438 protein-coding genes, 4 tRNA genes, 2 rRNA genes, 2 pseudogenes and 3 riboswitches (1 of these 449 cut by a window edge) are annotated in these 454,157 nt (G+C 63.8%); of the genes and pseudogenes, 191 read left to right on the top strand and 255 right to left on the bottom strand.

From position 1 onward, the window contains the following. The 3 genes in view from K6301_RS04205 to K6301_RS04195 are tightly spaced (at most 18 nt apart) and all read left to right on the top strand, a layout consistent with a single transcriptional unit that may run on beyond the window. Window positions 1-7, top strand: partial view of a glycosyltransferase family 2 protein gene (locus K6301_RS04205; protein ID WP_247219511.1) — the end only. The gene continues 1,004 nt to the left of window position 1, outside the view; the window shows 7 of its 1,011 coding nt (coding positions 1,005-1,011); the start codon falls outside the window, past its left edge; the stop codon is at window positions 5-7. After that, window positions 8-1,510 carry a glycosyltransferase family 39 protein gene (locus K6301_RS04200; RefSeq protein WP_247219510.1) on the top strand — a complete coding sequence of 501 codons (1,503 nt, stop codon included), beginning with the start codon at window positions 8-10 and terminating at the stop codon, window positions 1,508-1,510. 18 nt (window positions 1,511-1,528) lie between these two features. Next, window positions 1,529-2,272, top strand: a complete 744-nt coding sequence (locus K6301_RS04195) for a ChbG/HpnK family deacetylase (RefSeq protein WP_247219509.1) — start codon at window positions 1,529-1,531, stop codon at window positions 2,270-2,272. Window positions 2,273-2,275: 3 nt separating this feature from the next. Here the strand turns inward: K6301_RS04195 and K6301_RS04190 are convergent, their stop codons facing one another. Next, window positions 2,276-3,649, bottom strand: coding sequence for an aspartate aminotransferase family protein (locus tag K6301_RS04190; RefSeq protein ID WP_160870921.1), 1,374 nt, complete (start codon window positions 3,647-3,649; stop codon window positions 2,276-2,278). 149 nt (window positions 3,650-3,798) lie between these two features. On the opposite strand from K6301_RS04190, the gene K6301_RS04185 reads away from it, so the two are divergent. After that, window positions 3,799-5,169: a glutamine synthetase family protein gene (locus tag K6301_RS04185; RefSeq protein ID WP_134647496.1), complete on the top strand. Its 1,371-nt coding sequence runs from the start codon at window positions 3,799-3,801 to the stop codon at window positions 5,167-5,169. 64 nt (window positions 5,170-5,233) lie between these two features. On the opposite strand, the gene K6301_RS04180 is transcribed toward K6301_RS04185, so the two are convergent. Then, window positions 5,234-6,172: a diacylglycerol/lipid kinase family protein gene (locus K6301_RS04180; RefSeq protein ID WP_247219508.1), complete on the bottom strand. Its 939-nt coding sequence runs from the start codon at window positions 6,170-6,172 to the stop codon at window positions 5,234-5,236. Between the two features lie 320 nt (window positions 6,173-6,492). On the opposite strand from K6301_RS04180, the gene K6301_RS04175 reads away from it, so the two are divergent. Then, window positions 6,493-7,755, top strand: a complete 1,263-nt coding sequence (locus tag K6301_RS04175; protein WP_134647500.1) for an MFS transporter — start codon at window positions 6,493-6,495, stop codon at window positions 7,753-7,755. A gap of 23 nt (window positions 7,756-7,778) precedes the next feature. Here K6301_RS04175 and K6301_RS04170 read toward each other — a convergent pair whose 3' ends face one another. Beyond that, entirely contained in the window at window positions 7,779-8,183 is a 405-nt protein-coding gene (locus K6301_RS04170) for a winged helix-turn-helix transcriptional regulator (protein WP_247219507.1), read from the bottom strand. Between the two features lie 101 nt (window positions 8,184-8,284). On the opposite strand from K6301_RS04170, the gene K6301_RS04165 reads away from it, so the two are divergent. Continuing rightward, the gene (locus tag K6301_RS04165; protein WP_247219506.1) at window positions 8,285-9,298 is read left to right on the top strand and encodes a zinc-binding alcohol dehydrogenase family protein; all 1,014 of its coding nucleotides are present in this window, start codon (window positions 8,285-8,287) and stop codon (window positions 9,296-9,298) included. 147 nt (window positions 9,299-9,445) lie between these two features. Beyond that, a complete protein-coding gene (locus tag K6301_RS04160) occupies window positions 9,446-9,841 on the top strand; it encodes a DoxX family protein (protein ID WP_247219505.1) in 396 nt (131 codons plus the stop codon). A gap of 60 nt (window positions 9,842-9,901) precedes the next feature. On the opposite strand, the gene K6301_RS04155 is transcribed toward K6301_RS04160, so the two are convergent. The 4 genes from K6301_RS04155 to K6301_RS04140 form a co-directional block, all read right to left on the bottom strand. Then, on the bottom strand, window positions 9,902-10,789 hold the full coding sequence (locus K6301_RS04155; RefSeq protein WP_134647508.1) for an ABC transporter permease: 888 nt from the start codon (window positions 10,787-10,789) through the stop codon (window positions 9,902-9,904). 158 nt (window positions 10,790-10,947) lie between these two features. Then, entirely contained in the window at window positions 10,948-11,946 is a 999-nt protein-coding gene (locus tag K6301_RS04150) for an ABC transporter substrate-binding protein (RefSeq protein ID WP_247219504.1), read from the bottom strand. 356 nt (window positions 11,947-12,302) lie between these two features. After that, window positions 12,303-12,932 carry a L,D-transpeptidase gene (locus K6301_RS04145; RefSeq protein WP_160870916.1) on the bottom strand — a complete coding sequence of 210 codons (630 nt, stop codon included), beginning with the start codon at window positions 12,930-12,932 and terminating at the stop codon, window positions 12,303-12,305. 181 nt (window positions 12,933-13,113) lie between these two features. Beyond that, a complete protein-coding gene (locus K6301_RS04140; protein ID WP_247219503.1) occupies window positions 13,114-14,778 on the bottom strand; it encodes an electron transfer flavoprotein-ubiquinone oxidoreductase in 1,665 nt (554 codons plus the stop codon). 271 nt (window positions 14,779-15,049) lie between these two features. Here K6301_RS04140 and K6301_RS04135 point away from each other — a divergent pair, with 271 nt between their 5' ends. From K6301_RS04135 to K6301_RS04105, 7 genes are all read left to right on the top strand, one after another. Next, complete coding sequence (locus K6301_RS04135; RefSeq protein WP_247219502.1) at window positions 15,050-15,217, top strand: hypothetical protein; 168 nt, start codon at window positions 15,050-15,052, stop codon at window positions 15,215-15,217. 4 nt (window positions 15,218-15,221) lie between these two features. Beyond that, the gene (locus tag K6301_RS04130; protein ID WP_247219501.1) at window positions 15,222-16,010 is read left to right on the top strand and encodes an SDR family oxidoreductase; all 789 of its coding nucleotides are present in this window, start codon (window positions 15,222-15,224) and stop codon (window positions 16,008-16,010) included. A gap of 140 nt (window positions 16,011-16,150) precedes the next feature. Beyond that, window positions 16,151-17,443 carry an Hsp70 family protein gene (locus K6301_RS04125; RefSeq protein ID WP_247219500.1) on the top strand — a complete coding sequence of 431 codons (1,293 nt, stop codon included), beginning with the start codon at window positions 16,151-16,153 and terminating at the stop codon, window positions 17,441-17,443. Window positions 17,444-17,487: 44 nt separating this feature from the next. Beyond that, a complete protein-coding gene (locus K6301_RS04120) occupies window positions 17,488-18,348 on the top strand; it encodes a uracil-DNA glycosylase (protein ID WP_247219499.1) in 861 nt (286 codons plus the stop codon). 213 nt (window positions 18,349-18,561) lie between these two features. Then, window positions 18,562-18,738 (top strand): hypothetical protein, encoded by a 177-nt coding sequence (locus K6301_RS04115; protein ID WP_241597143.1) that lies wholly within the window; start codon window positions 18,562-18,564, stop codon window positions 18,736-18,738. A 52-nt stretch (window positions 18,739-18,790) separates the two neighbouring features. Continuing rightward, complete coding sequence (locus K6301_RS04110) at window positions 18,791-18,934, top strand: hypothetical protein (RefSeq protein ID WP_160870912.1); 144 nt, start codon at window positions 18,791-18,793, stop codon at window positions 18,932-18,934. A 357-nt stretch (window positions 18,935-19,291) separates the two neighbouring features. After that, window positions 19,292-20,578: an MFS transporter gene (locus tag K6301_RS04105; protein ID WP_247219498.1), complete on the top strand. Its 1,287-nt coding sequence runs from the start codon at window positions 19,292-19,294 to the stop codon at window positions 20,576-20,578. Here K6301_RS04105 and K6301_RS04100 read toward each other — a convergent pair. Beyond that, a complete protein-coding gene (locus K6301_RS04100) occupies window positions 20,569-21,507 on the bottom strand; it encodes a DMT family transporter (protein WP_247219497.1) in 939 nt (312 codons plus the stop codon). The two genes, K6301_RS04105 and K6301_RS04100, sit on opposite strands and share 10 nt — an antisense overlap. Before the next feature lie 344 nt (window positions 21,508-21,851). Between K6301_RS04100 and pepN the strand changes: the two genes are divergently transcribed. Continuing rightward, on the top strand, window positions 21,852-24,500 hold the full coding sequence (pepN, locus tag K6301_RS04095) for an aminopeptidase N (RefSeq protein ID WP_247219496.1): 2,649 nt from the start codon (window positions 21,852-21,854) through the stop codon (window positions 24,498-24,500). A gap of 10 nt (window positions 24,501-24,510) precedes the next feature. Here pepN and K6301_RS04090 read toward each other — a convergent pair whose 3' ends face one another. Then, window positions 24,511-24,879, bottom strand: coding sequence for a VOC family protein (locus K6301_RS04090; RefSeq protein WP_247219495.1), 369 nt, complete (start codon window positions 24,877-24,879; stop codon window positions 24,511-24,513). A gap of 74 nt (window positions 24,880-24,953) precedes the next feature. Here K6301_RS04090 and K6301_RS04085 point away from each other — a divergent pair, with 74 nt between their 5' ends. Together K6301_RS04085 and K6301_RS04080 are read left to right on the top strand one after the other, a co-directional pair. Beyond that, complete coding sequence (locus K6301_RS04085) at window positions 24,954-25,667, top strand: helix-turn-helix transcriptional regulator (RefSeq protein WP_247219494.1); 714 nt, start codon at window positions 24,954-24,956, stop codon at window positions 25,665-25,667. Between the two features lie 144 nt (window positions 25,668-25,811). Continuing rightward, window positions 25,812-28,169 (top strand): PAS domain-containing sensor histidine kinase, encoded by a 2,358-nt coding sequence (locus K6301_RS04080; RefSeq protein WP_247219493.1) that lies wholly within the window; start codon window positions 25,812-25,814, stop codon window positions 28,167-28,169. Window positions 28,170-28,181: 12 nt separating this feature from the next. Here K6301_RS04080 and K6301_RS04075 read toward each other — a convergent pair whose 3' ends face one another. The 24 genes from K6301_RS04075 to K6301_RS03960 form a co-directional block, all read right to left on the bottom strand. Further along, the gene (locus K6301_RS04075) at window positions 28,182-31,133 is read right to left on the bottom strand and encodes a bifunctional [glutamine synthetase] adenylyltransferase/[glutamine synthetase]-adenylyl-L-tyrosine phosphorylase (protein WP_247219492.1); all 2,952 of its coding nucleotides are present in this window, start codon (window positions 31,131-31,133) and stop codon (window positions 28,182-28,184) included. 32 nt (window positions 31,134-31,165) lie between these two features. After that, window positions 31,166-32,590, bottom strand: coding sequence for an ATP-binding protein (locus K6301_RS04070; RefSeq protein WP_247219491.1), 1,425 nt, complete (start codon window positions 32,588-32,590; stop codon window positions 31,166-31,168). Between the two features lie 4 nt (window positions 32,591-32,594). After that, complete coding sequence (locus K6301_RS04065; protein WP_134647530.1) at window positions 32,595-33,278, bottom strand: response regulator transcription factor; 684 nt, start codon at window positions 33,276-33,278, stop codon at window positions 32,595-32,597. A gap of 115 nt (window positions 33,279-33,393) precedes the next feature. Continuing rightward, on the bottom strand, window positions 33,394-34,959 hold the full coding sequence (locus K6301_RS04060) for a Do family serine endopeptidase (RefSeq protein WP_247219490.1): 1,566 nt from the start codon (window positions 34,957-34,959) through the stop codon (window positions 33,394-33,396). A gap of 122 nt (window positions 34,960-35,081) precedes the next feature. Next, window positions 35,082-35,540 (bottom strand): cytochrome c-type biogenesis protein, encoded by a 459-nt coding sequence (locus K6301_RS04055; RefSeq protein ID WP_247219489.1) that lies wholly within the window; start codon window positions 35,538-35,540, stop codon window positions 35,082-35,084. Continuing rightward, on the bottom strand, window positions 35,537-37,522 hold the full coding sequence (locus tag K6301_RS04050) for a heme lyase CcmF/NrfE family subunit (RefSeq protein ID WP_247219488.1): 1,986 nt from the start codon (window positions 37,520-37,522) through the stop codon (window positions 35,537-35,539). The genes K6301_RS04055 and K6301_RS04050 overlap by 4 nt, the downstream gene beginning before the upstream one ends. Next, on the bottom strand, window positions 37,519-37,968 hold the full coding sequence (ccmE, locus tag K6301_RS04045; protein ID WP_247219487.1) for a cytochrome c maturation protein CcmE: 450 nt from the start codon (window positions 37,966-37,968) through the stop codon (window positions 37,519-37,521). The genes K6301_RS04050 and ccmE overlap by 4 nt, the downstream gene beginning before the upstream one ends. Further along, window positions 37,965-39,104 carry a c-type cytochrome biogenesis protein CcmI gene (gene ccmI, locus K6301_RS04040; protein WP_247219486.1) on the bottom strand — a complete coding sequence of 380 codons (1,140 nt, stop codon included), beginning with the start codon at window positions 39,102-39,104 and terminating at the stop codon, window positions 37,965-37,967. The genes ccmE and ccmI overlap by 4 nt, the downstream gene beginning before the upstream one ends. Before the next feature lie 93 nt (window positions 39,105-39,197). After that, window positions 39,198-39,632: a hypothetical protein gene (locus K6301_RS04035; RefSeq protein WP_247220490.1), complete on the bottom strand. Its 435-nt coding sequence runs from the start codon at window positions 39,630-39,632 to the stop codon at window positions 39,198-39,200. 101 nt (window positions 39,633-39,733) lie between these two features. Further along, complete coding sequence (locus tag K6301_RS04030; protein ID WP_247219485.1) at window positions 39,734-41,152, bottom strand: ATP-binding protein; 1,419 nt, start codon at window positions 41,150-41,152, stop codon at window positions 39,734-39,736. Next, window positions 41,142-41,813: a response regulator transcription factor gene (locus tag K6301_RS04025; protein WP_134647547.1), complete on the bottom strand. Its 672-nt coding sequence runs from the start codon at window positions 41,811-41,813 to the stop codon at window positions 41,142-41,144. Before K6301_RS04025 ends, K6301_RS04030 begins: the two co-directional genes overlap by 11 nt. A 52-nt stretch (window positions 41,814-41,865) precedes the next feature. Continuing rightward, window positions 41,866-42,117: a hypothetical protein gene (locus tag K6301_RS04020; RefSeq protein WP_134647549.1), complete on the bottom strand. Its 252-nt coding sequence runs from the start codon at window positions 42,115-42,117 to the stop codon at window positions 41,866-41,868. A 93-nt stretch (window positions 42,118-42,210) separates the two neighbouring features. Further along, window positions 42,211-42,417, bottom strand: coding sequence for a hypothetical protein (locus K6301_RS04015; protein WP_247219484.1), 207 nt, complete (start codon window positions 42,415-42,417; stop codon window positions 42,211-42,213). Between the two features lie 9 nt (window positions 42,418-42,426). Continuing rightward, window positions 42,427-46,266: a baseplate multidomain protein megatron gene (locus tag K6301_RS04010; protein WP_247219483.1), complete on the bottom strand. Its 3,840-nt coding sequence runs from the start codon at window positions 46,264-46,266 to the stop codon at window positions 42,427-42,429. A gap of 3 nt (window positions 46,267-46,269) precedes the next feature. After that, the gene (locus K6301_RS04005) at window positions 46,270-46,710 is read right to left on the bottom strand and encodes an NlpC/P60 family protein (protein ID WP_247219482.1); all 441 of its coding nucleotides are present in this window, start codon (window positions 46,708-46,710) and stop codon (window positions 46,270-46,272) included. After that, window positions 46,703-47,587: a DUF2163 domain-containing protein gene (locus K6301_RS04000; protein ID WP_247219481.1), complete on the bottom strand. Its 885-nt coding sequence runs from the start codon at window positions 47,585-47,587 to the stop codon at window positions 46,703-46,705. Before K6301_RS04000 ends, K6301_RS04005 begins: the two co-directional genes overlap by 8 nt. Further along, window positions 47,584-48,219: a DUF2460 domain-containing protein gene (locus K6301_RS03995; protein WP_247219480.1), complete on the bottom strand. Its 636-nt coding sequence runs from the start codon at window positions 48,217-48,219 to the stop codon at window positions 47,584-47,586. Before K6301_RS03995 ends, K6301_RS04000 begins: the two co-directional genes overlap by 4 nt. A gap of 190 nt (window positions 48,220-48,409) precedes the next feature. Continuing rightward, window positions 48,410-48,958, bottom strand: coding sequence for a phage tail tape measure protein (locus tag K6301_RS03990; protein WP_247219479.1), 549 nt, complete (start codon window positions 48,956-48,958; stop codon window positions 48,410-48,412). Between the two features lie 3 nt (window positions 48,959-48,961). Further along, window positions 48,962-49,183: a rcc01693 family protein gene (locus K6301_RS03985; RefSeq protein WP_134647563.1), complete on the bottom strand. Its 222-nt coding sequence runs from the start codon at window positions 49,181-49,183 to the stop codon at window positions 48,962-48,964. After that, complete coding sequence (locus K6301_RS03980; protein ID WP_247219478.1) at window positions 49,180-49,518, bottom strand: gene transfer agent family protein; 339 nt, start codon at window positions 49,516-49,518, stop codon at window positions 49,180-49,182. Before K6301_RS03980 ends, K6301_RS03985 begins: the two co-directional genes overlap by 4 nt. After that, the gene (locus K6301_RS03975) at window positions 49,518-49,925 is read right to left on the bottom strand and encodes a phage major tail protein, TP901-1 family (RefSeq protein ID WP_247219477.1); all 408 of its coding nucleotides are present in this window, start codon (window positions 49,923-49,925) and stop codon (window positions 49,518-49,520) included. Before K6301_RS03975 ends, K6301_RS03980 begins: the two co-directional genes overlap by 1 nt. Before the next feature lie 26 nt (window positions 49,926-49,951). Then, window positions 49,952-50,359, bottom strand: coding sequence for a DUF3168 domain-containing protein (locus K6301_RS03970; RefSeq protein ID WP_247219476.1), 408 nt, complete (start codon window positions 50,357-50,359; stop codon window positions 49,952-49,954). Continuing rightward, window positions 50,356-50,688: a phage head closure protein gene (locus tag K6301_RS03965; protein ID WP_247220488.1), complete on the bottom strand. Its 333-nt coding sequence runs from the start codon at window positions 50,686-50,688 to the stop codon at window positions 50,356-50,358. Before K6301_RS03965 ends, K6301_RS03970 begins: the two co-directional genes overlap by 4 nt. Then, window positions 50,688-51,257: a head-tail connector protein gene (locus tag K6301_RS03960; protein ID WP_247219475.1), complete on the bottom strand. Its 570-nt coding sequence runs from the start codon at window positions 51,255-51,257 to the stop codon at window positions 50,688-50,690. Before K6301_RS03960 ends, K6301_RS03965 begins: the two co-directional genes overlap by 1 nt. 386 nt (window positions 51,258-51,643) lie before the next feature. Here K6301_RS03960 and K6301_RS03955 point away from each other — a divergent pair, with 386 nt between their 5' ends. After that, entirely contained in the window at window positions 51,644-53,344 is a 1,701-nt protein-coding gene (locus K6301_RS03955) for a recombinase family protein (protein ID WP_247219474.1), read from the top strand. Window positions 53,345-53,933: 589 nt separating this feature from the next. Here K6301_RS03955 and K6301_RS03950 read toward each other — a convergent pair. After that, a complete protein-coding gene (locus tag K6301_RS03950) occupies window positions 53,934-54,869 on the bottom strand; it encodes a hypothetical protein (RefSeq protein ID WP_247219473.1) in 936 nt (311 codons plus the stop codon). A 243-nt stretch (window positions 54,870-55,112) separates the two neighbouring features. On the opposite strand from K6301_RS03950, the gene istA reads away from it, so the two are divergent. Continuing rightward, on the top strand, window positions 55,113-56,639 hold the full coding sequence (gene istA, locus K6301_RS03945; RefSeq protein WP_220360292.1) for an IS21 family transposase: 1,527 nt from the start codon (window positions 55,113-55,115) through the stop codon (window positions 56,637-56,639). After that, on the top strand, window positions 56,629-57,441 hold the full coding sequence (gene istB, locus K6301_RS03940) for an IS21-like element helper ATPase IstB (protein ID WP_220360291.1): 813 nt from the start codon (window positions 56,629-56,631) through the stop codon (window positions 57,439-57,441). Before istA ends, istB begins: the two co-directional genes overlap by 11 nt. Window positions 57,442-58,094: 653 nt before the next feature. Here the strand turns inward: istB and K6301_RS03935 are convergent. Together K6301_RS03935 and K6301_RS03930 are read right to left on the bottom strand one after the other, a co-directional pair. Next, window positions 58,095-58,487 (bottom strand): hypothetical protein, encoded by a 393-nt coding sequence (locus K6301_RS03935; protein WP_247219472.1) that lies wholly within the window; start codon window positions 58,485-58,487, stop codon window positions 58,095-58,097. A gap of 86 nt (window positions 58,488-58,573) precedes the next feature. Continuing rightward, window positions 58,574-59,296: a hypothetical protein gene (locus K6301_RS03930; protein ID WP_247219471.1), complete on the bottom strand. Its 723-nt coding sequence runs from the start codon at window positions 59,294-59,296 to the stop codon at window positions 58,574-58,576. Window positions 59,297-59,590: 294 nt separating this feature from the next. On the opposite strand from K6301_RS03930, the gene K6301_RS03925 reads away from it, so the two are divergent. Then, complete coding sequence (locus tag K6301_RS03925) at window positions 59,591-60,472, top strand: hypothetical protein (RefSeq protein ID WP_247219470.1); 882 nt, start codon at window positions 59,591-59,593, stop codon at window positions 60,470-60,472. A gap of 95 nt (window positions 60,473-60,567) precedes the next feature. On the opposite strand, the gene K6301_RS03920 is transcribed toward K6301_RS03925, so the two are convergent. The 3 genes from K6301_RS03920 to K6301_RS03910 all read right to left on the bottom strand — a co-directional run bounded on the left by K6301_RS03920 (window position 60,568) and on the right by K6301_RS03910 (window position 63,257). Further along, window positions 60,568-61,200, bottom strand: a complete 633-nt coding sequence (locus K6301_RS03920) for a recombinase family protein (protein WP_247219469.1) — start codon at window positions 61,198-61,200, stop codon at window positions 60,568-60,570. 284 nt (window positions 61,201-61,484) lie between these two features. Continuing rightward, entirely contained in the window at window positions 61,485-62,150 is a 666-nt protein-coding gene (locus K6301_RS03915) for a hypothetical protein (RefSeq protein ID WP_247219468.1), read from the bottom strand. Between the two features lie 69 nt (window positions 62,151-62,219). Then, the gene (locus K6301_RS03910) at window positions 62,220-63,257 is read right to left on the bottom strand and encodes an SIR2 family protein (protein WP_247219467.1); all 1,038 of its coding nucleotides are present in this window, start codon (window positions 63,255-63,257) and stop codon (window positions 62,220-62,222) included. A 176-nt stretch (window positions 63,258-63,433) separates the two neighbouring features. Here K6301_RS03910 and K6301_RS03905 point away from each other — a divergent pair, with 176 nt between their 5' ends. Further along, window positions 63,434-64,288 (top strand): DUF2971 domain-containing protein, encoded by an 855-nt coding sequence (locus tag K6301_RS03905; RefSeq protein WP_247219466.1) that lies wholly within the window; start codon window positions 63,434-63,436, stop codon window positions 64,286-64,288. A 47-nt stretch (window positions 64,289-64,335) separates the two neighbouring features. Here K6301_RS03905 and K6301_RS25085 read toward each other — a convergent pair. The 3 genes and pseudogenes from K6301_RS25085 to K6301_RS03895 all read right to left on the bottom strand — a co-directional run. After that, a pseudogene (locus tag K6301_RS25085) lies at window positions 64,336-64,482 on the bottom strand (PDDEXK family nuclease); the annotation flags it as partial. Between the two features lie 160 nt (window positions 64,483-64,642). Continuing rightward, window positions 64,643-65,062: a hypothetical protein gene (locus K6301_RS03900; protein WP_247219465.1), complete on the bottom strand. Its 420-nt coding sequence runs from the start codon at window positions 65,060-65,062 to the stop codon at window positions 64,643-64,645. Between the two features lie 254 nt (window positions 65,063-65,316). Next, window positions 65,317-65,733: a hypothetical protein gene (locus tag K6301_RS03895; RefSeq protein WP_247219464.1), complete on the bottom strand. Its 417-nt coding sequence runs from the start codon at window positions 65,731-65,733 to the stop codon at window positions 65,317-65,319. 360 nt (window positions 65,734-66,093) lie between these two features. Here K6301_RS03895 and K6301_RS03890 point away from each other — a divergent pair, with 360 nt between their 5' ends. Next, entirely contained in the window at window positions 66,094-66,390 is a 297-nt protein-coding gene (locus tag K6301_RS03890; protein WP_247219463.1) for a hypothetical protein, read from the top strand. A 656-nt stretch (window positions 66,391-67,046) separates the two neighbouring features. On the opposite strand, the gene K6301_RS03885 is transcribed toward K6301_RS03890, so the two are convergent. The 3 genes from K6301_RS03885 to K6301_RS03875 all read right to left on the bottom strand — a co-directional run bounded on the left by K6301_RS03885 (window position 67,047) and on the right by K6301_RS03875 (window position 68,806). Next, window positions 67,047-67,526, bottom strand: coding sequence for a flavin-containing monooxygenase (locus K6301_RS03885; protein WP_247219462.1), 480 nt, complete (start codon window positions 67,524-67,526; stop codon window positions 67,047-67,049). Window positions 67,527-67,800: 274 nt separating this feature from the next. After that, a complete protein-coding gene (locus tag K6301_RS03880) occupies window positions 67,801-68,199 on the bottom strand; it encodes a hypothetical protein (protein WP_247219461.1) in 399 nt (132 codons plus the stop codon). Beyond that, entirely contained in the window at window positions 68,180-68,806 is a 627-nt protein-coding gene (locus tag K6301_RS03875) for an NUMOD3 domain-containing DNA-binding protein (RefSeq protein WP_247219460.1), read from the bottom strand. The genes K6301_RS03880 and K6301_RS03875 overlap by 20 nt, the downstream gene beginning before the upstream one ends. 696 nt (window positions 68,807-69,502) lie before the next feature. On the opposite strand from K6301_RS03875, the gene K6301_RS03870 reads away from it, so the two are divergent. Then, on the top strand, window positions 69,503-69,892 hold the full coding sequence (locus K6301_RS03870) for a hypothetical protein (protein ID WP_247219459.1): 390 nt from the start codon (window positions 69,503-69,505) through the stop codon (window positions 69,890-69,892). A gap of 74 nt (window positions 69,893-69,966) precedes the next feature. Here K6301_RS03870 and K6301_RS03865 read toward each other — a convergent pair whose 3' ends face one another. The 9 genes from K6301_RS03865 to K6301_RS03825 all read right to left on the bottom strand — a co-directional run bounded on the left by K6301_RS03865 (window position 69,967) and on the right by K6301_RS03825 (window position 77,618). Then, window positions 69,967-70,800: a hypothetical protein gene (locus tag K6301_RS03865; protein WP_247219458.1), complete on the bottom strand. Its 834-nt coding sequence runs from the start codon at window positions 70,798-70,800 to the stop codon at window positions 69,967-69,969. 26 nt (window positions 70,801-70,826) lie between these two features. Beyond that, the gene (locus tag K6301_RS03860) at window positions 70,827-71,078 is read right to left on the bottom strand and encodes a hypothetical protein (protein WP_247219457.1); all 252 of its coding nucleotides are present in this window, start codon (window positions 71,076-71,078) and stop codon (window positions 70,827-70,829) included. Between the two features lie 75 nt (window positions 71,079-71,153). Continuing rightward, window positions 71,154-72,359, bottom strand: a complete 1,206-nt coding sequence (locus tag K6301_RS03855; protein ID WP_247219456.1) for a phage major capsid protein — start codon at window positions 72,357-72,359, stop codon at window positions 71,154-71,156. A 17-nt stretch (window positions 72,360-72,376) separates the two neighbouring features. Continuing rightward, window positions 72,377-72,934 carry an HK97 family phage prohead protease gene (locus K6301_RS03850; RefSeq protein ID WP_134647578.1) on the bottom strand — a complete coding sequence of 186 codons (558 nt, stop codon included), beginning with the start codon at window positions 72,932-72,934 and terminating at the stop codon, window positions 72,377-72,379. 116 nt (window positions 72,935-73,050) lie between these two features. Continuing rightward, on the bottom strand, window positions 73,051-73,359 hold the full coding sequence (locus K6301_RS03845; RefSeq protein ID WP_247219455.1) for a DUF6107 family protein: 309 nt from the start codon (window positions 73,357-73,359) through the stop codon (window positions 73,051-73,053). Window positions 73,360-73,589: 230 nt separating this feature from the next. After that, a complete protein-coding gene (locus K6301_RS03840; protein WP_247219454.1) occupies window positions 73,590-74,744 on the bottom strand; it encodes a phage portal protein in 1,155 nt (384 codons plus the stop codon). 210 nt (window positions 74,745-74,954) lie between these two features. Beyond that, the gene (locus K6301_RS03835; RefSeq protein WP_425475367.1) at window positions 74,955-75,566 is read right to left on the bottom strand and encodes a glycoside hydrolase family 19 protein; all 612 of its coding nucleotides are present in this window, start codon (window positions 75,564-75,566) and stop codon (window positions 74,955-74,957) included. 2 nt (window positions 75,567-75,568) lie between these two features. Further along, window positions 75,569-77,143 carry a DNA-packaging protein gene (locus tag K6301_RS03830; protein WP_247219452.1) on the bottom strand — a complete coding sequence of 525 codons (1,575 nt, stop codon included), beginning with the start codon at window positions 77,141-77,143 and terminating at the stop codon, window positions 75,569-75,571. Continuing rightward, entirely contained in the window at window positions 77,067-77,618 is a 552-nt protein-coding gene (locus tag K6301_RS03825; RefSeq protein WP_247219451.1) for a hypothetical protein, read from the bottom strand. Before K6301_RS03825 ends, K6301_RS03830 begins: the two co-directional genes overlap by 77 nt. 250 nt (window positions 77,619-77,868) lie before the next feature. Between K6301_RS03825 and K6301_RS03820 the strand changes: the two genes are divergently transcribed. Both K6301_RS03820 and K6301_RS03815 read left to right on the top strand, forming a co-directional pair. Continuing rightward, window positions 77,869-78,852, top strand: coding sequence for an IS1595 family transposase (locus tag K6301_RS03820; RefSeq protein ID WP_247219450.1), 984 nt, complete (start codon window positions 77,869-77,871; stop codon window positions 78,850-78,852). A 250-nt stretch (window positions 78,853-79,102) separates the two neighbouring features. Further along, the gene (locus tag K6301_RS03815; protein ID WP_247219449.1) at window positions 79,103-79,414 is read left to right on the top strand and encodes a hypothetical protein; all 312 of its coding nucleotides are present in this window, start codon (window positions 79,103-79,105) and stop codon (window positions 79,412-79,414) included. 48 nt (window positions 79,415-79,462) lie between these two features. Here K6301_RS03815 and K6301_RS03810 read toward each other — a convergent pair whose 3' ends face one another. Continuing rightward, window positions 79,463-79,606, bottom strand: a complete 144-nt coding sequence (locus K6301_RS03810; RefSeq protein WP_247219447.1) for a hypothetical protein — start codon at window positions 79,604-79,606, stop codon at window positions 79,463-79,465. Here K6301_RS03810 and K6301_RS03805 point away from each other — a divergent pair. After that, on the top strand, window positions 79,605-80,204 hold the full coding sequence (locus K6301_RS03805) for a hypothetical protein (RefSeq protein ID WP_247219445.1): 600 nt from the start codon (window positions 79,605-79,607) through the stop codon (window positions 80,202-80,204). The two genes, K6301_RS03810 and K6301_RS03805, sit on opposite strands and share 2 nt — an antisense overlap. A 130-nt stretch (window positions 80,205-80,334) precedes the next feature. Here the strand turns inward: K6301_RS03805 and K6301_RS03800 are convergent, their stop codons facing one another. Further along, window positions 80,335-80,820, bottom strand: a complete 486-nt coding sequence (locus K6301_RS03800; RefSeq protein ID WP_230640035.1) for a YcgN family cysteine cluster protein — start codon at window positions 80,818-80,820, stop codon at window positions 80,335-80,337. Between the two features lie 175 nt (window positions 80,821-80,995). On the opposite strand from K6301_RS03800, the gene K6301_RS03795 reads away from it, so the two are divergent. Genes K6301_RS03795 through K6301_RS03785 form a run of 3 tightly spaced genes read left to right on the top strand, consistent with a single transcriptional unit; the run spans window position 80,996 to window position 84,346 of the window. After that, a complete protein-coding gene (locus tag K6301_RS03795) occupies window positions 80,996-83,179 on the top strand; it encodes a transglycosylase domain-containing protein (protein ID WP_247219443.1) in 2,184 nt (727 codons plus the stop codon). A 29-nt stretch (window positions 83,180-83,208) separates the two neighbouring features. Then, the gene (locus K6301_RS03790) at window positions 83,209-83,802 is read left to right on the top strand and encodes a DUF1214 domain-containing protein (RefSeq protein WP_247219441.1); all 594 of its coding nucleotides are present in this window, start codon (window positions 83,209-83,211) and stop codon (window positions 83,800-83,802) included. Then, complete coding sequence (locus K6301_RS03785) at window positions 83,795-84,346, top strand: DUF1254 domain-containing protein (protein ID WP_247219439.1); 552 nt, start codon at window positions 83,795-83,797, stop codon at window positions 84,344-84,346. The genes K6301_RS03790 and K6301_RS03785 overlap by 8 nt, the downstream gene beginning before the upstream one ends. Before the next feature lie 47 nt (window positions 84,347-84,393). On the opposite strand, the gene K6301_RS03780 is transcribed toward K6301_RS03785, so the two are convergent. Then, complete coding sequence (locus K6301_RS03780; protein WP_134647594.1) at window positions 84,394-84,582, bottom strand: hypothetical protein; 189 nt, start codon at window positions 84,580-84,582, stop codon at window positions 84,394-84,396. A 386-nt stretch (window positions 84,583-84,968) separates the two neighbouring features. After that, window positions 84,969-85,343: a DUF4260 domain-containing protein gene (locus K6301_RS03775; protein WP_247219437.1), complete on the bottom strand. Its 375-nt coding sequence runs from the start codon at window positions 85,341-85,343 to the stop codon at window positions 84,969-84,971. A gap of 470 nt (window positions 85,344-85,813) precedes the next feature. Between K6301_RS03775 and K6301_RS03770 the strand changes: the two genes are divergently transcribed. Continuing rightward, window positions 85,814-86,815 carry a hypothetical protein gene (locus K6301_RS03770; RefSeq protein WP_247219435.1) on the top strand — a complete coding sequence of 334 codons (1,002 nt, stop codon included), beginning with the start codon at window positions 85,814-85,816 and terminating at the stop codon, window positions 86,813-86,815. Window positions 86,816-86,822: 7 nt separating this feature from the next. On the opposite strand, the gene K6301_RS25005 is transcribed toward K6301_RS03770, so the two are convergent. The 5 genes from K6301_RS25005 to K6301_RS03750 form a co-directional block, all read right to left on the bottom strand. Further along, window positions 86,823-86,954: a hypothetical protein gene (locus tag K6301_RS25005; protein WP_281505878.1), complete on the bottom strand. Its 132-nt coding sequence runs from the start codon at window positions 86,952-86,954 to the stop codon at window positions 86,823-86,825. A gap of 95 nt (window positions 86,955-87,049) precedes the next feature. After that, on the bottom strand, window positions 87,050-87,421 hold the full coding sequence (locus tag K6301_RS03765; RefSeq protein ID WP_247219433.1) for a DUF1491 family protein: 372 nt from the start codon (window positions 87,419-87,421) through the stop codon (window positions 87,050-87,052). A 68-nt stretch (window positions 87,422-87,489) separates the two neighbouring features. Further along, window positions 87,490-88,932, bottom strand: a complete 1,443-nt coding sequence (locus K6301_RS03760) for a methyl-accepting chemotaxis protein (RefSeq protein WP_247219431.1) — start codon at window positions 88,930-88,932, stop codon at window positions 87,490-87,492. Between the two features lie 116 nt (window positions 88,933-89,048). Next, the gene (locus K6301_RS03755; protein WP_247219429.1) at window positions 89,049-89,768 is read right to left on the bottom strand and encodes a peptidoglycan-binding domain-containing protein; all 720 of its coding nucleotides are present in this window, start codon (window positions 89,766-89,768) and stop codon (window positions 89,049-89,051) included. Continuing rightward, window positions 89,740-91,278, bottom strand: coding sequence for a sensor histidine kinase (locus tag K6301_RS03750; protein ID WP_247219427.1), 1,539 nt, complete (start codon window positions 91,276-91,278; stop codon window positions 89,740-89,742). The genes K6301_RS03755 and K6301_RS03750 overlap by 29 nt, the downstream gene beginning before the upstream one ends. A 483-nt stretch (window positions 91,279-91,761) precedes the next feature. On the opposite strand from K6301_RS03750, the gene K6301_RS03745 reads away from it, so the two are divergent. Then, entirely contained in the window at window positions 91,762-92,181 is a 420-nt protein-coding gene (locus tag K6301_RS03745; protein WP_160870883.1) for a DUF5330 domain-containing protein, read from the top strand. 163 nt (window positions 92,182-92,344) lie between these two features. After that, window positions 92,345-92,764 (top strand): SufE family protein, encoded by a 420-nt coding sequence (locus tag K6301_RS03740; protein ID WP_134647610.1) that lies wholly within the window; start codon window positions 92,345-92,347, stop codon window positions 92,762-92,764. 32 nt (window positions 92,765-92,796) lie between these two features. On the opposite strand, the gene K6301_RS03735 is transcribed toward K6301_RS03740, so the two are convergent. The 10 genes from K6301_RS03735 to K6301_RS03690 form a co-directional block, all read right to left on the bottom strand. Then, complete coding sequence (locus K6301_RS03735) at window positions 92,797-93,600, bottom strand: DUF6456 domain-containing protein (protein WP_247219425.1); 804 nt, start codon at window positions 93,598-93,600, stop codon at window positions 92,797-92,799. Then, window positions 93,593-94,057, bottom strand: a complete 465-nt coding sequence (locus K6301_RS03730; RefSeq protein ID WP_247219423.1) for a helix-turn-helix domain-containing protein — start codon at window positions 94,055-94,057, stop codon at window positions 93,593-93,595. The genes K6301_RS03735 and K6301_RS03730 overlap by 8 nt, the downstream gene beginning before the upstream one ends. Before the next feature lie 225 nt (window positions 94,058-94,282). Then, window positions 94,283-94,717: a Ros/MucR family transcriptional regulator gene (locus tag K6301_RS03725; protein WP_134647614.1), complete on the bottom strand. Its 435-nt coding sequence runs from the start codon at window positions 94,715-94,717 to the stop codon at window positions 94,283-94,285. Window positions 94,718-95,140: 423 nt separating this feature from the next. After that, window positions 95,141-95,497, bottom strand: coding sequence for a monovalent cation/H(+) antiporter subunit G (mnhG, locus tag K6301_RS03720; protein WP_247219421.1), 357 nt, complete (start codon window positions 95,495-95,497; stop codon window positions 95,141-95,143). After that, window positions 95,497-95,853: a cation:proton antiporter gene (locus tag K6301_RS03715; protein WP_247219419.1), complete on the bottom strand. Its 357-nt coding sequence runs from the start codon at window positions 95,851-95,853 to the stop codon at window positions 95,497-95,499. Before K6301_RS03715 ends, mnhG begins: the two co-directional genes overlap by 1 nt. Further along, on the bottom strand, window positions 95,853-96,326 hold the full coding sequence (locus tag K6301_RS03710; RefSeq protein ID WP_247219417.1) for a Na+/H+ antiporter subunit E: 474 nt from the start codon (window positions 96,324-96,326) through the stop codon (window positions 95,853-95,855). The genes K6301_RS03715 and K6301_RS03710 overlap by 1 nt, the downstream gene beginning before the upstream one ends. A 1-nt stretch (window position 96,327) precedes the next feature. Then, window positions 96,328-97,869 (bottom strand): Na+/H+ antiporter subunit D, encoded by a 1,542-nt coding sequence (locus K6301_RS03705; RefSeq protein WP_247219415.1) that lies wholly within the window; start codon window positions 97,867-97,869, stop codon window positions 96,328-96,330. A 17-nt stretch (window positions 97,870-97,886) separates the two neighbouring features. Next, window positions 97,887-98,267, bottom strand: a complete 381-nt coding sequence (locus tag K6301_RS03700) for a Na+/H+ antiporter subunit C (protein ID WP_247219413.1) — start codon at window positions 98,265-98,267, stop codon at window positions 97,887-97,889. Continuing rightward, window positions 98,264-98,683, bottom strand: coding sequence for a Na(+)/H(+) antiporter subunit B (locus K6301_RS03695; protein WP_247219411.1), 420 nt, complete (start codon window positions 98,681-98,683; stop codon window positions 98,264-98,266). The genes K6301_RS03700 and K6301_RS03695 overlap by 4 nt, the downstream gene beginning before the upstream one ends. Next, a complete protein-coding gene (locus K6301_RS03690) occupies window positions 98,680-101,004 on the bottom strand; it encodes a putative monovalent cation/H+ antiporter subunit A (RefSeq protein ID WP_247219409.1) in 2,325 nt (774 codons plus the stop codon). Before K6301_RS03690 ends, K6301_RS03695 begins: the two co-directional genes overlap by 4 nt. Before the next feature lie 223 nt (window positions 101,005-101,227). Here K6301_RS03690 and msrB point away from each other — a divergent pair, with 223 nt between their 5' ends. Further along, the gene (gene msrB, locus K6301_RS03685; protein WP_247219407.1) at window positions 101,228-101,635 is read left to right on the top strand and encodes a peptide-methionine (R)-S-oxide reductase MsrB; all 408 of its coding nucleotides are present in this window, start codon (window positions 101,228-101,230) and stop codon (window positions 101,633-101,635) included. 4 nt (window positions 101,636-101,639) lie between these two features. On the opposite strand, the gene K6301_RS03680 is transcribed toward msrB, so the two are convergent. Beyond that, a complete protein-coding gene (locus K6301_RS03680) occupies window positions 101,640-102,143 on the bottom strand; it encodes a GNAT family N-acetyltransferase (RefSeq protein WP_247219405.1) in 504 nt (167 codons plus the stop codon). A 113-nt stretch (window positions 102,144-102,256) separates the two neighbouring features. Here K6301_RS03680 and K6301_RS03675 point away from each other — a divergent pair, with 113 nt between their 5' ends. After that, the gene (locus tag K6301_RS03675; protein ID WP_247219403.1) at window positions 102,257-102,760 is read left to right on the top strand and encodes a hypothetical protein; all 504 of its coding nucleotides are present in this window, start codon (window positions 102,257-102,259) and stop codon (window positions 102,758-102,760) included. 9 nt (window positions 102,761-102,769) lie between these two features. Here the strand turns inward: K6301_RS03675 and trhA are convergent, their stop codons facing one another. Beyond that, a complete protein-coding gene (gene trhA, locus K6301_RS03670; protein WP_247220486.1) occupies window positions 102,770-103,429 on the bottom strand; it encodes a PAQR family membrane homeostasis protein TrhA in 660 nt (219 codons plus the stop codon). 344 nt (window positions 103,430-103,773) lie between these two features. Here trhA and K6301_RS03665 point away from each other — a divergent pair, with 344 nt between their 5' ends. Then, complete coding sequence (locus K6301_RS03665; protein WP_247219401.1) at window positions 103,774-104,634, top strand: VOC family protein; 861 nt, start codon at window positions 103,774-103,776, stop codon at window positions 104,632-104,634. A 73-nt stretch (window positions 104,635-104,707) separates the two neighbouring features. Here the strand turns inward: K6301_RS03665 and K6301_RS03660 are convergent, their stop codons facing one another. After that, a complete protein-coding gene (locus K6301_RS03660; protein WP_425475366.1) occupies window positions 104,708-105,121 on the bottom strand; it encodes a DUF930 domain-containing protein in 414 nt (137 codons plus the stop codon). A gap of 163 nt (window positions 105,122-105,284) precedes the next feature. Here K6301_RS03660 and K6301_RS03655 point away from each other — a divergent pair, with 163 nt between their 5' ends. Continuing rightward, window positions 105,285-106,415 (top strand): AI-2E family transporter, encoded by a 1,131-nt coding sequence (locus K6301_RS03655; protein WP_247219399.1) that lies wholly within the window; start codon window positions 105,285-105,287, stop codon window positions 106,413-106,415. Window positions 106,416-106,509: 94 nt separating this feature from the next. After that, on the top strand, window positions 106,510-108,603 hold the full coding sequence (locus tag K6301_RS03650) for a S9 family peptidase (protein ID WP_247219398.1): 2,094 nt from the start codon (window positions 106,510-106,512) through the stop codon (window positions 108,601-108,603). Between the two features lie 3 nt (window positions 108,604-108,606). On the opposite strand, the gene K6301_RS03645 is transcribed toward K6301_RS03650, so the two are convergent. Next, entirely contained in the window at window positions 108,607-109,416 is an 810-nt protein-coding gene (locus K6301_RS03645) for an alpha/beta fold hydrolase (RefSeq protein ID WP_247219397.1), read from the bottom strand. 5 nt (window positions 109,417-109,421) lie between these two features. Then, complete coding sequence (gene choX / locus K6301_RS03640) at window positions 109,422-110,351, bottom strand: choline ABC transporter substrate-binding protein (RefSeq protein ID WP_247219396.1); 930 nt, start codon at window positions 110,349-110,351, stop codon at window positions 109,422-109,424. Between the two features lie 112 nt (window positions 110,352-110,463). Here choX and betI (K6301_RS03635) point away from each other — a divergent pair, with 112 nt between their 5' ends. After that, window positions 110,464-111,078, top strand: a complete 615-nt coding sequence (betI, locus tag K6301_RS03635; protein WP_247219394.1) for a choline-binding transcriptional repressor BetI — start codon at window positions 110,464-110,466, stop codon at window positions 111,076-111,078. On the opposite strand, the gene K6301_RS03630 is transcribed toward betI (K6301_RS03635), so the two are convergent. After that, window positions 111,060-111,329, bottom strand: a complete 270-nt coding sequence (locus K6301_RS03630) for a hypothetical protein (protein WP_247219393.1) — start codon at window positions 111,327-111,329, stop codon at window positions 111,060-111,062. The genes betI (K6301_RS03635) and K6301_RS03630 overlap by 19 nt on opposite strands. A 159-nt stretch (window positions 111,330-111,488) precedes the next feature. On the opposite strand from K6301_RS03630, the gene K6301_RS03625 reads away from it, so the two are divergent. From K6301_RS03625 to K6301_RS03595, 7 genes are all read left to right on the top strand, one after another. After that, window positions 111,489-112,997 (top strand): protein adenylyltransferase SelO, encoded by a 1,509-nt coding sequence (locus K6301_RS03625; RefSeq protein WP_247219392.1) that lies wholly within the window; start codon window positions 111,489-111,491, stop codon window positions 112,995-112,997. A 171-nt stretch (window positions 112,998-113,168) separates the two neighbouring features. After that, on the top strand, window positions 113,169-115,502 hold the full coding sequence (locus K6301_RS03620) for a glucose/quinate/shikimate family membrane-bound PQQ-dependent dehydrogenase (protein ID WP_247219390.1): 2,334 nt from the start codon (window positions 113,169-113,171) through the stop codon (window positions 115,500-115,502). 117 nt (window positions 115,503-115,619) lie between these two features. After that, window positions 115,620-117,296, top strand: coding sequence for an ABC transporter ATP-binding protein (locus K6301_RS03615; RefSeq protein WP_247219389.1), 1,677 nt, complete (start codon window positions 115,620-115,622; stop codon window positions 117,294-117,296). A gap of 67 nt (window positions 117,297-117,363) precedes the next feature. Then, on the top strand, window positions 117,364-117,828 hold the full coding sequence (locus K6301_RS03610; RefSeq protein WP_247219387.1) for a hypothetical protein: 465 nt from the start codon (window positions 117,364-117,366) through the stop codon (window positions 117,826-117,828). A gap of 217 nt (window positions 117,829-118,045) precedes the next feature. Beyond that, complete coding sequence (locus tag K6301_RS03605; RefSeq protein WP_247219385.1) at window positions 118,046-118,546, top strand: GNAT family N-acetyltransferase; 501 nt, start codon at window positions 118,046-118,048, stop codon at window positions 118,544-118,546. Between the two features lie 19 nt (window positions 118,547-118,565). Next, window positions 118,566-118,751, top strand: coding sequence for a hypothetical protein (locus K6301_RS03600; RefSeq protein WP_247219383.1), 186 nt, complete (start codon window positions 118,566-118,568; stop codon window positions 118,749-118,751). A gap of 249 nt (window positions 118,752-119,000) precedes the next feature. Further along, on the top strand, window positions 119,001-119,651 hold the full coding sequence (locus tag K6301_RS03595; protein WP_247219381.1) for a pyridoxamine 5'-phosphate oxidase family protein: 651 nt from the start codon (window positions 119,001-119,003) through the stop codon (window positions 119,649-119,651). Between the two features lie 45 nt (window positions 119,652-119,696). On the opposite strand, the gene K6301_RS03590 is transcribed toward K6301_RS03595, so the two are convergent. The 5 genes from K6301_RS03590 to K6301_RS03570 form a co-directional block, all read right to left on the bottom strand. Then, window positions 119,697-120,605: a cytochrome c gene (locus K6301_RS03590; RefSeq protein ID WP_247219380.1), complete on the bottom strand. Its 909-nt coding sequence runs from the start codon at window positions 120,603-120,605 to the stop codon at window positions 119,697-119,699. Window positions 120,606-120,726: 121 nt separating this feature from the next. Continuing rightward, on the bottom strand, window positions 120,727-121,170 hold the full coding sequence (locus K6301_RS03585) for a c-type cytochrome (protein WP_134647660.1): 444 nt from the start codon (window positions 121,168-121,170) through the stop codon (window positions 120,727-120,729). Window positions 121,171-121,414: 244 nt separating this feature from the next. Further along, the gene (locus tag K6301_RS03580) at window positions 121,415-121,783 is read right to left on the bottom strand and encodes an HVO_A0114 family putative DNA-binding protein (RefSeq protein WP_247219378.1); all 369 of its coding nucleotides are present in this window, start codon (window positions 121,781-121,783) and stop codon (window positions 121,415-121,417) included. Next, window positions 121,784-122,065: a toxin-antitoxin system TumE family protein gene (locus K6301_RS03575; RefSeq protein ID WP_247219376.1), complete on the bottom strand. Its 282-nt coding sequence runs from the start codon at window positions 122,063-122,065 to the stop codon at window positions 121,784-121,786. 94 nt (window positions 122,066-122,159) lie between these two features. After that, window positions 122,160-122,762: a superoxide dismutase gene (locus K6301_RS03570; protein WP_247219375.1), complete on the bottom strand. Its 603-nt coding sequence runs from the start codon at window positions 122,760-122,762 to the stop codon at window positions 122,160-122,162. Window positions 122,763-122,969: 207 nt separating this feature from the next. On the opposite strand from K6301_RS03570, the gene K6301_RS03565 reads away from it, so the two are divergent. Then, window positions 122,970-123,362, top strand: coding sequence for a hypothetical protein (locus tag K6301_RS03565; RefSeq protein WP_202402215.1), 393 nt, complete (start codon window positions 122,970-122,972; stop codon window positions 123,360-123,362). Window positions 123,363-123,417: 55 nt separating this feature from the next. Here the strand turns inward: K6301_RS03565 and K6301_RS03560 are convergent, their stop codons facing one another. After that, the gene (locus K6301_RS03560) at window positions 123,418-124,299 is read right to left on the bottom strand and encodes a branched-chain amino acid aminotransferase (protein ID WP_247219373.1); all 882 of its coding nucleotides are present in this window, start codon (window positions 124,297-124,299) and stop codon (window positions 123,418-123,420) included. Between the two features lie 181 nt (window positions 124,300-124,480). Between K6301_RS03560 and K6301_RS03555 the strand changes: the two genes are divergently transcribed. The 5 genes from K6301_RS03555 (at window position 124,481) to tam (ending at window position 128,948) form a co-directional block, all read left to right on the top strand. After that, the gene (locus K6301_RS03555; protein WP_247219372.1) at window positions 124,481-125,521 is read left to right on the top strand and encodes a zinc-dependent alcohol dehydrogenase family protein; all 1,041 of its coding nucleotides are present in this window, start codon (window positions 124,481-124,483) and stop codon (window positions 125,519-125,521) included. A gap of 165 nt (window positions 125,522-125,686) precedes the next feature. Beyond that, entirely contained in the window at window positions 125,687-126,319 is a 633-nt protein-coding gene (locus K6301_RS03550) for a CatB-related O-acetyltransferase (RefSeq protein ID WP_247219370.1), read from the top strand. Window positions 126,320-126,422: 103 nt separating this feature from the next. Continuing rightward, a complete protein-coding gene (locus tag K6301_RS03545) occupies window positions 126,423-127,430 on the top strand; it encodes a serine hydrolase domain-containing protein (RefSeq protein ID WP_247219369.1) in 1,008 nt (335 codons plus the stop codon). 92 nt (window positions 127,431-127,522) lie between these two features. Beyond that, a complete protein-coding gene (locus K6301_RS03540) occupies window positions 127,523-128,173 on the top strand; it encodes a haloacid dehalogenase type II (protein ID WP_247219367.1) in 651 nt (216 codons plus the stop codon). Window position 128,174: 1 nt separating this feature from the next. Then, a complete protein-coding gene (gene tam / locus K6301_RS03535) occupies window positions 128,175-128,948 on the top strand; it encodes a trans-aconitate 2-methyltransferase (protein WP_247219366.1) in 774 nt (257 codons plus the stop codon). Between the two features lie 5 nt (window positions 128,949-128,953). Here the strand turns inward: tam and K6301_RS03530 are convergent, their stop codons facing one another. Then, window positions 128,954-129,847, bottom strand: a complete 894-nt coding sequence (locus K6301_RS03530) for a LysR family transcriptional regulator (protein WP_247219365.1) — start codon at window positions 129,845-129,847, stop codon at window positions 128,954-128,956. 149 nt (window positions 129,848-129,996) lie between these two features. Here K6301_RS03530 and K6301_RS03525 point away from each other — a divergent pair, with 149 nt between their 5' ends. The 3 genes from K6301_RS03525 to K6301_RS03515 all read left to right on the top strand — a co-directional run bounded on the left by K6301_RS03525 (window position 129,997) and on the right by K6301_RS03515 (window position 133,350). Further along, window positions 129,997-131,190, top strand: a complete 1,194-nt coding sequence (locus K6301_RS03525; RefSeq protein ID WP_247219364.1) for an MFS transporter — start codon at window positions 129,997-129,999, stop codon at window positions 131,188-131,190. A gap of 65 nt (window positions 131,191-131,255) precedes the next feature. Beyond that, entirely contained in the window at window positions 131,256-132,089 is an 834-nt protein-coding gene (locus K6301_RS03520) for an aldo/keto reductase (RefSeq protein ID WP_247219362.1), read from the top strand. Between the two features lie 106 nt (window positions 132,090-132,195). Next, window positions 132,196-133,350, top strand: a complete 1,155-nt coding sequence (locus tag K6301_RS03515; protein WP_247219360.1) for an MFS transporter — start codon at window positions 132,196-132,198, stop codon at window positions 133,348-133,350. Between the two features lie 77 nt (window positions 133,351-133,427). On the opposite strand, the gene K6301_RS03510 is transcribed toward K6301_RS03515, so the two are convergent. Next, window positions 133,428-133,817 (bottom strand): hypothetical protein, encoded by a 390-nt coding sequence (locus K6301_RS03510; protein ID WP_134647690.1) that lies wholly within the window; start codon window positions 133,815-133,817, stop codon window positions 133,428-133,430. Between the two features lie 243 nt (window positions 133,818-134,060). On the opposite strand from K6301_RS03510, the gene K6301_RS03505 reads away from it, so the two are divergent. Beyond that, window positions 134,061-135,626, top strand: a complete 1,566-nt coding sequence (locus tag K6301_RS03505) for a helicase HerA-like C-terminal domain-containing protein (RefSeq protein WP_247220481.1) — start codon at window positions 134,061-134,063, stop codon at window positions 135,624-135,626. 482 nt (window positions 135,627-136,108) lie between these two features. Further along, complete coding sequence (locus K6301_RS03500; RefSeq protein WP_247219358.1) at window positions 136,109-137,629, top strand: ABC-F family ATP-binding cassette domain-containing protein; 1,521 nt, start codon at window positions 136,109-136,111, stop codon at window positions 137,627-137,629. Here K6301_RS03500 and K6301_RS03495 read toward each other — a convergent pair. From K6301_RS03495 to K6301_RS03480, 4 genes are all read right to left on the bottom strand, one after another. Then, window positions 137,618-138,376: an RES family NAD+ phosphorylase gene (locus tag K6301_RS03495; protein WP_247219356.1), complete on the bottom strand. Its 759-nt coding sequence runs from the start codon at window positions 138,374-138,376 to the stop codon at window positions 137,618-137,620. The genes K6301_RS03500 and K6301_RS03495 overlap by 12 nt on opposite strands. Continuing rightward, a complete protein-coding gene (locus K6301_RS03490) occupies window positions 138,336-138,713 on the bottom strand; it encodes an MbcA/ParS/Xre antitoxin family protein (protein WP_247219354.1) in 378 nt (125 codons plus the stop codon). The genes K6301_RS03495 and K6301_RS03490 overlap by 41 nt, the downstream gene beginning before the upstream one ends. Window positions 138,714-138,870: 157 nt before the next feature. Next, complete coding sequence (locus tag K6301_RS03485) at window positions 138,871-139,047, bottom strand: hypothetical protein (protein WP_247219351.1); 177 nt, start codon at window positions 139,045-139,047, stop codon at window positions 138,871-138,873. A 144-nt stretch (window positions 139,048-139,191) separates the two neighbouring features. Then, window positions 139,192-139,614: an organic hydroperoxide resistance protein gene (locus K6301_RS03480; protein ID WP_247219349.1), complete on the bottom strand. Its 423-nt coding sequence runs from the start codon at window positions 139,612-139,614 to the stop codon at window positions 139,192-139,194. A gap of 108 nt (window positions 139,615-139,722) precedes the next feature. On the opposite strand from K6301_RS03480, the gene K6301_RS03475 reads away from it, so the two are divergent. The 6 genes from K6301_RS03475 to rnd all read left to right on the top strand — a co-directional run bounded on the left by K6301_RS03475 (window position 139,723) and on the right by rnd (window position 146,669). After that, window positions 139,723-140,214 carry a MarR family winged helix-turn-helix transcriptional regulator gene (locus tag K6301_RS03475; RefSeq protein WP_247219348.1) on the top strand — a complete coding sequence of 164 codons (492 nt, stop codon included), beginning with the start codon at window positions 139,723-139,725 and terminating at the stop codon, window positions 140,212-140,214. A 103-nt stretch (window positions 140,215-140,317) separates the two neighbouring features. After that, entirely contained in the window at window positions 140,318-142,270 is a 1,953-nt protein-coding gene (locus K6301_RS03470; RefSeq protein ID WP_247219346.1) for a sensor histidine kinase, read from the top strand. Further along, complete coding sequence (locus K6301_RS03465; RefSeq protein WP_247219344.1) at window positions 142,239-142,613, top strand: response regulator; 375 nt, start codon at window positions 142,239-142,241, stop codon at window positions 142,611-142,613. Before K6301_RS03470 ends, K6301_RS03465 begins: the two co-directional genes overlap by 32 nt. A 90-nt stretch (window positions 142,614-142,703) precedes the next feature. Next, the gene (locus K6301_RS03460; RefSeq protein WP_247219342.1) at window positions 142,704-143,945 is read left to right on the top strand and encodes an MFS transporter; all 1,242 of its coding nucleotides are present in this window, start codon (window positions 142,704-142,706) and stop codon (window positions 143,943-143,945) included. A 78-nt stretch (window positions 143,946-144,023) separates the two neighbouring features. Then, window positions 144,024-145,415 (top strand): multicopper oxidase family protein, encoded by a 1,392-nt coding sequence (locus K6301_RS03455; protein ID WP_247220478.1) that lies wholly within the window; start codon window positions 144,024-144,026, stop codon window positions 145,413-145,415. Between the two features lie 108 nt (window positions 145,416-145,523). Beyond that, on the top strand, window positions 145,524-146,669 hold the full coding sequence (gene rnd, locus K6301_RS03450) for a ribonuclease D (protein WP_247220476.1): 1,146 nt from the start codon (window positions 145,524-145,526) through the stop codon (window positions 146,667-146,669). A gap of 3 nt (window positions 146,670-146,672) precedes the next feature. Here the strand turns inward: rnd and K6301_RS03445 are convergent, their stop codons facing one another. Then, a complete protein-coding gene (locus K6301_RS03445) occupies window positions 146,673-147,080 on the bottom strand; it encodes a DUF2000 family protein (RefSeq protein ID WP_247219340.1) in 408 nt (135 codons plus the stop codon). On the opposite strand from K6301_RS03445, the gene K6301_RS03440 reads away from it, so the two are divergent. Further along, entirely contained in the window at window positions 147,067-147,984 is a 918-nt protein-coding gene (locus tag K6301_RS03440) for an AraC family transcriptional regulator (RefSeq protein ID WP_247219338.1), read from the top strand. The two genes, K6301_RS03445 and K6301_RS03440, sit on opposite strands and share 14 nt — an antisense overlap. A gap of 97 nt (window positions 147,985-148,081) precedes the next feature. After that, window positions 148,082-149,440 (top strand): esterase-like activity of phytase family protein, encoded by a 1,359-nt coding sequence (locus K6301_RS03435; RefSeq protein WP_247219336.1) that lies wholly within the window; start codon window positions 148,082-148,084, stop codon window positions 149,438-149,440. Between the two features lie 83 nt (window positions 149,441-149,523). On the opposite strand, the gene K6301_RS03430 is transcribed toward K6301_RS03435, so the two are convergent. The 5 genes from K6301_RS03430 to K6301_RS03410 all read right to left on the bottom strand — a co-directional run bounded on the left by K6301_RS03430 (window position 149,524) and on the right by K6301_RS03410 (window position 155,830). After that, window positions 149,524-150,108, bottom strand: coding sequence for a DUF922 domain-containing Zn-dependent protease (locus K6301_RS03430; RefSeq protein WP_247219334.1), 585 nt, complete (start codon window positions 150,106-150,108; stop codon window positions 149,524-149,526). Between the two features lie 8 nt (window positions 150,109-150,116). Beyond that, window positions 150,117-151,637, bottom strand: coding sequence for an exopolyphosphatase (ppx, locus tag K6301_RS03425; RefSeq protein WP_247219333.1), 1,521 nt, complete (start codon window positions 151,635-151,637; stop codon window positions 150,117-150,119). A gap of 12 nt (window positions 151,638-151,649) precedes the next feature. Continuing rightward, window positions 151,650-153,815 (bottom strand): RNA degradosome polyphosphate kinase, encoded by a 2,166-nt coding sequence (locus K6301_RS03420; RefSeq protein ID WP_425475384.1) that lies wholly within the window; start codon window positions 153,813-153,815, stop codon window positions 151,650-151,652. A 142-nt stretch (window positions 153,816-153,957) separates the two neighbouring features. After that, window positions 153,958-154,671, bottom strand: coding sequence for a DnaA regulatory inactivator HdaA (hdaA, locus tag K6301_RS03415; RefSeq protein ID WP_247219329.1), 714 nt, complete (start codon window positions 154,669-154,671; stop codon window positions 153,958-153,960). A gap of 22 nt (window positions 154,672-154,693) precedes the next feature. Then, window positions 154,694-155,830 (bottom strand): AI-2E family transporter, encoded by a 1,137-nt coding sequence (locus K6301_RS03410; protein WP_247219327.1) that lies wholly within the window; start codon window positions 155,828-155,830, stop codon window positions 154,694-154,696. Window positions 155,831-156,078: 248 nt separating this feature from the next. Between K6301_RS03410 and purM the strand changes: the two genes are divergently transcribed. Next, on the top strand, window positions 156,079-157,152 hold the full coding sequence (gene purM / locus K6301_RS03405) for a phosphoribosylformylglycinamidine cyclo-ligase (RefSeq protein ID WP_247219325.1): 1,074 nt from the start codon (window positions 156,079-156,081) through the stop codon (window positions 157,150-157,152). Then, on the top strand, window positions 157,149-157,814 hold the full coding sequence (gene purN / locus K6301_RS03400) for a phosphoribosylglycinamide formyltransferase (protein ID WP_247219323.1): 666 nt from the start codon (window positions 157,149-157,151) through the stop codon (window positions 157,812-157,814). Before purM ends, purN begins: the two co-directional genes overlap by 4 nt. A gap of 178 nt (window positions 157,815-157,992) precedes the next feature. Here purN and K6301_RS03395 read toward each other — a convergent pair whose 3' ends face one another. Next, window positions 157,993-158,769, bottom strand: coding sequence for a L,D-transpeptidase (locus tag K6301_RS03395; protein WP_247219321.1), 777 nt, complete (start codon window positions 158,767-158,769; stop codon window positions 157,993-157,995). A 231-nt stretch (window positions 158,770-159,000) separates the two neighbouring features. Between K6301_RS03395 and K6301_RS03390 the strand changes: the two genes are divergently transcribed. The 3 genes from K6301_RS03390 (at window position 159,001) to K6301_RS03380 (ending at window position 164,047) form a co-directional block, all read left to right on the top strand. Then, a complete protein-coding gene (locus tag K6301_RS03390) occupies window positions 159,001-160,395 on the top strand; it encodes a methylmalonyl-CoA mutase family protein (RefSeq protein ID WP_247219318.1) in 1,395 nt (464 codons plus the stop codon). Window positions 160,396-160,684: 289 nt separating this feature from the next. Further along, window positions 160,685-162,823: a methylmalonyl-CoA mutase gene (scpA, locus tag K6301_RS03385; protein WP_247219316.1), complete on the top strand. Its 2,139-nt coding sequence runs from the start codon at window positions 160,685-160,687 to the stop codon at window positions 162,821-162,823. A gap of 264 nt (window positions 162,824-163,087) precedes the next feature. Continuing rightward, on the top strand, window positions 163,088-164,047 hold the full coding sequence (locus K6301_RS03380; protein WP_247219314.1) for a glutathione S-transferase family protein: 960 nt from the start codon (window positions 163,088-163,090) through the stop codon (window positions 164,045-164,047). Window positions 164,048-164,051: 4 nt separating this feature from the next. On the opposite strand, the gene K6301_RS03375 is transcribed toward K6301_RS03380, so the two are convergent. The 4 genes from K6301_RS03375 to K6301_RS03360 form a co-directional block, all read right to left on the bottom strand. Further along, window positions 164,052-164,474 (bottom strand): GNAT family N-acetyltransferase, encoded by a 423-nt coding sequence (locus K6301_RS03375; RefSeq protein ID WP_247219312.1) that lies wholly within the window; start codon window positions 164,472-164,474, stop codon window positions 164,052-164,054. Between the two features lie 3 nt (window positions 164,475-164,477). Further along, the gene (locus K6301_RS03370) at window positions 164,478-166,118 is read right to left on the bottom strand and encodes a cisplatin damage response ATP-dependent DNA ligase (protein WP_247219310.1); all 1,641 of its coding nucleotides are present in this window, start codon (window positions 166,116-166,118) and stop codon (window positions 164,478-164,480) included. Between the two features lie 241 nt (window positions 166,119-166,359). Continuing rightward, entirely contained in the window at window positions 166,360-167,370 is a 1,011-nt protein-coding gene (locus K6301_RS03365; RefSeq protein ID WP_247219308.1) for a ligase-associated DNA damage response exonuclease, read from the bottom strand. Between the two features lie 63 nt (window positions 167,371-167,433). Next, window positions 167,434-169,725 (bottom strand): putative bifunctional diguanylate cyclase/phosphodiesterase, encoded by a 2,292-nt coding sequence (locus tag K6301_RS03360; RefSeq protein WP_247219306.1) that lies wholly within the window; start codon window positions 169,723-169,725, stop codon window positions 167,434-167,436. Between the two features lie 233 nt (window positions 169,726-169,958). Between K6301_RS03360 and K6301_RS03355 the strand changes: the two genes are divergently transcribed. After that, entirely contained in the window at window positions 169,959-171,329 is a 1,371-nt protein-coding gene (locus K6301_RS03355; RefSeq protein ID WP_247219304.1) for a TIGR03808 family TAT-translocated repetitive protein, read from the top strand. Window positions 171,330-171,429: 100 nt separating this feature from the next. Here K6301_RS03355 and K6301_RS03350 read toward each other — a convergent pair whose 3' ends face one another. Together K6301_RS03350 and K6301_RS03345 are read right to left on the bottom strand one after the other, a co-directional pair. Next, on the bottom strand, window positions 171,430-171,915 hold the full coding sequence (locus K6301_RS03350) for a copper chaperone PCu(A)C (protein ID WP_247219302.1): 486 nt from the start codon (window positions 171,913-171,915) through the stop codon (window positions 171,430-171,432). A 141-nt stretch (window positions 171,916-172,056) separates the two neighbouring features. Next, window positions 172,057-172,440, bottom strand: a complete 384-nt coding sequence (locus tag K6301_RS03345; protein WP_247219301.1) for a hypothetical protein — start codon at window positions 172,438-172,440, stop codon at window positions 172,057-172,059. Between the two features lie 237 nt (window positions 172,441-172,677). Between K6301_RS03345 and K6301_RS03340 the strand changes: the two genes are divergently transcribed. After that, entirely contained in the window at window positions 172,678-173,337 is a 660-nt protein-coding gene (locus tag K6301_RS03340; RefSeq protein WP_247219299.1) for a glutathione S-transferase family protein, read from the top strand. On the opposite strand, the gene K6301_RS03335 is transcribed toward K6301_RS03340, so the two are convergent. Next, the gene (locus tag K6301_RS03335; protein ID WP_134651722.1) at window positions 173,297-174,238 is read right to left on the bottom strand and encodes a LysR substrate-binding domain-containing protein; all 942 of its coding nucleotides are present in this window, start codon (window positions 174,236-174,238) and stop codon (window positions 173,297-173,299) included. The genes K6301_RS03340 and K6301_RS03335 overlap by 41 nt on opposite strands. 103 nt (window positions 174,239-174,341) lie before the next feature. On the opposite strand from K6301_RS03335, the gene K6301_RS03330 reads away from it, so the two are divergent. Continuing rightward, window positions 174,342-174,536, top strand: coding sequence for a hypothetical protein (locus K6301_RS03330; protein ID WP_247219297.1), 195 nt, complete (start codon window positions 174,342-174,344; stop codon window positions 174,534-174,536). A 65-nt stretch (window positions 174,537-174,601) separates the two neighbouring features. Here the strand turns inward: K6301_RS03330 and K6301_RS03325 are convergent, their stop codons facing one another. Both K6301_RS03325 and K6301_RS03320 read right to left on the bottom strand, forming a co-directional pair. Continuing rightward, window positions 174,602-174,997 carry a VOC family protein gene (locus tag K6301_RS03325; RefSeq protein WP_247219295.1) on the bottom strand — a complete coding sequence of 132 codons (396 nt, stop codon included), beginning with the start codon at window positions 174,995-174,997 and terminating at the stop codon, window positions 174,602-174,604. Window positions 174,998-175,095: 98 nt separating this feature from the next. After that, complete coding sequence (locus K6301_RS03320) at window positions 175,096-175,458, bottom strand: DUF4406 domain-containing protein (protein ID WP_247219293.1); 363 nt, start codon at window positions 175,456-175,458, stop codon at window positions 175,096-175,098. Window positions 175,459-175,556: 98 nt separating this feature from the next. Between K6301_RS03320 and K6301_RS03315 the strand changes: the two genes are divergently transcribed. Next, window positions 175,557-176,312 carry a DeoR/GlpR family DNA-binding transcription regulator gene (locus tag K6301_RS03315; protein ID WP_247219290.1) on the top strand — a complete coding sequence of 252 codons (756 nt, stop codon included), beginning with the start codon at window positions 175,557-175,559 and terminating at the stop codon, window positions 176,310-176,312. Here the strand turns inward: K6301_RS03315 and K6301_RS03310 are convergent, their stop codons facing one another. Continuing rightward, window positions 176,313-177,320 (bottom strand): asparaginase, encoded by a 1,008-nt coding sequence (locus tag K6301_RS03310; RefSeq protein WP_247219288.1) that lies wholly within the window; start codon window positions 177,318-177,320, stop codon window positions 176,313-176,315. A gap of 84 nt (window positions 177,321-177,404) precedes the next feature. Between K6301_RS03310 and K6301_RS03305 the strand changes: the two genes are divergently transcribed. Continuing rightward, entirely contained in the window at window positions 177,405-178,142 is a 738-nt protein-coding gene (locus K6301_RS03305; protein ID WP_247219286.1) for a DUF3750 domain-containing protein, read from the top strand. 149 nt (window positions 178,143-178,291) lie between these two features. Then, complete coding sequence (locus tag K6301_RS03300) at window positions 178,292-179,266, top strand: sensor domain-containing diguanylate cyclase (protein ID WP_247219285.1); 975 nt, start codon at window positions 178,292-178,294, stop codon at window positions 179,264-179,266. A gap of 3 nt (window positions 179,267-179,269) precedes the next feature. Here K6301_RS03300 and K6301_RS03295 read toward each other — a convergent pair whose 3' ends face one another. The 5 genes from K6301_RS03295 to K6301_RS03275 form a co-directional block, all read right to left on the bottom strand. Continuing rightward, window positions 179,270-180,268, bottom strand: a complete 999-nt coding sequence (locus K6301_RS03295) for an NAD(P)H-quinone oxidoreductase (protein WP_247219283.1) — start codon at window positions 180,266-180,268, stop codon at window positions 179,270-179,272. A gap of 124 nt (window positions 180,269-180,392) precedes the next feature. Beyond that, window positions 180,393-182,207: a bifunctional diguanylate cyclase/phosphodiesterase gene (locus K6301_RS03290; RefSeq protein WP_247219281.1), complete on the bottom strand. Its 1,815-nt coding sequence runs from the start codon at window positions 182,205-182,207 to the stop codon at window positions 180,393-180,395. A 122-nt stretch (window positions 182,208-182,329) separates the two neighbouring features. Beyond that, entirely contained in the window at window positions 182,330-182,767 is a 438-nt protein-coding gene (locus tag K6301_RS03285) for an EamA family transporter (RefSeq protein WP_247219279.1), read from the bottom strand. Beyond that, a complete protein-coding gene (gene crcB, locus K6301_RS03280; RefSeq protein ID WP_247219277.1) occupies window positions 182,764-183,153 on the bottom strand; it encodes a fluoride efflux transporter CrcB in 390 nt (129 codons plus the stop codon). Before crcB ends, K6301_RS03285 begins: the two co-directional genes overlap by 4 nt. A 101-nt stretch (window positions 183,154-183,254) precedes the next feature. Further along, window positions 183,255-183,318: riboswitch (Fluoride riboswitch) on the bottom strand. A gap of 80 nt (window positions 183,319-183,398) precedes the next feature. Next, window positions 183,399-183,947 carry an HdeD family acid-resistance protein gene (locus K6301_RS03275; RefSeq protein ID WP_134651746.1) on the bottom strand — a complete coding sequence of 183 codons (549 nt, stop codon included), beginning with the start codon at window positions 183,945-183,947 and terminating at the stop codon, window positions 183,399-183,401. 149 nt (window positions 183,948-184,096) lie between these two features. Here K6301_RS03275 and betI (K6301_RS03270) point away from each other — a divergent pair, with 149 nt between their 5' ends. The 12 genes from betI (K6301_RS03270) (at window position 184,097) to K6301_RS03215 (ending at window position 196,800) form a co-directional block, all read left to right on the top strand. Beyond that, entirely contained in the window at window positions 184,097-184,690 is a 594-nt protein-coding gene (betI, locus tag K6301_RS03270; RefSeq protein ID WP_247219275.1) for a transcriptional regulator BetI, read from the top strand. Window positions 184,691-184,742: 52 nt separating this feature from the next. Continuing rightward, window positions 184,743-186,269: a choline-sulfatase gene (betC, locus tag K6301_RS03265; RefSeq protein ID WP_281505877.1), complete on the top strand. Its 1,527-nt coding sequence runs from the start codon at window positions 184,743-184,745 to the stop codon at window positions 186,267-186,269. 1 nt (window position 186,270) lies between these two features. Then, window positions 186,271-187,734, top strand: coding sequence for a betaine-aldehyde dehydrogenase (betB, locus tag K6301_RS03260; RefSeq protein WP_247219272.1), 1,464 nt, complete (start codon window positions 186,271-186,273; stop codon window positions 187,732-187,734). Between the two features lie 153 nt (window positions 187,735-187,887). Next, entirely contained in the window at window positions 187,888-189,540 is a 1,653-nt protein-coding gene (gene betA, locus K6301_RS03255; RefSeq protein ID WP_247219270.1) for a choline dehydrogenase, read from the top strand. Window positions 189,541-189,624: 84 nt separating this feature from the next. After that, window positions 189,625-190,986: a chloride channel protein gene (locus K6301_RS03250; RefSeq protein ID WP_247219268.1), complete on the top strand. Its 1,362-nt coding sequence runs from the start codon at window positions 189,625-189,627 to the stop codon at window positions 190,984-190,986. 233 nt (window positions 190,987-191,219) lie between these two features. Further along, window positions 191,220-191,972: a phosphoadenylyl-sulfate reductase gene (locus K6301_RS03245; protein ID WP_247219266.1), complete on the top strand. Its 753-nt coding sequence runs from the start codon at window positions 191,220-191,222 to the stop codon at window positions 191,970-191,972. 47 nt (window positions 191,973-192,019) lie between these two features. Next, the gene (gene cysD, locus K6301_RS03240; RefSeq protein WP_247219264.1) at window positions 192,020-192,973 is read left to right on the top strand and encodes a sulfate adenylyltransferase subunit CysD; all 954 of its coding nucleotides are present in this window, start codon (window positions 192,020-192,022) and stop codon (window positions 192,971-192,973) included. Window position 192,974: 1 nt separating this feature from the next. Further along, window positions 192,975-194,462 (top strand): sulfate adenylyltransferase subunit CysN, encoded by a 1,488-nt coding sequence (gene cysN, locus K6301_RS03235; RefSeq protein ID WP_247219263.1) that lies wholly within the window; start codon window positions 192,975-192,977, stop codon window positions 194,460-194,462. Between the two features lie 523 nt (window positions 194,463-194,985). Next, a tRNA-Pro gene (locus tag K6301_RS03230) sits at window positions 194,986-195,062 on the top strand. Window positions 195,063-195,193: 131 nt separating this feature from the next. Next, window positions 195,194-195,352, top strand: a complete 159-nt coding sequence (locus K6301_RS03225; protein WP_247219261.1) for a hypothetical protein — start codon at window positions 195,194-195,196, stop codon at window positions 195,350-195,352. A gap of 298 nt (window positions 195,353-195,650) precedes the next feature. After that, window positions 195,651-195,986, top strand: a complete 336-nt coding sequence (locus tag K6301_RS03220) for a hypothetical protein (protein WP_247219258.1) — start codon at window positions 195,651-195,653, stop codon at window positions 195,984-195,986. 70 nt (window positions 195,987-196,056) lie between these two features. Further along, window positions 196,057-196,800 carry a class I SAM-dependent methyltransferase gene (locus K6301_RS03215; protein WP_247219256.1) on the top strand — a complete coding sequence of 248 codons (744 nt, stop codon included), beginning with the start codon at window positions 196,057-196,059 and terminating at the stop codon, window positions 196,798-196,800. 18 nt (window positions 196,801-196,818) lie between these two features. Here the strand turns inward: K6301_RS03215 and K6301_RS03210 are convergent, their stop codons facing one another. Next, window positions 196,819-197,523, bottom strand: coding sequence for an SDR family oxidoreductase (locus tag K6301_RS03210; protein ID WP_247219254.1), 705 nt, complete (start codon window positions 197,521-197,523; stop codon window positions 196,819-196,821). 138 nt (window positions 197,524-197,661) lie between these two features. Here K6301_RS03210 and K6301_RS03205 point away from each other — a divergent pair, with 138 nt between their 5' ends. Then, window positions 197,662-198,288 carry a histidine phosphatase family protein gene (locus K6301_RS03205; RefSeq protein WP_247220472.1) on the top strand — a complete coding sequence of 209 codons (627 nt, stop codon included), beginning with the start codon at window positions 197,662-197,664 and terminating at the stop codon, window positions 198,286-198,288. A 4-nt stretch (window positions 198,289-198,292) separates the two neighbouring features. On the opposite strand, the pseudogene K6301_RS03200 reads toward K6301_RS03205, so the two are convergent. The 9 genes and pseudogenes from K6301_RS03200 to K6301_RS03155 form a co-directional block, all read right to left on the bottom strand. Then, window positions 198,293-199,314 (bottom strand): annotated as a pseudogene (locus K6301_RS03200) (DUF6925 family protein). Between the two features lie 145 nt (window positions 199,315-199,459). Beyond that, complete coding sequence (gene fdhA, locus K6301_RS03190; protein ID WP_134651664.1) at window positions 199,460-200,650, bottom strand: formaldehyde dehydrogenase, glutathione-independent; 1,191 nt, start codon at window positions 200,648-200,650, stop codon at window positions 199,460-199,462. A gap of 180 nt (window positions 200,651-200,830) precedes the next feature. Next, window positions 200,831-201,031, bottom strand: a riboswitch (cobalamin riboswitch). A gap of 82 nt (window positions 201,032-201,113) precedes the next feature. Further along, window positions 201,114-202,103, bottom strand: a complete 990-nt coding sequence (gene nrdF / locus K6301_RS03185; protein ID WP_247219248.1) for a class 1b ribonucleoside-diphosphate reductase subunit beta — start codon at window positions 202,101-202,103, stop codon at window positions 201,114-201,116. Window positions 202,104-202,117: 14 nt separating this feature from the next. Further along, window positions 202,118-204,265, bottom strand: coding sequence for a class 1b ribonucleoside-diphosphate reductase subunit alpha (gene nrdE, locus K6301_RS03180; RefSeq protein WP_247219246.1), 2,148 nt, complete (start codon window positions 204,263-204,265; stop codon window positions 202,118-202,120). Next, window positions 204,262-204,660, bottom strand: coding sequence for a class Ib ribonucleoside-diphosphate reductase assembly flavoprotein NrdI (gene nrdI / locus K6301_RS03175; RefSeq protein ID WP_247219244.1), 399 nt, complete (start codon window positions 204,658-204,660; stop codon window positions 204,262-204,264). Before nrdI ends, nrdE begins: the two co-directional genes overlap by 4 nt. Window positions 204,661-204,668: 8 nt before the next feature. Continuing rightward, window positions 204,669-204,890, bottom strand: a complete 222-nt coding sequence (gene nrdH, locus K6301_RS03170; protein ID WP_203319665.1) for a glutaredoxin-like protein NrdH — start codon at window positions 204,888-204,890, stop codon at window positions 204,669-204,671. Between the two features lie 250 nt (window positions 204,891-205,140). Continuing rightward, window positions 205,141-205,357, bottom strand: a riboswitch (cobalamin riboswitch). A gap of 209 nt (window positions 205,358-205,566) precedes the next feature. Further along, entirely contained in the window at window positions 205,567-206,793 is a 1,227-nt protein-coding gene (locus K6301_RS03165; RefSeq protein ID WP_247219242.1) for an aromatic ring-hydroxylating oxygenase subunit alpha, read from the bottom strand. Window positions 206,794-206,957: 164 nt separating this feature from the next. Further along, window positions 206,958-208,298, bottom strand: coding sequence for an O-antigen ligase family protein (locus tag K6301_RS03160; RefSeq protein ID WP_247219240.1), 1,341 nt, complete (start codon window positions 208,296-208,298; stop codon window positions 206,958-206,960). Further along, window positions 208,282-209,016, bottom strand: coding sequence for a glycosyltransferase family 25 protein (locus K6301_RS03155; protein WP_247219238.1), 735 nt, complete (start codon window positions 209,014-209,016; stop codon window positions 208,282-208,284). The genes K6301_RS03160 and K6301_RS03155 overlap by 17 nt, the downstream gene beginning before the upstream one ends. A gap of 399 nt (window positions 209,017-209,415) precedes the next feature. Between K6301_RS03155 and K6301_RS03150 the strand changes: the two genes are divergently transcribed. The 3 genes from K6301_RS03150 to K6301_RS03140 all read left to right on the top strand — a co-directional run bounded on the left by K6301_RS03150 (window position 209,416) and on the right by K6301_RS03140 (window position 212,893). Next, the gene (locus tag K6301_RS03150; RefSeq protein WP_247219236.1) at window positions 209,416-209,982 is read left to right on the top strand and encodes a sugar transferase; all 567 of its coding nucleotides are present in this window, start codon (window positions 209,416-209,418) and stop codon (window positions 209,980-209,982) included. A gap of 109 nt (window positions 209,983-210,091) precedes the next feature. Beyond that, complete coding sequence (locus K6301_RS03145) at window positions 210,092-211,933, top strand: polysaccharide biosynthesis protein (RefSeq protein WP_247219235.1); 1,842 nt, start codon at window positions 210,092-210,094, stop codon at window positions 211,931-211,933. Window positions 211,934-211,957: 24 nt separating this feature from the next. Beyond that, window positions 211,958-212,893 (top strand): NAD-dependent epimerase/dehydratase family protein, encoded by a 936-nt coding sequence (locus K6301_RS03140; protein WP_247219234.1) that lies wholly within the window; start codon window positions 211,958-211,960, stop codon window positions 212,891-212,893. 149 nt (window positions 212,894-213,042) lie between these two features. Here K6301_RS03140 and K6301_RS03135 read toward each other — a convergent pair whose 3' ends face one another. Continuing rightward, window positions 213,043-214,215: a nucleotide sugar dehydrogenase gene (locus K6301_RS03135; protein WP_343298939.1), complete on the bottom strand. Its 1,173-nt coding sequence runs from the start codon at window positions 214,213-214,215 to the stop codon at window positions 213,043-213,045. 399 nt (window positions 214,216-214,614) lie between these two features. Between K6301_RS03135 and K6301_RS03130 the strand changes: the two genes are divergently transcribed. From K6301_RS03130 to K6301_RS03110, 5 genes are all read left to right on the top strand, one after another. Next, complete coding sequence (locus K6301_RS03130) at window positions 214,615-216,570, top strand: acyltransferase family protein (RefSeq protein ID WP_247220468.1); 1,956 nt, start codon at window positions 214,615-214,617, stop codon at window positions 216,568-216,570. 340 nt (window positions 216,571-216,910) lie between these two features. Further along, window positions 216,911-217,819 carry a glycosyltransferase family 2 protein gene (locus tag K6301_RS03125; RefSeq protein WP_247219233.1) on the top strand — a complete coding sequence of 303 codons (909 nt, stop codon included), beginning with the start codon at window positions 216,911-216,913 and terminating at the stop codon, window positions 217,817-217,819. A 3-nt stretch (window positions 217,820-217,822) separates the two neighbouring features. Next, the gene (locus K6301_RS03120) at window positions 217,823-218,512 is read left to right on the top strand and encodes a class I SAM-dependent methyltransferase (RefSeq protein WP_247219232.1); all 690 of its coding nucleotides are present in this window, start codon (window positions 217,823-217,825) and stop codon (window positions 218,510-218,512) included. A gap of 4 nt (window positions 218,513-218,516) precedes the next feature. Then, the gene (gene asnB / locus K6301_RS03115; protein ID WP_281505882.1) at window positions 218,517-220,421 is read left to right on the top strand and encodes an asparagine synthase (glutamine-hydrolyzing); all 1,905 of its coding nucleotides are present in this window, start codon (window positions 218,517-218,519) and stop codon (window positions 220,419-220,421) included. 3 nt (window positions 220,422-220,424) lie between these two features. Beyond that, window positions 220,425-221,231 (top strand): class I SAM-dependent methyltransferase, encoded by an 807-nt coding sequence (locus tag K6301_RS03110; protein ID WP_247219230.1) that lies wholly within the window; start codon window positions 220,425-220,427, stop codon window positions 221,229-221,231. A gap of 3 nt (window positions 221,232-221,234) precedes the next feature. On the opposite strand, the gene K6301_RS03105 is transcribed toward K6301_RS03110, so the two are convergent. From K6301_RS03105 to K6301_RS03095, 3 genes are read right to left on the bottom strand one after another with little or no spacing between them, the layout of a single operon-like run. After that, entirely contained in the window at window positions 221,235-221,684 is a 450-nt protein-coding gene (locus K6301_RS03105) for a thiol-disulfide oxidoreductase DCC family protein (protein WP_247219229.1), read from the bottom strand. Next, a complete protein-coding gene (locus K6301_RS03100; protein ID WP_247219227.1) occupies window positions 221,668-223,230 on the bottom strand; it encodes a hypothetical protein in 1,563 nt (520 codons plus the stop codon). Before K6301_RS03100 ends, K6301_RS03105 begins: the two co-directional genes overlap by 17 nt. A gap of 28 nt (window positions 223,231-223,258) precedes the next feature. Then, complete coding sequence (locus tag K6301_RS03095) at window positions 223,259-223,609, bottom strand: DMT family transporter (protein ID WP_247219225.1); 351 nt, start codon at window positions 223,607-223,609, stop codon at window positions 223,259-223,261. A gap of 210 nt (window positions 223,610-223,819) precedes the next feature. Between K6301_RS03095 and K6301_RS03090 the strand changes: the two genes are divergently transcribed. Further along, a complete protein-coding gene (locus K6301_RS03090; protein WP_247219224.1) occupies window positions 223,820-225,760 on the top strand; it encodes an acyltransferase family protein in 1,941 nt (646 codons plus the stop codon). A 14-nt stretch (window positions 225,761-225,774) separates the two neighbouring features. Here K6301_RS03090 and K6301_RS03085 read toward each other — a convergent pair whose 3' ends face one another. The 8 genes from K6301_RS03085 to K6301_RS03050 all read right to left on the bottom strand — a co-directional run bounded on the left by K6301_RS03085 (window position 225,775) and on the right by K6301_RS03050 (window position 234,883). After that, on the bottom strand, window positions 225,775-227,430 hold the full coding sequence (locus tag K6301_RS03085) for a hypothetical protein (protein WP_247219223.1): 1,656 nt from the start codon (window positions 227,428-227,430) through the stop codon (window positions 225,775-225,777). Window position 227,431: 1 nt separating this feature from the next. Beyond that, window positions 227,432-228,244, bottom strand: a complete 813-nt coding sequence (locus K6301_RS03080) for a glycosyltransferase (RefSeq protein ID WP_247219222.1) — start codon at window positions 228,242-228,244, stop codon at window positions 227,432-227,434. Beyond that, window positions 228,241-229,389, bottom strand: coding sequence for a glycosyltransferase (locus K6301_RS03075; protein ID WP_247219221.1), 1,149 nt, complete (start codon window positions 229,387-229,389; stop codon window positions 228,241-228,243). Before K6301_RS03075 ends, K6301_RS03080 begins: the two co-directional genes overlap by 4 nt. After that, window positions 229,386-230,480, bottom strand: a complete 1,095-nt coding sequence (locus tag K6301_RS03070; RefSeq protein ID WP_247219220.1) for a glycosyltransferase family 4 protein — start codon at window positions 230,478-230,480, stop codon at window positions 229,386-229,388. The genes K6301_RS03075 and K6301_RS03070 overlap by 4 nt, the downstream gene beginning before the upstream one ends. A 98-nt stretch (window positions 230,481-230,578) precedes the next feature. Further along, complete coding sequence (locus K6301_RS03065; protein ID WP_247219206.1) at window positions 230,579-232,306, bottom strand: ABC transporter ATP-binding protein; 1,728 nt, start codon at window positions 232,304-232,306, stop codon at window positions 230,579-230,581. 19 nt (window positions 232,307-232,325) lie between these two features. Beyond that, a complete protein-coding gene (locus K6301_RS03060; RefSeq protein WP_247219205.1) occupies window positions 232,326-233,312 on the bottom strand; it encodes an NAD-dependent epimerase/dehydratase family protein in 987 nt (328 codons plus the stop codon). After that, window positions 233,312-234,595: a nucleotide sugar dehydrogenase gene (locus tag K6301_RS03055; RefSeq protein WP_247219204.1), complete on the bottom strand. Its 1,284-nt coding sequence runs from the start codon at window positions 234,593-234,595 to the stop codon at window positions 233,312-233,314. Before K6301_RS03055 ends, K6301_RS03060 begins: the two co-directional genes overlap by 1 nt. Window positions 234,596-234,808: 213 nt before the next feature. Continuing rightward, window positions 234,809-234,883 (bottom strand) — tRNA-Gln (locus K6301_RS03050). A gap of 217 nt (window positions 234,884-235,100) precedes the next feature. Here K6301_RS03050 and K6301_RS03045 point away from each other — a divergent pair. Next, the gene (locus K6301_RS03045; protein ID WP_247219203.1) at window positions 235,101-235,397 is read left to right on the top strand and encodes a cupin domain-containing protein; all 297 of its coding nucleotides are present in this window, start codon (window positions 235,101-235,103) and stop codon (window positions 235,395-235,397) included. Then, complete coding sequence (locus tag K6301_RS03040; RefSeq protein WP_247219202.1) at window positions 235,394-236,338, top strand: MBL fold metallo-hydrolase; 945 nt, start codon at window positions 235,394-235,396, stop codon at window positions 236,336-236,338. Before K6301_RS03045 ends, K6301_RS03040 begins: the two co-directional genes overlap by 4 nt. A 13-nt stretch (window positions 236,339-236,351) precedes the next feature. Here the strand turns inward: K6301_RS03040 and K6301_RS03035 are convergent, their stop codons facing one another. Next, window positions 236,352-237,257 carry a DUF1499 domain-containing protein gene (locus K6301_RS03035; protein WP_343298942.1) on the bottom strand — a complete coding sequence of 302 codons (906 nt, stop codon included), beginning with the start codon at window positions 237,255-237,257 and terminating at the stop codon, window positions 236,352-236,354. 346 nt (window positions 237,258-237,603) lie between these two features. Between K6301_RS03035 and K6301_RS03030 the strand changes: the two genes are divergently transcribed. Continuing rightward, a complete protein-coding gene (locus K6301_RS03030; protein ID WP_247219200.1) occupies window positions 237,604-237,984 on the top strand; it encodes a hypothetical protein in 381 nt (126 codons plus the stop codon). Window positions 237,985-238,095: 111 nt separating this feature from the next. Beyond that, window positions 238,096-238,350 carry a hypothetical protein gene (locus tag K6301_RS03025; RefSeq protein WP_247219199.1) on the top strand — a complete coding sequence of 85 codons (255 nt, stop codon included), beginning with the start codon at window positions 238,096-238,098 and terminating at the stop codon, window positions 238,348-238,350. Window positions 238,351-238,368: 18 nt separating this feature from the next. Here K6301_RS03025 and ppdK read toward each other — a convergent pair whose 3' ends face one another. The 5 genes from ppdK to K6301_RS03000 form a co-directional block, all read right to left on the bottom strand. Then, a complete protein-coding gene (gene ppdK, locus K6301_RS03020) occupies window positions 238,369-241,038 on the bottom strand; it encodes a pyruvate, phosphate dikinase (protein ID WP_247219198.1) in 2,670 nt (889 codons plus the stop codon). 179 nt (window positions 241,039-241,217) lie between these two features. Beyond that, window positions 241,218-241,364, bottom strand: coding sequence for a hypothetical protein (locus K6301_RS03015; RefSeq protein WP_247219197.1), 147 nt, complete (start codon window positions 241,362-241,364; stop codon window positions 241,218-241,220). A 77-nt stretch (window positions 241,365-241,441) separates the two neighbouring features. Further along, window positions 241,442-244,906, bottom strand: coding sequence for a chromosome segregation protein SMC (smc, locus tag K6301_RS03010; protein WP_247219196.1), 3,465 nt, complete (start codon window positions 244,904-244,906; stop codon window positions 241,442-241,444). Window positions 244,907-245,140: 234 nt separating this feature from the next. Then, window positions 245,141-245,959 (bottom strand): DsbA family protein, encoded by an 819-nt coding sequence (locus tag K6301_RS03005; RefSeq protein WP_134648853.1) that lies wholly within the window; start codon window positions 245,957-245,959, stop codon window positions 245,141-245,143. 169 nt (window positions 245,960-246,128) lie between these two features. After that, window positions 246,129-246,635 carry a DUF721 domain-containing protein gene (locus tag K6301_RS03000; RefSeq protein ID WP_247219195.1) on the bottom strand — a complete coding sequence of 169 codons (507 nt, stop codon included), beginning with the start codon at window positions 246,633-246,635 and terminating at the stop codon, window positions 246,129-246,131. 161 nt (window positions 246,636-246,796) lie between these two features. On the opposite strand from K6301_RS03000, the gene mutY reads away from it, so the two are divergent. Continuing rightward, on the top strand, window positions 246,797-247,891 hold the full coding sequence (mutY, locus tag K6301_RS02995) for an A/G-specific adenine glycosylase (protein ID WP_247219194.1): 1,095 nt from the start codon (window positions 246,797-246,799) through the stop codon (window positions 247,889-247,891). Continuing rightward, on the top strand, window positions 247,888-248,505 hold the full coding sequence (locus K6301_RS02990; RefSeq protein WP_167719001.1) for an HAD family hydrolase: 618 nt from the start codon (window positions 247,888-247,890) through the stop codon (window positions 248,503-248,505). Before mutY ends, K6301_RS02990 begins: the two co-directional genes overlap by 4 nt. A gap of 317 nt (window positions 248,506-248,822) precedes the next feature. Here K6301_RS02990 and K6301_RS02985 read toward each other — a convergent pair whose 3' ends face one another. Next, window positions 248,823-249,953 carry a site-specific DNA-methyltransferase gene (locus K6301_RS02985; RefSeq protein WP_247219193.1) on the bottom strand — a complete coding sequence of 377 codons (1,131 nt, stop codon included), beginning with the start codon at window positions 249,951-249,953 and terminating at the stop codon, window positions 248,823-248,825. 223 nt (window positions 249,954-250,176) lie between these two features. Between K6301_RS02985 and K6301_RS02980 the strand changes: the two genes are divergently transcribed. Beyond that, window positions 250,177-251,835: a vWA domain-containing protein gene (locus K6301_RS02980; protein ID WP_247219192.1), complete on the top strand. Its 1,659-nt coding sequence runs from the start codon at window positions 250,177-250,179 to the stop codon at window positions 251,833-251,835. Window positions 251,836-251,846: 11 nt separating this feature from the next. Here K6301_RS02980 and K6301_RS02975 read toward each other — a convergent pair whose 3' ends face one another. After that, window positions 251,847-252,194, bottom strand: a complete 348-nt coding sequence (locus K6301_RS02975) for an antibiotic biosynthesis monooxygenase family protein (protein WP_247219191.1) — start codon at window positions 252,192-252,194, stop codon at window positions 251,847-251,849. Further along, entirely contained in the window at window positions 252,191-252,520 is a 330-nt protein-coding gene (locus K6301_RS02970; RefSeq protein ID WP_247219190.1) for an NIPSNAP family protein, read from the bottom strand. The genes K6301_RS02975 and K6301_RS02970 overlap by 4 nt, the downstream gene beginning before the upstream one ends. Before the next feature lie 72 nt (window positions 252,521-252,592). Between K6301_RS02970 and K6301_RS02965 the strand changes: the two genes are divergently transcribed. Together K6301_RS02965 and K6301_RS02960 are read left to right on the top strand one after the other, a co-directional pair. Further along, entirely contained in the window at window positions 252,593-253,270 is a 678-nt protein-coding gene (locus tag K6301_RS02965; RefSeq protein ID WP_247219189.1) for an ArsR/SmtB family transcription factor, read from the top strand. A 203-nt stretch (window positions 253,271-253,473) separates the two neighbouring features. After that, window positions 253,474-254,163, top strand: coding sequence for an HAD family hydrolase (locus K6301_RS02960; RefSeq protein ID WP_134648857.1), 690 nt, complete (start codon window positions 253,474-253,476; stop codon window positions 254,161-254,163). 69 nt (window positions 254,164-254,232) lie between these two features. Here K6301_RS02960 and K6301_RS02955 read toward each other — a convergent pair whose 3' ends face one another. Further along, entirely contained in the window at window positions 254,233-254,796 is a 564-nt protein-coding gene (locus tag K6301_RS02955) for a hypothetical protein (RefSeq protein WP_134649029.1), read from the bottom strand. Window positions 254,797-255,048: 252 nt separating this feature from the next. On the opposite strand from K6301_RS02955, the gene thrC reads away from it, so the two are divergent. From thrC to K6301_RS02940, 3 genes are all read left to right on the top strand, one after another. Beyond that, a complete protein-coding gene (thrC, locus tag K6301_RS02950; RefSeq protein ID WP_247219188.1) occupies window positions 255,049-256,446 on the top strand; it encodes a threonine synthase in 1,398 nt (465 codons plus the stop codon). A gap of 18 nt (window positions 256,447-256,464) precedes the next feature. Beyond that, window positions 256,465-257,760 (top strand): M16 family metallopeptidase, encoded by a 1,296-nt coding sequence (locus K6301_RS02945; RefSeq protein ID WP_247220466.1) that lies wholly within the window; start codon window positions 256,465-256,467, stop codon window positions 257,758-257,760. Between the two features lie 128 nt (window positions 257,761-257,888). Further along, the gene (locus K6301_RS02940) at window positions 257,889-258,683 is read left to right on the top strand and encodes a class I SAM-dependent methyltransferase (RefSeq protein WP_247219187.1); all 795 of its coding nucleotides are present in this window, start codon (window positions 257,889-257,891) and stop codon (window positions 258,681-258,683) included. 156 nt (window positions 258,684-258,839) lie between these two features. Here K6301_RS02940 and K6301_RS02935 read toward each other — a convergent pair whose 3' ends face one another. Beyond that, the gene (locus K6301_RS02935) at window positions 258,840-258,989 is read right to left on the bottom strand and encodes a DUF1127 domain-containing protein (protein ID WP_134648862.1); all 150 of its coding nucleotides are present in this window, start codon (window positions 258,987-258,989) and stop codon (window positions 258,840-258,842) included. Window positions 258,990-259,201: 212 nt separating this feature from the next. Here K6301_RS02935 and K6301_RS02930 point away from each other — a divergent pair, with 212 nt between their 5' ends. Next, complete coding sequence (locus K6301_RS02930; protein ID WP_247219186.1) at window positions 259,202-259,795, top strand: GNAT family N-acetyltransferase; 594 nt, start codon at window positions 259,202-259,204, stop codon at window positions 259,793-259,795. A gap of 53 nt (window positions 259,796-259,848) precedes the next feature. Next, a complete protein-coding gene (locus K6301_RS02925; protein WP_247219185.1) occupies window positions 259,849-262,761 on the top strand; it encodes a sensor domain-containing phosphodiesterase in 2,913 nt (970 codons plus the stop codon). Between the two features lie 45 nt (window positions 262,762-262,806). Here K6301_RS02925 and K6301_RS02920 read toward each other — a convergent pair whose 3' ends face one another. The 3 genes from K6301_RS02920 to K6301_RS02910 form a co-directional block, all read right to left on the bottom strand. Then, window positions 262,807-263,868: a zinc-binding metallopeptidase family protein gene (locus K6301_RS02920; RefSeq protein WP_247219184.1), complete on the bottom strand. Its 1,062-nt coding sequence runs from the start codon at window positions 263,866-263,868 to the stop codon at window positions 262,807-262,809. Window positions 263,869-263,967: 99 nt separating this feature from the next. After that, a complete protein-coding gene (locus tag K6301_RS02915; RefSeq protein ID WP_160870771.1) occupies window positions 263,968-264,159 on the bottom strand; it encodes a CsbD family protein in 192 nt (63 codons plus the stop codon). Window positions 264,160-264,257: 98 nt separating this feature from the next. Beyond that, window positions 264,258-264,863, bottom strand: a complete 606-nt coding sequence (locus tag K6301_RS02910; RefSeq protein WP_247219183.1) for a YqgE/AlgH family protein — start codon at window positions 264,861-264,863, stop codon at window positions 264,258-264,260. A gap of 148 nt (window positions 264,864-265,011) precedes the next feature. Between K6301_RS02910 and K6301_RS02905 the strand changes: the two genes are divergently transcribed. Both K6301_RS02905 and K6301_RS02900 read left to right on the top strand, forming a co-directional pair. Continuing rightward, a complete protein-coding gene (locus K6301_RS02905; RefSeq protein ID WP_247219182.1) occupies window positions 265,012-265,806 on the top strand; it encodes a protein-disulfide reductase DsbD domain-containing protein in 795 nt (264 codons plus the stop codon). A gap of 66 nt (window positions 265,807-265,872) precedes the next feature. Further along, on the top strand, window positions 265,873-266,358 hold the full coding sequence (locus K6301_RS02900; RefSeq protein ID WP_247219181.1) for a peroxiredoxin: 486 nt from the start codon (window positions 265,873-265,875) through the stop codon (window positions 266,356-266,358). 38 nt (window positions 266,359-266,396) lie between these two features. Here K6301_RS02900 and K6301_RS02895 read toward each other — a convergent pair whose 3' ends face one another. Next, a complete protein-coding gene (locus K6301_RS02895; RefSeq protein WP_247219180.1) occupies window positions 266,397-267,278 on the bottom strand; it encodes a LysR substrate-binding domain-containing protein in 882 nt (293 codons plus the stop codon). Between the two features lie 212 nt (window positions 267,279-267,490). On the opposite strand from K6301_RS02895, the gene K6301_RS02890 reads away from it, so the two are divergent. Then, window positions 267,491-268,822, top strand: a complete 1,332-nt coding sequence (locus K6301_RS02890; protein WP_247219179.1) for an MFS transporter — start codon at window positions 267,491-267,493, stop codon at window positions 268,820-268,822. Between the two features lie 89 nt (window positions 268,823-268,911). Here the strand turns inward: K6301_RS02890 and rnhA are convergent, their stop codons facing one another. The 12 genes from rnhA to coxB form a co-directional block, all read right to left on the bottom strand. After that, window positions 268,912-269,352 carry a ribonuclease HI gene (gene rnhA, locus K6301_RS02885; RefSeq protein WP_160870767.1) on the bottom strand — a complete coding sequence of 147 codons (441 nt, stop codon included), beginning with the start codon at window positions 269,350-269,352 and terminating at the stop codon, window positions 268,912-268,914. Continuing rightward, window positions 269,349-270,314 (bottom strand): homoserine kinase, encoded by a 966-nt coding sequence (locus K6301_RS02880; protein WP_247219178.1) that lies wholly within the window; start codon window positions 270,312-270,314, stop codon window positions 269,349-269,351. Before K6301_RS02880 ends, rnhA begins: the two co-directional genes overlap by 4 nt. A gap of 60 nt (window positions 270,315-270,374) precedes the next feature. Beyond that, a complete protein-coding gene (gene ispH, locus K6301_RS02875; protein WP_134648873.1) occupies window positions 270,375-271,376 on the bottom strand; it encodes a 4-hydroxy-3-methylbut-2-enyl diphosphate reductase in 1,002 nt (333 codons plus the stop codon). A 9-nt stretch (window positions 271,377-271,385) separates the two neighbouring features. Beyond that, window positions 271,386-271,751, bottom strand: a complete 366-nt coding sequence (locus tag K6301_RS02870; RefSeq protein ID WP_247219177.1) for a DUF1304 domain-containing protein — start codon at window positions 271,749-271,751, stop codon at window positions 271,386-271,388. A gap of 34 nt (window positions 271,752-271,785) precedes the next feature. Next, on the bottom strand, window positions 271,786-272,478 hold the full coding sequence (locus K6301_RS02865) for an SURF1 family protein (RefSeq protein WP_247220464.1): 693 nt from the start codon (window positions 272,476-272,478) through the stop codon (window positions 271,786-271,788). A gap of 64 nt (window positions 272,479-272,542) precedes the next feature. After that, a complete protein-coding gene (locus tag K6301_RS02860; RefSeq protein WP_247219176.1) occupies window positions 272,543-272,926 on the bottom strand; it encodes a DUF983 domain-containing protein in 384 nt (127 codons plus the stop codon). A 161-nt stretch (window positions 272,927-273,087) separates the two neighbouring features. Next, window positions 273,088-273,966 (bottom strand): cytochrome c oxidase subunit 3, encoded by an 879-nt coding sequence (locus K6301_RS02855; protein ID WP_134648877.1) that lies wholly within the window; start codon window positions 273,964-273,966, stop codon window positions 273,088-273,090. A gap of 59 nt (window positions 273,967-274,025) precedes the next feature. Further along, window positions 274,026-274,631: a cytochrome c oxidase assembly protein gene (locus K6301_RS02850; protein WP_247219175.1), complete on the bottom strand. Its 606-nt coding sequence runs from the start codon at window positions 274,629-274,631 to the stop codon at window positions 274,026-274,028. Between the two features lie 2 nt (window positions 274,632-274,633). After that, window positions 274,634-274,774: a hypothetical protein gene (locus K6301_RS02845; protein ID WP_247219174.1), complete on the bottom strand. Its 141-nt coding sequence runs from the start codon at window positions 274,772-274,774 to the stop codon at window positions 274,634-274,636. After that, window positions 274,774-275,718 carry a heme o synthase gene (locus K6301_RS02840; protein WP_247219173.1) on the bottom strand — a complete coding sequence of 315 codons (945 nt, stop codon included), beginning with the start codon at window positions 275,716-275,718 and terminating at the stop codon, window positions 274,774-274,776. The genes K6301_RS02845 and K6301_RS02840 overlap by 1 nt, the downstream gene beginning before the upstream one ends. Window positions 275,719-275,801: 83 nt before the next feature. Continuing rightward, complete coding sequence (gene ctaD, locus K6301_RS02835; protein ID WP_134648880.1) at window positions 275,802-277,469, bottom strand: cytochrome c oxidase subunit I; 1,668 nt, start codon at window positions 277,467-277,469, stop codon at window positions 275,802-275,804. A 19-nt stretch (window positions 277,470-277,488) separates the two neighbouring features. Then, window positions 277,489-278,373 carry a cytochrome c oxidase subunit II gene (gene coxB, locus K6301_RS02830; RefSeq protein WP_247219172.1) on the bottom strand — a complete coding sequence of 295 codons (885 nt, stop codon included), beginning with the start codon at window positions 278,371-278,373 and terminating at the stop codon, window positions 277,489-277,491. Window positions 278,374-278,779: 406 nt separating this feature from the next. On the opposite strand from coxB, the gene K6301_RS02825 reads away from it, so the two are divergent. Together K6301_RS02825 and tldD are read left to right on the top strand one after the other, a co-directional pair. Next, window positions 278,780-279,310 carry an invasion associated locus B family protein gene (locus K6301_RS02825; RefSeq protein WP_134648882.1) on the top strand — a complete coding sequence of 177 codons (531 nt, stop codon included), beginning with the start codon at window positions 278,780-278,782 and terminating at the stop codon, window positions 279,308-279,310. A gap of 77 nt (window positions 279,311-279,387) precedes the next feature. Next, window positions 279,388-280,803 (top strand): metalloprotease TldD, encoded by a 1,416-nt coding sequence (tldD, locus tag K6301_RS02820; RefSeq protein ID WP_247219170.1) that lies wholly within the window; start codon window positions 279,388-279,390, stop codon window positions 280,801-280,803. Between the two features lie 27 nt (window positions 280,804-280,830). Here the strand turns inward: tldD and K6301_RS02815 are convergent, their stop codons facing one another. Then, entirely contained in the window at window positions 280,831-281,730 is a 900-nt protein-coding gene (locus tag K6301_RS02815; protein WP_247219168.1) for a LysR substrate-binding domain-containing protein, read from the bottom strand. A gap of 102 nt (window positions 281,731-281,832) precedes the next feature. On the opposite strand from K6301_RS02815, the gene K6301_RS25000 reads away from it, so the two are divergent. Together K6301_RS25000 and K6301_RS02810 are read left to right on the top strand one after the other, a co-directional pair. Next, complete coding sequence (locus K6301_RS25000; RefSeq protein ID WP_281505876.1) at window positions 281,833-281,961, top strand: hypothetical protein; 129 nt, start codon at window positions 281,833-281,835, stop codon at window positions 281,959-281,961. A 54-nt stretch (window positions 281,962-282,015) separates the two neighbouring features. Beyond that, a complete protein-coding gene (locus K6301_RS02810; RefSeq protein ID WP_247219166.1) occupies window positions 282,016-283,053 on the top strand; it encodes a polysaccharide deacetylase family protein in 1,038 nt (345 codons plus the stop codon). A gap of 4 nt (window positions 283,054-283,057) precedes the next feature. Here K6301_RS02810 and pdxH read toward each other — a convergent pair whose 3' ends face one another. Beyond that, window positions 283,058-283,678, bottom strand: coding sequence for a pyridoxamine 5'-phosphate oxidase (gene pdxH / locus K6301_RS02805; protein ID WP_247219165.1), 621 nt, complete (start codon window positions 283,676-283,678; stop codon window positions 283,058-283,060). A 90-nt stretch (window positions 283,679-283,768) separates the two neighbouring features. Between pdxH and K6301_RS02800 the strand changes: the two genes are divergently transcribed. From K6301_RS02800 to K6301_RS02785, 4 genes are all read left to right on the top strand, one after another. Further along, entirely contained in the window at window positions 283,769-284,176 is a 408-nt protein-coding gene (locus K6301_RS02800) for an RT0821/Lpp0805 family surface protein (protein WP_230640128.1), read from the top strand. Window positions 284,177-284,257: 81 nt separating this feature from the next. Then, window positions 284,258-285,313 (top strand): DnaJ C-terminal domain-containing protein, encoded by a 1,056-nt coding sequence (locus K6301_RS02795; protein WP_247219164.1) that lies wholly within the window; start codon window positions 284,258-284,260, stop codon window positions 285,311-285,313. A 133-nt stretch (window positions 285,314-285,446) separates the two neighbouring features. After that, complete coding sequence (gene fabI / locus K6301_RS02790; protein ID WP_247219163.1) at window positions 285,447-286,265, top strand: enoyl-ACP reductase FabI; 819 nt, start codon at window positions 285,447-285,449, stop codon at window positions 286,263-286,265. A gap of 15 nt (window positions 286,266-286,280) precedes the next feature. Next, a complete protein-coding gene (locus tag K6301_RS02785; protein WP_247219162.1) occupies window positions 286,281-286,862 on the top strand; it encodes a histidine phosphatase family protein in 582 nt (193 codons plus the stop codon). Window positions 286,863-286,871: 9 nt separating this feature from the next. Here the strand turns inward: K6301_RS02785 and K6301_RS02780 are convergent, their stop codons facing one another. Further along, window positions 286,872-287,132 (bottom strand): DUF1344 domain-containing protein, encoded by a 261-nt coding sequence (locus K6301_RS02780; protein ID WP_134648890.1) that lies wholly within the window; start codon window positions 287,130-287,132, stop codon window positions 286,872-286,874. 287 nt (window positions 287,133-287,419) lie between these two features. Here K6301_RS02780 and K6301_RS02775 point away from each other — a divergent pair, with 287 nt between their 5' ends. Next, the gene (locus K6301_RS02775) at window positions 287,420-290,971 is read left to right on the top strand and encodes a bifunctional diguanylate cyclase/phosphodiesterase (protein WP_247219161.1); all 3,552 of its coding nucleotides are present in this window, start codon (window positions 287,420-287,422) and stop codon (window positions 290,969-290,971) included. Window positions 290,972-291,048: 77 nt separating this feature from the next. Then, entirely contained in the window at window positions 291,049-292,146 is a 1,098-nt protein-coding gene (gene aroC / locus K6301_RS02770; protein ID WP_247219160.1) for a chorismate synthase, read from the top strand. A 34-nt stretch (window positions 292,147-292,180) separates the two neighbouring features. Here the strand turns inward: aroC and K6301_RS02765 are convergent, their stop codons facing one another. Then, a complete protein-coding gene (locus tag K6301_RS02765) occupies window positions 292,181-293,380 on the bottom strand; it encodes a winged helix-turn-helix domain-containing protein (RefSeq protein WP_247219158.1) in 1,200 nt (399 codons plus the stop codon). A gap of 102 nt (window positions 293,381-293,482) precedes the next feature. Here K6301_RS02765 and K6301_RS02760 point away from each other — a divergent pair, with 102 nt between their 5' ends. Genes K6301_RS02760 through K6301_RS02735 form a run of 6 tightly spaced genes read left to right on the top strand, consistent with a single transcriptional unit; the run spans window position 293,483 to window position 298,413 of the window. Continuing rightward, window positions 293,483-294,163: an energy-coupling factor ABC transporter ATP-binding protein gene (locus tag K6301_RS02760; RefSeq protein ID WP_247219156.1), complete on the top strand. Its 681-nt coding sequence runs from the start codon at window positions 293,483-293,485 to the stop codon at window positions 294,161-294,163. After that, window positions 294,157-294,762, top strand: coding sequence for an energy-coupling factor transporter transmembrane component T family protein (locus K6301_RS02755; protein WP_247219154.1), 606 nt, complete (start codon window positions 294,157-294,159; stop codon window positions 294,760-294,762). The genes K6301_RS02760 and K6301_RS02755 overlap by 7 nt, the downstream gene beginning before the upstream one ends. Window positions 294,763-294,794: 32 nt before the next feature. Beyond that, entirely contained in the window at window positions 294,795-295,358 is a 564-nt protein-coding gene (locus tag K6301_RS02750; RefSeq protein ID WP_247219152.1) for a biotin transporter BioY, read from the top strand. A gap of 4 nt (window positions 295,359-295,362) precedes the next feature. Next, window positions 295,363-296,850, top strand: coding sequence for a class I adenylate-forming enzyme family protein (locus tag K6301_RS02745; protein ID WP_247220462.1), 1,488 nt, complete (start codon window positions 295,363-295,365; stop codon window positions 296,848-296,850). Further along, window positions 296,834-298,009, top strand: a complete 1,176-nt coding sequence (locus K6301_RS02740; RefSeq protein ID WP_247220461.1) for a thiolase family protein — start codon at window positions 296,834-296,836, stop codon at window positions 298,007-298,009. Before K6301_RS02745 ends, K6301_RS02740 begins: the two co-directional genes overlap by 17 nt. Before the next feature lie 8 nt (window positions 298,010-298,017). After that, entirely contained in the window at window positions 298,018-298,413 is a 396-nt protein-coding gene (locus K6301_RS02735) for a GFA family protein (protein ID WP_247219150.1), read from the top strand. Here the strand turns inward: K6301_RS02735 and K6301_RS02730 are convergent. After that, complete coding sequence (locus K6301_RS02730) at window positions 298,399-298,800, bottom strand: acyl-CoA thioesterase (protein ID WP_247219149.1); 402 nt, start codon at window positions 298,798-298,800, stop codon at window positions 298,399-298,401. The genes K6301_RS02735 and K6301_RS02730 overlap by 15 nt on opposite strands. A 21-nt stretch (window positions 298,801-298,821) precedes the next feature. Between K6301_RS02730 and K6301_RS02725 the strand changes: the two genes are divergently transcribed. The 11 genes from K6301_RS02725 (at window position 298,822) to K6301_RS02675 (ending at window position 307,836) form a co-directional block, all read left to right on the top strand. Further along, window positions 298,822-299,772 (top strand): zinc-dependent alcohol dehydrogenase family protein, encoded by a 951-nt coding sequence (locus tag K6301_RS02725; protein ID WP_343298938.1) that lies wholly within the window; start codon window positions 298,822-298,824, stop codon window positions 299,770-299,772. A gap of 70 nt (window positions 299,773-299,842) precedes the next feature. Then, window positions 299,843-300,769, top strand: a complete 927-nt coding sequence (locus tag K6301_RS02720) for a histone deacetylase family protein (RefSeq protein WP_247219144.1) — start codon at window positions 299,843-299,845, stop codon at window positions 300,767-300,769. Between the two features lie 2 nt (window positions 300,770-300,771). Then, window positions 300,772-301,026, top strand: coding sequence for an exodeoxyribonuclease VII small subunit (locus K6301_RS02715; RefSeq protein WP_134648902.1), 255 nt, complete (start codon window positions 300,772-300,774; stop codon window positions 301,024-301,026). A gap of 44 nt (window positions 301,027-301,070) precedes the next feature. Continuing rightward, window positions 301,071-301,382: a nucleotidyltransferase family protein gene (locus K6301_RS02710; RefSeq protein ID WP_247219142.1), complete on the top strand. Its 312-nt coding sequence runs from the start codon at window positions 301,071-301,073 to the stop codon at window positions 301,380-301,382. Next, on the top strand, window positions 301,372-301,734 hold the full coding sequence (locus K6301_RS02705; protein ID WP_247219140.1) for a HepT-like ribonuclease domain-containing protein: 363 nt from the start codon (window positions 301,372-301,374) through the stop codon (window positions 301,732-301,734). Before K6301_RS02710 ends, K6301_RS02705 begins: the two co-directional genes overlap by 11 nt. 97 nt (window positions 301,735-301,831) lie before the next feature. After that, entirely contained in the window at window positions 301,832-302,755 is a 924-nt protein-coding gene (locus K6301_RS02700) for a pirin family protein (protein WP_247219138.1), read from the top strand. Between the two features lie 43 nt (window positions 302,756-302,798). Then, window positions 302,799-303,203, top strand: coding sequence for a DUF1801 domain-containing protein (locus K6301_RS02695; protein WP_247219137.1), 405 nt, complete (start codon window positions 302,799-302,801; stop codon window positions 303,201-303,203). A 228-nt stretch (window positions 303,204-303,431) separates the two neighbouring features. Beyond that, complete coding sequence (gene dxs, locus K6301_RS02690; protein WP_247219136.1) at window positions 303,432-305,351, top strand: 1-deoxy-D-xylulose-5-phosphate synthase; 1,920 nt, start codon at window positions 303,432-303,434, stop codon at window positions 305,349-305,351. A 169-nt stretch (window positions 305,352-305,520) separates the two neighbouring features. After that, window positions 305,521-305,793 (top strand): hypothetical protein, encoded by a 273-nt coding sequence (locus tag K6301_RS02685; protein WP_247219135.1) that lies wholly within the window; start codon window positions 305,521-305,523, stop codon window positions 305,791-305,793. A gap of 43 nt (window positions 305,794-305,836) precedes the next feature. Continuing rightward, window positions 305,837-306,589, top strand: coding sequence for a TlyA family RNA methyltransferase (locus K6301_RS02680; protein ID WP_247219134.1), 753 nt, complete (start codon window positions 305,837-305,839; stop codon window positions 306,587-306,589). Next, entirely contained in the window at window positions 306,586-307,836 is a 1,251-nt protein-coding gene (locus K6301_RS02675; RefSeq protein WP_247219133.1) for a class I SAM-dependent RNA methyltransferase, read from the top strand. Before K6301_RS02680 ends, K6301_RS02675 begins: the two co-directional genes overlap by 4 nt. Before the next feature lie 7 nt (window positions 307,837-307,843). On the opposite strand, the gene K6301_RS02670 is transcribed toward K6301_RS02675, so the two are convergent. The 3 genes from K6301_RS02670 to K6301_RS02660 form a co-directional block, all read right to left on the bottom strand. Continuing rightward, window positions 307,844-308,599 carry a crotonase/enoyl-CoA hydratase family protein gene (locus tag K6301_RS02670; protein WP_247219132.1) on the bottom strand — a complete coding sequence of 252 codons (756 nt, stop codon included), beginning with the start codon at window positions 308,597-308,599 and terminating at the stop codon, window positions 307,844-307,846. A 13-nt stretch (window positions 308,600-308,612) separates the two neighbouring features. After that, complete coding sequence (locus tag K6301_RS02665; protein ID WP_247219131.1) at window positions 308,613-310,385, bottom strand: acyl-CoA dehydrogenase family protein; 1,773 nt, start codon at window positions 310,383-310,385, stop codon at window positions 308,613-308,615. Between the two features lie 171 nt (window positions 310,386-310,556). Beyond that, window positions 310,557-311,042 carry a BA14K family protein gene (locus K6301_RS02660; protein WP_247219129.1) on the bottom strand — a complete coding sequence of 162 codons (486 nt, stop codon included), beginning with the start codon at window positions 311,040-311,042 and terminating at the stop codon, window positions 310,557-310,559. A gap of 161 nt (window positions 311,043-311,203) precedes the next feature. Between K6301_RS02660 and K6301_RS02655 the strand changes: the two genes are divergently transcribed. Beyond that, complete coding sequence (locus K6301_RS02655; protein WP_247219127.1) at window positions 311,204-312,298, top strand: glycoside hydrolase family 25 protein; 1,095 nt, start codon at window positions 311,204-311,206, stop codon at window positions 312,296-312,298. A gap of 1 nt (window position 312,299) precedes the next feature. Here K6301_RS02655 and K6301_RS02650 read toward each other — a convergent pair whose 3' ends face one another. Continuing rightward, window positions 312,300-314,237, bottom strand: a complete 1,938-nt coding sequence (locus K6301_RS02650; RefSeq protein ID WP_247219125.1) for a DUF2207 domain-containing protein — start codon at window positions 314,235-314,237, stop codon at window positions 312,300-312,302. A gap of 14 nt (window positions 314,238-314,251) precedes the next feature. Beyond that, entirely contained in the window at window positions 314,252-314,800 is a 549-nt protein-coding gene (locus tag K6301_RS02645) for a LemA family protein (RefSeq protein WP_247219123.1), read from the bottom strand. A gap of 166 nt (window positions 314,801-314,966) precedes the next feature. On the opposite strand from K6301_RS02645, the gene K6301_RS02640 reads away from it, so the two are divergent. Next, entirely contained in the window at window positions 314,967-315,164 is a 198-nt protein-coding gene (locus tag K6301_RS02640; RefSeq protein ID WP_247219121.1) for a hypothetical protein, read from the top strand. 213 nt (window positions 315,165-315,377) lie between these two features. Here the strand turns inward: K6301_RS02640 and K6301_RS02635 are convergent, their stop codons facing one another. The 6 genes from K6301_RS02635 to K6301_RS02610 form a co-directional block, all read right to left on the bottom strand. Then, window positions 315,378-316,334, bottom strand: coding sequence for a glycine--tRNA ligase subunit alpha (locus tag K6301_RS02635; protein WP_247219119.1), 957 nt, complete (start codon window positions 316,332-316,334; stop codon window positions 315,378-315,380). 186 nt (window positions 316,335-316,520) lie between these two features. Next, window positions 316,521-317,591: a dTDP-glucose 4,6-dehydratase gene (locus K6301_RS02630; RefSeq protein WP_247219117.1), complete on the bottom strand. Its 1,071-nt coding sequence runs from the start codon at window positions 317,589-317,591 to the stop codon at window positions 316,521-316,523. Window positions 317,592-317,801: 210 nt separating this feature from the next. Then, a complete protein-coding gene (locus K6301_RS02625) occupies window positions 317,802-317,993 on the bottom strand; it encodes a hypothetical protein (protein ID WP_160870729.1) in 192 nt (63 codons plus the stop codon). Window positions 317,994-318,018: 25 nt separating this feature from the next. Next, on the bottom strand, window positions 318,019-318,894 hold the full coding sequence (locus K6301_RS02620; RefSeq protein ID WP_247219115.1) for a S49 family peptidase: 876 nt from the start codon (window positions 318,892-318,894) through the stop codon (window positions 318,019-318,021). A gap of 76 nt (window positions 318,895-318,970) precedes the next feature. Further along, window positions 318,971-319,750 (bottom strand): tRNA1(Val) (adenine(37)-N6)-methyltransferase, encoded by a 780-nt coding sequence (locus tag K6301_RS02615; protein ID WP_247219113.1) that lies wholly within the window; start codon window positions 319,748-319,750, stop codon window positions 318,971-318,973. Window positions 319,751-319,943: 193 nt separating this feature from the next. After that, window positions 319,944-320,165 carry a putative signal transducing protein gene (locus K6301_RS02610; RefSeq protein WP_160870728.1) on the bottom strand — a complete coding sequence of 74 codons (222 nt, stop codon included), beginning with the start codon at window positions 320,163-320,165 and terminating at the stop codon, window positions 319,944-319,946. A gap of 107 nt (window positions 320,166-320,272) precedes the next feature. On the opposite strand from K6301_RS02610, the gene K6301_RS02605 reads away from it, so the two are divergent. The 4 genes from K6301_RS02605 to moaB all read left to right on the top strand — a co-directional run bounded on the left by K6301_RS02605 (window position 320,273) and on the right by moaB (window position 324,744). After that, window positions 320,273-321,289, top strand: a complete 1,017-nt coding sequence (locus K6301_RS02605; protein WP_247219111.1) for a polyprenyl synthetase family protein — start codon at window positions 320,273-320,275, stop codon at window positions 321,287-321,289. A 165-nt stretch (window positions 321,290-321,454) separates the two neighbouring features. Next, window positions 321,455-323,308 carry a tetratricopeptide repeat protein gene (locus K6301_RS02600; protein ID WP_247219109.1) on the top strand — a complete coding sequence of 618 codons (1,854 nt, stop codon included), beginning with the start codon at window positions 321,455-321,457 and terminating at the stop codon, window positions 323,306-323,308. 4 nt (window positions 323,309-323,312) lie between these two features. After that, window positions 323,313-324,209, top strand: coding sequence for a 4-(cytidine 5'-diphospho)-2-C-methyl-D-erythritol kinase (locus K6301_RS02595; protein ID WP_247219106.1), 897 nt, complete (start codon window positions 323,313-323,315; stop codon window positions 324,207-324,209). Next, a complete protein-coding gene (moaB, locus tag K6301_RS02590) occupies window positions 324,196-324,744 on the top strand; it encodes a molybdenum cofactor biosynthesis protein B (RefSeq protein WP_247219105.1) in 549 nt (182 codons plus the stop codon). Before K6301_RS02595 ends, moaB begins: the two co-directional genes overlap by 14 nt. Before the next feature lie 6 nt (window positions 324,745-324,750). Here the strand turns inward: moaB and K6301_RS02585 are convergent, their stop codons facing one another. Continuing rightward, a complete protein-coding gene (locus K6301_RS02585) occupies window positions 324,751-325,287 on the bottom strand; it encodes a glycosyltransferase family protein (RefSeq protein ID WP_247219103.1) in 537 nt (178 codons plus the stop codon). Window positions 325,288-325,457: 170 nt separating this feature from the next. On the opposite strand from K6301_RS02585, the gene K6301_RS02580 reads away from it, so the two are divergent. Next, complete coding sequence (locus tag K6301_RS02580; protein ID WP_247219101.1) at window positions 325,458-326,615, top strand: PA0069 family radical SAM protein; 1,158 nt, start codon at window positions 325,458-325,460, stop codon at window positions 326,613-326,615. 209 nt (window positions 326,616-326,824) lie between these two features. Beyond that, complete coding sequence (locus tag K6301_RS02575; RefSeq protein WP_247219099.1) at window positions 326,825-327,475, top strand: ribonuclease HII; 651 nt, start codon at window positions 326,825-326,827, stop codon at window positions 327,473-327,475. A 207-nt stretch (window positions 327,476-327,682) separates the two neighbouring features. On the opposite strand, the gene K6301_RS02570 is transcribed toward K6301_RS02575, so the two are convergent. The 12 genes from K6301_RS02570 to K6301_RS02515 form a co-directional block, all read right to left on the bottom strand. Continuing rightward, on the bottom strand, window positions 327,683-328,168 hold the full coding sequence (locus K6301_RS02570) for a F0F1 ATP synthase subunit B (protein WP_247219097.1): 486 nt from the start codon (window positions 328,166-328,168) through the stop codon (window positions 327,683-327,685). A gap of 10 nt (window positions 328,169-328,178) precedes the next feature. Continuing rightward, entirely contained in the window at window positions 328,179-328,832 is a 654-nt protein-coding gene (locus tag K6301_RS02565; protein ID WP_247219095.1) for a F0F1 ATP synthase subunit B, read from the bottom strand. An 89-nt stretch (window positions 328,833-328,921) separates the two neighbouring features. Continuing rightward, a complete protein-coding gene (locus K6301_RS02560; protein ID WP_117368645.1) occupies window positions 328,922-329,149 on the bottom strand; it encodes a F0F1 ATP synthase subunit C in 228 nt (75 codons plus the stop codon). Between the two features lie 67 nt (window positions 329,150-329,216). Further along, window positions 329,217-329,969, bottom strand: coding sequence for a F0F1 ATP synthase subunit A (locus tag K6301_RS02555; protein WP_247219093.1), 753 nt, complete (start codon window positions 329,967-329,969; stop codon window positions 329,217-329,219). Between the two features lie 61 nt (window positions 329,970-330,030). After that, on the bottom strand, window positions 330,031-330,426 hold the full coding sequence (locus K6301_RS02550; protein WP_247219091.1) for an AtpZ/AtpI family protein: 396 nt from the start codon (window positions 330,424-330,426) through the stop codon (window positions 330,031-330,033). 265 nt (window positions 330,427-330,691) lie between these two features. Beyond that, entirely contained in the window at window positions 330,692-331,813 is a 1,122-nt protein-coding gene (locus K6301_RS02545) for a cell wall hydrolase (RefSeq protein WP_247219089.1), read from the bottom strand. Window positions 331,814-332,125: 312 nt separating this feature from the next. Then, window positions 332,126-334,027 (bottom strand): potassium transporter Kup, encoded by a 1,902-nt coding sequence (locus K6301_RS02540; protein ID WP_247219087.1) that lies wholly within the window; start codon window positions 334,025-334,027, stop codon window positions 332,126-332,128. Between the two features lie 14 nt (window positions 334,028-334,041). Beyond that, window positions 334,042-335,025 carry a magnesium transporter CorA family protein gene (locus K6301_RS02535; RefSeq protein ID WP_425475365.1) on the bottom strand — a complete coding sequence of 328 codons (984 nt, stop codon included), beginning with the start codon at window positions 335,023-335,025 and terminating at the stop codon, window positions 334,042-334,044. Window positions 335,026-335,206: 181 nt separating this feature from the next. After that, entirely contained in the window at window positions 335,207-336,388 is a 1,182-nt protein-coding gene (gene apbC, locus K6301_RS02530) for an iron-sulfur cluster carrier protein ApbC (protein ID WP_247219085.1), read from the bottom strand. Window positions 336,389-336,511: 123 nt separating this feature from the next. Then, the gene (locus K6301_RS02525; RefSeq protein ID WP_247219082.1) at window positions 336,512-337,255 is read right to left on the bottom strand and encodes a LuxR family transcriptional regulator; all 744 of its coding nucleotides are present in this window, start codon (window positions 337,253-337,255) and stop codon (window positions 336,512-336,514) included. Between the two features lie 84 nt (window positions 337,256-337,339). Continuing rightward, a complete protein-coding gene (locus K6301_RS02520; RefSeq protein ID WP_247219080.1) occupies window positions 337,340-338,011 on the bottom strand; it encodes a helix-turn-helix transcriptional regulator in 672 nt (223 codons plus the stop codon). Window positions 338,012-338,335: 324 nt separating this feature from the next. Next, window positions 338,336-339,127, bottom strand: a complete 792-nt coding sequence (locus K6301_RS02515; protein ID WP_247219078.1) for an IclR family transcriptional regulator — start codon at window positions 339,125-339,127, stop codon at window positions 338,336-338,338. A 101-nt stretch (window positions 339,128-339,228) separates the two neighbouring features. Here K6301_RS02515 and K6301_RS02510 point away from each other — a divergent pair, with 101 nt between their 5' ends. The 5 genes from K6301_RS02510 to K6301_RS02490 all read left to right on the top strand — a co-directional run bounded on the left by K6301_RS02510 (window position 339,229) and on the right by K6301_RS02490 (window position 343,375). Next, window positions 339,229-339,990 carry an SDR family NAD(P)-dependent oxidoreductase gene (locus K6301_RS02510; protein WP_247219076.1) on the top strand — a complete coding sequence of 254 codons (762 nt, stop codon included), beginning with the start codon at window positions 339,229-339,231 and terminating at the stop codon, window positions 339,988-339,990. Continuing rightward, window positions 339,990-340,925, top strand: a complete 936-nt coding sequence (locus K6301_RS02505) for a 2-dehydro-3-deoxygalactonokinase (protein WP_247219074.1) — start codon at window positions 339,990-339,992, stop codon at window positions 340,923-340,925. Before K6301_RS02510 ends, K6301_RS02505 begins: the two co-directional genes overlap by 1 nt. Before the next feature lie 51 nt (window positions 340,926-340,976). After that, the gene (locus tag K6301_RS02500) at window positions 340,977-341,615 is read left to right on the top strand and encodes a 2-dehydro-3-deoxy-6-phosphogalactonate aldolase (RefSeq protein ID WP_247219071.1); all 639 of its coding nucleotides are present in this window, start codon (window positions 340,977-340,979) and stop codon (window positions 341,613-341,615) included. Beyond that, window positions 341,612-342,496, top strand: a complete 885-nt coding sequence (locus K6301_RS02495; protein ID WP_247219069.1) for an SMP-30/gluconolactonase/LRE family protein — start codon at window positions 341,612-341,614, stop codon at window positions 342,494-342,496. The genes K6301_RS02500 and K6301_RS02495 overlap by 4 nt, the downstream gene beginning before the upstream one ends. A gap of 207 nt (window positions 342,497-342,703) precedes the next feature. Continuing rightward, entirely contained in the window at window positions 342,704-343,375 is a 672-nt protein-coding gene (locus tag K6301_RS02490; RefSeq protein WP_134648940.1) for a PRC-barrel domain-containing protein, read from the top strand. Between the two features lie 71 nt (window positions 343,376-343,446). Here the strand turns inward: K6301_RS02490 and K6301_RS02485 are convergent, their stop codons facing one another. The 3 genes from K6301_RS02485 to K6301_RS02475 all read right to left on the bottom strand — a co-directional run bounded on the left by K6301_RS02485 (window position 343,447) and on the right by K6301_RS02475 (window position 347,118). Continuing rightward, window positions 343,447-343,782 carry a PilZ domain-containing protein gene (locus K6301_RS02485; RefSeq protein ID WP_134648941.1) on the bottom strand — a complete coding sequence of 112 codons (336 nt, stop codon included), beginning with the start codon at window positions 343,780-343,782 and terminating at the stop codon, window positions 343,447-343,449. Window positions 343,783-343,878: 96 nt separating this feature from the next. Then, window positions 343,879-345,234, bottom strand: a complete 1,356-nt coding sequence (locus K6301_RS02480; protein ID WP_247219067.1) for a putative bifunctional diguanylate cyclase/phosphodiesterase — start codon at window positions 345,232-345,234, stop codon at window positions 343,879-343,881. Between the two features lie 141 nt (window positions 345,235-345,375). Beyond that, complete coding sequence (locus K6301_RS02475; RefSeq protein WP_247219065.1) at window positions 345,376-347,118, bottom strand: response regulator; 1,743 nt, start codon at window positions 347,116-347,118, stop codon at window positions 345,376-345,378. A gap of 265 nt (window positions 347,119-347,383) precedes the next feature. Here K6301_RS02475 and mutL point away from each other — a divergent pair, with 265 nt between their 5' ends. Further along, complete coding sequence (gene mutL / locus K6301_RS02470) at window positions 347,384-349,183, top strand: DNA mismatch repair endonuclease MutL (protein WP_247219062.1); 1,800 nt, start codon at window positions 347,384-347,386, stop codon at window positions 349,181-349,183. 125 nt (window positions 349,184-349,308) lie between these two features. Next, window positions 349,309-349,545, top strand: a complete 237-nt coding sequence (locus K6301_RS02465) for a DUF2093 domain-containing protein (protein ID WP_134648945.1) — start codon at window positions 349,309-349,311, stop codon at window positions 349,543-349,545. Window positions 349,546-349,630: 85 nt separating this feature from the next. Here K6301_RS02465 and lpxK read toward each other — a convergent pair whose 3' ends face one another. From lpxK to K6301_RS02435, 6 genes are all read right to left on the bottom strand, one after another. Continuing rightward, window positions 349,631-350,668, bottom strand: coding sequence for a tetraacyldisaccharide 4'-kinase (gene lpxK, locus K6301_RS02460; protein ID WP_247219060.1), 1,038 nt, complete (start codon window positions 350,666-350,668; stop codon window positions 349,631-349,633). A gap of 106 nt (window positions 350,669-350,774) precedes the next feature. Continuing rightward, window positions 350,775-351,509 carry an HAD family hydrolase gene (locus tag K6301_RS02455; protein ID WP_247219058.1) on the bottom strand — a complete coding sequence of 245 codons (735 nt, stop codon included), beginning with the start codon at window positions 351,507-351,509 and terminating at the stop codon, window positions 350,775-350,777. 11 nt (window positions 351,510-351,520) lie between these two features. Further along, a complete protein-coding gene (gene waaA, locus K6301_RS02450) occupies window positions 351,521-352,837 on the bottom strand; it encodes a lipid IV(A) 3-deoxy-D-manno-octulosonic acid transferase (RefSeq protein WP_247219056.1) in 1,317 nt (438 codons plus the stop codon). A gap of 107 nt (window positions 352,838-352,944) precedes the next feature. After that, on the bottom strand, window positions 352,945-353,181 hold the full coding sequence (locus K6301_RS02445; protein ID WP_247219054.1) for a DUF4170 domain-containing protein: 237 nt from the start codon (window positions 353,179-353,181) through the stop codon (window positions 352,945-352,947). A 59-nt stretch (window positions 353,182-353,240) separates the two neighbouring features. Next, window positions 353,241-354,044 carry a 3'(2'),5'-bisphosphate nucleotidase CysQ gene (locus K6301_RS02440; protein ID WP_247219053.1) on the bottom strand — a complete coding sequence of 268 codons (804 nt, stop codon included), beginning with the start codon at window positions 354,042-354,044 and terminating at the stop codon, window positions 353,241-353,243. Between the two features lie 4 nt (window positions 354,045-354,048). Continuing rightward, window positions 354,049-355,395: a TldD/PmbA family protein gene (locus tag K6301_RS02435; RefSeq protein WP_247219051.1), complete on the bottom strand. Its 1,347-nt coding sequence runs from the start codon at window positions 355,393-355,395 to the stop codon at window positions 354,049-354,051. A gap of 108 nt (window positions 355,396-355,503) precedes the next feature. Here K6301_RS02435 and K6301_RS02430 point away from each other — a divergent pair, with 108 nt between their 5' ends. Then, window positions 355,504-357,288: a monovalent cation:proton antiporter-2 (CPA2) family protein gene (locus K6301_RS02430; protein WP_247219049.1), complete on the top strand. Its 1,785-nt coding sequence runs from the start codon at window positions 355,504-355,506 to the stop codon at window positions 357,286-357,288. 20 nt (window positions 357,289-357,308) lie between these two features. Here K6301_RS02430 and K6301_RS02425 read toward each other — a convergent pair whose 3' ends face one another. Genes K6301_RS02425 through K6301_RS02415 form a run of 3 tightly spaced genes read right to left on the bottom strand, consistent with a single transcriptional unit; the run spans window position 357,309 to window position 360,632 of the window. Further along, window positions 357,309-358,178 (bottom strand): patatin-like phospholipase family protein, encoded by an 870-nt coding sequence (locus K6301_RS02425; RefSeq protein ID WP_247219047.1) that lies wholly within the window; start codon window positions 358,176-358,178, stop codon window positions 357,309-357,311. 27 nt (window positions 358,179-358,205) lie between these two features. Further along, the gene (rsmD, locus tag K6301_RS02420) at window positions 358,206-358,766 is read right to left on the bottom strand and encodes a 16S rRNA (guanine(966)-N(2))-methyltransferase RsmD (protein ID WP_247219045.1); all 561 of its coding nucleotides are present in this window, start codon (window positions 358,764-358,766) and stop codon (window positions 358,206-358,208) included. Between the two features lie 6 nt (window positions 358,767-358,772). Continuing rightward, window positions 358,773-360,632 carry a pseudouridine synthase gene (locus tag K6301_RS02415; RefSeq protein ID WP_247219043.1) on the bottom strand — a complete coding sequence of 620 codons (1,860 nt, stop codon included), beginning with the start codon at window positions 360,630-360,632 and terminating at the stop codon, window positions 358,773-358,775. Between the two features lie 69 nt (window positions 360,633-360,701). Between K6301_RS02415 and K6301_RS02410 the strand changes: the two genes are divergently transcribed. Next, a complete protein-coding gene (locus K6301_RS02410) occupies window positions 360,702-361,145 on the top strand; it encodes a nucleoside deaminase (protein WP_247219041.1) in 444 nt (147 codons plus the stop codon). Between the two features lie 6 nt (window positions 361,146-361,151). On the opposite strand, the gene K6301_RS02405 is transcribed toward K6301_RS02410, so the two are convergent. The 6 genes from K6301_RS02405 to K6301_RS02380 all read right to left on the bottom strand — a co-directional run bounded on the left by K6301_RS02405 (window position 361,152) and on the right by K6301_RS02380 (window position 367,820). Further along, on the bottom strand, window positions 361,152-361,637 hold the full coding sequence (locus tag K6301_RS02405) for a GNAT family N-acetyltransferase (protein ID WP_247219039.1): 486 nt from the start codon (window positions 361,635-361,637) through the stop codon (window positions 361,152-361,154). A gap of 4 nt (window positions 361,638-361,641) precedes the next feature. Continuing rightward, on the bottom strand, window positions 361,642-362,256 hold the full coding sequence (locus tag K6301_RS02400; protein WP_247219037.1) for a hypothetical protein: 615 nt from the start codon (window positions 362,254-362,256) through the stop codon (window positions 361,642-361,644). A gap of 176 nt (window positions 362,257-362,432) precedes the next feature. Next, window positions 362,433-365,321, bottom strand: coding sequence for an isoleucine--tRNA ligase (gene ileS, locus K6301_RS02395; protein ID WP_247219035.1), 2,889 nt, complete (start codon window positions 365,319-365,321; stop codon window positions 362,433-362,435). Between the two features lie 288 nt (window positions 365,322-365,609). Beyond that, window positions 365,610-365,963, bottom strand: coding sequence for a hypothetical protein (locus K6301_RS02390; protein WP_247219033.1), 354 nt, complete (start codon window positions 365,961-365,963; stop codon window positions 365,610-365,612). An 8-nt stretch (window positions 365,964-365,971) separates the two neighbouring features. Continuing rightward, the gene (locus K6301_RS02385) at window positions 365,972-366,952 is read right to left on the bottom strand and encodes a bifunctional riboflavin kinase/FAD synthetase (protein ID WP_247219031.1); all 981 of its coding nucleotides are present in this window, start codon (window positions 366,950-366,952) and stop codon (window positions 365,972-365,974) included. A gap of 19 nt (window positions 366,953-366,971) precedes the next feature. Next, the gene (locus tag K6301_RS02380) at window positions 366,972-367,820 is read right to left on the bottom strand and encodes a TIGR01459 family HAD-type hydrolase (RefSeq protein WP_247219029.1); all 849 of its coding nucleotides are present in this window, start codon (window positions 367,818-367,820) and stop codon (window positions 366,972-366,974) included. A gap of 318 nt (window positions 367,821-368,138) precedes the next feature. Between K6301_RS02380 and groES the strand changes: the two genes are divergently transcribed. The 3 genes from groES (at window position 368,139) to K6301_RS02365 (ending at window position 371,164) form a co-directional block, all read left to right on the top strand. Continuing rightward, the gene (gene groES / locus K6301_RS02375) at window positions 368,139-368,435 is read left to right on the top strand and encodes a co-chaperone GroES (RefSeq protein ID WP_134648963.1); all 297 of its coding nucleotides are present in this window, start codon (window positions 368,139-368,141) and stop codon (window positions 368,433-368,435) included. A gap of 53 nt (window positions 368,436-368,488) precedes the next feature. After that, window positions 368,489-370,129 carry a chaperonin GroEL gene (groL, locus tag K6301_RS02370; RefSeq protein WP_247219027.1) on the top strand — a complete coding sequence of 547 codons (1,641 nt, stop codon included), beginning with the start codon at window positions 368,489-368,491 and terminating at the stop codon, window positions 370,127-370,129. A gap of 588 nt (window positions 370,130-370,717) precedes the next feature. Then, complete coding sequence (locus K6301_RS02365) at window positions 370,718-371,164, top strand: hypothetical protein (RefSeq protein WP_134648965.1); 447 nt, start codon at window positions 370,718-370,720, stop codon at window positions 371,162-371,164. A gap of 9 nt (window positions 371,165-371,173) precedes the next feature. Here the strand turns inward: K6301_RS02365 and K6301_RS02360 are convergent, their stop codons facing one another. From K6301_RS02360 to hisS, 6 genes are all read right to left on the bottom strand, one after another. Then, window positions 371,174-373,972, bottom strand: coding sequence for a bifunctional diguanylate cyclase/phosphodiesterase (locus tag K6301_RS02360; protein WP_247219025.1), 2,799 nt, complete (start codon window positions 373,970-373,972; stop codon window positions 371,174-371,176). Window positions 373,973-374,158: 186 nt separating this feature from the next. Further along, window positions 374,159-375,376, bottom strand: coding sequence for an NAD(P)/FAD-dependent oxidoreductase (locus K6301_RS02355; protein ID WP_247219023.1), 1,218 nt, complete (start codon window positions 375,374-375,376; stop codon window positions 374,159-374,161). Between the two features lie 91 nt (window positions 375,377-375,467). Further along, window positions 375,468-376,175, bottom strand: coding sequence for a glutathione binding-like protein (locus tag K6301_RS02350; RefSeq protein WP_247219021.1), 708 nt, complete (start codon window positions 376,173-376,175; stop codon window positions 375,468-375,470). A 102-nt stretch (window positions 376,176-376,277) separates the two neighbouring features. Next, the gene (gene hisG, locus K6301_RS02345) at window positions 376,278-376,973 is read right to left on the bottom strand and encodes an ATP phosphoribosyltransferase (RefSeq protein ID WP_134648969.1); all 696 of its coding nucleotides are present in this window, start codon (window positions 376,971-376,973) and stop codon (window positions 376,278-376,280) included. Next, entirely contained in the window at window positions 376,970-378,103 is a 1,134-nt protein-coding gene (locus K6301_RS02340; protein WP_247219019.1) for an ATP phosphoribosyltransferase regulatory subunit, read from the bottom strand. The genes hisG and K6301_RS02340 overlap by 4 nt, the downstream gene beginning before the upstream one ends. 1 nt (window position 378,104) lies before the next feature. Beyond that, window positions 378,105-379,700, bottom strand: coding sequence for a histidine--tRNA ligase (gene hisS, locus K6301_RS02335; RefSeq protein WP_247219017.1), 1,596 nt, complete (start codon window positions 379,698-379,700; stop codon window positions 378,105-378,107). Window positions 379,701-379,987: 287 nt separating this feature from the next. Between hisS and K6301_RS02330 the strand changes: the two genes are divergently transcribed. From K6301_RS02330 to copM, 3 genes are all read left to right on the top strand, one after another. Further along, the gene (locus K6301_RS02330) at window positions 379,988-380,425 is read left to right on the top strand and encodes a hypothetical protein (RefSeq protein ID WP_247219015.1); all 438 of its coding nucleotides are present in this window, start codon (window positions 379,988-379,990) and stop codon (window positions 380,423-380,425) included. Window positions 380,426-380,464: 39 nt separating this feature from the next. Further along, window positions 380,465-380,779, top strand: a complete 315-nt coding sequence (locus tag K6301_RS02325) for a hypothetical protein (RefSeq protein WP_247219013.1) — start codon at window positions 380,465-380,467, stop codon at window positions 380,777-380,779. Window positions 380,780-380,848: 69 nt separating this feature from the next. Next, a complete protein-coding gene (copM, locus tag K6301_RS02320) occupies window positions 380,849-381,217 on the top strand; it encodes a CopM family metallochaperone (RefSeq protein WP_247219011.1) in 369 nt (122 codons plus the stop codon). Between the two features lie 118 nt (window positions 381,218-381,335). Here the strand turns inward: copM and K6301_RS02315 are convergent, their stop codons facing one another. Further along, the gene (locus K6301_RS02315) at window positions 381,336-381,554 is read right to left on the bottom strand and encodes a hypothetical protein (RefSeq protein ID WP_134648975.1); all 219 of its coding nucleotides are present in this window, start codon (window positions 381,552-381,554) and stop codon (window positions 381,336-381,338) included. A 157-nt stretch (window positions 381,555-381,711) separates the two neighbouring features. Next, entirely contained in the window at window positions 381,712-382,341 is a 630-nt protein-coding gene (locus tag K6301_RS02310) for a DNA-3-methyladenine glycosylase I (RefSeq protein ID WP_247219009.1), read from the bottom strand. Window positions 382,342-382,552: 211 nt separating this feature from the next. On the opposite strand from K6301_RS02310, the gene K6301_RS02305 reads away from it, so the two are divergent. Next, entirely contained in the window at window positions 382,553-383,293 is a 741-nt protein-coding gene (locus tag K6301_RS02305) for a L,D-transpeptidase (RefSeq protein ID WP_247219007.1), read from the top strand. A gap of 192 nt (window positions 383,294-383,485) precedes the next feature. Beyond that, window positions 383,486-384,190: a L,D-transpeptidase gene (locus K6301_RS02300; protein WP_247219005.1), complete on the top strand. Its 705-nt coding sequence runs from the start codon at window positions 383,486-383,488 to the stop codon at window positions 384,188-384,190. Between the two features lie 36 nt (window positions 384,191-384,226). Here the strand turns inward: K6301_RS02300 and glcF are convergent, their stop codons facing one another. From glcF to K6301_RS02285, 3 genes are read right to left on the bottom strand one after another with little or no spacing between them, the layout of a single operon-like run. Continuing rightward, window positions 384,227-385,549: a glycolate oxidase subunit GlcF gene (glcF, locus tag K6301_RS02295; protein WP_247219003.1), complete on the bottom strand. Its 1,323-nt coding sequence runs from the start codon at window positions 385,547-385,549 to the stop codon at window positions 384,227-384,229. A gap of 14 nt (window positions 385,550-385,563) precedes the next feature. After that, complete coding sequence (locus K6301_RS02290; RefSeq protein ID WP_281505875.1) at window positions 385,564-386,763, bottom strand: FAD-binding protein; 1,200 nt, start codon at window positions 386,761-386,763, stop codon at window positions 385,564-385,566. Next, window positions 386,760-388,196 carry an FAD-linked oxidase C-terminal domain-containing protein gene (locus K6301_RS02285; RefSeq protein ID WP_247219001.1) on the bottom strand — a complete coding sequence of 479 codons (1,437 nt, stop codon included), beginning with the start codon at window positions 388,194-388,196 and terminating at the stop codon, window positions 386,760-386,762. Before K6301_RS02285 ends, K6301_RS02290 begins: the two co-directional genes overlap by 4 nt. Window positions 388,197-388,302: 106 nt before the next feature. Between K6301_RS02285 and K6301_RS02280 the strand changes: the two genes are divergently transcribed. Further along, the gene (locus tag K6301_RS02280; protein ID WP_134648981.1) at window positions 388,303-389,199 is read left to right on the top strand and encodes a LysR family transcriptional regulator; all 897 of its coding nucleotides are present in this window, start codon (window positions 388,303-388,305) and stop codon (window positions 389,197-389,199) included. A gap of 15 nt (window positions 389,200-389,214) precedes the next feature. Then, window positions 389,215-389,724: a hypothetical protein gene (locus K6301_RS02275; protein ID WP_247219000.1), complete on the top strand. Its 510-nt coding sequence runs from the start codon at window positions 389,215-389,217 to the stop codon at window positions 389,722-389,724. Between the two features lie 15 nt (window positions 389,725-389,739). Here K6301_RS02275 and K6301_RS02270 read toward each other — a convergent pair whose 3' ends face one another. Further along, window positions 389,740-391,017 carry a DUF3422 family protein gene (locus K6301_RS02270; RefSeq protein WP_247218998.1) on the bottom strand — a complete coding sequence of 426 codons (1,278 nt, stop codon included), beginning with the start codon at window positions 391,015-391,017 and terminating at the stop codon, window positions 389,740-389,742. Between the two features lie 141 nt (window positions 391,018-391,158). On the opposite strand from K6301_RS02270, the gene K6301_RS02265 reads away from it, so the two are divergent. From K6301_RS02265 to K6301_RS02240, 6 genes are all read left to right on the top strand, one after another. After that, window positions 391,159-391,953, top strand: a complete 795-nt coding sequence (locus tag K6301_RS02265) for a FadR/GntR family transcriptional regulator (protein ID WP_247220457.1) — start codon at window positions 391,159-391,161, stop codon at window positions 391,951-391,953. An 83-nt stretch (window positions 391,954-392,036) separates the two neighbouring features. Then, the gene (locus K6301_RS02260) at window positions 392,037-392,549 is read left to right on the top strand and encodes an NUDIX hydrolase (protein ID WP_247220455.1); all 513 of its coding nucleotides are present in this window, start codon (window positions 392,037-392,039) and stop codon (window positions 392,547-392,549) included. A gap of 71 nt (window positions 392,550-392,620) precedes the next feature. Then, the gene (locus K6301_RS02255; protein ID WP_247218996.1) at window positions 392,621-394,126 is read left to right on the top strand and encodes an inorganic phosphate transporter; all 1,506 of its coding nucleotides are present in this window, start codon (window positions 392,621-392,623) and stop codon (window positions 394,124-394,126) included. Between the two features lie 10 nt (window positions 394,127-394,136). Next, on the top strand, window positions 394,137-394,874 hold the full coding sequence (locus tag K6301_RS02250; protein ID WP_247218994.1) for a 16S rRNA (uracil(1498)-N(3))-methyltransferase: 738 nt from the start codon (window positions 394,137-394,139) through the stop codon (window positions 394,872-394,874). A gap of 136 nt (window positions 394,875-395,010) precedes the next feature. After that, window positions 395,011-396,384 (top strand): glutamate--cysteine ligase, encoded by a 1,374-nt coding sequence (locus tag K6301_RS02245; RefSeq protein ID WP_247218992.1) that lies wholly within the window; start codon window positions 395,011-395,013, stop codon window positions 396,382-396,384. A gap of 85 nt (window positions 396,385-396,469) precedes the next feature. Continuing rightward, complete coding sequence (locus K6301_RS02240) at window positions 396,470-397,300, top strand: DUF937 domain-containing protein (RefSeq protein WP_247218991.1); 831 nt, start codon at window positions 396,470-396,472, stop codon at window positions 397,298-397,300. A 54-nt stretch (window positions 397,301-397,354) separates the two neighbouring features. Here K6301_RS02240 and K6301_RS02235 read toward each other — a convergent pair whose 3' ends face one another. Continuing rightward, window positions 397,355-399,604 (bottom strand): methyl-accepting chemotaxis protein, encoded by a 2,250-nt coding sequence (locus K6301_RS02235; RefSeq protein ID WP_247218988.1) that lies wholly within the window; start codon window positions 399,602-399,604, stop codon window positions 397,355-397,357. Between the two features lie 266 nt (window positions 399,605-399,870). Beyond that, on the bottom strand, window positions 399,871-400,167 hold the full coding sequence (locus tag K6301_RS02230) for a DUF1127 domain-containing protein (RefSeq protein WP_247218986.1): 297 nt from the start codon (window positions 400,165-400,167) through the stop codon (window positions 399,871-399,873). Between the two features lie 274 nt (window positions 400,168-400,441). Here K6301_RS02230 and K6301_RS02225 point away from each other — a divergent pair, with 274 nt between their 5' ends. Both K6301_RS02225 and K6301_RS02220 read left to right on the top strand, forming a co-directional pair. Next, the gene (locus K6301_RS02225; protein ID WP_247218984.1) at window positions 400,442-401,395 is read left to right on the top strand and encodes a LysR substrate-binding domain-containing protein; all 954 of its coding nucleotides are present in this window, start codon (window positions 400,442-400,444) and stop codon (window positions 401,393-401,395) included. Beyond that, window positions 401,389-401,961: a GNAT family N-acetyltransferase gene (locus K6301_RS02220; RefSeq protein WP_247218982.1), complete on the top strand. Its 573-nt coding sequence runs from the start codon at window positions 401,389-401,391 to the stop codon at window positions 401,959-401,961. Before K6301_RS02225 ends, K6301_RS02220 begins: the two co-directional genes overlap by 7 nt. A 19-nt stretch (window positions 401,962-401,980) precedes the next feature. Here the strand turns inward: K6301_RS02220 and K6301_RS02215 are convergent, their stop codons facing one another. The 4 genes from K6301_RS02215 to K6301_RS02200 form a co-directional block, all read right to left on the bottom strand. Continuing rightward, a complete protein-coding gene (locus K6301_RS02215) occupies window positions 401,981-402,400 on the bottom strand; it encodes an MAPEG family protein (protein ID WP_247218980.1) in 420 nt (139 codons plus the stop codon). A 98-nt stretch (window positions 402,401-402,498) separates the two neighbouring features. Continuing rightward, window positions 402,499-402,858, bottom strand: a complete 360-nt coding sequence (locus tag K6301_RS02210; protein ID WP_370340582.1) for a hypothetical protein — start codon at window positions 402,856-402,858, stop codon at window positions 402,499-402,501. Window positions 402,859-402,995: 137 nt separating this feature from the next. Further along, on the bottom strand, window positions 402,996-404,492 hold the full coding sequence (gene guaB / locus K6301_RS02205; RefSeq protein ID WP_134648994.1) for an IMP dehydrogenase: 1,497 nt from the start codon (window positions 404,490-404,492) through the stop codon (window positions 402,996-402,998). A gap of 181 nt (window positions 404,493-404,673) precedes the next feature. Beyond that, window positions 404,674-405,675, bottom strand: a complete 1,002-nt coding sequence (locus tag K6301_RS02200) for an MBL fold metallo-hydrolase (RefSeq protein WP_247218979.1) — start codon at window positions 405,673-405,675, stop codon at window positions 404,674-404,676. Window positions 405,676-405,914: 239 nt separating this feature from the next. Between K6301_RS02200 and K6301_RS02195 the strand changes: the two genes are divergently transcribed. After that, window positions 405,915-407,324, top strand: a complete 1,410-nt coding sequence (locus K6301_RS02195; protein ID WP_247218978.1) for a DHA2 family efflux MFS transporter permease subunit — start codon at window positions 405,915-405,917, stop codon at window positions 407,322-407,324. A gap of 5 nt (window positions 407,325-407,329) precedes the next feature. Here the strand turns inward: K6301_RS02195 and K6301_RS02190 are convergent, their stop codons facing one another. From K6301_RS02190 to K6301_RS02180, 3 genes are read right to left on the bottom strand one after another with little or no spacing between them, the layout of a single operon-like run. Further along, the gene (locus K6301_RS02190) at window positions 407,330-407,713 is read right to left on the bottom strand and encodes a VOC family protein (protein ID WP_247218977.1); all 384 of its coding nucleotides are present in this window, start codon (window positions 407,711-407,713) and stop codon (window positions 407,330-407,332) included. Beyond that, window positions 407,713-408,429 carry an RlmE family RNA methyltransferase gene (locus K6301_RS02185; protein ID WP_247218976.1) on the bottom strand — a complete coding sequence of 239 codons (717 nt, stop codon included), beginning with the start codon at window positions 408,427-408,429 and terminating at the stop codon, window positions 407,713-407,715. The genes K6301_RS02190 and K6301_RS02185 overlap by 1 nt, the downstream gene beginning before the upstream one ends. Continuing rightward, on the bottom strand, window positions 408,426-409,973 hold the full coding sequence (locus K6301_RS02180; protein WP_247218975.1) for a Ppx/GppA phosphatase family protein: 1,548 nt from the start codon (window positions 409,971-409,973) through the stop codon (window positions 408,426-408,428). The genes K6301_RS02185 and K6301_RS02180 overlap by 4 nt, the downstream gene beginning before the upstream one ends. Before the next feature lie 272 nt (window positions 409,974-410,245). Between K6301_RS02180 and K6301_RS02175 the strand changes: the two genes are divergently transcribed. From K6301_RS02175 to K6301_RS02160, 4 genes are all read left to right on the top strand, one after another. Continuing rightward, window positions 410,246-410,319, top strand: a tRNA-Gln gene (locus K6301_RS02175). A 180-nt stretch (window positions 410,320-410,499) separates the two neighbouring features. After that, complete coding sequence (locus K6301_RS02170; RefSeq protein ID WP_247218974.1) at window positions 410,500-410,787, top strand: hypothetical protein; 288 nt, start codon at window positions 410,500-410,502, stop codon at window positions 410,785-410,787. Continuing rightward, entirely contained in the window at window positions 410,787-411,272 is a 486-nt protein-coding gene (locus K6301_RS02165) for a hypothetical protein (protein WP_247218972.1), read from the top strand. Before K6301_RS02170 ends, K6301_RS02165 begins: the two co-directional genes overlap by 1 nt. Before the next feature lie 134 nt (window positions 411,273-411,406). Continuing rightward, the gene (locus K6301_RS02160; protein ID WP_134649001.1) at window positions 411,407-411,595 is read left to right on the top strand and encodes a YegP family protein; all 189 of its coding nucleotides are present in this window, start codon (window positions 411,407-411,409) and stop codon (window positions 411,593-411,595) included. Between the two features lie 45 nt (window positions 411,596-411,640). Here K6301_RS02160 and K6301_RS02155 read toward each other — a convergent pair whose 3' ends face one another. Next, window positions 411,641-412,189 carry a cupin domain-containing protein gene (locus K6301_RS02155; RefSeq protein WP_247218970.1) on the bottom strand — a complete coding sequence of 183 codons (549 nt, stop codon included), beginning with the start codon at window positions 412,187-412,189 and terminating at the stop codon, window positions 411,641-411,643. Between the two features lie 225 nt (window positions 412,190-412,414). Here K6301_RS02155 and aptA point away from each other — a divergent pair, with 225 nt between their 5' ends. Together aptA and K6301_RS02145 are read left to right on the top strand one after the other, a co-directional pair. Continuing rightward, the gene (aptA, locus tag K6301_RS02150) at window positions 412,415-413,752 is read left to right on the top strand and encodes an omega-aminotransferase AptA (protein ID WP_247218968.1); all 1,338 of its coding nucleotides are present in this window, start codon (window positions 412,415-412,417) and stop codon (window positions 413,750-413,752) included. Window positions 413,753-413,812: 60 nt separating this feature from the next. Further along, window positions 413,813-414,172 (top strand): winged helix-turn-helix domain-containing protein, encoded by a 360-nt coding sequence (locus K6301_RS02145; protein ID WP_247218966.1) that lies wholly within the window; start codon window positions 413,813-413,815, stop codon window positions 414,170-414,172. Between the two features lie 3 nt (window positions 414,173-414,175). Here K6301_RS02145 and modC read toward each other — a convergent pair whose 3' ends face one another. From modC to chrA, 5 genes are all read right to left on the bottom strand, one after another. Beyond that, entirely contained in the window at window positions 414,176-415,249 is a 1,074-nt protein-coding gene (gene modC / locus K6301_RS02140) for a molybdenum ABC transporter ATP-binding protein (RefSeq protein ID WP_247218964.1), read from the bottom strand. Further along, window positions 415,246-415,947 carry a molybdate ABC transporter permease subunit gene (modB, locus tag K6301_RS02135; RefSeq protein WP_247218962.1) on the bottom strand — a complete coding sequence of 234 codons (702 nt, stop codon included), beginning with the start codon at window positions 415,945-415,947 and terminating at the stop codon, window positions 415,246-415,248. The genes modC and modB overlap by 4 nt, the downstream gene beginning before the upstream one ends. Window positions 415,948-416,079: 132 nt before the next feature. After that, window positions 416,080-416,853, bottom strand: a complete 774-nt coding sequence (gene modA, locus K6301_RS02130) for a molybdate ABC transporter substrate-binding protein (RefSeq protein WP_247218960.1) — start codon at window positions 416,851-416,853, stop codon at window positions 416,080-416,082. A 539-nt stretch (window positions 416,854-417,392) separates the two neighbouring features. Further along, complete coding sequence (locus tag K6301_RS02125) at window positions 417,393-417,539, bottom strand: DUF1127 domain-containing protein (RefSeq protein ID WP_134649008.1); 147 nt, start codon at window positions 417,537-417,539, stop codon at window positions 417,393-417,395. Window positions 417,540-417,685: 146 nt separating this feature from the next. Continuing rightward, window positions 417,686-419,095 carry a chromate efflux transporter gene (gene chrA / locus K6301_RS02120; protein ID WP_247218958.1) on the bottom strand — a complete coding sequence of 470 codons (1,410 nt, stop codon included), beginning with the start codon at window positions 419,093-419,095 and terminating at the stop codon, window positions 417,686-417,688. A gap of 287 nt (window positions 419,096-419,382) precedes the next feature. Here chrA and K6301_RS02115 point away from each other — a divergent pair, with 287 nt between their 5' ends. Next, the gene (locus tag K6301_RS02115) at window positions 419,383-421,944 is read left to right on the top strand and encodes a GcvT family protein (protein WP_247218956.1); all 2,562 of its coding nucleotides are present in this window, start codon (window positions 419,383-419,385) and stop codon (window positions 421,942-421,944) included. An 80-nt stretch (window positions 421,945-422,024) separates the two neighbouring features. Here K6301_RS02115 and K6301_RS02110 read toward each other — a convergent pair whose 3' ends face one another. Further along, entirely contained in the window at window positions 422,025-422,774 is a 750-nt protein-coding gene (locus tag K6301_RS02110; RefSeq protein WP_247218954.1) for a L,D-transpeptidase, read from the bottom strand. Between the two features lie 16 nt (window positions 422,775-422,790). Beyond that, window positions 422,791-423,834 (bottom strand): L,D-transpeptidase family protein, encoded by a 1,044-nt coding sequence (locus tag K6301_RS02105; protein ID WP_425475364.1) that lies wholly within the window; start codon window positions 423,832-423,834, stop codon window positions 422,791-422,793. A 344-nt stretch (window positions 423,835-424,178) separates the two neighbouring features. Here K6301_RS02105 and K6301_RS02100 point away from each other — a divergent pair, with 344 nt between their 5' ends. Beyond that, window positions 424,179-424,595 (top strand): MerR family transcriptional regulator, encoded by a 417-nt coding sequence (locus K6301_RS02100; RefSeq protein ID WP_247218952.1) that lies wholly within the window; start codon window positions 424,179-424,181, stop codon window positions 424,593-424,595. Here K6301_RS02100 and K6301_RS02095 read toward each other — a convergent pair. Continuing rightward, on the bottom strand, window positions 424,592-425,158 hold the full coding sequence (locus K6301_RS02095; protein ID WP_247218950.1) for an SCO family protein: 567 nt from the start codon (window positions 425,156-425,158) through the stop codon (window positions 424,592-424,594). The two genes, K6301_RS02100 and K6301_RS02095, sit on opposite strands and share 4 nt — an antisense overlap. After that, window positions 425,158-427,392, bottom strand: a complete 2,235-nt coding sequence (locus K6301_RS02090; protein ID WP_247218948.1) for a heavy metal translocating P-type ATPase — start codon at window positions 427,390-427,392, stop codon at window positions 425,158-425,160. The genes K6301_RS02095 and K6301_RS02090 overlap by 1 nt, the downstream gene beginning before the upstream one ends. Before the next feature lie 521 nt (window positions 427,393-427,913). Between K6301_RS02090 and K6301_RS02085 the strand changes: the two genes are divergently transcribed. Both K6301_RS02085 and K6301_RS02080 read left to right on the top strand, forming a co-directional pair. Next, a complete protein-coding gene (locus K6301_RS02085) occupies window positions 427,914-429,014 on the top strand; it encodes a carboxynorspermidine decarboxylase (RefSeq protein ID WP_247218947.1) in 1,101 nt (366 codons plus the stop codon). Between the two features lie 38 nt (window positions 429,015-429,052). After that, window positions 429,053-430,291 carry a saccharopine dehydrogenase family protein gene (locus K6301_RS02080; RefSeq protein WP_247218945.1) on the top strand — a complete coding sequence of 413 codons (1,239 nt, stop codon included), beginning with the start codon at window positions 429,053-429,055 and terminating at the stop codon, window positions 430,289-430,291. Window positions 430,292-430,328: 37 nt separating this feature from the next. Here the strand turns inward: K6301_RS02080 and greA are convergent, their stop codons facing one another. The 6 genes from greA to cyoA all read right to left on the bottom strand — a co-directional run bounded on the left by greA (window position 430,329) and on the right by cyoA (window position 435,907). After that, complete coding sequence (greA, locus tag K6301_RS02075) at window positions 430,329-430,811, bottom strand: transcription elongation factor GreA (protein WP_247218942.1); 483 nt, start codon at window positions 430,809-430,811, stop codon at window positions 430,329-430,331. A gap of 89 nt (window positions 430,812-430,900) precedes the next feature. After that, window positions 430,901-431,638: an SURF1 family protein gene (locus tag K6301_RS02070; protein ID WP_247218940.1), complete on the bottom strand. Its 738-nt coding sequence runs from the start codon at window positions 431,636-431,638 to the stop codon at window positions 430,901-430,903. Window positions 431,639-431,652: 14 nt separating this feature from the next. Further along, window positions 431,653-432,045 carry a cytochrome o ubiquinol oxidase subunit IV gene (gene cyoD / locus K6301_RS02065; RefSeq protein ID WP_247218938.1) on the bottom strand — a complete coding sequence of 131 codons (393 nt, stop codon included), beginning with the start codon at window positions 432,043-432,045 and terminating at the stop codon, window positions 431,653-431,655. Next, the gene (gene cyoC / locus K6301_RS02060) at window positions 432,042-432,662 is read right to left on the bottom strand and encodes a cytochrome o ubiquinol oxidase subunit III (RefSeq protein ID WP_247218936.1); all 621 of its coding nucleotides are present in this window, start codon (window positions 432,660-432,662) and stop codon (window positions 432,042-432,044) included. The genes cyoD and cyoC overlap by 4 nt, the downstream gene beginning before the upstream one ends. A gap of 3 nt (window positions 432,663-432,665) precedes the next feature. Then, on the bottom strand, window positions 432,666-434,669 hold the full coding sequence (gene cyoB, locus K6301_RS02055; protein WP_247218934.1) for a cytochrome o ubiquinol oxidase subunit I: 2,004 nt from the start codon (window positions 434,667-434,669) through the stop codon (window positions 432,666-432,668). Window positions 434,670-434,770: 101 nt separating this feature from the next. Beyond that, a complete protein-coding gene (cyoA, locus tag K6301_RS02050; protein WP_425475363.1) occupies window positions 434,771-435,907 on the bottom strand; it encodes a ubiquinol oxidase subunit II in 1,137 nt (378 codons plus the stop codon). 265 nt (window positions 435,908-436,172) lie between these two features. Between cyoA and K6301_RS02045 the strand changes: the two genes are divergently transcribed. Further along, complete coding sequence (locus K6301_RS02045) at window positions 436,173-437,498, top strand: MFS transporter (RefSeq protein WP_247218930.1); 1,326 nt, start codon at window positions 436,173-436,175, stop codon at window positions 437,496-437,498. Window positions 437,499-437,511: 13 nt separating this feature from the next. Here the strand turns inward: K6301_RS02045 and K6301_RS02040 are convergent, their stop codons facing one another. The 6 genes from K6301_RS02040 to bcsN all read right to left on the bottom strand — a co-directional run bounded on the left by K6301_RS02040 (window position 437,512) and on the right by bcsN (window position 448,805). Further along, a complete protein-coding gene (locus K6301_RS02040; protein ID WP_247218928.1) occupies window positions 437,512-439,452 on the bottom strand; it encodes a MacB family efflux pump subunit in 1,941 nt (646 codons plus the stop codon). A gap of 9 nt (window positions 439,453-439,461) precedes the next feature. After that, complete coding sequence (locus K6301_RS02035) at window positions 439,462-440,742, bottom strand: efflux RND transporter periplasmic adaptor subunit (protein WP_247218926.1); 1,281 nt, start codon at window positions 440,740-440,742, stop codon at window positions 439,462-439,464. A 143-nt stretch (window positions 440,743-440,885) separates the two neighbouring features. Further along, the gene (locus K6301_RS02030) at window positions 440,886-443,087 is read right to left on the bottom strand and encodes a cellulose synthase (protein ID WP_247218924.1); all 2,202 of its coding nucleotides are present in this window, start codon (window positions 443,085-443,087) and stop codon (window positions 440,886-440,888) included. 156 nt (window positions 443,088-443,243) lie between these two features. Beyond that, the gene (locus K6301_RS02025) at window positions 443,244-445,598 is read right to left on the bottom strand and encodes a cellulose biosynthesis cyclic di-GMP-binding regulatory protein BcsB (protein WP_247218923.1); all 2,355 of its coding nucleotides are present in this window, start codon (window positions 445,596-445,598) and stop codon (window positions 443,244-443,246) included. Further along, window positions 445,595-447,763, bottom strand: coding sequence for a UDP-forming cellulose synthase catalytic subunit (gene bcsA / locus K6301_RS02020; RefSeq protein ID WP_247218921.1), 2,169 nt, complete (start codon window positions 447,761-447,763; stop codon window positions 445,595-445,597). Before bcsA ends, K6301_RS02025 begins: the two co-directional genes overlap by 4 nt. A gap of 82 nt (window positions 447,764-447,845) precedes the next feature. Next, window positions 447,846-448,805, bottom strand: coding sequence for a cellulose biosynthesis protein BcsN (bcsN, locus tag K6301_RS02015; RefSeq protein WP_247218920.1), 960 nt, complete (start codon window positions 448,803-448,805; stop codon window positions 447,846-447,848). 520 nt (window positions 448,806-449,325) lie between these two features. Between bcsN and K6301_RS02010 the strand changes: the two genes are divergently transcribed. Then, on the top strand, window positions 449,326-449,643 hold the full coding sequence (locus tag K6301_RS02010; RefSeq protein WP_247218919.1) for a PepSY domain-containing protein: 318 nt from the start codon (window positions 449,326-449,328) through the stop codon (window positions 449,641-449,643). A gap of 21 nt (window positions 449,644-449,664) precedes the next feature. Then, on the top strand, window positions 449,665-450,258 hold the full coding sequence (locus tag K6301_RS02005; protein ID WP_247218918.1) for a hypothetical protein: 594 nt from the start codon (window positions 449,665-449,667) through the stop codon (window positions 450,256-450,258). Between the two features lie 94 nt (window positions 450,259-450,352). On the opposite strand, the gene K6301_RS02000 is transcribed toward K6301_RS02005, so the two are convergent. The 3 genes from K6301_RS02000 to K6301_RS01990 form a co-directional block, all read right to left on the bottom strand. Continuing rightward, window positions 450,353-450,429: transfer RNA gene (locus K6301_RS02000), tRNA-Met, on the bottom strand. Window positions 450,430-450,681: 252 nt separating this feature from the next. Further along, window positions 450,682-450,796 (bottom strand): 5S ribosomal RNA (gene rrf, locus K6301_RS01995). 279 nt (window positions 450,797-451,075) lie between these two features. Continuing rightward, a 23S ribosomal RNA gene (locus K6301_RS01990) occupies window positions 451,076-453,980 on the bottom strand. Window positions 453,981-454,157: the final 177 nt, after the last annotated feature.

Here is a 454,157-nt window from a genome sequence, read left to right as displayed (position 1 = left end):
CTCCTGAATGTTCAAGACCTTCTCCTCCAGGCCGGCCCTCTTCGTCGTGATTCACTGCTTCGTCTGGTGGATCATGATCCTCATCGCCAAGCCCAATCTCGATCGCTATGGCGACATGGCCGAAGTCTATGCCTGGTCGCAGCACTGGCTGGCGGGATCGAGCAAGCATCCGCAATTCCTGCCGTGGATGGCCAAGATCTGGTTTCTGGTCGCGCCCAAGACCGTGGCCTCGATCTATCTGCTGTCGGCCGTCAATCTCGCCGTGGCCATGCTGGGTATCCTCGCGCTCGGCCGCGCGCTGCGCTTGGGAGACCTTCAAGTGCTTGTCGCGCTGGCTCTCGGAGCGCTGGCCTTCCCGTACCTGACGCTTGCCGACAAGCTCAACATGAACGCGATATGCCTTTCGATCTGGCCCTGGACGGCCTGGGCGTTCGTGAAGGCGACATCGGAGCGGAGCGAAAGGCGCATGCTTCATGCGGCGCTGTTTGGCCTGCTGGCCGGGCTTTCCATGCTCAGCAAGTACTATTCCATCGTTCTCATCCTGCCGCTCTTTGCCTTCACGTTCCTGTCGAACCAGCGCTGGATCTGGCGCACGGCGACCCCGTGGGTGGCTATCGCCGTCTATCTTGCCGTGACCACGCCGCACATTCTCTGGCTGATGGCCCATCAGGATGCCATCGCCTATGCCCGCGAACAGGCGGGAGACGACCCGACCGGCAAGCGTCTCTACTACATCGCAAAATTCATCGCGGCCCCGCTCTTCTACTGGCCTATTCCGTTCATTCTGGCCGGGCTTTTTCTCGTCAAGGGCTCGTTCCTCAGCCGTTGCGCACAGCTGGCGCGGTTGCCGCGGGATAATGCCCTTCTCGGTGTGCTGGCGCTGGGGCCGTGGCTGCTGACGCTTTTCTTCGCGGTCGTCGGCCTTGTCGAACTGTCGACGCCCTGGGCGATCCCGATCGGTCTCGCCTTCATGCTCTATGGCATCGCCAATGCCGACCCGCAGCTTCTGCAGAAAAACGGACCGAAGATCATCGCGGCCTTTCGCTTCATCTGGCCGATCATGCTCATTGGCAGCGTCATCGCGGCAACGATGGACGCCTACAGCGACAACGTGAATTACTACCGGCCGGAACAGGAGCAGGCGGTGGCGGCCGTCGACCATTGGAACACGCGCCACGACATGCCGCTTTCCTGGGTCTCAAGCGGCAATCTCGCTGCCATGATCGCATTCTTCTCGCCGACGCCGATAGAAGCACTGCCGACGCCGCCCGATGCGCTGCCGTCCTACTATCCGGAGCGCGCGAACTGGAAGAACGAGGCCGGTATCATCGCCTGCCCCGTCGAGGTGGAGGGCTCCGACGCGTCGGACTGCATACGGGAAGCCAAGGCCTGGGCGTCGCTTCACGGACTGCAATCGGAAGAGGTCACGTTCACGATCGCACGCTCGGGCATTCGCTTTCCCCGCACGCTGCCATTTCAGATGCCGGTGGTGTATGTCTGGCCGAGATGACGGCCAGGGCAGGTGCGCATGCTGATTGCAGACGACTTCGGCCTCGGCCGGGAGCATGACAAAGTGATCCTCGATCTCCTCGAAGGAGGGAAGATCGACGGCACCTCCGTCATGGTCGACGGCGATATCGATCCGCGGGATATCGAGCGGCTGCGCCAGCTGCGGGAGCGCGGCGCGGCCATCGGGCTGCATCTCAACCTCACGCACGACTTTTCAGGCCGTCATTTTCACCGGCCAGTCGGCGATCTGCTGCGGCTCTGCCTCACCGACCGGTTGCCGCAACAGGCGCAAGGCGCCTTTCGCAGACAGGCCGAAACGTTCCACGCCACCTTCGGCTTTCTGCCGGACTATTATGACGGTCACCAGCACTGCCATTGTTTTCCCGGTCTTGACCGGATTGCGGCAACGCTGCCCCGGGAAAATCGCGTCTGGATGCGTGTGCCGCTGCCCCGGACATGGGCCGGCCGCATGCTCAACATGCGCGCAGGCGGGCCAAAGACCGTCCTGGTCATGATCCTCGCGCATTGCGCGGCAAGGACGTTCCGCAGGGCGGGCTGGGAGACGAACAGCGATTTTTCCGGCTTCTTGCCGCTCGACAGGCCGGACGCCGTCGCGCGATGGCTACCCACGCTCCTGAGCGCGCGCGCCGCCGACACATTGATGATGGTCCATCCGGGAAGCGCCGATGACCGGAGCCAATGCCCCGGCCATGCGTCGCAAAGCCGTGTCGTGGAAGCGGAAATCCTTTCGCTTCAGGCCTGAACCTCAGCCCTTCATCACCGTCCAAGCGTGCTCCAGGCCCTTGCGGGTGATGTCGATCATCTGGTCGACTTCGGCGTGGGTGATGACGAGCGGCGGGGAGAAGAGCATGCGGTCGCCGGTGGCGCGCAGCACCAGGCCGTTTTCCAGGCAATGGTTGCGCACGGTGACACCGGCCTTTTCCTTGTCTTCGAAGCGCTTGCGCGTCGTCTTGTCCTCGGCGAGCTGGACGGCGGCCATGAGGCCGACCTGCTGGACTTCGCCGACGATCGGCAGGTCCTCCAATGACTTCAGGCCGGCGGCGAGGTAAGGGCCGATATCGTCGTGCACGCGCTCGACCAGCTTCTCATCCTCGATGATGCGCAGGTTTTCCAGTGCCGCGGCGGCGCAGACCGGGTGGCCGGAATAGGTGAAGCCGTGGTTGAAGTCGCCGACTTCCTCGACCAGCACATTGCCGACGCGGTCGGACACCATGACGCCGCCGATCGGCAGGTAGCCGGAGGACAGGCCTTTGGCGATGGGCGCCAGATCCGGCTCGACGCCAAAATGCTGGTGGCCGAACCAGTGGCCGGTGCGGCCGAAACCGCAGATGACTTCATCCGTGACGAGCAGGATGTTGCGCGCCTTGCAGATGCGGGCGATTTCCGGCCAGTAGGTGGCCGGCGGCACGATGACGCCGCCCGCGCCCTGGATCGGTTCGGCGACGAAGGCGGCAACGTTGTCTTCGCCCAGTTCGTCGATCTTCTCTTCCAGCTGGCGGGCCATCTTCAGGCCGAATTCATCCGAAGTGAGATCGCCGCCCTCGCCGTACCAGAACGGCTGGTCGATATGGTGCACGCCGGCGATCGGCAGGTCGCCCTGCTCGTGCATCCACTTCATGCCGCCGAGCGAGGCACCGGCGACGGTGGAGCCGTGATAGCCGTTCTTGCGGGCGATGATGGCCTTCTTGGTCGGCTTGCCCATCGCGCCCCAATAGACGCGGGCCATGCGGAACCAGGTGTCGTTGGCCTCCGAACCCGAGCCGGTGAAGAAGACGCGGTTGATGTTGGGGCCGGCATGCGAGGCGATCTTCTGCGCAAGCAGAACGGCCGGCGGCGTCGTGGTGCCGAAGAAGGTGTTGTAGTAGGGTAGCTCGTTCATCTGCCGCACGACGGCATCGGCGATTTCCTTGCGGCCGTAACCGATATTCACGCACCACAGGCCGGCGAAGCCGTCGAGATAGCGTTTGCCGTGGTTGTCGAAGATGTAGCAGCCCTCGCCGCGTTCGATGATGCGGGTGCCGGCCGCGTTCAGTTTCTTCATGTCCGAGAACGGATGAAGATGGTGGGCGGCATCGAGGGCACCGAGGTTCGAAACGGCTGCTGCACTGGTCTGCGACATTTGAATACATCCTTGCAGGTGGAACCCGCCTTATTGAACGACGGGACAGAATGGGTTACGAAAATGCCCATGTAACAGGCATTTGGCAAGAGATGCTGCGCGAGCAAAATTTCCGGCCGGTGCTTCCCGCCAAACCAAAAGCAGGCACCATGACAAACGACAAGAAGGCTGCCGGTTCGCCGCCGGCCAACGCGCCCACCAATTCCCAGGCCCGTATCGAAATCCTTCTCGTCGGCATGAACGGCGACCTGCGCGGCAAGCAGATTCCGCCCGAAGCCGAGAAGAAGATCTGGGACGGTTCGGTTCGCCTGCCCTCCTCCACCCAATCGCTCGACATCTGGGGCGACGACAATGACGACATCACCGGCCTGTCGCTGTCCGTCGGCGACCCCGACGGCGTGTGCATTCCCGATCGTCGCTCGCTGACGGCAATGCCCTGGGCGCCCGAGGGCTCGCGCCAGGTGCTGGCCACCATGCACGAATTCGACGGCACGGCCTCCTTCATGGACCCGCGCGCCATTCTTGCCCGCATGGTGAAGCGCTTCGAGGACCGCGGCCTCACACCGGTCGTGGCGACCGAGCTCGAATTCTACGTGGTCGAGGACGACTGGCGCGAGACCGGCAAGCCGCGCCCGCCGGCCGCCCTGATGTATCGCGACGAGCCGAACGGCTTCCAGCTCTACGACATGCGCGCCACCGATGCGCTGGACGGCTATATCCAGACGGTGCGCGCCTGGGCGAAGGAGATGGACCTGCCGGCGGATGCGACCACGGCGGAGTTCGGCCCCGGCCAGTTCGAGATCAACCTGCTGCACCGGCCGGACGCGCTTGCCGCCGCCGACGACTGCATCTACCTCAAGCGCATCGCCGAACAGGCCGCACGCCGGTTCGGGCTGAAATCCACCTGCATGGCAAAGCCCTATGCCGAGCATGCGGGCTCCGGACTGCATGTACATTGCAGCGTCATCGACAAGGACGGCAAGAACATTCTCGACGCCAAGGGCGGCGATCCGGCGAAGCTCAAGTCGATCTGCGCGGGCATGCTGCAGACGATGCGCGACGCGCAGCTCGTCTTCGCACCGTTCGCAAACTCCTATCGCCGGTTCCAGCCGGGCTCGTTCGCGCCTGTCGACCTGACCTGGGGCTTCGGCCACCGCGGCACCGCGATCCGCATTCCCGACAAGGACGGCCCGGCGGCACGTGTCGAACACCGCGTGGCGGGCGCCGACGTGAACCCCTACCTGCTGCTGACGGCGATCCTGGGCGGCATCCTGCTCGGGCTCGACAACGAACTCGATCCGGGGCCGGTGACGGAGCCCGGCAAGGATGCGCCGCCGGCCACGCGCCTGACGCACGATTTCCTGACCGCGGTGGAAGAATTCTCGGCCTCGCCCTTCATCAAGGACGCGTTCGGCGAAGCCTACCAGAAGCTCTACGGCGACACGAAGCGCAAGGAGGCCATCACCTATCTGCGCACGGTCTCGGATTTCGACTACCAGACCTATCTGCCGCGAATCTGAACGGCTCGGCTCCGCCTGCCGACCATCTTCGCCCCGCATGCGGGGCGAAGGGACGAGCCTGTTTTCAGGCTGCCGCCGTCGCTGTCGTGGGCATGTTGCCCGCCTGCACCTTCGGCACGATGACCTTGAGTTCGCCGGGATGGAGGCGGATCGAAACGTCGCGGTCCATCGGCAGCAGCTCACCGTCGATGACGCAGTTGATCGACCGATCGACCCGCGGGAAGTGCAACTCGACTTCGCGGCCGGTCATCTCGCGCACATCGGCGTTTTCGCGCAGCTTGCCGCGCAGGATATCGAAGGCAAGCCGCGCCACGCCGGCGGGCTTCAACGGGCTGGTGGTGTAGAAACCGAGATGCCCGCCGGACAGGTCATCCGCATACAGCAGGCCGTTGTCGCCGAACCTGTTGTTGGAGACGTTGATGGCCGAGACCTTGCGGCTTTCCGCAACGCCATCGACCTCGAATTCCACCTCGAATTCCGGCGGATCGAGGATCACGCCCAGCGCCGCGCGCGTATTGGCGATGATCTTTCCCATGCGCGACCGGTAGGTCATGGCATTGCGCAGGCGCACCATGCGGGCGTGGAGGCCTGCGGAAAACTGATGCACGAACGGCCGGTCGTCCGCCGTGCCGATGTCGGCGGCGGAGATATCGCCGTCCGCCAGCGCATCGATCGCCTGCCAGATATCGAGCGGAATCTTCAGCGAGCGGGCAAAGAGGTTCATGGTGCCGGCGGGGATGATGCCGAGCGGCATGCCGCTCTGCCAGGCAAGCCCGGCCGCCGCCGAAATGGTGCCGTCGCCGCCACCGGCCAGCATCGCGTCCAGATCGGTGCGCTCCGCACAGCGGCGCAGCACCATCTCGATATCGGAGCTTTCCACGATGTCACAGTCGAGATGGTGCCCCGCCGCGGCGAAAACTTCTTCCGCATGGCGGGCATAGGCCTCCATGTCGGTGGTCCGAAACGTTCCGCCATCCCGGTTGAAAATCGCCTGAACTCTCATTCGTCTACTCCGCATCCTGGCCGAGAACGCCTGAAGGCCCTCTTTGGCTGCATTAGATAGGAGAGAAAGCGGCGATTCACAGGCGGGCGGACACGGGAATGCAATAAATCGTGAAGTCGTCGCGCGCCGCTTGACCGGCGCGGGCCAAAAATCACAGTAGGCATCCACGCCCGTTTTGCTATATCTCAAGCAGCCGCCTGCGTCGTGAAGACGCTGCCGGCCGATATCTATTCCGATTGCGGCCAGTCCGGCCGAACCGCACCGCAAAGCAGCCAGGAGGAGTGGCCGCCCGTGTGAGGGTTCATGGCCGGATGTGCCGCATGGCCACATCCTGCGGAGCCACCGTGTCCGAACATAAACTGCCCAATGCCGCCCTCTCCTCCGGGCAGCCGCCGCTTCCGGCCTTGACCGTCACCCTCATCATCCTGGCGCTGGCCGTCGGCAGCTTCGGCATCGGCACGGGCGAGTTCGCCATCATGGGGCTCCTGCCCGATGTCGCGGGCACGTTCGGCGTCAGCAACGCGACGGCGGGTCATGTCATCAGCGCCTATGCCTTCGGCGTCGTGGTCGGCGCGCCCGTCATCGCCGTCATCGGCGCGCGCTTTCGCCGCCGCGACCTGCTGCTGGTGCTGATGGGCGTCTTCGCCGCCGGCAATCTCGCAAGCGCGGCCGCCCCGAGCTTTCACAGCTTCATGCTGTTCCGGTTTCTCTCCGGCCTGCCGCACGGCGCCTATTTCGGCGTGGCCGCGCTGGTTGCGGCCTCCATGGTGCCGGTCAACAAGCGCACGCAGGCTGTCGGCAAGGTCATGCTGGGCCTGACCGTTTCCACCCTGATCGGCACGCCGCTTGCCGCCTTCTTTGGGCAGATCCTCAACTGGCAGTTCATGTTCGTGGCCGTCGGCGTGACCGGGCTTCTGACGGTGGGCCTGATCGCCGCCTTCCTGCCGCGCGACAAGGCTCCGAAAGGCGTCAATGCGCTGACGGAACTCGGCGCGCTCCAGCGCAAGCAGGTCTGGCTGACGCTCGGTATCGCGGCGACCGGCTTCTGCGGCATGTTCGCGGTCTTCACCTACATCTCGCCGATCGTGACGGACGTGGCCCGGCTCAATGTCGGCATGGTGCCGGTCTATATGGCGATCTTCGGCGCGGGCATGATTGTCGGCAACCTCTTCGGCGCCAAGCTTGCCGATCTCTCGCTGATGCGCACGATCGGCTGGTCGCTGGTCCTGTATTTCGGCGTTCTCGTCGCCCTGTCGCTGACGGCGCACAATCCCGTGCTGCTCGGGCTGTGCTGCTTCCTCATCGGGTGCAGCTTCGTGGTCGGCCCCGCCTTGCAGACGCGCCTGATGGACGTGGCCGGCGACGCGCAGACGCTGGCCGCCGCCCTCAATCACTCCGCCTTCAACATCGCCAATGCGCTCGGCGCCCTGTTCGGCGGCATGGCGATCAATGCCGGCTACGGCTACGAATCGATGGGTTTCGTAGGCGCCGCGACGGCGGTGGTCGGCTTCGGCGTCTTCCTCGTCTCGCTTGCGCTTGAAAAAGCGGAGCGGACCGCATCCCCGGCCTACCCGGCGGAGTAAAAACCCCGGTCAATCGCCAACCTTCAGGCGGCGTCCCTTCCGGGGGACGCTGTTTCCGTTTCATCGGCAAGGCGGATGACGTTGTGACCGTTATCGCAGACGACATTGCGCGCGCCCCATGCCGCAAGCGCCATGACGACCGGCTTGAGACTGCAGCCGACGGCCGTCAGCGCGTAATCGACACGCGGCGGCACGACGGGGAAAACGGTTCGCGACACGATGCCCGCCTCTTCCAGCTCGCGCAGCTGCTTGGTCAGCATGCGCTGCGTAACGCTCGGAAGCTTCCGGCGCAGTTCGTTGAAGCGCAGCTTGCCGTCCATCAGGTGAAAAAGGATCACGCCTTTCCATTTTCCATCCAGGAAGGACAGGGTCGATTCCACCGGGCAACCGGGGAAACTGCTGGTAAGCTTGGCGCGGGGACGCGACATCGACGGTATCCTTTTCGATACTATGGACACTATTTGTGCATTCTTGCGTGAAGCGACGTTACCTTTCATCTAGGTTCCATTCAACGCGAAAGGAACCCAAGATGCGCGCGATCGCCTACCAGACCCCACAGCCCATCACCGCCGAAACCGCTCTTGTCGATATCGAACTGCCGACGCCCGCGCCGCTGGGCCGCGACCTGCTGGTCGAGATCAAGGCCGTTTCGGTGAACCCGGTGGATACGAAGGTTCGCAGCAAGGCAGCGCCGCCGGAGGGCGAATGGCGCGTGCTGGGCTTCGACGCCGCCGGCATCGTCAAGGCCGTCGGGCCTGACGTGACGCTGTTCAAGCCCGGCGACGCCGTCTTCTATGCAGGCTCCATCGACCGGCCCGGCACGAATGCCGAATTCCACCTCGTCGACGAGCGCATCGTCGGCCGAAAGCCGGCCTCGCTCGACTTCGCCGCCGCCGCCGCATTGCCGCTCACCGCCATCACGGCCTGGGAAATGCTGTTCGACCGGCTGAAGGTGCGCGACGGCGTGCCGGGTGCCGCGAATGCCATCCTCATCATCGGCGGGGCCGGCGGCGTCGGTTCCATTGCCGTACAGCTCGCCCGCAGCCTCACGGATCTCACTGTCATCGCCACGGCATCGCGGCCCGAGACGGCGGCGTGGGTGAAGGACCTCGGCGCCCACCACGTCGTCGACCACAGCAAGCCGCTGGAGGCGGAAGTGGCCGCACTCGGCATCGGCGCCCCGGCCTTTGTGTTCTCCACCACCAATACCGCGCAGCACCTTCCCGCCATCGTCGAAACCATCGCGCCGCAAGGCCGCTTCGGCCTGATCGACGACCCGGCCACGCTCGATGTCATGCCCTTCAAGCGCAAGGCGGTGTCGACCCACTGGGAGCTGATGTTCACCCGTCCGCTTTTCCAGACGCCCGACATGATCGAGCAGCACAATCTGCTGAACGCGGTGTCGCAGTTGGTCGATGAGGGCGCGATCCGCACGACGCTCGCCGAGACGCTCGGCACGATCAACGCGGAGAACCTGCGCAAAGCGCATACCCTGATCGAGAGCGGCCGGACCCGCGGCAAGCTGGTGCTGGAGGGTTTCTGACCGCCCTCTGAAATTTATGAGGGTTGTTCTGCCGGCAGCACAACCAACGCCGAATCTCTGCTAGACAGGATCGTGCCGCTCCGCTTGCCAAAAGGCGCCGGAGCGGGCGAACCGGCCCGTCGTGGCCATGTCATGGGAGAGACATGAATGACTGCCCTCGTCGAAAGCATTACCGGCAGCCGGGCCTTCGGCTTGCTTGCCCGCCTCGTCCTCACATCCATGTTCTGGTTGTCCGGCATCGCCAAGCTGGCCGACTTCAATGGCGGCGTGGCGGAAATGGCGCATTTCGGTCTCGAGCCGCCCGCCCTCTTCAACATCGCCACCGCCGTGGTGCAGCTCGTCGGTTCGGCGCTGATCATCGCCAACCGCTGGACCTGGCTGGGGGCCGGCATGCTCGCCGTCTTCACCGCGCTGACCATTCCGATCGCCCACAACTTCTGGACCATGGAAGAGCCGATGCGCACCGTCGAGTTCTATGTCGTGATGGAACACATCACCGTCATCGGCGCCTTGATGGTCGTGGCCTGGAAGACGGCCCGCTGAACGAAAAAGGGCGCCCGCGGCCTTCGCCGGGGCGCCCTCGTCTTGCGAACCGATCGCCGATCAGCCGTGCACGATCTCGCGATGCTTCTGCAAGCGCTTGCCGAAGGCCTGGCTGACGCGGTCGAAGATGATCGCGATGCCGACGATGGCGAGTCCGTTGAAGATGCCGAGCGTGAAGTACTGGTTGGAAATCGCCTTCAGAACCGGCTGGCCGAGGCCCTGCACGCCGATCATCGAGGCGATGACCACCATGGCGAGCGCCATCATGATCGTCTGGTTGATGCCGGCCATGATGGTGGGCAGCGCCAGCGGCATCTGCACGTTCTTCAGCTTCTGCCAGCCCGACGACCCGAACGCATCGGCGGCTTCCAGCACATCCTTGTCCACCAGGCGGATGCCGAGATTGGTGAGGCGGATCATCGGCGGGATGGCGTAGATCACCACGGCAATCAGGCCGGGCACCTTGCCGATGCCGAGCAGCATGACGACGGGAATGAGGTAGACGAAACTCGGCATCGTCTGCATGACGTCGAGGATCGGGTTGATGACGTTCTGCACCCGGTCCGAGCGCGACATCAGAATGCCGATCGGAATGCCGATGACGATGGAGAGCACCGTACAGACGAAGATCATCGAGACCGTCTTCATCGTGTCGTCCCACATGTCGAGATAACCGATCACGAGAAGCGTGGCGACGGCGCCGACGACGATCTTCCAGTTGCGGCTGGCGAACCATGCGATGAGAGCGATGAGAATGAGGATGATCGGCCAGGGCGTGCGCGTCATGAAGCGCTCGGACCAGATCAGAAAATGCTGCAACGGCTCGAAAAGGGATTCGATGCTGTCACCATAGGCGCGCGTAAAACCGCGGAAGCCTTCGTCGATGGCCTTTTTCAGGTCCCGGAGCGATCCCGCGTCCATCGTCGGAAATTTTGTCAACCATTCCATGTCAGTCCCCTTCCGCTCTACCGGTCTTGCGCCGGTTTGCGAGCCCAACCCTGATGCATGCCGAAGGAAAGTGCGCATCGATTTGCGCCATGGGCATGCATCGAAACGAAACGTGGAGCGGCGGCACGCACTGCGCGCCGCCGCATCCTGTCAGGCGATCAGAGCGCTGCCTTGATCTTCTCGGCGGCTTCCGGCGAGACCCATTCCTTCCACATCGCCTCGTTTTCCTCGAGGAAATGCTTGGCGCCGTCGTCGCCGCTCGCCTGGTTATCGGTCATCCAGGCCATCAGCTTGTTGACCGTGTCGTTGGTCCAGGCACGCTTGTTGAGGTAGCCCATGACGTCCTCGCCGGCGCGTTCGGAAAACGCCTTGGTGACGAGCGTCTGGACCTTGTCCTTCGGCCAGTCGTTCTTCTTCGGATCCGGGCAATCGGCAACCGTGTTGCAACGCTTCCACTCGGCTTCGTCATAGGGAACGCCGTGCTCGAGCTTCACCATGTCGTACTTGCCGAGCAGCGCAGTGGGCGCCCAGTAGTAACCGACCCAGCCTTCCTTGCGCTCGTAGGCCTTGGCGATGGAGCCATCCAGGCCGGCTGCCGAGCCCGTGTCGACCAGCGTGAAGTTCGCCGCCTCACCGCCGTAAGCCTTGTAGAGCTGGCTGGTCACGACCGTGCCGCCCCAGCCCTGCGGGCCGTTGTGCACGGCGCCCTTGCTCTTGTCTTCCGGATCCGGGAACAGTTCCGGGTGCTTGAACACGTCGTCGATGGTCTTGATGTCAGGATGCGCGTCGGCGATGTATTTCGGGATCCACCAGCCCTGAACGGCACCGTCGGAGAGCGCAACGGCCGCACCAACGAGCTTGCCTTCCTCGATGCCGCGGTTGACGACGTCGGGCAGCAGGTCGACCCAGCCTTCCGGCGCGAGATCGGGATCGCCCTTCTCGGTCATCGAGGTGATGGTCGGAACCGTGTCGCCGACGATGACCTCGGCATTGCAGCCATAGCCTTCGCTCAGGATGAATTTGTCGAGTGCGGCGAGAACCTCGGCGCTCTGCCAGTTCATGCTGGCAATGGTCACGTTGCCGCATTCGGCGCGCGCCGCACCCGTCATGGCCATGAGACCGACGACGAGGCAGGTGGAAGCGAGAAGATGTTTCATGATGGTTCCCTTTTTATGGCGGTGTCGTTGTGCCCCATCGGACCCGCTGCACCGCCGCCGAGTCCGTTATCCTCCGCGGATCGTGTCCGGACAGGCCGTCGATGCAGGGCCAAATCCGCGATTACCGCATTCTCGACTTTTGCAGCTACTGCGTCGAATGCCGGTATGAATGCGTCTGCCACTAAACCCGATGCGTCATGTGGTATTAATTTCTTAATACCACCGAGAACGCGTCGGGCCCCGCAGGGACGCCCGCAATCCTATGATAAAGAACAGCTTTTTCAACCTTAAAAAGGAAAAGGTCGGCTTTCGCCGGCCTTATGCCCCTTTGCGACGGTGCTGTGTGCGCCGGAAAATCAGGCCTCGCGGCGACCCTGGATAACGTGCACGCGGCCACCGGTCTTCACGCGCTCGTAGAGGTCGATCACATCGTGGTTGAGCATGCGCACGCAACCGCTCGACATCGCCTGGCCGATCGACCACGGCTGGTTTGTGCCGTGGATCCGGAACATCGTGTCGTTGCCGTTCTGGTAGAGGTAGATGGCGCGGGCACCGAGCGGATTGTTCAGGCCGCCGGGAACGCCGCCGGCATATTTCAGGTTCTTCTGGGGATCGCGGCGGATCATATTCGGCGTCGGCGTCCAGCTCGGCCATTCCGCCTTGCGGCCGATATAGGCGCTGCCGGCCAGCGAATAGCCCTGGCGGCCGACGCCGATGCCGTAGCGTATCGCCCTGCCGTCGCCGAGCACGTAGTAGAGCCGGCGCGCCGGCGTATCCACCACGACGGTGCCGGGAGCGTGCGTCGTGGCATAGGCGACTTCCTGGCGCCGCAGCTCCGGCTTGATCTTGTCGAGCGGCATCGCCTTCAGCGGATGACGCTCATCCAGACGGTCGCCGTAATTGGCGCGGTCGCTGGTGCCGTTGGTGGCGCAGCCTGCGAGCAGCGCGGATGCACCGAGCAGGAATCCGCGGCGGGAAATCGACATGGTTAAAGCCCCCTGAATATACGATCCGTCGGGGCGAAAACTATGCAGTTATGGTTAATCGAGGGTTAATCGGCGCGCTGCGGTTGCAGGACGGATTAACCAGCGTGTCCAGAAAAAGACGCGATCGAACGAAAAAGGCCGCCTGGAGGGCGGCCCTTCGATCTCGGCAATCGCTGCGGGATCACATGTTCGGATAGACCGGCCCCTCGCCCCCTTGGGGCGGCACCCAGTTGATGTTCTGGTTGGGATCCTTGATGTCGCAGGTCTTGCAGTGCACGCAGTTCTGCGCGTTGATGACGTAGACGTCCTGGCCGTCCTTCTCGACCCATTCGTAGACGCCGGCCGGACAGTAGCGCGTCGAGGGACCGGCATAGACGTCGAGTTCGGATGTCTTCTGCAATTCCAGGTTCTTCACCTGCAGATGAACCGGCTGGTCTTCCTCGTGGTTGGTGTTCGACAGGAACACCGAGGAGAGGCGGTCGAAGGTCAGCACGCCATCCGGCTTCGGATAATCGATCCGTTGGTGCTTGGCCGCAGGTTCGAGCGAGGCCGCATCGGTCTTGCCATGCTTGAGCGTGCCGAAGAAGGAGAAGCCGAAAAGCGTGTTCGTCCACATGTCGAGGCCGCCCAGCGCCACGCCGACCGCCGTGCCGAACTTCGACCACAGCGGCTTGACGTTGCGCACCTTCTTCAGGTCCGAGCCGATGGCGCTGTCGCGCCAGCCCTGCTCGATCTCGATCGGCTCGTCATTGGCGCGGCCGGCGGCAATGGCATCGGCCAGCTTTTCGGCGGCCAGCATGCCCGAGAGCACCGCATTGTGGCTGCCCTTGATGCGGGGAACGTTGACGAAGCCGGCCGAGCAGCCGATCAGCGCTCCACCCGGGAAGGACAGTTTCGGCACGGACTGGTAGCCGCCCTCGGTGATGGCGCGCGCGCCGTAGGACAGCCGCTTGCCGCCCTCGAAGGTGCCGCGGATCGCCGGATGCGTCTTGAAGCGCTGGAATTCCTCGAACGGATAGAGATAGGGGTTCTTGTAGTTGAGGTGCACCACGAAGCCGACGGCGACCATGTTGTCATCGAGGTGGTAGAGGAACGAACCGCCGCCGGTCTTCATGCCGAGCGGCCAGCCGAAGGAGTGCTGCACGAGGCCGGGCCTGTGGTTCTCCGGCTTGACCTGCCAGAGCTCCTTGAGGCCGATGCCGAACTTCTGGGGCTCACGATCCTTCTGGAGGTCGAACTTCGCGATCAGCTGCTTGGCGAGCGACCCGCGCACGCCCTCGGAGATCAGCGTATACTTGCCGAGCAGCGCCATGCCGCGGGTATAGTTCGGGCCGGGCTCGCCGTTGCGCTCGATGCCCATATCGCCAGTGGCCACACCGATGACCGCACCCTCGTCGTTGTAGAGCACTTCGGTGGCGGCAAAGCCCGGATAGATCTCGACGCCAAGCTCTTCCGCCTTCGTCGCCAGCCAGCGACAGACATTGCCGAGCGAGACGATGTAGTTGCCGTGGTTGTTCATCAAGGGCGGCATGAAGGCGTTCGGCAGGCGCACGGAGCCGGCTGGGCCGAGGAACAGGAAATGGTCGTCCTTGACCTCGGTCTTGAAGGGGTGGTCGGCATCCTCGCGCCAATCCGGCAGCAGGCGGTCAATGCCGATGGGATCGACAACGGCGCCCGACAGAATATGCGCACCGACCTCCGAGCCCTTTTCGAGCACGACGACGGTGAGATCAGGATTGACCTGCTTCAACCGGATCGCCGCCGAAAGGCCGGCAGGCCCCGCTCCGACGATCACGACATCGAATTCCATGCTTTCGCGTTCGGGGAGTTCCATTTCTTCGCTCAATTTTCTCTCCTCGCCGCAACCCTTGAAAGCCGCGGAAATACCCTCTGGTTAACCCTCTCATGACAAATACCAGAATTCTTGTCGAGCCGTTCTGCGACAGAGCGTCCGCGCATTTGCGCATGAGATGATGACACTGGACGAATTTTTATTGACTTTAACGTAAACGTCAACTGCTCTGCGCCGCCCTGTACTTGATTCCGCTCCTTGGCAGGGCTAGGCATGCGCAGCCAAGCCGTCCGCCCAACACCGTGCCATCTGCGAGACTACCTGAATGCCCGGACTGGACTTCAACGATTTCGGCGGCACGATCCACCATATCGGAGGCGATGGCCCGGCTGCGGACCTGTCGTGCATCGGCACCGTCGAAGCCTGCCTCTCGCTCAAAATGCATCGCGGCACAACGCCATCGCGCCGACGGCGCGCCCAACGCAAGGACTGACATCATGGATCTCGGCATCGCCGGCAAACGCGCCCTCGTTCTCGCCTCGTCCCGCGGCCTCGGCAAGGGCATCGCCGTCGCGCTCGCCCGCGAGGGCGCGCATGTTCTGCTCTGCGGCCGCAGCGCGGAAACCTTGAAGGCGAACTGCGAGGCCATCAACGCCGAGGGGCCGGGCCGCGCGGACTGGGTGCAGGCCGATCTTTCGGACGACGGCTTCGTCGATACGGTGGCGAACGCCGTTGCCGAAAAGCTCGGCGGGGTCGATATCCTCGTCAACAATTCGGGTGGCCCGACGCCGGGTTCGACGGAAGACATGAGCGTCGAAAAGCTCACGACCTATTTCCAGTCCATGGTCCTGGGCATCATCACGCTGACGAACCGGCTCCTGCCCGGCATGAAGGCGCAGCGCTGGGGCCGCATCCTGACCGTCGCCTCCTCCGGCGTGATCGAGCCGATCCCGGGGCTTGCGCTCTCCAACACGCTGCGGGCGGCGCTGGCCGGCTGGTCGAAGACGCTTTCGGGCGAGGTCGCGCAATACGGCATCACCAGCAACCTGCTGCTGCCCGGCTCCATCATGACCGACCGCCTGACGAGCCTCGATGCCGCCGCCGCCGAGCGCAGCGGCAAGAGCGTGGAAGAGGTGCGCGCCGCCTCTGAAGCGGCGATCCCGGCCCGGCGCTACGGCACCGTGGCGGAATTCGCCGCCACGGCCGCCTTCCTGTGCAGCGCGCCGGCGAGTTATGTCACCGGCAGCCTCGTTCGCTGCGACGGCGGGGCGGCAAGCTCGCTCTGAGCCGACGCCCTCCCCTTGCCATCGCGCGCCGGCTGTGCCATCTGGCGCGCTCTCCAAAATCAGGGCGCGCCCGACGCGCCTCCTCGCGCGGGGCCAGCGGCCCCGGTTCAATCCATTTCGGCAATGACAGGGGCACGGCAATGGCAAGGGCACTCGGCCTCGATTTCGGCACGACCAACACCGTCATGGCGCTGGCCACCGGCGGCAGCGACACGCAATCCATGCGCTTCGAAAGCAGCGCCGGCGTTACCGACACGATGCGCACGGCGCTGTCCTTCATGAAGGATCCGGTCTTTGGCGCGCAGGCATTGAAGGTCGAGGCCGGCCAGGCGGCGATCCGCCAGTTCATCGACAATCCCGGCGACTGTCGTTTCCTCCAGTCGATCAAGACCTTTGCGGCAAGCGCGCTCTTCCAGGGCACGCTGGTCCATGCGCGCCGCCACAGCTTCGACGACCTGATGGAAATCTTCCTGCGCCGCCTGAAAACCTATGCCGGCGACGGATGGCCGGCGGATGTATCGCGCGTGATCGCCGGCCGGCCGGTGCAGTTCGCCGGCGCGAGCCCCAATCCGGATCTCGCGATCGAGCGCTACAATGCCGCGCTGACGAGGCTTGGCTTTCCGGAAATCCACTATGTCTACGAGCCGGTCGCGGCCGCCTATTACTTCGCGCAGACGCTGAAAAGCGACGCCACCGTGCTCGTCGCGGATTTCGGCGGCGGCACCACGGACTATTCGCTCATCCGCTTCGAGCGGCATGCGGGGCGGCTGACGGCAACGCCGATCGGCCATTCCGGCGTCGGTATCGCGGGCGACCATTTCGATTCCCGCATGATCGAGCATCTCGTGGCGCCGGAAATCGGCAAGGGTTCGCACTTCAAGAGCTTCGACAAGGTGCTGGAAGTCCCCTCCGGCTACTATGCCAACTTCTCGCGCTGGAACCAGCTGTCGATCTTCAAGACGACGCGCGAATTCGCGGACCTGAAGTCGCTGGTGCGCTCCGCGCTGGAGCCGGAAAAGCTGGAACTCTTCATCGACCTCGTGGACCACGACGAGGGCTACCCGCTCTATCAGGCCATCTCGGCCACCAAGATGGCGCTGTCGGTGGAAGAGGAAGCGGCCTTCCACTTCCCGCCGCTCGGGGCCGCCGGCCGCAAAACGGTGAAGCGTTCCGATTTCGAACAATGGATCGCACCCGACCTCGCCCGCATCGAGGGCGCGCTCGACGAGGTGCTGGAGAAGACCGGAACGCCGGCTTCGGCTGTCGACAAGGTGTTTCTCACCGGCGGCACATCGTTCGTGCCCGCGGTGCGGGGGATCTTCACGCGTCGATTCGATGGCGGCAAGATCGAAAGCGGCGGCGAGCTTCTGTCGATCGCCCACGGTCTCGCGCTGATCGGCGAAAGCGACGACATCGCGACGTGGGTTGCATGAGGGCGGCGCTTTCCTCCGCGCCGTCGCTTCGCTAAGGTGCGGCCATGACCACCGCCAGCGACCTCCATCCCGAGCAGCTTCGCGCGCTTCTGCATTTCTATGCGGATGCCGGCGTCGACTGGCTGCTGGAGGAGGAGGCTGTCGATCGCATCGCCGAATTCGAGGCGATGCGCGCGGCGCGCGGCATGCCGGCCCGGCAAGAGGCCGCACCGGAACCGCAGCGCCCCGCCCGCCAGGCACCGCAACGACAGGAACAGCCCCGCGCCGCCGCCCCTGCCCCCCTGCCGAACGTCGCCATCCCGGACAGCCAGGCGGTCGCCGAAGCGGAGTTTGCCGCCAGCAGCGCCCGTTCGCTGGAGGAACTGCGCACGGCGATGGAAGCCTTCAACGGCTGCAACCTGAAGACCAGCGCGCGCTGCCTCGTCTTTGCCGAGGGCAACGCCAAACCCGCCGTCATGGTGATCGGCGCGATGCCGAATGCCGAAGACGACCGCGACGGCCAGCCCTTTTCCGGCCGGCAAGGCGCGATGCTGGACCGGATGCTCGCCGGCATCGGGCTGGCGCGTGCCGACATCCTGCTGACCAATGTCGTGCCGTGGCGGCCGCCGGGCAACCGCCCACCCTCGCAGCGCGAGGCCGATATCTGCCGGCCCTTCATCGAGCGGCAGATTGCGCTTGCCGAGCCGAATCATCTGCTCGTTCTCGGCAATTTCGCCGCCCGTTTCCTGTTCCGGTCGAACGATACGATCCATCAGCTGCGCGGCGAATGGCGCGAAATCGATGTTTCCGGCCGCACAATTCCGGCTTTTGCGACATTGCATCCACAGGATCTGGTCACGGCACCGATCAGCAAACGGCTCGCCTGGCAGGATTTGCTCGCTTTTCGTGCAGGGCTGAAAGCCTAGGCATTTCACCCGGTCTCTTTATTTTCAATAACTTGGCGAACGTCACTAGACTGTGGTCAATCGCGTCGCCGCGATTCTGCCTCAAGCATGAACAGAATGTTTCATCAGCCATGCGAATTACACATATCTGCCGGGCGGAATGTCGCATTGCAAAATTCATGTTGCGGCGCAATATGTCGACATGGGAGGGACAGGATTTAAGGAACTGAACCCATGACCGCCCGCTTTCGGCCCATCCATTCGAGCTTTGAGACGCTCCGCCATTCCGGTCTTCGCACCGGCCGTGGTTTCGGCGGCATCTGCGCGCCGGCCAACGAGCAGCTTACGGCCATCGGCTTTTCCCGCATCAACCGTCCTGCCCAGCTCTTCGCCGAGTTCGTCACGCGCTGATGCGGACCGGGTGCGCAAGCGCGCGCCCGGCAGATGCACACAGGAGCAAGCCATGCTGAAATTCCGCCGACTGGTTTCCGACATTGCCGATATCCGCGCGGCCGTGAATGCCGCGCGCGAATATTCCGTCCTGGCATCGCTGCCGCGCGACGCCGCCCAGCGGCATGATCCGCTGAAGGCCTTCCTGCCGAACTGACCGGCTTTGTCCATGGCCAAAGCCGTGGTATGATCTGCGCCGTGAGGAGGTGAGACGCCTTTCCTCCGGTGGAGACCGGGCCGAAGCCCGATCTCCGTTCTGTTATCGGCTTACTGTCAGAGTCAGGCGCCAACCGAACAGTCTGACAATAACCGAAACCCGGATTTTCAAACGTCTCACCTCCTTTCGGTATGCCGGGCATTGCACCCAGCATCTTCTTCATAACACAACTCCTCCGCGAAATTTCCACGCTTCGGAAAATCTTCCTGGTTACGCCAACGATTGTCGCCATGGACAGAGCATGGCCGGCGCAATAGAGCGACATTCTGAAACCGGATGCCCTTCTGCGGAGCCCCCATGCTGGCAAGCCTTGTCTCCATCCTGAGCCTGATGCTGTCCACCCTCCTGATGATGGTGGCCTTCGGCCTGCAAAGCTATGTCGTGCCGGTGCGCGCGGTCGCGGAGGGATGGTCGACCCAGACCATCGCGATGATCGCCACGGGTTACACGGTCGGCTTCACGCTTTCCTGCATCGTCACGCCGAAATTCGTGCTGCTGGTCGGCCATGTCCGCGTGTTCGTGGCGCTCATCACGCTTCTCGCCATCGGCATCCTGCTCTGCGCGCTGGTGGTGGACTGGCGGGCGTGGATGATGTTTCGCGCCGTATCGGGCTTTGCCATCGCGGGCAGCTATCTCATCATCGAAAGCTGGCTCAACGAGCGCGTGACGAACGATAACCGCGGCTCGATCTTCTCCGTCTATCTCATCACCACGATGGTCGGCACGATCGGCGGGCAATATCTCGTGCCGCTCGGCGATCCCACCAACACTTCGCTGTTCATTCTCTGCGGCATCATCTTCTCCGTCGCCTTGCTGCCGACGGCGCTGACCTCCTCCCCGCTGCCGGCCCCGCCGACGCAGGCGCGCTTCAACGTGCCGACGCTCTATCGGCGCTCGCCCGTCGCCGTCATCGGCGCCTTCCTCGCCGGCGCGCTGTCCGGGGCATGGCTCAATCTCGGCGGCGTGTTCACCCAGCGCACCGGACTAACGACGGCCGAGGGCGCGACATTGCTCGCCTCCGTGCTGATCGGCAGCGCCCTGTCGCAGATCCCCATCGGGCGTGCGTCCGACCGCATGGACCGCCGGCGCGTCATGGTCGCCTGCGGGGCGTTCGGCGCGCTTTCCTGCCTCGTCATGGCCGCGGTTTCCGGCGGGCCGACGGTCGTGCTCTATCTGGTTGCGGCCTGCGTGGGTGCGGTCATCTTCCCGATCTATGCGCTGAACGTCGCGCATGCCAACGACCTCGCCCAGCCGGACGAATATGTCGAGGTCTCCTCCGGCATGATGATCGTCTACGGTTTCGGAACGATTTCCGGTCCTCTGATGGTGGGGCCGATCATGGACCGTTTCGGCCCCGGCTCGCTCTTTATCGTACTGGCCTTCTATTTCACCCTTTACGGGGCCTACGCCGCCTGGCGCATCAGCCGCCGCGAGGAAAACGACGGCCTCGTCGCCAAGACGGATTTCCAGGCGATGGCGGTGCAGCCGCTCGGCGCCGATGCAGCCGCTGCCGCCTTGCAGCCCGACGCGCCGACGGAGGAGCCGATGGAAGACACAACGACGCCGGAGTGGCGTCAGCCCTGAGGGGTGACGTGCTTGCGCGCCGCGCGGCGCTGCAGACCGAGCCGGTGTTCGCGCAGGATGATGAAGATGCCGGCGCTGACCACGATGGCCGTGCCGATCAGCATCGCCGATGTCGGGATATCGCCGAACAGGAAGTAGCCGACCGCCAGCCCGAGAACGATCGACGTGTATTCGAAGGGCGCGATGGTGGAGACGTCGGCATAGCGGTAGCTTGCCGTCAGCAGGAGCTGTGCGACCCCACCGCAGAAGCCGGCCATTGCCAGAAGGCCGAGCGCCTCCCAGCCGAGCGCATTCCAGCCGAAGGGAAGCGTGGCGAGCGAAAAGACGGAGGCGGAGAGCGAGAAATAGAGCACGATCGTATGCGTGCGCTCCGTCTTCACGAGCTTGCGGACCAGCACCATCGCAACAGCGCCGAGTGTCGCGGACAGCAGCACCGCGAGCGCGCCCATCGCCTCCGCCGAGCCGACGCCACCCTCGCGGAACAGGGTGAGCCGCGGCCAGGTGATGATGAAGACGCCCGTCAGCCCGACGAGCACCGCCGACCAGCGATAGATGCCGACCTTTTCCTTGAGGAAGACCGCTGCGATGACGACGGCGATGAGCGGCATGGCATAGCCGATGGCGATGGCCTCCGGCAGTGGCAGGTGCACGAGGCCGTAGAAGCCGAAGCCCATGGCAAGGATGCCGATGAAACCGCGCTTCAGGTGCCCCATGACATCGCGGGTGCGAAAGGCATCGACGAGTTGTCTCTTGAACGCCAGGAAGACGATGATCGGCACCATGGCGAAGGCCGAGCGCAGGAAGGTGATCTGCCCCGCCGCCATATCCTTGCCCGCCGCCTTGATCAGCGTGGACATGCACAGGAAGATCACCACCGAGGCGATCTTGAGGAAAATACCCCGCATGGGGTCGTGGTGCGGCATATCCATGAAAAGCTCTGCGCGACCGGCAGGTCGCGGCGTCAGACGGTTGGCGCATCGGGAATCGATCCGGACGCGACCACTCTAGCCGGACACGCCGGCCCATGGCATCAAATCTCATGATATGTCGCGGAAAAATGCTCAAGGCTTGCGCGCGGCCACGGGCCTTCCCATCCGCCGGACGCCTGAAACGTGTCTCACGTTAGCACAAAGTTGTGAACGGCGGTTCCGTGGAAATGAGATGTTAAGCGAATAAGCATATCAATCGGAGGAATTTGGGGGCAATGCGCCCGGCGGGGTGTCGCGTCATGCACGAGCGGGACAGGCCGGAGCGATAGGAACAGGACATATCCATGCGGACTGAGAACGGCCAGATCATCCATCTGGCGGATTATCGCCAGACTGACTTCGTTCTCGAGCGCGTCGACCTGACTTTCGAACTGGACCCCACGGAAACCAAGGTCGAGGCGCGCCTGATTTTCCACCGCCGTGAGGGCGCCGATGTGGCCGCCCCGTTGGTTCTCGACGGCGACGAGCTCGTCATGACCGGCCTGCTCTTCGACCAGATGGAGGTGGACGCGGCACGCTATGACGCCACGCCGGACAGCCTGACCATCCGCGACCTGCCGGCAAGCGAGCCCTTCGAAATCACCATCACCACGATGATCAACCCAGAGGCCAACACCCAGCTTATGGGCCTCTATCGCTCGAACGGCGTCTATTGCACGCAGTGCGAGGCCGAGGGTTTTCGCCGTATCACCTATTTCCCGGACCGGCCGGATGTCCTGGCCGTCTATACGGTCAACATCATCGCCGACAAGGCAAGCTGCCCGCTGCTGCTTTCCAACGGCAATTTCCTCGGCGGCGCCGGTTATGGCGAAGGCAAGCACTTCGCGGCCTGGTTCGATCCGCACCCCAAGCCGTCCTATCTCTTCGCGCTCGTCGCCGGTGACCTCGGCGTCGTGGAGGACGCGTTCACGACGATGTCCGGCCGCGAGGTGACGCTGAAGATCTATGTCGAGCACGGCAAGGAAGCGCGTGCGGCCTATGCGATGGACGCGCTGAAACGCTCCATGAAGTGGGACGAAGAGGTGTTCGGCCGCGAATACGACCTCGACATCTTCATGATCGTCGCCGTCTCCGACTTCAACATGGGCGCCATGGAGAACAAGGGGCTCAACGTCTTCAACGACAAATACGTGCTGGCCGATCCGGAAACGGCGACGGACCAGGACTATGCGAATATCGAGGCGATCATCGCCCACGAATATTTCCACAACTGGACCGGTAACCGCGTCACCTGCCGCGACTGGTTCCAGCTGTGCCTGAAGGAAGGCCTGACGGTCTACCGCGACCACGAATTCTCCGCCGACCAGCGTTCGCGCCCGGTCAAGCGCATCGCGGAAGTACGCCACCTGAAATCGGAGCAGTTCCCGGAGGATGCCGGCCCCCTCGCCCATCCGGTACGGCCGACGAAGTATCGCGAAATCAACAACTTCTACACGACGACCGTCTATGAGAAGGGCTCCGAGGTGACGCGCATGATCGCGACCATCGTCGGCAAGGACGGCTTCAAGAAGGGCATGGACCTGTACTTCGAGCGCCACGACGGCGATGCCGCGACGATCGAGGACTTCGTGAAGTGCTTCGAGGACGCCAACGGCGTGGACCTCGCGCAGTTCTCACTCTGGTATCATCAGGCCGGTACGCCGCTCATCAGCGTTTCCTGCGCCTACGACCAGGCGAAGGGCGAATTCACGCTGTCGCTGGAGCAGATGATCCCGCCGACGCCCGGCCAGAGCGTCAAGGAACCGATGCATATCCCGCTGCGCTTCGGCCTGCTGCTGGAGGACGGTTCGGAGGCGAAGGCCGCTGCCGTCAGCGGGGCCGATATCACCGGCGATGTGCTGCACCTGAAGGAGCGTCGCCAGACGGTGACCTTCTCCGGCATTCCGTCGCGTCCGGTCCTGGTGCTGAACCGCAGCTTCTCCGCGCCCGTCAACATGCATTTCGAGCAGGCGCAGGCCGATCTCGCCCATATCGCGCGCCATGACAGCGATCTCTTCTCGCGCTGGCAGGCGCTGAACGACCTCGCGCTTCCGAGCCTCGTCGAGGCGGCCAGCAAGGCGCGCGCCGGCGAGACGGTCGAGACGAGCGCAATGCTTGCCGATACGCTGATCGCCATAGCCGGCGATGAAAGCCTGGAGCCCGCCTTCCGTGCGCAGGCGCTGGCGCTGGCGTCGGAATCCGATATCGCCCGGGAACTGGGCAGCAACAACGATCCAGATGCCATCCGCGCCGGGCGCGAGGCCGTGCTGGCCTTCATCGCCAACCACGGCGCCGAGGTCTTCGCGACGTTGTTCGAACGTCACCGCACGCAAGGTGCCTTCACGCCGGATGCCGCAAATGCGGGCCAGCGCGCGCTGCGCAATGCCGCCCTCTCCTATCTCGCCGTCAGCGACGGCACGCCGGCGCGCGCGGCCGAGGCCTTCGCGAGCGCCGACAACATGACGGACCTCAGCGCTGCGCTGACGGTGCTGGCGCATCGCTTCCCGGCCGCGACGGAAACCGCGGAGGCGCTTGAAACCTTCCGCGCCCGTTTTGCGGACAATGCGCTCGTCATCGACAAATGGTTCGCCATCCAGTCGACCATTCCGGGCGACGGGGCGCTTGCCCGCGTCCAGGCGCTGATGACGAGCCCGCATTTCACCAAGTCGAACCCGAACCGCGTTCGTGCGCTCGTCGGCACCTTCGCCTTCTCCAACCCGACCGGCTTCAACCGGGCGGATGGCGCGGGCTACCGTTTCCTGGCCGAGCAGATCCTGGAGATCGACCCGAAGAACCCGCAGCTCGCCGCCCGCATCCTCACCTCCATGCGCTCCTGGCGCGCGCTGGAGGCGGTCCGGTCCGATCACGCCCGCAACGCGTTGCGCACCATCGCTGCGGGCGAGAAGCTCTCCTCCGACGTCTCCGACATCGTGGAGCGCATGCTGAAGGGCTGAGCCTCTTCGCTTACTTGTCCGGCGGGCAGACGCGGATGCGGTGGCCATCGGGATCGAGCGCGACGAAGGTGCGGCCGAAGGCGGCCGTGAACGGCGGCTGCTCGATGGCAACGCCCGCGGCGCTCCATTCCTGATGCAGCCTGTCGATCTGAGCATCCTCATCGACGACGATGGCGATCTCGCCGCGGTGACCCGTGCCGCCCGAGACGAATTCGGGCGAGCTGGTCGCCCACAGCCCGAGGCCGAGACCGTTATCGAACCGGAAGGATACGAAGCCCGGCGATTGAATGAGCGGCGCCGCGCCGAAGATCATCTTGTAGAACCGGGCGCTTTCAAGGGCATTCTCGACATAGAGGATCAGGAGGTTGGGAGAGGTCATGGAACGCGTCCTTTCGCTGTGTTGACGAAAGGATACTAGGCGACACCACTGCCAGAAAATGGCAGTATCGTGCCGTGGCCCGTTCCGAAAGACTGCTTGCCCTTCTCCAGCTTCTCAGGCGCCACCGGCATCCGGTGAGCGGCGCAACGCTCGCGGACGAGCTTGGCGTCAGCATTCGCACGCTCTATCGCGACATCGCCACACTTCAGGCCCAAGGCGCCGACATCGAGGGCGAGCCGGGCGTCGGCTATGTGCTGCGCCCAGGGTTCATGCTGCCGCCGCTGATGTTCTCGCAAAGCGAGCTGGAAGCGCTGATGCTCGGCTTCCGCTGGGTGCAGAAGTTCGCGGACATGCCGATGACCAAGGCGGCATCGGACGCGCTTGCCAAGATCTCCGCCGTGCTGCCGGCGGACCTGCGCGACGAGCTGGAAAACACGGCGCTGCTGGTGGGGCCGCGCCGGGTGGTGGATGCCGAAGTGGTCGATCTCGTGCTGCTGCGCAGCGCCATCCGCCGTGAACGCAAGCTGCGGCTCGCCTATGCGGACGTCGCCGGCACCTTCACGGACAGGATCGTCTGGCCGGTCGCGCTCGGCTATTTCGAGGAGACGCGCATGCTCGTCGCCTGGTGCGAGGCGCGCAACGACTTCCGGCATTTCCGCACCGACCGCATGCGCGAAATCACGCTTCTGGAGAGCCGTTATCCCCGCCGGCGCGCCCAGCTCTTGAAGGAATGGCGCACGCAGGACAGCATGCGATGGCGGCCCGAGGGCGGCCAAAGCGGCACTTAAGTGCCGGACCGGACTGCGAAATCGCACCCGTCAAAAATGGTTAAAAAAGTTTTACCTTTTTCTATGGACAAGCCGAATCACAATTGATTCATTAGGGCAGATTCGGGCGAGCGGCGCGCCGAATCACGAGAGGGTTACAAAGGTTTGAAGACTATGGCGGACGCGCAACGAGGACGCGCAGCCGGCGGGTGGACTCGTCTCAAATTTCCGGGAATGGCGGCCTGGAAATGCGAGGCGACGGGGCCAGCGAAGATTTTCGCGGGGCCAACCGCACGGCGTCTGTCACGGGCGGAGCCCGTGCTGAAGCGGTCGATACCGATCCTGATCATTGCATTCCTGCTTGTCGTGGCGATATCGCGGGTCGTCGGCATTCTGGTCGAACATGACCGGATGGAAACGAGCGTGCGCGACACGACCTCGCTGACGGCGCTGGCCGTCGGCGCCGCCTTCTCCGGCAAGATGGCGCAAAGCCTTGCCGAGGCCGACCGCATGGCGGTGGAGGCGACGCTGTCCGTCAACCTGCCGCAGGATCGCATGCAGCCGGGCGGCATCGTGCTGTTCGTTGCGGAAAACGGCCGCGTCTTCGGCAGCTCGCTGGCGGCGTCGCGCTATGTCGGCCAGTCGCTCGCGCGCTTCTCGCCAGAGCTTGCCGCCATCCAGTATTTCGGCGATCCCGCCACCGTCTTCCGCACGCGCATCGCCGGCGACGACTATTACGCCTCGCTCGTGGAAATGCCGCGCAAGGGCGGCTTCATCGTGGTGGCCAATCCGCTTGGCCAGACCGCGCTCTTCTGGCGCGACGAGATCGCCCTGAACGTGACGCTCTTCACCGGGATCTCCGCGATCCTGCTCGTCATTCTCTATGCCTATTACATCCAGGCGAAGCGCGCGCGCGACGCCGATGCCATCTTTGCGGAATCCAACCTGCGGGTGGAAACGGCGCTGGCACGCGGCCGCTGCGGCCTGTGGGACTTCGACCTGGAGAACCGCCGGCTGTTCTGGTCGAGCTCGATGTACGAGATGCTCGGCATGCCGGCCCGCGACAGCGTATTGTCCTTCGGGGATGCCGCGCGGCTGATGCATCCCGACGACGACGGCATCTACCAGGTGGCGCGCGCGGTTGCCCGCGGCGAGGCCAAGCAGGTGGACCAGGTCTTCCGCATGCGCCATGCCGACGGACACTATGTCTGGATGCGCGCGCGCGCGCAGCTCATCCGCATGTCCTCCGGCCGCATGCACATGATCGGCATCGCCATGGACGTTACGGAACAGCACCGCCTCGCCCAGCGCTACCAGGAAGCCGACGAGCGGCTTGCCGACGCCATCGAATGCACCTCGGAAGCCTTCGTGCTGTGGGACAAGAACGACCGGCTCGTCATGTGCAATGCGCATTACCAGCAGGCCTATGGCCTGCCGGACGAGGTGCTGGTGCCCGGCACGGAGCGCGCCGTGGTGAATGCCGCGGCTGCCCGCCCCGTCATCGAGCGGCGTATCGCCGATTCCGACGGCGCCGGCGTGTCGCAGACCACCGAAGTGCAGCTCGCGGACGAACGCTGGCTGCAGATCAACGAGCGCCGCACGCGCGACGGCGGACGCGTTTCCGTCGGCACCGACATCACCATGATGAAGCGCCACCAGGTGCGTCTGCGCGAATCCGAGCGCCGCCTGATGGCGACCATCGGCGACCTTTCGGCCTCGCGCGCCAAGCTGGAGCGGCAGAAGGCCGAGCTTTCGCTGGCCAACGCCAACTACCAGGCCGAAAAGGAACGCGCCGAGGCGGCGAACCGCGCCAAATCGGAATTCCTTGCCAACATGTCGCATGAGCTGCGCACGCCGCTCAACGCCATCCTCGGCTTCTCGGAAATCCTGCAAAACCAGATGTTCGGCCCGATCGGCTCGGACAAGTACCGCGAATATTCCCGCGATATCCACGAAAGCGGCAAGCACCTGCTCAACGTCATCAGCGACATTCTCGACATGTCGAAGATCGAGGCCGGGCACATGCGCATCAGCTGCGAGGCGGTCGACCTCGCGCCGCTGATCGAGGAGACGCTGCGTCTCACCATGCTGCAAGCCGAAAAGAAGAACATCACGGTCGAGCAGGCCTGCCCGGGCAACCTCGTCACGGTGGCCGACCGCCGCGCGATGAAGCAGATCCTGCTGAACCTCTTGTCAAACGCCATGAAGTTCACCAACGAGGGCGGCAAGGTGGAAGTGCGGGCGCGGCGGGTGAACGGCGCCGTCACGCTGACGATCGCCGACACGGGCATCGGCATTCCGAAATCCGCCCTCCAGAAAATCGGCCAGCCCTTCGAGCAGGTGCAGAGCCAGTATGCCAAGAGCAAGGGCGGTTCGGGGCTGGGCCTCGCCATCTCGCGCTCGCTCGCCCACCTGCACGGCGGCGCCATGCGCATCCGCTCCGACGAGGGCAAGGGCACGATCATCTCCGTGCGCATTCCCGACCGCGAACGGCTCGCCGCACTGCATCTCGCGGCGGCCTGAGGGGCGCGACGGTCAGCTCTTGACCGTCGCCAGGAAGATCTTGCGCACCGCCTTGGAGACACGGCGGATTTCCGCCTCCAGCGTGCGCAGGTCCGGGCTCTCGCCCGCCCGGCAGACGAGGTCGATGAGCCCGGCCGGCGCCTCCTTCGGATCAAAGCCGCCATCCACGCAAAGGCGCACGATCTGCGAGATTTCCGTATAGAGCGACAGCGCGCCCTGCACGGTCTCCAGGTCGTTCGGATCCATCATGGCGTGGCCGAGTTCGGCAAGCGCTTCCCAGGTCGGAAGCGCTTTATCCGGTTGCGTCGCGCCACGCGCCGGCGCGACCAGCGCGAGGAACTGGGCGATGAACTCGATATCGATCAGGCCGCCGGGGATGAGTTTCAGGTCCCAGATGTCCTTCGGCGGCTTTTCCTGATCGATGAGCGTGCGCATCTCCGCCACGTCCTTCGCCGTCTTGACGACGTCGCGCTTGCGGCCCAGCACGCCACGGAAGATTTCTCCCGCCTCGGCCACCAGGCTGTCATCGCCGCAGAGAAGGCGCGCGCGGGTCAGCGCCATGTGCTCCCAGGTCCAAGCCTCCTCGGCCTGGTACTTTGCGAAGGACGTGATGCGGGTGGCGACCGGGCCCTTGTTGCCGGAGGGCCGCAGGCGCATGTCCACCTCGTAGAGCACCCCCTCCGCCGTGGGCGCGGAAAGCGCCGCGATGAGGCGCTGGGTGATGCGGGTGAAGTACTTGATGTTGTCGAGCGGCTTCACGCCATCCGACTCGAAGGCGTCGCCGTCGTGATCATAAAGAAGGATGAGGTCGATATCGGAGCCGGCCGTCAGCTCGAAGCTGCCGAGCTTGCCCATGCCGACGAGCGCCACGCGCCCGCCCGGGAACTTGCCGTGCGCCGCCTCGACCTCGTCGAGCACCGCCTTCAGCGCCGCCGCGACGATGAGGTCCGCGACATGGGTGAAGGCGCGCGCGGCCTGCTTTCCGGTAATGGCGCCCGTCAGCAGGCGGATGCCGATCAGAAAGCGCTGCTCGGCGGCGATGATGCGCAGGCGGTCGAGAATTTCCTCATAGTGGCGCGCACCCGAAACGAAGCCCTCGATGCGATCGGCGAGATAGGCGCGCGTCGGCAACTCCGCCAGAAGGCCGGGATCCAGCATGCCGTCGAAGACATGCGGCTTTGCCGCGATCACTTCGGCAAGGCGCGGCGCGGACGACATGATATTGACGATGAGGGAGAGCAGCGCGGGATTGTTGCCGAGCAACGAGAACAGCTGGATGCCCGCCGGCAGGCCGGAAATGAAGCTGTCGAAGCGCAGCAGCGCGTCGTCGGCCCGCTTGCTCTGGCCGAAGACGCGCAGCAGTTCCGGTGTCAGTTCCGTCAGCCGCTCGCGCGCCTCGACGGACTGCGTGGCGCGGTAGCGGCCGTAATGCCAGGTCCGGATGGTGCGGGAAATGTCGGCTGGACGCTCGAAACCGAGCTTCTTCAGCGTCTCCAGCGTATCGGGATCGTCCTTCTGGCCGGTGAAGACGAGATTGCCGGCCTCCGACGACAGCTTCGCCTCCTGCTCGAACAGGGCGGCATAGCGGCGCTCGACGGTCTTCAGCACGGACACCAGCTTGTCGGAGAAGTGCGCCGTGTCCTCGAAGCCGAGCATGAAGGCAATGCGTTTCAGCTCGGCTTCGGTCTCGGGCAGGGTGTGGGTCTGCTCGTCGCGCACCATTTGCAGGCGGTGTTCGACGTCGCGCAGGAACCAGTAGGCCTCCGTCAGCTCGTCGGCGGTCGCCTCGTCGATCCAGTTGGCCTTGGCGAGTTCGGCGAGCATCGGTTCGGTCGCGCGCAGGCGCAGCGCGGGCACGCGGCCGCCGGCAATGAGCTGCTGCGTCTGCACGAAGAACTCGATCTCGCGGATGCCGCCGCGACCGAGCTTGACGTTGTGCCCCTTCACGGCGATCTCGCCATGGCCCTTGTGGACATGGATCTGCCGCTTGATCGAATGGATGTCGGCAATCGCGGCATAGTCCAGATATTTGCGGAAAACGAAGGGAACGAGACCCTTGAGGAAGTTGCGGCCGGCCTCGATGTCGCCGGCGACCGGCTTGGCCTTGATGAAGGCGGCGCGCTCCCAGTTCTGCCCGCGGCTCTCGTAGTAGAGCATGGCGGAATCGAAGGAGATCGCAAGCGGCGTGGCCCCGGGATCGGGCCGCAGGCGCAGGTCGGTGCGGAAGACGTAACCGTCGGCCGTGCGCTCCTGCATGATGCGGATGAGCCGGCGCACGAGGCGGGAAAACGTCTCCACCGCTTCCGTCGGATCCGTCGCGATGTCGGCCATCGGGTCGAAGAAGACGACGAGGTCGATATCGGAGGAGTAGTTGAGTTCCGCCGCGCCGAGCTTGCCCATGCCGAGCACGATGAGGCCGGATTTCTCGCCGGGATGGGCGGGGTCCGGCAGCTTCACCTTGCCGCTTTCATGGGCCGATAGCAGCAGATGATCGATGGCCGCCGACGTGGTGGCTTCGGCGAGCTCGGTCAGAAGCGCCGTCGTCCGGCGGGCATCGAAGATGCGGGCGAGATCGGCGAGCGCGGTGAGGAAGGCGACCTCGCGCTTGGCGACGCGAAGACGCGTCATCAGCACCGCCTCCGTCACCTCCCCCTCGCCCGGCTGCCAGGCTTTACGGGCGCGGGCAATGGCCGCTTCGATGGCGGGCAGCACCGGCTCCTCCAGCGCGCGTGCCAAGAGGGCGGGATCGATGCGGGCCGTGTCACGCAGATAGGGAGAGAGGGAGAATGCCGCGACGATGAAGTCCTTGAGCGGACCGTCCGTGGCGGCAAGGCTGGCAATCGCGGGGTGGTCGCGGCCCCAGTCCTTGAGATCGGACAGGACCGACTTGGCATCCGCCTGGCTCAGGGGCCGGATGGGAGAGGCCGCAAGATCGGATAGCCGCGTTGCCGTCGTTACGTTCATGATGTCTCCTCGCCTTTTGAGGAGGAGATGTATCAGTCCGGCAGGACGGGGAAAACCATTCTGACCGTCAGGCCACGGTTGTTTTCCCGGTCGGGATGGGTGGCGTCCAGCTCCAGGCGGCCGTGGTGCATTTCCATGACCGCCCCGACGAGCGACAGGCCGAGCCCCGTTCCGGGCTTGGAGCGGCTCGCATCGAGGCGCACGAAGCGCTCGACGACGTCGCCATACTTGTCTTCCGGCACGCCCGGGCCGCTGTCTGCCACGGCAAGCACGACCTCGTTGTCCCGCCTTGCCAGCGAGATGCGGATATCCGGCTCTCCGCCGCTGCCCTCGGCATATTTGATCGCGTTGTCGATGAGATTGCCGAGCGCCTGACCGACAAGCTCGCGATTGCCCTTCACCTCGATACCGTCTGCGATGTCGGTCGTGAATTTCAGGCCGCAATCCTCGGCGACGGGCTCGTAGAGTTCGGCGCTGTCATGCGCGATGCCGCTGATATCCACCGCGCTCATTTCCGCCGGCGCCTGCCCGGCCTCGACGCGGGAGATCATCAGGAGAGCGTTGAAGGTGCGGATGAGCTGGTCGGATTCGCCGATCATCTCCTCCAGTGCCGCGCGGTGGTCGGCCCCGTCCCCGCCGGCAAGCGCCGCTTCCGCCTTGTTGCGCAGCCGCGTCAGCGGCGTTTTGAGGTCGTGGGCGATGTTGTCGGAAACCTGCTTCAGCCCCTCGCCGAGCTTCTCGATGCGGCCGAGCATGGTGTTGAGCGATTCGGAGAGGCGGTCGAATTCGTCGCCGGATCCGCTGGTTGGGAGGCGTTGGGACAGGTCGCCGGCCATGATGCGCTGGCTGGCATCCGACATGCGGTCCATGCGCTTCAGCGCGTTGCGCCCGATGAGGTACCAGATGGCGAGCGCGCCGACGCCCATGACGCCCAGCGCCACCATCAGCGCCTGCCGCACCAGCTTGCGAAAGTTCTCAGGCTCGCCAAGGTCGCGGCCGACAAGGATGCGAAGCCCGTTCGACAGAACATTGACCTGCGCATAGGCCATGGGGCGGTTGGTGCCGCGCGTCTCCTCCTGATAGCGCTGGTAGCGGAAGGGCGTCTCCGTCCAGCCTTCCGTGTCCAGCACGCCCGGCTGGATGGAGGCGACGTTGCCGGCCAGCACCTCGCCGGTGGGGCTTGCGATGATGTAGAGATTGGCGCCCGGCTGGCGTGCGCGCCGCTCGAGCGTGCGCAGGAGGCCGTTCATGCCGTTGTTGTCGAAGATGCGCTCGATCTGCTCGGCCTCCTGCCCTACAGCCTCGCGCATCTGCTGTTGCAGCAGGCCTTCGGACATGGAGGAAACATAGAAGACGAGAACGGCCGCGCAGGCGGCAAACAGCAGAAGATAAACCGCCGAAAGGCGCACGGCGGTCGTGCGGTAGAGGGCGGTCAGCCGGCCAAGCAGTCGTTGCATGGGATCAGACCGCCGCCTCTTCCTTCATCATGTAGCCCGCGCCGCGCACGGTGCGCAGCAACGGCTGGTCGAAATCCTTCTCGATCTTCGAACGCAGCCGCGAGACATGCACATCGATGACGTTGGTCTGCGGATCGAAATGATAATCCCAGACGTTCTCGAGCAGCATGGTGCGCGTGACCACCTGCCCGGCATTCTTCATGAGATATTCGAGCAGACGGAACTCGCGCGGCTGGAGCAGGATCTCCTTGCCGGCGCGCTTGACGGTGTGGGACAGACGGTCGAGTTCAAGATCGCCGACCCGGTAGACCATGTCCTGTTCCGGCGTGCCCTTGCGGCGGCCGAGGACTTCCACGCGGGCGAGAAGCTCGCTGAAGGCGTAGGGCTTCGGCAGGTAGTCGTCGCCGCCGGCGCGCAGGCCGGTCACGCGGTCATCGACCTGCCCGAGGGCGGACAGGATGAGCACGGGCGTGTGGATGTTGCGCTGCCGCAGCTCGGAGATCAGCGAAAGGCCGTCACGCCGCGGCAGCATGCGGTCGATAACCAGCACGTCGTAGCTGTTTTCCGTTGCCAGGAAGAGGCCGCTCTCGCCATCGCTGGCATGATCGAGAACGATGCCGGCCTCGCGAAAGGCCTTCGCGAGATAGGCGGCCGCTTCCAGATCGTCTTCCACAATCAATAACTTCATGGCGGAACCTTACAGCATGTTCGGCGGGCTTTACCAGCAGCACGCGCCGGATACGGCAGCGCCGCGAAATCGTGCGATCCCGCGGCGCCGTCAATGCGATGATTTACGGAGCCGGTCAGCCCTGGTCGATGGGAAGCGCCAGGAAGCGGCTACCGTCCTTGGTCTCGACCTGGAACAGCGCCTTGGAGCGGCCGTCCTTGCGGGCGGCCTCGATCACCTTCATCACCTCGTCCGCGGACTTGACCGTCTGGTTGTTGACGGAGGTGATGCGGTCGCCTTCCTTGAGGCCGCGATCGCTGGCGTCGGAGTCCGGATCGACCGAGGAGACGGTCAGGCCGTCATTGCCGGGGGTGACGGAGATGCCGAGATCGGCGAGCGCCTGTTCACTGGACTCCTCTGCGGGAGCAGCGTCATCCGTGGTCGTGGCCGCCTCGATGGCTTCGCCGGCCAGCGTGCCGATCTCGACCTTGATCGTCTGCGACTTGCCATCGCGCCAGATGGCGACATCAACCGTCTTGCCGGGTGCGATATCGGCGACGCGGCGGGCGAGGTCACGCGGATCCTTGACCGGTTCGCCTTCAAGCGCGGTGATCACGTCACCTTTTTTGATGCCGGCCTTGGCACCGGGCGAGTCGGCCTGCGGCTCGACGACGAGGGCACCGGCTGCATCCGCCAGGCCGAGCGAATCGGCGATATCGCGGCTGACCGGCTGGATCTGCACGCCGAGCCAGCCACGGTCGACCTTGCCGTCCTTCATCAGGTTGGCGACGACGCCCTTGGCGACCGACGCGGGAATCGCAAACGCGATGCCGACATTGCCGCCCGACGGCGAGAAGATGGCGGTGTTGATGCCCACGACCTGGCCGTTGAGGTTGAAGGTCGGGCCACCCGAGTTGCCGCGGTTCACGGCGGCATCCACCTGGAGGTAGTCGTCATAGGGTCCGGAACCGATGTCACGGCCGCGGGCGGAAATGATGCCCGCCGTCACCGTACCGCCGAGGCCAAACGGGTTGCCGACCGCCACGACCCAGTCTCCGACGCGGATCTGGCTGTCGTCGGCGAAGCTGACATAGGTGAACTTGCGCTTGTCCTTCTCATCGACCTTCAGCACGGCGAGGTCGGTGCGGCTGTCCTTGCCGACGAGCGTGGCCTTCAGCTCGGTGCCGTCGTTCATGACGACCGTGAAGGCCGAGCCATCGCTGACGACGTGGTTGTTGGTGACGATATAGCCGTCTTCGGAGATGAAGAAGCCGGAGCCCTGTGCGGTCGGGCGAAGATGCGGCTTGCGGCCCGGGCCACGGCGGTCACCGAAGCGACGGTCCGGTCCGCGGTCGCCGCGGAACTGGTCCTGGCCGCCGAATTCACGGAAGAAGCGCTTCAGCGGGTGATCGTCGGGCAGCTCGTCAAAGCCCCGGCCGCCGAAGTTGAACGAGAAATTGCTCTCGTCATTGGCCGGCTTGGCATCGGATTCGACACGGACGGAAACCACGGCCGGGGAAACGGCCTGAACGACGTCGGCGAAGCTCGCAACCTGCGGCGCCTGGACGGAAACGGCTTCTGCATAGCTTTCGGTAACGCGCGCGGGGATGCCGGTCGCGAGCATGACGGCAGCAAGCCCTGCGACGGTGGTCGTCTGCAACGCGGCCTTGAGGCTCGGACGGAACGCGGAAATCTTGGCCATTCTGTGCACCTTCTCTCTTCTTTCAGAGGCTGCGCCAGGCAGCCGATGAAGAAGAGATAGGCGGTCGCACATTACGGCACACTATCCGCCGCATGAATTTTTCGTAATGTTGGGAAATCCGCTCAGTCGCGGCGCAAGGCGCGATCCAGTTCGGCCTTTTCGGCATCGGACAGCGGCGTTCCCGTGGGTTTGCCGCCGCGTTTGCGCACGAAGAGGACCATGGCCGCCGCACCCGCGAGAAACAGCACGATCGGCGCGCCCCACAAAAGCAGGGTCTCGCCACGCAGGCGCGGATTGAGCAGCACGAATTCGCCGTAGCGCGAGACGACATAATTCATGACGGCCTCGTCGCTGTCACCGTTCGTCAGCCGCTCGCGCACCAGAAGGCGCAGGTCGCGGGCGAGTTCGGCATTCGAATCGTCGATCGACTGGTTCTGGCAGACCATGCAGCGAAGCTGGGCGGACAGTGCCCGGGCGCGGGCTTCCAGCGCCGGATCGGACAGCACCTCGTCGGGATTGACCGCAAAGGCCGGAAACGCGGCGAGCAGGAACGCGGCGGCGAGGAGCAGGCGGCGCATCATTCGGCCGCCTCCAGAGCCGGCTTTACCTTGCGGGCCTTTTGCGGCGCGCCGACGCGCAGGCGCCGGTCGAACAGCGAGACCGCGCCGCCCGCCATCATGATGAGCGTGCCGATCCAGATGCACAGGATCATCGGCTTCCACCACACCCGCACGACGATGCCGCCGTCCGCCATCGCGTCGCCGAGCGAAACATAGAGCTGGCTGAACCAGAACGTACGGATACCCGCCTCCGTCGTGGGCATGCGGCGCGCCGTGTAGAATCGCTTCGACGACCAGATGTCGGTGACGGTCGTGCCGCCGCGGGCCACGGTGAAGTGCCCGGATTCCTCGGAATAGTTCGGCCCCTGCCCACGGCGCATGCCGTCGAAGGTCAGCGTGAAGCCGCCCGCCTCGACCTGCATGCCCGGCTTCATTTCCACGACATGCTCGGTCTCGAAGGCCGTGACGGCCACGATGCCGATGACCGTGACACCGATGCCGATATGCGCGAGCGCCGTGCCGAACGCCGAGCCCGGCAGGCCGACGAAGCGCCGGAACGCGACATTGCCGGCCACTTTGCCGATACCGGCGCGCAGCCACAGATCCGTGACCGCGCCGGCGATCATGTAAAAGCCGATGGCGATGCCGAAATAGGCCAGCACCGGCCCGCCGCTGTGGGCGTACATCACCGCCGCGGCCACCACGAGGCCGATCGCGGCAGCCGCAAACAGCCGCTGTCCCGCCGCAAGGATATCGCCACGCTTCCAGGCCAGCAGCGGCCCGAACGGCACCGCCAGCAGGAGCGGCAGCATCAGCAGGCCGAAGGTCAGGTTGAAGAACGGCGGTCCGACGGAAATCTTCTCGCCGGTCAGCGCCTCCAGCACGAGCGGATAGAGCGTGCCGGTCAGCACCGTCGCGGCGGCCGTGGTGAGGATCAGGTTGTTGAGGACGAGCGAGCCTTCGCGCGAGATCGGCGCGAACAGGCCGCCGGCCTTCAGGGTCGCCGCGCGGAAGGCAAAGAGCGACAACGCGCCGCCGATGAAGAAGACGAGGATCGCCAGGATGAAGACGCCGCGCGTCGGGTCGGTCGCGAATGCGTGCACCGAGGTCAGCACGCCCGAGCGCACGAGGAAGGTGCCGAGCAGCGACATGGAGAAGGTGAGGATGGCGAGCAGCACGGTCCAGATCTTCAGCGCCTCGCGCTTTTCCATGACGAGCGCCGAATGCAGCAACGCGGTGCCGGCGAGCCAGGGAATGAACGAGGCGTTCTCCACCGGATCCCAGAACCACCAGCCGCCCCAGCCCAATTCGTAATAGGCCCAGTAGGAGCCCATGGCGATGCCGGCGGTCAGGAACGACCAGGCGGTGAGCGCCCAGGGGCGCACCCAGCGCGCCCAGGCCGCATCGATGCGGCCGTCGATCAGCGCGGCGATCGCAAACGAGAAACAGACGGAAAAGCCGACATAGCCGAGATAGAGCAGCGGCGGGTGGATGGCGAGGCCGATGTCCTGCAGGACCGGGTTGAGGTCCTGCCCCTCGGCGGGCGCCGGCGACAAGCGGATGAAAGGGTTCGACGTCAGGAGGATGAAGAGTGCAAAGGCCGTCGAGATCAGGCCCTGCACGGCCAGCACATTGGCCCGCAGCCGCTCGGGCAGGTTGGCGCCGAAGCTTGCGACCAGCGCACTGAAGAAGACCAGGATAAGGAGCCAGAGCAGCATCGAGCCCTCATGGTTTCCCCACACACCGGAGATCTTGTAGATCATCGGCTTCAGCGAATGCGAGTTCTCCCAGACATTCGCGACGGAGAAATCCGACACGACATAGGCGAAGGTCAGCACCGAAAAGGAAAACAGCACGAGCAGGAAACCGGCAAAGGCTGCGGCCGGCGCCACGGCCATCAACGCGCGGTCGTTGCGGATCGTGCCGATGAGCGGCAGTACCGCCTGGATGATGACGGTCGCCAGCGCCAGGATGAGAGCATAATGGCCGAGCTCGATGATCATTTGATCGTTTCCTTGCCGGAGAGTTCCACGCCCTGCGCCTTGAGCCTGTCGGCCACATCCTTCGGCATATAGGTCTCGTCATGCTTGGCAAGCACCGTATCGGCGATGAAGAGCCCGTCGGTGCCGAAAGTGCCTTCGGCCACCACGCCCTGCCCTTCGCGGAACAGGTCGGGCAGGATGCCGGTATAGGTCACCGGCACCGTCGCCAGCGTATCCGTCACCGTGAAGGTGACGGTCGATCCTTCGCCCCGCTTGACCGTGCCGTCTTCGACGAGGCCGCCGAGGCGAATGCGCGTGCCGGGCGGGACGCTCGCCTTTGCCAGATCGCCGGGCACATAGAAATAGGCGATGGACTGGCTGAAGGCGAACATCACGAGCAGCACGGCCGCCACGAGAAAGGCGACGCCGCCGCCGATAACCGCCAGACGCTTTTGCTTGCGTGTCATTGTCCGCCTCCCCCGGTCGAGATCGACAGGTCCCGGGCGAGCGCCACGAGCTGCCTGCCGTTTTCGCTGTCCGCCGGGAACGTCTTGAGCGCCGTCTGTAGCGCGGCCTCCGCCTTCGGCCTTTGATCCAGCACAACATAGGAACGGATGATGCGCATCCATCCTTCGAAATTGTCGGGGTCGTCGGCAAGCTTGGCGGCAAGGCTGTCGACCATGCCCGCGATCATCTGCTGGCGGTCGCCGGCCGACATTTCTTCCGCCGCCGCCACGTCGCCCGCCGTCGGATTGCCGAGCGCGCCGCCCGGCGCGGTTTCCGTGCCCTCGGCGAGCGCCGCGATATGCCGGTTGACCAGCGGCAGCCAGGGCGCGTCCGCCGGGGCGTCCTTCGCCATGGCCTCGAAGGCGGCGCGGGCCTCGGCGCGGCGGCCGTCCTGCTCCAGCGCCAGCGCCAGGTAATATTTCGCACGCGGATTGTCGGCCTGCAGCGCCAGCGACTGTTCGAGCCGCGCGCGGGCATCCGCCGTCACGATGCCGTTCGCCTGGGCGATCAGCGTTTCGGCATAGCCGTCGAGCCGCTCCTGGTTGGGGCCGAGCAGCCGGATCGCCTGCGAGAAGGCGTTGGCCGCGTCTTCCATGCGGCCGTTGCGGTAATAGATCGGCGCCAGCAGATCCCAGCCCGCGCCGTCGTCGGGATTGCGCGCGAGATGGCTTTCCGCCCGCGCGATCAGGATATTCACGTCGTTTCCGGGATTGGCGAGACGCTCCGCCAGCGGCTGCGCCGGCAGGTCCGGCCGGCCGTTGGCGATGTAAAGACAGAGACCGCTGAGGGGCAGGATCACGATGACGAAGGCCTGCGCCAGCCGGTTGCGACGCGTCGCGGGTGCCGCCTTCTCCTTCGCTTCGGCCTTGCTCGCCGCAATCAGCCGGCGTGCGACTTCGGCGCGGGCGAGTTCCGCCTCGTTCGCCGCGATCAGCCCGGTGGCCTCGTCGCGCTTCAGCTCCTCGAGCTGGTCGCGATAGACCTCGACATCATGGCTGGCGTCGCCCGCGGCGGCCGCAGGCCGGCGCAGCAGGGGCAGGAGAAGGACGGCGGCGACCGCTGCCGTCAGGATGGCGACGAGAATCCAGAAAAGCATGCCCGTTCCATTACTGGAACATGCAGGCGTTTCCAATTCCCCAGGGAACAATGACGCGAATTTGAGGCGTTTCGCCGCAACGGGCCGTCAGGCTCAGGACAAGGGCGTCCAGGCACCCTCGGGATTGCGGCAGGCGGCACCACGCGTGGAGGTCTCGCGGCCCTCGACGGTCAGCGTGTGGCTGTACTGCCGGCAGTTCTGCGAGCCGACCTGGTAAGGCGCGGCCGCGACCACCGAACCACTGACGCCCTTGCCCTGCCAGACGACGGGCTGGCCGCCGGGAGCGGCTTCAAGGGCACGATATTCGGCCTCGAGCGCACGCTGCATATCGGCTTTCGAGAGCTCTGTTGCCGTGTTGCGGCTGACAAGGCCGCCCTGCAGGGCCGTGATATAGGCGCCAGGACCAGAAAGGCCGCCGGATGACGAGCCGCCGAGGGCGGTCTTTCCACCCGATGTGGTCGTACATCCCGAAACCGTCACTGTCGCCAGAAGGAGGGGGAAAAAGGCGCCGCGCAAACCCGTCTTCATCCGCTGGAACCGTCTCTCACGCAAGGGCGGCACGCCGCCGTCATTCTTCAATTCCGCGATCCTCATATCGCGGACCATCCCTTGTTGCATTGTCCGCCGTGTCAGGCAACATCCTTTGTGACGGCCGGCAGAACGAGACGCGCGAGTAGCCCGCCGCCCTCCCCGCGGGACAGTCCGAAAACACCCTGGTATTCCGACGCGATCTCGCTGACGATGGAAAGGCCGAGGCCGGTGCCCGGCTTGCTTTCGTCCAGCCGTTTACCGCGCTTCATCGCCTCGCGGATCTCGTCGGGCTCCAGGCCCGGCCCGTCATCCTCGACTTCGACGATGACCCAGCTCTTGCGCGCATCGTCGCTCCCGCGCAGATCGGCCGGCGCCATGAAGACGCGCAGGTTGACGGTGGTCCTGGCATAGCGCGCGGCGTTTTCCAGGAGGTTGCCGACGGTTTCCTCGATGTCCTGCTGCTCCATCGCCAGCATGATGCCCGGCGGGTCGACATGAAGGGGAAACTGCTTGTCGGCATTCAGCCGTCGCATCACGCGCACCAGCCGCTCCAGCACCGGCAGCGCTTCCGTCCGGGCCAGCACCGATTCGCGCTGGGCGGCGATGCGGGCGCGGTTGAGATAGGATTGCACCTGGCCCTGCATCGCCTCGGCCTGCGTCTTGACCAGTTCGCCCTGCGGCGCGGCGATCAGCCGCGATTCGTTGAGAAGCACGGCAATCGGCGTCTTCAGCGAGTGGGCGAGATTGCCCACCTGCATGCGCGCGCGCTCCACGATGCGATGGTTGCTGTCGATCAGCGCGTTCACCTCGCTGGCGAGCGGCAGGATTTCGCGTGGAAAATCGCCGTCGAGCTGCTCGCTCTCCCCGGCACGGATCTTTTCCAGCGCCTTACGGGCACGATCGAGCGGCCGAAGGCCGATCAGGATCGCCGCCGCGTTGAGCAGCAGGCTTCCGACACCGAAGCCCGCCAGCGCCAGATAAAGGCTGCCCGAGAAATCGCTGATGTCGCTTTCCAGCACGTCACGGTTGCCGACCACGCGAAAACGCGCCGTACGGCCCTCGTCGTCGAGCACCACTTCCGTCTCCCCCACCTCGACCTCGTTCCCGAAGGAATCGATGGTCGTGTAGAAGCGCTCGTAGCGGGTGTCGAAGGGAATGCTGTCGGTGTCGGGGATGGGAATGCTGCCCGTGCCGAGCGAGGAGGAGGTCAGCGCCTCGCCCTCCAGCGCGCCGCCGATCGGCTCGACGATCCAGTACCAGCCGGATTGCGGCTGGAAGAACCGCAGGTCGCCGAGCTGCGGCGTGCCGGCCAGACGCGTGTTCTCGCTGGTCGAGATCGAGTTGATGACGTTGTAGAGCTGCGCGCGCAGAAGGTCGCGGAAACTCTTCTCGGCGCTCTGCCGGTAAAGTGTCGAGATGACGACGGCAATGACGACGAGCGCCACCGCGGCCCAGAGGGAGGCGAGAAAAAGGACGCGAAAGGTGAGCGAGCGGGAGCGTCTGGCGTTATTTGCCATTGGCGGGGGCTTGCATCCGGTAACCGAGGCCGCGCACGGTCTCGATCAGGTCGACGCCGATCTTCTTGCGCAGCCGGCCGACAAAGACCTCGATCGTGTTGGAATCACGGTCGAAATCCTGGTCGTACATATGCTCGACCAGTTCGGTGCGCGAGACGACCTCGCCCATGTGATGCATGAGGTAGGAGAGAAGCCGGTATTCGTGCGAGGTCAGCTTAAGCGTCTCGCCGTTGACCGTCGCCTTCGAACCCTTGGTATCGAGACGCACCGGGCCGCAGACGATATCGGGGCTGGCATGGCCCGCCGCACGGCGGATCAGGGCGCGGATGCGGGCCAGAACCTCCTCCACATGGAAGGGCTTGGCGACATAATCGTCGGCACCGGCATCGATACCGGCCACCTTGTCGCTCCAGCGGTCGCGGGCCGTCAAAAGCAGCACGGGCATGCCCTTGCCGTCGGCGCGCCATTTTTCCAATACGGTGATGCCGTCCATTTCCGGCAGGCCGATATCGAGGATGATGGCGTCATAGGGCTCGGTGTCGCCGAGATAATGCCCTTCCTCGCCATCGAAGGCCTGGTCCACCACGTAGCCGGCCTCCTTCAAGGCCTCGCTGAGCTGTCGGCTCAGGTTGACGTCGTCCTCGACCACCAGGATTCGCATGCGCCCTCTTTCTATCAGCAATCCCCTCGCCGGGCCGGCTGGCCCGACGGTCTTACATCGGTACGCGTACCGTCACCTTGCGCGGCCGGGCATTGTCCTTGCCCGGCACCAGCACGGTCACCACGCAGCTGTCGCCGCTCGGCTCCGCCGAGAGCAGTTCGCCGCCCGTCTGGGCCACCACCTGCGCAGCCGCATTGCTGCAGTCGCCCGAAACCGAGACGACATCCCGCTGGATGCCCGCATCGAACGGGACCGGGTGCATCAGGCTGGCCGCAAGTGCGGTTATGAGAATTGGCGAGGCCATCGACATACTTTCAGGTGCTCATCAGTGTGACGCAAGCAATAAACGATCCTCGCTGAATGGCAAATGAATGCCGGGCAGACTTTCTGTAAAGCGTCACCCGACGCGCCGGCGTGCCGAAAGCCGGCCGACCAGCGCCACAAGCCCGCCCACGACACCGACGGCCGCGACGATCAGGTCGGCGAGTTCGCCCTCGTCGCCAGCCGTCACCTCGATCCCCAGCGCGTGGGCGAAGGAGGCGAGAATCGCGATCAGCGCGCCCCAGACGGTGCGGGACTGATACCAGGCTTTCACATCGTTCATGGTCTTCTCCTAGAGGCTCAGGGTTGCCTGCGCGGCAAGGCCAAGCGGGATTGCCCGGCCAAGTTGGTGCACACGAATGGTGATCGACGCCTGCGCGGCGCCGAAATCGGCAAGTTCGCTGGCGGATGGATAAAGGCAGGCCGGCGCCGTCACCTCGAAGCGCCGCACCACCGTGGAACCGGAGAGGATATCGAGGCGATAGGCCTCGTTCGGCTCGTCGAGCGGGATATCCGTCGCAAGCCAGGTATCCGAATCGATCCGCCCGCGCCGTGTCCACGAAAAGCGCGCCGCGCCGTCCGGCCCGCGTTCGCCGCGCAGATGCACGGGAGCGAGTGGCGTCAGCGCCCGTTCGCCGCCGGCGAAGGCATAGGGACCGGCCTGGCCTTCCGGGCTGCCGACGGCATCGACGATCCAGTTGGAGAGCCGTCCCACCTCCTCGACATCGAGGCCGAGCGGCCGCACCGTCTCGTCCAGCACCACCGCCTGCGTGTCCATGGCGTGGCCCCAGAGCATAACGTCCTCCGTGCCGTGCAGGGCGCGCAACAGGCCGGATAGCCGCCAGCGGGCGGCCGCGATTTCGCTCGCCTCCTGGAAGCCGATCACCTCCCATGCCCCGTTTTCACCGCGCACGGCGATACGGTTCGCGCCGCTGAGCACGCTCACCGTATCGGCCGAGGCAAGCTCGCCGCCCGGCAGATCGAGGACAATGACATTGGCGAGGTCGAACAGTCCCACCGGGCCCGGCGCAAGCGGCTCGACGAGCCGGCCGATCCGTGCCGGCCTGTCCAGCCGCACCCGCGGCCTGAACCCTTCCAGCCCCTCGGAACTGGAGACGACCATGGCGCGCCACGGCTTGGCATAGGCCGCGACACGCGCGAAATCCTGCGCCCCGCCGGAGCCGAGAACCGGCAGGTCGAGCAGGACGATTTCGGGCGCGAAGGCATCCGACGGGCCCGGACCGTTCACCGGGTCCGCACCGCCCTCGCCCAGCGTCGGCGCGCCGGCGTCGCCGGCGGCGATTGCCCGCGCCTCCACTTCGCGCACCAGCCCGTCGGTGATGTCGGTGATCAGGAAACGGCCTGCCGGTCCGTCCGCCAGCCGCACGACATCGCCGGGCGTGATGCCGAGCGCCGTCGGCGGCAGGCGGAACGTCACCCGCCGTTGTGCCGCGCGGTGGTCGCGCAAGGCCGTTTCCACCGCCGAGGCCGCCGCTCCCGCATGCAGCACGGCCGGCAGGCCGAGCCGCAACACCCGGTCCGTGCCGCCGGCCATGCGGCGCGAGCGCGTCGTGGCATGCGCATAGGCGCCGGCATCGTCGAAGTGATCGAGGATCGCTTCGCCGGCAAACTCGCTGATATGCGCGCGACTTTCCTCGAACAGCGCCTCGTCCGGCCGCTCGGCCAGCACATCCAGGTCGTCGGGCGGCAGCGCGGATTTCAGCCGCGAGCGGAAGGTCAGCCGCCCGTTCGCCTCCAGCGCGTCGATCTGGAACGCAGCCATGATCGGCTCGATCATCGATCGCGCCGAGGCCTGCTCGCCCTGCACGAAGCCCGGCAGGTCGCCGGAAACGCCCGATACGTCGAAATCCTCGAAGCCATGGTCGCGCAGGATGGCGGCGATGACATCGGCGACGGTCCCGGCACCCAGCCGCCCGCTCAGCCAGTGGCCGCGCTGCCAGTTGCTGCCGTCGGACCAGAGCCCGGTTTTCTGCGGGAAGGCCGGATAGGGCCGCGCGTCCCAGGTCCACAGGAAGATGCGCCCGGGATCGACCATGCCGGGTTCCGGGCCCGCCCCCTGCCACCAACCGTGATGCGCATCGAGGAAGCGGCGCTGGATCGAATCGGCGCGTGCACCGCCCGAATGATAGGGCAGCGCGTTTTCCGCGCTTTTCGGATCGACGAAGACATTGGGTTGGTTTGCGCCCTTGTCCACGGCCGGGCAGCCGAGCTCCGTGAACCAGATCGGCTTGGAGCGCGGCAACCATTCCGTCGGACTGGCAAGCTCGGTGCCGCCGGGGCCGCGCTCGTAATGGCGATTCCCCCACCAGCTTTCGATGTCCTTGTAGCGGTACACCCAGGGCTTGCCCGCCATGCCGTCGGTGATCGGTGTGCGGTTGCGGGCGCGGCGGTCGGCGGCGCTGGCATAATACCAGTCGAAACCCTCGCCGCTCGTGATATGGGCACGCATCGCGGCCGCATCCTCCGCATGGCGGAAGCCGTCCGGATTGCCGGCGACCGTGTCGCCGTCCTGCCAGTCGGCAAGCGGCATGTAGTTGTCGATGCCGACGGCATCGATGGCAGGCGAGGCCCAGAGCGGATCGAGGTGATAGCGCACCTCGCCGCTGCCATCGCCCGGCTGGAAACCGAAATACTCGCTCCAGTCGGCCGCGTAGGTGATCTTCGTGCCGGCGCGCAGCACCGCACGCACGTCGGTCGCCAGGTCGCAGAGGCCGTCGACGAAGGGAAAGCGCCCGGCCGCGTCGCGCAACCAGGTGAGGCCGCGCATCTCCGACCCGATGAGGAAGCCGTGCACGCCGCCCGCCACTTCGGCCAGGTTCGCGTAATGCAGGATCAGCCGGCGAAAACCGCTGTCGCCGGCCGGTCCCGTGACCGTCTCGCCCGAGACCGAGAAGTGACCGGCCTGGGCATTGCCGAGGAACGCCTGCACCTGGCTGCGCGCGGCGTTGGTCTTGTCCGCGCCTTGCGGATAACAGGTGATGCGGCCGCGCCAGGGATAGGGCGCCTGCCGGGCCGCGCCATAGGGATCCGGCAAGGCATTGTCGCCGGGAACATCCATCAGAAGGAAGGGGTAGAGATAGACCTCCAGCCCGCGGGCCTTCAGATTGCGGATCGCCGCGATCACCCCGGCATCGGAGGGCGTGCCGCCATAGGCGGGCGAGCCGCCGTTGCGGCTCACCACATGGGCGTTGCCGCGGGCAATGCCCGAAACGCACCAGGGCCGCGTTTCTTGCCCGCGCGCGGAAACCTCGACGCCCGGTACGATCCGGCACTGGCCTGCCCGCAGGTCCGTCCCGAACCATCCCACCACCAGCCCGACTCGCTTGAGGTTGGGGCACAGCGCCTGCAATTCGTCGATGGAGGCCTGCCAGTCGGTCGAGGCGGTCAGCGTGTTGCGGTTGACATGGCGTGCCGAGCCGTTGCCGAAGTTCTCCGTCACCAGGCCGGGATCGTAGCCGTGCTCGCTCGAGCCGGGAATGATCGTGACCGCCCGGATATCGGTTTCCAGCGCCCCGACCGGCCGCAGCACCTCGAATTGCAGCACCGGCAGGCGGTTGCCGTAGCTGTCGAGCGGCAGCCGCTCGAACACCGCATAGGCGAGCCCGCGATAGGCCGGCGTGTTGCCGGCGCCCTGCTTGGCCTCGATCAGAGGATCGGGCTGCTGCGTGCGGGTGCCCTTGTGGATGCGCATCTCGACCGAGCGCAGGTCGAGTTCGCGGCCGTCGGCCCATACGCGGCGCACCGCCGCGATCGGCCCCTCACAGATGCCGACCGCAAGGTTCGCATAGTAGCGATAGGTCTCGACGCGCGGTCCGCGGCCCTTGCCGCCCTGCCGCTCGACCGACACCTCCTCCTCGAAGCGCGTCGCCCAGATCAGCGTGCCGCCCACCCGCATCGTGCCGTAGACGCGGCCGATCGCCGTGCCCTCGTCCGCGCCCGGCAAGCGCGCATCGCCGAGCCGCGGGCCGGTAATCGTCTTAGAACCGTTGATGAGGGAGCGGTCCACAATGGAGCCCGCGAGCGCGCCGACGGCACGGCCGACGATGGCGCCGACGGGACCGAACACGCCGCCGAGGGCTGCACCCGCGGCCTGGAAGAGAATGGTCGCCATGGATCAGGAAAGCTCCGGGAAACGGAAGACGCCGGCAATGCGCCGGCGCCAGGAGGGAATGAGCGGCGATTCGATCACCGCCGCCTGCTCATAGGCGTGAATGAAGCGCGCATCCGGCGCGGCGATGCCGGCATGCTTGGCCGCCGCCCCCTCCTGCCAGCGGAAGATGAGGAGATCGCCCGGCCTGAGCGCCGAGGCGGGCAGCGCCGGCCCGCAGTGTCGCGCGGCGGCGAGCAGCAACCGCTCCTCGCCTGCACGCTCCGCCCAGTCGGGCGCATAGGGTGCGGGCACCTCCGGCTCGGCGTCGTAGAGTTCGCGCCAAACGCCGCGCACCAGCCCGAGGCAATCGCAGCCGACGCCCTTCCGCGATCCCTGATGCCGGTAGGGCGTGCCGATGAAACCGCGCGCCACGGCCACGACCCGGTCGCCGAAATCGTCAGCCATAGAGCGGCCTCCCGTCATGCACCGTCTGGCCGTCGGCATAGCCGTAGCTGAAATCGCTGCCCGGCATATGGGGAAAACCCTGGAAATTCAGCCGGTTGTTGAACTTCGCCTTGCAGGTGGAAAAGCGCTTGTCGCAGCCCGCCGTCACCTGCAACGTGTCGCCGACGGCCACGCCCGCCGCCATGGGCAGCCAGAGCGTGAGAGAATCGGCGCCGGCCGCCTTGCGGTGATCCTCGATATCGGCCGAAAGCCCGGCCGCCGCCCCGCCGGTGAAGGAAAGCACGCCGTAGCGGAAGAAACGCTCCGCGAAACCCGAGAGGCCGGTCACCTCGATGTGCATGTCATCCGTGACCGCGCTGACCGTCGCGCTCGCGCGGTAGGCCGCGAGATTGACGCCACAGCGCGCATCGCCCAGCACGGCGTCGCACTGGCGGCCATAGATGCGGCCCTTGACCTGATCGAGCGTGTGGGTCAGGCGCCGAAGCTCGGCGCGGAAAAGCCCGCCCTCGCGGCGCACTTCGCCGAGCTCGGCGGTGCGCAGAAGGAGCCGCTGCCCGGTCTCCTGCCAATTGACCAGGAACACCTCGACCTTCGCGCCGTCATAGCGCCCGGCCGACAGGTCCTCCGCCGTGATCGCATCCGCCGAGAAACCACCGGAGACATCGCCGCCCTCGGCGGAAAGGCTGTTGCCGTCCTCCGTCTCGCTCGCCTCGAAGCCGCTTGCCGCGAGATAGGTGACGCCGTCGAATTCAAGATCGCGGTCATGATCGGTAAAACCGAGAACGACGCCGTCGCGGCGCACGACGCGCCAGGCGTTGCACAATGTCGTCGCCTCGCCGTCGAGATGGGCCTGCAGCCCTGCCGGGATCGTTCTCATGGCCTGATCTCCACCAGCGGGATGGACGGGATGCGGCCGGCGTCGAACTGCGCGAGATCGATGTCGATCCGGTCGGTATCGAAGCGCACCGGCACGTCGAATTCGAAGCCCGCCCGCACCGCGCCCGCAGCCGGAATCTTGTCCGGCTTGAAGGTCACGAGACCGGCTGCGTGGTTGACGACATAGTCGCCCGCCGGCACCACGGCACCCCCCACCGAGACCACCACCGTGCCCGCCACGGGTTTTTCGATCGGCCGCACCGTCTCGCCGCCCGCATCCGCATAGCGCTTCACCAGCCGGAACATCGCCGTCGTCCCGTCGGCGGTGCCGAGCAACTGGTCGGTCGCGCTCACGGTCGCGCCGGGCGCGCAGGACTTGTGGTCGACGGGATCGCGGAAGCGGAACCCGTTGAACTGCCCGGCCCGCGCCTCGAAGAAGTTCAGCACCGCGTAGAGGTCGTCCACGGAGCGCACGCCCGAACCGGCGTCGTAGCGCCGGCGTGCATCCTGCCAGCGGCGGTTGCGGTTCTCGCGCCCGTTGGAAAGGCTGACGATATCCGTGCGCCGCACCGGCCCGCCGCTCGTGCCGAGCGCGACGCGCAACGGAAACCGCACATCATGAAATCCTGCCATCCGGATATCTCCAAAGAATATGGCCGCACTGCCGGCGCCTTGTCCCAAAAGCGAAGCTGGTTACAGCAACGCCATCCCCAACGATGGACGTCGGCAATCTGGGAAACCGACGCCCCCAGCCCCTTCCCCCCGCCCGCGGGAAGAAGGTCGCGGCAGCGGGATGAGAGGGGCCCGCGCACCTCGCAAACGCTCACAAACTCCGCTGCCCGCGCCCCACCGCACGCGTCAGCATGGCGGCGATCTGTCCCTCGGATTTGCGGAAGCTGGCCGCATCCTGCGTCGTCACGTTGAAGACGATCTGCCCCGCCCCGCCCCCGCCGGCGGCAACGCCGAGCGAACCGTCCGGGCCGCGCTTCAGCGGCAGGATCGCTTCCGCGCCCGCCTCGCCCATCAGCCCAAGCCCGCCGCCGCTGCCGAAATAGGTCGGCGCCGCCACGACGCCGCCCTTGGCAAAGGGCGTCGCACCGCCGAGCAGGTTGGAAATGCCCGAGGACAGCAACCCTTCCAGCGGCTTCAGGCCCACCGAAAGCGCGATGTCGCTCATGCGCAGCGCGAGCCCGCGCAGCACGCTGTCCAGCCCGCGTCCGTCCACCACCGCGCCCTTCAGCGCCGAGGTCAGCGCGAAGCCGAAGGAGCGCGAGCGCGTCTCCAGGTCGTCGAAGACGTCGGTCAGCGCCTCGGCCTGATGCCGCGTGTCGGCAAGCGAGGCGGATCGTCCATTGTCGTCCGAAGTCACCATGTTTCACTCCATCTCGTCGGGAAAGGCCTGCATCAGGGCGGTCAAAGCCCCGCGCCCCGGCACCACCGCCGAGGGCCGCAGCAGGCCGAGCGCAAAGCCCAGTTCGCGCGGCGTCATCGCCCAGAAATCGCGTGCGGAAAGCCGCATGCGGCACAGCCCGGCATGCAGCACCGCCTCCCAGGGGAAGGCAGGTGCCGCGCCGGACGCGCCGGATGCGGCCCTCAAGGGTTTTCGTCTTGCGCCGCCCCGCCGAAGGTCGCCTGCAGCAGTTCGGCGGCAATGCGCGCGAAACCCGCCAGCCCGTCCGCCACCGCCATGGCCGCCACCTCCTCGTCGCTGAAAAGGTTGCCGCCGCCGCGCAGGCCCGCGCCGATGATGCGGATCAGGTCGTCCGCCTTCAGCCGCCCGGAGGAAAAGCGCTCTGCAAGCCCGGTCAGGCTGTCGACGGCAAAGGCCGTTTCCAGCTCGGCGAGCGCGCCGAGCGTCAGGCACAGCACCCGCCGCGCGCCGTCGAAGTCGGCCTCGATCTCGCCGCGATGCCGGTTTGCCCGCGCGCCCATCACACCACCTCGAAGGTCAGTTGTCCCGCAGATTCAAGCGCGATCTCGAAAACCACCTCGCCGTCATGCGCGCCGGAATATTCCAGCGCCGCGATCTGGAAGGCGCCGGAGACCTTGCCGAAATCCGGGATCACCACCTGCCACGGCATGATCGTGCCGGCAAAGAACAGCGAGCGCACCAGCGCGTCCGACGCCTGGTCCTTGAAGATGCCGCTGCCGGAGATGGCCGCGCGCTGCACGCCCGCCCCGCCCAGCAGTTCCCGCCAGCGTCCCGCCGATTCGGCGTCCGTCACATCGACGAGCTGCGTGTTGAACGACAGCCGCTTGGAGCGCAGCCCGGCAACGGTTGCGAACCCCGTCCCATTATCGACTTTGAGCAGCAGATCCCGCCCCTTCTGTGCCACCATGGCCCTATCCTTTCCGTGAAACGTTGTTAGAGAACGGGCTCCGTCACGGCCCGAAAGCGCATTTCGGCGCGGTGGAAGCGCGACTTGCCGTCCCGCCGCAGCTGCGTGTCGCGATGCAGCAGGAAGACGAGGTGATGGCCGTCCGGTGCGAGCGCCGCATCATGCAGCGCCGTGCGAACCGCCGCGGCGATGGCCTGCACCGTCTTGTGGCCCGCCGCCTCGCTCCAGGCCTCCAGCAGCACCGTGTGCTGCTCGCCCGGCTCGCTCGCCGTCGAATGATCGATGCTGTCGATGCCGGCGATCACCAGGAGCGGCGCCGCGGACTGCGAAAGCCGGCGATCGGTAATGCCGCCGGGGCCGACGAGCGCCGTCAGCGCCGCATCGGCGGAAAGCCGCTCGTAGATCGCCTTCTGCAAGGCCGAGGCCGCGCTCATGGGCTCATCTCCTCGCAGTCGCAGAGCGTGTAGCGCCCGGTTTCGTCCGGGTCGCGGAAGGCGACGAGCGCGAAGATGCGCGCGCCCTTGCGCAGCCGCATGCCGCCGTTGAGATCGCCGCGCGCCCGCAGCCAGATCCGGTGCGTCACCCGCCGTTGCAGCGCGCCGGCCGCCTCGCCGGCGCCGGCCGATACCGGCTCGATGCGCGCCCAGAGCGTCGCGAGTGCGGCGAACCCGGTTTCCACGCCGCCCTGCCCGTCCGGTGTCTCGACCGGGTGCTCCAGCACCAGCCGCACGCTCAGCGCCCCGGGGTCGATGGGTTTCGTCATCACAGCCTCCGCAGGCGATGGGGTGCGACGAGCCGGTCGTAGCCCTGCGGCACCGCGCCCGGCTGGTCGTCCAGCGAGACGACGCCGCGCAGCTCGAACATCGCGGCCACATGCAGCAGCAGCGCCCGCTTCAGCGTATCGGGCACATCCGCGCCGCTTTCACCGAAGCCGGCAGTGAAATCGATTTCGATGCCGTTGAGCGCGCGCCTGGTCTCCGGACGGTCCGGCAGGAGGAGCCGCGCCGGGCGGGCGGTGCCGTCGAGCACGGCGCCGGCAAGCGCCACCTCCACCGGGTCGCCCAGCTCGTCGTAAACCGTCACGGTTTCAATGGCTTGCACCGGCCCTCTGGCAATCTGAATCACCTGTCCGTCCGGCCAGTCGTCGAGATAAAGCCTCAGCGTCCGCGTGATGAGGCATAGCCCCGTCTCACTTTCCAGGTGATTGCGGGCGGTGCGGATGAGTGCTGCAAGCAGCGCATCCTCGTCGTCGGTCTCCAGGCGCAGATGCGCCTTCGCCTCGGCGAGCGTGATCGGCTCGGCCGCGGGCGGCAGAAGTTCGGTTATGGTCATGGTCGTCCTCTTGCGATGAAAGGGATGCGGGCGCGGCCGGGAGGAAGAACCGCGCCCGCCGGCACCGGCGGCAGGGGACAACCGCCGGTGCGAGGGAAATTGCAGGAAGGAAAGCAGCGCCCCATAACCCCTTCGCCCCGCTTGCGGGGAGAAGGTGGCGGCAGCCGGATGAGGGGCAATCACCAAGCACAGGCCTGCCATGGGATTGCACCCAAACCTCTCCCCGCAAGCGGGGAGAGTGGCAAGGTGAAGCAGGCCTCAGCTCGCCGCGAACTTCACCAGCTTGATCGCCTCGAAGTTCTGCACGCCGCCGCCCACCGCTGCTGTGTGCATTATACACATGGCGTTAAGGCACGCGTCTTAGCATGCACATGACGGAGCAGATGATGACGATAAGAGCCTATTCCTACATTCGAATATCTTCGAAAGAGCAGCGCAAAGGCCGGGGAGAAGAACGCCAGTTAGAAGCGGCGCAAGCGTATGCTGCGAAACACGGCCTCGAACTCGATGATAGCCTCCGAGACCTTGGAAAATCAGGCTTTCACGGGGATCACATCAAGTCAGGCGCACTTGGTCGTTTTCTAGAACTTGTGGCGGCCGGTGAAATTGCGGTCGGTTCATATCTGCTTGTCGAGAACCTTGACCGTCTATCTCGCCAAACTCCTATCGACGCTCAAGCGCAGTTCATCGCCCTATTGCAAGCGGGCATTCGGATTGTCACGCTCACAGACGGCCAGATTTACGAGCGTGGCCGAGACTTCACGCAGATGATTATTTCTCTAACGATCATGTCGCGTGGCCACGAGGAAAGTGCTCGAAAATCCTACAATAGCAAAAAGAACCATGACGCGAATCGCAGAGACATGCTGGCGGGCAAGCCACGTTTCCAATCTGGTTGTGTTGGTTGGATCGATCAGACACGGATCGAAGGGAGCAAGGACGTCAAGTTCACACTCAACGAGCACGCCCGGACTGTTCAACGTATCTTCGAACTAGCAGATCAAGGCGTCGGACCTTTGAGCATTGCTCGTTTGCTCAACGAGGCAAACACGCCGACATTGAAGGCAACAGGTACCAAATGGTGGGAGAACACAGTTTCCCGCATCTTGAAGAACGAGACTGCTATCGGCACTCTCCAAGTTCACGACACGGTTGACGGCAAGTTGGTGCCGTTGGGTGAGCCCATAAAGGGATATTACCCTGCTGCGGTCAGTGAAGAACTTTTCTGGCGCGTTCAACGGAATAAGGCGAAAGCAGCCAAGACGGGACGTAAAGGCGCAAAATACGCGAACCTGTTCCAGACGATAACGCGCTGCACCCACTGCGGAGGCGGCTTGGGCTTGGTCCGGTCAACAAAAAACCACTACCAGTATTATCGCTGCAAAAGACGATACGAGGACAAGACTTGCACTGGACCATCGGTGCTGTTTCCGTACGACAAACTCGAAAACGGCATTCTCAACCACGTGACCGATTTCTATCTGGACAGCCAATTGGGCCATAATCGCAGTTCATCCAGCCGTGACGCGCTGGTTCAGCAAACCGAAACTGCTAAAGCCGAAATCGCGGAACTAGAGAAAAGGCGCAAAAACGCCATGCGCATGTCTGAACTTGTGGACGATGAGGAAACTCAGGCCGAGTACAGCGCCCGTTTGCGTGAACTGCGACAGGAAACTGAACAGCAGAAGGCAAGGCTGAATGAAGCGGAATCGGCTATCAAGGCAATCGACGATCAGACTGATAAACTTCTGAACGTCAGCGACATGATAGCGGCTGAGAGAAAACTTTGGACCAATGGCAACGCCGACGAAATCTTCGTAAGTCGAGCCAAAGTCTCACAGGCCATCAGGCGTTTCGTTTCACAGATACAGGTGGATTTCGAACAGCAAAACGCGACCGTTTATGTCGCCGGGTACACGCGAATATACATGTTTAATCGCGATGGCGAACTCACGACGACCGTGAATGGAACAGCAATGCCATTCTCAATGATCGAGGAAGTTCTAAAGGCTGACAACGCGGACGATACGGTCATTGCTACGGCGAAGGAAGCGCATGCAAAATTGCAAGCAGCGAGCAGACATTAGGTCCATGTGATCCTGATCCTGCCTACTGCACCGGTTCCGCCGTTTACGCCATTTGCCGATCCGCGCACGCCACCAGCACCGACGACCAGCGCAAGTACGGTGCCCGCGGCGATTGCACCGCGCGAGAATGTCTTCTGACAACGTGCGCCTCCAGCGCCGCCCCAGTTGTGATTGATTTCGCCGCTCGTTTTGTTACCACCGCCACCACCACCGGGCGCGCTGCCGTTGCCACCTTGACCTCCACCGGAGCCACCAGATGGAGATGAACCGCCTGTTGGACGACCACTATTGCCGCCTGATGAGTTGATGTCGCCGCCTGTAGCGGTGCCACCGACACTGGCGGAAGCGTTGTAGTAGCGACCACCTTGCCCGCCGCGTGCCGTGAGACCGAGCGACGCTATTGTGGTTGTTCCGCCTGTACCGCCGACGCCGCCTGACCCTGCGCCACCGCCTCCACCGCCCCATAGTTCGATAACAAGGCTGTTCTTATAGCGAGGAACGGTGAACGTGCTGCTTCCGGCCGTAGTGTACTGGACGGTTCCCGGATCATCGTACTTAATCCCGGCGTTGATGTGAGGGAATGGAAACGTCATTGCATGGCCTTTACAATTGCGGCCACTGCGCTGTTCGTCTTTGCAATATGCAGTTGGAACTTGTGCCCTGATGTGGTGGTGAAATTGTCGCCATCTCTGATGGTGAACCCCGTCAGCGTAACGGCACCAGCAGTCGTACTGTTCACGATCTCAAGAATGATCGTATAGACGCCTGCTGCGGTTGGCGCAGCAATTGAGACGGCACCGACATTCGTCATGTGCTGCATGTTGCCACCGGATGGTGTTAGAGCAACTGTTCCAGTCGGTGAACCCAGGTTCTTTGATGTGGCCGTGAAGCCGCCTGTTACGGCATCGCCTGTCCGCTGAGCCGCATTGACGATGCGACTGTCATTGCCTTGCGCCGCAGTGCCCGCCGTTGTCCCGTAGTTCACCGACAACGATCTATCAGCGGACAAATCACCGCCACCGGACAATCCCGTTCCCGTCAACACTGATCGACTTTTCAACACAATGTCCGCCGGGTTAATGCCGCCAACAGTCGACGCGTTAACGTTTGTCAGGCCCGAGCCATTGCCCGTGATGACGCCGCTCGCTGTAATCGCGCCTGCTGTTATCGTCGCCGTCGATGTGACGTTCGGAACAGTGAGCGTTCCAGAGAACGTCGGATTATTGACGATAGGTGTGATCAATCGGAAATTGGTGCCGTCGAACGCAAGTGCAGTGATCTGTCCGGCTTTGATTTGGCCCGCCGATAGCGCTGTGCCATCGTGTCGTACAATCGTTCTTGCTCCAAGCAGGTTGATATTTAACGTCGCTGGTCCCGCATTATCGACGTGCGGAAAGAACGAGAATACCTCACCTTTTGCATAAGCAGCCGGTCCAACCTCGTACGTCAACACGTATGCGCTCGCCGTGCCCGTCGAGACGTACATGGGATTGCTACGATTGAAGGAACGTTTTGAAGCGGCCATGAATGCACGCATCGTAGGCGCAACTGCACTCGGCTGTGATCCTGTAGGGAGACCATTAGGCGCGGGCGAGTTGTTCAGGTTGTCTTGTTCATTCCAATTGCTGGACGTAAAATCTGCCATTGATCACCATTTGTTGATTTGCACTGAGAGCTGACCCGGGATTGCGGGAAATTATCACTGAGATTTGACCCATGTTTCAATCATCCCTCGCGAGGTTTCAGCGGGGGCTCTGGAGTGATCGACATGGCGTTACTGAGCGTAATACGACGCTGGCATTTTCGAGAGCATCTATCGATCCGGGAGATTTGCCGCAGGAGCGGCCTGTCCCGGAACACCGTCCGCAAATACCTGCGCCTGGACGGCGTGGAGCCGAAGTTCAAGGTCCCGGAGCGACCGAGCAAGCTTGATCCTTTCGCGGATCGGCTGTCGGCCTGGCTGAAGACGGAATCGAAGAAGGGCCGCAAGCAGAAGCGCACCCTGAAGCAACTTCATGCCGACCTGGTGAGCCTCGGTTACGACGGCTCCTATTGCCGCGTTGCAGCCTTTGCCCGGGAATGGAAGTCAGACCGGCAGAGGGAATTCCAGACGACAGGGCGCGGAACGTTCGTGCCTCTGGCCTTCGAACCAGGCGAAGCGTTCCAGTTCGACTGGTCGGAAGACTGGGCCATTATCGGCAACGAGCGCACCAAGCTGCAGGTCGCACATACGAAGCTAAGCTATAGCCGTGCCTTCATTGTTCGGGCCTATCTCCTTCAGACGCATGAGATGCTGTTCGATGCCCACAATCATGCATTCCGCGTGTTTGGCGGCATTCCCGGCCGCGGTATCTACGACAACATGCGCACGGCGATCGACAAGGTCGGCCGTGGCAAGGAGCGCGACGTCAATGTCCGTTTCCTGGCAATGGCCAGTCACTATGTGTTCGAGCCCGAGTTCTGCAATCCCGCGTCCGGCTGGGAGAAAGGACAGGTCGAGAAGAATGTTCAGGATGCGCGTCATCGCTTCTTCCAACCTGTTCCACGGTTTCCATCATTGGATGCCCTGAACGACTGGCTGGAGCGTCGATGCAAGGAGTTCTGGGCAAAGACCCCACACGGACAGATGCGCGGCACCATTGCTGACATCTGGGCTGAGGAAGCTCTGGCGCTGATGCCTGTTACCCGCCTGTTCGACGGCTTCGTCGAGTATACAAAGCGGGTCACGCCAACCTGCCTCGTCCATCTGGAGCGCAATCGCTACAGCGTCCCGGCATCCTTCGCCAATCGACCGGTGAGCCTGCGGGTTTACCCGGATCGTGTCGTCGTCGCAGCGGAGGGGCAGATCGTGTGCGAGCATCGCCGCGTGATCGACCGTTCTCACGATCGGCCAGGACAGACCATTTACGACTGGCGGCACTATCTGGCGGTGGTGCAGCGCAAGCCCGGTGCTCTTCGCAATGGCGCTCCATTCGTTGAGCTACCGGAGGCATTCCGGGCCTTGCAGCAATATCTCCTGAAGAAGCCGGGTGGCGACCGCGAGATGGTCGATATCCTGGCCCTTGTTCTCCAGCATGACGAACAGGCCGTGTTGTCGGCCGTGGACATGGCGCTGAAGTCCGGCGTTCCGACCAAGACGCATGTGCTGAACCTGCTGCATCGCCTCGTCGACGGCAAATCCTTCACACCGCCCACCATCGACGCGCCTCAGGCCTTGACGCTCACCAATGAGCCCAAGGCGAATGTCGAACGTTACGATGCGCTGAGAAAGACGGAGGTTCGCCATGCGTCATAATCCGGCAAGCGGCGCTGTCGTCATCATGCTGCGGCAACTGAAGATGCACGGCATGGCCCAGGCCGTTGGCGAACTCACCGAGCAGGGATCGCCGGCGTTCGAGGCTGCCATCCCGATCCTATCGCAGCTCCTCAAGGCTGAGACCGCGGAACGTGAAGTGCGATCGACGGCCTACCAGCTCAAGACGGCACGCTTTCCAGCCTATCGTGATCTGAACGGCTTCGACTTCACCAGCAGCGAGATCAACGAGGCACTGGTCCGTCAGCTTCATCGCTGCGACTTCCTCGACGACGCCAACAACATCGTCCTGGTCGGCGGTCCCGGCACGGGCAAGACGCATATTGCCACGGCCATCGGCGTCCAGGCCATCGAACATCATCACAAGCGGGTTCGGTTCTTCTCAACCGTGGAACTGGTCAACGCGCTTGAGCAGGAGAAGTCCCAAGGTCGTGCAGGCCAGATCGCCAACCGCCTGGCACACTCCGATCTCGTCATCCTCGACGAGCTGGGCTACCTGCCATTCAGTGCTTCAGGCGGTGCGATGCTCTTCCATCTACTAAGCAAGCTCTACGAGCACACCAGCGTCATCATCACCACCAACCTGAGCTTCAGCGAATGGGCCAGCGTGTTTGGCGATGCCAAGATGACCACCGCGCTGCTCGACCGCCTCACACATCATTGCCACATCCTCGAAACCGGCAACGACAGCTTCCGCTTCAAAAACAGTTCGGCCCATGAGCCCAAAACGACGAAGGAGAAACGCAGGAACTTGACCACCCCAACCACGACGGACGATACCTAAGGCGGGTCACTTCTCGGCGCAAATCCCGGGTCAGCTCTCAGTGCAAATCAACAGCAAGTTGCGATCAATGGAATTTCGGTTTGTCGAGGAGAGCGATCCAGTTCGGCAAGCCCTTCTGGAAATCTACGTGAGCGTGGTCTCTGGAAGTCCGAACAACGATTTTGAGAACCACTGAGCAGTTGAAGTGCTGGGCAGCGCTAAGGGCATGAACGCGCTGTGTGGGCGTCTGCTCGCATTTTAGGGCTACTTGCGCGACAATCCAGCCCGGCCGCTTGTACAACAAACACTACCAGGTGCTTTTGCGAAAAAACGTTGTTGGCTTACCAACCAGCAATCGAATCGCCGCATGTTATCAGACGGCGATATATCGCCAAGTACCAACTCACGCAGAGGAGTTCCGCATGATAACGGAATCTGAGTTTATGCGCCAAGCAAGTGATGTGATGAGACGCAATGGTATTGATCCCGATTCACGGCCAACGCTACAGGAACTTCGCCATATCGGAGCGGAGTTTAAACGGGTTAGGCGACCCATCTTGGATCGCGAATTGCCTCCACATGGTGAACCCACCTGATCATCAATCGCCATAGGCGATAAAGCCCGGACCTTTCAATCCGGGCTTCCATCAGTTCGCGCTAACTGATGCCGTCGACTACTTCGCCTTCTTGGCCTTGCCTGCTGCCCTGCCCTTCTTGAGCCGTTCAGAGCGCTCCATTGAGTGTAGTGCGATGGCATCTTGCAATGCCGTGTCGGCCTTGATCGCGTCCTTCGCCGCACCTAGGACTTCCATCACGCCGTCCAGATCGGCGGCGCGGAACAACTTGCTGCCGGCGATCTCAAATGCGTTGCGCCCGATCCGGACCACGTAGTTTGCACCATCACGACGGAACCAGCACGACCGGCTGTTGATGTCCTTTCCGGCCTTGATCTGCTTGGCGTATTCGATCTGCTTGTCGAGTTTTTCGTAGAAGATATCCAGCGGGTTCTTATTGCCAACATTGCCGGTTGTTGCGGCTGCGCGGAGGAGTTCCAGAGCGATTGTCATTTGCTATTGCCTTTGCACCAGCAGCATCATTGCTGCTGTGCTATCCCATCAATAGCCTTTGAACGTGTCGGGCAACCGAAGACTTCCTATTTTTGCTCGATTCGATCCGTAGCGCGCTCAATCCTCGCTATCTGCGAGCGATCGTATAAGATTACCTCGTTGCCCACTTTCAAGAGGACACCGTTCGACGATGCTTTGAGAAGAAGCGCGTTGACATAACTACGGTCGCCAGCCGTGATGGAATACCTGGCTTCCGAATGATTCAAATCCTGTATTGCCTCGTACTTCCCCGTTTCATAGAGCGCCGGGTATAGCGTGATCAGAAAAGTGGCAAATGCAGGTGGATGAACCGTCCGATCCGCGGCATGCTTTTGTACTAACCACATTACAGCAAGACTTAGGTTCACGTATAGAAAGGCGACACGTATGACGTAAAAATCCCCTTCAAAAAGAAATGGGGATGCAAACAGTGCGACAAAGAAGATGACGAGCGGCAAAGTTCGCAGCCAAACTGGTAGGCGTCGTACGGCGGCATCAATGGGCATGATTACTCGGTCAACCTTTTCCTCATGAGCGAGCAAAACCGCTGCAAACCAAAATATCAAGTACACGAACGTGGCGCAGCCAATGACAAAAGGAGCAGCACGGATGGCACCCATAATTAAATCTGTCTCAATAAAGAAACCAAGGTATTCGGGAGCAATCACTGCAAAATAGCCCATGGTACGAACGACATATGTTATAAACGCGCAGCCGATAAGAAAACCGACTATGGATACAACCTTAGTGAAAGACATGTCTTCGAACATGTACTCATCTTTCTAGAATCATTGACTTCTGCAAAGTACCTCCCGATTCGCGTTACGAGCAACACAAAGTCGCCAGCCTGCGAACCGGATATCGCGGTTTTCCACCCTCGATTACTTAAAAAATTCGGGCATCGCCAAAAAAGCAGTTGAAAAGTCTGATTTTCATCGGCTATTCGGAGGATTTTGAAAGTCCAAGCCTTTGCCGATCAGTCGAATATCTCGAATATCGCGGTTAATCCTAAGAATGTATCGAGTGCCTTCCAGACGCATTAGCGTTACTGTCGAGATAGTTAAATGTGGACATACATTTCGCAATTTCTAACCTACGAGAACCTGAACTTCGCGATTGGCTTTATAGGTACCGCCCTCGCGTTATGGTCTGTATTCAAAGGCCGGGTTGCCCGCCGATTTCTCTACGCGCGCCATGACACAACCATCATTGGCGCGACCGACGAAACCTATAACGAGAAACTTGAGATTCATTTTGATGGTCAGGTTATTCCGCGTCTAACGAAGACTACAATGACCTTCTGGAATGACGCCGGTAAAACGGTTGAGCATAAAGATATCGCGCCGGCGGATAGACTACGGTTAAGCCTTCCATCGGATGCCAAGATTATATCTGCTTCCCTAACACACATGACCACCCCAGCAAACAATGCGAAGATCGAGATCGGTGACGGTGGAGAAGTATTCATTGATTTTGACTATCTCGATGTACGTCAAGGCTTTAAATTGAGTTGCCTTCACACCGGAAAACGTCGTGCCGCTCGCGTCAACGGAACTCTTAAGGGGCTAGGTGCGCCGCAAGATGACGACACTACATCTGGCCTTGGAGTGGTTTGGTTTTTGATCAAATTTTTTGCATTAATCGGCACTATCGTCGCATTAGGCTTCGCTGCGGCATTCGGCGTGAACCATTTGCTAGACCAATACCTCAACACATTTTTCAAAGTCGTGATCAGCGGTATATGCCTGATAAGCGTGTTTGTCGGTGTGCTAATGCTTCTTGACCGGCTCGGCTTTTTGGATGGAAAACGGCGGCATCCACGTTTCCCTGACGACGAAACACTATCTAATCCTAATCCACGAGACGACCTGCTTGAACTCGAAGAGACTTTGCAAAGCCATCTCAATTTGGAAAACGCGCCGACACGTAAACCGGCGTCAATATAGACGCTAAGGACTGTCTAAAAGACTATGACACTGCAAAAATTTGGACACGTATGTCATGAGGATTTGTCGGTGCCCATAGGGGGTGTATAGACGCCTTATCCAGCAATCCCCAACCGACGCATGACGCGCACGATCTGAATTGAGGTCCACAAACCGCCCATAGAGGTCCGTACAGCGCGTTCATTAAGCCCACGCGCAATTGCTGCTGGACCCTTGTAGCCGCTCTGAATGAGCGCCTGTATGTCTTCACGGATGTTCTCCGCGAACGTGTCGGCTTGATCCACCCTAGCAGCATTCGTTCCCCATGCATCACCACGCGCACGCTTTGCAGCAATTGCCGCTTTCGTGCGCTGGCCGATCATCTCGCGTTCTTTCTCCGCAACTGCTGCCATAATGTGGAACTGGAAGTTATCGGCGTGCGGCATATCACATGCCTTGATCGGAACATTCTGCTTGAGCAACCCGGATATGAAATGAACATCACGAGAAAGACGATCTAACTTTGCAATTACCAACACGGCATTGGCCTGCTTTGCTGCTGCTAGTGCAAGCGCTAACTGCGGACGATCATCACGTTTGCCTGACTCGACTTCCGTAAACTCCGCTAGCAATGCATGGCCTTGTGCGAATGCCTCGACTGCTGCGCGTTGCGCTTCTAGTCCTAATCCGCTCTTTCCCTGCATCTGAGTGGATACGCGGTAATATGCGACATACTGCTGTGGTTGCATTGGTTGCGCTGCTTTTCGGAACAGTGAACGGGTGTTCTTTGTTCCTACAGCCGCATACGTGAAGGGCGAGCGTAAAGATTGGTTGCCCTTCGATCCTAATGGAACACAATGGTCCGCCCTATCGCGGTCACATTGGAATTTCTGGACGGTTATCTACGCGGGCGGATCGGAATGTGTTGATTTATTTCCAACACCGCGATTAGGGCAAAACGCTCCGATTGCACATTAACTTGTTTCCGCTGGCTAAACTCTGTTACTATGATGTTGTTTCAGCGTGATCAGTCCTATCTCGGACTGCTTACCGCGACAAATTTGTGATTGGGAGAATTCCTAACAATATACTCTACCAACTTACTTGTGACGTCTATGGCTTCGTCGACCGAGTTTGTCTGGAAGAATTCTAAGCGAAGATTTTCATCGACCGTATACGTCTGTATCCCAGCGTGTTTCGCGAATTGCCTTGCTAGTCCGTCAAACTGCGGACTCCTGTTGGAGATCATAACAAAGATCATGCGATCAATGTCTTTTTCAACAGGAAATATACCTATCTCGGCTAATACGTCGTAATCACTCCCGACATATCCCAGGTATTTGATAGGTTTCCTCCTGTATGTGCTAGCGAGAATGTCCATTTGTCCGTCTCTTAACGGAGATCCGTGATTTGAAATTGCCCATCGCGCATACATTAGTTTGCCATCGTAAACTCCGCTCAGATTGTATTTTGCGTGAAGACGCTCGATAATCTCCTTTGACGATTTATCAACGTCAATCCTCGGCAACGATCTTATATGAGCGCTGCGCCGTTCAATCTCTTCTCGCTCCTCTTTAAGTCGCTTTTCTTCCTCCTTTTTCTGGGAACTCTCAGTGAGAAATCCGAAGAGACCCATTGGAGCCATTATGAGTATCGCGACGATTAGTATCGCTAAAGGCGTGAGCGCTATGAGCCACATATCAGAAACTTCTTCATTTGTTGATGGGAGGACTTTGAGCGAGGACGTAGTGGGGAGGCGATCAGAAAACTAAACCGTGAAATTCATCAACTGCTTGTCCATAAATTCCTTGCATACCATGTCATATTTGATTCGAATCTGCTGGCCATGCCATTTCTTGTGGACTGCACTAGGCGCGAATAACTTCGTTATCTTGTCTTTGAGCGTGTCATCAACGTCATCGGTTAGTCCTTTTCCTGTCGCGTAGACGCGCGTGTAATAAGGCTTCGCTTCCGTAACCTGTGCGTCGAGAAGTTTCATGTTTTGGTTTGCAAACGCAAAACCAAGAAATATGAGCGTTTTTGCTTCCCCAACTGCCTCTCTAATAGAGTCAATGAGCAAGTGATCGTCGATTGTTTCTGACCACGTAATTAGGTTCTCTACCACATCGTAGAGATTGGTCGTTTCGACCGGCGAGCCAAATGGAAGATCGTCCAGCGGCCCGAGTGAACCATAAGGATGAATTATGTTCATGCGATTTACGATTTCGCGAGCCATCACATGATCAACATCACGATATGCCCGTTGGATCGCATGCTCCAAGTAGTGCTCAATGCATCGGTCGTAGTTGAAGCATATGATCGTGATATTGCTGCCGATTTCCTCTACATCTTTCGCTCGAACACCATCAAATAGCGCCCTCGTGAAAGGCGCTATCCAGGTGCCCTCTAGAGGGTGCCAGTTCATCGGCTCAACTCCGGGCAACATCATCGCCGATTGGGATTCCGCAAGCAGTATCGCGTAAGCGATCTGGAGTTTTCCCATCTCCGCGATGAGCGAATTGTCGCTGTATCGGTTAATGTACTCGTCTATCGATCCGGCTGTTTCGACACCCCGATGAATATCGTCGAGCGCTTCGAATGCTTTCTTATGCTGGTAACTATCTAGATTATAGCGTCCATAGACAGTTCGGATGATCTTCTCGTTCCCGTCAGAAGCGCGAGTGCCTTGAAATTGAAAGCGGCTGTTATTTCTGATTTTCTCCAGCAGTTTCCATCCTACTGGCAACCCAAACTCCGCACTAGCGCCTGCGCCAACTACGAAAACTGTATCGTCCTGAAATGCCACTGCGAAACCTCTGCCACCTTCACTCGCTATAGGCTATTTGGGGTTGCGATCTTCTTCAAGTGCAATTCGGCCCACTTCGCTTGTCCGATGCGAACCACATCTCCTTACCGACAACGAATAGTTGAACTTACATGTGGTGATGATAACAATCTAGATGATTGCAGAGGAGATCACACGTGGCCACTGATAGCGGCGACCTGTTCGCGAGTTTCTTTCCTGACTTCAAGAAAATTCCGGGAGCGAAGGATGTCCCAGAATTACTTTCGCATTACACGAGCCTTGAAGGGTTTCTTAGCATAGTAAAGTACCATTCCATTTGGGCGTCAAACATACTATTCCTAAACGATAAAGAGGAGATGCAGTATGGGATAGATGTGGCGAGAGATGTTGTCGCGGAAATCGAAAAAACGACAAGCCGAGCAGATCGACCTCGTGTTATCCGTCAACGCGAGATCCCAGATGTCTATGCGTCCTGCTTTTGCGAACACCATGATTTGCTTAGTCAGTGGCGTGGATACGGCAATAGCAACCAAACTGTTTCCATTCAGTTCCGCGGACGAGACTTGTTCAGACTTGCACGGATCTACAACTTCGACCTTGAGCGTGTCATATATGGGCGGAAGCACACAATGGAATTGCTACGAGAGCGCCTTGCGATTGCTGAAGATGACCCATCACTCATACAGGCGATTATGAATGATAATAGCATCGGCCCAGATGAAATGCGTTATGCTCGCATTATCAACCTTGCGCCCAGATTTAAAAATGAAGCATTCGAAGAGGAGAAAGAGTGGCGAATTATAGCGAAGCAGCAAGTGGTCAAGGAAGTCCAATATCGCGTGCGCGATAATGTTGTGATGCCGTATGTTGTAATCTCAAACGTAGGCGCTGGCTTGCCGATACAAGGTGTCACTGTTGGTCCCGGCAAGGAGACGTCATTGACTGTCCGGAGCATTGAAAAGTTCCTGTCTAACTCACCCTTTTATCGTGACGTTCGAGTTAGTCCCTCGAAGGTTCCATTTCGGTCGTGATCTTTGGTCGTCTAGAAGCCCGGAATCCTGGCCTGACACATTCCCTGTCAGGCGTTTCGCCATTCGATACCGTGATTTTCGCACCAATCGCTGTATTTCGTTTTGCTGCCCTTTTTCATCGGTGCATTTGGATTCTGAAACACGCTGGTAATCTTGTATTCGGGGTTCTCTTGCTTCACCGCGAGCATCTTCGTGCGGTACTCGCTGGTAGCCTGCCTTTCACCTCAACGATCTGTCTGGTTTCCGTGTTGATGAAATCCGGAAGATAGGTCTTCACGAGAACAATGGGGAGTTTGACGGCTTCACGCGAAGCCCTCGGGTAACTGCTCGGCGACCTTTTTTTAAGCCTGCCCCTTACGCCGCTTCCCCATACTGGAGGCGGAACAGCATCTGCGTTTGGCGGTCTTCGATGCGGTAAAACTTCGCGAGGTGCACGGTGTTGTGTAGGACGACATAGTTTGCGGCGTCTTCGTCGTCCGCAATATCCGATACATCAGGAAACAGAGGGAAAAATACGATCTCAACTGGCAAGTCCAGTTCTTGGCCATTGATTTCAACGCGCTCTGTGCCGCGACCACCCGGCAATGCTCGATCCGTGAATCCCACGAAGAGCCAACTTGGATCGCTCTCAAGTCGGTCCAAGCGAGATATTGGATCAGTCCCATTGTTATATGGATTTTTGTTTGGGCCTCGACCCAAGCGCTTAACATAGAAGTCATCGATCGCGCACACCGAGGCGGCGATTGCTCGTCTAATTTCACTCACGTTGTTCATGATATCCTCCTGCTACTAGGAGTATTTACTCGGACCACGCCGCATGGGCCGGCCCGTGCCGAAGTTGAGTGCCAGTTGCTTTCGGCGCTGGCCCCGCATACTCACGCAGCACATTCGGCGTAACATTGTGCTGATTTGTTTTCGCTTGCGGCACATGCGCACTCGCCCACAAGCATGTGCAGACGATGATTGCCAATGCAGTTCGTGTTAGTGGTCCCATGGCGGCACCTCCATAAGTTGGTTCTTTCCCATACTTATTCAGGTGCATCGCCATTTGAGCCTTCTGGCTTCTTCATCTGCGCCGTGTGTGCGTGATCGTTCACCGCATCTGCTATGCCCTTCGCGTCCATCGAGCGCATCAGACGTGGGTTCCTGCTCCAATTGTGCGCGAGCGTAACAAGTCCCTCGGCTAGGCTCATTCCGACGAGGCCAATCCCGAATGACAGCGCATTGTTCACGGCAAGCACGCTCAGGTTCAAGCCGAGCCAAAGCCCGATGATCGGTGTGAGATAGATCGCACATAGAGCCCCAACAACGCTTGTTGCGAGTACCGCCCATGTCAACGGCTGCTTCTGAATTACCGTGCGTACGAACGCACCAGCGAGGCCCGCAAACAACTGGGCCGGATTGATTCCGAGGGTGGCGAGGAAAGCGGCGATATATTCAAACATGATGGGGTCCTTAGTCTTGGTGAACCACGTGGGATTCGCCTGCTGTGTCCGTATTTAATCGGGACGCTCGTTTTGGAGCCCACTCGCAAAAACGGCCCGCCTTTTGGGCGAGCCGTTTGCTGCGAGGTAGTGATGGACCTATTGCGTGTTGGTCCTGCGCTCGTTCGGGCCGGGTACACGCAGGCACAGATCACTCAACGAGCGCCTGGAATACTGCGCAGGCAATCAAGTGCGCTTAACCGGCAAAAAGTAGGACTGTTGCATTCCCCGCCGCATCATTCATATTTCCACTTACGAAGGGTTGTCTGTGTTACAAGCAGATAAAACTATTGCGCGATCCCACAATGAGACGGAGCCCGAATGCGCTATCTGCTGCTAATCATTGCGTCTTTGGTTTCAAGCCCGGCGCTTGCTGATCCCCTCATGGATGAAATCAAACGCTCGGACGATTTCGCCAAATACGGAAAGATCCAGACTGAAGCGCTCATGCGGCTTATCGATAACGGAACCTGCAAAGCCGAAGACATTATTAGCGTCGGCGCATGGTATCGATCGACATCAAAGAAGCCCGCACCGATCTTCTTCACGTATTGCGGGGGCATGACCGTGAAGAACCGGTACTATCTCGATGCACGTACCGGCCAAGTCTATCAGTGAGATGAACGATGGTTTCTGGATACGACAAATCGCCACCTGAGCCCGAGTACGAGCCCGAGACCAACTCAGGGGTTGGGCTCCTGTTGGGGTGCGCGATCGCTATTCTTCTCGTAGGGTCATTTGGTTGGCTGTTCCTCTAAGTCACCTATCTAATATCTCGTGCTTCTAATGTCTCAACTCGACCACTTACGATCCTTTGGCTTCACCCGTATCGGAACGTTCAAAGTCACTGATGCCCTTTGTCATCTTGAGGAAGCCGAGAGTTATGCAAACCGCGACAGCGTGTACGCGTTCGTTCACAAAGAACGGGTTATGTATGTAGGGTCAGCGGACAGGCCAAAGAGCCGCTTTCGATCCTACAGGCGCGCTTTTCACGATGATCGGAAAATTCGTCTTGTCCACCGTGAGTTTCGGAGCACGTTAAGTACCGACCTCATCGACGTCTACCTGCTAAACATCTACACCACCGTGGCACTAATCGACGGCCTGCCCGTCGGAATGCTGCTCGGAGTAGAAGCCGGCCTGATACTTCTATTCAACCCGCCTTGGAACCAACGAGGCACGAAGAAGCCCATGCTTATATCGCCGCGTTCATCCACCGGAGACGAAACCAGAGCGTTACTCGCTCTGGTTAATTCGTCGCAGACGACTGAGATTTAGAGCATCCCGCGGCTAGTAACCTCGCGTAGGCCCAATTCGTGACAGCCTGCTAGTCGCTTGCCCTTGCTGAGTTCCCGTATGAGAACCGGCAAGTGCTTCAGTTGCGCTTCGCTGTAATCCTGACGCGTTAGGGTCTTATCCGCATAGAGTTCGTCAACGAACTTCTGCCACGTCTGCTGCTTGCCGTTGCGTGGCTTTGCAGTGGACCAGCCCAACATGATAATCTTGTCTTCTCGATAGACATCACCGATCTTGGTAAGTTCCTCAATTAGGTGATCGATCCAACGACGATCACCTTTCGAGAAATCCATAAACGCAACTGTCGAGCGGGCGTAACGGGCTTTGTAATCGACCTCAACATGATCATGCATGAGTTCCGCCAGTGGGTCCAAACGTGTTGGGACGCTTACGCTGCGGCTCACCGTGATCGTCTCGACCTTGTAATTTGTGAAAATGTCTTCGTTCAAAATGCTCATTTCAAATACTCCTGATTTAACTACTTTCTATTCTGCGCCACTTGATTGCGCAGCATATTGATTGCGCGTTCCAGTGCATTATGCGCGTCATTGAGAGCGTCGATTAGTTTCTGATTTTCCTGCATGTCTTCCTCCTTGATTGCCTCCGATATTTATCTTCACCTCTTATAACCGCGGCCAAATAGGCCCAAAACCGGCCTTTTCGAATTCACGAGGAGCAACGAAAAACCCGGCCATTTCGGACCGGGTTCATACTGCTTGTTCTAGTTTTAAATTATTGATTCTGAAGTTTGAGCATAGTTGCCACATCTGGATCATCCACTAGCAGGTAGCAACCGATTAGATCGCCGTCGAGATTATCGCGGATTGGTTCAACCGGATATGCAAAAACGCTATGATCACCACTTTCGATTTCCATGCCATCGATCATCACATACCCTTTCTGTTTGATTGACCACGCTACAGCCATCGAAATATCTATGCCATAACGGTCCGCGACTTCTGCCTTCAAGGTGCTTTGCATGATCGTGTCAAACATCGGATCATCCACGTCATCGATATCGATTTCGTTTTCGTAACAGAATGTAATGAACTTCTGATCGAGTTCATCACTACGCTTTTGAACAGCGACCTCGTCAATCTCCAAGCGAACCTTATACACCTTCCGTCCCATTCTGTGCCTCCTTCGCTGCTCGTCGTGCAGCATGGTAAGCCTGCATTGCAGCGCGTTGCTTGGCTTTTGTCTCTTCGGAATGAGTTGTTCCAGTACGTGCATCGGCAATCGCTTTCTTTGTCGCCTTTGTGAGAACCTTTCCCTTGTTTCCTTCGGAAATCTTCTGCTTTGTTTCCTCGGTCTGGGTTGTGCCAGTGCGCTTGATCGACATGATCTCCTTCGACTTCTCAGAGTGTGTGTCGCCCTTGTTCATGCGGTGATTACGCAGGCTCTTATTGCGGTTCACAAACTCGACGGTCGTCGGATCATAAATCTTCGCCTTGTACGCGGTGCGGTTCTTTGTGGTCAGCACATAACCCTTCGCGCCCTTCATAAACTCCTTGAGTTTACCGGCCTTAAGTTCGGCTTCCATACGCTGCATACGGCGTTGAGTGATCAATTCGAGATATTCGTTGAATGTGAGATTCCAACTTACACCGTTTGCTGTCTGGTGCTGTTTGGATGCCTCAAACATGCGTTCAAGGTTCTCACGTAGTCGCTTTGAAGGCTGACGGCCGTGATTGCGAACATTGTAAATTACGTCCTGTGGACTAGGCTTCTTATCCATTGTATCCTCCGTACTACGGCTTCCTCTACCGTTGCTTTTATTTATCTTTTTTGATGGAAACCGGCCTGAAAGGGCAATATTTTTCGAGATTCACCGATCTGGACCTGAAAATCCTGAACAATCCGGAAATTTCACAGGGTAGTTAGAATATTACCCCTATAATATATTAACAGGCCACGTACTAAAGTAGTTAGAATATTAAGTCCACTTGTTCCTACGGAACAAGTGCTCTCAACATCCCAATTACCTCAGTGCGTAGCACTGGCTTCAGCGAGCGCCGCTCGTTTTTCTTCGGGGAAGAAAAAGCGCACGGCATCTCACAAAGCAGTCGCTTTCGCTCTCTTGGGGTTATCACCCCGACGAGTTCGGCAGAGCCGTTGTTCTTGCGGCATAGCCGATGGGAAAAGATTTTGGGTTATTAGGGTTATTGGAAGACGCGAACCAAATCCCACGTGCACCAGCACTTAGCGATACAGTCGTAGCAGCCCGCAGATGCGCCAGGAACGCCGTTTGACAGTTTCACGCAACACAAGTGCGCTTCTTGCGGAAAGCGCTGTACGGGCGTCTACGGGCATTTCCTCACGTCGCTAAATAGGACCGACACAGAAAGTGTTTGGCTGCTCAGCGGGTGGGAAATTCGGTCTCACCCGTAGTCATTTAATGACACACGCAAAGCGATGGCTGCATAATACGCAAATGGACAAAGAAACAGAACAGCGCATCAAAAAGGTCTTTCACGGACTCCGCAATTATCGAGTTAATCGCAGGAGCGAGGAGTTCGACATCGAAATGGGCGAGTGGTTCACGTGGATCACAGCGACGCATGACAGGCTTGAGAAAGTGACGGGTAAAGGAGGTACAAGATACCTTGATCGCAACGACAATAGGAAGCCATGGAGCATCGCAAATATCGTCGTACGAGATAGACCCGTTGGTATCAAATCCGGCTATTCACGACCGCAAAAGCGGGTGATCGAGGAAGACGATACCGTATATGTGACACTGACTAAAGCGGAATGGGTAGCCGAAATAAGCGGTCACATAAATAGACGTGAAGACGCAAATTCATCGTCTTCAAAGGCATGAAACACTCCGCATGCAAAGGCCCACTAGGACTTCCTCATTTGCCTAGTGGGCCATTTTACTACCGCGTGTATTTTTCAGAATTTCGGCTTCGTCGGCTGCGCCTCTTCAACCAGTTGAGGATTATACTCGACGACTGCTTTGAGGAAGTCGATATCAAGTTCACGACCGGACGTGTTTATCGAGTTATCATATACCGACAAATCGATTCTCGAAACATCGTTGTTTCCGCCGTCAACCCAGAATTTTGCATCTACAACGCCGCCACAGTTCTGTGAAAGATAGTTTTGGGTCGTCTTGAGAATCCGTTGCGATATGTGTGTATTACCAATCACATTCGGCACCGAGTCGCCAAATCCTTTGCAATACTTTTCACTCGGCAAAACCTTTCCATTGACATCATAGTACCAGATATATCTGTACATAAATGACCGCCGGCCAATTGGAATTGTCGGGGTACCGTATTTTTCATTGAGCCCCGCCATAACTACATCGACCTTCGATGGCACTTTCATATACATCGTCCGATTGATGTAATACAAAGTCGATTGAGAGACTTCCGATGTGAACGCTACGGAAATTTCTTCTTTTCCGTTGTCGTCTGTTTTCACGGCACCTGCGGAACTTTTGAAACGTGTGGACGCAACATGAACGCGCTTGCCGTTTAAGTCTATATCCGCCTCCGTCGGTGAAGTTGCGTACTTAACTTTAAAGCCTTCGCGTTCCAGGTTGTGGACCACACCAGCGTAGTTCATGCCAATGTTTAAAAATCCGGTCCCTTTTCCAATGATGGAACTCTTCGCTTGGCTCGGTGCCTCTTTGCTAAGATCCACAGCAAATGGGAAATCGACAGCGCTTGCGGGCGACGCAGCGACGAACATCAAGAATGACAAAATGTGGCGTGTTTTCATTTGCAACCCCTCACAATGAAGGACTTTCAATCAACTCTAGATCGTAGGGTGTCAATAGCCTGAGAGAGGCTTTGCATTCCATGAACATCAACACGCATCACGCTTTCGATCCATTTGCGTTCAGCGCGCCATTCAGCGACATCATCGAAGACCTGATCGAACTTCATTCCATTGATCTTTCCCCAAACGCGCAGTCTCATGTATTTCACTCCTTTAAGTTGCGTTTGCAACTCAAGGGATATTGCCGTTGAGCCAATAGGGCGAGCATAGATTTCCAAGTCATCCAAAATTGCCTATTCGAATACGCCGTTGTTTTTTTTGCCTAATCCAGCGTTTGCGCGTGTGTGCGTAATTCACACATTGCGCACGCGCTTGGTCGTGTAGAACAGCACATAGGGCTTGGCCGAATAGGGATCGCGCAGCACGCGAACGCCCGTGCGGTCGACGACGAGATAGCCGGCACGGAAATCGCCAAAGGCGATGGCGAAGCTGTCGGCCGCCACGTCGGGCATGTCCTCGGCTTCGGCGATGGCGAAGCCCATCAGCGAGGCAGCCTGGCCCGGCGTTGCCGGCGGGCGCCACAGATAGTTGCCGTCAGCATCCTTGAACTTGCGGATCGCCGCTTGCGTCTTGCGGTTCATCACGAAGCTGGCATTCTGCCGGTGCCCCGCCTTCAGCGCATAGATCGTGTCGATCAGCGTGTCGGACGGGCCGCTCGCCTTGAAGGCGCCGGCCGCCCCCGTGGCGATATAGCCGATATTGCCCCAGCTCCAGCTGGCATCCGCGACGTTGGTGTAGCTGAGGAAACCCTTCGGCTTGTTGGTGCCGTCGCCGGAGACGAAAGCCGTCCCCTCCTGCTCGCCGAAGACGATGTCCACCTCCGACGCGATCCAGCTTTCAACGTCCACCGCCGCATCGTCGAGCAGGGCCGCCGTCGCCGCCGGCATGGCGTAGAGTTCCATGGTCGGGAAGGAGAGTTCGGCGAGCTGCGCCGTGCCGGTCTGCGGCCGCGATGCCGTTTCGGACACCCAGCCGGAGGCCATGCCCGATGTGGCGAACGGCTTCTTCAAAACCGCGCCCGAAACCTGGCGCACCGTGGCGAGCGCCCGGATCGGCGATGCCGCGGAAAGCCGGCGGCCGATTTCGGTGTCGGTTTCCGGCGGCACGAGATAGCCGCCGTCGGCCGCCGAGCCGACCGACATGGCCTTTTCGTCCAGCGCGCGCAGGGCGCTTTCGTCGCCCCGGCGCATATAGGCGGAGAACGCCGCCTTGTGCTCGGCCGCTTCGAGGCTGACGGCGCCGCTGCCGCCAAGGGCCGGCCGCGCCTTCTTCAGCGCCAATTGGTCGAGCACGCGCTTGTGGTCGTCCATGGCGCGGTTGATGCGGTCCACCTTCTCGCGGGTCACCACGTCGGCGGTCAGTTTCTGCTCGATCTCGCCGAGCCTTCGGTCGTTGGTCTCCTTGAAGGATTCGAAGGCCTCCATGAAGTCGTCGAAGGCGGCGGTCATGGTTTCCGGCACGGCCTTGATTTCCGGCGCGGTCTTCGGTGTCTGCGTCATGTCGTGCTGTGCTCCTGTTAGCGTTGCATCATCCGGGCCGCCCGGCGCATGGTGCGCACGAGCTCCGTTTCCTTGTCGCGGAACCACCGCGCATTCTTCACGTTCGACACCCGCGCCGAAGGCAGCATGGGAAAGGTGACGATCGAGATTTCCCAGAGATCGGCCTCCAGGATGCGCCGCACGCCGCTCGAGCGGTCGGTCCGGGAGCGCACCGTCTGGAAGCCGATGGAAAGGCCGTCGAGCGCGCCCGACTTCATGAGGTTCAGCACCTCGCGGGCCCGCGCCACGCCGGGCGACAACACGCCCTCGACGTAAAGCCCGCGCTCGTCCTCGCGGATGGTGCGCCAGCGCCCGATGGGCTCGGCCGGATCGTGCTGGAAGAGCATGCGCACGCCCGAAGCGCCGCGCTTGGCGAGCGATTGCACGAAGGCGCCGGGCGCAATCGCGTCCTTGCCCAGGTCCACCTCGCCGAACAGGCTGGCATAGCCCGAAAACGCCCCGTCGCCGGAAACCCCGGCCAGCGTCAGATCGGCATACTTCTTCGTCCGCCAGACCGGCAGGTCGTCGGTTGTCATGGGTTGCTCCGATGTTTGGGATTGGGAAAAAGCGAATAGGGAGTAGCGAATTGGGGGACGGACCGGTCATCGCCTGCCGACCCCTATTCGCTATTCGCCATTCCCTATTCGCTCCCTCACTGCTTCATCCGCTCCGCCGCCCGCGCCAGAACGCCGAGGCCCCACCAGGCCGAGAGGCTTGCCGCAGCCGATCCGGTCAGCAGCACCTCCACCGGCCCGAGATAGCTCGCGATGCCGAGGCGGACGGCGATCCACAGCCCGGCCGGGCCGCCGAAGACGAGCCCGCAGGCAAGGCCGGTGAAGAACCGGCACGCCGCCTCGCGGCGGCTTTTGGGCAGCAGGTAGATCAGCGAGACGGCGGCACCCGCCGACGCCCCGACCAGACGAGCCGTCCACAGCCCGCCGTCGTTTCCGAAGTCAGCCATTGTTAAGCCTTTCAGATTATTATGAAAATCCAGAAGCATCGGCCAAACGGCCGAGAACACGCCGGCTTCTCTGCAGCGGGCGCGGCAAACGCTGAGTCGTTTGAATCCCTTGGCGCGCTTTCCTCGAAATCCGATTCAACGCGTTCAGATGTTGAATCCGGATGGCGGCAAAACGATTGCGGTCCTCCGGGCAACGTTCTGTTTTTCTGGCGTTTTTGGAGGATGCCCCCTCAATACCCCACCGCCCGCCGCTTCTCCTCGTCCGTCAGGAAGCCGGCCGCCCCCACGCGCGCCCACAGTTCGGAGCGCTCGGCGGCAAGGCCGCTTATCTGGTCGAGGTCCGGCACCAGCCGCAGCGCGGCCTCGCCTTCCTCGGAAAACCAGTTGGCGAAGGCGGCGGCGGTGCGGCTCACCAGCGGCAGCACCGTCAGCCGCCAGAAGGCGCGGTTGGCCTCCTGGTAGTTGGCGTAGGTCGCATCGCCGGGCACGCCGATCAGCATGGGCGGCACGCCGAAAGCGAGCGCGATGTCGCGCGCCGCGCCGTTCTTGGCCTCCACGAAATCCATCTCGCGCGGCGAAAGCCCCATCGCCTTCCAGTCGAGCCCGCCTTCCAGCAGCATCGGCCGCCCGGCACGCGCCGCGCCCGAATAGCCGTCCTCCAGTTCGCTCTTCAGCCGCGCATACTGGTCGGGCGAAAGGTTGCCGCCCTCCTTGGGCTGGTAGACGAGCGCGCCGGAGGGACGCGCCGAATTGTCGAGCAGCGCCTTGTTCCAGATCGCCGCGGCATTGGAGAGATCGAGCGCCATGGACGCGGCCTCGAGCGGCGCGAAGCCGAGCTGGTCGTCGAGCGGGTGAAACAGCCTCAGATGCAGGATCGCCTGCCCCTCGCCCGCCGCCCCGTCGCCCGCGCGGTGCCGGCGCACATGGTTGCCGGTGCGGTATTCATAGGCTTCCGGCCAGCCGTCGCGCCCCTCGACGATGCGCACCCGGTCGGGCCGCAGGAGGTGCAGTTCGCGCAGGTCCTCGCCCACCCGCACGCCCTCGACGAAGGCATTGCCGGCAAGCAGCAGGTGCCCGTAGAGCGTTTCGAAGAAATCCGTGCCCGCCATGCGCCCGTTCGGCCGCGACAGCAGCGCGAGACGCGCGTCACCCGGCCGCTCGCTCTCGCCCTCATAGGCAAGCCAAGGCACCGAAGCGGCGGCCTCCGCGATCATCCGCACCGCCCGGTGCGCGATCGGGTTCTTCATGAAGCCCTCGCGCGACAGCGAGGCATAGGACCGGCTCGACCAGTGCGCCCGCCCCTCGGCCGTCAGCGTGAAGAAGCCCGACGCCTTGGTTTCCGCCGGCGCCGCGCGCCGTCGGGAAAAAATGGATGGCAGTTTCATGATGCCCTCGGTTTATCGGATGTGAAGAAATAACCGCAGCGCGGTTCCCGTGGCACGGGTCCTCGGGTCAAGCCCGAGGACGACGGTGGGGAGGCTCTCTCTCCCACTTCTTGAGCAGATCGGCACACGGCGCGCCGCAGTGACGCTCGCACTTCCCTACTTTCGTCATCCTCGGGCTTGACCCGAGGACCCATGCCACGAGTGAAAGTCCTACCCGCCCAGCGCGGCGAAAAACGCCCGCCCGTATCCCGCCACGCGCTCGGCGCGGTCCAGTCCGTTGATGATGCGCCGTGCGCCGATCCAGTCGGCGCGGCCGGGTGAGAAACAGTCGGCCAGCCGCCGGCCGGTGAAGGCCCCGCGCAGCATACCGACGACGAGGATTTCCACCGACACCGCCATCTCCATCGCCCGCTCGGGGCGCTGCACGAGATCGACGCCGATCAGCGATGACAGCCGCTCGTAGTTGCGCCGGTGCGTGATCTGGACCAGCCCGCGCCCGAGCCAGGTTCTCCCGTCGGCGTCGCGCCGCCAGTAGGGCGCGGAGACCTGCGGCAGGCGGCCCTCGGCAAAGGCCCGGTCGAGGCGGGCGATCGCGGTGTCGTCGCTCGCCGCGAAGGTCTCGCGCACCGGCTGCATGCGCGCGCCCGTCTCGTGATGCGCCGTCGCCAGCATATAGGCGAGGAAACGCCGGTCTTCCGTCTCGCCGCCCGCCTCGAAGCGGTCGATGAGCGCCGTCATGCCGGCCACCTGCGCGCGCGCCAGCCGCCCGCCATAGAGCGGCCCGCGCACGCCGTCGAAAAAGCCCTTGCGATCGATCACCATCGTCATATCCCCCGCACGCGCGGTTCGCCCTGCCGGTCGAGCACCAGCGCCGTCAGCGCCCAGACGAGCGCATCGAGCCGGTCCGGCGAGCGGCCGGAAGAAAGCCCGTCCGGGCCGAAATCGCACATCTGGTCCTCCAGCTCGGCAAAGGCCGCCGCATGGGCCACGCGGCCCTGTTCGTAGAGGGCGGCCACAGGCTCGGCGCGCAGGAACTTGCCGCGCGTCGCCCGGACCGTCGAAACCGGCAGGTCGGCGTCGACGCTGCGCAGCATCGCCGTCACCATGTCGCCGCCCTGGTTGACTTCCGCCACGACGCGGTCCGCGTCGAAGCGCCGGAAGGCCCGCACCACAGCACCGGCCCAGCCCGCCGGGCTTGCACCCGTCACCGAGCAGTCGGCCAGCACGACGGCGCGCCCGGTCTGGTCGAGCCCCGCCACGACGATGCCGCAGACCGAGGCCGCAGACGCCGTCGCCGGCGGATCGACCGCCACGACGATGCGCGATAGCGGCCCGGGGTTGCGAAGGCGGATCGCCTCCAGCCGCGCGCGGCTCCACAGCGCATCCTCGCGGTCGGCGATCAGCTCGCCGTCCAGCTCCTGCCGGCCGAGCCGCGTGCCGCCGTACCGGTCAGCCATGGCGCGCAGGAAGCCGGGAGACAGGTTGTCGATATTGTCGTCGGTGCGGATGCGCTGCACGGCTGTCGCCCGATCGGCCGCAAGCGCCCGCAACAGCGGCACCGGCCGCGGCGTCGTGGTCACCAGCACGCGCGGATCCGCGCCGAGGCGCAGGCCGAACTGCAGCATGTCCCAGGTCTCCTGCGCGTGTTTCCACTTGCCGAGCTCGTCGCACCAGGCGAAATGAAACTGCGGCCCGCGCAGGCTTTCCGGATCCTCGGACGAAAAAATCTGCCCGATCGAGCCGTTCGGCCAGACGAGCCGCCGGCGCGAGGCCTCGAATTCCGGCCTGCCGCGCCCCGCGATCCGGCAGATGCCGGAGACGCCGTCGATCATCACTTCGCGCGCGTCGCCCAGCGTTTCCGCCACCAGCGCGATACGGATGCCGGGCTGCTTGAGCGCGATATCCTGCACCCACTCCGCCCCGGCCCGCGTCTTGCCGGAGCCGCGACCACCCATCAGCAGCCACACCCGCCAGTCGCCCTTTGGCGGCGTCTGCGCCAGCCGCGCGGTCAAATGCCAGCCACCAAGCCGCCGTCGATTGTCGAGAACGATCCGCTTTGTGGCATCCGAGAGCGCTTGCGACGCGCCCGTCGTTCGACCTTCACGCGCCTTCTCCCCGCCCGCGGGAGGAAGGTTCCGGCAGGGGGATGAGGGGTCATCCTCGCCGTCCGCGCCGCGCTGCCCCAGCCCCCCTTCGAGCGTATCGGCCGCATTCCGCAAGGCCGCCAGCCCACGATTTTCCTCGATCATGCTCAAGCCCGCGGCCGCCGCCCTCACCGTTCCGTCCGCTTTCTTGCCGGTCGCCCGGCAGGCCCGCCGTTCCTTACGGCCCGCCTTCCATTCCCGCGGCAGCATCGCCGCCAGCCCGGATTTCGCGCATCCATTCGCTTTTGGCGGCATCCATCCGCTCCTTCACGCGCACGTCGACAAGCCGCTCGAACTCTTCGATCAGCGCCGCCTCGTCCTCGTCATCACCGCCGGCCGCGTCCGCCTCGGCCCGCTCGTTGATCAGCGTGCGCTGCAGGCTGTCGATCTTCTCCAGCGTGCGCACGATGAGCGACACGGCCTCGATGGCCGCCTTGGCGTCGGTCTGGGCGACCTTGCGCGCCGCGTCGTCCACGGCCGCGGCCGCATCCTCTTCGGCCAGAACCTTCTGGCTCTGGAACCGCTGGAAGCGCTCGCGCAGCTCCTTCGTCATTTCGAGAAGCATCGCCTGCATGTCGAGAAAGGGGTCGCCCGGCGCGGCGGCCTTGGTGTCGAGCAGCGGCGCCGCGCCGCCGCCGAGAACGGCCCGGCGCGCGCCGAGCCCGTCATAGACCGCCATGTCGGCCGAAATGCCGAACAGGTCGAGATCGATCGTCGAAAACTGGTCCATCGCACACCCGAAAACGAAAAGGCGCCCGTCCATAGGAACGAGCGCCTAACAAAATTCTCAGAAGCCGGCCGCGGGCAGATGCCGCCGAAGCCATCAAGCCTCCGGAAAGCCCGGCGATCCGTCCGCCCGCACCTTTCCGACTATGCCATAACCCTATCAAACGACCGTCACGCCGTCAAGGACTATTTTCCTAATTATATACTTGACGTACCACGCGGCTCTTTGGTATAAGAATCCAAGGAGATAGCCCATGTTCGACATTACAAACGAAATCTACACTGACGCCGAGAAGGCCCGCGAACACCTTGAAGCTATCCACTGGCCTAATGGCCCGATCTGCCCCCATTGCGGCAATTGCGACACCACGACGATCACCAAGCTTGCCGGAAAGTCCACGCGCCCCGGCGTCTACAAGTGCAACGCTTGCCGCGATCCCTTCACTGTGACCGTTGGCACGGTCTTCGAACGCTCCAAGATTGCCCTGAATAAGTGGGTTCTGGCTGCGCACCTCATGGCCTCTTCCAAGAAGGGGATGAGCGCTCACCAGTTGCACCGTATGCTTGGCGTGACCTACAAGACCGCTTGGTTTATGGCTCACCGCATCCGTGAGGCCATGAAGGAGGACGTTAAGTCCTCTGGCCCGCTGGGCGGTGGCGGCAAGACAGTCGAAGCCGACGAAACTTACATCGGCAAGCGCGAGACGCCCCGCAAGCTCGCCCGTGGCCGCATCGCCAAGCCCACAAAGGGTGGCAAGTCTGGTGGCGCTGACAAGCGCATCGTCGTTGGCCTCGTGGAGCGCGGAGGCAAGTCCCGCATGTTCCACCTCAATGAAGCCACCCGTGATACTGTCCGCGAAGTTCTCGTTCGCAACGTGTCCCGCGATAGCAACCTCTACACCGATGAAAGCCGTCTCTATACGGTAGTCGGCAAAGAATTCGAAACACACAAGACGACTAAGCATTCCGCGAAGGAATATTCCCGTCGCGAAGGCGACGTTGTTGTTCACTCCAATACGATTGAAGGGGTCTTCTCTGTCTTCAAGCGTGGCATGGTTGGCGTCTACCAGCATTGCGGCGAAGCCCATCTTCACCGTTACCTTGCCGAGTTCGATTTCCGCTATAACCGCCGCGCTGCTCTTAAGGTCAGCGATGCAGAACGCGCTGAAGACCTGCTTCGCATGGCTCGCGACAAGCGCCTTACCTATCGGCGGATTGGTGAAGCCGGTCACGCTTAAGCAGAAAGCCCGAAAGCTGCTGTGGAAACGCAGGAAAAGCGAGTGTTCCGATGGATAACCGGAACATTCGTGAACGAAGCTATTGCCGAATCGATTTTGAATCTGGAGATTGCGGGATGGTGGCCCACTACAACCACCATCCCTACTCAAACCTAGCCAAAGGACGGCGAGGCATGAAAGCACTTCAGACTTTGATTCCTTCCGGAAGAGTCGTCAAGCCGTCCTGTGGTACATCACAGGAAACTTCTCCATGTCAATCTACTGCGTAACATTCCGCATCGCCAACGAAACAATTGGCGGTAAGACCTATGCCGACCGACGACAGTCCGTCGTTGAAGCGGTCAATTCAGGAAACGGCTACTGGGACGAAACGACTTCGTTCTTTCTAGTCGAGTCCGCTCTAAACACGCCAAATTTTACCAAGGCTGCATCGGCAGGATTGGATGCCCACAAGGACATGCTGGTAGCGTTCGACCCTAGTGACATGTCTATGGCCTATTTTGGCGCTGTTGAGACCCCAGACGTCCTGGCTTCGTTCTTCAGATCGGCCCAAAAGCTGTAGTTCAGGTCAATCGGCACTCTGAAGAGCCTTGCGGCCAAAAGGACAGCATTAAGTCTCAGTTTCTTCATTTTTGCCTCCATCCTTCCCAGGCTTCGGCTTGGGAGGGGTTTTCGGTTCAGGCGGGGTCTTCAGCATCCGCTTTAGAACGTCGTCACCCTTCTTTTCATCTGGCTTTTGATTGGTGTCAGCCATGCCAAATCCTATAGAAACTGATTTCAAACTTGCTCTCGCCCTTGGTCGCCTTGCAGGCCGATGGGGACAGGCAGAAATAGGCGTCGAGATGATCTATACGGCCCTATCTGAAATGCCTTATCGCAAAGCGATCATTTCGTTCTCTTTCCACAAAAGCGTGGCAACACAAAGAGATATAATCAGCCACCTAGCAGATGAGACTGCTTGGATAGCTGAGGAGCTACGGGCAGAAATCAAGTCGTCCCTGAAAGAGTTCGTTGACAAATCCGCTAAACGAAACGGCTGGATACATTTCCCCTTTGGGGTGTCCACCGCAGACGGGACAGACGAGATTTATAAAATGACGCGCGCAAGGAAAGGTGATGTTCTTTATTCGAAAACCCCGGCAAGCCATAAACTGATTACCGAATTCGCGAACGAGGTGTCTGAACTCACGTCTCGGCTTTATCGGGCACACAGCCTTCTAATGCTCTCATACGAGAATAAATCAGCCGCACAGCTTCTTGGTCATAATCCACAAGCGTCGTCCTCGCATCCTCATGATATCCGAGGACTTCTCGCAGCGCCTCAACTCCTGCCTCAATCATCTCAGAATTAGCCGAGACCACGTAAATTTCATCCGGCCTGTCACGCTCGGGAATCATGACATTTCCAATCTTGGTACGTCAAGTATATAATTAGGACTATTTTCCTATTATTTTGATTTTTCGCGTAAGCGCCTGGCAGCGCTACGTCTTCTCGCCCACTTCCAGCGGCCAGGTCACGAGGTAATCCTCGTAATCGTCGATATCGATGCCGTCCTCGCTGATCGTGCGGCCGCGTGCCGAAATGCCGGCCTGGTGCACGGTGTCGGGATCGCCGGAGACCAGCGGATGCCACCAGTAGAGGTCGAGGCCATCTCGCACGAGGCGATAGCCGCAGGTCGGCGGCAGCCAGGAGATTTCCGACACGCTTTCCACCGTCAGACGGATACAGTCCGGCACGGTCGCCTGCCGGTTCTCGTAGTCGGAGCAGCGACAGCTCTCGCCGTCGAGCAGCGTGCAGCGGATCGAGGTCCAGACGATCTCGCCGGTCTCCCAGTCCTCGAGCTTGTTGAGGCAACAGAGCCCGCAGCCGTCGCACAGGCTTTCCCATTCCGCGTCGTTCATCTCGGCGAGCGTCTTGGTCTTCCAGAACGGCAGATCCTGCGGGGTTTCGGTCATCGGCTTGGTCATGCGCGACCCCTGAACCCGTCGGCCGCAAAGGTCAAGAGGCGTGTACGCTAACCTTCGTGCGGAAAATCCATTCTTTGCCTTGGAAAAGACTGGTATCGTGCGAGAATAAGCCGGTGGTCACAGGACGTTAACCGGATGCGGGCAGGCTGCGGCCGCCTCCGACCAGGGAAGAGACGTGGAAGACGACAGCCCGACCCCAGAACGACCCCGCCGCCGCAAGCGGCATTTCCTGCTGCGGCTGGATTCGTGGATCGATTCCACGGTCTGGAACGCTGGGTTCCGCCTGGGCGAGATCTGGGAGGAGATCACCATCTTCTTCCGCCGCTTCCATGTGCGCGGCTGGAGGAAGGCGGTTTTCGAGCTGGCCGGCGAAGGCATGAACCTGGGCACGGCGGGCTTCGTGCTGCTGCTCGCGCTCGCCCTTCCCGCCTTCGAGGAAACCAAGGGCAACTGGCGCGCCCAGAGCGATTTCGCTGTCACCTTCCTTGATCGCTACGGCAACGAGATCGGCCATCGCGGCATCATCCACGAGGATTCGGTGCCGATCGACGAGCTGCCCGACCACCTCATCAAGGCCGTCCTCGCGACGGAGGACCGCCGCTTTTTCAGCCATTTCGGCATCGATTTCCTCGGCCTTGCCCGCGCGCTGAACGAGAATGCGCGCGCCGGCGGCGTCGTGCAGGGCGGCTCCACCCTCACCCAGCAGCTGGCGAAGAACCTCTTCCTCACCAACGAGCGCACGCTGGAGCGCAAGATCAAGGAAGCCTTCCTGTCGCTCTGGCTGGAGGCCAATCTCTCCAAGAAGGAAATCCTGCGGCTTTATCTCGACCGCGCCTATATGGGCGGCGGCACCTTCGGCGCGGCGGCGGCGGCGCAGTTCTACTTCGGCAAGAACATCACGGATGTGAACCTTGCCGAATCCGCCATGCTGGCGGGCCTGTTCAAGGCGCCGGCGCGCTATGCGCCGCATGTCAACCTGCCGGCGGCGCGCGGCCGCGCCAACGAGGTGCTGACCAACCTCGTTCAGGGCGGGCTGATGACCGAGGGCCAGGTGATCGCCGCGCGGCGCAATCCCGCCACCGTCATCGACCGCAAGGACAAGACGGCGCCGGATTTCTTCCTCGACTGGGCCTTCGACGAGGTCCAGCGCATCGCCAAGCCCTTCGCCCAGCATTCGCTGGTCGTGCGCACCACCATCGACATGGGCCTGCAGGCCGCCGCCGAAGAGGCGGTGGAAAGCGGCCTTCGCCAATATGGCGACAGCTACCGCGTCAAGCAGGGCGCGCTGGTCATGGTGGAGAACGGCGGGGCCGTGCGCGCCATGGTCGGCGGGCGCGATTACGGCGAAAGCCAGTTCAACCGCGCCACGCGCGCGCTGCGCCAGCCGGGTTCGTCCTTCAAGGCCTATACCTATGCGGCCGCCATGGAAGCCGGCATGACGCCCGAGACGACCATCGTCGATGGGCCGATCAGCTGGGGCGGCTGGTCGCCGCAGAATTACGGCCGCAGCTATGCCGGCCGCGTCACGCTGATGACGGCGATGGCGAAATCGATCAACACCGTGCCCGTCCGCCTCGCCAAGGACAAGCTCGGCACCAAGCGCATCGCCGCGCTCGCCAAGGAAATGGGCGTCGAAACGCCGCTGCGCACCGACAAGACCATGCCGCTCGGCACCACCGAGGTCACGGTGCTCGACCAGGCGACGGCCTATGCCGTCTTCCCGGCCGGCGGCAAAAAGGCGCGCCGCCACGGCATCAGCCAGATCATCAATTACGACGGCGATATCCTCTACGATTTCGCCCGCGACGAGCCGCCCGCCCGGCAGATCCTCTCCGACCAGGCGACGTCCTCGATGAACCGCATCTTCGTCACCATTCCCGTCAGCGGCACCGCACGGCGCGGCGCGCTCGACCGCGGCATCGTGTCGGGCGGCAAGACGGGCACCACGCAAGCCTATCGCGACGCCTGGTATGTCGGCTTCACCGGCAACTACACGACTGCGGTCTGGTTCGGAAACGACGACTACACCTCGACCAACAACATGACCGGCGGCTCCCTGCCCGCCATGACCTTCAAGCGCCTGATGGATTACGCCCACCAGGGTATCGAGCTTCGTCCCATTCCCGGCATCGAAAACCCGCTTCCGGATGGCAAGCAGGCCACGGAGGTCGCGCAGACCAATCCCGATGAGAGCGCCCTGCCCGCCCTCGTGCGCCCGCGCTCGCTGTCCACGGATGTCACGAAACTCCTCAAGGACGTCGCCCGCCAGTTCGAAGAGGCCAAGCCCCTCAAGCCGGATGGCCGCGTGGCCGCGCTGGACGATGCGCTTGACCTGCCTAGAGCGAACCGGACAGAGTAACCCGCAGCTGATTCCAACGGTCGATCGTCTTGTTCCGCACACCCCTCGTCATCGCCACAGCGCTCGCCGTCGCCTTCGGGTTCGGCATCCTGAGCTCGATCTACGCGCTGCGCGCGACGGTCGGCTTCGGCGCCATCGCGCTCGGACCGTGGACGGCCTTTCCCAATGCCCAGACGATCGATGCCGATCCCTATGCCAAGGCGCACCGCGCGCGTGACGGCAAGCTCCTGCTGGGCAGCGCTGAGGGCCTGACCTTCACCGCCGCCCGCGACAGCGAAAAGCGCACGCTGGTGGAAAACTGCCGCTACGAGATTACGGGCCTGACGCCGCCGGCGCGGCTGTGGACGCTGCATGCCGCCGACAGCGCGGGCAACCCGCTGGAAGGCACCGGCAATGGCCTGCCGACCGGCGTCAACGCCTGGTCGGTGCTGCGCGGTGCCGACAGCGCCTTTTCCATCCGCATCTCGTCCTCGGCGTCTGCGGGCAACTGGCTGGCCATTCCGGAAGGGCGTGCACCCTTCCTCCTCGTCATGACGCTGCTCGACACGCCCACCGCCGGCAGTTCCGGGGTGATCGACCTCGCCATGCCCGCCATCAACCGGCTGGACTGCGCGGATGCGTAGCTTTTTCTACGCCATCGTGATCGGGCTGGTCGGCGCCGCCCTGCTGCACATCGTCATCATCCTGTCGCTGCCGAGCTTCACCGGGCGCGACGCCTATACGCGCGTCCAGGCCTTCGACGAGCCCAACCGCTTCTTCCCGCTGGCCAACGGCGGACGGACGCTGCTGCCGATCAACGACGACCCGGCGATGCTGACGGCGGTCTGCGCGTTTTCGGTGGAGAACGGTCCCGTGCGTCTCTTCGCGGAAGGCGACGTGCCATTCTGGTCGCTCGCCGTCTATGACAGCGCCTCCAACGAGGTGTTCAGCATGAACGACCGCACGTCCGTCGGCGGCGCGCTCGATACGCTGGTCGCGACACCCGTCCAGCTGATCGCGATCCGCAAGGCGGTGCCGCAGGAGCTGGAACAGTCGATCCTTGTCGAAATGCGGGGAGAGGAAGGCTATGCGGTGCTGCGGACATTCGTGCCGAGCCGCAGCCGTCAGGAAGAGGCCGCCGCCTTTCTGGCGGGCGCAAGCTGCGAGCCGTTCACGGCCGACCGCTAGGAACGCGCGCGTCAGCGCACGTATCCGCCCGGGGCGCGTGACGCGCTCTAGGTGCGGCGGGCCGTGTCGGGGCCGCCGTGTTTTGCCGTCTTGCCGCGCGGCGCGGGCAAAACGGGGGCAAGGCGCTCGTAGCGCACACCCGTGAAGAGAAGAACCTGTGCCGGTTCCGCCGGACGGACGTCATCGCGCCTCGGCGTGCGTCCCATCCAATCCGTCAATCGTACCACGTCTGCCATTCTCGCCTCCAAAAGAAGAATCGAGACGGATGAAGTACTCTACAAATCTCACCCTGCCCGTTTTTTGCGAGCCGGTGCATCCGGTCCGTCCTCCGGATGCGACGTGAGCCTGCTGTCGCAGCCTGTCGCATACGGGTAGAAAACGGCGATACGGGACCAGAAGTTTTCCCATCACGGGAATGTGTCTGGCGACCGACCGGAAACCGGAACATCGCACCTTTCCCATTGACGGCGGTACGGGGACCACCACCATGGCCGGAGCCTACCACACCCTGTGCGGGAGACGAGCCGAACCACGTCCTCAAAACTAACGACAGTCTGGTTAACAGGCTATTAATACTCGCGTGATCTCAGCGTGAGCGCTGTTACCGCGGTGACAGGCGCATTCAGCGGCGGCGGCCAATGGGGCCGAGATGGGTTTCGTTGAAGGCCGTGACGGACTTCAAGCCATAGCCCAGTGCGCGGTCCAGCCCGATATGGGCGCTCCATATGCAGGCGACGGGAAACAGAACCGGCCAGATGAAGCCGAGTGCCGCGATGCCCGCAGCAAAGATATAGCTGTGCACGATATTGTAGCTCACGGCCCCCACCCTGGGACCGAAGGCGTAGCCCGCCATGGAAAGGTCCGGCGCCAGAATGAGAAGGGCGAGCAGTCCCCACCCGTCATGAAGCTCGAAATAGGCGGCGATCATGACCGCCGCGACGGCCAGCCCCTCGAGCCGCAGAAGGATGATGAACGCATCGGAGAGCGGCTTGCGCATGGGTTCCTGCCTTGGGAAAGGCCTATCGAATAGGCCGGGCCTCTTATAGAAGCTTTGCAGGGCCTTGTAAATTTTAGCGTTTCCGGGACGGCGATGCCGTCACAGCTTCCTGCGCAGCCGCTCGACGGCCCCCAACCGGTATGATGGCATCTTCCGCTTATCGCGGACGATTGTAATTGCCTTCTCAAGACGCGCTGCGGCTGTTTGCGCCAGGCGCCGGTTGCGATGTATTCCGCCCCGATTGTGCACAGGCAAGGGCAGTGCCTTTACCGTCCGTTAATCATGAAGGACCTACAGTAGGCGGGAGCGGCGGATGTCGTTCGCAGGAAAGTGATTTTCGGAAAGTCTATTGTTTTTCAAACGATTGCGCCAAATGCACATCGCGGCAACAGACAGACGCCTTTCCTTCGGTTTTCGGGAATGACGGTATGACCGGCCAGGGGCGGCCGGTCCGGGATGACAGGTGTTTCGTGGCGGACAGGTTTCGCGAACTGGAGAGACCGCAGGCGGGGCGGCCGAAGGACATCGTGCTGATGGCCACGGTCTCCAGCTTCGAGAGCCTGCGCTTTCCCTCCAAATCGGACCTGCACCAGTTCGGTGAACTTTTCCAGCCGCTCTACATAGCTTCTTCCGATGAGGCCCGGCGCCAGGCCGTGGCGGCATTGTCGCGCTGCCCGCAGATCCCCGAGGAAACCGCCCTCTTCATCGCCCGCCAGCCGATCGCCATCGCCGCGATCTTCCTCATGGGCGCCAAGACGCTCACCGATGCGACGCTCAAGCAGATCCTGCGCATCGCCGGCCCCGAACATGCGCGCGCCATCGGGCGGCGCGACGATCTTTCGCCGGCCATTATCGAGGCGCTGGTCGGCACCCACCAGGACCATGCCAGCCGCCGCACGGGCGAGGACCGCGACGCTGCATTGCGCGAAGCCGCGCGGCTCGACCGCGAAGAGAAGATGCGCGACGAGCTGCGCGCCCTCGTGCGCGCCGCGACACCCGCGGTCGAAGCGCCGATCCGCCTGTTTCCCGCAACCGAGATGCACCAGTCGCTGTTCGTGCGTTTCGCCCGCACCGGCGATATCGGCATGATCGCCGTGACGCTCGCCGACGCGCTGTCGTCCAGCCAGTGGCTGTCCGAGCGCATCCTGCTCGACGTTTCGGGCCGGCAGCTTGCCGAGACATTGCTGGCGCTTGGCGTGCCGGATGCCGACAGCCTTTACGTCCTGTCGACGATCTACCCGCACCTGGCCGACGGCGGGGCCGAAACCCTGCTTGCCGCGCTAGATGCCGCCGAGGCGGTGCGACGCATCGAAAGCTGGCAGCGGGCGGACAGCTACACGAATGGCGACAGCCTTCCGGCGGCGGCCAATGCCGATGACAGGGCCGCTACCATGGCCGATGACATGCAGGCGAAGGGGTTGGATAACCACGGCAAATCCTCTCAGGCGGGGCGGCAGCGCGCCGCCGGTTGACAGAATGTCAGAACAACCGGCGCTTTGCCGGTGCGCGAATTGCCGCTGCGTCATCCCGCCCGGCCGACAGCGCGGCAACCATCGTCACGACGAACATTCCCGAAATCAGCAGCGCAAGCGCGGGCAGCACGATGAACATGGGGACCTCCAGGGTGAAGCGCCGGCCCCTGCCGGCGTGACCCCGTTTTCCCATGGCGGCCGGTGCGCCGCTGTTTCCTTTGGAACAGGTCCGGCCTAGCGCCGGAAAAAGCCGTCGTCCTTCGGCTTGTCTTCCGCGAAATCGATCAGGCCCGCGAGATCGTCGGTCTCGACGGACACGAGCCACAGATCGCTGTCGAATCGCCGCTCACGGCCGATCGCCTCGGCGACCGTTTCCGCCGGCACACGCTCCAGCCGCGTCTCGAACAGGCGCGTATCGCTCTCCTCGCTGTCGAAGACGCTTTGCGGGGCCGGGGCATGCAGGCTCTCGGTGCCGTCGCGGAAGATCTGCCGCACGAAGACCGCGCCCGCCGCCTCCGCGCCCTTCACCTCCACGGCCGCGAAATCGCCGCGCGCGAAGACCCGGCGCATCAGGGCGGAAACGAAGATGTCGGTACGAACGCGCATCACGGCGGCATACACGGCGTGATGTATCGGAGCAAGCTGCCCCTCATCCGCCTGCCGGCACCCGCCTCCTACACCCGGATCGCCAGCCGCAGGCCGCCCCAGTGGCGGCCGTCGACGGTGATGGGGGCGGAAATGTCCTTCATCAGCACATATTGCCCACCGCCCATGTCGCGGCGATAGGTCTGGACCAGGAAGGGCTCGGTGTTGCGGCCGGCGGACAGGCCGACGCGGTCGTTGAAGATGCGCCGGTTGCGGCAGTTGGCGGTGTTCCAGGCCGGATCGTCCGGCCGCTGCGGCGCGGAGAAGGCGCGGTTGTGGGTGGGCAGGTAGCCGTTCTCGTCCACCGCCGCGCAGAAGGCGACGCGCTCGTCACCGGACACCACCGGCTCCTGGATCGCCGGCAGCACCCGGTCGGTGAAGTCTGTGAAGGCGGTCATCATCTGCACCGGGTCGGTGCCGGGGATCGGCCGGTACTGGCGGTCGAACAGCGCCGCAAGGCCGATCTCGCCCTGTCGTACCGCCGCGCTAAAGCGGCCGGATACGTCTTCGGCCAGCTGCTGCACGAGGCGGATATAGGGGCTGTCGGGCGTATCGATGCCCGCCCGCGCCGTCGCCTGGATGATGCGTTCGGAAATCGTCACCACCTCGCCCACCTTGGCGGACGCGCCCTGCAGGACCTCGTTGGTGCGGATGATATCCGTGGAGGCCGCGCCGATGGCGCGCGCGAACTCGCTGCATTCCCGGTCCACCGCGCCGGCGGTCGCGGCCAGCGAGGAGGCGCTGTCGAGGATCTTCGACATGACCTGCTCGACATCCGAGAACGATCCCTGCACCTCCGAGGCCGTGGTCTTCACATCCTCGGCGGAAACGCGCGCCTCCTCGCCCGCCGCCTCCAGCTTGTCGATGCGCGCGCGCAAGGCCTGCAAGGTCTTCTGGATCGATGCGGTGGTCTCGGACGTCTGGAGCGACAGCGTGCGCACCTCGGCCGCAACCACGGCGAAGCCCTTGCCGGCATCGCCGGCGCGCGCCGCCTCGATTGCGGCGTTGAGCGCAAGCAGGTTCGTCTGGCGCGCGATGGTGCCGATGGCGTCCGCCAGCCGGCCGACATCGGCCAGCGCACTGGCGAAGGCCGAGATTTCCGTTCCGATCTCGTGGGAGGCCGTGACCATGTGGTCGATGGCGGCAATCGAGCCGTCGAGCTGCGCCGCCTGCTCGCCCAGCACCTTGCGCGCGCTGCCGGCGAGCGCGTCCGTCTCGCCGAGCGCGCGGGCGATATCGCCGTTGGTACCGGCAATCGCGGTCGCCGACTGGTTGAGGCGGGTGAAGAGGGCGGCATGCTCGCGCGATTGCGCGGCGGTGTCCTGAATGGAGCCGGCGATATCGACGAGATGCACGCCGAGGTCCGACGCCTCCCCCGCCAGCGAACCGATGACCCGGCGCAGCGCGGCGGCGTCTGCCGGCGTTTCCTCTTCGAAGACCTGCGTCTCCTCGCGCAAGGCGGCGTTGGACATGGCTCGTCGATCCTCCCGATGATCGCGCAATCATCCGGGGATAGGGTTAACGCTTCCTTTAAGACAACCTGACGTAGCGGCGCGTTGTCGGCTTAAGACTTTCGTCTAATCCGCCCTTACAGCGCGCCGATATCCTTGAGCTTGGCAAGAACCTGCTCGTTGGGCTCGCCGGTGACCGGCAGCCGGTAATGCTTCTCGAAATGGCGGATGGCGGTGCGCGTCTTCTCGCCGATCAGCCCGTCCACGGCGATGTCGGCATAGGCGATGTTGCTCAGGCCCTTCTGGATCTGCATCACGAGTTCGCTCGGAACGGGCTTGGCCACCGCCGAGGTCACGCCCGGATCGGCTTCGGCGCGCAGGATGGCGGCAGCGACCGGGTCGGCTTCTTCCTTGGCGACAGGCACCTCGGCGGAGCTCTTCTCCACCAGTGCCGCGACCTCGTCGAAGGGGCGCTCGGCAGGCGTGACATCGGTTACCTCCGGCTGGTCGCCCTCCTCCCCTTCGCGCTCGATGACGAAGGTGGTGACGTCCTTCGGCTCCGGCTGCGTGGCCGTGAAGCCCAGCGAATTGTCGGCGGACCGGGTTTTCAGGAACGGCGACGGATGGCCGCCCGGCTGATACCACAGCGCATTGGCCGCCACGAAGGAGAAGACGACGACGAAGGCGGCGGTGCCACCGACAGTGCCGGGATAGCGCGCGACAAGGCCGCCCAGCGCCGAAAGCGCGGTGATCGCGACATTCGGCCGGCGCTGCGGCTGGTTGCGTCCGCCGGACCGGCCCTTGCGGGCCTGGCCCTTCGGCCCCCGCTCAGGCTGTCTTCTGACGTGCGCGTTCATCTTGCGTGTCCTTGCCATCGTTCGACGGCTCGTAAACGGTCTCTTTGTCGCTCGCAAGGCGGGGCGGGAAATCGACGGTGGACGACGCCGCCCGGCCGTTCGCGTCGCTCACGACGCCCGAACCATCCGCGGCGATGCGAACGGTGATGACGGTGCCTTCGCCCGGCTGGCTCTGGATCGTCAGGCTGCCGCCATGCAGGGCGACGAGCCCCTTGACCAGCGACAGGCCGAGCCCGGTGCCTTCGTATTTGCGCGTATATTCGTTCTCGACCTGCATGAAGGGTTGGCCGATCAGCGCCAGCTTGTCGGCGGGAATGCCGATGCCGGTGTCGCTGACGATGAGCAGCAGGTCCTTGCCCTCGCGCGCCGCATCGATGGTGACGATGCCGCCGCGGTCGGTGAACTTGATGGCGTTGCCGACGAGATTGATCAGGATCTGCTGGATCGCCCGCTGATCGGCCACGGCCTCGCCAACGGCGCGCGGCACGCGGCTCGTCAGTTGGAGCCCCTTGTCGCGCGCCTGGAGGCCGAGCATCTGCTCGCAGGCCTTCACGCTGTCGGCGACGATGAACGGCTCCGTCAGAAGCTCGTAGCGGCCCGCCTCGATCTTGGAGACATCCAGCATGGTGTTGACCACCGACAGCAGGTGCGAACCCGACTGGTGGATGAGCGCGACATATTCGCGTTGACGATCGTTTTCCAGCTTACCGAAATATTCGCCCGACAGCACGTCGGAGAAGCCGAGAATGGCGTTGAGCGGCGTGCGCAGCTCATGGCTGACGGCCGCAAGGAAGCGGGTCTTGGCGTCGTTGGCCGATTCGGCGTCGGCAGCGCGGCGCACGTTCTCGCCCTTCAGCCGGGCTTCGGCGGAAATGTCGTGCGACTGGGCAACGACGGCCATCAGCGCGCCGTCAGGGCCGGCAAGCGCCGTCATTTCCACGCGCATATGCATGAACTGCTCGGCATCGGCGCCAAGGCTCGGCCGGTCGATGCGGATGTCCACGGTCTCGCGCGTGGCGCCTTGGCGCAGGCGGTCGATCGCGGCGAGGAAGCCGATCCGGTCGGACACATGGATCTGGTCGAGATAGCCGCGGCCGGTGGGGTCACGCATCCAGGAAAGCACATCGGCCTTGTCGCGGCCATGCACGGCGGTCACGAAACCGCGCGCATCGTGCAGCGTCACCAGGCCGGCGAAGAGATCGTAGGGCGAGACGGCTTCCGGCGCAGTGACCGCCAGTTCTTCGGAGAAGCTGCGCACGGGTGCGGGCGCGGGCTTGCGCACGGCGTTTGCCGCCGTCGCCAGCAGCGCGCCGGCGCCGGCAAGCGCCACGCCGGCCGGAAGGGCCGCGGAGGCGGGCATGACGGCGGACAGCACCAGCGGCAGTCCGGGCACGGCGGCGAGAAGAGCAAGCGTGGTCGCGCGCAACGCGGCAGAGGGGCGCGTATCGGCACCAGCAACGCCGGCAACGGCGCCCAGACGGGCGGCCATTCTGTCAGCGATGTTGTTCATGTGGCGCAACGCAAAACCCTGCCGTTTATGTACTTTTTATGTGAGCCCAAAATCGCACCGGCGACTTAAGGAAACAATAAACGCGGGGGCCCGGAAGGGGGCGAAAAAGGCCGAAAAATCCCATTTCGGGGCAATCCAACGGCCATTCGTCCGGTGTGGTTAACGGGGCGTAAGCGCCTCATTTTGCGGCATTTTTCTGTTCATATTAACTTCTGGGGCAAAGCCGCCCCATGGTGCCCTCAGGCATTCCGGGGGCTCGCGGCTGTGGACGACGCCATCATCCTTAACGGGGAATGCTAAAATCTGCCTCAAATGCCCGGGAAGGTCGGATTCGTTCGAATTTTAATCAAAACTGGGCAAAACCCGAATGATTCTTGCAAAGGGGAATTTCCTTCCGGGCCCTATTCTCGCATCAACGGTTCGCCAAGGACCAATCAAGCCGAAGGCCGCAAAGAGCCGAGGCCCTAACGAGGATGGCAAGCGATGTGGTTTCTGATCAAGGGAACGTTCTGGTTCTCACTGGTTCTGGTCCTGCTCCCGTTCCTGAGCCCTGAATCGGCGTCAAAGCTGGAAAACGGCCCGACCGTGCAGATCGGCGACACCTTCACCGCCGCCACAGAAGCCGTTCACTACCTGACGGCGCTGTGCCTGGAAAAACCCGATGTCTGCGAGAAGGGCAGCGAAACCTTCGTTGCGCTCGGCCACCGGGCCCGCGAGGGTGCGCGCATCGCCTACCAGTTCCTCGACACGCAGTTCGCCGAAGACGAGGCCACCCAGACCGCCCATTCGAAGAAGGAAGCGCTGAACCAGCCGCTTCCGGCCGTTGCCACCATCAATGCCGAGGACGAGGTCATCACCGGCACCGTCGCCATCCCGACCCGTCGTCCCGATCGCAAGAGCTGAGCCTCTTTCCCCTTTTACTGCCTGCCTGACTCGTTGCATTGCAACCGCCGCACGGACCCGTTCCCTGCGGCGTTTCTTTTTCATGCGCCTCGAACAGGCGGTTTTCGGTTCAAATCGCCCGTGCGCTCGCCTATATGAAGGCGAACAGCGGAATGGACGGACCATGGCAGAGCTTACGCAGATCATCGACGACTTCGCCTTTCTCGACGAGTGGGAGGACCGCTACCGCTATGTCATCGAGCTCGGCAAGGCGCTGCCGGATCTGGCGGAGGACAAGCGCACGGCGGCCAACAAGGTGCAGGGCTGCGCCAGCCAGGTCTGGCTCGTCAGCCACAGCGCCGGCGGCGCCGATCCTGTCATGACCTTCGAGGGCGATTCGGATGCGCATATCGTGCGCGGCCTCGTCGCCATCGTGCTCGCCATCTATTCCGGCAAGCGGGCCTCCGAGATCGCCGCACTCGACGCCATCGACACGTTCAACGAGATCGGCCTCGTCGAACACCTGTCCTCCCAGCGCGCCAACGGCCTGCGCTCCATGGTCAAGCGCATCCGCGAGGAAGCGGCGATGAAGGCCGCGGCGTAAGCGTTCGCCGCCGCAAGGCCCTCATCCCACACTCACCGCCCCAGTTCCGGCCGATAGCCCTCCGCACCCCATCGATGCGTACGCGGCCCTCCGGCGGGCGGCGGCGGGGCGTAGTGGCGGGCGAGCGCCATGAGGGCGGCGCGCAGCATCAGCTTGGCGGAGCGCGCCGGCCATTGCCGTTCGCGCTCCACCGTTTCCAGCCCCTTCATGAAGCAGCAGACATCCAGCGCCACGCCCGACAGTTCCGGGCCGATGGCCTCCACGGCACGGGCAACGCGAAGGCGTGCCGCCAGCGCCGTGTCGCTGAGCTCGCGGGCCGCACCCGCCTCGCCCTTCTGGCGGCTGGCGATGCGCGGTTCCCAGGACATGGTCATGCGTGGCTGCAAGCCGCCGCGGGTGAAATCCGCATGCAGGCGCTCGCCGGCGGCAATCGCGATTTCCGGCAGATAGGCCTCGCCGGATTTCTCCTTCAGCCGGGCGATGCCTGACAACGGCGATTCCAGCCGGTTCATCACCGCCATCGCACGCGCACCGTCCTGCACCACCGTCACACCCGCGAGGTCGCGGTGCTGGCCGGCGAAAGACGTTTCGGCGGTGGCGAGCCGCCGCTTCAGATAGGCCCTCGCCTCGGGCGTCGCCTCAAGCCGGCTCGCTTCCTGCCGGAGCAGGCCGTCGCGCAGCGCCCGGGCGAGAACGGCAGATGCCGCAGGCATGGTGCGCCCGTCCCTGTCGGTCAGGCTGTCGTCATCACCGAGCGTCGCCACCCTTGCGGCGAGCACGAACCGCAGGAGCCTTGCGAGCGCCGCATCGTCCTTCCCGTTTACCGCCTCACGCATGGCTGCCGATCCCCGACGGACCGAAGACGGCGAGCACGGCGCGTTCGATCGACGCGACGAAGGCGTCGAAGGAGGCTTCGTCGCGGCGATCCTCCACCCTGTGGCAGGCGTGGCCGACCGTGGTGCGGTCGCGGCCGAAGGCCGCGCCGATCTCCGCAAGCGGCAGGCTCAGCACGACATGGCATATATACATGGCGACCTGGCGCACATGGCTGGTCGAACGGCGTCCGTCGCGGCGCCACAGCGGGCGGTCGCTCGCCAGCGCCGTCATTTCCAGCACGAGGTGGCGGACGATTCGGCAGGCGATGTCGGGCGGCACGATGGGCCCGTCCGGACCATCCATGGCCCGGCCCGGCGCGGGGCGGCCCAGCCGTCCGGCGCTCTTGGTTTCCGGCGCGGCCTCGGCGGAAACGGGCCGGCAGGGCGGGCGGGCGTGCTGGACAAGAAACTGATGCATGAAGAGCCACTCCGTTGATAGGAATTTATTCATACACCCTAGAGCGCGAACGGGGATGAATGAAGCGCTTTAACGCAACCTTTCCTTGAAAAACTTAACATTTTTTTGAAATTCATCCCCGCATATAGGCTTTTATTCCTTATTAACCCTTCCCTTTGGGGCATGAAAAAGGCCGGCGTCCTTGGAGATGCCGGCCTTTCGATCCCTGCGACGACGATGCGGCGCTTACTTGCCCTTGCGGCGCTGGCCGAGGCCCATTTCCTTGGCGAGGCGCGAACGGGCTTCCGCATAGGCGGGTGCGACCATCGGATAATCGGCCGGCAGGTCCCACTTCTCGCGGTATTCCTCCGGCGTCATGCCGTGGTGGGTCATCAGGTGGCGCTTGAGCGACTTGAACTTCTGGCCGTCTTCCAGGCAGATGATGTAGTCGTTCTGCACGGACTTCTTCACCGGGACCGGCGGCTTCGGCTTTTCGGCGACAACCGGCGCCTCGACGGCAGCGGCAGGCTGCGTCGTGTTGTTCAGCGCGGAATGCACATCGGCGATCAGGCCCGACAGTTCGGAAACCGGCACGACGTGGTTGCCGACATAGGCGGCCACGATGTCGGCGGTCAGTTCAACGAGCAGAGTGGAGCCGGAAGCAAGGGTATTATCAGTCATGTCTTTCTCCTGTCGCACGCGCGCAAGCCGATAGTCTCTTTCCATCCGCCTACACTTCAATTTGTGAACAAAGCCTCGTTCCCGGTGAGTGGGCCGCGAAACTACGCCGATTTGCGGGCGCGTCAGCCAAAACACCAGAATTTTACGCCAATATAATTCCCTCCAGCGCACAATCCGCTTCTGCACGGCGATCTCGACGAAACCTATAGCGGGCGAGCTAGATTACGAAGACGCACAACCTAAGCAGGAAAAATGGGCATGAATTAAATCAGCGCATCAGCTTTACTTCATCTGAAATATCATTCCACAATTCAATGTCCAGCATTATCTTGCAATCGCAAAGCGATAGATTTTCGCAAGTCTCCGCGTGCACAAGAATGTGAGAACTATTCCAAGTTTTAGAATATACTATTGAAAGCAATGTCAGCGTTTCTTGGCGTCCCGCTGTTCCGCATCGCGCATCTCGTCCACCGCCGATACCCTGGCGAGGCGATATCCGGCCTTGTGCGCGGCCCGGGCGAGCAGGTGGGCCGCCACCGGCGCCGTCAGCACGAAGAACACGAAGCCGGCGAAGGCCCGCATGAAGATCGCGATATCGAGCGCGTGGATGCCCGCCGCAAACAGCATGAGGCCGGAGCCCACCGTCCCGGCCTTGGAGGCCGCGTGCATGCGGGTATAGACATCGGGCAGGCGCACGATGCCGAGCGCCGCCAGGAAGACGAAGATGCCGCCGGAAACGAGCATGGCGGCGACAATGAGGGCGAGGACGATATCGAGCATCAGCGCGCCCTCCCCTTGCGCCAGCCCCTGCCGCGCGCCGGCCTTGCCGGTGAGGCTGCCGGCTCTTCCCCTTCGTCCGCCATGCCATGGCTCAGCACGAATCGTGCGAAGGCGACGGTGGCGAGAAAGCCGACCAGCCCGAGCGCGATGGCGATGTCGATATAGAGATTGAAGCCCGTACGGATTGCGATGACGGCGATGAAGCCGATGGCGATGCCCACCAGCATATCGAGCGCGACGATGCGGTCCGGCAGGGTGGGGCCGCGGATGACGCGCCATGCGGTCAGGAAGAAGGCCACGCACATCAGCGCGAGCGCGAGCGTCGAGGCGGCGGAGAGGATCGTTTCAGCGCCCATCAGCGGAAAGCCTCCATGATCTTTCTCTCAAAGCCGTTGGCGATATCGCGCCGCGCGCCGGCGGGGTCGGAGCAGTCGAGCGCATGCACGTACAGCACCTTGCGATCCTCGGAGACATCGACGGAGAGCGTGCCCGGCGTCAGCGTGATGAGGTTGGCGAGCAGCGTGATCTCGAAATCCCGGTCGACCGTCAGCGGGAAGGCGAAGATGCCCGGCTTCAGCGCCATTTTCGGGCTCGCCACCAGCACCGCGACCTTCCAGGCCGACAGCGCCAGTTCCTTGATGAACAGAACGGCGAGCGACAGCAGCTTCAGCGGCCGAAAGCGCCGGCCGTCGGGCCGGACATGGCCGCGGATGAGCCAGAGCGACAGCGCGCCGGCGGCAAGACCCAGCAGAAGGTTGGGAATGGTGAAGCTGCCGGAAACGGCAAGCCAGACAAGCGCGAAGAGCGCGACGGTGACGGCGGGCCGCATGTCAGGTCCCTCCCGGAAAGACCGAGCCGATATAGGCGCTCGGATCGGACAGCCCCTGCGCGGCCGCCTGGATGGTCGACAGCAGGACCTGGGGAAACAGGCCGAAGGCTACCGTCAGCGCCGTCAGGGCGGCCAGCGGCAGCAGCAGGCTTGCGGGAATGGCCGCGGCCGGCAGCGGTTCCGGCGCGGGCCGCCAATAGGCGAGCGCGAAGACGCGGCCGAGCGCGATGGTGACGAGGAAGCCGGTGAGGAAAACCGCCGCCACAAGCCACCAGGCGCCGATATCCAGCGCCGCCTTGGCGACCATGACCTTGGGCCAGAAGCCGGAAAAGGGCGGCAGGCCCGATGCGGCGAAGAACAGCACGAGCGACAGCGTGGAAAACAACGCCGAGCGACCGTAGAGCCCGCCGAGGCGGTTGAGGTCGAAGCTGCCGGCCAGCCGGCCCACCAGCCCCGCGGCCATGTAGAGCGCCGTCATCACCACCATGGAATGCAGCGCATAGAAGATCGCGCCGCCCACACCGCCCGGACTGCCGAGCGACAGGCCGGCGAGCATGATGCCGATGCCGGATATGACGACATAGCCGAGCACCCGGCGGATATCGCTGTTGCCGAGCGCACCGAGCGCGCCGACGATCATCGTGGCGGTGCCGGCAAGTGCGATGACGAAGCTCAGTTCCTCGCGCTCGACGGAAAACAGCATGATGAGCGTGCGCAGCAGCGCATAGATGCCGACCTTGGTGAGCAGGCCCGCAAAGAGCGCGGCCACGACGATGCGCGGCGTATGGTAGGAGGCCGGCAGCCAGAAGTTCACCGGGAAGGCCGCGGCCTTCATGCCGAAGGCGAGCAGATAGAGGGTAGCGAGCGTCATCAGCGGCAGGCTGTCGCGCCCGGCCGCCGCCTTCGTGGCGATGTCGGCCATGTTGAGCGTGCCGAAGATGCCGTAGAGATAACCCGTCGTGACGAGGAAGAGCGTCGTGGCAATCAGGTTGAGGAAGGCGTATTTGATCGCGCCGTCGATCTGGCGCGGCTCCGAACCCAGCGTGATCAGGCCGAAGGACGCGATCAGCAGCACCTCGAACCAGACATAGAGGTTGAAGATGTCGCCGGTCAGGAAGGCGCCGGAGACGCCGGCCATCAGCAGCAGCAGGAACGGGTAGAAGCCGTAGCGCCGCCCGCTGCCGTCGATATCGGCAAGCGCATAGACCGCGCCCGCCAGCGCCACCACGGCGCCGGCAAGCGCGAAGAGCACGCCCGTCAGGTCGGCGGTGAAGGCGATGCCGAACGGCGGCAGCCAGCGGCCCATCACCATGGTCACCGGGCCGTTGGCCAGGATGTGGCGCAGCAGCAACGCGTCGAGCACGACGAGGATGGCAAGCGCCGGCACGGCGAGCCAGGCCTGCAGGTGCAGCGACTTACGCAGCATCAGGAGAACCGCGCCGGCAAGGATGCACCAGGCGGGCGGCAGCACGACCAGCCAGTCGGCGGCCGGGACCGGCGTCATCAGGAGGGCTGCGGAAAGATCGGCGGGGCTTGCGGCCATTGGCGGGTCGGTTCCTGTCAGTAGCCGGTCGGCGGAAGGGGGTCGTTCTCCGGCTCGGAGGCACGCATCTCGTTGCCGTTATCGGTGCCGAGATCCTGATAGGCGCGATAGACGAGCACGAGCAGGAAGGCGAAGAAGGAGAAGGAAATGACGATCGCCGTCAGGATCAGCGCCTGCGGCAGCGGATTGGCCGTCAGCGCCGCCGGCACGTCGTGGCCGTCGGGGATGATCGGCGGCACTTCACGCAGGATGCGACCGTTGGTGAAGATCAGCAGGTTGACGCCGTTGCCGAGCAGCACGACGCCAAGCAGCACGCGCACAAGGAACTTCGACAGCATGAGATAGACGGCGGCGGCGAAGAACAGGCCGACGAGCAGCGCGAAGGGAAATTCCATCATGCGTCGTCCCCCGCCTCGAGCGCCAGCGCAATGGAAGTGATCGATCCCACCACGACGAGATAGACGCCGGTATCGAACAGCATCACCGACGACAGCGGGATTTCCACGCCGAGGATAACAGGCGTGATCCACAGCCCGGTCATGAAGGGCACGGCGAAAAACATCGACATCAGCCCGGCGAGGCAGGCGATGAACAGCCCGAAGGCCGAAATCGCCATCGGATGGAACCAGAGCGCACGGCGCACGGCCGCAATGCCGTTGGCGATGCCGAAGATCGCCAGCGCCGAAACGGCGATCAGCCCGCCGATGAAGCCGCCGCCCGGCTCGTTATGGCCGCGCAAGAGCACGAACAGCGAAAACAGCACCATGAGGGCGGTGAGGAAGGGCGCGACGGTGCGGAAGATCAGGGTGTTCATGCCCGTCTCCCCTTGCGGATGCGGATCAGCGAGAGGATCGCCAACCCCGTGACCATGACGACGGCGATTTCGCCCAGCGTATCCGTTCCGCGGAAATCGACGATGATGACGTTCACGACATTGGCGCCGTGGGCGATCGTCTTGGAATAGAGGTTGAAGAAATCGGTGAGCGCGCTGTCGAAGCGCCCCTGCGTGACCCGCAGCAGATAGAGCGCGAAGCCGAAACCGCAGGCGATGGCGATCACGGCGTCGGGGATCTTTTCGCGCAGCGGACGATGGTCGCGCGGCGTCAGCTTCAGCCGTGTCATGGCAAGCGCCAGGATGACGACGGAGAGCGTCTCGATCATGAACTGCGTGAAGGCGAGGTCTGGCGCTCCGAACAGCAGGAAGAGCATCGCGACGCAGAAGCCCTGGATGCCGAGCGCCACGATGGCCGTCAGGCGGTTGCTGGCCATCAGCACGGCGACGATGCCGAGCGCGGCCAGCGCCATGACCGCCAGTTCGTGGAACGGCATGTCGGCGGGCCAAACCGGCGCACGCGGCCATTCGCCGTACACCGCCGGCGGCACCAGGAGCGCCAGCGCGACCACGACGAAGGTCGCGGTCATGTAGATTTCCATGAGGCCGGGCTGGGTCAGGCGCGTGACCCGTGTCGCCATGCGCACGAGGCCGCGCATCGCCTGGTCGAAACCCCTGTCCGGGCCCCAGCCGATATCCTCGATCAGCCGGTCGGCCGCCGCGCGGGCCGCATCCAGCTTCAGGAAGACGAAGACGCCGATGGCGATGGTCAGCAGCGAGAGATAAAGCGCGATGCCCACGTGCGGTACGGCCGAGATGGCGATGGTCTGCGGCGTACCCGCTATGGCCGAGGCGAGCGGCGAGGTCATCAGCGCGTGCGCCAGGCCCGAGAAGATGCCGATGGCGAGCCCCTTCACTGCCAGCAGCAGCGGCCCGATCCAGAGCAGCGCCGGGCCTTCATGCGCCCGTTTCGGTGTCGCAACGGCAGTGCCGAAGAAGGGTTTCAGCGCAACGGCGAAGGCGACGGCAAACATCAGCGCATTGCCGAGGACGGCGGCTGTCGTGAAGGCGATGGCGCGCGCATTGCCGCCGGCCAGTGCAGCGTAGATTTCCTCCTTGGCGAGGAAGCCGAAGAAGGGCGGCAACCCGCCCATGGAGAGCGCGGCGAGAAGGGCGGCGAGGAAGGTTATGGGCATGGCCCGGCGCAGGCCGCCGAGCTTCGTGACATCGCGCGTGCCGGCCTCGTGATCGATCAGGCCGGCCACCATGAAGAGCGCGCCCTTGAACAGCGAATGCGCGACGAGATAGAGCGCGGCGGCCGCAATCGCATGTTCCGATCCAAAGCCGGTCAGCATCACCAGCAGGCCGAGCGAGGCCACCGTCGTATAGGCGAGCATCAGCTTCAGGTCCGTCTGGCGGATGGCGAGCACGGCCCCCACCAAAAGCGTGAGGCCGCCGATAGCCGGCAGGATCGTCTCCCAGGCGGGCGTTCCACCCATCACCGGATTGAGCCGCATCAGGAGGTAGACGCCGGCCTTCACCATAGTCGCCGAATGCAGGTAGGCCGAGACAGGTGTGGGCGCCTCCATGGCGTTGGGAAGCCAGAAATGGAACGGAAACTGTGCCGACTTGGTGAAGGCGCCGCCCAGCATGAGAAACAGGATCGCCAGATAGAACGGGCTTGCCCGCACCTCCGGGCCGAAGGACATGAGCAGCGAGAACTGCGTGACGTCGGTCACGTCCCACAGGAGCAGCAGGCCCGCCAGCAGGAACAGCCCGCCCCCGCCCGTCACGATCAGCGCCTGCAGCGCCGCACGGCGCGAGGCTTCCCGCGCATGGTCGAAACCGATCAGCAGGAAGGAGGTGATCGAGGTCAGCTCCCAGAAGACGAACAGCATCAGGAAACTGTCGGAGGCGACGAGGCCGAGCATCGCGCCCATGAACATCAGGATGAAGGAGAAGAACCGCCCCTGCTGCGGGTGCCCCTTCAGGTAACCGCCGGCGTAAAGCAGGATCAGCGTGCCGATGCCGGAAATCAGCAGCAGGAAGGTCAGCGACAGGCCGTCGATCAGCCAGGAAAAGCTGACATTGTAGGACGGAACCCACATGTAGCCGCCGGTCACGATACGGCCGTCCGCCACGGCGGCGTTGAAACCCAGAAAATGCAGGAAGATCGCAAGGGGAATGAGCGCCAGCGGCCAAGCCGCATTGTGCCCGAGCAGGCGCGTGAGGAAGGGTGCGACGAGCGCGCCGGCAAAAGGCAGGCAAAAGGCCAGCAAGGTCAAGCCCATGGTGCCCGACATCCCCTCTCCCTCCTATGCGGGCTTCGCCCGCCCTCTTCGATCGCTCCGGGGCCGTTTCTAGGATGCCCGTGCGAAAATGACCACCCTCGATCGGCACGACCGGGCCTTTGCTCACGACAATATGACGACGGGCGGGAGGGGCGGCGGAACGTCGGGCATGTTCCGAGGGGCCGATTGTCTTGCCACAATTGGCGTCCTATCTATGGAGCAACTGGAGGTTCCCATGAGCGAGACGACGACACTGAAGGTCAACAAGACCAAGGACGAATGGCGCCAGATCCTGACGCCCGAGCAGTTCCGCATCACCCGCGAGCACGGCACGGAACGCGCCTTCTCGAGCCCCGATTTCGACCTGTCGAAGAGGGGCACCTATCGCTGCATCTGCTGCAACAGGCCGCTCTACCGGTCGGAGGCGAAATACAATTCCGGCACGGGCTGGCCGAGCTTCTATGAGCCGATCGAGCCCGGCGCCGTCACCGATCATGCCGATTATTCTTACGGCATGACGCGCACGGAAATCCGCTGTTCGGATTGCGACGCCCATCTCGGCCATGTGTTCCCGGATGGCCCTCCCCCGACCGGCCTGCGCTACTGCATGAACGGCGTGGCGCTCAGCTTCGATCCGGACTGACGGCTTATCGCTTCGGCACCTTCAGCTCCATGCAGGTCAGGTCCAGCCAACGGCCGAACTTGATGCCCACCTCGCTGAAGCGGCCGACGGTGCGGAAGCCGAACTTTTCATGCAGCTTGATCGAGGCGGTGTTTTCCGCCTCGATGCCGGCGATCATGACGTGGACGCCGTTGAAGCTCGCCCGGTCGATCAGCGCCTTCATCAGCTTTCCGCCGGTTCCTGTACCGCGCGTATCGCTGCGCACATAGATGGAATGCTCGACCGTGTGGCGGTAGCCGTCGAAGGCGCGCCAGTCGCCGTAGGAGGCGTAGCCGATCACTTGTTTTCCGCGCAGCGCCACCAGGACCGGGAAACCCCGTTCCCGGCGCGCGGCAAACCAGGCCTTGCGGTTGTCGAGATCGACGACGGCCTCGTTCCAGATCGCCGTCGTGTTGACAACTGCGTCGTTGTAAATGTCCATGATGCCCGGAAGGTCACCTTCCGTGGCGTCGCGTATCGTAATGTCCATGGTTCCCCCGGCTTTCGAAAATGGATTACAGGAGGAGCGGGAAAGCTGTCCAGCCCGAAGAAATGGCCTGATCCATCCGTTCCCTGCCTGTTGATGACCGGAGATCTTACAACGTGCGCCTGCTTCTTGTCCTGATCGGTGTTTTTTGTCTGCCACTTGCCGCGCTTGCCGCAGACTGGACGCCCTATGCCAATGCCCGTTTCGGCTTTGCGGTGGAGATACCGCCGGGCTTTGCCCTGGTGCGCGAAGCCGACAACGGCGATGGGCGCAGCTATGCGAATGGCGAGGCGAGGCTTGCCGTCTGGGGCCACACATTGGCCGAGGGCGATTTCAAGGACGACGTGGCGGAACGGCGCGCGACCTATGCGCGCGAGGGCTGGGATCTCAGTTACGACCGGCAGACGGCCGGCTGGGCCAGCCTTTCGGGCACGCGCGGCACGTCGATCCTCTATCACCGGGCGATCGCGCTGTGCGAGGGTGCCGCCGCCTCCTTCGTGCTGGAATATCCTGATACGATGAAGGCGGAGATTTCGCCGCTGGTCGGCCGGCTGGTGAAATCGCTGCGGCCGGCGCAGGGCTGCACGAACGCGCAGGGCGCGGCACCCGCCGCGCAGTAGGCGGCGGGGTCAGACGCCGGCGACGACGCTCGTCAGGACGGCCGAATAATGCACGGCGGCGGCGGCCACGACGAAGCCGTGCCAGATGGCATTCTGGAAGCGCAGCTTTTCCCAGACATGGAAGATGACGCCGACCGAATAGAGCACACCGCCGACGACGATCAGCGCCAGCGTGGCGGTGGAAAGGTGCATGGTCAGCGGCCCGGCGGCAAACACGCCGCTCCAGCCCATGGCGAGATAGATGAGGATCGCCAGCCGGTCGTAGCGGCCGGGGAAGAAAAACTTCAGCGCCACGCCCGCCGCCGCCATCACCCAGATGCCGACGAGCATGGACGCCAGGAACGGATCGTCGATGCCGCGCTGAAGAAAGGGCGTGTAGGTCGCGGCGATGAGGATGAAGATCGCGGAATGGTCGAAGCGGCGCAGATGCCACTTCACCGTCGAGACCGGCCAGATATTGTAGGCGAAGGAAATGCCGAGCGAGAGCACCAGCCCCACGCCATAGACCCAGGCGGCGACAAGCTGGCCGCTGCTGGCCCAGACGGTCGCATAGAAGATCAGCGCCGTCACCCCGATCAGCGCGAAGACGACGCCGATGCCGTGCACGACACCGTCGGCGATCACCTCGTACCGATCATAGTTCCACTTGACGCCCTTGATTTCCACGATGCCCTGCCTGCGATGATACTCCCTTCTATGGTGGTATCTTTGCAGCGCGGAGGCAAGGGAGAGAGCGCCGAGGCGGGATCAACAATCATTGCCGGCTGAAACGCTGGCCGGTTCGTCAAGCCGTGTACGCATATCGTCAACGCTGCGTTGACAGTAAATCGCCGAAACACCATCTTTCGTGAACGATGCCGGCCAGCCATATTCAGCCCGACAGAACGGTTTCCGAGGGAAACCGAAACAGGGACATCATCATGACGGCTCTCGACAGACGAACCTTTCTCGGCGCAGCCGCCGCGGGCATCGCTGGCGCAGCCGCCCTCCCCCTTCACGCGGAGACCGCATCCATGACAGCCACGACCGACCATGCCGTCGATATGCCGGCCTTCGTCGACCATTCGCATCTCAACGTCATCGACCTGCCGATGGTCTCGTCCTTCTACCAGAAGGCCATGGGCCTGTCGGTGCTGGACACGTCCGCATCAGGCGAAACGCTCGGCGTGGGCGGCCGCCCGCTGCTGACGCTGACCACCGGCAGCAACGCCGCCCGCGCGCCGCGCACCGCACCCGGCCTGTTCCACACGGCCTTCCTCGTGCCGAACCGCAAGGAGCTCGGCCGCTGGCTGGCGCATGCCGCCCACAACAACGTGCCGCTCACCGGTGCATCCGACCATCTCGTCAGCGAGGCGATCTATCTCGACGACCCCGAGGGCAACGGCATCGAGATCTATCGCGACCGCGACCGCTCGGAATGGACCTATGTTCCCGACGGCGGGGTGAAGATGGCGACGAACCGGCTCGACCTCCAGGCGCTCTACGACGAGGCCCCGAAGGACGGCTGGACGGGCCAGGAAAACGGCACGGTCATCGGCCATATCCACCTGCAGGTCTCGGATATCCCGGAAGCCGACGCGTTCTTCCGCGACGTTCTCGGCCTCGACATCATGGCGACCTATCCGGGCGCGAGCTTCTTTTCGACGGGCAAGTACCACCACCATGTGGCGGCCAATGTGTGGAACTCGCGCGGCCGGCCGAAGCGGCAGGACGGCATGACCGGCCTTTCGGACTATACGCTGCGCTTCAACGACAAGGCCAAGCTCGACGCGGCCGTGGCGAAGCTGGACGAACTGGCCATCCCGACCACCCGATCCGGCGACACCGTCTCGCTCGTCGATCCCTGGGGCATCGGGCTGAAGCTTTCGGCCTAGGAAAGCGGCGCGGGAAGCCGGTGCGTCGCGCGCCCGCTTCCCGCGCCGGCCCGATCAGTCGTAAAGGTCCCGATCAGTCGTAAAGGTAATGCGCGGCCCATTGATCGTGCGGCACGGGCTCGCCGATCGTGTATTTGAAGGCGTTGATCTCCAGGCGGTCGGCGCTGGTCTCGCACTTGTAGGACAGGCGGTACCATTCGCCCTTGCTGCGGAACACCGCACCCTTCGTCTTCAGCGTCGTGCCATCGACCTTGGGATCGCCGAACGCGTAGGCGATGACCTTGTCGGGACGGTAGCCTTCCCTGGCGCCGCTGATCTTGTCCATCGCTTCCATGTCGCACCGCTGCTCGAGCCGTTCTTCCGGATCGAGCTTCTGCAACTCTCCGCGCACCCGGGCATCCAGCGCCATGGCGGGCGACAGGCCGACGGGCAGCAGCGCAAGCACGCACAGGGCAAGTCGAAGGCCGCGGGTCTGCCGGTTCACCATTCTCACTCCTCTTCGCCTTGTCGTTTTCGACGGCTCGTTGGGGTTTGCCCGGCAATATGTCGATTTGACGACGGCCGGCAACCCACCAGAGGTTACAACGGCATTTGCTTATGGAACTTCCACCGACCGGCGGCGTTTGTGGCGCAGACAGGGGGATCCTTCCATGCACGACATGTCCGCAAAGCCAGCCGAACGCCGCCTGCTGGCGAGCAGCCTCGAAAACGAAGACGACGTCGAGGACGTCTCGATAAGACGCGACGGGCTGCTGACCGCCTCGTCCTGGGCGATCATCGGCATCTTCGCCATCATGGCCATGGGCATCGTCTATCTGATGGCGCCCATCCTCATTCCGCTGTCGCTGGCCGTCGTCATCGGGCTGATCTTCGGCGTCGCCGCCGAGAAGCTGAACAAGATGGGCATTCCCCCGCTGCCCGCTGCCCTTCTCCTGGCCAGCGCCTTCGGTGTTGGCCTCTTCCTCATCGCCGGCGCGCTGGCCGAGCCGATCACAGAGCTCGCTGCCAACGCCCCGGATCTGGTGCGCGATGCCTATGACCGCATCACGCCGCTCTTTTCCCGTTTCGGCTGGCTCAACGTCAATCCGGCCGCCTTCGAGACCGGGCAGATGTCGATGGAGAAGGTGCTGGAAAACACCGGCAGCGTGCTGAGCATCCTGTCGTCCAGCCTCACGCCCGCACTGTTGCAGGGCATGATCTTCTTCGCCGCGCTCGTGCTGTTCCTCTCCGCACGGCTCAAACTGCGCCAGATGCTCATCATGACGTTTCCGCGCCGCAGCCAGCGGCTGACGACGATCCGCATCATGAACGCCATCGATTCCGCGCTCGGCTACTATTTCGCGACGGCGGCGCTGGTCTACGGCTCGCTCGGCGTGATCACCGGCCTCATCGCCTGGTTCGGCGGGCTCGGCATGCCGGTGCTGTGGGGCCTGTTTGCGTTCATATCCAGCTTCGTGCCCTTCCTCGGCGTGACGCTGATGACGATCGCGCTTGCCTCGGCGGGCCTTCTCACCCACGACACGATCATCATGGGGCTGATGCCGGCCTTCCTGTTCTTCCTCGTGCACCTTGCCATTGAAAACCTCGTCATGCCGGCGGTGATGGGCAAGCGGCTCGAGGTCAACGCCTTCATCGTCTTCACCGCGATCATCTTCTGGACATGGATGTGGGGAGCTGCGGGCGCCATGCTCGCCCTGCCGCTCTCCATCATCGCCAAGACCATCGCCGACGAACTGCGCCCCGCCAAGCGCAAGGCCGCCAAACGCATCCTGCCGGGCTGATGCAAAAACACCCCGGCGTCAAAAGCTTGCTTGATGCCGGGGGCGCGGCTCTCTATCTCTCTGGTCCCGCCTGTCGATCCACCGGAGTGAAATCGTGTCCGTCTTCAAGAACCTGCCCGCCGCCCCGATCGCTGCCAAGAAGCCGCAGGAGGATACGCGCCACGGCATCACCCGCACCGACGACTATGCCTGGTTCCGCGACGACAACTGGCAGGCGATGTTCAAGGATCCCTCGATCCTCCAGCCGGAAATCCGCGCACATCTGGAGGCCGAGAACGCCTATATGACGGCGGCGATGGCCGATACGGAGGCCTTGCAGAAGACGCTGTTTGCCGAGATGCGCGGCCGCATCAAGGAGGACGACAGCTCCGTGCCCGTGAAGGACGGTCCCTACGCCTACGGCACGGCCTATGTCACCGGCGGCGAGCAGCCGCGCTACTTCCGCGAGCCGCGCGACGGCGGCGAACGCGTCATCCTGCTCGACGGCGACAAGGAAGCCGAAGGCAAGGACTATTTCCGCCTCGCCGGCATCGACCATTCGACCGACCATTCCATCGGCATCTGGGGCTACGACGACAAGGGATCGGAATATTTCACGCTGAAGGTGCGCGATCTCGCGACCGGCGAGGACCGTGCCGATACGCTTTCCAACACCGCCGGCGGCGGTGTCTGGGCGCCGGATGCGCGGAGCTTCTTCTACACCGCGCTCGACGAGAACCACCGCCCCTCGAAGATCTTCCACCACATCCTCGGCGACAAGCAGGAGAACGACCGGCTGGTCTATGAGGAGAAGGATGCCGGCTTCTTCATGTCCGTCGGGGGCTCGCTGATCGACGACTTCATCTACATCGATATCCACGACCACGAGACGAGCGAATACCGCCTGCTCTCCACCAAGGACCTCACGGCGACGCCCGTTGTCGTCGCCCCGCGCCAGACGGGGCTGGAATATTCGATGACCGAGGGCGGCGACGTCTTCTACATCCTGACCAATGCCGACGGCGCCAAGGACTTCAAGATCATGCAGACGCCGGTGACGGCGCCGGGCCGCGAGAACTGGACCGAAGTCGTGCCGCACCGGCCCGGCACGCTGATCCTCAGCCACATGGCGTTCGCCCGTCATCTCGTGTGGCTGGAGCGTCACGAGGGCCTGCCGCGCATCGTGGTGCGCGACCGCGCGAGCGGCGAGGAACACGCCATCGCCTTCGCCGAGGAAGCCTATTCGCTCGGCCTGTCGGGCGCGGCGGAATACGATACCGACGTCATCCGTTTCTCCTATTCCTCGATGACGACGCCCTCGCAGCTCTTCGATTATAATATGGCGACGCGCGAGCGCACGCTGCTCAAGACGCAGGAAGTGCCGTCCGGCCATAACCCGGACGATTACGTCACCCGCCGCGTCTTTGCGCCCGCCTGGGACGGCGAGAGCGTGCCCGTCACCCTGCTCTACCGCAAGGACACGCCGCTCGACGGCTCCGCGCCCTGCCTGCTCTACGGCTACGGCGCCTACGGCATCACCATCCCGGCATCCTTCAACACCAACTGCCTGTCGCTGGTCGACCGCGGCTTCGTCTATGCCATCGCCCATATCCGCGGCGGCAAGGACAAGGGCTTTGCCTGGTACGAAGACGGCAAGATGGACAAGAAGACCAACACCTTCAAGGACTTCATCGCGGCGGCGGACTATCTGAATCAGGAGAAGTTCACGTCCTACGTCAACATCGTCGCCGAGGGCGGCTCGGCCGGCGGCATGCTGATGGGTGCGATCGCCAACATGGCGCCGGAGAAGTTCGGCGGCATCATCGCGGCCGTGCCGTTCGTCGACGTGCTCAACACCATGCTGGACGACACACTGCCGCTCACCCCGCCGGAATGGCCCGAATGGGGCAACCCGATCGAGAGCAAGGATTTCTACCAGCTGATGGCGAGCTACTCGCCCTATGACAATGTCGAGGCCAAGGCCTATCCCGCGATCCTCGCACTGTCCGGCCTGACCGACCCGCGCGTCACCTATTGGGAACCGACCAAGTGGGTGGCGAAGCTGCGCGAGAAGACGGCCGGCAAGGAACCGATCCTCCTCAAGACCAATATGGGTGCGGGCCATGGCGGCGCGTCCGGCCGCTTCCAGCGGCTGGAGGAGATCGCCTTCGAATATGCCTTCGCCATCAAGGTGGCGGGGAAAATGTAAGCCTCAGAGCGGCTGCGCCGCCAGGAATCTGGCAAGCGCGGCCGCTACGAGAGCGGGCGCCTCCCAATGGGGATTGTGGCTGTGGCCGGCGAGGATTTCCGTCGCGGCCTGCGGAAAAGCCGTTCGCAACGCCGCCCGGTGTGGTTCGTCGAACAGTGCGTCGTCATTCCCCGCCAGAAGCAGGACCGGCGCATCGATCCGCTCTCCCGCCCGCCGCAAATCGGTGGCTTCGATCATCGCGTAGAGCGCCTGCCAGACGGCGGCAGGCATGGTCGCCGCCTCCCGTGCGATCCATGCCATGAAATCCGCATCGACCGGCTGCGCGCATCGGTGCCACTCGCGCAGGAACGGGCTTTGCGAATCGATGGGATCGACAAGCGCATGGATTTCCGCACCGAGCGTCGTTTCCGCGAGCAGACCCGGTTGAAGGCTGCCGCAAAGACTGGCGAGCGCGGTGACGCGCGCGCCGTGCCGGGCTGCCAGCACAAAGGCCGTCATGGCCCCCATCGAATGGCCGATGACCGCGAAGCGCTCGATGCCCAGTACATCTGCCAGCCGGACGATATCATCGGCGAACGCTTCGAGCGTCGGCAGCGGCATGGCCGTCGAAAGGCCATGCCCCGGCAGGTCCGGCATCACCAGCCGGTGCCCGGCGAGATACGGCTCGATCAGCGACCAGCTGCGGCTGCTGTCGGTGTAACCGTGCAGCAGGAACAGGGGCATTTCCCCCTCGCCGCTGTCAATATAGGCGAGGCGCCGGCCATCCGTCGTCAGGACGCGCTTGCGGTCGTTCCAGCCGGCTTGATCGGCCACTTTCGTCACAGGCCGAGCGCCTTGCGGACGGCGGCAAGAGCGGGCTCGCCGTCGACGGTCGTCACGCCGGCCAGCCAGGCGTCGAGCCGCTTCGGCTCCTCGCCGATCGCCTTGCGGCCGGCATCTTCAGGCGCCATGCCGTCGTTCATCAGATAGCCCATGCCCTTGTTCTCGAAGTCGATGTCGAAGGTGAGGTTCTTCAGAAGCTGCGCGACGTTGGGGCATTCCGCGAGATAGCCCTTGCGGACCTGAGTTGACACGGTCGCCGCGCCGAAATCCGGGCCGTAGAACTTGTCGCCGCCGGTGAGGTAGCGGATGTCGTAGGCGGTGTTCATCGGATGCGGCGCCCAGCCCTGGAAAACGAAGAATGCCTTCATGTCGATGTGGCGGGCAAGCTCGGCCAGCATGCCCTGCTCGCTCGATTCCACGACCTCCCAGTCGTCGATGCCCAGCGACGGGTCGGCGATGGCGTCCAGCATCAGCTGGTTGGAGCCCGGCTCGATGCCGTACATCTTCTTCTCGAACTTGTCGGCATGGGTCTTGAGGTCGGCGAAATCCTTCACGCCGGCCTCCCAGACATAGGCGGGCACGGCGAAGGTATATTTCGCGCCCGTCAGGTTCTGCTTGACGGTTTCGACGGAGCCGTCCTTCTCGTAAGGCGCGAAATAGGTCCGCATTGCCGGATCCCAGTAGCCGAGGAAGACGTCGAGATCCTTGTTCTTGAGGCTCAGATAGATGACGTCGATGCCGAGCAGGTCGCTCTGCGTCTCGTAGCCCAGCGCGTGCAGCAGCGACTGCGCAACGCCGGTCGTAAAGGCGAGGTCGTTCCAGCCGGGCTCGGCGAGGCGCACCTTGCGGCAGCTCTCCTGTTCGGCCGCCTGGGCGGCCCCGATCGTCATGAGGCATGCTGCGGCGCAGGCAATGGCGCGTTTCATCGGCGTTCCCCTTTTTGAACTTTGTCCGATTGGATCAAAGATTGACCAATGGGACAATTCTTGAACTTCACGGAAAAAATGTCAATCTTCCCGCACCAAAAGCGGGAATCACATGGCGGGAAAGCTCACGAAACTGGTCGATATCAGGCGCAGGGAACTGCGGCAGGCCGCGTTCGAGGTGCTGCAACGCGAAGGCATGGCCGGCGCGACGCTGGAAAAGGTGGCCGCCCATGCCGGCGCCTCCAAGGGCATCGTGCTGCACTATTTCCGCAACAAGCAGGAGCTCTTCGAGCAGGCGATGCGCGAGGCGAATGCCAATCTGCGCGATGCCGTGGCCGAGCGGCTGCGCCGGGCGAAGACGCCGCGCGAGCGCATCGCGGCCGTGGTGGACGGCAATTTCGACCCGCGTTTCTACCAGCCTGAAATCGCCCATGCCTGGCTTGCGCTCTGCGCGGAGGTGCCGCGCGAACCGCAGCTCGCCCGCATCCAGGCGGTCATCCACGCCCGCATGCATTCGAACCTGATGTCGGCGCTCAGGCTACTTATGCCGGCAGAGGCGGCGCGCCGGACGGCACTCCTCATCAGCGGACTGATCGACGGCCTGTGGCTGCGGCATGGCCTGCAATCGGGCGGCGTGCCGCGCGCGGAAGCGCTGACGTTGATGTACGACTTCATCGACCGCCGGCTGGCGGAAGAGGCCGGGCGCGATCAGTCGCCGGAGGCGTAAAGCAGCGCGATATCGCGATGATGGAGCGCGCAGACATCGCCCTCGCTCTTCACCACCGCCCGGCGCGCCTCCAGAACGATGACGCAGCCGTTGCGGAAGGCATATTGCCGGTCGCCATTGGCAAGCTGCGTCTGGCGCGGCACCTCGTCCATAGGCCGCTCGCCGGCCGGCTTCTGCGTCGATGGCGCGTTACAGGCGGCCAGCAGGAGAAGGGCCGGCAGGGCGGGCAACAGGCAGGTCAGGTTCTTCATGCAACACTCCTTTCCGACGAGGATAGGGCGGGAGCCGGGAAAGGAAAGGCGGCCCGAGGCCATCCAGCGCTGCCGTGCATGAGGCATACGCCCCCCAAGCCTTTCGTTTGCCGCCCGGACGCCCTATCTGAAAGGAAAGCGGCAAAGGATGGATGGATCATGAGCACGGCAACGACGGCACAGGCGGGCGCGACCGGCGCCATCCCCTTCGACAACAGCTATGCGCGCCTGCCGGATGTGTTCTTCACGCCGGTCGACCCCACGCCGGTGGAAGCGCCGATGCTGATTGCCTTCAACCGGCCGCTCGCCGAGGAACTCGGGCTCGATGCCGACAGGCTGGAGCGGCATGGCGCGGGTTACTTCTCCGGCAACGTTCCCCTGCCCGGCTCGCTGCCGCTCGCCATGGCCTATGCCGGGCACCAGTTCGGCCAGTTCGTGCCGCAGCTCGGCGACGGGCGCGCCATCCTGCTCGGCGAGGTGATCGACCGCAACGGAAAGCGGCGCGACATCCAGCTGAAGGGCGCCGGGCCGACGCCCTATTCGCGGCGCGGCGACGGGCGGGCGGCGCTCGGCCCGGTCCTGCGCGAATACATCATCAGCGAGGCCATGCACGCGCTCGGCGTCCCGACGACGCGGGCGCTCGCCGCCGTCGCGACCGGCCAGCCGGTCTATCGCGAAAGGGTCCTGCCCGGCGCCGTCTTCACGCGCGTGGCCGGCAGCCATATCCGCGTCGGCACCTTCCAGTTCTTCGCCGCGCGCGGCGACACGGAGAATGTGCGCGTGCTCGCCGACCATGTCATCGACAGGCACTATCCCGCGCTCAAGGGCGCGGAAAAGCCCTATCTCGCGCTGCTCGACGCGGTCGCCGACCGGCAGGCATCGCTGATCGCGAAATGGCTTGGCGTCGGCTTCATCCACGGCGTGATGAACACCGACAACATGACGATCTCGGGCGAGACGATCGACTTCGGGCCCTGCGCCTTCATGGACCGGTACGACCCGCGCACCGTCTATTCCTCCATCGACCGCAACGGCCGCTATGCCTTCGGCAACCAGCCCGGCATCGGCCAGTGGAACATCGCGCGGCTCGCCGAGGCCATGCTGGCGATCCTGGACGACGACCAGGACAAGGCGGTGGAAGCCGCCAACGCGGCCGTCGGCCGGTTCATGGAGCGGTTCCAGGCGCACTGGACGCGCACCATCCGCGCCAAGATCGGCCTTGGCGACGACGCGCGCGAAGAGGACCAGGAGCTGATCCGCGAGCTTCTCGTCACGCTCTACGAGCAGAAGGCGGACTATACGCTGGCGTTTCGCCGGCTTGCCGACTGCGCGCAGGACGATGCCGCCGATCCCGCGCTCGGTGCGCTTCTCGAAGACCCGGCGTCGATTACCCCATGGCTTGCCACCTGGCGGGCGCGGTTGGCGCAGGAGGCGACCGCGCCGGCGGTGCGCGCCGAGGCGATGCGGCGCGTCAACCCGGCCTTCATCCCGCGCAACCACAAGGTCGAGGAAGCGCTCAACGCGGCCATAGACGACGGCGATTTCTCGCTGTTTACCGCCCTGAACGACGTGCTTTCCCGGCCCTACGAGGACCAGCCGCGCTTTGCCGCCTATGCCCTGCCGCCCGAACCGGGCGAGGAGATCGCGGCGACCTTCTGCGGCACCTGAGCCGCCCTTGCGCTACAGCCGACATGCAGTCATGGTAGCCCAGCCGTGCAATAACGTATGACCCGGGGCATTGAAGGGCCACCTTTTCGCCCTAATTCCTGAAGCGTCCGCTCTGCGGAGCCGGGCGTCATGTCGGCCCTCTTCCGGCCGCCATCACAAATGGAGTTTCCCATGTTGCTCACGCTGACTGCCGTCCTCTTTGCCATCATCGGAGTGGTGCTGACGGGCGGGGGCGGGTGGCTGCTGTCGCTCGGCGGCAGCCCCTATTACCTCATCACCGGCCTCGCCTTCCTCGTCACCGCCTATCTCCTGCTGCGCCGCTCGAGTGCTGCGCTGTGGCTCTATGCCCTCGTCATCCTCGGCTCGCTGGGCTGGGCGGTGTGGGAAGTCGGCTTCGACTGGTGGCAGCTCGGTCCGCGCGGCGGCATCATCGTGCTTCTCGGCCTGTGGCTGATGCTGCCGGCCATCCGCCGGCCGCTCGGCATCGCAAGCCCAACCGGCATTCGCTACCCGGCATCGGCCCTGCCGCTGGCCGTGGCGTCCATCGTGGCCATCGCGGTGGCCGGCTATTCCATGACGCAGGATCCGCACGATCTTGCGGGCGAGCTGCCGACGAACGTCGTCAACGCCACGCCGGCGCTCGGCGGCAACGTGCCGGCCGGCGAATGGCATCAATATGGCCGCACCCCGTTCGGCCAGCGCTACTCGCCGCTCGACCAGATCAACACGGACAACGTCAACACACTGAAGGTGGCCTGGCAGTACCAGACGGGCGACGTGAAGCTGCCCGACGATGTCGGCGAGACCACGTACCAGGTGACGCCGCTCAAGATCGGCGACACGCTCTACATGTGCACGCCGCACAACTGGGCCATCGCGATCGACGCGGCGACCGGCAAGGAAAAGTGGAAATACGATTCCAACTCCGGCATGAACCCCGACCGCCAGCACCAGACCTGCCGCGGCGTGACCTATTATGCCGATCCGGCCGCGACGGCAGGCACGACCTGCGCGACGCGCGTCTACCTGCCGACCTCGGACGCCCGGCTGATCGCGCTCGACGCCGAGACCGGCGACGTGTGCACCAGCTTTGCCCAGAACGGCGTGCTGCGCCTCGAACAGGGCATGCCGTACAATCCGGCCGGCTACTACTACTCCACATCGCCGCCCGTCATCACCGACGAGAAGATCATCATCGGCGGCGCGGTCAACGACAACTACTCCATCCATTCGCAATCGGGCGTCATCCGCGCCTTCGACGTGAAGACTGGCGCGCTGATCTGGAACTGGGATTCGGGCAATCCGGATGTCACCACGCCGCTGCCGGAGGGTCAGGTCTATACCGTCAACTCGCCGAACTCCTGGTCCGTCTTCAGCTATGACGATGCGCTCGGCCTCGTCTATATCCCGCTCGGCAACCGCGTGCCCGACCAGCTCGGCATGGGCCGCAGCGAGCATGTCGAGAAATACTCGTCCTCCATCGTCGCACTCGACATCAGGACGGGGGCCGTGCGCTGGGTGCGCCAGACTGTGCATCACGACCTCTGGGACATGGACGTGCCGGCGCAGCCCGCGCTGATCGACATCACCAAGGACGGCGCGATCATTCCGGCGCTTGTCGGTCCCACCAAGCAGGGCGACATCTACGTGCTGGACCGCCGCAACGGCGACCCGATCATCGGCATCAAGGAAATCCCGGCACCGACAGGTGCGATCCCGGAGGACTTCACCGCCCCGACGCAGCCGATCTCCGACCTCACCTTCTCGCCGCCGCCGCTGACGGAAAAGAACATGTGGGGCATCAGCATGTTCGACCAGCTGAAGTGCCGCATCGACTTCCTGTCGCTCAAATATGAAGGCCGCTACACGCCGCCGTCGCTCCAGGGCACGCTCGTCTATCCCGGCAATTTCGGCACGTTCAACTGGGGTTCGGTCGCGGTGGATCCGGAACGGCAGGTCATGTTCGGCATGCCGACCTACCTCGCCTTCACCTCGCGCCTCGTGCCGCGTGACCAGATCCCGCCGAAAGGGCAGGACGAAAAGGGTTCCGAACAGGGCCTCAACCGCAACGAGGGTGCGCCCTACGGCGTGTTCATGGGCCCCTTCCTCGGCCCGCTCGGCATTCCCTGCCAGGCGCCGCCGTGGGGCTATGTCGCAGGTGCCGACCTCGCCAGCGGCAAGATCGCCTACAAGCACAAGAACGGCACGGTCTACGACATGACGCCGCTGCCGCTGCCCTTCAAGGTCGGCGTGCCCGGCATCGGCGGGCCGATCATCACCAAGGGCGGCGTCGCCTTCCTGGGTGCGGCGGTGGACGACTATATCCGCGCCTATGACGTGACGACGGGCCGCCAGCTGTGGGAAGGCCGCCTTCCCGCCGGCGGACAGGCGACGCCGATGACCTACACGGTCGGCGAGAAGCAATATGTGCTGATCGTCGCGGGTGGCCACGGCTCCGTCGGCACCAAGCCGGGCGACTACGTCATCGCCTATACGCTGCCGTAAGGCGGGACGACGGGGCGGCTTCCGGGCCGCCCGTCGCAATCCATGGAAGGCCGGCGCAGGGTTGCTTCCCCGCGCCGGCCTTTTCATTATGCGGCCCCAATCCTCGGGAGATTCGCCATGAACGACGACTGGCGGCTGATCGCCGCGCCGGTGAGGATCATCCTTGCGAATTACTGGCGCGCCTCGCGCGGGCTTCTCGCGCTCGTCTGCGTCATCGTCTTCCTGTCGGCGGTGTCCGCCGTCGCCGCGCCCTACCTGTTCTCACGCCTCATCGACACCATGACGGCAGACAGGATGGCCGCCATGCTGGCCGTCGGCTTCGCCCTCTACGCGCTGCTCATCGGTGCGAGCGCCGCGCTCCAGAACATGGTGCAGTACCTCTCCTTCATGAGCGCGCAGAACCTGAGGTTCATCGCCAGCACCAGCCTGTTCGAGCGGCTGCTTCGCAAACGCGCGCTCTTCTTCGCCGAGCACAATCCGGCCGAGATCGAAAGTGCTGGCCGACGTGGCGAAAGCGCGATGATGACGCTGGTGCAGCTCGCCCTCATCGTCTTCGTTCCCGGCACGACCCAGATTGTGCTTTCGCTCGCCATGCTCGGCGCGGCGATCAACATGGAGGTCGTGCTCGTCGTCATCGCCTATGGCGTCGTGTTCATCACCCTGACCGCCATCGCCAACCACCGCACGCGCCGCTATCTCGACGCGGCCATCGCAGCCGGCCAGGAGAACGCCAAGTTCATCGGCAATGCCATGACGGCGATGGAGACGCTGCGCCATTTCGGCAGCCAGGACTGGATGCAGGCGCGCTTTTCCGGCAAGGCGCGCGAGGAGCGCGACAACTGGGCGACCTTCTGCCGCCGGCGCATCGGCTATTCCTCGCTGATGGGCGCGGGGCTTGCCGCGCAGTTCCTCATCACCTTCGTCCTGCTTCTGCCGCGCTACCAGGCGGGGGAACTCACGGTTGGCGACCTCGTGCTGTTCAACACGCTGCTGCTCCAGCTCAACCAGCCCTTCGAGATGATCGGCCATGCGATCGACGATCTCGTGCGGGCGCGCGCCTCCCTCCTGCCGCTCGCCCGCATATGGGCTTCGCCGGAAGAGACGGATGTCGCAACGCCGGGCGGGTTTATCGCAGGTGACGGCCGCCTCGCCTTCGAGGCCGTCTCGTTTTCCCATGACAACGGCCGGGGCGTGGCGGATGTGAGTTTTGCGGCCGAACGCGGCCGGATCACCTATCTCGTCGGGGAAACCGGCTCCGGCAAATCGACGCTGCTGCGGCTGGCGCTGAAATCGCTCTCGCCCACATCGGGACGGATCAGCGTCGACGGGCGCGACCTGGCGAGCGTGTCGCAGCGCGACTGGTATGCGGCGATCGGCATCGTGCCGCAGGAGCCGACGCTGCTCAACGACACGCTTGCCACCAACATCGTGCTCGGGCGGGCGCTGGACCAGGCGAAGCTGCGGCTTGCGGTGGAGAAGGCGGCGATCCTGCCCTTCATCGAAGGCCTGCCCGATGGCTTCGAGACGGTGGTGGGCGAGCGCGGCATGAAGCTTTCCGGCGGGGAGCGCCAGCGCATCGCGATTGCCCGCGCGCTCTATGCCGATCCGCAGTTCCTCTTCCTCGACGAGGCAAGCTCGGCGCTGGACGAGACGACGGAGGCGGAAATCATGCGCCATGTCCGCAGCCTCGCCGGCGAGGTGACGATCCTCGCCGTCACCCACCGCAAGAGCGTCATCGCGCCCGACGACCATGTCGTCCACTTGACCGGCGGGCATCGCGACGCGAGCGCCTGACCGAAAGCCTCGCAAAAGCTGCACCGCCTAACCATGCTCCCGGAACATTTTTCAGGGAGCCCTTTTCATGAAGATCGACGGCAATTCGCTTTCCGCCTATGCACTCGCCCGCCAGCAGCGCGCGCCCTCCGGCGACGTCGGCATTCCGGCCGGCCTCAGCGGCGGCGACGGCAATGGCGCACGCAACATCCCGACCGTCGAAACGTCCGCCTCCTCCATGCCCTCCGGCCTCGCCAACGCCCTTTGGCTGAACGCGTCCAAGCAGGACAAGATGCACGAGGAAAGCCAGAAAGTGCTGGCGGAATTCCTCGACCTCTCGAAGATGACGGCGATCGAGCGCCTGCGCAAGGAACTGCTGGAGGAGATGGGCCTCACCGAGGACAGCCTCGCCCAGCTGCCGCCGGAAGAGCGATCGGCAATCAACGAGCAGATCCGCCAGGCCATCAAGGAACGCCTCGGCGTCGACGAAACCGCACAGGCCGGCGCAACGGACGGGCAAGCCGCCGCCGGCACGCAGGAAGCGGAGGCCTGACCAGCCTCCGCTTCGATCCTACGTCGCGGTGAGAAAGGCAATTGACAAACGGCGCGAATTCGAGAATATCGCGTCCATGATCAAGAGCACGCACATCGCCGCGACGTATTTTTGGCTGTTCCGATAAGGAGCGGCTGTCTGATCATGTCAACAAGCCGCCATCAGGCGGCTTTGTTGTTTTAACGCTCCTGATGGCACGAAACCCTAGGAGCCCGAAATGCAAAATACCGTCATCAAGCTCGAACCGCATGCCGCCGAACGCCCGGCGATGCTGAACATCCGCACCGCCCGCCAGGGCGATCTGCAGCAGATCCTCGACATGATCGCGCTGCATGCCGAATGCCATGGCGACACCGCGAAGATTTCCGCCGCCGATCTCGACCGCGACCTCTTCGGCGTGCATCCCTGGATCACCGCCCTCGTCGCCGAAGCTGGCGGACGCCTGATCGGCTACGCCCTGCTCGTGCCGATGTACCGCGCCGGCGACGGCATGCGCGGCATGGAACTGCACCAGATCTTCGTGCGCCGCGACCACCGCGGACAGGGCATCGGCCGCCACCTCGTGTCACGTGCCCGCGACCATGCCCGCGTCGCCGGCTGCGGCTACCTCTCCGTCAGCGCGGCGACCGGCAATTTCGGCGCCCACCGCTTCTACGAGCAGATGAACTTCCGCGCCGGCCCGGTAACCGGCATGCGCTATGTGCAGGCGCTCGGCTGATGTCCGACCGGAGCCGGGGATGACCAGACGACGGGCCACGGTGCTGACGCCCAGCGGCGACGACGTTACCTCGCCTGGCGGCGTTTCCGTCCGCTTGTCGGGTAAGGCGGAGGATGCCGGCCCCGCCCGCCTCGGCGCGCCGGTCCTGTCCGGCGACGCGATTCGGAAAGCCGCGACCTGTCGGCTCCGGCCGGGCGCGTCGTAGCGGCCGGCAAGCCGGTGGCCGGCATCTGCGGCGCGACGCTCGTGCTCCGGTCTGCTCGACGACCATCCCGGCAATCATCCTCCCTCAACCCAGCCATCCAGATAAGACAAACCGCGTTGATCCCTTGGACATATTGATGTAATCGTTTTTTGATGTACGTACATCATTTGACGCCGAGGAGACGGGCGTTGACTATGCGGCGTGCGTGCTGAGGGAAAACCACACCGAAAACAGCCTGGGAGGCGGATCATGACGGCGGTGCAGCTCAATCCGGATTTCATTATCGCGGATGAACACTCGTTGCGGAGCCTGTTTGCGCCGACGCACGATCTCGCCGTGCAGAAGTGCCTGAAGTCATTGGGGAGACATGCACAGGACTTCATCCGGCGCTCGCCGTTCTTGTGCATCGGCTCGCAAGGGGCGGATGGGAAAGCCGATGTCAGCCCGCGCGGCGACCCGCCGGGCTTCGTGACGATCCTGGACGAGCGCACCCTGGCGATCCCGGATCGGCCGGGCAACAACCGGCTGGATACGCTGAGCAACATCGTCGCCAACCCGACCGTCGGGCTGCTGTTCGTCATTCCCGGTTTCGAGGACACATTGCGCGTCAACGGACAGGCGACACTCACGCGCGATCCCGCGCTCCTTGAAAGCATGGCCGTGGCGGGCCGGACGCCGAAGCTTGCCATTGTCGTCAGTATCAGCGAGGTCTTCCTGCACTGCGCCAAGGCTTTCCGCCGTTCCCGCCTGTGGAGCGCGGAGCATTTCCAGGACCGCGCCGCGATGCCCTCGCTGATCAAGATGATTCTGGACGACACGACCGGCGCGCCTGACGACAAGGACGAGATGCGGAAGATGGATGAGGGCCTGGAAGAGGACTACCGGCAGAGCATGTATTAGGCCGGCCGCCATTTTTGCCGGCGGCGGCCCGGTTTGGCAACAACCCTATCGCGCCGGGATTGCCTTGAGATAGGCGGCGATGGCGTCGCGGTCTTCCTTGGGCAGCTGCGCCATGTTCTTCTGCACCGAGACCATCGAGCCGCCGACGCTGTCGAAATCGGGCGTGAAGCCGGTTTCGAGGTAGTTGGCGATATCGCCGGCGCTCCAGCTGCCGAAGCCGCCTTCGGCCGGGGTGATGTTGGGGATGCGCCCCTCGCCTTCCGGATTGGGGCCGCCGGCCAGCCACTGGTCGGTCTTCAGGCCACCCAGCACATCGCGCGGCGTGTGGCATTCGCCGCAATGGCCGGGGCCTTCCACGAGGTACTGCCCGTGTTTCACCGTTTCGTCGGCATTGGCGAGGTCCACGCGCGGCGCCTCGTTGAGATAGAGGAACTTCCACCCGCCGAGCGCGAGCCGGATATTGAACGGGAACGGCAGCTCATGGCCGGGCGCGACATTGCCGCTCTTGGGCAGCGTCTTCAGGTAGGCGTAGAGGTCGTTGATATCCTTGACCGTCATGCGCGAATAGGAGGCATAGGGAAAGGACGGATAGAGATGCTCGCCGTTGCGGCCTGTGCCGCGCTTCATGGCGTCGCCGAATTCGGCAAGCGTCCAGGCGCCGATGCCGGCCGTCTCGTCGGGCGAGATATTGGGGGCGTGGAAGGTGCCGAAGGGGCTCTTCAGCGCCATGCCGCCGGCGAGAACCAGCTTCTGGTCGTCGGCCGCGCCCGGCGCCGCATGACAGCTCACGCAGCCGCCGGCATGGAAGATGCGCTCGCCATTGGCAAGGTCGGGTGCGCCGGCAGCGGCCCAGGTTTCCGCCGGCAGGCGCTGCGGGGCGGTGATGAACAGGAAAGCGCCCGCGCCGATCGCGCCCAGCACGACGATGCCGCCGATGATTTTCTTGAAACCCATGCGCCGTTTCCTCTCGCCGGTTGCGGAGATGTCGCCCCGCGACCCCACACCATGACACACCGCCCCGGCGGCCGGCGCCGGGACAGTGTCGCGTCTTCCAGGGGATTGTCGGGTCTACCGCCTACTTCTTGACGCGGTAGACCTCATGACAGCCACCGCAATTGGGGCCGATCGTGCCCAGCGCCGCACCGACGCCCGCCTGGTCCGCGGGCAGGTTCGCCAGCACCGCATCGACATCCGATCCGAACTTGGCGGCCTTCGCCTTGAAGTCGTCCGTCTGCTCCCAGATCTTCGGGCTCGCTTCCGTGTCGTGGCCCGTTTCGGAGCCCGCCGGGAACTGCTCCGGGAACGCCTTGGCGACTTCGCTCATCGTGGTGAGCGATGTCTTCACGACATCGGCGTCATAGGGCTTCTCGCCCTTGGCGATGCCCGACAGCGCGCCCATGGCGCCGCCGACCTTCTTCATCATCTGCGCGCGCACGACCTGCGGCTCGTCCGCCGCCACCACGGCGCTCGCGCCGATGATTGCGAGCGCGGCCGCTGTCGCCAAAATCCTCAACTTCATCGCGTTCTCCCGATCCTTGGCGGCGGGTTGATTCCACGCCGCCGGTTTACGCTAGCGCCGGCATGATGGCATTTTGCGAACCGCATGAAAGTAAAATCTTTTTGACGGCGAAAATCCTTCGGGATCGCCTGCTGACCCGGTGTCGCGAAAGGGCTGATGCGGCAAATCGGATCAAGGACACGCCAGCGGCGCCGCAAAATGAACGGAACGGAGGGCTGGCAGAGATTTGGAATCGCAATCGGCCCTAGGCCACGGCTCTCAGATCGAAATCGGCGTGGATGACATCGAAGGGGACTTCGATTTTCCCCTCGTCCGTCCGGTCGATGATGCCCCAGTCCACGAGCGCCACGACGTCCTCATGCACCCGCTTCACGTCACGCTCAAGCGACCGGGCAAGCGCACGGATGCTGCTTGGGCCGATCTTCTGCAAATGCTCGATCAGCTCCCATCGCTTCGGGCTGATGACCGAGAAAAGCTGCGCCGGCGAGCTGAAGGTGAAGGTCGCCACGGGATCGGAAGGTTCGCCGGTGGAAGCGGCCTTCCCGGCGCGGGCGAGACTTTCGGCGAGAGCCGCTTCGGCATCGCTGCGGATCTGGATATGTGCGCGTTTCATTCAAGACCTCCTTTTCGCGACCTCAGCCTGAAAATCCGCAAGCAAGGCGGAGACGGTCGTGAACGCGTAGCGCAGTTCGCGGCCGTCAAGATGACAATGATCGCCTTTGCCGCGCTCGTTGTCGAAGCCGACGATGCGCCGGCCGTCACGCCCGTAAAACAGGCGATATTTGTAGGAATGCGCGCTCCCCGCAACGGGTTCGGGAACCCGCCACAAGACGATCTCGATGATCGAGCCATCCGGCAGGACGGTCTTCGAACGTTCGAGAAGCACGGCGTCCATGTTGGCATTTATGCCATCAATATGGCTTCATGTCGACAAACAAAAACCCCGGCCGTTTCCGACCGGGGTTTCGTGAAATTCACATGTCAGCGAATTACTTCGTGGCGGCTTCGTAGCGCTCCAGGACGTAGTCCCAGTTGATCAGGCTGTCGACGAAGGCTTCGAGGTACTTCGGGCGGGCGTTGCGGTAGTCGATGTAGTAGGAGTGCTCCCATACGTCGACGCCGAGGATCGGTTCTGCGCCGTGGACCAGCGGGTTTTCGCCGTTCGGGGTCTTGGAGATGGCGAGCTTGCCGTCCTTGACGGAGAGCCAGGCCCAGCCCGAACCGAACTGCGTGGTGCCGGCGGCGATGAAGTCGGCCTTGAACTTGTCATAGCCGCCGAGATCGCTGTCGATCGCCTTCTGGAGTGCGCCCGGCAGGCTCTTGCCGCCGCCGCCCTTCTTCATCCAGTTCCAGAAATGGAGGTGGTTGTAGTGCTGGCCGGCATTGTTGAAGAGGCCCTGGTTGGTGCCGTAAGACTTCTTGACGATCTCTTCCAGCGAGAGGTCGGCGAGGCCGGCTTCTTCCGCCAGCTTGTTGCCGTTGTCGACATAGGCCTTGTGGTGCTTGTCGTGGTGATATTCGAGCGTTTCGCGCGACATGAAGGGCGCAAGCGCATCGTAATCGTAGGGAAGCGGCGGAAGTTCGAAAGCCATGGTGATGTCTCCTCTTGGCGACGGAATTTTTCAAGGAAATCCGTGAGCGGAACATAGGAGCGGCAACCGGAAGAGGCAACCCGCCCGGTTCCCAAATTTTCCCGACCTTCGACAAAATCCTTTCGTTTTTGCCTGTCAGATCAATGATGAAGCGGAACGAATTCCGATTCGGGACATTTCGCCCCTCACCGCAACACGGAGCCTGCCATGCGCGCCCTTCCCCTTGCCATGATCGCCCTTTCCCTCACCGCCCCGCTGGCGCATGCCTCCTCGCCCGAGGCCTGGGAGGAATTCCGCGCGGATGTGGAGAAAAGCTGCCTGGCGAGCCTGCCGGAAGCGCTCGGAACGCCGACGGTCTTCGTGGAGCCGACCGGCACGGAATCCTACGGCATCGCCGCCATCGAAGGCCTGTCGCCGGAAGCCAAGAGCCAGATCACCTATGTCTGCATCTACGACAAGCAGAAGAAGACGGTCGAGATGTCGCCCCCGATCACCGCGGACTTCCTGCATGTCGTGCGCGAAAGCGAGCGCGCCGCAGCGGCCGAGAAGAAGGCCGAAACCGGCGACAACACCACGCAGGACCCGGCCGGGCAGGAATAACGCCCGACAGACAGTCCCAAGCAGCAGAGCCGGTCTTTCGACCGGCTCTCGTCGTTCAGGCATCGCCGTTGGAATGCGCCCAGTCGAAATAGAGGTCGCGCGCCTTGGCGGTGATGGGGCCGGGCTGGAGGTCGCGGTCATCAAGGCGCGTGACGGGCACGACCTTGGAATAGTTGCCGGAGGTGAAGATCTCGTCGGCGGCCTGGAAATCGCCGAGCGTCAGCGCGCTCTCAATCACGTCGAAACCCGCTTCCCGCAGCAGGCCGATGACGCGCGCGCGCGTGATACCGGCGAGGAAGGTGCGGTTGGAGGCCGGCGTGAAGACGACGCCGTCCCGCACCATGAAGATGTTGGACGATGCGGTTTCGGCGACATTGCCCAGCATGTCGCGCACCAGCGCATTGTCGAAGCCGCGTTTGCGGGCTTCCACCAGCATGCGGGCATTGTTCGGGTAAAGGCAGCCGGCCTTGGCATCCGTCGGCATGCATTCCAGCGTCGGGCGGCGGAAGGGCGAGACCGTGAGCGACGAGGCCGCCTTCGGATCGCTCATCGGCGCCTCGAACAGGCAGAGCGCAAAGCGGGTCGATTCCGCGTCAGGCGCCACGACGCTGAACGACCCGTGCTCGGCCCAGTACATCGGCTTGATGTAAACAGCCGTCCTGCCGTCGAACCGCTTCACGCCTTCCCACGACAGCGCCTCGATCTCCTCGGCCGACACCGTCGCCTTGAGGCCCAGAGCCTCCGCGGAGCGGTTGACGCGCTGGCAATGCAAGTCGAGATCCGGCGCGATGCCGTCGAACCAGCGTGCACCGTCGAACACGGTCGAGCCGAGCCACATGGCATGCGAGGTGGGGCCGATGAGCGGGGGGTTGCCCGAAATCCACTCGCCGTCCACGAAGGTCCAGGTCGTCGAGCGCGGTGAGGTATCGACTGGCATTTTCAAAACTCCTTTTCACCTATCAAGGCCGGGCCGGCCGGGCCGGTCAAGTCTGCCTGACTTCGGACACAGCGCGCCCCTTGTCCATTCAAGATGTTGAATAGGTGCATCAGGTCTTATCATGGGTGGCGCGATTGAGAGGCCGCGGACCGCATGCGATAGAGGGCAAAAGGAGACAGCCATGCGCGCCATGTATTTCGAAGCCTTCGAAGCCACGCCCGATGTCCGCACCCTGCCGGACCCGACGCCCACGGAGGGCGGCGTGGTGATCAAGGTGGAGGCGACGGGCCTGTGCCGCAGCGACTGGCATGGCTGGATGGGCCACGACCCTGATATCAGACTGCCGCATGTGCCGGGCCATGAACTGGCCGGCAAGGTCGTGGCGGTCGGCAAGGGTGTGCGCCGCTTTCGCGAAGGCCAGCGCGTGACGGTGCCGTTCGTCTCCGGCTGCGGCCATTGCGGCGAATGCCGCTCGGGCAACCAGCAGGTTTGCGAAGAACAGTTCCAGCCGGGCTTCACCCATTGGGGCTCGTTTGCCGAATATGTCGCGATCGACTACGCCGACCAGAACCTCGTGCACCTGCCCGAGGCGATCGACTATGCGACCGCCGCGAGCCTCGGCTGCCGCTTCGCCACCTCCTTCCGCGCCGTGGTGGACCAGGCACGGGTGACGGGCGGCGAATGGGTGGCGGTGCATGGCTGCGGGGGCGTCGGCCTGTCGGCGATCATGATCGCCGCGGCCCTCGGCGCAAACCCCGTCGCCATCGACATTTCCGACGAGAAGCTCGATTTCGCGCGCAAGATGGGCGCCGTCGCCACCATCAATGCGAGGGACGTGGCCGATGTCGCGGACGCCGTGCGCGATATCACCGGCGGCGGCGCGCATGCCTCCGTCGATGCGCTCGGCTCGCCCGTCACCTGCTTCAACTCCATCAAGAACCTGCGCCGCCGCGGCCGCCACGTGCAGGTCGGCCTGATGCTGGCAGACCATGCCGCGCCGCAGATCCCGATGGCGCAGGTCATCGGCCACGAGCTGGAAATCTATGGCAGCCATGGCATGCAGGCCTGGCGCTACGACGCCATGCTCGCCATGATCGAAAGCGGCAAGCTCGCCCCGCAAAACCTGATCGGCCGCCATATCAGCCTCGACGAGGCCGTGCCGGCGCTGATGGCCATGGACAAGGCCACCGATCTCGGCATCAGCGTGATCACGCGGTTCTGACGCGGCGTCTGGTTTCGGTATCAAAATTATTCATCGCAGCGATAGCCGCGCCGCGATGGATTTCGCGGTCCGGCGACACTAGCGTGCGTGCATCACGTCAGCCGCCAGATTCACCGGAACGCCGCTTCGGCATGGCTGGATGGCGAAATGCCTGAAAGGTGCTCCATGACTCTTCTCGATGCGCAGGCCATCCATCCCATCACCCTGCCCGACGGGACCGTCTATCGGGACACGGTTTACCTGAAGAACGTCATCGATCATCCGCGCATGGAGATCGGCGACTTCAGCTATTATACGCATTCCGGCAGGCTCGAAGACACGGCTTTGGTCCTGGCGCCCTATCTGGGGCACGCGTGCCGCGAGAGGCTGGTGATCGGCAAGTTCGTTCAGATCGCGCGGGGAAGCTATTTCATCACCAGTTCCGCCAACCATCCGATGGCCGGCTTCACCACCTATCCGTTTCGCATCTTCAAGCCGGAGACCTTCGGCTACAAGGACCTGCCCGTCAAAGATACGATCGTGGACCACGATGTCTGGATCGGCCAGAATGCGGCCATCATGCCCGGCGTCCATATCGGTTCGGGCGCGATCGTCGCTGCCGCCTCGGTCGTTACCCGGGACGTTCCGCCTTACGCCGTTGTCGGCGGAAACCCGGCATCCGTCATCCGGATGCGTTATTCGAGCGACGTCATCGACGAGTTGCTTGGTCTCGCCTGGTGGGACTGGCCGCTCGACAGGATCGAAGCCAACCTACCGGCCCTGAGCAGCGGCGACATGGCCGCCCTGCGGCGGGCCTGAACCGGCCGCTCACGGGAAAAAATCCCGCGTGTGCCGGCAGGCGCACCATCAGCCGGAAAGCCGCCATGATTGGATGGTCAGCCTGTTGAAAACGGGAGGGGCCATGTTCGCTCGCTATTTCGCATGCCTGCTTTTCGTGAGCGTTCTCATCTCAGGACAAGCCCGCGCCCAGGCGTGGGAGGACGCCGATCCGGCCGCTGCCGGCTGGTCCGTGGAACGGCTTGATGCCGCGCGCCTGCAGTCGGAGAAACTCAAGCCGACCGCGCTGATGATCGTCCACGATGGTCGGGTCGTTGCCCGGTGGGGCGACACGTCGCGCAAGGTCAACATGGCGTCCGTGCGCAAAAGCCTGCTCAGCGCGCTCTATGGCATTGCCGTCGCCGACGGCCGCATCGACCTGTCTAGCACGCTTGCCGAACTCGGCATCGACGACACCGCGCCGCGTCTGACGCAAGAGGAAAAAACCGCGACGGTGCGCGATCTGCTGATGGCGCGATCGGGTATCTACCATAAAGCCGCCCATGAGACGGCGGCGATCAAGCGCCAGCGGCCGGAACGCGGCAGCCATCCGCCGGGGTCTTTCTGGTTCTACAACAACTGGGATTTCAACACGCTGGGCACGATCTACCGGCAGCGGACCGGGGAAGACATCTTCGCGAGCTTCCAGAACCGGATCGCCCGACCGATCGGCATGGAGGATTTCTCGCTTCGCGACGGCCGCTATGTCCTGGAGAAGGTGTCCGAGCACCCGGCCTATCCGTTTCGGCTCAGCGCGCGGGACGCCGCCCGTTTCGGCCAGCTTTTCCTTGACGACGGCATGTGGGGCGGCAAGCAGATCGTTCCGCGGGCATGGATCCGGGAATCGACGACAGCCTATTCGCAGGCGAAGCGGATACGGCAGGGCTATGGCTATATGTGGTGGACGCTTCCCGAGGATACCTGGGGACCACACGCCTTCTACGCGTCCGGTTACGGCGGGCAGATCATCGCCGTCGTACCATCGAAGCGGCTCGTCGTGGTGCAGACCGTCGATCTCAAACAGAACCCGTCGGGTGTGCGCACCAGCGCCTTCATCGACGTGCTGAAGACGATCGCTTCCGCTTCCCCGTGAAATGCAAGGAAGCGTGTCTCCCACGGTACAATTGACATTCCCTCGCCAATCACCGCCAATCGCAAGCGAGGAAACCGGGGGAATCGCCTGCCATGTCCCATGCCGCCTATGTGTTCGATGCCTATGGCACGCTGTTCGACGTGCATGCGGCGGTGCGGCGGCATGCGGGTGACGTGGGACCGGACTACCGGCTGTTTTCCGAGATGTGGCGCGCCAAGCAGCTGGAATATTCCTGGACGCGCGCGCTGATGGGCGCTTATGCCGATTTCTGGCAGCTGACGGAGCAGGCGCTGGATTACACGTTCCAGCGCGTCAGCGGCGTCGATCCGGCGCTGCGGGCAAAGCTGCTCGATGCCTACTGGACGCTCGACTGCTATCCGGAAGTGCCGGCGGTGCTGAAGGCGCTGAAGAGCCGGGGCGCGCATATCGCCATTCTCTCCAACGGCTCGCCCGCCATGCTCGCCTCGGCGGTGAAGAACGCTGCGCTCGACACCGTCATCGACGACATCTTTTCCGTCGATGCGCTGAAGACCTACAAGACCGCGCCCGCAGTCTACGATCTCGTCACGACCAGCTACCGGCTCTATCCCGATGCCGTGTCCTTCCAGTCCTCCAACCGGTGGGACATTGCGGGTGCGGCGAAATTCGGCTTCCGCACCGTCTGGATCAACCGCGCCGACATGCCGGACGAGTATTTCGACCTCGGCCCCGCGCTCATCCTTCCCTCGCTCGAAAGCCTCTGACATGGCCTGGTCCGCCGCACAGTACCTGAAATTCGAAGACGAACGCACGCGGCCGGCGCGCGACCTCCTGGCCCAGGTGCCGGCCGATCTGCCGGCCGGCACGGTCTACGACCTCGGCTGCGGCCCGGGCAATTCCACCGAACTCCTGGTGCAACGCTTTCCCGGGCGGGGCGTGAAGGGCGTCGATAATGCCGCCGACATGCTGAAGGCGGCCCGGGCGCGCCTGCCGGGCGTGGATTTCGTCGAATGCGACCTTGCGGCATGGCGTCCGCCGGCCCCCGCCGCCCTGCTCTATGCCAATGCCGTGTTCCAGTGGCTGCCGGACCATCTGGCGCTCATGGCGACGCTGATGGACGGGCTGCGCCCCGGCGGCGTGCTTGCCGTGCAGATGCCGGACAATTTCGACGAGCCCTCGCACAGGCTGATGGAGGAAAGCGCGCTGGCCGGTCCCTGGCAAAGCGCGTTTCCCGACGGCGCGCCGCGCCGAAAGCGCCTTCCCCCGCCCGCCGCCTATTTCGATGCGCTCGCACCCAGGGCCGCGCGCGTCGATGTGTGGCAGACCGCCTACAATCATCCGATGGCCGATGCCGGCGCCATCGTGGAATGGGTCAAGGGCACCGGCCTCAGGCGCTATCTCGACCCTATTCCCGCCGAACACCACGAGGACTTCCTTGCCGATTACGAAGGGCGCATCGCCGCCGCCTACCCGCCCCTTGCGGACGGACGGCTGCTGCTGCGTTTCCCGCGGCTCTTCGTCATGGCGGTCAAGGCCTGACGGCTTCAGATCTTTTCGGCCAGGAAATCGATGAAGGCGCGGATGCGGGCGGCGAGATGCTCGTGGCCGACATAGACGGCGTGCACCTGCTCCTCCTGCACGGGGTTGTATTCGGCCAGCACTTCGACAAGGCGGCCGGCCGCGATATCGCCGTCGACATGGAACTTGCCGATGCGGGCAATGCCTACGCCCTCCAGGCAGAGCAGCCGCGCGACCGAGCCGCTGGCCGCCATGACATTCCCCGGCGCCGGCACGGGGTAGACGGTGCTCGTGCCGGGATCGCGGAACGGCCATTCGCCCGGCGCACGCCCGAAGGTGAAGGTGATGCAGTTGTGGTTCGTAAGATCGGCCGGCACCTGCGGCGTACCGCGCGCGGCGAGATAACCCGGCGTGGCGACGGTGATGCGATGGCTGACCAGCAGCTTGCGCGCCTTGAGCGATGAATCGGCCATGGGTGCTGTGCGGAACGCGATGTCCGTGCGTTCCTCCACGAGATCGATCAGCCCGTCGCTGAGCGACAGTTCCAGCCGCACATCCGGATAAAGCGAAAGGAATTCGCCGACGAGCGGGATGATGTAGCACTCGCCGAACCCGATCGTCGCATTGACGCGCAGCAGCCCGCGCGGCTTGGCCTGCGCCCCCTGCGCGACCAGCCGTTCCATCTCGTCGATTTCCGCCAGCACGCGCCGGGCGCGCGCCAGATAGGTCTCGCCTTCCGGCGTCAGCAGCAGCGAGCGCGTGGTGCGCACGAGAAGGCGCGTGCCGAGCCGGTCCTCGATGCGCGTCACCAGCTTGCTGACCGCGGAGGGCGTGAGCTTCAGGCGGCGCGCCGTGGCCGAGAAGCTGCCCGTCTCGGCCGCCGAGACGAAGACCTCCATTTCGCCGGTGCGGTTGTCCATGACCCCATCCTGTGAATTTGTTTCACAGCCATTTATCCATTGCTGCCGATTATCATTCAAGTGGCAAGGTCGCATATTCGCGCCATCCGTTCCGCGCGGCGACCGGGCCATCTCCCAGGCCCACGCCCGTAACCCCGTAAAGGTGTTCCATGCCCCTTGCCCTCTTTGCCCTGACCGTCGCCGCCTACGCGATCGGCACCACGGAGTTCGTGATCGTCGGCCTGTTGCCGACCGTCGCCTCCGACCTCGACATCACCCTGCCGCTCGCCGGCCTCATCGTCTCCGTCTATGCGCTCGGCGTGACCTTCGGCGCGCCGGTTCTGACCGCACTCACCGGCAGGCTCGGCCGCAAGCCACTGCTCGTCGGCCTCATGGCGCTGTTCATCGCCGGCAACGCGCTGGCTGCGCTGTCGCCGACCTATGAGATGCTGCTTGTCGGCCGCGTGCTCTCGGCCTTCGCGCACGGCGTGTTCTTCTCCGTCGGCGCCACCATTGCCGCCGATCTCGTCGCGCCGGATCGCCGCGCCTCGGCCATCGCCATGATGTTCATGGGGCTGACCGTCGCCATCGTCACCGGCGTGCCGCTCGGCACCTTCATCGGCCAGACCTTCGGCTGGCGCGCCACTTTCTGGGCCGTTGCCGGCCTGGGCGTCGTCGCACTCGCCGCCATCGCGCTGCTTTTGCCCTCCGATCTCAAGCGCGAGACGCCGGCCGGCCTCATGCAGCAGGTGCGCGTGCTCGGCTCGGGCCGCCTGCTCATCGTCTTCGCCATGACGGCGCTCGGCTATGGCGGCACCTTCGTCACCTTCACCTTCCTGTCGCCGCTGCTGCAGGACATCACGGGCTTCTCCGCCAACATGGTCAGCCTCGTGCTGGTGCTCTACGGCGTCGCCATCGCCATCGGAAACCTCGTCGGCGGCAAGATCGCCGACCGCGATCCGGTGAAGGCGCTTGCGGTGATGTTCGCGCTCCAGGCGGCAGCGCTCGCCGTGCTGACGCTGACCGCACCGTCCCCGGTCCTGGCGCTGGTCACGCTCGCCGCCATCGGCTTCCTGTCCTTCGCCACCGTGCCCGGCCTTCAGCTTTACGTGGTCGACATGGCCCGGCGTCACCGCCCCGCCGCCGTCGATGTCGCCTCCGCGCTCAACATCGCCGCCTTCAATCTCGGCATCGCGGCCGGCGCGTGGATCGGCGGGCTCGTCGTCGCCTCGCCGCTCGGGCTTGGCGCAACGCCTTGGGTCGGCGCGATCCTCGTGGCCGGCGCGCTCGGCCTGACGCTCCTGAGCGGCGCACTCGACCGGCGCGAACGCAGCCAACCGGGCCCCGCAGCCGAGCTTGCCTGAAACCCCTCTCCCGCCGGACGATCCATTCCGGTCCGGCGGGCCACCAACCTCAAAAGGAGATCCCCATGCAAACCGTCAACGCCAATAGCGCCCACATTCCCCAGCTCGGCTTCGGCACTTTCCGCATGCCGGAAAACGACGTCCTCTCGATCCTGCCGAAGGCGCTGCAAGCCGGATTCACCCATGTCGACACCGCCCAGATCTACGAGAACGAGGCCGCCGTCGGCGAGGCCATCCAGCGCTCGGGTATCGCGCGGGAAAACATCTTCCTCACCACCAAGGTCTGGGTCGCGAACTACGCCAAGGCGGCATTTGCCGCCTCGGTGGAGGAAAGCCTGCGCAAGCTGAAGACCGATCATGTCGATCTTCTCCTGCTGCACTGGCCGAACGATGCCGTGCCGCTCGACGTGCAGATCGCCGAACTCAATGCCGTGCGCGAACGCGGCCTGACCCGGCATATCGGCGTCAGCAACTTCAACACCGCCCTGATGGCCGAGGCCGTGCGCCTGAGCCCCGCGCCGCTCGCCACCAACCAGGTCGAATACCACCCGTTCCTCGACCAGACGAAGGTGCACGCGGCCGCAGAGACCTACGGCATGGCGCTCACGGCCTACTTCGCCATGGCGGACGGTAAGGTGCCGGCCGAGCCCGTGCTGAAGGAGATCGGCGCCGCCCATGGCAAGTCGGCCGCGCAAGTCGCGCTGCGCTGGCTGATCCAGCAGCCGGACGTGGTGGCCCTCACCAAGACGGTGACCGAGGCGCGGCTTGCCGAAAACCTGGCGATCTTCGACTTCGCGCTGACGCCGGACGAGATGAAGCGCATCCACGGCCTTGCGCGCGCCGACGGCCGAATCGTCAGCCCGGACGGCCTCGCCCCGGAGTGGGACCGCGCCGCTTAATCGACTTTCGGCGGGGCGCTGTCTGCGCCTCGTCGACCAGCTTCCCAAAGGCGCGGCGGCCGGATATGGATGGAGCAGCCGCCGCGCGTGCGGTTGGGAGCCCCTCATGCAATCCTCGTCATCAACCGTCTTTGCGCCGGACTGGCCGGCCATCGTCGCCGTCGTGCTCGGCGTCACCGCGTTTTCCGTCGCGCAGGGGCTGACCTATCCGCTGATCTCGCTGACGCTGGAGGCGCGCGGCTTTTCGCCGGGGCTGATCGGCATCAACGCGCTGGCCTTCGCCGGCGGCCTTGCCGCCTCCACGCTGATGCTCGGCACGCTGACGGCCCGCTGGCGCGCCGACCGGCTGATCATCGCAAGCCTCATCGGCTGCTCGCTGTGCCTTGCCACCTTCGCGGCCTCCGGTTCCTTCGCCGTCTGGCTTGTCGCGCGCTTCCTGCTCGGCTTCTTCGCCAGCCTCATCTTCATGCTTGGCGAGGCGTGGCTGAACGCCGCCTGCCCGGACCGCCTGCGCGGCCGCGTCTCCGGCATCTATGGTGCCGGCATGTGCGCGGGCTTTGCCGCCGGGCCGCTCGCCATTCCGCTTCTGGGCAGCGCAAGCGGCATCGGCTTCGCCATGACGGCGATCTATCTCGCCATCGTCGCCTTCGCGACGGCCATGCTGATGTTCTCGACGAAGACGGTCCCGGAACCATCTTCCACCGGCGATGTCTTCCGCTTCTTCCGTGCCGCGCCGCTCCTGGCCGGCATGGTCTTCGTCTTCGGCTTTGCCGATATCGCGGCGATCTCCGCCATGCCGGTCTATTTCGTGAAGATGGGCTACAGCGAGGCCTTCGCGGCGGTCAGCGTGACCGTACTGGCACTGCCGACGGCCATCGCGCAGCCCTTCATCGGCGTGCTGCTCGACCGCTTCCCGCGCGAACGCGTCGCGCTCACCGCCGTCACCGTGGCGGCCGCAAGCTACCTGCTCCTGCCTTCCATGACATCGGAGATCGCCATCCTCTCCGTTTTCGCGCTGATGGGCACGGCCACCTTCTCGCTCTATACCTGCGCGCTCACCATGCTCGGCGAACGCCACAGCGGCGCCATGCTGGTCGCTGGCAGCGCGGCCTTCGCACTCGCCTACGCGGCCGGCAGCGGGGCGGGATCGGGCCTGACGGGCGCCATCATGGAGGCCGGCGGCCCCAAGGCCGGACCGCTCTCCGTCGGCATCGGGCTGGTGGTTTTCACGGCTTTCATGATGAAGGCGCGGAAGCGGTAGGCTGCGCACGTGGCTGAAGGCGCAGGCTGCGGCGTGAGGCGGCCATCCCGCCGTGAAGCGGGATGGCGATCGTAAAATCAGACGAACTGGCTGAGGCCCGGGACCGAATCGACGACTTCGTCGACCGTCTCGGCGCCGGCGTGTTCGCGGGCGACGGCGAGCGTTTCCTTGGCGAGGCCGGTGATTTCGCCCATGCCGAGGCCCTGGCTCATCAGCTGCTGGCCGAGACCCATGACGCCACCGCCGCCGAGGGCGCTCATCAGGCCCCCGAGCAGGCCCTTGCCCTCGCCTTCGCCGTTATACTGGGCGACGAGGTCGGAGGCGCCGGGAATGGCTTCGATCATGCGCGCGACCGGGCCGTCGGCCGCTTCGCGCTGCAGGAAACCCAGCATCATGCCGATGGCCTTTTCGGCAAGGGCGGGCTCGATGCCGACGGCATTGGCGACGCGGGTGACGAGTTCATTCATGGACGATCCTCCAAAGGAATTGACGTTAACGTCAAGGTAAATGAGTTCTCCGGCAAACTCAAGCCGGTGCGGCGCGGATTCGACCGCCGGGCGGCGGCCGTGAAAGCGTGTTGTTCCCGTGCCTGACTATCCTTATAAACTCCCTGAGACGATTCAATGAAAACCGTTCGGCGCGGCGATCCGCCCCGTCACGGGAATCGTGGCAGGAACCGGCAGTCAGGGAGTTTCAACGTGACGGATTCCATTCTTCAGGACGGAAAACTCTATATCGGCACCAGCCGCAAACCCGACGATACCAACAACAAGCCGGAATATCTCGAGCTGAAGTTCGGCAACCGCCACGGCCTCGTGACGGGCGCGACCGGCACGGGCAAGACCGTGACGCTGCAGATCCTCGCGGAAGGGTTTTCCAATGCCGGCGTGCCGGTGTTCTGCGCCGACGTGAAGGGCGACCTCTCGGGCATCGGCGCGATGGGCGAGCCGAAGGATTTCCTCCAGAAGCGCGCCGACCAGATCGGGCTCACGCCCTACGAATTCCAGGAATTCCCCGTGATCTTCTGGGATCTCTACGGCGAGAAGGGCCACCGCGTCCGCACCACCATCTCCGAAATGGGCCCGCTTCTGCTCTCGCGGCTGATGAACGCGACGGATGCGCAGGAAGGTGTGATCAACATCGCCTTCAAGATCGCCGACCAGGGCGGCCTGCCGCTGCTCGACCTCAAGGATTTCCAGGCGCTGCTCAACTATATGGGCGAGAACGCCTCGACGCTTTCCAACCAGTTCGGCTTCATCTCCAAGGCCTCGGTCGGCTCGATCCAGCGCGAACTGCTGATCCTCGAACAGCAGGGCGCCGCTCAGTTCTTCGGCGAACCCGCGCTGAAGATTTCCGACATCATGCGCACCACCAATGACGGGCGCGGCGCGATCTCGGTGCTGGCCGCCGACAAGCTGATGATGAATCCGCGTCTCTACGGCACCTTCCTGCTCTGGATGCTGTCAGAGCTCTTCGAGGTGCTGCCGGAAGTGGGCGATCCCGACAAGCCGAAGCTGGTGTTCTTCTTCGACGAGGCCCATCTCCTGTTCAACGATGCGCCGAAGGTGCTGATCGAGCGGGTGGAGCAGGTCGTGCGCCTCATCCGCTCCAAGGGCGTAGGCGTCTATTTCGTCACGCAGAACCCGCTGGACGTGCCCGAAACGGTGCTCGCCCAGCTCGGCAACCGCGTGCAGCATGCGTTGCGCGCCTATACGCCGCGCGAGCAGAAGGCGGTGAAGACCGCCGCCGACACATTCCGCCCCAACCCGGATTTCAACTGCGCCGAGGTCATCACCAATCTCGGCACCGGCGAGGCGCTGGTCTCGACGCTGGAGGGCAAGGGCGCGCCGTCCATGGTGGAACGCACGCTGGTGCGCCCGCCGGCCTCGCGGCTTGGCCCCGTCACGGATGCGGAGCGTCAGGCGATCATGAAGGTGAGCCCCGTCGCCGGACTTTATGACGAGGATTTCGACCGCGAGTCGGCCTATGAAATCCTGACGGCGCGGGCCAAGAAGGCGGCCGATGCCGCCGCCGCGCAGCAGCAGGCGGAGGCCGACCAGGCCAGTCAGCAATCCTCCGGCGGCAGCCGCTGGACCCTGCCCGGCTTCGGCGACGAGGAGCCCACTGCCACCTCCGCGCCCAAGCAGGCCAAGCCCCGTGCGGGCTACCAGCGCGAGACGGTCGCGGAAGCGGCAATGAAATCCGTGGCACGCACCGTGGCCTCCTCCCTTGGCCGCGCGCTGGTGCGCGGCATCCTGGGGAGCTTGCGGCGGTAGGGCTGCACAGCAGCCAACGCGGCCTGCCCCTCATCCGCCTGCCGGCACCTTCTCCCCGCAAGCGGGGCGAAGGGATGTGGCCCTGTCGAATGCGAACGTCATCGTTGCGACCCGCGGAATACCCGTGCAACACCACCTTTCTCCCCGCCTGCGGGGAGAAGGTCGCGGCAGCGGGATGAGGGGCAGCTCCGCGCACCAAGCTGTTACTGCCTGGATTGCTAAAAGCGCCAGCCGATGGTATTTCCACCCCGTTCGCAACACGTAAGAGAGGGCTGTGCCGTGAAGGTCGGCTTCCTGCCACAACGCACACATGGCCCTGGTTTTGCCCTGCAAATGCGTTTGCAGGGCTGATCGGAACGAACACACTTTCTTTTCTGGTCTGCCCTTCCGGCGATGCGGTCCACCGCATCGAATTTCCTTGCGCCTTCGCGTGACCGACGGCCGATGCCGCGCCGCGGGGCCTTGAAGACCAGAGAATTTTCATGTCGCTCATCGATATCCGTGCGCTCGGCGTCACGTTTTCCGCCCCGCTTTTTTCGAATCTCAACCTTGCCGTCGCCGGCGGCGACCGCATCGGGCTCGTTGCCGCAAACGGGCGCGGCAAATCCACGCTGCTGAAATGCATCACCGGCGCCTTCGAACCGACGGCGGGCGAGATCACCCGCGCCCGCGGCCTGACCATCGGCCATATGGAGCAGCAACTCGCGCCCGGGCTTGAGGCCCTGACCTTCCGCGAGGCGGTGCTCGATGCGCTGCCGGCCGAGCAGCGGGACAGCGAAAGCTGGCGGGCCGATGTCACGCTTGAGGAACTGGAGGTGCCGCAGGAGCTGCGCGAGCGTCCGCTTGCGGCGCTGAGCGGCGGCTGGCAGCGCATCGCGCTGATCGCCCGCGTGCGTGTCAGCGAGCCGGACGTGCTTCTGCTCGACGAGCCGACCAACCATCTCGACCTGGAAAAGATCGCCCGGCTGGAAAGCTGGCTCGCCACCCTGCCGCGCGACATGCCGGTCATCCTTTCGAGCCACGACCGCGCGTTTCTCGATGCGGTGACGAACCGCACGCTCTTCCTCAGGCCCGAGCGCTCGCAGCTCTTCGCCCTGCCCTATTCCCGCGCCCGCGCTGCGCTGGACGAGGCGGATGCCGCCGAGGAGCGACGCTTCGAGAAGGACATGAAGACGGCGGCACAGCTGCGCCAGCAGGCGGCGAAGCTGCACAATATCGGCGTCAACTCCGGCAGCGACCTGCTGATGATGAAGACCAAGCAGCTCAAGGCCCGTGCGGAGCGGATCGAGGATGCGGCGCGTCCCGCCCATCAGGAAAACGGCGCCGGGGCCATCCGGCTCGCCAATCGCGGCACCCATGCCAAGGTGCTGGTGACGCTGGAGGATTGCCCGGTCGAAACACCCGATGGCACGCTTCTCTTCCGCACCGGCAAAAAGTTCATCTGCCAGGGCGACAGGATCGTGCTGCTTGGCCTCAACGGCACCGGCAAGACACGATTGGTGCGGCGGCTGAAGGCGGCGATCGAAGGTGAGGCGCAGGAGGGCATCAAGCCGACGCCCTCGCTCGTGCTCGGCTATGGCGACCAGGCGCTTTCGGACCTTTCGGACGACGAGACGCCGCACGGCATGATCATCCACCGCTTCGATGTGGGCGACCAGCGGGCGCGCAGCCTGCTGGCCGGCGCGGGCTTTTCCATGGAGATGCAGGGCCGGCCGGTCGGGCTGCTGTCGGGCGGGCAGAAGGCCCGGCTCGGCATGCTGGTGCTGCGCCTGACCAACCCGAACTTCTATGTGCTCGACGAGCCGACCAACCATCTCGATATCGAGGGACAGGAAGCGCTGGAACGGGAGCTGACCGCCCAACAGGCGAGCTGCCTCTTCGTGTCGCACGACCGCGCCTTCGTGCGGACGGTGGCGAACCGCTTCTGGCTCATCGAGAAGCGGCGGCTGGTCGAGGTGGACGGTCCGGAAGACTTCTTCGCCGAGGCCGCGCTATTTGCGTAAGGCAATGCGCGGATCGCCTGCAAAATCCTCGCGGGAAAAGCCGATGCGTCTTGGCGGGTGGTCGCAGAGCGCCTGCACGCCAAGCGGCGAAAGCCGGATGCGCCAGGTCTGGCGCTCCACCGGCTTCGGCGCGGCAAAGCCTTTCGCCGTGAGCAAGGCCATGTTGCTGCCGGCACCGGGATCGCGTACCGAGCGATAGAGAATGGCGTCGATGCCGGCTTGCCGCGCGGTATCGGCCAGCGCCTGACAGGCGGCGTAATCGGTCGGGTGCGTCCATGAGGCCTCATCGCGGTCGAGCGGCGGGCGGGTGAGATCGATCGCCTGTCCGGTGGCGATGGCGGCGGAAAAGGCGGTGTAGTCGGCGGCGTTGGCCGGCAGCGGCGTCGCGGGGGATTCGGAAAAGAACAGCAGCCGGTAGAAGGCCATTTCAGCCAACGCCGTCTCCACCGTCAGGCCGGCATAATAGACGCCGAGCGTGCGGCCGGCCCGGCGGAACCGCGAGCCATGCGGATAGGCCGCGCCATAGCGGAAGGGTGTGGCAAGCAGGTAATCGAGGCCGGCGCATTCGGGCGGCAGCACGGGCTTGCTGTCTTCGAGCAGGTCCTCCAGCAGCGCCTGCTCGTCCAGCGTATCGACGAGCTTCAGCGTGGAGACGCGGTGCTGCGCCTCGACGAGCCGCCAGACCTCGCCTGCGAAGGGCCGCGCCTCAGACGAGAGCGCGACGCGCGTCCAGATAGGCAAGGACATCGACAAGGCCGGATATGGAAACGATACGATCGACGGGACGGGCCTGGAGAACCGTGTTCTCCGCGCTCATCCAGGCGCGGGCCACGCCCTCGTCACCGCCGGTGATGGCATCGAGCGAGCGGAACAGGCGCACGAGCAGCACTGCGAGTTCGAAGGGCTTGGTGCCGCGCTCCAGAAGCACATCCTGCCGCTTGAGCCGCGAGACCGTCGCCTCGGAAACGCCGATGACCGCCGAGAGGAGGCGCGCCGTCAGCCCGAGCCGCTCGGCCGCATTGACCGCCGCTTTGGTGAGCACGACGCCTTCGGCATTGGCCTGAAGAACGGGTTTGCGCTGCATGATGCGATCTCCTTTCATGGGAAAGAATATAGTCGATATTTTTCCAATGACAAGGGAGTGTGGGCCGCACGGACCCAATCGGCTCAAACCGTATCCACGTCAAAGAGCCCGGATGCAGGGACATCCGGGCCTTCGGGGAGGTCATGAACGACAAGGGTTACTTGCAGACCTTGATCTTCTTGATCACGACATTGCCGTAGTAATCGTAGGACTTCACCTTCTTGATGAAGCACTGGGGCTTGTAGCCGTAGCTGTAGTTGCCGGCCTGCGAGGGTGCGGCGAAGGAAACGGCGGCGACGAGGGTGATGGTGGCGGAAACGATGAACGTACGCATGGGTCTCTCCTGATCTCTGGGGCGACGAGCTGTTCTCGTCCGGTGATCAGAAGGTCTCACGGCGCGGCCGCCTGCGCTGTTTCCGGGGGAACAAGCAAAAGGCCGCCCGGACAAGGGACGGCCTTTCGAATTCGTGGCGCCCGATCAGACGACGGTCGTCTTGACGTCCAGGTTGCCGCGGGTGGCGTGGCTGTAGGGGCAGACGACATGCGCCTTCTTGACGAGGTCTTCCAGCACGGCCTTGTCGACACCGGGGGCGGACACTTCCAGCGACGCCTCGATGCCGAAGCCGCCGCCATCCTCGCGGGGGCCGATGCCCACGGTCGCGGTGACCTTGGCGTCATCAGGGACCTTCACCTTCTCCTTGCCGGCGATGAACTTGAGCGCGCCGAGGAAGCAGGCGGAATAACCGACAGCGAAGAGCTTTTCGGGGTTCGCGCCGGTGGCGCCATCGCCGCCGAGTTCCTTGGGAACGGTCAGCGTGACATCGACGGTGCGGTCTTCGGTTGCGCCATGGCCGGCGCGACCGCCGGTTGCAGAAGCCTTGGTCCTGTAGAGAATGGGCATGGGTGTCTCCTTTCCTGTGTTGATGATTGTTGATAGCGCAAAATTAGATTGTGCGCAATATGATTTTGCAAAATTGCAATTTCGGTCGTTCCATGCGACAATGGCACCATGACAGACAAACGTGACGAAGCCGAGACCAACGACATTCCGCCGGGCGCGCTGGCCCTCGACCAGCAGCTCTGCTTCGCCGTCTATTCCGCGGCGCATGCCATGAACCGCACCTACAAGCCGCTGCTCGATCCCTACGGCCTCACCTATCCGCAATATATCGTGCTGATGGCGCTGTGGGAGGAGGACGGCCGCACGGTGAAGGCGCTGGGCGAGACGCTCGGGCTCGATTCCGGCACGCTCTCGCCGCTCCTCAAGCGGCTGGAGGCGGCGGGCCATATCCGCCGCGCCCGTGACAAGGCCGACGAGCGGCAGGTGCTGATCACCCTCACCGACAAGGGCAAGGCGATGCAGGGGGCGGCCATCGGCATCCTCAAGGCGATCGGCCAGGCGACGGGCTGCACCGTGGAGAGCGTGCGGTCGCTGACGGGGGAGTTGCAACGGCTCACCGCACGGCTGGAAGCCGCCGCGCGGCACGATACGGCCGCCTGAACGCGGCCTTTCCCCAGTTCCTTCATCCGCAGACCTTTAGCCGGTCGCCCCTTCCCGCTAGAGTGCGCCACGCGGCGGATCAGAGCCGCGTCTGGGGGAACGATTGAACCGGCAGTGGTCCTGGCAACGGGCAAACATTGCGGCGGGCACTTGGTGCCTCGTCGTCGGCATGGGCATGATGACGTTCTGGCTCGCGGAGCCGACCGCTCTTGCCGCCCGCCTGCCCGCCCTTCTCGGCATGAAGTTCAATGCGGCTCTCGCGGCCGCCATGACCGGTGCCGCCGTCCTCTTCACGTCGCGCGGTTTGCGGACGCTGCCCGCGCTGATGTTGGTGGTGGTCCTGACCTACGGCGTGCTGGCCCTGTCGCAGCACGTCCTTGCGGTCGATATCGGCATCGACACGCTTCTGGACACGCCCTTCGTGGACATCGGCACCAGCCGGCCGGGCCGCATCGCCCCGAACACCGCCCTCTGCTTCATTCTCGTCAGCCTGGCGCTGCTGCTGCGTGTCATCAGGCGGAAGACCGACGCCGTGCAGGTCGTGCTCGGGCTCTCGGCCATCATCATCGCCGCCGCGGCCCTCATCGGCTATGCGATCGCGCTCGATATCGCGCATGACTGGATTCGCTTCACGCGCATGTCCATCCCGAGCGCCACCTGTTTCATCGCGCTTGGCATTTCCATCGTTTTCGTCGAGACCGAGGACACCGGCTTCCATCGCTCGACGCTCGCCAGCATCCTGGGCCTTTCGACCTATCTCGTGCTGCTGGCGATGGCCTATTACGAGCTGGCCCGCTATGAGGTCGCTTTCGGCATCACCTTCTCGGCGGATACCGGCAATGCGCGCTCCACGCTCACCTCGCTCATCGTGATCTCCGGCCTCCTCTATGGCGGGCTGGTCGCGCATCTCTATTTTTCATCGCGCCGGGCACGCGGCATGGCGGACGACCTTGCCGAAAGCCGCGCACAGCTTGCCGCCATCATCGACAATGCCGTGGACGGCATCATCCTGATCGACGACCGCGGCACCATCCTCAAGGTCAACGCGGCCTGCACGCGCATCTTCGGCTACGATCCCGACGAGATGATCAGCCAGAACGTCAAGATGCTGATGCCCGATCCCTACCACCGCGAGCACGACCGCTATATCGCCAACTACCAGCGCAGCGGCGAGGCCAAGGTCATCGGCATCGGCCGCGAGGCGGAAGGCCGGCGCAAGAACGGCGAGGTCTTCCCGCTCGACCTGGCTGTCGCCCGTATCGATCGCCACGGCTCGACGGTTTTTAGCGGTATCGTGCGCGACATTTCGGACCGGAAGGAGAGCGAGCACGCGCTGATCGAAGCCAATGCCGAGCTCGAGGAATTCGCCTATCGCACCTCGCACGACCTGCGCTCGCCGATCGCCTCGTCGATGGGCCTGCTCAACATTTCGCGCATGATGCTGGCCGACGGCGACCTCAAGGGGCTCGGCCAGACGCTCCAGCGCATGGAGAAGAATTTCGGCCGGCTCGACCACCTCATCCAGAACATCATCACCATTACGCGCAACCGCCTGATGGAGGAGGAAAAGCGCCCGATCGCGCTGCGTGCCGCCGTCTCCGATGCCGTGGATTCGCTCTCTCATCTGGAGGAATTCAGGCGCATCCACATCGAAAATCACATCGCAGCAGAATTGACAATTATCAGTAATCCATCGAAATTCGACGTCATCGTCGGCAACATGCTCTCCAACGCGATCAAGTATCACGATCCGCAGGAGCCGCAGCCGAGGATCGATATCCGCGCCCTCCGCTCCGCCGGCGGGATAAGACTGTCGGTGGAGGACAATGGTCTGGGCGTTCCGCCCGCCAGCCGCCATTTGTTGTTCAGGATGTTCAAACGGCTGCACCCCAACCGGTCCTTCGGCAGCGGGCTTGGCCTTTATATATTGAGGAAAAGCGCGGAATCGCTCGGCGGCAGCGCGCTTTACGAGGCAAGGGACAAGGGCAGCCGGTTCATCATCGAACTGCCCGTCGAGGAAAAACATGAAAATCCAGTCGATCCTGGTCGTCGATGACGACGAGAACGATCAGTTCATCTGCGAGTACACGATCCGCAAATACGACCCGGCCATCCATGTGCTGAAGGCCTTCGACGGTGCGGAAGCGCTCGACGTGCTGCGCGGAGACACGCCCGATGCCATCATCCTCGACATCAACATGCCCGTGATGAACGGCTTCGAGTTCCTGGACCGTTACGCGGAGGAATTCGAGGTCCACGCCCCCGTCGTCGCCATGCTGACCAGTTCGCGTCTCGGCAAGGACCGCGAGCGGGCCATGCAGTACGATTTCGTCAAGAGCTATTTCGAAAAGCCTCTGGTGCCCGACCACCTGCGCGTGATGGACGAGTTGCTGGGCTGACGCGGTTCGGGATGGCCGCAACCCAAACGATTTGCCCCCCGTTTCGCTTTCCCGCCTGCCTTTCCGTGAAAGCTTCGCCATAGTGGGCGCATGTCCACGATTCGCCCCCTGATTCCGCTTCTTATCACCGCCGGCATCCTGATCGGCGGCAATGGGTTGCAGGGCACGTTCATCGCGTTGCGCGCGGCCCATGAAGGCTTCTCGACTTCGGTGATCGGCATCGTCGGCGCGGGCTACAGCATCGGCTTTGCCATCGGCTGCATCTACGTGACGCGCGTGCTGCGGGCCATCGGCCATATCCGCACCTTCTCCGCCATGGCGGCCATCGCCTCCGCCTCGGCCATCGCCATGGTGCTGGTCATCGATCCCGTCTTCTGGTTCGCCATGCGGCTCGTCGCCGGCATCTGCTTCGCCAGCCTCTTCGCCACCGTCGAAAGCTGGCTGAACGCCGCCGTCACCAATTCCAACCGGGCGCGCACGCTCTCCGTCTACCGCCTGGTCGACCTCGGCTCGGTGACGGCAGCGCAATATGTCATCCCCGGCTTCGGCATCGGCGGGTTCGAGATCTTCGCCTTCATCGCCATGGCGCTGTCGCTGTCGCTCGTGCCGATCTCGCTTGCCGACCGCTCCAGCCCGACCGTGCCGGAGGCGATCCGCTTCGACGTGAAGAAGCTGTGGAACATATCGCCGCTCGCCACCGTCGGCTGCATCGTCGTGGGCCTGACCAATGCGGCCTTCCGCAATCTCGGGCCGATCTACGCCCACGACATCGGGCTTTCGGTGACGGCCATCGCGAGCTTCATGAGCGCGGGCATCGTGGGCGGCGTCGTGCTGCAATATCCGCTCGGCATCTATTCCGACCGGCTCGACCGGCGCCTCATCATCCTCGTCGCCACGCTGGGCTCGACGCTTGCCGCGCTCTATCTCGCCTTCTTCGCCGGCGGCAACGAGTGGAAGAACCTCGTCGGCATCTTCGTCTTCGGCGCCTTCGCCATGCCGCTCTATTCGCTCTGCTCGGCCCATGCCAACGATCATGCCGGCGAAGGCGAGCATGCGTTGGTTTCGGCCGGCATGCTGTTCTTCTGGTCCTGCGGGGCGATCATCGGGCCGCTCTTTGCCTCCGTGCTGCTGCAGTTCTTCGGACCGCAGGCGCTGTTCCTCTATACCGCCATCATCCTCTTCGCCTTCATGGGCTATACGGCGTTGCGCATCAGCGCGCGGCCGGGCGTTCCGACGGGCGCGCGCCGCAGCCGCTTCCGCAACCTGCTGCGCACCTCCTTCTTCTTCAACAAGCTAGCTGCCCCGGAAAAGGAGCGCGACACCAAGCCCTGAGCCTGCGGCAATCTGATCGCGCCCCGCTTATTGATGAGCGCTCAGGTCAGGTTTAGAAGCAGGCGACGCACCGGAGGGATTGCCATGCTGACACGCCGCACGCTGATGAAGGGCGCACTCGTCGCCGGCGCCTATGCGGGCGGCATGGGCCTTGCCGGCCAGTTCGGCAAACCGGCGAGCGCCAAGGCGGCAACCACACTTCTGACCCGCCGCACCGATGCGCTGATCACGGACAAGAGGCCGACCAGGGCCGCGATGACCTATGGCGATGCCGAGGTGCCGCCGGTGCTGCGCATGCGCCGCGGCGTGCCCTTCGCGCTGCGCCTCGAAAACGGGCTGGACGAGCCGACCACCGTGCACTGGCACGGGTTGCGCATCGACAACAGGATGGACGGCGTGCCCTTCCTCACGCAGCCCTATGTCTATGGCGGCGACGGTTTCGACTATGCCTTCACGCCACCCGATGCCGGCACCTTCTGGTATCATCCCCACTGCAACACGCTGGAGCAGATGGGCCGCGGCCTTGCCGGAGTGATCGTGGTGGAGGACCCTGCCGATCCCGTCTTCGACGCCGAGATCGTGCTCAACCTGCGCGACTGGCGGCTGGGCGGCGACGGGCAGTTCATCGCGCAGTTCAAGCCGCGCGACGCCGCGCGCGCCGGCACGTTCGGCACGGTGCGCACCGCCAACTGGCGCCAGACGCCGCAATATGATGCGCCGGCGGGCGGGCTCGTGCGGCTGCGCATCGCCGCCACCGACGTCACCCGCATCCTCACCCTCAATGTGGATGGCGCGGACGCCCTCGTCATTGCCGCCGACGGCAATCCCGCGACAGAACGGTTTGCGCTCGACCACCTGATGATCGGCCCCGGCCAGCGGCTGGACCTCGCGCTGCGCATGCCCGAGACCGAGGGCGCCATCGCCGCGCTGATGGACCTGCGCGGCACCAAGCCCACGACGCTTGTCACCTTCCGCGCCACCGGCGCATCGCTGAAGCGCAATCTCCAGGATTTGCCGGCACTCACTGCCAATCCCCTGTCCGAGCCGGACCTTTCGGCGGCGACGGAAATCCCGTTCATCCTGTCGGCATCGGCGGAAGAGCGCCCGAAGGACGGCATCTGCGGCTCGCTCGGCTATAATTTCTGGGCCATCAACAAGGTGCCGTGGGCCGACGACAGCGGCGACCCGACCGCGCCGCTCGCCGAGATGAAGGCGGGCAGGACCTATATCTTCAACGTCGAGAACCCGACGCCGCAGATGCACCCGCTCCACCTGCACGGCCTCGCCTTCAAGCCGATGAACTCCAACAAGCAGGCGCTTCGCCCGCATTTCTCCGACACCTATCTCATCCTGCCGGACGAGAAGGTGCAGCTCGCGCTCGTTGCCGACAATCCCGGCGATTGGGTCTTCCATTGCCACATCATCGAGCACCAGAAGACCGGCATGACGAGCTATGTGCGGGTGACGTAACGCGCGGCGCCCCGGCGTTAACCCGAAATTTTCGATTGTGGCAAAACCGTGGAACGTCTAAAGCTGCCCGATCAAAAAATTGAGAAAGCCGGCCAAGTCCTTATGCAGATCATCGAGACAACCGCAGCCCTTCGCGACGCCTGTGAGACGCTCGCCCGTTCCGAGTATCTGACGATCGACACGGAGTTCCTGCGGGAGACGACGTTCTGGCCGGAGCTTTGCCTGATCCAGCTTGCCGGTCCGGAGACCGAGGTCATCGTCGATCCGCTGGCCAAGGGCCTGGATCTTGCGCCCTTCTTCGAGCTGATGGCCAATCCCGATGTGCTGAAGGTGTTCCACGCTGCACGGCAGGATATCGAGATCATCTTCAACCGCGGCAACCTGCTGCCGCACCCGATCTTCGATACGCAGGTCGCGGCCATGGTCTGCGGCTTCGGCGACAGCGTGTCCTACGACCAGCTCGTGCAGAAGATCAAGGGCGTGCATATCGACAAGTCCTCGCGCTTCACCGACTGGAGCCGCCGGCCGCTCACCGAAAAGCAGCTGGAATATGCGCTGGCCGACGTCACCCATCTGCGCGACGTCTATCTGGCGCTCAAGGAAAAGCTGGAAATCGCCGGCCGCTCGCTGTGGCTGACGGAAGAGATGGCCGTGCTGGAATCGCGCGAGACCTATGACCTGCACCCCGACGACGCCTGGCGCCGCCTCAAGATGCGCGTCAAGAAGCCGGTGGAGCTCGCCGTGCTGCAGAAGGTGGCCGCCTGGCGCGAACGCGAGGCGCGCAGCCGCAACGTGCCGCGCTCGCGCATCCTGAAAGACGACACGATCTACGAGATCGCCCAGCAGCAGCCGGCCGATGCCGAGGCGCTGGCGCGCCTGCGCACCATCCCCAAGGGGTGGGAGCGCTCGCAGTCGGGCGCCGCACTGCTGGAGGCCATCGGCGAGGCGCTCGCAATCCCCAAGGCTGACCTGCCCCGCCTGCCGCGCCAGAACCATGTGCCCGAAGGTGCGGCCTCCGCCAGCGAGATGCTGAAGGTGCTGCTCAAGATCGTCTCCGAGAAGGAAGGCGTCGCGGCCAAGATCATCGCCAATTCCGACGATCTCGAAAAGATCGCCATCGAGGGCGAGGCCGCGGAGGTCGCCGCCCTTTCCGGCTGGCGCCGCGAACTGTTCGGTGAGACCGCCCTCAACCTCATCGGCGGCAAGGTCGCGCTGCGCTTCGTCGACAAGAAGATCGAGGCCGTCGAGCTTTAAGCCTCACGCATGCAGCCTGGCGCCCTTGGTGATGCGATCCACCGTCTTCCTGTCGGCATGCAGGGCGATGCCGACGATCTTGGCATCATCAGGGCCGAACGTCGCGAAGACCGCGCGATTGGCCTCGTCATGGCCGGTCGAGAACATCTCCTCGATATAGACGGATGCGGGCACCGTCCGTTCGAGCGCGCGGGCATGGATCTTCGACAGCGTCGCACCGTCGGCCGACAGCACGATGATCGGCTGCACGCTGAGCGCGTTATAGACATAGCCGGCCGCATCGCGATAAGCTTCGCCGATCAGGTCCGGCTTCTGGCCGATGATGCCGCTCGACAGGAACGCGGTGACATTGAGCTTCTGCCACACCTCCAGATCCTCGCGCAGCACGACGGCGAACTTGGTATCGAACATTCGGATATACTCCCGGGAAAAGGCTGCGGACCATTCCGCTGACAATGCGATAGCAGGCGCGGTCGAGGGCCCGCTTGAACGTTCGTGCACGGACAGGGACAAGGACCGCATCGTCGTGGCGCCCGAGCTTGCCGGCATCGAGCGCATCGAGGCGCGGTTCCGCGGCAAGGGCTTCGACCTGCACCGGCACGATACTTATGCGCTGGGCGTCACCATGGCCGGCATCCAGACCTTCCGCTATCGCGGCGCGTCGCGGTTCAGCCCGCCCGGCAATGTCATCGTGCTGCATCCCGACGAGTTGCACGACGGCGCGGCCGGGACCGATGACGGGCTGACCTACCGTATGATGTATATCCCGCCGGAACGGTTCCTGCCGGCGACGGCCGAGCGCGGCCGCGCCCTGCCCTTCGTGGCAAGCCCCGTCGTCGACGATATCGGGCTGGCGCGGCTGCTGCTCGAGGCCTTCGGCAGCATGGGTGAAGCGTTCGAACAGCTGAAATTCGACGAGCTCATGGCCGAGATCGCAACCGCGCTGCTCGACCATGCGGGTGCGCCACAGGCCCGGGCGGAACGGCTCGCGCAGCCGGAGGTGCTGCGGGCTTGCGCCTTCCTGCGGGAAAACATCGTGCGGCAGGTTAGCGCTCAAGACCTCGAAGAGGTGACCGGCCTCGACCGCTTTGCGCTTGCCCGGCAGTTCAGGCGGGTGCTCGGCACCAGCCCGCATCGTTATCTCGTCATGCGCCGCCTGGAATGCGCGCGCGCCCTGATCACCGCGGGCGAGAGCCTCGCAGAAGCCGCCTTCGCCAGCGGCTTCGCCGACCAGGCCCATCTCAGCCGCCACTTCAAGAAGGCGCACGGCATGACGCCCGGCCGCTTCGCAGCACTTGCCACCGGGCGCGCCTGATCCACACCCCGTCACGAAAGCGACAAGCAACTGTCAAGCAGCGGTCATGCACGCTGCCTATCAACTGGCGTCGCTTTGCAAACCCATGGGGATGATGATGACCAGGCACCTTTTCACCGCCGCTGCCCTTTCGCTGCTGATGACCACGACCGCGCTTGCCGCGGAGACCGAATTTACCGCCACGCTGAAGGCGCACGCCATCCTTCCGGCCAACACGATCCTCGCGGCACCCGATGATGCGGCCGAGTACCTGAAGACCTCGGGCAAGTTCACCACCGCTGACCGCAAGCGCGCGGAAGCGCTCGGCACGGTCATGGGCAAGGACGGCGTGCGCGAGACCGGCCTCGCCCTGCCCTTCGCCGGCCAGCCGATGCAGGGCTTATCCGGCATCAAGGCCATGGACGACGGCACGTTCTGGACGCTGTCGGACAACGGTTTCGGCACCAAACTGAACTCCTCCGATGCCATGCTGATGCTGCATCATGTGCGCTTCGACTGGGACAAGGGCACGATGGAGCCGATCACGACGCTCTTCCTGTCCGACCCGGACAAGAAGGCGCCCTTCCCCATCGTGATGGAGGGTGCGGCCAAGCGCTACCTCACCGGCGCCGATTTCGATGTCGAATCCATCCAGCCCGTCGCGGACGGTTTCTGGGTCGGCGAGGAATTCGGCCCCTATATCCTGAAATTCGACCTTGAGGGCCGGCTGACCGACGTCATCGCCACCGAGGTCGACGGCAAGCCGGTGGCCTCGCCCGACAATCCGACGCTTGCCGTGCAGGCCGATCCGTCCAAGGCGATGCCGGCCTTCAACCTCAAGCGCTCCGGCGGCTACGAGGGTCTGGCCCTGTCGAAGGACGGCTCGAAGCTCTACGGCCTGCTCGAAGGCCCGATCTGGCGCGACAATGCCACTGTCGAGCAGGCCGATGGCCGCCCGGCGCTGCGCATCATCGAACTCGACACCGCGTCCAAGGCCTGGACCGGCCGCAGCTGGCTCTATCCGCTGGCCGAAGGCGGCGAGGCCATCGGCGACTTCAACATGCTGGACGCCACGACGGCACTGGTGATCGAGCGCGACAACGGTGCGGGCACGGCCGACAGGGCCTGCGCCGATGCGAAGGACCCGAAGCCGGACTGCTTCGCCACGCCCGCCAAGGTCAAGCGCATCTACAAGATATCCATGACGGACGACAACGCCGGCAAGGCCGTGCGCAAGATCGGCTATATCGACCTCCTGAAGATCGCCGACCCCGATAACAAGAAGCGCCAGGGCGGCGGCGAAGGCTTCTACGACATGCCGTTCGTGACCATCGAGAATGTCGACCGCGTTGATGACACGCACATCATTGTCGGCAACGACAACAACCTGCCCTTCTCGGCCGGCCGCGCACTCGACAAGGCCGACGACAACGAATTCGTGCTGCTGGAAGCGGGCGCGTTTTTGAAGGCGGAGTAAGCCGCATCAGCCTTCTCCCCGCTTGCGGGGAGAAGGCTTAAAAGGCCTGACCATCATTCAACCGGAAAGGTCAATGCAGTTTGTTACCGCGGATCGACAAACTGCAGGATCAGCTGGTGGACATTTCCGCCCTCGCTCATTTCGACCTTGTCGAAATCGCGGCTGCGGGCGCGCTGGGCCTGCGAGAGTTCGCCGAGGCGGGCCTGGAGCGCGGGGCGGATCTTCTTGCAGCCCGGATCGTCCTCGACGCGCATGCCCACGCTCATCGCCTCGATCTCCTTCACCATGTCCTTGATGAAGTCGCCATGGATTTTCTCATGCGCAGTCACGCCGGCGATGAAGGTGTCCCAGCGGCTCTTCAACGGCTCGGAGAGCTTGGTCTTCAGCTGCGGCAACGTATAGGTGATGATGAGCTTCGGCTTGTTGACCGTGATGACGCAGGCATTGCCCTGCCGCTCGTATTTGCGCGTCCAGGTCAGCTTGAAGCCGGTATGGGCGATGACGCGGGCCACACCGAGTTTCGGGCCGCGCTCGCCGATGGAGCGGTAGATGTCGAGACCCGTCGCGCCCTGCACCGAATAGGGTTCGACACGCTCCACCGCCTGCCAGTCCTGCGCCATGGCGCCGGTGGCAAGAAAAAGGCCGATGAGAAAGCTCGTCATACGCATGGTCGGCCTCACTGGAACCTGTAAGCAAGCTTCTTGCCGGTGAGCCGTGCAAGCTGCTGGAGGCGCGCATCGAGCCGTTCGCCGGCGAGTTCCGCATGTTCCGGCGGCACGATCAGCTCGAGATCGACATCGGGCGTGCTCGACTTGCGGAAGGCGAGATGCGGCACGACGCCAGGCATGGAGGCCGAGAACGGATAGACGACGCGCAAGAGGCCGCCCACCAGCTTGGCGAGCTCGCGCAGGCGCGGCGTGGCGATGGAGGCGAGCGAACTGCTGACCGTATCGTCGTTCAGGCCCTCGAAGCGGTAGTAATTCGTCAGCGCGATGAAGGCGCGGCCGGGATGGGTGATGCCGATGAACGTGCCGTGCGCGATGAGGTTCAGCGCCTGAAGCCCGCGATAATCGGGATGGGCGCGCCAGCTGATATCGGCCAGCAGGCAGGCCGCCTCGCGATAGCGCCGCTCCTCCTCAGTCTCGGTCACGCCGAACAGCGGCATCGCGCGGCCGGTCCATTCGGCAAGCTCGCGGGCATGTTCGGGCGAGCGGGCGCGCAGGATGGCGAGTTCGCCGGCGGCGGCCAGCAGCGGATCGCGGGCCTTCTCGCGTTCGGGCAGCAGCGAATAGAGGTAGCCCTCGCGCACGCCCTGGGCGGAGAAGAGGACCCGCGACGGCTTCATGATCGCGATCGTCTCCTGAAGCGCCACGGCGCCGAAGGGCAGCAGGTTGCGACGGCTCTTGGAGATCGCCGCATAGGCCGGATCCTTCTGGTCCTTGGCCGTGACGATGTCGGTCAGGAAATCCATGGCGTCGGAAAAGCTCAGCTCGTAGCCCTGGATCATGTGGAGCGGATAGTTCTGCACTTCCATATGCAGGGCACCGATGGCGCGCCATGTGCCGCCCACGGCATAGAAGGTGCGGCCGGCTCCGTTCTTCAGGAGGTTGGCGGTGCGCAGGAACTTGCGCGCGACGATGCGCGCCTGCGCGGGCGAGCCGCCGGAAGCCTCCGACAGCCGGATACCGCCGAGCGGCAGGGTGATGCCCTTGCCGATCGCGCCGCCCGCGACATCGATCAGCTCCAGCGAACCGCCGCCGAGGTCGCCGACGATGCCGTCAGGATCATGGAAGCCGCTGATGACGCCGAGCGCGGAGAAATAGGCCTCCTCCTCGCCGGTCAGCACGCGCACCTTCTGGCCGAGGATCATTTCCGCCTGGTGGATGAAATCGGGGCCGTTTTCGGCCTCGCGCGCCGCCGCCGTCGCCAGCGCGAACATGGTGGTGGCGCGGGCTTGGACGGAAAGGGCCTTGAAACGATGAAGGGCCGCCAGCGCGCGGTCGACGCTCGCCTGGTCCATGCGGCCGGTCCGGGCCAGCCCCTTGCCGAGGCCGCACATGACCTTCTCGTTGAAGAGCGTGGCCGGCGACCGGCTCATGCCCTCGTAGATGACAAGACGAATCGAGTTGGAACCGATATCCACGACCGAGACCGGGGCAATTCCAGGCAAACGCCCCTGGGCTTCAGATTCGACCATGCATATCCAGTTTTACTTCTTGCGGCGGCCTTGCCAGCCCGCGATCGCCTTCGGTGCCGAGGACTTCAGGGCCTCGCCCCGGCCGGACAGGCTGGGGTTGGTCATGAAGTAGTGCTGAGCATTGAACGGCTCGGCACCGGGCTGCACTTCCATGCGCCGGGACGTTCCGTCGGGAAGAATCTCGTAGCTCTGCTGGTTGTCGATGAGATTGCCCAGCATGATCTGCGAGAGTACCTGCTCATGCACCGTCCGGTTGATCAGAGGCACGAGTGTCTCGACCCGCCGGTCCAGGTTGCGCGGCATCATATCCGCGGAGCCTATATAGACCAGCGCCTTGTCGGATGGAAGCCCGTGGCCGTTGCCGAAGCAGAAGATGCGGGAGTGCTCGAGGAAGCGGCCGACGATGGACTTGACGTGGATATTGTCCGAAAGGCCCGGCACCTGCGGACGCAGGCAGCAGATGCCGCGCACCACCAGATCCACTTCCACGCCCGCCTGGCTGGCGCGGTAAAGCGCATCGATGATCTCGGGATCCACAAGAGAATTCATCTTCATCCAGATCGCCGCCGGCGCGCCGTTCTTCGCATGCGCGATCTCCTCGTCGATGTGACGCAGGATGCGCGGGCGCAGCGTATAGGGCGAGAAGGCGAGCTTCATGCCGGCCTCGGGCTCGCCGTAGCCGGTGATGAAGTTGAAGATGTTCGCCATGTCATTGGCGATGGTCGGGTTGCAGCTGAAGAAGGACAGGTCCGTGTAGATCTTCGCCGTGACCGGGTGGTAATTGCCCGTGCCGAGATGGCAATAGGTGCGCAGCCTGCCCTCCTCGCGCCGCACCACCATCGACATCTTGGCGTGGGTCTTCAATTCGATGAAGCCGAAGACGACCTGCACGCCGGCGCGCTCCAAGTCGCGCGCCCAGCGGATGTTGGCCTCCTCGTCGAAACGGGCCTTGAGCTCGACCAGCGCCGTCACCGACTTGCCGGCCTCGGCGGCATCGATCAGCGCGCGCACGATGGGGCTGTCGTTGGAGGTGCGGTAGAGCGTCTGCTTTATCGCCAGAACGTCAGGATCGCGCGCAGCCTGGAGAAGGAACTGGACCACCACGTCGAAGCTTTCGTAGGGGTGGTGGACGACCATGTCCTTTTCGCGGATGGCGGCGAAGCAGTCTCCGGCGTGCTCTCGGACGCGTTCGGGAAATCGCGCATTGTAGGGCTCGAACCTCAGGTCGTTGCGCGGAGCCTTGGCGATCTCCGACAGCGTGTTGAGGGCAAGCAGGCCCGGCAGGACGGCGACGCGATTATCCGGCACGTTGAGTTCGCCGACGACGAAGCGGCGCAGCGATTCCGGCATTTCGGAATCGGTCTCGATGCGGATCACCGATCCGCGGCGGCGGCGCTTGAGCGCGGTCTCGAAGAAGCGCACGAGATCTTCCGCCTCTTCCTCCACCTCGATATCGCTGTCTCTGATGATGCGGAACGTGCCCGAGCCGCGCACGATGTAACCGGGGAAGAGCCGGCCGATGAACAGCCCGACCACATCCTCCAGCGTGATGTAGCGGATGGCGCCCTCGGCATCCGGCAGGCGGATGAAGCGGTCGAGCGCGACCGGCAGGCGCAGCAGCGCCGTCATCGGCTCCTTGCCCATCGTGCTTTCCAGTTGGAGGCCGATGGAGAAGCCGAGGTTGGGGATGAACGGGAACGGGTGGGCCGGATCGATCGACAGCGGGGTCAGGACCGGGAAGATCGACTGGTTGAACTCCTGCTGGAGCCAGACCTTGTCGTCGCTCGTCAGCGCCACCGAGCGCACGATGAGGATGTCTTCCTTGGCGAGGTACTGCTGGAGCACGGCGAGCGAGGCCTGCTGCTCCATCTGGAGATTGTCGATCTCCTTCAGGATGTCGTCGAGCTGCTCGGCCGAGGTCTTGCCGTCGGGGCTGCGGATGGCGATGCCCTGCCGCACCTGGCCTTCGAGGCCCGCGACGCGCACCATGAAGAACTCGTCGAGATTGGCCGCGGAGATCGACAGGAAGCGCACGCGCTCGAGCAGCGGATGGGCGGTGTTCAGCGTTTCCTCGAGAACACGGCGGTTGAACTGGAGCCAGGAGAATTCCCGGTTGATGAAGCGCTCCGGGCTCGCCATCAGCGCTTCCACATCGACGCTCGCGCCGTCCGGCTGCACATCCGCGACGGAATTTTCGGGGGAAATATCCGGGTTCGCCGTGTCCATGAGAAGTCCGTCCTGTCTGCCGCCATACACGACGGAAACGATTTCTGCTTTATCGCGAAGCGCTTAGCGCAGTTTGACGACAGAACTGTGACAGTCAATCCACAGAGTTGGCTTCGTCGGGAAATTCGCCGGCGCCCACCATCTCGCCCAGCACTTCCTGCGCCAGCTGGCGGGTGATGCGGCTGCCGCGGGCAAGGGCAAGCCGGTCCAGCCGGTCCACCAGCGTCTGTGCAGCCTCCAGCGAGCGCTCCATGCGCGCCACGATATAGGCGACCAGCCTGTCGTCGACGAAGAGCTGGCGGTCGGCGAAGAGCTTGACGATGACCTGCGACAAAAGCTCGCCGTCGGGCTCGCCGATCTCCACCACGGTCGCCGCCTTGAGGCGCGAGCGCAGGTCCGGCAGCTCGACGACCCAGGACATCGGCCAAAGCCGCGATGTCATGAGCAGGGTGTGGCCGTGCTGGCGCACATTGTTGATGATGTGGAACAGGGTGCGGTCGTCGAAGCCGGCGCGGTCGGCATCCTCGATGAGCACGGGCCCCTGTTCGGCCGCCTCTTCGGCGCCGGTTCCCGGCATCGCCTCGATGAGGCGTGCGCCGCTGCGCTCGCGCCAGATCGCGGCGAGATGGGATTTCCCCGAGCCGATTGGACCGGCGATGACGACGACGGGCGCAGGCCAGTGCGGCCAGGCATCGATCATGGCGACGGCCGCATCGACGGGGCCGGCGACCAGGAGGTCGTCCCGTCCCGTGGCGGGATCGTGCCCGAAGGCCAGCGGCAACTGTTCGGCGGTCTTGCGCGAGGTCATGCGTCTACCCGGGTACTCTGTCTCACTCACCGCGCGGCAGGCTTTCCTGCGGCAGGCTCTCCTCCAGGAGAATGGGCTTCTTGCTGCCGTAGTAGAGGTCGCTGTCAAGGTAGCGGTTGAGGCCGAAGCGGACAAGCACGCCCACGGCGGCGGCCGCCGGCACGGCGATCATCAGCCCGACGAAACCGAACAGTGCGCCGAAGGCGACCAGCGCGAACATCAGCCAGACCGGGTGCAGCCCGACCCGCGAGCCCACGAGCTTCGGCTGCAGGATATTGCCCTCGATGAACTGGCCGGAGAAGAAGATGCCGGCGATGAGCGCGATCATCCAGTAGTCGGGCCAGAACTGCACGACGGCCACGCCGATGGCCAGGATCAGCCCGACCAGCGAGCCGACATAGGGAATGAAGCTGATGATGCCGGCGAAAAGGCCGATCAGCAGGCCGAAATTCAGGCCGGCGAAGGACAGGCCGATACCGTAGTAAAGGCCGAGGATGATGCAGATGGAGCCCTGCCCGCGCACGAAGCCGGCGATCGCTGCGTCCATTTCCGAAGCGATCTGGCGGACATCGGCGACATGGTCGCGCGGCACGCAGCTGTCCACCTTCTCGATCATGCGGTCCCAGTCGAGCAGCATGTAGAAGGCGACGACGGGCGTGATGACAAGCAGCGAGACGATGTTGACCAGCGCCATGCCGGAATTCCACAGCTGCTTGAAGACCGTGCCGAGGAAACCCGCGCCCTCCGCGAGGATGGAGGAGAAGCTCTGCTTGATCGTGTCCATCTGGCTGCTGATCCAGCTCGGCAGCAGATCGGGATTGAAGCTCGCGACCAGCTGCTGGAGCTGCGTGACATAGGCCGGCAGCTTTTCCAGGAAATCGGCGGCCTGGGTCGCCAGAAGCGGGATGATGATCATCAGCGACAGCGCGAAGAGCACGACGAAGGCGACGAGGATCAGGACCGTCGCCATCATGCGGCTGAGGCCGAGCCGCTCCAGCCGGTCCGCCACCGGATCGAGGAAATAGGCCAGCGCCATGCCCGCGATGAAGGGCAAGAGGATATCGCTGAAAATCAGGAGGAAGATCACGAAGACGATGAGCGCGATGATCCAGAAGATCACCTGCCGCTTCAGTCCCGCGCCGCTGATATGGGCTGCCATCGCGCCTCTTCCCGTGTTTGCCGTTATATCAGCAGATAGGATGCGGGCCGGAGAAACGTCAAGGCTCGGCGGCTATAAGTGGAACTGGCTCGGCGTTTTCCTCGATTTCCCCATATCGCACTGGAATTCTTCTGGCCACAGGATGGGGCAAATCGGTGAAAAAAGCCCGGTTTTCCCGGCATTCGACTTGCACTTGCCGCGCCATCATGCCAATCGGGCGCGAACAGCCTGAACCCGGAGACGAGAGCATGAGCCAGTCGGAGAAGAACGGTCTGACCTATAGCGATGCAGGCGTCGATATCGATGCCGGCAACCTGATGGTCGAGAAGATCAAGCCGGCCGTGCGCTCGACGCGCCGCCCAGGTGCGGATGGCGAGATCGGCGGCTTCGGCGGCCTGTTCGACCTGAAGGCCGCCGGCTTCACGGATCCGGTCCTGGTGGCGGCCAATGACGGTGTGGGCACCAAGCTGAAGATCGCCATCGACGCCGACCGCCACGACACCGTCGGCATCGACCTCGTCGCCATGTGCGTCAACGATCTCGTGGTGCAGGGCGCCGAGCCGCTGTTCTTCCTCGACTACTTCGCCACCGGCAAGCTCGACCCGGATCAGGGTGCCGCCATCGTGCAGGGCATCGCCGAGGGCTGCCGCCAGGCCGGCTGCGCGCTGATCGGCGGCGAGACCGCCGAAATGCCGGGCATGTATTCGCATGGCGACTACGACCTCGCAGGCTTTGCCGTCGGTGCGGCCGAGCGCGGCCAGCTGCTGCCGGCCGGCGACATTGCCGAAGGCGACGTCATCCTCGGCCTCGCCTCCTCCGGCGTGCATTCCAACGGCTATTCGCTGGTGCGCAAGATCGTTTCGCTCTCCGGCCTCGCCTGGGATGCGGCCGCCCCGTTCGAGGCCGGCAAGACGCTCGGCGAAGCGCTGCTGACGCCGACGAAGATCTATGTGAAGCCGCTTCTCAAGGCGATCCGCGAGACCGGCTCCATCAAGGCGCTGGCCCACATCACCGGCGGCGGCTTTCCCGAAAACATTCCGCGCGTGCTGCCCAAGCACCTTGCCGCCGAGATCGACCTCGATGCCGTAAAGGCGCCGGCCGTATTCTCCTGGCTGGCCCGCACCGGCGGCGTGGAAGCCCGTGAAATGCTGCGCACCTTCAACTGCGGCGTCGGCATGATCGCCGTCGTGCCGGCCGACAAGGCCGATGCCGTTTCAGCCGTGCTTTCCGCCGAAGGCGAGACCGTCTTCCGCCTCGGCCGCATGGTCGGCCGCGACGAGGGTGCCGCCGGCACGATCTACAAGGGCACGCTCGCCCTATGACGACCCCGGCCCGCAAGCGCGTCGTCGCCTTCATTTCCGGCGGCGGCTCCAACATGCTGGCGCTGGCGAAGGCGGCGGAAGCGGCGGACTTCCCGGCCGAGATTGTCGCCGTCTTCTCCGACAAGGCGGATGCCGGCGGGCTCGCGAAGGCCGAAGCGCTCGGTATTGTGACGCGCACCTTCCTGCGGAAGGACTTTGCCGACAAGGAGGCCCACGAGGCGGCGATCCTTGCGGCGCTGGAGGCGCTTTCGCCCGATCTCATCTGCCTTGCCGGCTATATGCGGCTGCTCTCCGGCGCCTTCATCAACCGCTATGAAGGCCGCATCCTCAATATCCACCCGTCTCTGCTGCCGCTTTTTCCGGGGCTCCACACGCACCAGCGCGCCATCGACGCGGGCATGCGCCTTGCCGGCTGCACGGTGCATTTCGTGACGGAGGGCATGGACGAGGGTCCGGTGATCGTTCAGGCCGCCGTACCGGTGCTGCCGGCCGATACCGCCGATACGCTGGCCGCCCGCGTGCTGACGGTCGAGCACAGGAGCTATCCGCTCGCGCTGCGGCTCGTGGCGGACGGCAAGGTGCGCATGGAGGGCGGCAAGGCCGTGACATCCGGCGACCTGCCGCAGGGCGACGGCGCGCATCTCATTTCACCGGCGATTTAGGGGGATACCCCCCTCTGCCCTGCCGGGCATCTCCCCCACAAGGGGGGAGATTGAATCGCGGTTACGCCCCGCCCAACGCTATCGTTGCAAATGAAGAGATGTCCGAACGCCCAGCCAATCTCCCCACCTGTGGGGGAGATGCCCGGCAGGGCAGAGGGGGCCACAACGGAGCCTCCCATCAGATCACAAGAATCGGCGCCTTGCCCTTCACGCGGTCGTAGAGGTCCATCACATCCTGGTTGAGCATGCGCACGCAACCGGACGATACGGCCTTGCCGATCGATTTCCATTCCGGCGAGCCGTGCAGGCGGTAGAGCGTGTCCCGGCCGTTCTGGAAGATGTAGAGCGCGCGCGCGCCGAGCGGGTTGTTGAGGCCGCCGGCCATGCCGCCATTGGCGCCGGAATACTTTACCAGTTCCGGCTGGCGCTTGACCATTTCGTCCGGTGGCGTCCACTTCGGCCAGGCCTGCTTCCACTGGATGACGCCGCGGCCCGACCAGGCGAAGCCCTGCCGGCCGATGCCCACGCCGTAGCGCATGGCGCGGCCGTTGGCGAGGATCAGGTAGAGGAAGCGGTTGCCGGTATCGACGATGATCGTGCCCGGCCGCTCGGCGAAGGGGCTTTCCACCTCCTGGCGATAGAAGCGCGGATCGATCTGCTGGTAGGGCACGGCCGGCACCTGGAAGCCGCCGTCATAGACCGGGCCGTAGATCGCGGCATAGCGCGAGGAATCGGGCAGCAGGCCGGACGGCGGTGTCTGGCCGTAGATGCTGATCGGTCCGCGGTTGTCGATATATTCCGGCCGGCCCTCGAGCGCGGGATTGCGGAAATAAGGCCGGGTCTGCTCGCGGAACTCGTCGGTGTTCATGGACGAGGTGCAGCCGGCGAGGCCGCTGGCCATGGCAAGGCCGGAAAACTGGAGAAAGCGGCGGCGGGAAAGCGCGGTATCAGTCATGGAAGGGTCGGTATCCGTTTGACGGAGGCGGGAGAAGCGAGGCTGAATCACTAACGAATGCAGGGCGAATTAGGTCCACAACCCTGCCATAAATGTGGCAAATGCGGCTGGTGTCAGGCTTGCGCGCCACAATTGCGGCCGGGTGTCACCGATGCGTCACTCTACCAAAGTGGCCCTTTACGCTGTATCCCGGACGAATAGAAATGCCGCAACACGGGAGATGGCGACGGCATGGATGCGAGCATCTTGAGGACGGCGGGCTTTGCGCCCGTCGACGCGGCGGGCTGGAGGGCACTGGCGGAAAAGGCGCTGAAGGGCGCGGATTTCGACGCGACGCTGCTGTCGCACAGTGACGACGGCATCGCCATCCAGCCGATCTATCCGCGCCGCGAGGGCGCGCTGCCGATCGCCCACAGCCATGCCGCCACGCCGCATGCCGGCGACGCCTGGACCGTCAACCAGCGCCGCGACGATGCCGATCAGGCCCGCGCCCGCGCGCAGATGGCCGACGACCTGGAGAATGGCGCAACGGGCATCGCCCTCGTCTTCAAGGGCAGTGCAAGCACCCATGGCGCGGGCATGACGGCGAGCGGCGAAACCGCCTTCGCCAAAACGGCGGCCGCCCGCGCCGCCACGCCGTTTTCGCTGCGCCTCGAAGCCAACTTTCAAGACAAAGCGCTGTCCGCGACGCTCGCCCGCGCGCTGGACAAGGCGGATGCCCGCAGCGCGCCCGTGCATTTCGGGCTCGATCCCTACAGCGCGGCCCTTTCCGGCACCTCCAGTGAAGCAGGAGAATCCGCCGCCCGCGCCAAGGACTTGATCAGCTTCGGTTTTTTCGGAACGGTGCTGAATGCCGACGGCCGCCTTGCGCACAACGCCGGCGCGGGTGAGGTGCTGGAACTCGCCATCGTCGCGGCCGCGCTGGCGGAAAACCTGCGCCGGCTCAATGCCGCCGGCCTTGCGCCGGAAACGACGTTTGCCGCCACCGCGCTCTGCCTTGCGGCCGACCAGGACCAGTTCCTCACGACCGCGAAATTCCGTGCCGCGCGGCTCCTCCACGCGCGCATGCAGGCGGCCTGCGGCATTTCGGAAACGAAGCCGGCGCATATCCATGCCGAGACGAGCTGGCGCATGCTGACGCGGCTCGACCCCGAGACCAACATCCTGCGCAACACCATCGCGGTGTTTTCCGCCGGCACCGGCGGCGCCGACGAGATCACCGTGCTGCCGCACACGCTGGCGCTCGGCGTGCCCGATCCCTTCGCGCGCCGCATCGCGCGCAACACGCAGGTCGTGCTCATCACCGAAAGCCACCTCGCCCATGTCGCCGACCCCGCCGCGGGCGCTGGCGGCATCGAGGCGCTGACGGATGCGCTGGCGGAAAAGGCGTGGGAGGTGTTCGCGGATATCGAGAAGGCCGGCGGGCTTTCGGCTGCGATCGCCTCGGGCAGGATCAAGGCGATGGTGGAGGCAGCGCGTGCGGCGCGACGCGTGCGGCCCATTGTGGGGACCACGCTGTTTGCGCTGAAGGCGGAGCGTCCGGTAACGGTGCTCGGGCCCCTGTCGGACGTCGCCACGCCGGGGCTTCGGCCCGTGTTGCTGGCGGACTGCGTGGAGGCGGCGTGATGCGGATGATATACCCCGCTCTGCCCTGCCGGGCATCAGCCACTTCGACAGCTAGCGCCTATGGAAATGGCAACGTATCTCCCTCTTCCTTCTCCCCCACGGGGAGAAGGTGGCCCGAAGGGTCGGATGAGGGGGTGTTCACGACGGGTGGCGCCGGCGCCGCCCGCTCATCCGCCTGCCGGCACCTTCTCCCCGTGGGGGAGAAGGGGGAAGCGGCAACGTTACGCCAACTCGCTGATGGCGAGATACTCAGGGGGGCCTCATGCCACGGCAGACGCGGAGCCGCCGCATGAGCCGGATTCCCGACTTCTCATCCATCGCCTGGTCGAAACCCGCCGCCCCCACCGCCCCCGCCGGCGAGGCCGCATGGCAGACGCCGGAGGGCATTGCGGTGGCCGGCGCGTATGGCGAGGCGGATCTGGCCGGCCTTTCCTATCTCGATACCTGGCCGGGTGCCGCCCCCTATCTGCGCGGCCCCTACCCCACCATGTATGTCCAGCAACCCTGGACGATCCGGCAATATGCCGGTTTTTCCACGGCGGAGGAATCCAACGCCTTCTACCGCCGTAACCTCGCGGCCGGGCAGAAAGGGCTTTCCGTCGCCTTCGATCTTGCGACCCATCGCGGCTATGACAGCGACCATCCGCGCGTGGCCGGCGATGTCGGCATGGCGGGCGTGGCGATCGATTCCCTTCTCGACATGCGCCAGCTCTTCGATGGTATTCCGCTCGATCAGATGAGCGTGTCGATGACCATGAACGGCGCGGTGCTGCCGATCATGGCCTTGTTCATCGTCGCGGCCGAGGAACAGGGCGTGTCGGAGGACAAGCTGTCCGGGACCATCCAGAACGACATCCTCAAGGAGTTCATGGTCCGCAACACCTATATCTATCCGCCGCAGCCCTCGATGCGGATCATCTCCGACATCTTCAGCTATACCAGCCGGCGCATGCCGAAGTTCAACTCGATCTCGATTTCCGGCTACCACATGCAGGAAGCGGGCGCGACGGCGGACCTGGAGCTGGCCTATACCATCGCCGACGGCATCGAATATGCCCGCGCGGGCGTGGCCGCAGGGCTCGACATCGACACCTTCGCGCCGCGGCTTTCCTTCTTCTGGGCGATCGGCATGAACTTCTTCATGGAGGTCGCCAAGATGCGCGCCGCGCGCCTCATCTGGGCCGCGCTGATGAAGACGAATTTCGCGCCGAGGGATGCAAGGTCGCTGGCGCTTCGCACCCATTGCCAGACGTCCGGCTGGTCGCTCACCGCGCAGGACCCGATGAACAATGTCATGCGCACCATGGTCGAGGCGATGGCGGCCACGCAGGGGCATACGCAATCGCTGCACACCAACTCCTTCGACGAGGCGCTGGCGCTGCCCACCGACCATTCCGCCCGTATCGCCCGCAACACGCAGATCCTGCTTCAGAAGGAGAGCGGCACGACGCGGATCATCGATCCCTGGGGCGGCTCGGCCTATGTCGAGCGTCTCACGCACGATCTTGCCGCGCGCGCGCTCTCCCATATCGAGGAGGTCGAGGCGCTCGGCGGCATGGCAAAGGCCATCGAGAAGGGCATTCCCAAGCTCAGGATCGAAGAGGCGGCGGCGCGCACACAGGCGCGCATCGATAGTGGCCAGCAGACCGTCGTCGGCGTGAACTTCTCGCGGCCGGAGCGCGATATCGAGGTGGATGTGCTCAAGGTCGACAATTCGGAGGTGCGGGCCCGCCAGCTCGCCAAGCTCCAGCAGCTCAAGGGCACGCGCGACACGGCGGCCGCCGAAAGCGCACTCGATGCCCTGACGGACGTTGCGAAGAGCGGCGACGGCAATCTCCTGGAATTCGCCGTGAAGGCCGCCCGCGCCCGCGCCACCGTGGGCGAGATCGCGCTTGCGCTGGAAAAGGCCTTCGGCCGCCATGTCGCGGAAATCCGCACCATTTCGGGCGTCTACCGCAAGGAGATGGGCGCGGACGACCGGGCCTTCAACACGGCAATCGGCAAGGTCGCAGCCTTCGAAAAGGCAAGGCGCGAGAAGCCCGCCATCCTTGTCGCCAAGATGGGGCAGGACGGGCACGACCGCGGCCAGAAGGTGATCGCCACGGCCTTTGCCGATCTCGGCTTCAATGTCATCGTCGGCGCCATGTTCCAGACGCCGGAGGAAGTGGCGGAGCTCGCCATCCGCGAGGGCGCGCATATCGTGGGCGCCTCGTCGCTTGCCGCCGGGCACCTGACGCTGGTGCCGGAACTGAAGGCCGCCCTGGTCAAGCGCGGCGCGCGCGACATGCTGATCGCAGTGGGCGGCGTCATCCCGCCGCAGGATTTCGCCGCGCTGGAACAGGCCGGCGCCGACGCCATCTTCCCGCCGGGAACGGTGATCGCCGATGCAGCCTCGGCGCTGATCGACCGGCTGATGGCGGAAGGATAGCACCCTCCGCCGACGACAATCTCAGCGCAGACGGACGGCATGCCCGATACCTCGCCACTATCCCCCTTCTCCCCCACGGGGAGAAGGGGAAGCGTTGCACCGTCTTCGCGAAACGCAATCGTCGAACGGGAAGCAGAGGTTGGGGCGACAATCTCCACAGCACGGCGCCCCGCCCTGTGAACGCTGTGTCAATCTACACGCGAATTGCCGTTTGCACGCGCGCGGGATACGGCTGGAGCAGAGGCAAGGACATGAGGTGACACGATGCTCGTCAATGGCAAGTGGACGGAAGACTGGCAGCCGGTTCAGGCGACGGACGCCAAGGGCGGTTTCGTGCGGCAGGTTTCGAGCTTCCGCAACTGGGTGACGCCCGATGGCAGCGCCGGGCCGACGGGCGAAGGCGGCTTTCCCGCCGAAAAGGGCCGCTACCAGCTCTACGTCGCCTATATCTGCCCCTGGGCCTCGCGCACGCTGATCGCGCGCAAGCTGAAGAAGCTCGACGACGTGATCTCCGTCTCCGTCGTGCAGCCGGCGCTCTCCGACCAGGGCTGGCAATTCGGCGACTATCCGGGCTCCAACCGCGACGACCTGAACGGCGCGACCTATATGCATGAGCTCTATACCCGCGCCGCGCCTACCTTCACCGGCCGCGCGACCGTACCCGTGCTGTGGGACAAGGACAGGAAGACCATCGTCAACAACGAGTCCGCCGACATCGTACGCATGCTCAACAGCGGCTTCGGCCGCCTTGCCGATGAAAGCGTCGACCTCTATCCCGAGCCGCTTCGCGCCGACATCGATGCCCTCAACGAGCGCATCTATCCCGCGCTCAACAACGGCGTCTACCGCGCCGGGTTCGCCACGACCCAGGTCGCCTATGAGGAAGCCTATCAGGGCGTCTTCGCCATGCTGGACGAGCTCGAAACCCGCCTTGCCGACGGCCGCGCCTTCCTAACCGGCGAGACCTTCACGGAAGCCGATATCCGCCTCTTCGTGACACTCATCCGCTTCGACGCGGCCTATTTCGGCCTGTTCAAATGCAACCGCCAGCGCCTGGCCGACTATGCGGCGCTCTCAGCCTACACGAAGCGCGTGCTCGACCTGCCGGGCGTGCGCGAGACGGTCAGAATCGACCATATCAAGAACGGCTATTATTCGATCAAGTCATTGAATCCGAACCGCATCGTTCCGATCGGGCCGGACCTTTCAGCGCTGGGGCTTTAGTCGCTCAACCAATCGTCTTCGCCATCAAGGGATTGCGCTTGCTGGCGTCGATGATGGTCCAGCCAAGCCTCTCATAGAAGACGGTTGCGTCCTGCGCGGAATGGACGTTGATCTGTCGGACGCCCCTGCCTGCGGCAAACCGCTCGATCGCCTGCAACATCGCGGTTCCGATTCCGCGCCCCTGATAGGCGGGCAGGACGGCCACCATCCTCAGCGTACCGACCTCGCGTGCCTGGTCCAGGCGAGCGGTTCCCAAGGGCTCGCTAGTCCGCAGAAACAACAGCGGAATGTGCCCTTCGGCATGGTCGTCCGGATGGTGCTCGTCATAGTCGGCGCGACCGCGCAGCTCATAGAGCACGTGGCGGCGGATGAAATGGTAGGCGACCCAGTCAGCATCATGCTCGACCTGCCGGAGTTCTGCGTCCATCGCTCACGGCCCTTTGACGACGCCTTCGCGGGCGTCGATCATTGCCATCAGAGTCTCCAGCCGGTCCGCATCGGCCGGCAGCTTGTCCTGCCTTAGCCGTGCGATACGAGGGAAGCGCATGGCGACGCCGGATTTGTGGCGGTTCGAGCGGTTGATGCCTTCGAAGGCCACTTCCAGCACGAAGCCGTGGGCAGGTTCGGCGCGCACGGCGCGCACGGGGCCGAAGCGCTCGGTCGTGTTGTTGCGCACGAAGCGGTCGAGCACTTCGAGTTCGGCATCGGTGAAGCCGAAATAGGCTTTTCCGACCGGCACCAGCACATCGCCGTCGGGACCTTCCGTCCAGACGCCGAAGGTGAAATCCGAATAGTAGCTCGAGCGTTTGCCGTGGCCGCGCTGGGCATACATCATGACGGCGTCGATGTTGAACGGATCGCGCTTCCACTTGAACCACGGGCCCTTCATGCGGCCGGCCTGGTAGGGACTGTCGAGGCGCTTGATCATCACGCCCTCGATGACCGGATCGGGCGGATCGCGGCGGATGGCCTCCAGTTCCTCCCATGTCGCGAAGGGCACGAGCGGCGAGAGGTCGAAGCGGTCGTGCGGGGTCTTGTCGATGAGGCCGGCGAGCCGCTTCCGGCGTTCGGTGAAGGCGTCCGGGCGCACATCCACCTCGCCTTCGAACAGAACGTCATAGGCGCGCACGAAGGCGGGATAGTCCTCCAGCATCTTCGTGTTGACCGTCTTGCGGTTCAGCCGCTGCTGGAGATCGGAGAAGGTGCGCGTGGGGCTGTTCGTGCGCGCCGTGCCGCCGACAAGCAGTTCGCCGTCCACTACGCCTTCGAAATTCATGGCATCGAGCACATCCGGGAAGGCGGCGGAGATATCGTCGCCGGAGCGGGAATAGAGCCGCCGCGTCGCGCCTGAAGACGACATCTGCACGCGAATGCCGTCCCATTTCCATTCCGCGGCGAAATCGGCGGGGTCGAGATTGACGAGATCGCCGTCCCCCACTGGATTGGCCAGCATGACGGAATGGAAGATCGCCGGCGTGGCCAAAACCGGGCGCTCCGCCCTGCCCTCCAGCCAGGCGAACAGCGGCTCGTAGGGCGGCTCCAGTCCGTGCCACAGCGTCTCGATCTCGGTCACGTCCATGCCGGAGAATTCGGCGAGCGCCTGCTTGGCGAGACGCGCCGAGACGCCGATGCGCAGGGCGCCGGTGGCGAGCTTCAGGAAGGCGAAGCGGCCGGAGGGATCGAGCCGGTCGAGCAGATCGCGCACCGCGCCGCGCACCTCCGTGCGGCCGAGCCCGTTCATGCGGGTGACGACGGCGCTCAGGCTCGGCTCGGCTTCATCGGGCACGCGCTCCTTGCGCTCCTGGTCCCAGACCAGCGCGATGGTCTCGGCAAGGTCGCCGACATAGTCGTAGGAATAGCGAAACAGCACCGCATCCATGCGCTCGAGCACCAGCTCGCGCAGCAGCGCCGGCTTGACGCTCTTCAGGTCGAGCGTGCCGGCGATGGCGGCAAGGCCATAGCCCCGATCAGGGTCCGGCGTATCGCGGAAGTAATCGGCCAGCAGCTTCAGCTTGCCGTTGCGCGACGGGGTGAGGACGAGGCGGTCGAGAAGGGTGGAGAAGGCTTTCATGGGCACAACTCCGCGATGAACCCGCCCCGCGAGGCCTTTTTTTCGGAACCGACGTCTATTGCCCGAGGCTGCGCTTCTTGCCCCTTCTCCCCCGCGGGGAGAAGGTCGCGGCAGCGGGATGAGGGGGGTGCGCTGACGGTGAGGGTCGCGCAGGCCCCTTCATCCGACCCTTCGGGCCACCTTCTCCCCACGGGGGAGAAGGGAAAAGCCGCACCGCGCCTTCGGGACAGGCCGCCCACCATCAATCCCCCTCGTCCTCATAACCCACCAGATGCAGCGGTCGTGCCGGAAGGCCGGCGAGTTCGCACCAGCGCACCAGCGCCTCCTCGCGGCCGTGGGTGACCCATACCTCCTGCGGGGCGAGTTCGCGGATCGTCTCGGTCAGTTCCGGCCAGTCGCAATGGTCGGAGATGACGAGCGGCAGCTCGACGCCGCCCTGTTTGGCGCGCTGGCGCACCATCATCCAGCCGGAGGCGAAGGCGATGAGCGGTTCGTTGAAGCGGCGCGCCCATCGGTCGGCGAAGGCCGAGGGCGGCCCGACGATGACGGCGCCGCGGAAATCCGTCTTGTCGCCCTTCTCGACGGTCGCCGGGCGCAGGTCGCCGAGCTCGATGCCGCGGCTGACATAGTAATCGCAGAGCCTGGCGAGCGAGCCGTGGATATAGATTGGCGCATCGTAGCCGCAGTCGCGCAGCAGGCGGATGACGCGCTGCGACTTGCCGAGCGAATAGGCGCCGACGAGATGGCTGCGCTCGGGAAACTGCCGGAGCGAGGTGATGAGCTTTCCCATCTCCGCCTTCGGATCGGGATGGTGGAAGACCGGCAGCCCGAAGGTCGCCTCGGTGATGAAGATGTCGCAGGGCACCGGCTCATAGGCCGCGCAGGTGGGGTCGACCCCCCGCTTGTAATCACCCGATGCGACGATGCGCAAGCCGTCCTTCTCCACGGCGATCTGGGCCGAGCCGAGCACATGGCCGGCCGGATGGAAGGAGACGGTGACGCCGTTGACCTCGATGCGCGCGCCGAAGGCGGCGGACTGGCGCGTGCCGCAGAAATCCGCGCCGTAGCGGATTTCCATGATGTCGAGCGTTTCCTGCGTGGCGAGCACGGCGCCGTGGCCGGCACGGGCATGGTCCGAATGGCCATGGGTGACCAGCGCGCGCGTCACCGGCCGGACGGGATCGATATAGAAATCGCCTGCGGGACAATAGAGGCCGGCGGGGGCCGGACGGAGGAGCTGATCGGGCTTCATGCCAGGTAACGTTGGCGCCGCCACGGCAATGTCAAGGGGCGACCGCCGCGATGCCGGCCCGCATCAGCACTCGGACAGGCAGAGAAGGGCCTGGAGGGCCATCGCGTCGATGGGACGGCTGATGTGGTAACCCTGGATCTCGTCGCAGCCGGCCTCGCGCAGGAAATCCAGCTGCTCGCGCGTTTCCACGCCCTCGGCGATGACGCGCAGCTGCAGCAAGTGCCCGAGCGAGATGACGGCCGTGGCGATGGCGGCATCGTCGCTGTCGCCGGGCAGGTCCTGCACGAAGGAACGGTCGATCTTGAGACGGCCCACGGGAAAGCGCTTGAGCGAGCTGAGGCTGGAATAACCCGTGCCGAAATCGTCGATGGCCAGGTGAACGCCGAGCTGCTCCAGCCGGTGCATGGTCTCCACCGCCTGCTGCACATCCTCCATGATGAGGCTCTCGGTCAGCTCCAGCTCCAGGTAGCGTGCCTCCAGACCGCTTTCCTCAAGGGCTGCCGCGACGCGCTCGACCCAGTCACGTTCCTGGAACTGGCGAGCGGAGACGTTGACGCTGACGACGATGGGCGGCAGGCCGGACAGCTGCCAGGCCTTGTTCTGCCGGCAGGCGGTGCGCAGCGTCCAGTCACCGATCGGGCCGATGAGGCCGGTTTCCTCGGCAAGCGGAATGAACTCGCCCGGCGAGACGATGCCGCGTTCGGGATGGCGCCAGCGGATCAGCGCCTCGACGGCGAAGATGCGGCCGGTCACGAGGTCCATCTGCGGCTGGTACTGGAGGAAGAATTCGGTCTGGGCGAGCGCGCGGCGCAGCTCCTCCTGCCGCTCCAGCTTCTCGTGAGCGCGGTCGGCGAGCTCGAAGGTGAAGACCTGAACGGCGTCGCGGCCGATCTCCTTGGCGCGGTACATGGCCATGTCGGCGCGCGCCAGAAGCTCGCTGACATTGCGGCCGTGTTCGGGGTAGACGGCGACACCCATGCTGCACGTCACCTGGAACGACCGGCCGTCGATCTCGACGGGCTCGGCCACGGCCTCGCGCACGGAGCGCAGCCGGTCCTCGACCGCCTCGCCGCGGCGCATCGCCCCGCTGATGAGGATGACGAACTCGTCGCCGCCCAGGCGCACGATGCTGTCGCTTGCGCGGATACAGCCCTGCATGCGCGCCGCCACGATCTTCAAGAGTTCATCGCCCGCGTGGTGGCCGAGGCTGTCATTGACCAGCTTGAAGTTGTCGAGGTCGATGAAGGCGAGCGTCATGGAGCCGCCGCGATCGTCGGCCGCCTCGATGGCGGAGGCCACGCGCTCGTCCAGCATGCTGCGGTTCGGCAGGCCGGTCAGCGTGTCGTGATGCGCCATGTACTGGATGCTGTCTTCGGCTTCCTTGCGCTCGATGGCGATGCCGGCGATGTGGGTCGCCATGCCGACGAGTTTCGTGCATTCGGCCGACGGCTCCCCGGTTTCGCGGCTATAGAGCGCGAAGGTGCCGAGCACCCTGCCCTGATAGGACCGGATGGGCCAGGACCAGCAGGCGCGGGAAGCGATGCCCAGCGCGAGGTGCCTGAAATCGGCCCAGAGGGGATCGGTCTCGATATCGGCGACGATGACCGGTTCGCCACGCCACATGGCGGTTCCGCACGAGCCCACGGTCGGGCCGATCTCCAGCCCTTCGATCAGCCTGCAATAGCCGGCATCGAGGTTGGGCGCGGCCCCGTTGACGATATGCCGGCCATCCGGCGACAGCCGCAGGATCGATCCGGTCACGTCGGGCACATGCGCCTCGATCAGGAGGATAAGGGCCGAGAAGACATCGGTCAGCGGTTCGCCGAGCGCGATCATCTTGAGAAGGTCCGCCTGTCCGCGATGCAGGCTTTCCGCCAGCTTGCGTTCGGTAATGTCGCGCGCCGTGCCGACGATGCCGATCACCTCGCCGTTGCCGTTGCGCACCGGCAGCTTGGAGGAGAGCATCCATTTCAGGTTGCCGGCGGCATCGCGGATCTGATCCTCCATGTCCAGCATGGGCCGGCCGGTGCGGATGATCTCCTGCTCGGTGTTGAAGAAATGACGGGCCGTGGCCTCGGGGTGGAGTTCGAAATCGGAGAGGCCCACCAGGCTCTCGCGCCCGTTGTCGGCGGTGATCGCGCGGTTGGCGACGACGAAGCGACAGGACAGGTCCTTGAAATAGAGGTAGTCCGGCACCTCGTCGATCATGGCTTCGAGCCAGATGGTGCGCTCGCTCTGCGCCGCAGCCAGCGGAAACAACCGGGCCGCCTCGGCCATCAGGCGTTCGCTGGCCGACATCAGCCGGGCCGTCGCGTCGGCTTCATCGTTGCCAAGGTGAGACAGTTGCGTCGACATGAACCCTTGCATTCCCGAACGCGAGGATGCGCATTGTCGCCGCCTCCTCTCACACAACCGGGAAATCGTACACCTCGACTCGTTATCCAATCCTGAACGAAACCGGCGAAATACCGCGCATCCGGCGCATTTCGGGAAGCATGACAACCCACGCTGGCGGAAAAGCCGCCTGTGCCGTTTCGACACAAATCCATCTGGCACGCTTCCTGCAGCACGTCGGCAAAGGAGCTGTGATGGTTACCAGAAGGTCATTTCTGTCGGGTCTTGCGCTGGGAGCGGCCGGCGCCGCGACGGGCGCCCGCGCGCAGACGCAGCGCGTCCCGGTCCTGGATGTCGACCTGAGGGGCAGCATCGACGCGGCCGCACATGGCATTCGCCCCGGCGCGGGCGACCGCAAGAGCAAGGCCTTCGCCAAGCTGCTGAAGGATGCGGCGGCGAAGAACATGCCGGTGTTCCTGCCGCCCGGCGACTATGTGATCTCCAACCTGACCCTGCCCGACAACACGCGGCTGACCGGCGTACCCGGCGCGACCCGCATCGTCTATGGCGGCGACGGCCACCTCTTCGCCGCCGATGGCGCCACCCGCATCGAGCTTGCCAATCTCGTCATCGACGGGGCGAACCGCTGGCTGGACGACACCGTGCAGGGTCTGCTCAACGTCTCCGCCGTCGCTGACGTCACCATCGAGAACTGCGAAATCCAGGGCTCGGCCAAGAGCGCGATCTACATGGAGCGCTCGGGCGGGCGCATCGAACGCAGCCGCATTTCCGGCGCGGCCGACCACGCGATCCATGCGGTCGAAAGCCAGACGCTTTCGGTCACCGGCAACCACGTCTTCGACTGCGGCAATGGCGGCATCCTCATCCACCGCTGGCAGGCCGGCCGCGACGGCAGCATCGTCTCGGGCAACCGCATCGCCCGCATTTCCGCCACGCGCGGCGGCACCGGGCAATATGGCAACGGCATCAATATCTTCCGCGCCGACGACGTGATGATCACCAACAACTATGTCTCCGGCTGCGCCTTCTCGGCAATCCGCGCCAATGCGGGCTCGAACGTGCAGATATCGGGCAATACCTGCCTCGACAGCGGCGAGACGGCGATCTATTCGGAATTCGGCTTCACCGGCGCCATCGTCAACGGCAACCTGATCGACGGCGCGGCCAACGGCATCCTCATCGTCAATTTCAACGAGGGCGGGCGGCTTGCCACCGTCACCGGAAACGTCGTGCGCAACCTGAAGCTCGACGGGCCCTATATCCACGACGGCGCGGGCTTCGGCTTCGGCATCGCGGTGGAGGCCGATACGGTCCTGTCCGGAAACACCGTGGAAAACGCACCGAAATGGGGGCTGGCGCTCGGCTGGGGGCCCTATATGCGCGGCCTCGTCGTCAACGGAAACCTCGTGCGCAACAGCCCGATCGGCTGCGCCGTGAGCGTGGTGGAGGGCGCGGGCTCGGCGCTGATCTCCGGCAACATCTTCGAGGAAACCCGAACCGCCGCCATCGCCGGCTTCCGCTGGAACGAGCGCACGACGGACGACCTTGCGACGGCGTCAGAAAGCTATCCGCACCTGACGATCGAACGGAACAGGACGGGCTGAGCCCGTTTCGGTTGCGTCTCTTTTTCTGCCCGAACAAAGAGACGCATGGGACGAGGGGGTAGCGTCCGGGCCGCCCCCTCGTCCGCATTCATCGCGCGGCTCAGCCGCCGTGATTATGCCCCTCGCCCGCACCCGAACCGGGCTTGGCGGCCTCCACCTTGAAGTCGACGTCGACCGCGCCGGCCTTCTCGAAATTCAGCGTCGCCTTGAAGCTCTCGCCCTCCTTGAAGGGGCGCTTGATGCTCATGAACATCACATGCAGGCCGCCGGACTTCAGCGCGACGGTGGCGCCGGCGGGGATCTCGATGCCATCGGTCAGCTGGCGCATCTTCATCACGTCGTTCTCGACGGCCATTTCATGCAGCTGCACGTCATCCGACACCTCGGGCGCGGTGATGGAGACGAGGCGGTCGGCCTCGCTGCCATTGTTGGTGACGGTCAGGAAGCCGCCGCCGACAGGCTGGCCGGGCAGCGTGGCCTTGGATGCCGGGTGATGGATTTCCAGGTTGCCGAGCTTGTAATCATGGGCGAAGGCGACGCCTGCCGAAAGGGCGAGGGCGGCGACGGTTGCGAGGATGCGTTTCATGAGCGTGTCCTTTGTCAGTTCAGGATCGGAATGGGGGCCCGCAACGGCGGCCATGGCCGGCAGTCGATACCGTGCGGGTAGAATGGCCCTGTCAGGCCGGTTGCGACGCGCGACGGCGAAGGCCGGCACGCGGGCGGAGCATCAGGCGGACAGGAAAGGTGGTGCGCGGGGCGGCGCGCCGGGGCGATCACGCCTGGAATGCAGCGCCTCGGCCACGAGGGGACGAGCGGCGGTGACGCGATAGGCCAGCGCCACGCCGGCAAGATCGGACGGCTCGGGCATCAGCATGGCGCCGCCGATGCGGCAGGCCTCGCATTTGACGGGGCCGGCATGCTTCGCCTTGCCGTCCACGATGTTGCCGATGCACAGATCGGCCATGCTGCCATCGGGCAGGACATAGTCGGCAAGTTCGAGGACGCTGGGCTTTCCGGCCGTCGCCGGCTGATGGGCGAAGCCGACGAACAGCAGGGCAACTGCGCAGAGAATGCGCAGGCAGACAGCAAAGCGTGTCATGCGTCCCGTCATCGTTCGTCTCCATCCGCGACGGCGGATCCTTCGGCCTTAACCCCGTGCCAGGGCAAGGTCAATGCGACAAAGCGGGCAGCCATCACCACAATTCATGGATCGATCAGGCCCGCACGCTACTCCGGCACCCGCCCCTCGCCTATGGTGCGGCAGGATCGATATCGCCGCATCATCGTTCCAGACGGCGGCGAAGGGAACGCCTCGTTCTCGCGCAAACCAACGTTACCAGGAGGGCCCATGCTGACCATCTACGGCGTCTACCGCTCGCGCGCCTCGCGCAACTACTGGCTCGCCGGCGAACTCGGCCTGCCCTTCGTCTCCGTCCCCGTCATGCAGGCGCGGCGTGTCGCAGAGCCCTATGCGGCGGATGCGCCGCTCAACACCAAGTCGCCGGACTTCCTTTCCGTCAATCCGACCGGCCTCATTCCGTGCATCGACGACGGCGGTTTCGTCATGACGGAATCGCTCGCCATCAATCTCTATCTCGCTCGCAAGCATGGCGGCCCGCTCTCCGGCCAGACCGTGACCGAAGAGGCCGAGATGCTGCAATGGACGATGTGGGCGGCGACGGAAGTGGAGCCGCATGCGGTGAAGATCGTGCTGGCCTTCGATACCGGCATTCAGGACAGCGAGGAAGGCCGCAGCGTGATCGCCAAGGCCTCGGAAGCGCTGGCGCGCGGCTTCAAGAGGCTCGATCAGCATCTTGCCGCGACGGGCCACGTCGTCGGCGACCGCTTCACCGTGGCGGACCTCAACCTTGCGGAGGTCTTCCGCTATGCGATGGGCCAGCCGGCGCTGTTCGACGCCGCACCGAATGTGAAGGCATGGCTCGCGCGCTGCCAGGCGCGGCCGGCCTTCAAGGCGATGATGGAGACGCGGAGCGGCGAGCTGGAATGACGGCGCCGGAAAAGCCGTCCGCGTCCTCCGCCATGGCGGCACGCAGCCATTGCTTGAAGACGGTGACCTTGCGCGGCTCCGGCACGCCCGGGGCGGTCACGAAATAGTAGCCCATGCCGGTTTCCACCCGGATGGGGAACGGCGCGACCAGCCGCCCCTCGCGCAGCGCCCAGGAGGCGAGGACGGGAAAGGCGAGCAGCACCCCCTGCCCCGCCATGGCGGCATCGAGGCAGAGCGACGCATCGGAAAAGACATGCCGCGCCCGGGGCGGCGGCACGTCGAGGCCCGCGGCCTCCAGCCAGCGCTCCCAGGTGAAGGCCTCGTTGCCATCGACGACGGCCGGTTGCTTTGAAAGGTCCTTCGGCGTCCTGATCTTCTCCGCCAGCGCCGGCGCGCAGACGGGAAACAGCACCTGCGGCAGGAAATACTCCGTCTTCACATCCGGCCAGCCGCCCGGCCCGACGCGAATGCACAGGTCGACATCGGAACGGGCGAGATCCACCAGCATGGTCGTCGCCTCGATGCGCAGGCTGATATCGGGATGAAGGGCGGCGAAGCGGTCGATCCGGTGGATGAGCCAGCGGGAGGCGAAGATCGGCGCGACGGAAATGGTCAGGATCGCATCGTCGCTGCGCCGCGTGGTGGCGACCGCTTCGGACAACTGGCGAAAGCCCGCCGACAACGTGGCCAGAAACGGTCCGCCAAACGCCGTCTCGCGCAGCCCGCGCGCGGTGCGGTCGAAGATCGGGCGGCCCAGCTGTTCCTCTGCCCTGATGACCTGCTGGCTGACGGCGCCGACGGTGACGCCAAGCTCATCGGCTGCCGCCTGAAGCGAGCCGAGCCGCCCCACCGCTTCAAGCGCCCGCAGGCCGTTCAGATGCACCTGGTTGAGGTTCTTCATATAGATTTTCTATAATCTTGTCCCGAACTACTCGATTGCAGCTTTGGCGTTGCGGCGCGATTATCAGCCATCATCAATGGTAACGCATCGCGAGGAGAAGGCAATGTTCAAGATTTTCTCCAGGCTGGCGGATATGTTCAGGCCCGATGCCGACGGGTCGGACACGCCTGTCTGGGCGCGCGACCCGCTGTCCCATCCCGATATCAGCGCGATGGACGGCCGCGCCTTGGGCGACCTGCCCTTCGGCCTGTTTCGGCCGCGCGACAAGGCGGACGGCTTCGACAGACGCCCGGCCTGATAAGCGAATATGAAAAGGCCTGCGTCGTTTCCGGCGCAGGCCTTTTTGCTGTCAACTATGCGGACTCAGCCGCCGGTCTGGTCCATGTACATGATTTCCCAGACATTGCCGCTGATATCCTGGAAGGAGCAGCCGTACATCGAACCGAACTCCATGTTGGGCTTCCATTCGCGGCCGCCGGCGGCGAGCGCCTTGGCCTTGAGATCATCGACCTCCTGCCGGCTGGAGGCCGAAAGGCAGGTCAGGACCTGCGTCTGCTTTTCAGGGTCGCCGACCTTGCCAGTCACGAACTGCGCGAACTTCTCCTCCGTCAGGTGCATGACGTAGATGTTCTCGTCGACGACCATGCAGATGGCCGTGTCGTCGCTGTACTGTTCGTTGAAGGAAAAGCCGAGCGCGCCGAAGAAACGGCGCGTGGCGGCCAGGTCCTTGACGGGCAGGTTGACGAAGATCATGCGCATGGATGTCCTCCTTGTTGGTTGCGCGGCGGGGCGCGATCACCCCGTCATGCCACAAGGACGTGACGGCGGGCCCATTCCCGACATGCGGCTGCATTAATTTATGCGGCAGCGCAGCCCGGCACGTCCTCCAGCCGGTACCAGACCGGGATGCCGCGCTCCTGCGCGATGCGCACATCGTTATCCGCCCCCTTCGAGGCGCCTGGCAAGCGCAGAACACCTTCGCACAGTTCAAGCAGTCGATGGGCCACGGGATAGAATATCTCGTCGTGCAACGCATCACCGATCGTTTCGCCGCCTGCCGCATGCCAGACGGGCAGCGCCACCCATTCGCCGATCATCGGCACATGCCCCGCCTTGAACAGCGCATAGGACGGCGCCTCCAGTCGCTCCAGGTTCTCCGCCATTTTTTGCGGGTCGTCTCCCGTGCCCGAGCGATAGGGGCCCGCGATCAGGATCAGCATGTCGTACTCCTTACAATAATGCATGAAATATCCGGAAATTTCTGGATATTTCATGAATATTCGTGTAATTTCATGCAGAGTCAAGACGGAGCGTGAACATGCTGACAAGCCAGCGAAGGGCCATGATCGTCGAGAGGCTGAACCGAGACGGCGAGATCATCGCCAAGACGCTTGCCACGGAGTTGGACCTCTCGGAGGACACGATCAGGCGGGACCTGCGGGACATGGCGGCGGAAGGCCTGCTGAAGCGGGTGCATGGCGGAGCGCTGCCACTCTCGCCGCCGCTGCCGGATTTTGCGGCCCGCCAATCGCTTTCGACAGACGAGAAGGCCGCGCTCGGCGCCCGGGCGGCCGCGATGATCGAACCGGGACAGGTGATCTTTCTCGATGGCGGCACGACGACCGCGGCACTCGCCCGCGCCCTGCCCCGCAGTTTCGCCTTCACGGTGGTCACGCACAGCCCGACCATCGCCTGCGAGCTCGAACGCCACCCGAGCGCGGATGTCGTGCTCGTCGGCGGCCGGCTCTACAAACATTCGATGGTGGCAATGGGGGCACAGGCGCTCGAGACCATTCGCGGCCTGAAGGCGGATCTCTATTTCATGGGCGTCACCGCAGCCCATCCGAGCCACGGCCTCACCACCGGCGATATGGAGGAAGCCGCGACGAAGCGCAGCGTCGCGGAAAACGCGGCCGCGACCTTCGTGCTGCTGACCCGGGAAAAACTCGGCCTCGCCTCGCCGTGGAAGATCATGCCGCTCGCTGCGGCCAGCGGCCTCATCGTGCCGGCCGGTCTGTCTTCTGACGTGCTGACGCCCTATCGCGATATAGGCGTCGAGGTCATCGAGGCCTGATCAGGCGACCAGCGCGTCCGTCACGCGGATGTCGCCGACATGGATGCGGTTCCAGTTCGACATGGAGCGATTGGCCTGCGCCATCAGCGCGGCGTGGATATCGGGCTCTTCGGTGAAGAAGCGGGCGAGCGTGGCGGCGACCATGCTTTCGGCGGCGCGCGTCGTGCCGTCCTCGCATTTCAGCGCAATCGCGATGCCCTGTTCGGGAATGGCGGCGCAGAACACGCCCTCGGCGCCCGTCTTGGCGAAGATGCGGCCGGGCGCGGTTTCCATGAGGCGCGTGCAGGCGCGGCCCGTGCCGGCGACGAAGAAGGGTTCGGCCATGCAGGCCTCGATCAGCCGGCGCGAGGCCCTGGCGCGTTCGGGCGCGAGGCCCGTGCCCGTCGCCATCTTCGCGAAGCCATGCGCGAGGCTCTTCAGCGGCACGGCATAGGTGGGGATGGAGCAGCCATCGACGCCGCAGTTGTCGACCGCGAGTGCGGCCCCCGTCAGGCTTTCCATGACGCCGCGGATCTCGGCCTGCACCGGATGTTCGTAGCGCACATAGCCTTCGAGGTCCTTGCCGGTGTGGCAGGCGGCGCAGACGAAGCCGGCATGTTTGCCCGAGCAGTTGTTGTGCAGGGCGCTCGGGCGATCGAGCAGGCGCGCCTGGTTGATCAGCACGGGCTGCTCGAAGGACCAGTGCGCACCGCATTCCAGCACGCTTTCATCCACGCCGGCCGCCGCCAGCATCGTGCCGGCAAGGCGCGCATGGGCGGCCTCGCCGTTATGCGAGGAGCAGGCGAGCGCCAGTTCCTGGTTGCCGAAGGCATGGGCATCGGCCGCACCGCTCTCGATGAGCGGCAGCGCCTGCATGGCCTTGCAGGCCGAACGCGGGAAGACACCGGCCTCGACATCGCCCTGCGAAAACACCACCTTGCCATCGCCGTCGACCACGACGACCATGCCGCGATGGCGGCTTTCGACAAGATTGCCGCGCGTGACTTCGACAAGGACGGGGTTTGCCATGATGATGCCCTCAAATTTCCGGTTTCCGGTGCGGTATTATCCGAAAACACGGTTGCGCACACGCGATTTTCGGAGATGCCCCGCATGAAACTTCTGAGGAACGTCCTGGTCCTGTTCCTGGTCATCTATCTCATGCCGGCGCTCGCCTCGGCAGGCTACTGGTACATCAAGGACCGGCCGCACAGCTGGCGCGAGGCCAACTGGAAATCCGCCGGCATCCTGCCCGCCGCGAAGGACACGCCGCAGGCGACGATCCACATCTTCTCCGCTGCCACGGGCGGCATGAAGGGTGCGGTCGCCAGCCACGCCTGGATCGTCACCAAGGAGGCGAACGCGGCCGGCTACAACCGCTACGACAAGGTCGGCTGGGGCACGCCGGTGCGCAAGAACGGCTATGCGCCCGATGCCTACTGGTATTCCAACACGCCGCGCGTCGTGGTGTCCGTCAGCGGCGACGAGGCCGCGCGGCTGATCCCCAAGATCGAGAAGGCCATCGCCGACTATCCCTATGCGACGCCGGGCGCCTATCGCATCTGGCCGGGGCCGAACTCCAACACCTTCGTCGCGCATGTGCTGCGCTCCGTGCCGGAACTCGGCGTGGTGCTGCCGCCGGACGCCGTGGGCCGCGACTACCTGCCCGAGGGGAAGTTGTTCGCGCTCGACGCCGACGGCAGGGACGTTCACGCCACGCTCTACGGCCTGTTCGGGGTTTCCGCCGGCCTGCGCAGCGGCCTGGAACTGCACATCATGGGCCTCGTCGCGGGCGTCGACCTGATGCGCCCGGCCATCAAGATCCCCGCCATCGGCCGCATCGGCATCTGAGCGGTTTCCGTGCCGGAATGGGCCAGAAGAGGTTCAAGTTAATAGCGTATTAACGACAAATGCGCGGCGCAATCACGACATTGCTCGCTTCCGGTGCAAAGCGCCGCTATCGTCGCCGGCGGGTGGCGATTCTGTCGCTGGAGGAAAAGATGAGCGAAAACAGCCGGCAAGGATGGATCGAGCATGGCGAGATGCCGCTGGAGACGATACTTCCGCCGTCCCTGCTGCGTGACAGCACGACGACGGGCCTGATCCTCTCCGGGCTGGAGGCCTCCGGCGTCGCCTTCGCACTGTTTTCGCCGGATGACGAACTGTCCTACGGCTCGACCGCCTTCAAGCTGCTGTTCGACGTGCAGCCCGAGGCGCGCACCTTCGCCGACATCATGCGCCACTGTCATCTGGAGCGGGTCGGTCCGAAAATGGAGGCCCCGATCGAGGATTTTCTGGCCATGGCCCGGCTGAAGCGGCGCAGTTGCCCGCAACGTGTCTTCGAGATCGAGACCAGCGACGAGCGCTGGCTTCAGGCGGACGAGACGCTGCTTCCGGGCGGCTGGCTGTGGCATGTCTTCACGGATATCACGCTGCTGAAATCGCACGAGCAGGTGCTGCAGCGCGCGCATGAGGCGGCGCGGCATGCGGCGGATACGGACCCGCTGACGGGCCTCTTCAACCGCCGCGCGGCGATGGAGCGGCTGGATGCCGCCATGCAGCACGCCTTCCACAATTGCACGGCGCTGTCGCTCGCGCTCATCGATCTCGATCATTTCAAGTCGATCAACGACCGCTACGGCCATGCGCGCGGCGACGACGTGCTGCGCCATTTCGCGGCCACCGGCCGGCAGCACCTGCGCGGCGGCGACATTCTCGCCCGCGTGGGCGGCGAGGAATTCCTGGTGCTGATGCCCGACACGAGCCTCGGCGAGGCGACGGCCGCAATGGAGCGGCTGCGCCGCCACCTGCCGCGCGAGGAGCCGCAGCCCGGCCTCGACTGCACCTATACGATGTCGGCGGGCGTCGCCGAATATTGCGGCAACGCGGCCGACGACCTGTTCGAGCGCGCCGACCGGGCGCTCTACCGCGCCAAGCATCTGGGCCGCGACCGCATCGAGCGGGCACAATCGTAACCGTCAGAAGGTCAGCACGATCTTGCCGATGTGATCGCCCTCTTCCATCATCCGGTGCGCGTCCCCAACCTTGTCGAACGGCATGACGGCATGGATGACCGGGGCGACGCGCCCGGCCTCCAGAAGCGGCCAGGCCGTGGCCAGGAGCGCATCGCGGATCTCCTGCTTTTCCGCCGCCGTGCGCGGCCGCATGGCCGAGCCGGTGACATGCAGGCGGCGCGTCATGATGGGCACGAGGTTGACCTTTTCGGCCACGGCGCCGCCCAGGAACGCGATCATCGACAGGCGACCGTCGCGGGCGAGCGACTTCAGGTTCCGCTCGAAATAGGCGGCACCGATCATGTCGAGAACGACGTCGACGCCGGCGTTGCCCGTCTCCTGCGCGATAACCGCGACGAAATCCTCTTCGCGATAGTTGATGGCGCGGCTTGCGCCGAGGCCAACACAGGCCTCGCATTTTTCGGCAGATCCGGCCGTCGCGAAGACGCGCGCGCCAAGCGCGGATGCGAGCTGGATCGCCGTCGTGCCGATGCCGCTGGAGCCGCCGTGGATGAGCACGCTCTCGCCTTCCTTCAGCCCGGCCATCATGAAGAGGTTTGCCCAGACGGTGAAGAAGGTCTCCGGCAGCGCCGCGGCCTTGACCGCATCGTAGCCTTTCGGGAACGGCAGGGCCTGGCCGGCGGGCACCGCGCAATATTGCGCGTAGCCGCCGCCATTGGCGAGCGCGCAGACCATGTCACCCGGCGCGTAACCCGTCACGTCCTTGCCGACCGCCACGACCTCGCCGGCGATCTCCAGGCCGAGGATGGGGCTTGCATCCGGCGGCGGCGGGTATTCGCCCTTGCGCTGGAGCACGTCCGGCCGGTTGATGCCGGCCGCCGCGACGCGCACGAGGATTTCGCCGTCCTTGGGCTGCGGCACCGGGCCTTCCGTCACGGTCATGGCCTCCGGCCCGCCGAAGCCATTCAGGCCGACATGGAGCATGGAACTTGGATGGGGCATGGAAACCTCCCGGTCGTTTTCGCTGTCTTCCTTGTTGCAGCGATTCTAGCCGAAAGCGTGAATCCTTTGAATCGCTTGGCCCGGTTTGCGCATGTTTTCGCAGAGCTTCAGTAAAGCCCTGACCTCAAGGCCCGGCCAGGGGCTCGCCATGGGCGGATGTCGACGCCAGCACGAGCCCCGCGGCGCTCGCCTTGGCATCGGCTTTCAGCATGGCGATCCGGCTGCTGATCTGCCCGGCATCGCTGATGATCTCGCCTTCAGGCACGACGAGCACGACGGCCGAGCAGCGCATGAGCGGAAACCGCGCCGCCTGGCCCGCGCGGTCATGGCCGCGGATTTCGCCGGCGAGCTGGTCTTCCGGCGAATAGCACAGGCGCACCTCGCGGCTGAAATCGGCAAGCAGGCGCTCCAGGATGATGCGCACGTCCGCGACGGGCCGGCCGGAAACGCCGGCGAAGAAATCGTCGCCGCCGACATGGCCGATGAAGGCATCGTCGCCGACGAATTCACGGCGCAGCAGCGAGGCGAAGAGGGAGAGCGCCGTATCGCCCTTGTGGAAGCCGTAGTGATCGTTGAACGGCTTGAAATTGTCGAAGTCGAAGTAGCACAGGCAGCGCAGCTGGTCGCCGTCGAGCGCCTTGTCCTGAAGGTAATCGCGGATCGAGCGATTGCCCGGCAACCCGGTCAGCGGGTTCTGGTCTTCCGCCGTCTTCAGGCGCTTCTCGTTGATGATCTTGATGAGCGACGATGCCGAGAGGATGCCGGCATAGCGCATGCGCTCTGTCAGGATGACGCATTCGTTGCCGCCCATGCCGGTGAACACGTCGAGCAGCTGTTCGGCCGGCGTGTCGAGATCGGCAATCGGCGCCGTCGTGACGAAGTGCGAGAGGCCCTTCTGGTAGAGCTTGTTCTTCAGGAGATCGCGGCCGAAGGGATGATAGCTCAGCTCCTTGACATGATATTCGTGCACGATGCCGCGCGGCTCGTCATTGGCGTTCAGCACGGGGAAGAAGGTGCGCTTTGGATCGCGCCGGAAAAACTCGAAGACGGCTTCCAGGCTTTCATTCTCGCGCAGCACCGCGACATGCTCGATCTCGCGGCGGATGAGGATGCTGTCGAGCGTGCGGGAGTTGCGGCGGATGCCGCCGGCGCGGTCGACCTGCGGATAGACCGGGCTCAGCGCCGAAAAGTCGGTCACCGGCCGCGAGATGAACCAGCCCTGCACGAGATCGCAGCCGGCGTCGCGGCAGGCGATGAACTCCGCCTCGGTCTCCACGCCTTCCGCGATGACGCGGGTGCCCAGCACATGGGCGGCATTGACGGTGTGGCGCACGAGATGGCGCTTGCGCGCATCGGCTTCCATGCCGGAAATGAAATGCCGGTCGATCTTGAGATAATCCACCGGGTGATCGCACAGCAGTTTCAGGCCGTTATGGCCCACGCCGAAATCGTCGATGGCGAGCTTGAAGCCGGCAAGGCGCAGCTTGCGCACGAGATCGGCGAAGTCCGGCAGGGTATCGTTGTCGAAGCGTTCGGAGATTTCAAAGCAGATCGACGACGCCGGAATGCCGGCGCGCTGCAGATGGCCGGCCAGGCGATCGACAAGGACGGATCCCTCCGACACGAGGCGGGAATCGAGATTGACGAACAGCGTACGGGCGCGGAAATCCGGCAGTGCGGCGAAGGCGGCGATCGCCCGGCTGTTGACCATGTGCTCCAGCGCCATGAGCTGGCCGGCCTCGTGCGCCCGGTCGATGAGATCGAGCGGCGACTGGAAGCCGAGGCGATCGAAGCCGCGCATCAGGGATTCGTAGCCGAAGACCGAGCCGGTCGCGGCCTCGACGATCGGCTGGAATGCCGTTTCGATCACCAGCTTGGCGAGGGTGACGATCTCACCATCGCCAAAGCGACGAAGGGCTAGCAGTTCGGCGGCGGACATGGTGGGCTCCGGGGCTTTGACACTGCACCGAAGTCTCTCGCCCGATCCCTGAAAAAACCGTTTCCATAGTGTGACAGTTCGATGAAACTTCAACGACTACAAAGGGTTGAAAAAGAAAAACGTCATATGGGAAAAGCCAGCAGCAACGCGCCACCGCCAATCATCACCACCGCGATCCAGTGGGCGGTCGAAAGCTGCTCGCCGAGGAAGAGAACGGCGAAGACGGCGACGAGCACGACGGAGAGCTTGTCGACGGGCGCGACCTGCGCGGCCTTGCCGATCTGCAACGCGCGGAAATAGCAAAGCCAGGATGCGCCGGTCGCCAAACCCGAGAGAACGAGGAAGATCCAGCTCTTCACCGGCACCGTGCCGGGCGCCTGCCAGTTGCCGGCAAGCGTCAGCATCATCGCGATGGCCAGCAGGATGACGACGGTGCGCACGAAGGTGGCGAAGTCCGAATTGACCTCCGATATGCCGATCTTGGCGAAGATCGCCGTCAGTGCCGCAAACACCGCCGAACCGAGCGCCCAGACCTGCCACGACGCCAGCATCGCCTTCACAATGCACCTCCTGCGAGCATGAGGCGCGCCAGCGCAAGGCCGGCGGCGACGGCGAGCAGCGAAAAAATGACCGATGCGCCGACATAAAGTGCTGCCAGACCCGCCTCCCCGCGCTGCCAGAGCAGGGCCGCATCGAGCGAAAAGGCGGAGAAGGTGGTGAAGCCGCCGAGAATGCCCGTGGTCAGGAACAGCCGCGCCTCCTGCGGCAGGTTCACACGCAAGGCGAAGGCACCGGCGATCAGGCCCATGAGCAGGCAGCCGAGCACGTTGATGACGAGCGTGCCGGCGGGAAAGGCCGTGCCGACCAGCCGCGCGGCCAGCACATTCACCCCATGCCGGCCCGCGCCGCCAAGCCCCGCGCCGAGAAAGACGATCAGATAGTTCATGCGTGCTGCCTCATGGTCCGCTGTTTCGACATCCGGACAACAAAAAACCGCCCTCGGGCGGTCGCAAGACATGCGCCCGCCCATGACGGCCATCGTCGGCCGGTCCGGCAGGCGCTATCAGCCGATCGTCGGCGGTTGTCGGGGAACGCCATCCCCATCCCACGCCGGAATTTCTAGGCTTTGCGTCCCGGCGTGTCAAACGCCGCCCGCCGCGCCATTCCGGACGGCGGGCGGTCGTCGGGTGCCTACTTGCGCAGCGCGAGGCCGAAGGCGATGAGCGCCCAGCCCTGCATGGCGAGATCGAAGGCGAGGAACAGGCCGAGCAGCCAGAGGCTGTTGACCGGCCAGCCGAGGAAGAACACGATGCCGGCCAGCGCCGTGACGATACCGCCGGCCAGCAGCCAGCCCCAGCCGCTTTCCGGCCGCACGCGAAATGCCGCGAAGATGCGGAAGAGGCCCGCCACCAGCAGCGCCGCCGCCATCAGCAGCGTCAGCACCGCCGATGTCAGGATGGGATTGACGAAGGCGAGCACGCCGGCGGCGAGATAGAGCAGCGCACTGAGCGCCCAGGCGATCGTCTCGCGCCATGCCTTCACCTGGAACGCATGGGCCAGATGCACCGCGCCGCCGACGATCATCAGCATGCCGACATAATAGACGGAGGCGACGGTGGCGATGAAGAGATTGGCCGCGGCGATGCCGCCGAAGACGAGCAGGACGACGCCGAGGGCGACGAACCAGCCCCATTTCGCGCGCACTTCGGAGAGGGGGTTCATTCCAGGGGAGAGGACCATGATGCACCTCGAAGAATGGATGAGAACGCCCGACCCTAGCACGAAAAACGATCACGTCACGACATCTGATTGCGGTGCGAACGGCTCTAACTTTTTTATTGATTGATCGATCAATTAAAAATATTCTTGATGAACGTCAGGAGACCGCAATGCCCAAGATCGGAATGGAGCCGTTACGCCGCAAGGCGCTGGTGGACGCCACGTTGCGGGCGGTCGGCGACCATGGCTCGCTCACCGTCAGCATGTCGGAGATCGCCCGTCATGCCGGCGTGTCGCCGGCGCTTGCGCATCACTATTTCGGCTCCAAGGAACAGCTGGTCATCGAGACGATCCGCAGCCTGCTGCGCACGCTGCGCGAGGACGCCGTGGCAGGGCTTCGGCAGGCCGCGACGCCGCGCGACAGGATTTCGGCCGTCATCCGCGTCAATTTCCAGGCGCACCAGTTCGCGCCCGAGACGGTTGCGGCGTGGCTTGCCTTCTACACCGAGGCGCAACGGTCGGAAGAGTTGCGGCGCCTCCTCGTCGTCTATGCGCGGCGGCTGAATTCCAACCTGCTGTCCAGCCTGAAGCGGCTGTGCGCCCCACAGGAAGCCGCCGCCATCGCCGACGGCGCGGCGGCGATGATCGACGGGCTCTACCTCCGGCAGGGCCTTGGCTCCGCGCCCGTCAGCATCGAATCCTCCATCGCGCTGACGGAGAGTTATGTGGACGCGCAGCTTCGGGCTTGCGAGGCGGCGCGATGAAAGTATCCGGACAGACCCCACACACCGACACCGCCATTCCAAGGATTCACCCGTGACCGCCAAACCGAATATCCTGATCATCATGGTCGATCAGCTCAACGGGACGCTGTTTCCGGATGGTCCGGCGGACTGGCTGCATGCGCCGCACATGAAGGCGCTTGCCGCGCGTTCCGCGCGGTTCCGTAACAACTACACCTCCTCGCCGCTCTGCGCCCCTGCCCGCGCCTCCTTCATGGCCGGCCAGCTGCCGAGCCGCACGCAGGTCTATGACAATGCGGCCGAATACATCTCCTCCATCCCGACCTTCGCGCATCACCTGCGCCGCGCCGGCTATTACACGGCGCTGTCGGGCAAGATGCATTTCGTGGGGCCGGACCAGCTGCACGGTTTCGAGGAGCGTCTGACGACGGACATCTATCCCGCCGATTTCGGCTGGACGCCGGACTACCGCAAGCCGGGCGAGCGCATCGACTGGTGGTATCACAATATGGGTTCGGTGACGGGCGCGGGCGTGGCCGAGATCACCAACCAGATGGAATATGACGACGAGGTCGCCTTCCTCGCCAACCAGAAGCTCTACCAGCTCTCGCGCGAAAACGACGACGAGGCGCGGCGTCCCTGGTGCCTGACCGTCTCCTTCACCCATCCGCACGATCCCTATGTGGCGCGCAAGAAATTCTGGGACCTCTACGAGGATTGCGAGCACCTGCTGCCCGACGTCGGCATGCTGGACGAACAGGACCCGCATTCCGCCCGCATCCTGCATTCCTGCGACTATGCCAAGTTCGCCATCACCGGCGAGCATGTGCGCCGTTCGCGCCAGGCCTATTTCGCCAACATCTCCTATCTCGACGAGAAGGTGGGCGAACTCGTCGATACGCTGACGCGCACGCGCATGCTGGACCGCACCCTGATCCTGTTCTGCTCGGACCATGGCGACATGCTGGGCGAGCGCGGCCTGTGGTTCAAGATGAACTTCTTCGAGGGCTCCGCGCGCGTGCCGCTGATGATATCGGGTCCCGGCGTGGCGCCCGGCCTGCATCTTGCCCCCTCCTCGAATCTCGACGTGACGCCGACGCTCTGCGACCTCGCCGGCATTTCCATGGACGCGGTGATGCCGTGGACGGACGGCGAGAGCCTGCTGCCCGTCATCAACGGCGCGGAGCGCACGACGCCCGTGCTGATGGAATATGCCGCCGAAGCCTCCTATGCGCCCATCGTCGGCATCCGCGAGGGCAAGTGGAAGTACATTCACTGCGAACTCGATCCCGAACAGCTCTACGATCTGGACGCCGATCCGCACGAACTCAACAACCTCGCGATATCGGAGGACAGCGTCGTCAAGGCGACGCTCGATGCCTTCCGGCAGATGCGCGAGGCACGCTGGGACATGGCCGCCTTCGATGCTGCCGTGCGCGAAAGCCAGGCGCGGCGCTGGGTGGTCTACGAGGCGCTGCGCAACGGCAGCTATTATCCCTGGGATCACCAGCCGCTGCAAAAGGCATCCGAGCGCTACATGCGCAACCACATGAACCTCGACAATCTCGAGGAATCCAAACGCTACCCGCGGGGAGAATGAGATGAGAGCCCAACCAAAAGCATCGCACTTCATCGATGGCGAGTACATTGAGGATGCCGCCGGCACGCCGTTCGACAGCATCTACCCCGCCACCGGCGAGGTGATCGCGAAGCTGCATGCCGCAACGCCGGCGATTGTGGAGAAGGCCATCGCATCCGCCAAGCGGGCGCAGAAGGAATGGGCGGCGATGAGCCCGACGGCGCGCGGCCGCGTCCTCAAGCGCGCCGCCGAGATCATGCGGGAACGCAACCGCGAGCTTTCCGAACTGGAAACGCTCGACACCGGCAAGCCGATCCAGGAAACCATCATCGCCGATCCGACCTCCGGGGCGGACGCCTTCGAATTCTTCGGCGGCATCGCGGCGGCGGGCCTGAACGGGGATTACATCCCGCTCGGCCAGGATTTCGCCTTCACCAAGCGCGTGCCGCTCGGCGTGTGCGTGGGCATCGGTGCCTGGAACTATCCCCAGCAGATCGCCTGCTGGAAGGGTGCGCCCGCACTCGTCTGCGGCAATGGCATGGTCTTCAAGCCCTCGGAAAACACCCCGCTCGGTGCGCTGAAGATCGCGGAAATCCTCATCGAGGCCGGCCTGCCGAAGGGTCTCTACAACGTCATCCAGGGCGACCGCTCGACGGGGCCGCTGCTCGTCAACCACCCTGATGTCGCCAAGGTCTCGCTGACCGGCTCCGTGCCGACGGGCAAAAAGGTTGCCGGCGCGGCCGCCTCCGACCTCAAGCATGTGACGATGGAGCTCGGCGGCAAGTCGCCGCTCATCGTCTTCGACGATGCCGACCTCGAAAGCGCCATCGGCGGCGCAATGCTCGGCAACTTCTATTCCACCGGCCAGGTCTGCTCGAACGGCACGCGCGTCTTCGTGCAGAAGGGCATCAAGGACAGGTTCCTCTCCCGCCTGAAAGAACGTACGGAAAAGATCGTCATCGGCGATCCCCTGGACGAGGCAACCCAGCTCGGCCCGATGGTCTCGAAGGCGCAGCGCGACAAGGTTCTGGACTATATCGAAAAGGGCAAGGCCGAGGGCGCGACGCTCATCACCGGCGGCGGCATTCCGAACGATGTTTCGGCCGAAGGCACCTATATTCAGCCGACCGTCTTCGCCGACGTCACCGACGACATGACAATCGCGCGCGAGGAAATCTTCGGGCCGGTCATGTGCGTGCTCGATTTCGATCATGAAGACGAGGTGATCGAACGCGGCAATGCCACGGAATTCGGCCTGTCCGGCGGCGTCTTCACGTCCGACATCACCCGCGCCCACCGCGTCGTCGACCAGTTGGAAGCCGGCACGCTGTGGATCAACACCTACAACCTCGCCCCGGTGGAAATCCCCTTCGGCGGCTCCAAACAATCCGGCTTCGGCCGCGAGAACTCGCTCGCCGCGCTGGAACACTATTCGGAGCTGAAGACGGTCTACGTGTCGATGGGCAAGGTAGAGGCGCCGTATTGAGATAGCAGATCCCCCCTCATGCGCCCTTCGGGCACCTTCTCCCATGGAGAGAGGGGACGAAAGCGGCGCAACAATACCTTCTCCCCATGGGGAGAAGGTGGCGGTAGCCGGATGAGGGGGCCTGCCGAACGCAAGAATTCTAGGGGCTCAACCATGCAGAACGCAGACTATATCATCATCGGGTCCGGCTCGGCCGGTTCGGCCATTGCCTACCGGCTTTCGGAAGACGGCAAGCATACAGTCATGGTGCTGGAATATGGCGGCTCGGATATCGGGCCGTTCATCCAGATGCCGGCGGCGCTGGCGTGGCCGATGAGCATGAAGCGCTACAACTGGGGTTATCTCTCCGAGCCCGAGCCGAACCTGAACAACCGACGCATCACCGCGCCGCGCGGCAAGGTGATGGGCGGCTCGTCCTCCATCAACGGCCTCGTCTATGTGCGCGGCCATGCGGAGGACTTCAACCGCTGGGAAGAGCTCGGCGCGCAGGGCTGGGCCTATGCGGACGTGCTGCCCTACTACAAGCGCCTGGAGACCTCCCATGGCGGCGAGGCCGGCTGGCGCGGCACCGACGGGCCGCTGCACGTGCAGCGCGGCCCCATGACGAACCCGCTGTTCCATGCCTTCATCCAGGCGGGCCAGCAGGCCGGCTTCGAGATGACCGAGGATTACAACGGCTCCAAGCAGGAAGGCTTCGGCCTGATGGAGCAGACCATCCACAACGGCCGGCGCTGGTCTGCGGCCAATGCCTATCTGCGGCCCGCCATGAAGCGGCCGAACGTGTCGCTGGTCCGATGCTTCGCGCGCAAGATCGTCATCGAGAACGGCCGGGCCGTGGGCGTCGAGATCGAGCGCAACGGCGTCGTCGAGGTGGTGCGGGCCAACAGGGAGGTCATCGTCTCGGCCTCCTCCTTCAACTCGCCCAAGCTGCTCATGCTGTCCGGCATCGGCCCGGCGCAGCACCTGAAGGACATGGGGATCGAGGTGAAGGTCGACCGCCCGGGCGTCGGCGCCAATCTGCAGGACCATATGGAGTTCTATTTCCAGCAGATTTCCACCAAGCCGGTCTCGCTCTATTCCTGGCTGCCGTGGTTCTGGCAGGGCGTGGCGGGCGCACAGTGGCTGCTGTCCAAGGGCGGGCTCGGCGCCTCCAACCAGTTCGAGGCCTGCGCCTTCCTGCGTTCCACGCCGGGGCTGAAGCAGCCGGACATCCAGTATCACTTCCTGCCTGTCGCCATCTCCTACGACGGCAAGGCGGCGGCCAAGAGCCACGGCTTCCAGGTGCATGTCGGCTACAACCTGTCGAAATCGCGCGGCAACGTGACGCTCAGGTCCGCCGACCCGATGGCCGATCCCGTCATCCGGTTCAACTACATGAGCCACGAGGAAGACTGGATCAAGTTCCGCCACTGCGTGCGCCTGACGCGCGAGATCTTTGGCCAGAAGGCCTTCGACGAGTTCCGCGGCCCGGAGATCCAGCCGGGCGCGGCCGTCGAGACCGACGAGCAGATCGACGCCTTCCTGCGCGAACATCTGGAAAGCGCCTACCATCCCTGCGGCACCTGCCGCATGGGCGCGGCCGACGATCCGATGGCGGTGGTCGACCCGCAGACCCGCGTCATCGGCGTCGATGGCCTGCGCGTCGCCGACTCGTCGATCTTCCCGCATGTGACCTACGGCAACCTCAACGCGCCCTCAATCATGACCGGCGAGAAGGCCGCCGACCACATCCTCGGCCGCCAACCGCTTGCCCGCTCCAACCAGGAGCCCTGGGTCAATCCCCGCGCGGCCGTGAGCGATCGGTAAAGCCCGCCTCGTTGGCAGGCTGGATGCGGGAAAATTCGTTCCCGCGTCTTGTCGCCTGCGTGACGAACGTGACAGTGTGCCGCCATGTCGCGATATTACAGCAAGTCGAAACTCCTGCGCCGCGGCCGCGCGATGTGGGGGTCCTATCAGGTCTGGCGCATGCGCCTCGTGTTCTGGCTGGGCGCGCTGGCCATCGGAGCCGTCAGCGTCGGATTTGCACGGCTTGCCGATCTCGCGCAACATCTGTTCAGCACCGCGCGCACGGCCGGGGAATGGACCTTCCTGCTGCCGCTCGTCATCACGCCGCTCGGCTTCGTGTTTTGCGCCTGGCTGGCCATGCAGTTCTTTCCGAACGCGCAGGGCAGCGGCATTCCGCAGGCGATCGCCGCGCGGCATCTGCATGATCGCGAAGACCGCGCGCGGCTGCTCAATCTCAAACTCGCCGTCGGCAAGATCGTGCTGACCATCACCGGCCTCCTGTCGGGCGCTTCCATCGGGCGCGAGGGCCCGACCGTCCAAGTCGGCGCCTCGATCATGCTGCAGGCGGCGCGGTGGGGCGGCGTCGAGCAGGCCCGGGGCCTGATCCTCGCCGGTTCGGCGGCCGGAATTGCTGCAGCGTTCAACACGCCGCTGGCCGGTATCGTCTTCGCGATCGAGGAAATGAGCCGCAGCTACGAATCGCGCACCAATGGCGCGGTGTTGACCGCGGTGATCCTTGCCGGCATCGCCGCACTCGGCCTCAACGGCAACTATACCTATTTCGGTGGCGCGCCCTCCACCACCCTGCACGCCTCCGACTGGTGGATGGTCGTGATCTGCGGCATCGGCGGAGGCCTGATCGGGGCGATCTTCAGCACGGCAGCGCTACGCGGGGCGCGGCGCATCAAGCGCTGGGCGCAGCCTGATGTCCGCCGCCGCATGCTGATGCTGGCCGGCGCAAGCGGGCTTGCCATCGCGCTGCTCGGCATCCTGTCTTCCGGTGCGACCTTCGGCACGGGCTACGAGCAGGCACGCGCAGCCGTGGAAGGCACGGCCCCCTCGCCCTTCTTCTTTCTTGAGAAGCTCGCCGCCACCTTCATTTCCATGATGTCGGGTATTCCAGGCGGCATTTTCGCTCCCTCGCTCTCCGTCGGCGCCGGTTTCGGCAGTACCGTTGCGACCTTGCTGGGCGCGAGCATTTCGCTGGGGGCGCTTGTCGGCATGGCGGGCTATTTCGCCGGCGTGGTACAGGCGCCGATGACGGCTTTCGTCATCATCCTGGAGATGTCGGATAGCCGGGAAAGCGTCATCGCACTGATGGCGGCCTCCATGCTCGGTTATATCGCGGCACGGTTCATCTCATCCGAGCCGCTGTACCACGGCCTGTCGCGCGCCTTCATTGCCGACTCGATCCGCGCGAGCCGGGCACACCAGCGGGCCGACGCCGAGCGGCCAGCCGCACCGTGACAGCCTCTTGCTCACTGCAACCCGAATATAGTCTCGTGCAACCATAATTTTCTACTATTTATGTAGAATATAAAGAAACAAGCGTCTTTCGAGGCCGTGCGGCAGTATTTCTTCTCTTCTTGGCGAATGGAGAGATATTTGCTCCCGCGCCGACTTTTGAGAAATCTGTTTTGCTGTCTCGGCGTCCCTGCTCCTGCGATAATCCGCCAACTCTTCGCAAAGGCATGGACGCAATGACTGCTCTCACCGGAAACGGGACCGCGCGGGCCCTCAATGACAAACTCGCAGGCCTCGACCTTGCCGGGCGCCTCGCATTCGTGGCCGAACTTGGCGGCCGCGCCGTATTCACCACCAGCCTCGGCATCGAGGACCAGGTCATCACGGCGGCCATCGGCACCGAGCGGCTGGACATCGACGTCGTGACGCTGGAGACCGGACGCCTCTTCAAGGAAACCGTCGATCTCATTGACGAGACCGAGGGCCAGTACGGCATCACCATCGCCCGCTACGTTCCCGCGCAGGACGATATCGACGCCTATGCGGCGAAGTACGGCCTCAACGGCTTCTACGAGAGCGTGGAAGCCCGCCACGCCTGTTGCGGCGTGCGCAAGCTGAAGCCGCTTGCGCGTGCGCTCGAAGGGGCATCCTTCTGGATCACCGGCCTGCGCCGCGGCCAGTCCGGCAATCGCGCGGACACGCCCTTCGCCGAATTCGACGCCGATCGCAACCTGATCAAGATCAATCCCCTGGCGGATTGGGACATCGACCGCATCAAGGCCTATGTCGCCGACAACGCCGTGCCGGTGAATCCGATGCACAATCGCGGCTATCCCTCGATCGGCTGCGAGCCCTGTACGCGCGCCATCAAGCCCGGCGAGCCCGAGCGCGCCGGCCGCTGGTGGTGGGAAAACGACGAGAAGCGCGAATGCGGCCTGCACGTCCATGAGGCCGCCGCCTCCACCATCCCGGCCCCGAGCGCCGCCTGACAGACACCCGCCCTCCCAAGGCGCCCCATCCGGAGTTTAGAATTTCCATGTCCGACATCCGTAACGAGGCGGAAGCGAAGCAGAACGCAACGCCCAAGCCGCCGCTCGATCCGCACCTCAAGGCGCTGGAAAACGAGGCGATCCACATTTTCCGCGAGGTCGCTGCCGAATTCGAGCGTCCCGTCATGCTCTATTCCATCGGCAAGGACAGTTCCGTCCTGCTGCATCTGGCGCGCAAGGCCTTCTATCCCGGCCGCGTGCCCTTCCCGCTCCTGCACGTCAACACGGGCTGGAAGTTTGCCGAGATGATCGCCTTCCGCGACAACATCGTGAAGGAATACGATCTCGACCTGATCGAGCACATCAATCCGCGCGGCGCGGCCGAAAACGTCACGCCCTTCACGCATGGTTCGGCGCTCTACACCGACATCATGAAGACCGAGTCGCTGCGCCAGGCGCTCGATGCCGGCAAGTACGACGCGGCGTTCGGCGGCGCGCGCCGCGACGAGGAAGCCTCGCGCGCCAAGGAGCGCATCTACTCGTTCCGCACGCCCGACCACCGCTGGGACCCGCGCAACCAGCGCCCGGAACTGTGGAACATCTATAACGGCATGATCCGACAGGGCGAGAGCGTGCGCGCCTTCCCGCTTTCCAACTGGACCGAAGTCGACATCTGGCGCTACATCCAGGCCGAGGATATCCCGATCGTGCCGCTCTATTTCGCGAAGAAGCGCCCCTTCGTGGAGCGCGACGGCATGATGATCATGGCCGAGGATCCGCGCCTGGAGCTGCTGCCCGGCGAAGTCCGCCAGGAGGGCGTCATCCGCTTCCGCACGCTCGGCTGCTTCCCGCTGACCGGTGCCATCCGCTCCAACGCCGCCACGCTCGACGACATCATCGCCGAGCTGGAGACGGCCACCGTCTCCGAACGCCAGGGCCGCGCGATCGACCGCGACCAGTCCGGCTCCATGGAAAAGAAGAAACGCGAAGGGTATTTCTGAGATGACCGTTTCCGCCACTGCAACCGCCGAAGCGCTTCCGATCGAAGCGCCGGCCGCTGAACAGGCCCGCGCGATCCGCGATTCCCGCCCGCTTCGCCTCATCACCTGCGGCTCGGTCGACGACGGCAAGTCGACGCTGATCGGCCGCCTGCTCTGGGATACCAAGGCCGTCAAGGAAGACCAGGCCGCGACGCTGCACCGCGACAGCGGCAAGCAGAACGATCTCGGCCTGCCCGATTTCGCGCTGCTGCTGGACGGTCTCCAGGCCGAGCGCGAGCAGGGCATCACCATCGACGTGGCCTATCGCTACTTCTCGACGGACCGCCGCTCGTTCATCGTCGCCGATACGCCCGGCCACGAGCAGTATACCCGCAACATGGCCACCGGTGCCTCCACGGCGGACCTCGCCGTGCTCTTGGTCGATGCCCGCGCCGGCATTCTCGAACAGACGCGCCGCCATGCCACCATCGCTTCGCTGATGGGCATCCGGCAGTTCGTGCTCGCCGTCAACAAGATCGACCTGACGAATTACGAGCGCGCCCGCTTCCTCGAAATCGTGCACGATTTCAAGGAGTTCGCGCTGACGCTCGGTGTCACGCAGATCACCGCTATTCCGATGTCGGCGCTGAAGGGCGAAAACGTCGTTTATGACGGCCGCGCCTCTATGCCCTGGTATGACGGCCCGACGCTCGTCGAGACGCTGGAAAAGGCCACCACGCGCTCCAACCAGACCGTCGGCTTCCGCCTGCCGGTGCAGCGCGTCTCGCGTCCGGGCGAAAGCTTCCGCGGCTACCAGGGCACGGTCGCCGGCGGCTCGGTGAAGCCGGGCGATTCGGTCGTCGTCCTGCCGTCCGGCATGGTGGCGAACGTCACCAAGATCGTGACCTTCGACCTCGTGCGCAATGCCGCCGTCGCGGGCGATGCCATCACGCTCGTGCTCGACCGCCAGGTCGACGTTTCGCGCGGCGACATGATCGTCGCCATCGACAGCCAGCCGATGACCGGCCGCGGCTTCGATGCCCAGATCGTGGCGCTCCAGCCCGAAGGCATCGAGCTGGGCAAGCGCTACTGGCTGAAGAGCGGCTCGCGCCGCCAGCGCGTGCTCATCGAGCCCGTGAGCCAGCTCGACCTGAAGACCTCGAAATGGAGCTCCGCCGAACGGCTCGGCATGAACGCCATCGGCAAGGTGCATCTCACCTTCGACGAGCAGGCGATCTGCGACACCTACGAGCAGAACCGCACGACCGGCGCCTTCATCCTCATCGACCCCGACACCAACAACACGGTGGCCGGCGGCATGATCACGGGGCGGCGCTCGGAGCTGGGAGGCATCCACAAGGACGACCAGCGCGTGCTGCTCTCGCTTCCCGCCGATCTCGCCGAGAAGATCATGGCGAGCGAACTCTTCGCAAGCCGCCGCCAGGATGTCGACATTCGCCACACCACCGCCGGCCGCGCCGCGGAAATCCTTGGCGATCTGGACGAATAGGTCACGGTTCATCGATAGACGCAGAAGCGGCGCCCCTCGGGCGCCGCTTTTCGTTTCGGCTGTGTCACTACGGCACGACCGCAAAAGAAAGGCACCCTTCGCCAGCAAGCCTGGTGCGAGGGTGCCTTTCATGATCCGGGCTCCGGCTCCTGTGCGCCGACCGATCCGAAAATCCTCAGAAGAAGAAGTACCAGATCAGCAGGACTGCGAAGAGCGGAACGCCCATCAACCAGAGAATAAAAGCGCGAGCCATGGTTGTTTCCTTTCCTTTATTGCGTTGGACGAGGAATGCGCGCACCGTGATTTTGTTCCACCAAGGGTGGGTACCAGCTGGTGTAACGGCCGGCCGCGGGGCCTGCGTTTCCGTCTCCCGACACGGGCCCACGCCGTCCCCGGGCCGCGATTTGAGCCCGCGCGAGAAAAATCCCGCGGCCTCCCCGGGCTTTCCCCAAGATCGCGGATTTTTTTGAACTTTTCCGCTTGTCGAACGGCTGAGCCTGTTCTATAGAGGCGCCGCTGGTCACGGAGTGTAGCGCAGTCTGGTAGCGCACCACGTTCGGGACGTGGGGGTCGAGTGTTCGAATCACTCCACTCCGACCAGCTGAAACCGCTGGAAGATCAGGCGGTCGAATGTTTCCCGAACTTCTTCAGAATTGCGACGATGGCTGCGGCGGTTGCCGGTGTTCGTGTGTGTTGTTATCGTGCCGCAAACGCCTGAATCGGGAGCTTGGATGACGCGTCACACGATAGCGACCGCGCTTCTTTGCGTTTCGGCTGCCGGCATCGGGTTTGCCCTGCTCGCCTTCGTGATCGGCCTCTTCCCGTGGAGCCTGGCGCTGCTGGCGGTCATCGGGCTGGTGGTCGTGAGCCATCTTTTTGCCCGGCGGTAACGGTCGCGCAGCACTCAATTCCCTCACCGTAAATGGACTGACCCTATGCTGAAAGTGATTGCCCAGGACTTCGTCGATTTCTGAGACGTCGGTTCGGCCATGAAGCAGTCGCTTGGCGCCGGGCCGGCGGTTGCAGCCCACTGTTGCAAATCCGCACGTTTCCCGCCCCATGTCCGGGGATGACCACAAACTTGGCGTGGAGGTGATTCCCCTTTTGCGAGCACTGCGCTATGGCGAAATCAGGGGCCCGTCCCGAGTCACCGGGAACGGCTGAACGAAGTCCAAGGAAATGGCACATATGAACTCCCGCATCGCAATCCTGGCAGGCTTGGCGCTTGCCCTTACCGCATGCACCACCGTCAGCGTTCCCACGAACCCGCTGCAGGCGCGTTGGAACGGCAAGACCGCCGGCAGCTTCTTTGCCGCCTACGGCCCGCCGATTTCCGACACGAGCGCGGGCGGCACGACGCTCTACAAGTGGCGCGGCGGCTTCTCGAAGGGCCGTTCCTGCTCCGTCGAGCTGACCGTGAACGATGCCTACCGCATCACCAATATCCGCGCGATTGGCGACCGCGTCGACCCGAAGGGCGGCCCGAGCCATTGCGAGACCGTGCTCGACGCCGCGAACACGTGACGGGCGGCTGACCCCGCAGACCTGACAAGGGCCATGCGGCGACGCATGGCCTTTTTTCATGGAGGAAGACATGGAAGACCGCCTCTACCACGACCCCGCCCTTGCCGATTTCTACGATCTCGAAAACGGCTGGGACCGCTCCGAGGACTTCACCTTCTGCCGGGCGCTCGCCGCCGATGCCGACAGCGTGCTCGACCTCGGCTGCGGCACGGGGGAACTGGCGGTCGCGCTGTCCGGCGACAGGATGGTCGTCGGTATCGATCCGGCGCCCGCCATGCTGGAGATCGCGCGCGCCAAGCCGGGTGCGGCGCGTGTCGACTTCATCGAGGGAGATGCGCGCACGCTGCGGCTTGGCCGGCGCTTCGCGCTCGTCATGCTGACGGGGCACGCCTTCCAGGTGTTCCTCACGCCCGAGGACCGGCGCGCCGCGCTCGCCACCATCGCCGCGCATCTGGCGCCCGGCGGCCGCTTCATCTTCGACAGCCGCGACCCGGCCTGCCGCGAATGGGAGGAATGGGGGCCGGAGGGTTCGCGACGCCGCCTCGAGCATCCCCGGTTCGGCGCCGTGCAGGCGTGGAACGATGCGGCCTTCGACGCCGGCACCGGCATTGTGACCTACGAAACGCATTATGAGATAGAGCAGACCGGCCAGCGCCTGGCGGCCGCCTCGCGCATCGCCTTTCCGGCCAAGGAAGAGCTGGAGGCGCTGATTGCCGACGCCGGCCTGCGGGTCGAGCGCTGGTACGGCGACTGGCAGGGCAAGGCCTGGGCGCCCGGCGCGCGCGAGCTCATCCCGCTCGGCACGCTTGCCTGACGCCCCACAGGCGCTTCCTCAGACGGACCGCATCAGGCCGCCATCGACGCGGATGTTCTGGCCCGTGATGTAGCCGGCGCCCTCCGAGGCGAGGAAGGCGACGGTCGCGGCGATCTCCTCGCTGGTGCCGTAGCGCTTCATCGGCACGCTGTCGCGCCGCTCCTCGGTGCCCGGCAGGCTGTCGATCCAGCCCGGCAGCACATTGTTGATGCGGATGTTGTCGGCCGCATAGGTGTCGGCGAAGATCTTCGTATAGGCGGCAAGCCCTGCGCGGAACACGGCCGAGGTCGGGAACATCGACGAGGGCTCGAAGGCCCAGGCGGTGGAGATGTTGACGATCGACCCGGACTTCTGCGCCTTCATGATCGGCGCCACCAGCCGCACGGGCCTGACGACGTTCAGGAGATAGACGTCCATTCCCTTGTGCCAGTCCTCGTCCGTGATGGCGGTGATCTCGGCGCGCGGGCCGTGGCCGGCGCTGTTGACCAGCACGTCGATGCGGCCAAAAGTCGAGACGGCGAAGTCGACGAGCCGCTTGAGGTCGTCGTTGGACTGGTTGGAGCCGGTGACACCGATGCCGCCCAGCTCGGCGGCCAGCGCCTCGCCCTTGCCCGACGAAGACAGGATGGCCACCTTGAAGCCATCTGCCGCCAACCGCCGTGCCGAGGCCGCGCCCATGCCGCTGCCGCCGGCGGTGATCACCGCTACCTTGTTCTCGCTCATACCTGTCTCCCGTCTTCGAATGAGAACCGTTGATAGCACCTTCCGCCCCCGCGCGCGAAGCACCTTCCGTCGCCGGACCAATGCGATTATCAATCGAACAACCGAGCGCCCCGCCATGGAGCATGACAGATCGTGACTATGCCAGAAGACGCGCCCGCAGCGCGCCCGCGCCGGGCAACCCGCGTCACCCTGCTGTGCCGCGGCGCCACGGCTGCCAACCGGCAGGCACGGTTCTCCGCCGGTGATAGCCTCCTGCCGAAGGAGCCGGCCCGCGCGGCGGCTCTTGCCGAGAGCCTTCGGCCCTTCGACCGCGTGTTCTGCGCGCCGGAGGCCTGTGCGGCCGAAACGGCGGCGGCCTTCTCCGCCGCACCGATCCCCTGCCCGGCGCTGCGCGATCTCGACTATGGTTCGTGGAGCGGAGAGACGGTGGACGAAATCGCGAAGCGCTTTCCAGACGCGCTGCGGCACTGGATGGCCGATCCGGCCGCGGCCCCGTATGGCGGGGAAAGCTTCGAGACGGCGGCCAGCCGTGCCACGGGCTGGCTCGATGGATTGCACGGCACCGGCGGGCGCATCCTCGCCGTGACGCATGCCATGCTGCTCAAGCTGGTTTTCGCGCATGTGGTGGGCGCACCGTTGACGGCGGTGTGGCGCATCGATGTCGAGCCGCTCGGCTTTCTCGACCTGTCGAGTGATGGGCGCCGATGGGCGCTGCGCGGTTTCGGCGCCGGCCTGCCCCCGGCCGGTCCCGACAGCGGCGCGTGACGGTTCAGCCCGTTGCGGCGAGCGGCAGGAACGGCACGATGGCGCCCGTCGCCTCGTGGCCCGGCGCGTCCTCATCCGCCGCAATTCCCTCCGCGCCTCTGTCGAGCACGGCGCGCCATTGCGAGACCAGCGCCAGATAGGAGCCGCCGCCGAAGCGGCGCGCCATCCTGTCCTGCTGGCGCAGCGTGATGCGCACCGTCGCGCGGCTGAAACGATCGGTGTGGGAGAGGAAGGATTCCGGCTCGACACGCCGCGCCAGCCCATCCAGCACCGCCTTGCGCAGGATGGGCAGGTCCGGGCGGGCGAACTGCGCAAAGAGATCCTGGAAGCGCGCATGGTCGTCGATGTCGAAATCGAGATCGCGGCCCAGGCTGTCCATGACGGGATTGGCGGGATGCAGATAGCCGAGCGGCACATGGTATTTCGGGATCGGCGTGTTGGCCGAATGGGTGCGCCGCGAGCGGATGAGGTGCGGCAGGAGATGGGTGTGCGGCCCCGGCGGCGAGACACCGCCCGTATCCGGGCCGCCGATCTTCTGGAACACCTCGATACGGCCGAGACGGGTCAGCGCGACGCGATGCGGATGCGCCTTCAGGATGGCGGCCGTCGCCGGATTGTGCGGATCGAACAGGCTGCGGCCGGTCTCGGCGCGCAGGATGGCGAGAAGGGCCGGATCGTTGGTGCGGATGCAGAAATCGCATTGCGGCAGGGCAAGGCCGAGATCGAAGAGGATGGCGGCTCTGTCTGCCACGCGCACCGCCTCCGCGTCGGGGCCGAGTTCGGTCAGCGCTTTGCGGCCGTTCATCGCCGCGTCGCGCTGCGGCAGGCAGAGTGCTACGCCATGGCTCCAGCGCTGCGGGCGGCAGCTCAGCGCCTCATAGGCGACGAGCACAATCTGCCCGACCGTATCGGCATCGAGCCGGATGGCGCCGCGCGGGTGGCGCGCACGAAGAGCGTGGGCGCATCGGCCTGCAGATACTCGCCCGGGTCCTGGTGGAATTCCGCAACGGCGCCGTAAGACCCCATGCTCCACCCGGCCCGCCGGTCGATGAGATGATCGATCAGGACATCCCTGATATCCGCCATGGTTTCCTCCGTCTCGATTGAACGCCGCGGCGTTGCATCGGCGTGGACCGCGCCGGCCTTTTACTGCCGGCGCGATACCGGTTTGTCAGGCGGCCTTGAGCAGGTCGCCGTGCGGGTCGAGCACGAACTTGGTCGCCGCGCCCTGGTCGAAGCTCTCGTAACCCTGGACGGCATCGTCGAGCGCGATGATCTTCGCGTTGACGATGTCGGCGATGGGCAGGCGGTCGTGCAGGATGGCCTGCATGAGCTGCCGGTTGTACTTGAGAACAGGCGTCTGGCCGGTGTGGAAGGACTGCGCCTTCGCCCAGCCGAGGCCGAAGCGCAGCGAAAGGCTACCCTGCTTGGCGGCGCTGTCGACGGCGCCCGGATCTTCCGTGACATAGAGCCCAGGAATGCCGATCGAGCCGGCGGCGCGGGTGATCTCCATCATCTGGTTGAGCACGATGGCCGGCTGCTCGCCGCCCGCATGGCCGCGCGCCTCGAAGCCGACGGCGTCGATGGCGCTGTCCACCTCGTTCGTGCCAACGACCTCGGCGATCATGTCACCGAGACGGTCGCTCTTGGAGAGGTCGATCGGCTCGAAGCCCACCCGAGCGGCGTGCGCCAGACGGTCCTTGTTGAAGTCGCCGATCATCACGACCGCCGCGCCGAGAATGCGCGCGGACGCGGCCGCCGCAAGCCCGACCGGGCCGGCACCGGCCACATAGACCGTCGAGCCGACGCCCACGCCGGCCTTGACGGCGCCGTGAAAGCCCGTCGGCAGGATATCGGAGAGCATGGTGAGGTCGCGGATCTTCGACATGGCCTTGTCGCGATCCGGGAACTTCAACAGGTTGAAATCGGCATAGGGGATCGTGACGTAGCGAGCCTGACCGCCGATCCAGCCACCCATGTCGACATAACCATAGGCACCGCCGGCGCGCGAGGGATTGACGGTGAGGCACACGCCAGTGTCCTGCGACTTGCAGCAACGGCAGCGCCCGCAGGCCACGTTGAACGGCACCGATACGATGTCGCCGATTTGAAGCATCTCGACGTCGATGCCCTTCTCGATGACCTCGCCGGTGATCTCGTGGCCGAGGACGAGGCCAGGCATGGCCGTCGTGCGACCGCGCACCATGTGCTGGTCGGAGCCGCAGATATTCGTCGAGATCACCTTGAGGATCACGCCGTGTTCGATACGGCGGCCATCGGGGGCCTCCAGCTTCGGGTCGTCGATGTCGCGGACCTCGACCTTGCCGGGTCGCATGTAGACGACGCCTCTGTTCCTGCTCATGTCTGTCTCCTCCTGGGTTTTGCCTCGTCCAGCCCGCCTGATGCGCGCCGGATCCTCTCGGAACGACCGCGCAGGCCAACGGGCGGAGCGCGGACCGTCGCTCGACGAAGGATGGAGAGGAGAAGGAAACGGGCCTATCGAGAGGACGCCGTTCACCTCTCGATCGCCCACCGCAATCGGCCGAGTCATCGTTCCAGGGCTGGTTTCCGGGCTTCGGAACTGTCCTTTCGGACGCTGCCGGCACCTTCCCGGCCTGATAGCCAGTGGTCTCTGCCGGAGCTTCGTTCCGCTACCGTTGCGGGGGCAGCGCCGGTATTCGACCGGCTTCCCAATTATCCATCCCGACTTGGCCGGGACGGCACCCTGAACGCACCCAGAAAATCATCCGGCAGGCCGAAAGACCCTCGGGAATACGACATCGACGGCGCCCCGAGCGACACGCCGCCGAACCGGCCGCCGCGGCTCAGAAATCCCAGTCGTCATCCTCGGTCGCGACCGCCTTGCCGATGACATAGGACGAACCGGAGCCGGAGAAGAAGTCGTGGTTCTCGTCGGCGTTCGGCGACAGCGCCGAGAGGATCGCCGGATTGACCTTGCAGGCTTCCGGCGGGAATAGCGCCTCGTAGCCGAGGTTCATCAGCGCCTTGTTGCCATTGTAGTGCAGGAACTTCTTGACGTCCTCGCTGAGACCGACGCCGTCATACAGCTCTTCGGTATAGCGGGCCTCGTTGTCGTAGAGCTCCAGCAGGAGATCGAAGGCGAAATCCTTGATCTCCTGTTGCCTGTCGGCGCTCAGGCGCTCGGCGGCGCGCTGGAACTTGTAGCCGATGTAATAGCCGTGCACCGCCTCGTCGCGGATGATGAGGCGGATCATGTCGGCGGTGTTGGTGAGCTTGGCGCGGCTCGACCAGTACATCGGCAGATAGAAGCCGGAATAGAACAGGAAGCTTTCGAGGAAGACGGAGGCGACCTTCTTCTTCAAGGGATCGGTGGACGCGTACTGCTCCATGATCAGCGCCGACTTCCGTTGCAGGAACTCGTTTTCCTCCGACCAGCGATAGGCGTCGTCCACATCGGGCGTCAGGCAGAGCGTCGAGAAGATCGAGGAATAGGAGCGCGCGTGCACGGCCTCCATGAAGGAGATGTTGGAAAGCACGGCTTCCTCATGCGGCGTCGCCGAATCCTCCATCAGCCTGACGGAGCCGACGCCGTTCTGGATCGTGTCGAGCAAGGTGAGCCCGGTGAAGACGCGGATGGTGAGCTTCTGCTCTTCCGGCTTCAGCGTCGCCCAGGAGGGAATGTCGTTGGACAGGGGCACCTTCTCCGGCAGCCAGAAATTGCCGGTCAGGCGGTTCCAGACCTCCAGATCCTTGTCGTCCTCGATGCGGTTCCAGTTGATGGCGCGCACGGCGGCGGCAGCCTTTGGCGCCTTGGTCGTCACTTGGATATTCATGGTCTTCCCCGAAATCAAAGCGCACACGAGACACAGCCCTGCACTTCCGTGCCTGACAGCGCCATCTGGCGAAGGCGGATGTAGTAGATGGTCTTGATGCCCTTCTTCCAGGCGTAGATCTGCGCCCGGTTGATGTCGCGTGTCGTCGCGGTGTCGCGGAAGAACAGCGTCAGCGACAGGCCCTGATCGACATGCTGGGTGGCCGCCGCATAGGTGTCGATGATTTTCTCCGGGCCGATCTCATAGGCGTCCTGGTAGTAATCGAGGTTGTCGTTGGTCATGAAGGCGGCGGGATAGTAGACGCGGCCGATCTTGCCTTCCTTGCGGATCTCGATCTTCGAGACGATCGGGTGGATCGAGGAGGTCGAGTGGTTGATGTAAGAGATCGAGCCGGTCGGCGGCACGGCCTGGAGGTTCTGGTTGTAGAGCCCGCCGTCCATGACAGCCGACTTCAGTTCCTGCCAGTCCTGCTGCGTCGGGATGTGTATACCGGCTTCTTCGAAGATGCCGCGCACCTGCTCCGTCGCCGGCAGCCATTCCTGCCCGGTGTATTTGTCAAAATATTCGCCCGAGGCATATTTGGAATTCTCGAAGCCCTTGAAGCTCACGCCTTTCTCGACGGCCAGCCGGTTCGAGGCGCGCAGAGCGTGATACGTCACCGTGTAGAAATAGATATTGGTGAAATCGACGCCTTCCTCCGAACCGTAGAAGATGCGCTCGCGGGCAAGATAGCCGTGCAGGTTCATCTGGCCGAGCCCGATGGCGTGGCTGTCGTCGTTGCCCTTCTCCACGGAGGGGACGGAGGAGATGTGGCTCATCTCAGAAACGGCCGTGAGCGCACGGATAGACGTCTCGATGGTCCGTCCGAAATCCGGCGAATCCATCGCGGCCGCGATGTTGAGCGAGCCGAGATTGCAGGAGATATCCTTGCCCATCTTCGCATAGGAAAGATCGGCGTTGAACGCGCTCGGTTCGCTGACCTGCAGGATTTCCGAGCAGAGATTGCTCATGGAGATGCGGCCCGCGATCGGGTTCGCGCGGTTCACCGTGTCCTCGAACATGATGTAGGGATAGCCGCTTTCGAACTGGATCTCGGCGATGATCTGGAAGAAATCGCGCGCCTTGATCTTCTTCTTCCTGATGCGGCTGTCCTCGACCATCTCGCGGTATTTTTCGGTGACAGAAATCTCGGAGAAGGCGACGCCGTAGACGCGTTCCACGTCATGCGGCGAGAACAGGTACATGTCCTCGTTGTTCTTCGCCAGCTCGAAGGTGATGTCGGGAATGACGACGCCGAGCGACAGGGTCTTGATGCGGATCTTCTCATCCGCATTCTCGCGCTTGGTATCGAGGAAGCGCATGATATCGGGGTGATGAGCGTTGAGATAAACGGCGCCCGCCCCCTGCCGCGCGCCGAGTTGGTTGGCGTAGGAGAAACTATCCTCCAGCAGCTTCATGACCGGGATGACGCCGGAGGACTGGTTCTCGATCTGCTTGATCGGCGCGCCCATCTCGCGAAGGTTGGTGAGCGACAGCGCCACCCCGCCGCCGCGCTTGGAAAGCTGGAGCGCCGAGTTGATCGCGCGGCCGATGCTTTCCATGTTGTCCTCGATGCGCAGCAGGAAGCACGAGACGAGCTCGCCGCGCTGCTTCTTGCCGGCATTGAGGAAGGTCGGCGTCGCCGGCTGGAAGCGGCCGGAGATGATCTCGTCGACGAGATCGCGGGCAAGCTGCTCGTTGCCGCGGGCCAGCGCCAGCGCCACCATGCAGACGCGGTCCTCGTAGCGCTCCAGGTACCGTTTTCCGTCGAAGGTCTTCAGCGTGTAGGAGGTGTAGTACTTGAAGGCCCCCAGGAAAGTCGGGAAGCGGAACTTCCTGTCATAGGCGTGGTCGAAGAGGTCGCGCACGAAATTGAAGGAATACTGGTCGAGCACCTCCTGCTCGTAATAGCCCTCCGTCACCAGATAATCGAGCTTCTCCCGCAGGTTATGGAAGAACACCGTGTTCTGGTTGACGTGCTGGAGGAAATATTGCTTGGCCGCCTGCCGGTCCTTGTCGAGCTGGATCTTACCCTCTTCGTCGTAGAGGTTCAGCATGGCGTTGAGCGCGTGATAATCCAGCGCCGTGATTTCCGGCACCTTTGCCGGCTTGTCTATCGTCATCGTGTCCAAAATCGTTCCAGCCCTTGTCTGACGTTGTCGACATCCTCATCCGTTCCGAGCAGTTCGAAACGATAGAGGTACGGCACGGCGCATTTTGCGGAGACGATGTTGCCCGCAAGAGCATATCCGGTGCCGAAATTGGTGTTCCCGGCCGCGATGACACCGCGGATCAGGTTTCGATTGTGCGGGTCGTTCAGGAAGCGGATCACCGGCTTCGGCACCGCCCCCTTTTCCCCGCCACCGCCATAGGTCGGCGAGACCAGCACGAAGGGCGCCTGCGCCGGCGGCGGCTCGTCCCTCGCATCCACCGGCAGGCGGACGGCCGCGACGCCGAGTTTTTCGACGAAGCGGCGGGTGTTCTCCGACCGGCTTGAAAAATAGACGAGCCCGCTCATCGGCCCGCTCAGGCGAGCGCGCTGATCATGTCCGGGCGGAAACCGGCCCAATGCCGCTCGCCCGCGATGACGACGGGAACCTGGCGATAGCCGAGACCCTGCACCAGCGCGAAGGCATCGGCATCCTCGGAGACGTCGACGACCCTATAATCGATGCCCTGGCGATCAAGCGCGCGCGTGGTCGCGGTGCACTGGACGCAGGCGGGCTTGGAATAGACTGTTATGGACATGGTTTTCCTCGTTTTCGATCAGGCATGGGGAAGCGACCGGCCATCCGCCGATGACCGTTCGAAACAGTGCAGAGAAATAAGCGACCGCCCGCGGGACGACCGGTCAGGGGCGTCCGCCTAAACGCGCGGAGAGACTGTAAACAAGATCGACATGGCTTCACCCCGAGAGACAGTTTCAGCAGGGTGCACAGGGAGACGCGGGGGCGAGATCATTCGCGACCCGTCGCTCGCCATCCGGACACCCCGCCCGTGGACGTTCATGCGCGAGGCAGGTCTCCTGGCTCACGGGTCGACACGGTCATCCGTCTTCCCAAGGCATTGGCGCCTCAGTGACATCATCGGATGAACGCTCACCGCTTACAGTTGCGGGGGCAGCCCCGGATAATGCGGCCATCATGGCCGCCCCGGGTTCCCATCTTAGCCATCGACACTTTCGAATCGAAGGAACCTCGAACACAAGATATAGTAGACGAGGTAAAAAATGCGTCAACAGCTATGATCGGTTATCCAGTAATTCGTCGAGCTGTTGGGCGCGCGAAATGGTGCCCTGCATCGGAAATCGTCGCGCGCGACCTACATAGCGACGTCGCGCGCCGGCAGCGCGTCGATTGCCGTTATGATGCCGGGCATCCCGCGAAGGGAGCGATGGCCCGGACATTCCGAGCCGAGAGAACGATTACGGACGGCTGATCTCGTCCAGGTACCACTCGATGTAGCGCAGCTCGTTCTGCTCCATCGGCGCGATCGGTCCGGGCACGAAGTAGTGCGACTGCACGCCGCGTGCGGTGTGCTCGATGATCGCCTTGTCCTCTTCCGTCGTGACCTTCCACAGCCAGGTGAGCTTGGCGAGGTCGTAATCCCTACCCTCTTCCGCCTTGCCGTCGACGAGCCAGATCAGCTCCATCTCGCAGCTTTCCGCGGATTTCGGAATGAAGCGGTAGATCATGCCGTGATCGGGATAGCAGACGAGGAACGTGGTGCCGCCGAGATGGATGGAGGTGACGCCGCCATCGAAATCGGTGAAGCGGCCCATCAGCGGCGCGACCGCCTTGCCGTCCTCGCTGCCGCTCTGCACGCCGTCATACAGCGCATAACGGAAGGCGTGGATCGCCTCGCGGCCCTCGCGCGACGTCTGCCAGTGATTGCCCGAGCCGACCTCGATGCCGAGCGCGCAGGTGCGTGCCTCCATCGCCTCGTTCAGCGCCTCGATCATGTGCAAAGGCTGTTCCAGCGCATGGGTCTGCGAATATTCCGGATGCGCCGGGCCGCAATGATAACATTCGACATAGTTTTCGACGGCGAGCTTCCAGTTCGCCGCCACCGGATAGGTCTCGCGGTGCGCCACCTTCGCGCTCGCCCAGCCATATTGCCCGCAGGTGGCATGCAGCAGGTTCTCGACCTCGGAAAAATCGAGCGGCTGTTCGGCAAAGGAAATGAAGATCAGCCCTTCGACCACGCGGACGTTGAGCGTCTTCAGGCCATGATCCTCACGCCTGAAATCCTTCGGCATCAGCCGCGCGGCCTTGAGGCTGCCGTCGTTGCCATAGGTCCAGGCGTGGTAGGGACAGACGAAAACGCGCGCATTGCCCTTCTGTTTCGTGCAGACCTCAGCCCCGCGATGGCGACAGACGTTCAGCACCGCATGGACGCTGCCATCCGCCGCACGCGTGACGATCACCTGCTCGGTATCGATGCGGAAGACCTCGAAATCGTTGACGTTCGGGATCACGCTCTCATGCGCGATACAGTGCCAGTGCCGGCGGAACACCCGCTCCATGTCGCGCCGGTAAATGTCTGCATCCTGATAAAACGCCCGCGCCAGCCCATGCCCCGCCCGATGCCCCGCGACGAGACCATCGATGCGATCGCCAACACCATCGATTACAGCTTCAAGAGCACTCATCCCGCACACGACCCTCAATGACAATTTGACGCCAAGTATTCCGGGGTGCCGGACGACCGGCAAGATGCCGGAGAGAGGGGAATTAATCGAGTAGGTCGATTAGGGGGGCCACCTTTCCGGCTTGCGCAGGGAGCCGTAATCCGGTGGGTTTGCCGAGACGCGGGCTAAATCTTGACAGACAAACGCTCGAGGTCCTCACGTCGCATCCAATCTTCCTGCGCGAGACTGATCGCAAACACGGCCGCGGCGCCCAGAATGAAAAAGGATTCACCCAGAGCGAGACGGTTGTTGGAGTTCGTCGTTATCGTGCAGAAGAAGAAGAAGCCGAGACTGTACAAATAGGCTGTAAGGCTGGAGGAGATGACACCACTGCGGTGCGCAGCATGGATGCGGCGGACGGAGATCACCACGAAAACAAGCAGGAAGGCCATTCCGAGCATGCCGTGACGAACCATGATTTCAAGATAACCATTATGGATCAACGTGAAGTCGACGTCCGCGTAGGTCGTCTTGCGCCACTCACGCAGCCATTCATTGCCCCAACCAAAGAGCGGAGCGGCCCGGATCAACTCAATGGCATTCGACCACAATTTCAGACGTTCGCGCATGGGTGACGGTGTCGACGGGTCAGCGATCGCCCTTTGCATGGATGCAATCGGCCCCTCCGTCGTAACGGTGTCATCCGTCAGTTTCGCCGCGGCTTCGATCGTGGGGCCTGCAACCTTCTCGACATAGGAGGTTGAAATCAAAACCATCGCCACCGCAGTCAAGAAGAGGCCGCTCAAGAGATGCAACCGCCATCTGCCCGCATGATGGAGCAACGTTAGAGTAGCCATCAGAACCATGACGAAGACGAGCGCCAACCAAGCGCCTTTCGATTGCGCGCCAAGAGCGCCGAAAAGACTAAGAATGGCCGTGAGTACACCCAGCCCTAACACCGGCAACTTGAAACGGCCTCTCAAACGCCCGGTCTCCGCCGCGTAGAGCGACCAGAAGACTGAGGTCAAGAAAAGCATGCAACTGCCAATCCCCGCATGAATGGGATTGTTGTGAAATAGCGGCGCCGCCCTCGCACCTGCCAGGATCGTGGTAGGGCTCAGCGTGGTCAGGAGCGCCACGAAACCAACGAAAACAATCAACGTGGCGGCCGCGAACACATAGGCTCTGGTGGCGTAGAGGGCCACACCAACAATCGGAAACACGGCTGGGAAGATGTAGAGCCATTCCGATGTACCCTTCTCTCCGGCAACAAACACGCCAAAGAGAAAGCGGCCGGCCGCGTAAAGAGCCCAAACGTAGCAGGCGGTCGCCAACCAGTCCCGGGAAACGCGTCGAACGTCATCCTTCTGCCAGACAACGGCGAATACGACCAACGCGATGGAGATATAGCGATAGGCATCGCTCTCCACCAGCATGGCGGATGCCATGAGCGCCCAAAAAACACAAAACAGCACGGCATTCACACGAGTGCGCGATACCGAAGGTAGCTCAGCCATTTCGCGCATATCCGATCCTGCAAATAGTCTCCCGGATTCGGATAGCGTATGTCCTGAACCGCTTCCACCAGGGAAACTTGGTGGAACGGTATACAGAACTCGTGGCAATCGTCGTGCTATCACGGCCTGGAGCGGCCACGTCATAACGCGTCGTATAGATTTGCGCATCGTAAGCCCAGCCACGCTCCAAGGCGACATCCCACGGATATTCCATGATGTTCAGGCCTTCGAGCAAACGCTTGGCGCCTTTCCGTGTAACAACATAACACGCGGCGGATCCTTGCGGGCCATGCGACGCACGACCGATCTCATCGCCCGCTTCCGAAGTCGTGACATGCTTGAAACCGACAACGCGATGGTTGCATAGCTTCACGACATCCGCATCCGGAATGGCTTTGATAGCTGCGTCGGCACGCACAACAAGATCCACAGACAGCTTAATATCATCTTCCACAATGACAGCTGTGAGTTCACCCGTCGCGTAGAATGCGGCAAGTGCTCCCAAATGGCTTCGATAACAGCCGTATTCGCCAGGCAGCATGCTACGGCCATTGTTACGTTTGAATTTTTTTGAATTACAGTCGACGCGCTCTTCGGGCGGCGTTTCTGCACCATCAACCCCCGAAATTCGAACTAAATCAAAGCCAAAAGCGTCTGCACTTAGAGATAGACTCCTCCAGCGATCGACCGAACGGTCAAGATTGATCGCGTAGATACGAATGCTCATCCCAAACCATTTTCCTGATACACAGATCGTCACTGATACGGTCGCGAACGAGCCTCGCCGTCTTGCGGCTTGCGCGTAACACTCTCCGCCGCATGTCTGCAAGTGGCTTATGATAGAACGCTCATCCAATCTTGATAACACAGCGTTTCGTAGCGACCTACACTGCTCTGGAGCACTCCTTCGGCTACTCTAGCGAACGCCATTATCATGCATCGTGGCGCAGCGAAGGACGTGGCTGTGATGCCCCCGGCACCTGATGAAGCGGCTGCATCATATCACATCGCTTTGCTCCTGTTCCGATGGCTCCTATCTGCGCTTCATGACGCTGGTGATTGGAAGCAATTTGTCCTATTCACGCGCGGATTGTCTATCCGTAAATCCAGTTCGAGGCGATTAACGATGGTTTTGAAGCGTACATGCGATATCGCCCTGGCCTTCGTTGCGCTTGCCGCTCTCGCTCTGCCTATGGCTGTTCTTGCAGTTGCAGTCCGCACCACATCAAAAGGGCCGGTTCTTTACTGGTCGCAACGCGTCGGCCGTGGCAATCATCTGTTTTGGATGCCCAAATTTCGTACGATGCAGATCGATACGCCCGTCGTCGCCACCCATCTGCTCGGGGATCCTGCGAGACACCTGACCCCTCTCGGCAGCTTCCTGCGCAAGACGAGTCTGGATGAACTTCCGCAACTCTGGTGCATCCTTAAGGGGGAGATGAGCTTCGTGGGGCCCCGCCCTGCTCTTTTCAATCAGGAAGATCTAATAGCCGCACGCACATCGCGGGATGTACATTTGCTTTTGCCTGGGCTCACAGGCTGGGCTCAGGTAAATGGTCGGGACGAGCTGGCGATTGAAGACAAGGTCGCATTGGATACCGAGTACCTTAGGCGACAAAGCTTTCTTTTCGATTTGCGCATTCTGGCCATGACCGTCATAAAAGTGGTCGGCGCAACCGGCATTCAACATTAGCGAGTTTAGTGGCAGGATCATGTTGACCTCGGAATGGATCGACCGACCTCTGGTCAGGCGCCTTAGGGAAAGAATCATCCGAACGCCCCGCTTTTGGAAGCGGGTTTTGATGATCATTTTCGACATCATGGCTCTGATGTTCGCGCTCTGGGCAAGCTATGCCATCCGCCTGTCCATTTGGACGCCGGCGATAACAAGCGAGCGCTTGCTTCTTGCAGCGCTGGCTCCTGTGGTCGCGATTCCCGTGTTCATTCGGCTGGGCTTATACCGGTCCGTGATTCGCTATCTACCGGAGGCGGCGATCTGGACCATAATCAAGGCGATGCTCATCGCCACGATGAGCTGGGTCATTATCATCTTTCTAATGGAAATGGCAGGCCAGGGCATCGTCCCCCGATCCGTACCCTTCCTTTATTTCATCCTGGGAACACTCCTGATTGGCGGTATGCGCTTTGCTGCCAAGTGGGTCCTCGTTTCGGGTACAGGCTTGCGCCGCGACGAAGAACCGATTTTCATCTACGGTGCAGGGCCGGCTGCCGCCCAACTGGCACGTGCTCTTAAAGGCCATGGTAATCGCTACGTCATGGGGCTGATCGACGACGATCCTGCCAACCATGGCCGCGACCTCGGCGGTTACCGCGTCTTTTCTTCCAATGACCTGTCGTCACTCATCGATCGATACGGAATCAAGGAAATAGTGCTCAGCATGTCGTCCATCCCAGTGACTAGACGACAGGCCGTGCTTAGCCGCGTGACGGGCCTCGGCATCAAGATTCGTAGCCTGCCGGATATTTCGGACCTCGTGGACGGGCGCTACATCGTCAGCCAAATTCGCGAAATCGAGATTGATGAACTGCTCGGAAGATCTTTTGTGCCGGCCGACAATGAACTGCTCGACCAAGCGCTTACCGGCAAGACCGTCATGGTCACCGGCGCCGGTGGCTCCATCGGCTCGGAGCTGTGTCGTCTTATCGTCCGCCGGAAACCGAAGAAGCTCATTCTGTTCGAAGCGAGCGAATACTCACTTTACCGGATCGAGCAGGAACTGCTGGCGGCGGGAGACTACCCGATCGTCCCGGTTCTTGGCTCAGTGACAGACCCCAAGACGGTGGAACGAGCCATCAGGACCCATGGCGTCCAGGTTCTCTATCACGCCGCGGCCCACAAACACGTCCCGCTCGTTGAGGCGAATGTGCTTGAAGGAATCCGGAACAACGTTTTCGGCACCTTGACCGTGGCGACTATTGCGTTGGAGCAGAAAATCGAAAGCTTCGTGTTGATCTCATCCGACAAGGCGGTTCGGCCTACGAATGTGATGGGGGCAACGAAACGCTGGGCTGAACTCATCGTTCGGCAGATGGCGATTGAGGCGCATTCAAAATCGGAAAAGCAAGTCTTCTGTGCCGTTCGTTTTGGCAATGTAATCGGCTCGAACGGCTCGGTCGTGCCACTCTTCAAGCAGCAGATCGCCAAGGGCGGCCCTGTTACGGTCACCGATCCGGACATGACCCGTTACTTCATGGCGATCCCGGAAGCCGCAGAACTGATCGTCCAGGCAGGCGCTCTGTCTGTCGGAGGGGATGTCTTCCTGCTGGACATGGGCGAACCCGTGCGTATCGGGGACCTTGCCGAGAACATGATCCGGCTGGCCGGCTTCCATGTCCGGGACAGCAAGAACCCCGACAACGGCATTGCCATCGAGGTCATCGGTAAACGGCCGGGAGAAAAACTCTTCGAGGAACTGTTTTACGACCGCAACAACGCTCGGCCGACACGCCATCCGAAAATCATGCGGGCGGATTCGACCGGGATCGCTCGCTATGACATAGCAGCCTGGCTTCAGGATATCGAACAGGCGATACTTGCTGGAGACGAAGTGCAGGCCAAGAAACTTCTATTTGCCCTGATTACCGCCGAGGATCCGCCAGAACAGGCGATCGCGCACGGCTGACCGCAGGGCTGAGACAGATTTCCCATGGGAATAACACTGATCACAGGGGCATCGGGATTCATCGGATCCCATTTAATGGCCGAGATGGCGCGTCGCGGCTTGCCCGCCCGGGGTATCAGCCGACAAACGCTGCCGGGCCTGGTAACGGTGCCCTCCTACGGTCCCGAAATGGATTGGCGCGACTATCTGATAGGCGTCGATACTGTGGTGCATCTCGCAGCACGCGTTCATGTCATGCGCGAGACGACCACAGACCCGCTTGCTGTGTTTCGCGAAGCCAATGTCACCGCGACAACCAATCTTGCGCGTCAAGCTGCCAAGGCGGGAGTACGTCGATTCGTCTTCGTCAGTTCGATAAAAGCAATCGGTGAGCGGACCGAACCCGGAAAACCGTTCACCGCCATCGACCCACTGGATCCAAAAGACCCTTATGGTATATCAAAAGCCGAAGCAGAAGCAGCGCTTATAGCTTTGGGCCGGCAAACCGGCCTGGAAATTGCGATCGTCCGCCCTCCGCTCGTCTACGGTGCGGGGGTTGGTGGCAATTTCCGCAGTCTGATGAAATGGGCAGCCCTCGGCATACCCTCGATCTTCTCGGCCGTAAGGAATAAGCGCTCCTTCATTCATGTCGGAAATCTTTGCGATCTCCTGATCACAATGCTCGATCATCCCAACGCGGCGAACCAAGTGTTCTTGGCAAGCGACGGGCATGACCTTTCGACGCATAAACTGCTTTCACAATTGACCTTGGCAGCGGGGCACCGACCAAGGAGCATTCCGGTTCCTCCTGCCTTCCTACGTGGTATCGGGGTGCTTACGAGGCACCAAGAGGCTGTCGCGCGCCTGACGGAGAATCTTCAAGTCGATGCGGCACCTACCTGCCATTTGCTGGGATGGCGACCGCCATTTTCCATCGCCGAGGCGATGGAGTTGTGTCATGACTCGAAAGTTCGTGGTTGAGGAAGACCTGCCCCACGTGAGATCGGGCGCTGTTTGCGAACCGGATATGACCACAAGCGACCTCAGCCAAATTCGGCGCGCTTAACGTTCAATGGTCGCCGCACTTCACAAGACCGCATTCAATGCAGAATTGCTCGCTTAACGCGTCATTAGTCCCTTAAAAAAACATCACGCGTGTACACCTTGTCCCAGACGTCGTCGAGGTCCTCGGAACGGCGATTGGCGATGATGACGTCGGCGCGGCGCTTGAAGTCTTCAAGGTTGCGCACGATCTCCGAGCGGAAAAACGTGCCCCCTTCGAAATCCGGCTCGTAGATGATGACCGGGATTCCCTTCGCTTTGATACGCTTCATAATGCCCTGGATAGAGGACTCGCGGAAATTGTCCGATCCCTTCTTCATCGCCAGGCGATAAACACCAACAACACCCGGATCACGCGCCACGATATCTGCGGCCAGGAACTCCTTTCGTGTTGTGTTCGCGTCGACGATGGCGCGGATGAGGTTCTGCGGCACGTCGCTGAAGTTCGATAACAACTGTTTCGTGTCCTTCGGAAGGCAATACCCCCCATAGCCGAAGGAGGGGTTGTTGTAGTGCTGGCCGATGCGCGGATCGAGGCCGACGCCCTCGATGATCTGGCGCGTGTCGATGCCATGGGTCATGGCATAGGAGTCGAGTTCGTTGAAATAGGCGACGCGCATGGCGAGGTAGGTGTTGGCGAAAAGCTTGATCGCCTCCGCCTCGCCGGCGCCAGTGAAGAGCACTGGCACGTCCGCCTTCACCGCGCCCTGCTGTAAGAGACCGGCGAATTGGCGCGCCTCCGGAGTGTCCGCTCCCATGACGATGCGCGAGGGATGGAGGTTGTCGTAAAGCGCCTTGCCTTCGCGCAGGAATTCCGGTGAAAACAGGATTTTTTGGTCGCCACGGGCCGCGCGCAGCCACGCGGTATAACCCACCGGGATAGTGGACTTTATGACGATAGTGGCATCCCGGTTGACCTGCCGGACATCTTCGACAACGGCCTCGACGGTCGTCGTATCGAAGTAATTGTGGTCGGGGTCGTAGTTGGTGGGAGTCGCGATGACAACGAAGTTGGCCGTGGCAAAGGCTTCTACCTTGTCCGTCGTTGCCCGCAGATGCAGCGGCCTTGTTTTCAGGTAATACTCGATCTCCGCATCGGCGATCGGCGAAATGCCCTCGTTCAGCATCGCAACACGCTGAGCGTCGATATCGTATGCGATCACATCATTATGCTGGGCAAGCAGCACGGCATTGGAGAGACCGACATAGCCGATGCCTGCGACTGTTACGTTGATGACCATACGAGCCTCTGGCGAGAAAGGGACTGCTCTAACCACGCCAGATAAGCAGGTCTGTGATTCATCGTCCTAGTTCAACCCTCCGCCCACGGTTTTCTCGACTTCCCGGGCAATTTCGAACATATAACCAACACCGGTGGCTTAATTGAAATCAAGCGCCTCCCCCTTATCCCCCAAACCTATCTTGATACGTGTATTGCAGGTAAAAACTCGTTGCTCAGGCTACGCCTCCAACGACATCGATGCGGCTGGCTGAAGATTGCCAACATGTAAATTCTGCAACACACGCCGTTTTTCTCTTTTGTCCGCTAAAACTGATGACGACCTCGTACCTGCCCTGTAGATCTGATATCCATCTCTCTATATCGGATGCGGCATCTGCAACGAGGGGCGGTGGGAAAGATGCTTTTGCGGCAGGGTTTAGGAAGCAGCAGCACTTATTTCGATGAGATCGACGGTCTGCGGGCCATCGCCGTCCTGTCCGTTATTCTATATCACTTCGAGGTGCCCTTCCTAACGGGAGGTTTCATCGGTGTTGATGTTTTCTTTGTCATCTCCGGGTTTCTGATTTCCCGCATAATTCTGGAATCTATCAGTGCCGGCAGATTTTCCTTTATCGATTTCTATACCCGGCGGGCAAAACGGATTTTGCCCGCGATGTTTGTCGTTGTAGGCGCAACGCTGATCACCGGATATTGCGTATACCCGCCACAGGATTTCGTGGAATTCCGGGAAAGCGCATTCTTCGCAGCAACGTTTCTTGCCAACCTCTATTACAACGCCGGTTCCGATTACTTCGCCGCTGACACGGAAGCGCAGCCATTTTTGCACTTCTGGAGCTTGGCAGTTGAGGAACAGTTCTACATCCTCTGGCCGGCACTGCTCGTCGCAATTTCGCTCGTATGCCGCAAGCGTCCTGCCGTACTGCTTTCCCTCATTGCATTCATTGGCCTAATCAGCTTCATATACGGCCAATTGCAGATGCAGACTGACCCACGAGGGGCATTCTATCTGATCTTCGGGAGGGCGTGGGAGTTTTCACTTGGGGCAGCCCTTGTGCTTGCCCCCACCATAGCGACGCGCGAGACGTCGGCCTTAATGAGAGCCGCCGGCGTCATCCTGATCGCCATTTCGGTGCTGACTTTCACCTCTGCATATCCGTATCCTGGCTTTTGGGCGATCATCCCCTGTCTAGGCGCAGCGCTTATCATTTGGCCTGCCCATGAAGCCACGAGTTTCGTTAGCCGAGGGCTTAAGTGGTTTCCTCTCAGGTTTGTCGGACTTATTTCCTATTCAGCGTATCTCTGGCACTGGCCATTGTACGTCATTACGAAGTTCTATTTCGCTGGAAGTAGCCTGGGCGTTCTGGCTGCGCTCTTACTGCTGGCAATCACGATGGTGTTAGCCGCAGCGACTTGGCACTTCATAGAGAATCCGGTGCGCAAATGGCGGCCGCAGGGAATCTTCAAGCCGGCGATCGTTCTGGGAAGCTTCCTCCTGTTTGCAGGTGGCGCGACCACATGGATGGCAAGCTCCATCCCAAGAGAGTGGACATCGGAAACGTACATCGTGAGAGAACAACTGAAACGGGCAGCGCAGGGAGAGCAAACCAACGTGGCCTTTTTCGGCGACAGTTCGTGCCTTACGGGCATCCATCCGCCGACGATTTCGGAGATAACCGGAGATCGAGTCGCCTCATATTGCATGTTTGGGTCGGTAGGCGCCGTGGGGGATGCAGCAGCGATCAGCTTGCTCAAAGAACGTGGTAAGCTCCCTGATAAAATCATACTCGTAATCCACCCCCTGCAACTTTCCAGAGCGGCAATTCCGAAGCGGTGGAAGGACTTGGTTCGGGCGTGCTCCAGCGATCCGCTGTGCGGCTACTCCATCGCCCCTGAGTCGATAGATTTCGGCAGGCTGAAAGGGGCCTTCACGGCACGATATCCGACCGCTAGAGAACTTGTGCGAGAGATTGCGGCAAGTGGGTCGCTGGTCGATCCCAGCCAAAAAGCTCTCACCAAGGCAGTGATAGATCAAAATATGCCAGACTCGTTTCAGGAGCTACAGCAGCCGCTACTTCGTGCATTCAACGGCATAGATCGATCCACAGTGTATCTACTCATTCCTCCAGTTCCTCTCGGACAATCGGATGGCGGCTTTATAAGGGCGAAGAAGGCGATAGCTCGGCTCTTTAAAATCGATCCTTCGCATGTATTAAACACACCAAGCGAGTATCCCGATAGTTACTTTGCCACTCGTTCGCATCTAACCGAGAAAGGTAGAACGGAATTCTCAAAGGCGATCGCGGAAATTCTGATACAGCAGCGAGGGAATGCGACTGTCGCTTTATCTCGATAGGAGATCGGACACAACCTTTACTTTATCTGAGCAGGCCACTCCAAGCGCCGAGGCGTGATAATTTTTCCCTCGCGATTTCACCGCTCGCTGTTCATGAGAAAAAATCGTTGCGAATGGAAAAGAAAGGCGCGGCCGACAGTCTGGCTGATCGGCCTCGGGTGACGGCGGCAACAAAACCCTTGGCGAGAACTGTGACGATACTGGTCGTATTGCAGCAGACCATCAAAGCCACTAAAGGTTCTCCAAATTCGCAGACCTGCAGCTCGGCCCGCCGGTCGTTTCGGTGCCGGCAAGCGAAGCGGCGAGATCATCCTCTTTTGCAAGCACAAGGGATCGAAGCTTGAAACGAGACTATGCCAATCTATCGGTTTTGATTCCGGCACATAATGAGCAGGACGCTATCGCTTCCGTGATTGAAGACTTGCATCAGCATGTGCCCGGCTGTCAAATCCTTGTGGTCGATGATTGCAGCAAGGATAGCACGCCTGAGGTCGCGATGGCTTATCCGGACACAGAACTTTTGCAACTCTCCTACAACCAAGGTTACGGCGGTGCCCTTCGCCAGGGAACCTTGGCAGCAACGCGGGAACTCATCGCCTGGTTCGACGGGGACAACGAACACAGGGCCGAGGATTTGGCGCGGATGGTGGATCGTCTGGAAGACGAGCGCTTGGGAGCCGTGCTCGGGCAACGTGGAGGCTCGGTTTCCAGTACCCGAGGAATTGGAAAGATGCTTATCCGCCTGTTCGCGCTCCTCCTTGGGCTTGGCTATGTCAAGGATTTCAATTGTGGTCTGCGCGTGTTCCGGCGAGAAGCGTATTTCCGCTTCTTTTTGCTTTTGCCTACGGGATACAGTGCGAGCACCACCAGTACCTTCCTTCTCATTAAATCACGGATACCTTTCGCCTTCGAACAGATCGAGTTGCGAACAAGGGTTGGGCAAAGCAAGGTCAAGCTGTTTGACGGTTTCCGAACTTTGGTCACGGTTCTGCGGATTGCAAGTCTCCTGCAACCGCTGAGATTGTTCGGCAGTCTCGCCGGTGCCCTTTTTGCCGCCGGTCTTGCCTACAGCGCGCTGGTTATCCTTTATAACGGGCAGGGACTGCCGGTACTTGGTGCACTCCTGCTGATCTCTTCCCTGCTGGTCATGACCGTCGCAATCATTGCAGACCAAATCGGCCTGTTGCGGCTGCAGCATTGCGCCGCATTCGGCCTGAACTACTTGGCCAACTGGAAGAAGGGAAACTGAGCCATGACGGGGAACGCCAAGATAGCTCATGCCTTTCACTCAAATCCGCCGCCGGAATGGGCGTTGCGACACCGGAAATCACCCCCGCAGATGCTGTGGGATCTGATCGGAGCACCGCTCAGAATGGTCGTCCTGCCGGACTACCAATCCGAGCGATTCGGCTTCACCTCGCTTCGCGCCGAACGCCTGCGAATGGTGCTTCCGGAGCTTCGCGGTCGTGTTCTCGACGTCGGTTGCGGTGACAACATGCTGCTCCGCCTTTACCGGGAAAAGAATCGTAGCAGTGCTGCAACCGAAAGCGTTGGTGCGGATGTCACCGCTTGGTCCGATGACGTCATGCTGATCGAGAACGCTGCGCACTTCAGCTTTGATGACGCCAGCTTCGACACCGTCTCTTATATTGCCTGCCTCAATCACATCCCCGAACGTGTCGAGGCCATTCAAGAGGCCGCTCGCTTGCTGAGACCCGGTGGGCGTGTTGTAGCCACCATGATAGGCTCGTTCGTCGGCAAGATTGGCCACGCCTTGTGGTGGTACAGTGAGGACAAGGAACGCGAGATGCATCCCGATGAGCTCATGGGCATGGATACCAATGATGTCGTCAGCCTGTTCGAGCGCGCGGGCCTCAAGCTTACACTGCACAAGCGCTTCGGCTACGGGCTGAATAACCTGTTTGTCGCGGAAAAGCTCTGATCTCATGTGCGGTATCGCAGGCCTCATCCGATTTGATGGAGGACCGATTGCGTCCGAACTTACGGCAATGTCCGAGCTCATTGCGCACCGTGGACCAGATCAGGCGAGCATCTGGAGCACGGAAGGACACGGGCATACGGTGGGTCTTGCTCATCGTCGCCTTTCTATTCGCGACCTTTCGGAAAATGGCAGACAGCCGCTGGCGAGCCATTCCGGTCGTTCGATGCTCGTCTACAACGGCGAGCTGTACAACGAGACGGCCCTGATCCACGATCTTCAGAAAGCATCCGACTTTCAGATGCGGTCTCGTTGCGACTCGGAAGTGCTCCTAGCGGCAGTGGAGCAATTCGGTCCGTCATACATCGATCGCTTCAACGGCATTTTTGCTTTTGCTCTTTACGATCGCGAGACCGGCGAGACAATTCTCGCCCGTGATCCGATCGGTATCAAGCCCCTCTATATCTGGAAATCCCGATCAGGCTCGGCGATCGCTTTTGCCTCCGAGGTCAAAGCGTTCTTGGGGATTCCGGCCTTCGGCAGGGCAATCGACACCGTATCTCTTTCCACGTTTCTCACCCAGGGATATGTCGGCCCCAGTCGGTCACTGATGCAGGACGTGACGAGCCTGGCCCCCGGCCAAGTTTTACGCATATCTCCCGCAGGCCAGATATCGAATATTGGAACCCTCGCCCCACGGTGGTTCAGCGACAGTATCCACGCGTTTGATCCGGATGAGTTAAAAGCACAATTCGAAGCCGCGGTGATGCGCCAGCGCGTCTCCGACGTGCCGCTGGCAGTCTGGCAATCAGGCGGCATTGATTCCAGCTTGGTGAATGCTGCCTGCTCGACTCCTCGTCCCCGTTCGCTGATTTTTGCTAGCGACGTCGGGGACTTCGATGAAAGCAGCGACGCAAGCCTGGTCGCCGCTCATCTCAAGTCGGAAGCGGTCGTCGCGTCTTTTCACGACGATGAGGAGCCGGCTGAAACATTCTCCTCCGTCGTTTGGCATATGGACGGGGAGCTGGCAGACAGTTCCGCCTTGGCCGTCAAAAAGCTCTCTGCAGCAACGAAGCCCCACGCTACCGTGGTTTTGTCCGGCGACGGAGCAGATGAACTTTTCGGAGGTTATGCAACCTATGGAGCGACCCGCCTGGCATCCCGCCTCGCTCCTTTTATTCCACAGGCGCCTTCGCAATGGATGGCGCGACAGCTACTGGCGAAGAACAATACTGCCAGCATGCGTTACCCCGCAATGGAATTGGCCGGCCGCTTTCTGCATGGGCTTCCTTTGGGTCCCCATGCTCACGCGGAATGGCGACGGTATGGGATGCCTTGGGATCTCCGGGATATCGCGTCGTCAGAGATGCGTGATGTGATCGACGACGGAGCGCGCGCGTACTATGCGGCAATCGATACCGGACGGGGCAGGAGTTCGAGTGCTGATCCCGCCAGTTGGGGCCAGGATGCTGACCTGAGCTACTACCTTCCGGGTGACATGTTGATGAAAGTCGACAGGATGAGCATGGCACATGGCCTTGAAGTACGCGTACCCTTCCTGGATATCGAGTTCATAAAATACACGAGCCACATTGCAGGCAGCCTCCGATTGCCAAATGGCAAGCGGACGAAACCGGTGCTGCGTGATCTGGCTGTCTCCTATGCCTTGCCCGCCGCTATTACAGAGCGGCAAAAAACTGGTTTCAACGTACCTCTGGCCCATCGCCTCCGCACGGACTACAGGTCGGTCATCATCGACCTGCTCGTCCGCGAAGACTACGTATCGCCGTACTTGAACCCGAATGCCGTTCGCAGGCTGGTATCGGAGCATCTCAGCGGAAAAACGAACCGCGCTTACCTTCTCTGGACACTCATGACCTTCGCACAGTGGCGTCGGCATTTGGAGCGCTAGCCGATGACGAAAGATTTTCAGCAGGCGACACAGCAAACGATCGCCGATTTTGGAAACCAGTGGACGACCTACACCGAAAATGAGGGGTATTACGCCAGCCAAGACATGCTGCTTGACATTCTTGGGCCTCTATTGGACGCGAACGACTTGCAGGGAAAGCGTTGCGCTGAAGTAGGAGCGGGCACTGGCCGGATTAGTGCGATGCTGCTGAGTGCGGGCGCAGGTCATGTCACCGCAATTGAACCCTCAAAGGCCAAAACGGTTTTGGAACGGAATCTGGCCTCATTCCAAGAGCGGGTAACAATTCTGGCCGAGGCAGGTCATACGTTCGAGATAAAAGATATAGACTACATTTTTTCTATTGGCGTGCTGCACCATATTCCAGACCCTGCGTCCACCGTTGAGAAAATGCATGGCGCGCTCAAACCCGGCGGCAAAGCAATCGTCTGGCTTTACGGACGCGAAGGCAATTTCGCTTACTTGGCTGTCGTCGAACCATTGCGTTGGGTGACACGCAAGTTGCCCGTATGGATGAATTCAGCGCTGGCAGCCATCATGTATCCACCCCTGGCGGCATACATTGCACTTTGCCGGTTTCTTCCACTCCCAATGCGTCATTACATGCGCAACGTTCTAAAACCGATCGGTGGAAACGCAATTCGACTCGTCATCGTTGACCAGTTGAATCCCCGTTGGGCGAAGTATTACACTGAAGCCGAAGCGAGAGCCCTGCTTGAGAAGGCTGGTTTTGTTGATGTGCGCCTTTATCACCGCCACGGCTACAGCTGGACGGTAATAGGCACCAAGTAACCGCTACGCCGTGTGCTTGCTATCGCCCGACACGCCTTCTGCGGCTGTAAGTTTCTTGCGACCGAGCACGCGAAGCACCATTGCGCGGCCAAACTTCATGAACGGATAAAGAACGTTCGCTACCGTCGGCGAACTGAAGATCAGCGCGTTCAGCTTGTTGAACCAGCCTCGGCGCGAACTCAACAGAGCCAGACGATTCACGCAATCAGCGCCGTAATAAATCCGCCCGCCCATGATCAGCACCATGCCGTCATCAAGCGGCTTTCCTGCAGCCTCAAACTCGCGAACGAGACCCGGGACCGCTCGTGCATCAAGCAGTAAAACATTGCCCAAAGTCTCGCGAAGACGTTGAAATTTCACATAGTTTGAACAGAATGGGCATTCACCGTCATAGATCACGACCGATTTGCCTTCCCATTCAGGATGTGCCCCCAAGTCAAAGTTTGAATTCATATCTTTCTCGCCTGACTGGCTCGCGGATGACTTGGCCGTCCGTCCCGATGGATACACAACGGCTTTCGACAACGAAGAAATAGGAACGTATCTGACGAACATCAAGCTTCGCGAAATCATCAAAGAGCCAAGGAGCGGACCAGATATGATGCGGATAGAGATCATAGGCAACCCGTCCGCTTTCATCGGCGAGACGGACCACGAGCGCTTGATGCGCACGGACCATTTTGCCGAGCTGTGTTTTCTGTTCGTCTGAAAGCGCCCAATCCCGAGCTTCAGCAGAGCAATGGTCCCGCAAGGCAAACATGATAGAAGCCCGGCTGGTGGTACCCCAGGTGCCGGTGGGTAAGAAGCCATTTGTCGGTCGCGCAATTCGTTGTTGCGCAACATTAATGGACTTATTTAGGAAGAAGTTCGACGGAACCCGCAGAATCTCGCCCTTCTGATTGGCAACCTCGAAATAAGCATCGTTTACGCCTCCAGTATCGAACCAGGCCAACTTGACGATATGGAACGATAAAAGTGGAGCCACGAGAACGATAACACATCCCAGGCATCGAATAGTCACGCTTGGTCGCTCACCCTTTTGCATTTTCCGGAATGCCATGATGAACGCTACATTGAGAACAATCCACTTCCAAAAGAAAATTCCGGTTAGGACAAATATTCCGACATGCATCACGTCATAAAGGAACGTAAGCCATGCGCTACCGCGAAGCGAAAGCAGACTGACTAGAGCGTATAGCTGGATAACGAGAACCCACGCATTCAAGGGAATGTTAAGCCAGGTGAGAAAAGGTACCAGCGTGTCCCGATCGGGAAAGAGATCGAGGATCGTCAAGGCGCCTGCATCCGTCGAATGAATTGCCAGGAAGTAGGTCGGATTCTGCAAGACCCAGGTAAGTGGTGTGCTATCTGGCAGGAACAGTTTTTCCCAACCAGAATGAAAGTAGTTGGAGAGATGGATTCCCGATGCCATCATGATGCAGGCGTTGAAGAATGTCTCCTTTCGAACACGCGTGACGGGCAAACGATCTTCTAAAATTCGGTAGACGGCGTAGATGCTTACGGCGATCGATAGGAAGAGGGCGAGATCCGGAATAATGACGAAATCAGCGCTGTTTGGTGCGCCGAGGCCGGTTTCGAACTGTGTATGAAGTTTAGCCCAACGCGCGGCCAAAGCCGGGAAGGCTATAAGTGCAGGCCACCTGAATGCGAGCATCCCTACGAAGACAGGCACCCAGACACTGTTGAAGAGCGAGGGTAAACCGAGGTCATAGGTGCGATGCATCCCGATCAGATAAAAGACGCAGCATCCGTTGATCGCATAGGCGATCACTACAAATTGCGACGGGAGGTCTCTGGCTCGCAGTCGAATGGCGGGTAAGGCGACTGCGACCAATAGCACAATGCTTTGGGGCGACAACGGAGCGCCGATTTTCCCGATGACGTTCAAGACATAAAACAATCCGAAGCAGGCTGCCAAAAGCCCAAAAAGAGTGAGCGCGGGTTTATTTTCATTCGTAACGGCGGCTGCTGCGGTCATGTTCGGTCGTTCCTCGCCGAGCCTCACTTCAACGCTGGCCAGCATATCCCTGAATGGCAATACCAATGAGGATGAAAGATATCCCGACGGATTGCAGCATGGTCATACGCTCTCCGAAAAAAAATATACTGCACAAGGGTACCAAGACGAAAACCAAGGATAGGAACAGATAGCTGCTTCCCAGCGTGGAGACCTTGAGCACGTATAGCCAGACAAGTTGCCCAAGACACGACATAACAAAGCTAACAGCCACCAACGACAATACCCGAAAATGCATGAAGCCTCCGAGTTCATTGGAAGCTTGCGCCGCGAACTTCATGATGACTTGAGCAGCTGTGATCGTCACGGAAAGGCAAAGTAGGATTACAATCGACGGCATATTTAAATTCCGATTTCTTTGCGCACTATGCATGTGAGTATCACGGGTAAGCGCCGACTCAATACGTCATCACGAGATGTCCTTCTTTATTTGTGCAAACCAGCCCGACTCCCACAAAAAATGGATCGGTGCGCATCCCAAAAGTGACAATGCCGTGCTAGGCCTCGCCGAGGAAAGCGAAGCGAGGGCGCTACTTTGTCACAAGATGCAATGCGATATCGCCCGGAAGTCGACGGCCTGCGTGCCGTCGCAGTTACCCTAGTCCTCCTCTTTCACCTCGGCTCCACCACAGTCTCCGGAGGCTTCATCGGCGTTGACGTGTTCTTTGTGATCAGCGGCTTCCTCATCACCAGCAAAATCCTGCATGACCTTGAAAAAGGGCACTTTTCGATTACCGAATTCTACATCGCCCGTATTCGCCGGATTGCCCCCGCACTGCTTGCAACAATCATCGCCACCTGCGTCATCGCCGCTCTGATCTATTCACCGGCTGCTTTGAAGGAACTGGCCGAGAGTGCATTTTCGGCGATTTTGTCGGTTTCGAATATCTACTTTTGGCAGACAAGCGGTTACTTCGATGCAGCGGCAGATACCAAGGCCTTACTGCACACATGGTCACTTGGGGTGGAGGAGCAGTTTTATTTCATATGGCCGCTGCTATTGGTTTGGCTATTTCGGCGCAAGCTAGTTCGGCCTGTTGTTTTTCTGCCCCTGATTATAGCGTCCACCGTCGCGGCCGAGATTATACTCCAAAGAGACCCCACCGCCGCATATTTTCTTTTGCCTGCACGTTTTAGCGAACTCGCCTTAGGTGGACTTATCGTGCTTGCCGGTACAAGCCACCACGGCGCTCGGGTTCGCGAAGGCGGTTTCCTTCTGGGGCTTATTCTCATTCTCGTCCCGGCAGTCGTATATACGCAGGAAACGAGATTTCCAGGCATAACCGCGCTTCTTCCCTGCCTCGGCGCCGGTGCTGTCATATATTTCGGCTCAAAAGCGGCCTCGGCCTCTGTTCTATCGAACCGTTTGTGCGTCTTCGTTGGGAAGATCAGCTACTCACTTTATCTCGTCCATTGGCCAGTTATCGTTATGGCCAAATACTATTTGATGCGTGATCTCAACGCGACAGAGACGATGCTGGCCGCTGGCGCCATTCTTCTGCTTTCATTCCTGAGCTATCGTTTTGTGGAGATGCCATTCCGCAGACGGGGGATGACGAGCTTCAGAATCCCAACAAGACCCTTGCTGATTGCCGTTACCGCAACCCTCGCCGTCGCGTGCCTACCTCTTACCTGGGCTGCCATTGACGGAATGGCCTGGCGCAGCCCTTCCACGCTCCGGGAATTGCGCTATATCGGCAAACCGAAGAAATTCCATTCAGCCTATTACGGCGGGCATTCCTGTGAGATTCCGAGATGCGAGACGCAGCCAGGCTCAGGAAAGGCGACCATTTATCTACTGGGAGACTCTCATGCACGGGCGCTTGCTGAGGGACTCAAAGTAGAGATCCCTGAGATTAACTTCATCATATATGCTCCAAGCGCGTGCCTTTTCGTCTCGGAAACGTACATCACGGCACGGGGCTCAGCATCTTGTGCCGAGGCAAGACGAGACGCTTTCAACGAGATAAAAAAACACCCGGCACCAGTTATCATCCACCAATCCTGGCTGGGGCACGTGGAGCTACCTGTCTACAGCAACAAGAATCCTTCCGACGTACTCGACACTCGGGGACCGGAAAAATTTGCGCGCTTTGTCGCGGATCAAATCGATATCCTGCGGCGGGATTCAAAAACACCGGTCTCAGTTGTGGGGGCGGTCCCGATGAGCGGCATGACCGTTTCGCCAGTCGATTGCGCAACGCGGCCGCTCAAAACCGATTTCGACTGCAGCCGCGGCGACCGCTCAGCTCAGTCCATCGCCTCGAAAGAAGAGTTCAACAAGAGACTGAAAGCCGCCTTGTCGGGCATTGCGCGTTTCACCGATCCCTTCGATTTTATCTGCAACGACGGAAGCTGTATGAACTTCACCGCGGACGGAAAGCCAGTCTATTCCGACAATGGGCATCTTTCGATATGGGGCAGCAGACTTTTGATTTCCGGCATGCGTGACCGTGGATACCTGGTCATGCAAGAGCAGCCTGCCAGCTAAGCAATCACTTTTATCTAGGGATTTGAATAGATCGCCAGACCGCCAAACCTGCGCAGAGTTGGAAATGCTGGGTCAGAGAATCCAGCAATTGCGTCGACAACAACGACGCCGGCTCCGACGCTCGAGCCGAAAGCAAGCCACGCCCTTTGCTTTTCCGGTCCATCCGGCATCGAGGCTATGGCCTTGTAGGTTTCCATATTGCTCAAGTTATCTGTGAGTTTTTTATGGTTGGAATAGGCTAGCCATCCAGTGTCTTTCCAGTCAAATGCAAGCTCCCGGCGCGCATAGGAACGGATCTGCAAACCAAACTCTGGTGAGAAAACCTTGCCTGGAAACGCCTCTCTGTCAGATAGTTCGGCAAGGACACGCTGCAAGTCTGTTTCGCCTGTGGTCGGGCAAATCGGATGTGCTTTGAGCCAGCACTTTATCCCCGCCAGCACATTATCATTCTGGCGATAGCGGGGGCTAAGCTGGCTTGCAGCTATCCAGACGGCAGCAAGGGCGAGGGAAACGAAAATTTGCATCGCCTTGGTCGCCCTGACGTGATGCGCGACACTCCAGAATGCGATGAGCAGCAGCATAGGCACCAGATAACGGAGACCGCGGACGAGATCCATTTGCATCGGGGTACGGCCCATCGCGCGGGCAACTCCCGCCTCAATGACAGGAACTCCTCCAGCAAGAAATGCAATCGCCAGAGTGAAGACCAATATCATCCTGACTTTCGGCCGTATCTCGCCATCATTTCGGCGAAGAAGCAAGCAGGCCCCAATCGTTGCAAAGATCGGCAGGACGAGGCGCCAGCCGCCAAAGGCACGCGTGACAGCGGCCAAAACACCGTTCACTGGATCGGTGTAGTCGCTGGAATAACGTAGTTCCCAAGCCATTCGTACGAGCTGCGGATCCGCGCCAACCGCCGCCTCCCGGATTCCTAAATAGTATTGCCAGATGTTCGGTAGAGCGAATGCCAGAAAGACGATCCCACCCAGGGCAGCGCGCAAAACGAGGAGCGGCAGCTGCTTCTTTTCGTATTGGGACGCCATCATGGATAGGAGCAGTGCAAGGGCGATCGGCGGCCCGGACGCGGGATGAAGCCACATGGCCATGCCCATGAGCAGGAACACACCCATCCAGTCCAGCACCCGCGGACGAGCTTCCAGGGCGGCAAGGATGATCAGAGGCAGGACGGCGCTGAACATTTGCCGCGCCTGAGGCTCATTGAACAACCCCCAGTAGTCCCCGCTTAAGACCGGGATCGCGACAGCGCAGCTCACCGTAAACGCTGCCGCACAAATGCTTGAGCGATAGAGCCGATACGCAAGGAAAAACCAAGAAAATAGGAACAGCGCCACCACGAGAATATTCAGTGCGCGGTACCAAGTGGAGAAGTTGCCGCTCCCCAGGGACTCAACGAGGTAGAAGAACCACACGCTTGCATTATTGTAGAATTTATAGTTTTGCGGCGAAGAAAAGAGAAAATCGCCCGCATAGATTGAAGGATCATACTGGGCGAGCGCGCGTGATATGGTTATGAGGGTGTCACTACCGAAATCCAGCACATCAACCTGCCGGAATGAGCCGGAAAAATCCGCTACGCCGACAACCAATGCAACTATGGCAGCGACGATCGAAACCGCCAGTTCTCCGCGCTGACCTGTTGCCACCGACATTTCAACTCCCTCTCGGATCTACTTTACTCAAAACGCGCTTGGCGACTCGCCGCCAAGACAAAGGCAACAGGCTCGTTATCAGCGGAACGACGACTCCCATGTAGGCGACAGGGCCAGCGCCGATCTTGCGGCACCCCCTAAGTCCGATCTTCGCCTGCTGCCACATGGCCGTGGCGCTGTTCTTGCGAAAGGTCTCAGCCGTTTCCCTATACAGCAAGAGAACCTCAGGCAAATTCTCGATTTTCATCCCGCTGGCGACCACCCGAAACCATAAATCATAGTCCTGCCGGCGGCGCAGTGTTTCATCGTATCCGGCCAGTTGCTTGATCTTGTCCGCTCGGAAGACAACCGTCGGGTGGATGACCGGGTTGGTCCAAACAAGGTCGGCGTTTTTGCGAACGCCCACCGGCATGCGCCTGATACGACCCGTTCGCCGCCCACTTTCATCTATGTCCTCAGAAAAAGTGCCCAGAACGTCGATTTCGGGATGTGCCTGCAAGTAATCCATCTGCCTCTGGAGACGCTGAGGCAACGCAATATCGTCGGCATCCATCCGCGCGACAAACTGTGCGCGGGTTTGCGCAAGACCGATATTAAGCGCGCGCGCCAACCCACCATTTGCTTCACAATTCACAACCCTGATTCGCGCATCGCGTGCCGCGCAGTGCTGTAGTATATCGACCGTACGATCGGTTGAGCCATCGTTAACGACCAGTAATTCGAAATCGGTATAGGTCTGATTGAGAATGCTGTCCAAAGCAGACTTTAGATACCGCTCATCGTTATATGTCGCCATCAACACACACAATTTCATACGCGACCTCTCATCAAGCTTCCAATGAGAGTCTCGTACTGAGCGAACACACGCTGCTCTGAGAAATCCTCCGACCGGGCTTTAAGCACATTCGCAGGCATTGGCGACTGCCATGCCGTCACCATCGCAGTTGATAGTGCCGGAACATCGTCGACCGGAACAAGATAGCCGTAGCGTCCGTCTTCAAGAATCTCTTTCGGCCCGCTCGGGCAGTCTGTGGCTACTGGCGTCGTGCCACAACCGAGTGCCTGGATAAGCGCGTTCGGCAAGCCTTCCCATCGGCTAGCAAGAACGAATACATTCGATTGGCGAATGATAGGCAAGGGATTGGAAACATAGCCGGCAAAGTCGACCGCTGCGGAGATGCCGAGGATCGATGCCAAGGCCTGCAATTCGGCCAGGAGAGCTCCCTCCCCCATAATGATTAAACGCGCACCGGCGACGCGATGATGAACATCGGCAAAAGCCCGCAGGAGAACATCGTATCCCTTTTCAGGACCTAATCGGCCGCATGCGACATAAAGGGGTCCTGCCGTCTCATGCTGAAAGCGATACGAGGCCTTTTCGAGTGATCTGCCATGAAACCCTTCGTCTATGGTCGGGTTGAGCAGGACATGGACCTTCCCGCGCGGCAGGCCTAGATTTCCAACGATATCTTGCGCGACTCCCTCCGAAGGAGCAATTACGGCATCCGCAAGCGGATACACCCACTTGGCGAGTTGACACAGCACACGACCCAATACGCCGCCGCGCCTTGATCTTGCTCCGATCGTTGTGGTTTCCCTGATAACGCATAAAATACGCTTGCCAAATGCAAGCCGGGCGGCAAGCAACGTGACGACATTCGCAACAAGCAATGTGCTTAAGACTATCGCAGGCTTCGAGTGGCGAAGCCGGAGAGCCAAGGCGAATATGCAGACTGGATAAAGCAACTTGTGGCCAATCGTACCCAGTATCCCTCTCACCCGAAATGGTTTGGCTTCATTCAAAGCCTGGCGTGTCGGATCAAGCAGCAAGACATCAATAAGATTATTCGTCGTTTCGAGATGCCGGGCAAATGCCAAGGCAATCTGTTGTGCGCCCCCTCTGGCGAGGTTGGTCACCACAACGACGGTCGAACGGTCGTTAACAGGCTTAAAGGTCATGATCTTTCGGCAATAAGCGAGCGAATGAGCGTCTCCCATTCGCTCGCGATCGCTTCTATATTCAGCCTCCGACTGACCGACGTCGCTTCCCGTCCCATTGCTTCACGCTGTTGCGGATGACAGATCATATTCTCCATTGCTTCGGCAAGTTTTTCCACGTTATCGGCTTCGACAAGAAGACCATTCTTACCATGGTCAATTAGTTCGCTGGGGCCGAAGGGACAGTCGAAGCTGATGCAGGGCAACCCCATGCTCATTGCCTCTACAAGTGCATTGGGAAAACCCTCATGCCTTGAAGACAGGACGAACATGCCAGCGGACTTGAGACACGTCTCCGGCGTCCGTGTGAAGCCTTCGAGAGTGATCCTGTCACCGTACGGGCTTTGCGCAATCTGTCGTTCAAGGTCCGGACGATAATCACCTTCACCATAGATGCGCAGACGCCAATCCGAGTAGGTTCCTGCAATCCTGTTGAACGCGTCGATCAGCATGTCATGACCCTTGACTTGGTTTAGTCGACCAAGGGTCACAATCGTCTTTTCGGCAACGCGATCGGTAACCGTCGCCGGCAATCGGATAGCGGGATTGTAAATGACCGCTTTCTTTTGGTCATCGAGCCACGGATAAGCTCGCCGCACGCCTTCGCTCACGAAAACGACCTTATCCGCAAATGGGTAGATCAGTCGGCGAACGCGCGCCCCCCGTGCGTTTATCTTCTGCTTGTCCGGGTTGGTCCGCTCCGAAATGATAAATGGCATGGAGAAGAACGGCTTTACAGCGAGGGCGCGGAAATTTATGCCCGTCACGAAACTGATGACGACATCAGGCTTGAACTCCCGGATAACCTTTCCGGTAGCATAAATGGTCTTGAAGTATTTTATGTAGCGCTGATGCCGATGGCGAACTGAATACCCGAGATCGAATGCTACTCTCGTAATCTGCGGTTCCAGCTTATAAAAGTCGCTTGCTTCTTCACGAACTGTCGCAACACATATCTGAAAGCCCTTTTGGCTCCAATAATTTGCCAACCGGCTTACCACGCGCTCTGCCCCGCCCATGCGCAACGAACCGACCAAGAACAGGATTCGCATTACCACTCCATTATTCGTTCGGACCACAATAGAACGGTCGTGCAACGCCTCGTCGAACGATCGTTAGCGCTCCCAGTCGACAAATGCGCGAGCCTTCCTCAATCCACCTGCTTGGGCGAACCGGACAAATCTATAAGTTCATCTGCTGCCGACAACGACTCCAGCCGATGAGCAATCATGATTACAGTCTTGCTGTGACCAATATTGTTGATTGCAGCCATGACCTCCCTTTCCGTGTCCATATCAAGCGCACTCGTGGCCTCATCCAAAACAAGCACAGGACGGTCAAGGTAAAGTGCCCGAGCAATTCCCACACGCTGCCTTTGCCCCCCAGACAAGCGCACGCCATTCTCACCTAGCAGTGTATCCAGCCCCTCAGAAAGATCGTTCTCTACGAATTCCTGCAGGGCCGTTAACCTTATCGCCTCCTGCAATCGTTTCTCATCAATCTGACTATCGGGTACGCCGAATGCGATATTCCTCCGGATGGAATCGTCGGAAAGATAGATGTGCTGGCTGACATAAGCGACATTCTTCTGCCATGCCCTTACGTTTTCTGGCCCCAGCTTAACTCCGTCGATGAAGATTTCCCCTCCCGTTGGCTGCAACAAGCCGATCAGCACGTCCACAAGAGTTGTCTTTCCCGCGCCACTTTTCCCGACGATGCCGACAATCGAGTTGGCACGGATTGTCAGGTTAAAATCTCGAAAAACGGGGCGTAGCGCCCCGTTATAAGAGAAGCTTGCGTTCTTAAGCACAATACTTTTTTTGAACGGCAGGCGGGGTTGGCGATCATCGACCGCATGCCTTCCGGAGGCCGGCAGCGTCGCGTGTAATTCTTGGTGTATGCGCGTCAGCACTATGCTGTTGAAGCGAATCTTGGTGACAGACGAGAAAATGGCCTGGAAGTTCGGCATCAGGCGATATCCAGCCACAGCGTAAAGCGTGACAATGGGGAGCGTTCCCTGCAAGTCGCTGGTTTGCGAAAGCTTATACAGGACGACGAACAACAGGCCTCCGAAGGCAAAACTTTCAAGGGCGTATCGCGGCAACTCAGCTGCCATCACGGCCAAGGCATTCGCACGGATCTGGTCCCGCGAAGGTCGCTCAAAGAGCTTCACATATAGACTTTCCTGCCCGGTAAGTTTTACATTCTTGATTCCCTGCAATGCTTCATTGACAATCTTGTGCCGGATCGTCTGGGCATTAGAACGAAGCATTCCGATGCGTGACAACCATCTGCGAATGAAGATGTAAACGAGGGCATAGGCTCCGCCAAGCACCAGCACTGTCGCGATGGCCAGGATCGGGTCAGCAATGAAGATCAGCCCGATAACCGCGATGCAGATAAGTGAGCGCGACAGCACATCCAGAACCGGGATGAGGTAGCTGCTGATCAGAATTTGGACTTCACCAAGGACGAGTTTCCTCAATTCAGAGGAATTGCGCTCAATGAAGAAAATATACGGCTGATTCAGGTACTGCTCGAATAGCCGGACAGAAATGCTGTGTCCCCAGCGTCCCGAAAATCTGTTGCTGGCCCAACTGCTGACGGCCTTCGCGGCATTTCCCAACATTAGCAAAGCAAATGTCAGAATCCCCAAAAATATCAGGAAGCTTCTTGAAGAAGAAAATCCTAATATGTCATAGACACCTTTGATAATCTTGTTAGTCGTTATCGTGTCCGGGGACGACAGAACGGCCATGAAGGGCAATATCGATGCGACGCCTACCAGCTCAAACATTGCCACGAAGGTCGTCAATGCAAAAAGTACAGCAGCCTGAAGCCTTTGCCGCTTTGTCAGCAGGCTGTAAATCTTGTGCATTTGCCCAAACATGAGAAGCTCAGTTGATATTATGGTATTGTTTGAACCAAGAAACGAACTTCGGAATGCCTTCGTCGATACTGGTCGTCGGCCGATAGCCGACAGCCTCGGTTGTCTCCGTCACATCGGCGTACGTTGCTTCAATGTCTCCAGGCTGCATCGGCAAGTACTCGATATCTGCCTTGCGCCCCATTTCCCGTTCAATGATCGCAATAAAGTCCATGAGGTCTTCACTTCGCGTATTGCCGATATTGAACACCCGGGCTGGAGGATCGACCTTTCCAGGCTCAGGGGGGTTGTCCAGGCAGGCGACGATGCCGGTAACGATGTCGTCAATGAATGTAAAATCGCGCTTCATTTGCCCGCCATTAAAAACGGGCAACTTCTTACCTTCGGCGATTGCCTTGGCAAAAATGAAAAGTGCCATATCAGGTCGGCCCCAAGGGCCGTAGACAGTGAAGAAGCGCAAGCCGGTCTGCTTCAGGCCGAATAAATGACTATAGCAATGGCTCATCAACTCGTCTGAGCGCTTCGTCGCTGCATAAAGCGAAATCGGGCGGTTAACGTCGTGCTGGATCGAGTAAGGCAATTCCTTATTCCCCCCATACACGGAACTTGAACTCGCATAGACAAGATGCTCGAAGCCTTCAGTATGCCGGCACATCTCGAGTACCGTGACATGGCCCATGCAGTTGCTTGTGATATAGCTATAGGGATTCTCAAGGGAATAGCGCACTCCTGCCTGCGCTGCGAGATGAATAACGCGCTTGAACGGTCCCTGCTCGCTCCAGACTTTTTCCATCGCCGCCTTGTCCGAGATATCGCCTCGGACGAATGTGAATTTCTCGAACTTCGCAAGTTCCGCCAGCCGCGCATACTTGAGCGTCGGATCGTAGTAGTCGTTGACAACATCATAACCGACTACAATCTCACCGCGTTCAAGCAAGCGAAGCGCGGTATGAAAGCCGATGAACCCTGCAGCTCCCGTTACAAAAACCTTGTTCATCAGAGGCTCCAGTTCAGGCGGTTCGAGGCGTCGAGAATCTGTTTGTCGAGAACCGATTTGATATCGATGATGACACCACCCTCTGCGACCTTGGCGATGTAGGAGTTGAAATCCCTAACGTAGCTTTCGTGCGGAACCGCAAGGATCAACCCATCCAATTGATCGAATTGAGCGAGAGGCTTCAGTGAAACATCGTACTCTTCAAGGGCCTCTTCGGCTGAAGCCAGCGGATCGTGCACAATGGGCTCGATGCCGAACTGGCGCAATTCCTTGATGATATCTGGCACACGGCTATTCCGTAGGTCAGGAACATTCTCCTTGAAAGTGAGCCCCAGAATTCCAATTCGAGCACCATTCAGTGGGCGCTTTCCGGCGACCAGCATCTTGATCATTTTCTGGGCCACAAACGCACCCATGCCGTCATTTATACGTCGTCCCGACAGAATGACTTGTGGATGGTATCCCAGCGATTCGGCCTTCGCGGTCAGATAATAGGGATCGACCCCGATACAGTGCCCACCGACAAGACCAGGAGTGAACGGCAAGAAATTCCATTTGGTACCGGCGGCGGCCAGGACTTCGCTGGTCCGGATGTTCATGCGCTCGAAGATGATCGCTAGCTCGTTCATGAGCGCGATGTTCAGGTCGCGCTGGGTATTTTCAATGACCTTCGCGGCTTCGGCCACTTTGATCGACGAGGCTTTGTAGATGCCGGCATCAACGACCGCTTCGTAAACAGCGGCAATCTCATCCAAGCTCTCCGCGGTGTCTCCCGACACGACCTTCGTGATCGTCTTGAAAGTGTGCTTCTTGTCACCGGGATTAATACGCTCCGGCGAGTAGCCGAGATTGAAGTCCACACCTTGTCGGAGCCCCGAAATCTCGGAAAGAATCGGACCGCAGACGTCCTCGGTCGCGCCTGGGAACACGGTCGATTCGAAAACGACGATATCGCCGGCCTTGAGCACCGAAGCCACCGTCCTGGACGCTGCAATGAGGGGAGCGAGGTCTGGTTGGCGATTGTCGTCAATGGGCGTGGGAACCGCGACGATATAGAAGTCACAATCCTTCACGTCGGCAATTTCATACGTCAGTTGCAGGGATGACCTTTTGAGTACCGCACCGTCGACTTCACCGGTCACATCCTCGCCCACTTTGAGGGCCTCGATGCGGGACTTCTTGACGTCAAATCCCACGACGAAGGGAAACTTCTCTGCTAGCGCCACAGCGACCGGCAAACCGACATATCCGAGACCGATAACGGCAATCTTTCGGGCCACCATGTCATCCTCATACTTTTCTGCCACCAGACCTTGCGTGGCACCTAAACGATATCGTCAAAGAAAGCTAGCTTACCGTCGGGTGAATGCCCCTGTTGCAAGCCCTTTCCGCTCGATACCAAAACCTTTCAGTTCGGCGAGATTGCCAACGGCATGGCCCTGCCCAGCCAGCACAAACCGCTGGAAATCCTGATCATCCGCCTGACAAAAGGGAAATGGCTGGGGCGCCAGGATTCGAACCTGGGAATGCCGGTACCAAAAACCGGTGCCTTACCGCTTGGCGACGCCCCAACTTGCGGGAGCCTGATAGCAAAGCGGGGGGGCGTGGACAATGCTTATGTTCGGCTTTTCTGCGATTATCTTGTGCCAAGCCGCGGCTCTGCGGGCTTGGTGCTTGGCAAGGGCGGGTGGCGGGCGGTAGGATTTGCGCCGGCCTCGCCTGCACGGCTTTGCGCGCGGGCGCACCCGTGCATTTCCGTCCCCGCCTCCAATTCCGCAAGGAGCCCTCATGTCCCAGTTCCGCGCCCGTCCGCCGGCCGTTCCCACCATTCTCCTCGACGATGCGATGGTGCGTGTCACGCGGTGGGATTTCGAGCCGGGTGCGGATACCGGCCATCACGTCCATGGCCTCGGCTATGTCGTCGTGCCGATGACGGATTGCGATTTCCTGATCGAGGACGACACGGGCGCGCGGCGCGTGCCGACAAAGGCTGGCGCCGTCTATCGCCGCGAGGCGGGCGTGGCGCACAATGTCGTCAATGGCGGCGACACGCCGATGAGCTTCATCGAGATCGAGTACAAGTGACACCTGCCGTGCGTGACGAGGACGAGAGCCCGCATTTCGAGCGTGATTTCAGGCCGGCCTATGGCGATGCCGTTGCGGTGGCGCCGGGCGTGCAGCGTATCACTGTCAACAATCCGAGCCCCTTCACCTTCCACGGCACCAACAGCTATATCGTCGGCAACCGCTCCGTGGCGGTGATCGATCCCGGGCCGGAGGACGAGGCGCATTTCCGGGCGCTCATGGCCGCACTTGCGGGGCGTGAGGTCACGCATATCGCGGTCAGCCATACGCATCGTGATCATTCGCCGCTTGCCCGCCGCCTGAAAGCCGAGACGGGCGCGATCATCGTCGCGGAGGGGCCGCATCGCGCCGCACGGCCGCTGCATGCCGGCGAGAGCAACCCGTTCGCCGAAAGCGCCGACATCGATTTCGTGCCCGACATCGCGCTGGCGCATGGCGAGCGGGTGGAAGGCGACGGCTGGGCGCTGACGGCGCTTCTGACCCCCGGCCACACGGCAAACCACGCGGCCTTCGCGCTCGACGGGCCCGAGGGCATCGTCTTTTCGGCCGACCACGTCATGGCCTGGGCGACCTCCATCGTCGCGCCGCCGGATGGCGCCATGGCGGACTACATGGCCTCGCTCGAGCGGCTGCTGGAGCGGGACGACCGGCTCTATCTTCCCGGCCACGGCGGACCGGTGACGGAGCCGGCGGCGTTCCTGCGCGGCCTGCGGACTCACCGGCGCATGCGCGAGCGGGCGGTGCGCGAGCGCATCCGCGCGGGCGACCGGCTGATTGCGGACATGGTGAAGGTCATCTACCGCGAGACGGATCCGCGCCTGCATGGCGCAGCCGCCCTCTCCGTGCTGGCGCATCTGGAAGATCTCGTCGCCCGCGGCGAGGTGGTGACGGACGGCGCGCCCTCGCTTTCGGGCCTCTATTTCCCGGCGCCGGGTCTCTGATCAGTCACCGGGATCAGTCGCCGGCGATGCCGAGCAACTCGGCGTCGAGCGCCTTCAGATAGCCCTCCACCACATCCGCGCCGATGCCGAGGTCGTGGCCGCCGGTGCGCGAGGCCGCGCGCATGTCGACCAGCGTGGTTTCGGCTTCCTCGCGCAGGCGGATGACGACGTCGAAGCGCAGGCCGAAGACGAGGCTGCGCCATTCGCCCTGCACCAGCACATCGCCGGCGCTGCCCAGACGCGGCGTCAGCGGCGTTTCGAGCGGGCGCGCCTCGGGGATCGGCACCTCGCCCAGCGCCTCGGCCCCCTGCCCCGCCTTTGCGGGATCGACGGCCAGATCCTCCAGATCGGTCAGGATGTTGTCCATCCCGTCTTCCGCGACGATCCTGATTCCATAGGCGTCGGACACCTTGCGCACACCCTGATAGACGCGATCGAGCGCGCCCTCGTAGCGCCGGCCGGACAGGGCGGGATAGGCATCGAGCTGCAATTGCCGGTCCTGCGGCGTGATCGTGTGGGCGCGGGCCGGCCAGCCCTTGTCCGCAACCGGCTCGATTATCCACGGCGGCGGCGCGTTCGTATCGGTCGTGACATCGTAGAGGGCGGGCTTGTAGATGTAGGAATAGACCGCAGCGGCCGCGACACCGAGCGGCAGGAGCGCGAAGAACAGCGCCGTGAGCGAGGCCTTGCCGCCGCGTGCGCCGACATGCCAGAGCCGGGCCAGCCCGACAGCCGCCATTAGGACCGCGAGGGCCGCCACGCCGCAGGCGAAGGCGGCAAGCACCAGGAAATGCGGCGTCGTCAGCGGGCCGAAGCGGTGCGCCGCGACGACGACGACAAACAGCGCGCAGGAAAACAGCGACAGGCGGCGCGCCCACTGCGCGGCGTAGGAAACGGGCCGTTCGTACTGGATCGTGATCGCCATGGCCTCACCGAATGCCGATGCGCCCCGGTGAAATCCGTCCACCGCAAGCGCCTCTTCCTGTTTCACGCCGTTCCGGATGCGAGGGGGCCGCGCGCCGGAACCGGATAGGCCGGCGGAAAGCCCGCGGCTCCCTTCCCTAGCGCAGGGAGGCGCATTTTTCCATCCGTCAGATAAGCGGGATCAGATGTTGTCCGGCGGCAACAGATGGCAGGAAAACGCGCCTGCCGCAAAATTGCCACGCTCCTTAACGAACTTTCCCGGGACGGGGGTAGTTCATCTTTACGCGATTCCGGGTGCAGGCCGCTTTTCATTCTTGCCGGGTCGCCTCAGGAGAAAGACAATGTTGCCGACGCCGACAGCCGCCGACACCACAACCGCCGCAACGAACGGCGAGACCGCCCTCCCGCTCGAACTTCTGGAACTGGAGCTTTCCCTCGACGGCTTTTCCGGCAATGCGGATGCGTTTGCCGATGCCGTGCGAACCGCCGCCAGCCAGCTCGATGGCGATTTCCTCTTCGAACTGCCGGCATCCGGCCTTGCGGATGACTGCCAGCGCATTGCGGCGCTCCGCGTACCCAAGGGCGAGAACGGCGCACTGGAAGTGGTTTTTGCCCTGCTCGATGCGGACGCGTCGTCCATTCGCGTGGAAAACCCCGACGAGAAGACGGCCGGCCTCAAGCGCTTCGCCGATGCGTTCATCGGTGTGCTGGAACGGATCTAGAGCATTCGCCGACGCCGAAGCGACCCCGCTTCGGCTGGAAATGCGCCTGCTCTTGCCGAAACGGCGCCGCTCGCCTAAGTCAAGCCAGCAACTGATCGCCGGAGCCAGAGCATGTCACCGATATCAACCCGCCTGATCGCCCTTACCGCGGTGATGCTCGCGCTGGCGGGCTGCCAGACGGCCGAGGAAATTCGTGCTTCCGACGAAAACCGCTGCGTCTCCTATGGCTTCCGGCCGCGCACGGATGCGTTCGCGGCCTGCCTGCAACGCATCGATCTCGACCGGCGGGCGGAACTGCGCGCGGCAAGCCGCGAGGCGCTGTTCATGCCGCAGCCGGTCTATGTCGTGCGGACCTACCGCCGCTGACCTTCAGGCCCAGCGCATTCAAGCCTTGCCGTTGGTGAACGCCGCCTGGGCAGCCGCGAGCCGCGCGATCGGCACGCGGAAGGGTGAGCACGACACGTAATCCAGCCCCGCATCCTCGCAGAAATGGATCGACGCCGGGTCGCCGCCATGTTCGCCGCAGATGCCGAGCTTGAGGTCGTTGCGCGTGCGCCGGCCGCGCTCCGCGGCAATGCGGATCAGTTCGCCCACACCATCGAAATCGAGCTGCACGAACGGGTCCTGCTCGACGATACCCTTCTGGATATAGGTCGAGAGGAAGGCGGAGGCGTCGTCACGCGAGATGCCGAAGGTGGTCTGCGTCAGGTCATTGGTGCCGAAAGAGAAGAACTCCGCCGATTCGGCGATGACATGGGCCCGCAACGCTGCGCGCGGCAACTCGATCATCGTGCCCACGAGATAATCGATCGTCACGCCGCTCTCGGCGATGACCGCCCTGGCGACGGCCTCGATGCGGCCCTTCACATAATCGAGCTCGGCCTTCAGGCCGACGAGCGGCACCATGATTTCGGGTACCACGGCCGCGCCGGTCTTCTTGGCCGCCTCCACGGCGGCCTCGAAAATGGCGCGCGCCTGCATCTCGGCGATCTCGGGATAGGAGATCGCAAGGCGGCAGCCGCGGTGGCCGAGCATGGGGTTGAACTCGTGCAACGTATCGACGCGGCGGCGCAGCACCGCCTCCTCGATGGACAGGGCCGTGGCGACCTCGGCAATCTCCTCGTCGCTCTTCGGCAGGAATTCGTGCAGCGGCGGATCGAGCATGCGGATGGTCACCGGCAGGCCGTGCATGATCTCGAAGAGCTCGGCAAAGTCCGAGCGCTGCATCGGCAGGAGCTTTTCCAGCGAGGCACGGCGGCCGGCCTCGTCCTCGGCAAGGATCATCTCGCGCATCACGTTGATACGGCTGCCCTCGAAGAACATGTGCTCGGTGCGGCAAAGGCCGATGCCCTCGGCGCCGAAGGAGCGCGCGGCGCGCGCGTCTGCCGGCGTCTCCGCATTGGTGCGCACCTTCATGCGGCGCGTGCGGTCGGCCCACTCCATGAGGCGGCCGAAATCGCCCGAAAGTTCCGGCTGGAGCATGGGGATCGCGCCCTTCAGCACCTGGCCGGACGAGCCGTCGATGGTGATGACGTCGCCCTTGCGCAGCGTCACGCCATGGGCGACGAGAAGTTCATTGCGCAGGTCGACGCGCAGCGTGCCGGCGCCGGAAACGCAGGGCGTGCCCATGCCGCGCGCGACGACCGCCGCATGGCTGGTCATACCGCCGCGTGTCGTGAGGATGCCCTGCGCGGCATGCATGCCATGAATGTCTTCCGGGCTCGTCTCGACGCGCACGAGAATGACCTTGCGTCCCTCGTCCTCCGCTTTCACCGCGTCTTCCGACGTGAAGACGATCTCGCCGGTCGCAGCCCCTGGCGAGGCCGGCAGGCCGGAGCCGATGACGTCGCGGCGGGCGCGCGGATCGATGGTGGGATGCAGGAGCTGGTCCAATGACGCGGGATCGATGCGGCTGACGGCCTCGCCCTGGCTGATCAGCCCCTCCGTCGCCATGTCGACGGAAATCTTCAACGCGGCCTTGGCGGTGCGCTTGCCCGCGCGGGTCTGCAGCATCCACAGCTTGCCGCGCTCGATGGTGAATTCGAGGTCCTGCATGTCGCGGTAGTGCCGCTCCAGCCGGTCGCAGATGGCGCGGAACTCGCCGAACGCTTCCGGCATGAGCTTTTCCAGCGACGGCCGGTCGGAGCCCGACGCGATGCGCGCTTCCTCGGTGATGTTCTGCGGCGTGCGGATGCCGGCGACGACATCCTCGCCCTGCGCGTTGACGAGGAATTCGCCGTAGAGCGCGTTCTCACCCGTCGAGGGATTGCGCGTGAAGGCGACGCCCGTGGCGGAGGAATTACCGAGATTGCCGAAGACCATGGCCTGTACATTGACGGCCGTGCCCCAGACGGCGGGGATGTTGTGCAGCGTGCGGTAGGTGACGGCGCGCGCGTTCATCCAGCTCGCGAAGACGGCGCCGATGGCACGCCAAAGCTGGATCTCCGGGTCCTGGGGAAAGTCCTCGCCCAGTTCCTCGCGGATGGCCTCCTTGTAGCGGGCGACGACCTCCTGCCATTCCCCGGCCGAAAGCTCGGTGTCGTGCTCGTGGCCGAGCCTGCCCTTCTCGTCCTCCAGGATTTCGACGAAGACCTCGTGATCGAGACCCATGACGACGTCACCATACATCTGGATGAAGCGCCGATAGCTGTCCCAGGCAAAACGCGCATCGCCGGCATCCTGGCCCAGTCCCTCGACCGTCGCGTCGTTGAGGCCGAGATTGAGAACGGTGTCCATCATGCCGGGCATGGAGGCCCGCGAGCCGGAGCGGACCGAAAGCAGCAGCGGTTTTTGCGTGTCGCCGAAGACGCGGCCGGTAATGGCCTCCATCCGGCGCAGGCCGGAGCGGACCTGATCCTTCAGGCCTTCAGGCAGCGTGCGGCCATTCTCGTAATAGTGGTTGCAGGCATCGGTGACGATGGTAAGGCCGGGCGGCACCGGCAGGCCGAGATTGCACATTTCGGCCAGGTTCGCGCCCTTGCCGCCGAGCAGGTTGCGATCTTCCGCACTGCCTTCGGCACGGCCATCCCCAAAGGTATAGACCCACTTCTCCATCAACGCCTCCCACATGCGCGCCCGCAATCTACAGGAAGTGCATCCCTTTGAAAACGCGGCAGGATAGGAATTATGCTGCACTGCGTCAAAAATGCGACGGCAATGCAATATGGCGTTGACGAAGACTGGAAAAGCCGTGCCTCCGGGCGGGACGGGGCGTCATGGGTCAAGCGCCGGCGTCAATTGCCCTCGATCGAAAGCCCCTGGTCGTTGAGCTTGATCTCCACCCCATCCGGCTTCTTTTCCTGCTGATAGGTATAGTAAGCGAACCCGGCCACCACGACGATAAGGGCGCCGATGATCATGTAGAGTGCGTTTCTGTTCACGTGTGATCCCCAATTGCGTATGCGCTGCAAACCGGCAGGCGGCTTTGAACGCACTGGAGAGGTTATTGTTCCTGATGTCAGGACGCTTCGCGCAGCTGTTCGGCGGTCTGCAGGTCGACGGAGACGAGCTGGGAGACGCCCTGTTCGGCCATGGTGACGCCGAAGAGGCGGTTCATGCGGGCCATGGTGATGGGGTTGTGGGTGATGATGATGAAACGCGTCTCGGTGGAGGCCGCCATCTCGTCCATCAGGTTGCAATAGCGCTCGACATTGTGGTCGTCGAGCGGCGCGTCCACCTCGTCCAGCACGCAGATCGGCGCGGGATTGGTAAGGAAGACGGCGAAGATGAGCGCCATGGCCGTCAGCGCCTGCTCGCCGCCCGAAAGCAGCGTCATGGTCTGCGGCTTCTTGCCGGGCGGGCGGGCGAGGATTTCCAGCCCGGCATCCAGCGGATCCTCGCTTTCGATGAGCTGGAGCTCCGCCGTGCCGCCGCCGAACAGGTGGGTGAAGAGGCGCTGGAATTGCGCATTCACCACATCGAAGGCGGCCAGCAGGCGCTCGCGCCCCTCGCGGTTCAGGCTCTGGATGGCGGAGCGCAGCTTGCGGATCGCCTCGATGATATCCTCGCGCTCGGTGACGATGACATCGAGCTTTTCGGACAGGTCACGCTGCTCTTCCTCGGCGCGCAGGTTGACGGCGCCGAGACGCTCGCGCTCGATCCGGAGACGGTCGAGGTCCCGTTCGGTCTCGCGCGGATCGGGAAGCGGCGCGCCGGCGGCATGGCCGGTCAGCCGCAGGGCCTCGTGCGGCGCGCAGTTCAGCGCCTCGCGGATGCGCGTCTCGCCTTCGATGCGGCGCTCGCGCGCCGAGACGAGGCGCTCTTCCGCGCGGCCGCGGGTTTCGCGCGATTCGGCAAGCTGCGAGAGCGCGGTCGTGGCGACGCGGTCGGCCTCGCGCTGGCGGTTTTCGGCCTCCTGAAGCGCATCGGCGGCTTCGCGGCGCGCAGCCTCCGCATTGCTGAGGCCGGTCAGCAGCTCGCGGCGCTTTTCCTCGATCTCGTCGGGCGCCTCGGCAAGCTCCTCCATTTCCTCGCGGGCTTCCGCCTCGCGCTCACGCAGCGTGGCGATGTGGTTTTCGGCGCTCGTGGCGCGGGTCGTCCAGGTCTCGCGTTCGGCCGCGATCGCCATCAGGCGGCGACGGCGGTCGGCCATTTCGCGGGCGAGGCCGTCATGGGCGGCGCGGGCTTCCGCGAGCGTCGCGCGGTCGGTCGCGACATCCATCGTGTGGGTGCGCAGGCGCAGGTCGAGATCGGAAAGGTCGGGCGCGTCTTCGAGGGCTGCGCTGGCATCCTCGAGCGCTTGCGCCGCCTCTTCCGCCTGCCCCTCGATCTGCGCGCGCGTCTCGCCGAGAACGGCGCGGCGGCGGATGAGATCGCCGGAGGCGCGCTCGGCCGTTTCCAGCGCCTCGCGGGCCTCGGCTAGCGTGCGGGTGGCGACGCGCTGCGCCTCGCGGGCGGCCTGCTGGCGCTGCATTTCGGCGCGGATCGTCTCGGCGGCGCGGGCAAGGTCGGCCTCGGCATCCGCAAGCGCCGCGCGCGCGTCGTCCAGTTCGGCTTCCAGTTCGGCCAGGCGGTTCTTCTGCTCCAGGCGCAGGGCCGCCGCACTTGGCGCATCGGCACCGGTGACGTGGCCATCCCAGCGGAACACCGCGCCCTCGCGGGTCACGAGCCGCTGACCGGGACGGAGCTGCGGCAGGAGGGCCAGCGCCTCCTCCACGCCGCCGGCAATCCCGACCTGGGCAAGGCGACGGTGCAGAATCGCGGGCGCGCGGACATGAGAAATGAGAGACGGCACGCCGCCCGGCAGGGCCGGATCGGCCGAGGCATCGCCCGACGCGCGCCAGTGAACGGGCGCATCGACGTCGGCCGGCGATTCGAGATCGTCGCCGAGCGCGGCGCCCAGCGCCGTTTCATAGCCGCGGTCGACCGCGACATCCTCGACGACAGGCGCAAACGAACCGGCGCTCGTTCCGGCCTCCAGCATGCGGCGGATGGTGCGGGCTTCCGTCTCGATGCCGGCCAGCCGGGCGCGTGCCGTGTCGACGGGACCGCGCAGGGCGGCTTCGCCGAAGCGGGCCTCCTCCAGCGCCTCCTCGACGGCGACCAGCATTTCGCCGGCGGCTTCCAGCGCTTGCTCGGCCTCCTGCACGGCGGCGCGGCGCTCTTCCGGGTCGGGCAGTGCGGCGATGCGCGCATCCATGTCGGCAAGCTCGCGCGCCTGGGCATCGAGCTGCTGGCCAAGCCGCAGATGGCGCTCGGAAAGATCGCGGATCGCCTTTTCCAGCTGGTTGCGCACGGCCTGGGCTTCGGCCCGCTCGGCGGTAACGGCGGCAAGGGCGGCTTCGCTCGTCGCAAGCTTCGCCGCCGCGTCATCCATCGTCTCGCGGGCCGCCTCGGCGCGCTCGTCGGCCTCGGCGAGGATGTCGCCGATTTCGGCTTCCTCGGCCTCCAGGCGCTCCAGCACGGCGGCATTATCAGCCACCATGCGTTCCTCGCGCACGATATCCTCGGCAAGCTGCGCCATGCGGCGGCCGAGTTCGTCGCGGCGGCGCAGCAGGCGGGCGGAATCCTCTTCCAGCTGGGCTCTTGCGATCTGGAGGCGCTGGAGCACGGCGGCGAGCTTCGCCTCGTTGTCGCGCAGCTCCGGCAGCTTGAGGCTGGCGACGGCCTGATCCTTGGCGGCCTGCATCTGCGCATTCGCCCGCTCGGCGACGAGCGATGTGGCCTGGTTGAGCTGGCTTTCGGCCTCGCCCTCCGCCTCCTTCGCCTGCACCCAGCGGATGTGCAGAAGCATCGCCTCGTGGCGGCGGATATCGGCCGACAGCGCCTTGAAGCGATTGGCCTGGCGCGACTGGCGCTTCAGGCTTTCGATCTGGCTTTCAAGCTGCGAGGTGACATCGTCAAGCCGTTCGAGATTGGTTTCGGCGGCACGCAGGCGCAGTTCCGCCTCATGGCGACGCGAATGCAGGCCGGAAATGCCGGCCGCCTCTTCGAGCAGCTGGCGGCGGGCCTGGGGCTTGGCCTGGATGAGTTCGCCGATCCGCCCCTGCCCCACCATGGAAGGCGAGCGGGCGCCGGTGGAGGCGTCGGCAAACAGCAGCTGCACATCCTTGGCGCGCGCTTCCTTGCCGTTGATGCGGTAGATGGAGCCGTTCTCGCGCTCGATGCGACGCGACACCTGGATCTCGTCCTCGTCGTTGAAGGCGGCCGGGGCCGTGCGGTCGGAATTGTCGAGATAGAGGCCGACTTCGGCGGTGTTGCGCGCCGGACGGTTGGCGGAACCGGAGAAGATGACATCGTCCATGCCGGACGCGCGCATGTTCTTGTAGGAGTTTTCCCCCATCACCCAGCGCAGCGCCTCAACGAGGTTCGACTTGCCGCAGCCATTGGGGCCGACCACGCCGGTCAGACCGCGCTCGATGACGAATTCGGTGGGTTCGACGAAGGACTTGAAGCCGAGAAGGCGGAGCTTGTTGAACTTCATGCGGCCGCCTTGGGGGTGGGGTACCCCCCTCTGGCCATGCGAAAGCCGCGCCCCTCACCTGCCTGCCGGCATCCTCTCCCCGCAAGCGGGGCGAGGAACGCAGGGCGCGCCGTTCTGCCCCTTCGCCCCGCTTGCGGGGAGAAGGTCCCAGCAGGGGGATGAGGGGCAGGCACTACAAAATAAAAAGCGGGCGCACGGCTTCCGCCGTCGCCCGCCGTCAATCCGGTCGAAGGATCAGAGCATGCTGTCGATGAGGGCCGACATGGTGCCAACCGACATGTCTCCCGAATAGCGCTTGCCATTGATCAGGAAGGTCGGGGTCGCTGCGACGCCGAATTCCTTGGCACCGCGTTCCCGTACCGCGTTCACATCATCCAGAAGCTTCTGGTTCGTCAAGCAGGCCTGGAAGCTCTCCTGTGTAAAACCGGCGAGTTTCGACATCTGCAGCAGCGCTTCGCGGCCATCCTGCGCGGCGGCCCAGACTTCCTGCTGCTTCATCAGCATGGAGATCATCGGGAAGTACTGCGCGGCGTCCGTCAGCTCGGCCGGGTTCTGCGGCTTGCAGCGCGCCAGCATGAAGGCTGCGGCGGCGCGCGGATCGAACGGGAATTCGCGGACGATGAAACGGACCTTGCCGCTGTCGACGTACTTCGTCTTGATCGCGTCGAACGTGTTGTTGTGGAAGGCGGCGCAATGCGGGCAGGTCGTCGACATGTATTCGACGATCGTCACCGGCGCATTGGCTTCGCCGAGCGCCATGTCCGGCAGGGCGCCGGGCTTCAGCACTTCGGCCATGTCGACGTCGCCCTCGGCGGTCGGCAGTTCCGCGGGCGCGGCCGTCGCCGTGTCGGCCTGGGCGACCTCGGTCGTTCCGGTCGTGGCGGCCGAGGTCGTCGAGCCCGTGGTTTCAGTCGATGTCGACTGCGTGGCCGCCGGATCCTGCGCAGCCTGTTCCTTCTTTTCGTCGGAGCAGGCGGCGAGCGTCACGGCAAGCCCTGCTACGGCAACGCCGGTGAGAAGGCGCTTCATCAGGCTCATTTCGGAAAGGGACATGGTCTCTCCTGTGGGATGGAAATTCTTGGGACGGACGCAATTCTTGAGGAAAGACGGTTCAAGTCTTTTCGCAAGAATTGCTCTTCGCACTCCCGATATACCTGCTTTGGGGCGCGAACAAGCTGCGTGGAGGCCAGTAACTTCAAAGAATTGTGACCGTTCGATGGTCCTAGCGACGCCGGCCGAGCACCGCCGTCCCGAGCCGCTTCAGCGCCGCCTTCAGGGCATCGCCCTCAATGCCCTCGACGAGCCCGTCAAGATGGCGGGCGGCCTCGCCGGTCAGCGGGCGCGGCTTTGCGCGGTGGCGCGACTGCTGGCTGACAGGCTTCTGGACGATCCGGACCTGATTGATCGCCGGGAAGCCGAAGAAGCCGTTGATGCGCTGGATGATCTCGCCCTGCTGGTGGCTGAGGAAGAGCGCGCGGGCGCCCTCGCAGGCAATGGTCAGCACGCCCGGCTGATGGCCGCCGCCCTCGCCCGCCATTTCCGATGCCCGGCGCGGCCAGGAAATGCGTTCAGGCCGCGTGCAGTCGGAAAACTGCGTTCCGGCAATCTCGTCCCACGAGCCCAGAAGCATCGTGTTGATGCCCGCACGCTTGGCCAGCACCGGATCGATGAGACCGTTGGCGACTTCGCTGATCTGCACGATGCCGCGTCTTGACGCCTTGTTGTTCACGGTTTACCCCTTGCGGGAAAATATTCCTGCCACGCCCGCGAAGCACCTTGAAGAGCGCGGACCACTCCGCCAGTTATAGAGCAATTCCAGCAAAAGTGTGCAGGGTTTTGCGCCGATCCAGCGATACAATGAGGGGCGATCCGACCCCGTTCAGGCCGATCATGACCAAGCCTCACCGAACGACGGCGCTCGCCGACCTGCTTCTCGTCTGGTACGACCGGCACCATCGCGACCTGCCTTGGCGGGTGAGCCCGCCGATGGCGGCGCGCGGCGAGACGGCCGATCCCTACCGCGTCTGGCTGTCGGAAGTCATGCTGCAGCAGACGACCGTCCAGGCGGTGAAATCCTATTTCGCCCTCTTCACGTCGCGCTGGCCGACGGTCACGGATCTCGCCAGGGCCGACAATGAGGACGTGATGAAGTCCTGGGCCGGGCTCGGCTACTACGCACGTGCGCGCAACCTCAAGAAATGCGCCGAGGCCGTCGCCTTCGAGCATGGCGGGGTGTTTCCAGATACGGAGGAAGGGCTGAAGGCCCTGCCCGGGATCGGCGACTATACCGCGGCCGCGATCGCCGCCATCGCCTTCAACCGCCACAGCGCCGTGCTCGATGGCAATGTCGAGCGCGTGATTTCCCGTCTCCATGCCATCGAAACGCCCCTGCCCACCGCCAAGCCTGAAATGCGCGCACTGGTCGCCGCGATGACGCCGCAGGACCGGCCCGGCGACTTCGCCCAGGGCATGATGGACCTCGGCGCCACGATCTGCACGCCGCGCCGGCCGGCATGCGCGCTCTGTCCCTTCAACGCGCAATGCCGGGTGCTCGGACAGGACGATCCGGAACTCTATCCGCGCAAGACCGCTAAGAAGGAGAAGCCGGTCCGGTTGGGTGCGGCCTTTGTGGCGGAAGACGAAACGGGCGCTATCTTCCTGCGTAAGCGGGTGGAAAGCGGCCTGCTCGGCGGCATGACGGAGGTGCCCGGCAGCCACTGGACGGCACGGATCGATGGCGACACCGGCACCGGGGCAGCCCCGTTTGCGGCTGCATGGCAGGTCTGCGGCACGGTCGTGCACGTCTTCACGCATTTCGAGCTGCGGCTGACCGTCTATCGTTCGAAGGCATCGCGCGATGCCGCGGCCGGCGAAGGATGGTGGCAGCCCAGGGAGACACTCGACGGCGAGGCCCTGCCGACCGTCATGAAGAAAGCCATAAAACAAGCGATACCCGACGCATTCGAAACGGCGAGGAAAGCATGAGCAGCATCGAAATCCGACATATCGTCTTCGACATCGGCAGGGTGCTGATTCACTACGATCCGCATATCCCCTTCGCCCGCCTCATCCCTGATGATGCCGAGCGCAACTGGTTCTTCAGCAATGTCTGCACGCACGACTGGAACCTGGAACAGGATCGCGGCCGGGCATGGGCGGACGCCGAGGCCCTGCTGATCGAGGCGCATCCCGATCGCATCGAGCACATCCGTGCCTTCCGCAAGCACTGGCACGAGATGGTCTCGCACGCCTATGTGGAGAGCGTGGCGATCATGGAGGCCCTTATCCAGGAGGGCCGCGACGTGACGATGCTGACCAATTTCGCGGCCGATACGTTCAAGGAGGCGCGCAAGCTCTTCCCCTTCCTCGACATGCCGCGCGGTGTCACGGTGTCCGGCGAGATCGGCCTCATCAAGCCTGACATCGCCATCTACGAGAAGCACAGCCGCGATTTCGGCCTGTCGCCGGCCCACACCCTGTTCATCGACGATGCCCCGGCGAATGTGGAGGGCGCGCGCCTGGCCGGCTGGCACGCGGTGCTGTTCACCGATCCGGAAAAGCTGAAGGCGGACCTCGCCGCCCACGGCATCGCGCTTTAAAGAGCGCACCTGAAACCGAAACGCCCGGAGCCTTTGGAGCTCCGGGCGTTTTCGCATTTCCGGGACTGAAGGTACAAAAACCGGAAAAGCGATATCCGGCCTGCCTGGCCGGTTGTTCGGCCGTGGCTTTCGCAACGATTTCCGCCGCTTGGCCTGATGTCCTCGTCGGCTTCAAAGTAAGCGCGCGTTGGTTAACATCGTCTGAATCGCACGAGGCCGAAACACAAAAGATTTCCGTCCCTTGAAAGCCACAGCCCCCGGTGCAGGGAACACCGGAGGCCGCAGCTGGAGAAACGGTCTTTCAGTCCTGGACAGGCCTATTCGAGGCCGGCCATCCGTGCGCGTACGATCGCGCGCAGATCGTCGATCGGCTTCAGTTCGGCGCCTTCCGCATAGTGCCAGAAGGTCCAGCCGTTGCAGGCATCGAAGCCTTGCACCCTGGCGCCGACGCGGTGGATGGAGCCGGCGTCGTTGCCTGCCACGAGCGTGCCATCGGCGCGAACGATGGCGCTGTGGCGGCGGCGGGCGTCGGTCAGCACGGTGCCGGGTGCGATCAGGCCGCTTTCGATCAGCGTGTTGAAGGCGACGCGCGGTTCGGCCTTCTTGCCGGTCATGACCGACAGCGTGCCGCTACCGAGCGGTTCGACGGCCTCGATGCGCTCGCGGGCGGCATCGATGTAAGCCTGCTCGCGCTCGATGCCGACGAAGTGGCGGCCGAGGCGCTTGGCAACGGCGCCCGTCGTGCCGGAGCCGAAGAACGGATCGAGCACCACGTCGCCGGGCTTGGAGGAGGCCATCAAGATGCGGGCAAGCAGCGCTTCCGGCTTCTGCGTCGGATGCACCTTCTTACCGTCCTCGCCCTTCAGGCGCTCGCCGCCGCTGCAGATCGGGAACAGCCAGTCCGAGCGCATCTGCACATCGTCGTTGGCGGCCTTCATGGCATCGTAGTTGAACGTATAGCCCTTGGCCTTCGGGTCACGCGTCGCCCAGATCATCGTCTCATGCGCGTTCTGGAAGCGGCGGCCCTTGAAGTTCGGCATCGGGTTGGTCTTGCGCCAGACGATATCGTTGAGGATCCAGAAATTGAGGTCCTGCAAGGTGGCGCCGACGCGGAAAATGTTGTGGTAGGAGCCGATGACCCAGATGGTGCCCGAGGGCTTCAGTACGCGACGGCAGGCCAGCAGCCAGGCGCGGGTGAAGGCATCATAGGCGCCGAAGGAGGCGAACTGGTCCCATTCGTCGTCGACCGCATCGACCTGCGACTGGTCGGGCCGGGTCAGCATGCCGCCGAGCTGGAGATTGTACGGCGGATCGGCGAAGATGACATCGACGGACTGGTCGGGCAGCGCCTCGAGCGCGGCGACGCAATCTCCCTTGATGATGGTGTCGAGCCACACGCTCTTGCGGGGCGCACGGGAGACGTCGGCAAGCGAAAGAACAGATGGCATTTGATACTCGCTGATACGCTTACTGGGAACTGAACTTGATGGGCTTATGGTTACCGAAGATGGTTACCAAAGGCTGAAGGCCCTGAAGAAAAAGCCGAAACCGCGTCGAGACGGGATTTCCGCTTCATTCAAGCACATGCGAATAAACGGCCGCTACCGAACGTCTTTTTCCGATATCGCCGCAATCGGCGCGGGAGCCCCCCGACATCACGAGGAGAGAAATGTGCGACTGAAAGCTGCATTCCTGCTTCTGGCGGGGCTTGTTGCCGCCACCCAGGCCATCGCCGCCGACAAGACGATGATCGTCCTGGATGCCTCCGGTTCCATGTGGGGCCAGATCAACGGACGTACGAAGATCGACATCGCCCGCGAAACGCTGGGGACGGTGCTGAAATCCGTTCCTGTGGGCTCCGAGCTCGGCCTGATGGTCTACGGGCATCGCGAGAAGGGGTCGTGCAGCGACATCGAACTTGCCGTGCCGCCGGGCGCCGGCACCGAGAATGCCATCAACGCCTTCGTCGCCGGCCTGAACCCGAAGGGCAAGACGCCGCTGACCCACGCCGTGGAAGAGGCGGCGGAAGCCCTGAAATACACCGAGGACAAGGCGACGGTCGTGCTCGTCACGGACGGGCTGGAGACCTGCGAGGCCGATCCTTGCGCGCTTGCATCCGCGCTGGAAAGCAAGGGCGTCGACTTCACCACCCATGTCGTCGGCTTCGGGCTGACGGCGGAGGAAGGCAAGAAGGTCGCGTGCCTCGCCGAAAACACCGGCGGCAAATATTTCCAGGCCTCGGACGCCACCCAGCTCGTCGCCGCGCTCACCGCGACGGTTGCCGAAGCGCCGATGTCCAAGCCGCAGGAAGAGGTGGTCGAAGCCAAACCGGCGGTCGAATTCAACACACTCTTCGACAGCGTGCTTTCGGAAGGCGGGCCGTCGATCGGTGAGGACAACCATGTGCAATGGCTGGTCTACAAGGCCGATGAGAACGGCCAGCGCACCGGCGACGACCTGACGAGCGAGTACAAGGGCGCCTATTCCGCGAACTTCCCGGCCGGCAAATATGTCGCCGTCGCCAAGCTCGACAGCGTCATCGAAAAACAGGTCGCGTTCGAGGTCAAGGACGGCGACGTCGCCAGGCCCTTCGTCAACTTCGACGCCGGCACGGTGATCGTGCATCCCAAGCGCACGCCCGATGCAGCAGAGGACGACCGCGAAATCCGCGTCGACGTCGCCTTCGGCGACTACACCACCACCTATTACGGCACGTCCAAATTCTATGCCGCGGCGGGGCAAGTGAAACTCAAGGGATCCGTCGGCCCGACCGCCGTCGAGGAAACCGTTACCCTGAAGGCGGGCGAGCAGCTGGAACACGACCTCATCGTCGGTTCCGGCACCGTGCTGAACAGCGCCATCTATGCCGAGGGCGGGCCGGCCGTCGATTCCGGCGATGTCTATTTCGAGGTCGTGGCCGCCAACAAGGCCATCGACGGAACGCGCAAGCAGATCGGCTACAGTTACGGCACCGGCAGCAAGATCGACGTGCCGCCCGGCGATCACGTCCTGACGGCCAAGCTCGGCGCGGCGACGGCCGAAATCCCCTTCACGATCAAGGCCGGGGAAATGGCCGATGTGTCGGTCAACCTCAATGCCGGGGTCCTGGCGATCACCGCGCCCGGCGCGAATTTCATCGAGATTTTCGGCGCCAAGAAAGACATCCAGGGCAATCGCAAATCCGTCTCGAACCACTACGGCGCCGAATGGCAGGAAACCCTTCCGGCCGGCGACTACGCGATCGCCGTGAAATATGAGGGCGATATTGCACCGAAGGAGAAGCCCGCCACGGTGAAGGCAGGCGAGCGCGCGGAAGTGACGGTGGAATAGGCCGGCTGAGCCTAGGCCGCATGGAAGGCCTGGCTGTCTTTCGGCGCCTCGTTGCGGTCGTTGAGACCGTAGTCACGCAGCACGCTGGCGACACGAAGACGATAGGCGTCCAGCACGCCGTCGCGGCCCATCGACTGGGCCGCGCGGTGTTCCTCCCGGGTCCGCCATGCCGTCACGGCCGCCTCGTCGCGCCAGTAGGAGAGTGACAGCAAGCGCGCCGGATCCGTCAGGCTGCGGAAGCGCTCGATGGAAATGAAGCCGTCGACCTCCGCCAGCAGCGGGCTGAGATGCCGCGCAGTGTCCAGATAAAGGTCCATGCGGCCCGGCGCGGGCACCACCTCGAAGATGACCGCGATCATGACGCCACCCCGGGTGCATGCGGCAGCGAGAGGTTTTTCAGGAAGATGCGATCTTCCCGCAGGATGAAGCGTTCGCGTCGTGCAAAATCGTAGTTCTCCCGGCCCAGCGGGTCGGCGGCAAGGCGGGCGCGATAGGCTTCGTATTCGGCGAGGCTTTCGATGTTGTAGACGCCGTAGGCCGCGGTGGCGGAGCCTTCATGCGGACCGAAATAGCCGATCAGGTCCGCGCCGCAGCGTGGTATGGCCTGCCCCCAGTTACGGGCATAGGCGGCAAAGGCATCCCTGCGGAAAGGATCGATTTCGTAGCGGATCAAGCAGGTAATCATGGTGTTATCCTCGTTGACGATGCCTCGCTTTCCCACATTGCCGGACGCGAATGCTTCGGCTATCATCGAAGTATGAAAGAAGGACCGGACATTTCCCAGATCGGCGCGTTGATCGGCGATCCCGCCCGCGCCAACATGCTGACCGCGCTGATGGGCGGGCAGGCGCTGACTGCGAGCGAGCTCGCCGGTGCGGCGGGCGTCACGCTGCAAACGGCAAGCGCCCATCTCGCAAAGCTGGAAGCCGGCGGACTGATCGCCCAGCGCAAGCAGGGCCGTCATCGCTATTTTGCGCTGGCCGACGACGAGGCCGGACGGCTGCTCGAGAGCATCATGGGATTTGCAGCCAACCGCGGCCATCTGCGCACCCGTCCCGGCCCGAAGGACCCGGCGCTGCGCAAGGCGCGCGTTTGCTACAACCATCTCGCCGGCGACTACGGCGTGCGCCTGCTCGACCGGCTGGTGGCAGACGGCGATGTAACGCTGGATGGCGATGACGCCGCGTTGACGCCAGCAGGCGAGACGCGCATGGCCGCACTCGGCATCGACCTGCCCGCGCTGAAGGCGCAGCGCCGCCCGGTCTGCCGCACCTGTCTCGACTGGAGCGAGCGACGCTCGCATCTCGCGGGATCGCTGGGCGAGGCACTGCTCGCCCGCTTCATCGCCGACGGCTGGGCAAAACGCGAAAAAGGCAGCCGCGCCGTCCGCTTCACCGGCGAAGGCGAACGAAAGTTCATGGCGCTGTTTCCATGATCCGAAGGGCTGGCGCAGGGAAGCCTTTCGGCAGGCGGCCGCGCATAGCTCCTTCCACCACTCCGCAATTGTCCCGGGTGGCCCTTTCGTGTAGGGATGCCGGGACCGTGCGGGCCCTGCCCGCCCCCTCCGATCTTTTCCCGGTTTCGGCAAGCAAGGTGTGATGCGCCTGCCGGCGCCGCCAGTTTGAAAGACAGCCCATCATGGAAGGTTTCGACCTCATCATCTTCGACTGCGACGGCGTCCTGGTCGATTCGGAAATCATCGCCGCGGAAGTGGAATCCCGGCTGCTGACGGAGGCGGGTTATCCGATCAGCGTGGAAGAGATGGGCGAGCGCTTTGCCGGCATGACCTGGCAGAACATCCTGCTCGCCATCGAGCGCGAGGCCGCCATCCCGCTTTCCGCATCGCTGCTCGACAAGTCGGAAAAGCTGCTCGATGCACGCCTGGCAGCCGAGGTGAAGGTGATCGACGGCGTGAAGCAGATGCTGTCGCGCATCCGCAAGCCCTATTGCATCTGCTCCAACTCCTCCTCGCACCGGCTGGACATGATGCTGACGAAGGTCGGCCTGAAGCCGGTCTTCGGCCCTTACATCTACTCGGCGAAGGACCTTGGGCCGGACCGGGTGAAGCCGAAGCCTGATATTTTCCTGCATGGCGCCAAGCAGTTCGGCGCCGATCCGGCGCGCACGCTGGTCGTCGAGGATTCGGTGCACGGCATTACGGGCGCCCGCGCCGCCGGCATGCGTGTCGTCGGCTTCACCGGCGCCTCGCACACCTATCCCTCCCATGCCGACCGCCTGACGGAAGCCGGCGCGGAAACCGTGATATCCCGTATGACGGAGCTGCCGGGCGTCATCGCGGCACTGGCCGAATGGAGCGAGGCGATCTGACGGTACGGATTGCCGGAAACAAAAAGGCCGCGGTCCTGATCGACCGCGGCCTTTTTATCTGGACTGCGCTTACTTGCGCTTTTTCGCCGGACCGTCCTCGAAGCCGACATAGACCTTCGTGAAGCCGCCGGAGCCGCCGGGAACGGCGATATTGTCCTGCTTGAAGACGAACTGGCCCGCAGAGCCATCGGCCGGGATGGCGACCGGATACTGCACCAGCTGGCTGTAGAGCGTGTTGGTGCCATCAAGCACCGAGACGCGGATCGGCACGTTCACGGTGCCCGACGCGCCGGCCGGGCCGACGACGACGCGGCCCTGCACCATCACGGTGATGGTGAGCTGGCTGGAATTGATCGTGCACTGGCGCGTCGTGTCGGCAAGCGTCACCTGGTAGGCGAGGTTCTGCGGATCATCCTTGGCGCCCCTGGCGTAACGCTGGAGCACGGCCGTGCCATCCTGCAGGTAGACCTGCGGGCACGAACCCTGGATGACGGCGACCTGCGTCTGCTGCTGCGTTGCCGCCTCGACGCCCGAGGGATCACTGGTCACGCCGAGATTGACAGGCTTGTCGGACTGGCTGCAACCGGCGACGGTGGCGAGAAGGGTGATGCCGAGAAAGCGGCGGATTGTCATTCCAAACACGTTACGTCTACCCCTGCGATCAGGCCCCGCCTCCGGCGTCCGAGCCTTTCGGAACTCGTTTTACGGGCCTTTTCACGACCCCAGGCGATGGTCTATAGCAGCGGCGCGGGGAAAAATCGATTGTCGAATGAAATCGCCCGCAGAATTTCGAAAGGTCCGCCATCGCGGGCCGGACAGAACGGCATCGTCACGAACGGCCGCAGGCAAAGCCCCGCAGCCCAACCATTCCAAGGACGTGTGAACGTGGACTATGTTTCGACGCGGGGCGAGGCCCCTTCCCTCGGTTTCTCCGATGCGCTCCTGGCGGGCCTTGCCCGTGACGGCGGCCTCTACGTGCCGCGCGAATGGCCGACCTTCTCGAAGAAGGACATCCGCGCGCTGCGCGGCAAGTCCTACCAGGACATCGCCTTCACCGTGCTTTCGCCCTTTGTGGAAGGCGATATCCCCGCCGACAAGTTCCGCGCGATGATCGACGAGGCCTATGCGACGTTCCGCCATCCGGCGATCGCGCCCGTCGTCCAGACGGGCCCGAATTCCTTCGTGCTGGAGCTCTTCCACGGCACGACGCTCGCCTTCAAGGATGTGGCCATGCAGCTGCTGGCGCGGCTGATGGACCATGCGCTGGCCGTCCGCGGCGAGCGCGCGACCATCGTCGGCGCGACATCGGGCGATACCGGCGGCGCGGCCATCGATGCCTTCGCCGGCCGCGAGCGTACCGACATCTTCATCCTCTTCCCGGAAGGCAAGGTCTCACCGGTGCAGCAGCGCCAGATGACGACCTCGAAGGAAAAGAACGTCCACGCGCTGGCGATCAAGGGCAATTTCGACGACTGCCAGAACCTCGTGAAGGCGATGTTCAATGACGGCAAGTTCCGCGACAGCGTAAAACTGTCCGGCGTCAACTCGATCAACTGGGCGCGCATCATGGCCCAGATCGTCTACTACTTCACGACCGCCGTCGCGCTGGGCGGGCCGGACCGGAAAATCTCGTTTACCGTGCCGACCGGCAATTTCGGCGACATCTTCGCCGGCTATGCTGCAAAGCGCATGGGCCTGCCGATCGACAAGCTGGTCATCGCAACCAACGAGAACGACATTCTCGCCCGCACGCTGAAGACCGGCCGCTACGAGATCAAGGGCGTGAAGGCCACCACCTCGCCTTCCATGGACATCCAGATTTCCTCCAACTTCGAGCGCCTGCTGTTCGAAGCCCTCGATCGCGATGCGGGTGCGGTGCGCCGCGCCATGGAGAGCCTGAAACAGTCCAACGCCTTCGAGATCGAAGAAAAGGCGCTGAAGACGATCCGCAAGAAGTTCCGTGCCGGCCGCGCCACCGAGAAGGAGGTCGCCAGGACCATCAAGACCACGCTGGCCGAGACCGGCTACCTGCTCGATCCTCATTCGGCGATCGGCGTGTTCGTTGCCGCCAAGCATGAAAAGCCCGGTTCGCCGATGGTGACGCTCGCCACCGCGCATCCGGCGAAATTCCCCGCCGCAGTAAAATCCGCAAGTGGTATTGACCCGGCGCTTCCGTCGTGGCTTGCTGACCTGATGCAAAGGGAAGAGCGGTTCGACGTGCTCGGTGCTGAGCTCGATGCGGTGGAAGACTTCATCGGCAAACACACGCGGGCGCGGGACTGAACGCAGAAAGTGCGCATGATGAGAGTTGAGTGCACCCGGCTTACATCCGGGTTGACCGTGGTGACGGAAGCCATGCCCCATCTCGAGAGCGTCGCTCTCGGCGTGTGGATCAAGTCCGGATCACGCAACGAAACCACGGACGAGCACGGCATCGCCCACCTCCTGGAACACATGGCCTTCAAGGGCACGGAGCGCCGCTCCGCCCGCCAGATCGCCGAGGAGATCGAGAATGTCGGCGGCGAGGTCAACGCCGCCACCTCGACCGAGACGACCTCCTACTATGCCCGCGTGCTCAAGGACCATGTTCCGCTCGCGGTCGACATTCTCGCCGATATCTTGACGGAATCCGTCTTCGACGAGGAAGAGCTTCGCCGCGAAAAGCACGTCATCCTGCAGGAAATCGGCGCGGCGAACGACACGCCCGACGACGTGGTCTTCGACAAGTTCTCCGAGGTCGCCTATCGCGACCAGATCATCGGCCGCGCCATTCTCGGCACGCCGGAGACCGTGCTCTCCTTCACGCCCGGCGAAATCCGCAGCTATCTCGACCGCAACTATACGACGGACCGCATGTTCGTCGTCGCGGCGGGTGCGGTGAAGCACGACGAGTTCGTGCGCCAGGTCGAGGAGCGCTTTTCCAGCCTTCCGACCGCGCCGAAAATCTCGCCCGTTTTCGAACCCGCCCGCTATACCGGCGGCGACATTCGCGAGACGCGCGACCTGATGGATGCCCAGGTGCTGCTCGGCTTCGAGGGCAAGGCCTATCATGCGCGCGACTTCTACTGCTCGCAGATCCTCGCCAACATCCTGGGCGGCGGCATGTCCTCGCGCCTCTTCCAGGAAGTGCGCGAGCATCGCGGCCTCTGTTATTCGATCTATGCCTTCCACTGGGGCTTTTCCGACACCGGCATCTTCGGCATCCATGCCGCGACGGGCGGCGAGAACCTGCCGGAGCTGATGCCCGTCATCTTCGACGAGCTGAAGAAGTCCTCCGACAGCATCCACCAGCAGGAAATCGAGCGCGCCCGCGCGCAGATCCGCGCCCAGCTGCTGATGGGCCAGGAAAGCCCGGCCGCCCGCGCCGGCCAGATCGCCCGCCAGATGATGCTGTACGGCCGCCCGATCCCCAACGAGGAGCTGATGGAGCGCCTGGAAGGCATCACCATCGAGCGCCTGACGGATCTCGCCGGACGCCTGTTCTTCGATACCGTGCCGACCATCTCGGCCATCGGCCCGCTGGAACACCTCGTCCCGGCCGCCGACATCACGCGCTCGCTGGCGCGCGGCAGCGTGCCCGACCGGGTCGCGAGTTAGCGGCCCCTCGAAGACCTCGCATACGCCGTAAAGCCACCGGACACTCCTCCTTTCGGTGGATGGTCTTTCCCGTCGATCGCAGCGATGGTACCCAAACCGGGTCTGTCGCGCCCGACGGGGAGACGTCGATGAGAGCAGTCGCCAGAAACCTGCTTCGATACGCCGGCTATACATTGCTCGAGCACATGCCGGTGCAGCAATCGGAGCGCAGCCGTGCACGCGAGGCCCAGAAATACTGGAGCGACGTGAACCAGCGGGCTTTCCACTCCAACTCCCACTGGAAAGGCGGCGAAGGTGTGCCGGAGCGCGTCTGGCTGGAACTCGGAAAACCGCATCTCAAGCTCATGCTCGACCACCTGACGCTCCAGGGGCGCAGCCTGCCGGTCGGGCGTGTCGTCGAATGGGGGTGTGGCGGCGGCGCGAATGCGGTGCATTTCGCGCCCGTGACAGCCAGTTTCGTCGGCGTGGACATCTCGCAGGCCACGCTGGACGAATGCGGCGCCGTGCTGCGCAGCATGAGCCAGGAAAACTTTCAACCCGTGCTGACCGACGTGTCCAATCCCGAGGCTGCGGCCGGCGCTTTGGCGGGCACGGCGGACGTTTTTCTCTGCACCTATGTTTTCGAGCTGCTTCCCTCGCAGGAGCATGGCCAGCGCATCCTCGACATCGCCAACCGGGTGCTGCGGCCCGGCGGGACCGCGATCATCCAGATAAAATACGAGACGGCCGACCGGAAGACGAAGTCCCGCCAATGGGGCTACCGCCGGAACCTCGCCAACATGACGACCTATTGCATCGACGACTTCTGGCAGAGGGCCGAACGCGCCGGCTTCACGCCGGTATCGATCTCGCTTCGTCCCAAGGACGACCTCATCGATGACGAGCGCTACGCCTATTTCGTGCTCGATAAGCCGGGCGGCTGAGCGGCCTGAGGCACACAGAAGCACGTGATCATGCCATGCCTCCCCTCTGATGGGGCGCCCAGAACGACAAAACCCGCCTTGCGGGCGGGTTATGGGCCGGAACCTGGAGGTGCGTTCCGGCGGTCCGACGGGATGCGGCGCTTGCCGCAATCCGCATCAGATGATGTCGCTTGCGCCCTTGACGGCAGCGCGGATGTTCGAGCGCGTCAGGCCGAGGTCCTGCAGGGTGCGGTCATCGAGAGCGCCGAGTTCGCGGATGGCGCGGCGGTCTGCTACATTCTTCTTGAGCTTTGCGAAAAGGTTCATGTTCATCTCTCCTTTGTGTTGATGAAAATATAGCCTTTCCTGTGCCTACTTAAAATGCACATGCTTTCAGCGCAGGCATGCGAATCTTGCATAGCAAGGCAAATCGGGCCGTCTCGCAGCCAATGGCCTCCCAACAGGATTTGACGCCGGTAACGCTGTCGTCATAATCTCGGACGAATGCGCGCCACCAGCCGGCGCGCGCGGAGGGCTGCATGACGAGGTCGGTTTTTCGGTTTCTGTCCCGGCAGTCCGATACGGTCGAACTTGCCGGCGACGGCTACCTTCTTCGCCTTCCCCGCTTCCACGATTATCGGCAATGGTATGCGCTGCGCTCGGAGAGCCGCGCGTTTCTTGAGCCGTGGGAGCCGACATGGCGCGGCGACGAACTGACCGAGAGCGCCTTTCGCGCCCGCGTCATCCGCAATGAACAGGAATTTTCCTCCGGCCAGGCCGTTCCGCTGCTCGTCTTTTCGCGCGAGGACAATGCCCTGCTGGGCGGGCTGACCGTCGGCTATATCAGGCGCGGGGCGGCGCAGTGCTGCATGATCGGCTACTGGATGGGCGCGCGCCATGCCGGCAAGGGCCACATGTTCGGCGCGCTCAAGCTCGCCATTCCCTATATCTTTTCGAGCCTTCAGTTGCACCGTATCGAGGCAGCCTGTATTCCAGACAATACGAGAAGCATTCGCCTCCTTGAAAAGGCCGGCTTTCAGCGGGAAGGCTACCTTCGGGAGTATCTGAAGATAAACGGGCAGTGGCGCGACCATGTGATGTTCTCGCTCCTGGCCGCCGACAGGCGGCCCTGAGCGACACCGGGCGCGACGGGACTGGGCAAGTACCGAAGGACAATGCGCTTTCAATGACGTCTTCAATCGTGCCGCTCGCGCTGCGTGCCAGCCGGTCCTCATATTTCATCCTGCTGGCGGCGATGGTGCTGTTCGCCTCGCTCGCCGGGCAGGCGTTTGCCGTCGAGCCCGTGCGGATCTCGCGTGACGATACCGCCCTCGACCTGACCGCCACGACGGAGATCTATACGGGCCGGGGCGAGGCCTTCCAGGTTTCCACCGCGCCCGGCACCGACGGCATCGTGCGCCGCATCGAGGTGCGCGCGACCTCCGACACGCACCAGGGCGACTGGGCCGTCTTCGCGCTCGCGAACGTTTCCGACGAACAGATCGACCGCCTGATCGTCGCCCCGCATTTCCGCCTCGTGCAATCCAAGCTGTTTTGGCCCGACCTCGGCGCCAAGCGCATCATCTCGATTACGCCGAGCCAGGGCTTCGCGCTGGACCGCCAACCGAGCGACGAGGCGGACGTCTTCCGCATCACGCTCGATCCCGGCTCCGTGGTGACCTTCGTCGCCGAGCTCGCCACGCCCGACCTGCCGCAGATCTATCTCTGGGCGCCGGATGCCTACAAGGACACGGTCAACGCCTTCACGCTCTATCGCGGCATCGTGCTCGGCATCGCGGGCCTGCTCGCCGTTTTCCTGACGATCCTTTTCGTGGTGAAGGGCACGTCGATGCTTCCGGCAACGGCGGCGCTGGCCTGGGCGGTGCTCGGCTATATCTGCGTTGATTTCGGCTTCCTGTCCAAGCTCATCAGCATCACCGCCGGTGACGAGCGCATCTGGCGCGCGGGAACGGAGGTGTTCCTCGCCGCGGGTCTCGTCGTCTTCCTCTTCACCTATCTGAACCTCAATCGCTGGCATGCGCATCTCTCCTACGCGACGCTCGCCTGGATCCTGGGTCTCGGCCTGCTGTTCGGCGTGGCGATCTACGATCCGCCGATCGCGGCCGGCATTGCACGTCTATCGTTCGCGCTGACGGGAACGGTGGGTATCGTGCTCATCGCCTATCTCGGCTTCAACCGATACGACCGTGCCATCCTGCTGGTGCCGGCCTGGGCGCTGATCCTCGTCTGGCTGTTCGGCGCATGGCTCACCGTCACCGGCCAGCTCAACAACGATATCATCCAGCCGGCGCTGGGCGGTGGGCTCGTGCTCATCGTTCTGCTCATCGGCTTCACGGTCATGCAGCACGCCTTTGCCGGCGGCGCCTACAGCCAGGGCCTGTTCTCCGACCTCGAGCGCCAGTCGCTGGCGCTGACGGGCTCGGGCGATACGGTGTGGGACTGGGACGTGGCGCGCGACCGCGTCGTGACCATCCCCGACATCTCCATCCAGCTCGGCCTTGCGCCCGGCGTCATGCACGGCCCCGCCCGCAACTGGCTGCCGCGCCTTCATCCCGATGACCGCGACCGCTTCCGCGCCACGCTCGACGTGCTGCTGGAGCATCGCCGGGGCCGGCTCAACCATCAGTTCCGCGTGCGCGCCGAGGACGGCCATTACCACTGGCTGTCGATCCGCGCCCGGCCGGTGCTGGGCGCCAACGGCGAGATCATCCGCTGTGTGGGCACGATCATCGACATCACCGAGCAGCGCAACTCTGTGGACCGGCTGCTGCAGGACGCGCTGCACGACAACCTCACGGGCCTGCCGAACCGGCAGGTCTTCCTCGACCGCCTGCAGGCCATGCTGTCGCTGACGTCAAGCTCGGATACGGTGCGCCCGACGGTGATGACCATCGACATCGACCGCTACAAGCAGGTCAACGATGCGCTCGGCATCGCCGCCGGCGACAATATCCTGATTGCGCTGACCCGGCGCCTCCGCCGCCTGCTGCGGCCGCAGGACACGCTGGCGCGCCTCTCCGGCGACCAGTTCGGCCTGATCCTGATGTCGGAGCGCGATCCCGCCAAGGTGGCGGATTTCGCGGATGCGGTGAGCAAGGCGATCATGGTCCCGATCAATTTCGGCGGGCGCGAAATCATCCTGACGGCGTCCATCGGCCTTGTGTCCTGGGTCGACCAGCAGGAGGATGCGGCGGGCCTTCTCAACGACGCCGAACTTGCCATGTACCGGGCCAAGAAGGCCGGCGGCAACCGCGTCGAGCCCTTCCGCCCCGCCTTCCGCACCTTCGGCGCGGACCGCCTGCAGATCGAAACGGACCTGCGCCGCGCCATCGAGCGCAAGGAATTGTCCCTCGTCTACCAGCCGATCGTTCGTCTCAAGGATGCGGAGATTGCCGGCTTCGAGGCGCTGATGCGCTGGGATCACCCCAAGCGCGGCAATATTTCTCCGGCGGAGTTCATTCCCATCGCCGAGGCGTCGGACCTCATCGGCCAGCTCGGCCTCTTCGCCTTCGACAAGGCGGCGAGCGACCTCATGGACTGGCAGTTGCACACCGGCGAGCTGCCGATCTTCGTCTCCGTCAATCTCTCCAGCTCGCAGCTTCTCAACAACGAGCTTTACAACGATGTGCGCGCCGCGCTCGCCCGCACGCGCTGCGAGCCCGAGAAGATCAAGCTGGAGCTCACCGAATCCGTCGTTATGGAAAACCCGGAACAGGCGCGGCTGATCCTGAACAAGCTGCGCGACCTAGGCCTTGGCCTGGCGCTGGACGATTTCGGAACCGGCCATTCGTCCCTGTCCTACCTGACCCGCTTCCCCTTCGACACGATCAAGATCGACAAGGCGCTGGTGCGCGACGGCTCGGACAAGCGCACCGTGCTGCTGCGTTCCGTCATCTCGATGGCGCGCGAACTGGAAATGCAGGTTGTCGCGGAAGGCATCGAGTCCGAAGAGGATGCCATCGAGCTCGGCAATATGGGTTGCGAGTTCGGCCAGAGCTATCTCTTCGGCCCGCCGATCGGCTACGATTCCGTCCAGCGGCTGCTCAAGGAGCGTTTCCCGCTGATGAAGAGGGCGTGAGAGGAATTAGGCAGTAGGAATTAGGCAATAGGGAGAGAAACTTCTCTATTGCCTATTGCCTCTCACCAGCCTGTTGATGAAATCCAGCTTGTCGACAACCGGCGGGGGCAGCACGAAGGGGTAGCTGTCGGGCTGTCCCACCGAGCGCTGGATGGCATTCAGCGCGACGCTGAGCGGGATCCAGGATTCGACGAGGCGGCCGGCATTGGCGGCGCGGTAGGGGTCGAAGGTCACTTCGGCCTCCAGTTCCTCGTGCCCCTTCGGATCGGTGTTGAGGCCGAAGCTGCGGGCCGTCTCCAGCGTATCGACGATATGGAAGAAATGCGCCCAGCATTCCGCGAAATCCTCGGCGGGATGCGCGGCGGCATAGGTGCTGATGAAGCGCTGCTGCCAGTCCGCCGGCGGGCCTTGCGTATAATTGCGCTGGAGGGCGGCGGCATAGTCCTCGCGCTCGTCGCCGAACAGGCGGCGCGCTTCCGCCAGCAGGGCATCGTCGCGCACGAGCTGCGTCCAGTAGAAATGACCGATCTCGTGGCGGAAATGGCCGAGCAGGGAGCGGTAGGGTTCGCCCATCGAAACGCGCACGCTTTCGCGCACGGCATCGTCGGCTTCCGCCGCCCGCAGGCTGATCAGGCCGTCCTCATGGCCGGTCATCGCCGCATTCACGACGTTGCCGTTCGCATCCAGTTCGTCGGCCAAGAAATCGAAGACGAGGCCGCCGGCGGGGTCGTCTTCGCGCGTCGGGCGCGGCAGGTTCCAGCGTAGGATGGAATAGAACAGATGACGCTGTGCGGCGCCGATACGCCGCCAGCGTTCCAATCCCTGCGGATCGGTAGTGGGCACGATGCGGTTATGGCGGCAGGCTTCGCAGAAGGCATGCGGCCCATCCGCCGGCACGAGCCAGTTGCAGACGTCATGGGCGGCGTTGTCGCAGAAGCGGAAGGCACCGTCCCGCCCCGCTATGTTCCACACCCCCTCTCCGGCCGGGAGCAGCGCATGGAGCGTCACGTCCTCTGCCAGGAAGCCGAGCGCGGAGCCGCAGCGCACACAAAACCGGTTGTCGAAATAAATCGTCTGGCCGCAGGTGGCGCAGGTAAAGAGCTTCATGGCAATACCGGAAAATGGGTTCTACAGAATGCCCGCGCCGGGAAACCGGCACGGGCATACATTCATTCGATGGCGGAATGGCTCGGCCATCCCGTCGGATTACATGCGGTCGACCGCGCCCTTGACGGCGTCCTTGGCCTTGCCCACGGTCTTCTGGGCCTTGCCCTTGCCTTCCTGGGCGGCACCTTCGGCGCGCAGCTTCGGATTGTCCGTGGCCTTGCCGGCGGCCTGCTTGGCCTTGCCGGTCAGCTCGTTTGCCGTACCCTTGATCTTGTCGCTCGTGCTGCCCATTGCGATAATCCCTTTGTTAGACACGCCGTCAGCGGCGCGTTCTACAAACGGCGCTATTCGCAAGTAGTTCCCGCAGTCCTGCTAAAATTCCACGTCGCTCAGGCGTGGCCGGCCTCGGTGGACAGCATGGCGGGGGTGATGCCCATGAGAGCGAGCGCCCGCTCGTATTTGCTGTCGAGATTGGTGTCGAAGATCAGTTCTTCCTGCGCCGGGCAGGTGAGCCAGCCATTCGCGCCGATTTCGTTTTCGATCTGTCCCGCGCCCCAGCCGGCGTAGCCGAGCATCATCAGTCCGCGCTGTGGCCCTCGCCCGTGCGAGATGGCGCGCACGATATCGAGCGTGGCCGTGAGGCAAATATCGTCGCTGACGGGAATGCTCGATTCGGACATGTAGTCGTCGGAATGCAGCACGAAGCCGCGACCGCTCTCCACCGGCCCGCCGCAGCGGATGGGGAAATCGCGCGTGGTGCCGGGCATGCGGATCAGCTCGTCCTCGTCGGCGATTTCCAGATGCAGCAGCACGTCCGAGAAGCTGAGCTGCTGCGGCCGGTTGATGACGAAGCCCATCGCGCCATCATCGGAATGTGCGCAGATATAGACCACGGTGCGGGCGAAATTCGCGTCGGCCATACCCGGCATGGCGATCAGGAACTGACCGTCAAGGAAACCGCGCTCGCGTCTGTTTTTCAGAACCGACATAGCCATAGTGCACCCAGCCTACCAATTCGCCGCCAAATGAAAAGCCTTCTTTTGGGCCGGGCGCATAACCGCGCTCGCGCCGATCAAGCTATTATGATCGCCACGCGCGCGTTTGCCGCTGGAAAGCCGCCTTGGCCGGCGTTAAATGTGCGTCATGAAACGCCTGAATGTCGCAGCCTTCCTCCTGCTTTGCGCCGCATCCCCGGCGCTTTCCGCCAGCTCGCCCTGGTTCGAGACGCCGGGCGGCGACGTGCGCCTCGTAACGCTGCCGCGCGCGGCCGACGGCACAGTGCGCGCCATGCTCGACATTCGCCTGCATGACGGCTGGAAGACCTATTGGCGCGATCCGGGCGGCAGCGGCATCCCGCCTGCGGTTTCCATCAGCGGCGCCGAACTCAAATCCATCGGCTTCCCCGCCCCGCGCCGGCTGGGCGACAAGGAAACCCATTACGTGGGCTACGATGCGCCCGTGCGGCTGCCGCTGACGCTCCATGCGAAAACGGGCGATGGCGCGATCACCGCGACAGTGTTCCTCGGCGTCTGCAAGGAGATCTGCGTGCCCGTGCAGGCGCAGTTGACGGCCGATGCCAGCGGCGAGGCTTTAGCCAATCCGCTGGAGGAAGTCGCGATCGCCGATGCGGAGGCGAGCCTGCCGCATGGCGCGGGCGACGGCTTCAAACCGCTCTCCGGCCGCTTCGCCGCCGACAACAAGAGCATCTCCGTACGCTTCGAGGCGCCTGCCGACGGCGCGCTGCCGGATGTCTTCCTGTCGGGTTCGTCCTCCTTCGAATTCGGCGCCGCCGGCCCCGTGCGCCGCGAGGGCAATGTCTTCGTCGCGGAGGTGCCCGTGCTCAACAAGCCGAAGGTCTACGATCTCGCGAAAGACCCGATCCGGCTGACGGTGCGCGCCGGCAAGAGGACGATGGAAAGCCCGCTTGCCATCGAATGAGCCTCCCCTATAGTGCCGCGGCAGGCCCCTGCGGGCCGCTTCGATCACAGAGACAGGAGAGACGCCGTGACCATTGCCGTTGGAGACAAGCTGCCCGACCTCAAGCTCAAGGAGCGCACGCCGGACGGTCCCGCCGACGTCTCGACCGCCGAGCTTTTCGGTGGCAAGCGCATCGTGCTCTTCGCCGTTCCGGGCGCCTTTACCCCCACCTGCTCGCTGAACCACCTGCCGGGCTACCTGGAAAACCGCGATGCGATCCTCGCCAAGGGCGTCGATGACATCGTCGTCGTCGCCGTCAACGACCAGCATGTCATGGGCGCCTGGGCGACCTCGACGGGCGGCACCGGCAAGCTGCGCTTCATCGCCGATTGGGACGCTGCCTTCACCAAGGCGCTGGGCATGGATATCGACCTTTCCGCCGGCACGCTCGGCGTTCGCTCCAAGCGTTACTCGATGCTCGTCGAAGACGGCGTGGTGAAGACGCTGAACGTCGAGGAAAGCCCCGGCCAGGCAACGGTGTCAGCCGCCGCCGCCATGATCGAACAGCTTTGATCTGATCGGGCGGGCCATAGCCGACGCCGTGGCCCGCATCAGCCTTGCGGCAGAACCCGCATTTCGCGGATGAGCCATCGCTCGAGCGCCAGCGTATCGGGATGCCCGGCGAGATGCGGGGCGATCCACAGCACCAGCCGGCGTGGCCCCTGGCAGAAGCCGAGCGGCGCCACGAGCCTTTTCGAGGCGATGTGATCGGCAACGAGCATCTGCGGCACCATGGCCACGCCGAGGCCGAAGATCGCCGCCTGAATCAGCAGATAGAAATGCGCGAAGCTGGAGCGCGGCTCCAGCGCAAGCGCCTCGCAGCCCGCCGCCGCCTGCCACTCGGCGAAGGCCTGGGCGCGCGTGCGCGTTCCCAGGAGCGCGGCATCGACAAGATCCGCCGGGTCGGAAATCGGATATTGCGCGAGATAGGAGGGCGCGCAGACGGGCCCGATCTCCTCGGCACCGAGATCGCGGATCACCGCACCGGGCGGCGGTTCGATGACGCTGGCGCGGATGGCGATGCTGATCTTGTCGCGCATGAAATCGATGCGGTCGTAGTTCATGTTGAACTGGACCTCGACATGGGGATGGCGCGCGTGAAACCGCCCGATGCGTGGAATGATCCACTCCATCATGATGGAGGACGAGCAGGACAGCGTCAGTGGCCCGGGCCTGACCCGCTCGATGCTCGTCTCGATGAGGGCGAAGGCGCTCGCCAGGCCTTCCGCGAGGCGCGCGCCTTCCATCGTCGGCTCGCTGGTGCGTGCGCCGCGCGACAGAAGCAGCACGCCGAGCGTCTCTTCCAGTGAGCGAATATGACGGCTCACCGCGCCGTGCGTGACGCAAAGCTCCTCCGCGGCACGCGTCATGGAGCGATGGCGCGCCACGGCCTCGAAGACCTTCAGGGCGTTGAGTGACGGCAAAGGACGCAAGCCAAACGGCTCCTTATCTCGTTATACCTGTGATCTGAAATCACAGCTTAACGAGAATAAATCGATTGTGGCCATAAGTCATCCCCCGTAGGGATGAGGGTATTGCGGAGGGGGAGGAACAAACCTTCGCACGGAAAACCAGGGTGGGACGCGCAGTACCTGGATTTTTCCCCGTCCCCCTTGCATCCGACAACGCACACGGGAGGGGCCTCATGGCTACAGCATCTCAGGAAATTTCACAGACCGAAAAGTCTGCCATTTCGAAAGTGGCAAAGCGGCTGGTGCCGTTCATCGCCCTGATGTTCTTCATCAACTTCCTTGACCGCACCGCGATCTCGTTTGCCGGTCCGAACGGAATGACGACGGATCTCGCGCTGACGGCCGCCCAGTTCGGCTTTGCCGCGGGCATCTTCTTCTTCGGCTACATCATCCTTGAAGTGCCGAGCAATCTCGCGCTTCACAAATACGGCGCCCGCCGCTGGCTGGCGCGCATCATGGTGACATGGGGCATCGTCGCCCTGCTGTTCACCTGGGTGTCCAGCGCCACGGAACTCTACATTCTCCGCTTCCTGCTCGGCGTCGCCGAGGCCGGCTTCTTCCCGGGCGCCATTCTCTTCCTGTCGATGTGGGTTCCCTCGCGCCACCGCAACAAGATCCTCGCGCTCTTCTATCTCGCCCAGCCGCTGACGATCGTCGTCGGCGCGCCGCTGGCCGCCCTGCTCATCGACATGCACGGCGCCTTCGGCCTCGCAGGCTGGCGCATCATGTTCTTCGGCGTGGCGGTTCCGGCCATCATCGTCGGCATCGTCACGTGGTACTACCTGCCCGATACGCCGAACGACGCGAAATGGCTGACGAAGGACGAGAAGGACTGGCTGAACGGCGCACTGGCGCAGGAAGAAAAGGTCAAGCAGAACGCGCATGGCCGCATGACGGGCCTCGCCCTCACCGACGGCCGCGTCTGGCTGCTTTCCGTGATCTATTTCGGGCTCGTCTACGGCCTTTATGCGCTTGCCTTCTTCCTGCCGACCATCATCGCCGGCTTCGAAACCAAGTTCGCCACCAAATTCGACGTGTTCGACAAGGGCCTCGTAACGGCGATCCCCTATCTGCCGGCCGCCGTGGCGCTCTACTTCTGGAGCCGTGACGCGGCCAAGCGGGGCGTACGCGCCTGGCACATCGGCATCCCGGCACTCGTCGGCGCCGCCAGCATTCCGGCCGCCCTCTACATGAACTCGCCGGAAGCGACGATCCTCATGATCACCATCACGGCCTGCGCGATCTTCTCCGCCCTGCCGAATTTCTGGGCCATTCCGTCGCGCTTCCTCAGCGGGCCCGCCGCTGCCGCCGGCATCGCGCTCATCAACACGATCGGCAATGTCGCCGGCTTCGCCGCGCCCTACATCACCGGCCGCGTCAAGGATGCCACCGGCGTCTACGAACTGCCGATGTTCATCGTCGGCGCGTTTCTGCTGCTCTCGGCGATCCTCGCCTTCTCGATCACGAACCGCGTGCGCGAGCCGGTGCCGAGCCCGGCCGAATAGGCCGATCGATCAGCGGTAAAAAGAAGCCCGTCCGGGAAACCGGGCGGGCTTCTTTCTTTGCGATGCAAAAACACGCGAAAGCTGCGCGTTCAACCCTTCTTGAACGGCGCCATGCCCTTGCGGGCGAGTTCGTCGGCGCGTTCGTTTTCCGGGTGGCCGGCATGACCCTTCACCCAGTGCCACTCGACCTTGTGGCGCAGGCGTGCGGCATCCAGCGCCTGCCAGAGATCGCCGTTTTTCACCGGCTTCTTGTCGGCGGTCTTCCAGCCGTTCTTCTTCCAGCCGAAGATCCACTTCGAAATGCCGTCCATGACATATTTCGAGTCGGTATAGAGATCGACTTCGCAGGGTGTCTTCAGCGCGGTCAGCGCATTGGTGGCAGCCATCAGTTCCATGCGGTTGTTGGTGGTCTGCGGCTCGCCGCCGTTCAACTCCTTCTCGACCTCGCCATAGCGCAGCACCGCGCCCCAGCCGCCGGGGCCCGGATTGCCCGAACAGGCGCCGTCCGTGAAAATATCGACATGCTTCATCGGGAAAGACCGTATTCGACCGGGTTTTCGACCGCGCGGTGGAAGCGCAGCTTGCGCAGATATTCCAGCGGGTCCTTCTTCACCACAAGGGCGCCGGCCGGCGTCATCAACCAGTCGTAGAGCCGCGTCAGGAAGAAGCGCATCGCCGATCCGCGCGCGAGCAGCGGCAGCGCCGCGGCCTCGTCGTCGCAGAGCGGGCGCACGCTCTCGTAGCCGGTAAGCAGCGCCATGCCCTTGGTGAGATTGTAGGCGCCGTCCTTCTCGAAGCACCAGGCGTTCAGGCAGATCGCGACATCGTAGGCGAGATAATCGTTGCAGGCGAAATAGAAGTCGATCAGGCCGGAAAGATCGTCGCCGATGAAGAACACGTTGTCGGGAAACAGATCGGCGTGAATGACGCCTTCCGGAAGGTTGCCCGGCCAGTGCGCCTCCAGATAGTGCAGTTCCTGGCCGATTTCCTTCTGAAGCCCGGCTTCGACCTCATCGGCCCGCGCGGCGGATTTTTCCCACAGTGGCCGCCACCCTTCGACCGAAAGCGCGTTCTCGCGCCTGATCTGGAACCCGTCGCCAGCGAGATGCATCTTCGCCAGCGCTATGCCGACTTCCCGGCAATGGCGAGCGGACGGCTTGCGCAGCCACATGCCCTCCAGGAACGAGATCATCGCGGCCGGACGGCCGGACAATTCCCCGAGCAGCGCGCCGTCCTTGCGGGGCAGCGGCAGCGGGCAGGACAGCCCGCGCTCCGCAAGGTGGTGCATCAGGCCGAGGAAGAACGGCAGGTCATTACGATCCACGCGCTTTTCGTAAAGCGTCAGGATGAAAGGGCCCTTGGTGGTGTGCAGCAGGAAGTTGGAATTCTCCACGCCCTCCGCGATGCCCTTGTAGGACAGGAGCGTGCCGGCATCATAGGCGGTCAGGAAGCTGGAGAGATCGTCTTCGGTGATATCGGTATAGACGGCCACGGCGGGTCTCAGGCTTGAAGGAAAGACGAAGGAGAAACCGGGACGTATACCATCCCAGCCTTATTCTCCATTGACGAAGGCCATGTCGGCGGTGGTGAGTTCGATGGCGCGCAGTTCGCGGTTGACGAGGAAGTGTTCGTTTTCCTCGACCGTATCGGCAAGTTCCACGACCGCATTGTAGCGCGCGCGAAACGCCTCGATGATCTCGTTGACGATGACCTCGGGCGCGGACGCGCCGGCCGACAGGCCGACCGTGCGGATATCGCCGATCGTCTCCCAGTCGATCTCGGAGGCGCGCTGGACGAGCACGGACTTCGTCGCCCCTGCCCTCAGCGCCACTTCGACGAGGCGCTTGGAGTTCGACGAGTTCGGCGCGCCGACGATGAGGAAGAGATCGCAGCCGGGCGCGGCCTGCTTTACCGCTTCCTGCCGGTTGGTGGTGGCGTAGCAGATCGAATCGGCGGCGGGTGCCGTGAGGTTAGGGAAACGCTCGTGCAGGCGCTTGATGACGCCGGCCGTGTCATCGACCGAGAGCGTGGTCTGGGTGACGAAGCCGAGATTATCAGGATCGGGCGGGGTGTAGCGGTCAGCGTCCTCTACCGTCTCGATCAGATCGACCGTGCCTTCCGGCAGCTGGCCCATCGTGCCGATGACCTCCGGGTGGCCGGCATGGCCAATCAGCACGACATGGCGGCCGAGGCGCTGGTGGCGCATGGCCTGCTTGTGGACCTTGGAGACGAGCGGACACGTGGCATCGAGATAGAAGAGGTTGCGCGCCTCGGCATCCGCCGGCACGGATTTCGGCACGCCATGGGCGGAAAACACCACGGGCTGCTGGCGGTGTTCCGCCGGGATTTCGTCGAGTTCCTCCACGAAGATCGCGCCCTTGGCTTCCAGGCCTTCCACGACATAGCGGTTGTGCACGATCTCGTGGCGCACATAGACGGGCGCGCCATAGGCCTTCAGCGCCAGCACGACGATCTGGATGGCGCGGTCCACACCCGCGCAGAAGCCGCGTGGGCCGCAAAGCCTGATGGTCAAGTCCGGTCGGTTCTCGGTCATGCGTATCGGTTATCCGGCAATGAGGACGGCAACAAGGGCGATGGCCGCAGGAAGCGCCTGGATGACGAAAATTTTCCGTGAGGCCGTTGCGCCCCCATATAGGCCGGCCAACACCACACAGCCAAGGAAAAACAGCTTGAGCTGGAATGCGGCATCGGGATCGGGGTGAAGCAACGACCAGACAAGGCCGGCGGCGAGGAAGCCGTTGTAGAGGCCCTGATTGGCCGCGAGCGTCTTCGTCGCTTCGGCCTGCGCCGGCGTCATGCCGAAGGCCTTCAGGCCCCGCGGCGTCGTCCAGAGAAACATTTCGAGCACGAGGATATAGATGTGCTCGAGGGCGACGAGCGCCACGAGGAGGCTTGCGAGGATCTGCATGCGCTTGTCCTTTCGTTCCCGCGCCCGGCCTGGGTCAGGCCTCCGGGCGATCACCTTTTCGCCGGAAGCGCGCATAGAGCATCACACCCACCAGCGCGGCGGCAAGTCCATACCATGTCAGGGCATATTGCAGGTGATTGTTCGGCAGGTCGAACTGCGTGACGGCGCCGATCGGCAGGCCTTTCGGATTGGGTGCATCGCCGGCATCGATGAAGAACGGGACCAGCCTGTCGGCCGCGATGCCGGTGCTGGCGGCCATCGCGTCGAGATCCTTCCAGTAGAAGATGTTTTTGGCGAGGTCGTTTTCCGGCACGATGGCCGACGGCTTTTCGGCAAGGCGGGCGCGGGCAAGGCCCGTCACCGTCTGCTCGCCGGTCAGTTGCCCCTGCTTGCGCATTTCCGGTTCCTTCGCCTCGTAGGGCACGAAACCGCGGTTGACGAAGAGGAACCGGCCATCGGCCAGCTGGAGCGGTGTATAGACGTAATAGCCGGTCTGGCCACGCCAGGTCGCAAAGAAATGCCGCTCGCGATTGTTGGCGAAAACGCCCGTGACGGTGACGGGGCGGTATTCGATATCCTCGCCGCGCGCGGCCATCGCCTCGATCTCGCCGAGCGTCACAGGCGGCGCGACGCGGCGTTCCGCGATATCGGCGAGCAGCCTCTCCTTCCACTGGAGGCGCTCGACCTGCCAGGTCCCAAGGGACAGGAGGATGGCAAGCGCCGCCATGAAAGCGATGCCCGTCAGGATCGCCCTGCCCTTGCCGGACCGCGGCGCGGGATGCGCGGGCACTTCAGCCACGGTCGATTTCACCCGGGCGGGCATGGTTGCGGTACTGCAGCGCGATGAGCAGTCCCTTGAGGATACGGGTCACCGCAAGGCCGAGCACGATCACGAGCGGGATCCACAGCGAGAAATGCACCCAGAGCGGCGGATTGATGTTCACCTCCGTCCACAGTGCCGCGCCCACCACGATGAAGCCGACGATCAGAATGACGAAGACGACCGGCCCATCGCCCGAATCGGCGAAGGAATAATCGAGGCCGCAATTGGCGCAAGCCGGCTTCACCTTGAGCAGCCCGTCGAAGAGCTTGCCCTGGCCGCAGCGCGGGCAGCAGCCCAGCGCACCCGCCTTGAAGGGGTCCACAGGTGGGTAGAGTGCCTTGTCTTCGTCCATGATCGCTTCCGTCTCTCGCCGCCGTGCGGAAACCGCCGGCCGGTCACAACGGTTCTATATCGCCGCCACCGCCTCCGTCCAATCGAAAGTCCGCGACAAAGGGCGCAACGCAAAACGGCCGCATCGCTGCGGCCGTTTCGAAGGTCTGTTCGTCGTCGCGCTTACATATGCGCGATCGGTGCGCCCCAGCCGCCCCAGATGTAGATGGAGAAGAAGAGGAACAGCCAGACGACGTCCACGAAGTGCCAGTACCAGGCGGCGGCCTCGAAGCCGAAATGCTGCTTCGGGGTGAAGTCGCCGCGCATGGCGCGGATGAGGCAGACGATCAGGAAGATCGTGCCGACCAGGACGTGGAAACCGTGGAAGCCGGTCGCCATGAAGAAGGTCGCGCCGTAGATGGAATCCTTGAAGGCGAACGGCGCATGGGCGTATTCGTAAGCCTGCACGAAGGAGAACAGCACGCCAAGCGCAACGGTAAGCGCCAGGCCGTTGATCAGGCCTTTACGGTCATTGTGCAGCAGGGCGTGGTGCGCCCAGGTCACGCAGGTGCCCGACAGCAGCAGGATGACGGTGTTGTAGAGCGGCAGGTGCCAGGGGTCGAGAACCTCGATGCCCTTCGGCGGCCAGACGCCACCGGTATATTCCGCGCGGGCGGCCTGGATGGCTTCGCCGGGGAAGAGGCTGGCATCGAAGAAGGCCCAGAACCAGGCGACGAAGAACATCACTTCCGAAGCGATGAACATGATCATGCCGTAGCGCAGGTGCAGCGACACAACGCGGGTATGGTGCCCCTCATGCGCTTCCTTCACCGTGTCGGCCCACCAGGCATACATGGTATAGAGCGTGATCAGCAGGCCGATGTAGAAGACCCACGGCGTGGCGAAGTTCAGGCCGAACAGGTGGAATGCGCCGCCCGACAGGTAGCGCATGTAACCGATGCCGCCGAACGCCAGGACGAAGGCGCCGATGGATGCGAGCAGCGGCCACGGGCTGGGGTCGATGATGTGGTAGTCGTGTTTCTTCTGATGCGCATCGGCCATTTGACTTATCCCCGAATGTATCGCGTTCCGTTTCCGGCATAGCCGGAAACGCATGTCTTTCAAAGGTTATTTGCGTCGTCCGCCTTCACGTCCGCAGCCGCAGCCACCGGCTTCAACGCCTCTCGCGGAAAGAAGGTGTAGGACAGCGTGATCGTGTGGACGCCCTTGGTCTCCACCGGCTTGACGATCTCAGGATCGACGAAGAAGACGACGGGCATTTCCATTTCCTCACCGGGCTTCAGCGTTGTCTCAGTGAAGCAGAAGCACTGGACCTTGTTGAAATAGGCCCCGGTCGCCTCGGGCGTGACGTTGAACGTCGCCTGCCCGGTCGTCGGCCTGGAAGCATTGTTGCGGGCCTTGTAGAAGATTTGCACGGTCTCGCCGATCTTCAGCTCGACCTCGCGCTGGACCGGCGTGAAGGTCCAGGGCAGGCCGGGCGCGACGTTCGCGTCGAAACGCACCTTGATCGTCTGGTCGAGAACGACGTCGGAGGCCTGCTCGACGCGCTGCGTCGTGCCGCCGTAACCGGTGACCTTGCAGAACATCTCGTAGAGCGGCACCGCCGCATAGGCCATGGCGCCCATGCCGATGACGAAGGAACAGCACATGGCGACGACGGCGCCGTTGCCCATCCTGCTCTTTTCGGTCCTCTTCGGTTCGCTCATGGTCAGCCCGCCATTCCGCCGCCGAACTTGATCAGCGTGACGATGTAGAACAGGGCGACGAGGCCGAGAAGAACCGCGCCGAGCGCGAGGTTGCGGCCGCGGCGGGCCTTCTTCTGGCTATCGGTGAGCTTTACGGTTTCCATTACAGCACCCATCCAAACGACGCGATCAGGTGGTCGAGCATGAGGCCGGAGAACACGGCGAATAGGTAGACGATGGAGAAGGCGAAGAGCTTCTTGGCCGGCACCATCGCGCTGTCACCCTCCGGCATGCGCAACACGCCGATGGAATACCACACGAAGCCGAGGCCAAGCGCTGCGGCAAAGAGACCGTAGCCGAGGCTGGCGAAACCGAGGAAGGTCGGAACGACGGCGATCACGGCGGTGAGCACGGCGTAGATCAGGATCTGCACCTTCGTCGTCGCCTCGCCTGATACGTTGGGCAGCATCGGCACGCCGACGGCCTCGTAGTCGCGCATCTTGAACAGCGCGAGCGCCCAGAAATGCGCCGGCGTCCAGAGGAAGGTGATGAGGAAGAGCACGACGCTCTCGACCGACACGCCGCCGGTGACGCAGGCCCAGCCAATCATGGGCGGGAAGGCGCCGGCCGCACCGCCGATGACGATGTTCTGCGGCGTCGAGCGCTTGAGCCACATCGTGTAGATGACGGCATAGAAGAAGATGGTGAAGGCGAGCAGGCCGGCGGCAAGCCAGTTGACCACCAGGCCCAGGATACCGACCGAGAAGGCCGAGAGCGTCAGGCCGAAGGCGAGCGCTTCTTCGGGCCGGATACGGCCGGACGGAATGGGGCGCTGCGCGGTGCGGGTCATGACCGCATCGATATCGGCGTCGTACCACATGTTGAGGGCACCGGATGCACCGGCGCCCACGGCGATACAGAGGATCGCGATGGCGCCGATGACCGGATTGATCGAGCCGGGCGCAAGGACGAGGCCGGCAAAGGCCGTGAAGACGACGAGCGACATGACGCGCGGCTTCAGGAGCTCGAAGAAATCACGCGGCGACGCTTCGGAGAGGTAGACCTCTCCGCCGCCCGGAACCGTTTCGTGATGCTCGATGACCGCCATGATGTTTCCGTCGCTATCGGCCGATTCATTCGACCTTTTCTAGTGGCGGAGCCGCCGTTGCCGGCGGCCCCGATCTCAAGACCTTACTTGATGCGCGGGAGCTGTTCCCACTGGTGGAACGGCGGCGGCGAAGACAGCTGCCATTCCAGGGTGTTGGCACCCTCGCCCCACGGGTTGTCGCCGGCGACGCGCTTCTTGGCGAAGGCTTCGAAGACGCCGAAGAGGAAGATCAGCACGCCGACGCCTGCGATATACGAGCCGTAGGACGACACCGCGTTCCAGCCCGCAAAGGCATCCGGGTAGTCGATGTAGCGGCGCGGCATGCCGGCGAGGCCGAGGAAGTGCTGCGGGAAGAACACCAGGTTCACGCCGATGAACATGACCCAGAAGTGCAGCTTGCCGATGAACTCGGAGTACATGTAGCCGCTCATCTTCGGGAACCAGTAGTACCAGGCTGCGAAGATGGCGAAGACGGCGCCCAGCGACAGAACGTAGTGGAAGTGCGCAACCACGTAGTAGGTGTCGTGCAGGGCACGGTCGAGGCCGGCATTGGCGAGCTGGACGCCCGTGACGCCGCCGACGGTGAACAGGAAGATGAAGCCGATCGCCCAGACCATCGGGGTCGTGAAGCGGATCGAGCCGCCCCACATCGTCGCGATCCACGAGAAGATCTTGATGCCCGTCGGGATGGCGATGACCATCGTGGCGAACACGAAGTAGCGCTGCGTGTCGAGCGACATGCCGACCGTGTACATGTGGTGCGCCCACACGACGAAGCCGACGGCGCCGATGGCGACCATGGCATAGGCCATGCCGAGGTAGCCGAAGATCGGCTTGCGCGAGAAGGTGGACACGATGTGGCTGATGATGCCGAAACCGGGCAGGATCAGGATGTACACTTCCGGGTGGCCGAAGAACCAGAACAGGTGCTGGAAGAGGATCGGGTCACCGCCGTTTTCCGGCGCGAAGAAGGCCGTGCCGAAGTTGCGGTCGGTCAGCAGCATGGTGATGCCGCCTGCCAGAACCGGCAGCGAAAGCAGGAGCAGGAAAGCGGTGATCAGAACCGACCAGGCGAAGAGCGGCATCTTGTGCAGCGTCATGCCGGGAGCGCGCATGTTCAGGATCGTGGTGATGAAGTTGATCGCACCGAGGATCGAGGACGCGCCGGCAATGTGCAGGCCGAGGATCACCAGGTCCATCGCGGGACCGGGCTGGCCGGCCGTCGAGAACGGCGGATAGATCGTCCAGCCGCCGCCTGCGCCATAGGCACCCGCCGGGCCTTCGACGAACATCGAAAGCAGCACCAGCAGGAAGGCCGGGATGATGAGCCAGAAGGAGATGTTGTTCATGCGCGGGAACGCCATGTCCGGCGCGCCGATCATGATCGGAACCATCCAGTTGGCGAAGCCGCCGATCAGCGCGGGCATGACCATGAAGAAGATCATGATGAGCGCGTGCGCCGTCGTGAAGACGTTGAACATGTGCTTGCCGCCATCGATGGCAGCGTCGCCCTCGAAGCCGTAGACCATCTGCGCCAGACCGTGGAATATCTGGATGCCCGGCTCCTGAAGCTCCATGCGCATGAAGATCGACAGCGTGCCGCCGATGATGCCCGCACAGATCGCGAAGATGAGGTAGAGGGTGCCGATATCCTTGTGGTTGGTCGACAGGAACCAACGCTGGAAGAAAGTAAGCGGCTTGTGTTCGTGGTGATCGTGGTGATCGCCGTGGGCAGCGGATGTTCCGGCCATGGATCTGACTCCCTAGGTATTACTGCGCGGCGTTCTGGGCGACGTCTACGGACTTGGCCGCACCGTCGACAGACGCCATCAGGGCCTTGTTTGCCTCGCCGACATTCGTCGCGGCGGCAGCAAGCCAGGTATCGAACTTTTCCTGCGAGACGACGCGGATGGCGATCGGCATGAACGCGTGGTCCTTGCCGCAGAGCTCGGAACACTGGCCGTAGAACAGGCCTTCGCGCTCGGCCTTGAACCAGGTCTCGTTCATGCGGCCCGGCACGGCGTCGATCTTCACGCCGAAGGACGGCATGGCGAAAGCGTGGATCACGTCGCCGGCGGTGACGAGCAGACGGACATGCTTGCCGACGGGAACGACGACTTCGTTGTCGACGGCCAGGAGGCGCGGATAGACGGACTTGTCTTCCTTGCCGGCGGCCGCGCGGTCGTTGTCATGCAGAAGCAGGCTGTCGAAGGAGACCGGGTTGTCGCCGACCTGGTACTCGTAACCCCAATACCACTGGAAACCCGTGGCCTTGATGGTCAGTTCCGGCTCTTCCGTGGGAGCGAGCTGCTTGGTCAAGAGCTGGAAGGAGGGAACGGCGAGGAACAGGAGAATGACGACCGGGCCGAGCGTCCACAGCACCTCGATGGCCGTGTTGTGGCTGGTCTTGGACGGCACCGGGTTCTTGCTTTCGCGGAACTTGACGACGACGACGATGAGCAGGAGGAGAACGAACAGGGTGATCGGAACGATGAACCACAATGTGTACTGCTCGAACCAGCGAATTTCCTCCATGATCGGAGTCGCGGCGGGCTGAAGGCCCTTCTGCCAGTCGAACGGCTGATCAGCGAAGGCGGTCGAAGCAAAGAGCAGACAGCCGAGAGCGGCCAGACCTGCAAAAGCTTTGTTTTTCACAACGTATCTCCCCAAGGCGTTTGATCGGGATCAAACAGACGCGCAGAATCCCTGCTATACTGAGTGCTTAAAATCATAGTTTCATGTCCGCCGCAACCGCCATGGGGATGCCCCCGTGCGGCATTTTTGCGCAAACGCAAAGACATGGGGCCACTCCCCACAGTTTCTTCACATTTGTCTATAGCATGAAAGGTTTGGCAGCGGCGAGCCTGCTTCGGCCGGTCCGACCGTACGAAGCTTGGGGCAGCAGACACTCCCTATTAAATAAAGAGTGGCGTATGGCACGAAACTGCGCGATCGCGTCCAATTTCCGCCTTCAATCAATCGGAAAGCAGCGGCCGGGGCTTTTCATTTCGCCGCCGGCTATTCAAAGATAGCCCGACTGATTCGAGATTCCGAGGTTTTCATGGGTTTCACTCCCCTCTCCCGGCTGTCACGGGCGGCGTTCGGCCTTGCCGTCTTCGCGCTCGGCGCCACGGCACTCCCTTCCCTCTCCGCAGCGCAGCAGCCCGGAACGGTGAAATCCAACCATGGCGCCTGGTCGATCGTCTGCGACCAGCCGGCCGGCGCATCCGGCGAGCAGTGCGCTCTCATGCAGAACGTGCTGGCAGAGGACCGGCCGGAGCTCGGCCTTTCCGTCGTCGTGCTCAAGACGGCCGACCGCAAGGCGAAGATCCTGCGCGTCCTCGCCCCGCTCGGTGTGCTGCTGCCCAACGGCCTCGGCCTCAATGTCGACGGCAAGGATATCGGCCGCGCCTATTTCGTGCGCTGCTTCGCCGATGGCTGCTATGCCGAGGTGGTGCTGGAAGACGAACTGCTGAAAACCTTTCGTTCCGGTGCGACGGCGACCTTCATCGTCTTCCAGTCTCCCGAAGAAGGCATCGGCATCCCGGTCGACCTCAAGGGCTTCGGCGAAGGCTACGACGCGCTGCCGTAAGCCTTCCGCCGCGGGCTTGCCGCCCGCCGCCGGGGAACTTACATGAGCCCCGTCCACCATTGCTTGCGGAGCCCGCCATGAATACCGACCTTCTCTCCCTCTTCGATGCCGACGAGGCGACCGTGCAGGCCGTTCTGCGGGAAACGCTCAAGGGCGCCGATGACGGCGAGCTGTTCATCGAGCATGCCCAGGCCGAATCCTTGTCCTTCGACAATGGCCGTTTGAAGGGCGGCAGCTTCAACACCGACCAGGGTTTCGGATTGCGCGCCGTGGCCGGCGAAGCCGTCGGCTATGCCCATTCCGGCGAGATGAGCCTGTCGGCGCTGAAACGCGCGGCCGATGCCGCCGGTGCCGTCGCGCGCGGCTATTCCGGCGATTACGCCGCCGCACCGCAGGGCACCAACCGGCAGCTCTACAGCCCCGACAATCCTATCGGCGCGCCGACCTTCGAGGAGAAGGTGGCGCTCCTGACCGAGATCGACGCCTATCTGCGCGCCAAGGACCCGAAGGTGCGGCAGGTCACGGCCTCGGTTGCGGCAAGCTGGCAGGTCGTCAACATCCTGCGCGCGGACGGCCATCGCGTCAGCGATGTGCGCCCGATGACGCGCATCAACATTTCCGTCGTGGTGGGTGACGGCGACCGGCAGGAGACCGGCAGCTTCGGCACCGGCGGTCGCACCACCTTCGATGCCTTCCTGACCGAGGAAAGCTGGCATGCCGGCGCCGACGAGGCGCTGCGCCAGGCGCTCGTCAATCTGGAGGCCGTCGAGGCCCCGGCCGGCACGATGGATGTCGTGCTCGCCAACGGCTGGCCGGGCGTGATGCTGCATGAGGCCGTCGGCCACGGGCTGGAGGGCGATTTCAACCGCAAGAAGACCTCCGCCTTCGCCGGTCTGATGGGCGAGCAGGTCGCCGCCAAAGGCGTCACGGTCGTCGATGACGGCACCATCGACAACCGCCGCGGCTCGATCACCGTCGACGACGAGGGCACGCCCTCGGCCTACAACGTGCTGATCGAGGACGGCAAGCTCGTGGGCTACATGCAGGATCGGCAGAATGCCCGGCTGATGGGCATGAAGGCGACCGGCAACGGCCGCCGCCAGGGTTATGCCTACCGCCCGATGCCGCGCATGACCAACACCTACATGCTGTCCGGAGACAAGACGCCCGACGAGATCATCGCTTCCGTCAAGAACGGCATCTACGCCGTTTCCTTCGGCGGCGGACAGGTGGACATCACCTCGGGCAAGTTCGTCTTCGGCTGCACCGAGGCCTACCTCATCGAGAACGGCAAGGTGACGGCGCCGGTCAAGGGCGCCATGCTGATCGGCAACGGACCCGACGCCATGCGCCGCGTTTCGATGATCGGCAACGACACCAAGCTCGACACCGGTATCGGCAATTGCGGCAAGGCCGGCCAGTGGGTGCCGGTCGGCGTCGGCCAGCCGCATCTGCGCATGGACCAGATCACGGTGGGCGGGACGAAGGCCTGATTTTTTCAGGCCTGGTCGGCAGCGCCATCACGTTTCGCCCGACGCAGCAATCCTCTGCAACAACCACTGCCGGAAGGCGCGGGCTTCCGGTGAGAGGCGCTTGAAGCTGCGCGCAACAAGCCAGTAGGTGCCGTGGCGGATCGACAGGTCGAAGGGCTGCACGATCCGGCCGGCGGCGATGTCTTCGGCGGCCAGGAAGCGATCGACCAGCGCGACGCCGTGGCCGCGCAGCACGGCCTGAAGCACCAGGTTTCCTTCCGCGAAGATCTGCGCGCGGCCAAGCGGCGCGCCCTCCACGCCGGCGGCAGCGAACCAGCGCTCCCAGACGCTGCGGTTCTCCTCGTGCAACAGGGTATGCGCCAGAAGATCGGCGGGTTTCCGCAACGGCGGGCCGGATGCGAGAAGCGCCGGCGCGATCACCGGCACCAGATCGACCTCGACCACAGGATCGGCTTCCGTACGCGGCCAGGCCTTCGCATCCATGCCATGGCGGATGGCGATTTCCGCCTCGTGGGTGCGAAATTCGATGAGGCGCATGTCGGAATCGACGGCGACGTCGATCTCGGGGTGCCCCGCGCGGAAATCCTCCAGATGCGAGACCAGCCAGCAGGCCGCAAAGGATGGCTCGGCGCTGATTTCCAGGAGCCCTCCACAGCGTCGGCCGCGGATTTCCGAAAGGCTCGCGTCCATGGCATCGAAGGAGCGGGAGAGCACGTCGAGCAGGCTGCGGCCCGCCGCCGTCAGGCGCACGCTGCGGTGGCGGCGCTCGAAAAGCGGCTTGCCCAGTTCCGCCTCCAGTTCCTTGACCTGCCGGCTGACGGCGGCCTGCGAGACGGCAAGCTCATCGGCCGCAAGCGTGAAGCTTCCGAGCCGCCCCGCCGCCTCGAAACTCCGCAATGCCGTCAGGGGCAGCCGTCCGCGCTTCATTGCATAACCTCAAGTCATTCGAAATCGACGATAAACTCGTTTGAGGCTGACAGGCAAGCGGGCGGACAATCCATGCACATTCAACGCATGGAGCATAAAGACATGTTCGACACCCTTCTCGACATCGCCATGGAGGTGGTTCGCCTTCTCACCTTCCAGCCGGGTCGCGCCCCGCCGGTGCGTCGCAGGAAAGCCCCTGTTAACCACTCGGATACCGGCCCGGTGCGATAACGACCGCTCGAAATGACGCGGAAAGACCGAAACGACATGCCGATCCGAAATGCCATGCGACAAAGGCTGAAGCGCGCCGTCATCACGGGCGGGCTGGAGTTCGCGCACCTGGCCGAACGGGTCGGGCTGATGGCCTCGGCGCGCGGCATGGGGGCGATCTTCACGCTGCATCATGTCCGGCCGAAGACACCGCAGAGCTTCGATCCCAATGCGCATCTGGAAATCACGCCCGAATTCCTTGATACGGCCATCCGGCGCCTGACGGAGGAAGGCTATCAGTTCGTCGCGCTAGCCGACATGCCGGCGCGGCTCGCCATCGCGCGCGCCGGCGAGCGTTTCGCCGCCTTCACGCTCGACGACGGCTATCGCAACAATGCCGTCCATGCGCAGCCGGTCTTCACGCAGCACAGGGTGCCGTTCACCGTCTTCGTCGCGCCCGGCTTTGCCGGCAAGACGCATGGCATCTGGTGGGAGACGCTGACCGACCTTCTGCGCGCCGTGCCCCATCTCGAATTCGACTTCGGCTCCGGCCCGGTCACTCTGCCGCTCGCAACACCCATCCAGAAACAGGCCGCCTTCGACCGCTTCGCGCGCTTCATCCATTCCGAAACGGACGAGGCATCCGCGATCGACCGGCTCGATGCGGTAGCGAAGGCGCATGGCATCGAGCCGCTCATGATCACCGAGCGGCTTGTCATGCGCGAGCCCGAGCTCAAGAGCCTCGTGCTCAACCCGCTTGCCGCCATCGGCGCGCATACGATCAGCCACCGGGCGCTGGCCCGCCTGAGCGACGAGGAGGCGCGCGCGGAGATCGACCTTTCGGCCGAACGCATCGCTGCCATCATCGGCCGCCGGCCGGACACCCTCGCCTATCCCTACGGCGACAGGCCGTCCGTCTCGGCGCGCGAGCGCCGCCTGGCCAAGGAACTCGGCTTCCGCGTTGCCGTGACCACGGAGCCCGGAACGCTGTCGGCCCGCTCCTTCGACACGCCGACGTCGCTGCCGCGCATCTCGCTCAACGGCCTGTACCAGAAGCCGAAATATGTGGGCGCGCTGGCCTCGGGCATTCCCTTCCGGCTGATGCGGCGCTGACCGCTCAGGGATACATCCGAACCTTCGTCCAGCCCGCGCCGTCTTCCGTGCGGCGGAACTCCACCCGGTCGTGCAGGCGGAAGGGGCGGTCGTGCCAGAACTCGATCGAGACGGGTTTCAGGCGGAAGCCGGACCAGTGCGGCGGGCGCGGGATTTCGCCGATCGCGTAGCGCGCGGTGTATTCCGCCACCGCCTTCTCCAGCGCGAAACGGCTTTCCAGCGGCCGCGACTGCTTGGAAGCCCAGGCGCCGATGCGGCTGCCGCGCGGACGCGAGGCATAATATTCGTCGGCCTCCGCATCGCTTACCACCTCGATATCGCCGCGAATGCGGACCTGGCGGCGCAGCGTCTTCCAGTGGAAGCACATGGCGGCCTTGCGGGCAGAGAGAAGTTCCTCGCCCTTCCGGCTCTCGAAGTTGGTGTAGAACACGAAGCCGCGCTCGTCGAAGCCCTTGAGCAGGACCATGCGCACATTGGGCATCCCGGTCGCGTCGACCGTGGAGAGCGCCAGCGCGTTGGCATCGTTGAGCTCGGTCTTGCCGGCATCGTCCAGCCATTGGCCGAAAAGGATGTAGGGTTCGTTTTCCTCGGTGAAGTCACCGCTTGTTAACGCATTGTCACTCATATTTAACTCAATGCCGATCTATCTAGCTGTATGAGGCAGGCTGGAGTGAAAGACATAACAAAAACGCGACCGTACACAAAGCGATACTGGGTGCGCGGCCTTGGGGTTCTTGCCGTCATGATGTCCGGCACCGTCCTTTCCGGCTGCATGAGCGGCCTTGACCTGTTTTCCGACAGCAAGGTCGACACGTCGCTGCGCACCAGCACCGTATCCAACGGCAACACGGAACGTCTGACCGACGAGATCACCGTGCGCAACGCCGTGTCATCCGCAGACCTCGCCCGCACCGGCGGCAACGCCATCCCGTGGGCGAATTCCGCCTCCGGCAGCGCCGGCGTCATCAGTTCCATCGCCGAGAACCAGGACCGGTCCGGCCGCACATGCCGGGATTTCGTGACCACGAAACATTCCTACCAGGGCATTGCCAACTTCACCGGCCGCACCTGCATGGGCAATTCCGGCGAGTGGATGCTCCTGGCCTTCGACCGCCAGGGATAACACTTTCTAAACCCTGATCCGTAAGGGCCGATTAGGACGTTCGCCGCTACCATGGCGCCACAACGGAAACGGGTAGAAGTTATGCGTGATCCCTATTCGGTCCTAGGCGTGAAACGCAGCGCCGGGCAAGAGGAAATCAAGGCGGCCTGGCGCTCGCTCGCGAAAGCCGTGCATCCCGACCAGAATCACGACGACCCGCTCGCGACCGTGCGCTTTACCGAGGCCGGCCGCGCCTACGACCTGTTGCGCGATCCCGACAAGCGCAGCCGCTACGACCGCCAGCAGCGCGAGGCGGAAATGCGCCGCATGGAGCAGATGCGCCGCCAGCAGGCCGAGCGCAAGGCACGCAGCGAGCCGCCGCGCGCTAGCAAAGAGGACGCGGAGGACATGATCGCCCGCATCTTCGGCGTCGATTCGCGAAACGCGCAGGCCGATGCCGGCGCGCAGCCGCGTCCCCAGCCGCAACAGCAGGCCCAGCCGCAGCAAACCCAATCGAACGCCGCGCCCGCGCAGGATGCCCGCAAGGCCGCGGACGACAGCGACGAGGCCACAGCCGCGCAATCCGCAGCGCTGGGTGCCACTCTCATTTCGGCAATCCTTCGCCGTATCCGCGGCAGCCGCGCCAAGATGGACAAGGCGCCCGATCTCGTCACGGATGTCAGCGTCTCCGTCGAGGACATCCTGAACAAGGTGCGCCCGACCATCGAGACGCCGGAAGGCCAGACGATCCGTATTCCCGTCGGCGCCGGCACGACGGACGGCCAGGTGATCCGCCTCAAGGAGGCCGGTTACCGCATGGAGGGCCTGCGCCGCGGCGATGTCGTCGCCACCGTGCGTGTCACGCCGGGCCGTTTCCGCGTCGACGGCTTCGATCTCAAGGTCGACCTGCCCGTCACGATCGAAAACGCGGTCCTCGGCTGTGAAACGACCATCGAAGGTCCACTCGGTCCCCTCCCCGTGACGGTTCCGGAATGGTCCGGCTCGGACCAGGCGATCCGCATTTCGGGCGAAGGCCTGATCATGGAGAACGGCGAACGCGGCGATCTCGTCGCCGAAATCCGCCTTCTTCTCTGGGACAAGCCGGACGCGAGGATGATCGACCTGATGCGCTCCCAGCGCGAAGGCCTCTACCTTTAAAACGATTTGTGACGATGCGGTGAAACATGCACCCATTGTTACGAATGCTAACAGTTCCTGAACCCGAGCGCGCTTGAACCGCATAGCCGCCTATGCCATAGGCAGTCTCGACTTTAGTTTCAGGGGGCATTCCATGGTTCAGGCATCTGGTCTGATGAAGGGCAAGCGCGGCGTCATCATGGGCGTCGCCAACAACCGTTCCATCGCCTGGGGCATCGCAAAAGCCATCCACGCACAGGGCGCCGAGATCGCCTTCACCTATCAGGGCGATGCGCTCAAGAAGCGCGTCGAGCCGCTGGCCGCCGAAATCGGCGCCGTCCTGGCCGGTGACTGCGACGTGTCCGACGAGGCATCCATCGATGCCGTCTTCGACAATGTCGAGAAGATGTGGGGCAAGATCGACTTCCTCGTGCACGCCATCGGCTTTTCCGACAAGGACGAGTTGACCGGCCGCTATGTCGATACGACGCCGGGCAACTTTGCCAAGACCATGCAGATCTCGGTCTATTCCTTCACGTCGGTGGCCCGCCGTGCGGAAAAGCTGATGACCGATGGCGGCTCGATGCTGACGCTGACCTATTACGGCGCCGAAAAGGTCATGCCGAACTACAACGTGATGGGCGTCGCCAAGGCTGCGCTGGAAGCCAGCGTGAAGTATCTGGCGGTCGATCTCGGCCCGCAGAACATCCGCGTCAACGCCATCTCGGCCGGTCCGATCAAGACGCTTGCGGCCTCGGGCATCGGCGACTTCCGCTACATCCTCAAGTGGAACGAGTACAACGCGCCGCTGCGCCGGACCGTCACCATCGAGGAAGTGGGCGATGTCGGCCTCTACCTGTTGTCGGACCTGTCGCGCTCGGTCACCGGCGAGACGCACCACGCCGACAGCGGCTACCACGTCATCGGCATGAAGGCGGTGGACGCGCCCGATATCTCCGTCATCAAGGACTGACGCAGGGTTTTCAGCTTGCTCATTTACATGATCCGACACGGCCAGACCGCGTGGAACGCAGAGGGCAGGCTGCAAGGCCAGAAAGACATCCCGCTCAACGAGACCGGCCGCAAGCAGGCGGCCGGCAACGGTCTGGCCCTCAAGGGCATGCTCGGCGACACCGTGTGCGATTTCGACTTCGTGGCAAGCCCGCTCGGGCGCACGCGCGAGACCATGGAGATCATGCGCGGCGCCATGGGCCTCGATCCCCTCGCCTATCGCACCGATCCGCGCCTCGTCGAAGTGTCCTTCGGCGATTGGGAGGGCTTTACGCTTGCCGAACTCAAGGTAAGCACGCCGGAGCGCGTCGCGGAACGCGCCCGTGCAAAGTGGAACTTCATCCCGCCCGGCGAAGCGGCGGAGAGCTACGAAATCCTCTGCTGGCGCATCGGCTCATGGCTCGCCGACGTGACGAAGCCCACGGTCTGCGTCAGCCATGGCGGCGTTTTCCGCGCCGCTTTCCGGCTCAATGGCATGGATGAGGAAGAGGCCGCCAACGTGCCGATCCATCAGGATCGCATCCTGCGCATCGACGCTGCCGGCATGCACTGGCTGTGAGGCAGGGCCTTACTGAACGACCTCAAGGTCGTTGATGACGCGCTTGCCGTCGACTTCCGTGTAGAACACCACGACTTTCACGCCCGGCGCCAGACCCTCGAAGTTGAACTCCTCGGGCGCCTGATATTTCTTGCCGTCATCCAGCGACAGGCTGAGACTGTTCGTATCGACACCGGTAATCGTCGCCTCGACATCCGCGCTTTCGGCGGATGCGGCAAGCGGCGACAGGAAGGTAGCCATGGCCATCAGCGCGGCGATCATCAAACGCATTCTGCGAACCCCTGGAAATGAATCAGTCTTCTTGCTGGCCACGTCAGATGCTCCCCAAATATGGCGAAATTCGCCCGCTTTTTGACTGCCCGTGACATGGATGGCCGGAAAGGCAGTGCGAATCAAGGCTCCCGCCGGCATCATCCCCGCTATTATCGGGCGCCCCGCCGGCATCCGCGCCGAACCGACGCCGCCTGGAGCGCGCAAAGCCCGGAATTCCAGCCGCTCATAAAGGCTATCTTAAGGGAAGACACCCTATTTTCCCTCGATAAACGAGGGCTTGCGCGTTGCCATCGACTGCCTCCATTCGCCACCGCATTGCATCCATCGCAGAATGGGCGCGGCCGTCGCTCATTCCTGCCGCAATCGCAGGCTGCGTCATTTTCGCCGCGACCGTCTTTTACGAGCGGCAGAACGAGCAGATCTACCGCAACGACCTCCAGATGCGCGTATCCGGCGATCTCGCCCTGACGGTCGCGCGGCTGCGCAGCGAGATGAACAGCGACGCGGCCGCCCTGCGCAGCGTCGCGAACATGATCTCCGTCGCGACGGGCCATGCGGCGGAGCAGTTCAGTGGCATTGCAGGTCGGCTGATGCTGCAGAACCGCCATATCCGCCGCATCGGCCTCGCGCCAGACAGCAAGGTCAGCCATGCCTTCCCGACAAGCGGCAACGAGCGGTATCTCGGCACCGATTTCAACCGCTTCCCCTCCTTTCGCCACGCGGTGCAAAGCGAGCGCGGCCTTGCCGAACCCCGGATCTTCGGTCCCGTGGAATTCGCCAAGGGTGGCCGGGGCTTCAACCTCTTCGTTCCCGTCTTCACGCAGGTCGGCGGACGGCAGCACCTGTGGGGCTATGTCGATGGCGTGATCGACGAGCGCAAGCTGCTCATCGATGCCGGCCTGATCACCGAAGGCCAGCGCGTGCGGCATGGAATCTCGCAACACGCCACGGACATGGAACTGGCGATCCGCGATGTCAGCGTGCCCGACAACATCAACGATCCCTTCTTCGGCAATGCAGAGGTTTTCGAAAGCGATCCGGTGGTGCAGGTTCTGAGCTTTCCCGGCGGCAGGTGGGAAGTGGGGGCGATCCCCGCGCAGGGCTGGCACCATCCGCCGGAAAACCTGGCGCAGATCCGCCTCACCGCTCTCGCCAGCGCGCTGGTCATCATCATACCGATCTTCCTGACCGGCGGTCTCATTTCCGAACGCCAGCGCAACCTCGCCCGGCTCCGGGCCCGTGACCGGCAGGTGGAGACGCTTTCGCAGCGTCTCGACATCGCGCTCGACGCCTCCAAGATCGGCATCTGGGAATACGATTTCATGAGCGGCGCCCGCCAGTGGGACGCCCAGATGCATCGCCTGCACGGCTTCTCGCAAAGCGTGGTGCTTACCGACGATCTCTGGCACGCCGCGTTGCATCCCGACGATATCGCACCCACACTGGCACAGATGGAGCTGATCCGCGCGGGTGCCAGCGATTACCGCGCGCAGTACCGCATCCGCATGCCGGACGGGTCATGGCGGCACATCCGAAGCATCGGCTCGCGCCTGGCCGGCCCGAACGGCAGCGAAACGCTGACCGGCATCTGCTGGGACGTGACCGAGGACGTCCTGCTGAACGAGGCCCTGAAGACGGCCAAGGAGCAGACCGAGGTTCAGAATGTCGAGCTGGCGCGGCTCACGCAACGCCTCGACCTCGCGCTCGACGCCTATCAATGCGGCCTCTGGGATAGCGATCTCGAAGACGGGCTGACGCTTTGGGACGAGCGCATGCACCAGCTCTACGGCGTTCCCAATACCGGCGAGCGCATTCCGCACGCGGTCTGGCTGGCCGCGCTTCATCCGGATGATCGGGCAGACGCCTTGCGCAAGGTGGCAGACAGTACGGAAAGAAGCCTGCCGTACATGCGTACCGCCCGTGTCCTGCTGCCCGATGGAAACATCCGTTACGTCCAGTCGGTCGGCAAGCTGCATGTCGAGGACGGCCGGCGCAAACTGGTCGGCCTTGCCTTCGACGTGACCGAAGACGTTCACATGACTGAAAGCCTCAAGGAGGCCAAGGAGCGCTCCGAGCGGCAGAATGCCGAATTGGAGCAGACGACGCGGCGTCTCGATCTGGCGCTCGATTCCTACCAGTGCGGCATGTGGGAAGCGGATCTGGATGGCGGACGCACCTTCTGGGACGTGCGCATGCACCAGCTCTACGGCCTCACCTTCACCGACGGCATCGTGACGCGCGAGGCATGGCTTGCCGCGATACATCCGGATGACCGCGACGCGATCGTGGACAATGTCGACCGGTGCACGGCGCTGGAGCAGCCCTATGTGCACGAGGCGCGCGTCGTGCTGTCCAACGGCGAGCTCCGTCACGTCCGCTCGGTGGGCAAGGTTCACCATGGGCATGGCGGCAGCCGCAAGCTGATCGGGCTTGCCTTCGACGTGACAGAGGACGTGGTGCTGCGCGACCACCTCAAGGCCGCCAAGGCCCAGGCGGATGCCAAGAACATCGAACTGGAACAGGCGCGGGTGCGCATCGAGCACAATGCGCTGCACGATCCGCTGACCGGGCTTGGCAACCGCCGCAAGCTCGACGACGTGCTGACCGCGATCTCCAGGAGCAGCGAGACGGACGAGGCGCAGGTCGCCATCCTGCATATCGACCTCGACCGCTTCAAGCAGATCAACGATACGCTCGGCCACGCCGCCGGCGACGCGCTGCTCGTTCACGCCTCGCAGGTGCTATCCGTCTCCACGCGCGAGAACGACCTCGTCGCCCGCATCGGCGGCGACGAATTCGTCGTCGTGGTCTCCGACACCACCGATGAAAACTATCTGAGCGGACTTGCGCGCCGCATCATCGCCCTGATGCAGCAGCCCGTCGATTACGAGGGCCATCTCTGCCGCTTCGGCGTGAGCATCGGCATCGCCTTTGCGTCAGGGCAGGCCATCGACACGGCGAAGCTGCTGGTCAACGCTGATATCGCACTTTATCGGGCCAAGGCGCTCGGCCGCAACCGCCATGAGTTCTTCACCGAGACGCTGCAGGCGGAGATCATCTCGACCAAGCGTATCGCCGACGACATTCTCGCCGGCATCGAGAACAACGAATTCGTGCCCTACTACCAGCCGCAGATCGATGCCGGCACGCTGAAGCTTGCCGGCGCGGAAGCGCTGATCCGCTGGAACCACCCGCGCGACGGCCTGCTGACGCCCGATCGCTTCCTCAAGATCGCCGAAGACCTCAACGTCATGGCGACGCTCGACCGGATCGTGCTGGAAAAGGCGTTGCTGGATTGCGCGCGCTGGGCGGCCAAGGGCCTGATCATGCCCAAGGTCTCCGTCAACGTCTCGGCCCGGCGCCTGCGCGACGAGAGCCTGATCGACAGCCTTACCGGCCTGTCGATCCAGCCCGGCCAGCTCTCCTTCGAACTCGTGGAATCGATCTTCCTCGACGAGAGCGACGACGTGGTTCTCTCCAACCTGGCGCGGATCAAGGCGCTCGGCATCGACATCGAGATCGACGATTTCGGCACCGGGCATACCTCCATCGTGAGCCTGCTGAAGCTGAAGCCCAAGCGGCTGAAGATCGACCGGCAGCTCGTCTCCCCCATTCTCAAGTCGCGAAACGAGCAGGCGCTGGTGCGCTCGATCATCGAAATCGGCCGCTCGCTCGGCATCGAGATCGTCGCGGAAGGCGTGGAAACGATGCAGCACGCGGAGATGCTCAGCATGCTCGGCTGCGATCTTCTGCAAGGCTATGCCTTCGCAAAGCCGCTGTCGCGCGACGCGTTTCTCGCCTTCAGCACGGAGATGCGCTGGAAGATGGCGTCGTAGGGCGCGTGAAACCCTTGTCCCGGCCGTGCCTTTTCCACTAAGAGAAGGCACACTTTTTTATCGGTCCGGTTCCGCTCATGTCGCACAACACTTTCGGTCATCTCTTCCGCGTCACCACCTGGGGCGAAAGCCATGGGGTCGCGCTCGGTTGCGTGGTGGACGGCTGCCCTCCCGGCATCCGCTTCACGCTCGCCGAAATCCAGGCCTGGCTCGACAAGCGCAAGCCCGGCCAGTCGCGTTTCGTGACGCAGCGCCGCGAGGACGACCTCGTCAAGGTGCTCTCCGGTGTGATGCTGGATGACGACGGCGAAACGATGATCACGACCGGCACGCCCGTCTCCATGCTGATCGAGAACACCGACCAGCGCTCCAAGGACTATGGCGAGATTGCCCGCCGCTACCGGCCCGGCCATGCCGACTATACCTATGACATCAAATACGGCATCCGCGACTATCGCGGCGGCGGACGTTCCTCCGCCCGCGAGACCGCCGCGCGCGTTGCGGCCGGCGGCCTTGCCCGCAAGGTCGTACCGGGCCTGACCGTGCGCGCCGCGCTGGTGCAGATCGGCAAGCACAGGATCGACCGCAACAACTGGGATTGGAACGAGGTCAACAACAACCCGTTCTTCGCGCCCGATCCGGCCATCGTGCCCGTCTGGGAAGACTATCTCGACGGCATCCGCAAGGCCGGCTCCTCCGTCGGCGCCATCGTGGAAGTCGTGGCCGAGGGCGTGCCCGCCGGCATCGGCGCGCCGATCTACGCCAAGCTCGACCAGGACATCGCCTCGCTTCTCATGTCGATCAATGCCGTGAAGGGCGTGGAGATCGGCGAGGGCTTCGCCTCGGCGGAACTCACCGGCGAGGAGAATGCCGACGAGATGCGCATGGGCAATGACGGCAACCCGATCTTCCTGTCGAACCACGCGGGCGGCATCCTCGGCGGCATCTCGACCGGCCAGCCGGTCGTGGCGCGCTTTGCCATCAAGCCGACCTCCTCCATCCTCACCGAGCGCCGCTCCATCGATGCCGACGGCAACAATGTCGACGTGCGCACCAAGGGCCGGCACGATCCCTGCGTGGGCATCCGCGCCGTGCCGATCGGCGAAGCAATGGTCGCCTGCGCGATCGCCGATCATTACCTGCGCGACCGCGGCCAGACCGGACGCCTGGCGTAACCGGCCGGCCATCCAAATGTAGGATGAGGGGCGGCTACGCGCCCTCGCCTTGCCAGCCGTCCAGATAGCGGACGTCCTCGACGCCCGCGAACCGAGCCACGCGCGCCAGTTCGGCCTCCAGCCGCTCCAGCCGACCGGCGGAACTGCGGACTTTCGGCTCCCACCACAGGCGCCGGACGGCGAGAACGCCCGCCTTGCGGTCGGCCTTCATGTCGATCCGGCCGACGAGGCGATCGCCTTCGAGCAGGGGGAAGACATAGTAGCCATATTGCCGTTTCGGCTCCGGCACGAAGATTTCGATGCGGTAGACATAGCCGAAAAGACGCTCCGTGCGGTTGCGGTCCCGGATCAGCGGATCGAAGGGCGAGAGGACGCGCAGGCGTGCCGGCGACTCGGGCACGTCACGCAGGCTTTCGGCCGAATGCGCGAAGGCATAGGCGGCGCGCGGCTTGCCGCCGTCGGCGGTCTCGATGGAAACCTGACGCAACTCCGCCTTGTTGGCGTCGACCCAGGCCTTCGCTTCCTCCGGCGTGACCAGCGCCCAGAAGGCGGCGATTTCGCCGTGGGTGGCAAAACCCAGCCGTTCCAGCGCGCTGCGGCAGGCCCAGTCGATGAAGACGTCATGCTCGACTGCGGGTTCATGATGGTGCTGCGGCAGGACACGCTCGGCGAGATCATAGACCTTCTGGAAATTCTCCCGCCGCGCGATGGCCAGCTTGCCGGTGTGCCAGAGATATTCGAGCGCCGTCTTGTTCGGATGCCAGTTCCACCAGCCGCCGGACTTGTGATCCTCCACCTTGAGGTCGCGCGACATCACCGCCCCGCTTTCGGCGATGCGCCGGTAGGTCTCCTCGAAGGTCGCGTCGAACCCCTCGCCCTGCCATTTGCGCCAGTTTGCCAGGATCGACGCTTCCTTGCGGCGAAAACGATGCTTCCAGTAGCGGAAGAAGGCGCTGGGGATGATGGAGGCGTCATGCGTCCAGTGCTCGAAGAGCTCGCCGTCCTTCTCCAGGAGTTCGGCAAGGTGCTCGCGCCGGTAGGTCTGGTTGCGCGAGAAGAGGATCTGGTGATGCGCCCGCTCGACGGTGGCGATGCTGTCCACCTGCACGAAACCGATATCGTGGATGAGCTGAAGCAGCCCCGCCTTGCCCAGCGCACGGCCGGGCGGGCTGCTCAGCCCCTGTCGCGAAAGGAAGATGCGCCGGGCCTCGGCATTGGAAAGCAGAATCGTCATGGCTGGATCATAGACACATATTCCCGGTTTGTTCCACCCGGTTTTCTTTGCGCCCCGTCATGTTATAGGTCCCGTCGACTTTCGCGAACCGGGAACCTGCTCTTGGACATCGTCTTTTCCGCCGCCACGGTGGCGTATGGCGCGCGCATCGCGCTCCAGCCGCTGACGCTCACGCTGTCCGAACGGCGCATCGGCGTCGTCGGGCTCAACGGATCGGGCAAGACCACCATGGCGCGGCTGATCAACGGCCTCGTCAAGCCGACCGCCGGCACGGTGACGGTGGACGGGCTCGATACCGTTACGGACGAAGTGGCGGCGCGCGGAAAGACCGGCTTCATCTTCCAGAACCCGCAACACCAGATGATTCTGCCGATCCTGGCCGAGGACATCGCCTTCGGGCTGAAGAACCGCAAGCTGAGCAAGGCTGAGATCGCCGGGAAGACCGACGCCATCCTTTCCCGCTTCGGCATTTCGCATCTCGCCCGCCGGCGCGTGCACGAGCTTTCCGGCGGCGAGACGCAGCTTGGCGCCATTGCCAGCGTGCTGGTCACCGGGCCGGACCTGCTGATCCTCGACGAGCCGACCAACCAGCTCGACCTGAAGAACCGCGGGCTGATCGAGCGCACCATCGCCGGCCTGCCCGAACAGGTGCTCGTCATCAGCCACGACCTCGCTTTGCTCGAAGACTTCGACCGCGTGCTGGTGTTCCACGAAGGCCGGCTTGCCGCCGATGATAGGCCGTCGAACGCCCTCGCCGCTTATCGGACCCTGGCGTCATGCTGAACGGGCTCGACATCGAGGGCAATTCGCCGCTGCACCGCCTGCCGGTGCGCGGCAAGCTCATCCTGCTGTTTACCGCCGCGATCCTGCTTCTGCTCATCTCGGATTTGCGCCTTCTCGCGCCCGCGCTGGCGCTGGCCGCCCTTCTTTACCTCTCGACCGGCATCGGGCTTGCGGAGGCGTTCCGGCGCACGCGCTTCGTGCTGTTCACGGTGCTGCTGGTCGCGCTCGCGAACTACCTGTTCCATTCGTTGCACGAGGCGTTCGTCGTGTTCTGCCGGCTGTCGGCGCTAGTGTTGCTGGCCGCCGCGGTGACGGCGACGACAGGCATTTCCGCCTTCATGGACGAGATCACGCGGCTGATTACCCCGCTCGAACGGTTCGGCTTCGTGCGGGCGGCCGATGTCAGCCTGGCGGTGGGTCTCGTCATCCGCTTCGTGCCGGAAATCTTCGCGCGCTACGGCGAGATTGCCGATGCGCACAGGGCGCGCGGCCTGCGTGTGCGGCCGCTCACGGTGCTCGTTCCGCTGATCATCCTGACGCTGAAGGATGCCGACACGATCGCCATGGCGATTGACGCCCGCGGTTTTCGGCGGCACTAAACCTTCTCTTTACCGTTTTTGGGGATTCGGACGTGACCACAAGAGACATCGTGCTTGTTGCCCTCTTCGCCGCCATCATGGTGGTTCTCGGCCTGCTGCCGCCGATCACGCTCGGCTTCATTCCCGTGCCGATCACGGCACAATCGCTCGGCCCGATGCTTGCGGGATGCATTCTCGGCGCACGGCGCGGTGCCGCCGCCATGCTGCTGGTGCTTCTTCTCGTCGCCATCGGCCTTCCGGTGCTTTCGGGTGGCCGCGGCGGGCTTGCAGTCTTTGCAGGACCGAGTGCCGGTTATATCTTCGGCTGGGTGGTCGGCGCCTTCGTCTGCGGCCTGATCTCGGAACGTCTCGTGAGGGAAGACCAATCGGAGCTCTCGCAGTTCCTGTCCTTTCTTCTGGCGTCGGTCGTCGGCGGCATCGGCATCGTCTATCTCTTCGGCATGCCCTGGCTCGCCTATATGAGCGGCAAGGCCTTTTTCGAAACGGCGGCCGCCTCGCTGGTCTTCCTGCCGGGCGACCTGATCAAGGCATTCGTCGCCATGCTTGCCGCCCGCGCGGTGCTTGCCGGCTATCCGCTTCTGCCGCAGCGCGCCTGAGCCGATGCCGCTTTCCGGCGCCATCGAACGGCACGCCGCATGCAATCCGCAGAACCCGGCTTTCCATCTGGAGGACCGGGTTCTTTCCTATGGGGCTCTCGCCGCGACCGCCCGGGCCTGCTACGGCGCCTTCACGAGTCTCGCTGCGGAAGGCCAAAGCATTATCGGCCCGAAGACGCGCCTGATCGCGCTCGTTTGCGGCAACCATGCGCTCTTCCCGGCCGCCTTTGTCGCCGCCACGGCGGGCGACAATTGCGCAGCGCTGATCGATCCGCATCTGCCGGACGTGATGCGCGGCCGGATGCTGGAGACGCTCGCGCCCGATATCGTAGTGACGGCAGACGGCGGCGAGCTTCTCGCCAGCGCGCCCCGCACGGGCGGGTCGCTCCGCATCGGAGAAAGCGCGACCACCGCCGCGCCGCCCCTGCCCGATGGGCACGATGACGACCCGTTCCTCATCGTCTTCACGTCAGGCACCACGGCCGATCCGAAACCGATCATCCGCGACCGCCGCTCCTGGCGCATCAGCCTTTCGGCAGGCGAACCGTTCTTCGGCATTGATGCCGAAACACGTAGCTACGCCCCGGGTCCGCTCGCCCACGGGCTTGCACTCTATGCCATGACCGAGACGCTGCTTGCCGGTGCGGCCTTCCATTCCGCGACGCATTTCGAGGCGGCGAGCGCCCGCGAAACGGTCCGGACAGCCGGCATTCGCCGTCTCGTGCTGGTGCCGACCATGCTGCGCCGGCTCTGCGAGGGGCCGCCGGTGGCGAGCGTCGAGGCCATCACGGTGGCGGGCGCCAAGCTGACGGCGGGCGACCATGCGCTCAGCCGCCGCCACTTTCCGCAGGCGGCGCTGCGCGAATATTACGGGGCGTCCGAATTGGGCTTCATCACCGTCACGCGGCCGGATGCCGCCGCATCCTCGACCGCCGTGGGCCACGCCTTTCCCGGCGTCGCCGTCTCTGTTCTCGACAAGGCCGGCGATCCGGTGCCGGCGGGCGAGACGGGCACGATCTTCGTGCAAAGCCCGCTTATCGCAACAGGCTATCTCGGTGCGGGCGACGGCGCGGGGCTCGCGCATTTCGGCACGCACGCGACCGTCGGCGACCTCGGCTTTCTCGATGCGGACGGAACGCTGCACCTGCTCGGCCGGTCCGGCGGCATGGTGCTTTCGGGCGGCAACAACATCTATCCGTCCGAGGTGGAGGCGGCCCTGCTCGGCCTGGCCTGCGTGCGCGCCGCCCATGTCTTCGGCCGCGACCACGCCGATCTCGGCAGCGAACTCGTGGCCGTGATCGAGCCGTCGGGGGCCGGCCTTGCGGCAGATGACCTGCGGGCGGGCATGGCCGCGGTGCTGCCGCGCTACAAGCAGCCGCGCCGGGTCTGGCTGTGCCCGGCGATGCCGGTCACGCCCTCCGGCAAGGTTGAGGCCAAGACGGTGCGGCAATGGGTTGCGGAGGGCAGCGATGCGCTTGAACGCCTCTTCTGATCCCGCGCGCATTCCCGTCGTCGCGGCGGCGTTGCGCACGCCGATCGGCCGCGTCAACGGCACGCTCGCCGCCATCGAGCCGGCAAGCCTTGCCGTACCGCTCATTCGCCGGATCCTGGCCGACACGGGCCTTGCACCCGATGCTGTCGATGACGTGATCCTCGGCAACGCCGCCAACAGCGCCGGCAACCTCGCGCGCCTCGCCGCGCTGGAGGCCGACCTGCCGGTCGCCGTGCCCGGTCTCACGGTCGACCGGCAATGCGGCTCCGGGCTGGAGGCGATTGCGCTGGCCGCGCGGCTGGTGCAGGCCGGCGCCGGCCGCTTCTATCTGGCGGGCGGCACGGAGAGCACCAGCCGCGCGCATCTGCGCCTGCGCCCGCCGGCAATGCCGGGCGGCATGCCGGAACCCGTGCCGCGCGCCCGCATGGCGCCGGATGCCATCGGCGACCCGGACATGGGAATCGCCGCCGAAAACGTCGCCGCCCATGCCGGTATCAACCGCGCGCGGCAGGACGCCTTCGCGCTCGAAAGCCACCGCCGGGCGGTCGCTGCGCGCAAGGCCGGGCGGTTCGACGGCGAGATCGTGCCGGTCGAGACACCCGGCGGCCTCGTCGCGCAGGACGAGTGCCCGCGCGAAAACACCTCACTTGAGAAACTGGCCGGCCTTAAACCCGCGTTCCGGCCCGAGGGCACGGTGACCGCGGGCAATGCCTGCCCGGTCAACGACGGGGCGTCAGTCGTGCTCGTCGCATCGCTTGCGGCGGCGCGAACGCTCGGCCTGACGGTGCTCCTGGAGATCGTGGACAGCGTCACCGTCGGCGTCGATCCCAACCTGCTGGGGCTCGGCCCCGTGCCGGCGGTGCACAAGCTTACGGCGCGCAATCCCGGCCTCGATGCCGCACGCATACCCTTCCTCGAATTCAACGAGGCCTTTGCCGCGCAGGTTCTGGCCTGCCTCGATTGCCTCGGCATCGACCCTGCCGCCGTCAACCGCGATGGCGGGGCGCTGGCGCTCGGCCATCCCTATGGTGCATCGGGGGCGATCCTCGTCACGCGGCTTTTCGCGCAGATGCGCGATGCGGCCGAGGGCACCGCGGCGCTGGCGATGATGGGCATCGGCGGCGGCATGGGCATCGCCACGCTTCTCCGAAAGGTATGAGGACCGACATGCGTAAGACGATCTATACCGGCGGCTGCCTGTGCGGTGCGATCCGCTTCGAGGCGGCGGCGCCCGCGGAAAAGCCGCACACCTGCTCCTGCCGGTTCTGCCAGCAGCATAGCGGCGCGCCGACCGCCGCATGGGTGGAGTTTCCGGCCGGGCGCGTGGCATGGACGGGCGCCGGCGGAAAGCCTTCGACCTGGCGTTCGTCGGATTATTCCAGCCGCGCCTTCTGCCCGGCCTGCGGCAGCTCGATTGGCGCCATTGATGACGAACCGGTCGTGGCGCTCCTCATCGGCGGCTTCGACGATCCGCGCGATCGCGCACTTGCGCCGCAATACCATTCCTTCGAGGATTGCCGGCCGGACTGGCTTTCCGTCGAAACCGCCTCAGGCGAGGAATGACTTCAGCCAGTCGCGCACCCGCTGCGGCACGTTGACCGGCTGGCGGCTGGCGGGGTCGACAGCGACCCAGACGATCTCGAGGTTGGCCACCGGACGCCCTTCGGATGAAATCGCGACGGTGAAGGTAAGCGAGGTCGCGCCGATCCGCGTCACCGCGACCTTGAACTGCGCGATATCGTCGAGCTTCAGGCCGTAATGGAAGGTGCAGCCGGACTTGCGCACGAAATAAACGGGGTCCTCCGGAGCCTGCGGCCGGTGGCGCCACAGGGCGGCGACCGCAGCCTCGGCATGGGCATAATAGGCGGCATTGTGCATGTGGCCGTGCATGTCTATATCGCGGAACGGTATCCTGATATCGCTGGCCGTGATGTCTGCCGCCTGTTCCACGTCGTATCCCGGGGTTAGACCATGCTTCGTGCCGTTGTTAGAGCCTTCGGCGACCCCCGGCAAGTGATCGACCTCGAAGAGGCCGATCCCGTGGCTCCCGGTCCGGGCGCGGTGGAAATCCGCATCCGGCGCGCGGCGATCAATCCCTCCGATCTCATCCCCGTCACCGGCGCCTACCGCAGCCGCACCACCCTGCCCTTCGTGCCGGGCTTTGAGGGCGTGGGCGAAATCACCGCTCTCGGCACAGATGTCACCGGCTTGTCCATCGGCCAGCGCGTGCTGCCGATCGGCGCGAGCGGGCTGTGGCAGCAGCGGCTCGTGCGGCCGGCGGCGTGGTGTTTTGCCGTGCCGGACGACCTGTCCGACGATCAGGCCGCCATGGCCTATGTGAACCCGCTCACGGCCTTTCGGCTCATCGATGCCGTGCAAGCGCATTTCGGCACGGCTGGCAGTCAGCGCGTGGGCGTGACTGCCGCCGCATCCGCCATCGGCCGGATGCTGCTCGTGCTGCTCGCCGAGGCGGGCTTCCACCCCGTCGCGCTCGTGCGCAGCGCCGCAAGGGCCGAACGGCTTGCCGAAACCTTCGCCGGTGAGATCGCGCTTGCGGCGGCACCCGATCTCGATGCCGTGCTCGATGCAGTCGGCGGCGAGGCCGGCAATGCGTTGTTCCGGCAGATCAGGGCCGGCGGCGCGTTCATCCAGTACGGCGCGCTTTCCGGCGCGCAGCTTAACCCGGCGCTGGTGGCGGATAGGCGCGAGGCGGTGGCGTTCTCCTTCCTCTGGCTGCGCAACTGGGTGCATGCCGCCCCGCGCGCCGATATCGAGACCGCCTTTGCGCGCAGCTTTGCGGGCATCCGCGCCGGTGTGCTCGGTTCCGCCATCGACGGGGTGTACCCGCTTTCACAGCTTGCCGCCGCACTCGACCGCCAGGATGACCCGGCGCGCACCGGCAAGCTGCTTCTTGCGCCATGACCGTTGAAAAGGCGTGGACACCGGCCCATTTCCCGTGGACCGCGCCAACCGCAATGGATAGCTTCCGGCCATGACGACGTTCCTTTTCGAGAACCCGATCTTCCTCGAGCATCACACGCCCGAGGGCCACCCGGAGCGGTCCGACCGCATTCGCGCGCTGAACCTTGCGCTGGAGCATGAGCGCTTCGCCCCGCTGGTGCGTGAAAAGGCACCCCAGGCGAACGAGGATTTCGTGCTGCTCGCCCATCCCGAAAGCCATCTGCGCGCGGTGATGGACGCAATCCCCGAGGAAGGCATCAACCATTTCGAGGCCGATACCCATGCCAGTCCCGCAAGCCTTCAGGCGGCGCTGACGGGCATCGGCGGCGCGGTAGCGGCCGTCGATGCGGTCTTTTCCGGCAAGGCCCACAACGCCTTCGTCGCGGCCCGCCCGCCCGGCCACCACGCCGAGCGCGAGAAGGCGATGGGCTTCTGCTTCTTCAACAATGCCGCGATCGCCGCCCGCCACGCGCAGAAGGCGCATGGCGCCGAGCGCGTCGCCATCGTCGACTGGGACGTGCACCACGGCAACGGCACGCAGGATATCTTCTTCAACGATCCCTCGGTGCTGTTCTGTTCGACGCATCAGATGCCGCTCTATCCCGGCACCGGCGCGAAGGACGAGACCGGTGCGGGCAACATCGTCAATGCGCCGCTTTCGCCCAACGACGGCAGCGATCATTTCCGCGACGCCTTCAAGTCGCGCGTGCTGCCGCGTGTCGCCGATTTCAAGCCGGACCTGATCATCATCTCCGCGGGCTTCGATGCGCATCACCGCGATCCGCTGGCGCAGATCAACCTCGTCGCCGACGATTTCGACTGGGCGACGGCGCGGCTGATGGAACTCTCCGAAAAATCGGCCGATCACCGCGTCGTCAGCCTGCTGGAAGGCGGCTACGACCTGGAAGGCCTTGCCGAATCCGCCGCCACCCATATCTATCGCCTGATGAGAGGCTGACCATGAACACCCCCACCCCCGCCACCGATGTTTCGGCGCTGTCCTTCGAACAGGCCGTCGAGGAACTGGAAAAGATCGTCGCGGCGCTGGAGCGCGGCGACGTGCCGCTCGACCGCTCCATCGAGATCTACGAGCGCGGCGAAGCGCTGAAGAAGCATTGCGAGACGCTGCTTTCGGCCGCCGAGAACCGCATAGAGAAGATCCGCCTCGACCGCGCCGGCAAGCCACAGGGCACCGAACCGCTCGACGGCGCGTAAGGGCCGGTCTCGACGGTCGTTTCGCCTTGTGGTAGAATTCAGCCATGACCAGAGACGAGATCATCGCCAAGCTTGTGGAGCACCGCGCCGAACTCGAGGCGGCGGGGGCGGAGCACATTTCGCTGTTCGGTTCGGTGGCCAGACAAGAAAACGGCCCTGATTCCGACCTTGATATTCTCGTCACCCTTTCCGAGCCGGTGGTGCAATCCGGCTTTGGCTATTACAGCGCCATTGAAATCCTGACGGACAAAATCGCCGCGATTACCGGGTTTGCGAATGTCGATGTCGTTGCGGAACCACTGCGGCGTGCGGCCGTGCGTGCGCGGGTGGAAAAGGATAGAGCGCTTGCCTTCTGAAAGACCGCTCGTCCGTCTCCGGGATATTCGCGACAACATCGAACGCATCCAGGATCATATACGAGGCCTCGATCTATCCGGCTTTTTGGCGTCCACGATCACAATAGATGCTGTAGAGCGTTGCTTGTCGCGCATATCCGAAGCGGCGACCAAGATAGGGCCCGTTGCGGAAGAAATTCTGCCGGAACACGACTGGCGCGGCATCCGCGGCATCGGAAACCGCCTGCGGCATGAATACGATGTCATCACCGATCCAGCGAACTGGGCGATCGCGACGCAACGCCTACCGGAGCTGCACGAAGCCATTTCAGCTTTTCTCGAGCGATATCCCGACGACCAAGAAGACTTCTAGCTTTTTCGCCGACAACACACCGTCAACATCCGCAGCCCTATCCCACCCTCGCACCGCCCGCTAGCATGGCGGCACGAACCAACAACAGGAGGGTGGCATGAGCTTTTTTCCCGGACAGGACCCCGAAGCCGGTGATGCGCCGGCCTGCGACGCGCTGGACCTGCTGATCATTCCGCGCACCAGCGATATCGGCGGGCTGGAGGTGCGGCGCGCGCTGCCAACGGCCAAGCGCCGGCTCGTCGGCCCGTTCATCTTCTTCGACCGCATGGGACCGACGCTGCTGCGCGCGGGCGAGGCGATCGATGTGAAGCCGCATCCCCATATCGGCCTGTCCACCGTTACCTATCTCTTCGACGGCGAGATCAAGCACCGCGACAGCCTGGGCACCGAAATGGTCGTGGCACCCGGCGATGTGAACCTGATGACGGCCGGGCGCGGCATCGTGCATTCGGAGCGCTCGCCGGAAAACCTGCGCGGCCGGCCGCAGTCGATCTCGGGTCTGCAGACCTGGCTTGCCCTGCCGGACCATCTGGAAGAGGCCGCTCCGGTCTTCGCCCACACCACCAAGGCGGAGCTTCCGGCCTTCTCCGCCGACGGCATCACCGGCCGCACGATCATCGGCCGCTATGAGGGGCATGCCTCGCCCGTCAGCGTGCCGACCGACACGCTCTATACGGACCTGACGCTCGCGCCGGGCGCTTCCGCGCCGCTTGCGGCGGACTGGGAGGAGCGCGCAGTCTATGTGCTCTCGGGAACGCTCGATGTGGCGGGCGATGTCTTCGCGTCCGACCAGCTTCTGGTTTTCCGCGCCGGCGACGCGATCACGCTCAAGGCCGGCCCGCAGGGCTGTCACATCATGCTGTTCGGCGGCGCGGCGCTGGGTTCCAAGCGCTATATCTGGTGGAATTTCGTATCGTCCTCCAAGGAGCGTATCGAGCAGGCCAAGGAGGAATGGCGCACCGGCCGTTTCGACATCGTGCCCGGCGACGAGGAGGAATTCGTGCCCCTGCCCGCCGGCTGACGGATTTGCCTGCATGGATGCGCAACAGAAGCGGAGGACCTGTATGACCGAGGAAAAGAAGGCAGCCGAATCGCCTTCCGTGTTGATCGACCGCCGGATTGCCGAACTGGCGGACTGGCGCGGTGAAACGCTGGCCAAGGTGCGTGCGGTGATCCTTGAGAGCGACCCCGATATCGTCGAGGAATGGAAATGGCGCGGCGTGCCGGTGTGGGAACACGGCGGCATCATCTGCACGGGCGAGACCTACAAGGCGGTGGTCAAGCTGACATTCGCCAAGGGCGCTGCGCTGGAAGACCCGGAGGGCCTGTTCAACGCCAGCCTGGAGGGCAATACGCGCCGCGCCATCGATCTGCGCGAGGGCGATGCGATCCGGGAGGACGCACTGCAAGGTCTGGTTCGCGCGGCCATCGCGCTCAATCGGGCATCCCGCAGTGCCAAAAAGCGGTGAGTGCCACCCGGGCGTGTCTGCAAAATGCCCCAATGCGCGCAGAGAGTCCGCGCCTGTGACGGATTGAGCGGTATCAATCCGCTGAAAACCAATCTAGACTTGCCGAAAAGGTTGAAATCGCGCTCGGCATTCTGCATTTGACAGGCAAGCGCGGTTGCAAAACCGCACGCCCGGGCCGCGCCTCCATGAGGGAGGTATCGCCGGCGGGCGCGACAACGAGGCATGAGAGTGACACAGACGCCAGCCACCCCCCTGCTTGACCAGGTCCGCATTCCCGCAGACCTGAAGGCCGTCGACGATCGTGACCTGCCGCAGCTCGCCAGCGAACTGCGGTCGGAAATGATCGACGCCGTTTCGCGCACCGGCGGACATCTCGGCGCTGGCCTCGGCGTGGTGGAACTCACCATCGCCATCCACAAGGTTTTCGATACGCCCAAGGACCGGCTGATCTTCGATGTCGGCCACCAGTGTTACCCGCACAAGATCCTGACGGGCCGGCGCGACCGCATCCGCACGCTGCGCCAGGAAGACGGCCTTTCGGGCTTCACCCGCCGCGCGGAAAGCGAATACGACCCCTTCGGCGCCGCCCACTCCTCGACGTCGATCTCCGCCGGCCTCGGCATGGCGGTCGCGGCCGATCTTGCAGGCGAGCATCGCAATGTCATTGCCGTTATCGGCGATGGTGCGATGTCAGCCGGCATGGCCTATGAGGCGCTGAACAATGCCGGTGCGCTCGATGCGCGCCTCATCGTCATCCTCAACGACAACGACATGTCGATAGCCCCGCCGACGGGCGCGATGAGCGCCTATCTCGCGCGCCTCGCCTCCGGCCGCACCTATATGGGCTTCCGCGAACTCGGCAAGAAGCTGACGGCCTATCTCGGCAAGACCGTCGACCGGGCGATCACCCGCGCCGTCGAGCATGCGCGCGGCTATGTCACCGGCGGCACGCTTTTCGAGGAGATGGGCTTCTACCATATCGGCCCGATCGACGGTCATTCCTTCGATCACCTGCTGCCGGTGCTGCGCAATGTGCGCGACAATGCCAAGGGCCCCGTGCTGATCCATGTCGTGACGCAGAAGGGCAAGGGCTATCCGCCGGCGGAGGCCGCCCCCGACAAATATCACGGCGTCAACACCTTCGACGTGATCACCGGCGCGCAGGCCAAGGCGAAACCGAACGCACCGGCCTACACCGCCGTCTTCGCCGAGGCGCTCGTGCAGGAAGCCGGCTTCGACGAGAAGATCGTCGGCGTCACCGCCGCCATGCCCGCCGGCACGGGCCTCGACAAGCTCGCCGCGGCCTTCCCGGCACGCACCTTCGACGTGGGTATTGCCGAACAGCACGCCGTAACCTTCGCCGCCGGCCTTGCCGCCGAGGGCTACAAGCCGTTCTGCGCGCTCTATTCGACGTTCCTCCAGCGCGGTTACGACCAGGTGGTGCACGACGTGGCCATCCAGGGCCTGCCGGTACGCTTTCCGATCGATCGCGCCGGCTTCGTCGGCGCCGACGGGCCGACCCATGCCGGCTCGTTCGACACGACCTATCTCGCGACGCTTCCGGGCTTCGTGGTGATGGCCGCCGCCGATGAGGCGGAGTTGAAGCACATGGTTCGCACCGCAGCCGCCTATGACGCCGGCCCGATCTCCTTCCGCTATCCGCGCGGCGAGGGCGTGGGCGTCGAGATGCCGGCGCGGGGCGAAGTCCTCGAAATCGGCAAGGGACGCCTCGTCAAGCAGGGCTCCAAGGTGGCGCTTCTGTCCTTCGGCACCCGCCTGGCCGACTGTTTGCTGGCGGCCGAGGACCTCGACGCCGCCGGGCTTTCCACGACGGTTGCCGATGCGCGCTTCGCCAAGCCGCTCGACCACGACCTGATCCGCCAGCTTGCCCGCCACCACGAGGTGCTGATCACCATCGAGGAAGGTGCGGTGGGCGGCTTCGGCAGCCATGTGCTGCAGTTCCTCGCCATGGAAGGGCTGCTCGACCACGGGCTGAAGGTGCGCCCGCTGGTGCTGCCCGATCTCTGGATGGAACAGGCCAAGCCCGACGCGATGTATGCCAAGGCCGGCCTCGACCGTGCCGGCATCGTGTCCACCGTCTTCAAGGCGCTCGGCCAGAAGGCCATCGGGGTCGGCGCGGCCGGCTGACCGGCCTCAGCCTCTCCCCGGCAAGACCGTGACGCGTCTTTCCCCGGCGCGTCACCTTTTCTCAACCATGCCGTTTTGCAACCGCGTAACCACATTCCTTGGCCGTTCCGAAACCTCCGGCTGCTAGTGTCCCGTCAAAGACAAAAAAGACCGGACAGGGATTTTCACCATGCGTTACGCGCGTCTTGCAGCTCTCGCCGCCGCCCTTTGCCATGCGCCGGCGATGGCGGCGGACGAGCGGCCGGCGCACGACCCGGCCATCGAGGCCGCGGCAATCGCTATCCTCCAGAAGAAGCTGCCGGATATCCGCAAGTCGCACGATATCGGCGAGGAACCCGTGATCGTTCGCCGCGAGCCGCCGCAGGCGACCTTGCAGGGTATTTCGGCGCTGATCGATCTCGATTCGGCGCACGCCTTTTCCCGCCGCATCATCTGGCTTTAATTCCGGGGCTTGCCTCTTGCCGCGCAAGGCGTCATGAGAGGCGATGTCCGAACCCACCGAAACCATCCGCCTCGACCAGCTCCTGCTGAATGCCGGCCTCGTGCCCAGCCGCTCGCGGGCGCGCGATTCCATCGCGCGCGGCACCGTGACCGTCAATGGCCGCGTCGTCACCAAGCCGAGTTCCTGCTTTCCCGCTTCCGCCGTCATCGCCATCGACGACCCCGCGCAGGACTACGTGTCGCGCGCCGCGCTGAAGCTGACGGCAGCGCTCGACCATTTCCGCCTCGATCCCGCAGGCCTCGACTGTCTCGATATCGGCGCCTCCACCGGCGGCTTCACGCAGGTGCTGCTGGAGCGCGGTGCCGCCCATGTCGTCGCCATCGATGTCGGCCACGACCAGATGCACCCGAAGCTGCGCGCCGACGCGCGTGTCACCAATCTTGAAGGCCTCAATGCGCGGGCGCTCACCCGCGATGACATTGACGACCGGCCGGTCGGCTGCATCGTCTCCGACGTGTCCTTCATCTCGCTGAAGCTCGCATTGCCACCGGCACTCTCCTTCGCTGAGACCGGCGCTTTCTGCGTGCTTCTCGTCAAGCCGCAGTTCGAGGCGGGCCGCGAGGCGATCAGCAAGGCGGGGCTTCTGAAAGACCCCGACAGCGCGCCCGCGGTCGCTGCCGAACTGGAACGCTGGCTGGTGGAGGACATGGGCTGGAAGAGCCTCGGCCTCATCCCCTCGCCGATTGCCGGCGGCGACGGCAATGTCGAATTCCTGCTGGGAGGCGTGAAGCCATGACGACCGAGACGCTGACCATCGCGCGGCTCGGTAGCGGCGGCGACGGCATTGCCGACACGCCCGCCGGCCCGGTCTATGTGCCCTTCACCCTGCCTGGCGAGACGGTCGCCGTCGCGCGCGTCAAGAACCACGGCACCGTCATGTCCATGTCGGTCGCCTCGCCCGAGCGGATCACGCCCGCCTGCGTGCATTTCGGCCCTGACGGCAAGAACGGCACCTGCGGCGGCTGCACGTTGCAACATGCAGGCGACGCGCTCTATCACGACTTCAAGCGCTCGCTCGTCGTCAGTGCCCTGAAATCCAAGGGGCTGACACCGGATGTGGCGCCGCTCGTCACGGCCGCGCCCGGCCAAAGGCGTCGCGTCACCTTCACCGCGCGCAAGACGGAAAAGGGCATGCTGCTGGGCTTCAACCAGGCCGGCAGCCACCACATCGTTTCCATCGAGCACTGTCCCATCGCCAGCGACGGCATCGTTTCCCGGCTAGATGCGATCCGGCAGGTCGCGGCGGCCATCGCCACCTCGGCCGAGCCGTTCCGCGTGACCGTGCTGGAAACCTTGACGGGCCTCGACCTCGCCTTCGAAGGGGTAAAGAAGGTCGGCACCCGGGAACGCCATGCCGTGACCGAAAGCGTGCTGGCGCTGCGCGGGATCGCGCGCGTGACCAGCGACGGCGAAATCCTGATCGAGCCGATGAAGCCGGAGATCGAATTCGGCGGCGTGCGCGTCTCTCCGCCATCAGGCGGCTTCACCCAGGCGACGAAACCCGCCGAGGAGGCCATGGCCGACCTCGTGCTGGCCGCGCTCGGCAAGGCCAAGCGGGTCGCCGATCTCTTTGCCGGCTCGGGCACCTTCGCCCTGCGCATCGCGCGCCAGGCCAAGGTGCATGCGGTGGAAGGCGATGAAAAGGCGATCAAGGCGCTGGACCATGCCGCGCGCAACACGCAGGGCCTGAAGCCCGTGACCATCGAAAGGCGCGATCTCTTCCGCCGCCCGCTGATGGCCTCCGAACTGAAGGTCTACGATGCCGTGGTCTTCGATCCGCCGCGCGCGGGCGCGGAAGACCAGTGCAAGGAACTTGCCCGCTCCGGCGTGAAGTCCATTGTCGCCGTGTCGTGCAACCCGATCAGCCTTGCCCGCGATCTCGCAATCCTCACCGCCGCTGGCTACCGGATCCGCCTCGTGACACCCATAGACCAGTTCCTTTGGTCGGCCCATGTCGAGGCGGTTGCGGTGCTGGAGAAATAGGATCGGCTCAACGGCGCGTCATGAAGGCCTCGAAGGCGGCGCGTGCCTCCGGGCTTTTCAGCTGCGCGGAGAAATGGCCGAGTTCTTCATCGATGCGTGCGAGCACATCAGACCGGTCGCCGCGAACGAGATTGCGGGCAATGGCCAGCGCCTTCGGCGGCTTGGCGGCGAGGCGGCCTGCGGCGGCGAGGGTTTCGCGTTCGACGGCACCGGGCTCGACCACCGCATAGACGAGGCCTGCCTCCTTCGCCGCGCTTGCGGAAAAGCCGTCACCGGCCGCCAGCAGCGCGAAGGCCCGCTGATGACCCATGACACGCGGCGCAAGCAGGCTGGAGGCCGCCTCCGGCACCAGCGCCAGGTCCACAAAGGGCGTGCGGAACTGCGTGCGCTCCGACGCATAGGTCAGATCGCAATGCAGGTGGATCGTGGTGCCGATACCGATGGCAAGTCCGTCCACGCCGGAAACGAGTGGCTTCGTGTAGGTGGCGAGCGCGTAAAGAAAATCGACCGCCTCGCGCGCCATGGCACCGCCCATCGCGACGGCCATGAAATCGGTGAGATCGTTGCCGGCGGAAAAGCAGCCTTCGGAACCGAGGAAGACGGTGGCGCGCACGCCCTCGTCCACGTCGCCCTCTTTCAGCGCCGCCGTCATGGCCTCGTACATCGCACGGGTGATGGCGTTCTTCTTGTCGGCGCGATTGAAACGGATCACCTGGACGCCCGGTGCGGCCTCGGGACGCTCGATCAGGATATGGTCGGTCATGTTCTCTTCCTTCTCAGCCCAGAACGGCGCGCGCTGCCGCAAGGCTCGCTGCGCCGCCGATCACCCGCTCGCGCAGCGCGGCGGTCTCGCCGATGACATTCTCCGCCGCAAAGCGGCAGAGCGCCGCGCGCTCCTCGTTGCGGCCATCGCCGCCATCGGCAAGCGCGCCCTTGGAGAGATAGGCGCCGGTCAACACCAGGCCGAAGAGGCGCTGATAGGGCGTGGCCCCGGCAAGCGCCTCGACCTGCCGGCCTTCCGCGACGGCGGCGAGCAGCCATTCGGTGGCGGTTTCCAGGTCGGCAATGCTGGCGGTAAGCCGTTCGCCGGTCTCGCCCAGCGCCGGCATATTGCTGGCAGCCGCCTTTGCGGCGATATCCCGCAATTCGGCGATGAAGCCGCGGATGTGGTTTCCCTCCGACAGCGGCAGCTTGCGCGTCACGAGATCGATGGCCTGGATGCCGTTGGTGCCCTCGTAGATCGGCGCGATGCGCGCGTCCCTGTAAAGGCGGGCGGCACCGGTTTCCTCGATGAAGCCCATGCCGCCATGTACCTGGACGCCGAGCGAGGCGACATCGACTCCGGCATCGGTGGCAAAGCTCTTGGCAACGGGCGTCAGGAGGCTCGCGCGCTCGGACCAGTGCCTGGCATCCGCACCATGCGCCATGTCGACGGCGTGGGCGCAGGCATAGGTGATGGCGCGCGCACCCTGTGTCAGCACCTTCATGGTCAGCAGCATGCGCGCGACATCCGGGTGCTCGATAATGGGGCTCATGCTCAAACCCTGCCAGCCGGGCGCCTTGCCCTGCGTGCGCTCCTTCGCATAGGCGATGGCCTTCTGGGTGGCGGCTTCGGCGATGGCCACGCCCTGCATGCCGACGGCGAGGCGCGCATTGTTCATCATGGTGAACATGCAGGCGAGCCCGCGGTTCTCCTCGCCCACCAGCCAGCCGATGGCGCCCGATTCCTCCCCGAAGCGGCCGTCGCCGTAGATCATCGTGCAGGTGGGGGAGCCGTGGATGCCGAGCTTGTGTTCGATGGAATGGCAATAGGCGTCGTTGCGCGGGCCGAGCGAGCCATCCTCGTTGACGAGGAACTTAGGCACCAGGAACAGCGAGATGCCGCGCGTGCCGGCCGGCGCATCCGGCAGGCGGGCGAGAACGAGATGCACGATATTGTCGGTGAAATCGTGCTCGCCATAGGTGATGAAGATCTTCTGGCCGAACAGGCGGTAGGTGCCGTCATCGCGGCGCTCGGCGCGGGTCTTCATCACGCCGAGATCGGACCCCGCATGCGGCTCGGTGAGGTTCATCGAGCCCATCCATTCGCCAGAGACCATTTTCGGCAGATAGGTGTTCTTCAGGTGGTCGGAGCCATGCGCCGTCAGGGCCTCGATGGCGCCGATGGTCAGCGTCGGTCCGATGGCGAAGGCCATGGAGCCGCTGTTCCACATTTCCAGCGCGGCGACGTGCAGCATATGCGGCAGCCCCTGCCCGCCGAAATCCGGCGACGCGGTCAGCGAGTTCCAGCCGCCGTCCGCCCAGGCCTTGTAGAGCGCCGGCCAACCAGTCGGCATCGTCACCGCGCCATCGGCGAAGCGGGCGCCCTCGGTGTCGCCGATCGCGCCGAGCGGGGCGATCTCCTCGCTCGCGAAGCGGCCGGCTTCGGCGAGGATGGCGTCAACAAGATCGTCGGTGAGGTCGCCGAGATGGCCGCCGTCGAGCGCGGGCGCGAGGCCCGCCACGTGCTTGAGGGTGAACGCAATCTCCTCGACCGGCGCCTTGTACATCTCTATCCTCCTCTGCGCGCGCTCAGCCGAAGCGCGGCTCCTTGGCGGGCAGATTATTGATTTTTACGTAAACGTCAATGTTTGGCCCGCCCCCCTTGCCGGGCTTAGTAAAAGAAAAGGCTGACCGGTTACCCGGTCAGCCTTCGTTTCGATTCCTTCGGCCGAATGCGCTCAGCGATAGGGCGAATAGCACTGGCGGCGCGGGCCGTTATAGGGCTGGAACGTGTTGTCGTAGGCGCGATACGAGCGGTAGCGGTTGGCGCACCAGCTGACATGGCTGCGGCCGCCGGAATAGACGCGCCGGTCGCGGGCGACGGAACTGCCCACCACCGCCCCCATGCCCAGGATGGCGAGCGGCACCCAGGCATTGTCGCGATGGCGATAGTAGCGGCCATAATGGCGGCGATGATGCCAGCGGTCGCGGTAGTAACGCCCATGGTGGCGGTGCCAGCCGCGATTGCCGCGCCAATGACGGTCGCCACGCCAATGGCGATTGCCGCGCCAGTGCCGGCGATGATCAACGAGTTGAGCGCCGTTGCTTGTTTCAGCCGGCTGGACCTTCACGACCGGCAAGGGCATGGCGCCCACTGGTGCGACCGGGGTTGCGGCAAACAGCGCCGAAAGCGCAACGACAAGGCACTTGCTGGTCAGTCTCATGGCGTTTCTCCCTGGTCTCGCCGGCATCATAGGACGGCATAATTGCCAGCGAAACGCGAAAGGCCGGCGATTGTTCCCGCCGCCAAGTTTCAACGTTCCTTAACCATGTCTGCCGCACCATCGAACTTCGCGAAAAACCAGCGATTCGCGAAGGAGCGTCCATGCATTCCGCGCAGTTTTCCGGCCTTGCCGCCCTTCTCCTTTCGACGGCCCTTCCGCTTGCCGCGGCGGCCGCCGACGTCGAACCGTGGAAGAAGCCTGAGAACGCCATCGTCATCGACGCCTATGAGCTGAACGAGATCGACTGGTCCGACATGCTGACGGACAAGCGCATCGCGGGTTTCATCTCCAAGGCGTCCGACGGACTGCCGGAAAGCTATAGCTGCCAGGGCGATCATGGCGGCGACACGTTCGCGCACTGCAAGACCATGTGGCGCAAATATGCGGTGAGCCGCGAGCTCTACGAAACACGGCGGCTGCTCGCCCGCTCAAAGGGCCTGCTCTGGGGCGCCTATCACCTCGCCCGGCCCGGCAACCCGATCGAACAGGCCAACCATTTCCTCGACTATGCCAATCCCCAGGATGACGAGATGATGGTGCTCGATATCGAGGGGCTCGATCCGGACCGCTACATGTCGCTCGAAGACGCGCAGGTCTTCGCTGGCCATGTCCGCACGCGCACGGGCCGCTATCCCGTGCTCTACACCAATCACATCACGGCGCTGCACATCGCCACCAACCGCGATCGCTACCGGATCCTTTCGCGCCTGCCGCTCTGGTATGCCCGTTACAAGCCCGGCATTACCGGCAGCTTCCCGATGGGCAACTGGGACAACTACGCGCTCTGGCAGTTCTCGGCCGCCGCCAATTGCACGAAGCGGCGCTGCCCCTACCGGGTGAAGGGCGCGCTGAACGACATCGACGTGAATGTCGCGCCGATGACGAAGGCGGAGCTGAAAGCCGTCTGGGCCTTCGGTAGCCTGCTGCCGGAAAAGCCGCTCGAACCCGTCGACGATATCCTGACCGCCTCGATCCCCGCCGCAAGCCTGCTTAAGGCCACCGCCGAGGCCGCCGTTTCGGCGGGCACCGAGGCGCAGACGAGCGGTGTCGTGACCCTTGCCGGCGGCACGGCGGCCACCTTCTCCATCACGGTCTCGGGCGAGGCGAAGGCCGGCCTCTCCGCCGCTGCCGGCGTTACGGCGAAGCCCGGGCATCGCCTGGTCGAAGTGACGCCGCTGAACTATCAGGACCTCTGAACTACCAGCCGCCGCCACCACCGCCGCCACCGCCCCCGCCGGAAAAACCGCCGCCCGACGAGAAGCCGGAGGACGAACTTTTCGGCGGATCCGGCAGCGAGGACTGCATGGTGCCGGCCATGGACCCGGCGAAATCGCCCATCCGGTCGGAGAAGCGGCCCGAGGAGAAATCATCGCCGTGATACCAGGCCGGCTGGTAGGCGGTCGCCGCCGCGCCCGCAGCGGCAGCCGACAGCAGCCAGCGGTCGAAGGTCTGCGACCAGGGTTTTTCCACGCCGAGCGCCACCGCATAGGGCAGCAGCGTCTCGAAATGGCGGGGCGACATTTCCGGCGCGCCGGCCATGTTCATGCGGTCCTTCTCGGCAAGCGTCAGATACTGGCGCAGTCCCTCGATGCCGTCCATCATCCGGCGTCCGAGCGGCGTGGGTGCGCCCATCAGGAAGAAGAAGACGATATTGGCGACAACGATGCCGCCGACCGCAACGAAAAGCGGCATCTCGCCGGCCGCTTCGGCCTCGGCGAAGACCGCAATCGCAATGCCGCCGAAGACGGTGAAGAGCACGAAGCTGACAAAGGCGATCATGGCCACGGCGAGGATGCGCGCGCCGAGCGTTTTGGCCTGCCGCAGGCTGCGGCCCAGCGCCATGGCGAAGATCGACACGAAGACGGCGGCGAAGACCGGCAGGATGACGAGGGCAGCACCCTCCTCCGGCAGGGAGCCGAAGATCAGCAGCGCGGCAAGGCAGGCAAGCGAGAGAAGGATGCCGCCGATCACCTGCGGCCAGTTCGCCAGATAATATTTGTGGCGGTGCTCCTTTTCCATCGCATCGCGGAAACCGCCGCCGAGCGTCTGCACCCGCTTGCCGTTCGCCTTCTCGATGACGAAATCGCCGCCATCCGACGGCAGCGCGGCAAACAGCACAGCCTCGCCGATGGGCAGGGCGCCGGAGGGCGATTTGCCCGTGCGGCTGACGACGATGGATTTCTTGAGATCCTTCAGTTCGACGAGGCCCTTGACGGCAAGGCTGAGGAAAGCCGCGGCGACGGCCGTCCAACCCTGCCCGCCAAAGCCCTTGCCGTCGATATAGTTGACGAGCGCCGGCGAAATGCCCTCGGGTGCATCCCAGCGCGGCACCATGACGCCGGGCGGCGGATCGCGCCCCACGGAAAGCCACGCCCAGAGATAATAGCCGACGACGAGCACGAGCCCGCCGAAGGACAGGAATAGATTGCGGTTGTCGCTGAAGAACAGCGCGCGCTCCTCCTCGGGCGTCGGTTTGTCGATGCTGCCCGCCGGCATCTTCACGGCGATCGTCAGACCCTCATAGGGTGCAAGCGCATGCGTCGTTTCGAACAGCGCGCGATTGCCGCGGTTTTCGGCACGCGCATTCTTGTCGCCCGAGCCGAACTCCCCGGTGAAGGCGGTCAGCTCCTGCGCCGTGACGCCCGCCGGCAGCGTGACGGTGGCGCTCGCCGCCCGGATGGGGAAGGCCCATTCCGTGCCGGTGACGTTCCAGTAGAGCTCGTCATGCGTATCGAAGAAGCGGATCTGCCGCGTCGTCTCGTAGGTCAGACGGTATTCATGAAAGCCCGGCGACAGCAGCCTGTCGCTCGAGCCGAAATAGATGCGCACACCGCGGCGGATGGTTTCCGTGCGATAGGGCTCGGGCTGGCCGTCGCGCTCGACGCGCAGCACCTTGAAGCCCACCTCGCGCTCGCGGCCACCGGCATCCATGAAGGTGAGCGGGAAATCGCGATAGATGCCGCGACGGATCTTGTCGCCTTCGGCATGGACCCGCATCGTCTCCGTCACGGTCAGGACGCCGTTCTTGGCCACCGTGATGTCGGAATGGTAGCGGTCGAAATATTCTTCCGCCTGCGCGGCGCCCCCGACCAGCAGGCACAGCCACAACGTCAGGAAAGCCGCGATCCGCGTCATGGGGGTCTCCGGTATCAGAACTTCACGCTCGGCACGGCCCTGTCGGCCGGGTTGTCGATCTCGAAATAGGGCGCCTTTTCGAATTTGAAGACGCTGGCCACAAGATTGGAGGGAAAGCTCTCGACCTTGACGTTGAGGTCGCGCGCCGCGCCGTTGTAATAGCGCCGCGACATCTGGATCTCGCCTTCGATGGTCTCCAGCGTCTGCTGCAATTCGGCGAAGTTCTGGTTGGCCTTGAGGTCGGGATAGGCCTCGGCGAGCGCGAAGAGCCGGCCGAGCGCCTGGCTCAGCATGCCCTCGGCCTGGGCGCGGCCGGCGATATCGCCCGCCGGCACGGCCTGCGCGCGGTTGCGCAGTTCCACGACCTTTTCCAGCGTTTCCTTCTCGTGCGCGGCATAGCCTTTGACGGTTTCGAGCAGGTTGGGGATGAGATCGGCGCGGCGCTTCAGCTGCACGTCGATGCCCGACCAGGCCTCTTCCTTCACCTGCCGCGCGCGCACGAGGCCGTTGTAGATGACGATGGCGTAGAGGACGACCACCGCCGCAATTGCCAGACCGATCATGGGCTTCTCCGCTCCTTCATGGCGTTTGCAGCGACCTTAGCATCGAACGCGCGGCTGGAAAGCCCCCTGCGGGCGATGCCGGCGGCCTTGTCACCAGGGGAACCGCGCGCGGCCGCGCTTTGCCCGATAGTGGCTTCATCGCCAACCGAACCTTGAAGCCGCCGCCATGAAAGCCCTCGCCCTCTCGCTCAACGTCCTCGGCTTCACCGCTCTCTTCCTTGCCTACACGATGGGTGCGGCGATCGACCGGCCGACGGGTGTGCGTCGCGCGCTCCAGACTTATGCCGGCCAGCTGCCGACCGGCGCCTTCCCGACGCTCAAGCCGGTCTGGGAACTGGGTGTGAAGGTCACGACCGTCGCCTGAGCGCAAAGAAAAAGCCATCCGGCCTGGCGGATGGCTTTTTGCTAGGTAGTGCATTTTGGGTGTCGCCCGGACGGCGCATCCCCTCTGTCGTCATCCTCGGGCTTGACCCGAGGATCCATCCACATCCGCCGAGTTTGCCGCGTGGATCCTCGGGTCAAGCCCGAGGATGACGGAGGAGAGGTGCGGTGGCGCCGGCAACAGAAAGACCGACTCTCAGGCGGCGTCCTTGTTCCAGTTTGCCCCGCCGGCATCCGTCAGCAGGAAGGCTTCGCCACAGGCCTTGGCGAGCGTGCGCACGCGCAGGATGTAGCTCTGGCGCTCGGTGACGGAGATCACGCCGCGGGCATCGAGCAGGTTGAAGACGTGGCTGGCCTTGATGCACTGGTCATAGGCCGGCAGCACGCATTTGTGCAGGGCGTTGCTGTCGCCCGGCGCACCGGCGGCGAGCAGGGCCTGGCACTCCTTTTCCGCATCGATGAAGTGGCGGTGCAGCATGGCCGTGTCGGCATATTCGAAGTTGAAGCGGGAATATTCCTGCTCGGCCTGCAGGAAGACATCGCCATAGGTGATCTTCTCGTCGCCCTCGCGGCCGTTGAAGTTCAGGTCGTAGACGTTGTCGACACCCTGCACATACATGGCGAGGCGTTCGAGGCCGTAGGTCAGTTCGCCGGCGACCGGCGCGCATTCGATGCCGCAGACCTGCTGGAAATAGGTGAACTGCGAGACTTCCATGCCGTCGCACCAGCATTCCCAGCCGAGGCCCCAGGCACCCAGCGTCGGGCTTTCCCAATCGTCCTCGACGAAGCGCACGTCGTGCAGGAGCGGATCGAGGCCGATGGCGGCGAGCGAGCCGAGATAGAGCTCCTGGAGGTTCGACGGGTTCGGCTTCAGGATGACCTGGTACTGGTAATAGTGCTGGAGACGATTCGGGTTTTCGCCGTAGCGGCCGTCCGACGGGCGGCGCGAGGGCTGCACATAGGCGGCCCGCCACGGGCGCGGCCCGAGCGCGCGCAGCGTGGTTGCCGGATGGAACGTTCCCGCCCCCACTTCCATGTCGTAGGGCTGGAGCACCGCGCAACCCTTGTCCGCCCAGTAGTTATGCAGGGTCAGGATCAGCGCCTGAAAGGAGCGGGTCGGGTTCATGTGATCAGGCAGGGCGGCAGAGGTCATCGGTCATGTCCGGACATTCATAGAAGCTGGCGGACTGGTGCCACGATGCGCCGGAAGGGTCAAGGGAAAGAGGAATTAGGCGGTAGGCAATAGGCAGTCGGCAATAGGTGTGAAATCGTCGGGCAAAGACTTGTACAACTCCCCTTAAACCCTACTGCCTAAATCCTATTGCCTACCGCCTCCCTTTCAGTGCCGCTCCAGCGAGCGGAAGAGCCCCGACCCCGCCGTCTGCGTGACGACCTGCACGCGTTGCGGTGCGAGGTCGGGCACCTGTGCGAGGCGGCGGCGTGCGCCCCCGGGAATGCGCGCGCCATACCAGGCGGCGAGCGCCGGCAGTTCTCGGCGAAGCGATCCCTTCGCCTGCCAGCCGAGCGCTTTCAGCGCGCTCGTATCGAGCGGCGGGCGGCTGGCATTCTTCGGGCGGCCGGCAACGAAGCTCACGCCGGCAACGGGGTCCTGCACCGTCTCCAGTACCATGCGCGCGACGGAGAGAATATCGACGGGGTCTTCGCCTGCGACATTGTAGGTGGCGTTTTCCGCGCCGTGCGTGACGACGGTGCGCAGCGCCGTGCAGAAATCCGCGATCGTCAGGAAGCTGCGGCGTTGCAGGCCGTCGCCGTGTACCGGCAATGCGCGGCCGACGGCCGCCAGTTCCAGGAAGCGCGGCAACAGCTTCTCCACGTTCTGGCGCGTGCCGATCAGGTTGACGGGCCGCAGCACGCGGATATCGAGGCCGAAGGAGCGGGTCAGGCCGGCAATCAGCATTTCGGCCGCGGCCTTGGAGGCGCCGTAGGGATTGTCGGGCATCAGCGGCGAACGCTCGCCGGCCGGCGCATTCTCGCCCGATCCATAGACTTCGGCCGAACTGATATGGATCATCAGCGGCACGCTGCGCCGTCCCATCGCCTCCACCAGCACCTGCGTGCCCAGCGCATTGGCGAGCGTGAAGCGCTCGGGAACCGAAAAGGCGCGTTCGACATGGCTTTCGGCGGCGGCATGCACCACCAGATCGGCCCCCTTCAGGACCTCCGTCACCAGGTCGAGATTGCAGACATCGCCTTGCTGGATCGTCACCCGCCCGGAGCGCAGGGCCGCATCGAGATGCGACATATCCGCGGCATAGGTGAAGGCATCGAGCACGCGGATGCGCGCCATCGGACAGTGCGCCAGAAGATCGTCGACGATATGGGAGCCGACGAAGCCGGCGCCACCCGTCACGACGATGGTGCGGATATGGTCGAGGTCGAGCGAGGCCATGGTGTACTCCGATCAGCGCAGAGGCATTGCAATCCGCCCTCATGGCGGCCATGCCCTCAGGATCGGCCGTTACGCGCGCGGGCTCAACACGCGCCAGCGTTGCACAGCGATAAATCCGGAATTAACCTTACGAGGCTTGGTTAACGTGCAAAAACAACGCGTAAGCCTTCGTTTCATTGCCCCGGAACGGGATGAAACCGTGCCGAAACGCTACTCGTCGTCGCGGCGTACGCGGTACTCGCCCGTCTCCGGATCCTTGACGAGCGTGCCGGTCGCGCCGGTGCGGCGCTCCTCTTCGGTGCGGCGGCGCAGGCGGCTCAGGCGCTCGGCATCCGACACGAATTTGCGGTAGCCGAACCAGGCAAGGCCGACGACCAGAAGCAGAAAGATAATCTGGGCCATGCCCTCCCCCGTTGTTCTACGCGCCTTATCCGGTCAGGCCGAAGCGGCCCCACAGCGCCTTTTCTTCCGCAAGCTCGGCCACGGCCGAAACACCGGCCGACCCTATACGGTCTGCCATGTCGAGGGAAAGCCCCCCGACGCCGGGCGTCTTGCGTCCGAACAATCCCTTCGGAGTGGAGACGAGTTCGAGCCGCGTCGTCGGGCCATAGCGGCGCTTGAGCTCGGAGCGCATATCCGACAGCCCGTCGACAAGCCCGAGCGCGCGGCCGCGACCGCCGGTCCAGAACAGGCCGGAAAAGAGATCGGGGTCATCCGCAAGGCGTGTGCCGCGCCGTGCCTTCACCATGTCGATGAAGACCTGATGGATTTCGAGCTGCAGCGACTTCAGGTATTCGATGTCGCTTTCGCGCTCCGGCTGGAACGGATCAAGGATCGCCTTGTTGGAGCCGGCCGTGTAGACGCGCCTCTCCACGCCGATCTTCTTGAGCATCTCCGGAAAGCCGAAACCGCCCGAGACGACACCGATCGAGCCGACGATGGAGGTCGGATCGGCGAAGATTTCATCACCGGCGAGCGCGATCATATAGCCGCCGGACGCCGCCACATCCTCGACGAAGACAAGGACGTGCTTGTTCTTCTCAACCGCAAGGTCGCGAATGCGCTGGAAGATCAGCCGCGACTGCACCGGCGAGCCGCCGGGCGAATTGATGGAGATCGCGACGGCCGGCGCATCCTTGTAGGCGAAGGCCTTTTCGAGGGCGGGAGCGGCGCCCGCGAGGTTCAGCGCCGGGCGAAACTGGCTGCCGCCGGCCATGATCGCGCCATGCAGCCGGACGACGGGAACGACGACGCCCTCCTTGCGGAACTTCTTCGGCACCAGCCTCTTCAAAAATCCGGCCATGCGGGTCGTGTCTCCTGTTCTTTCGTCCGGCTGATGTATGCACGGGACGGCAAAACGCAATGGCGCACCGGAAAATTCAGGGGCGGGAGAGGCGCGCATAACTTGCGCGGCCGTTGTTCAGATCGTTGACGAACGGGCTGAAGGCATGGCCGGGCCCGTCGTGCATGACGAGTGGCATGCGCAGGTTCAGCCGGGCGCGCGAGCCCTTGATCGCCGTCAAGAGGATACGCAGCGCACTCTCACCGGCACGGGGATGGATCGGCGTGATCTCGATGCCGCCGAAGCGCCGGCCGCAGGCGGCGATGATCTCGGCGATGGATTGCGGCCGGGCGATCAGCGAGAGCTGGCCGCCGGGCTTCAGGATGGCGCCGGCCGTGCGGATCCAACGCTCGAACAGGTCGTCCTCCATGGCATGCGCCGCCGCCTTCAGCGCATCCGGCGCGCGGCGGTCCGCGGCATCGTTGAAGGGCGGGTTCATGATAACGTGATCGTGATCGTCATCGGCCAGGCCGGCCACCACACGGGCCCGTCCGGTCAGCGTCACGTCCGCCTCCAGCACGCTGACACGGCCGGCAAAGGGCGCATTCTCTTCAAGCGCCAGCGACTTGCGGGCAAAGGCCGCCATGAGCGGCGAGCGCTCGACAAGCAGCACCTGCGCCTTCTCGATGCGGGCCGCGACGGCAAGGCCGGCAGCGCCTGCCCCGGCGCCGAGATCGGCGACGCGCATCGGCCCCTCGCCACCGACCAGCGACGCCAGAAGCATCGCATCCATGCCCGAGCGGTGGCCGACGCCCTTCGGCTGGACGACATGGAAGCGGCCGTAATGGAAGGCGTCGACGGTTTCGCGGATGGTCATGGCCCGGGAACCTTGGCGCCGCTGAATGCCGCATACCCCCCTCTGCCCTGCCGGGCATCTCCCCCACAAGGGGGGAGATCAAAGCGTGGCACCGCCTTGCCCCAGGTCGATCTCCCCCCCTGTGGGGGAGATGCCCGGCAGGGCAGAGGGGGGTGACACCACCGCACTCCGCAAGACAAAAAAGACGCCTCGCTCACGGGCGCAGCTCCGCGGCAAGCCCGGCGTCGCGCAGAATGCGGCGCGCCTCGTCCTCCCGGTCGCTCTCGACCAGGAAGCGGCGGGGCAGCATGCCAAGCGAGCCTTCAAGGATGCTCATCCCCTGATCGGCGATCAGGCAGTGGATGCCGGCCTCCTTCATCAGGCTCTCCGCGAAGGAGAGCAGAACGGCGTCGTTGGTGCGGATCAGTTCGATCATTCGGGTCTTTTCCAGCCTTAATTCCGGAGGCGGGACAATTCGCCTCTTGCCGCATGAGGCCCCGCTTTCTATTGTCTTTCAACAAAAATGAACAGGAGTCCGGGCATTTGGGCGTCGTGATACCGCTTGAAGAAGGCAAAAACAAACAGGCATCGGTGAAGCCGCTCGTCGACCTTACAAAAGCCGACATGGAACGGGTGAACCAGCTCATCCTGTCGAAAGCCGGTTCCGACGTGCAGATGATCCCCGAGGTCGCAAACCACCTCATCTCCTCCGGCGGCAAGCGCCTGCGCCCGATGCTGACGCTCGCCGCGGCCTCCATGTTCGGCTATGGCGGCGATCATCACGTCAAGCTCGCGACCAGCGTCGAGTTCATGCACACCGCCACGCTGCTGCATGACGACGTTGTTGACGAAAGCGACCTGCGCCGCGGAAAATCCACGGCCCGCATGATCTGGGGCAACCAGGCGAGCGTGCTTGTCGGCGACTTCCTGCTCGGCCAGGCCTTCAAGATGATGGTCGAGGTGGGGTCGCTGGAGGCGCTCGACGTGCTCTCGACCGCCGCCACCGTGATCGCCGAGGGCGAGGTTCTCCAGCTTTCCGTCGCCAAGAACATGGAGACGACCGAGGACGACTATCTCGAAGTCATCCGCGCCAAGACGGCCGCGCTCTTTGCCGCCGCCGCCGAAGTGGGCCCGATCGTCGCCAATACCGGCAAGGCCGAGCGCAATGCGCTGAAGTCCTACGGCATGAATCTCGGCCTCGCCTTCCAGCTGGTCGACGACGCGCTCGATTATGGCGGCAAGGCCGCAGACCTGGGCAAGAACACCGGCGACGATTTCCGCGAGGGCAAGATCACGCTGCCGGTCATCCTGGCCTGGCGGCGCGGCACGGCCGAAGACCGCGCCTTCTGGCGCGAGGCGATCGAGGGTGGCAAGAGCGACGACGCCAATCTGGAGCGCGCGTTCGGCCTCATCACCCGCTATGGCGGCCTGACGGACACGATCGCCCGCGCGCAGCATTACGGCATGATCGCCCGCGATGCGCTCGCCCCCCTTCCGGCAAGCCCCTGGAAGGACGCGCTGCTCGAAGTCATCGACTTCTCGATCGCCCGCGTGAGCTGACCGCATTCGGCCAAATCCGGCGTGGCAGGATTATCTTGCCGCGCCGCGCCAAAAAAGCCATTCTCTGCCGTCATGAGTCCATGACTGATTTGGGCGCTATCGTGGCGGGACGTGCCGCGCTGGGCGCCGGGGCGACCTTCATACCTTCCGGTGAAAGGCATTTTGATGCGGCATTTCTTCCTTCTTCGGCTTCTTTCCGGCGTGGCGATTGCTGCCAGCATCACGCTCGCCGGCCCCGTGGCCGGTCCGTTGGCCGCTTATGCGCAGGACAAGCCCGCTGCCGAGGCAGCCGATGAGACGCCGTTCGATCCGCTGAGCGTCAACACCTTCGCCGGCGCCTTCCTGGCCGCCCGCACCGCGGATTTCGACAAGGATTACGCCACCGCCGTCAAGCTCTACAAGATCGCGCTGCAGTTCGATCCGACGAACAACGACGTCAAGCAGCGCCTGATGGTCACGCTTTTGATGAGCGGCGACTTTGCCGAGGGCGTGAAGATGGCGGACACGCTGAAGAACGACCCGGCCGTCGAGCGCATTACCTCGACCGTGCGCGGCATGGAGGCGATCCGCAAGCGCGAATACAAGTCGGCGGAAAAGATCCTCGCCTACAAGGGGCCGAACGATCTCGACCGCATGATGAACGACCTCCTGCTCGCCTGGGCCAAGTTCGGCGACGGCAAGCCGAAGGAGGCGCTCAAGCTCATCACCGGCATGCAGGGGCCGGAATGGCTCGCCATCTTCAAGAACTACCACGCCGGCGCGCTTGCGGCCGCTGCGGGTGACAAGGCGACCGCCCGCGCGCGCCTCAACGAGGCAATCCTCGACCGCAACGGCGCGGGTGCCGCACCCGACACCTTCATTCGCGCCGTCATGGCGCTGGCCCGTCTCGAAGCCCGCGACGGCAACAAGCAGAAGGCGCTCGACGCCATCTCGGTCGGCGACAGCTTCGTCACCAGCTACGCGCCGCTGAAGGCATTGCGCCAGAGCATCGAGGCCGGCGAAAAGCAGGACCAGCAGGTTCGCACCGCCGCCCAGGGCGCGGCGGCCGTGTTGTTTTCCATCGGCGGCGCACTGAACCGCGACGGCGCGGAAGACATCGTGGCGCTCTATCTACAGGCCGCCCGTGCGCTCGATCCTGACAGCGACGACGTTCTGGTGCTTCTCGGCGGCATTGCCGAAAACCAGAAGAAGCCCGACATCGCCATCGATTATTACCGGGCCGTGCCCGAGAAATCGCCGATGCGCCGCATTTCCGAATTGCAGCTCGGCCTCAACCTCGCCGACACGGGCAAGGTGGAGGAGGCCAAGAAGCACCTCCAGGAACTGATCGATGCCGATCCGGCCGACCTGCGCAGCTATCTCGCGCTCGGCAGCGTCCTGTCCGACGCCAAGGACTATCGCGCGATGGCCACGCTCTACGACAAGGCCGTCGGTGTCATCGGCTCGGTCCCGACGCGCAATCACTGGAGCGTCTTCTTCCAGCGCGGCATTGCCTATGAGCGCCTGAAGGAATGGGACAAGGCGGAGCCGAATTTCCGCAAGGCGCTGGAATTGAACCCCGACCAGCCGCAGGTATTGAACTATCTCGGCTATTCCTGGGTGGACATGAACCGGAACCTCGACGAGGGCCTGGACATGATCCGCAAGGCGGTGAGCCTCAAGCCCGATGACGGCTATATCGTCGATTCGCTCGGCTGGGCCTATTACCGCCTCGGCCGCTTCGACGACGCCGTCGCGGAACTGGAGCGCGCCGCGGAGCTGAAGGCCGGCGATCCCACCATCAACGATCACCTCGGCGACGCCTATTGGCGCGTCGGCCGCAAGCTGGAAGCGACCTTCCAGTGGAACCGCGCGCTCGGGCTAAAGCCGGAAGACGCGGAGATCGTCAAGATCAAGGACAAGATCGAAAACGGTCTGGCCGATATCAAGCCGTCGGACCCGGCCTCGGCTGAGGCAAAGGAAGACAAGCCCGCGCAGAAGATCGCGCCGGAAGAAAAAGCCGCGGACCGCAAGTCCTGACCGCATGCCCGGCGACACCCTTTCGGGCTTTGCCGTTATCGAACCGGCGCCCGCCAAGATCAACCTCGCGCTGCACGTGGTCGGCGAGCGCGGGGACGGCTACCATCTCCTCGACAGCCTGGTGACCTTCACCGCCTTCGGCGACCGCATCGCGCTGTCACCGGCCGGGGAAGACCGCTTCACGCTGTCCGGCCGCTTTTCCGCTACGCTTGCGGCCGAGAACGACAATCTCGTCACCCGCGCGCGGGACCGCCTGCGTGCGGCGCTGGAAGCAACCGGGCAATCCGCCCCGCCCGTGCATATCCATCTGGAAAAGAACCTGCCCATCGCTTCCGGCATCGGCGGCGGCTCGGCGGATGCCGCCGCGACGCTGCGCGGCCTGCTTGGCCTGTGGCAGGCAGGCTTGCCTCGCGACCGACTCGACGCCATCGCCATCGGGCTCGGCGCGGATGTGCCCATGTGCCTTGCCGGCCGGCCCTTGCTGGCGCGCGGCATCGGCGAGGACATCACGCCCGTGGCGCTTCCCGCGCTCTCCATGGTGCTGGCCAATCCGCTTGTCGGCGTCTCGACGCCGGCCGTGTTCCGTGCGCTTGCCTCCAAGCGGAATGCGCCGCTCGTTCTACGGGATGCGGCCGTTGACTGGCTGGATGCCATTGCCGGCCTGCGCAACGACCTGGAGCCGCCCGCCCGACGCCTCTGCCCGCAGATCGGGGAGCTCGCTGATGATCTCGCCGCGACGGATGCGCGCGTCGTGCGCATGTCCGGTTCCGGCGCCTCGTGCTTCGCGCTATACGATTCGGACGCGACGGCCGAGGCGGCGGTGGCCCGGCTCAGGCAGCAGCACCCGGACTGGTTCATCACCGCCACCCGAACGCTGGAGGGACACGATGGCACGCCTTGACGAAACGAGACCCTTCATCCCCGTCGGCATCGCGGTGTTGACCGTCTCGGATACCCGCACGCCCGAGACCGACCGGTCGGGGGATACGCTGGTCGCGCGCATCGCGGACGCAGGCCACCGGCTGGTCGCCCGCGCCATCGTGCCCGACGATATCGCCGCCATCCGCACGCAGGTCGAAGCCTGGACGCGCGAGGATGCGGTCGACGTCGTCATCACCACCGGCGGCACGGGCTTTACCGGCCGCGACGTGACGCCGGAGGCGCTGGAGCCGATCTTCGAGAAACGCATGGACGGCTTTTCGGAGGTCTTCCATCGCATCTCCTATGACAAGATCGGCACCTCCACGATCCAGTCGCGCGCAACGGGCGGCGTTACCAACGCCACATTCATCTTCGTGCTGCCGGGCTCGCCTGGGGCCTGCAAGGACGCCTGGGACGGCATCCTCAAGGCGCAGCTCGACTATAGGCACATGCCCTGCAATTTCGTGGAAATCATGCCGCGTCTCGACGAGCACCTGAAGCGCTCGGCCGGCTGAGCCGCCTCAGCCCGCCACCAGCTGCGCGCGCATCGCCCTGATCGCCCAGGCGGGCACGATCTCGGCAACGAGCGAAAAGGTCTTGGTGCCCTTTGCGATGTCGGACAGGGACATGCCCGTGCGCACGGCGGCCGCAGCCTGCCGCTTGCTGACGAGATAGCCCTGTTCGAGCGGAGAGACGCGGCGGCCGAAGCGTTTCAGGAACGGCCTGCGGTGATTGCGCGAGCCGGTGAACCGCGCCGGGCCGGCGCTGACCGAGACATGGTCGACGATGGCATCGACCCAGCCGGCCATCGGCCGCGCCCCGGGTTCGAGCAGGAGCAGCCAGTCGCCGCGTGCGGCGCGCACCACATCCTTCATGTCCCAGCTGGTGAGAAACCGGCACCCTGCGGCATCGGCCACGCGGGCGGAACCGTCGCGCGAGCCGTGATCGAGCACGACCACCTCCCGCACGACTCCCTCGACCGCGCCCGGCACGAGCGCCGACAGCGTCTGTGCGAGCTCGGCCTCGTTGTCCCGGCATTCGATGATGATCGTCAGCATATATCTCCCTACCGCATCGCAGCATCAATTTCCACCGTCGCAAGGCAGGCACATCGCCGCATGGTTAGGCGACATGGTTAGCGGGCACGATTTTGTTCTTGCATTGTTCTCGTTTCGATTATAGGAATATAGTCATTGAACCGGGGCGAGACGCCCCGCCGGAGATAGCCATGAACGATCTTGCAAACCTCAGGCAGGGCGCCCTTGCGCCCGGCCATACGAAGGATGTTGCCGAAGCGCTGCTGGCTGATACGGGCATGCGCGTCGATGGAGAGCGCCGCCGCGGCCGGGGCGCCGGGCTCAACTTCACCGGCCGCTTCGAGCCGGTGACGCGGGAGAGCTTCGACGACGGCTGGCAGACGCTGGAGGAACTTCCGCCCTTCCGCACCGAAGTCCAGGTCGAGAAGCCGCGCACCATCATCACCCGCAACGAATCGCCGGATATTCCCTTCGACCGCTCTATCAATCCCTATCGTGGCTGCGAGCATGGCTGCATCTACTGCTTTGCGCGCCCGACCCATGCCTTCATGGGCCTCTCCGCCGGCCTCGACTTCGAGGCGAAGCTCTTCGCCAAGCCGGATGCGCCGAAGCTGCTCGAACGCGAATTGTCCAAGCCCGGCTACAAGCCGCGCGTCATCGCCATCGGCACCAATACCGATCCCTACCAGCCCATCGAGAAGGAATGGCGCATCATGCGCCAGATCCTCGAAGTGCTCGACAAGGCCAACCATCCGGTGTCGATCGTCACCAAGTCGGCACTCGTCATGCGCGACATCGACATTCTCTCCCGCATGGCCGCCCGCGGCCTTGCCTGGGTCGGCATGTCGGTGACGACGCTCGACCGCAAGCTCGCCCGCACCATGGAACCGCGCGCGGCGACCCCGTCGCGCCGGCTGGAAGCAATCCGCGCGCTTTCCGATGCGGGCATTCCGACCGCCATCATGATGGCGCCGATCATTCCCGGTCTCAACGACCACGAGATCGAGAAGGTGCTCGATTCGGGCAAGGCGGCGGGGGCGATGGAGGCGAGCTATGTGCTCCTGCGCCTGCCGCTGGAGGTGAGCCCCCTCTTCCGCGAATGGCTGCTGCGCAACTACCCGGACCGCTACCGCCACGTCATGTCGCTCGTGCGCTCCATGCGCGACGGCAAGGATTACGACGCGGAATTCGGCAAGCGCATGAAGGGCGCCGGTCCCTATGCATGGCAGATCGCCCGGCGCTTCGAAATGGCCAGCAAGCGGCTGGAACTGACGCGGACGCGCCGCAACCTCTCCGGCGACCAGTTCGTTCCGCCGTCGGGCAGCGGCGTGCAGTTGTCCCTGCTGTGATGGCGCCGGCGCGACGCGCGCACGGGTTCGAGGTCGTTGGGACAGGCATCGCGCTCTTGAACTGAATGTGTGAGACCCGCGCCGCGTCGGTGCAGATCTTGCAAAACCTCTTCCGGTCGCGTCATCCCCTGGACGCGCCGGGTGTTCCTCCGACCGCCGCCCCTGTCGGAGGACTTGCAGGGAATCGGACGGATGTGCAAGGTCCCCGCATGGCCAAGAGCACATCCTCCGATTCCCGCCTTCTTTTCGATATGCCCGAAGGGCCCGACTTCTCGATGGAAATGGCGGCGAAAAAACGCGGCCTCTGGCCCGTCGCCGGCACGGATGAGGCCGGGCGCGGGCCTCTCGCCGGACCCGTCGTCGCGGCGGCGGTCGTGCTCGACCCCGACAATATTCCCGACGGTCTTCACGATTCTAAGCAATTGAGCGCCGCCAGACGCGAAATGCTGTTCGCCCGTATCATGGAAACCGCCTTCGTATCCGTCGCCTCCAGCTCCTCGCGGCGCATCGATACGATCGATATCCGCAAGGCGAGCCTCGATGCCATGCGCCGCGCTGTCGCGGGCCTCGAAGTGGCGCCGAAACTGGTGCTGACGGACGGCCGCGACGTGCCGCCGGGCCTTGCCTGCGAGGGCCGCGCCGTCATCAAGGGTGACGCGCTTTCCGTTTCCATCTCGGCCGCATCGATCGTCGCCAAGGTGATGCGCGACAGGATGATGGCGCGCGCGGAAGAGACCTATCCGGGATACGGTTTCGCCGTGCATGCCGGTTACGCGACACAGGTGCACCGCACCGCCATCGAATCGATCGGCCCCTGCCGCCTCCACCGCATGAGCTTCCGTCCGTTGCGCAAGGAGTGATCCGCCCCCTCCGTCGAGACGCCGATCATCCGCTCCGGGCGGGATATCCCGACGCGCGCACGCTTGGCTGCCATCCGGCAGAGGTGCGACAATTTCGCGTCTGCCTGCCGACATGGAGGCCCCAGCACACATCGAGGCGCGGCACAAGCCGGACGCAAAAAAGGCCGGATCGCTCCGGCCTTTTTTAAGACATCGGTGATAGCGGCCTCAGTTGAGGCGGCTTTTCACTTCGCTGATCGCGTTGTTGAAGAGCGCGTTGCCGGTTGCGGCATCGGCCTTTGCGGCGATGACCTTCTCGGCGGCCGCGACAGCGAGGTCGACGGCGGCGGCGCGCACGGCGTTGATCGCGTCGGCTTCCGCCTGCTTGATCTTCTGCTCGGAGAGCGCCGTGCGGCGGGTCACGTATTCCTCGGTCTTCTGCTTGGCGTCGGCGGTCAGCGCGCTGGCTTCGCGTTCAGCGGCCGCGACGATGCTTGCGGCTTCCGCCTCGGCATCCTTGCGCTTGCGCTGGTATTCGGCGAGCAGGTGCTGGGCTTCCTCGCGAAGACGCTTGGCTTCCGCCAGCTCGTTCTGGATCTTCTCGGCGCGGGCGTCGAGACCCTTTGCCATCATGCCCGGAACCTTGAGATAGGCGATGAGGGCAAGGAACAGCAGGAGGCCGACAAAGGCATAGAATGTTGCGTCGAATGCCATGGTATCCTCCTTATTCGCCCGCTGCCGACTTCACGGCCGAAGCGATCTCGGTCTTGCTGGCCTTGGCGCCGATCAGCTGTTCGACGACGGCTGCTGTCGTTTCCTCGGCGATCGTGCCGACATCGGCAAGCGCCTTGGCCTTGATTTCGGCGATACGCGTTTCCGCGCCGGCGATCTTGTCCTGCAGCGAGGCTTCGATCTGGGCGCGTTCTGCGTCGGCCTTGGCCTTGGCTTCGTCGCGCGCGGTCGCGGCGATCGCATTGCCCTTGGCGCGGGCCGCGGCGAGTTCCTGTTCGTAGGAAGCGATCGCTGCGTCGGCTTCCGCCTTCAGGCGGGACGCTTCGTCGAGATCCTGCGCGATGCGGTCGTGACGCGTCTCCAGGATGCCGCCGATGCGCGGAATGACGACCTTCGACATGAGAAGGTAGAAGAGACCGAACGTGATCGCGAGCCACAGAAGCTGCGATGCGAACGTGGTCTGGTCGAACGGGGGGAAGACGCCGGAAGCGTGCTCGCCGCCATGGGCAACACCCGTTTCGGTGTGCACTTCGCCTGCCGGCTGAGCCGCATGCGCATCCGCAGGGGTCTCATGCGTATCCGCAGGAGTTTCCGCCTGGGCGATTTCGAAGGGGGTGGACTCGGCCGATGCCAAGGTCACAGACATGCTGACCTCCAGGGGGCACTCTCAGATCATGTACGGAACGTACGATGGACCACGGCCCTTGCGGGCCATGGTCCAGTCCTCAGCCGATATCAGACGGCGAAGAGGAGAAGGAGAGCGATGAGCAGCGAGAAGATGCCCAGAGCTTCCGTAACGGCGAAGCCGAATACGAGACGGCCGAACTGGCTGTCAGCAGCAGACGGGTTGCGCAGAGCGCCGGCCAGGTAGTTGCCGAAGATGTTGCCGAGGCCGAGAGCCGTGCCGGCGAGACCGAACGTGGCAAGACCTGCGCCGATGTACTTTGCTGCTTCCGCTTCCATGTTGAACTCCTTGAATGGGTTGTTGCGGCTTGTGAGCGGCGCCCGGAGGCACCGACGACTTTATTCCCTAGTGACCACCCGGATGCACGGCATCGTTGAGGTACATGCATGTCAGAACTGCGAAGACGTAGGCCTGCAGGAACGACACGAGGAATTCGAGACCGGTCAGAGCGACGGTCATGAGAAGGGGCAGGATCGCACCGGCGACGCCGACGGCGCCGAGCGCGCTGAGCGAGGTGACGAAGCCTGCGAAGACCTTCAGCGTGATGTGACCCGCCAGCATGTTTGCGAAGAGACGGATCGAGAGGCTGATCGGACGCGAGAGGAACGAGATGACCTCGATCGAGACGACCAGTGGAAGAAGCGCACCGGGAACGCCTGACGGCACGAAGAGCTTGAGGAAGCCGAAGCCGTGCTTGTAGAAACCGTAGACCACCACCGTGCCGATGACGAGCAGCGCCAGCGCGAAGGTGACGATGATCTGGCTCGTGACGGTGAAGAAGTACGGCACCATGCCGAGAAGGTTCGCCGTCAGCACGAACATGAAGAGCGAGAAGACGAACGGGAAGAACTTCATCCCGTGGCTGCCCGCCCCTTCCCTCAGCATCGAGGCGATGAACTCGTAGGACATTTCCGAGACCGACTGCATGCGGCTCGGCACCAGGCCGCGCTGGCCGGTGGTGAAATAGAGGAAGCCGATGCCGGCCGCGACGGTGGCGACCATGAACAGCGAGGCGTTGGTGAACGAGAAATCGATACCGCCGATTTCGATCGGAACAATCTTGTTGACCAGGAACTGATGGGTCGGATCGTTGGACACCGCTTATCTCTCTCGCTTGCCCGCCTTGCGACGGAAGTCACCCACTATGCGGACCGCGTCGTCAGACGCCGTCCTTCTTTTCGGTCTCGTCCCGTCCGCTGCCGGCCTTGCCGGGCTGTCGCCCGGCCAGCCTGTCGACCGGATGGGGCGAAGCCACCATGCCGGCGGCGCGCATGACGTTCAGAACGCCGGCACCGAAGCCGAGAAGGAGGAATGCGATCATTCCCCACGGCCCTGTACCCGCAAAATGGTCCAAAAGATAGCCCAGAAGCGCCCCGACGATCACGGCAGCGACGAACTCGCTCGAGAGCTTCATGGCGACCGCATAGCCTGAACGGCTCGCAGCTGCCCTCGCCTCGGCGGCTTCTTCCGCCCCGTCTGACTTGCGCTTGTCCGCGAGTTCCGCGTCGAGCCGCTTCAGCCGGTCTTCCAGACTTCCCTTTTGATCGTCGGCCATGGCATCCTCCTGCTCGCTTCCGATAAGGCGTTCGCCCCAATGCGGACATATTGAAGGCTAGGATTCAAGCCAAATCCGACCCCTTTCGAAGTCGGGCGCAACATAGTTTTAGGTGCCGGCATAGTCAAGGCGTGGCGGAGCTTTGCGCCGCAGCAAATATATATAATAAAATCAATGGATTGATCGAAAATTCACGGGAAGCGCGACTCTCTGCCCCGGGAATCGCCTGCGCTGTGGCGCGGACTCACCACAGCGCCCAGCGGGCTCAGCTCCAGCCACCGCCATAGGTGCGGTAGAAGATGTGCTTGCCGATCTTTGCCACGCGCTGCATGGTCCGGCCCCACGGCGGCTTGACGTAGGTGGCGTGGTAGTGGGTCGAGGAACCGACCTCATCGATCCAGATCTTTCCGGCCGTGACCGCCATGGCGATTTCCTTGGCCGTCTTCCAGTGCCAGGGCGACAGGATGAGATCGGGAATACCGTCGCAGGCGAAGGAGAACTGGCAGCGGTTGCGCCAGTTCTGGTTCTGGTAGACCACGCCGCAGATCGTATCGGGATAGGCGGGGTTGCGCACGCGGTTGAGGATGACCTGGGCGACGGCGGCCTGGCCCTTCAGCTCTTCGCCGCGCGCTTCGAAATAGATGCCTTCCGCCAGGCACTTCTGCTCCTTCTCGGTGAAGACGCCCGGCGGCAGCGCGGTGGCGGCCCAGGCATGATCCTCCGGCGCGATTTCCGGGATGAAGCGGCCGGTCTCGTCCTTCGGCTTCAGGATCGAATCGAAGGGCGATTCCCGCGCATAATCCGGCTCGACGCGGGCATAGGCGGTGGCAAGGATATCGGCCTTGTCGCTGGTGACGAGATCGGCGATGACGGGCGATACGCCCGGGTTCTTGCGGACCGGTGTCTTCTTGTAGAAGGCCGTGGCGATCTGGATTTCCTTGCCGCGAATGTCGGCCCGCGCGAAGACCATGCGCTGACCGTCGTTGAAGACCGGCGACAGGAGCGAGGACGTGCGTTCCAGAATGGAGCCGGCGGTGAAGTCCTTCGGCGGGCTGACGGGCACCACGGCGACGATACGGCCCTTCTTGTCGCGGCGGTTGATGCGGTCCTCGTCGGGAATGCCGCCCTGGCCCTTGTGTTCGCTGCGCAGCGCCGCCTTGCCGCCATCGGGCAGGTCGACACCCGCGCCGCTCTCGACGCCACCGGTAATCATCGCATCGGCAAAGGAGATTTCGATTTCATGCACCGAGCCGGCGGGCGAACGGGTGAGCACCATGTTCTGGTTGCCGCCCTTGCGGTTGAGCCCCGCCAGATAGGTGGCAAGGTCGGTATGCGCGGCCTGGGTCGGCACGCTGGCGACGAGGCAGGCGGCCAGGACCAAAGGCATTTTCCATTCCCGCTTCAGATAGTCGAAGACGCGGCCTGCCCCGGCATGACGAATGTTACGCTTACGCAACTGACTACTCCGCACGCATGTACGGGCGACCGCGCCGATGAACGACCGGCGTGCCTGCTGCCCGGATATTTTTGTATGGGAGCCAAGCCGCGCCGAGGCACGGGCCCGAAGCGGCTCGCTGTCAGGGTAAAATGAAGCATTAACCTTGATGGTTGGTTAATGCTGATAAATGGTTGGAGGGGAGGCACGGGCCCTCCCCTTCACGTTTTTGTCAGAAGGTCGCGAAAACAGCCGAGCGGCGGCTCAAATGACGACGTGCGAGCCGAGTTCCACCACGCGATTCGTCGGCAGGCGGAAATAGTCGGAAGGGTCGGTGGCGAGGTCGGCTAGGGCGATGAACAGGCGGTCCTGCCACATGGGCATGCCGGATTGCGCATCGGGCACCAGCTTGCGGCGGCCAAGGTAGAACGAGGTCGACATGATGTCGAACTTGTGCCCCGCCTTGCGCATCACGCCGAGCGCCTGCGAGACATTCTGCGTTTCCATGAATCCGAAGCGCATCTCGATGCGCGAGAAGCGCTCGGAGATGCGCTCCACGGTAAAGCGGTCGGCCGGAGCGACGCGCGGCTTGTTGGCCGTCGTGATGGTCAGCACGAAGTTCTGCTCGTGCAGGACGTGGTTGTGCTTGATGTTGTGCAACAGGGCCGCGGGCGCGAAATCCGGGTCGCTCGTCAGGAAGATCGCCGTGCCGGGAACCTGCACGGGGGCATGCGTGCTGTGCTTTTCCAGCGACTTCACGAAGGCCGACATCGGCACCTCGATGCGGCGCGTCTTGTCACGCAGGATGCGTGTGCCGCGCGTCCACGTCCACATGATCACCACCACGCCGGCAGCGATGGCGACCGGGACGTAGCCGCCGTCATGGATCTTGAGCAGGTTCGCGCCGAGGAAGGTCAGCTCCAGCAGGAAGAGCGGCAGAAGCACCATGGCGGCGGTGAGAGGCTTCCAGTGCCAGCGTGCACGCAGGAATTCGAAAGCGAGCACCGTCGTCACGACCATCGCGCCGGTCACGGAGATGCCGTAGGCGGTGGCGAGCGATTCGGAAGAGCCGAAGAGGAAGACCAGCAGCATGACGCCGAGCAGCAGGACGGTGTTGACCGCCGGCAGGTAGATCTGCCCGGTCTGCGTCTCGGATGTGTGGAAGATCTCCATGCGCGGCAGGAAGCCGAGATGGATGGCCTGGCGGGTGAGCGAGAAGGCGCCGGTGATGACCGCCTGGCTGGCGATGATCGTGGCAGCCGTGGCGAGGATGACCACCGGCAGCAGCGCCCATTTCGGGAACATCAGGAAGAACGGGTTGGAAATCGTTTCCGGCCGGGCCAGCACCAGCGCGCCCTGCCCGAGATAGTTCAGGGTGAGCGCCGGGAAGACCAGGCAGAACCACGCCCACTGAATGGGCCGGCGGCCGAAATGGCCGAGATCGGCATAAAGCGCCTCCGCCCCGGTGACCGTCAGGAACACCGCACCCAGCACGACGAGGCCGAGATAGCCCTCCGTCGCCATGAAATGCACCGCGTAATAGGGATTGAAGGCCGCGAGAATCCCGAGATCATCGGAAATATGCGTGATGCCGCCGAGACCCAGCACGATGAACCATATGGCGGTGATCGGCCCGAAGAATTTCGAGACGGCGGCGGTGCCGAGCGACTGCACGGCAAAGAGCAGCACCAGGATGACCACCGATATGGGCACGACATAATCGCCGAAAGCCGGCGTGACGAGCGTCAGGCCCTCGACGGCTGACAGCACCGACAGCGCCGGCGTGATCATGGCATCGCCGATGAAGAGGGCCGCGCCGGCCGCGCCCATGAAGAAGAGGATGGGCGCATGCTTGCCGGCCGTCTTCATCAGCAGGGCCAGCAGCGACAGCGTTCCGCCTTCGCCGTGGTTGTCGGCGCGCAGCAGGAAGAGCACGTATTTGAGGGTGACGATGATCGTCAGCGTCCAGATCATCAGCGAGATGAGGCCGATGACCTCCTCGCGCACGAGGCCATCGCCGGACACCGGCCGCAGCGCTTCGCGGAAGGCATAGAGCGGACTGGTGCCGATATCGCCATAGACGACGCCGACGGAGCCGAGCGCCAGAAGAAACATTGCGCGCGGGCGGCTTTCGGGGTGCGCTGCGCTGCCGGTACTTGCGTGCATGGGACGATCAGGCGTCAAAGCCAGCCTTTCCAGCGGAAAAAGAAAAACGGAAGGATCGCCGACAGGACCATCGCCCCAAGGGTGAGCGGATAGGCATAGGCGACATGCAGTTCGGGCATGAATTCGAAGTTCATGCCGTAGATGGAGGCGATGAGCGTCGGCGGCAACAGCACCACCGAAGCGATCGAGAAGATCTTGATGATCGCGTTCTGCTCGAGATTGATGAGACCGAGCGAGGCGTCCAGCAGGAATGTGATGTTGCCGGCAACGAAATTGGCATGCTCGGACAGCGACTGCACATCCCGCGTCACCGTGCGGCAAAGCTCCAGGCTGTCGCGATCGGACTGCAGCGCGGGCAGGCCATGCAGGAAGGTCAGGACGCGTGAGAGCGACAGCAGGCTGTCGCGCGTCTTCGCAATGAGCCGGTGCAAAGCGGAGACCTGCACGACCCGATCCTCCAGGTAGCGCGGAGGCCGGCGCGCCAGGTGCCGCTTGTCCCCGAAGACTTCAAGCGAGAGCTTGTCGGCCCGCGTCACGGCAATCTCAAGGATTTCGGCGGTGCGGTCCACGATGGTCTCGAGCAGCCGCGTCACCATGACCGTCGGCGAGGAACAGCCGCCGGGAATGCGGCGCATGGCGGTTCGGAATATCTCGAAGGAGCGCGGCTCCGCATAGCGCACGGTCAGCAGTCGTTCCGGCGTCAGGATGAAGGCGACGTCGGTGAGAAACGGCAGGTCGCTTTCGGCCTTCACCATCAGCGAGGCCGTCATGTAGGCGGCACTGCCATCCGTATAGAGCCGGCTGGATGGCTCGATGTCCTTGAGTTCGTCGCGGGTCGGGATTTCGAGGCCGAGCATGCGCTCGGCCAGCGCCTCATCGGCACGGGTCGGCTCGACCAGATCGACCCACACGGCACCGGCAAGGGCCTCCGTGGCGGCAGAATCGGTCTCAGCGGGCAGGGCCTGCGCCGCGCCATCGGGACGGAAGACGGTGATCACCGGCGAATGGCTCCGAAACGGACCATCGCACACACTCCTGTTACATACCGGCTGGCGGCAGGCTGGGGATATTGCGCGGCGCAACATAAAAATCAAGGCCCCCTCCCCCACCGCGTATTCGGCGGCGGAGGTCGGGGACCTTGATCATAGTGTCAGCAATCGGGAGCGGCGGGCAGCCAGCCTATTCGAAGACGATGGCGGGCGCACCGCGGGCACCCTTGCCCTGCACGGTTTCGAGTTCCTGCCAGACGCGGGTCGCGATCTCGCGATAGGTCTTCGCCGCCGCGCCCTCCGGGTTGGAAACCACGACTGGCGTTCCGGCATCGGAGGTTTCGCGGATATCCATGGTGAGCGGAACCTCGCCGAGGAAGGGCACGCCGATGCGCTCGGCCTCCTTGCGCGCGCCGCCATGGCCGAAAATGTCGTAGCGGTTGCCGGTGTCGGGCGCGATGAAATAGCTCATGTTCTCGACGATGCCGAGCACCGGCACCTCGACCTTGGAGAACATGTTGAGGCCCTTGCGCGCATCGATGAGCGCAAGGTCCTGCGGCGTCGAGACGATGACGGCACCGGCCAGCGGCACCTGCTGCGCCATGGTCAGCTGGGCATCGCCCGTGCCGGGCGGCATATCGACGACGAGCACGTCGAGCTCGCCCCAGGCGACCTCCCGCAGCATCTGCATGAGCGCGGACTGGATCATCGGTCCGCGCCAGATCATCGCCACCTCCTCGTCGACGAGGAAGCCCATGGACATGACCTTGATGCCGTAGTTTTCCATCGGCTTGATGATGCGGCCTTCGATCTGCTGCGGGCGACCGGAGATCTTCAGGAGGCGCGGCATGGAGGGGCCGTAGATATCGGCATCGAGGATGCCGACGCGCAGACCGTTGGCCTTCAGCGCGAGCGCCAGGTTGACCGAGGTGGTCGACTTGCCGACGCCGCCCTTGCCGGAGGCGACCGCGATGATGGCGCCCACGCCGGGAATGCCGGATTTCGCGCGCTGCGAGGGCTGACCCGGCGCGGCATGGGCGTGGCCGGCGTGATCGTGCGCAGCGCCACGGCCCGGCGGCTGCGGGTTCGGAGCGCGGGCGGCAGCCGGGCCGGATGCGGCCCGCTTGTCCGCGGTCAGCGCCACCATGGCGGCCTTGATGCCGGGGATTTCCTTGACGACCCGCTCGGCGGCGGCGCGCATGGGATCGAGCTCACGGGCGCGCTCGGCCGGCACGGTGATGGAGAAATAGGCCTTGCCGTCGGAGATGAAGACATCGGAAACGAGGCCCATGTCGACGATGTTGCCGTCCATATCCGGGCCACGCACCGTGCGCAGCCGTTCCAGCACCTGTTCCTTGCTTACATCCGTCATGACATCCTCTTGAGACCCCGCCGTGCGATCGCCGGCCTTGTCCGTAGATAATGCACGCGACGGCTGTCGCCAACGACTTTGTCTGCGGCGGAAGGCTCAAGGCCTGCGGCAAAAATGGCGGCGTCAGGTGATGAGGCCGCGGCGGATCGCCTTCACGACCGCCTGGGTGCGGTTGACCGCTTCCAGCTTGCGGGTGACCTGATTGAGGTAATGATTGACGGTGTGCTCCGACAATCCCAGGATCTCAGCGATTTCCAGGCTCGTCTTGCCGGCGGCGGTCCAGCTGAGGCACTGGACTTCACGCTCGGTCAGCACGACCTGGCCGGTCTTCCAGGCAGAGCCGATTTCCGCAAGCCGATTGAACAGATGTACGGAGATCATCTGCAGCATCAGACGGTCTTCGCGCTTGAGCGCGAAATTGTCGCCGCCCCAGACGACGGCGCCCCGATTGCCGAGCGCATCGTGCACCGGGAAGAAGTGGCCGACCAGCATACCGTGATCGGTCATCATCTCAAGCAGGTCGCCGAATTCCGGATCCGCGCTCGCCTCGCCGAGCCAATCGCGCATGTCGTAGGAGAAGGGCACGGTGGTCAGCCGCAGCTTACGGATGCCGGCGCTGTGGCGGACCATGCGCATGGCATCGTATTTGGCGAGAACTTCCTGGGGCCAGTTGCTGACGATGGAATAGGCCGAGAGCTTTTCCGCCTCGAAACCCGGCAGATTGAAGACGATGAAATATTTCAGACCATACTGTTCGCAGCGCCGGCGCATGTAGCGCACGATGTCGAACTGGGTCGCCAGCCCGGCAATCTCAGCAGCGTCGTCGTTTACCTGGTATTCCTCGCTGCTTTTTTCGTCAGCAGTCATTGGTGCCCCGCACTGTTCATGTCTTCCCTTGAGCATTTGGAGCGGGACCACGCGCATTCCAGACAGTCACAAGGTGTCTTCCCGTCAGTTCAATAGCCCGGCCCTGATCGCCTTGACGACGGCCTGGACCCGGTTGACCGCATCGAGCTTGCGCGTCGCGCGGTTCAGGTAATGGTTCACGGTATATTCCGAGAGACCGAGGATTTCCGACATCTCCACGCTCGTCTTGCCGGCCGAGGCCCAGGACAGGCACTCGATCTCGCGGCGTGACAGCGACACGTTCTGGCGCCGACGCGCCCGCAGTTCGAGAACCTGGGTGAACACGAGATTGGCGATGGCGTTCAGTTCCGCCATCTCGTCGGGCCGCAAGGCCTCACGCGTGCCGCCGAAGGCGAGCGCACCGCGCAGGCCGGCGGAATTGTGCGCCGGAAAATAAGCGCCGCGCGGCAGGCCATGGCCTTCGAACAGGCGCATGGCGATCTCCGACTTGCCATCCGCACGGCGGCGGTTGGTGCGTTCGGCATCGTAGGAGAAGGGGGTCGTGCTCTGCCGCAGATGCTCGATGACGGGACTGCAGAAAATGAGGCCCGCATTGTCGTAGGCCTGGAGCATGTCCTTCGGCCAGGACGTCATGAGAACATGCGAGGAGAAATTCGTCGGCGCTTCCGACGGCACGTTGATCAGGATGTAGCCGTTGAGGCCATGGCGATGCGCGATCGCCAGCAGAGTGTCGGCAATATCCGATTCCGATCCCATCGCCGACGGGCCCGAATCCCACCGCTGATGAAACTTCGCAGAATCCGTATGAAGTCGATCCGCCATAATCACCTTCCCTCAGCACGCATGCGAAAGTGCGGCAGGTCTGCCAACACGATACACTGCTTGCTTCAGGAACCCCCGTATCCCAATGCAAGTATTTCCGATGGATCGCGCCTCAAGCCGCGATGAGCGACGCAGCCCGCAGGCTTGTCGACAATGAAGCTAATGAGCCCCTCCGCTCACGTCCAGCGCGATTTTCTAATTTACCGTAAAATGCGGTGATAAGATGGGTTTTGTCCGGTTACGTACACAGCGATCGCGTCAACGTTGTGGACCAAGGCGCGCATCCAACTCATTCTTGATGGCACCGGCCGCCTCTCTGACCAGCGGCACCCAGGCCTCCAGCTTTTCCTGCCCCACGCGATAGGCCGGTCCCGTGACGGAAATGCCGGCGACCAGCGAGCGGGCGGCATCGCAGACCGGCGCGGCGACGCACCGGATGCCGGGCTCGTGCTCTTCCCGGTCGAAGGCCACGCCGCTGCGGCGCACCGCCTCCAGCTCGCCGAGCAGCGCCGCGCGGTCGACAAGCGTCTGCGGCGTGAAGCGGCGGAATTCGATGCCTGAGAGAATCACCTCCAGCGCGGCATCATCAAGGGTGGAGAGCGCGGCCTTGCCGACCCCCGTGCAATAGACCGGCGAGGCATTGCCGATCTGCGAATTCATCCGCACCGCCTGACGGCTTTCCACCTTGTCGAGATAGATGATCTCGCGGCCACGCAGCACACCGAGATGCACCGTCTCGCCCGTTTGCGCGTGCAGCGCCTCCAGGAACGGAGCAGCCACGGCGCGGAACTCGTTGCGCGCCCAGCTCGCCGAGGCGAGTTTCAGGAGGCGCAGGCCCGGCACGTAGACGTGATCGGCGCGAAGCTCCAGCAGGCCCTCCTGTACGAGATGGGTCAGCTGGCGGTGCAGCGTGCCGCGCGGCTGGCCGCTGACCGCGAGGATATCCGTGAACCGCATCGGACGCTCGGCGAGCGCCACGGCCTCCAGCACGGCCATGGTCTTGCCCAGCGTGCCGGTGCCGACCGTCTCGTCCTTCTGCTCCGTCGCCATCTGCGCCGCTCCGCTCAACCCTTGACAGGGCGGCAGCCTAGCGAAATAATTCCGAATAATCAAACTCAGTTCCAAATAATGGAACTGCACGGGAGGATACGATGGCGAGCCGCTATCCGGACCTGGCGGGACAGGGCGTTCTGATCACCGGCGGCGGCTCGGGAATCGGGGCGGCGCTGGTCGCGGCCTTTTGCGCCGAGGGCGCCCGCGTGGCCTTTCTCGACATCGCCGAAGCCGAAAGCCGCGCCCTGGTCGCGCAGCTGGCCGAAACGGCCGCCCACCGGCCTCATTTCATCAACGCGGACCTGCGCGACATCGCGGCCCTGCGCGGCGCGGTCGATGAGGCGATCTCCGTGCTCGGCGGCATCCGCGTGCTCGTCAACAATGCCGCGCGCGACGACCGGCAAGAGCTTGATGCCATCGAGCCCGATGGCTGGGACGAGAGCCAGGCGGTAAACCTGCGCCACCAGTTCTTCGCCGCGCAGGCGGTCGTGCCGGCCATGCGCAGGGGCGGCGGCGGGGCCATCGTCAACTTCTCCTCCATCGCCTACCTGCTCAATATGGGGGAACTGCCCGCCTATGCCACGGCGAAGGCCGGCATCATCGGCCTGACGAAATCGCTCGCCGGCAAGCTCGGACCGGACAATATCCGCGTCAACGCCATCCTGCCCGGCATGGTGCTGACCGAACGGCAGAAGCGGCTCTGGGTGGACGAAGCCGATGCCGCCGCCGGCATCGAGCGGCAATGTCTGAAGCGCTCCCTCGTTGCCGAGGATATGGTGGGCCCCTGTCTCTTCCTGGCATCGGACGCATCCGCCGCCATCACCGCACAAACGCTCATTGCCGACGGAGGCATGCTCTGATGACCCATACCGCTTCCCCCACCGACGCTGCCTATGTGGCCGTGGACTGGGGAACGTCCAGCTTTCGCCTCTGGCTCATCGGCCGTGACGAAACCGTGCTTGCCGAACGCCGCAGCGGCGAAGGCATGACGACCGCCGCCCGCACCGGCTTTGCCGCGGTGCTACAAAGCCATCTCGCCGCCATTTCCGCGCCCGAGGACCTGCCCGTGCTGATCTGCGGCATGGCCGGCGCGAAGCAGGGATGGGTGGAGGCCGGCTATCTCGACACGCCGGCTGCCCTTTCCGCCATACCCGCCGCCGCCGTGCGGGTGCCAGGTGTCGCGGCCGACATCCGCATCCTGCCCGGCCTCGCCCAGCGCGACGCGGTCGCACCCGACGTCATGCGCGGTGAGGAAACCCAGCTTCTCGGCGCAGCCGCCGAACTCGGCAACGGCGACCATCTCGTCTGCATGCCGGGCACCCACAGCAAATGGGTGCGGCTCTCGGCGGGCAAGGTGGAGGGCTTCTCGACCTTCATGACGGGCGAACTGTTCGACGCCATCGCGAAGAATACGATCCTCAGCCACGCGGTTGCCGATGCCGGCGCGATCGCTCCCGACAATGCCGCCTTCAGGTCGGCCGTCACGCGCATGGTCGCCAATCCGGCGCTAGCGACGAGCCAGATGTTTTCCGTGCGGGCGGGCTCGCTGATTGCGGGGCTGTCACCTAACGATGCCAAGGCGCGCCTGTCGGGCACGCTGATCGGGCTCGAAATCGCCGGCGCCCTGTCGCTGGCGGCGAAGGACACGCCCGTCACGCTTGTCGCGTCGGGCTCGCTCGGTATGCTCTACGAACAGGCGCTTGCCGCCGCCGGCCTTATCCCGACCGTCATCGATGCCGATACGGCGGTGCGCAACGGCCTTGCCGCCGGCGCAAAGGCCCTCTGGTCGCTCTAGTCATTAAGTAGCCGACCTCGTCGGCTGGAACGCTCGAAGAAAGTCGCAACAATGAGCCGCATCCCCTTCCCGCCGATGAAGTATCCGTTGATCGCCATCCTGCGCGGCCTGAAACCGCACGAGACGGAGGATGTCGTCGGCACGCTGATCGAGGCCGGCTTCACGGCCATCGAAATTCCCCTGAACTCGCCGGAGCCGTTCAAGTCCATCGAGATCGCCGTGAAGATGGCGCCGGAGGGTTGCCTCATCGGAGCCGGCACCGTGCTGACCGTCGAGGACGTGAGCCGCCTTGCGGATGTCGGCGGGCGCCTGATGGTGAGCCCGAATGTCGAGCCTGACGTCATTTCCACCGCCGCCGCCAAGGGCATGGTCACGATGCCGGGCGTCTTCACGCCGACCGAGGCGCTTGCCGCCGCACGGGCCGGCGCGACGGGCCTGAAATTCTTCCCGGCCAGCGCGCTCGGCCCGTCCGGTATCCAGGCGATCCGCGCCATCCTGCCGCCGGACCTGGAAATCGCCGCCGTGGGTGGTGTATCGGATCAGAATTTCGGCGACTATGCCGCCATCGGCATCCGCAGCTTCGGCCTTGGCTCCAGTCTCTACAAGGTGGGCATGGATGGCGCCGCGGTGCGCACGCGCGCCAAGGCCACGCTCGACGCCTATGATGCCGTTTATGGAGGAAAACGATGACAGATACCCATGCATTTACCGGCCGCGTCCTGTGCGACGTCGACAGCGCGCTGGGCGAAGGCCCGACCTACGATCCGGCGACCGACACCGCCTTCTGGTTCGACATCATCGGGCAAAAGCTGCATGAGCTGCAGCTTGCCACCATGAAGAAGACCGTGCACGACCTGCCTTTCCTCGGCAGCGTGCTGGCCGTGATCGACGCCGATCGGCAGCTCATCGCATCCGACAAGGGCCTCTTCATCCGCACGGTGGCCGATGGCAAGCTCAGCCCCTTCGCCAGGCTGGAAGACAAGCCGGGCAACCGCTCCAACGACGGACGCGTGCATCCGTCAGGCGCACTCTGGATCGGCACGATGGGACGCAAGTCCGAAACGCATGCCGGCGCGATCTACCACGTTGCAGGCGAGCGGGTGACGAAGCTTTATTCCGATATCACCATTCCCAACGCCATCTGCTTTTCGCCGGATGGCAGCGTCGGGTATTTCACCGACACGGATGTGAACCACCTCATGCGCGTCACGCTCGATCCGGCCACCGGCCTGCCGACCGGCGCGCCGCAGGTGCTGAGCGACGAGTCGGGAACGCCCGGCGGCGTTGACGGTGCGGTCTGCGATGCGGACGGGCTGATCTGGAACGCGCGCTGGGGCGCCAATGCGGTGGACGTCTATACGCCCGACGGCACGAAGATCGCCCGCCATCGGGTGCCTGCCTCGCAGTCGAGCTGCCCCGCCTTCATCGGCGCCAAGGCCGACCGCCTGCTGGTGACCTCCGCCTGGCAAGGCATGGATAAAGCCGCCCGCGACAAGGATCCGCATGCCGGCCAGACCTTCGAACTGGGCGTTACGGTGAACGGCCGTTTCGAGCCGCGTTTCAAACTCTAGGGGCGATCCTGACCGTCGATATGCGGGAGCGGCTGCCCGGGACCCGACCGGGCAAGAGCCGCTCCTTTTGCATGGCGGACATCAAAAATGAGGCAAATTTTATCGGAACCAAACCCCGGAGTCACCGTTGTGTGTGCATCAGCCGGTGCGGAGGATACTTTGAGACCGCCGCGCCTTGATACCAACGAGACGAAAGGCAGGTTTATTATGAGCAAGAAACTTCTTACCTCCGTTGCCGCTGGTGCACTCTTCCTTGGCGCAGCCCTGGCTCCTGCGGCATATGCACAGGACACCAACCAGCCCGCAGCCGGCCAGACGATGGAACAGCAGCCGGGCATGACCAACGATGACGCCACGGGCACGACCCCCGGCGACACCGCTGCGACCCCCGGTGCAACGACTGACCAGAACACGGCCGAAACGCCGGCAACGACCCCGACCGAAGACACGGCCCAGGCTCCGGCCGCTGCCGGTGACGAGTATCTGACCGCCCAGTCGGACGAGCAGATCAGCGCCAACACCTATATCGGTCAGTCGGTCTACAACAGCGCCGATGAAAGCATTGGCAAGATCTCCGACCTGATCATGGAAAAGAGCGGCGGCATTGACGCTGCGGTGATCGGTGTCGGCGGCTTCCTGGGTATCGGCGAAAAGTGGGTTGCCGTGCCGTTCGAGAAGATCTCGATCACGCAGGTTCCGGATTCGGACGACGTCAAGCTGACCACGACCGAAACCGCCGAAAGCCTGCAGGCAGCGCCGGAATTCAAGACCAAGGCGCAGCAGGTCTCCGAGCGTCAGGCCAACCAGCCGGTCGACAATTCGACCACGTCGTCGACGACTTCGGGCACCCTGCCCTCCACGACGCAGCCGGCTGAATAAGCCTCAGGCTGAACGAAAGAAGCCCGGTGGCGCTCGCCACCGGGCTTTTTCGTGCACGCAAATGGCGGGCGTCAGCGGCGCAGGACCGGACGCACCTCTTCGTGGAAGAAACGGAAATAGGACGTGATCTGAGCAAGCGCGTTGGTCGACAGCTTGTACTGGATGCCGAGACGGCCGTTGGAATACCAGCGCACGGTACCGCTGAGACGGCCAAGCTCCTCGCTTTCGACTGTCACGAGCTGCCCCGGCATGACCTGAAGGGGCTTTTCGATGTCGAAGGCCATGCCGCTCGGCGAGAGATCGACGACACGCGCCCGCGTCGACTGGTGCATGATCTTCACCGTCGCGAAAAGCCGCACGCTGGAACGATTGCTTGCCCGGACGGGCATATCCTTGATCGTCGTCATTCAGCACACCCCCATCGTTGCCGACATGAACGCAGGGTAGTGAGAAACACTTGCTGCCCCGCTAATGGACAGCGTTGAGAATTGGTAAATGCACCCTCAGGATGCGGCGCGGCCCTCGACGGTGACATAGCGATCGGCAAGGTAGCGCATGGTCGCCACCGCATCCGCCGGCTTTCCATAGAAATAGCCCTGCCCCATGCCGCAGCCGAGCGCCTTGAGCTTCAGCGCCTCGGAGAAGTCCTCGATGCCCTCGGCCACGACGGCCAGATCAAGCCCCTCGCACATGGTGACGATGGCCTTGATGATGTGCTCGGATGCCTTGTCGTTGGAGATACGCGAGACGAAGGCGCGGTCGATTTTCACCTTGTCGAAGGTGAAATCGCGCAGCCGCCCGAGGCTGGACTGCCCTGTCCCGAAATCGTCCAGCGAGATGCGCACGCCCGCCGCACGCAGCTCGCAGACGATCTTCTGGGCCGTGTCGGCATCCGTCATGACGGCGGTTTCGGTGATTTCCAGCTCCAGCCGGCGGGGATCCAGCCCCACGCGGTTGAGGATCGCCAGCGTGTTGAAGGCGGTCTTCGGATCCATCAGCTGGGCGGACGAGAGGTTGAAGGAGAGGAAGAGTTCCTTCGGCCAGGAAAGGGCTGCTTCGGCGGCCTTGCGCAGCAGCGTGTCGGACAGCGCATCGATGAAACCGCGCTCTTCGGCGAGCGGTACGAAGACGGCCGGCGAGACATAGCCGAGATCGGCGTCGCACCAGCGCGCCAGCGCCTCGAAGCCGACCACCGTATCGTCGCGCAGGCTGACGATCGGCTGGAAATGCACATCCACCTCGTTGGCGATGATGGCGTTGCGCAGCGCCTGTTCGAGCTGCGTCGCCCGCTTCATCTCCTGGGCAATTTCCTGGGAATAGACGGTGATCTGGCCGCGGCCGCGTCGCTTGGAGCGATAAAGCGCGGTGTCTGCACTTTTCAGGAGCTCGGTGAAGTCCTCGCCGGCGAAGGGGTAGATCGCAAAGCCGAAGGAGGCGGACAGACGCACGTTGCGGTCGCCCAGATCGAACGGCGCCGACAGGACCTCGCGTAGCATCTGGCCGATCTTCTCCGCGCCCTTGCGTTCGAAGACGAGAGGCAGCACGAAGGCGAATTCGTCGCCGCCGTGGCGTGTGACCGTGGCACCATCCGGCACGCAGGCCCTCAGGCGATGGGCGACTTGGCAGAGTATCTCGTCGCCGGCACGGGGACCGAATAGATCGTTGATGGGCTTGAAGCCGTCGAGATTGGCGATGCCGACGGCGAAGGGCGCGGGGTCCTCCTCGCGCTCCTTGGCGATCTGGCGAACCTTGTCACGCAGCCGATACAGATTGCCCAGCCCGGTCAGCGGGTCGGTATAGGCCATGGCATGGAGGTCAGTCTGGGAAACATCCAGCGCCGCGTGATCAGCAGACTTCATTAATGATTACCCGTACTTGCACTCGACCTCCGGAGACTGCTTCACGATGCGGCATGAGCGTTAACAAATGCATAGCGCCAAGTCGTCAGTCCTGCCCACCAACCTCCCTAAATATGGGGGGTTGACCCTTCCTCTCCCCATCTATGCGACGGATTTTTCGCCCATTCGGCTCACATAGCGCCGGTAGATGGCCTCGATCATGTCGGGGCTTACCGGCTTGGTGATGTAATCGTCCATGCCGGCATCCATGCAGTTCTGCATGTCCACGTTCAGCGCCTGGGCGGTGACGGCAACGATGGGCGTGCGGGCGCCCGTCAGCTTTTCAGCCTCGCGGATCTCCTTCGCCGCATCGATACCGTTCATCAGCGGCATGGAAATATCCATCAGCACGAGGCGCGGCTGGTGCTTGCGCCACAGCATGACCGCCTCCTCGCCGTTCTCGGCGATGCGGTGCGAGACGCCCATGCCCTCGAGGATCTGCGAGAAGACGAACTGGTTGATCTGGTTGTCCTCCGCCACCAGCACCTCGACGTCGCCGACCGCGCCGGGCAGCATCGTCGTGATGTCGGTCGCGATGTACCAGTCGTCGGCGAAGGTCGCCGGCGTGACGACGATCTCGCCGAGCGGCGAGGCGTCCTCCGACAGGAGTTCGTGGCTGTCGACAAGAGTCCGCATGAAATCCGGCCCGATATCGTCGGGCGTGATCAACCGTGTCTCAATGCCGAAGTCGTTGACAGAAATCGTGTCGCACCCCGGCAGGTTCCTGTCGATGACGATGTAATCCAGAGCCAGGCTGCGGGCAGCGGCGGCGGCGAGGAAGGCCTGGTGTTCCGCGACGCTGCGAACGGCGCAGCATTCCGCGCCGCGCGCCTTGAGTGCTGCGACCAGAATATCCTCGATGTGCGGATTGTCGGTGACGACAAGCACGCGCTTTCCGGCGATCGTCCGCAGTTCGTCGGGGTCCAGCTGGTCGAGCAGCAGCCGGTGTTCGGCCTCGCGAACGGGATCAAAGCAGTTCTGCGCCTCGATGAAGCCGCCGGCCACGCGCAGCACCGCGTCGGCCGACGCAAGGTCGGCAACCTGATCGCGCGCATAGGCGGTGACGTCCTGCATGACGGTCACGACGACGTAATGTTCGGGTGCGCCGATGCGGTACTTGTGGGTGATGGTGTAGAGATCGGAACCGTCGGCGCGAATGATATGCTCGGCCAGGCTCGTCGGTTCGCCGGTCTCCAGGACCGTGCGATCGCCCTGCTCGATCCGTTCAGCGGTTTCCGGATCGGCAAAGGCCCAGCTAGAGCGTCCGACGATGGTTTCGGCGCTCGCTCCATAGATCGCGCAGAAAGCCTTGTTCGCCGCGATGTAGGTCAGGTTGCGATCCTTGATCACGACCGGGGACGGCAGGGTTTCCAGGATATCCTCGGTCAGCGCGATACGCTCGAGGTCAAGGCGCCATTGCTCTTCCTGCTTCTTCTGCTCGGAGACATCGATGAAGGTGCTGACACTGTAGCCGCTCGGCAGGCGGCGCTTGCGGAAATGGATCCATCGGTCGCGGCCAACCCGCTCGACGGCGTCGTGCTGCTCGCGCCAATGGGCGGAGATGCGGCTGGAGATCCATTCCTCGCGGTTGATCGCCTTGTGTCGCTGCTCCGGCGTGATGCCATAGCGCATGCCGCTGTCGAAGATCGCGCCCAGCACATCGCGCAGGCGGGTTCCGGGGGTGAGCATTTCGACGGGAATGGGAAAGTAGCGAAGGGCCTGGCGGCTGGCGAAGACGAGGCAGTCGTTCTTGTCGTACACGATCACGGCCGCAGCGAGGATATCGCACGCGGCCTCGAACATTCCCAGCCGGATGTGCGCGTCTGACGGCGCTACATCATTCATATTGGCCACCCCTGCCTGTCTGGCATTCCCGCTAACATGCTGATCGGCGCTTCACGCGCTCTTGGACATGGGAATGACAGCGGCCAGCCACGCTGAAATCGTCCGCCGGGCGACCGGCACGCTTGTGCTCATACAAGCCAAACAGCACGTTCGCAGCATTTTATTAAAGCCTGATTAAATCTCTTGGCCACATCAGGCACGCGCAAGCCGGGATAAGCGGCCAAGACCACTGGCGGGGGCCGCGCGAATCCGCGAAAATGGCGCCATGACCATCAGGCAGCTTTCCGAAACCCTCATCAACCAGATCGCGGCCGGCGAAGTGATCGAGCGCCCGGCCAGCGCCGCCAAGGAGCTGATCGAAAACGCGCTGGACGCGGGCGCGACGCGCATCGAGATCGCCACCGCGGGCGGCGGAAAGACGCTGCTGCGCGTCACCGACAATGGCTGCGGCATGGCGCCCGGCGAGCTGGAACTGGCGATCCGCCGGCACTGCACCTCCAAGCTCGACACCGACCTGCTGGATATCCGCACCCTCGGCTTTCGCGGCGAGGCGCTGCCGTCCATCGGCTCGGTCGCCCGCCTTTCGCTGCTCAGCCGCACGGCGGAAGCCAGCGAAGGCGCCGAGATCAGCGTGACGGGCGGCAAGGTCGAGCCGGTGCGCCCGGCGGCGGCCAACCGCGGCACGGTGGTGGAGGTGCGCGACCTCTTCTTCGCCACGCCGGCGCGGCTGAAATTCATGAAGAGCGAGAAGGCCGAAGCGTCCGCGATTTCCGATGTCGTGCGGCGCATGGCCATCGCCTTTCCGCATGTGCGCTTCGTGCTATCCGGCTCCGACCGGACGACGCTCGAATTTCCCGCGACGGGGACTGATCGCCTTGCGCGCATCGCACAGGTGCTCGGCCGGGATTTCCGCGACAATGCCATCGAGATCGATGCGGAGCGGGAGAGCGTGCGGCTGACGGGCTTCGCCGGCCTGCCGACCTTCAATCGCGGCAATAGCCTGCACCAGTTCGCTTTCGTGAACGGCCGGCCCGTGCAGGACAAGCTTCTCTGGTCGGCGCTGCGGGCGGCCTACGCCGAAACCATTCCGCATGGCAGGTACCCGGTCGCGGTGCTCTCCATCGAGATCGACCCGGCACTTGTGGACGTCAACGTGCATCCGGCCAAATCCGACGTGCGCTTCCGCGATCCGGGGCTGGTGCGCGGCCTGGTCATCGGTGCGATCCGCGAGGCGCTCGGACGTGAGGGCGACCGGGCGGCCACGACGGGCGCCAGCGGCCTGATGCGCGCCTTCCGGCCGGAAGCACAGCGCCCCACTGCACCCTGGACGCCTGCCGCCTCGCCCTATCGCCCGTTCGAGCCGGCAGCATCGATGCCGCTTCGCGCCGCGCAGGCCGGCTTTGCCGAATTCGCAACGCCATCGGCGCGCAGCGAGCCGGTTTTCACGGCGCAGCAGCCTGTGCCGGACGACGCGCCGCCGCAGCACCACCCGCTCGGGGCGGCGCGCGCGCAGCTGCACGAAAACTACATCGTCGCGCAGACGCAGGACGGGCTTGTTATCGTCGACCAGCACGCGGCGCATGAACGGCTCGTCTTCGAGGCCATGCGCAACGCGCTGCATTCCCGTGCCGTGCCCGCGCAGGCGCTGCTTATCCCTGAAATCGTCGACCTGCCGGAAGACGATTGCGACCGGCTGGTCGCCCATGCCGAGGAGTTTGCCACGCTCGGGCTCGGCATCGAGCGCTTCGGACCGGGCGCCATCGCGGTGCGCGAAACGCCCGCCATGCTGGGCGAGATGGACGCGACCGGCCTCATCCGCCAGCTGGCGGACGAGCTTGCCGAATGGGACACGGCAAACGGCCTCAAGGCAAAGCTCGAATATCTCGCAGCGACCATGGCCTGCCATGGCTCGGTGCGCTCCGGGCGGCGCATGCGGCCGGAAGAGATGAACGCGCTGCTGCGGCAGATGGAAGCCACGCCCGGCTCCGGCCAGTGCAATCACGGCCGCCCGACCTATATCGAACTGAAGCTGTCGGATATCGAGCGTCTGTTCGGGCGCAGTTGAACGGCGAAAGCGCTGGAAATTTGGCCCCCGCCGCGATATGCACCATGAAGCTTTCTTGACGTAATTCCGGATACGGACCGTTTGCCGAAGCGGAATTGCCAGCAGTGATACGGATACTGAAATCGATGATGAACCGTTTTGAAGGCCGCAACGGCAGTCGGGAAGCGAAGATCCGCTACCTCGACGGCGATTTCCAGATCCTGATGCCGGGTTCGCACGTCATCTGCGCGATGACCGGCGAGACGATCCCGCTCGAAGAACTGCGCTACTGGAGCGTCGCGCGGCAGGAAGCCTATATCAGCTGCGCGGCCTCGCTCGATGCCGAAAAGCGCGCGGGCGCGCTGCCGACGCAGAAGCGGTAGAGCATTTCCAGCCGAAGCGAAGTCGCTTCGGCGTCGGATAATGCGGTAAAAAGAGGAATCTAGAGAATTTCCGGTGAACCGGAGTTCACCCCGCCGGGCGTTGCAGCTTGCGCTGCCGCGCATTGGCGATGGCCGCGTCGATGATCGCGTCCGGGCCCTTCGGGTCATCGAACCGGATTTCCACCTCGATCACCCGGCTCTTTTCCTGCAATTCCTCGGACCGCCCGTGCCCGCCGCCGAGCCGCACGCTGTCCTTGGCCGTGGTGACGAGCCCGCAGCCCAGGTCTTCGGCCTGCTGAAGCAGCTCGGCCACCTCGTCCTCGCCGAGGAAATGGTGATCCGGGAAGGACCGCGTCATCTGGAGCTGCGCGCCGGTTTCCCGCACGGTCCGGAAGAACTTCTCGTTGTCGGCGATGCCGGACCAGGCCATGACGGCCTGCCCTTCGAGATCGCCGGCAGCGACCGTCACCAACGTCGCGGGATGGATGGCCTTGCCGGCGCGCGCGGCCTGGCGGATCAGCCGGTCGGCCGCCGCGCCGTCGCCGATCGCAAGCAGGGCGCTTGCCTGCCGCATCTGTTCACCGAGCGGGGCGCGCACCGGTCCGCCCGGAACGAGGTGGCCGTTTCCGATGCCGCGACGGGTATCGATGACGACAAGCGCGTAGTCGAAGACGAGCCGCGCGCTCTGGAAACCGTCGTCCATGATGATGAGGTCGGCGCCCTCTTCCACCAGCTTCAACGCGCCCTTGATGCGCTTTCGGGAGATGACGGTCAGCGCCTCGCGGGCAAGCAGCAGCGGCTCGTCGCCAACGGCGCGGGCGCGGTGGTGCTGCGGATCGACGACGGTGGTGACATCGAGCGAACCACCATAGCCGCGCGACAGGAAACCGGGTTTCAGGCCCCGCGCCCTGGCGGCGCGGGCAAGGGCGATGGCCGTCGGCGTCTTGCCGGCGCCGCCCACCGTGAAATTGCCGACGCAGATGACGGGGACCGGCACCTGCGCGCGGCGGCCGCTGCGCATGCGTCGCCCCGCAATCCACCCGTAGAGGTGCGAGATCGGCCAGAGCGCCCGGGCTCGCCAGTCGGGCTTCGTCCACCAGAACGGCGGCGCTTCACTTACCATTTCATCCCCCGCAGGCACCCCTGCCCGTTCGACGGCACAAGAAACGCGAGAACGGTGCGGAAATCAACCATCGTGCCAATGAGCGGGTGCAGCGCCGCGGCGGCGTTCACGCCACCGGGCGCGCGGCGGCAGCGCCCGAGAAGAGCGGCACCAGTTCGGTGATGTCGTTGAGGCAATAGTCCGACGCCTCCGACAGGGATTGCCGCGAGCCCGTGCCCGTCAGCACCGCGACGGTGACGCCGGCACCGGCGCTGCGCCCCATATGGAGATCGTGGTTGTTGTCGCCGACCACGGCGACCTGATGCGGTTCGAGCCCTGTGGCGGCGCAGAAGCCCAGCACCATGCCCGGTTCGGGCTTGACGCCGTAGCCGCTGTCATAGCCTGCGACATAGTGCAGGTAGCCGTCGAAGCCGAAGCGCTTGGCCGTCGCACGGATGGAGGCCTCGTTGTCGGAGGAGGCGACGCCCAGCCGGTAGCCGCGCGCATGCATGGTGGCGAAGAAGGCGGCAAGATCGGTGACGGCAACGGCCAACTGCGCCGAATTGGCGAAAAGCCCGTCGAAATGGGTGGTGAGCGTTTCCACCGTGAACGGCGCGCCCGCCGCCACGAAGCCCTCGGCGATTTCCACCGTATTGCCGGCGGCCAGGAGGCTGTCGGGCGTGACATAGCCGGTATCCGGATCCATGCCGCCGGCGACGAGCAGCTTGCGGGCAAGGTCCTCATCGCCTTTGGCGGCGATGCGGCCGAGCTCGTAGTTCACGGGCACCCAGCTCTTGGCATAGTCGAGCAGCGTGCCGTCCTTGTCGAACAGGATACCGGAGATCGCGTCGGCCTTCGTCATGTCGCGTCCTTTCAGGAGGCCTGGCGCGGGTGGAGCCGCGCCTTCACGGTGAGGGGATTGATATAGGGTTCGAGCCCCTTGACGGTGGCGCGCAGCGCGCCGCGCATTTCCTGCACCGTCTCCTGGCCCGCATCGATCATCTGCCGGCGCATCTCCTCGTTGTTGAGGAGATAATGCACGCCCTTGGCCAGCATCTCGACGTCGCGCACCATCTTGGCGCTGCCGTTTCTGGCAAGCTTCTGGTAGGTCTCGCGGAAATTCTGCACATTGCCGCCCGACAGGATCGCGCAGCCGAGCATGGCCGGCTCCAGCGGGTTCTGCCCGCCCTCGGCAAAGAGCGAACGCCCGACGAAGGCGACCTCCGTCATGCGCAGGTAGAGCCCCATCTCGCCGATCGTGTCGCCGAGAAAGATATCCGTCTCCGGCGTCAGCGGTTCGCCGGAGGTGCGCCTGACGACCTTGAGGCCCCGCGCCGCCAGCATATCCGCGACGGCGTCGCTGCGCTCGGGATGGCGCGGCACGACGATGGTGAGCAGGCCGGGCGTACGCTCCTTCAGGGCGCGGTGCACATTGCCGGCGGCGGCCTCCTCGCCCTCGAAAGTCGAGATCGCCGCCCAGGTCCGGCGGCCGGCAATCTGGCCGAGATAGGTCGCGAGCGCCTCGGCGTCGGCCGGCGGCGCATCGGTATCCACCTTGAGATTGCCGGATACCGTCACCGGCAATGCCCCGAGCGCACTGAAGCGCTCCGCGTCCACATCCGACTGGGCGATGACCAGCGCGAAATTTTCGAACAGCGCCTCGGCGAAGGCCTGGCGGCGCTGCCAGCGCGGGAAGGAGCGATCGGAGATGCGGCCGTTCACCAGCACCTGCGGAATATGGCGCCGGCTCAATTCCAGGATGGTCATCGGCCAGATTTCCGATTCCGCCATGATGGCGAGGTCGGGATGCCAATATTCGAGGAAGCGGCTGACCGCCGGCTTCAGGTCGAGCGGCACATACTGGTGGATGACGTCGGAGCCCAGTCGGTCGTGAACGACCTTCGCGGAGGTGACAGTGCCGGTCGTCAGCACCACCGCGATGCCACGGCGGCGCACTTCCTTGATGAGCGGAATGATCGAGTTGGTCTCGCCGACGCTTGCGGCGTGGAACCAGACCAGCGGGCCGGCCGGGCGCGGCACGCCCGCCACGCCGTAGCGCTCGCGGCGGCGCGCGCGCTCTTCCTTGCCCTTGGCGGCGCGCACCGCCAGATACGGACCGATGACGGGGTAGAGCGCGACGCCTCCCCAGCGGTAGATCGAAAGCGTGAGGCGGGCAAGCCGGCTGCTCATCGGCAAGACACCTTCGTTGGGGCTTTCGGGCTATGGAGGATCATGAAGGGTCCGGTCTTTCTGTCCGGCGCGGTCAGGCCGCGCGGGACGGGGTCGGTGACGTCGGCTCAGCCTTTGCGCGGGTCCAGGAGACGGTGCATGTGCACGATGAAGTAACGCATATGCGCATTGTCCACGGTCTGCTGGGCCTTGGATTTCCAGGCGACGAGCGCGCTCGCATAATCGGGGTAGATCCCGACGATATCGAGGCTGTCGAGGTCGCGGAACTGCAGGTCGTCGAGGGTCTTCAGTTCGCCGCCAAAAACGAGATGAAGGAGTTGCTTGGGTTCGGACGTATCGGTCATGTCTTCTCTCTTTATTGTGCCGAATTCGGCTCACGGTTTGCGGTATTCCGCATGAAAGGTCAATGGTCGGAGAGGTCGCGTGCGGCCTCGACAAGCCCGGAAAGCCGGGACAACCCGGCAGCGCACAGCGTCTCGTGGCTGACGGCCGGCCGGTTGTAGACCAACGGCTCACCGTCCAGCGACACAAGCGCCCCGCCGGCCTGCGCAAGGATGAGATCGGCGGCCGCCAGATCCCAGTCGTGCGCGTTGCGTTTGACCAGCGTCGCGTCGATGCGGCCATCCGCCACCATGGCGAGACGATAGGCAAGCGACGGCACATGGGCGATACGACTCATATCGCCGATCTGCCGGCGATCGATGTCGCGCACCATGTCCTCGGGCGCCGCCACACGCATCGCACGCGTATCGTCCGGCCCGGTCACGGCGATGGCCGCGCCGTTCTTCAGCACGGGTCCGCCGGCCGATGCCGTGAACAGTTCATCGAGCGCGGGCGCAAAGAGAACGCCGGCAACCGGTCGTCCCTCATGCACGACGGCAGCGCTGACGCACCAGATGTCCTTGCCGCCGATAAAGGCGCGCGTGCCGTCGATGGGATCGATGACGAAGACGGTTTCGCAGCAGAGGCGCGCGGCATCGTCGTCGGTTTCCTCCGACAGCCAGCCGTAGTTGGGCCGGGCACCGAGCAGCTGCGTCTTGAGGATATCGTTTGCCGCGAAATCGGCGGCGCTCACCGGCGAGCGGCCGCCGTTCTTCCACCAGACTTCCGGCCCCTTGCGGAAGAATTCCAGCGCCTTGGCGCCGGCCAGCCGCGCGGCCCCCACGAGGAGGTCGAGATCGGCGGCCCAATCTCCGGCGGGGCGCATGGGGTCACGTTCCCGCAAGCGTCATGCCCTCTATGGCAAGCGTCGGCGCCGCCACGCCGAACGAGCGGTCGATGTCGTTTGCCGGCGTGATGCGAAGGAACATGTCGACGAGATTGGAGGCGATCGTCACCTCGGAGACGGCAAAGGTCAGTTCGCCGTTTTCGATCCAGTAGCCGGAGGCGCCGCGGCTGTATTCGCCGGTCACCATATTGACGCCCTGGCCGATAAGCTCGGTGATGTAGAAACCGTTGCCCACCGAGCGGATGAGGTCTTCCGGAGACATCTCCCCGGGCTCCAGCGCAAGGTTGGTGGAGGCCGGGCTGACCGATGTGCCGCCGCGCACGCCGCGGCCGTTCGTCTTCAGGCCGAGTTCGTTCGCCGTGGAGGTGGAGAGGAACCAGTGTTGCAGCACGCCGTCCTCGATCATCGCGAGGCGCTTGCCGGTGACGCCTTCGCCATCGAAGGGACGCGACGAGGGACCGCGCACGATGAGCGGATCGTCCGTGACGGAAAGCCCTGCCTTCAGGACCTGTTTGCCCATGCGGTCGCGCAGGAAGCTCGTCTTGCGGGCGACGGACGCGCCGTTGATCGCACCGGCGATGTGGCCGGCAATGCCGCGCGCCACGCGCGGATCGTAGACCACCGTCACGTTCTTCGCTGTCGGCACCTGTCGTGGATTGAGGCGGCGTACGGCGCGGGCGGCGGCCTCGCGGCCGATTTCCTTGGCATCGCGCAATTCTGCGAAATACAGCGCGGAATCGAAATCGTAGTCGCGCTCCATCTTCGTGCCTTCGCCCGCAATGACGCTGACGGAACGGCCGAAGCGGCTGGCGCTGTAGGCGCCGGAAAAGCCGTGGGAGGTGGCCAGCACAAGGCCGCCCATGCCGGCGGATGCGCCCGCACCGCCGGAATTGGTGATGCCGGAAACGGCGAGCGCCGCGGCCTCGGCGGCAAGGGCCGCTTCGGTGAGCTGGTCGGCGGAGACTTCGGTCGGGTCGAAGAGATCGAGGTCAGGCCATTCCTTCGCCAGGTCACCTTCGGCGGCGAGCGACGCGAAGGGATCTTCCGGCGAGGCCTTGGCCATGGCTACGGCGCGCTCGGCGAGCACCTTCAGGTCGAAGCCCGGATTGGCCGAGACGCTGGCGACGCGTTTTCCGACGAAGACGCGCAGGGAGAAATCGTCGCTTTCGGAGGCCTCGGTGCCCTCGACCTTGCCGAGGCGCACGCTCACCGACGAGGACCGGCCACGGACGACGACGGCATCGGCCGCATCCGCCCCCGCTTGAATGGCGCGGTCGATAAGTTCACCGGCGCGCTCGAGAAGGCTTGCGGAATCGATTGTCTGTGACATGACTTGGCCTTTCTTTGATGCCCCATTTATTGTGCGCCGACACAGGCATCAAGGGAGGTCGTTCCTTTTTTGCCGTGCAGCCGCCACCCCGCAGAGAAAGCCTTCCGCATGCAATATACCCACAGCTCGTACAACGAGGTCCTGATGATGCTCGGCGGGGCGCTTCTTGCCGCGCCGATCTTCAAGCGGCTGGGGCTCGGCACCATTCTCGGTTATCTCGCAGCCGGCGTGGTGATCGGCCCGATCCTGCACCAGATCCGCGATGGCGAAGAGCTGCTGGGCGTCGCCGAACTCGGCGTGGTGTTCCTGCTTTTCCTGATCGGGCTGGAGCTGAAGCCCTCGCGCCTGTGGTCGATGCGGCACGACATTTTCGGGCTCGGCATCGCGCAGGTGGTGGTGACCGGGCTCATTCTGGCGGGGCTCGTGCTGCTCTTCGGACTGGAGGAGTGGGACGGTGCGCTGATCATCGGTTTCGGCCTTGCACTGTCCTCCACCGCGTTTGCCATGCAGATCCTCGATGAGCGGGGCGACACCAATACGCGCTACGGCCAGCGCGCCTTTTCGCTGCTCCTGCTGCAGGACCTCGCCATCGTGCCGCTCCTGGCGCTGATACCGCTGCTGGCCGAACAGGCGCCCGAGGACACGACAAGCGCCTTCCACGATTTCATGGTCGCGGTCGGGGCGATCGCCGCGCTGCTGGTCGCCGGCCGCTACCTGCTCAACCCGCTGTTCCAGATCATCGCGCGCACCGGCGCCCGAGAGGCCATGATCGCGGCGGCGCTGTTCGTGGTTCTCGCTGCCGCCATGCTGTTGCAGATGGCCGGGCTTTCCATGGCCATGGGCGCCTTCCTCGCCGGCGTGCTGCTTGCCGACTCCTCCTATCGCCACGAATTGCAAGCGGATGTGGAGCCCTTCCGCGGAATTCTGCTCGGCCTCTTCTTCATGGCGGTCGGCCTGTCCCTGCATCTCGACGTGATCTTCGCGAGCTGGCTGACGATCCTCATCGCGACACCGGCCGTCATGCTGGTGAAGGGCCTCGTCATCTACTGTCTCTGCCGCTTCACCGGCTCCGTGCACAACGATGCGGTGCGGATCGCGCTGGTGCTGCCGCAGGGCGGTGAATTCGGTTTCGTGCTCTTCACGGCGGCAGCCGCGGCCGGCATCTTCTCCAGCGGGCTCGCCTCGCTGCTGATCGCCGTCGTGACCGTGTCCATGGCGCTGACGCCGATTGCCGCCGCCCTCTCCCGTTTCCTGCTGGTGGAGGATCCCGAAGAGGAGATGGAGGAGGATTTCGAAGGTGCTGGCGCCGACGTGCTGATGATCGGCTTTTCGCGCTTCGGCCAGATCGCCGCCCAGATCCTGCTGGCCGGCGGCCGCGAGGTGACGGTCATCGACCATTCGACAGACCGCGTGCGCCAGGCCGCGAATTTCGGCTTCCGCATCTATTTCGGCGACGGCACGCGCAAGGACGTGCTGCGGGCCGCAGGCATTGAACGGGCGAAGATCGTCGCCGTCTGCACGCACGGCAAGGCCACCACGGACCGCATCGTCGACCTCGTCCAGTCGGAATACCCCAACGCCACCGTCTTCGTGCGCTCTTACGACCGCATTCACACGCTCTCGCTGCGCGCCCGCGGCGTGCAGCACGACGTGCGCGAAACGTTCGAATCCGCGCTCGTCTTCGGCCGCGAAACGCTGGAGGAACTCGGCGTCGAGCCCGATGACGCGGTGGCCATCAGCGATGACATCCGCCGCCGCGACGAGGCGCGGCTGGAGCTCCAGGCGGTGGAAGGACTGGCGGCGGGGCGGCATATGCTGCATTCCGCGCCGGTGAAGCCGGAACCGCTCGTCAGGCCGAAGAACCAGATGGCCGACGCCGACGAGGATGTCTGAGCCCTGCCGGCTCGCTGGCTTCAGCCCGTACGGGAGAGTTTTTCGTCAAGCGCGCGCCTCAGGACATCGCGGATACCCTCCGACGCTTTCAGCACCTCCTCCGCCTTTGCGAAATCCAGCACCCGGAAACGACCAACCTCCGGCTGGAGGAAGATGTCGGGTGCACCCTTTTCAAGCTTCAGCGTGACGATGGACCGCATGGTCAGCTGCGTGGCGCCGTAGAGGCTGTCGATGCTGTTGGGCAGTTCGGCCGTGCCGGCCGGCGGCTGGCCGATCACGTCGACGCCGATGGTGATATCGGCCCGGCCGGCGAGATGGTCGAACGGGATCGGATTACACAGGCCGCCATCCATCATCACACGGCCGTCGATGACGACAGGACGGAAGACGGCGGGCAAGGCGGCGGATGCGGCAAGGGCCGGGAACAGCGGGCCGCGCTCGCAGACGCATTCGCGCTGCGCGTAATAGTCCGACACGATGATCTTCATCGGGATATCGAGCGCTTCGAAGGTTTCCGGCACGCGGTCGGGCAGGAAGGCCTTCAGCATGCGTTCCAGATTGAACTGCCCGAACTTGAAACCGCCGGAGACCATCTGCGAGAGCCCTGATGGCCGCAGGCTCCAGAGGCGGTTCATGATCTGGCCGGGTCTGCCGATGGTGGCCATCGTATGCTCGCGGATCTCACGGCCCGTCATGCCGGAGGCCATGGCCACCCCCATGATCGCGCCGATGGACGCGCCCGAGATCAGCACCGGACGGATGCCGAACTCGTCGAGAACTTCGATGACGTGGATGTGGGCGAGGCCGCGCGCGCCACCACCGCCAAGCGCGATGGCGACGGTCGGGCCGGCGGGGCGTGGCGCGATCGGGGAAACGAGGGCATCGGTCATCGCTCAGGTCTCCGCGGCCGGCACCGGTCAGCCGGGCCGGTAACGATAGAAGTGCATGCGCGTTTCGCCGAACGTCCTGACTTCGAGAAGCTCGAAACCGTCGACGGTGGCGGGTTGAATATCGGCGCGCTCCTCGAGGATCGCAAGGGCGCCCTCGACGAGCCAGCCGCCGCGGGCGGCGGCATCGAGCGCGCGCTCGCCGAGACCCTTCGCATAGGGCGGGTCGGCATAGAGGAAATCGAACGGCTCCATCGTGCCGATGCCGCCGAGCGACGTGGCGTCGCGGCGGAAGATCTTGGCGCGGCCGATCACGCCGAGCGATTCCGTGTTGGCGTGCAGCAGCCCCCTGCCCTCCACGCCCTGCTCGACAAAGAGCACGGCGCGCGCGCCGCGCGACAGCGCCTCGAAGCCCACGGCACCGGTGCCCGCGAAGAGATCGAGCACGCGCGTTCCGTCCAGCGCCTCGGGATAGGTGTGGGAGAGGATGTTGAACAGGCTTTCGCGCGTGCGGTCCGTCGTCGGACGGATATCGTCCGACTTCGGCGTTGCAAGCGAACGGCCGCGAAATTCTCCGCCGACGATCCGCACGGCGGATTACTTGCCCTTGCCGCGCGGACGGCCGCCGCCGGCAGGACGGCCACCGCCGGGCTTGCCGCCACCGGGCTTTCCGCCAAAGGACTTGCCGCCGGGTTTGCCACCGAACGACTTGCCACCGTCGCGGCGCGGCGGACGGTCGGAGAACGAGCGTTCGCCCTCTGCCCGTGGCTTGCGGTCGCCAAAGGAGCGTTCACCCCCGCCGAAGGAACGCTCGCCCTGCGCACGCGGCTTGCGGTCGCCAAAATCGCGGGGTGCGCGGTCATCGCCGGCGCCGGAGCGCTTGCGTCCGAAGCCGCCACGGCCGCCATCATCACGGCCACCGGCCTCCGGCTCGGAGGCGCGGATCCATTCGCCGTCCTCGTCGCGCGTCTTCAGGATGCGGGGCTTTTCCACACGATCATCACCGGGGCGGCCGCGGGCCGGACCCCTGCTGTCGAAACCCTTGCGGTCCGGATCGAACTTCTTGGCCGAACGGGTCGGCGCGCCATCGGCCGTGCGGCCGTAACGCTTGGTCTTGGGAGCGCCTTCGGGACGCACGCGCGGCTCGCGCTTCACGCCTTCCGCCGACGCATCGGCTGTTTTTTCGGCAACGGGACGGGCGCCGGGCGCCATCCAGACATTGGACTTGCGGGCACGGTTCGCAGGTTCGCGCTTCGGCTTGCTTTCGAAGCGGTCGCCGTCGCGATCCCGGTCGCGCGGACCCCCGCGCGGCTTGTCACTGAACCGGTCGTCGCGCTTGGTATCCAGCCGGGCGCGGGCCTGCTCGCGGCGATCGCCATCGCGGCGGCCGGCGGGCTTCTCGCGGCGCTCTGCCGGACGCTCGCTCCAGGCGGACGCCTCCTCGCGGGGCTTCACCGGCTTGGCGGCGGCATCCTCATCCGCCTTGTGGTCGAAGAGCGGCGCGTCGAAATTCGCACCGGATTCCTCGATCAGGCGCGGGCCGAGCTGGTCACGCAGCGTGCGACCGCGGATTTCCTGAGCATGGCCTTCCGGCAGCTCGCCGAGCTGGAACGGGCCGTAGGAAATGCGGATCAGCCGGTTGACGTCAAGGCCGAGCGCGCCGAGCACGTTCTTGACTTCGCGGTTCTTGCCTTCGCGCAGGCCGAGCGTCAGCCAGACATTGGAGCCCTGCGCCTTGTCGAGCGTCGCGTCGATCGAGCCGTAGAGCACGCCGTCGACGGCGATGCCTTCTTTCAGCTTGTCGAGATCGGCCTGCTCGATCTTGCCGTGGGCGCGCACGCGGTAGCGGCGCAGCCAGCCGGTCGTCGGCAGCTCCAGCATGCGGGCGAGGCCGCCGTCATTGGTCAGCAGCAGCAGGCCTTCGGTGTTGATGTCGAGGCGGCCGATGGACATGACCCGCGGCAATTCTTCGGGCAGGTTGTCGAAGACGGTCGGGCGGCCTTCCGGATCGGCATTGGTCGTCACGAGGCCGGCCGGCTTGTGGTAGAGCCACAGGCGCGTGCGCTCGATGCCGCGCACCGGCACGCCATCCACCTCGATGCGGTCGGCGAAGCTGGCGTTGAGCACCGGGGTCTCCAGCACCTTGCCGTTCACGCTGACGCGGCCTTCCATGATCATGCGCTCGATATCGCGGCGCGAGGCCACGCCCGCGCGGGCGAGCAGCTTGGAAATGCGTTCGGGCGCGAGTTCGGCCCCGGCCGGTGCGGCAGGTGCCGGCTTGGCGGCACGGGCGGGCTTGCCGTCGCGCGGCGCCGCCTTGCCGGCAAACGGCTTCTTGCCCGCCGGCTTGCCGCCGAAGGATTTCTTGCCCGCGGCCACCGATGCGGCGCCACGCGGCTTGGTATCGCGGCCCGCGGGCTTTGCGCCCGGCCGTTTTGGCTTGTCTTTGGATGTCATTTGTGTTGCCTGCGTTTTCGCGTGTCCTATCAGGTCAGACGCCCCGGGTTAAGAGGAATTCGTTCCACTATGACAAATCGCTTCATGGAGATCGCGCTGGCCGAGGCCCGCGCCGCCGGCAAACGCGGTGAAGTGCCCGTCGGCGCCGTGCTCGTCATGGATGGCGCGGTCGTGGCGCAGGCGGGTAATCGCACGCGCGCCGACAACGACGTGACGGCCCATGCCGAAGTCGCCGTCATCCGCGAGGCTGCCCATAAACTCGGCCAGGAGCGGCTGACGGGTGCCGACCTCTACGTGACGCTCGAACCCTGCACGCTGTGTGCGGCCGCCATCTCGTTTGCCCGCATCCGCCGGCTTTATTACGGCGCGGAAGACCCCAAGGGCGGCGGCGTCGACAACGGCGTGCGCTTCTTCGCCCAGCCCACCTGCCATCATGCCCCGGAAGTCTATTCCGGCATCAGCGGCATGGAAGCGGCGGAGATCTTGAAGGATTTCTTTGCTGAACGGCGCTGAGCGGCCTCAGCCCTCGGCAAACTGTTTCAGGCGGTCGCCCGTCAGGCGATAGCGCAGCCACTCCGTCTGCGGCTCGGCGCCGATGGCGTCGTAGACGCGGATGGCGGGCTCGTTCCAGTCGAGCACGCTCCATTCGAAACGGCTGCAATCCTGTTCGATGGCAAGGCGCGCCAGGTAACGCAGCAGCATCTTGCCGACGCCGCCGCCGCGATGGGCCGGCGTCACATAGAGGTCCTCGAGATAGAGGCCGTTCTTCGACAACCAGGTGGAATAGGTCTTGAACCAGACGGCGGAGCCGGCCGGTTCGCCGTCTTCCGTCTCGCAAATGGCCGCGTAGCTCACCGAGCCCTCGCCGAAGAGGGACACCACGACGCTTTCCTCGGTCGCGGCCACTTCGGACAGGGCATTTTCATACTCCGCAAGCTCGCGGATGAAGCGCAGGATGACGGCGGCGTCATCGACCGTCGCCGGCCGGATTCGATAGGCCGTCATGATGTCAGAACGGCCACCAGCTGGAACCGCCCTGCTTGGCGGCCCTGGCTTCCTTCTTGCGGCGGCGTTCCTTCTGCCTCTCAGGCTCGCCGAGATCGGCCTGGGCCTCCTCGGGGATCCTGCGGTATTCGGTCGGCGGGTCGCTCAGGTAGCGGCGCTGGTCGGAATAGGCGCCCATCTGCAGGCGGCGTGCTTCGCGATAGGCCTGCGTCTGCTCTGCCGTGCTCATCTGGCGCGCCGTCGTATTCTGGCCGGCGAGCGGCGAGCGGTAGCGGGGATCGTTGGCGTTCTCGTCCGCCTCGGCGCGCAGGCGCTCGCGCATGTCTTCGGGATTTTCAAGCCACTCGGGATTGTCCTTGGACGCGACGGATTGCTGCGGGTTGGCCAGCGCCGTCTTATCCCTCGGCACGACCAGGCCGCCGCGCGGCTGGTAGCGGACCTTCTTGGCGTCCTTGTTTTCCGGCTGGATCATCACGGCGTTGCCGAGGTCGTCGATCAGCTGCTCGCCGGCGGTCTTGTCGGTGCCGTAGGTCGGGCCCATGCAGCCGGTCAGAAGGAGGCTGCCGCCGAGAAGGCCGAACAGGCCGGTCCGTACCCGAATATTTCGCGTCATTCCCATGAATACCCTTCCAGCAGAGCCGGTACGCAGAAAACTCATTCCACGGCAAAAGTCCGCCGTGCCATGGCGGAACAATCCGACCATTTTCAGGCAGCATTACCGGATGAAGCCACCAAGTGCAATTCATGCCGGCAAATCGACGGCCGGAAAGAACCGGCCGTCAACAGAGCGGGCGCTTATGCCGCGCGGCGGAAACCGATTTCGCGCAGCGCAGCCGCATCGCGGGCCGAGACGTCAGGATATTCCGGGTCGGAACCGACATCCGTCGTGATCCGCCAGGAACGGGCGCATTTCAGCCCCTCCGCCAGCTTCGGCTCGACCGAAACCTTGGGGACTTCCGCAAGGCGGAAGGCGTCCGCGGGGCCCTCGCCCGCAACCAGCGTGATGGCCGAGGTGATGCAGATTTCCGCGAAATCCTGGCCTTCGAGGGCAGCCAGAAGCTCGGGGTCGGCGATGTAGACGACCGGAGCCGCCTCCAGCGAAGCGCCGATGCGCTTCTCGCGACGCTCGATTTCCAGCGCGCCCGTGACGACCGAGCGCACCGCACGGATCTTCTCCCACTTGGCTTCCAGCGCATCGTTGCGCCATTCGGCCGGCACGTCGGGGAACTGCTCCAGATGCACCGAGACGGCATCCGGCTTGCGCGAGAGCCAGGCCTCTTCCATCGTGAAGGGCAGCATCGGGGCGAGCCAGGTGACGAGGCAATCGAAGAGCTTGCGGATGACGGCAAGTGCGGCGCGGCGCTTCAGCGAGGACGGGGCATCGCAGTAGAGCGCATCCTTGCGCACGTCGAAATAGAAGGCCGAGAGCTCGACATTCGAGAAATCGATGAGCGCGCGGGTGATCTTCTTGAAGTCAAAGGCATCGTAGCCCGACCGCACGAGCGCATCCAGTTCCGCCAGCCGGTGCAGCATGAGCTTTTCCAGCTCCGGCAGGTCGGCATAGGCGATCTCCTCGCCCGTGTCGTGCGCCAGCGTGCCCAGCATCCAGCGCACCGTGTTGCGCAGCTTGCGGTAGGCATCGATATTGGTCTGGATGATCGTCTTGCCGAGGCGCTGGTCTTCCCAGTAGTCGGTCGTCATGACCCAGAGGCGCAGGATATCGGCGCCCGATTCCTTCATGACGTCCTGCGGCGAGACGACGTTGCCCTTGGACTTCGACATCTTCTCGCCCTTCTCGTCCATGGTGAAGCCATGGGTGACGACGGCATTGTAGGGCGCGCGGCCGCGCGTCGCGCAGCTTTCAAGCAGCGACGAATGGAACCAGCCGCGATGCTGGTCGGAGCCTTCCAGATAGACGTCGGCCGGCCATTTCAGGTCGGGGCGGTCCTCCAGCGTGAAGGTGTGGGTCGAGCCCGAGTCGAACCAGACATCGAGGATGTCCATGACCTGCGTCCAGGCTTCTCCCGCACGGTTGCCCAGGAAGCGCTCGCGCGCGCCTTCGGCGAACCAGGCGTCGGCGCCTTCCTTCTCGAACGCATCGAGGATGCGGGCGTTGACGTCCTCATCGACGAGCACGTCGCCCTTTTCATCGGCGAAGACGGCGATCGGTACGCCCCAGGCGCGCTGACGGGAAAGAACCCAGTCCGGGCGGCCTTCGATCATGCCGCGAAGACGGTTCTGGCCGGAGGCCGGCACGAAGCGGGTCTGGTCGATCGCGGCAAGCGAACGCGAGCGCAGCGTGGTGCCGTCGCCGAGTTCCTTGTCCATATAGACGAACCACTGCGGCGTGTTGCGGAAGATGACCGGCTTCTTCGAACGCCAGGAATGCGGATAGGAATGCTTGAGGCGGCCGCGGGCAAAGAGGTTGTTTTCGGCGATCAGCGCCTTGATGACGCGGTCGTTGGCGTCGCCCTTCTTGCCGTTGTCGTCCATGACGCGCGCGCCTTCGAAGCCGGGGGCTTCGGCGGTGTAGAAGCCGGCGTCGTCCACGGTGAAGGGGATCTTCGCGGAGATGCCGCGCGCCTCGAGGTTGCGGGCCTCGGCCATCCAGGCATCAAAGTCCTCGCGGCCGTGGCCGGGGGCCGTGTGCACGAAGCCCGTGCCGGCATCGTCGGTGACATGATCGCCATCGAGCAGCGGCACCTGGAAAGTGTAGCCGAGCGGTGCGAGCGGATGGGCGGTAACGAGTGTCGAAAGCTCTTCCGGCGCGACATCGCGCAGGAACTTCAGCGTCACCTTCGCCTTGGCCGCGCAGTCATCGGCCAGGCGGGTTGCGAAGATCAGCTTCTCGCCCGGCTGCGGGCCGAAATCGTTCGTGGCGCTTTCCACCTCGTAGAGGCCGTAGGGGAAGCGCGACGAGAAGGAGATGGCGCGGTTGCCCGGGATCGTCCAGGGCGTGGTCGTCCAGATGACGACGAAGTTGCCCTTGAGGTCGGCAGGCCCCTCGGTTACCGGGAACTTCACCCAGATCGTGTCGCTCTCGACATCGGCATATTCGACTTCGGCTTCGGCCAGCGCCGTACGCTCGACGACCGACCACATGACGGGCTTGGAGCCGCGGTAGAGTTGGCCGGACTTGGCGATCTTCAGCAGTTCGCCGGCGATACGGGCTTCGGCGTGGAAGGCCATGGTCGTGTAGGGATTTTCGAAGTCGCCCTCGATGCCGAGACGCTTGAACTCCTCCGACTGGACCTTGATCCAGCCGCTCGCGAAGTCACGGCATTCCTGGCGGAACTCGTTGACCGGAACCTCGTCCTTGTTCTTGCCCTTCTCGCGGTACTTTTCCTCGATCTTCCACTCGATGGGAAGGCCGTGGCAGTCCCAGCCGGGCACGTAGTTGGCGTCATAGCCGCGCATCTGGAACGAGCGGGTGATGACGTCCTTGAGGATTTTGTTCAGCGCGTGGCCGATATGGATGTTGCCGTTGGCATAGGGCGGGCCATCGTGCAGCACGAATTTTTCGCGGCCGGCGGCGGAGGCGCGCAGCTTCTTGTAGAGGTTCATCTGCTGCCAGCGGGCCACCGTTTCCGGCTCCTTCTGCGGCAGGCCGGCGCGCATCGGGAAATCCGTCTGCGGCAGGTTGAGGGTGGACGAATAATCGACTTTTTCAGGCGTATCGGTCATGGATATGGCTATCGTCTTTGTTCGCGCGCTTTGTGCGCATGCGGGGAATATCGGTCAGTGCACCGGCAATGACGGCGGGGGCGCTTCGGGAACGCCCGAAATCCCGGACCTTCCGGCCTCGCTCAGAGCGCGCGGAAGGCCGGGCCACTAATTCGCAGATCGATGGTCAGCCGGTGGAGCATCATGCGCGCGGTCTTACGGGGTTTTCGGCGGTTTGAAAAGACATATCGCAAACCTCTTCTTCGTCGTGGCGAGGTGCGACGGCCGCGCAATCGGGCCGACGCATCGTCAACCTCCGTCGCCGCGGTGCTGCGGCGGGTGCTTGCCTTGAGCACTCCAGACTATGAGCCGCGCATCCGGCGCCTCCCGCCTGAGAACGACATCCATATGCTCCCGCATCTCGCGGCGGAAGCGCGACGCGTTTCGCGTGCCCCAGACGCCGGCGAAGATCGCGCGCGTTTCATCGTTCCTGAAGATCGCCGCCCCGCCGAAGGCTGCGGACAGTTCATCGGCCTCGAAAGCGCCGCCACCGCCATAGACGGAAACGACCCGTTGTCGCGGCGCGACGCTAACGACGGTGTCTCCCGATGCCGCAAACCCTTTTGAGCGGAAGAAGTAGATTGGACAGGGCTCGCCGCTCATCACGCCGTTCAGAAACAGAGGCGCTGGTCGATGGGCCCGAGCGGCCGCACGCCGGCAAGCAGCGCGCGCGCTTCCTCCTCGTCGCGCTTCATCTGCACGACGAGGGCGTCGAGGCCATCGAATTTCAGTTCGTCGCGCAGATGACCGAAGAAGGAGACGGCGGAGATTTCGCCGTAGAGATCGCCGGAAAAGTCGAAGAGGAAGGTTTCGAGTAGCGGCGCGCCGTTCGATGTGACCGTGGGGCGGCGGCCGAAGCTTGCGACGCCGTCATGCAGGCTGCCGTCGGGACGGCGGAAGCGCACGGCATAGATGCCGTTGCGCAGTTCCACTTCCGGCGGAAGCGCCATGTTGGCGGTGGGATAGCCGAGGGTGCGGCCGAGCTTCTTGCCGTCGATGACCTCGGCCTCGACGGTGTAGCGGTAGCCGAGCAGGCCGGCGGCTTCAGAAACGGCACCCTCGCCGAGCAGGGAGCGGATGACGCTGGAGGAGACGACCGAGGCGTTCTCGTCGCGGAAGGCATCGACCAGCGTCACGCCGAAACCGTTGTCCTGTCCGGCGGCCATCAGGAAGGCGGGGCCGCCTTCCCTGCCCTTGCCGAAGTGGAAATCGAAGCCGGTGACGACCTCCGAGGCGTGCAGCCATTCGAGCAGGACGGCGCCGATGAAATCGTGTGCCGACATTTCCGAGAAGGTGCGGTCGAACGGATATTCGATGACGGCGGAAAAGCCCATGCCCTCCAGGATACGGGCCTTGAGGGGGGCAGGCGTCAGCCGGAAGACGGGCGTATCCGGCCGGAAGATCGTGCGCGGATGCGGCTCGAAGGTGAGCACCAAAGCGGGGATGCCGCGGCTTCTGGCAATGTCTAGCGCCCGTTGCAGCACGGCCTGGTGGCCGCGGTGCACGCCGTCGAAATTGCCGATGGCGATGACGCCGCCGCGCAGATGCTCCGGCAGCGGCTGTTTCGTCTCGTTCCTGTGAAATACCGTCATGACGACCGTCTCCGTCCCGTCACTGTAGCCGGGGCATCCACCATTTCGGGTGGGCCCGTTCCTGATCCAGGAAGGCAGCGAGCTTCGCCTCGTCGGTGCGGCCGCCTTCGACATAATGCTGGGCGTGGATGCCGCCGGATATGTAGAGCACATCCAGGCCATAGGCCTCGGCGCCGCGCACATCCGTCGGCATGCCGTCGCCGACGGCAATGACGCGGGACAGATCGACGTCGCCACGCACGTCGCGCGCCTCGGCGATCGCCTTGTCATAGATCGGGCGGTGCGGCTTTCCGGCAATCTCCGTCGTGCCGCCGAGCTCCTCATAGGCCTTGGCGAGCGCCCCGGCGCAGACGATGAGCCTGTGGCCACGCTCGACGACGAGATCCGGGTTGGCGCAGATGAAGGGCAGCTTGCGGGCGGCCAGTGCCGCGAGTTCCTCGCGATAATCCTCGACGGTTTCCGTGTCGTCCTCGCGCAAGCCCGCGCAGACGACGATACCGGCCTCGTCCATACCGACAGGCTCAACGTCAAGGCCATCGAGCAACGGCAGGTCCTTTTCGGCGCCGATGAAATAGACCTTCCTGGCCCCCTTGGCGATCAGCGCGCGGGTGACGTCGCCGGAGGTGACGATGCGGTCATAGGCATCGTCACGCACACCCAGTCCGCGGATCTGCACCTTCACGCCCGGATGGGGACGCGGGGAATTGGTGATGAGGACGACGGTCATGCCGGCCGCGCGCGCTTCGGCAAGCGCTTCCGACGCGTAGGAAAAGGCCTCCACCCCGTTGTGCAGCACGCCCCAGACGTCGCAGAGCATCACGTCGTAGCGGTCGGCGATGTCGCGGATGGATTGGATGCGCTGGGCCATAAGGGGAGTTCCGTATCGAAATCAGGCCCGCGTGACATCGCAAAGCGACGCCAAGAAAACAAGTCTCTCCCTGCAATTTTGGCGCATCCACAGACAAAGTTGCGAAAATTCACACGCGTGCCTTGATGGCGTGGCAGGAGGTTCCCATCTGCCGGCCGCGGCAACCGCCCATGGCAAAGAATTTTGCGAAGGCGGTTCTTGACTCGAGAGAAAGCCACCCTTATCTCGGAGCCGCTAGCACTCTCCATCGATGAGTGCTAACAATAATCCATCGGACCTGTTCGGGTCCGCAATGTCATTTGATCGAGGGATTAGACAATGGCAAGCACCACCTTCCGCCCGCTTCACGACCGCGTCGTCGTTCGTCGCGTCGAATCCGAAGCCAAGACCAAGGGCGGCATCATCATTCCGGATACCGCCAAGGAAAAGCCGCAGGAAGGCGAAATCGTCGCTGTCGGCACCGGCGCTCGTGACGAGTCCGGCAAGGTTATCCCGCTGGATGTCAAGGCTGGCGACCGCGTCCTGTTCGGCAAGTGGTCGGGCACCGAAGTCAAGCTCGACGGCGAAGACCTTCTGATCATGAAGGAAGCCGACATCATGGGCATCATCGGCTGATCAGCCGGTAACCCGTTCCGCAATTCGCTGATATCAATTCAGGAGTCCTCACAATGGCAGCCAAAGAAGTCAAATTCGGCCGCACCGCGCGCGAAAAGATGCTGCGTGGCGTCGACGTTCTCGCAGACGCAGTCAAGGTGACGCTCGGCCCGAAGGGTCGTAACGTCGTCATCGACAAGTCCTTCGGCGCACCGCGCATCACCAAGGACGGCGTTTCCGTCGCCAAGGAAATCGAACTGGAAGACAAGTTCGAGAACATGGGCGCCCAGCTCGTTCGCGAAGTCGCTTCCAAGACCAACGACATCGCCGGCGACGGCACCACGACTGCAACCGTTCTTGCCCAGGCTATCGTTCGCGAAGGCGCCAAGGCTGTTGCCGCCGGCATGAACCCGATGGACCTGAAGCGCGGCATCGACCTCGCCGTCGCCGAAGTCGTCAAGGATCTCCAGGCCAAGGCCAAGAAGATCACCACCCCGGAAGAAGTCGCCCAGGTCGGCACGATCTCGGCAAACGGCGAAAAGCAGATCGGCCTCGACATTTCCGAAGCCATGCAGAAGGTCGGCAACGAAGGCGTCATCACGGTTGAAGAAGCCAAGACCGCCGAAACCGAACTCGAAGTCGTCGAAGGCATGCAGTTCGACCGCGGCTACCTGTCGCCCTACTTCGTGACCAACCCGGAAAAGATGGTCGCCGACCTCGAAGACGCTTACATTCTCCTGCACGAGAAGAAGCTCTCGAACCTCCAGGCCATGCTCCCGGTTCTCGAAGCCGTCGTCCAGACCGGCAAGCCGCTGGTCATCATCGCTGAAGACGTCGAAGGCGAAGCCCTTGCTACGCTCGTCGTCAACAAGCTGCGCGGCGGCCTCAAGATCGCTGCCGTCAAGGCTCCGGGCTTCGGCGACCGCCGCAAGGCCATGCTGGAAGACATCGCCATCCTGACGGGCGGCACGGTCATCTCCGAAGACCTCGGCATCAAGCTCGAAAACGTAACGCTCGACATGCTCGGCCGTTCGAAGAAGGTTTCGATCTCCAAGGAAAACACGACGATCGTCGACGGTGCCGGCCAGAAGGCTGAAATCGAAGGCCGCGTCGCGCAGATCAAGGCCCAGATCGAAGAAACCACCTCCGACTACGACCGCGAGAAGCTGCAGGAACGTCTTGCCAAGCTCGCCGGCGGCGTTGCCGTCATCCGCGTCGGCGGCTCGACGGAAGTCGAAGTGAAGGAAAAGAAGGACCGCATCGACGACGCCCTCAACGCGACGCGCGCTGCCGTTCAGGAAGGCATCGTACCGGGCGGTGGCGTAGCCCTGCTCCGCTCTTCCACGAAGATCGCCGTCAAGGGCGAAAACGATGACCAGGAAGCCGGCATCAACATCATCCGCAAGGCCCTTCAGGCCCTGGTTCGCCAGATCGCGGACAATGCTGGTGACGAAGCCTCCATCGTCGTCGGCAAGATCCTCGAGAAGAACGAAGACAACTATGGCTACAACGCCCAGACCGGCGAATACGGCGACCTGATCGCCCTCGGCATCGTCGACCCGGTCAAGGTTGTCCGCACGGCTCTGCAGAACGCTGCTTCGGTTGCCTCGCTGCTGATCACGACGGAAGCCATGATCGCCGAACTGCCGAAGAAGGACGCTCCGGCCGGCATGCCCGGCGGCATGGGCGGCATGGGCGGCATGGACATGATGTAATAGGCGAAAGCCTATTGCAGCGTGACCATCAAGCTTCGCCCATGCACTAAAGTTGGTTCAGCGCGTCAAGCGCGCTGAACTGGCGGCATGGACATGATGTAAGACCTTCGGGTCCTTACATCTGAGCCAACCGGTTCAGTTATGAAAGGGCGGTCTTCGGGCCGCCCTTTTTGTTTTGCCGCAGTCGGACCTGCATCGTTTCCGGAAGAAGAATTTTTCCGCCCGTACAATAATTTTCAAAAAGCCGTTGATGGCTCTAAAAAACCAACTATAAAGGCGCCCCAAGTGAGCTTTAAAGATTCACAGGGGGCCTAAGGCGCTGAAAACCCGGCATCATTGCTTCCGGTAATCCGCCTGCGACTATCCCCACGGTATTACGAAACCGCCATGGCCTTGACGGAGAGGCAGCGACGGTCTTCTCCGCATACGTCCGAGCCGACATGCACAGCGGCGCCGGATGCAGTTCAGTTCATAGAGAAGTGTGGCGGCCAGCTTCGGGGAGCTCGTCGATGCACGCTTTTAGCATGTCGTGAGGCGCAATCGCCCATGGCATCTCTGTCAAATTCGAGCAACTGCCTGAGGTCGTAGGTGTTCAAGATAATCAAGACTGATCTCTCGTCGCCCTTTCTGCCGGGCTCGATGGAATTCGACGAGACGGACAATGAGCTCCTCACCCAATATTGCGTGACGGAGCGCTGGACGGGCGATCTTTCCAACGGTCTCTTCACGCTCGGCGAGAAGGCGACGCTGGCGCACGGCATGACGGAGCGCACTTGCGGGCTGCTCAACCTCATCCGGTGCTACGAGCCGCTGGATCGCACCCGCGTGCTGGAGCTGTTCGAGCAGGCAGCCGCCTCCTCGTCCTCCTTCTGCTTTTCCACGACCATTCATCTGGACGGCACACCGCGCCAGCCGGTGTTCTGTGTCGGTGAATCGACGGGGCTGGAAGAGAAATACGCCGGCACGATCATCGGCGTCTTCATCTTCCCCCGCTTCCAGATCGACCTTGCCGGCCGGCGCTTCAAGCGGCAGTAGGCGAAACGGCTACGCCGCCTCGCTCGCCTTGCGGGCCGCGCGGATGCGCTCCATCGGCATGGGGCGCCCAAGGAAATAACCCTGCGCTTCGTCGCAGCCCTCGTCGAGCAGGATATCGAGCTGGTTGCGTGTCTCCACGCCTTCCGCCAGCACCGGGACGCGCAGCGTGTGGCCGAGGGCCAGGATGGCGCGGATGATGGCCTTGGCCTCCGGGCTCGACTCCACCTCGCTCATGAAACTGCGGTCGAGCTTGATCTTGTCGAAGGGGAAGGAACGCAGCGTTTCCAGGGACGAATAGCCGGTTCCAAAGTCGTCGATGGCGATGGTAACGCCGAAAGCCTTGATCCGGCGCAGCGTTTCGAGCGCCCGTTCCTTGTCGCCGATGATGGTCGATTCCGTGATTTCCAGCTCCAGCCGGCGTGGGTCGAGACCCGTTTCCTGCAGCACGCGCTGCACGAGGTCGGCGACGTCGGCATTGCCGAGCTGGACCGGCGAGAGATTGACCGCGATCTTGTGCGCATTGTCCCAACTGGCCGCCTCGCGGCAGGCTTCGCGCAACACCCATTCGCCGATCGGCAGGATGGCGCCGCATTCCTCGGCGATCGGAATGAAATCCGACGGCGGGATGGTGCCGCGGACCGGATGGTGCCAGCGCAGCAGAACCTCGTAGCCGAGCGTCTCACCGGTATGGACGGCCTTCTGGACCTGATAGTGCAGTTCCAGCTCATCGCGCCTGACAGCCTGCCACAGGTCGTTGGCGATCAGGCGACGGCGGCGGGCCGCCTCGTCCATCGATACCTCGTAGAAGCAGACGGTCTGGGTCAACGCCTCCTTCGCCCTGTACATGGCGAGGTCGGCATTGTTGAGCAATGCGCCGATATTGTCGGCATCCTGGGGATAGATGGCGACGCCGAAGCTGGCGCCCGGCCGGATATCGTAGCCGTCGATGCGGATCTGTTCGCTGAGGCACGTTTCCAGGCGCTGGATGAAGCCCGTCAGCTCGGTCATGTCCTCGAAGCGCTTGGAGGCGGCGAATTCATCCCCACCCAACCGTGCGATCGTCTCATTGGCGCCAAGGCTCGCCTGCATGCGGCGCGAGAGCGTCGCCAGCACTTCGTCGCCCGCGGCATGGCCGCGCGTATCGTTGATCTCCTTGAACTTGTCGAGGTCGATGGCGATCACCGCGACCTTGCCACCGGAGCGGCGGGCGAACGATAGATCAGCCTCGAGCCTGTCGTTGAAGCTCGCGCGATTGGGCAGGCCCGTCAGGCTGTCGTGACGCGCCAGGAAGGAGATCTGCTCTTCGGAACGCAGGCGCTCGGACACATCCTCATAGGTCGCGACCCACGAACCGTCGGGCAGGATGCGATGATAGAGCTGCACGGAGACACCGCTGGAGAATTTCTCGACGATGGCATCGACGTCGCGCGTCTGGAGCGCAGCGCGGCGGCGCGCATAGATATCCCGCGCCCTTGCCTGCCGCGCTTCCGGATCGGAGAGGAAGCCCGCCACGCCGAGGTCGATGATTTCCCGAAGGGTCATCCCGGGCTTGATGCCGCCTTCGGGAAAGCCGAAGATTTCGCTATAGCGCCGGTTGGCCAGCAGCAGACGCTCGTCCTTGTCGAACAGGCAGAGCCCCTGCGACATGTTCTCCAGCGCCAGGTCGAGGTTCTTCGTCACCTCCGCCAGACGGTCTGCATCGGCCTTGTCCTGCGTGATGTCCTTGGTGATGTTGGCATAGCCGACAAGATCGCCGCTCGTGTCATGGATCGGGTCCATCACCGTGTTGGCCCAGAAACGGGATCCGTCCTCGCGGTAGCACCAGCCCTCGGTCTCGAACTTTCCCTGCTCGCGCGCGATGCGCAGGGCGCGCTCGGGCTCGCCCGCCGCACGATCTTCGGCGCTGTAGAAGCGTGAGAAGTGCTGGCCGACGATCTCGCCGGCCGTAAAGCCCATCTTGCGTTCGGCGCCGTCGTTCCAGTTCGCCACCCGCCCGTCCGCGTCCAGCATGTAGATGGCGTAATCCTTAACGCCCTGCAGAAGCATGGAGAAGCGGCGCGTGTTCTCGCTCGCGGTCATCTCGGCCTGGCGGGCGAAAACTGCGGCTGTCAGTCCTGCGACAAGCAGCGAGAACGCAACGATCGCAATAAGGGGCACCATGATGCCCGTCGACAACATTGTCTGGCCGTTCACCGGCATCAGGCCGGGTTCGATGCGCACGGCGGCCATGGCCGTGAAATGCAGCGAAACGACGCCGAGCGCGATCAGGCCGGTGGCCAGCGCGCGATCGCGCGCACGCGGTGCCGGCCGCAGGCAGCAGATCAGCCCCAGCGTGCAGAAGAGCGCGGCGCTGACGACCGAAGCGGCGACATAGGTCTTGTCGAAGAAAAGCGTGCCCGGCAGTTCCACCGCCGACATGCCGATATAGTGCATGGAGGTGACGCCCGCTGCAAGCAGCAGGCCGCCGGCCAGCACCGCGCTGCGGCCCGAGACATAGGTCGCGACGCCAAGCCCCGCCGCCGTTACGACGATGGCGACGCCCAATGAAACAAGCGTCGGCTCCATGAGGAAACCCATCTCCATGCCGGGATCGTAGGCCAGCATGGCGATGAAATGCGTGGCCCAGATGCCGAAGCCGCTGGAAGCGCCTGCCGCACCGAGCCAGAGCATCCGCGCCGCGCCGCCGGAGACGAGCGCGCGCTGTGTGAGCACCACCGCGACGTAGCAGGACAGGAAGCAGATGAGAGCGGCGAGCAGGACGAGGCGAAGATCGTGCTCAACGGTCAGGCAGGTAAGGATATACAGCATGAAGACGGTTACCGGGTGGGGCTATGTGGCCGCTAAAAACGCCTTTAATCCTGAAGAATCGATAAATCCTTCACGTTACGGAAGCCGGCTGCCGGGTTCCATCTGCCGTCATACTTAATAGATTTCGGAAATATGCAACTGCGTGCAAGGGCGCCCTGCACGCAGCACAACCACCGGGGCTAAAGCCTAGAGAGTCAAGGCCTTGAGGTCGGTCGCCGAATCTTCCAGCGCTGCGCGCTCGGGGGTGCGCCCCATCTCGATCAGCTTCTTGCCGACGACATAGGCCTTGGCGTCGTTGACGGCATCGACCGCGATCAGCCGCCCCTGCCGGAAGTACCAGACGGAAACGCTGCCTTCGCGCTGGCCGGGGCGCACGAACGTGTCGTCGAAGCCCGCGCAGAAGCCGGCGATCTGGAGCTTCACATCATACTGGTCGGACCAGAACCAGGGCTTGGGCTCATAGGGCGCGTCGCCGCCAGCGATGACGGCCGCCGCCGCCTCGGCCTGATCGACCGCGTTCTGGACGGATTCGAGCCGGACGCGGTTTCCCTCGAAGGGCAGGACCGCGCAGTCGCCCATGGCGAAGATGGCGGGGTCGGAGGTGCGGGCGCGTTCATCCACCACGATGCCGTTGGCCACCTCAAGGCCCGCGGCGCGCGCGAGCTGGTCGTTTGCCGTAACACCGATGCCGGCGATCACCACATCGGCCGGCAGCACGAAACCGTCGGTCAGTTCCGCGCCGGTGACACGACCGTTCTCGCCAAGCAGGCGTACCAGGCCGGTCTTCTCGCGCACATCCACACCGCGGGCGTGATGGATGGCCTTGAGGATCGTCGCCGTCGCGGGCGAGGCGACACGGGCAAGGATGCGTTCGGCCATTTCGATGACCGTGACATGCAGCCCCCTGCCCCGCGCGACGGCGGCCGCTTCCAGGCCGATGTAACCGCCGCCAATGACAAGCGCCCGGCGGCCTTCCTGCATTTCCAGACCGAGGCGGTCGGCATCGCGATAGTCGCGCACGGTAAACACGCCTTCCAGGTCGCCGCCGATCTCGGCGGGTAGGCGGCGCGGCGTGGCGCCCGTGGCGAGCGCGAGGAAGGCGTAATGCAGCGTCGAGCCATCGCTGAGCGCGACGGTCCTGGCCGCCCGATCGATCGCCGTCACCTCGGTCGACAGGAGGATTTCGACATTGTTTTCGGGATACCAGTTCTCCGGGCGGAACATGAGGCGGGAAAGGTCCGCCTCGCCGAGCAGATACTTCTTGGAGAGCGGAGGCCGCTGGTAGGGATGGCTTGCCTCAGCCGCGACGATGGTGATCGGCCGCTCGTCCTTCAGCGCACGCAGTTTGGCAACGAGGGCAAAGGCGGCCTGACCGCCGCCCACAACAACCAGTCTTCCCGTCACGATGTTTCCGTCCCGCTCTTGTTTTCCGAGAGGTAGCCCGGCGTACCCGGTGGCGTCAACAGGCGCCGCGCCACCGGTTTTTGCGTTTGCGTCAGGCGCTGGCCGGGATTTCAAGACCCTTCGCGGAGGCCGGGCGGGCGACGCAACGCTCGATCCATGCACGGACGGAGGGGAAGCCCGCATAGTCGAGCGCCTCGCTGCCGCCGTAGAAGATGTCGGCGCCGCGCACCCAGGGGAAGGTGGTGATATCGGCGATGGTGTATTCGTCGCCCATGATCCACTGGCGGTCCTTGAGACGGGCTTCCAGCACGGAGATCAGGCGCTTGGACTCGTCGCGGTAGCGCTCCATCGGATAGGAGTTGTTCGCGACCTTGTCGGCGGCATATTTGAAGAAATGGCCGAACTGGCCCAGCATCGGGCCTACACCCGCCATCTGGAACATCACCCAGCACAGCGTTTCATAGCGTCCGGCGGCATCGGCCGGGATGAGCTTGCCGGTCTTCTCGGCAAGGTAGACGAGGATGGCGCCAGATTCGAAGAGACCAATCGGCTTGCCGTCAGGGCCGTTTGGATCGATGATCGCGGGAATGCGGCCGTTCGGGTTGAGCGAAATGAACTCCGGCGATTTCACGCCATCCGGGCCGAACTCGATGCGATGGGCCTCATAGGGGAGGCCGAGCTCTTCAAGCGCGATCGAGACCTTCACACCATTCGGCGTGGGCAGCGAATAGAGCTGGATGATATCGGGGTTCTTGGCGGGCCACTTCTTGGTGATCGGGAAGGCGGAAAGGTCGGACATGAACGGCTCCTTGGACACGGGAGCTCATAGATAGGACAGGTGGACGGACGATGTCAGGGTGCCTCGACAAAATTCCGGTGGAAGCCGGACAGCCCCTGCCCGTCAGAGCGCCCCACGCACCGCGTCGATGATCTCAGCCACAACCGGATTGCCCTCATGCTCGGGCTTGCGGGCGCGCACGAGGCAGGCTTCCGATTTCAGGATCACGCCATCGGACAGGATCTTGAGGTGATTGGCGACCAGCGTCGACCCGGTCGAGGTGATGTCGACGATGATGTCCGCCGAGCCGGAGGCCGGTGCGCCCTCCGTGGCGCCGAGGCTTTCGACGATGCGGTAGAGCTGGATGCCGTGATTGCCGGAGAAGAACTGCTGCGTGAGACGCCAGTACTTGGTGGCGATGGTCAGGCGGCGGCCGTGGCGGGCGCGGAAATCGGCGGCGACATCGCCGAGATCGGCCATGGTATCGACATCGAGCCAGATTTCCGGCACCGCGACGACCACATCGGCATGGCCGAAGCCAAGGCGGGCGCAGAATTCGACACGCGCATCGGCCTCCGCCAGCCCTTCGCGGACCAGATCCTCACCGGTCACGCCGAAATCGACGGTGCCGTTGGCGATCTCGCGCGAGATTTCCGAGGCGGAGAGAAAGGCGATCTCGATATCGTCGCGCCCTTCGACGCGGCCGCGATAGGACCGGTCGTTGCCGACGGCGACAACGGAGAACCCCGCACGGGCGAGAATCGCGGACGAATCCTCCTTCATGCGCCCCTTGGAGGGAAGGCCGATGGTGATGGTCATGCCGCAGCTTCCTTCACGCTTGCGATGCGGTCTAGCCACAGCGAGAAGCCGACGGCGGGAATACGCTCCCTGGCGCCGAGCAGCGTGAGCAGCCGGTCGAAGCGGCCGCCACCGGCAAGAACCAGCGGATCGCGCTCAGGCGTGATCTCGAAGACGAGGCCGGTATAATAGTCGAGCGGGCGACCGAAAGCGGCGCGATAGATCACGGCGGACGGGTCCACCCCGGCCTCGCGCAAAGCGGCAACGCGGCTTTCAAACCGGGCGAGCGCCTCGCCGAGCGAAAGGCCGGCCTTCTCGGCAAACGCGGCGAGTGCCTGTGGTGCATCCGCAAGGCTCAATTCAAGTGCCAGGAATTCCCGAAGCAGCGCAAGCGTGCGCGCATCAAGACGCGTGCTTGCCAGTTCCATCTTCTCGCGCAGGCGACGCGCGATATCGGCGGGGCTGCGGCTGGCATTGGTGGAATAGCCGGTCGCTTCCATCGTCGCGTCGATATGGGCGATCAGCGTCGCTTCGTCGTCGAGCTTGCCGAGAATGGCGAGGCGTTCGACTTCCGGACCGAAAATGCCCGACGGGGCGGGATTGGACAGCGTGTCCATCAGCCGTTGCAGCTGCGTCTGGTTGCCGAAGGCGTGGACCAGCCGCTTCTGCCAGCCGGCCGGCAGGCCGCAGGCGGCGACCACCGCTTCGAACACCGACTGGTCGCCCAGCACCACGGACAGGGAGACGCCCGGCAGGCGGTTGGTCAGCACGGCAATGGCGTCGCCGACGGCCCGGGCATCGGCGCGCGCCACATCCGGCTCGCCAAGATCCTCGATGCCGGCCTGGTAGAATTCGTTCGATCCCTCGCGGCGCTGCCGGAAGACCTCGCCGAGATAGGCATAGCGCCTCGGTGTGCCGGTCGCCGTCTCGATATGGCGCAGGCATACGGGAATGGTGAATTCGGGACGCAGGCACAGGCTCTTGCCCGTCTCGCTCTCCGTTATGAAGATGCGCCGGCGCAGGTCCTCGCCGGCCATGTCGAGGAAAGGCTCCGCCGGCTGGATGACCGGCGTATCGACGCGCTCGGTGCCGCGCGCTTCCAGATCGGCGATGAGGTCGGGCGCGAAGGCGGGTAGATTGACGAGAGGCATCTCAGCCGGCCCGCGCCCGGTCTTCGGCCTGCGCCTCGAGGATTTCGCGGACCTTTGCCACCAGCTCGGCCTCCGGCACGGACACCTGGGCCACGCGTGCCTCGCGCCAGGACGTGTTGTCTTCGATTTCGCCGGAGAGGCGCTTGCCCTCGATCAGGTCCTTGATCTGCACCACGCCTTCGGCGCGCTCGTCACCGCCCTGGATGATGGCGACGGGAGCGTTGCGGCGGTCGGCATATTTCAGCTGGTTGCCGAACTTCTTCCAGTTGCCCTGGTACATTTCGGCGCGAATGCCGGCATTGCGCAGGTCCTGGGTGAAGCGCTGGTAACGGCCCATGCTCTCGACATCGCCATCCATCACGGTGACGAGAACGGGGGCAACGACATCATCCTGGCCGAGCTTGCCGAGGTTCTTCAGCGCCGTCATCAGGCGCGAGACGCCGATGGAGAAGCCCGTGGCCGGGACCGGCTGGCCCATGAAGCGCGACACGAGACCATCATAACGGCCCCCGCCGCCGACGGACCCGAAGACGACCTTCTCGCCCTTCTCGTTGGTGACGGCAAACTGCAGCTCGGCCTCGAAGACGGGGCCGGTGTAATATTCGAGGCCGCGTACGCAGGACGGGTCGATCCGTATCCGTCCGTCATTGTAGCCGGCCGCCTCGAACAGAGCAGCCATCTGCCCAAGTTCGGCCACGCCCTGCGCACCCGCCTCCGTCTCATCGACGATATAGGATATCCTTTTTACGGCGGCGGCCATGTCCTGGTGCATGTCCAGGGTTTCCCGGCGCAGCTGGGGGTTCCTCACATCGGGCTCAGGCGTGTCCGGCGTCGCCAATACGGCGCCGGCACCGACAAAGTGAAGAATGCGGTATATGGACATCTCATCCAGTCCCGCGCCCTTCGTGAAATCGCCGGACTCATCCTTGCGACCCTTGCCGAGCAACTCTGCCACGCCGTCAGAGCCGAACTTGTCGAGCTTGTCGATGGCGCGCAGCACGGTCAGGCGTGCGCCTGCCTTGTCATCGCCGCCGAGGCCGATGGCTTCCAGCACGCCGTCCAGAACCTTGCGGTTGTTGACGCGAATGACATAGTCGCCACGCTTGATGCCGAGGGCTTCCATCGTGTCGGCCATCATCATGCACATCTCGGCATCCGCCTGGACACCGGCGGCACCGACCGTGTCGGCATCGAACTGCATGAACTGGCGGAAGCGGCCCGGGCCGGGCTTCTCGTTGCGGAAGACATAGCCCGCGCGGTAGGTGCGGTAGGGCAGCTGGATCTCGTTGAAATTCTCCGCGACATGGCGGGCAAGCGGCGCCGTCAGGTCGTAGCGCAGGCTCATCCACTGCTCGTCGTCGTCCTGCAGCGAGAAGACGCCTTCGTTGGGGCGGTCGCTGTCGGGCAGGAACTTGCCGAGCGCATCGGTATATTCGAAGAGCGGCGTTTCAACGGGATCGAAGCCGTAGCGCTCATAGACCGCGCGAATCTTTGCGGTCATCTCGTTGACGGCGCGGATATCCGCAGCCTCGCGGTCGACAAAGCCGCGCGGCAGGCGGGCTTTCAGCTTCTGCGGTTTCTTCTGCTTTTCGCTCATCGGGACGGCCGAAATTCCTGTATTTCCGTTGCGGTTTCCCTAGCGGATTGGGCCGGAAGCGGCAAGGGCGCAAAGACACGCCCTTTTTGATGGAGCCGAACCGGCCGCTCTCCTTTTAGTGGATTTCGGCTGCGGCTCGGCGTATGAAAGCGAACGCTCATTCGCGCAGTCGTTGCTGCCGGTGAACGTATATATTAAAAGACGGCGACCATACGCAGGGCTGGGTGTGGTTTGCCGCCGCCCGCGTGTCCTCCCGGACAGCGACGACAGCAGCCCGGACCGACCGAATGGCATCGAAATCGACAATCTCCCGCGCGCAACGCTCGTCCGTCGCAGACTTCATCGGCATCAAGTCGGATCAACTGGACGACATGTTCGTCTGTGAATCCTGGAGCGCGGACCTCGCGACGGGCATTGTCTGGATCGGACCGCAGACCGCCGCCTTCCACGGCGTGGCCGGCCAGACCTGCGGCATCCTCGACATCATCCAGCCCTATGATCCCGCCGACTGGCACAAGATCCTGCTGGCGCTGGAGGAAGCCGCCACCGTGGCGACCGATATCAGCTTCGGAACCTCGATCCGCCCGATGCCGGGGCTCTACCGCCCGGTGTTCTGCTTCGGCCATTCGGAAATCACCGCGACGGGCGGCGCGATCGTCGGCACCTTCGCCACCGCGCGGCGCTGTCTCGAAACGACTTCGACCATGCCGGCCCTGCTGAACTGAGGTCTTTCCTTTTGCGCCGCATGCGCCTATCTCTGATGCATGCGGAAGCTCTTCCTCATATTCGCCATTCTGGGCGCCGTTCTCGCCGGCTGGGTGCCGGCAATGGCGGGGACGCTGCATGCGGCCCAAATGCCGGCGGCGCAGGCCGTGCAGATGCATGATCACGGCTCCGGCGAACATGGAAAATCCAAGCCGGCCGCCCATCCCGTCGCATGTGCCGCGTGTTTTGCGATAGAGGCCGGAACGCTTTTCCCCGAAAGCCGGCGGCTCGACATTTCCGCGCGCATGTCCAGCGCCGAGCCGCGCCTTGCGGGCCGTGCGCTCTCGCCGCTCGATCCCCCTCCCCGATCCTGAACACGATGGCATGACATGCGGACGCGCCTTGCGTCCGATCATCAACCGTTTTCAGAACTGGAAAAGACAATGAACGCAAAGACCCTGTTTCTTGGCGCAGCCCTCACGCTCGCCTTCTCCCTGCCGGCCGTGGCGCAGGAGGCCGATCACTCGGGCCATCAGATGGCGGCAGAGCCTTCGGCCAGCGCATCCACGCAGGCCTTCATGGACGCCAATGCGAAGATGCATGAGGGTATGGATATCCCGTTCTCCGGCGATGCCGACGTGGATTTCGTGCGCGGCATGATCGCCCATCACCAGGGCGCCATCGACATGGCGAAGGTCGAGCTGGAACACGGCAAGGACCCGGCCATCCGCAAGCTCGCCGAGGAGATCATCACCGCCCAGGAGAGCGAGATCAGGATGATGGAAGCGTGGCTGGCGAAGAACGCCAAGTAGACCGCATCAGAGAAGACCGGGAGGCTCGCCGCAGGGCGGGCCTCTCTCGTTTCGTCCCGCGTGCGATGACCATATGACCGAATGAAAAACCCGCCGGAACCGGCGGGTCTTCAATCGCTCACTCGCCCGCCGGCGGCCGGCTCGTCGCCGAGGCCTCGACAAGCGAGGCGGCGATCGCGCGGGCCATCATCAGGCTCGTTTCGCGCAGTTCGGTGTTGGAGCCGCTTCGTGCGGACCGGATGAGACGAAAACCCTCGCGCAACATAATCTCCTGCGCCTTGTCACAGGCCCAGAGCTCCAGCCGGGTATCGTCGATTGCAGATCGGTTTGGCGCCATGAATCCCCCATGCCAAATCATTCAGCACAAAGCGGCACCGCGCGACCATACGTGTACACGTCGCCCCAGACTTGTCGATGTATGAATTCGCCGCTCAACCATAAGCTACATGATTCGTCGTAAATTCAAATAGCGCTTCGCCAGATCAAGTCCGGATTTATGGCCGTATGAGCGCTTTTCTCTTCAATTCTACTTCCGCACGGCAGCAACAACCTTCGATGTGGTCGTTCACCAGCCCCATGGCCTGCATAAAGGCATAGACGGTCGTGGGGCCGACGAAGGTCCAGCCGCGCCTCTTCAGGTCCTTCGAAAGGCGCACGGATGTCGCCGTCGTCGGGTTGGCGGAAAGCGTCACCCAGTCCACCCGTGCCGGACGTTCCTCGGGGGCCGGCTCGAAGCTCCAGAAATAGCGGGCGAGCGTGCCGAACTCGTCGCGCAGAGCCTGCGCACGGCGCGCATTGTTGATGGTCGAGACGATCTTGCCGCGATGGCGCACGATGCCGGGGTCGGCCAGGCAGCGCGCGATATCCTCCTCGCCGAACGCCGCGACGCGGTCGAAATCGAAGCCGGCGAAGGCGGCGCGAAACCCTTCCCGCTTGCGCAGGATGGTGAGCCAGGACAGCCCCGACTGGAACCCTTCCAGGCAGATCTTCTCGAAGAGGCGGATATCGCTGGTGACGGGCTGGCCCCATTCCTCGTCATGGTAACGGCGGTAGTCGTCGAGGTTGCCGTGCCAGGCGCACCGCGTCTTTCCGTCCTCGCCCACCGTCAATCCGCGTTCTGTCATCGCCGCCTCCGTTTCCTGTTTGTTCGCGTTTACCACTCATCAACCAGTTTTGGAAAGCCGGCAATAACCCTACTCAACGCTTTATCGGCATCGTGCATGTTTAATGAACGGCCGTTTACCATTCGCTTCATCTGACGGTGCAAGCATTTTGGCGAACCGGCGCCGCATTGGGGCGGCGCAGACCGGCGACGATCAGTAGCGAGTACGTCCGATGTTGATACGAACCCTTCTAGCAGCAGCCCTGCTGAGCACCACGACGGTTGCCCACGCCAACGACCGGTACGGCAGCCGCCCGCCCGTCATCGTCAGCCCAGACCTCACCGCGCCGTGGCTGATGCAGCTGACTGGCGAAGGCGCGCAGCCCGCTGCCAATACCCGCCGCATCATCCAGCGCCAGCGGGTGGAGCAGCGCCGCGTCATCCGCCGCGACGGCGTCGCCCGCGTGGAGCAGGTGTCGGCGACCGGCCAGGCGCAGAGGCCCGTGCGCTCCAAGCTCGACCCGATGTATCTGCCGCAGATCGTTTCCTACGACAGCAAGCACAAGGCCGGGACGATCGTCATCGATACCAACAACCGCTTCCTCTATCTCGTGATGGGCGACGGCAAGGCGCGCCGCTATGGCGTGGGCGTCGGCAAGCCCGGCTTCGAATGGGCCGGCACGCACACCGTGACCCGCAAGGCCGAATGGCCGCGCTGGACGCCGCCCAAGGAAATGGTCGCACGCGAAGCCGCAAAGGGCCATTACCTGCCGGCCTCCATGGAAGGCGGCCCCGAAAACCCGCTCGGTTCGCGCGCCATGTATCTCGGCTCGACACTTTACCGCATCCACGGCACGAATGCGCCCTGGACGATCGGCTATGCGGTCTCCTCCGGCTGCATCCGCATGCGCAACGAGGATGTCGTCGATCTCTACGAGCGCGTGAAGGTCGGCACCAAGGTCATCGTGATCTGACACCGCACGACACCAAGCAATTCGGACATCTCCGGCCGCCCCGCTGCCGGAGATGTTTTCGTTTTACGCAGGCCCCGTCGAAAGAATTCGAAGAAATCCGCCCTCGCAACCGTCCTGCTTCCGGCGGGCCGACTTGAATTTGATCAGGACTCGGCTAGCCTTGCGGAATTGAGGATTGAGAGGGACTTCAACATGCGGACATACGCATCGATCTTGCTGGCGGCCGCCGTCGCCGTCACGGCGATCATGCCGGCGACAGCGGCCAGCGCCTTTCCCGGCACGCGGCAGGAGAACCAGGCCGGCCCCGCGCGCGACGTCGTGCTCGTGCAGCAGAGCAAGAAGCAGGTCGCCCAGAAGTACAAGCGCACCAAGGTCCGCTTCGTCACCGACCAGGCGCCGGGCACCGTCATCGTCGATACGAACAACAAGTTCCTCTACTATGTCGAGGGCAAGAACCGGGCGACGCGCTACGGCATCGGCGTCGGGCGTGACGGCTTCGGCTGGTCGGGCGTGGTGAAGGTAGGGCGCAAGGCCGAGTGGCCGAGCTGGACGCCGCCGGCCGAAATGCGCCGCCGCGAGGCCAAGAAGGGCCGTATCCTGCCCGTCGTGCAGGCCGGCGGCGAGGACAACCCGCTCGGCGCGCGCGCCCTCTATCTCTATCAGGGCGGCCGCGACACCATCTTCCGCATCCACGGCACGAACCAGCCCTGGACGATCGGCCAGACCATGTCGTCGGGCTGCATCCGCATGATGAACAAGGATGTGGAGCACCTGTACGCCCGCGCCGATATCGGCACGAAGGTCATCGTCGTCGGCCCCGGCAACCGGCAGGGCGCGGTCGACTACAACGATCGCGGCGTGGATTTCTTCGGCACGCTGTTCGGCTTCGGCGGATAACGGGCCAGGACTTGCCTGGATCAGAGAATGCCGGCTTCAGGCCGGCATTTTCGTTGCAAGGCTTGAGATCGCCACGGGCTTCTCACCGCCATAGGCCCAATCGAGCAATTCCACCGTATGCAGGATGGGCACGGCGGTTCCAGTCGCGATCTGCGTGATGCAGCCGATATTACCGGTGGCGATGAGGTCAGGCTTCGTCGCCTCGATGTTCCTGACCTTGCGCGCCTTCAGCTTGGCCGAGATTTCCGGCTGCAGGATATTGTAGGTGCCGGCCGAGCCGCAGCAGAGATGGCCTTCCGCAGGATCGCGCACCGTAAAGCCCGCCTTTTTCAACAGCGTCTTCGGCGCCATGGTGATCTTCTGGCCGTGCTGCATGGAGCAGGCCGAGTGATAGGCGACCGTCAGCCCCTTCGCATCCTGTTGCGGCAGCTCGAGGGTCGCGAGATATTCCGTCACATCCTTGGCGAGGGCCGAGACGCGCGCCGCCTTGCCCGCATAAACGGGGTCGAGCCGCAGCATGAAACCGTAATCCTTGATCGTCGTGCCGCAGCCGGAGGCGGTGATGATGATGGCGTCGAGCCCACCCTTCTCCACTTCCGCAAGCCAGACATCGACATTGCGCCGCGCGGCCTCCAGCGCCTGCGCCTCCCGGCCCATATGGTGGACGAGCGAACCGCAGCAGACCTCCCCGGCCGGCGCCACGACCTCGACGCCGAGCCGGGTCAGAAGCCGGATCGTCGCTTCGTTGATGCCGGGCTTGAGCACCGGCTGGGCGCAGCCGGACAGGATCGCCACCCGCCCGCGACGCGTGCCGGCGGCGTCATATGTGCCCGGCTTCGAACTGGCGGAGGCCTTCGGCAACGTCTTCGGCGCCAGATCCAGCATCGCGCCGAAGGGTTCGAAGGCCTTGAAGCGCTTGAAAAATCCGGCAAAGGGCCGGCCGAGCGCCGCAGCCTTCAGCGCGAGGCGAAAGCGCGATGGATAGGGCAGCGTCGCCGCCAGGATATTGCGCGTCAGGCGGTTCCAGAACGGCCGCCTGTAGGTCTCCTCGATATGCATGCGCGCGTGATCGACCAGATGCATATAGTCCACGCCGGAGGGACAGGTGGTCGTGCAGGCGAGGCAGGAGAGGCAGCGATCGATATGGGTGACCACCTCGGCATCCGCCGGGCGTCCGTTTTCCAGCATGTCCTTGATGAGATAGATGCGCCCGCGCGGACTATCCAGTTCATTGCCGAGCGTCACATAGGTCGGACAGGTCGCCGTGCAGAATCCGCAATGCACGCATTTGCGCAGGATCTTTTCCGACGTCGCGACATGGGGATCGGCAAGCTGTTCGGCGGTGAAATTGGTTTGCATCAGCGGGTGTCCTGTCAGCCGATCATGCGGGATCTGAAAAGCCCGGCCGGATCGAAACTTGCCTTCACGGCGGTCTGGAGAGCGGTGACGGCGTCGGTTTGCGGCTGGAAGATTTCCGTCGTGGAAAGCACCTCCGGCCGGGCGCGCAGCAAAGTGGCATGGCCGCCGCCGACGGCCTTGATGTAGCGGCGCAGCAAGGCGGCTTCCGGATCGCTTTCCATGCGCAGCCAGACCAGACCGCCCTGCCAGTCGTAAAAGGCATCGACGCCCGCTTCGAGGCGCAGGGCCGCGACAAGCTGCTGGCCGGCCGTGGGCGCAACGGAGACCCGCCAGAGCGGGCGCGACGTGCCATCCGCATAGGGCGCGGCATCGCGGATTTCGCGCCAGAGGCGCTGCGTCAGACCGGCATCGCATTGCGAGACCGCACCGAAGCCGGCCATGGCATCGGCAAGCTTCTGCGCCCGGACCGAAACGGACGCGGCAAGGCCTTCGAGACGCAGCACGGTCGCCGCTCCGTCCGGCAGCGCGCCGCCGGCAAACCGGCCCCGCACGCTTTCGGGCAGATGCGCGGCACCGGAGACTTCGACCGGCAGGCCCATGGCGGTGGCCATCGCCGCCGTGGCCTCGGCGTCGTTGAGACCGGAGATGACGATGGTGACGGCGGTCTCCGGCATCGGCAGGACCCGGAAGGTGACTTCCGTCAGGAGCGCGAGCGAACCGTGCGATCCGGCAAGCAGCTTCGCGAGGTCGAGGCCCGTGACGTTCTTCATCACGCGGCCGCCGGCCTTCACGATCTCGCCCTTGCCGTTGACGAAGCGCACGCCGAGCAGGCTGTCGCGCGCCGCACCCGCCACGAAGCGGCGCGGGCCGGAGGCGTTGGTCGCAAAGACGCCGCCGATGGTGGGAATGCCGGATGAGCCGAGAACGCCGCGCAGATCCACCGGCTCGAAGGCCAGCATCTGGCGGTTTTCGGCAAGGGCTGCCTCGACCTTTTCAAGCGGCGTTCCCGCCCGCGCCGTCATGGTCATCTCGGCGGGATTGTAGGCGACGATGCCGTTGAGGCCGCGCGTCGACAGTTGCTCAGCGCCATCGGCGGCCGGCAGCAGGCTGCGCGTGCCGCCACCGGAAATGGAGAAGGGCGTCGCGGACAGGCCGGCGATCATGACGAGGCGCGCTGCGGCCTCTTCGGAGAGCGGTTCATGGATCGGTGTCATGCGGCGGGGCGCCCTTCGAGCGGGAAGACCTTGGAGGGATTGAGCAGCCATTGCGCATCGAAGGCGGCGCGGACGGCCATCTGCTGGGCGAGATCGGCCTCGCTGTACTGGTGGCGCATCAGGTCGCGCTTCTCGATGCCGACGCCATGCTCGCCGGTCAGGCAGCCGCCGGCATCCACGCACAGTTTCAGGATTTCGTTGCCGGCGGCTTCCGCCCGCGCGGCATCGTCGGGATCATTGGCGTTGAAGAGGATGAGCGGGTGCATGTTGCCGTCGCCGGCATGGAAGACATTGGCGACGCGCAGGCCGTATTTCGCGACGATCTCGGCCGTACCGCGCAGGACATGCGGCAGCTGGCTGAGCGGCACGGTGCCGTCCATGCAGATATAGTCGGCGATGCGGCCCGTCGCGCCGAAGGCCGACTTGCGGCCCTTCCAGATGAGCGCCGCCTCGGTCGCGGACTGGCATTCCTTCACGACCTTGACGCCATGGCGCCCGGCGATCTCGATGATGCTGGCCAGCATGGCGTCCATTTCCGCCTCGGAGCCCTCGACCTCCACGATGAGCAGCGCCTCAACATCCATGGGATAGCCGGCCTGCGCGAAGGCTTCGCAGATCTCGATGGCCGGCTTGTCCATGAATTCGATGGCGACGGGGATGATGCCGGCGCCGATGACATCGGCTACACAGGCGCCGGCCTCTTCCGACGTATCGAAACCGAAGAGGACGGGACGCGCGCCTTCCGGCCGGGCGACGAGGCGCACGGTCGCCTCCGTGACGATGCCCAGCTGGCCCTCGCCGCCGCAGACGACGCCGAGAAGATCGAGGCCGCCGGCATCGAGCGCCTTGCCGCCGAGATCGACGATCGTGCCGTCGATCAGCACGAGCTTGACGCCGAGCAGGTTGTTGGTCGTCACGCCGTATTTCAGGCAATGCGCGCCGCCGGAATTCATGCCGATATTGCCGCCGATGGTGCAGGCGAGCTGCGAGCTCGGATCGGGCGCGTAGAAATAGCCGTCGGCGGAGACGGCATCGGATATCGCAAGATTGGTGACGCCGGCCTGGACGGTCGCGGTGCGGTTGGCGAAATCGACCTCCAGGATGCGCGCCATCTTGGAAAGACCGATGACGACGGCATCCTCCTGCGGGATCGCGCCGCCGGCAAGCGAGGTGCCCGCGCCGCGCGGCACGACCGGCACGCCATAACGGTGACAGTATTTCAGCACCGCGGCGACCTGCTGCGTGGTCTCGGGAAGGGCGACGGCGAGCGGCAGGCGGCGATAGGACACGAAGGCATCCGTCTCGAAGGGAACGAGTTCGCGCGGCTCATGCACGAGACAGCCTTCGGGCAGGAGATCGAGGAGATCGGCGACGATTTCACGCCGGCGCGAAAGAACCGCCGGGCGCGGCTCCAGAAACGCGATCTGATCCATATTTCGCCTCCCCAATCCAAAAGTGGTCTGTTTTCTTTACCACTTTCTCTCGGCCGGTGCAAATGATAAGCATTTTATCCGCTACGGAAACAATGGGCGCGACGGAATGACCAATCTCGGCGATCTCGAAATCTTCTCTCGCGTCATCTCCATGGGAAGTATGTCGGCAGCGGGGCGGGCATTGGGTCTATCCCCAGCCGTCGTGTCCAAGCGCGTGAAAAGGCTGGAGGAGCGCCTCGGCACCCGCCTCTTCCAGCGCACCACGCGGCAGATCTCGCTGACGGAGGCCGGACAGGGTTTCTACGAGCGCATCGTCGGCATTCTCGCCGGCATCGAGGAGGCGGAAGCCTTCGTGTCCGGCCGGTCCGGCGCGGTGCGCGGGACGCTGCGCCTTTCCGCCCCGACATCCTTCGGCCGCCTGCATATCGCGCCGCATCTGAAGGGCTTCATGGATGCCTATCCGGAGCTGATCGTCAATCTCGTGCTGACGGACGACTTCTCCGACATCGTCGGCGACGGCTTCGACCTGGCGATCCGCATCGGGGAGCTTTCCGATTCCTCGCTGGTCGCGCGGCGGCTTGCGCCGGTCCGGCGCGTGCTTTGCGCCTCGCCCGATTACATCGCCCGGCACGGCATGCCCGCGACACTTGCCGACCTCGCCGCGCATGTCTGCCTGCCGCCGCACACGCAGGACCTCTGGCGGCTCGAAGGCCCCGAGGGCAGCGTGAGTTTCCGGCCGCAGGGGCCGCTCTACACGAACTCCAGCGAGGTGGTGCGCGAGGCGGTGTTTTCCGGCATGGGGATTGCGCTGCGCTCGAGCTGGGATGTGGGGCCGGCGCTGAAGGATGGCGGCCTCGTGCAGGTGCTGCCGCAATATGAAGGCTCGCGCAACGTGGTCCTGTCCGCCGTCTATCCCAGCCGGCAATTCCTGCCGATCAAGGTGCGGCTGTTCATCGACTATCTCGCCGAACTCTATGGTTCCACGCCCTATTGGGAACATTGACCACAGGAGGAAGACATGACTGGCAGACTGAGCATGCTCGCACTTGCCTTCGGGCTCATGGCCTCCCCGGCGCTCGCCGCGCCGCTCGATCCACTGCTCGAAGGGTTCGATGACGCCTGCGACTACAGCGACGGGCTCGCGACACTGCTTCAATCGAGCTACGCCTTTGCCCGCAAGGAAGGCGACATCATCATTCCGGCAGGCTACGAGACGGTCTTCGGCCCGCCGACCGTCGCGCCCGTCGACGAGTACCTGCACATCACCCTGCCGGTGAGCGGCGGCACGTGGCGCGGCGTACCCGTGCAGGAAATCGAGGTCTTCATCACGGCGCTCGAAAGCGGCTTCAGCTCCCACGCCGTGATTTTCCCGGCAGGCGCGGTGAAGCAGGCGGAAGAGACCTTCAAGGCGCGGGGCGAGGCCGCGCAGGCGAAACTGACGGCGCAGGATGAGTCGGGCCTCGGATGGCAGACCGGCTTTTCGGTCATCGATGGTGTGCCGCGCTATATGTGCGACCTCTCCACCTGAGCCGGCGCAATCGTCTCAGTGCTTGTCTTCCTCGGCATGCCGGTTGCGGATCGCGCGGACGAGAAGCCACATGCCGACGATGACGAAAGGCACCGCGATGCCGGTCGCCGTTTCCGGCTTCACCGGCACGCCAAGCCCGTGCGCCGCCTTGGCGACATAGCCGAAGAGGCCAACGACGTAATAGGAGATCGCCGCCACCGAGAGGCCCTCGACGGTCTGCTGCAGGCGGAGCTGCAACCGTGCGCGGCGATCCATGGAGTTCAGCAGCGACGTGTTGAGCTGCTCCAGCTCCACGTCGATCCAGCTGCGCAGAAGCGCGGTGGCGCGGGCGAGCTTGCGCGACAGGTTGGCCTGCCGCTCCTCGACGGACTGGCAGGTCCGCATGGCAGGCGCCAGGCGCCGCTCCAGGAAGAAGCCGAGCGTCTCATAGCCGGGCACGGCGGTTTCCGCGAGCGTGCGGATGCGCTCCTGAACGATGCCGTAATAGGCCCGGCTGGCGCCGAACCGGTAGAGGCTGAGCGCGGCATTCGCCTCCAGTTCCGCGGCAAGGCGCGTGATCTCCGAGAGAAGCGCATCGGCCTTGTCGCGGGCGTGCTGCTTCATCGCATTGGTGATGCCCGTCAGCCCGTCCTCGATGCGGCGGATTTCCGGCGACAGCGACTGGGCGAGCGGCAGGCCCATCATGGCGAGCGTGCGGTAGGTCTCGATATCGAGCAGGCGCTGGACGAGCGCGCCGCGCCCGGCTTCCGTCATGCCCTTGTCGATGACGAGGATGGGGGTCAGCCCGTCGCCGTTCTGGCGGAAATCCGTGACGATGACGCCCTGGCCGTTCTTGATCTCGCTATAACAGAGACTGGTGGGATCGAAGGTGGCGATCGCCGCCCGCGTTTCCGGCGAGTCCGGGCGGATCTCCAGGCGAATGCCCGATATCAGCGTGCCGGGCGGCGAAAAGCTGTCGCCGAACGGATGGACGGGCACCTCGCCGCCGAAGGTCTCCGGCGCCGGCGCATCCCAGAAATAGGTCGAGAACTCGGTGTGCCGCTCCCAGCGCAGCGTGCCCTGCCCCCAGCTCAGCGCGTGGTGGTTGGAATCGCGGCCGGGCGGCGAGACCCCGCGCGAACGCGACAATTCGCCCATCACGGCGTGATCGACGGCCGAGCCCCCCTCGGTCAGGAACGCGAGCTGGAAAATGACGCGCGGCGACGGCACGAGCGCATACGGCCGTGCATGGATCTCTCCAAGAGCCTGCGCACGCATTGTCGCCTGCGGAAAGGCGAAGCTGCCCTTTGCCATGTCTGCACCTTCCCCTCACGTGCAACAGATCTTTCTTAACAAATGTCAGGGCGGCGGTGATGAGGCGCATTGACGCAGGCCACCCATGAGGATTGGACAAGTTTGTTGACCACTTTCCGTGTCGGTTGGTACTATCGCGCCGTGACCGAAACCGCGTTCGACCTCTTCGCCCCCATCAGCCATGACCGCACCGCCGACGAGGTCGTGCGGCAGATCGAGCTTTTGCTGCTGGAAGGCGTGCTGCGCGATGGCGACAGGCTGCCGGGCGAGCGCGAACTTTCCAAGCGCCTCGACGTCTCCCGGCCGATCCTGCGCGAGGCGCTGAAGGCGCTGGAAACCCGCGGCCTGCTCATCAGCCAGCACGGCGGCGGCACCTATGTCGCCGATATCATCGGCCAGGTTTTCTCGCCGGCTGTCGTGGACCTCATCGCCCGTCACCAGCGCGCGACCGGCGACTACATCGAATACCGGCGCGAGCTGGAGGGCATCACCGCCGAACTCGCCGCCCGCCGGGCGACGGACTATGACCGCCAGATGCTGACCCGCATCATGGACGCGATGCGGGAGGCCCACGCCGGCGGCTCCTTCGACGATGAACTGGAGACGGATGTCGAGCTGCACAACGCCATCGGCGAGGCGGCGCACAACATCGTGCTCCTGCACACGCTGCGCTCCTGCTACCGGCTGCTGGCGCAGGGGATCTTTTTCCATCGCCATCTCGTTTTCTCCTCGCAGGAAGCCCGCGAACACCTTCTCGCGCAGCACGAGGCGATCTACGCCGCCATCATGGCCCGTGACGGAAACGCGGCACGAAATGCCGCTCAGGCGCATATGGACTATATTGCCGTCGCTATCCGCGAAGCCGAACGCAGCGGAGAATGGCAACGTATTTCCCAGCTGCGCATGCAAAAGCGCAATCTTCCCGCAAAAGCCTGACTTGCGCTGCAATCTGCGCGCAAGCAAGATATGTCACAAAGCGACTCGACACGCACGTCCCGACACGAGGAATGAAAAAGACCTTGAACATTCTCAGCCGCATCGCAAGCGACGTCCAGCTCATGTTCCGCAGGCCCGTCCGGGAACAGTATGGCGCGCTGTGCTATCGGCTGAAGAAGAAGCGCTCGGCGGTCGAAGTGCTGCTGATCACCAGCCGCGATACCGGGCGCTGGGTCATACCGAAGGGCTGGCCGATGGACGGTAAGAGCGCTGCCGCCGCGGCCGCGCGCGAGGCCTGGGAAGAGGCCGGCGTCAAGGGCGTGATCACCCAGGAGGCGGTCGGCGACTATCATTACATGAAGGGTCTGCCGGAGGGGCTGAAGGTGGATTGCCGGGTGCGCGTCTTTGCGCTCGCCGTCGACGACATCTGCAAGAACTTTCCGGAAAAGAACCAGCGGCGCGCCGAATGGGTCGATTGCACCGAAGCGGCCAACCGCGTTCAGGAACCCGGATTGAAGAGGCTCTTGCTCGCCTTCGAGCAGAGAATCCTCTCCGGGCTTCCCCCGATCGCGAAAAACGGCACGACCGGCGCCTGACACGGCCTTCGCCATATTGCCGCCTATGCCATGAGGCGTTACTGCCTCTCGGCAAAACTGGAGCAGCATGAATGGCCAATTCTCAAGTCCAGCTTCGCAAGCCGACGCTGGACAAGGACCTGGAAAAACTCACCTTCACCGAACAGGCCACGCATTTCGTGCTGCGCTCCTGGACGGGTGCGGGCATTTCACTGGTCTTCCTGCTCCTGACGATGGCCATCGCCCATACATTCGCCACCGGCACGCCCGGCGTTCTCGTCATCGCCGTCACCGCTGCGCTGGCCGCCTACATGGCCATGAACATCGGCGCGAACGACGTGACGAACAATGTGGGCGCGGCCGTGGGTGCCCGTGCGATGAGCATGGGCGTGGCGCTCGCAATCGCCGCCGTCTTCGAGATCGCGGGCGCGCTTCTGGCCGGTCGCGGCGTTGCCGAGACCGTCGCCTCCGGCATCCTCGACCGCGCGAACTTCCCGAGCCCCGAAGTCTTCGCCTGGGCGATGATGGCCGCCCTCGTCTCGGCTGCGATCTGGATCAATATCGCAACGCTCGCCAACGCGCCGATCTCCACCACGCACGCCATCATCGGCGGCGTCATCGGCGCGGGTGCCGCGGCAAGCGGCCTGGACAGCGTGCAGTGGGAGGCGATGGGGCTCATCGTCGTGAGCTGGACCGTCTCGCCGATCCTTGGCGGCGTCATCGCCGCGCTGTTCCTGTTCTTCATCAAGGAACTGATCATCTACCGCGAGGACAAGATCGCGGCGGCAAAGACCTGGGTTCCGGTTCTTGTGGCCGTCATGGCCGGCGCATTCTCCGCCTTCCTCGCCACGGGCGGCACCAACGGCTTCTATCATATGCCGATCGGTGACGCGTTGATCGTGGGCCTCGTCGTGGGTGTCCTGACCTATGTCGTGACGCGGCCGATCGTGCGCCGCCATGCCGAGGGCCTGGACAATCGCAACCAGTCGCTGCGCACGCTGTTCCGCCTGCCGCTCATCTGTTCGGCGGCACTTCTATCCTTTGCCCATGGGGCCAACGACGTATCGAACGCGGTCGGTCCGCTCTACGGCGTGGTCGCGGCACTGGGCGAGAATGGCGGCGGCCCCGGTGGTGCGGCCATTCCGCTCTGGGTGATGGTCATCGGCGCCTTCGGCATCTCGCTCGGCCTGCTGCTGTTCGGCCCTCGCCTCATCCGCATCGTCGGCAGCGAGATCACAAAGCTCAACCCGATGCGCGCCTTCTGCGTGGCGCTCTCCTCCGCCGTGGCGGTGCTGACGGCATCTGCCTTTGCCATTCCGGTTTCCTCGACACATATCGCCGTCGGCGCGGTGTTCGGGGTCGGCCTGTTCCGCGAATGGTACACGCGCAATTCGCAGCGCCGCATCGACTATATCCGCAGCCGCGGCAACGGCATTGCACCCGAAGAGCCATCGGCCAATCCCGAGGAGACACGCCGCCGCTATCTGGTCAGGCGTTCCCACTTTATGACGATCGTCTCCGCCTGGATCGTGACGCTGCCGATCTCGGCGGTGCTGTCCGCCGTCGTCTTCCTTGCCCTCAACGCCGTGTTCAGCTGAGAGACCGATCATGCGTGCCAATTACCGGATGCAGCGCCTCTTCGTGGACGATGCGCTTGCGGCGGACCAGCCGTTCGAAGCCTCCAAAGACCATTTTCATTACCTGACGAACGTGCTGCGCATGGGCGAAGACGACGCGGTGCTGCTGTTCAACGGGCGGGACGGGGAATGGCGCGCCGCGCTGTCCTTCCCCACCCGCAAGCGCCTCGTGCTGACCCCCGTCGAACAGACGCGCCCGCAGCCCGCCCCTTCCGACCTGCATTACCTGTTCGCGCCGCTCAAGGTCGGGCGGCTGGACTATCTCGTGCAGAAGGCGGTGGAAATGGGCGCAGGCGTGCTTCAGCCGGTGATGACCCAGCACGTGCAGGGCAAGATTACCAATCTCGAGCGGCTGGAGGCGAATGCCGTGGAAGCCGCCGAACAATGCGGCATCCTGGCCATCCCGCGCGTTGCCGCCCCGCGCAAGCTGGACGATCTCATCTCCGACTGGCCGCGGGACCGCCGTATCATCTTCTGCGACGAGGGGCATGGCAGCCAGAACCCCCTGGCCGTCCTGCGTGATGTCAAGGAGCGCAAGCTCGCCCTTTTGGTCGGCCCCGAAGGCGGCTTTTCTGACGAGGAACGCGCGCTGCTGCGGGGGCTGGATTTCGTGACACCCATTCCGCTCGGCCCGCGAATCCTGCGCGCCGATACCGCGGCCGTCGCGGCGATGGCCGTGATCCAGGCGACCATCGGCGACTGGGAATGATTTTCCCCAAAAGTCGAATGGGTTTTTTTGAATCTGCCTTGAAAGGAATTTGCTTGCACCGCATTTAATTCCGGTTCAAGCACCCTCCCAAGGCCCTGCGGTTCTGCCGGGCATATCCGTTCAGAAGAAGACGCCCATGGCCCGTGACACCACCGACCAGACGCCGATCCGCACCGTTGCGGAAATGGCGGACTATCTCGCCGCCGGCAACAAGCCGAAGGAGAAGTTCCGCATCGGCACCGAGCACGAGAAATTCGTCTTCTTTACGGCCGACAACAGCCCCGTTCCCTATTTCGGCGATGCGAGCATTTCCGCACTGCTCAACGGCATGCAGGTCAAGACCGGCTGGGAGCCGATCATGGATGCCGGCAAGATCATCGGCCTTGCGGAACCCTCGGGCATGGGCGCGATCTCGCTGGAGCCGGGCGGCCAGTTCGAGCTGTCGGGCGCGCCGCTGGAAAACCTGCACCAGACCTGCAAGGAATCCAACCAGCATCTCGCCACGCTGCGCGAGGTCGCCGAACCGCTCGGCATCCGCTTCCTCGGCATGGGCGGCAGCCCGAAATGGTCGTTTGCCGAAACGCCGCGCATGCCAAAGAGCCGCTACGACATCATGACCCGCTACATGCCGAAGGTCGGCAGCCAGGGCCTGGACATGATGTACCGCACCTGCACGATCCAGGTGAACCTCGATTTCTCCTCCGAAGCCGACATGCGTCGCAAGATGCAGGTGTCGCTGAAGCTGCAATCGCTCGCGACCGCGCTCTTCGCCTCCTCGCCCTTCACCGACGGCAAGCCGAACGGGCTCCTGTCCTGGCGCGGTGACATCTGGCGTGACACTGACAACCAACGCGGCGGGCTCATTCCCTTCGCCTTCGCGCCGGATTTCGGCTTCGAGGACTATGTGACCTGGGCGCTCGACGTGCCGATGTATTTCATCGTCCGCGACGGCAAGTACCACGACTGCACGCATGTCACGTTCCGCCAGTTCATGGCGGGTGCGCTGAAGGGCGAGGTCGCGGATTACGAGCCGAATTTCGGCGACTGGACGAACCACCTCTCCACGCTGTTCCCCGATGTGCGCCTCAAGCGGTTCCTGGAAATGCGCGGCGCCGATGGCGGCCCGTGGCGCCGCATCTGTGCGCTGCCCGCCTTCTGGGTGGGTCTGCTTTATGACGACGGCGCGCTCGACGCCGCCGAGGCACTGACCCGCGACTGGACCTTCGAGGAGGTCTCGGCGCTGCGCGACGCCGTGCCGGCGCAGGGGCTGCGCGCCGAATTCCGCGGCAAGCCGCTCTTCGATGTCGCCCGCGAGGCCCTCGCCATCGCCCGCCAGGGACTTGTCGCGCGCGCGCGCCTGAATGGCGATGGCGTCGATGAAAGCGTGTTCCTCGCACCGCTCGACGAAGTGCTGGCCAAGAAGGCGACGCTCGCGGAAGACATGCTGGCGCTCTACCATGGCCGCTGGAACGGCTCCGTCGAGCCGGTCTTCAGTGAGTACCAGTACTGACATCACGCCAGAAAGCGGTTTGCGCGGCGGAAATTCCCATTATACTCAAGGCGCATACACGCCTGCCAGGGGAAGGGTCTCGCCGATGCAATCGCTCTACGACATGATCATGCAGGCCCAGAACGGCAACGCGGTGGAGATCATGGCGCGGCAGTTCGGGCTTGCGCAGGAGCAGGCGGCGAAGGCCGTCGCCGCCCTGATGCCGGCCTTTTCCGAGGGCTTCAAGCGCAACGCCGCAAACCCCTATGACATGGCCGCCTTCATGAAGGCGCTGACCACGGGCGAGCACGCCAAGTATTTCGAGGACGTTTCCAAGGCCTTCACGCCGCAGGGCCTTGCCGAGGGCAACGGGATCCTCGGCCACCTCTTCGGCAACAAGGACGTGTCGCGCGCCATCGCCGCGCAGGCCGCGCAGATGACCGGCATCGGGCAGGAAATCTACAAGCAGATGCTGCCGGTCATGGCCAGCACGCTGATGGGCGGCCTCTTCAAGCAATCCTTCGCCCCGTTCTTTCCCGGTGCGCAGGCTGGTGGCGCATCCGCCAATCCCTTCGCCGACATGATGCAGCAATGGGCCGAAGCCTCGGGCCTTGCGAAGAAGCCCGAGCCGGCCAATCCCTTCACGCAGGCCGCGCAGGAGTTCTTCGGCACGAAGAAGGAAGCGCCTGCCGCCAATCCCTTCACCGACAATCCCTTTGCAAAAGCTTTCCAGGACATGATGGCCGGAATGGCGGGCCAGCCCGCGGCAAGCGAGAAACCGCAGGAACCGAATGGCGCCCCCGCCGACGCGCTCAAGTCGCTCGTCGGTACGATGTTCGATACCGGGCTGGAAATGCAGAAGGACTACCAGCGCAACGTCGAGGCGATCTTCGAGACGATCCGCAACGGCATGGACAACGAGAGCAGCAAGGCCTGACGGCCTCACGCTGCCCTGAAGTGAGGGCCGCGGCCGCGACTTCCACCGTGAACTCTACGCCGCAGCCCGCGTCCGCGCCGCATCGCCGGGCAGGTTGAAGCGTTCGACGATGGCGGCCAGCGCGCGCGTATCGCCGGCGAGGCCGGACATGCCGGCCGCAGTCTCGGAAACCGCCTGGCGGTTCTGCGCCGTGACCTGCTCCATCTCGTTCATCGACCGGCTGATATCGCCGAGGCTGGACGATTGCTGGTTGGCGGCGGCGGCAATCGAGTGGATGTGGTCGCTGATGCGGGTGACCTGCTCGGCGATGCCCGAAAGGGCCGACCCGGCCTGCTGCACGAGATCGACGCCCTTCGCCACTTCCGTGCCGGATTTAGTGATGAGCGCCTTGATGTCCTTGGCGGCATTGGCCGAGCGCTGGGCGAGTTCACGCACCTCCTGCGCCACGACGGCGAACCCCTTGCCGGCCTCGCCCGCGCGCGCCGCCTCCACGCCGGCATTGAGCGCCAGCAGGTTCGTCTGGAAAGCGATCTCGTCAATGACGTTGATGATGGAGGAGATCTCGCGCGAGGCGCCCTCGATCCGCTCCATGGCGGCCACCGCATCGGTGACGACGCCGCTCGAAAGGTCCGTGCTGCGCTTGGCGTCCGTCGCCATGCGTGACGCTTCGTCGGCGCGCTCGGTGGAATTGCGAATGGCTTCCAACATCTGGCCCACGGCGCCGGAGGTACGCTCCAGTGCCGCCACCTGGCTTTCCGTGCGCTCGGCGATGTCGCGGGCGGCGGCATCGACATGCACGACCTTGCTGTCGATCGAGCGCGCGCTGGAGGAGACGGCGGCAATGGTTTCCGCAAGGCGGCGGACCGACGTGTTGAAATCGGCGCGCAGCTCGTCCAGCCCGTCCGCGAACGTCCGGTCGATGACGGTCGAGAGGTCGCCGGCCGACAGGCGCTCCAGCGCCGCACCGAGTGTGGCGACGGCCTCCTGAACCTCGCGCTGCTGGGCGGCCTTGGCCGCTTCCTGCGCCGCCTGTTCGCGGGCGGACGAGGCGCGCGCTTCGGCGGTCGACCGTTCGAGTGCGTCCTTTTCCAGCGCGGCGGTGCGGAAGACCGCGACGGAACGCACCATGTCGCCGATCTCGTCGGCGCGGCCTTCCTTCGGCAGGTCGATCTGCGTGTTGCCGGCTGCAAGCGCCGTCATCGCCTTGACGAGCTGGTGGATGGGACGCGTGAGCGCGCGCGAGAAGATCGTGGCCGCGAGAATGGCAAGCGCGATGATGGCGGCGGTGACGCCGAGCACGACGAGCGTGCCGCGCATCAGGCCGGCGGTCGCTTCCGCCCGGCTGATCTTCGCCACGACGGACCATTCGGCACTGCCGAAGGATAGCGGTGCGGCTGCGGCAAACAGTTCCGTCCCCGTCGCATCGGTGATCGTGCCGTGGGTTTCGCTGCCGACGGGCAGGTTCGTGATGTCGAGGCGAACCTTCAGCGCATCGTAGTCGGGCGTGCGGGGTGCATCCGTGAGGACCATGCCGTCGGCGCGCACGAGCACGGTTTCCCCGGTTTCGCCGAGGCCCTTGCTGTTGGCGAAGATCGTGTCGAGCTTGGCGTTGGGCACGCGGATCGCCATGATGCCGAGCGTGCGGCCGTTCATGGTGATGGGTGCGGCCAGAAACGCTGCCGGCGCACCGCCGAGCGCCGCATATTCGGCGAAGTCGGAAAAGACGGCCGCCCCGGGCTCCTTGAGGGCCATGGCCTGCGTGAAGGCCGCTGCCAGACCGCTGCCCTTGTAGGGGCCGTCAACGAGGTTCGTGCCGAAATCCTCGGCCTTGGCCACCGAATAGAGCACGTTGCCCTTGGGGTCGATCATGTAGATATCCGCATAGCCGAGCGATTCGAGATGCTTGCGGAAGGTCGCGTGATACTGCTTGTGCGACCGGTCGAAATTGTCCTTCTTGGCGGTATCGAGCAGGTAGCGCGCGGACGGCGGGTTCGGATTGTCGGCGATGTAGCGCTTGTGCAGCTCCTTCGAGGGCTCCGCGCCCAGCGCGCCCCACGCGCCGGCGAACCCGTAGAAGGCCTGCGTGGTCGGCATGGCGCTCGCCATGCTGATGAGGTCGAGCTTCATGCCCTCCAGATAGGCGCGGGTTTCGTTGCGCCGGCCGTCTGCCGTCGCCTCCAGCTTCTGCATGACCTGGTTCGTCACCGTTTCGGCGCTGACGACGAGAGAGACCGCGCTTGCGGCACCGATGGAAAGCAGCGTGAGCACGGCCGCGGCAAGGGGCAGTTTCCGGGAAATCCGCATGACGATCCGTCCAATAGAAAACGAGGCGGTGACCGGGTTCATCCGGAAGGCAGGCGGCATCATGCCCGTGGAGCGCTCCACGACTGCTGCGCAGACGGTATCCAAGTGTGGTTTACGTTAGGTAAAGCCGATTTGCCGGGCCGGCGGCATGAAAAAGCCCGGCGCGGACCTTGGAGTCGCACGCCGGGCAAGCAGCAGGGTTATTGGCTCTCACCCTGCGGGGAAGTCTGGCGGCGCCCGCGCGAAAGAGGGCGTGGCCGGGAGAATCAGTCCAGGCGGCCGGCGCGCAGGTGGCGGCGGGCGCGTTCGCGCGAGGCAAGCGTCAGGTGAAGGCCGGCATCGGAGAAGAACGAAGCAGCCCGCACGGCGTGCACATCACTGCGGCGCAGCCCCATGTCCAGAAGCTGGTGGTCGTCGAGCTCGTTGAGCCGGTTGACCATGCGGTGATTGCGCCAGGCGCGGAAGAATCCGGAGGCAGCGGTACGGACACGCGCCAAGACGGTCGGGACCGGGCGGCGTGCTGCAGTCGTCTCAATTTCAAAGTTACGGTCGATCATGCGCATGGCACTTCTCCTTTCCGGCGCAGCGGTCCATCGTCTTCGATGGGGTTTCGCGGGACGCCAATGATCGTTCGCCATCCGCAGGGGATCGGACGGCGGTTCGGGGTCTCGGTCTCATAAGGGACGCCCGCGGGAGGTCGAAGCGAGCGGCATATCTGCCGAACGAAGGCCCGGCGGACGGAGCAATCGTTCAACAATTGCTTTTTCGCAGAATCCCATTGATCAGTCCAACGAATGTTTCTAATAGTATCAATCAAACAATCTGATGAGTTTATCCATGTCCGCTCCGCTCGACATCGACCAGCTGCAGACCTTCGTCTCGATCGCAGATACCGGGAGCTTCACACGCGCCGCCGAGCGGGTGTTCAAGACCCAGTCGGCCGTCTCCATGCAGATGCGCCGCCTGGAGGAGCGCATCGGCAAGCAGCTCTTCATGAAGGATGGCCGCGGCAACCGGCTGACGGCCGAGGGCGAACGACTGCTGAACTATGCCCGCCGGATGCTGCGCCTCAACAACGAGGCCATCGCCGCCTTCGATGACAACCGGCTGGAAGGCATGCTACGCATCGGCACGCCCGACGACTATGCCGACCGCTACATGCCAGAGATCATCATGCGGTTCGCCAAGACGCATCCGAATGTCGAGCTCTACATCGTCTGCGAGCCCTCGGTGGATCTGGCCGAGAAGATGGCGAAGGGCGAGCTCGATATTGCGCTCGTCACCCACAATCCGCGCCAGCGCCACTCCGACGTCGTGCGCACCGAGCCGCTCTGCTGGGTGATGTCGGCGAACCATCCGCTGCCGGAAAACGCGCCCGTGCCGCTTGCCGTGGGCCGGCGCGACTGCCAGTGGCGGCAGATCGCCTGCGGGGCGCTCGATTCGGTGGGGCGCGACTACCAGGTCCTGTTCACCAGCTGGTCGTCGACCGTCGTCGCCGCCGCCGTCATGGCCGGCATGGCCGTGTCCGTCTTGCCGGAATCGGCGCTGCGTCCCGGCATGAAGGTGCTGACGCAGGCGGACGGCTTTCCGTCTCTCGCGCCGGTCCAGATCGGCATCATGCGCCGGCCGGGCCTGTCGCCGTCGCTTTCCAACGCCATTACCAGCCATATTACCGCTTGCCTCGACAACATCACGCCGATGGCCGCCGCCGAGGACCTGACGGATGCCGAAGTCAAAGTGTTTCCGCGTCTTCCGCGGCATCGGCCGGGACAGATCCTGCCCGGATGGTAACGCAGCTTCCGCTTGATGGCGCCCCTCTCGTCAAGAACGGGCCGACCGGTGTCATCACCCGGCTCGCCCGCGACGACGAGGCGGAAACGCTCTGCCAGATCGAACGGTCGGCCGCGCAGGCTTTCCGGCTGATCGAAGCCTTCTCGTGGCTGTCGGTCGGGGATGTGCAGAGTGCCGAAACGCATCGCAGGCTCACCGCCGCCGGTACCAACTGGGTGGCGGCGGACGGCAGCGGCCGGCCGCTTGGCTTCCTGAGCGCGGAAGTCGCCGGCAGCGACCTCCATATCTGCGAGATATCGGTGAGCCACCTTCACCAGGGATTCGGACTCGGCCGCAGGCTCATCGAACACGCCATCGAAAATGCCGCGGCGCGTGGCCTCGAGGCCGTGACGCTCACGACCTTCCGCACCATTCCCTGGAACTGCCCGTTCTACGAGCGGCTCGGATTCCGCATTCTGGAGGACGGCGAACTCTCGCCGCGCCTGCTCGAGCTCATGGACCGCGAGGATGCCGACGGTCTTTCGCGCGATACGCGATGCGCGATGCGGCTGGACATCAGCGCCTGAAAAGACGGCGCCGCCTGTATCAGGTGAAGGCGAGCCAGACACCCAGCCACGCCCACAGGGCCATCAGCACGAAAAGGCCGGCGATGAACAGCGGCCGACGATAGCGCAGGCGGTTGCTCGTGACATGCACCCAGGCATGGGCATAGCGCAGGGCCACGAACAGCCAGCCGCCCGCCACCGTCACCGGATTGTCGGCATCGACCAGATAGAGAAGGATGCTGACGGCGTAGAAGAGGACCGGCAGTTCGAACTGGTTGGCGATGGCGTTCTTGACGGTGAGGCTTTCGGCCGGCTCCTCGCGGTTTTCGCGGAACTGCTCCGCGCGGGCTGTACCATTGCGCACGGCGCCGATGCGGCGCGAGGAGAGCAGGACATAGAGCGCGAAGACGAGCGTGACATGCGCGATCATCGGCCAGATCGTGGCTTCCGTGGGAGACATGAAAATCCTTTGGCTTGTCGTATCGTCCCGCGTTCATAGGCGGTTATGGCCAGGGCCTCAACCCGCAGCGGCCGATCCGACAAGCCGAAAGCATGACTCTACTGGGGCGTCAGGGTTTCCGAACCGGAACCGTCCTTGCCGCTGATCGTCCAGGCGCCTTCGAGCGAGCCGTCGGCCTTCACCTCGTAGACGATGAGCCCGACCGCGTCTTCCAGCACATAGGCGGCGGCAAATGCATTGTCGTAGAGCATACAGATGCCGTTCGACGTGACGGCACCGGTGTTCCATTCGATGGCGCAGGTCGTCTCGCTCGTCAGCGTGATCGTCGCCGTGCCGCTATAGGCCGAGCCATCGAGGTTCGTGCCCTCGACATTGTAGGTGCCGGCATTGACGGTTTGCGCGTGAACGGGCGCAACCAGCGCAAGGCCGAGAAGCACGCCAGCCAGAATCGTTTTCATGATGTCCCCCGAGAGCGGCGAGATTGCCGCTATTTCATCCTATGCACATATATGCAGGAACGAAATGGGAGAACGGGCGCCAAATACGAAAATGCCCGGCAAGCCGGGCATTCCATCCTGTCGTCTGGGCGTGCGGATCAGACCGCGCCCGGGTAATTCGGGCTCTCGCGGGTGATCGTCACGTCATGCGCGTGGCTTTCGCGCAGGCCCGCGCCGGAGATGCGCACGAAGGTGGCGCGCTCCTGATATTCCTTCAGGTCCTTGCCGCCGACATAGCCCATCGAGGCCTTCAAGCCGCCGGCGAGCTGGTGCAGAACGCCGGAGACCGGGCCCTTGTAGGGCACCTGGCCCTCGATGCCCTCGGGCACGAGCTTGAGCGTATCGCGCACTTCCGCCTGGAAGTAGCGGTCCGCGGAGCCCCGCGCCATGGCGCCGACGGAGCCCATGCCACGATAGGCCTTGAAGGAGCGGCCCTGGTACAGGAATACTTCGCCCGGGCTTTCATCCGTGCCGGCAAGAAGCGAGCCGACCATGACGGCCGAGGCGCCGGCGGCGATCGCCTTGGCAAGGTCGCCGGAGAACTTGATGCCGCCATCGGCGATGACGGGGATGCCCTGGGCCTGCGCGGCCTCGACCGACGACATGATGGCCGCGAGCTGCGGCACGCCGACACCGGCGACGATGCGCGTGGTGCAGATCGAGCCCGGGCCGATACCGACCTTGACGGCATCCGCGCCGACATCGATCAGCGCCTTGGTGCCGTCGGCGGTCGCGACGTTGCCGGCCATGATGCGCACGGAATTCGAGAGCTTCTTCACCCGGCCGACGGCGTCGAGCACGCGCTGCGAATGGCCATGTGCGGTATCGACGACGATGAGGTCGATGCCGGCATCGATGAGGCGCTCGGCGCGTTCAAAGCCGTCATCGCCGACCGAGATGGCGGCGGCGGCGCGCAGGCGGCCCTGCGAGTCCTTCGAGGCATTCGGGTTCAGCTGCGACTTTTCCATGTCCTTGACGGTGATGAGGCCGACGCAACGGCCATCGCCATCGACCACCAGCAGCTTCTCGATGCGGTGGCGGTGCAGGAGGCGCTTGGCTTCCTGCTGATCGACCGTTTCCTTGACCGTGATCAGGTTCTCACGGGTCATCAGTTCGTAGATCTTCTGGGCCGGATCAGAAGCGAAGCGCACGTCGCGGTTTGTCAGGATGCCGACGAGGCGGCCGGCCTTGCCGTTGCCGCCGTTCTCGACGACCGGGATGCCGGAAATGCCGTGTGCCTTCATCAGCGACAGCGCCTCGGCCAGCGTGGCGTCCGGGCCGATCGTGACCGGATTGACGACCATGCCGCTTTCGAACTTCTTGACCTGGCGGACCTCCTCGGCCTGCTCGGCAGGCGTCAGGTTGCGGTGGATGACGCCGAGACCGCCGGCCTGCGCCATGGCGATGGCGAGACGGCTTTCCGTGACCGTGTCCATCGCGGAGGAAAGAATGGGCAGGTTGAGTTCGAAATCGTGGGCGATGCGGGTGGCGATATTCGTCTGGCCCGGCATGACCTCGGAGTGACCGGGTTGCAGAAGGACGTCGTCGAAGGTCAGGGCTTCGAGACCGGTTGCCGTTTCAATGATGCGCGCCATGGGCCAAGTTCCTTCAGGGTAAAGCTTACGCACCAAGGGGAACATTGGGAGTTGTCCGCCTCGGTCGCTTGCAAGAAATTCTTGGAAGTTGGCGAGGGCTGGTAACACGTTCATGACGGATTGCAAATAGCAAAATGCCCGGAATCGCTTCCGGGCATTGCGCGTATCCCGAAGGTGTCGCTCAGATGTCGAACTGGTAGCTCGCCGGCACGAAGCGATAGCCCTCGCCCGCCGTCTCGACGAAACCGACGGCCGGAAACGGCATGTGATAGCCGATGAAGGGAAGCCGGTCGGTCGCGATCATGTCGAAGACCTTCTTGCGGGTCGCGGCGGCTGCCGCCTTGTCCATGTCGAAGCGGACTTCCCAGGTCGGCCGCTGCAACGAAAGCACATAATGGTTGGCCGTGTCGGCGGTGAGCATCAGCGCCTTGCCCTCCGATTCCACGCGGAAGATCATGTGGCCCGGCGAATGGCCGAAGGCATCGAGGCCGGTGATCCCGGGCACGACTTCGCCCTCGTTCTCGATGAAGGTGAGCTTTTCGGCCAAAGGCTGAACCTTCGCGAGCACGCCCTGATGGCCCTGTTCGGCCGGCGTGCCCATCCGCTCCGGATTGACCCAGAAATCGTATTCAGTACGGCCGGTGACATACCGCGCATTGGGGAAGGCCGGCTTGCCGCCCTCCAAGAGCCCGCCGATATGGTCGCCGTGCATATGGGTGATGACGACCACCGACACCTGATCGGGCGTATAACCCGCATATTTCAGGCCCTCGAGAAGGCGGCCCATGCCGGCTTCGCGCCCGCCCTCGCCCATGCCGGTGTCGAACAGCACCACTTCGGAGCCGGTATCCACCAGTGCGGGGGTGAAGCTGTTGACGAAGCTGTCGGCGGGCAGGAAATTTTCGGTGAGCAGCGTGCCGACCGCATCGGCCGACTGGTCGGTGCCGAAGGTCTCGTTGGGCGCGCCGGACGGGCGTATGCCGTCGCGCACCGTGAGAATACGGAAGCTGCCAAGCTTGAGGCTGCGCGCCTGGAGCGGGCTCACACGCATATCGGTCGCCTCTTCTGCGGTCTTGGTCTGTGCGGTTGCGGCTGCCCGGCCGAGCAGCACGGGTGCGGCCAGCGTACCCACACCTGCGGCCAGGAACAGCGTCCGGCGCGAGATGGTCGAAGGATTTCCCATGGTTGTTCCTCTTTCATGCATGAAGGGCCTGGGCAAGAATGCCACGGCGAAAGCTAGGGCGCTCTCACATTCCGGTCCCGCCCTATCACGCGCTTGTGATGCCCGTGCGCGGCCGCCTGCTATTTGACAGAACGCAGTACGAGGCGCAGATATTGCCGGATGTTTCGGCTTGGCACTCCAGATGCACAGCCGCCGCCCTGCCCGCCGGGTCCGCCCGGCACCTCGCACGCGACATACCGATGAACCGTATCGTTCCGCTTATCCTTGCCGTCGCGCTCTTCATGGAGCAGATGGATTCCACCGTCATCTCCACCTCGCTGCCTGCCATCGCCGCCGATCTCGGCGTGGGGCCGATCACGCTCAAGCTCGCGCTCACCGCCTACATGGTGTCGCTCGCCACCTTCATTCCCCTGAGCGGGTGGATGGCGGACCGGTTCGGCGCCAAGCGCGTCTTCCGCCTCGCCATCCTGGTGTTCGTCGCAGGCTCCATCTTCTGCGCGATCTCCGGCAGCCTGCTGTCCTTCGTCGTCGCGCGCTTCCTGCAGGGCATGGGCGGGGCGATGATGACGCCGGTGGCTCGCCTCGTCCTGGTGCGCAGCACGTCACGCTCCGAACTGGTCTCGGCCATGGCGCTGCTGACCATTCCCGCGCTGGTGGGGCCGCTCGCCGGCCCGCCGCTCGGCGGCTTCATCACCACCTATTTCACCTGGCACTGGATCTTCCTGATCAACCTGCCGGTCGGCATCATCGGCTATGTGCTGTCGGGCATCTACCTGCCCGAGATCGAGGCCACGCCGCCGCCACCGCTCGACTGGGTCGGCTTCCTGCTCAGCGCGGTCGCAGCCTCCGGCACGATCTTCGGCCTTTCCGTGGTCAGCCTGCCCGCCCTGCCGCCGGTTATCGGCATCGCCGCCACCATCGCCGGCATCGTCTGCGGCGTGCTCTATGTGCGCCATGCTCGCCATCATCCAGCACCATTGCTCGACCTCGGGCTCTTCCGCGACAGCGCGTTTCGCGCCGCCGCCATCGGGGGCACGCTGTTTCGCATCTCCGTCGGCGCGGTGCCGTTCCTCATGCCGCTGATGCTGCAGGTGGGCTTTGGCTTAACGCCCTTCGAATCCGGCCTCGTGACCTTCACCGGCGCGATCGGCGCAATCACCACCAAGTTCATGGCAAAGCGCGTACTGGTCTATGCCGGTTTTCGCACCACACTCATCGTCGCCAGCATCTGCGGCGCGGCGCTGACCTTCGCCAACGGGCTGTTCACGCCGGCCACCCCGTTCTGGTTCATGGCTGGCGTTCTGCTCATCGCCGGTCTCGCCCGCTCGCTGTTCTTCACCAGCGTCAATGCGCTCTCCTTCGCCGACATCGCGGATGCGGATGCGAGCAAGGCCACGTCGATGAGCGCGGTCATCCAGCAGATCAGCCTTGCCATGGGCGTTGCGGTGGCCGGCGCCATTCTGGAAATCGAGACGACCCTCACCGGCTCGCCGCTCGAACTCGCAGACTTCCAGATTGCCTTCATGATCATTGCCGGGCTGACGCTGCTGGCCGTCCTGCCGTTCATTTCCATGGCAAAGAATGCCGGGGAGTCCGTCTCCGGTCACAAGCTGAAAGCGGTGGAAGAGGAAACGGTGGGCGTGAAGTAACACGCTCAGGCGGGTTTTTCGCAGACGGCGACGAGCTTGTTTCCGTCGGGATCGCGCACGAAGGCCGCATAGAAGCTGGCGTGGAACGGCCGAAGTCCCGGTGCGCCCTCATCCGTACCGCCTGCCGCAAGGGCGGCCGCGTGGAAGGCATCCACGGATGCCCGGTCCGGCGCCTCGAAGGCGATCGTAGCGCCGTTGCCGTAGGTCGCCGGTTCGCGGTTGAACGGCTCCACCACCCAGAAGCGGCAGCGCACGTCGTCATCCGCCCCATAGCCGATCTCGCCTTGCGCCTCCTTCTGCCTGCCATAGCCGATGAGCGGCAGGATGGCGTCGTAGAAGCGGCCGGCGCGTTCGAGATCATTCGTGCCGACGGTGGTGTAGAGAAGCATCAGGCGTCCGCTTCGGCCGCGTCGGTCGTTTCAGGCGCCTTGCGGCCCTTGAAGCCCTTGGCAAGCAGGAACATCTCCACCGACTCGGCGCGCGAGGCGCCCGGCTTCACGTGAATGACCTGCCGGAAATTCTGCTTGAGCATGTTGAGCAGGTCGCGCTCCGTGCCGCCCTGGAACGTCTTGGCCAGGAAGTGACCGCCCTCTGCCAGCACCTCGACGGCGAAATAGGCGGCGACCTCGCACAGATGCATGGTGCGCAGATGGTCCGTCTGGCGGTGGCCGGTCGTGGGGGCCGCCATGTCGGAAATGACGAGGTTCGGCGTGCCGCCGACCGCCTCGATGAGCTGCCGCGGGGCATCGGGATCGAGGAAGTCCATCTGGAGGATGCGCACGCCCGGCAGCGGGTCCATCTCCAGGAAGTCGATGGCCGCGACGCGCGGATCGGCATCCGTGGAATTCGTCACCTTGGCGGCGATCTGCGACCAGCTGCCCGGCGCGGCGCCAAGGTCGATGATGCGACGGGCGCCCCCCAGAATGTTGTGCTTCTCATCGATCTCCAGCAGCTTGAAGGCCGCACGGGCACGATAGCCCTCCAGCTTGGCGCGCTGCACATAGGGATCGTTGATATGGCGTTCCAGCCAGCGGCGCGAAGAGGCCTTCAGCTTGCCCTTCTTGACCTTCTGGCCGATCTTTCGGCCGATAGGGGGCTTTGTCATGACGCCTGTCCTTCGGGCTTTGCCGGATTGCGCGGGCCGGCGCGATGATTGCGGCGGTGGCGGCCGCGGCGCCACACGCCGTCATCGGCCATCATGTCGGTGAGCAGGCCTTCCCGCAAGCCGCGGTCGGCCACGCGCATGCGCCGCGACGGCCAGCGCTTGCGGATCGCCTCGAGGATCGCGCAGCCGGCGAGAACGAGATCGGCCCTGTCGGGCCCGATGCAGGGATTGGCGGCGCGCGCGTTGAAATCCCAGGAGAGCAGCCGCGCCTGCATGGCCGTGACCTCATCGTCCGAAAGCCACACGCCGTCGACACGGCGGCGGTCGTAACGCGGCAGATCGAGGTGCACGCCGGCCAGCGTCGTCACCGTGCCCGAGGTGCCGATGAGATGGAAATCCTCCGGCGCATGCACGATATCGCCGGGGCAATCGAATTTCGCCAGCATGCCCTCGACCTCCGAGACCATGCCCTGGAAGCTTTCCGGCGTCACGTCGCGCCCGCCGTGACGCTCGGAGAGCGTGACGACGCCGACGGGCAGCGAGGTCCAGTGCGTGATGTGATTTGCAAGCCGGCTGGACCGGTTGTCGCCGATGCGGATGACGGCGATTTCCGACGAACCGCCGCCGATATCGAAGAGCACGACGGATTTCGCCTCGCGCCCGACAAGCGACGAGCAGCCCGAGACTGCGAGCCGTGCCTCGGTCTCGCGGTTGATGATTTCGAGATCGAGGCCGGTCTCTTCCTTCACCCGCACGAGGAAGGTTTCGCCGTTTTCGGCCGAACGGCAGGCTTCGGTGGCGATGAGGCGCGCGCGGCGGATATTGCGGCTCTTCAGCTTGGTGGCGCAGACCTTGAGCGCCTCGACGGAGCGATCCATCGCCTCCTCGGAAAGCCGCCCGCTCGCGCCCAGCCCTTCCCCGAGCCGAACGATGCGCGAGAAGGCATCGACGACACGGAACTGTCCCGGCCGCGTGGGCTGGGCAATGAGAAGGCGGCAATTGTTGGTGCCAAGGTCGAGCGCCGCATAAAGCGGCATCTCGAAGCCGTCACGCTCGCCGCCACGCGGCGCCGAACCGGCGTCGCGCCGCGGTTCATGCGGGATGGAAGGACGCTGCTCGGTGAAGGCCTGCGCGGCCGGCTGCACGACGGCGCTGCCGGGCACCGGCTGCGATACACGCGCGGACGCCTTCTTTCCGCGATGCTTGCGGCGGTTTCGCCGGCCTTCGGCGTGGCGCTCGTCGGGATGCGGCGATTCGCTCTGCCCCACCGGGACAAGCGGGCGCACATTCTCGCCACCGGCGACCTTGCCGTGCCTGCGGCGCTTGTTGCGGCGCGCATTGCTGCTGCCACCGGGGGCGGACTGGGGGCGCTCGGCGGTTCCGGTCGAACCGTCCACCTGGCCTGCGGACAGGGAGGCGACAGATGGAGCTGTGGCGCCCTTCTGCTTTCCCTTGCGACGGCGCGACCGCTTCGGTCGCCCCGCTTCACCCGCAACTCGCGCCCCGGAAACGGACGGCTTTTCGCCGCTGTCGGGGTCGTTCACGTTACTGCCTATGGCGCCGCGCAAAGCCTTGAAGCTGCAAGCAGGCGCTCTCTCGATCTTCGTTGGGGCGACATTACCAGCGCGCGCCCCGTTCGCCAAATTCTTTTTGTGACGCCACGACGACAGCCCGCCCGGTCACGCGCCGGTCGCGTCCCCCATCCCCCATACCGCCGACGGCGCCATCACGATTTTCCGGAAAAAACCATTTGCATCTCGCCATCTTTTGTTTATAAGCCCGCCTCACAGGCGCCGGCCAAGCCGACCCGCCATGCTGGGGAATAGTTCAACGGTAGAACGACGGACTCTGACTCCGTTAATCTTGGTTCGAATCCAGGTTCCCCAGCCAATCTTCCTCCCGAAAATTAGACCAGAGAGCCTTGCCGCCGAACCTGCCGTGTTCGGCAGAACGGTCGTTGCGCCTTCTTGTGTGTTTCCTCTGCCGGATCGGCGAATCGCGCCATATCGGCCTTGCCTGCGGGGCGGGGCGTGGTTATTTTCCCTGCGGAAATCATGAGGGAAATCAAGCATGTCGACAGTCAGGAACCTTGTCATTGCCGCCGTCGTGGGTGTTGCCGTGGGGGCGGGCAAGATGGCGTATGACACGTGGCGCGGTGCGGAGTGGGAGGTTTCTCCCCAGCAGATCGCGCAGGCCCAGGCAGAGGGCAAGGCGGGGCTCGAGACGCGGCCCGGCACCGTGGCCTACCTGCCGATCCGCAGCGAGACTGCGGACCTTCTGCCCGTCGAATGGACGCTTTACGGGCTGGGTGCGGCCGCGCTCACCTTCTTCTCGCTTCGAAAGAAAAAGGCCGCCTGATGCGGCGCGCCTGGGTTGTGGCGGGCGCGGTGCTGCTGGCATCGCCCGCATTGGCAAACTGCGTTCCGCCCTGGCAGACGCAGTTTGCCTGTGCCATTCCGGAGCGCGATGCCCGGGCGGAATTCTGCCGCATCGCCGAGCCCGCGCAGCATCCCGGCAAGAAGGAAGCCTATTATTCCTATGTCGTGGGGACACAGCCGGCGGAGCTCTATTTCGAAACCGATTCGACCTGGTTTTCCACCAAGGACACCGACATCGATCATCCGACGGACCTCACCATGGCGGTCGGTTATGCGCGCGGCGCGTATGTCTATGCCTTCGTCATCACACAGGACAAGCGCCTGGACGACCGCATCCGCGAGGCGGATATCCGCGTCTACAATTCGACCGATGCCTTTACCAATGCGGTGAAGGGCAATGAAGTTCTCCGCCTTTCGTGCGATCCGGCATCGATCATCGCCGATCTTCCCAGCATCCGGCCTTGAACGCCGCTCGCGGCGCGGCGCTCTTGCTCGGTTTCTAATAAACAGGTGGACCGGCGCGGACCTGCCTCTTGTCAGCGCAGGCGCCGGCTGGCACGTTGTGGTTGCCTGATTCACAACTGCGTAGAGGGAAGCCCATGGCGCACAAGTTTGAAATCTACAAGGACAAGGCCGGCGAGTTCCGTGTTCGCTTCAAGTACAACAGCGAAGTGATGTTCTCCACGGAAGGCTATTCCAGCAAGGCCAGCGCACAGAACGCCATCGATTCGATCAAGAAGAATGGTCCCGACGCGCCGGTGGAAGACAATACCGCACCCAAGGCCTGATCGGCCCGTTTTCGGAAAGCCCGCCACCGGCGGGCTTTTTGTCGTTCAGAAGGTCGGCGGCGTGCAGGCGCTGATGACCTCGCAGGGCACCGGGCCGACGCAGCGGAAGCGATGCGGACGCCGGCTTTCGAAGTAATAGGCATCGCCCTGCCCCAGGATGCGCCGCTCGTCATCCACGGTCACTTCGAGGCGGCCCGACAGCACGATGCCCCCCTCCTCGCCATCGTGCACCAGCGGCACTTTTCCCGTATCGGCGCCAGGCTGGTAACACTCCTTCAGGATCTGCAGGCTGCGGCCGAAGAGGTTGTCGCCCAGCTGCCGGTAGGAAATGCCGCCCTTGCCGATCTCCGTCAGCTCGTCCGCGCGGTAGAAGGCCTTCTTCGGCCGGTCCGGTTCGAAGGCGAAGAATTCCGCAAGGCCGATCGGGATGCCGTCGAGAATGCGTTTCAGGGCGCCGACGGACGGGTTGGACGCGTTCGATTCGATCAGCGAAATGGTGGAATTGGTGACACCGGCGCGCTTGGCGAGTTCGCGCTGGGAAAGGTTGTGGGCCATGCGCAGGTAACGCAGCCTGCCCCCGATATCGACCGACATGGCCTCCGCCTGTTCTATATGTTCGAAATAGCGAAACTCTCTCGTCCTCCATCCTTTCTTTTCAATCGCTTGGCGTCAAGAAGAAAAGGACTTGTTCGGCCTTGCAAATCATGGCGACAATCCCGCCAAGCAGAGCATTTCCGACATGCTCTTCCTTTCGAATTTCGCAATTCCGGTGATGCGCCGTTGCGCCCTTGCCGGATCCGCCCTCTGGAGGACTTCGCCATGAACGTGCACAACAAGCCCAATGCGCCGGTGCTCGACAGCTACTGGATGCCCTTTACCGCCAACCGCCAGTTCAAGGCCGCGCCGCGCCTGCTCGCCGCCGCCGAAGGCATGTACTACACCAGCAGCGACGGTCGGCAGGTGCTGGACGGCACCGCCGGGCTGTGGTGCGTCAATGCCGGCCATGGCCGCCGGCAGATCGCGTCTGCCGTTGAGCGACAGCTGACGCAGATGGATTTCGCGCCCTCCTTCCAGATGGGCCATCCCATCGCCTTCGACTTCGCCGAGCGGCTGGCCGAAATCGCGCCCGGCCCTGATGGCGCCAAGCTCGACCGCGTGTTCTACACGGGCTCCGGCTCGGAATCGGTGGATACGGCGCTGAAGATCGCCATCGCCTATCAGCGCGCCATCGGCCAGGGCACGCGCACGCGCCTCATCGGCCGCGAACGGGGTTATCACGGCGTCGGCTTCGGCGGCATTTCGGTGGGCGGCATCGTCAACAACCGCCGCGTCTTTCCGCAGCTTGCCGGTTCCGACCATCTGCGCCACACGCATGACCTCGCAAAGAATGCCTATGTGAAAGGCCAGCCGGAGTATGGCGCGGAGCTTGCCGACGACCTGGAGCGCCTGGTTGCGCTGCATGGCGCGGAAACCATCGCCGCCTGCATCGTCGAGCCGGTCGCCGGTTCCACCGGCGTGCTGATCCCGCCGAAGGGCTATCTCGAAAAGCTGCGCGCGATCTGCGACAAGCACGGCATCCTGCTGATCTTCGACGAGGTCATCACCGGCTTCGGCCGTCTGGGCGCGGCCTTCGCCACCGACTATTTCGGCGTGACGCCCGACCTCGTGACCACGGCCAAGGGGCTCACCAACGGCGCGATCCCGATGGGCGCGGTGTTCTCCAGCCGCAAGGTGCACGACGCGCTGATGCACGGCCCGGAAAACGCCATCGAACTCTTCCACGGCTACACCTATTCCGGCCATCCCGCCGCCTGCGCCGCGGGTATCGCCACCCTCGACATCTACCGTGACGAGGGCCTGTTCACCCGCGGCGCAGAGCTGCAGGACGACTGGCATGCGGCGATGCATTCGCTGAAGGGCCTGCCGCATATCATCGACATCCGCACGATCGGCCTTATCGCCGGCATCGAGCTTGCCGCGCGCGAGGGCGCGCCGGGCGCGCGCGCCTATGATGTCTTCGTGGATTGCTTCGAGAAGGGCCTGCTCATCCGCGTGACCGGCGACATCATCGCGTTTTCGCCGCCGCTGATCGCCGAGAAGAAGCATTTCGAGGATATCGTCTCGATCCTCGGCGATGCGCTGAAGCGCGCGGCCTAAAGCTTTCCTGCGCGGAAAACGCTGTTATATCTGGGCCCGTCATCAGCACGGGCCCTTTTCATGTCAGCAGCCGGCAAGCGCGCACCCAAACTCATCTTCCGCCTCCAGTTCGAGCCGGAGGGTCGCATCGGGCGCGGCAAGATCGAACTTCTGACGCATATCCGGGAGACCGGTTCGATTTCCGCCGGGGGCCGGGCGATGGACATGTCCTATCGGCGCGCGTGGCTGCTGGTGGACGAGATGAACCGCCTGTTTCGTGAACCCGTGGTGGAATCGCAGCGCGGCGGAAAGCAGGGCGGCGGCGCCATGCTGACACCGTTCGGCGAGGCGCTGGTCGCACATTACCATGCCATGGAGCAGAAGGCGGAAGCCGCCCTTGTCGACGACATCGGCTGGATCGTCGCCCACCTGGCGAAGTGAGGCCTATTCCAGCGCGACCGTCTTGATCACCGCGTGGACCGGCAGGCCCGGCGCAAGGCCGAGGCGCTCGACCGAAAGCGCGGTGATGCGGGCGCGGACATGATCGCCGCCGCAGGCGATGCGCAGGCTTGCCATGCCCTCGCCGTCCGGCTCGATCGCTTCCAGCGTGCCTTCGAGGATGTTCAGCGCGCTCAAGCCTTCCGGGCGGGCCGTGGCCACCATGACATCGCGGGCGGGAATGCGCAGCCGCACCGTCTCGCCGGGCGAGACCTTGGCGCAAGGCACCAGCAGCGCGGCACCGCCTTCGAGGCGGATGGTGGCGAGACCGTGGGCCGCGTCGTTTGCCTCGACGCGGCCGGTCAGGACGCTGCCGGCTTCGCGGCGCTCGATGGCGGAGGCAAGGCGCGGACCGCCCAGCACATCGGATGCCGGCCCGATGGCCTCGATGCGTCCTGCGGCCATCAGCACCACCGTGTCGGCAAGGCGGGCAACCTCGGCGACGGAGTGGCTGACATAGACGATGGGAATGCCCACCTCGTCCCGCAGACGCTCCAGATAGGGCAGGATTTCCGCCTTGCGCTCGTCATCGAGGGCGGCCAGCGGCTCGTCCATCAGCAGAAGGCGCGGAGACGACAGGAGCGCGCGGCCGATGGCGACGCGCTGTTTTTCACCACCCGAGAGATGAGCGGGCTGGCGGTCGAGCAGGCTCCCGATGCCGAGCAGATCGATGATGCGACCAGGGTTTTCCGCCCGTGCACCTTTCGGCGCGAACCAGCGGCCGTAATCAAGGTTCCGGCGCACCGTCAGATGCGGAAAAAGGCGCGCCTCCTGGAAGACATAGCCGAAACGGCGACGATGCGGCGGCACGAAGCGACGGGCCGCAGTGTCGACTAGCACGTCATCATCGAGCCGGACACGGCCGTCCGCGGGCCGCGTCAGGCCGGCAATGATGCGGATGAGCGAGGTCTTCCCCGAGCCGGACCGGCCGAACAATGCCGTCACGCCGCCATCGGAGGAAAAGGCGGCTTCCAAGGAAAAATCGCCGAGGTGGTGGCGGATATCGACGACGAGGCTCATTCGAGATGCACCTTGCGGCCAATACGCTGGGCGAGGATTTCCGACGCGAGCAGCGCGGCCATGGAAATGGCGATGGCGACCAGCGTGAGGCGCATGGCGCCCTGATCGCCCCCCGGCACCTGCGTGAAGGTGTAGATGGCGGCCGACAGCGTCTGCGTTTCGCCGGGTATGTTGGAGACGAAGGTGATGGTGGCGCCGAACTCGCCCATCGCCTTGGCGAAGGCGAGGATCAAACCGGCGAGTACGCCGGGCAGGATGAGCGGCAGCGTGACGGTGAGGAAAACCCAGAGGGGACTTGCCCCGAGCGTGCCGGCGGCCTCCTCCAGCTTGCGGTCGACCGCCTCGATGGAGAGCCGGATGGAACGCACCATCAGCGGAAAGCCCATGACACCGCAGGCCAGCGCCGCGCCCGTCCAGCGGAAGGACAGGACGATACCGAACCAGTCATCGAGGAAGGAGCCGACCGGCCCGCGCCGGCCGAAGAGGATGAGCAGGATGAAGCCGGTCACGACCGGCGGCAGGATGAGCGGCAGGTGCACGATGCCATTCAGAAGCGACTTGCCCCAGAAGCGGCCGCGTGCCAGCGCCAGCGCGACGAGAATGCCGAGCGGCAGGCTGACGAGCACCGCCACCGACGAAACCCGAAGGCTCAGCCGGATCGCGGTCCATTCCTCGGCGCTCAGCGCTAGCCAGTCCACGTTGCCGCTCCCGGCTCGTGGGTATCTTCGGAGGCGGTGCGATGGGGGTGCCACAAGGTCATACGATCGCCAATCGCAAATGAAATGGAAACAGCCCCGACCGTACATCGCAGGGCTATCGCGAGGCTCGCGCTATTTCAGGATGGTAAAACCCTGCCCGGTAAAGAACGGCGCGGCCTTTTCGGATTTCAGGAAGTCGAGATAGGCGGCCGCCGCCGGGCTGCGGGACTCCGCGAGGATGGCGACGGGGTAGATGATCGGCGGGTGGCTGTCTTCCGGGAAGGTGCCGACGATCGCAACGCCCGGATCGGCGGCGGCATCCGTTTCATAGACGATGCCATAGGGTGCCTCGCCGCGTGATACCAGCGCGAGCGCGGCGCGCACGCTTTCGGCGCCTGCGACCTTGCTTTCGACGGCCGGCCAGACGCCGAGCTTTTCCAGCGCCGCCTTGCCGTATTTGCCGGCCGGAACACTGTCGACCGCACCCATGGCGAGCTTTCCGTCACCCACCAGGCCGGCCAGATCGAAACCTTCCTTGATGTCGACCGCTTTGGCCGCATCCTTCGGCGCCACGAGCACGATGCGGTTGCCGAGCAGGTTGGAGCGGGTGTCGTCCCTGATCAGCTTCTTCTCGGCCACATAGTCCATCCAGGCGAGATCGGCAGAGATGAAGAGATCGGCGGGAGCCGCTGCTTCGATCTGCTTGGCGAGTGCCGAGCTTGCCGCGTAGGAAACGGCCGTCTCATTGCCCGTTTCGGCCTGCCAGGCGGCATTCGCCGCATCCAGCGCATTCTTGAGGCTGGCGGCTGCAAAGACCGTGACCTTCTCGGCAGCAACGGCCGGCAGGGCCAGCGGCAGCGCGGCGAAGGCGGCGACGACGAGTTTCAGAAGCAGACGACGGTTCATTCCTGTTCTCCCATTTCCGCCTTCCGGCAGCGTGATATCTTCGTGAATATATCGCTGCCCGCCATTTTGCCAGCGTTATATTTTCAAGAACACAATGATGCCGATAACGCGATGCAATGCGGATGGCATGCAAACGAAGCATCGGGAAAAGCGTGGCGAGAAGGAAGGGCGCGGCGTTGCCGGGGTCCAGAAATGGAAAAGCCTGCCGCGGGAGGAGGTGCGGCAGGCTTTCCGATAGAACCGAATGGCGACTGGGAGGAGGAGTGTCGCCATTCCCGCAGTCGGCCTTGGGAGGAGGAGTAGGCCTTCTGCAAACATCGAAGCTTCGTGGGAGGAGGTACGTTGCTTCGATAGGTATGACTATATCCGATTCCTGATGATTTCATAGGCATCGTTTTGCAAAGCAGCCATGCGTTATGCGCGTAGCGAATGCCTGAAGACATCCTGCCGGCCCTGCCCTCGCCGGCGTCCTTCGCAATGCAAAAACGCCCGCTCAAGAGCGGGCGTTTCCAAATTCCTGCCGTCGTGCGGCCAGTCGGTCAGAAGCCGACGGCGTTGCGGGCGACCTGACGGATATCCGAGCGTGCGATACCGAGATCGTTGAGTTCCCGCTCGGTCATGCGGCCGAGTTCGGTGACGGTCTGACGATATTTGCGCCAATTGCTGAAGGAACGTGCCATGTTCATGATGATCCCCTTTCCTGAGGCTCTCTGTTCGGCACCGATCCGTGGCGCCGCGTCTTTCGATGACTGTGTTGTACCGCAATGCTGCACTGCGGTACAGCGCAAAGCCCGCACGTCACCCATGCAGCAAACGCATGGGTTCGGACAGGTCAGTTGCCGCCGGTCAGCAGAACCCAGCCGATTCCGGCGAGTGCGGACAGGCCCAGCGTCACCGGCACGGTGCTTTTCAGCTTGAAAAGGGCAAAGGCCGCCGCCGCGGCCATCAGGGCCGACGGCAGGATCAGCGTCGAAAGCACCGGGAGTTCGATATGCAGCGGCCCGGCCGAGAGTACAGTCACTGTCCGGAACAGGGTATGCACCGCAAGCCAGACGGCCAGGTTCAGGATGACACCGACCACGGCGGCGGTGATGGCGGACATCGCGCCCGATAACGCCGCGTTGCCGCGCAGCTTTTCGATGAAGGGGGCGCCCAGGAAAATCCAGAGAAAACACGGCGTGAAGGTCACCCAGGTCGTGAGGATCGCCCCCGACGTCGCCGCCACCATCGGGTTCAGGCCGCCGGGATCACGATAGGCGCCGAGGAAGCCGACGAATTGCAGCACCATGATGAGCGGTCCCGGCGTCGTTTCCGCCATGCCGAGCCCATCCAGCATTTCACCGGGCCGCAGCCAGCCATAGTGCTGCACCGCCTCCTGCGCGACATAGGCAAGCGCGGCATAGGCGCCGCCGAAGGTGACGACCGCCATCTTGCTGAAGAAGATGCCGATATGCGTGAAAACGCTGTCCCCGCCCGCAAAGAACCAGATCAGCGCGATGGGGCCGAGCCAGAGACAGAGAAGCACGCCCGAGATCTTCAGCGACCAGCGCAAATCCGGCCGGGCATGGGCAGGTGTCGCCTCCCCCAAAAGCGAATCGCGGTCCTGCAGCACCGCGCCGCGGGTGGCGGCATGGCCGGCGCTTACGCGGAAAAGCCGCATCCCGGATTTGGATCCGAGATAGCCGACGAGGGCCGCGGCAGCGACGATGAGCGGAAACGGCACCTTGAAGGCAAAGATGGCGATGAAGGCCGCGCCGGCGATCGCGATCATCGCGGGATTGGCCAGGGCGCGGCTGCCGATGCGGAAAACTGCCTGCACGACGACGGCGAGCACCGCCGCCTTGAGGCCGAAGAACAGCCCCTCCACCACGCGCGCATCGCCGAAGACGACATAGACATAGCTCAGCGCCAGAATGGCAAGAAAACCGGGCAGGATGAACAGCAGGCCGGCGATCAGCCCACCCAGCGTGCGGTGCATCAGCCAGCCGATATAGACGGCAAGCTGTTGCGCTTCCGGGCCCGGCAGCAGCATGCAGTAGTTCAGCGCATGCAGGAAACGGCTCTCGCCGATCCAGCGCTTCTCTTCCACGATGATACGATGCATGACCGCGATCTGCCCGGCCGGGCCGCCGAAACTCAGCGCCGCCACCCGCGCCCACACGCCCACCGCTTCGCCGATGGAGACACCGTGCGCGTGGTCGTTGGACGGGGCATCCGCCCGGACCGCCGTATCGCCTACCAATATCTCCCCTCCCTCGTCGCTGCGCCCCCCGGCGCTTTAGCCTGTCGATATATAGCAAGTGTGACATGCCGGTCATCGGCATGGCTTTCCAAAGAAGCGCAGACCCGGGCAAAACCTGACCAGCGCCTGATGTCACGAATTGCGTTGCGCCGGCGGCATGATCGGCTAGGGTCGTGCTGCCATTCCCGCGACTGTCGGAACTGGTCGCGGAGCCGTCGCAGACAGGCTGCAATGGCGCAGAACGAGGCCCTAAAGTCGGCCTCAAATTTCTCATCGGGGTCCAGCACATGGCAGAATTTCCGCAAAAGGCGAAGGTCGTCATCATCGGTTTGGGTGGCATCGTGGGCGCGTCGATCGCCCACCATCTCATCGAGCGCGGATGGGACGATATCGTGGGCATCGACAAGTCGGGCATCCCAACCGACATCGGTTCGACGGCGCATGCCTCGGACTTCTGCTACACGACGAGCCATGACTATCTCTCGGTCTGGACGACGCAGTATTCCATCGATTTCTTCGAGAAGATGGGCCACTACGCCCGCATCGGCGGCCTCGAGGTCGCGCGCACCGGCGACGATACCTGGATGGAGGAGATCAAGCGCAAGCTGTCCTCCGCCAAGGCGTTCGGCACGCGCGCGCACTACGTGTCGCCCGCCGAGATCAAGGAAAAGTTCCCGCTGATCGAGGAGGACCAGGTGCAGGGCGGCCTGTTCGATCCGGATGCCGGCCTTGTCATCCCGCGTTCGCAGACCGTCGCCGGCAAGCTGGTCGATGCGGCCGAAAAGACCGGCATGCTCCAGGCCTTCGCCAACACGCCGGCAAAGTCGCTGATCGTTGAAGGCGGACGCATCAAGGGCGTCGTCACCCATCGCGGCACCATCATGGCCGACCATGTCATCGTCTGCGCCGGCATCTGGGGCCGCCTGATCGCTGAAATGGTCGGCGAGGACCTGCCCGTCATGCCGGTCGACCACCCGCTGACCTTCTTCGGCCCGTACAACGAGTTCGAAGGCACCGGCAAGGAAATCGGCTATCCGCTGCTGCGCGACCAGGGCAACTCGGCCTATATGCGCGACACCGGCGACCCGAAGACCACCGAAGGCGGCCAGATCGAGTGGGGCTACTACGAAACGACCAATCCGCGGCTGTGCCACCCGCGCGACATTCTCGAGAAGAACGAAGCCCGCCTCTCGCCCTCGCAGCGCGATCTCGACATGGAGCAGATCCTCGAGCCGCTCGAAAAGGCAATGGAGCTGACGCCGATCCTCGGCGAACTCGGCTACAATGAAAGCCATTCCTTCAACGGCCTCCTCCAGGTCTCGGCTGCCGGCGGCCCGTCCTGCGGCGAAAGCCAGAAGGTGCGCGGCCTCTGGTACTGCGTCGCCATCTGGGTCAAGGACGGCCCCGGCTACGGCAAGCTGATCGCCGACTGGATGACGGATGGGCGCACCGAGATCGACCACAACTCGATCGACTATTCGCGCTTCTACCCGCACCAGCTGGAAGAAAAGTTCATCGAGGGCCGCACGTTCGAAGCCGCGCAGAAAATCTACTTCCCCGCCGTGCACAACCGCGAACCCTATGCCTCGGGACGCGGCGTCAAGCGCTCGCCCTTCTACGAGCGCGAAGTCGAGCTCGGCGGCTACTTCATGGAACTCGGCGGCTGGGAGCGTGCGCACGGCTACAAGGCCAACGAGCATCTCCTCGAAAAGTACGGCGACCGCGTTCCAGTCCGCGAGAACGAGTGGGACAGCCGCCACTTCTGGCGTGTTTCCAATGCCGAGCACCTGGCGCTCAGCGAGGATTGCGGCATCATCAACCTCTCGCATTTCCACATGGTGGATATCGAGGGTCCCGATCATGTCGAGCTTCTCGAATGGCTCTGCGCCGCCAAGATCGGCGGTGACGGCAACATCGGCAAGGGTATCTACACCCACTTCCTCGACGATGAGGGCATGGTGCGCGCCGACTTCACGGTCTTCCGCATGGCCGACCGCTGCCGCCTCGTCAACGGCGCCGACGCCGGCCCGCGCGACTTCCACTACATGAAGCGCGTCGCCGAAGATCGCGGCCTTGATGTCACCATCACCGACACCTCGGAAAAGTACATCACCATCGGCATCTGGGGCCCGAACGCCCGCGAAAACCTCAAGAAGGTCGTCGCGGATCCGGCCGGCCTCGATATCGAGAACTTCCCGTTCGCGGCCATCAAGCCGATCGAGATCGCCGGCAAGCAGGTCACAGCCTTCCGCATCTCCTATGTCGGCGAGCAGGGCTGGGAACTGCACATGAAATACGAGGACGGTCTGGCCGTGTGGGATGCGCTGCGCTCCACCGGCGCCATGGCCGTCGGTGTCGAGACCTATGCCAACTCGCGCCGCATGGAAAAGAGCCTGCGCCTGCAGAACGCCGATCTGCTCACTCAGTACAACCTTATCGAGGCCGACCTGGCGCGCCCGAAGGTCAAGGAAGCCGACTTCCGCGGCAAGGCGAAGCATCTTGAATACAAGGCGCGCGATCACCAGCCCGCCATGCTCTGCACGCTGGTCATGACGGAGAATACGGACAGGAATGGCGTGAAGCGCTATCCGCTCGGCAACCTGCCGGTCATGGATCCGGAAACCGGTGAAGTGCTCATCGACGAACTCGGCCGCCGCTCCTACACCACGTCGATCGCCTTCGGCCCGACCATCGGCAAGAACATCGCGCTGGCCTACCTGCCGCATGCCTATTGCCAGGAAGGCCGCAAGCTCAACATCTCCTATTTCGACGAGATCTACCCGGTCGAGGTGGTCAGCATCGGCTACAAGCCGCTCTACGACCCCGAAAACCTGAAGCCGCGCACCTAAAGCGGCTTCGCAGACGGAAAAAGGGCGTGCCGGCAGCTGCGGGCACGCCTTTTTTTATTGCCTCGGCAAATCTCAGTAGATCAGTAGACCGGCGTGGCCTCGTCATAGACGGGCATCGGCTGATCGACCGCCGCCATGGCGGGTGCCGCGGCACCGAGCACGACGATCGGCGTGCCGCTCTGCACGCGGTTGTAGAGGTCGACCACGTCCTGGTTGATCATGCGCACGCAGCCCGACGACACGGACTTGCCGATCGTCCACCATTCCGGCGAGCCGTGGATGCGGTAGAGCGTATCCTGCTTGTCGCGGAAGATGTAGAGCGCACGGGCGCCGAGCGGGTTCTTGAGGCCCGGCTCCATGCCGCCGTTACGGGAACTGTAGGGTTCCAGCTCGGGCTGGCGGGCGATCATCTCGTCCGGCGGCGTCCAGCGGGGCCATTCGCGCTTGTACTGGATGACGCCGCGGCCCGCCCATTCGAAGCCGGCGCGGCCGAGGCCCACGCCATAGCGCATGGCCTGACCGTTCTCATATGTCAGGTACAGGAAGTGGTTCGCCGTATCGACGACGATCACGCCGGGGCGCTCGCCGGTCGGGTTCGGCACCATCTGGCGGTAGAAGCGCGGATCGATCTTCTGATAGGGAATGGCGGGCAGCGGGAACTGCTCGTCATCCTTGGGCCCGTACATGGCCGCATAGATGCTGTTGTCGACGACAGGCTTGGGCCTGACCTCGACCCGTTCCCGGGCCGTGGTGCAGCCGGCGAGCACCGTCGTCGCCAGTCCGGTACTGCCCAGGAGGAAAGACCGGCGGGTTACGCTTTCAAATGTCAACGAACGCCCTCACACCTTACTTGTCATAGGGATCGGCAAGCGCGGCGTCTGGCCTGCTCACCGGATATTTGGTGCGAGAGATGCGTGATGCCATGCCCTTCGCGCCCTGCTGCTTCAAAAGCGAGCGGAAGCTAGGATGCATGCCGCCGTCCACATAGGCGAAGCTCGAAACCGGTGTGGCAGCGGCGAAAGCCGCATCCAGCTTCTTTTGTTCCGCGCCGATCTTGGCGATCACATCATTTTGTACACCGTCGACGGTCGCCGGGCATTGGGCGAGCGGATCGCTCGGCTCGCCGTTCACGAATTCGCGGTTGAAGACATAGCGTCCGCCGCACACCGAAACCTTCGGCTGCTGGCGCGTAAAGGCGAAGGCGTCGTAGCCTTCCTTGAGCGTGCGCCAGAACGGCATATTCGGGTCGCCGCGATGCTTGGCCATGTTTTCCATCGTCATGCGGAAGGGGAAGGCCTGCACCTGGAAACGCTGCTGGCCGCCTTCGAGCGCCTTCTGCACGATGGCGTAGATCTCGCCGACGCCCTGGTCCGTCATGGCATAGCAGCCGGACGAGGAGCAGGCGCCATGCACCATCAGCGCCTCGCCGGTATAGCCGAGCGCCGATTCGAGACGGTTCGGATAGCCGAGATTGAACGATACGTAATATTGCGAGTTCGGGTTCAGCATGCCGGCGGAGACATGGTAGAAGCCTTCGGGCGCCTGGCGGTCGCCGCTCTTCGTCTTGGGGCCGAGCTTTCCGGACCAGCGGCACATCGGATAGGTCTTGAACAGGGCATATTTGCCGCTGGCATCGACCTTCCAGACCTCCAGCTCGCTCTCCTGCTTGAAGATGCGCACGAGGACCGGGCTTTCCGGCCGCATCTTCTTCTTCGACATTTCCGCCTTCACCTTGTTGGAAAGCTTGGGCGCTTCCGCAAGCGAGGCGACATCCATGGCCATGCAGCCGGCAAGCAGGCCACCGGCAACCGTAGCGGCTGCGAGGCGCGCGAGCAGGGAAAGGCGCGGGCGGGCGGATTTGGTATCGGAGCGTTGGCGAAGCACAAACATCGGTCTGTTTCGGTTGTTAGAAGTTCGGCGCGCCGCAATCGCGCGGCGCCCGTTTCGTCTAGAGTCCAAGCGATTGCTTAGAACTTCGTTAATCTTGTCCGTTTGCGGCTTCATGCCGCGGTCGGCGACGCGGAGCCGACCAGGATTGGCCGGAGCTTAAACCCTCTTGCCACCAGAGCTTCAACCCCAGATTTGCGGCATTCTTTCGTCCAACGATCACGGCACGTACAAAAAAACGTCAGAACCTTGCCGCGCGCTGTCCGCACGATGGGGAGAGCCGGAAAACTTGATTTTCGCACCATCCATGTCCATCTGTCGGCGAGTGCATACGACGAGGCGAAACGATGCTGACCATCGGCGATCTTTCCAGGGCAACGGGCGTCAAGGTTCCCACGATCCGCTACTATGAGCAGATGGGGCTGATCGCGCCGGCCGAACGTTCCGAAGGCAACCAGCGGCGTTACTCCAGCGACGAACGCGACCGGCTCGCCTTCATTCGCCATGCGCGCGATCTCGGCCTCACCCTCGATGCCATCCGTGAACTGATCGATCTCAGCCAGCATCCCGAGCGCCCTTGCCACGATGCCGACCGCATCGCCGCCGAACAGCTTTCTGCCGTTCGCCGCAAGATCGCCCGGCTCCAGAAGCTGGAAGCCGAGCTGGTGCGCATCACCAGCCATTGCCATTCCGACCAGGTGCGCGACTGCTATGTCATCCGCGCGCTCGCCAATCACGAACTCTGCCACGACGACCACGACTAGATCTGAGCCAGCAGCTTCAGTTTTTGAAGCTGGACCGCGCGCGGCTCGTGCATGTCGAGCATGCCCTGCAAACGCCCGTCCGCGCGGATGAGGAAGAGCCCGGCGGTGTGCTCCATCGTGTAGCTGTCGGACGCCGTCTCCACCTTCCTGTATGTGGCCGAGAAGGCATCCGCAGCCTGCCTGGTCCGGACCGCATCGCCCCGCAACGCGACGATGCGGGGATCGAAGGACGTCATGTAGAGCTTGAGCAGTTCCGCCGTGTCGCGTTCGGGATCGATCGAGACGAAGAGCGGCGTGATGCGATCCGCGGCCGGACCGATCTCCTTCAGGAGACCGCTCAACTCGAAAAGCGCGGTCGGGCACACATCCGGGCAATGGGTGAAGCCGAAGAAGACGAGATAGGGCTTGCCGGCGAGGTCGGCGGAACCGAACGGTGTTCCGTCGACGGTCGTCAGTGTGAAGGTCCGTTCTTTCGATGGGGCGGCGGTCGGCATCTGTGCGGCGACCGTCGCGCCGACGATCGCGGCCAGCACTGAGAGGCCAAGGATTGTCCTGCGCCGCATCACTTGATCGGCCTGAGGAGACGCAGCGCGTTCAACGTGACCAGCACGGTGGCACCGGTATCGGCGAGAATTGCCGGCCACAGACCGGTGATGCCGACAATCGTCGTGACGAGAAAGACACCCTTGAGGCCGAGTGAGAGCACGATGTTCTCGACGATATTGCGCATGGTGCGCTTCGAGAGGTCCGTCATCAGCGCCACGTCGGCCACCCGGCCGTGCAGGATGGCGGCATCGGCGGTTTCCAGCGCCACGTCCGTTCCCCCGCCCATGGCGATGCCGACATCGGCGGCGGCGAGTGCGGGCGCGTCGTTGATGCCGTCGCCGATCTTGCCGACGACGAAGCCTTCGCGCTGCAATTCGCCGACGATGCGTTGCTTGTCCTCCGGCATCAGTTCGGCGCGTACCTCGATACCGAGCTGGGCGCCGACGGCCTTGGCGGTGCGGGCGTTGTCACCCGTCAGCATGATGGTCTTGATGCCGAGGTCCTTCAGCGCTTTCAGCCCGGCGGCGGCATCCGCGCGCGGTTCGTCGCGCATGGCGATGGCGCCGGCCAGCACGCCGTCGACGATCAGCATGGAAACGGTCTTGCCGTCATCGTTAAGTGCCACGGTCACAGCTTGCACCTCGTCCGACAACGGCACACGCTCTACCGCGGCCTTCGGCGAACCGAGAAAGACGTTCCTGCCCTCGACGGTGGCAGCGACACCCTTGCCGCCCAGAGCCCGCGAACCGGTGGCGACCGGTGCCAGGATGCCGTCCCCGGCGGCCTTGGCGAGGATGGCAAGCGCCAGCGGATGGCTGGAGCCTGCTTCCAGCGCTGCGGCGAGGCGCAGCACCTCTTCGGCCGGCGACGAGAAGGCGACGACATCGGTGACGACGGGTTTTCCCTCGGTCAGCGTGCCGGTCTTGTCAAAGGCGATGGCGGTGAGCTTGCCCAGTCCTTCCAGCACCGCGCCACCCTTCATGAGCAGGCCGCGGCGGGCGCCGGCGGAGAGAGCCGCGGCGATGGCCGCCGGCGTGGAGATGACGAGCGCGCAGGGGCAGCCTATCAGCAGCACGGCGAGGCCCTTGTAAACCCACTCGCTCCAGACGCCGCCGAAGGCGAGCGGCGGGATGATCGCGACGAGCGCCGCGACCACGACCACGCCGGGCGTGTAATATTTCGAGAAGCGATCGATGAAGCGCTCGGTCGGCGCCTTGGATTCCTGGGCTTCCTCGACCAGCTTGATGACGCGGGCAATCGTGTTGTCGGCGGCTGCCGCCGTGACCCGGATACGCAATGCCGCGTCGCCGTTCACTGTGCCGGCAAAGACCGTGTCGCCGGTCTCCTTGCGGACCGGTGTGCTTTCACCGGTCACGGGTGCCTCGTCGATGGCGCTTTCGCCCTCGATGATCGTGCCGTCGGCGGAAATCCGGTCGCCCGGGCGCACGAGGATGACCGCGCCGACGGGAAGCGCCTCGGCCGGCACCTCCTTGGTGCGGCCGTCCTCCTCCAGCAGCGCCGTCTTCGGCACGAGGGTCGAAAGCGAGCGGATGCTGTCGCGCGCCTTGCCGGCGGCCACGCCTTCCAGAAGCTCGCCGACGAGGAAGAGGAAGACGACCATCGCGGCCTCCTCCGTCGCATTGATGACGACGGCACCGACGGCCGCGATGGTCATCAGCATTTCGATGGAGAAAGGCGTGCCGGCAAGCGCCGCCATGATGGCGCGCCGCCCGATCGGCACGAGGCCGACGATCATGGCGATGAGAAAGGCGTAGGATGCAATGGCAGGAAACAGGTGGCCGACGCCGTAGGCGATCACGAGCGCGCTGCCGGCAAGAATGGTCAACCGGCCCTTCTTGCCCTTCCACCAGGGACCTTCCGAGGGGCCGTGATCGTGGCCGTGCAAGCCTTCGATGGCGACGGCCTTTGCTTCGTGGTCGTGGCCATGCGAATGGTCATGGTCGTGCGCATGCGCATGGCCGCAGTCCGGCCCATGTGCGTGTTCCGATGCCGGCTTGCCTCCCGCAAGGGCAGCACCCGGCGTCACGACATAACCGAGGCCCGACACTTTCCTGCGGATCGCTTCAAGATCGCTCGCCGGATCGTGCTGCACCCGCATCGTACCGGCGGTGACGGAAACCGAGACGTCGGACACGCCAGGCATGCGGCGTACCGCCGTATCGATCTTGCTGGCGCAGGACGCGCAATCCATGCCCTCGACCCGGAAACGCGTCTCTTTCACATCGGACATCATACAATCCTCTTCATTGTCGCAATCCTGGTCTACGACCTCTAGCGACTAGAGGTGCAAGAGCAAAAACGAAAAAAATCGCAGCGGAAGCCACATTGATATTTCCGGCCGCCTTGTGTTAGAGAGCGCCACTTGTTGCAGGTTTCATCTGCTGGTTGGGGAGGACGCCATGTCTTGGCACGCCCTCTTCCAATCGGGGATGGGCTCGGATGCCCCCCGAACGGAAGAACGCTTTTCGATCAGTGCCCATGGGGCACGGTCTGGCTTTTATGCCGTTACGCCGGCCGCATCGTTGCGTCCGGTGAAGACGCCACGCCTGCCCAATCTCTTCCTCGCCAGGTATCGCGACCGGGGCAACAGCGCCAAGGCGCTGTCACATCGCCGTGTCCGCACGACGATACCGTAACAGCGGCTTTTCCCTTTCCTGAGCCACGCGAAGCGGACGGTTTGCGCCGCCCCTCGCGTTTCGTCGCATTGCCGGTTTGCGCCGGCGGCCATCCACCCCACAAGACAGGTCCCGCATGTCCCTTACGACGCCGTATTATCTGATCGACAAGTCGAAGCTTCTCGCCAACATGGAAAAGATCGCGCGGCTGCGCGAGCTGTCCGGCGCGAAGGCGCTGCTGGCGCTGAAGTGCTTCGCCACCTGGTCGGTCTTCGATTTCATGCGCGACTACATGGACGGCACGACCTCCTCGTCTCTCAACGAAGTACGCCTGGGGCACGAGCGGTTCGGCAAGGAGACCCACGCCTATTCCGTCGCTTATGCCGATTACGAGATCGACGAGGTCATCAGCCACGCCGACAAGATCATCTTCAACTCGATCGGTCAGCTCGACCGGTTCTCCGACAAGGCGGCCGGCATCGTGCGGGGCCTGCGTCTCAATCCCGGCATCTCCTCGTCGAGCTTCGACCTTGCCGACCCTGCCCGCCCCTTCTCGCGCCTCGGCGAATGGGATGTGAAGAAGGTCGAGCCCGTCATGGACCGCGTCTCCGGCTTCATGATCCACAACAACTGCGAAAACGGCGACTTCGACCTCTTCGATCGCATGCTGGGCACGATCGAGGATAAGTTCGCACCGCTCCTGAAGAAGGCCGAATGGGTGAGCCTCGGCGGCGGCATCCATTTCACGGGCGAGAACTATCCGCTGGAACGATTCGCGGAGCGGCTGAAGCGCTTTGCCGGTGAATACGGCGTGCAGGTCTATCTCGAGCCGGGCGAAGCCTCGATCACCAAGTCGACCTCGCTGGAAGTGACGGTGCTCGACATCCTCAACAACGGCAAGGACCTCGCCATCGTCGATTCATCGATCGAGGCGCACATGCTCGATCTCCTGATCTACCGCGAGAACGCCAAGCTTTCGCCTGATACCGGCCCGCACCGCTACATGATCTGCGGCAAGTCGTGCCTGGCCGGCGATATCTTCGGCGAGTTCAACTTCAAGAACAAACTGAAGGTCGGCGACCGCATCTCCGTTCAGGATGCGGCCGGCTATACAATGGTCAAGAAGAACTGGTTCAACGGCGTGAAAATGCCGGCGATCGCCATCCGCGAACTGGATGGCAGCATCCGCACCGTCCGCGAATTCGACTACGCGGACTACGAAGCAAGCCTTTCCTAAAATCTCCCCCATCAACCCAGAAGGAGCTATTCCGGGACATGAAGAAAAACGTGCTCATCATCGGCGCCGGCGGCGTTGCACAGGTCGTGGCGCACAAATGCGCCCAGAACAACGACGTGCTCGGCGACATCCATATCGCTTCGCGCACCAAGGCGAAGTGCGACAAGATCATCGCGTCCGTTCATGAGAAGAACGCGATGAAGCAGCCGGGCGTTCTGGAAGGCCATGCGCTCGACGCGCTGGACATCGAAGCCACCAAGGCGCTGATCACGTCCACGAAGTCGCAGATCGTCATCAATGTCGGCACCGCCTTCCTCAACATGTCGGTGCTGCGCGCCTGCATGGATACCGGCGTCGCCTATATTGACACGGCGATCCACGAAGAGCCGGGCAAGATCTGCGAGACGCCGCCGTGGTACGGGAACTACGAGTGGAAGCGTGCGGCCGAATGCGAGGAGAAGGGCATCACCGCCATCCTCGGCGCCGGCTTTGACCCGGGCGTCGTCAACGCCTATGCCAAGCTCGCCAAGGACGAATATCTCGACAAGGTGACGGATGTCGACATCGTCGACATCAATGCCGGCAGCCACGGCAAGTACTTCGCCACGAACTTCGACCCGGAAATCAACTTCCGCGAATTCACCGGCGTCGTCTATTCCTGGCAGAACGGCCAGTGGCAGACCAACAAGATGTTCGAAATCGGCAAGGACTATGACCTGCCGGTCGTCGGTACGCGCCGCGCCTATCTCTGCGGCCATGACGAGGTGCACTCGCTCGCCAAGAACATGGACGGCGCGAACGTCCGCTTCTGGATGGGCTTCGGCGATCACTATATCAACGTCTTCACGGTGCTGAAGAACCTCGGTCTGCTCTCCGAACAGCCGGTCAAGACCGCTGAAGGCCAGGAAGTCGTGCCGCTCAAGGTGGTCAAGGCCGTGCTGCCCGATCCGGCGTCGCTCGCGCCCGGTTACGAAGGCAAGACCTGCATCGGCGACTATGTGAAGGGCCTGAAGGACGGCAAGGAAAAGACCGTCTTCATCTACAACGTGGCCGACCACAAGGAAGCCTATGAGGAAGTCGGCAGCCAGGGCATTTCCTACACCGCCGGCGTGCCGCCCGTCGCCGCTGCGATGCTCGTCGCCACCGGTGAGTGGGACGTGAAGAAGATGGCCAATGTGGAGGAACTGCCGCCGAAGCCGTTCATCAACCTCCTGAACCGCATCGGCCTGCCGACGCGCATCCAGGACGAGGACGGCGATCGCGCCGTCAGCTTCTAAGATATGAGAAGGCCGGCGCAAGCCGGCCTTTTTCGTTTCAGGCGATGGTCTCAATCTCGAGTTCCTGCTCGCCCACCGTGACGACATCACCGACGGCCTTGCCCATCAGCTTGCGCGCGACGGGCGAGACATAGGAGATCGAACCCGCCTTCGGGTCGGCCTCGTCCTCGCCGACGATACGGTAGGTCTGCACGCGTCCGTCGTCGCGGCTGAAGGTTACGGTGCTGCCGAAGGCGACGACATCGTTTGCGGTCGGCGCCGGCACGAGCTGGGCGGTGCGCAGTCGTTCTGCGAGATAGCGCAGATCACGCACGGGACCTGCCGTCTGGCGGCGGCGTTCGTTCACGTCCTCAAGCGCATTGGCCGCCTCGAACGCCTCGCGCGCGGCCTGCATCTGCGCCTCGAGCGCCTTCAGGCCCGTTTCCGTGACGAGGTTCTGATGCGGCGAGATGGGCCGATCCGGCAGCTGGGTTTCCGCTGCCGTTTCCGCACTCTCTTCCTTGACGAAGGCGACGCTCACACCTGAACTCCGTTTGACGACCAACGCCCATATGTAGGATCGTTCGGCTGCTTTGCAAAGCGCCGCTTGCGGGCGGGATGCAAGGGATTTCAGACGAAGCGGCGGCGGTGGACGCTGTAGGCGGCGAACGCGCTCATCACCGCCAGCGCATACCAGGTGAGCGCATAGACCAGGTGGCTGTTGCGGAAGGTGACGACGGTCAGGCCCCCGACCGGCAGGCCGCCGGGATTGGGCGTAGCATCCGCGTCGATGAAATAGGGCGCGACATTCTCAAGCCCCTTGGCTGCAGCGATGGCGGCCACGTCGCGGGAGAACCAGCGGTCGGCCGCGGGATCGTTGGCGCGCAGGAAACCGCCGCCCGACTCACTGATCCGCAGCAGCCCCGTCACCGTGACCGGACCGGCGGCCAGTTCGCTGCCCAGGCGTGCATTCGCGCCGCTGCGGTCGGCGGGAACGAAACCGCGATTGACGAGGATCGTCCGGGCGCCATCGGCCCGAAGCGGCGTCATCACCCAGAAACCCGCGCCGCGCTCCGTGACGGCCTGGACGAGCACGGTCCTGTCGTGTTCGAAAAGACCGGTGGCTGTGACATGGCGATATTCGTCCGCGGCGGCATCCACGGCGCCCGCAGGCGCCGGCACCGGTGCGGCATGGACACGGGCATCCACCCGCGCGATCAGGTCGAGCTTCCAGAAGAGCCGCTGCACCTGCCAGGTGCCGAGCCCCACGAACACCGCCACGAGCAGGACGAGGAACGCAGTGAGAACCCTGCGGGCGCGCGGCGATGGTTGCCCGCCCTCCTGCGGCCTTGCCTGATCCACCTGCATGTCGGCCCCGCCCGTCAGGGCATGTTCTTCATCATCTCGTGGGTCATCGGCATCATGTTCGTGTTGAGGTGATGCATGACCCAGAGCGAACCCGAAATGGCGATGCCGACGATGACGAGCGTGAAGATCAGCGCCATCATCGTCCAGCCGCCCTCGGAACGCGTGTTCATGTGCAGGAAGTAGATCATGTGCACGAAGATCTGCACGACGCCGATGCCCATCACGAGAACGGCGGTCAGGAGCTTGCTGTCGAGCACGCCGCCCATGACCAGCCAGAAGGGAATGGCCGTCAGGATGACCGACAGGATGAAGCCCGTCACGTAGCTCTTGAAGGACCCGTGGGCGGCCTCGTGACCATGGCTGTGGGCGTGATGCACGTCAGACGCGCTTTCGTGATGCGAGCTCATCCGAGGACTCCCAGCAGATAGACGAAGGAGAAGACGCCGATCCAGATGACGTCGAGGAAGTGCCAGAACATCGAAAGGCACATCAGCCGGCGGCGGTTTTCCGGGATCAGGCCGCGTTTCGACACCTGCACCATCAGCGTGACCAGCCAGATGAGGCCGAAGGTGACGTGCAGGCCGTGCGTTCCCACCAGCGTGAAGAAGGACGACAGGAAGGCCGAGCGGGTTGGGCCCGCGCCTTCGGCGATGAGATGGTGGAACTCATAGATTTCCACCGCCAGGAAGGCCGCGCCGAAGAGGCCGGTAATACCGAGCCAGACGAGCGTTTCCATCCTGGCGCCACGCTCCATCTGCAGCATGGCAAAGCCATAGGTGATGGAGGAGAACAGCAGCAGCGCCGTGTTGATGGCGACGAGGTTGAGATCGAACAGGTCGGCCGGCGACGGACCGGCCGCATAGTTGCGGCCGAGCACGCCGTGCGTGGCAAACAGCACGGCGAAGATGAGGCAGTCGCTCATCAGGTAAAGCCAGAAACCCAGATTGGTGCTGTTTTCCGGGTGGTGGTCTTCCGTCAGGTAGAACTGCGGCTTTTCGGTCTCTTGGACTTGGGTCGCGCTCATGGCTCAGGTCCGTTCTGCAAGCAGTTTGGTGCGCGCATCTTCCGTGGCCGTCACGGTCTCGGCGGTGATGAAGAAGTCGCGGTCGTAGTTGAAGGTGTGGGCAATCGACACCGCGACGAGCGCGATGAAGGCAACGGCCGCCAGCCACCAGATGTACCAGATCAAGGCGAAGGCCAGCACGATGCTGATGCCGGAAAGGATGACGCCCGTGCCGGTGTTCTTCGGCATGTGGATCGGCTTGAAGCCTTCGAGCGGACGCTCATAGCCGCGGTTCTTCATGTCGTACCAGCTGTCGTGATCGTGCACGACCGGCGTGAAGGCGAAGTTGTAGTCCGGCGGCGGCGAGGACGTCGACCATTCCAGCGTACGGCCATTCCACGGATCACCGGTATCGCAGCGCAGCTGGTCGCGCTTCAGGTAGCTCACGACGAGCTGGATGATGAAGGAGGCGATGCCGATGGCGATCAGCGCGGCACCGAAGGCGGCGATGATGAACCAGATCTGCAGCGACGGGTCCTCGAACTGGCTGACGCGGCGCGTGACACCCATCAGGCCGAGCACATAGAGCGGCATGAAGGCGAAGAAGAAGCCGATCTGCCAGAACCAGAAGCTCATCTTGCCCCAGAAGGGATCGAGCTTGTAGCCGAAGGCCTTGGGGAACCAATAGACGACGCCCGCCATCAGGCCGAACAGCACCCCGCCGATGATGACGTTGTGGAAGTGGGCGATGAGGAAGAGCGAGTTGTGCAGCACGAAATCGGCCGGCGGGATCGCGAGCATCACGCCCGTCATGCCGCCGATGACGAAGGTCACCATGAAGCCGATCGTCCACAGCATGGGCACTTCGTAACGGATGCGCCCGCGATACATGGTGAAGAGCCAGTTGAACATCTTCGCCCCCGTCGGGATCGAGATGATCATGGTGGTGATGCCGAAGAAGGCGTTCACCGATGCGCCCGAGCCCATCGTGAAGAAGTGGTGCAGCCACACGAGATAGGACAGGATCATGATGACGCAGGTGGCGTAGACCATGGAGGCATAGCCGAAGAGGCGCTTGCCGCTGAAGGTGGCGACCACCTCGGAGAAGATGCCGAAGGCCGGCAGGACGAGGATATAGACCTCCGGATGCCCCCAGATCCAGATGAGGTTGATATACATCATCGGGTTGCCGCCGAGGTCGTTCGTGAAGAAGTTCGTGTCGACGTAGCGGTCGAGCGACAGCAACGCGAGCGTGGCGGTGAGGATCGGGAAGGTCGCGACGATGAGGATGTTGGTGCAGAGCGACGTCCAGGTGAAGATCGGCATTTTCATGAAGGTCATGCCGGGTGCTCGCATCTTCACGATGGTCGCGATGAGGTTGATGCCTGAGAGCGTGGTGCCCACGCCCGCCACCTGAAGGCCCCATATGTAATAATCGACACCGACGCCCGGACTGTAATCGGCGCCCGACAGCGGCGGATAGGCGAGCCAGCCGGTGCGGGCGAACTCGCCCACGAACAGCGACATCATGATGATGACGGCACCGGCCGTCGTCATCCAGAAGGAGAAGTTGTTGAGGAACGGGAACGAGACGTCGCGCGCGCCGATCTGCAACGGCACGACATAGTTCATGAAGCCGGTGACGAACGGCATCGCCACGAAGAAGATCATGATCACGCCATGGGCGGTGAAGATCTGGTCGTAGTGGTGCGGGTTCAGGTACCCCTCGTTGCCGTTGAAGGCGATCGCCTGCTGGATGCGCATCATGATGGCGTCGGCAAAGCCGCGCAGCAGCATGATGATGGCGAGGATGATGTACATGATGCCGATCTTCTTGTGATCGACGCTCGTGAACCACTCGTTCCAGAGATAGCCCCAGAGCTTGAACTTCGTGATCAGGCCCAGGACGGCGAGGCCGCCGAGCGCCACGACCGCAAAGGTCACGACAAGGATCGGCTCGTGATAGGGGATCGCTTCCCAGGTAAGCCGGCCGAAGATGAATTGCGTGAGGCTGATGTCACCGAACATGGGGTGGTCCAAACTTTACAGACTGCGGCCCGGGACTGGCAGGCCATGGGTTTCTACACAGGCGCCGGAACCGCGGGAGCCGGTTCCGGCAGGCGCGGGCGCTACTGCGTCGCGCGCGGGCTGTATCTCGTGAACTCGGTCGCCGGCAGCTTGCCGTCCGCATCCAGCGTCAGGGCCTCGCCGGGCTCGGTGCGGCAGATATCCTGCTCCAGAGAGGCGACCAGCTGTTCGACGGGGATGTCGCTCTTCGGGCGGGCCTCGCTGACAAAGCGGTCGTCGTGGCGCAGGCGCTCCTTGTTGTCGTGGCTGTCCTTGCCGCCGCCGCCCATCATGTCGATGTGCATCATGTCCTTCATGCACATCTGGCCTTCGCGCACGCACATATTGAGAACGGCCTCGTAGAGCCCGTCATCGACGGTGGCAAAGTAGCGGACGGGTTCCTTCGCGCTCGGCTTTTCGAGCTTCAGGTAAGCGTCGCGGTTGAGCGCGGTTCCGTTCTGCTTGACGCGGGCGACCCAGGCATCGAAGCCCGCCTGGTCGACGCCGTGGAACTTGAAGCGCATGTGCGAGAAGCCGTCGCCGCTGAAATTGGACGAGAGGCCGTCATACTCGCCGGGCTTGTTGATGACGGCGTGCAGCTTCGTCTCCATGCCCGGCATCGTATAGATCATGCCGGCAAGTGCGGGGATGTAGAACGAGTTCATGACCGAGGAGGCCGTGAGCTTGAAGTTGATCGGCACATCGACGGGGGCCGCCATCTCGTTGACGGTGGCGATGCCGTAGTCCGGATAGAAGAACAGCCATTTCCAGTCGAGCGCGACGACCTCCACGGTGATCGGCTTCATCTCTTCCGTCACCGGCCGCGCCGCGTCGATGCGGTCGAGCGGACGATAGGGATCGAGCTTGTGGGTGCTGACCCAGGTGATGGCGCCCAGCGCGATGATGATGGCGAGCGGCGCCGACCAGATCACCACTTCCAGGCCGGTGGAATGATGCCATTCCGGATCGTATGTGGCGGCCGTGTTCGACTGGCGGTATCGCCAGGCGAAAAACAGCGTGAGGAAAATCACGGGAATGATGATCACCAGCATCAGGATCGTCGAGATGACGATCAGGTCCCTTTGCTGCGCCGCAATATCACCGGATGGAGACATGACGACCAGATCACAACCGCTCAGGGTTGCGAGCATAAGGGCAAAAACGGTGAATCGACTGGCTAAACTGAATTGCTTCGGCATTTCGGCCTCAACTTGCGTTCTGTCTAGTCGGCAATAATCGGGCACAGACGGCTTTGGAAGTGAGGTCCATCGTCGCAGCGCAGCATTCTGTCGCAGGAGGGTAGTCAATAAGGGGCTATCTGTCGATGCGCGATTGTACTAGCGCAATAGAAATGCCCTCTGTCAATTCGCAGGCCCGGTGACTCATTTGCAAGGTAGTCCTTGCCATCGGCCAACGATTGATCAACATTCTAACCACATGACGCAAATCCATACGGAGGAGTTCATGAGTTCGGCCGTCAATCCCACCTCGTCCGGTCTGGAGCGCGACGCGCGCCGCATGCATGAGGACGACAAGCCGCTGTCGCCCGGCAGCGTCGCCATCGGCGTGGTCATCGGCCGAACCTCCGAGTTCTTCGATTTCTTCGTCTACGGCCTCGGCTCCATCCTGGTCTTTCCCAAGCTCATCTTCCCCTTCGCGCCCAATCCGGTGGTCGCGACGCTGATGTCCTTCGCGCTGTTTCCGCTGGCCTTCCTCGCCCGCCCGGTCGGCTCCTTCGTCTTCATGTGGATCGACCGCAATTACGGACGCGGCACGAAGCTGACGACGGCGCTCGTCATCCTCGGCGGCTCGACGGCGTCCATCGCCTTCCTGCCGGGTTACGACACGATCGGCTACTGGGCCGTGGCACTTCTGGCGCTCTTCCGTCTCGGACAGGGCTTTGCGCTGGGCGGCGCGTGGGACGGCCTCGCCTCGCTGCTCAACCTCAGCGCCCCGGAAAACCGCCGTGGCTGGTACGCCATGATCCCGCAGCTCGGCGCGCCCATCGGCTTTGCGCTCGCCAGCGTCCTGTTCGGCTATTTCGTCAGCACGCTGTCGCAGGAGGACTTCATCTCCTGGGGCTGGCGCTATCCCTTCTTCGTCGCCTTCGCCATCAACGTTGTGGCGCTTTTCGCGCGCCTGCGTATCGTCGCCAGCAAGGAATTCGGCGCGGCGATGGAAGCGCAGGAGTTGCAGGCGCGGCCGGTGTTCGAAATGCTGAGCAAGCACAGCACGGACGTCGTGCTCGGCGCCTTCGTGCCGCTGGCAAGCTTCGCGATGTTCCACCTCGTCACCATCTTCCCGCTCTCTTGGATCACATTGACGGGCGGGCAGTCGGCGGCACAGTTCCTGTGGGTGCAGGTTGCGGGTGCAGCACTCGGCGCCGTCGGTATCGTGCTGTCGGGCGTGCTCGCCGACCGGATCGGCCGGCGCAACCAGCTGATGGCCGGGGCGATCCTGATCGCGATCTTCTCCTTCTCCGCACCCTTCCTGCTGGATGCGGGCGGCAAGGGGCAGGATGCCTTCATCCTGATCGGCTTCTTCATCCTGGGCCTGAGCTTCGGCCAGTCCTCGGGCGCCGTGTCCTCGCGCTTCTCGCAGCCCTACCGCTATACCGGCGCCGCCCTCACCTCCGACCTCGCCTGGCTGGTCGGCGCGGGCTTCGCACCGCTGGTGGCGCTCGGGCTTGCCAGCAGCTTCGGTATCATCTTCATCGGCGGCTACCTGATCTCCGGCGCGATCTGCACCATTGCAGCGCTCACCCTAACAAGGGCGCTCGACCGCACCTGACGCCAGTTCGGCGTCAGTCCGTGCTCAGCGCAACCGCCGGCTGGAGACGCGAGGCGTTGCGGGCCGGCAGATAGCCAAAGACCAGACCGGTGAGGAACGAGCAGGCGAAGGCCAGCGCGACGGGTCCGACGGTGAAGCTCACCGGCATGCCGAAGGCCTGGGCGATGCCGCCAATGGACAGGCCCAGCACGACACCGATGGCGCCGCCGATCGCCGAGACGACCAGCGCCTCGATGAGGAACTGCAACAGGATATCGCGCTGACGCGCACCCGTCGCCATGCGCACGCCGATCTCGCGGGTGCGCTCGCGCACGCTGACCAGCATGATGTTCATCACCCCGATGCCGCCGACGAGCAGCGAGATGGCGGCGACCGAACCCAGGAAGAGCTTCATCGTGTTCGACGTCTCGGTAAAGGCCTCGCGCACCGAGGACATGTTGGTGATCTGCGTATCCTGCGCCTTGTGGCGCTCGTCGAGCAGTGCCTGAATGGTGTCCTGCGTCTGATCGATGGCGGTGGCGTCCTGCACCTGCACGGTAATCGTGCGCACGTTTCGCTGGCCGAAGAGGCGCATGCTGCCGGTCGACAGCGGCACCAGCATGACGTCGTCCTGATCGTTGCCGCCGGCGGTGGCGCCCATTTCCGCCATCACACCAATGACCTGGAAAGGAATCTTGTTGACCAGGACATACTGGCCAAGCGGGTTTTCGCCATTGGTGAACAGCGTCCTGGCGACCGTCTGGCCCAGCACGACGACCGGCGCATAGGTGCTCATGTCCTCGGCATTGATGAATTCGCCGGAGGCCACGGCCCAGGATTTCGCGCGCGGAAAGGCCGGCACCGTGCCGTTGGCGGTCGTCTGGTAATCGATATTGCCGTAGCGCACGGTGACCGTGCTCGTCATTTCCGGCACGGCGAAGGCGACGTTCGGCACTTCCAGGATCGCGTCGGCATCCGCCGGTATGAGCGTCACCGGCGCGCTTCCGCCACCGCGGAAATTGGCCATGCTCGGGCGCACCAGCAGCAGGTCCGATCCCATCGCCGAGATGCGGTCGAGCACGGAATTCTGCGCGCCCGTGCCGATCGCCAGCATCGCCACCACCGAACCGACGCCGATCACGATGCCGAGCAACGTGAGGACCGTGCGAAAGAGGTTTGCATGCAGCGCCCGGAACGCCATCTTGACCGCTTCGGAGAGGTCGGCAATCGCGGCCGATCCCTCACGCACCGCCTTCTGCAGGCCGGCGGCGGCTGATGACGCGGACCGCGGCTTTCGCGCCTGGTCGGAGATGATCGTGCCGTCGCGGATCTCGATCAACCGGTCTGCGGCTTCCGCCACCTCGCGCGAGTGGGTGATCAGGATGACCGTGTGGCCGTCCTCGTGCATCTTGCGCAAGAGCGCCATGACCTCCTGGCCGCTCTGGCTGTCGAGCGCGCCGGTCGGTTCGTCGGCGAGGATAACACGGCCGCCGTTCATCAGCGCGCGTGCGATGGAGACGCGCTGCTGCTGGCCGCCCGAAAGCTGGTTGGGCCGGTGGTCCAGCCGGTCGCCGAGCTTCAACGAGCCGAGCAGCATCTCCGCCCGCTCCTGCCGGTCACGCGCCGGAAGGCCGGCATAGATCGCGGGGACCTCGACATTCTCCAGCGCGCTCGCCGTCGGAATGAGGTTGTAGCTCTGGAACACGAAGCCGAACGTGCGGCGGCGGAGCGCCGCGAGGTCGTCGCTGTCGATATCGGAAACCGGCTCGCCGTCGATGCGGTAATCACCGCTCGTCGGCTGGTCGAGACAGCCGAGGATGTTCATCAGCGTCGACTTGCCGGAACCGGACTGGCCGATGATGGCGACGAATTCTCCGGCCTCGATATCCAACGAGACGCCGTGCAGCACCTCCACGGCGAAACCGTCGTTGAAATAGGTCTTGGTGACGTCCCGGAGCGAGATCAGCGGTGCCATGTCAGCACCTCAGAACATCGGCGGCATGCGCATGCCGCGACCCTGCCCGCCCCTGCCGCTACGGCTCGAACCGCCTTCCGATGTCGGGGTCACGACGACGCGTTCGCCCTCTTCCAGCCCGCTCTTGATCTCGACGCTGACGCGGTTGCGGATGCCGGTTTCGACGGAACGGGTCTCGGTTGCGCCGTTGGGCTTGACGACCGTCACTTCCGCCTGCGGCTTGCCGCCGCCTTCGGCACGCTTCATGCTCACCGCACCGTTCGGCACGATCAGCACGTCGCGGGCGGCGGCCTGCACGAAGAAGACCTGCGCGCTCATGGAGGTCATCAGCTCGCCGTCGGGGTTCGGCACGTCGAATAGCGCGTTGTAGAGAACAACGTTGTTTTCCACGGTCGGCGTCGGCTCGATCTGGCGCAGCGTGCCGGTGAAACGCTTGCCGGGCTGGCCCAGCAGCGTGAAATAAGCCTCCATGCCGACCTTCAGGCGGCCGACATCGGCCTCGGAAACCTCGGCCCGCACCGTCATGGTCGAGAGGTCCGCAATGGTGACGATGGTGGGCGCCGACTGAGCGGCGTTCAGCGTCTGGCCTTCCTTCACCGGATTGGAAACGACGGTGCCGGCCATGGGCGCATAGATCTTCGTGTAGCCGAGGTCCACATCGTCGCCGGCGATGGTCGCCTGCTGCTTGCGGATCTGCGCCTCGGTCGCGTTCACATCGGCCTCGGCGGCCGCCAGATCGGCGACGGCCTGGTCCAGCGCCTGCTGGGCGGCGGCGCTGCCGGCCACGAGATTGCGCTGGCGGGCGATATTGGCCTGTTTGAAGGTGAGCTGCGCCTTCTTGGATTCAAGCTGGGCCTGGAGATTGGCGAGTTCGGCGCGATTGATCTCCATGCGGTTCTCGATGGTCGCGGGGTCGATCTCGGCAAGCAGCGTATCCTTGTCGACCGTGTCGCCGATGGCCACGTGCAGCGCCTTCAGCTGGCCGGAGACCTGCGCGCCGGCATCGACGGACTTGACCGCTTCCAGCGTGCCAACGGCGGTGACGGCGTTCTCGATATCACCGCGCACCACAGCCTCGGTGACGACGGCGGCTGCTGTCTCGGCGGGCGTGTAGGCCCGCCAGCCGTAGTAACCGGCCCCGGCGACCAGGACGGCAAGCCCCAGCCACAGCCATGCCCGCGAGCGTTTGCGCCGCCGCAGCGGCACCGCGCCGGGCATGAAGGTCACATTGGTCCGGCCCGCATCCTCGGCGGTCCTGGCATCCTCTTTCGGTCGTGCGCTCTTGCTCATCCGTTTTCCAATGGTCGAGGCCGTGCCTCCCTGTCCCTTACAAAGAGATGTGGCACCGATGTCCCGAAAGGAGAACCCTTTGGGATCATTATATTTTCGTAATGTTTCCTGTAAGCGTGCCTGAAGGCCTCGGCCGTGCCGGCTCAGCGACGCTCGGCGCGCAATTCCGCCAGCGCGCGGATTGCGTCCTGCCGGCCCGTCTCGCCCAGCGCCTCAAAGAGGCGGAAGGCGTCTCCCCGCATGCCGAGATTCTTGTAGGCATAGGCGCGCATGACCATCAGGTCGACCGGCTCGGCGCGGATTTGCCGGCGCTGGTCGAGATAGGCCAATGTCTCGCGGTAACGCTGCGCACGGAAGCTCGCGACGGCACGGTCTGCGAGGATGGCGGACTGGAGTTCGGCGCCACGCCGCTGCTCGAGCTTCGCCTTGGTGGCGGCGACGGCAGCATCGCTGGTCAGGCCGGCACGCAGATAGGCGAGGCTCTGGCCATAGGCCGCATCGCTGCGCACCGTGCCCTGCCCGCCCAGCGCCACCTCGAAGGCCTGCGCGGCCTCCATGGGGCGGTTCCTTTCCATGAGGCACCAGCCCAGCGATAGCGCGCTGGCCGGCGGAAGGCCTGCCGGATCGCGCGTCGAGCGGCAATCGGCGCTCGCGGTGCTGCGTGTCGTCGTACGGACGGTGCGTTGTGTCCTCGTGGCAACCTCCTCGACGACCGCAGGGCGCTCCTCGGCCACGACATCGCGCGCGGGCAAGCGGCGGTCGGCCTGCACAACGCGCTGCTCGCGCTCGCGGCGAAGGGGTGCCGCATCCTCGCCGGTATCGGCTTCGCCCAGCCGGGCGATGCGTTCCGAACGGCTTGCCCAGGCCTGCTTCACCGCCGCAAGCCCTGCCCTGTCCTCAAGACGAAGACGTGCGACGCCCAGACCATAGGCGGCGGGCTCGTAGTCTGCCTTCCAGCGCAGGACCTGCGAGAACCATTCCGCCGCCGTGCGTGGCTGGTCCATCGCGAGCGCGTACCAGCCGAACTGCTCGCCGGTCTCGGGATGCTTTTCCTCCACCGTCACCTGCGCGATGCGGTTGAGCACCTTTGCATCGATGGTCGGCATCGGGTCGAGCGCCATCAGGTTGGCGGTCGCAGCGAGATAGGTTTCCATCGCCTGGTCGGAACTGGTGCGCCAGGCATACATCACGTCCTCCGCCTCCGCCGGCTGCTTGCGGGCGAGCAGGATGAGCGACAGGCCCTGGGCGGCCGAGGCGGAATCCTCGATCGAGCGCGCCTTGCGGAAGAAGGGCTCGGCCAGCGCATTCTCGTCGCGACGAAGGTGATACCAGCCGAGCAGCAGCGCATCGGATGCGAGGCCGTCATCCGCCAGAAGCTTTTCGACAACCTTCAGATATTCCGGCGCGACGGTCAGCTTCGGCTCGTCATCGCCTTCGCTGACGAAACGGCGCGCGAGATCGGGACGGATAGGATCGAATTCCTTGGTGCCGTCGGCAGCGACGCGCTCGCGCGCCAGGAGGTCCTGCATGTCGGCATAGCCGAGCACGGCGGCAGCCTTCTGCACCGTCGCAAGCCGGACCGGTCCATCCGTGCAATTGTCGAGCATGTAGCCGAAGGCATCCTTGGCGCGCGGCACGCGATCGACCTTCACGAAGGCCTCGGCGACGCGCCAGAGCACGTCGGCATCGCTGCAGGTCAGGAGGCTCGGCGTCTCTGCCCCGAGACGCACGACTTCCTGACTGTTGCCGGCATTGGACGCCGCGATGAGAGCCGCCCGCTTTTCAGCGATATCGAGGCGCTCGACGAGGTCGGCCGGCGGCGTCCACTGCGGATCCTCCTTCTGGCGGGCGGCGATCGCCGCGCGCACGTCGGCATAACGCGACTGGCTGTAGAGCGCCCACATCGCCTCAAGCTGCTTGTCCTCGTTCTCGGGAATGGCAAGGGGATTTTCCGGCGGGGTCCAGGTCGGATAGAGCGCGCGCAGGCGGGCGATCTCGGCGTTCAGCCGCACCGTGTCGCCGCGCGAGGCAAAGTAGCGCAGGGCGCTTTCATCGACCGCGGGCTTGGCCTGCGTCGTCTCGGCGGCCTGCATGGTCTGTGTGGTTTGCGCCGTCTGGGTGGTTTGTGCCGTCGTCGTGGTCTGGTTGGCGGGAACCTGCTGCGCGTGTCCGTCGGATTGCGCCAGCTCCACGCGCGGGCTCTTTTCCGTCTTCCCACGTCCGTCTGCGCCCGCAGCCATGCGCAGCACATCCTGCGGCTGATCGCCGGGCAGGCGGAATGACAAGCCGGCGACGCTTGCCGCGCCGGCGGAAACGAGGACGAGCGCCATCAGGATCGACTTCATCCCGAATTTCCTTCGGTCATTATCCACATCCGGCTCCGGCTTACCCCGTGACGACACCATGCGTCATGAACGGCGGACACGGTCCTGTGTCCGTCATAAAGAGCCAACTCGCACCGATAAAAGCCCAGTAGGGTTAACCGACGGTAAACAGCGTGATCACAACTGCCGCCCGAACCGGCGCAAAAGCCCCCAGGTCGCCATGCCAAGGAGCAGCGAGAGGCCGCAAAACGCCAGCGCATAGGACAGGATGTTGGAGGACAGCCAGTTCGCCGCGATCAGGCGCATGTTCGAAAAGCTCCACGGCTGGGTCGGCACGAATCGGGTTTGGCTGACCGGCCGCGTGTCGAGGCTGTCGGAGGCCTTGTCGTCCAGCGACGCGTAGCCATCCAGCTGCTGCCAGCGGGCATCCTGCGCCATCGCAGCCATGCCCGCCTTGAGGCTCGCGCCCGTCGGCGCCGAAAGCACGGTCCATGTCGCCGTATGGTCCGGGCTGTCACCCTGGGCGATGAGGAACTGGGCGCTATCGTCTGGCACCACCTCTTGCTCTTCGCCCGGCAGCAACCGGAGCGACGAGAACGAGATGTCGAAGGTTTCCTGCAGCCAAGCCTGGAACGCTGCCACCTGGCTGCGCCACGCTCCACCACGCACGCGTGACTGCCATTGGTCGATGGCCTCCTGCGTGCCGGCCTGCTGATTGTCGCCCGTCACCGGAGCGCCCCAGGTCGACGCACTTTCGGCGGCGATATGCGTCTGGCTGAGCACCAGCGGCGGAAGCTGCGACAACGTGCCGATCAGGATGGCGTTGCGATCGCCGATGGCAAGCGCCGAGGATTCCGGGCGAACCTGCAAGGCCCGGCCACCGGATACCGCAAGCCGTCCAAGGAACGTCGCGCCCGTCGAAAGCGTGTCGGAATCCAGGCGGTCGAGATAGAGCGCTGCCGGTTCGGGCTGGCCGTTATAGGGGAACGCGGTTCCCGACAGCGCAGCAAGGTTGGGCATCTGCCCGATACGGGCGAAATTCGGCACGCGCAATTCAGAGGTGTCGAACAGCGCGAAGCGTGGCTCCTGCAAGGCGCTGGCGCCCGGCGCGCAGACCGCATCGGCCTGCGTCAGAAGAATCGCCTCGATGTCGATTCTATTGGGACCGGGCCGCAGGTGCCGCATCGTCACGCGAATGGGAAGGTGACGGAAAATGCCGCCGTTCCGGCTGTTGAACGGCACCGTGGAGGCGAGGTTACCGTTGACATAGACATCGAAATGGCTGCCGGGCAGCACATCGGGCGCATAGGCGGCATCGAGCAGCAGCGTCGCCTCGCCATAGGCATCGGCGTAGAAATCCGAGGGAATGCCGATATCGAAGCCCGTCCGGAAACGGCGCCCGCTGAATTCGCCGGTGCGCACGCCGAGCGCGGCAAGTGTCAGGGTCGCCTCGCCGTAGACAAGCGGCATTTCCGTGGCATTGCGCTGGCGAACGCTGAGCGCTTCGCGCAGGATCCCGAGCGGCCGGTCGATGGGCGAGACGATGCCTTCCACCGCACCTTCGATGGACGGCCAGTCGGGACCGCTGACGACAAGCACCTTACCGTCACCTGCGGGCGCATCGACAAAGGTCGCGATGGCGGAGCTTCCGGCCGTTGCCGGCAGGCGTGGCAGCATCGGCGTCAGATCGCCGGCCGTGCCCATCACGACCGCCAGCTCGCCGGCGCCGAGCGTGGCCGGCATCGTGTTGACGACATCGAAGGTCTGGTTGGGCATCTTCGCCATCATGGCGAGGCCCTGGCTGAGTCGCATGAGCGCGTTCGTGGCGGCGGGCTGGCCCATTTCCGGCAGGACCAGGATGAACTTCGTCTGCCCGGTCGGCCCAACGCCGATGGCGGGAATATCGTCCATGGTCTGCAAGCGGCCCGCCGGAGTGTCCGGCAGGGTCAGGAAGGTGCGCGCGGGATCGATCGCCGTCCAAAGGTCATAGGTCGAGCGGATGGTGCAATCGGTGCGGTGGCGGTGTGTCGCGTTGAACGTGACGCGGTTGACGCCGGGACGCAGCAGGCCCGCCGGCAGTTTCAGCTGCACATCCTTCGTGCCTTCGGCCGATTGCACCGGCATTTCGCCGATGGGCACGTCGTTGACCACGATCGTCAGGCGCGAGGCCTCCGGCGCGACGACGACGGCGTTGGAATAGCCGAGGTTCAGCGCATCGGCGCCCGCTGCCTCATCCTTCGTGAGATAGATCGGGAAGGAACGGCTGGCGACCTCGCCTTCCAGCATCAGCGACGGGGCCGACACGATGTAACGCCGCGCGGGCGGCTTCACGACCGGCTTCTGTTCCACCTGGGTCGTCGTGGGCGTGGTCGTGGTCGTGCCGCTGTTGCCCTCGTCCGGCTTCTTGTCGGCGGTCGGGCCGCGCTCGCCCGACATGTCGAAGGGAACGGCGGCCTCCTGCGCGAATGTCGTGGAGGCCGAGAGCGCGAGAAACAGGCCGAGCCCCACGGCCGCTGCTGGAGCCAACTTCACGACGTCGCCTCCCCCTTGCGCCCGCCCAGGCTGCGCAGGAAGTAGATCAGGCCGCGGCTCGTCTGATAGGCGGCGATCCCGAGGAACCACAGCGTGCCACGGAAGATGCCGGGATTATAACGGCGCGACACCTGGAAATCGCTCCACTGGTTGGAGTTGGCAAAGATGAGGTCTGCGACGAGCGAGTGGTGGCGGGCGTCCCGCGGCGTAAACCGGCAGCCGATCACCATGACGTTGCCGGTCGTCTCGGCGTTGCGGATTTCGACCGGCAGCGCTTCCTCGTGCTCCCCGCCATAAGGCTTGAAACGCAGGGCGCCCTCGGCGCCGGTCGCGATATGGTCCTCGAGGCCGAAGACCTGCACGCGGGCGCCGTTCGCCGAAACGTTTTCGAGCGTGGCGGGATATTCGCGGCCCTCGCTGAGGAAAGTACAGCGGCGCTTGACGGTGACGCGCCGGCTGGCCGCCTTCTCGCTACGCTCGGAGACGACGCCGAGCGCACAGCCGGCAATCAGCAGGTTGAGCAGGTTCCAGGCGCCGACGACGAAGGTGACGTCCGCCTTGTAGGGCTCTGCATAGAACCGGTAGATGCTCATGAGGAAGGCGATGAACAGCACGGCGAAGATGACGAAGAACGGACGGCTGATCTCCGACAGCCGCGCCACCGCGATCGACTCGTCCTTCGCCGTGACCTTGAAGGTCGGCTTCGTGGGGTTGAGCATTACCGACACGACGGCCGGCAGCAGATGCACGCTCTGCACATATTCATACAGTTCCGAAATCCACGGCCAGCGGAACGAGCCGTAGAGATAGTTCTGCATCATCAGGTTCACGAGCATGTAGGCTAGCGTGTAACCGAGGAACTCGCCGCCCGATGCGGTGAAGATCTCCAGATCGAAGAACAGGTAGAAGAGCGGCGCGAACAGGAAGATCGTGCGCGGGAACGGAAACAGCCAGAACAGCATGGACGACATGTAGCAAAGGCGTTGCGGCAGCGAGAGCCCGCGCTTGAAGAGCGGGAAGCGGAAGCGCAGGATCTGCATCATACCCTGCGCCCACCGGCTGCGCTGGCCGATGAAGCTGGCGAAGGTGGCGGGCTGGAGCCCGGCGATCAGGGGCTTGTCGACATAGACGCTGTTCCAGCCGCGCGAATGCAGCGCCAGCGCCGTCTCGCAGTCCTCGGTGATCGAAAGACCGCTGAAACCGCCTGCCTCGTTGAGCGCGGTGCGCCTGAGGACCGCGGCCGAGCCGCAGAAGAAGGACGCATTCCACTTGTCGAGGCCGCGCTGGATGATGCCGTAGAACATCTCGTTTTCGCTGGGCATCTTCTCGAAGGTGCGCAGGTTGCGTTCCAGCGGGTCGGGGTTCAGGAAGAAGTGCGGCGTCTGGACAAGGAACAGCTTCGGATCGTCGGCGAAGTACCCGACCGTCTCGCGCAGGAAGTCGCGCGCCGGCGCATGGTCCGCATCGAAGATCGCGATCAGCTCGCCCTTCGAATGGAGCATGCCGTTGTTCATGTTGCCGGCCTTGGCGTGTTCGTTGCGCGCACGCGTCAGGTAGTTGACGCCGAGATCGCGGCACAGCGCCTGCAACTCGGCATGGCGCGCCGTCGCGATCTGCGCCTCCACGACCGCGGCCGCATTACGCTTCTGTTCCGTGCCGCCGTCGTCCAGCAGCCAGATCGTCATCTTGTCGGCGGGGTAGTCCATCGCCTTGGCGGCAGCGAGCGTATTGGCGAGAAGGCCGATATCCTCGTTGTAGCTCGGCACGAAGACATCGACGCTGGGCAGCCTTTCAAGCGGCGTGACGCTGCCCTTGCGCGACGGCAACGGCAGCGCGACCACGAACAGGCTGAGCGCCAGCATCATCACGCTGTACATTTCGGCGAGATAGAGCAGGAAACCCGGAATGAAGTTTTCCAGCTGGTTGAGCGGCGGCAACGTGCTGGTGGTGCGCCAATAGACGTAGCGCAAGACGATGGCGGTGCCGAAGGCGAGCGCGATCAGCCGCCAGATGCCTTCCGCGCGCAGCACCTTGATCACCGCCATGAAGGTCACGACGGCAATGCTGGCGACAAGCTGGGTCTGGAGATTGATGGGGAGCGTGATGACGAGAATCACGAGAGCGGACACACATGCCCATAGTATGACGGTACCGCTATGTCTCATTTACCCACCCTTCGCCGTCATGGCGTGATCGCGAGACACTACCCGCAAGACGGTTAAGGAGAAATTTAGGGCTCAACCGACTTCAGTTGCAGCTTGCCGCCCCGCTCTCGCCCGTGGCGCAGACAGGCGACGGCACGACGACCGCCTCGCCGCCGGAAACCGTAGCACCACCCGACGGCGATGGAACGACGACCGCGTTCCCGCTCGTATCGACGGCCGTCTGCGTCTTGCGCACCGGCGTTTCCGCCACAGTCCGCCGCGTTACGATCGCGCGATTGCGGGTGGGCGTGACCACCGTCGTCGTCGGTTCCTCGAAGACCGGCCGCAGGGGCTCACCACCGCCGATCTGGCTGTCGACGGGGGCAGGCCTGCCATACGGGTTCCAGGCGGCGCCGGCAAAGCCGCCGACGACCGTATAGCCATACATCAGCTCGACCAGTTCCCTCTCCGAGGCACCCGATTGGCACACGCGCAGGCGGATCTGGAGCATGCCGAGTTCGCGCAGTCTGTCGCGATCGGACACATCGGAGCGAACCTGCTGCCATCCGTAGAGGCAGCCGTCGTCGCCCGCGCCCCGCCCATAGGCGTAGCCGAACGGGCCATAGCTGTTGCGCACGAAATTCGTGGAGATCACGAGCTGGCGGCCAGGAAAATACTTGCGGATCTCTCCGCGGATCGCGCCCTGCTGCACGGGCTTGAAAGCGAGCGCGCCCGCGGGCCGCGCCACGGTTTCCGCCGGGCCGAAGGCCTGAATGCTGATGAAATTCTGCCCGGATGTGGCCGCCGTCGTCGAAAGCGCGATCTGCTGTTCGATGGCGTTGGTATATTGACGCTGGATGACGCTGACGATCGAAAGCGTGCCCGGAGCGGGTAGCACAAGCGCGCTCGTCGCGGGAACCGTTGTTGACATCGAGTCCACGCCAGCGCCGGGGCGCGCCGCACAACCGGCGCCAACCAGCGCAGCAAGAACCGTCAGCAGCGACGCCGCACGAAGCAGCCGGCCACCACGACGGAAAAACAGAATCGCCGCCGAATCATCCATGACCTAGTCATATTTCGCTGCGCGGCAAATAGAAATCCCAAGATCTCACGTCACGGAGGCCTGATCGAGCCGCATCCTCATGCGTATGAAAGTATCGAAGGCGCTGCCGCCTTGCCGTCTAGTGAGAAACAAGTTCGTGCAGCGACAGAACTCCACCGGCCGACCGCCCCGGCATCGACGCCCATACCCCTCAAGAGAAAATCGAGAGTGCCGACGGGAAGCCTGCCTATACGCTTCAGGCGGCCGGCAGTGCGAACGCTCCTTTGGCGAGCGACCCGAAGGGCACGCTTTAAGCCATAGCACTAGCAGCGTGACGATTGGCGGGAGATATCCCAGTGGAAAGAAGACCACATCCCATGACACCACGCCAAGACATGCGAGCGGATGCGCGCGCAACGCCTTGATTTGCCTGATGTTCCATACCCGACGCGACAATTTCTATTTTGCGTTTTCCGGAACCATGCGACCGGCACGGTGTTCCTAAAAGGCCTGCATTCAGGCTCCAACGAGGAAAACGATCATGAGAAAACTTCTTCTAGCCGCCGCTCTTGTGAGCGCATCCGCCCTTGGCGCCTTTGCCCAGACGGCCACCACGCCGACAACGGATGGCGATACGCCGGCCGTCGCGACACCGGACAGCAAGAACGCGACCGCTCCCGTGGAGGGCGCGAACAGCTTCACCGAGGAGCAGGCGAAGGAACGGATTGCCGAGGCCGGCTACAGCGACATCACCGGCCTGATGCTGGACGACAAGGGCGTCTGGCAGGCCAAGGCCATGAAGGATGGCAAAGCCGTCGGCGTCGCCCTCGACTATCAGGGCAACATCGTCGCCAACTAATCACACACTCAGGAGGTTCCCATGAAGACCGTCACAGGACTTTTCGACGACTATTCCGATGCGAGCTCTGCCGTCAGCGCGCTTGAGGCGCGCGGCGTGCCCTCGAGCGATATCAGCATCGTTTCCAACAATGCCGGCGACCGTCATGGCCGGGAAAGCAATGCCGCCGAAGGCGCAGGCGCCGGTGCCGGCATTGGCGCTGCGGTCGGCGGTGTCGGCGGCCTGCTGACCGGGCTGGGCGTCATGGCCATTCCGGGCGTCGGTCCGGTCGTCGCGGCCGGCTGGCTCGCTGCAACGGCGGCCGGTGCCGTCGCCGGCGCCGTGGCCGGTGGCGCGGCCGGCGGCCTCATCGGTGCGCTGACCGAATCCGGCGTTCCCGAAGACCGTGCGCATGTCTATGCGGAAGGTGTCCGCCGCGGCGGCACCCTAGTCACGGCGAAGGTAGACGACAGTCTCGAGAGCGAGGCTGAAGCCATCCTTCGCAACGCCAACTGGGTCGATCCCGACCAGCGGCGCGCAGCCTATGCCGAAAGCGGCTGGAGCCGCTTCGACGACACGCTCGATCCGTATGGCCCGGCCGAAGTCGAACAGGAACGCCTGCGCTACAGGCGCTGAACGTGAAAAAGGGCTGGCGATCTGCCGGCCCTTTTTCACAGCCTCAAACGCCAAAAGCCCTCTCTGACGAGAGGGCTTTTGGGTTTTAGGTATTTGGTTGCGGGGGCAGGATTTGAACCTGCGGCCTTCAGGTTATGAGCCTGACGAGCTACCGGGCTGCTCCACCCCGCGCCAAGCGTAAATCCCTATGGGATTTATCGCGATTACGCCATCGCGTTGCGATGGCGGACTGTGCCGGAGCAAATTGCCGAAGGCGATTTGTCTCCTGTCAGGGGCGCACCGGTTTCGATGCTTCGTTCCCTGAGATGCGGTTTCATTCTGCAAACAAAAAAGGACCGCTTGATGCGGCCCTTTGGTTTCGGCAGGGCCGAATGCGTGTCGAGAAGATTGTTTGCTTCGTTTGAAGCGCATTGCCTTTAGCAGACCTGGCAGCGACCTACTCTCCCGCGTCTTAAGACGAAGTACCATTGGCGCTGGGGCGTTTCACGGCCGTGTTCGGAATGGGAACGGGTGCGGCCACCCCGCCATAACCACCAGGTCGGCTAAGGGCAATGTAATGAGAAGCTGGATTTTGAGCGAATAGGGAGTGGCGAATAGCGAATAGCTATTTTTCATCCGGTTTCGCTGGTCATGAACACGTCTTTTCGATCTTCTCCTTCGCTGTCGGCCGCAAGCGCAAGGCGCGTCGCCAATCCCGGGTTTTCGCTTCAGCAAAACACCCTAGATGGCGCGCCGTCCGCAGGGCCTACAGCCCTTGAGGACAAAAGATCAGCATCATCAGTGCGCCTTGGCGCGCTGATGAGCATGAACAATGAGAACGATCAAGCCAATCGAGCTATTAGTACCGGTAAGCTTCACACATTGCTGCGCTTCCACACCCGGCCTATCAACGTGGTCGTCTTCCACGGCTCTCAAGGGAATACTCGTTTTCAGGTTGGTTTCCCGCTTAGATGCCTTCAGCGGTTATCCATTCCATATATAGCTACCCTGCTATGCCCTTGGCAGGACAACAGGTCCACCAGAGATATGTCCATCCCGGTCCTCTCGTACTAGGGACAGATCCTGTCAATATTCCTACACCCACGGCAGATAGGGACCGAACTGTCTCACGACGTTCTGAACCCAGCTCACGTACCGCTTTAATTGGCGAACAGCCAAACCCTTGGGACCTGCTCCAGCCCCAGGATGCGATGAGCCGACATCGAGGTGCCAAACAACCCCGTCGATATGGACTCTTGGGGGTCATCAGCCTGTTATCCCCGGCGTACCTTTTATCCGTTGAGCGATGGCCCTTCCACGCGGGACCACCGGATCACTATGACCGACTTTCGTCTCTGCTCGACTTGTCAGTCTCGCAGTCAGGCTGGCTTATGCCATTGCACTCGACGACCGATTTCCGACCGGTCTGAGCCAACCATCGCGCGCCTCCGTTACTCTTTCGGAGGCGACCGCCCCAGTCAAACTACCCACCATACACGGTCCTGGACCCGGATAACGGGCCGCAGTTAGACATCCATGACGATAAGGGTGGTATTTCAAGGATGGCTCCACAGAAACTGGCGTCCCTGCTTCAAAGCCTACCACCTATCCTACACATGCCGACACGAATGCCAGTGTAAAGCTATAGTAAAGGTGCACGGGGTCTTTCCGTCTAACCGCAGGAACCCCGCATCTTCACGGGGAATTCAATTTCACTGAGTCTCTGCTGGAGACAGCGGGGAAGTCGTTACGCCATTCGTGCAGGTCGGAACTTACCCGACAAGGAATTTCGCTACCTTAGGACCGTTATAGTTACGGCCGCCGTTTACTGGGGCTTCGATTCAAAGCTTGCACCTCTCCTCTTAACCTTCCAGCACCGGGCAGGCGTCAGACCCTATACGTCGTCTTGCGACTTCGCAGAGCCCTGTGTTTTTGATAAACAGTCGCTACCCCCTGGTCTGTGCCACCCCAAAACACTTGCGTGCCTTGGGGTCACGCTTCTTCCGAAGTTACGCGTGCAATTTGCCGAGTTCCTTCAGCAGAGTTCTCTCAAGCGCCTTGGTATACTCTACCTGACCACCTGTGTCGGTTTCGGGTACGGTCTATACGGTGGAGCTATTTCCTGGAACCGCTTCCCTGCACACCCAATCCAATAAGAATGTACAAGTTACGCAATCCGTCACTACCACCAGGCCCACGAATATTAACGTGGTTCCCATCGACTACGCGTGTCCGCCTCGTCTTAGGGGCCGGCTAACCCTGCTCAGATTAACTTTAAGCAGGAACCCTTGGTCTTTCGGCGAGAGGGTCTCTCACCCTCTTTATCGTTACTCATGTCAACATTCGCACTTCCGATACCTCCAGGAGCCCTCACGGGTCTCCCTTCACAGGCTTACGGAACGCTCCGCTACCACTTGCAGTAAACTGCAAATCCTCAGCTTCGGTGCATGGCTTTAGCCCCGTTACATTTTCGGCGCAAAGACCCTTATTTAGACCAGTGAGCTGTTACGCTTTCTTTAAATGATGGCTGCTTCTAAGCCAACATCCTGGTTGTTTTGGGATCCTCACATCCTTTCCCACTTAGCCATGACTTGGGGACCTTAGCTGGAGGTCAGGGTTGTTGCCCTTTTCACGACGGACGTTAGCACCCGCCGTGTGTCTGCCGACTAGTACTCCTCGGTATTCGGAGTTTGGTTAGGATCAGTAAGACGGTGAGTCCCCATAGCCCATCCAGTGCTCTACCCCCGAGGGTATTCGGTCGACGCTCTACCTAAATAGATTTCGCGGAGAACCAGCTATCTCCGAGTTTGATTGGCCTTTCACCCCTAGCCACAAGTCATCCCAATCTATTGCAACAGATGCGGGTTCGGTCCTCCAGTTGGTGTTACCCAACCTTCAACCTGCTCATGGCTAGATCACTCGGTTTCGGGTCTAATGCAACTAACTCAATCGCCCTGTTCAGACTCGCTTTCGCTGCGCCTACACCTATCGGCTTAAGCTTGCTAGTTACACTAAGTCGTTGACCCATTATACAAAAGGTACGCCGTCAGCCTTGCGGCCTCCGACTGCTTGTAGGCAACCGGTTTCAGGTTCTATTTCACTCCCCTTGTCGGGGTGCTTTTCACCTTTCCCTCACGGTACTTGTTCGCTATCGGTCATGCACGAGTACTTAGGCTTGGAGAGTGGTCTCCCCATGTTCAGACAGGATTTCACGTGTCCCGCCCTACTCAAGGACAATGCCTGTTCTACGTGTACGGGGCTATCACCCGCTAAGGCCGGACTTTCCATTCCGTTCCACTTTATTCAGCATTGCCACTGGCCTGGTCCGCGTTCGCTCGCCACTACTTGCGGAGTCTCGGTTGATGTCCTTTCCTGCAGGTACTTAGATGTTTCAGTTCCCTGCGTTCGCTTCTTACCCCTATGTATTCGAAGGTAAGATACCTTATTTCAATGCTTGGAAACCTGAACTGTTGTCCTCACGGCCGTCGCGATCTTTACAGATCGCTGCCTGCGGACGGCGCGCCGGATAACCGGCGACGGCCTCTGGCCTTGCGAAGTCTTCGACTTCGTTCGCCCAAAAGCCAACAGAACAGATTTTCCAAGCATTTAAGGTGGGTTTCCCCATTCGGAGATCCATGGATCAAAGCTCATTCGCAGCTCCCCACGGCTTATCGCAGCGTATCACGTCCTTCATCGCCTGTGCATGCCAAGGCATCCACCAATTGCCCTTACGACACTTAATCGTTCTCATTGTCTATGCTCATCACTAGCCTTCGCTAGAAGGCGATTGGACTACCTTTTACAATCCAATCAACTCATGATGCCATCGACGTGTTCGATGGACATGCTTTATCGGAGCCACGCCGAGCGGCTCGCTTGCAGTCCATCTTTAAGACCAGCTTCTCGAGATCAAATCCGGT

This window comes from Shinella oryzae (assembly GCF_023038235.1).
GTDB classification, from domain to species: domain Bacteria; phylum Pseudomonadota; class Alphaproteobacteria; order Rhizobiales; family Rhizobiaceae; genus Shinella; species Shinella sumterensis.
This window is presented reverse-complemented; position numbering and strand designations above follow the sequence as displayed.

Bases quoted from the DNA above. Each gene is read 5' to 3' on its own strand.
- K6301_RS03745 (WP_160870883.1), top strand. From the start codon at position 91,762: ATGTGGTTTCTGATCAAGGGAACGTTCTGGTTCTCACTGGTTCTGGTC.
- K6301_RS03865 (WP_247219458.1), bottom strand. From the start codon at position 70,800: ATGAAAACACGCCACATTTTGTCATTCTTGATGTTCGTCGCTGCGTCG.
- K6301_RS02255 (WP_247218996.1), top strand. From the start codon at position 392,621: ATGGCCAATTCTCAAGTCCAGCTTCGCAAGCCGACGCTGGACAAGGAC.
- K6301_RS02560 (WP_117368645.1), bottom strand. From the start codon at position 329,149: ATGGAAGCGGAAGCAGCAAAGTACATCGGCGCAGGTCTTGCCACGTTC.
- K6301_RS03610 (WP_247219387.1), top strand. From the start codon at position 117,364: ATGAAGATCGACGGCAATTCGCTTTCCGCCTATGCACTCGCCCGCCAG.
- K6301_RS03360 (WP_247219306.1), bottom strand. From the start codon at position 169,725: ATGTCGACGCAACTGTCTCACCTTGGCAACGATGAAGCCGACGCGACG.
- tam (WP_247219366.1), top strand. From the start codon at position 128,175: ATGGCCTGGTCCGCCGCACAGTACCTGAAATTCGAAGACGAACGCACG.
- K6301_RS03970 (WP_247219476.1), bottom strand. From the start codon at position 50,359: ATGAGCGCGGCCTCGGCCTTGCAGAAGGCGATCTACGAGCGGCTTTCC.
- K6301_RS02425 (WP_247219047.1), bottom strand. From the start codon at position 358,178: ATGACCGATGCCCTCGTTTCCCCGATCGCGCCACGCCCCGCCGGCCCG.
- K6301_RS04145 (WP_160870916.1), bottom strand. From the start codon at position 12,932: ATGTCGATTTCCCGCCGCGGATTCCTGCTCGGTGCATCCGCGCTGCTC.
- K6301_RS03030 (WP_247219200.1), top strand. From the start codon at position 237,604: ATGTTGCCGACGCCGACAGCCGCCGACACCACAACCGCCGCAACGAAC.
- K6301_RS03480 (WP_247219349.1), bottom strand. From the start codon at position 139,614: ATGCCCATTCTCTACAGGACCAAGGCTTCTGCAACCGGCGGTCGCGCC.
- K6301_RS02810 (WP_247219166.1), top strand. From the start codon at position 282,016: ATGCGACAAAGGCTGAAGCGCGCCGTCATCACGGGCGGGCTGGAGTTC.
- K6301_RS03950 (WP_247219473.1), bottom strand. From the start codon at position 54,869: ATGGCCGCTTCAAAACGTTCCTTCAATCGTAGCAATCCCATGTACGTC.
- K6301_RS02910 (WP_247219183.1), bottom strand. From the start codon at position 264,863: ATGGCTATGTCGGTTCTGAAAAACAGACGCGAGCGCGGTTTCCTTGAC.
- K6301_RS02660 (WP_247219129.1), bottom strand. From the start codon at position 311,042: ATGAGACTGACCAGCAAGTGCCTTGTCGTTGCGCTTTCGGCGCTGTTT.
- K6301_RS02245 (WP_247218992.1), top strand. From the start codon at position 395,011: ATGGCCCGTGACACCACCGACCAGACGCCGATCCGCACCGTTGCGGAA.
- K6301_RS03895 (WP_247219464.1), bottom strand. From the start codon at position 65,733: ATGTTTGAATATATCGCCGCTTTCCTCGCCACCCTCGGAATCAATCCG.
- K6301_RS04075 (WP_247219492.1), bottom strand. From the start codon at position 31,133: ATGAACGTAACGACGGCAACGCGGCTATCCGATCTTGCGGCCTCTCCC.
- K6301_RS03560 (WP_247219373.1), bottom strand. From the start codon at position 124,299: ATGCCAGTCGATACCTCACCGCGCTCGACGACCTGGACCTTCGTGGAC.
- K6301_RS02715 (WP_134648902.1), top strand. From the start codon at position 300,772: ATGAACACCCCCACCCCCGCCACCGATGTTTCGGCGCTGTCCTTCGAA.
- K6301_RS02865 (WP_247220464.1), bottom strand. From the start codon at position 272,478: ATGGCGGCGCTTGCCATCCTCCTGTCCCTTGGGACCTGGCAGGTCGAG.
- K6301_RS02585 (WP_247219103.1), bottom strand. From the start codon at position 325,287: ATGCTGACGATCATCATCGAATGCCGGGACAACGAGGCCGAGCTCGCA.
- K6301_RS03765 (WP_247219433.1), bottom strand. From the start codon at position 87,421: ATGCGCGTTCGTACCGACATCTTCGTTTCCGCCCTGATGCGCCGGGTC.
- nrdI (WP_247219244.1), bottom strand. From the start codon at position 204,660: ATGAGCGGGCTCGTCTATTTTTCAAGCCGGTCGGAGAACACCCGCCGC.
- K6301_RS03160 (WP_247219240.1), bottom strand. From the start codon at position 208,298: ATGCGCGAAATGGCTGAGCTACCTTCGGTATCGCGCACTCGTGTGAAT.
- K6301_RS03755 (WP_247219429.1), bottom strand. From the start codon at position 89,768: ATGAACGCGCACGTCAGAAGACAGCCTGAGCGGGGGCCGAAGGGCCAG.
- K6301_RS03730 (WP_247219423.1), bottom strand. From the start codon at position 94,057: ATGCATCAGTTTCTTGTCCAGCACGCCCGCCCGCCCTGCCGGCCCGTT.
- K6301_RS03520 (WP_247219362.1), top strand. From the start codon at position 131,256: ATGCAAACCGTCAACGCCAATAGCGCCCACATTCCCCAGCTCGGCTTC.
- K6301_RS02090 (WP_247218948.1), bottom strand. From the start codon at position 427,392: ATGTCCGATGTGAAAGAGACGCGTTTCCGGGTCGAGGGCATGGATTGC.
- crcB (WP_247219277.1), bottom strand. From the start codon at position 183,153: ATGAACTATCTGATCGTCTTTCTCGGCGCGGGGCTTGGCGGCGCGGGC.
- K6301_RS02540 (WP_247219087.1), bottom strand. From the start codon at position 334,027: ATGCACGCAAGTACCGGCAGCGCAGCGCACCCCGAAAGCCGCCCGCGC.
- K6301_RS03465 (WP_247219344.1), top strand. From the start codon at position 142,239: ATGAAAATCCAGTCGATCCTGGTCGTCGATGACGACGAGAACGATCAG.
- K6301_RS03680 (WP_247219405.1), bottom strand. From the start codon at position 102,143: ATGGACATTACGATACGCGACGCCACGGAAGGTGACCTTCCGGGCATC.
- K6301_RS03340 (WP_247219299.1), top strand. From the start codon at position 172,678: ATGCTGACCATCTACGGCGTCTACCGCTCGCGCGCCTCGCGCAACTAC.
- K6301_RS03870 (WP_247219459.1), top strand. From the start codon at position 69,503: ATGGACAAAGAAACAGAACAGCGCATCAAAAAGGTCTTTCACGGACTC.
- moaB (WP_247219105.1), top strand. From the start codon at position 324,196: ATGGCACGCCTTGACGAAACGAGACCCTTCATCCCCGTCGGCATCGCG.
- K6301_RS03845 (WP_247219455.1), bottom strand. From the start codon at position 73,359: ATGGCTGACTTCGGAAACGACGGCGGGCTGTGGACGGCTCGTCTGGTC.
- K6301_RS03995 (WP_247219480.1), bottom strand. From the start codon at position 48,219: ATGGCAGGATTTCATGATGTGCGGTTTCCGTTGCGCGTCGCGCTCGGC.
- K6301_RS03800 (WP_230640035.1), bottom strand. From the start codon at position 80,820: ATGACCAAGCCGATGACCGAAACCCCGCAGGATCTGCCGTTCTGGAAG.
- K6301_RS03245 (WP_247219266.1), top strand. From the start codon at position 191,220: ATGACTGCTCTCACCGGAAACGGGACCGCGCGGGCCCTCAATGACAAA.
- K6301_RS02850 (WP_247219175.1), bottom strand. From the start codon at position 274,631: ATGAGCGAACCGAAGAGGACCGAAAAGAGCAGGATGGGCAACGGCGCC.
- K6301_RS03660 (WP_425475366.1), bottom strand. From the start codon at position 105,121: ATGGTGAACCGGCAGACCCGCGGCCTTCGACTTGCCCTGTGCGTGCTT.
- fabI (WP_247219163.1), top strand. From the start codon at position 285,447: ATGGTTCAGGCATCTGGTCTGATGAAGGGCAAGCGCGGCGTCATCATG.
- K6301_RS04160 (WP_247219505.1), top strand. From the start codon at position 9,446: ATGACTGCCCTCGTCGAAAGCATTACCGGCAGCCGGGCCTTCGGCTTG.
- K6301_RS02275 (WP_247219000.1), top strand. From the start codon at position 389,215: ATGACTGGCAGACTGAGCATGCTCGCACTTGCCTTCGGGCTCATGGCC.
- K6301_RS03320 (WP_247219293.1), bottom strand. From the start codon at position 175,458: ATGCTGATCCTGATCGCGGGCCCCTATCGCTCGGGCACGGGAGACGAC.
- cysD (WP_247219264.1), top strand. From the start codon at position 192,020: ATGTCCGACATCCGTAACGAGGCGGAAGCGAAGCAGAACGCAACGCCC.
- K6301_RS04170 (WP_247219507.1), bottom strand. From the start codon at position 8,183: ATGTCGCGTCCCCGCGCCAAGCTTACCAGCAGTTTCCCCGGTTGCCCG.
- K6301_RS03785 (WP_247219439.1), top strand. From the start codon at position 83,795: ATGCGTAGCTTTTTCTACGCCATCGTGATCGGGCTGGTCGGCGCCGCC.
- nrdE (WP_247219246.1), bottom strand. From the start codon at position 204,265: ATGACGATAGACAAGCCGGCAAAGGTGCCGGAAATCACGGCGCTGGAT.
- glcF (WP_247219003.1), bottom strand. From the start codon at position 385,549: ATGCAAACCAATTTCACCGCCGAACAGCTTGCCGATCCCCATGTCGCG.
- tldD (WP_247219170.1), top strand. From the start codon at position 279,388: ATGAATACCGACCTTCTCTCCCTCTTCGATGCCGACGAGGCGACCGTG.
- K6301_RS02380 (WP_247219029.1), bottom strand. From the start codon at position 367,820: ATGGCCCAGCGCATCCAATCCATCCGCGACATCGCCGACCGCTACGAC.
- ppx (WP_247219333.1), bottom strand. From the start codon at position 151,637: ATGGTCGAATCTGAAGCCCAGGGGCGTTTGCCTGGAATTGCCCCGGTC.
- K6301_RS03830 (WP_247219452.1), bottom strand. From the start codon at position 77,143: ATGCCGCCAAAAGCGAATGGATGCGCGAAATCCGGGCTGGCGGCGATG.
- K6301_RS02720 (WP_247219144.1), top strand. From the start codon at position 299,843: ATGACGACGTTCCTTTTCGAGAACCCGATCTTCCTCGAGCATCACACG.
- K6301_RS02385 (WP_247219031.1), bottom strand. From the start codon at position 366,952: ATGACGGTATTTCACAGGAACGAGACGAAACAGCCGCTGCCGGAGCAT.
- K6301_RS02520 (WP_247219080.1), bottom strand. From the start codon at position 338,011: ATGGGATCGGAATCGGATATTGCCGACACTCTGCTGGCGATCGCGCAT.
- pepN (WP_247219496.1), top strand. From the start codon at position 21,852: ATGCGGACTGAGAACGGCCAGATCATCCATCTGGCGGATTATCGCCAG.
- K6301_RS04090 (WP_247219495.1), bottom strand. From the start codon at position 24,879: ATGACCTCTCCCAACCTCCTGATCCTCTATGTCGAGAATGCCCTTGAA.
- K6301_RS03545 (WP_247219369.1), top strand. From the start codon at position 126,423: ATGTTCGCTCGCTATTTCGCATGCCTGCTTTTCGTGAGCGTTCTCATC.
- K6301_RS02930 (WP_247219186.1), top strand. From the start codon at position 259,202: ATGACGAGGTCGGTTTTTCGGTTTCTGTCCCGGCAGTCCGATACGGTC.
- K6301_RS03595 (WP_247219381.1), top strand. From the start codon at position 119,001: ATGACGGCGGTGCAGCTCAATCCGGATTTCATTATCGCGGATGAACAC.
- K6301_RS02965 (WP_247219189.1), top strand. From the start codon at position 252,593: ATGAAAGAAGGACCGGACATTTCCCAGATCGGCGCGTTGATCGGCGAT.
- K6301_RS02155 (WP_247218970.1), bottom strand. From the start codon at position 412,189: ATGTCGGTCGATATCGGGGGCAGGCTGCGTTACCTGCGCATGGCCCAC.
- K6301_RS03780 (WP_134647594.1), bottom strand. From the start codon at position 84,582: ATGGCAGACGTGGTACGATTGACGGATTGGATGGGACGCACGCCGAGG.
- K6301_RS02825 (WP_134648882.1), top strand. From the start codon at position 278,780: ATGGGTTTCACTCCCCTCTCCCGGCTGTCACGGGCGGCGTTCGGCCTT.
- K6301_RS02500 (WP_247219071.1), top strand. From the start codon at position 340,977: ATGAGCCGCATCCCCTTCCCGCCGATGAAGTATCCGTTGATCGCCATC.
- aptA (WP_247218968.1), top strand. From the start codon at position 412,415: ATGAACGTGCACAACAAGCCCAATGCGCCGGTGCTCGACAGCTACTGG.
- modC (WP_247218964.1), bottom strand. From the start codon at position 415,249: ATGAGCCTCGTCGTCGATATCCGCCACCACCTCGGCGATTTTTCCTTG.
- K6301_RS03920 (WP_247219469.1), bottom strand. From the start codon at position 61,200: ATGCAACCACAGCAGTATGTCGCATATTACCGCGTATCCACTCAGATG.
- K6301_RS03150 (WP_247219236.1), top strand. From the start codon at position 209,416: ATGGTTTTGAAGCGTACATGCGATATCGCCCTGGCCTTCGTTGCGCTT.
- K6301_RS03060 (WP_247219205.1), bottom strand. From the start codon at position 233,312: ATGAACAAGGTTTTTGTAACGGGAGCTGCAGGGTTCATCGGCTTTCAT.
- groES (WP_134648963.1), top strand. From the start codon at position 368,139: ATGGCAAGCACCACCTTCCGCCCGCTTCACGACCGCGTCGTCGTTCGT.
- bcsN (WP_247218920.1), bottom strand. From the start codon at position 448,805: ATGGATGATTCGGCGGCGATTCTGTTTTTCCGTCGTGGTGGCCGGCTG.
- K6301_RS02250 (WP_247218994.1), top strand. From the start codon at position 394,137: ATGCGTGCCAATTACCGGATGCAGCGCCTCTTCGTGGACGATGCGCTT.
- K6301_RS02550 (WP_247219091.1), bottom strand. From the start codon at position 330,426: ATGGCCGACGATCAAAAGGGAAGTCTGGAAGACCGGCTGAAGCGGCTC.
- K6301_RS02940 (WP_247219187.1), top strand. From the start codon at position 257,889: ATGAGAGCAGTCGCCAGAAACCTGCTTCGATACGCCGGCTATACATTG.
- K6301_RS03145 (WP_247219235.1), top strand. From the start codon at position 210,092: ATGATCATTTTCGACATCATGGCTCTGATGTTCGCGCTCTGGGCAAGC.
- cyoA (WP_425475363.1), bottom strand. From the start codon at position 435,907: ATGCCGAAGCAATTCAGTTTAGCCAGTCGATTCACCGTTTTTGCCCTT.
- K6301_RS04070 (WP_247219491.1), bottom strand. From the start codon at position 32,590: ATGCAACGACTGCTTGGCCGGCTGACCGCCCTCTACCGCACGACCGCC.
- K6301_RS04030 (WP_247219485.1), bottom strand. From the start codon at position 41,152: ATGGCAAATAACGCCAGACGCTCCCGCTCGCTCACCTTTCGCGTCCTT.
- K6301_RS02330 (WP_247219015.1), top strand. From the start codon at position 379,988: ATGGCATCGAAATCGACAATCTCCCGCGCGCAACGCTCGTCCGTCGCA.
- K6301_RS04035 (WP_247220490.1), bottom strand. From the start codon at position 39,632: ATGAAGACGGGTTTGCGCGGCGCCTTTTTCCCCCTCCTTCTGGCGACA.
- K6301_RS02570 (WP_247219097.1), bottom strand. From the start codon at position 328,168: ATGGCATTCGACGCAACATTCTATGCCTTTGTCGGCCTCCTGCTGTTC.
- K6301_RS03365 (WP_247219308.1), bottom strand. From the start codon at position 167,370: ATGAAGCCCGATCAGCTCCTCCGTCCGGCCCCCGCCGGCCTCTATTGT.
- K6301_RS03810 (WP_247219447.1), bottom strand. From the start codon at position 79,606: ATGGCTGACACCAATCAAAAGCCAGATGAAAAGAAGGGTGACGACGTT.
- K6301_RS02005 (WP_247218918.1), top strand. From the start codon at position 449,665: ATGAAGACCGTCACAGGACTTTTCGACGACTATTCCGATGCGAGCTCT.
- K6301_RS03025 (WP_247219199.1), top strand. From the start codon at position 238,096: ATGTCACCGATATCAACCCGCCTGATCGCCCTTACCGCGGTGATGCTC.
- K6301_RS02475 (WP_247219065.1), bottom strand. From the start codon at position 347,118: ATGAATGATGTAGCGCCGTCAGACGCGCACATCCGGCTGGGAATGTTC.
- K6301_RS02325 (WP_247219013.1), top strand. From the start codon at position 380,465: ATGCGGAAGCTCTTCCTCATATTCGCCATTCTGGGCGCCGTTCTCGCC.
- K6301_RS02610 (WP_160870728.1), bottom strand. From the start codon at position 320,165: ATGATCGAACTGATCCGCACCAACGACGCCGTTCTGCTCTCCTTCGCG.
- K6301_RS02085 (WP_247218947.1), top strand. From the start codon at position 427,914: ATGTCCCTTACGACGCCGTATTATCTGATCGACAAGTCGAAGCTTCTC.
- K6301_RS03775 (WP_247219437.1), bottom strand. From the start codon at position 85,343: ATGCGCAAGCCGCTCTCCGATGCGTTCATCATCCTTCTGCGGCTCGAG.
- K6301_RS03305 (WP_247219286.1), top strand. From the start codon at position 177,405: ATGAAACTTCTGAGGAACGTCCTGGTCCTGTTCCTGGTCATCTATCTC.
- K6301_RS02435 (WP_247219051.1), bottom strand. From the start codon at position 355,395: ATGTCACAGACAATCGATTCCGCAAGCCTTCTCGAGCGCGCCGGTGAA.
- ccmE (WP_247219487.1), bottom strand. From the start codon at position 37,968: ATGACACGCAAGCAAAAGCGTCTGGCGGTTATCGGCGGCGGCGTCGCC.
- K6301_RS02645 (WP_247219123.1), bottom strand. From the start codon at position 314,800: ATGATCGGTCTGGCAATTGCGGCGGTGGTCGTCCTCTACGCCATCGTC.
- K6301_RS03880 (WP_247219461.1), bottom strand. From the start codon at position 68,199: ATGGGACGGAAGGTGTATAAGGTTCGCTTGGAGATTGACGAGGTCGCT.
- K6301_RS03215 (WP_247219256.1), top strand. From the start codon at position 196,057: ATGGAAGACCGCCTCTACCACGACCCCGCCCTTGCCGATTTCTACGAT.
- K6301_RS02695 (WP_247219137.1), top strand. From the start codon at position 302,799: ATGACCGAGGAAAAGAAGGCAGCCGAATCGCCTTCCGTGTTGATCGAC.
- K6301_RS02405 (WP_247219039.1), bottom strand. From the start codon at position 361,637: ATGACGGCCTATCGAATCCGGCCGGCGACGGTCGATGACGCCGCCGTC.
- K6301_RS03565 (WP_202402215.1), top strand. From the start codon at position 122,970: ATGCGCGCCCTTCCCCTTGCCATGATCGCCCTTTCCCTCACCGCCCCG.
- K6301_RS02340 (WP_247219019.1), bottom strand. From the start codon at position 378,103: ATGCCTCTCGTCAATCTACCCGCCTTCGCGCCCGACCTCATCGCCGAT.
- K6301_RS03715 (WP_247219419.1), bottom strand. From the start codon at position 95,853: ATGGGCGCTGAAACGATCCTCTCCGCCGCCTCGACGCTCGCGCTCGCG.
- K6301_RS02300 (WP_247219005.1), top strand. From the start codon at position 383,486: ATGCGGACATACGCATCGATCTTGCTGGCGGCCGCCGTCGCCGTCACG.
- K6301_RS03490 (WP_247219354.1), bottom strand. From the start codon at position 138,713: ATGCAGCGCAAACCCGTTCTTCAGGCCAATGCCGAAGGCGTCGTGCTC.
- K6301_RS03890 (WP_247219463.1), top strand. From the start codon at position 66,094: ATGCGCTATCTGCTGCTAATCATTGCGTCTTTGGTTTCAAGCCCGGCG.
- K6301_RS04120 (WP_247219499.1), top strand. From the start codon at position 17,488: ATGACCACCGCCAGCGACCTCCATCCCGAGCAGCTTCGCGCGCTTCTG.
- K6301_RS02935 (WP_134648862.1), bottom strand. From the start codon at position 258,989: ATGAACCTTTTCGCAAAGCTCAAGAAGAATGTAGCAGACCGCCGCGCC.
- groL (WP_247219027.1), top strand. From the start codon at position 368,489: ATGGCAGCCAAAGAAGTCAAATTCGGCCGCACCGCGCGCGAAAAGATG.
- K6301_RS03295 (WP_247219283.1), bottom strand. From the start codon at position 180,268: ATGCCCCATCCAAGTTCCATGCTCCATGTCGGCCTGAATGGCTTCGGC.
- purM (WP_247219325.1), top strand. From the start codon at position 156,079: ATGAGCCAGTCGGAGAAGAACGGTCTGACCTATAGCGATGCAGGCGTC.
- K6301_RS02975 (WP_247219191.1), bottom strand. From the start codon at position 252,194: ATGATCGCGGTCATCTTCGAGGTGGTGCCCGCGCCGGGCCGCATGGAC.
- hdaA (WP_247219329.1), bottom strand. From the start codon at position 154,671: ATGACCTCGCGCAAGACCGCCGAACAGTTGCCGCTGGCCTTCGGGCAC.
- K6301_RS02640 (WP_247219121.1), top strand. From the start codon at position 314,967: ATGAAAGCCCTCGCCCTCTCGCTCAACGTCCTCGGCTTCACCGCTCTC.
- K6301_RS02125 (WP_134649008.1), bottom strand. From the start codon at position 417,539: ATGAACATGGCACGTTCCTTCAGCAATTGGCGCAAATATCGTCAGACC.
- K6301_RS02280 (WP_134648981.1), top strand. From the start codon at position 388,303: ATGACCAATCTCGGCGATCTCGAAATCTTCTCTCGCGTCATCTCCATG.
- K6301_RS03140 (WP_247219234.1), top strand. From the start codon at position 211,958: ATGGGAATAACACTGATCACAGGGGCATCGGGATTCATCGGATCCCAT.
- K6301_RS02700 (WP_247219138.1), top strand. From the start codon at position 301,832: ATGAGCTTTTTTCCCGGACAGGACCCCGAAGCCGGTGATGCGCCGGCC.
- K6301_RS03485 (WP_247219351.1), bottom strand. From the start codon at position 139,047: ATGCGTACGTTCATCGTTTCCGCCACCATCACCCTCGTCGCCGCCGTT.
- K6301_RS03625 (WP_247219392.1), top strand. From the start codon at position 111,489: ATGAGCACGGCAACGACGGCACAGGCGGGCGCGACCGGCGCCATCCCC.
- K6301_RS03630 (WP_247219393.1), bottom strand. From the start codon at position 111,329: ATGAAGAACCTGACCTGCCTGTTGCCCGCCCTGCCGGCCCTTCTCCTG.
- K6301_RS02040 (WP_247218928.1), bottom strand. From the start codon at position 439,452: ATGGCACCGCTGATCTCGCTCCGGGACGTCACCAAGACCTATTTCAAC.
- K6301_RS02100 (WP_247218952.1), top strand. From the start codon at position 424,179: ATGCTGACCATCGGCGATCTTTCCAGGGCAACGGGCGTCAAGGTTCCC.
- K6301_RS02485 (WP_134648941.1), bottom strand. From the start codon at position 343,782: ATGACGACGATCAAGGATATGCCCGTCCGGGCAAGCAATCGTTCCAGC.
- K6301_RS03130 (WP_247220468.1), top strand. From the start codon at position 214,615: ATGCTTTTGCGGCAGGGTTTAGGAAGCAGCAGCACTTATTTCGATGAG.
- K6301_RS02270 (WP_247218998.1), bottom strand. From the start codon at position 391,017: ATGGCAAAGGGCAGCTTCGCCTTTCCGCAGGCGACAATGCGTGCGCAG.
- K6301_RS03325 (WP_247219295.1), bottom strand. From the start codon at position 174,997: ATGCGCATGATCTTCGTCAACCTGCCCGTCAAGGACCTGGCCGCCACG.
- K6301_RS02235 (WP_247218988.1), bottom strand. From the start codon at position 399,604: ATGCGGATTTCCCGGAAACTGCCCCTTGCCGCGGCCGTGCTCACGCTG.
- K6301_RS03690 (WP_247219409.1), bottom strand. From the start codon at position 101,004: ATGTCGGGCACCATGGGCTTGACCTTGCTGGCCTTTTGCCTGCCTTTT.
- K6301_RS03395 (WP_247219321.1), bottom strand. From the start codon at position 158,769: ATGACTGATACCGCGCTTTCCCGCCGCCGCTTTCTCCAGTTTTCCGGC.
- ccmI (WP_247219486.1), bottom strand. From the start codon at position 39,104: ATGCTTTTCTGGATTCTCGTCGCCATCCTGACGGCAGCGGTCGCCGCC.
- K6301_RS02195 (WP_247218978.1), top strand. From the start codon at position 405,915: ATGAACCGTATCGTTCCGCTTATCCTTGCCGTCGCGCTCTTCATGGAG.
- K6301_RS02985 (WP_247219193.1), bottom strand. From the start codon at position 249,953: ATGCCATCTGTTCTTTCGCTTGCCGACGTCTCCCGTGCGCCCCGCAAG.
- rnhA (WP_160870767.1), bottom strand. From the start codon at position 269,352: ATGAAGCATGTCGATATTTTCACGGACGGCGCCTGTTCGGGCAATCCG.
- K6301_RS03390 (WP_247219318.1), top strand. From the start codon at position 159,001: ATGGATGCGAGCATCTTGAGGACGGCGGGCTTTGCGCCCGTCGACGCG.
- K6301_RS02105 (WP_425475364.1), bottom strand. From the start codon at position 423,834: ATGTTTGTGCTTCGCCAACGCTCCGATACCAAATCCGCCCGCCCGCGC.
- K6301_RS04125 (WP_247219500.1), top strand. From the start codon at position 16,151: ATGGCAAGGGCACTCGGCCTCGATTTCGGCACGACCAACACCGTCATG.
- waaA (WP_247219056.1), bottom strand. From the start codon at position 352,837: ATGAGCAGCCGGCTTGCCCGCCTCACGCTTTCGATCTACCGCTGGGGA.
- K6301_RS04135 (WP_247219502.1), top strand. From the start codon at position 15,050: ATGCCCGGACTGGACTTCAACGATTTCGGCGGCACGATCCACCATATC.
- K6301_RS02510 (WP_247219076.1), top strand. From the start codon at position 339,229: ATGGCGAGCCGCTATCCGGACCTGGCGGGACAGGGCGTTCTGATCACC.
- K6301_RS02655 (WP_247219127.1), top strand. From the start codon at position 311,204: ATGCATTCCGCGCAGTTTTCCGGCCTTGCCGCCCTTCTCCTTTCGACG.
- K6301_RS03475 (WP_247219348.1), top strand. From the start codon at position 139,723: ATGACAGACAAACGTGACGAAGCCGAGACCAACGACATTCCGCCGGGC.
- K6301_RS02170 (WP_247218974.1), top strand. From the start codon at position 410,500: ATGTCGACAGTCAGGAACCTTGTCATTGCCGCCGTCGTGGGTGTTGCC.
- K6301_RS02845 (WP_247219174.1), bottom strand. From the start codon at position 274,774: ATGGAAACCGTAAAGCTCACCGATAGCCAGAAGAAGGCCCGCCGCGGC.
- K6301_RS03975 (WP_247219477.1), bottom strand. From the start codon at position 49,925: ATGGTGGCACAGAAGGGGCGGGATCTGCTGCTCAAAGTCGATAATGGG.
- K6301_RS02745 (WP_247220462.1), top strand. From the start codon at position 295,363: ATGCCGCTTTCCGGCGCCATCGAACGGCACGCCGCATGCAATCCGCAG.
- K6301_RS03310 (WP_247219288.1), bottom strand. From the start codon at position 177,320: ATGGCAAACCCCGTCCTTGTCGAAGTCACGCGCGGCAATCTTGTCGAA.
- K6301_RS03355 (WP_247219304.1), top strand. From the start codon at position 169,959: ATGGTTACCAGAAGGTCATTTCTGTCGGGTCTTGCGCTGGGAGCGGCC.
- fdhA (WP_134651664.1), bottom strand. From the start codon at position 200,650: ATGAGCAGGAACAGAGGCGTCGTCTACATGCGACCCGGCAAGGTCGAG.
- K6301_RS03840 (WP_247219454.1), bottom strand. From the start codon at position 74,744: ATGAAACTGCCATCCATTTTTTCCCGACGGCGCGCGGCGCCGGCGGAA.
- K6301_RS02290 (WP_281505875.1), bottom strand. From the start codon at position 386,763: ATGACACCGATCCATGAACCGCTCTCCGAAGAGGCCGCAGCGCGCCTC.
- K6301_RS03820 (WP_247219450.1), top strand. From the start codon at position 77,869: ATGTTCGACATTACAAACGAAATCTACACTGACGCCGAGAAGGCCCGC.
- K6301_RS03085 (WP_247219223.1), bottom strand. From the start codon at position 227,430: ATGTCGGTGGCAACAGGTCAGCGCGGAGAACTGGCGGTTTCGATCGTC.
- K6301_RS03955 (WP_247219474.1), top strand. From the start codon at position 51,644: ATGACGATAAGAGCCTATTCCTACATTCGAATATCTTCGAAAGAGCAG.
- K6301_RS04100 (WP_247219497.1), bottom strand. From the start codon at position 21,507: ATGGATATGCCGCACCACGACCCCATGCGGGGTATTTTCCTCAAGATC.
- K6301_RS02430 (WP_247219049.1), top strand. From the start codon at position 355,504: ATGCAATATACCCACAGCTCGTACAACGAGGTCCTGATGATGCTCGGC.
- K6301_RS02620 (WP_247219115.1), bottom strand. From the start codon at position 318,894: ATGGCCGGATTTTTGAAGAGGCTGGTGCCGAAGAAGTTCCGCAAGGAG.
- K6301_RS03095 (WP_247219225.1), bottom strand. From the start codon at position 223,609: ATGCCGTCGATTGTAATCCTACTTTGCCTTTCCGTGACGATCACAGCT.
- K6301_RS02735 (WP_247219150.1), top strand. From the start codon at position 298,018: ATGCGTAAGACGATCTATACCGGCGGCTGCCTGTGCGGTGCGATCCGC.
- K6301_RS03915 (WP_247219468.1), bottom strand. From the start codon at position 62,150: ATGTGGCTCATAGCGCTCACGCCTTTAGCGATACTAATCGTCGCGATA.
- K6301_RS04050 (WP_247219488.1), bottom strand. From the start codon at position 37,522: ATGATCATCGAGCTCGGCCATTATGCTCTCATCCTGGCGCTGGCGACC.
- K6301_RS03590 (WP_247219380.1), bottom strand. From the start codon at position 120,605: ATGGGTTTCAAGAAAATCATCGGCGGCATCGTCGTGCTGGGCGCGATC.
- K6301_RS04165 (WP_247219506.1), top strand. From the start codon at position 8,285: ATGCGCGCGATCGCCTACCAGACCCCACAGCCCATCACCGCCGAAACC.
- betI (WP_247219394.1), top strand. From the start codon at position 110,464: ATGGCGGGAAAGCTCACGAAACTGGTCGATATCAGGCGCAGGGAACTG.
- K6301_RS02095 (WP_247218950.1), bottom strand. From the start codon at position 425,158: ATGCGGCGCAGGACAATCCTTGGCCTCTCAGTGCTGGCCGCGATCGTC.
- pdxH (WP_247219165.1), bottom strand. From the start codon at position 283,678: ATGAGTGACAATGCGTTAACAAGCGGTGACTTCACCGAGGAAAACGAA.
- K6301_RS03435 (WP_247219336.1), top strand. From the start codon at position 148,082: ATGACCAGGCACCTTTTCACCGCCGCTGCCCTTTCGCTGCTGATGACC.
- K6301_RS02010 (WP_247218919.1), top strand. From the start codon at position 449,326: ATGAGAAAACTTCTTCTAGCCGCCGCTCTTGTGAGCGCATCCGCCCTT.
- K6301_RS03370 (WP_247219310.1), bottom strand. From the start codon at position 166,118: ATGAAAGCCTTCTCCACCCTTCTCGACCGCCTCGTCCTCACCCCGTCG.
- K6301_RS02225 (WP_247218984.1), top strand. From the start codon at position 400,442: ATGTCCGCTCCGCTCGACATCGACCAGCTGCAGACCTTCGTCTCGATC.
- K6301_RS02675 (WP_247219133.1), top strand. From the start codon at position 306,586: ATGACGACCGAGACGCTGACCATCGCGCGGCTCGGTAGCGGCGGCGAC.
- K6301_RS04105 (WP_247219498.1), top strand. From the start codon at position 19,292: ATGCTGGCAAGCCTTGTCTCCATCCTGAGCCTGATGCTGTCCACCCTC.
- K6301_RS02220 (WP_247218982.1), top strand. From the start codon at position 401,389: ATGGTAACGCAGCTTCCGCTTGATGGCGCCCCTCTCGTCAAGAACGGG.
- K6301_RS03615 (WP_247219389.1), top strand. From the start codon at position 115,620: ATGAACGACGACTGGCGGCTGATCGCCGCGCCGGTGAGGATCATCCTT.
- K6301_RS02680 (WP_247219134.1), top strand. From the start codon at position 305,837: ATGTCCGAACCCACCGAAACCATCCGCCTCGACCAGCTCCTGCTGAAT.
- K6301_RS02410 (WP_247219041.1), top strand. From the start codon at position 360,702: ATGACAAATCGCTTCATGGAGATCGCGCTGGCCGAGGCCCGCGCCGCC.
- K6301_RS02440 (WP_247219053.1), bottom strand. From the start codon at position 354,044: ATGCGCCCCGCCGGAGATTGGGCCGCCGATCTCGACCTCCTCGTGGGG.
- cyoB (WP_247218934.1), bottom strand. From the start codon at position 434,669: ATGTTCGGTGACATCAGCCTCACGCAATTCATCTTCGGCCGGCTTACC.
- nrdF (WP_247219248.1), bottom strand. From the start codon at position 202,103: ATGAATATCCAAGTGACGACCAAGGCGCCAAAGGCTGCCGCCGCCGTG.
- K6301_RS25000 (WP_281505876.1), top strand. From the start codon at position 281,833: ATGTTCGACACCCTTCTCGACATCGCCATGGAGGTGGTTCGCCTTCTC.
- K6301_RS03500 (WP_247219358.1), top strand. From the start codon at position 136,109: ATGTCGCTCATCGATATCCGTGCGCTCGGCGTCACGTTTTCCGCCCCG.
- K6301_RS03210 (WP_247219254.1), bottom strand. From the start codon at position 197,523: ATGAGCGAGAACAAGGTAGCGGTGATCACCGCCGGCGGCAGCGGCATG.
- K6301_RS25005 (WP_281505878.1), bottom strand. From the start codon at position 86,954: ATGTTCATCGTGCTGCCCGCGCTTGCGCTGCTGATTTCGGGAATGTTC.
- mutL (WP_247219062.1), top strand. From the start codon at position 347,384: ATGACCATCAGGCAGCTTTCCGAAACCCTCATCAACCAGATCGCGGCC.
- K6301_RS02765 (WP_247219158.1), bottom strand. From the start codon at position 293,380: ATGACGATTCTGCTTTCCAATGCCGAGGCCCGGCGCATCTTCCTTTCG.
- K6301_RS02685 (WP_247219135.1), top strand. From the start codon at position 305,521: ATGCGTTACGCGCGTCTTGCAGCTCTCGCCGCCGCCCTTTGCCATGCG.
- cyoC (WP_247218936.1), bottom strand. From the start codon at position 432,662: ATGAGCGCGACCCAAGTCCAAGAGACCGAAAAGCCGCAGTTCTACCTG.
- K6301_RS04150 (WP_247219504.1), bottom strand. From the start codon at position 11,946: ATGAAACATCTTCTCGCTTCCACCTGCCTCGTCGTCGGTCTCATGGCC.
- K6301_RS03100 (WP_247219227.1), bottom strand. From the start codon at position 223,230: ATGACCGCAGCAGCCGCCGTTACGAATGAAAATAAACCCGCGCTCACT.
- betB (WP_247219272.1), top strand. From the start codon at position 186,271: ATGAGAGCCCAACCAAAAGCATCGCACTTCATCGATGGCGAGTACATT.
- K6301_RS03700 (WP_247219413.1), bottom strand. From the start codon at position 98,267: ATGATGGAATTTCCCTTCGCGCTGCTCGTCGGCCTGTTCTTCGCCGCC.
- K6301_RS02615 (WP_247219113.1), bottom strand. From the start codon at position 319,750: ATGACCATCCGCGAAACCGTCGACGCCTTCCATTACGGCCGCTTCCAT.
- K6301_RS04130 (WP_247219501.1), top strand. From the start codon at position 15,222: ATGGATCTCGGCATCGCCGGCAAACGCGCCCTCGTTCTCGCCTCGTCC.
- K6301_RS02915 (WP_160870771.1), bottom strand. From the start codon at position 264,159: ATGGGCAGCACGAGCGACAAGATCAAGGGTACGGCAAACGAGCTGACC.
- K6301_RS03155 (WP_247219238.1), bottom strand. From the start codon at position 209,016: ATGAGCATTCGTATCTACGCGATCAATCTTGACCGTTCGGTCGATCGC.
- K6301_RS02160 (WP_134649001.1), top strand. From the start codon at position 411,407: ATGGCGCACAAGTTTGAAATCTACAAGGACAAGGCCGGCGAGTTCCGT.
- K6301_RS04060 (WP_247219490.1), bottom strand. From the start codon at position 34,959: ATGGCCAAGATTTCCGCGTTCCGTCCGAGCCTCAAGGCCGCGTTGCAG.
- K6301_RS04110 (WP_160870912.1), top strand. From the start codon at position 18,791: ATGCTGAAATTCCGCCGACTGGTTTCCGACATTGCCGATATCCGCGCG.
- K6301_RS04055 (WP_247219489.1), bottom strand. From the start codon at position 35,540: ATGATGCGCCGCCTGCTCCTCGCCGCCGCGTTCCTGCTCGCCGCGTTT.
- K6301_RS03900 (WP_247219465.1), bottom strand. From the start codon at position 65,062: ATGAACAACGTGAGTGAAATTAGACGAGCAATCGCCGCCTCGGTGTGC.
- K6301_RS03005 (WP_134648853.1), bottom strand. From the start codon at position 245,959: ATGTCCCTTTCCGAAATGAGCCTGATGAAGCGCCTTCTCACCGGCGTT.
- hisS (WP_247219017.1), bottom strand. From the start codon at position 379,700: ATGAGCGAAAAGCAGAAGAAACCGCAGAAGCTGAAAGCCCGCCTGCCG.
- K6301_RS03600 (WP_247219383.1), top strand. From the start codon at position 118,566: ATGACCAGACGACGGGCCACGGTGCTGACGCCCAGCGGCGACGACGTT.
- K6301_RS03570 (WP_247219375.1), bottom strand. From the start codon at position 122,762: ATGGCTTTCGAACTTCCGCCGCTTCCCTACGATTACGATGCGCTTGCG.
- K6301_RS03075 (WP_247219221.1), bottom strand. From the start codon at position 229,389: ATGACCTTTAAGCCTGTTAACGACCGTTCGACCGTCGTTGTGGTGACC.
- aroC (WP_247219160.1), top strand. From the start codon at position 291,049: ATGTCGCACAACACTTTCGGTCATCTCTTCCGCGTCACCACCTGGGGC.
- K6301_RS02515 (WP_247219078.1), bottom strand. From the start codon at position 339,127: ATGGCGACGGAGCAGAAGGACGAGACGGTCGGCACCGGCACGCTGGGC.
- bcsA (WP_247218921.1), bottom strand. From the start codon at position 447,763: ATGAGACATAGCGGTACCGTCATACTATGGGCATGTGTGTCCGCTCTC.
- K6301_RS02445 (WP_247219054.1), bottom strand. From the start codon at position 353,181: ATGACCGATACGTCCGAACCCAAGCAACTCCTTCATCTCGTTTTTGGC.
- K6301_RS03585 (WP_134647660.1), bottom strand. From the start codon at position 121,170: ATGAAGTTGAGGATTTTGGCGACAGCGGCCGCGCTCGCAATCATCGGC.
- K6301_RS02415 (WP_247219043.1), bottom strand. From the start codon at position 360,632: ATGACATCCAAAGACAAGCCAAAACGGCCGGGCGCAAAGCCCGCGGGC.
- lpxK (WP_247219060.1), bottom strand. From the start codon at position 350,668: ATGGTAAGTGAAGCGCCGCCGTTCTGGTGGACGAAGCCCGACTGGCGA.
- K6301_RS03070 (WP_247219220.1), bottom strand. From the start codon at position 230,480: ATGCGAATCCTGTTCTTGGTCGGTTCGTTGCGCATGGGCGGGGCAGAG.
- K6301_RS03105 (WP_247219229.1), bottom strand. From the start codon at position 221,684: ATGAATTCAAACTTTGACTTGGGGGCACATCCTGAATGGGAAGGCAAA.
- hisG (WP_134648969.1), bottom strand. From the start codon at position 376,973: ATGACCATCACCATCGGCCTTCCCTCCAAGGGGCGCATGAAGGAGGAT.
- K6301_RS02070 (WP_247218940.1), bottom strand. From the start codon at position 431,638: ATGCAGGTGGATCAGGCAAGGCCGCAGGAGGGCGGGCAACCATCGCCG.
- K6301_RS03460 (WP_247219342.1), top strand. From the start codon at position 142,704: ATGTCCACGATTCGCCCCCTGATTCCGCTTCTTATCACCGCCGGCATC.
- purN (WP_247219323.1), top strand. From the start codon at position 157,149: ATGACGACCCCGGCCCGCAAGCGCGTCGTCGCCTTCATTTCCGGCGGC.
- K6301_RS03345 (WP_247219301.1), bottom strand. From the start codon at position 172,440: ATGACGGGACGCATGACACGCTTTGCTGTCTGCCTGCGCATTCTCTGC.
- K6301_RS03290 (WP_247219281.1), bottom strand. From the start codon at position 182,207: ATGTCCGCCGCCGAACTGCTAGCCCTTCGTCGCTTTGGCGATGGTGAG.
- K6301_RS02210 (WP_370340582.1), bottom strand. From the start codon at position 402,858: ATGAAAACGATTCTGGCTGGCGTGCTTCTCGGCCTTGCGCTGGTTGCG.
- K6301_RS03220 (WP_247219258.1), top strand. From the start codon at position 195,651: ATGAACTCCCGCATCGCAATCCTGGCAGGCTTGGCGCTTGCCCTTACC.
- K6301_RS03815 (WP_247219449.1), top strand. From the start codon at position 79,103: ATGTCAATCTACTGCGTAACATTCCGCATCGCCAACGAAACAATTGGC.
- K6301_RS02955 (WP_134649029.1), bottom strand. From the start codon at position 254,796: ATGACAATCCGCCGCTTTCTCGGCATCACCCTTCTCGCCACCGTCGCC.
- K6301_RS02755 (WP_247219154.1), top strand. From the start codon at position 294,157: ATGCTGAACGGGCTCGACATCGAGGGCAATTCGCCGCTGCACCGCCTG.
- K6301_RS03380 (WP_247219314.1), top strand. From the start codon at position 163,088: ATGCTCGTCAATGGCAAGTGGACGGAAGACTGGCAGCCGGTTCAGGCG.
- apbC (WP_247219085.1), bottom strand. From the start codon at position 336,388: ATGACGGATGTAAGCAAGGAACAGGTGCTGGAACGGCTGCGCACGGTG.
- K6301_RS03735 (WP_247219425.1), bottom strand. From the start codon at position 93,600: ATGCGTGAGGCGGTAAACGGGAAGGACGATGCGGCGCTCGCAAGGCTC.
- K6301_RS02165 (WP_247218972.1), top strand. From the start codon at position 410,787: ATGCGGCGCGCCTGGGTTGTGGCGGGCGCGGTGCTGCTGGCATCGCCC.
- K6301_RS03935 (WP_247219472.1), bottom strand. From the start codon at position 58,487: ATGACAATCGCTCTGGAACTCCTCCGCGCAGCCGCAACAACCGGCAAT.
- K6301_RS02115 (WP_247218956.1), top strand. From the start codon at position 419,383: ATGGCAGAATTTCCGCAAAAGGCGAAGGTCGTCATCATCGGTTTGGGT.
- K6301_RS02650 (WP_247219125.1), bottom strand. From the start codon at position 314,237: ATGACGCGGATCGCGGCTTTCCTGACGTTGTGGCTGTGCCTGCTGGTC.
- smc (WP_247219196.1), bottom strand. From the start codon at position 244,906: ATGAAGTTCAACAAGCTCCGCCTTCTCGGCTTCAAGTCCTTCGTCGAA.
- ctaD (WP_134648880.1), bottom strand. From the start codon at position 277,469: ATGGCCGGAACATCCGCTGCCCACGGCGATCACCACGATCACCACGAA.
- K6301_RS02575 (WP_247219099.1), top strand. From the start codon at position 326,825: ATGGCCAAGAGCACATCCTCCGATTCCCGCCTTCTTTTCGATATGCCC.
- K6301_RS02795 (WP_247219164.1), top strand. From the start codon at position 284,258: ATGCGTGATCCCTATTCGGTCCTAGGCGTGAAACGCAGCGCCGGGCAA.
- K6301_RS03850 (WP_134647578.1), bottom strand. From the start codon at position 72,934: ATGACAACCGACGACCTGCCGGTCTGGCGGACGAAGAAGTATGCCGAT.
- K6301_RS02390 (WP_247219033.1), bottom strand. From the start codon at position 365,963: ATGAGCGGCGAGCCCTGTCCAATCTACTTCTTCCGCTCAAAAGGGTTT.
- K6301_RS02315 (WP_134648975.1), bottom strand. From the start codon at position 381,554: ATGGCGCCAAACCGATCTGCAATCGACGATACCCGGCTGGAGCTCTGG.
- K6301_RS03350 (WP_247219302.1), bottom strand. From the start codon at position 171,915: ATGAAACGCATCCTCGCAACCGTCGCCGCCCTCGCCCTTTCGGCAGGC.
- K6301_RS03080 (WP_247219222.1), bottom strand. From the start codon at position 228,244: ATGAAATTGTGTGTGTTGATGGCGACATATAACGATGAGCGGTATCTA.
- nrdH (WP_203319665.1), bottom strand. From the start codon at position 204,890: ATGTCCATAACAGTCTATTCCAAGCCCGCCTGCGTCCAGTGCACCGCG.
- K6301_RS02525 (WP_247219082.1), bottom strand. From the start codon at position 337,255: ATGACTGCTGACGAAAAAAGCAGCGAGGAATACCAGGTAAACGACGAC.
- K6301_RS03065 (WP_247219206.1), bottom strand. From the start codon at position 232,306: ATGCACAAGATTTACAGCCTGCTGACAAAGCGGCAAAGGCTTCAGGCT.
- K6301_RS02240 (WP_247218991.1), top strand. From the start codon at position 396,470: ATGCAATCGCTCTACGACATGATCATGCAGGCCCAGAACGGCAACGCG.
- K6301_RS03515 (WP_247219360.1), top strand. From the start codon at position 132,196: ATGCAATCCTCGTCATCAACCGTCTTTGCGCCGGACTGGCCGGCCATC.
- K6301_RS02665 (WP_247219131.1), bottom strand. From the start codon at position 310,385: ATGTACAAGGCGCCGGTCGAGGAGATTGCGTTCACCCTCAAGCACGTG.
- K6301_RS02080 (WP_247218945.1), top strand. From the start codon at position 429,053: ATGAAGAAAAACGTGCTCATCATCGGCGCCGGCGGCGTTGCACAGGTC.
- K6301_RS03990 (WP_247219479.1), bottom strand. From the start codon at position 48,958: ATGGTGACTTCGGACGACAATGGACGATCCGCCTCGCTTGCCGACACG.
- K6301_RS04115 (WP_241597143.1), top strand. From the start codon at position 18,562: ATGACCGCCCGCTTTCGGCCCATCCATTCGAGCTTTGAGACGCTCCGC.
- K6301_RS04175 (WP_134647500.1), top strand. From the start codon at position 6,493: ATGGCCACATCCTGCGGAGCCACCGTGTCCGAACATAAACTGCCCAAT.
- K6301_RS03695 (WP_247219411.1), bottom strand. From the start codon at position 98,683: ATGAACACCCTGATCTTCCGCACCGTCGCGCCCTTCCTCACCGCCCTC.
- istB (WP_220360291.1), top strand. From the start codon at position 56,629: ATGCGTCATAATCCGGCAAGCGGCGCTGTCGTCATCATGCTGCGGCAA.
- K6301_RS03165 (WP_247219242.1), bottom strand. From the start codon at position 206,793: ATGAGTGCTCTTGAAGCTGTAATCGATGGTGTTGGCGATCGCATCGAT.
- K6301_RS02635 (WP_247219119.1), bottom strand. From the start codon at position 316,334: ATGACCTCTGCCGCCCTGCCTGATCACATGAACCCGACCCGCTCCTTT.
- K6301_RS03575 (WP_247219376.1), bottom strand. From the start codon at position 122,065: ATGGACGCCGTGCTTCTCGAACGTTCGAAGACCGTCCTGCCGGATGGC.
- K6301_RS02840 (WP_247219173.1), bottom strand. From the start codon at position 275,718: ATGGCGGTCATCGAGCATCACGAAACGGTTCCGGGCGGCGGAGAGGTC.
- K6301_RS03750 (WP_247219427.1), bottom strand. From the start codon at position 91,278: ATGAACAACATCGCTGACAGAATGGCCGCCCGTCTGGGCGCCGTTGCC.
- K6301_RS03825 (WP_247219451.1), bottom strand. From the start codon at position 77,618: ATGGACCAGTTTTCGACGATCGATCTCGACCTGTTCGGCATTTCGGCC.
- betA (WP_247219270.1), top strand. From the start codon at position 187,888: ATGCAGAACGCAGACTATATCATCATCGGGTCCGGCTCGGCCGGTTCG.
- K6301_RS02860 (WP_247219176.1), bottom strand. From the start codon at position 272,926: ATGGACGAAGACAAGGCACTCTACCCACCTGTGGACCCCTTCAAGGCG.
- K6301_RS04005 (WP_247219482.1), bottom strand. From the start codon at position 46,710: ATGGCTGACGATTTCGGCGACCGGGTCGTGGCCGTGGCGCGCGGTTTC.
- msrB (WP_247219407.1), top strand. From the start codon at position 101,228: ATGAGCGAGACGACGACACTGAAGGTCAACAAGACCAAGGACGAATGG.
- cysN (WP_247219263.1), top strand. From the start codon at position 192,975: ATGACCGTTTCCGCCACTGCAACCGCCGAAGCGCTTCCGATCGAAGCG.
- K6301_RS03335 (WP_134651722.1), bottom strand. From the start codon at position 174,238: ATGAAGAACCTCAACCAGGTGCATCTGAACGGCCTGCGGGCGCTTGAA.
- K6301_RS02710 (WP_247219142.1), top strand. From the start codon at position 301,071: ATGACCAGAGACGAGATCATCGCCAAGCTTGTGGAGCACCGCGCCGAA.
- K6301_RS02580 (WP_247219101.1), top strand. From the start codon at position 325,458: ATGAACGATCTTGCAAACCTCAGGCAGGGCGCCCTTGCGCCCGGCCAT.
- K6301_RS03375 (WP_247219312.1), bottom strand. From the start codon at position 164,474: ATGGACGCAGAACTCCGGCAGGTCGAGCATGATGCTGACTGGGTCGCC.
- K6301_RS02495 (WP_247219069.1), top strand. From the start codon at position 341,612: ATGACAGATACCCATGCATTTACCGGCCGCGTCCTGTGCGACGTCGAC.
- K6301_RS03835 (WP_425475367.1), bottom strand. From the start codon at position 75,566: ATGGTGATCGATCGCAAGGGCTTTTTCGACGGCGTGCGCGGGCCGCTC.
- K6301_RS02190 (WP_247218977.1), bottom strand. From the start codon at position 407,713: ATGCTTCTCTACACCACCGTCGGCACGAATGATCTCGAACGCGCCGGC.
- K6301_RS02305 (WP_247219007.1), top strand. From the start codon at position 382,553: ATGTTGATACGAACCCTTCTAGCAGCAGCCCTGCTGAGCACCACGACG.
- K6301_RS02490 (WP_134648940.1), top strand. From the start codon at position 342,704: ATGAGCAAGAAACTTCTTACCTCCGTTGCCGCTGGTGCACTCTTCCTT.
- ispH (WP_134648873.1), bottom strand. From the start codon at position 271,376: ATGACCGAGAACCGACCGGACTTGACCATCAGGCTTTGCGGCCCACGC.
- K6301_RS02185 (WP_247218976.1), bottom strand. From the start codon at position 408,429: ATGACAAAGCCCCCTATCGGCCGAAAGATCGGCCAGAAGGTCAAGAAG.
- K6301_RS03225 (WP_247219261.1), top strand. From the start codon at position 195,194: ATGACGCGTCACACGATAGCGACCGCGCTTCTTTGCGTTTCGGCTGCC.
- K6301_RS02215 (WP_247218980.1), bottom strand. From the start codon at position 402,400: ATGTCTCCCACGGAAGCCACGATCTGGCCGATGATCGCGCATGTCACG.
- ppdK (WP_247219198.1), bottom strand. From the start codon at position 241,038: ATGGAGAAGTGGGTCTATACCTTTGGGGATGGCCGTGCCGAAGGCAGT.
- K6301_RS03430 (WP_247219334.1), bottom strand. From the start codon at position 150,108: ATGCGTATGACGAGCTTTCTCATCGGCCTTTTTCTTGCCACCGGCGCC.
- K6301_RS03510 (WP_134647690.1), bottom strand. From the start codon at position 133,817: ATGAATGAACTCGTCACCCGCGTCGCCAATGCCGTCGGCATCGAGCCC.
- K6301_RS02480 (WP_247219067.1), bottom strand. From the start codon at position 345,234: ATGAAGTCTGCTGATCACGCGGCGCTGGATGTTTCCCAGACTGACCTC.
- K6301_RS02285 (WP_247219001.1), bottom strand. From the start codon at position 388,196: ATGGATCAGATCGCGTTTCTGGAGCCGCGCCCGGCGGTTCTTTCGCGC.
- scpA (WP_247219316.1), top strand. From the start codon at position 160,685: ATGAGCCGGATTCCCGACTTCTCATCCATCGCCTGGTCGAAACCCGCC.
- K6301_RS03740 (WP_134647610.1), top strand. From the start codon at position 92,345: ATGGCAGAGCTTACGCAGATCATCGACGACTTCGCCTTTCTCGACGAG.
- K6301_RS02815 (WP_247219168.1), bottom strand. From the start codon at position 281,730: ATGAAGCGCGGACGGCTGCCCCTGACGGCATTGCGGAGTTTCGAGGCG.
- K6301_RS02505 (WP_247219074.1), top strand. From the start codon at position 339,990: ATGACCCATACCGCTTCCCCCACCGACGCTGCCTATGTGGCCGTGGAC.
- K6301_RS03410 (WP_247219327.1), bottom strand. From the start codon at position 155,830: ATGGCAGCCCATATCAGCGGCGCGGGACTGAAGCGGCAGGTGATCTTC.
- K6301_RS03135 (WP_343298939.1), bottom strand. From the start codon at position 214,215: ATGGTCATCAACGTAACAGTCGCAGGCATCGGCTATGTCGGTCTCTCC.
- K6301_RS03855 (WP_247219456.1), bottom strand. From the start codon at position 72,359: ATGACGCAGACACCGAAGACCGCGCCGGAAATCAAGGCCGTGCCGGAA.
- K6301_RS02045 (WP_247218930.1), top strand. From the start codon at position 436,173: ATGAGTTCGGCCGTCAATCCCACCTCGTCCGGTCTGGAGCGCGACGCG.
- ileS (WP_247219035.1), bottom strand. From the start codon at position 365,321: ATGACCGATACGCCTGAAAAAGTCGATTATTCGTCCACCCTCAACCTG.
- K6301_RS03315 (WP_247219290.1), top strand. From the start codon at position 175,557: ATGCTGACAAGCCAGCGAAGGGCCATGATCGTCGAGAGGCTGAACCGA.
- choX (WP_247219396.1), bottom strand. From the start codon at position 110,351: ATGAAACGCGCCATTGCCTGCGCCGCAGCATGCCTCATGACGATCGGG.
- K6301_RS02360 (WP_247219025.1), bottom strand. From the start codon at position 373,972: ATGCTGTATATCCTTACCTGCCTGACCGTTGAGCACGATCTTCGCCTC.
- K6301_RS04200 (WP_247219510.1), top strand. From the start codon at position 8: ATGTTCAAGACCTTCTCCTCCAGGCCGGCCCTCTTCGTCGTGATTCAC.
- K6301_RS02905 (WP_247219182.1), top strand. From the start codon at position 265,012: ATGAAACGCCTGAATGTCGCAGCCTTCCTCCTGCTTTGCGCCGCATCC.
- K6301_RS03445 (WP_247219340.1), bottom strand. From the start codon at position 147,080: ATGTTCGATACCAAGTTCGCCGTCGTGCTGCGCGAGGATCTGGAGGTG.
- K6301_RS03205 (WP_247220472.1), top strand. From the start codon at position 197,662: ATGCCAGAAGACGCGCCCGCAGCGCGCCCGCGCCGGGCAACCCGCGTC.
- K6301_RS04180 (WP_247219508.1), bottom strand. From the start codon at position 6,172: ATGAGAGTTCAGGCGATTTTCAACCGGGATGGCGGAACGTTTCGGACC.
- K6301_RS03960 (WP_247219475.1), bottom strand. From the start codon at position 51,257: ATGACCATAACCGAACTTCTGCCGCCCGCGGCCGAGCCGATCACGCTC.
- K6301_RS02035 (WP_247218926.1), bottom strand. From the start codon at position 440,742: ATGAGCAAGAGCGCACGACCGAAAGAGGATGCCAGGACCGCCGAGGAT.
- K6301_RS03710 (WP_247219417.1), bottom strand. From the start codon at position 96,326: ATGCGGCCCGCCGTCACCGTCGCGCTCTTCGCGCTTGTCTGGCTTGCC.
- K6301_RS03875 (WP_247219460.1), bottom strand. From the start codon at position 68,806: ATGGATAAGAAGCCTAGTCCACAGGACGTAATTTACAATGTTCGCAAT.
- cyoD (WP_247218938.1), bottom strand. From the start codon at position 432,045: ATGAGCTCGCATCACGAAAGCGCGTCTGACGTGCATCACGCCCACAGC.
- K6301_RS03760 (WP_247219431.1), bottom strand. From the start codon at position 88,932: ATGTCCAACGCCGCCTTGCGCGAGGAGACGCAGGTCTTCGAAGAGGAA.
- K6301_RS02565 (WP_247219095.1), bottom strand. From the start codon at position 328,832: ATGTCTGTGACCTTGGCATCGGCCGAGTCCACCCCCTTCGAAATCGCC.
- K6301_RS03525 (WP_247219364.1), top strand. From the start codon at position 129,997: ATGCCCCTTGCCCTCTTTGCCCTGACCGTCGCCGCCTACGCGATCGGC.
- K6301_RS04185 (WP_134647496.1), top strand. From the start codon at position 3,799: ATGACAAACGACAAGAAGGCTGCCGGTTCGCCGCCGGCCAACGCGCCC.
- K6301_RS02890 (WP_247219179.1), top strand. From the start codon at position 267,491: ATGGCTACAGCATCTCAGGAAATTTCACAGACCGAAAAGTCTGCCATT.
- K6301_RS03550 (WP_247219370.1), top strand. From the start codon at position 125,687: ATGACTCTTCTCGATGCGCAGGCCATCCATCCCATCACCCTGCCCGAC.
- K6301_RS04155 (WP_134647508.1), bottom strand. From the start codon at position 10,789: ATGGAATGGTTGACAAAATTTCCGACGATGGACGCGGGATCGCTCCGG.
- K6301_RS02945 (WP_247220466.1), top strand. From the start codon at position 256,465: ATGAGAGTTGAGTGCACCCGGCTTACATCCGGGTTGACCGTGGTGACG.
- K6301_RS04195 (WP_247219509.1), top strand. From the start codon at position 1,529: ATGCTGATTGCAGACGACTTCGGCCTCGGCCGGGAGCATGACAAAGTG.
- K6301_RS03330 (WP_247219297.1), top strand. From the start codon at position 174,342: ATGTTCAAGATTTTCTCCAGGCTGGCGGATATGTTCAGGCCCGATGCC.
- K6301_RS02310 (WP_247219009.1), bottom strand. From the start codon at position 382,341: ATGACAGAACGCGGATTGACGGTGGGCGAGGACGGAAAGACGCGGTGC.
- asnB (WP_281505882.1), top strand. From the start codon at position 218,517: ATGTGCGGTATCGCAGGCCTCATCCGATTTGATGGAGGACCGATTGCG.
- K6301_RS02990 (WP_167719001.1), top strand. From the start codon at position 247,888: ATGAGCAGCATCGAAATCCGACATATCGTCTTCGACATCGGCAGGGTG.
- K6301_RS03655 (WP_247219399.1), top strand. From the start codon at position 105,285: ATGCACGACATGTCCGCAAAGCCAGCCGAACGCCGCCTGCTGGCGAGC.
- K6301_RS02350 (WP_247219021.1), bottom strand. From the start codon at position 376,175: ATGTCCGACCTTTCCGCCTTCCCGATCACCAAGAAGTGGCCCGCCAAG.
- K6301_RS02630 (WP_247219117.1), bottom strand. From the start codon at position 317,591: ATGGCCTCGCTCGACCTCGACCATATCCGCACCATCGTCGTGACGGGT.
- K6301_RS03110 (WP_247219230.1), top strand. From the start codon at position 220,425: ATGACGAAAGATTTTCAGCAGGCGACACAGCAAACGATCGCCGATTTT.
- modA (WP_247218960.1), bottom strand. From the start codon at position 416,853: ATGAACCGTCGTCTGCTTCTGAAACTCGTCGTCGCCGCCTTCGCCGCG.
- K6301_RS02400 (WP_247219037.1), bottom strand. From the start codon at position 362,256: ATGGGAATGACGCGAAATATTCGGGTACGGACCGGCCTGTTCGGCCTT.
- K6301_RS04015 (WP_247219484.1), bottom strand. From the start codon at position 42,417: ATGAACGATGTGAAAGCCTGGTATCAGTCCCGCACCGTCTGGGGCGCG.
- K6301_RS02625 (WP_160870729.1), bottom strand. From the start codon at position 317,993: ATGGCCCAGATTATCTTTCTGCTTCTGGTCGTCGGCCTTGCCTGGTTC.
- K6301_RS04065 (WP_134647530.1), bottom strand. From the start codon at position 33,278: ATGAAGTTATTGATTGTGGAAGACGATCTGGAAGCGGCCGCCTATCTC.
- K6301_RS03045 (WP_247219203.1), top strand. From the start codon at position 235,101: ATGTCCCAGTTCCGCGCCCGTCCGCCGGCCGTTCCCACCATTCTCCTC.
- K6301_RS03555 (WP_247219372.1), top strand. From the start codon at position 124,481: ATGCGCGCCATGTATTTCGAAGCCTTCGAAGCCACGCCCGATGTCCGC.
- K6301_RS02030 (WP_247218924.1), bottom strand. From the start codon at position 443,087: ATGAAGTCGATCCTGATGGCGCTCGTCCTCGTTTCCGCCGGCGCGGCA.
- K6301_RS03665 (WP_247219401.1), top strand. From the start codon at position 103,774: ATGACAGCCACGACCGACCATGCCGTCGATATGCCGGCCTTCGTCGAC.
- K6301_RS03980 (WP_247219478.1), bottom strand. From the start codon at position 49,518: ATGGGCGCGCGGGCAAACCGGCATCGCGGCGAGATCGAGGCCGACTTC.
- mnhG (WP_247219421.1), bottom strand. From the start codon at position 95,497: ATGCTCGATATCGTCCTCGCCCTCATTGTCGCCGCCATGCTCGTTTCC.
- K6301_RS03250 (WP_247219268.1), top strand. From the start codon at position 189,625: ATGTCGCGATATTACAGCAAGTCGAAACTCCTGCGCCGCGGCCGCGCG.
- K6301_RS03090 (WP_247219224.1), top strand. From the start codon at position 223,820: ATGCGATATCGCCCGGAAGTCGACGGCCTGCGTGCCGTCGCAGTTACC.
- K6301_RS02545 (WP_247219089.1), bottom strand. From the start codon at position 331,813: ATGCCTTTGGTCCTGGCCGCCTGCCTCGTCGCCAGCGTGCCGACCCAG.
- K6301_RS04025 (WP_134647547.1), bottom strand. From the start codon at position 41,813: ATGCGAATCCTGGTGGTCGAGGACGACGTCAACCTGAGCCGACAGCTC.
- K6301_RS02870 (WP_247219177.1), bottom strand. From the start codon at position 271,751: ATGCAGATCCTCGCAAGCCTCCTCGTGGCGCTCGTCGCCCTCGAGCAC.
- K6301_RS03705 (WP_247219415.1), bottom strand. From the start codon at position 97,869: ATGGCCGCAAGCCCCGCCGATCTTTCCGCAGCCCTCCTGATGACGCCG.
- guaB (WP_134648994.1), bottom strand. From the start codon at position 404,492: ATGGCGCGCATCATTGAAACGGCAACCGGTCTCGAAGCCCTGACCTTC.
- K6301_RS04000 (WP_247219481.1), bottom strand. From the start codon at position 47,587: ATGAGAACGATCCCGGCAGGGCTGCAGGCCCATCTCGACGGCGAGGCG.
- K6301_RS02960 (WP_134648857.1), top strand. From the start codon at position 253,474: ATGGAAGGTTTCGACCTCATCATCTTCGACTGCGACGGCGTCCTGGTC.
- copM (WP_247219011.1), top strand. From the start codon at position 380,849: ATGAACGCAAAGACCCTGTTTCTTGGCGCAGCCCTCACGCTCGCCTTC.
- K6301_RS03120 (WP_247219232.1), top strand. From the start codon at position 217,823: ATGACGGGGAACGCCAAGATAGCTCATGCCTTTCACTCAAATCCGCCG.
- K6301_RS02855 (WP_134648877.1), bottom strand. From the start codon at position 273,966: ATGGCCGATGCGCATCAGAAGAAACACGACTACCACATCATCGACCCC.
- K6301_RS02670 (WP_247219132.1), bottom strand. From the start codon at position 308,599: ATGACCGACCATATCCTGATCGAGCGTCCCGAGGCCGCACCGGGCGTC.
- K6301_RS04190 (WP_160870921.1), bottom strand. From the start codon at position 3,649: ATGTCGCAGACCAGTGCAGCAGCCGTTTCGAACCTCGGTGCCCTCGAT.
- K6301_RS04020 (WP_134647549.1), bottom strand. From the start codon at position 42,117: ATGGCCTCGCCAATTCTCATAACCGCACTTGCGGCCAGCCTGATGCAC.
- betI (WP_247219275.1), top strand. From the start codon at position 184,097: ATGCCCAAGATCGGAATGGAGCCGTTACGCCGCAAGGCGCTGGTGGAC.
- K6301_RS02725 (WP_343298938.1), top strand. From the start codon at position 298,822: ATGCTTCGTGCCGTTGTTAGAGCCTTCGGCGACCCCCGGCAAGTGATC.
- K6301_RS03580 (WP_247219378.1), bottom strand. From the start codon at position 121,783: ATGAAACGCGCACATATCCAGATCCGCAGCGATGCCGAAGCGGCTCTC.
- K6301_RS03605 (WP_247219385.1), top strand. From the start codon at position 118,046: ATGCAAAATACCGTCATCAAGCTCGAACCGCATGCCGCCGAACGCCCG.
- K6301_RS02465 (WP_134648945.1), top strand. From the start codon at position 349,309: ATGATGAACCGTTTTGAAGGCCGCAACGGCAGTCGGGAAGCGAAGATC.
- K6301_RS03530 (WP_247219365.1), bottom strand. From the start codon at position 129,847: ATGGACAACCGCACCGGCGAAATGGAGGTCTTCGTCTCGGCGGCCGAG.
- K6301_RS03930 (WP_247219471.1), bottom strand. From the start codon at position 59,296: ATGTTCGAAGACATGTCTTTCACTAAGGTTGTATCCATAGTCGGTTTT.
- mutY (WP_247219194.1), top strand. From the start codon at position 246,797: ATGACCAAGCCTCACCGAACGACGGCGCTCGCCGACCTGCTTCTCGTC.
- K6301_RS02920 (WP_247219184.1), bottom strand. From the start codon at position 263,868: ATGAAGCTCTTTACCTGCGCCACCTGCGGCCAGACGATTTATTTCGAC.
- K6301_RS03925 (WP_247219470.1), top strand. From the start codon at position 59,591: ATGTGGACATACATTTCGCAATTTCTAACCTACGAGAACCTGAACTTC.
- K6301_RS03965 (WP_247220488.1), bottom strand. From the start codon at position 50,688: ATGACGAAACCCATCGACCCCGGGGCGCTGAGCGTGCGGCTGGTGCTG.
- K6301_RS02595 (WP_247219106.1), top strand. From the start codon at position 323,313: ATGCCCGGCGACACCCTTTCGGGCTTTGCCGTTATCGAACCGGCGCCC.
- K6301_RS02145 (WP_247218966.1), top strand. From the start codon at position 413,813: ATGTCAGCAGCCGGCAAGCGCGCACCCAAACTCATCTTCCGCCTCCAG.
- K6301_RS04010 (WP_247219483.1), bottom strand. From the start codon at position 46,266: ATGGCGACCATTCTCTTCCAGGCCGCGGGTGCAGCCCTCGGCGGCGTG.
- K6301_RS03805 (WP_247219445.1), top strand. From the start codon at position 79,605: ATGCCAAATCCTATAGAAACTGATTTCAAACTTGCTCTCGCCCTTGGT.
- K6301_RS02455 (WP_247219058.1), bottom strand. From the start codon at position 351,509: ATGACGAAGGCCGACGCGATCTCCGGTATCCTGTTCGACAAGGACGGC.
- K6301_RS03300 (WP_247219285.1), top strand. From the start codon at position 178,292: ATGAGCGAAAACAGCCGGCAAGGATGGATCGAGCATGGCGAGATGCCG.
- K6301_RS02230 (WP_247218986.1), bottom strand. From the start codon at position 400,167: ATGCGCATGATCGACCGTAACTTTGAAATTGAGACGACTGCAGCACGC.
- K6301_RS03275 (WP_134651746.1), bottom strand. From the start codon at position 183,947: ATGGTCCTCTCCCCTGGAATGAACCCCCTCTCCGAAGTGCGCGCGAAA.
- K6301_RS02780 (WP_134648890.1), bottom strand. From the start codon at position 287,132: ATGCGTTTGATGATCGCCGCGCTGATGGCCATGGCTACCTTCCTGTCG.
- K6301_RS03885 (WP_247219462.1), bottom strand. From the start codon at position 67,526: ATGAGCATTTTGAACGAAGACATTTTCACAAATTACAAGGTCGAGACG.
- K6301_RS02970 (WP_247219190.1), bottom strand. From the start codon at position 252,520: ATGATTACCTGCTTGATCCGCTACGAAATCGATCCTTTCCGCAGGGAT.
- K6301_RS03495 (WP_247219356.1), bottom strand. From the start codon at position 138,376: ATGTCCTTGCCTATCTGGACGCGCGTCGCGCTCTCGTCTGAGGCGCGG.
- K6301_RS02200 (WP_247218979.1), bottom strand. From the start codon at position 405,675: ATGGGAAATCCTTCGACCATCTCGCGCCGGACGCTGTTCCTGGCCGCA.
- K6301_RS02600 (WP_247219109.1), top strand. From the start codon at position 321,455: ATGCGGCATTTCTTCCTTCTTCGGCTTCTTTCCGGCGTGGCGATTGCT.
- K6301_RS02925 (WP_247219185.1), top strand. From the start codon at position 259,849: ATGACGTCTTCAATCGTGCCGCTCGCGCTGCGTGCCAGCCGGTCCTCA.
- K6301_RS03540 (WP_247219367.1), top strand. From the start codon at position 127,523: ATGTCCCATGCCGCCTATGTGTTCGATGCCTATGGCACGCTGTTCGAC.
- K6301_RS03725 (WP_134647614.1), bottom strand. From the start codon at position 94,717: ATGACTGATAATACCCTTGCTTCCGGCTCCACTCTGCTCGTTGAACTG.
- K6301_RS03620 (WP_247219390.1), top strand. From the start codon at position 113,169: ATGTTGCTCACGCTGACTGCCGTCCTCTTTGCCATCATCGGAGTGGTG.
- K6301_RS03055 (WP_247219204.1), bottom strand. From the start codon at position 234,595: ATGGTGGCCCGAAAGATTGCCGTTATCGGTCTCGGATATGTCGGTTTG.
- istA (WP_220360292.1), top strand. From the start codon at position 55,113: ATGGCGTTACTGAGCGTAATACGACGCTGGCATTTTCGAGAGCATCTA.